This is a genomic window from Apilactobacillus micheneri (genome assembly GCF_002993975.1).
In the GTDB taxonomy this organism is placed as follows: Bacteria; Bacillota; Bacilli; order Lactobacillales; family Lactobacillaceae; genus Apilactobacillus; species Apilactobacillus micheneri.
Genome location: NZ_POSO01000003.1, coordinates 1 through 366857, shown reverse-complemented (window position 1 = coordinate 366857; position 366857 = coordinate 1). Strand labels below are relative to the sequence as shown.

The window sequence follows — 366857 nt, the reverse complement described above, 5'->3', positions numbered from 1 at the left end:
GTCGAGGACTTAACCAAGTAAGGTTGTTCTCTAAAAGAAATAATAATATCTAGTTTTGAAAGAACGAAGTTCTTTCAGATAAATAGTGTGGTGGCGATAGCTAGAAGGATACACCTGTTCCCATGCCGAACACAGCAGTTAAGCTTCTAAACGCCGAGAGTAGTTAGAGGATCGCCTCTTGCAAGGGTAGGAAGTTGCCGCGCTATATTATGGAGGATTAGCTCAGTTGGGAGAGCATCTGCCTTACAAGCAGGAGGTCACAGGTTCGAGCCCTGTATCCTCCATATATCGAGCCGTTAGCTCAGCTGGTAGAGCATCTGACTTTTAATCAGAGGGTCGGCAGTTCGAACCTGCCACGGCTCATAAAACTAAATAGTTTTTATTTATGCCGACTTAGCTCAGCTGGCAGAGCATCTGTCTTGTAAACAGGGGGTCGGAGGTTCGAATCCTCTAGTCGGCATTTATGCGGAAGTAGTTCAGTGGTAGAACATCACCTTGCCATGGTGGGGGTCGCGGGTTCGAATCCCGTCTTCCGCTTTGTCAATTCATTAATATGCCGGGGTGGCGGAATTGGCAGACGCACAGGACTTAAAATCCTGCGGTTAGTAATAACCGTACCGGTTCGATCCCGGTCCTCGGCATTTATATTGCACCCATAGCGCAACTGGATAGAGTGTCTGACTACGAATCAGAAGGTTGTAGGTTCGAGTCCTACTGGGTGCATATTTCGGGAAGTAGCTCAGCTTGGTAGAGCACCTGGTTTGGGACCAGGGGGTCGCAGGTTCGAATCCTGTCTTCCCGATTAGGGTCAAAGTGCTCTTGTTTTTAATTGTTTCGCGGTGTAGCTCAGCTGGCTAGAGCGTCCGGTTCATACCCGGGAGGTCGGGGGTTCGATCCCCTCCGCCGCGATTTAGGGCTTGGACCTTTAGCTCAGTTGGTTAGAGCAGACGGCTCATAACCGTCCGGTCGTAGGTTCGAGTCCTACAAGGTCCATATGATGGGTCTTTGATTTTATTATTTACATGGAGAATTACCCAAGTGGCTGAAGGGGGCGGTCTTGAAAACCGCTAGGTGGGTCAAACCACGCGAGAGTTCGAATCTCTCATTCTCCTTATTATCGCGGGATAGAGCAGTCTGGTAGCTCGTCGGGCTCATAACCCGGAGGTCGTTGGTTCAAATCCATCTCCCGCAATTATGGTTCGTTGGTCTAGTTGGTTTAGGACGCCTGCCTGTCACGCAGGAGGTCACGAGTTCGAGTCTCGTACGAACCGCTTTAATATGGCTCGGTAGCTCAGTTGGTAGAGCAACGGATTGAAGCTCCGTGTGTCGGCAGTTCGATTCTGTCCCGCGCCATTTATTCAAATATTATTATGCGGGTATAGTTTAGTGGTAAAACCATAGCCTTCCAAGCTATTGTCGCGAGTTCGATTCTCGTTACCCGCTTTTGTAATGGGCCTATAGCTCAGTTGGTTGAGAGCGCACGCCTGATAAGCGTGAGGTCGATGGTTCGAGTCCATTTAGGCCCATTTTGGAGAAGTACTCAAGTGGCTGAAGAGGCGCCCCTGCTAAGGGTGTAGGTCGGTTTTCCGGCGCGAGAGTTCGAATCTCTCCTTCTCCGTTGCGACCCGTTGGTCAAGTGGTTTAAGACACTGCCCTTTCACGGCAGTAACATGGGTTCGAATCCCGTACGGGTCATCATTTATATTATCGCGGGATAGAGCAGTCTGGTAGCTCGTCGGGCTCATAACCCGGAGGTCGTTGGTTCAAATCCATCTCCCGCAATTATGGTTCGTTGGTCTAGTTGGTTTAGGACGCCTGCCTGTCACGCAGGAGGTCACGAGTTCGAGTCTCGTACGAACCGTATTTATAAAAGATCATCCTTATGGATAATCTTTTTTTGTTTTAAATTTTTTAGACCCGTTGGTCAAGTGGTTTAAGACACTGCCCTTTCACGGCAGTAACATGGGTTCGAATCCCGTACGGGTCATTTATTTATATGGAGAATTACCCAAGTGGCTGAAGGGGGCGGTCTTGAAAACCGCTAGGTGGGTCAAACCACGCGAGAGTTCGAATCTCTCATTCTCCTTAATAAAAAAGAGTAGATACATATTTATATGTACCTACTCTTTTTTGTAACTCAGTGATATGTTACTTAAATCTTTTATATTACATTTATTAAACCATTTACTGAAGTCTGAAGAATTATTCCATTCAGTCATAATTATCAATTGCTTTTTACCCGAAACTTCTTGTAAAAGTTTAACTGAATTGATATTTAAGTTTATATTATTACTTAATTCCTTTAGTTTTGAATTAAATATTTTTTCGTTGTTTTTATCTAAATTAAAATAAAGATAATTAATAAAATTACTTATATTATTAGTTCCTTTTTGGAAAATAATTATATATTTAATTGTATTATGAAATATTGAGGGTTTATTACTCTCATCTATTATTTGATATTGACCATAAGTATTCATTGATTTAAAAATTGATAATCTTCTATCAGGGTGATTATTAGATATTTGTTCAAGAATATTTTTACTGCCAAAAGTTACTTTTATGTTATTTGTCATTATTTGCTCCTAGTTGTTAAATGTTTTACAAACTACATTTATATATTTACACTAAAAGTATATTTAAACAAGTAAGAGGAGTTAAAATATGAAGATTAGAATATTAGGATATTATGGTGGATATCCATACGATGGAGTTGGAACTAGTGGTTATTTAGTTCAAAGTGGAAATTTTAATTTATTGTTAGATTGTGGCAGTGGCGTTTTATTAGAACTAGAAAAATACTTGGATCCTTTACAATTAGATGCAGTTTTATTATCACATTATCATCATGATCATAAAGCTGATGTTGGGGTTTTAGAATATTATTGGCAATTGCATTCTGAAAATAGAAAAGAAAATACTCTTCCGATTTATGGAAATATAGATGACAAAATAAATTTTGATGGACTTACTTGGAATGATGACACAAAAGGTATTCCATATCATGAAAATGATACATTAAATTTAGGACCATTTTTAATTGAATTTATGAAAACTCAACATCCAGTTTCTGCTTATGCGGTTAAAATTATTGAGAAAAGCACTAATAAAATATTTGTCTTTACTGCTGATACAAAATACTTTGATGGTTTAATTAATTTTTGTAAGAATGCTGATTTATTAATTACTGATACTAATTTTTATAAAAATAAGCAAGGAACTAAATGGCATATGACTTCTGAAGAATCTGGATATTTAGCCAAGCAATCTAATGCTAAAAATGTTATCATTAGTCATCTACCACAATATGGTAGCCTTAATCAGTTATTATATGAAACAAGAGCTGAAGCTGGTTCTAATATAAACGTAAAGATTGCTAAGTTAGGGTTACAATTTAATATTTAAGTTAATATTGTTTACTTATAGTAACAATATGATATAAAATTTATATGTAGAAGAGGTGTGCCTAATTATGGAAATGCAACGTATAAATGAAGATACAATCAAAGTTATGATAAGTAATGACGAATTATCTGAACGTGGAGTTGATGTATTATCTTTACTTGGTGATGAAGATCGTATTGAGTCTTTTTTGTATGGAATCTTAGAAGAAATTGATGCTGACAAAGAATTTAAAGATACTTCTGCTGTTACATTTCAGGTAGTTCCTAATAAATCTGGATTGGAAATGTTTATCAAAAACAATCATTTAAGTGAAAATGATATTGATAAAAATAATTTATCCAGTGGTAAAATTAGCAAAGAAAAACTTTCTGAAATTACTGATAAAGATAATAAGTTTGAAGATCCTTCTTTAGAAGGTATAAGTAATAATATCAAAAACAAAATTGACGAATTTAGTAAACTATCATTAACCGATGAAAGTAAAAATAATATATTAAATTATTTAAAAACACTAAAAAACAAGGTTGATGAATTAGAAGGTAAGAATGAAAATCATATGGTCAACAGTTCTATATCTCAATTAGTTAATGCTGCAAAAGGTATGGATAAAAATAGTAAGCCATCTAATCATATGGTTAATAATATTGTCCTTAAATTGAATTCATTTGATGATTTGGTTAGTTTATCTAAAGCTTTAAATAATAATATGCCAGAAACATATTTATACAAATATGAAGGTAGTTATTATTTATATATGTCGTTACCAGAAGGGTATAACGAAGACGATGCTCTTGTTTTTCAAAGAGATGTTGCGGTAGCACTGGAATATTCATCAAAGAGTAATATTTCTTTATCTAATTTGGAAGATAATGGTAAATTAATGATTTCAATTAGTGCATTACAAACAATAAAAAAATACTTTGCATAATTTAAAGCCAGTAGATTTTTCTGCTGGCTTTTTGCGTATATAAAATAATAGGGCGATAAAAATATTAACAGCAATTTATAATAATCAATTAGTTTTAGCTATTAATTCATCTAAAAACAAAAAATATCTTTGTCCAATATGTAAATCAGTAGTTATTTTAAAAAGAGGTACTGAAAAGATCAGTCATTTTGCTCACTCTAAAAATAACGATTGTCCCAATCTTGGTGAACATGAAACGGATGAACATTTAACTGGAAAAATAAATTTATTTAAATTTATTAATAATAACAGCACGAAAATTGAATGTTTTATTACTAAAATTAATCAAAAGCCAGATCTCATTAATAATAAAATAGCATTTGAGTTTCAATGTAGTCCCATAACTAAAAAAAGACTTCTTGAAAGAATTAATGGCTATAAAAGTTTAGGAATACATTCATTATGGATACTAGGACAAAATTATAGAAAAAATTTAGTAGTAAAAACACTACTAAATTTTTTATTATTCTTTTAACATTGGTTTTTATATTTTATTCTTGCACAATAGTGGTTATGTAGAAATTAGATACAATTGTTTAGAAATAAATGGAATAATCAATTATCAATCTAAAATGATATATTCATTCAAAGAACTTTTATCTTTTATAAAAAGTAGACAAGCTTTATTGCAATACAATAATAATCTAAGACAAATCAATTATTTATTAAGAAATTTTAGAAAAAATATGATATTAGGAAACAAAACAATTCTTAATCTTCAAAATGATTTTTATTTAAAAGGTCATAATATTGATGGAGCTCCATTAGTATGTAACGAAAAGTATTTTTCTTACCCAATTTTTGATAATAAATTCTTTTTATGGAAAATTATTTGTTTAAATAACATTGAAGATGGAATTAATTCGGAATATTTATTCAAAACTTTGTTTAAGTTTACATTTCCTTTAATAGAAAATATAAATATTTTTTATAAACATGAATTTAAAACTTTTATTAATATTCTGGTTAATGAAAATATTATTAAAATTGAAAGCAATATTATTCATTTATTAAAAGATCCCATATGGTTTAAAGATTATTTAGACAGAGAAAATATTCAAAATAAAAAAGACCTTTAAAATTTAAATAAAAAGGTCTTTACTTAACTATATGAAATCCAGAATTTTTGACTGATTTTTTTTGAGATTTTTTCATCATATCTTTTAAACTATCTTTTGTTAAATCTTGATTGCAACAAGCGTTAAATAGTCCAGAATAGCAAACATTACTGGTTAAAACACCACTATTTGGTTTATTACAATTAAATATAACAGCAGACGCGGGTTTTTTAATTTTCATGTTTTTAACAATCTTTTGATCTTCTTCCACAGTATTTTTAGCAAGACTAGATCTACGATCTTCTTCAAACATTGGTATATCTAAATTATGTTCTTTAGCTGTTTCTAATGACAAACTGTCTGTATATTTTATACCTTGATCTAAGATTTTATTTTGCATATCCATGAAAAATGATTTTCCATTTTTCATACCTTGGAATAATGCTGCTTTATAATCTAAAACTACATCATGATATAAATTATACAATTCATTTGAAGATAATACTTTTTTTATTTTATTATTCGAATGACAAAAATCAGTTTGGATTACTTTTAGGTTATATATAGGAATGAATTGAATCTTAAATTTTGAATCAATATCTTTTGATAACTTTAAGACAGTTTTTTCTGACTTTTCGCATTCTTTGCATAAAGGATCTACAAAAAGAAATATTTCAAACAAAATTTTACCTCCCTCAAATAATCAAAACATCTTTACAAATATATACAACACTTAGCATACCAAATTATTTACTAATTACAATAATTTTGCTTTTATGTATATAAATTTTTTACTTATATTAAATTATGGTAAAATAATTCAATGAATGGCTTAAATAGAGGAGGTTTTCCTAGTGGTAAAAAATTGGGAACATTTTTTATTTCCTTATGAACAAGCAGTAGGGGAACTTAAAATAAAATTACGAGGAATAAGAAAAGAATTCTTGCAATTTGGTAAAAGAAGTCCAGTAGAGTTTGTTACTGGTCGTGTTAAGCCTGTATCAAGTATTAAAGAAAAAATGAATCGAAGATATATATCTGAAGATCGCTTATCTCAAGACATGGAAGATATTGCCGGTTTAAGGATAATGTGTCCTTTTGTTGAAGATATTTACCAAGTAGTAGATATTCTGCGTAAAAGAACAGATATAAATATTTTAGAAGAACGTGACTATGTTAATAAAGAAAAATCTAGTGGTTATCGTTCATATCATATTGTCTTTGAATATCCAGTTGAAATGTCAACTGGAGAACATAAGATATTATCGGAAATTCAAGTCAGAACTTTAGCTATGAACTTCTGGGCAACGGTTGAACATTCTTTAAATTATAAATATAATGGTGTTTTTCCAGAAGAATTAAAAAAACGTCTACAGGAATCAGCCGAAACTGCATTTAAATTAGATGAAGGTATGTCAGAAATTCGCGATGAACTAATTGAAAAACAATCTGAAAACCACAAAAATAATAGGGATGATTAATAATGAGAGTTTCAATATATAGTAATGATGGTTCAACTTCTAATGAAGTTGCAAGTCAACTAAAAGAGAAAATTGATAATTCCTCAAAATTACAATACGATGGACTAAATCCTCAAATTGTAATATCTGTTGGTGGTGATGGTACATTATTATCTGCATTTCATCATTATAATGATTCAATTAATAATATTAGATTTGTTGGAATTCATACTGGGCATTTAGGATTTTATACCGATTGGAGAGACTATGAAGTTCAACAATTGGTAGATAGTTTAGAAAATGATAATGGTCAAAGTGTTAGTTATCCACTATTGTCTATAAATATAAATTATAAAGATGGTGGGCCATCTGATAGTATGGTTGCCTTAAATGAATCAACGCTTAAAAGAATAAATGGAACTATGGTTACTGACATAAATATTAAAAATGAATTTTTTGAGAAATTTAGAGGTGACGGATTATGTGTTGCTACTCCAACTGGATCTACGGCATATAATAAGTCAGTAGGTGGAGCAATTATTAGTCCTGAATTTGATGCTGTTCAAGTTTCTGAAATGGCTTCTATAAATAATAGGGTTTTTAGGACTTTAGGTTCTCCAATTATTATTCCTCCCGATGAATGGATCACAATTATTCCTGATAATCCATATCATAATATTTTGACTTGTGATCAATTGGTAGTTCAAAATAGACCAATTCAATCTATTACTTATTCTATTTCAAATGATCGAATTTATTTTGCTCAATATCGACATACTCATTTTTGGAAAAGAGTAAGCAATTCATTTATTGGGGTACATGATAATGACTAAATTTAATTGGGTGAACCATAACATTGAACCAATAAGGTTAAGAACTTTTCTTGGGTCTAAAGGTGTCACTAGAACATTACTAAAACAAGTTAAGTTTCACGGTGGGATGATGTTTGTAAACAATAGTGAAAGATACGCTAATTTCATGTTAAAAAATAATGACAAAATTAAATTAATTTTGCCTCCTGAAATTAGTGGTGATTACTTTAATGTTTCTAATTTACCCATAGACATTATTTATGAAGATGAACATTTTTTGGTAGTGAATAAGCCAGCAGGGGTACCGTCAATTCCTTCAAGAATTTACACTGATGATACATTAGTTAATCGTGTTAAGGGGTATTTTCAAAGAAAACAATATGAAAATCAAAAAATACATATTGTTAATCGATTGGACATGGATACTAGTGGCCTAGTCATTTTTGCAAAGCATCATTTTGCACACTCAGTATTAGATAAACAATTTAAAGATGACAGTATTCAAAAATATTATATTGCTATTGTACAGGGTAATATTTACTCTAAACATGTTGATATTAATTTACCTATTGGTAGACAAAATGATTCATTTGTTAAACGAACCATTAGTGATGGTGGAAAGATGTCTAGGACAGAATTTTGGGTTAATAAAAGGATAAATGGTTTAAGTGTGCTTAAAGTTAAATTACATACAGGAAGGACTCATCAAATTAGAGTTCACTGTAAAGCAATTGGTCACCCTTTAATTGGTGATTGGCTATATAATCCTGATAATCACATTATGAATAGACAAGCTTTACACTGCTATAAAACCATTTTTTATAATCCGTTTGTTGATAAATATGTTGAGTGTAATGCACCATTACCAGAAGATATGAAAAAAATTATTAAATAAAAGCTCCTTTATAAAGGAGCTTTTATTGTTGTCTATATTAAAATTTTGCTTATATGATATACTATAATATTGAATAGAAGGAGATTTAATTATGAAAAAAATAGAAATTGCTAAGCAATTTTTATCAGACAATATTAATTTATTTAAATGCCCTGCATGTGGTAAAGGTTATAAAAAAATCAATGATTTTTCTATTGTTTGTCCTAATAACCATTCTATGGATATATCTAAAAAAGGAACTTTATATTTTATCAATCATAAAGTTAACACTGAATATGATAAGAAAATGTTAGTTTCTAGAAGAAAATTGATTAATGCAGGATTATTTGATGGTATTATCAATAAAATATCTGATTTAATACCTAGTGGGAAACAAACCATTTTAGATATTGGTAGTGGTGAGGGAACTCCTATAAAAAAACTTGAGGAAAATAGAAACAATGAAGATAGTGCAATTGGTTTTGATATATCAAAACCAGGGGTTAATTTATCAACTAGTGAATTAAGCAAAAATTTATTTTATTGTGTTGCTGATTTAGCACAATTACCATTTAATGATAAAAGTATTTCAGTTGTTATGGATATGTTTTCTCCATCTTCTTATGAAGAATTTAATCGAATTATCAAAAAAGATGGTCACTTAATAAAAGTGATTCCTAATTCTAATTATTTAATTGAGTTGAGAAGAAAATTGTATAAAGATGATCATAAAAAGCAAGATTATGATAATACTAAAGTTTTAGATTTATTTATGGAACACTATCCTAATGCTGTTAAACATAATGTTAAATATACTTTTGCTTTGCCTAAAAGTATTAGACAAGATATGATTTTAATGACACCTATGCATTGGGGTAAAAATGCTATTAATTTAGAAACAGATGAAATAGAGAATTTAAATTCAATTACAGTTGATGTAACAATATTAGATAATAAATTTTAATATAGGAGATAGTATAAATGACTAATCATATTGTTTTATTTGAACCACTTATGCCTGCTAATACAGGTAATATTGCCAGAACTTGTGCAGGAACTGATACCACTTTAGATTTAATCAAACCACTCGGATTCTCTGTTGATGATAAACACTTAAAAAGAGCTGGATTAGACTATTGGAATAAAGTTAATATTAATTATCATGAAAGCTTACCTGAATTTATGGAGACATTAGGTGATAAGGATAAATTACACTTAGTTTCAAAATTTGCTAGTAAAGATTATACTGATTGTGATTATTCAGACGATAATTATAATAATTACTTTATGTTTGGCAAAGAAACTACAGGTTTACCTGAACCATTTATGCGAAAAAATAGTGATAAAGCTATTCGTATACCTCAAGACGACACTCATATTAGAGCTCTTAATTTGTCTAATACTTGTGCAATCGTTATTTATGAAGCACTTAGACAACAAGATTTTCCAAATTTAGAAAGAAGTCATGAATATGAACATGACAAATTAAAATAAATAATTTAAAGGAGTAATATATTTGGCTAGAAAACGAAAAAATAATTCACATACAAAAAGATCAAATAAAAATTTATTCTCAATTGATAAAAAATATAATAATTATTTATTTGGCTTATTTATGATATTTATTAGTTTATTTAGCTACTTACAATTAGGATTTTTAGGTATTACTATTAATAACTTTTTTCGTTTCTTTGTAGGTGACAGTGTTGTTATTTTTTATTTAATTACTTTAATTACTGGCATCATATTTTTAATAAAAGGAAACAATCTTAGTCTAAATAAGAGAGTTATATCAGGCGTGATTGTTACATATTTAGGTATATTAATGTTTTTATCTGCACTTTATTTTTCTGGATATAATAACAGCGATTTTATTAGACAAACATTGAATATAATTTCTAACGACTTTATAGGAATGAAATCTAATAGTTCTGTTGGTGGTGGAATCATTGGAGCTTCCTTATTGACGATTTTTAACTTTTTAGTTTCTATTCTAGGATCTGAAATTATTTCTATTATCATGATAATTATTGGTGGTTTGATTTCATTTAACGTATCAATGAATCAAATATTTGATAAATTTCAAAAGCATTCAGAAAAATTATCAGAAAAAATAGGTGAATCTTCACAAAAAATAGGTAAAAAGGTTCATGATATAAATAATAAAAAACAAGTTAAAGAAGATACTGATGATAAAAATTTAAAGCCAGATAATAAGACTCCTAAGCCTAAATTATCTGGTTGGATGGATTCATCAAAGAAAGATACAAAATCTGTATCCAAAAAAGAAAATATTGAAGAACCAAGTGATGATCTTAAAGACAATGATAAAGATTACAAATTAGCTAGTGAATATAATAATGATAATAAAAAATCTGAAAAAGTTTCTGATGTTATTAATAAACAAAAAGATAATTTTGATGATCCTATTATAGAAAATAATAGTGAAACTAACGACGAAGAATATGATTTACCATCGTCTAATCTATTATCTGAAATTAAACAAACTGATCAATCTGACGAATATAAGGCCATCGATAAAAATACTGTTATATTGAAAAAAACGCTTAATAGTTTTGGCGTTGATGCAGAGATAAAGAATGTTAGTTTAGGACCATCGGTAACTGAATATGAACTTCATCCTGCAATTGGTGTAAAAGTTAGTAAAATTGTTAATTTGGCTGATGATTTGGCATTGGCCCTTGCCGCTAAAGATATTAGAATTGAAGCGCCTATTCCTGGAAAATCTTTGATAGGAATTGAAGTTCCTAATAAAAATGTTTCAACAGTGTCTTTTAAAGATGTTGTAGATTCTCAAGATAAAAATCATAGTTTACTGAGTGTTCCTTTAGGAAGAAATGTTAATGGGGATGTTATATCTACTGATTTAACTAAGCTACCGCACCTATTAATTGCAGGATCTACTGGGAGTGGTAAATCTGTTGCTATTAATGGAATTATTACTAGCATCTTATTAAATGCTAAGCCTAGCGAAGTTAAAATGATGCTTATTGATCCTAAAAAAGTTGAACTAGGTGTATACAATGGGATTCCTCATTTATTAACACCAGTTGTTTCTGAACCCAAAAAAGCAGCAAGATCATTGAATAAAGTTGTTACTGAAATGGAAAATAGATATGATTTATTTGCTAAAAATAATCAAAGAAAAATAAGTAGTTATAACAAATATGTTAAAAAATTAAATAAAGAAGATGGTGGAGACCGTCAAACATTACCATACATTGTGGTAGTAGTTGATGAATTGGCTGATTTGATGATGACTGTTTCTAATGAAGTGGAAAGTGCAATCATTAGATTAGCTCAAATGGGGCGTGCTGCTGGTATTCATATGATATTAGCTACTCAACGTCCCTCAGTAGATGTTATTACTGGTTTAATTAAATCTAATGTGCCATCTAGGATAGCGTTTGCTGTTTCTAGTGGTGTTGATTCAAGAACTATTATTGATACAAATGGTGCTGAAAAGCTACTTGGACGTGGTGATATGTTATATCTACCTGTGGACAAAAACAAACCAGTTCGTATTCAAGGGGCTTTCATTTCAGATGATGATGTTGAAAATGTTGTTGATTATATAAAAGAACAGCAAACTGCAGATTATGATGATTCAATGATGGTTTCTGATGAAGATATTAAAAAAGAAGAAGAGGTTGAAGATCAAGATGAATTATTTGGTGATGCTTTAAAATTTGTTATTCATGAGCAAAAAGCAAGTACTTCATTATTACAACGTAATTTTAGAATTGGCTATAATAGAGCTGCTAGGATTATAGATGATTTAGAACAACGTGGTTATATTGGACCTCAAGAGGGCAGCAAGCCACGACAAGTTTATAAGCAATCAAATGATGATTCTGATTAAATAAAAAATGGAACCATTATAATGGTTCCATTTTTTATTTATTAAATTTTTATTGTAGCACTGTGTATAATGAACCTAGAACTAATCCACCTAAAGTGGAAATAATCATGATCCAAACGAAAATCATTGTAATGATTTGAAATCTAGATTTTTTCTTTTTAGCCATTAATTGCACCACTTTCTTAAAATATATATTATCAAGTTTACATTTGATATCTTTATATTGCAAATTCAATTAATAATATGAGAGGAGTTGAATATAATCGGTCCTTTTAAGTTTTTAGCATTAATATTATTTCAATCAATCTTAATTTTTATAATATCCCTAGTTTTTAATGCAATTAAAAAATCCCTTGGTAAACATTTTCCAGCCAATTTTAATTCAAGTGATTTATTTCCCTTTATTTTTGGATTATATATATATCAAATATCCTTGGATAAACATTCAATTTCTTGTTTACCACAAGTATTAATGTTTTGGCTAATTTTAGGTATCATATTTGGAATATTTTATTTAATTAGATTTCAGGAAGCTAGTATATTAAAATATTATAAAATATTCTGGAAAATGGGTATTATATACATGTTTGTTGCTTGGATTGGCACAATTATTTTTTACGGATATCAAATCTTATAAAAGTCATCTTTTTTTAGATGGCTTTTTTATTATAATTAATAGTGATATTGTGGTGGAACAAAGTCTTTTTGAGTGTTAAAATCTAATTAAGTAAACTTTATATTATATATAAACAAAATATTAACAATAAAAAATTTTATTAAAGAATAAAGAGGTGAGTTATATGGTTAAATTTAATCACGAAACGGTACTACTTAACGAGACAGTGGATGGATTAGATATTAATCCAAATGGTGTTTATGTTGACTGTACATTAGGCGGCGGTGGACATAGCCGTAAAATTTTAGAAAAATTAGATAAAGGCCACTTGTATTCATTTGATCAAGATCAAGTTGCGATTGACTATAACAAAGAAAATTTAAAAGAATACATAGACGATGGTAAATTATCATTTATTAGGGATAATTTTAAAAATATTACTAAGGATTTAAATGAATTAGGAATCTATTCTGTTGATGGAATCATTTATGATTTGGGTGTTTCATCACCTCAATTTGACGATGCGAGTCGTGGCTTTAGTTATCAACATAATGCTCGATTAGACATGCGGATGGATCAAAGAAATTCATTAGATGCTTGGCAGATAGTTAATGAATGGCCATATAATAAATTAGTCAAAATTTTCTTTAGATATGGTGAAGAAAAGTTTTCAAAACAAGTTGCTAGAGCTATTGAAAGCAATCGTGAAAGACATAGTATTGATACTACTGAAGAATTAGTAGAAATTATTAAGCAAGGAATTCCTGCTGCTGCTAGAAGACATGGTGGACATCCTGCTAAAAAGGTTTTCCAGGCATTAAGAATTGCTGTTAACGATGAGCTTGGTTCATTGGAAAGTTCATTAGAAGATGCAATTAAACTGATTGGATTTAATGGAAGAATATGTGTTATTACTTTTCAATCACTTGAGGATAGATTAGTTAAAAATATGTTTAAAGAACAGACTACTATTATGGATTTACCACATAACTTACCTATCATTCCACCAGAAATGGAACCAGATTATAAACTAGTTAGTAGAAAACCTATTTTACCTAGTGATGAAGAGCTTAAAGAAAATCATCGTTCGCATAGTGCTAGACTAAGAATAATACAAAGGATAAGTAAATAATATAGAAAAGAGTAATTGGGATGTCACAAAATAATTTAGCCAGAAAGAAATATAATAATTTTTATAATGGTAATACCAATAAAAAGAAAAATATTAATAGCACAGAAAAAATTAGTCTTTCTTTGTCTAAATTTGAAAAGGTGCTTTTGGTTACCGGAAGTGTAATTTTATTTACATTGATGTTATGTTTAGTTGGTGAAAAAATAAGTTTAAGTAACCATTCGACTAGTTTGCAATCAGTAGAAAATTCTTTAAATAAGGTTAACTCTGATAATAACTATTTAAAGCAAGAAATTGGGGAATTAGAAAGTGGTAATAGGCTTCAATCTGTTGCTAAAAAAGCCAATCTTTCTTTGTCTAATAAAAATGTAAGGAATGTAAACAAATGAGTAAGAAATTGAATAACAATCCTAAATTAAAAAAACGCCAAAGAAATCGTAGCCATATAGGACAATTTTTATTATTGCTATGTATGGGCGTTTTTTGTGTATTGGTCTAAGATTTTCTTATATAGCTGTTTTTAAAAATGTTCAAGGAGTTAATCTAAGTCAGCTAGCCAGAAATCTTTATACTCAAAGTAGTGTTATTCCAGCTAAACGTGGGACTATTTATGATGCTAATGGTCAACCTCTAGCTGAAGACACAAGTACATATACTTTGTACGCTGTTTTAGATAAGCATCAGATTGATACGGCTAATAATAATAAGCCTATGTATGTTACCGACAAAAAGAAATTTGCCAAAACGATTTCATCAATTATACCTATTTCCTATAAGAATGCATACAAAGCTCTAACACCAAAAAATAATACTTTTCAAGTAGAGTTTGGAAGTGCTGGTTCAAATATATCGCTTATTACTAAGCAAAAATTAGAAGCACATAAGTTGAATGGAATGGGCTTTATTCAACAACCATCTAGAATATATCCTAATGGAGAATTTGCTTCTCACATTATAGGATATGCATCTTCTGAGACTAATAAAATTGGAAATACTAGCCTTATTGGACAAATGGGGATTGAAAAAATATATAATAATCTTTTAACTGGTAAAGATGGCTTTAGTCAAGAACAATTAAGTAATTCTGGAGTTGAGATTCCAGATAAGAATAATAAAAACAAAAAAGTAAAAAATGGTGATGATGTTTATACTACTTTAGATTATAGACTTCAATCATTATTAGAAACTGAAATGAATAGTGTTTATAAGCAAGCACACCCTTCAACGATGAATGCCGTACTTGCTAATGCTAAAACTGGTAATATATTAGCAGCTACGCAAAGACCTACATTTAATGCAACAACCAAACAAGGGTTAGATAAAATTTGGAGAAATACTTTGGTTCAAGATTCTTATGAACCAGGATCAACTATGAAAGTATTTACAATGGCATCTTCTATTGATAGTGGAAATTATAATGGAAATGCTACTTATGCATCTGGTAAATATTTCATTGATGGAAAGTTAGTACCTGATTGGAACACTAATGGTTGGGGAGTTATTAATTTTGATAAAGGATTTGCTCTATCTAGTAACGTTGCTATGGCTCATTTGGAACAAAATATGGGACCAAAAACATGGCGTAAATATATGGACAGATTTAAATTCTTCCAATCATCTAAAACTGGTTTTCCCGGAGAAGAAACTGGTGGTTTACAATTCCAATATCCAATTGAGCAGGCTAATACTGCCTTTGGGCAAGGAATTCAAGTGAACGCTTTACAAATGATTCGTGGACTAACATCGATTGCCAATGATGGTAAAATGTTACAACCTAGATTTATATCTAAAATTGTAAATCCAAAAAATAAGAAGACCATCAAATCTTTTGCTCCGGAAGTTGTTGGCAATCCAATTAAAGCAGATACTTCTAAAAAAGTTATAAAACATATGGAAGATGTTGTTTATAAACCATATGGAATTGGTGCTGATTATAAAATTCCAGGATATAAAATTGCTGCTAAGACTGGTACTGCTCAAGTTAGTGATGGTAAAGCAGGTTATGCTTCTGGAGATGATAGCTATCTATATTCAGTTGCAGGGATTGCCCCAGCTGATAATCCAAAATATATTTTATATCTAACTATGAAACAACCTAAATTACCAGCAGGTAAAACTGCTTCTCAATTGATGTCACAAATATTTAATCCAGTTATGCGTTTAGCACTTGAAGAAAATGTTAATTCAAATGAAGAAAATAATATTGAAATACCAGATCTTCATAATGTAAGTACAGATGCAGCCAAAGCTAAACTAAATAAAACAGGTGTTAAATATATCTTGATTGGTAATGGTGACAAAATATTGGATCAGTCTGTTGATTCAAATGAAAAAATAAATAAAAATCGTCTTGTCATTTTGCAAACTAATGGTGATAAAAAAATGGCTAATCTAAAGGGTTGGTCTAGGTATGACGTTGCAACTTATTGTAGGATGGCTGGCATATCAGTTGATTTAGATGGTGATGGATATGCATATCAACAAAGTATTTTACCAAATAGTTCAATCTATGATATGTCTAAATTAAGCGTCAAATTTAAATAGAAATGGAATGTATTTTATATTATGATAAACATTTTTTTACCAGCTATTTTAAGCTTTTTAATAACATTAATATTTATGCCAAGTTTGATTAGTTATTTTCGAAGTAAACATGAAGGTCAAATGATCAGAGAAGAAGGACCTAGATGGCATGAAAAAAAATCAGGAACTCCTACAATGGGTGGTTTACTTTTTATTATTGCAATTATTATTGCAAGCATCGTTAATGGAATATTCATGCATAATTTGAATCCAACAATTTTAATTCTACTTTTTATATTATTTCTATATGGCCTGTTAGGTATGTGGGATGATAGTATAAAATTATTCAGAAGACAAAATGAAGGACTAAAGGCTTGGCAAAAATTGTTAGGCCAAATTGTTGGTGGAGTTATATTTACATGGGTATATTCTCAAAATTTTCCTATGGCTTTAAGAATACCTTTTTATGGTGATATTAACATGGGCTGGTTTTATGTAATTTTTGTTATTTTTTATTTAACCGGTTTTTCTAATGCTGTTAATTTAGCAGATGGGTTAGATGGATTAGTTGCAGGATTATCGATAATTTCTTTTGCAGCATATGGAGTAATTGCATATTTTCAAAGCCAAATTGATGTTGCTATTTTCTGTTTTGCAGTTGTTGGTGGTTTGCTAGCATTTTTAATTTTTAATCATAAGCCAGCAAAAATATTTATGGGCGATATGGGATCATTAGCCCTAGGAGGTTCACTAGCTGCTGTATCAATTCTTTTACATCATGAATTATCATTGATTTGGATTGGGTTAGTTTTTGTTGTTGAAACTTTAAGTGTAATGATTCAAGTTACTTCATTTAAATTAACTGGTAAAAGGGTATTTTTAATGTCCCCAATTCATCATCATTTTGAAATGTTAGGATGGTCTGAATGGAAGATTGATATTACTTTTTGGTTAGTTGCATTATTTACAGCAATTACTGGAATAATGTTTATTATTTAAAATATTAATGATTGAAAGGGCTTTTGGTTATGAAAAAAATAAGCAAGTATGAAAATAAAAATGTATTAGTGTTAGGTGCTGGAAAGAGTGGAACTAACGCTGCAAAATTATTAGTAAAATTAGGTGCTAAAGTTTTATTAAGTGATTCAAAGCCCTTAGATCAAATTACTGATAAAAATGAACTAGAAAAAATCGGTGTTGATGTTATTGGTGGTAAACAATCTGTTCAATTATTTAAAGATAATCAGTTTGATTTAGTTGTGAAAAATCCAGGAATACCATATGATACGCCCGTAGTTGAAAAAGCTAAAGAATTAGGGTTACCCATTATTGTTGAAGTAGAATTAGCCAGCGAAATCAATTCTGCAGAATTGATTGGTGTAACTGGTAGTAATGGAAAAACTACTACAACCACTATGATTAGTAAGATGCTGAATATGGAAAGGGATAATGGAAAATCACATGTTGCTGGTAATATTGGCATTCCGGCTAGTACTGTTACCGAAAAAGCATCTAAAGATGATGATGTAGTAATGGAATTGTCTAGTTTTATGCTTTTAGGAATTACGGAATTGCATCCACATATTGCAGTTTTAACTAATATTTTTTCTAATCATTTAGACTATCATAAAACTCGTAAAAATTATGTAGAAGCTAAGATGCGTATTACTATGAATCAAAATAGTGATGACTTTTTTGTAGTTAATTTTGACAGTGAAGAATGGAGAAAACTAAGCGAACGCAGTAAAGCCCAAGTAGTTCCATTTTCTAGAAAAGGTATTTCACAAGCTGGTTCTTATGAAAAAGACGGCAAATTATATTTTAAAGATGAATATATTATGGATGCTAATGAAATCAAAATTCCAGGAGAACAAAATGTTGAAAATGCTTTAGCTGCAATTGCGGTTGCTAAAATTAAACACCGTTCTAACGATGCGATTAAACATGTTTTAACAACATTTGGTGGTGTTAGGCACCGTGTTCAATACGTTCTAACTTCTGATGGTAGAAAAGTATACAATGATTCTAAAGCAACTGACATTGAAGCAACTCAAATGGCCTTGCGTGGTTTTAATGAACCAGTTGTTTTACTAGCAGGTGGATTAGATCGTGGATATAAGTTCGATAAATTAGTTCCAGATCTAAAAAAACATGTTCATTCAATTGTTTTATTTGGTGAAACTAAACATCTGCTAGAAGATGCAGCTAAAAAAGCGGGAATTAAGAATATTAAATTGGTTGATAATTTAGACGAGGCAGTGCCTTTTGCATATAAATTTAGTCATCCTGGTGATATTGTTTTACTTTCACCTGCTAATGCGAGTTGGGATCAATTTTCTACTTTTGAAGTTCGTGGAGACCAATTTATTAAAGATATTGAAAAAATAACAGGAAAGAAGGAAGAACAATGAGATTAATTGTTTCTGGTGGAGGAACCGGAGGGCATATTTATCCAGCCTTGGCTCTGATTGAAGAAGTAATTAAAAAGGAACCAGACTCCAAAATCCTTTATGTTGGGTCTACTAGGGGACTTGAGAAAGATATTGTTCCTAAAAAAGGAATTGATTTTAAAGAACTAGAAATTCAAGGATTTAAAAGATCAATATCTTTATATAATTTTAAGACAGTTGCCCTTTTCTTAAAAAGTGTTCATAAATCTAAAAAAATCATTAAAGATTTTAAACCAGACGTAGTTATCGGTACGGGTGGATATGTATCCGGAGCTGTTGTATATGCAGCTGCTAAACTTCATGTGCCTTCAATGATTCATGAACAGAACAGTGTAGTTGGGCTAACTAATCGTTTCTTAAGTAAATATGTTGATAAAATTGCGGTAGGATTTGAAGACGCCATTAAACAGTTTCCTAAAGATAAAACTACATATACTGGTAATCCAAGAGCACAACAAGTCGCTAATATTAAAAGTGATTTTAATTGGTCTGAATATGGACTTAAAAATGATGTTCCAACAGTATTGATTTTTGGAGGTAGTCAAGGTGCTTTAAAAATCAATCAAGTTGTGTCTAATTCAATCAATCAATTTAATAAACGTAGCTACCAAGTTGTATTCGTTACCGGAGCTAAAAGATATGATTCTGTGATGGAGACACTTTCTAATGTAAAACTTTCTAGTAATATTATTATCAAAAAATATATTTCTGATATGCCTAACGTATTACCTAAGGTTGATTTAATTGTTGGTAGAGCAGGGGCTACTAGTCTTGCTGAAATTACTTCATTAGGAATTCCATCTATTCTTATTCCCAGTCCATATGTCACTGCAGATCATCAAACTAAAAATGCACTTAGTTTAGTGAAAAATGATGCGGCACTTATTATTACCGAAAATGATTTATCTACTAACACATTGATGAAAAATATTGATTTTGTTATGCATGATAAGGATAAGCGAGATGAAATGGCTAATAATTCTAGAAATATGGGATGTAGAGATTCATCAAGTAGATTATTCAATTTAGCTAAGTCAATTATTAAATAAGAGGAAATAATTTTATGAAGGACTTTTTACAGAATTACTTTAATAAAATAAAAAATTCTATTCTAAACTTTTTTAAAAATAGTTCATTTAAGAGTCGTATGGTTAAATTATATAAATATGTTATTGATAAATTTAAAATTAACTCTAAAAGCTTTGAAAAAATAAATGGTGGTAAGTTTAAACAAAATTTAAAAAAATCTTTGTTATTATTTTTACCATTATTATTTTTTATCTTGATTCTTTCATATTTCATATCACCATTAAGCAAGATTGATTCAATTACAATTAATGGGAATGGTTATATTTCAAAATCTCATATATCAAGTAAAATGAATATTGAAAAAGGTGACAGTGTTTTTAAAGTAATAGGACATCGGAAAAATTTAACAAAATACATTTTAAGTGAAGATCATAGAATAAAATCGATATCATTTTCTCTTACTTCTTTTAATAAATTAGTTGTTAATGTTAATCCATATAAGCAAATTGGATATGAAACAAGAAAATCTGGTCAATATTTGATTTTAGAAAATGGTAGTGTTTCTAATAATCCGGTTAATAATCCTAATGATAATAAATATCCTTACATCGTTAACTTTGATAATCGTGAAAATTTAAATACAATTATTGATAAATATTTAAAACTTCCTAAAGATATACGTGATAATATAAGAGTTATATCTTATTCACCAACAAAGATTTATCCAGATGAATTACATGTGTATATGAGAGATGGTAATAAGATAATAATATTATTAAGTAATTTCAGTTATAAAATGCAATTTTATCGTTCAATAGCAACTAAATTGAAATCTAGAAGTATTATTAATATGGAAGTTGGGGCATATTCATATCCTATAAAAAAGTAGGATAATTGTATTCTTTAGTGTTAAAAAATAATGTGTTAAAATTAATTTATAATTAATAGGTAAAAAAACGTTTTTCTAATAAAAAAATTTTAATGGGGGTTCCCTTAGACAATGAATTCGGAAATGTATGTTGGATTAGACATCGGAACTACATCAATAAAGGTGATTGTTGCTGAAAATGTTAAGGGACAGATGAACGTTTTAGGTTTGGGAAACGAACGTTCTGATGGAATTGACAGAGGAATAATTGTTGATATTGATAAGGCTTCTGAATCTATTAGAAGAGCTGTAGACCAGGCAGAAGAAAAATCTGGTATCCAGATTAATGACGTAATAGTTGGTATTCCTGCTAATCAATTGAAAATTGAACCATGCAGTGGAATGGTAGCTATTTCAGATCAATCTAGAGAAATTTCAAATGCAGATGTTAAAAATGTTACAGTTTCTGCTATGATTAAAAATCTACCACCTGAAAGAGAAATTGTGGATACTTTACCTGATGAATTTGTTGTTGATGGTTTTGATGGTATTAAAGATCCAAGAGGTATGGTAGGTGTAAGACTTGAAATGAAGGGCCGTATTATTACAGGGCCTAAAACTATTATCCATAATATCAGAAAATCAGTTATTCAAGCTGGCTTAAACCCTTCTTCAATTATTAATAGTCCCTTAGCACAAGGAAAAACAATTCTTGATGATGGGGAACAAGACTTTGGTACAATCTTAATTGATATGGGTGGTGGACAAACTACTGCTTCTATCATTCATGATCATCAGCTTAAATTTACGACTGTTGATAGTGAAGGTGGAGAATATATTACCAAAGATATTTCAGTTGTGCTTAATACTTCAGTTGAAAGTTCAGAAAAAGTAAAAAGAGATTATGGCTTTGCTGATGCACTTGAAGCATCTGAAAGTAATGAATTTCCAATTGAAGTTGTTGGTCAAAGTCAGCCATTAAAACTTTCTGAAAAGTATTTGGCAGAAATTATACAAGCTAGAATTGATCAAATATTTAATCGCATTGCTAAAAGTTTAAGTGGTATTTCTGCTCTAGATTTACCTGGAGGCATTGTTTTAACTGGTGGTGTTGCTGCATTGCCAGGCATTTCAGAACTAGCAGCTGATCGCTTTAATTCTAATGTTAGAGTGTATATCCCTAATCAAATGGGATTAAGGCACCCTTCCTTTTCATTACCTTTGTCCTTAGTGACTTATCGTGCTAACATGAGTGAAATACAAGTATTAGTGCGTTCTTCACTAGAAGGAAAGATTGTTAGCGAAGATAGTAATGATGTTGAAGATGATAGTTTTATTCAAAATGATGTTTCAGATGATGACATGCAATCTGATGAAGTTTATGATAAAAATAAAAATGCTGATAGTAAAAATAAAAAAGGTATTATGTCTAAATTCAAAAGTGGTGCTAAAAATAAATGGCGTGGCTTTTACAAAGACTTTTTTGAATAAATAAAAAAGGATTAAACGGAGGAATTTTACATGGAATTTTCATTAGATTCTACAGAAGATCGTGGAGCAAAGATTAAAGTAATTGGTGTAGGTGGCGGTGGAAGTAATGCCGTTAACCGTATGATTGCTGAGGATGTTAAAGGTGTAGAGTTTATTGTTGCCAATACCGATGTGCAAGCTCTAAGTACATCTCAAGCTGAAACTAAAATTCAATTAGGGCCTAAATTGACTAGAGGTCTTGGTGCAGGTTCTGACCCAGAAGTTGGTACTAAAGCAGCTGAAGAAAGTGAAGAAGCTATTGCTCAAGCACTTGAAGGATCAGATATGGTTTTTGTTACAGCTGGAATGGGTGGAGGTACTGGTAATGGTGCTGCCCCAATTGTTGCAAAAATTGCAAAAGATTCAGGAGCTTTAACTGTTGGAGTTGTTACAAGACCATTTACTTTTGAAGGCCCTAAGAGATCTAAATATGCTGCTGAAGGTGTAGCTGCTTTAAAGGAAAATGTTGATACTCTAATTGTGATTGCAAATAATCGCTTACTAGAAATTGTTGATAAAAAGACACCAATGATGGAAGCTTTTCAAGAAGCAGATAATGTTCTAAGACAAGGTGTACAAGGTATTTCAGACTTAATTACTAGTCCTGGATATGTTAACTTGGATTTCGCTGATGTTAAAACTGTTATGCAAAATAAAGGTTCTGCATTAATGGGAATTGGTGCTGCTAATGGTGAAAATAGAACTGCTGAAGCAACCAAGAAAGCTATTTCTTCACCATTACTAGAAGTTTCAATTGATGGTGCAAAACAAGTACTATTGAATATTACTGGTGGACCAGATATGTCATTATTTGAAGCACAAGATGCTTCTGATATTGTATCTCAAGCAGCAACTAGTGATGTCAATATTATTTTTGGTACATCAATTGATGAAGACTTAGGTGATGAAATTAGAGTTACTGTTATTGCTACTGGTATCGAAACCACACCAGAAGAATTAATGGGGAATAAGAGTAATGTAAGACAATCCTCATCTAATAATAGTCGTGTTATGGATCAACCTGGAAAAGTTGTAAGTCCAAGAAGACACAAAGAATCTGATCATAATGATACTAATCATAAAGATGGCGGAGAACCGGTAAATTCAAAACCTAATAATAATCGATTTGCTAATGTTAAAAAACAAGAATTTGATCCATTTGATGCTAACAATTCTTCAGATAATCAAAGTGATGATAGTTCAGCAGATGATGATTTACCACCATTCTTTAAATTCCGCCACAAGAAAGACTAATCTTTATGTTTACATTTCTTGAAAGGAATGAATTAAATGACATCTAAATTTAGTTTTAGTAAATTTTTTGGAACTGATGACGAGGATTTATCTAATCCTAATGATCAGGAAATGACTTCTAATCAAAAGATAGTTTCAATCAGTGATAATAAAAAAGGTGATAGCAAAATTGCTGTATTTGAACCTAGAATTTACACTGATGTTAAAACTATTGCTAAAAAACTTATTGATAATTCTGCGGTTATTATTAATTTTGATAGTGCAGACGATAAAACTACTAAAAGAATCATAGACTTTTTAAATGGTGTTATTTTTACTATTGATGGCAGAATTGAAAGAATTTCTGAAATGGTGTTCTTGTTTTCACCACATAGTTATGCTGTAGATGGTGAATTTAAAAAAAAGATAAATCGCAGATTAAATTAAAATTATTTGATTGAGGGATTTGATTAATTAAATGAACTCTAATGTTAAACAACATTTTAGAAAAGAAGAACTTCCATTTGTGGAATCATGTGATGATTTAGCAAATGAAGCTATTAATCAGTATCGACCAATTTTGACAAAGTTTTTAAATCCTAGAGAAATATATATATTAACTACTATTGTTAATTGTTATAATGATTTAGAGATTACTAGTTTTGGTGGTTATAGAACTTCTGAAATGAAGAGAGCAGTTATATATCCTGAATATTTTTCTCCTAACTATGATGATTTTAATATCGTGGCCTATCAAATAATATATCCAATTAAGTTTTCTAAGCTAAAGCATAGTAAAATTTTAGGGACACTTATGGGTGCAGGAATTGAACGATCTACAATTGGTGATATCTTAACAGATGGTGAAAATTGGCAATTCTTATGTACCAAGGAAATTTCTGATTACTTAAAAATGACTATTGATAAAATTGGCAAAACTAAAGTTTCTATTAAACAAGTTAATTTTTCTGATATTATAGTTCCGGAAGATGAATGGAAAGATAGGTCTCTTACTTTATCTTCTTTTAGAATAGATAATGTTATTGCTAGTTCTTTTAATATTTCAAGGAATGATGCTAAAACACTTGTTAGCCATAAACGTGTTCATTTAAATTGGACGCTTTATGATCATCCTGATAATGAAATTTCTGTAAATGATGTTATATCTGTTAGACGATATGGTAGGATAAAATTAAAAGGTCAAAATGGAGAAACAAAAAAGGGTAAAAAGAGAGCGCTTGTTTCAATATTAAGAAAATGATTTGGAGGAATTGATAAAATGGTACTTAGCCCACAAGATATTCATAATAAAGAATTTTCAGTTAAAATGAGAGGCTATAATATTGATGAAGTTAATGATTATTTAGATAGGATTATTAAAGACTATCAATTAACTTTGGAGGATAATGAATCATTAAAGAAAAAATTGTCTTCAGCTAATGAACAATTAGAACATTTTAATGGGATGAAAGATTCATTAAATCAATCAATTATTGTTGCACAAAATGCTGCCGATAACTTGAAAAGCAATGCTGAAAAAGATTCCAAGGAAATATATCAAACTTCTCATAAAAAAGCTGATAAAATTTTGGATGATGCTAGTGATAAGGCTGACCTAATTATTAAAAATGCTTCAGATCGAGCAAAATCTTTATTAACAGTTAATGATGATTTGCATAAGAGTACTGCTCAATTTAAACAAAAAATTCAAAATTTATTAAATAGTCAAATTGAATTATTAAATAACGATAAATGGGATCAAGTAATTAATTCTTCAGATGATAATTATGATAACGTTTTGAAAAAAGTAAATGAACTTGACAATAGTAAATCTGCAGGCGTAAAATCAGTAAATAATGATGAATCAAATGATAAAAACATCGAAGTATTTTATCCAGATGGTTCTTCTAAAATAATTAAATAGCTAATTAAGTTAGAGAACAGAAAGTTTATATTGAAACAAAAGCGAGCTAATGTATGGTGTGAGGTTAGTTGTTAATCAATATATTACAGATCATCTCTTTGTTATACTTAAAATTAATCAAGATAGAATTATTATTCTAAAATTGGGTGGTACCACGGAAGATTTCGTCCCTTGTGATGAAGTCTTCTTTTTTTATTAAATTTTAAAGGAGTTGTTTGTTCATGCGAGTAAAAGATACTCTAAATTTAGGTAAAACTAAATTTAAGATGCGCGGTAATTTACCAGTTAAAGAAGCTGAGCGTCAAAAAGTATGGGAAGATAATCATGTTTATGAATTAAGACAAAAGTTAAACCAAGGAAAGCCATCATTTATTCTTCATGATGGCCCTCCATATGCCAATGGTGATATTCATATGGGACATGCTATGAATAAAATTTCCAAAGATTTTATTGTTAGATATAAATCAATGAATGGTTTTAGATCACCATATGTTCCAGGTTGGGATACTCATGGATTGCCTATTGAACAAAAGTTAACTCAAGCAGGTTATGATCGTAAAAAAATGTCTACTAATGACTTTAGAAAATTGTGTCATGATTATGCGTTGAAACAGGTTGATCGTCAACGTAAGGAATTTGAAAGATTAGGTGTTTCTGCTGAATGGGATAATCCATATTTAACCTTGAAACCTGAATTTGAAGCAGCTGAAATTCGTGTTTTTGGTAAAATGGCTGAAAAAGGTTTAATTTATCGTGGTAAAAAACCAGTTATTTGGTCTTGGTCTTCTGAATCAGCATTAGCCGAAGCAGAAGTTGAATATCATGATATTACTTCACAAACTGCTTTTTATGCAGAAAAAGTTATTGATGGTAAAGGCGTATTAGACGAAGATAACACTTACATGGTTGTTTGGACTACTACTCCTTGGACTATTCCAGCATCTGAAGGTATTACTATTGATGGCGGTTTTGACTATTCAGTAGTTCAACCTGAAGGTGATAATCGCAAATTTGTTTTAGCAACTGAATTAGTTGAAAAAGATGCTGAAGCATTTGGTTGGGACAACTATAAGATTGTTAAAATTGTTAAAGGTCAAGAACTTGAAGGAGTACTTGCAAAGCATCCATTTATGGATCGTAAGATTCTTACTATGATAGGTGACTTTGTTACTATCGATACTGGTACTGGATTAGTTCATACTGCGCCTGGATTTGGTGAAGATGACTATAATGTTGGTAAAGCTAATGGATTAGATATTTTTGTGGATGTTGATGCACAAGGATATTTAACTAAAGATGCTGGTAAGGATTTTGAAGGTGTCTTTTATGATGATGCTAATGAAATTGCTTTAAATAAATTAAAAGAGGCGGATTTATTACTTAAACAAGAACCAATTGTTCATAGTTATCCATTTGATTGGCGTACTAAAAAGCCAGTTATTTATCGTGCTACTGATCAATGGTTTGCTTCTGTTGATAAAATTAAAGACAATATTTTAAATGCAATTGAAGACGTTGATTTTAAACCTAGTTGGGGTAAAAAACGTTTACACAATATGATTAAAGATCGTGGTGACTGGGTAATTTCTAGACAACGTGTTTGGGGAGTTCCACTACCTATTTTCTATGGTGAAGATGGTGAAGCAATTATCACTAAGGAAACTACTGATCATGTTGCTGATTTATTTGCTAAATATGGTTCTGATATTTGGTTTGAAAAAGAGGCTAAAGAATTATTACCTGAAGGTTTCACTAGTGAACATTCTCCAAATGGTAAATTCACAAAAGAAAATGATATTATGGATGTCTGGTTTGATTCAGGTTCATCACACCAAGGTGTTTGTGCAGAACGTGATTATTTAAACTATCCAGCTGATTTATACCTTGAAGGTTCTGACCAATATCGTGGTTGGTTCAATTCGAGTTTAATTACTAGTGTGGCTTATGATAATAAAGCTCCATACAAGCAATTGTTATCACAAGGATTTACTCTAGATGGTAATGGTCACAAAATGAGTAAATCACTTGGTAACACAATTGCTCCTATTGATGTAATTAAGAAAATGGGTGCTGAAATTGTTCGTTTATGGGTAACATCAGTTGATACATCTGCTGATGTTCGTGTATCAATGGAAAATTTTGTGAAAGTTTCTGATTCATACAAGAAAATTAGAAATACTATTAGATATATGTTAGCTAATACTAGCGATTTTGATCCTAAAGAAAACGCAGTTAGTTTTGATGAAATGCCATCAGTTGATAAATATATGCTAATTAAATTGAACAAATTTGTTAGTGAAATTAAGAATGATTACGATAACTATGATTTCTTAAGCTTAAATCGTAAATTACAATCATTTATTAATTCTGATTTATCAGCATTTTATTTAGATTTTGCTAAAGATATTCTATATATTGATCCAAAAGACAGTTTGACTAGAAGATCAATGCAAACAGTTCTATACAAAGCTGTTGTATCAATCACAAAATTGATTACTCCAATTCTTCCACATACTGCTGAAGAAATCTGGCCATTCTTGAAAGAATCCGAAGATTTTGCACAACTATCTGAAATGCCAGAAGTAGAAAATTATCCAAATGAAAATGATATTTTAGATAAATGGTCAAAATTCATGAATCTTCGTGATGATGTTCTAAAATCATTAGAAGAAGCTCGTGACAATAAACTAATTGGTAAACCATCAGAAGCAAAATTATCATTATATTTAAATGATGATAATAAAACATTAATGAATGAATTAAATGCTAATATTCAACAAATATTAATGGTATCTCAATTGTCTACTGATAATATCGAAAATGCACCTAGTGATGCTCAAAACTTTAAAGATGAAATTTCAATTAAGGTTGATCATGCAGATGGTGACACATGTGAACGTTGTCGTTTAATTAGTACTGATGTAGGAACCGATTCTGATTATCCTAAATTCTGTGGACGTTGTGCTAAAATTGTTCGTGCAAATTTCCCAGAAACTGCAACTGAAGGATTTGAAGAGAAATAATAAAAAATTCTGGGATGTTTTATCCCAGAATTTTTATTTTAAGGAGCATATTATGATAAAAGGTAAAGTAAATAATTTTAATCCAGAACATGATTTTGGATTCTTAAAAGGACAAGATAAAAATAAAGTTTTTTTCCATGCATCTTCAGTCACTAATAAAAAGGCCGATGATATTAATATTGGTGATCTTGTTGAATACCAAATCGCTGAAGGAAAAAAAGGTCCTCAAGCTGTGAAAATAACTTTTATTGAATCTGATAATTGAAAAAACATTTAAATATCGATAGAATAAAACTATTAGGATAAAGGTGATTATTTTATGGATTTGGAAGAAAAAGTGATTAAAAATGAGCCTAAATATAAAGGCTCAATTATCAATGTTGAGAAACAAACTGTTAAATTACCTAACGGAGAAACTGCAACTAGAGATGTAGTTCATCATGCTAAAGCAGTTGGGATTCTTGTTGTGACTAAAAACAATAAGATGTTATTAGAAAAACAATGGCGTGCTCCAATTGCTAAAGCTACTTTAGAAATTCCAGCTGGTAAAGTTGATAGTAGGGATGATGCATCTTCTAAGCATGCTGCTATTAGAGAACTTAATGAAGAAACTAGATATCATGCTAGAAATTTAAAGAGAATTACGGGTTTTTATTCAACAGTTGGTTTTTCTGATGAATACATGGATCTTTATATGGCAACAGACTTAGAACCTGTTAGTGACGAATTGCCTAGAGATCAAGGTGAATATTTAAATATTAATGAATATAGTTTAGAAGAAGCTATGCAATTAATTGAAGATGGTAAAATTGAAGATGCTAAAACTATTACTGCAATTTTTTATTGGAAATTGTTGCAGAAAAAGTAGGTGTTTAGTGTTATGAAAAATGATACTGATAATTTAACTAGGGAAGCTTATAAAAAACACATAAAAGATTCCCACAACAAACATATTAATAAAGAAGATAAACAAAAAGTTGAATATACAAATAGTGGATTAAAAAGAAAATTAAATTGGACAATTTTTTACTAATTATTGGAATAATAATTGTCTATTTAGTATTGTTCTTTTTTAATCCTTAGAATATGGAGTGCTAATTATGAAATTTGGAATTTTATGTGCAATGGATGAAGAAATTAAAACTTTAATTACTCAGTTAGACAATGATAAACAAACAGATATTCATGGGGTCATTTTTCATGAAGGAAACATTCTTGGACAAGAAGTTGTTTTAGTTAAATCGGGAATTGGTAAAGTAGAAGCGGGATCAACTACTGCAATGTTAATTACCAATTTTAATGTGGATATTGTAATTAATTCTGGATCTGCTGGTGGAATTGGATCAGGCCTTTCTGTAGGGGATGTAGTAATTTCTAGTGAAACGGCTTATCATGATGTAGACGCTCGTCCTGCTGGATATGTTTATGGTCAATTACCTGGGCAACCAGCCAGATTTAAAGCATCTGAATTATGGTGTAAGAAGCTTGCTGAAGCATCAAAAGATGTAGGTATGAATGTAAAGAGTGGATTAATTGTTACCGGAGATCAGTTTGTTGCATCAAAAGCTGACACAGATAATATATTAAAAGAATTTCCTGATGCATTATCATGTGAGATGGAAGGAGCTGCTGTTGGACAAATTGCTAACCAATTTGATATTCCTTATGTTGTTGTAAGAGCAATGTCTGACGTTGGCGATGAAGATGCTGATAACAGTTTTGATGAATTTATTCTTGAAGCTGGAAAGCGTTCTGCCAAGATGCTATTAGACTTGTTTAATAATCAAAAATAGAGAGGGTTAGTTATACTTGAAAGAAATTTATTTGGACAATGCTGCTACAACCAAGATGGATAATGAAGTTTTAGCAGATATGTATGATAAATTCAAAAATGTATATGGTAATGCTTCAACCCTATATGGAATAGGTAGACAGGCACATACTATTTTAGAAAATAGTAGAGATATAATTGCAAAAAGCATTAATGCCCAGTCTGATGAAATTATCTTTACTAGTGGTGGTACCGAAAGTGATAACACTGCAATTATGCAAACCGTTGAAGCTAGAAAAAATCTAGGTAATCATATCATTACGACTGCTATTGAACATGAAGCCGTTTTAAAGCCATTAGAGTTCTTAGAAAAAAAGGGATTCAGAGTTACTTATCTTCCAGTAGATGAAGATGGTCAAATTAGCTTAGATGACTTAAAAGATGCTCTAGATGATGAAACAATTTTAGTTACCATTATGACTGGCAATAACGAAGTTGGTTCACATTTACCTATTCATGAAATAGGTGAATTATTAAAAAATCATCAAGCATGGTTTCATACTGATGCTGTGCAAGCCTATGGATTATCTGATATAGATGTAAAAGCTGACCATATTGATATGTTATCGACATCAGCACATAAGCTTAATGGTCCTAAAATGATGGGCTTCTTATATAAAAATGATGACATTAACTTTCCAAGTTTTATCAAAGGTGGGGATCAAGAAGATAAGAGACGTGCAGGTACAGAAAATATTCCAGCTATTTCTGGATTTGCCACTGCGGTTTCTTTAGCTACCCCCGATTTGAAACAAAAATTACATGATCGTTATATTTCTTTTAAAAATCAAATTATTAATCAATTTAATGAAAATAATATTGAATTTGAAGTTAATGGTTCAATGAGTGAAACTAATTTGCAACATGTCTTTAATCTATGGATTAAGGGAGTTCCTACTGATTTATTACAAACTAATCTAGACTTAGATAATATTGCAGTTTCATCTGGTTCAGCATGTACTGCTGGAAGTATTGAACCCTCACATGTTTTAATTGCAATGTATGGTAAAAATAGTCCTAGAATTAATCAATCAATTAGAGTTAGTTTTGGTAAGTTTACTACTATGGATGATATTAATAAGTTTATTGATTCAACAATTAAAATCATTAAAAGAATCAAAAAATAATAGTTGGGGGGAATAATTAATGGCATTTAAAACAGAAAACAAAATTGATGGCGATAATCAAGTTTATTCGATTAATCCAGCAATCAAACGTTATACCTTAAGTGATACTGGTTTTAGTAAAACTAATGCTGGTAATTTTGCTTTTGAACAATCTTTAGATACTGAAGATCCATATAATGGTATTAAATTAAAAATAACCTTTAAATCAGATTTAAAATCATTCAAAATGTCTACTGTAAGTGGTAATGGATTAAACAAAGTTAATATTTTTAAAAATATTAACAAAGATAAATTAGTCGAACAATTTCATTATTTAATGAATAATTTTATTGACAGAGAAGTATTTATTCAAAAATAACAAAAAAGAAACACTCCAGGTGTTTCTTTTTTTGTTGCAATTAATAATTAAAATATGTATTATATCAATTATGGGATATGCGACCTTCAAATCGTAGATTCTATGAATCTAGAAGAAATGATGGTGATTTTTGTATGACAGACAATAGTAATACTCGTGTTGTTGTTGGAATGTCAGGTGGTGTTGATTCATCTGTTTCAGCTTACTTATTAAAGCAACAGGGTTATGATGTTGTTGGAGTTTTTATGAAAAATTGGGATGATACTGATGAAAATGGAGTATGTACTGCAACTGAAGATTATAAAGATGTTGCTAAAGTAGCTTCTGAAATTGGGATTCCTTATTATTCTGTAAACTTTGAAAAAGAATATTGGGACCGTGTTTTTACTTACTTTTTAGATGAATATAAAAAGGGAAGAACTCCCGATCCTGATGTAATTTGTAATAAAGAAATTAAATTTAGAGCATTTTTAGATTATGCGTTAGAATTAGGTGCTGATTATATTGCTACTGGTCATTACTCTCGTTTAGAAAGAGATAGTGACGGGAACAATCATTTACTAAGAGGTAGTGATGATAACAAGGATCAAACTTATTTCTTAAGTCAACTCTCAGAAGAACAGTTAGATCGTGTTATGTTTCCAATTGGTGATATGGAAAAACCTAAGGTTAGAGAAATTGCCAAAAAAGCCGGTTTAGCTACTGCTGATAAAAAAGATTCAATGGGAATTTGCTTTATTGGAGAAAAGAACTTTAAATCTTTCTTAAGTAACTATTTACCTGCTACTTCTGGTAAAATGATGACCTTTGATGGAGAAGTTAAAGGTACCCATGATGGATTAATGTATTACACAATTGGTCAACGCCGTGGATTAGGTATCGGTGGAGATGGAACTGATAATCGTCCTTGGTTTGTTGTAGGAAAAGATTTATCTAAGAATATTTTGTACGTAGGTAAAGGATATGAAAATAAGCATTTGTATGCTGATTATTTAGAAGCTTCCGATATTTTTTGGATAAATGATATTTCTAATCGTGGTAATGATTTCCGTTGTACTGCTAAGTTCCGTTATCGTCAAAAGGATGTTGGTGTTACTGTTCATCTTAATGATGATGGTAAATCCTTAAGAGTTGATTTTGATGAACCTGCTAGAGCAGTTACCCCAGGACAAGCAGTTGTTTTCTATGACGGTGATGAATGTCTAGGATCAGGTATTATTGATGCTGCATTTCAAAATGATAAAGAATTACAATATATTTAACGAAAAAAGTCTTTAAAGTTTTTTAAAGACTTTTTTTATTTAATACTTTGAATTTATATCAATAAATTGAGATAATATACATAATCATTTTTGAACGAGGGATAAAATTGAAATTATATTTTATAAGACATGGAAAAACTAAATGGAATTTAGAAAGTAGATACCAAGGTTCAGGTGGTGATTCTGATTTACTACCACAAAGTTATAAAGAAATGGAACAACTTGGAAGTTATTTAGAAAATATTAATTTTGCGCATGCTTATTCTAGTCCCATTAAAAGAGCTAGAATAACTGCTGAAAGAGTTATTTCACAATTGAAGCATCGTCCAGACCTAACCTTATGGAGTCGTTTAGAAGAATTTAACCTAGGAAAAATGGAAGGTCAAAAATTTGATGATGTAAAAATTAAATATCCACAATCATTTGATAATTTTAGAAATCACCCTGAAAAATATGATGCTAAAGAAATCGGTGGAGAAAGTTTTCAAGATGTTATTGATCGAATGAGACCAGCTGTTAATTATATAGTTAAAAATCACAATAATGACGATAACGTAATTATTTTTAGTCATGGAGCAGCTTTAAAAGCCTTAATAAATTCTTTGTTAGGAACACCAATTAAAAATATTAAACAGCGTGGTGGCCTTGCTAATACTAGTACCACTATTTTGGAAACTAATGACTGTGGCAAGAATTTTAATCTAATTAAATGGAATGATACTGAATATTTAAATAAACATTTAAAATCTACTGATTTAATATAGGTGGTTAATTATGGTAAAAAATGATGAAAATCTAAAAAATTCGCAATTAAAGATTCAAAAAGAACACGAAGAAAAACAAAAAAAAGCAGACGAAACTTTACACAAATTGGTTAATGATATTGATGAACATCCTAATGATTATCGTACTTACTATGATTTAGGAGCTTTTTTAGTAGAATTGCATAATTTTACGCAAGCTGAAGAATTAATAATGAAAGCGCTAGGTTTATTTGCCGATAAGAATAAAAAGGCAAAAGAAGTACTTACTTATGGGTTAGGCAATGTTTACTATGCAGCAGGTGAGTTTGATAAGTCTATTGAGCAATTTAACTCTTTAAGTAGCAGTGATATGAAAGCTGACGCTTACATTATGCTAGCTCAAAGTTACATGGGTAAAAAAGATTATAAAAAAGCAGTAGTATTTGCATTAACTGCTCAAGGATTTAGAAAACAAGATCCAGATGTTAATTATCTTTTAGGTAGTAGTTTGATAGCACTGGGTAATTTCTCTGAAGCTGCACAATTTTTGGATAATACATTACATGCTCAACCTAAAAATGGAAAAGCAAATTTTGATCGTGGAATTGTAGCAATGGTGTTAGAAGAAGACTTTGATTATTACTTTGAAAATGCAAAAAAATATGATAAGAAATATTTTGATAATGGACAAAAACGTTTAGCTGATATTGAAAAATTTGTGCAAGCAAAGCAAGGTAAAAAGTAAGGAGGATTAAGCCTGTGTCAGAATCTATAAGTTTATTTTCAGACGTTAATGATAATTCTGATGATGATCAACTATATGTCAAAGGAAAAGTTGCGGCGACCTTCTTTGAAAGTAAAGATAGCTTTTATAAAGTTATTCTGGTTAAGATAATGGATACTAATATTAATGACTGGCATGAAGATGAAATAGTTGTTACCGGTAATTTTGCTGATGTGGTTGAAGATAATGAATATTGCTTCTATGGTGAAGTTATAGAACATCCAAAATACGGTAAGCAATTTAAAGCTTTAAATTATGAAAGTAATGTTCCTACATCTCGTGAAGGCCTTATATCTTATTTGTCTGGTGAAGATTTTTCTGGAATCGGTAAAAAAACTGCAAAAAGGGTTGTTGATGCACTTGGAACTAACTTAATTCAAGAAGTGTTAAATGATTCTAATAGTTTAGATAAAGCTGGATTAAATAGTAATCAAAAAGCTACTATTACTAGTGCTATTAATAAAAACAATGGGATGGAACAGGTTATAATTGGATTAAATAGTTATGGATTTGGTAGTGATTTATCCTCGACAATTTATAATAAATATAAAAATGACACTTTAGAAGTTATTAATGAAAATCCATATCGTTTAGTGGAAGATATTAATGGAATTGGTTTTAAAAAAGCGGATGAAATTGCTGCAAAAATTGGAATGCCATCAAATGATCCTGCTAGAATAAGAGCAGGATTGATTTCTGCTCTACAAAATTTATCCATTAAAAATGGAGATACTTATACTTTTACAGGGCCAATTGTTGATGAAACCTTAAAACTATTAAACAATGGGAATACCCAACTTATAAATGGTGAAGACTTATCTAGTCAATTCATTGAATTGGCTAGGAACCAAAAAATAGTTGGTGAAGATGATCGAGTTTATTTAAAATCCCTATATGATGATGAATGGAATATTGCTGAACATCTTAATCGAATTATTAAAAACTCTGATTCTAGTAACTATAGTGATGAAAATGTTAATAAAAAAATTAGATTAGTAGAGCAAAAACTTAATATTCAATATGATGATTCCCAGACTGCCGCTTTAAAAGATGCGGTTAATTCCAAAATGTTTTTATTAACTGGTGGTCCAGGAACTGGTAAAACTACTATTATTAAAGGGATTACCTATCTTTATGCCTATTTAAATGATTATTCTTTGGATTTAAATTCATATAAGGACAAAGAATTTCCAATCCTTTTGGCTGCACCTACCGGTCGTGCTGCTAAGAGAATGAATGAAGCAACTGGGATTCCTGCTAGTACAATTCATCGATTGTTGGGATTAAATGGTCATGAAGGAGACAATGAAGAGCCTACCAAAGATTTAGATGGTGGCTTGTTGATTGTTGATGAAGTTTCAATGGTGGATACTTTTCTGTTTCAATCATTGGTTCGTGCTATTCCAAACAACATGAAAGTAATTCTTGTTGGAGATAAAGATCAATTGCCATCAGTGGGACCTGGGCAAGTATTTAATGATTTATTAAAATCTGATTGCATAAATAAGATGCATTTAAATACTATTTATAGACAGGATAGTAATTCTACTATCATTCCTTTAGCCCATAGTATTCAGCAGGGAACACTGCCTGATGATTTTACAGATAAAAAACCTGACCGTAGTTTTATACCTTGTACTCCCAATCAAATGAGTAATGTTATTGAACAAATTGTTACTAAGGCTAAAATCAAGGGATTTACTGCTAATGATATCCAGGTGTTGGCTCCTATGTATCGTGGAGCAGCTGGAGTTAACAAACTTAATAATGTTATTCAATCTATTATGAACCCAAAAGCTGAAGGATTAGTTGAGGTTGATTATCGAGGCATAGTATATCGTGAGGGAGATAAAGTATTACAACTGGTAAATAGTCCTGAAGATAATGTTTTTAATGGAGATATCGGCCAAATAGTTGAAATTATTAAGGACGATGCAAAATCTAGTAATGATAAGATTAAGATTGCCTTTGATCAAAGTGAGGTAACTTATAGTAGAAAAGATTGGTTACAAATAACTTTAGCTTACTGTACTACTATTCATAAAGCTCAAGGTAGTGAGTTCAAAATGGTTATATTACCAATAGTTCCACAATTTTCTAAAATGTTAAAAAAGAATCTTTTATATACTGCGATTACTAGATCAACAGATGTTTTAATCATGATTGGCGATTATAATTCATTCTTAAGTTGTGCTAAAAGCGAGTCTGATAACCGAAATACTAGTTTAAAAGAAAGAGTTCAAAAATTATTAAACGGTGGTATCAAACCTGCTGCTAATAATAAAGTGGAACCTGTTGAGAAAAATGATCATAATAAAGGTTCTAAAGATTATCATTTAACTAGTAGTATGATTAGGGATGAATTAATTGATCCAATGATTGGCATGGAAGGTATTAAGCCTTAAAAATTCATGCTTTATTTATTATTTTATGTTAAAATTAATCATTGAATTATTTGATCGATTAGGAGGAAAATTCCATGACAGAAAATTCTGATAATAAAGGAATTAAAATTTTTTCTTTAAGTTCCAATAGGCCTTTGGCTGAAAAAATCGCCAAGACATGTGGAGTTGAACTAGGGAAAGCTACAATTAACAAATTTAGTGACGGCGAAATTAAAATTCAAATTGATGAGAGTATCAGAGGTGACTCTGTTTATATTATTCAGTCAATGTCTGATCCTATCAATGCTAATGTCATGGAATTATTTATTATGATTGATGCTGTTCGTAGAACTAGTGCTAAGTCTATCAACGTTGTTATTCCTTACTATGGATATGCTAGATATACAGCTAAAAAACGTGAACGTAAGCCAATTGTTGCTAAATTAATTGCATCTGTTTTGGAAAACGATGGCATTGATCGTGTTGTAACTTTAGATTTACACTCTCCACAAATTCAAGGTTTCTTTAATAAGCCTGTTGATAATCTTAAAATGGATAAAATTATGTCTAATCATATGAAAAAAAATTATGATTTAGATAATGCAGTAGTGGTATCACCAGATCATGCTGGAGTTGCTCGTGCTAGGGGCTTTGCAGGTTTAATAGATTCACCAATTGCGATTGTTGATGACCGTGATCCTGGCAATGTAAAGCATATTCCTACGTTTGTGATTGGTGATGTTAAAGATAAGGTTGCAATTATTGCTGATGATATGATTGATACGGGTAATGGTGCAATTAAAGCTGCTAATGTTTTGGCAAAGCATGGAGCTGCTAAAATTTATGTTGTTAGTACGCATGGAGTTTTTGCCAAAGATGCTTTAGAAAGAATTGAGCAATCACCTATTGAAAAGGTAATTGTTTCTGATTCTATATATCTTGATGATTCCAAAAAGACTAACAAGTTAGATATTGTTTCAGTTGCTGATTTAATTGGAAATGCAATTACTAGAATTCATGAAAATAAATCAGTAGGTAAATTATTTAAATAAAGTTTTGTAAGCATCTGATTAAATCGGGTGCTTTTTATTTTAATTCGATATGATTTTCTGCTATACTATTTTTTGTTATAAATTATGGTAGGTGATAAATAGTGAAGTGGAAAAAATCAATTGTAGGAATGGCAACTGCTGCTTTGGCATTAGTCTTGGTAGCATGTGGTAGCCAAAATGCTCAAGATAAGCAAATTAGTAATAAAGAATTAAATTTAAGTTATCCAACTGAAATATCTTCAATGGATAATACTAAGGCTTCGGATGCTTCTAGTTTGACTATGTTATATCATACAACTGAGGGATTATATCGATTAGGCAAGAATGATAGTATTGATAATGCCTTAGCAAAAAGTTATAAAGTATCTAATGATGGTAAGCAATACACTTTTAATTTAAGAGAAAATGCAAAATGGTTAAATGGAAAACATGTTACTGCTAATGATTTTGTGTACTCATGGCGTCGAGCAGCTGATCCAAAATCAGCTTCTCAATATGCATATTTATTTGGACAAATCCAAAATTATGATGCTATTCAAAAAGGTCAAATGAGTCCTGATAGTTTAGGTGTTAAAGCCGATGGTGATTATAAATTAGTAGTTAACTTAAATAAACCGGTCCCTTATTTTAGAAGACTTTTATCATTCCCAGTATTTTTCCCATTACAACAATCGGTAGTTGATAAATATGGTAAATCATATGGTGAAAATAGTTTGAAAACTAATTCTGATGGTCCATTTATCTTAAAAAAATGGAACGGAACTAATGAAAATTGGCAGTTAGTTAAAAATAATAAATATTGGAATGCAAAAAATGTTCATTTACAAAAGATAAATGTTTCTGTTGTAAAGAACCCAAGTACTTCATTAAACTTATTCCAACAAGGTAAACTAGATATTACTCCACTAAATGGTGATCAAGTAGTTAATTATAAGAACTCTAAAGGATTTAAATCATTTACTGGTGGAGCAACGGTTTACATGATGTTAAACCAAAAGAAAAATCCTATTTTAAGAAATGAAAATGCTAGAAAAGCATTATCTATGGCAATCAATAGAGATGAATTATCTAATAATGTTTTACGTGATGGTTCAGTTCCAGCCAAGGGATTAGTTCCATCTAAGCTTGCAAACATGAAAGCTAACAATAAAGGAAAGACATTTGGTGAAAAATCTTATGTTAAAGATGCAGTTTCATATAATTTAGATAAGGCCAAATCTCTTTGGCAAAAAGCTATGAAAGAAGAAAAAATGTCTTCTGTTAAATTATCATTATTAACTGCAGATGATGATCAATCAAAAGCTAATGCTGAGTTCTTACAAACTCAATTAAATAAATTACCAGGATTATCAATCAATGTTACTTCAATTCCTGATAAGACTAGAATGAGTCGTCAAGATAATGGTCAATTTGATATTGCTGTTAATAAGTGGGGAGCTGACTTCTCAGATCCAATTAACTTTTTACAATTATTTGAATCTAATAATTCAATGAACTTTTCTAAATGGAGTAATCGTGATTATGATAATTATATAAATATGTCTAATAATCGTGATGCTAATGATTCTGGAAAACGTTTTAATGATTTAGTAAATGCTGAGAAAATATTAATGCAAAATCAAGGAGTTATTCCATTGTATCAACCTGCTACTGCAGAATTATGGAATACACATATTGATGGGTATATTTGGAATCCAGCTGGTATGAGTAGAAATTGGATTAATATTAACATTAAGTAAATAAAAAGCCTTTAACATATTATTGTTAAGGGCTTTTCTTGACTTTAGATAAAAAATCATTTTAAACTATTTATAGTCTTTAATTAATAAATGAGGGTGATTATTATGTATAAAGCTTCAGATAAACGCTATGATAATATGAAAGTACGTCGAGCAGGTAATTCTGGACTACAATTACCTGCATTATCCTTTGGAATGTGGCATAGTTACGGAGACGATGCTAATTTTAAAGATAGTGAAAAAGCAATGCTTAATGCATTTGATAAAGGAATTTTTAGTTTTGATTTAGCTAATAATTATGGGCCTGGTTCCGGTGCAGCTGAAAGAATGTTTGGTCAAGTTTATCGTGCTGATTTAAAACCTTATCGTGATGAACTAGTTATTACTACTAAGGCTGGTTATCATATGTGGCCTGGACCATATGGATCATTCTCTTCTAAAAAGACTTTAGTTGCTGCAATTGATCGTTCATTAAAACGTATGGGACTGGATTATGTTGACATATATTATAGTCATAGATTTGATCCTAATACTAGCTTAGAAGAAACTGCTGAAGCACTTGATGGCATTGTAAAGTCAGGTAAAGCTTTATATGCTGGTATTTCTAATTATAATGGCGAACAAACTAGAGAAATTATTAAATACTTTAAGGAATTGCATACACCATTTGTTGTTAATCAAATGTCATACAACTTATTAAATAGACAAGTTGAAGAAGATGGGACTATTGATGCATTAAAAGAAAATAAAGATGGTTTGATAGCCTATGGTCCACTTGCAGAAGGTGTATTAACTGATAAATATTTAAATGGAATGCCTGAAGATCTTAAATTACACTTTACAAATAGTTTTATGTTGAATGATAAAGATAATGTAGTTGAAAAGCTTAATAAACTTAATAATTTAGCTAAAAATCGTGATCAAAGTCTTGCTCAAATGAGTTTAGCTTGGCTATTACATGATCCGGTAGTAACTAGTGTTGTTACTGGTGCTTCTAAGCCAGAACACTTAGATTCTAATTTAAAAGCTTTAGATAATTTGCATTTTACTCCTGATGAATTAGATGAAATAAATAATATTTTAAAAAAATAGGTTTTAATTAAAGTTATGTCTTTTTAGACATAACTTTTTTTATATACAAATCATTCTTTACTACGTTATAATTAAAGTTATGTGATTTTTATATAAAGTTAAAGGAGAGATAAAATGGGGGATTCCTCAAAAAATTAAATCTATATGAATTAATAGGTTTAGTTATAGGTTCAATAATTGGTGGGGGAGTTTTTAATTTAATGAATGATATGTCTGCCAATGCTGGAGCAGGGGCAGTTATTATTGGTTGGATTATAACTGGAATAGGAATGTTATCATTAGCTTTCACTTTTCAAAACCTAACAAATAAACGACCAGACTTACAAGCGGGAGTTTATAGTTATGCAGAAGCAGGATTTGGAAAGTACATGGGATTTAATTCTGCATGGGGATATTGGTTGTCAGTCTGGCTAGGTAATATTAGTTATGCAACTTTACTTATGAGTGCTTTGACTTATTTTTTCCCAATATTTGGTGATGGTCATAATTGGATATCTTTTATAGTAGGATCAATTTTTCTATGGATTTGTCATTTCTTAATTTTAAGAGGAATTCAATCAGCATCCTTTATTAATACAGTTATTACTATTACAAAATTAATACCATTATTTTTATTTATTGTTATTATGATTGTTGCTTTCAGATTGAACATTTTTACTAGTGACTTTTGGTTAATGGGTGATAAACCTTTTAATTTTGGTGATGTTTTAGCACAAGTTAAAAGCACAATGCTAGTGACTGTTTGGGTTTTCTCAGGAATTGAAGGTGCTGTTATCTTTTCTGGATATGCTAAAAAAAGAAAAGATATTGGTCGAGCAACCGTTCTAGGAATAGTTATTGTTTCATTAATATATATGTTAGTTACATTGCTATCATTTGGTGTAATGAAACAGGCACAATTGTCTAATTTACATCAGCCAGCTATGGCATATTTATTACAAAGTGTTGTTGGTAAATGGGGAGCAATTATTGTTAATCTTGGTTTAATTGTTTCTGTAATTGGAGCTTGGTTATCATTTACTATGTTTGCATCTGAAGTTCCATATGCTGCAGCTAAATCAGGATCGTTTCCCAAACTATTTGCTAAATCAAATAAAAATGGGGCACCAGTTAACTCACTAATTTTTACTAATATTTTAGTTGAAATATTTATGATTTCTTTCTTAATTTCTTCGGAGGTATATCATTTCTTTTATTCAATTTCTAGTGCGGCTGTTTTAGTACCATATGCTTTTTCAGCATTTTATCAATTAAAGTATTCTTATTTGGATCATCAAGGTCATGACAGAAACAAGAATATCTTTTTAGGTATTGTTGCTAGCATTTACTCTTGTTGGTTGTTATATGCTGCCGGAATGAGTTATATATTACTAGCTACAATTATGTTTGCTGCAGCAATCCCTGTATACTATTATTTACAAAAAATTGATAATAAAGAAAAATTTGTATTTAACAAATTAGAGAGATTAATTGCTATATTATTATTTATTTTAGCAATTATATCTATAATTTGTCTGTTAAATGGTTTAATAAAAATATAAATAAAAGCATCTTCGACAATTATTATCGAAGATGCTTTTTTATATAATAAAAGGATATTTTATTATTTTATAATCAATATCATAAAAGCGACTGCCAAGATTATCGCCATCTACTTTACCATATTCTAATGAAGGAATAGATAGGTGGATGTTATTTCCATAAAAATTATGAATTGATTTTGATTTATGTTTCTTACCCATTAATATTATTAGAATTGTGTATATTAATTTAAATATATTTCTTTTTTCTATTATTGATAATTTTAATGACTTTTCTTTATCATTATTTTGCATTGTGTTTTCTACTGAACAAAATATTGACTTTTTAAAACTATATTTTGTTGAATCCACTTTTACATTTGTATTAAAAGAATCAATATTGTATAGCATTGGAATCAAAGTAATTAAGTGTTTTAATCTATGCAGCTTATTATTACCATTTTTAGGATTTGTATCAAGTCCTATAATTATTTGATTGATAAAAATACCATTTTCTTGTTTTATGTTTTCTTTAAAGCTTCCAATATTAATTTTTTTATATTTATCGCTTTTTATTATATTTAGAAGATTTTCTTTCCAATCCAATTTATTATTATTAGCTTTAACAAATTTATTGTTTTTTCCAAATGGTAGGATTCCTATTGGAATATTAGGAGCTTTTTTATCATTAATGATTGAACTTAACACTTCATTGATGGTTCCATCTCCACCAATTATAATTATGCATTTAGGAAATTTGTTTTCTTTGTACCATTTATTTAAATAATAATTCATAATTGATTTTGCATGATTTATTTTTCTTGTAATTCTAAGTTTATAGTTAGTTTTATTAGATTCTAATATATTTTTTATTTTAGGCCAATTCTTTTGAGCTTTTCCATTATTAGCTTTGGGATTCAAAATTATTAGGTAATCTGAAGGCAATTTATTTTCTCCTTTTTTATTTAATTAAAAAGGGCGAATTCTATTAAGAATTCGCCTTTTAAATAAGATTAGACAATTATTTTGTATTCATTATAAGCATTGGTAAAATTAATGGATGTCTTTCAGTCTTATTATATAAGAATTCTTGCAAGTCTTCTATAATTGCATTTCTAATACTAGATTCATTTGCATTTCTATTACGCATAGCTCTTCGAATAGTTCTAAATACTAAACGTCGACCTTCATCTAATAACTGACCAGACTCTCTCATATAAACAAATCCTCTTGATAATAAATCAGGGCCTGATTGAATTTCTTGATCTTTTAAATTAATAGTTGCAACAACAACTACCAGACCTTCTTCAGATAATAATTGACGATCACGAAGAACCACATTGCCAACATCACCTATACCGTTTCCATCAACATAAACATCTCCGGAAGTGAAATGACCAGCTATTCTTGCTGAATCCTTAGTTAGGGCAAGAACATCACCATTTTGCATAATAAAGCTATTCTTTAATGGTACTCCACATTGTTCGGCCAATTTTGTATGAATTTTTAACATACGGTATTCACCGTGAATAGGCATGAAGAATTTAGGCTTCATTAATCTTAGCATTAACTTTTGTTCTTCTTGACCACCATGTCCAGAAGTGTGTATTTTATTAATCTTACCATGAATAACTTTGGCTCCAGCTTCTTCTAACTCATTAATAACTCTGTTTACACTTATTTTATTTCCAGGAATAGGGTTACTTGAAAATACAACAGTATCATTAGGTTGTATTGAAATTTGTCTATGAGTTCCATTTGCGATTCTTGAAAGGGCAGCCATTTGTTCACCTTGTGAACCTGTACATAATATTAATGTTTTTTCAGCAGGTAATGATTGAAGTTCTGATGCATCAACGAATGTATCATCTGGAACATCTAAATATCCTAATTCTTTACCATTCACAATTGCAGCTTCCATACTACGACCAAAAACAGCTATCTTTCTACCATGTTTAATGGCAACATCACATGCAGTTTTAATTCTGGAAATATTTGATGCAAATGTAGCGAATATTATTCTGCCAGTTTCTTCATCAAATATATGTCTAACCGCATGACCAATCCAGTTTTCAGATTTAGTCCAGATAGGACGCTCGGCATTTGTACTATCCGACATTAAACATAGTACGCCTTCTTGTCCAAGTCGAGCCATTTCTTGTAAATCAGGTGGCTGTCTTGTGACAGGTGTAAGATCAAATTTATAATCACCAGTTTCAACAATTACACCAGAAGGTGTATGCACAGCGATTCCAATTGTATCAGGAATTGAATGTGTAGTTCTAAAAAACGAAACCTTGGTTTTATTAAATTTAAGCACACTCTTAGGTGTAATTTCATGCAATTCGGTTGTTCTTAATAGGCCATGTTCTTCTAGCTTACTTTTTATTAATGCTAGCGCTAATGGACCAGCGTAAATTGGAACATTTAAGTCTTTGATTAGATAAGGGACACCACCAATATGATCTTCGTGACCATGGGTGATAACTAAAGATTTAATCTTATCCTTATTTTTAACTAGATATTGGTAATCAGGAATAACGTAATCTATTCCTAATAAATCATCTTCTGGGAACTTAATTCCAGCATCAATTAAAATAATTTCATCCTGAAATTGAACTCCGTAAGTATTTTTACCAATTTCGCCAAGTCCACCAACGCCATAAATAGCAGTTTCATTATTTTTGACGTTTAGTTTATTCATAATTATTTAAACTCCGTAATTTTAAAATCTGGCTTTTTTGTTCGTAAGCCAAGTGATTTCCTTCTAAAGGTTCAATAAATTCAATGTTATGATCAGTATTCTTATCTACCAATTCTCTTGCTTCAACTTCTGTTTCGCAGTCTAGATAAAGAGCATTAGTAAATTCCCTTTTTGGATTAGACTTTGTGTTTTCTTGATATAAAACTTTGAATATCATTTTAATAACTCCTTTTATGTTTTTTAACCGTACGATTGTGCGACTGCACAAATGATTAAGTTAATTTTATCATAGAAATTTTAATAAGTATAGTAAGCAGGAAAACGATAATAATGTTAAAATTTAATCTATATTAAAATGAATTAAGAGGTGAAATCAATGTTAATTTTTGAAATGATAGTTGGTTTTATCATAGCAATTATTATTTATAATGTTATTCATCATTTTTTTATTACAAGGCCTATTGATATAGGTAATAAAGAAACTATAAATGTTTTAGATGACTTTATTCATCACTTAAGCGAAAATTTAGATAATACTTTGAAGATTGTTGAAAAAAATAATAATTCTGTAGTATGGGGAAGAAACATATATGACTATGAGTATATTTTAAAATATAACAATCATTTTAGTGAAGAGTACCTAAGAATAAATATAAATAGTTTAATAAAAACTTTTAATGATAGTAAAAAATTCAATCATGACGTGGTTGTAACTGATTTTTTTATTAGAGATAATTTAATTCATATCGATTTAGCTTACCTATTAAATTCTGCAACTTATGAATATGTATTAGATATGAAGAAAGTAGATAAATAAAAAGCTTGGGAACCATTTAGATTCTCAAGCTTTTTATTATTCAACAAATAAATCGTTGTCTTTCTTGGAGAAAGGATTTTCTTTATCAATATGATCATAGAATAATGTACCGTGTAAATGGTCAATTTCATGTTGGCAAACAATTGCAGGGTAGTTTTTAAGCCTAATTGTGTGTTCCTCACCATTTACATCTTGATATTTTAAAGTAATTCTAGCAGACCTATGAATATATCCTTCAAAATCTTCGTCTACTGATAAGCAACCTTCACCTTCAATTAAAGCACATCTTTGAACGGAGTTAGACAAAATGACGGGGTTGATGATTACATCCTTGAATATAGGACTTTCATCTTCATCTTCTGCAGGGACTAATACAGAAGCCATCATTTTTGACTCGCCAACTTGTGGTGCTGCAAGACCTACTCCAGCTCTTAGTCCATACTTTTTACATAATTTAGGATCTTGACTAACCTCAAGGTACTCCATTAGATCTTTTGCTAGTTGTTTGTCTTCATTACTTAGAGGGAAATTAACTTTTTTTGCTTGTTGTCTAAGTACTTTATTTCCATCTCTAACAATATCTTTCATTAAAAACAAATCATTTACCTCCTTTGTTATTAGATAAATTATATCATAAGCAATTCATATTTGTTCTTTATAATTTTTATCAATCGTTTCATTGATATATAATGTCATTTAGAGGTGATTTAATGTTAAAAAATTTATTAATAAGTGGAGATGATAAGCGGATTTTAGCTTTTGTTAAGTTCTTAATCAGTATTGACTATCCAATTCATTTACATATTTTAAACACGGATTTAAGTGGCAGTATTAATAATTTAATATCTACAGTTTTATGTGATCAATTTAATGTATCAATCTCTGATAAAAGTGATTATAGCAATGTTGATGGCTTCATTTACTTATATGATTTTCCAGAAAATATTAAGGATGATAATATTGAATTTTTAAAGGAAAAAATATCTAATTTTAGATTGTCTGTTAATGATATAATTGAGAAAGGCTTTACTGGGACAATTATTCTTAATGGATTTAGAGACGACTTATTGAATTATTTTACTAGTAAATTTACTGGTAAGTCATCTAATTATTTAATAGGTACTGGTACATTGCCTAGTACTTTGGTTTTAAAAAATATCTTAAAAAGATATTTTAATGTTGGATCATCAGATATAACAATTAGTACCTTTGGTAATAATATCAATAATTTTATATCTTGGAGTAGATCTTATATTGGGCAAACACCAATTCTCTCTTATTTATCTGATAAGAATAACTTATTTAAAGATGATGTTTTAGATGATATTAATTATCGCTTAGACGTAAAATCTATTTCAGAAGATGAGATTTTACAATTTAAATCAATAAAGGATATTTTAGATTCTTTATATTTAGATTTGCCACATATTATGGATTTATCGAACTTAAAATTAAGTAATGGGAAATTGTCATCATTAAGTTCTCCAGTTATTGTTAATAATAAAGGATTATATCAATACATAAAGGTTTCATTATCTGATAATGAGGAGTCTACGCTTAATTCAATAGTTGACAAATCAGATATTGTTATAAATGAAATAATTAATGGGAGCAAAAAATAATGAATAATAACTACTCATACCCAATGTTTGAAAGTTGGAATAGGGATGAAGTTTTAACAATGATGAATTTATATACATCTGTAGAAAAAGCTTATGAAGATAAAAATGGGGTTGATAAAAGTTTAATTATTAAGCTTTATAACAATTTTAGATCCATTAATCCTTCTAAGATGGAACAAAAACAATTAGACAGAGATTTCTATCAAATTTCTGGCTATAGTTTATATAAAACTTGGCAAGCTGCTAAAAATAATAAATCGAAGAATGTCAGAATGAATTAGTAATTATTGGAGATGTTATTTTGAATAAAGACTGGCTCAAGATGATGGATGAAAAAATTCAATCTTGGTTACAAATAGCTAGAAAAAATGCTTTAGAATCGGTTAATAAAGACTTGAAAGTTGATACTAAAACTAGTAGAAAAGATTTAGTTACAAACGTTGATAAGGATAATGAACAATTTTTTGTAAGAAAAATTAGAGAAAATGATCCTAATTCCAAAATCCTTGGAGAAGAAGGATTTGGTGACAAATTTAATTCAATGGAAGGACATGTTTGGATAATAGATCCTATTGATGGAACTATGAATTTTGTTAAAGAACGAAATTATTTTGCGATAATGGTTTCATTGTATGTGGATGGAAAAGGCGTATTAGGATATATCTTAGACGTTGTTAATAATGATTTATATCATGGTATATTTGGAAAAGTTTACAGAAATAATGAGCTATTGAATAAACCAGATGATATTCATCTTGATTATGGACTTATGGGGATGAGTGCACCATTATTAATTGAAAATGCATATAATATGCAAACAATCGCTAAACAAAGCGAAGGAGTTAGAATATATGGTAGCGCAGGAATTCAATTAATATCTGTTATAAAGGGGGAATTAGTTGGATATATTTCCCATTTAAAGCCATGGGATATTGCTGCCGGTAGAGTAATGTGTGAAAGCTTAGGTCTCACTGTTACCACTATTGACGGGAATAAGCTCGATATGGTATCATCAGAAACTGTATTGGTAGCGACGAAGATTGCACATAAGGAAATACTTGATTTAGTAAAGTAATGCCTTATGTGTAAATTTATATAAATTAATAACTTGGTCCGAGTTGCTAAGTAAGAGATAAGTGGATACTTCGAAAGGAAGGTAAACATATGAAGACAAGAGACGATATTAGAAATATTGCTATTATTGCCCACGTTGACCACGGTAAAACAACTTTGGTTAACGAATTACTAAAACAATCAGATACTTTAGATGAACACGTTCAAATTGAAGATCGTGCCATGGATACAAATGATATCGAACGTGAACGTGGTATTACAATTCTTTCAAAGAATACTGCTGTTAGATATGGAGATAAACAAATTAATATTTTGGATACTCCAGGACATGCTGACTTCGGTGGAGAAGTTGAACGTATCATGCGAATGGTTGATGGTGTATTATTAGTTGTTGATGCTTTTGAAGGTACTATGCCTCAAACTCGTTTTGTTTTGAAAAAAGCTCTAGAACAACATTTAACACCAGTTGTAGTTATTAATAAGGTTGATCGTCCTGGCTCACGTCCTAGTGAAGTTGTTGATGAAGTTCTTGATTTATTTATTGAATTAGGTGCTGATGAAGAACAACTAGATTTCCCTATTATTTACACTTCAGCTATGAACGGAACTTCAAGTTATGATGATGATTTATCAACTCAAGAACACACTATGAAACCTGTTTTCGATACTATTGTTGATGCTATTCCAGCACCTATCGATAATTCAGATGAACCATTACAATTCCAAGTTGCAATGCTTGATTATGATGATTTCGTTGGCCGTATTGGAATTGGTCGTATTTTCCGTGGAACTATTAAAGTAGGTGACAGTGTTACTGTTATGAAACTTGATGGTTCAACTCAAGATTTCCGTGTTACTAAACTTATGGGATTCTTTGGTCTTAAGAAATTAGACATTAATGAAGCAAAAGCTGGAGATTTAATTGCTATCTCTGGTATGGAAGATATTAATGTTGGTGAAACTGTTGTTGATCCTTCTGCTAAAGAAGCATTACCAATTTTAAGAATTGATAAGCCAACATTACAAATGACTTTTGGTACAAATACTTCACCATTTGCTGGACAAGAAGGTAAATTTGTTACTGCTCGTCAATTAATTGATAGACTAGAACGTGAATTGCATACCGATGTTTCATTACGTGTTGATGAAACTGATGATCCAGGTTCATGGACAGTTTCTGGTCGTGGTGAATTACATTTATCAATTTTAATTGAAAACTTACGTCGTGAAGGCTATGAACTACAAGTTTCACGTCCACAAGTTATTATCCGTGAAATTGATGGCGAAAAATGTGAACCATTCGAATCAGTTCAAATTGATACTCCAGAAGAATACTCAGGTTCAATCATTCAAACATTATCTGAAAGAAAAGGTAATATGCAAAACATGGAAAATGTTGGTAATGGTCAAACTCGTTTGACATTCCTAGCTCCTTCTCGTGGATTGATTGGTTACTCAGCTGAATTCTTATCACTTACTCGTGGATATGGAATTATGAACCATACCTTTGAAAAATACTTGCCAGTTGTTAAGAACTGGAACCCAGGTAGAAGAAATGGTGCTTTAGTTTCAATTAATAAGGGTAAGACTACAACCTATGCTACAATGGGTATTGAAGATCGTGGTACTATCTTTGTTGATCCAGGTACTGAAGTATATGAAGGTATGATTGTTGGTAAAAACAGTCGTGACAATGATATTTCAGTTAATATCACTAAGGGTAAGAAACAAACCAACGTTCGTGCTGCTGGTTCAGATGACACTTCTAAGATTAATGAACCACAACATTTAACTCTAGAAGAATCTCTAGAATTCTTAAATGAAGATGAACTTTGTGAAGTTACACCTGAAAATGTTCGTTTAAGAAAGAGTATTCTAAATACTAATGAACGTGAAAAACAATCAAAACGTAATCGTCATAACAATTAAAAATATTTTAAAGAGTGAGCGATAAGCTCACTCTTTTTTTGTTTATTATTAAATGCAATATGTTTACTATGCTATAATATGATTAATATTAGTAAATTTTTGGAGATGTATTTATGTTTTTTAAACGACATATGTCGAACTTGAGAATTAGTTTATCGACGATGGATTACTATATTTTTGTTCCATATATTTTACTATCATTTATTGGAATTATTATGGTATATTCTTCAAGCTCAAATATTGCAACCCAAAATGGTGGTTCTCCTACGGGATATTTGATTAAGCAAGGTATGTATGTAATTGTTAGTTTGATTCTAATATTATTTTGCTTAATGGGTAATAATAAAATTGTAAGGAATCCTAAATTCTTAGGAATATTTTTATGTTTACTTTTTATATCACTTATTTATCTGAAATTTTTTGGACACAGTATTAATGGTGCTGCTGGTTGGATTGATTTAGGTCCTATACATATTCAACCTGCTGAAGTTGTAAAAATATATATAATATTAAGATTTGCTTCATTTATTACAAAGAAAGAGCCGTATCTAGAAAATCATTGGTGGCCAATAATGAGAGGACAAGTTATTACTACTATGATTTTACTTTTGTTAGTTGTTATACAGCCTGATCTTGGTGGAACCATTATTTGTTTTACGATATTGTTTATATTATTACTTTCTAGTGGAGTAAATTGGCGAGGAGCATCTTTGCTATTATCTCTATCCTTTGTATTTTCTTATATCATTGTTAGAATATTAGCTTTTATATTTAGAAATGGTACTGATAACTATCAACTACAAAGAATTATAACTTTTACTAATCCCTTTAAATTTACCCAGGGTAGTGGTGCTCAGTTGGTGAATTCATATTATGCATTAAGTAATGGTGGAATTTTTGGTGTTGGCTTAGGTAATAGTATCCAAAAGACAGGTTATTTGCCTGAACCTAATACTGATTTTATTATGTCAATAATTTCAGAAGAATTAGGCTTAGTTGGCGTATTATTTATTTTGTTTTTATTGTTAGTGATTATAGTTAGATGTTTCCAACTGGGCATTAGGTCTCATAATACTTACGATTCATTAATATGCTATGGACTTGCTTCTTATTTAACTGTTCAAGCTTTTGTTAATGTTGGTGGTGTAACCGGAATGTTACCAATTACTGGTGTTACTTTTCCATTTATTAGTTATGGAGGATCAAGTATGGTTACATTAGCACTTTGTATAGGAATGGTACTTGTCATTAGTTCAAAGCAGAAGAAAACAAGACCTAACTTATAAATATTTAATGGGTGGTGATTTGTCTTGGATAATATTTTGGAAGAAAGAAAATCATTAATTGTTTATGTTTATTCAACAAAACAAATTAGACAACTTAAAAAATATGGACTGATTTATTATGTATCATATAAAATGCATTATTTAGTTATGTATGTTAATTCCTCAAATTTTAATATGGTTAAAGAAAAGCTTAAAAAATTAAGGATAGTTAAATCAGTTGTAGATTCTCCATATATCAATCTGTATAATCAATTATCTCAAAAAGAAGATATTGATGAACAAAAAGATGATGAGGAATATTAAAAAAGGAGTCCTTTTAATTGCGTGTTATATCTGGAAAATTTGGTAGTAGAAATTTAAAATCAGTTCCTGGTAATAAAACGAGACCTACTACTGACAAGGTTAAAGAATCATTATTTAATATGATAGGTCCTTATTTTAATGGTGGTAACTTCTTAGATTTGTTTGCGGGTTCTGGTGCTGTTGCTATAGAAGCAGTTTCAAGAGGATTCGATAAAGCTACTTTGGTTGATAAACAATATGCTGCTATTAAAACCATTAATGAAAATGTTAATATTACAAAACAAGATCAGTCATTCAATGTGTTAAAAATGAATGCTGAAAATGCATTGCAATCATTATCAAATCAAAATGAAAAATTTGATATTATATTTCTTGACCCACCATATAAGGATCAGAAAATGATAAAACAATTGCAAGAAATATATGAATTAAAATTACTTAATGAAAATGGTATGGTTATTTGTGAAACCGATGATAATGTTTCTTTAATTGATGATGTTAATCATTATCGCTTATCTCAGCAAAAACAATATGGAATTACAATTATTTCTATATATAAATTACAGGGGTGATTAATGTTATGACAATTGCTATTTTTCCAGGTAGCTTTGATCCAATTACCAATGGGCATTTGGATTTAATTAAGCGAGCTAGTAAAAATTTTGACAAACTTATTGTTACTGTTGGAAAAAACACTAGTAAAAATGGATTGTTTTCTCTAGATGAAAGAATGAAAATGGTAAAAGATAATGTTGATAAGATAGATAATGTTGAAGTAATGATAGCTGATGGATTGATGGTTGATTTTGCCAAACGAGTTTCGGCAAGTGTAATTATTCGTGGTTTAAGAAATGTTAAAGATTTTGACTCTGAAAATGCAATTTCAAATATGAATCATAATTTAGATAATTCCATTGAAACAATGTTTTTAATTGCAAAGCCTTCATTTCAAGCGGTGTCTTCAAGCTTGATTAAAGAAATTTGTTATTTTAATGGTGATATATCTAATTATGTCCCTAGTAATGTAGAAAAAAGTTTGAAGGAGAAAATGAAATAATTGTTTAAAAATAGAAACAACAGAAATATATTAATATTTTCCATCGTATTAATTTTAGGAATAATAGTAATGTTTACTCCATTCTTACCTAAATATATAGAAGGTCCAGGAGACGCTATAAATTTAAAACCGATTGTTAATGTTGATCATCATTATGATAAAAATAAAGGTAAATTTATGTTGACTACAGTTAGAGAATCTAAAGCATCTCCTGCTAGTTACCTTTATGCTAAAATCAATCCTCATTATTCTATTGAAAATATTGATGACATAACCAATGGCGAAAATGATCAAACTTATATGAAGGTCCAAACATTTTACATGATGAATTCTATTAATGAAGCTATATATAATGCTTATCATTATGCCAATCAAAAAGTAACTATGAAGTATAACGGGATATATGTTTTGAACATAGATGATAAATCTAAGTTTAAGAATAAACTATCTGTTGGTGACACAATTATTAGTGTTGATGGACATAAATTTAGTAGTTCTTATAATTTTAGAAAGTATATTAATGATAAAAAAATTGGTCAGCGCGTTAGTATTGAATTTAATCATGATGGAAAACTAATGAATGCCAAAGAACCATTAATTAATTTAATGGGATCAAAACATCCTGGAATTGGTATCATTTTAATTGATAACGATTCAGTTAAACCAGAAATACCAATTAAAATTAATCCAGGTGCTGTTGGGGGGCCTTCAGGCGGATTAATGTTTTCTTTACAGATATATGAACAGTTAACTGGGAAAAATATTAGACATGGGGAAAGTATTGCTGGTACTGGAACCATTGATAAAAATGGAAATGTTGGAGAAATTGGTGGAATTGATAAAAAAATTATCGCTGCTAAGAATGCAGGAGCTAAATATTTCTTAGCACCTTATGTTAAACCAACTAAAGATATTTTGAAATTCGAAGAAAACAATATGTCCAATTATCAATCTGCAGTTAAAACCGCTAAAAAGTATGCACCTAATATGAAAGTTATACCAGTAACTAATTTTAAAGATGCATTAAACAAATTAAATAATATTTAAAGAACACATTTTTGTGTTCTTTTTTCGTATATATAATTGAAAGGGAGGAAAAGGTGAATAAGACGAAGTTAGAATTCATAATTATTAACATAAAGAAGATTTTAAATGATAATATTCATAAAATTATGATTGTTTTATTATTGTTATTAATTTCTTTAGGATTATCTTTTATAGTTTATGTACAGAAAAGTAATAAAAAGGTTTCATACAATAATTCACTAAGTTTGCAGAATAATAAATCTGATGCTAGTAACAGTTCTTTGAATAATGATATTAATAGTGAAATTTATGTTGATTTGAAGGGAGAAGTTAAACATCCAGGTGTTTATAAGGTTAAATCTGCTGATAGAGTTACCAATGTTATTAAATCTGCTGGTGGTTTTAAAAAGCATGCAGATCAAAAAAGCGTAAATCTATCTCAAAAAGTAAATGATCAACAGGTTATTATTGTAAATAAAATAAGTCCAAATGGTGACATTTCCGATTCACCTAATGATGTATCGACTGCTAATTCTAAAAAAGTTAATTTAAATACATCAGATAATAAAAAGCTCCAAGAATTAGACAGTGTTGGTGAAAAAAAGGCTGATAAAATTATAGATTATCGTAATCAACATAATGGCTTTAAAAGTATTGATGAGCTAAAGAAAATTAGTGGGTTTGGTGATAAAACTTTTGAAAAATTAAAAGATTATTTAGAAGTATAATTATTTGATATAATGATAATTAATAATTATTTAGGGGTGAACATAAAATGAGTAAAAAAAGAATTCCTTGGGATCAATATTTTATGTTACAGGCAGTTTTATTATCAACTAGAAGTACTTGTAATCGATTGTCAGTTGGTGCCACTTTAGTAAGGGATCGTAGAATTATTGCTGGTGGATATAATGGTTCTGTTTCAGGTGATGACCATTGTATAGATGTTGGATGTTATATGCGTGATGGACACTGTATTAGAACGATTCATGCTGAAATGAATGCAATATCTCAATGTGCAAAGTTTGGTGAAGCTACTGATGGAGCTGAAATTTATGTGACTGATTTTCCATGCTTACAATGCACTAAAACTTTGTTACAAGCTGGAATTGTTAAGATTAATTATTTAAGGAACTATCATAATGATGAATATGCGAAAGAGTTAATTAAAATGAAAAACGTTAAGTTACATAAAGTAGAATTGAATTCTGAAACTATTAATCAAATTAAATTTAGTTCTTATTTACCAAAATAAATCGAAAAATTATATATATTTCCTGCAATGCTGTGTATATGTATAAGTATTTTATTTTTTGGCAATAAAATTTTAGGAATGATATTGATATTATTATTGTTAATACGTATTTTTTCTTTGAAAGAGATAAAAATATGTTTATTTTGCATAATATTATCAATATTTTTTTGTTTATTATGTTTTAATGAACATAATAAATATATTTCTTCAAATGCTAACACAAATAATTTTAACTTCTTGGTATATCCAGATGAAATAAAATTTAAAGATAATACTTATAGTGGTGTTTTTACAGATACTTACTCAAATCAGAAATATTTATTATATGGAAATATTAGCGCTAATTATTTGGGGAATATGAAAAAAAGTTTTTATATGAATGTTCAAGGTGAAGTTTCCGACATTAATGAACCAACTAATATTAACGAATTTGATGCTAAAGAATATTATCAATCAAATAATGTATATAAGATTATATATATTAAAAAATTGGTTAAGATTAATTTGTTGAATAAAAGCAATTTGTTTAGTTTTTTACATGATTTTAGGAAACAATTACTATGTTATGGCGATTCATTACCAAAACCGCTTAATTTATATTTTAATAGTCTCTTCTTAGGAGAGATGAATGATTCCTTTAGTGAAGAACTTTCAGGAGTTAAAACTCTAGGTCTAATCCATTTATTTAGTGTTTCAGGGCTACATGTATTTTATATAGTTAGTGTTTTAACAATGATACTAATTCATTTAAGGATTAGTAGAGAACGTTATTTAATCTTTTTAATAATTATATTACCAATATTTTTTATTATTGCAGGAGCATCAATTGGATTACTTAGATCTATAATATCTGTTGAAATAGGACTGATTTTTGGACTATTTAAAAATAAAATGGGGTCATTGGATATATGGAGTATGACGATTATAATTAATTTATTTTTAGAACCACAAATGTTGCTACAGTTTGGTTGTCAATTGAGTTATTTGTTATCTTTTAGTCTAATTTATACCAATGAATTTTCTACAATAAAACAGACAATCTTTATGAATTTAATTAGCTTACCTGTTATTATTTATAAATTGTTTGAGTGGCACTTTTTAACAATGTTAGCTAATTTTATTGTTATACCAATTTTTTCTATCTTTATTATGCCAATTATTACTATAACTGCAATTTTGTATCCGCTGTTTCCATTTTTAGGAACCTTTACCGCAATGTTATTACAATTATTTGATAATATAATTAATTTTATAGGATCATTACCTGGAAATATTACATTTGGAAAACCAAATATATTTATATGTTTAATTTTATTTTTTATTACTTTACTTTTAATTTCTAATTATTCTAATAAAAAATTATTTTTATTGATATCTATTTATTTATTATCATACTTGTCGATACATTTTCCATTTTATGGTGAAGTTACAACTTTTGATGTAGGACAAGGTGATAGTTTTTTAATCAGAGAACCATTTAATAAGTCTATTAATATGATTGATACAGGTGGAAAAGTAAGATTTAATCAATCTGATAAAGTTAAATATCAAGCCCCAAGAATTTCCATTAATTACTTAAAAAGTATTGGTATTAATCATATAGATAATTTAGTTTTAACACATCAAGATGCAGACCATACTGGGGATGTACCTAGTATTCTTAAAAATTTAAAAGTTAAAAGAATATTTATCGGTATTGGTACTAATAATAATCAAAATTTTATGAAAAAAATATTGCCAAATATAAGAGATACTAAAATATGTTTCATAAAAAATGATATGCGCATACCTAATTTTCCTTTTTATATTTATCATCCATTTAATCCAGGATTAGGGACTAATGAAGATTCTGTTGTTCTTAGCACTCAGCAAGGTGGACTAAAATTTTTGTTTATGGGTGATTTAGGTCAAGAAGGCGAAAAAGATATAATCAAAAGGTATCCTAATATAAAAGCTGATGTTTTAAAGTTAGGACATCACGGGAGCAAAAACTCTAGTAGTGATGAATTTTTGCAATATATTAATCCTAAAATCTCTATAATATCTGCTGGTAAAAAGAATCGATATAATCATCCAAATAAAGAGGTGTTAGATAAGCTTAAAAAATATAATTTATCATATTTTAATACACAAGATTCAGGTATGATATCATATAAATATAGTATTTTTGGTACTTATTGGTCGAAAGCTTTAAAAGGAGAATGATTTTGCAAATTAATGAATTACTTAAGTCTTTAAAAGAATTAAATATTAAGCCTATATATTTAATTCAGGGGAATCAAGATTACTTAATAACAAAAATTAGAAATAATTTTCTTTCACTAATTCCTGAAAGCGAAAGAACAATGAACTATGCTAATTATGATATGGAGACTACCAATATATCGAATGCTGTTGAAGATGCAATGTCATTACCTTTTTTTGGTGAAAAACGTTTAGTTATTGTTAATAACCCTTATTTCTTAACTGGTAATCGTAGTAAAGAGAAGATTGATCAGGATATAGATAGTTTTGTAAATTATGTAAAGAGCCCACAAAATAGTACCATTATGCTAATCATCGCTCCTTATGATAAATTGGATTCTAGAAAAAAAATTACTAAAACAATTAAAAAAAATTCTGAGATCATTGACTTAAGTAATATGTCTGATTCAGAAATTAAAAACTATTTAAAATCTAAAATTAATAATAATGGCTACACAATAGATAATGAAGCCTTAAATCAATTGATACAGAGAACTTCTAATGATTTATCTAGTGCAATGAGTGAGTTATCTAAGTTGTTTCTTTATTGTTATAATCAAAAATCAATTAGTGTTAATGATGTAAATAATGTTGTTACCAAGTCTTTAGATCAAAACGTTTTTGATTTGGTTAATTATGTAATAAATAATAATATTAATGAATCAATTAACTTATATCATGAGTTAATTAACAGTAGCAATGAACCTTTACAAATAAACGCTATATTACTAAGCCAATTTAGATTATTAATTCAAGTGAAAGTTATGTCTGATAAAGGTTATAGTCAAGGAAAACTAGCAAGTAAATTAAGAATTCATCCATATAGAATTAAATTAGCACTACAAAAAGTTAGAAATTATAATTATAAAAAATTGTCGATGGCATATTTGGGACTCGTTGATATGGAATCACAAATGAAATCTACTCAAAAATCGGCCGATTTATTATTTGAGATGTTTATGATTAAATTTGTTAATTAAAAAAGGACGACTATATTAATATAGTCGTCCTTTTTTGAAAATATATATTATATTTTCTTTATTATTTCATCATTCCAGCTAAACGAGACTTGTTACGTGCAGCCTTATTAGGTTTAATTAAACCTTTAGAGCTTGCATGATCCAAAGCACTAACAGCATTGTTGAATAATTCTTCAAGATTGTCAGCACCTTTAGCTTCAGCTTTTTCAAACTTCTTAACAGCAGTTCTCATTTCGCTTAATTGAGATGCGTTACGTTTATTTGCTTTTTCGTTTGTTTTTACACGTTCAATAGCAGATTTGATAACAGGCATGAAATTCACCTCCATAAAATATCGAATTTTAACAAAAAATCCTCAAATTTCAACGACTTTTATTATACAAAATACAGTATACAAATGCAATAGTATTATCATAATTACATTTTTTGAAATTTAATATTTTCCTTGATTATTTATTTATAACATAGTAATATTACCTATGTAAATTATTACCTAAACTTAGTTTTAACGTTATCTCACTTTACGTATTACTCAGTTTAAGGTATATTTTATAAAATTCGAAAGGTGGGAAATGCAAATGGCACTTACACAAGCTAACAAAAATGATATTATCAAGAAATATGCTCGTCATGATGGTGATACTGGTTCTGCTGAAGTACAAATTGCTGTATTAACTGCAGATATTACTGAAATCAACAAGCATATGAAGGCTAACAAGAAAGATTTTCATTCACAACGTGGTTTGATGAAGAAAATCGGTCATCGTCGTAATTTATTACGTTACTTACGTAACAAAGACGTTACTCGTTACCGTGACTTAATTAAGAGTTTAGGTTTACGTCGTTAATAAAAAGAAAGATGGAACTATTTTTAGTTCCATCTTTTTTTATACATATTATTTTGTAAATTGAAAACAGTTATTAAAAAACATAAAATATGATACACTGTAAGAAGTTATATTTTGTTCGTATTTGGATATTGGAATTTCCAAAAATAAAAGTTAAAAAATTTTGTTACATCATGAGGTGAATTATGAAAAGTAGTATAAAAATTATTCCTTTAGGTGGCGTTAGGGAAGATGGTAAGAATTTATATGCCATAGAAATTAATGATGGAATTTATATTTTAGATTGCGGTTTAAAATATCCTGATAATGGAATGCTAGGTATTGATGTAGTTATTCCTGATTTTTCATATTTAGAAGATAATAAGGATAAGATAGTGGGAATCTTTTTATCTAATGGACAAGCTGATTCTATTGGTGCTTTGCCATATTTTTTGAGCAAATTTAATGTGCCAGTTTTTGGCTCAAAATTAACTATTGAACTAGCTAAAAATGCAATAAATGAAAATCCAAACTCAAGAAGCTTTGATGACTATAACGTTATTAACTCAAAGAGTGAAATTATCTTTGATGATGTGACTGTTACTTTCTTTAAGACTAGTTACTCAATCCCAGATTCTATGGGAATTGTGCTTTCTGTTGATGATGGGCAAATTGTATACACTGGAGATTTTAAATTTGATCCTGCTTTGAAGGGTGAATATAAAACTGCATATGGTGATATTGCAAGAGTCGGTGATAAGAACGTAATTGCTCTTTTGAGTGATTCTGGTAATGCTGATAATCCTTATCCAATGGATAGTGAACTAAAAGTTGAAAAATATATTTTTGATGTATTTAAAGATAATGACGAAAGAATCATTGTAGCTGCTAATTCTGCTAATATTTTAAGACTACAACAAGTATTTGATGCAGCCTATAAGTCTAATCGCAAGATATATATTGGTCATGACCTATCTAAAAAAGTGATTACTGCTCTTGATATGGGATATCTTGTATTACCTGATAAAGATATGATTATTCAATCTGTTAAAGAGATGAATGATTTATCTAAAAATGAGATTGTTATTTTAGAAACAAATCCTGTTGGCGAACCAATTAAAGTGATTCAAAGAATGGCATCTCAAAAAGAAAAAAGTGTTAACTTAATTCCTGGTGACATTGTTTTAATTACAACTACTCCATCTCCAGCCTTAGATAATACTATGGCTAAAACTAGAGATATGGTTTATCGAGCTGATGGTGAAGTTAAAACTATTTCTGATGATTTAAACATTTCTAATCATGCTAGTGATGAAGATTTGCAAATGTTAATTGATTTATTAAATCCAGAATATGTTATTCCCGTTGGTGGTGAGTACATGATGATGGAAGCTCATAGACAAACCGCTAATGAATTAGGGATTGATAATCAACATATCCTTTTAATGAATAAAGGTGATGTTGCTGAATATGATGGATCGAAAATGCATCGAGGTAGCTCAGTTGAAGCTGGCAACACAATGATTGATGGTATTGGTATAGGTGATATTGGGAACATTGTTTTGCGGGATAGAAAAGTACTTTCTGAAGATGGTATTTTTATTATTGTTGTTACAATTGATCGCAAGAAAAAGTTAATTATATCTAGGCCAAAAATCACATCTAGAGGTTTTATTTATGTTAAATCTAATAAAGAATTGATGAATGAAGCATCTCAAATTGTATCTAAGACAATTCAACTAAATCTAGATAATAAAGAGTTTGATTGGAGTCATTTGAAGCAAGCAGTGAGAGAACAAATTAGTCATTTCTTATTTGATAAGACCAAACGCAGACCAGTTATATTGCCAGTTATTATGGAAGTAAATCAACATCATAGAAAAAATAAACATAGTTTTAAAAAGCATTCAAATGAGAGCAAAAAATAGGTGTTTTAAATGAACGAAAATTATTCATCTAATGAAGAAGTCATTAATGAATCTAAATTAGATATTAAGCAAAATAATATCCAACAAGCTATCAATAAATTGTTGCCCATTTATAATGAAGAAGAGGAATTTCCAGTAACAACATTACTAACAAAATGTTATTTTTTGAGTGAAAAATTGATTGATGCTAAAAAAATTGCTTACGATAATCTTAATGACTTCTTACATTCGCTTTCTGATTTTAAATTATTGATCTTGGTTTTAGTTAAAAATAGGGAATTTATTAAAGCAAGGGAAATAACTGAACAAATTAGTAAGATATCAAAACAATGGTATAAGATTTCCATAGATATTATTAGTAAAGAAGAAGGGTTCGTTTTGGAAAACGAACCTGCATATTTACAAAATATTTCGAATGAATTTTATCATATGAGCTTTAACAATAATTTATATGAACAAAAAGAGACTTTATTAAAAGGTGAAAAGTTACCATTTAATAAATTTATTAGTTATACAAAATATTTATTATTGGATCCTTTTGTGCAAGAAACTATTAAATCAGAATTAGTTGATACTTTAAGAAAAACTAATTATCAAGATATTTTAAAAATTAAATGGATAGATAATGATGTATATTCAATTAATATGGGAGAATTAAAGTCCTTATCTCAGTTAAAAACATATAATAATATTATGTCTAGAGTTGATGCGGATTATGCTAATAACGATCCAATCCTATATTTAAGGGTTAAAGCTTATTTTGAATATCAAAGTATTACTTTATATCCATTAAATGACCAAATAATTAATAATGTAAATGATTGGTATAAATTGTCTATTGATTTATATTTATACGGTCAAAATAATAATTTCAATAAAAAGAGCAATTATTATAAGCTAATATCCCTCATAATTAATAAATTTAGTGAAATTAGTTAAAATATTGTTAAACTTACAGTAAAATTGCTATTTAAGTATTTACAAATAAAAATACAGTAGCTATAATATTAAAAGAATTCTTCTTGAGATTGATATGTTATTTTGTCTTTTTGAGAAGATGTAGTATAATAACTCATAAAGATACATTGTATTAATTCAATGTAAATCTTTCGAATTTATAGGAGGTTTTCATAAATGGCAAAAGAACATTATGAAAGAACAAAACCCCATGTAAATATTGGTACTATTGGCCATATTGATCATGGTAAAACTACTTTAACTGCAGCTATCACTAAAGTGCTATCAGAAAAAGGTTTAGCTAACGCTGAAGATTATGCACAAATTGATGCTGCTCCAGAAGAACAAGAACGTGGTATTACAATTAATACTGCCCACGTTGAATATTCAACTGAAAAACGTCACTACGCTCATATTGATGCCCCAGGACATGCTGACTACGTTAAGAACATGATTACTGGTGCTGCTCAAATGGACGGTGCTATTTTAGTTGTTGCTGCAACTGATGGTCCTATGCCACAAACTCGTGAACATATCTTACTTGCTCGCCAAGTTGGTGTTGAACACATTGTTGTATTCTTAAACAAGACTGATTTAGTCGATGATGACGAATTAGTTGACTTAGTTGAAATGGAAGTACGTGAATTACTTTCAGAATACGATTACCCAGGTGATGATATTCCTGTTGTTCGTGGTTCAGCTCTTAAAGCATTACAAGACGATCAAGAACAAAAAGATGTTATCTTACACTTAATGGACATCGTTGATGAATACATTCCAACTCCACAACGTGATGACTCAAAACCATTACTATTACCAGTTGAAGATGTATTTACTATTACTGGTCGTGGTACTGTTGCTTCTGGTCGTATCGATCGTGGTGTTGTTAAAGTTGGAGACGACGTTGAAGTTATTGGTCTTGTAGAAGACATTATTAAGACTACTGTTACAGGTCTTGAAATGTTCCGTAAGACTCTTGATGAAGGTGAAGCTGGAGATAACGTTGGTATGTTACTTCGTGGTGTAAACCGTGAACAAGTTGTTCGTGGACAAGTTGTTGCTGCTCCTGGTTCAATCAAGACTCATACTGAATTTGAAGCACAAGTTTATGCTTTAAGTAAAGAAGAAGGTGGACGTCATACTCCATTCTTCTCAAACTACCGTCCTCAATTCTATTTCCATACAACTGATGTTACAGGTGTTATTACACTTGAAGATGGTGTAGAAATGGTTATGCCTGGTGATAACGCTAAGTTTAACGTTAAGTTAACTAAGCCTGTTGCCATTGAAAATGGTACTAAGTTCACTATCCGTGAAGGTGGACACACTGTTGGTGCTGGTGTTGTTTCTGGTATTGACGAATAAAAAGAATTTATTCTTTTGTAAAGATTCGAAAAGTTCGCTTTTCGAATCTTTTTTTATTGTTAATGGGTCAAATTCCCTTTAAATATTTACTTTTTACTGTTCATACGTTAAAATACGTATGTGCGCAATTAGAAGAAAATTGTATTAAATTATATTTTCATGTCGGAGGGAAAATAATGTCTGCAAAATGGGAAAAGAAAGGTACTAATGATGGAGAATTAACATTCGAAATTAGTACTGACAAAATTAAAGAAGGTTTAGATAAAGCCTTTAATAAAAACAAGAAAAATATTAGTATTCCTGGTTTCCGTAAAGGAAAAGTTTCTCGCCAAATTTTTAATGAAATGTACGGTGAAGAAGCATTATACCAAGATGCTTTAAATATTTTATTACCAGAAGCTTACAGTAATGCTGTAAAAGAAGCTGGTATTGAACCAGTTGCTCAACCAGAAGTGAACATTGATTCATTAGAAAAGGGTCAACCATGGGTTCTAAAAGCTAAAGTAACTGTAAAACCAGATGTTGAACTTGGTGAATATGAAGGTGTTGAAGTTGAAAAGCCAAACACCCGTGTATACCAAAAAGATATCGATGCTGAAATCGAAAAGAAACGTCAAAACCAAGCTGAATTAGTTCTTAAAGAAGGTAAAGCAGCTGAAAAAGGCGATACTGTAGTAATTGACTTTGATGGATATGTTGATGGCAAAGCATTTGATGGTGGTAAATCAACTAACTATTCACTTGAATTAGGTTCAAATTCATTTATTCCTGGTTTTGAAGATCAATTAGTTGGTCATAAAGCTGGCGATGATGTTGATGTTAAAGTTACATTCCCTGAAAATTATCAAGCTAAAGAATTAGCTGGTAAGGAAGCTACTTTTAAGACTAAGTTACACGAAGTTAAGGCAAAACAATTACCTAAGTTGGATGATGAATTTGCTAAAGATGTTGACGAAGATGTTGATAGCTTAGACGAATTAAAAGACAAGGTAAAAGCTCAACTTAAAGACCAAAAGAAAACTGATGGCGAAAACCAATTAGAAGATGAAGCTATTAAGGCTGTAGTCGCTAATGCTACTGTTAAGGACATTCCTCAAGCAATGATTGATGAAGATGTTCAACGCCAAATGGATCAATATCTTGCAAACATGCAACAACAAGGTATTAATTCACAAATGTACTTCCAATTAACTGGTACAAAGCCAGAAGATTTGAAGAAACAATTTGCTTCAGGTGCTGAAGAACGAGTAAAAACTAACTTAGTTCTAGAAGCAATTGTTAAAGATGCTAAGATTGAACCTACTAAGGAAGAAATTGATCAACAAGTTAAAGACTTAGCTACTCAATATGGTATGAAAGAAGAAGCTGTTCGTGGTGCTTTGACTGATGACATGTTGAAACATGATATTTCTATCCAAAACGCTGTTAAGATGATTACAGATAATGCTAAGAAAGAACCAAAATCAAAAATGAAAAAATAATTTTTGATTAAAAAAGGAGTTCAATTAACTTAATTGTTAGTTGGACTCTTTATTTTGTTGAGGGTTATAAGTGTGATATTATTTATTAAGTTAGCTTTATAGCTTAAAGAGGTGAATGATTTGTTCGAAGATGATAAAAAAGATGGTCCTGTAACTTGTTCTTTTTGTGGTAAATCACAAGATCAAGTAAAGAAAATTGTTGCTGGGCCAGGTGTTTATATTTGTAATGAATGTATTGATTTGTGTAAGGAAATAGTTGATGAAGAACTTGCGCAAGAAGATAATGATAAAACTATTAAGGCATTAAGTCCTAAACAAATTGTTGAAAAGCTTGATGAATATGTAATTGGTCAAGACGATGCTAAAAAAACATTGGCTGTTGCAGTTTATAATCACTATAAACGAGTAAACAATTTGGATAGTGATGATGGAACCGATTTACAAAAAAGTAATATTTCTGTCATTGGACCTACCGGTTCAGGTAAGACATATTTAGCTCAATCATTAGCCAAAATTCTTAATGTACCTTTTGCAATTGCTGATGCTACTACATTAACTGAAGCTGGTTATGTAGGAGATGACGTAGAAAATATTCTATTGAAATTACTACAAAACGCAGATTTTGATGTAGAACGTGCTGAAAAAGGTATTATCTATATTGATGAAATTGATAAAATTGCTAAAAAATCAGAAAATGTTTCTATTACTAGAGATGTTTCTGGTGAAGGTGTTCAACAATCACTCTTAAAGATTCTTGAAGGTACTGTTGCTAGTGTTCCTCCACAGGGCGGTAGAAAGCATCCACAACAAGAAAATATTCAAATTGATACCAAAAATATTTTGTTTATTGTTGGTGGTGCATTTGACGGAATCCAGGATATTATTAAACATCGTTTAGGTGATAAGACTATTGGTTTTGGAACAGATTCTGCAGAGGCAACTGAAATTACTGATGATAATGTTATGCAACATGTTATCCCAAGTGATTTGTTACAATTTGGTTTGATTCCTGAATTTATTGGTCGTTTGCCTATTCTAACTGCATTGAAGAAATTAAATGAGGATGATTTAGTTAGAATTTTAAGTGAACCTAAGAATGCTTTAGTAAAACAATATACTAAGTTGATGAACTTAGACGGTGTAGATCTAACCTTTAAGCCGGAAGCTTTAAAGGCAATGGCCAAATTAGCTATCGCTAGAAATACTGGTGCTCGTGGATTAAGATCTATTGTTGAAGATACAATGAGGGATGTTATGTATAATGTGCCAAGTGACGATAATGTTAAAGAAGTTGTTGTTACCAAAGAAGCTGTTGATGGCGAAAAAGAACCTGAACTTATTTATGATAATAAATAACTAAAATCAAAAACGCCTTCCTAATTATTTTAGGTAAGGCGTTTTAATTTCTTTTAAATAAATAATGACAAAATGTGTTAGAATACATTAAGAACTTTAAATGATAAGGGGAAGTACTACCAATGGACGTAAACAATGTGAATATTGATATTAGTGCAGTAGAGCCTAAACAATATCCTTCAAATGGATATCCTGAGATTGCTTTAGTTGGTCGCTCAAACGTAGGAAAATCTTCATTAACTAACGTTTTGATTAATCGTAATAGTTATGCAAGAACTTCAAATACCCCAGGTAAAACTCAGACTTTAAACTTTTATAATGTTGATGATAAAATGTTTTTTGTTGATATTCCTGGTTATGGTTATGCTAGAATTTCTAAAAAAGAACGTGAAAAATGGGGCCAAATGATTGAAACATATTTGACCACTCGTCGCCAATTAAACGGTGTTATTTTATTAATTGATGGTAGAAGAAAGCCAAGTGACGATGATTTGCAAATGTATGAATTCTTAAAATATTATAATATTCCTACATTAATTTTGGCCACTAAGATGGATAAAACTCCTAAAAGTAAATGGAATAAGGAAACAAGTTTGTTAAATAAAACCATCGAATTGAATGAAGACGATGAAATTATGTTATTCTCTGCTCAAACTAAATACGGTAAGGATGAAGTTTGGCAATGGATTGAAAAACATACGGGGGTAAAATAATTGAATTTTAATGAATATCAAAAGGCTGCTAATAAAACACTTCGTGGAAACGAACAAGTTTTAACTAACTGTGCATTAGGCTTAGGTAGTGAAACTGGACAAGTAGTGGATCTGGTTAAGAAATATACCTTTCATGGTGAAGAATTAAATCGTGAACAATTAGTTAAAGAAATGGGCGATGTTTTATGGTATCTATCACAGATAGCCGAATGGAATAACGTTCCTTTTGAGGAGGTAGCCGATTTTAACATTAAACGATTGAATAAAAGAAAAGATGCAATGTTAAAAGATTAAAAAAGGCTTCACAATAATATTATTGTGAAGCCTAATTAGATTATTTTTCTTTTTTCTTGTTTTTAGAATTCTTATTTCCATTTTTAAGGAATTTATCGCGCTTTTTGTCATTTGAGTCGACTTTTGCAATTTTATCGAACATAGCATTTAAGTCGTTATTACGTTGTATATTTAAACTCATAAGTATACATCTCCTTGCTTTTATAACTATATACTATCAAATTATTGTTTATTTGTCATATTAACTGGATTAATTAATTGAGGTGATAAATTTGGCTACTCCACATATTGAACATAAACTAAGATTATTACCAGACTTGCCTGGGTGTTACTTAATGAAAGACAGACTGGGTAAGATCATCTATGTTGGAAAAGCAAAAAATTTAAAAAATAGAGTTAGATCTTATTTTAAAAGTAGTCATGAAGGTAAAACAGCTAAATTAGTTTCTAATATTCGTGATTTTGAAACGATTATAACTTCCACCAATAAGGAAGCCTTTTTATTAGAGATTACTTTAATTCATAAGCATCGTCCTCATTTTAATATTCAATTAAAACAAGGAAATAGTGGATATCCTTATATTAAAATTACTAAAGAAAGAGATCCACAAATTAAAATTGTTAACCATATTAAACGTGATGGTGGATATTATTTTGGTCCTTATCCTAATGTATATGCTGCCGATGAAACTTTACATTTTTTACAAAAAGTATATCCTTTGAGAAGATGTAATGGTTATCAGAATAGGCCATGTTTGTATTATCATATGGGGCAATGTTTAGGAGCTTGTTTTAAGAAAGTTCCTAAGTCTGTATATAATGAACAAATTAAACATATTAAATCATTTTTAAATGGAAATGTTGGGATTGCTAAAAAAATGCTCACTGCCAAAATGCTAAAAGCATCTGAAAATATGGAATATGAAAGAGCTGCTGAAATAAGAGATCAATTAAAATATATTGAAATTACGGTCGAAAAGCAAAAAATTATTTCTAATGACACAACTCCTCGTGATATCTTTAATTACTATGTGAATGATGGTTGGATTTCTATCCAAATATTCTTTATTCGGCAAGCCAGACTGCTTAAGCGAATTAAAAGGACTTTTCCAATTATTGATTCTCCAGAAGAAGAAATGGATAATTTTATTGCTGGATTTTATTCTCAAGAAAACCAACCATTGCCTAATGAAATTCTTATTCCTGAAAAATTAGATAAAGACATGATTGCAGAAGCTTTGGATGCACCAGTTAGAGTACCAAAACGTGGGCAAAAAAAGGATTTACTAGATATGGCCTATAAAAATGCAAAGCTAGTGTTAAATGAAAAATTTAGGCTAATGGAACTAGATAATATAAAAACTGTAGGTGCAATGGAAGATTTATGCAATTTATTAAACATTCCTAATGGTCATCGAATTGAATCATTTGATCATTCTCATATTCAGGGTGCTGACTTAGTGTCTGCGATGGTCGTTTTTGATGACGGTAAGCCTAATAAGAATGAATACCGTAAATATAAACTTAAAAATGAAGATCATGCTGATGAAGCTGCTAGTACACGTGAAGTTATTAGAAGAAGATATAGCTATCTTCTAAAGTCTCATCTTCCGTTACCAGATTTAATATTGATGGATGGTGGGGTAATTCAATTAAATGCAGTTAAAGATGTTTTAGAAAACGAACTAAATTTACAAATTCCAGTTGCTGGGATGGTCAAAAATGATAAACATAAGACTGCTGATTTATTATTTGGTCAGTTAGATGAACATGTTTATTTAAATCCTAAGAGCCAAGCATTTTACTTAGTTCAAAGAGTTCAAGATGAGGTTCATAGGTTTGCCATTAATTTTCATAGAAAAGTTCATACTAAGCATTCATTAAGCTCAGAGTTGGATAATATTGATGGAGTTGGTCCTAAAACCAGAAATAAGTTATTAAGAGAATTTGGATCCTTAAATAATATTTCAGACTCATCTATTTCAAAAATTGAAGCATTAGGGATATCACATAAGGTGGCTCAAAATATAAAATTCACTTTGACCAAGGTAAAAAAATAATTATGAATTATATTGAGTGCTTTACGTTAAATATAAATGCCGTTATACTCAATAAATAAAATAAAAAGTAGAGTTGATATAAAATATGTTCGTTGATCAAGTTAAAATAAATGTAAAAGCTGGTAATGGTGGTAATGGAATCGTTGCCTTTAGAAGAGAAAAATTTGTTCCTAATGGTGGACCTGCCGGAGGTGACGGTGGACATGGTGGAAGTGTCATTTTTGCCGTTGAAACTGGAATGAGTACACTAATGGATTTTCATTATAAACGTAAATTTGTTGCGGAACGTGGTGCAGATGGTGGAAATAAAAAAATGACTGGTCGTAGTGCTGATGACTTAGTTGTATATGTACCTGAAGGAACTTCTATTTATGACAATGATACTAACAAACTCCTTTATGATTTAGTTGATAAGGGTGATAGTTATACAGTGGCCGCTGGTGGTCGTGGTGGTCGTGGTAATACTCACTTTGCTTCAGCTAAAAATTCTGCACCAGAAATTGCTGAAAATGGTGAACCTGGTGAAGAACGTAGTATCAGATTAGAATTGAAAGTTCTAGCTGATGTGGGATTAGTTGGCTTTCCTTCAGTTGGTAAATCAACATTATTATCAACGGTTACTAGTTCTAAACCAAAAGTTGCTCAATATCATTTTACGACTTTAGTTCCTAATTTAGGAATGGTTAAATTAGATGATGGTAGAGACTTTGCTATAGCTGATTTACCTGGATTAATTGAAGGAGCATCTTCTGGAGTTGGATTAGGCTTTCAATTCTTGCGTCATGTTGAGAGAACTAGAGTAATTTTACATTTAGTTGATATGAGTGGACAAGAAGGCAGAACTCCAATTGAGGACTATCAAAAAATTAATGATGAATTATCTAAATATGATAATAATTTATTAAAACGACCACAAATTATTGTCGCAACTAAAATGGATATGCCAGATTCTGAGGAAAATTTAAAAGAATTTAAAAATGCTTTATCCAAAAACAACGATAATGTTTATGAGGTAATTCCAATTTCTTCTGTAACACATAGTGGTTTGAGTAAACTAATAAGTGAAACCGCTGAACTATTAGAAAAAACTCCTAAATTCCCTATTACTGATACTGAAGAACCAGTTGAAGATGAATTAGAATACAAATTTGATGCTGATGAAAAGCCATTTGAAATTAGCCGAGATGAAGATGGTACTTGGATTTTATCTGGTAAGAAAATTGAAAAGTTATTCAAGATGACAGATACTACGCATGATCAAAGTATGTTGAGATTTGCAAGACAACTTCGTGGTATGGGTGTTGATAATGCTTTAAGAAAAGCGGGAGCTGAAAATGGTGATTTAGTTTCAATTCTTGATTTCACATTCTCTTATGTAGACTAATATTTAAAGATGGGAATTATTCCCGTCTTTTTTTATGTATTGAAATATATCTTTATATGCTACAATTTATATTAGTGATTTTTTTAGATACGAATAATTAAAAAGGAATAGATCTTTATGCAATTAGAATTTTTAGGAACTGGTTCTGGTGTACCAGGTAAATTTAGAAATGTTTCAGCAACAGCTTTAAAACTATTAGACGAATGTAATTCCGTCTGGCTATTTGATTGTGGAGAAGGGACTCAACAACAAATTTTACGTTCAAATTTGAAGCCTCGTAAAATTAACAAAATATTTATTACTCATTTACATGGTGATCATATTTTTGGGTTACCAGGCTTATTAAGTTCTCGTTCATTTCAAGGAGGAAATACACCTGTTACAATTTATGGCCCTAAGGGAGTTAAAGACTTCGTCGAAATTAGTTTAGGGGTTTCTCAAACCAAGTTATCATATAAAATAAATTATGAAGAATTTGATGAACCAGGTGTTTTATTAAATAATAAACAATTTGAAGTTTATGCTGATAGCTTAGATCATCAAATTGAATCTTTTGGCTATCGTGTAGTGGAAAAAGATCATCAAGGAGAACTATTAGTTGATAAGCTAAAAGCGGCTAAAATACCTTCCGGGCCTGTTTATGGTAAATTAAAAAACGGTGAAACAGTTACTTTAGATGATGGTAGAACCATTGATGGAAACGACTTTATTGGTGAATCACAAAAAGGAAGAATTATTACTATCATAGGTGATACTAGAAGTAATCCTAATAGTTATAAATTAGCTGAAAATGCTGATGTTTTAGTTCATGAAAGTACTTTTGGTAAAGGTGAGAGCAGATTAGCACATAATTATTATCATTCAACTAACATGCAAGCTGCTAAGTTAGCTAAAAAAGCCAATGTCGATAAACTACTTTTGACACATATTTCAGCAAGGTACACTGGAAAAATGGCTAGAGAATTACAAAAACAAGCACAAAGTATCTTTAACAATACTAGAGTCGTTAAGGATTTTGATGTAATAGATGTACCCTTTGAAAAAAACAATTAAAGGATGAAATATAATGATACCTGCAAAATTCGATTGGCAATTAAATCAAAATGTATTAAGTGATGAACAAAAAGATATTGCTACGAAATTAGGGATTAGTCCATTAATAATTTCCATTTTATTTAGTCGTGGTTATAAAAACATAGATGATATTAAGTCATTCTTAACCCCACAAATTGAAAATTTGCGTGATCCTTATTTAATGCATGATATGCAAAAAGCATGTGATCGGATAAAAAAAGCGATTGAAAATAATGAAAAAATTACAGTTTATGGTGATTATGATGCTGATGGCATTACTAGTACTTCTGTTATGTATGAAACTCTAGTTAATTTAGGTGCTAATGTAACATATTTTATTCCTAATCGCTTTAAAGATGGATACGGTCCTAATCCTCAAAAGTACGAAGAAATTATTAATGATGGGACAAGTCTAATTGTAACGGTTGATAATGGAATATCTGGTAATAAATCAGTTGAATTAGCAAATAATATGAATTGTGATGTGATTATTACTGATCATCATAAAATTCCTGATGATATTCCAGAGGCATATGCAATTGTTCATGCCAGATATCCAGGGGATGAATATCCTTTTGGAGACTTTTCAGGAGTAGGCATAGCATTCAAAGTAGCAACTGCATTATTAGAAGAAATACCTGAAGAATATTTTGATTTAGCTGCAATTGGGACTGTAGCGGACTTAGTATCTTTAACAGATGAAAATCGTATTTTAGTAAAGTATGGTTTACAAGAATTATCGGATACTCAACGTCCAGGATTAATGCATCTTGAACAATTAGCAGGTTTGAAAGCTGATAATATTAATGAACAAAGCATTAGTTTTGGTTTAGCACCTCGTTTAAATGCTTTAGGTAGAATTAGTGATGCAACAACTGGTGTAAAATTATTGACCACATTTGATGATGAGGTAGCCGATGATTTAAGTCATGATACTGAAAATGAAAATAAAAAAAGAAGAAAGCTAGTTGATGATATTTTTCTACAAGCATCGAAAATGGCATCAAATAATACGGATAAGCATACAATTATTGTGTATGGTGATAATTGGCATGAAGGTGTTGTTGGAATTGTTGCTAGCCGCTTAGTTGAAAAATATAATAAACCAACTATTGTTATGAGTCACAATCCTGAAACTGGTATATATAAAGGTTCAGGTAGGAGTGTTGAAGGATTTGATTTATTTGATGCCATAAATGGTATTCGTGAGAATATGGTTTCATTTGGTGGACATAGTATGGCAATTGGATTAAGTATTAGGAGTGACGACTTAAATACCCTAATTAATCATTTTGAAGATTATGCGGTTAATAATGGTATTGAAAAGTTGCAAAAACCTAAATTATCAATTGCTAAAAAAATTAAAGTTAGTGATGTTAATCAACAACTATTTGATAATTTACAAATGTTAGCACCATTTGGAACAGATAATGAATATCCAATCTTTGAATTTGAACCACAGATGGTTACTAATGTTCAGACAATGGGAAAAAGTAATGAACACTTGAAATTTCAGATGCTTGATGATAATTCAAAAATTAATGTTTTAGCTTTTAAAAATGGTAAATTAGCTAGTCACTTAGAATCATTATTTGATTGTGTTCATGTGGCAGGCCATTTAGAAAAGAATACTTGGAAAGGTAGAACCACAATTCAAGTCATGAACGATGATATTTATAGTGATGATGTTGAAATAGTTGATTTAAGGTCTAATCAACTAAATAAATCTATGTTTCAGTATAGTAATTCACTATATGTTTTCTTTCATGAAAATGTTTATAAACAAATATTACCTTTTATAGGAAAAGATTCTAAAGCTTGTTTATATAATAATTTGTCTTTAGAAGATAATTTTGATAATATAATATTTGTTGATTGTCCAGATTCTTTTGAAACGTTTAATTCAGTTTTGAATGTTATTAATAAAAAGGATAAGTTAATTTTTTATCTTTATAGTAATAATCTTTCACAAAAAATGCCTACTAGATCACAATATGCTGATTTATTTAGGTTTGTTGAAGGTCATAAAGACATTAAGATATATGATGATATTGATCTATTAAGTGATTATTTAAAAATTGATAAAAGCAATTTAGCTTTTATGATTAATGTATTCAAAGAATTGAAGTTTATTTCAATTGAAAATGGTATTATGAATGGTAATCGTAATCCTGAATCAAGCGATATAACTTTAACTAAAAGTTATATTCTTAGAAAGCATCAATTAACGGTTAAAGAAAAATTGTTAGATGTTGATACTACAACTTTGAATCAAGTTATTCGTAGTTGTTTTTGATGGGATGAAAGGAAGTTATTTAGCCAATGGCACTTGATTTGTATAAATATGTTGCTAGTTATGACAATTTTCCAGAAAAGGGAGTTACTTTTAGAGATATTTCTCCATTGATGGAAAATGGTGAAGCATATCGCGAGGCTACAGATAAAATTGTCAGATATGCAAGAGATAAGAAAGTAGATTTAATTGTCGGTCCTGAAGCTCGTGGATTTATTGTTGGTTGTCCGGTAGCCTATGATTTAGGAATTGGATTTGTGCCTGCAAGAAAAAAGGGTAAACTGCCAGGCAAGGTTGTAGGAGCATCTTATGGATTAGAGTATGGTAAATCATCTTTATATATTCATGCTGATGCTGTTAAACCTGGTCAAAGAGTTTTAATTACCGATGATTTATTAGCAACTGGTGGAACTATCAAGGCTACCATTGAAATGGTTGAAAAATTAGGTGGTATTGTTGTGGGAACAGCCTTTATCATCGAAATTTCTGAATTAAAGGGTCGCGATAAAATTAAAGACTATGATCTTTTAAGCCTTTTACAATATTAAAATTATTTATGATGTGAATTTTTCACATCATTATTATGGAGAGTTGGCAGAGCGGTAATGCATCGGACTCGAAATCCGACGAACCGGTTTTTCCGGCGGGCAGGTTCGACTCCTGTACTCTCCTTATAACGTTTTATAAGTACTAATATTTTCATTAGTACTTTTTTTATATCCTAGTATTAGGATATTTATGGATATAAATGCTATAATTAGCTTATAACTTTTAAAGAAAAGAGTTTTAGTCTATGAAGAAAAAAGTTATAACAATATTTACAATCTTCTTTACTTTTATTATCTTGTCTTTTCAATTATTTGGCTTAGCTCAAAATAATATTAATGCATCGGCTGATAATAAAAGAATTGGTTTAACTTTAGATTGTTCAAGAGTTTATTACTCTACTGATAAAATAAAACAATATATTAATTTATTAAGTGAAAACAAAGCAACTTATTTACAATTGCATTTAAATGATAATGAAAATTTTGGAATTGAAAATTCTACATTAAATCAAACCGTTGATAATGCTACTAAAAAGGGTGATGTTTATTATAATAAAAAGACACATTTACCTTTTTTAAGTAAAGATCAATTATTAGACGTTATTCAGTATGGTTATGAAAAAGGAATTCAAGTTGTACCAGAAATAGATTTACCTGGGCATGCTCAGTCTTTATTTAAATTATTATCTTATACAAAGAATGGTAATAAATTAGTTAAAAGAGTAAGAAATGCTGATGGATACAATGAGATGTTTTATGGTAAGAAAGAAACCATCAACTTATCTAAAAAAATATTAAGTGAATATGTTGGGATGATGCCCAAAGGATTCTACTTTAGCGTAGGTGCTGATGAGATTACTATCAACAATAGAAAAGATCAAAATGCAGCTGTGAAATATATAAATAGTATTGATGATTATATAAATTCTAAGGGATTAAAATTAGAAATGTGGAATGATAGTTTCCATAAAGCAGTTCTTAAAAAGTATCATAAAAATATATTAATTAATTATTGGAGCCTTAGTGGTGATGTTAGTGATAAAGAAGATTATAAGGCCAATATTAAATTAAGAGCGACATTACCACAATTAAATGCTGCTGGTTTTAAAACTATTAATTATAATAGTTATTATTTATATATAATTACTGATCCACTTTCTTTTACTAAGTCTTCAATTAAAGAATGGCGAGATGATATTAATAAATGGAAGATGAATATGTGGAATGATGAATCACTTAAACAAAAAACAAAGAGTAAGAATAATATAGGTGCTTCATTATCTATTTGGGGAGAATATCCAAATAAATATGATGGAAATAGTACCTATAAAAATACTGAATATTTTGTTAAATATTTTCTTAAAAAAGCACGTAATTATTAAAGTAAATTAATTAATTAGATAAATTATGTTATATTTATATTGTATTACATAATTTTTAAGGAGTTTATAATGTTAAAATTAAACGTAAATACCAATTTGGGTAACCAAGAAATTAAATTATCTGATAATAGTACAGGTCAATTATCAGGAGTTAGAATTCCTGTTGGCATGGGACAACAAGTGGTTCAATGGACATTTATTTCAACTGGTCAAAAACATGAAAACTTTGTATATACAGGTCAATTATCAGAAGGTCAAATTATTAACTCTATGAATAATTCAGACCAATATAAAATTCATCTAGAAAAATAATAAAAAGCACACTTATGTGTGCTTTTTATTCTATATATTTTGTTATTAAAGTGATTGATAGTAAAATAATATTATTCTTTTATGAAAGTTGAGTGAGTAAATTGAAGGTTGGAATTGATAAAATTGGTTTTTATTCACCTGATAAATACATTGATATGGTGGATTTAGCAAATGCTAGAAATGAAGATCCAAATAAATATTTAATTGGAATTGGTCAAAAAAAACAAGCTGTAATTCCTAATACTCAAGATGTTGTAACAATGGCTGCAAATGCTAGTCAAAAAATTATTAATGATGATGATAAGAAAAGTATCGACTTAATCATTTTTGGTACAGAAACTGGCGTTGATAATTCAAAATCAGCAGCTATATATCTACAAAACTTATTAAAGTTGAATGCATCTGCTCGTGCTTTTGAAATCAAACAAGCATGTTATGGTGCCACAGCAGGGTTACAAATGGCTAAAGAGTACGTAACCAATCATCCTAATAAAAAGGCTTTAGTGATTGGTGCTGATGTGGCTAGATATGGTCTTAATACTCCTGGTGAAGTAACACAAGGTGGTGGAGCTATTGCTATGGTAGTTTCAACTAATCCTTCCATTGCTTCTTTTGATGGTGAAAGTGCATTTCATTCAGATGATATTATGGATTTTTGGCGACCATTATATCGTACAGAAGCGGTGGTAGATGGCCATTATTCTAATAATGTTTATGTTGATTTCTTTAAAGATACTTGGGATAAGTATAACCAAATGAATCAACTTTCGGTTGATGACTATAAAGCACTAACTTTCCATCTACCATATGTAAAAATGGGGATTAAAGGATTAAGAGCAGTTTTGACTGAAGCTTCTGAATCAAAACAAGAAGAATTAAAGAATGAATTTAATTTTAGCAAGATATATAGTGAAAATATTGGTAATTTATATACAGGATCATTATATTTAAGTTTCTTATCATTAATTAATAATTCAAATGATTTACAAAGCGGAGATAGAATTGGTTTATTTAGTTATGGTTCTGGAGCTCAAGGTGAATTTTTCTCAATGAAATTAGAACAAAATTTCAAGAATAATGATTCAGTAGAAGATATTAACTCGATGCTTAACAATAGAGAAAAATTAACAATTGATGAATATGAAACGATGTTTAATAACTGGATTCCTATTAAAAATGTTAATATGAACTTAAATTGGCAATCTGATGATGCTGAATTTTTCTTAAAAGCACTAAAAGATAATCAAAGAATTTATGACCATAAATAGGGGAAATTAATATGAATTTATATTTAGCTAGTCCATTTTTTGATGATGAACAAATCGACAGAATTTCTAGAATAGAGACTGCTTTAGCGAAAAATAATACCGTAAATAGTGTATTTAGTCCAAGAAAATCAGAAGTTAAAGATTGTGAAGTTGGCACTCAGCAATGGTCTAAAAAGGTATTTAAATTAGATACTGATGAAATAAAAAAAGCTGATGCCATTATCGCAATTATCGACTATGTTGAAGATAATGTAGATAGTGGTACAGCTTTTGAAATTGGGTATGCTAAAGCTATAAATAAACCAATTATTATTTTTCACGAAAAAGATAATAATGTTAATTTAATGTTAAGTAATAGTTCGATCGCCTATTTAACTAAGGTTGAAGAAGTGAAAAACTATGATTTTAATAATTTACCAGAATCTTATTATGAGGGGAAAGTATTTTAACTAATATTATCTCTATACAATCCAATTACTTTACCTAATATTTTAACGTTATCTAATATAATTGGACTCATATAGTCATTTTCTGGTTGTAATCTATAATGATCACTTTCTTTGAAAAATCTCTTGCATGTTGCTTCGCTTTTATCGTTCATTGCAATTACAATGTCACCATTTTCAGCAATTGACTGCTTCTTAACAATAACTTTATCATTATTAAATATTCCAATATTAACCATACTTTCGCCTTTTATATTCAGCATAAATATATCGCTGTCATTATTATATTGGTCAGGTAAAGAAAAATATTCATTTGAATTTTCTACTGCAAGAATGGGTTCACCAGCAGCAACATTTCCTAATATTGGTATTTGATTGGAATGAAAGTTAACCCCTAACTGTTTCAATCCATCTTCGGTAATTTCAATTGCTCTTGGTTTAGCATTGTTTTTGATTAAAAGACCTTTTTGTGAGAGACGGCTTAAATATCCATGCACAGTTGATGTAGATGCTAAACCCATTTCTTTAGCAATTTCTCTTACTGTTGGTGGATAACCTTGATTATTGATTGAGTTCCAAATGAATTTTAATATATTTATTTGTTTAGAAGATACTTTATCCTTTGGTAAGGTCATATACGACGCCCCAATTCTTGATTTTATTTAGCTTTAATATTAGCATAATAAGGAAATGTAAACAAACGTTCGCAATTTTATAAAAAGGAGACTTTAAAATGGCAGAAGACAAAGTGTTAAAAGAACTTATTCCAAGAATTAATGAATTATCAAAAAAGAAAAAAGAACAAGGCTTGACTGAAGCTGAAAGTGCTGAAAGAAAAGATTTGCACAAAAAATATCTAAAGCGCTTTAAAGAAAATATGAGAAGCCAGATTGAGATGGTTCAGGTTTATAATAAAAAGGGGAAAGAAATAACCTCCGATAAGGTTAAAAATATTCAACGTAAAAAAGGCCTACGTGACGACTAATATACTAAAAATAATTTTGAAATTTATTTATACTTTGTGTAAAATAAAATATATGTTCGTATATGAAGCTAGGAGGGATATCTGTGAATACATTTCTATGGATTGTAGTTGTTTTAGTAGCATTAATCCTAGGATTAATCGGTGGTTTCTTTATGGCTCGTAAGTATATGGAAAAATATCTTAAAGATAATCCACCAATTAATAAAGATCAATTAAGAGCAATGATGTTACAAATGGGACAAAAACCATCTACCAAAAAGTTAAATCAAATGATGAATAGTATGAAAGCTCATTCTAAATAAAATAAAAAGGATTAAAATCTAATTGATTTTAATCCTTTTTATTTTTCTTTTTTAGCTGGATCTACATATTTAAAATTAGGATCTATTTCGTCATCTAATTTGTCGAAAGCATCTTGCATTTGCTGTTCGATCTTACTTTGTCCATCTTCATTTAATTTTAGCTTTTTATCAATATATATTGGTTCACCAAAATTAATAGTAGACTGTTTTCTAGAAAACAAGGATTTAAATGTTAGCGGTCCTTGATAGGTTGCTGGTAGCAAAGGTGTCTTAGATAATTTTGAAATTAAAGTTGCGCCACCCTTTAAACTTTGTGAATGTCTAGTTCCAGATGGAAAGATAATTAATGATTTATCCGACTTTTGCAAAATTCTAACTGGTTCTTTTATAACTGATGGACCAGGATTTTCTCTATCGACACTTAAAACATTTGCATGAACTAAAATATATCTTAAAATTGGATTTTTGAATAGTTCTTTTTTTGCCATAAATGCGAATTCTTTAGGGCTAGCAGCTAATGCATAATATAATGGATCAAACCAAGTCCTATGTGGGGCAACTAAAACATAATTTCCTTTAGGAATTCTATCTTTATTTTTAAATTTTGGTTTACCATTTATCGTATATAAAATGACTCTAGCTAATACTCTTAAAAAAGAATACATACTGTTTCTCCTCTCAATACTTTATAAAATAATAATATTCTATTACTATTACTATATGCAACCTAAAATTAAGGTGGAAATTAAATTGAACAAATTATTACACGAAAATGAAAGAATAGATCAATTATATAGTAACGACATTAAAATTATTCAAAATCCTGAAGTTTTCTCATTTTCTCTGGATGCAGTGCTTCTGGCTAATTTTGCTAAACTGCCTAATAAAAATAAATCTAAAATAGTAGATTTGTGTGCTGGAAATGGTGCAGTTGGAATGTTTATGTCACATAAAACTAATGGTGAAATATTTGAAATTGAACTTCAAAATAAATTGGCCGATATGGCTAAAAGAAGTGTTTTATTAAATCATTTAGAAGACAAGATAAGAGTAATTAACTCTGATTTATCAAAATTTAATAATTATCTTGCTAAAGATTCTATCGATGTTATAACTTGTAATCCACCATATTTTCCTGATTTGCCTACAAGTAAGAAGAATCCTAATAAATATTTAGCAATTGCTAGGCATGAAATAACTACAAATTTAGAATCGATAATGTCAGCAAGTAGTGAGATGCTAAAAACTAATGCGAAAATTTATTTGGTTTATCGTCCAGATCGCTTGCTAGAAATTATGGATACTATGTTAAAGCATGGTATAGCACCAAAGAAATTACAATTTATATATCCACGAAAAACTAAAGATTCTAATATGGTTCTAATTGAAGGGATTAACAAAGGCAAAAAATCTGGGATGAAAATTTTACCACCAATAATTACATATAAAGACAATAGTAATGAATATAGTGATTATGTAAGGAAACTACTATATGGTGAATAAATATTATATGTATGTACTATTGTGCGGTGATAATTCTCTTTATGGTGGATTTACTAATAACTTACAGCAACGTTTATTAAAACATCAATCAGGTAAGGGAGCAAAATATACTAGATCTCATTTACCAGTAAAGATGATATATTATGAGTCTTTTGAAAATAAAGGGGATGCTTTAAAAGCTGAATATGCATTTAAGCATCAACCTAGAAATCAAAAAATAAAATATTTATTGAATAATGGTGTGAATGGAAAGCTTTTTAGATAATTATTTAATTTTAATATTGATTAATTATTGTTAATGATTTATTATTGTATATGGTAATTTAATTACTAATTCACACTCAATGTGATAATTTGGCTAGTGCTTTTTAATAAGTCACCATATTAGTTGATCATTGAGGAGGAAAAAACTATTTGGAGGGCTATTATAATGGCTGTTATTTCTATGAAACAATTGTTAGAAGCAGGTGTTCATTTTGGACACCAAACTCGTCGTTGGAATCCTAAGATGAAGAAGTACATCTTTACTCAACGTAATGGTATTTACATCATTGATTTACAAAAAACTGTAAAAATGATTGATAATGCTTACAAATTTGTTAAGGATGAAGCATCAAAGAATGCTGTATTCTTATTTGTTGGTACTAAAAAACAAGCACAAGATTCAATTCAAGAAGAAGCAACTCGTGCTGGTCAATTTTATGTTAACCACCGTTGGTTAGGTGGAACTTTAACTAACTGGGATACTATCCAAAGTCGTATTAAGTACTTAAAAGATCTTAAGAAAATGGCTGAAGACGGTACTTTTGAAAGATTACCTAAGAAAGAAGTTTCTTTATTAAAGAAACAAACTGACAAGTTAGAAAAATTCTTAGGTGGTATCGAAGATATGCCTAAGATTCCTGATGTTATGTTTATTGTTGATCCTCGTAAAGAACAACTTGCTGTTAACGAAGCTCACAAATTAAATATTCCTATCGTTGCTATGGTTGATACTAACACTAACCCAGACGATATCGATGTAATTATCCCATCAAATGATGATGCTATTCGTGCTGTTCGCTTAATTACTTCTAAGATGGCTGATGCTATTGTTGAAGGTAACCAAGGTGAAGAAGAAGTTGACGAAAACACTTTCAAAGATGGCAATGATTCAAAAGATGAAAGTGAAAACAAATAATTAATTAAATAATTATTTACATTTGTGCACTTAGGCTGACTCATGTGTTTGGACCGAAAGGCCTAATGCAGAGTCAGCCTTTTTTTATAAAATAGAATTAAATATTTTAAGGAGGCCATTTAAATGGCAAAAATTACTGCTGCTCAAGTAAAAAACTTACGTGACAAAACTAGTGTAGGTATGATGGATGCTAAAAAAGCTTTAGTTTCTTCTGATGGTGATGAAAAAGCTGCTTTAGAATTTTTACGTGAAAAAGGTATCGCAAAAGCTGAAAAGAAGAGTGACCGTGTTGCTAATGCAGGTTTAACACGTGTTGTTACTAATAGTAATGCAGCTGCTATTGTTGAAATCAACGCTGAAACAGATTTTGTTTCAGGTAATGATGATTTCAAAAACTTAATTGATATGGTTGCAGCTAAGATTGTTGAAGAACAACCAGCTGACGTTGAAGCTGCACTTAAGTTAGATGTTGATGGTGAAACTATCAATGACAAGATTATTAATACAACTCAAATCACTGGTGAAAAGATTACTTTACGTCGTTTTGAAATCTTTAATAAGGATGACGATGCCAACTTTGGTGCTTACTTGCATAATGGTGGTTTAATTGGTGCCTTAGTACAAATTAAGGGTGCAGATGAAGAAGTTGCTAAGCATGTTGCTATGCATATTGCCGCTACTAACCCTGAATATTTAGACAGAAATTCAGTTCCTGCTGATCGTTTAGATAAAGAACGTGAAGAATTGAAGAAGGAAGCCTTAGATGAAGGTAAACCTGAAAAAATTGTTGAAAAAATGGTTGAAGGTCGTTTAAACAAATTCTTATCAGAAATTAGTTTAGCTGACCAAGAATTCGTTATGGATTCAGACAAAACTGTTGCTCAATTTGTTAAAGACAATGGTGGAGAACTTGAAGCCTTTGCTCGTTACGAAGTTGGAGAAGGTATCGAAAAAGAAGAACAAAGTTTTGCTGATGAAGTAAATAGTCAAATTAAATAATTTAATTATTAAGATAAGGAGGGGGTGCTATATTTTGGCACTCCTTTTTTTATAATTTATTTAATTTTAGTTTATTAATCTGTTTTTGTTATTTATGTTATGCTAAAATTATATTAATGAATTATTTTAATGGAGGAAGTTCAATGTCAGACGTAAAATACAAACGTATCGTCTTGAAACTAAGTGGTGAAGCCTTGGCTGGGGATAAAGGATTTGGAATTAATCCTCCAGTTATTAAAAAAATTGCTGAAGAAATAAAAGAAGTATATAAATTAGGCATCCAGGTTGCTATTGTTGTCGGTGGTGGTAACATGTGGCGTGGTGTTGCTGGTGCAAAAATGGGTATGGAAAGAACTCAAGCTGATTATGTTGGAATGCTTGCAACCATAATGAATGGACTTTCATTACAAGATAATTTAGAATCAATTGATGTTCCCACCAGAGTACAAACTTCAATTGAAATGAGACAAATTGCTGAACCATATATCAGAAGAAAGGCTGTTCGTCATTTGCAAAAAAATCGAGTAGTTATTTTTGCTGGTGGTACTGGTAATCCATACTTTTCAACTGATACTACAGCTGCTTTAAGAGCTGCTGAAGTTCATGCTGATGCTATTTTGATGGCTAAAAATGGTGTAGATGGAATTTATTCAGCTGATCCTAATGAAGATCCCAATGCAGTTAAGTATGATGAATTAACTCAAATGGATATCATTAATAAAAACTTAAATGTTATGGATACTACTGCAAGTTCATTATCAATGGATAATAATATTCCGTTAGTAGTATTTAATTTAAATGAAAATGGGAACATTAAAAAGGTTGTTCAAGGTGAAAAAATTGGAACAACTGTTAGGGGGAAATAAATAATGGTTACTTCAAAAGAAGTTTTAGATAATGCAAAAAGCAAAATGCAAAAGACTACCGAAGCATTAAAACATGATTTAGGTGGAATTCGTGCTGGTCGCGCCAACCCTAGTTTATTGTCAGGTGTTACAGTTGATTATTATGGGGCTACCACTCCATTAAACCAAATTGCTGCAATTACTGTTCCTGAAGCTAGAGTTATTATGGTTAGTCCTTATGATAAATCAGCCTTAAATAATATTGAAAAAGGTATTTTAGAAGCTGATTTAGGAATTAATCCAGCTAATGATGGTGATAAAATTAGAATGGTTATTCCACAATTAACTGAAGAACGTCGTTCTGAAGTATCTAAAAAAGTTAAAGCAACTGGTGAAAGTAATAAAGTTGCTATTAGAAATGTTAGACGTGAAGCAATGGACGCAGTTAAAAAAGGTAATAAGAGTGATGACTTTAACGATGATGAAGCACATCGTTTAGAAGATCAAGTTCAACAATTAACTGATAAGGAAATTAAACATGTTGATCAAATCGTTTCTGATAAAGAAAACGAAGTAATGAACGGATAAGGGAGATATTTATGTCAGAACAAGAATTAACCCCAGGTACAAAAGAATTTGAAAAAATGATTTTTAAATTAAACAAAGATATGGATAATTCAAATATCCAAGCTTTAGAATACAACGGTAACAAATTACAAGAAATTCAAGATAATGTATATGTAATGCCTGCTTATGTTACTGACGATTTTAATTTATTCTTTGTTATTTCTAAATTAATTGAAGATGATTGGATTGTTGCATTTACCCAAGCTACTATAGAAGATAAGAATGAAATCACTGATTTAACTGATCCAATTCCTACAGGTAAAGGTTTAAACATGCTTGGTGAACAAAGCGCAGCAGATGCAAACCAATTATTGAAATATTTCCAAACATTAGTTGATACTAAACGTGGAGAATGGAGACTAATTCAATAAAATTTAATTGGCAATTTAGGATGAGGATACCACTCATCCTTTATTTGTTTATAGTTAATTTATAGGTGATAATATGTTTAATAAAAATAATTCATTAGAAGACCATCAACTAGATCCTAATAACATTCCTGCTCACATTGCTATTATTATGGATGGAAATGGCAGATGGGCTAAGCAAAGGCATTTGCCTAGAATTGCTGGCCATAAACAAGGTATGGAAGTTGTTAGAACGATAACTAAATCAGCCAGTAATCTTGGAGTCAAGGTATTAACTCTATATGCCTTTTCTACTGAAAATTGGCATCGACCTGAAAAAGAGGTTAAGTATTTATTAGGATTACCGGAACGTTTCTTTAATAAGTTTGTTCCAGAGTTGATAGAAAATAATGTTAAAGTAAATGTTATGGGAGAAATTGACAAATTACCTAATAGTACAAAAAATGCGGTTCAAAAGGCCATCTATGATACTAAAGATTGTAATGGAATGATTCTAAATTTTGCTTTGAATTATGGTAGCCATGATGAAATTGTTTCAGCAATTAAAAAAATATCTAGTCGTGTTAAAAATGGTAACTTAAATGTTGATGATATTAATGATAATGTTGTTGAAGAATCTTTAATGACATCTAATTTGAAGGAGCTATCTAATCCGGATCTATTAATTAGAACTAGTGGGGAAGAACGTTTATCAAATTTTCTTCTATGGCAAGTGGCCTATAGTGAATTTGTTTTTGATAAAACTAAATGGCCTGACTATAAGGATTCTAATTTAAAAGAATGTATTCATGAATATCAAAATCGTCATCGTCGATTTGGTGGTCTAAAAAATAAATAAATAGAGGAATTAAAAATGAAACAAAGAGTTTTAACTGCGATTATCGCATTAATAATTTTTATTCCAATTGTTTTAATTGGTGGAATATTTATAGATATTGCGGCCTTATTATTAGGAATAGTCGCTGTATCTGAAATTTTAGTTATGAAAAAGAAATTGGTTGTTTCTCCTGAAGCAATGCTATCATTTTTAGGTGTAGCAATAGTTATAGCACCTGATCAATGGTATGCGCATTTACCAAGCTTCTTATCATCACAGTTTTTATTTTATTTAGTAGTTATGTTGTTATTACTTAGAAACGTGTTTACTAAAAATAGATTCTCGTTTGATGATACAGGAGTAATGACTTTGAGCATGCTATATGTAGGTGTTGGATTTCATTATTTTGTTTCAGCAAGATCTGATAGTATAGCTACTCTATTTTATGCGCTATTTATTGTTTGGCTAACTGATAGTGGAGCCTACATATTTGGTAAGCAATTAGGTAAACATAAATTAGCTCCGCATGTTAGTCCTAATAAAACATGGGAAGGATCAATTTGTGGTTCTTTAATAGCTACTGTAATAGGAACTGTTTGGATGCTAATTTATAACATTGGGAATGTTTCTATTTTATCAGCAATTCTTATAACATTATTGCTTTCTATTGTTGGACAATTAGGTGATTTAGTAGAATCATCATTAAAACGTTTTTATAGAGTAAAAGATTCCGGTAAAATTTTACCTGGACATGGTGGGATTCTAGACCGTTTTGATAGCTTGCTTTTTGTATTACCAATACTACATTTGTTTGGTATTATTTAGCTAATTATTTAAAGGAGCGATTTTTTTGATTATAACTATCATAGCTTTCATAATAGTTTTTGGAATTCTTGTATTTGTTCATGAATTTGGACATTTCATAGTAGCCAAAAAATCTGGTATTATGGTTCGCGAATTTTCTATTGGAATGGGACCAAAATTATTTTATTATCGACACAATTCAACGACCTATACTGTTAGATTGTTACCATTGGGTGGATATGTCCGTATGGCTGGATCTGCTGATAATGAATCACAAGAATTAGAACCAGGAACGCCTGTTAGTTTACAATTTGATGATAATCAAGTTGTAAATTCAATTAACACTAGTAAAAAACAAACTTTATATCAAGGACTACCCCTTGAAGTAACAAACTGTGATTTAGAAAAGAATCTTTTCATTGAAGGCTTTGAAAACGGAAATGAAGAATCTAAAAAAAGATATACAGTTAGTCATGATGCTGTCATAATTGAGCATGATGGAACAGCTGTTCAAATAGCTCCTAATGATGTTCAATTTCAAAATGCTCCAGTGTGGAAAAAATTAATTACTAACTTTGCAGGTATTTTTAATAATATTCTTTTAGCAGTTATTGCTTTTTCTATTTTATCTTTCTTACAGGGTGGTGCCCCTTCAAATACTAATACTGTTAATGTTACACCCAATAATTCTGTTGCTAGAGATGCTGGTATTAAAAATGGAGATAAGATATTAAGTATTGATGGACAAAAAACGAATACTTGGAAAGATTTGACGGTTGCTATTCAATCTAAACCTAATCAAAAAGTTAATTTAAAAATTGCTAATAATGATGCTGAAAAAAATATTTCTTTAAAAACACAATCTGCTAAAAGTGGTTCTACTAAATATGGAGTTATTGGGGTAACCCAAACTTTAAATCACTCATTTATTGCTAAAGCATTGTCCGGATTTAATCAAACATGGGATTTTACTAAATTATTAGTTACTAAGTTAATATCTATGTTTTCTGGACATTTCAGTTTAAATGATTTGGGCGGACCTGTTGCTATTTTTGCTAACACTTCGCAAGCTGCTAAATTGGGTATTGATGGAATAGTTTACTTTATAGCTTTCCTATCAATTAATTTAGCCATTATTAACTTTATTCCGATTCCTGCTTTAGATGGTGGTAAAATATTATTGAACATTATTGAAGCAATTAGAAGAAAGCCAGCATCAGAAAAAGTCGAAACGATTGTTACTCTGGTTGGCTTTGCCTTTATTGTTATTCTTATGATTTTGGTTACTCTAAATGATATACAAAGATACTTTTTACATTAATTAAGTAAAACTAAAGGAGATTTTTATGAAACAGTCTAAAATGTTAATCCCTACCTTAAAAGAAGCTCCAAAAGGGGCTGAAGCATTAAGCCATAAATTAATGCTAAGAGCTGGATATATTAAACAAGTTTCAGCAGGAATGTATGCTTACTTACCATTGGCATATCGTGTTATTTCTAAAATTGAAAATATAGTTAGAAAAGAAATGAATGGTATTGATGCAAACGAAACATTAATGCCTGCAGTTTTACCAGCAAAATTATGGGAAGAATCAGGACGTTTAGAAACATATGGTCCTGAGTTGTTTAAGTTAAAGAATCGACATGATACAGATTTTATTTTAGGACCAACTCATGAGGAAACATTTACAAGTTTAATTAGAGATTCTATAAAATCGTATAAAAAATTACCTCTAATTTTATATCAAATTCAACCTAAATATCGTGATGAAAATCGTCCTCGTTATGGATTATTACGTGGTCGTGAATTTATTATGGAAGATGGATATTCATTTTCTATTAACGATACAGACTTAGATAAAATATATAATAATATGGAAAATGCCTATCGTTCAATTTTTAATCAAATAGGTTTAAGTTACAGAACTATTATTGGTGATGGTGGAGCTATGGGTGGATCAGATTCTATTGAATTTTCTGCTCCTGCTGCTGTTGGTGAAGATACAATTGTTTATTCAGATGATAGTGATTATGCTGCTAACTTAGAAATGGCTAAAAGTATGTTAGAACCAGGTCAAAGTCATCCTGAATTACAAGATATCACCAAAGTCTCTACTCCAAATATTAAGAATATTTCAGATGTTGCTAAATTGTTTGATACTGATAAAGAAAATGTCATTAAGAGTGTTTTATTTATGATTGATTCAAAACCAGTACTAGTGATGGTTCGCGGTAATGATGAAATTAATGATGTTAAAGTTAAAAATTATTTTGATGGTTCTCAATTGTCATTGGCTAATGAAGAACAAATTAAAGAATATATGGGTACTAACATTAATTATGTTGGTCCATTTAATCTAAAAGACGATATTATTGTTTTAGCTGATAATAATATTAAAAATATGCATAATGTTTATGTTGGCTCTAATGAAGATGGCAATTATTTTGCTAATGTAAATCCAAACAGAGATTTTGAAAATGTTTCTTATAACGACTTAAGAACCGTTAAAGAAGGAGAAATCTCTCCTGATGGTTCTGGAGTATTAAAATTTACTCGTGGAATTGAAATTGCCCATATTTTTAAATTAGGAACTAGATATTCAAAGGCTTTAGGTGCTAATGTATTAGATGAAAATGGTCGTCAAAAGCCAGTTGTTATGGGATCATATGGAATCGGTATTAGTAGACTATTAACAGCAGTTGCTGAACAACAATCTGATGATAATGGATTAATTTGGCCTAAAAATATTGCTCCATTTGATATTCACTTGATTCCTGTTAATGTTAAAAAAGATGATCAAGTTAAAGTATCCAATGAAATCGAAAAAGGATTATTGGATAATGGATATGAAGTATTAACCGATGATAGAAAAGAACGAGCAGGTGTTAAATTTGCCGACTCTGATTTAATTGGTATTCCTATAAGAATTACTGTAGGTAAAAAAGCTACTGATGGAATAGTTGAAATTAAAATCAGAAAAACTGGTGAAACTATCGAAGTTAAAAAAGAAGAAGTTGTTAATACTGTTCAAATTCTGTTTAAAGATTTGAAATAGTTAGATTAAAGATCAGTTTAAAATATATAACTGGTCTTTTTTCATCTTTTATAATATTGGAGGTTTAATCTTTGTTAGATAAAGAAAAACTATTTTTAAAATTAATAAATCAACTCCAATTAAATGGGGATGAGTCTTATTTTAAAAATGGTCGAATTGAGCAAATTGAAATTCATAAAAAATCAAAAAGTTGGGAATTTTTCTTAAATTTACCCCATATTTTACCCTATGAAGCTTTTGTTGATTTTTATAATCGATTTCATGCAACCTTTGATGAGATTGCTCATTCTTCTGTAAACATATCGACACAAAATAATGAATTTGATAATAATATTTTAGGGAAATATTGGAATTGGGTAGTTAAGAATACTAATATTTCAGAATCCTTAAAACAAGAATTACTGAAACATAATGATTTAAAATTAAATAATCAAAGAGTTGAATATGTTGCTGAAAATGAAATTGTAAAAAACTTTTTGGTTAGCAAAGCTTTGGCACCAATTGAAGAAACTTATCAAAGACTTGGTTTTCCTAAATTTAATATTCACGTTTATGTTGATGAAAGTGCTTCACAAGAAAAAATCAAAGACTTTCAAATTCAAAAAGAAAAACGTGATGCCCAATTAGCACAAAAAGCAGTGAAAGCAATTAAAGAATCAACTGCTAAAAGACAAAAAAATAGTAATAAAGCTGTGCCTAAAGGTAAAGTAATGATTGGCAGACCAATTAAAGATGATGCTGAAATTACTAAAATGAGTGATATTGTTCAAGAAGAAAGATTAGTAATTATCAATGGACATATCTTCGATAAGGAAATTAGATCTTTACGTTCTGGCCGTCAGTTAATGATTTTAAAAGTTACGGATTATTCTTCTTCTATTGAAATTAAAAAATTCTCTAATAATGAAGATGACGAAAACCAATTTGCTGCTATTCAAGAAGGCGATTGGATTAAAGCACGTGGTGGAGTACAAGAGGATAATTATACTCATGAATTGACCCTAAATGCTTATGATATTAATCCTTTGAAGCATGAGGAACGAAAAGATACTGCTGAAAAGAAACGTGTTGAACTGCATCTACACACTCAAATGAGTCAAATGGATGCAACTAATAGTATTGGTGATTTTGTTTCAAGAGCTAAAAAATGGGGACAATCAGCAATAGCAATCACAGATCATGCTGCTGTTCAGGGCTTTCCTTTTGCATATACAGCTGCCAAAAAGAATGATATGAAAATGATTTATGGGGTTGAGGCTAACGTTGTAGACGATGGAGTTCCAATTACTTTTAATGCTGATGATCGAGAATTATATGATGCAACATATGTAGTATTTGATATTGAAACGACAGGTTTATCTGCTATTTATGATAATGTAATTGAAGTTTCAGCTGTTAAAATGCAACACGATAATGTAATTGATCAATTTGAAGAATTTATTGATCCCGGCTTTCATTTATCTGACTTTACAACACAGTTAACTTCTATTACTGATGAAATGGTCCAGGGATCTAAATCCGAAGAAGAAGTTTTCAAACTATTTAGAGATTTTTGTGGTGACGCAATTGTTGTTGGTCATAATGTTACATTTGATGTTGGTTTTATGAATGTTGGCTACGCTCGATATGGTATGGAAAAAATTCAAAATCCTATTATTGATACGTTACCTTTAGCACGTTTTTTATATCCTAATTTTAAAAGTTATCGCTTAAACACTTTAGCTAAGAAGTTTGATGTCTCTCTTGAACACCATCATAGAGCGGTCTATGATGCTGAAAGTACAGGCCATTTAAATTATATTTTTGTTAAAGAGGCTGAAGATAAATATGGCATCACAAAAGTAAATGAGTTTAATGCTCATATGAGTGAACATGATGCATATAAGCATGCTCGCCCATTTCATGCAATTTTACTAGCTAAAACTCAAGCTGGACTAAAAAATATGTTTAAGCTAATTTCTTTATCTAATGTTAAATATTTTTATCGAGTACCTAGAATTCCTAGAAGTGTGTTAGAAAAATACAGAGAAGAAATTTTGGTTGGTTCAGCTTGTTCTAGTGGTGAAGTATTTACTTCAATGATGCAAAAAGGTAAACAAGAAGCTACTGAAAAGGCGAAATTTTATGATTATTTAGAGGTACAGCCAAAAGCAGCTTATCAACCATTAATTGATTCACAATTAATTCATGATGAAAATCATCTAGAAGAAATTATTTCTAATATGGTTGAAACTGGTCAAGAACTAGAAAAGCCAGTTGTTGCTACTGGTGATGTTCATTATTTAGATCCACATGATTATATTTATCGAAAAATATTAATTAATTCTCAAGGTGGAGCTAATCCATTAAATCGTCAAGAATTACCAGATGTACACTTCCTTACAACTAACGAAATGTTAGATAATTTTAAATTCTTAGGCGAAGATTTGGATAATAAGATTGTAGTTGAAAACTCCAACAAAATTGCTGATATGATTGATGATGATATTCATCCAGTTCTTGATAAATTGTATACACCACACATGAATGGTGCTGAAGATGAAATTAAGAATAGTACAATGGACAAAGCTCACGAATTGTATGGCAATCCGTTACCTGAAATAATTCAAAAGCGTTTGGATCGAGAATTAAAAAGTATCATTGGAAATGGATTTTCCGTTATTTATCTAATTGCTAAACGATTAGTATCTAAAAGTAATAAGGATGGTTACTTAGTAGGTTCTCGTGGTTCTGTAGGATCTAGTTTAGTTGCTACCATGGCAGGAATAACTGAAGTTAATCCTTTACCACCACATTATCGTTGTCCTAAATGCAAATATTCTCATTTCTTTACTAAAGGTGAATATGGTTCTGGTTATGATTTGCCACATAAAGAATGTCCTAATTGTGGAACTTTAATGGTTGGGGATGGACATAATATTCCTTTTGAAACTTTCTTAGGATTCAAAGGAAATAAGGTTCCTGATATTGATTTAAATTTCTCTGGAGATTATCAACCAATTGCTCATAATTATTTAAAAGTGCTTTTCGGTGAAAAAAATGTTTATCGTGCTGGAACGATTGGAACAGTTGCTGATAAAACTGCTTATGGATTCGTTAAAGCATATGAGCGTGATACAGAACAGGTAATTAGAGGTGCTGAAATTGATCGTTTAGCTAAAGGTGATACTGGTGTTAAGCGAACTACTGGACAACATCCAGCTGGTATTATTATTGTTCCAGATGATATGGATATTTTTGATTTCACTCCAATTCAATATCCTGCTGATGATCAAAATGCAGCATGGGAAACTACTCACTTTGATTTCCACTCAATTCATGACAACATTTTAAAGATGGATGTTTTGGGACATGATGATCCAACTATGATTAGAACACTCCAAGATTTATCAGGAGTTGATCCTCAATCTATACCAATGGATGATCCTGGAGTTATGGGACTATTTTCTGGTACTGATACAATCGGAGTTACTCCTGAACAGATACAATCTAAAACTGGGACTCTTGGTGTTCCAGAATTTGGGACCAAATTTGTTAGAGGAATGTTAGAACAAACTAAACCTAATAATTATTCACAGTTATTACAAATTTCAGGATTATCACATGGAACTGATGTTTGGTTAGGAAATGCTGATGAACTAATTAGGGACGGTAAAGCTACCATTGCCAATGTTATTGGGTGTCGTGATAACATTATGACTGATTTAATTAATTGGGGACTGGATTCAGAAACATCCTTCCAAATCATGGAATCTGTTCGTCATGGTCGAGGAATTCCAGATGAATGGCAAAAACAAATGCATGAAGCCAATATTCCACAGTGGTATATTGATTCTTGCTTAAAAATTAAGTATATGTTCCCACGTGCGCATGCTGCTGCTTATGTTCTAATGGCTTTACGTGTTGCATACTTTAAAGTTTATTTTCCTTTAGTATATTATTGTGCATATTTCTCAGTTCGTGCTGATGACTTTGATTTAGTATCTATGTGCAATGGGAAAGAAGCAATAAAAAATAAAATGAAGGAAATTAATGATCAAGGTAATGATGCATCATCCAAAGACAAAAATTTACTAACAGTTTTGGAATTATCTAATGAAATGGTAGAACGTGGTTTTGATTTTGAAATGGTTAACTTAGAAAAGTCTGATGCTGAAAAATGGTTAATAGATGGTAAAAAATTAATTGCACCATTTAGAGCTATTCCTAGTCTGGGATTAAATGTTGCAAAACAAATTGTTGCTGCTAGGGCTGATAAACCATTTATTTCTAAAGAAGATTTATCTAAGCGAGGAAAAGTTTCTAAAAAGATAATCGAATTTATGACTGATAATCATGTTATTGATGATTTACCTGATGAAAACCAATTAAGTTTATTTGACATGATGTAGTTAAAATTGAATTATATATGTATGTGTGGTATTATGAAATTTGATTAGTATCCATGGAAGGGAGTGAGCAGAAATGCTCGCTCTTTTTATTGGTTTTTTTAGGAGGCGTTTCATTGAGTGAAATTACAGAGACAGTTGAGAATTTAGTAAATCCAATTCTTGCTGAGCATGACTTTTATTTATATGACATTGAATTCGTTAAAGAAAGTAAAAGTTGGTATTTAAGAGTATATATTGATAAGAAAAATGGAATTAATATTGAAGATTGTGCACTTGTATCTGATGAACTAAGTGAAAAACTAGATTCCATTGAACCAGATCCAATCCCACAAGCATATTTTCTTGAAGTTTCCTCTCCAGGAGCAGAAAGACCTCTAAAGAAACCTTCTGATTTTGAAAATGCAATTGGTGAATATATTCATGTTTCTCTTTATGCACCAATTGATGGAAATAAGATTTATGAAGGTACTTTAAAAGAATATAACGACGATGATTTAGTTATTAACATTAATATGAAGGGTCGATTTAAAGATTTATCGATTCCTAAAAAATCTATTGCTAAAGCTAGATTAGCAATTAAATTTTAATTAAGGGAGAAAATTAACATGAGTAAAGAACTCTTAGGCGCTTTAGACGCTTTAGAAAACGATAAAGGAATTGCAAAAGAAACGATTATTGATGCTTTGGAAGCGGCTTTAACTTCTGCTTACAAACGTAACTACAATCAAGCACAAAACGTTGAAGTTTCATTTGATGATAAAAAGGGTAAGGTTCATGTTTACGCCGTAAAACAAGTGGTTGAAGATGTTGTGGATAATCGTTTGGAATGCAGCTTATCTGATGCTCTACAACTTAATCGTGGTTACGAATTAGGTGATGATATTAGATTTGAAGTTACTCCTAAAAACTTTGGTAGAATTGCTGCTCAAACTGCTAAACAAGTTATTATGCAAAGAGTTCGTGAAGCAGAAAGAACTATTGTTTATAATAAATATAGTAAATACCAAGATGAACTAATGACCGGTGAAGTTGAAAGAGAAGATAATCGTTTTGTATATATCGATTTAGGTCAGGTGGAAGCAGTTATGCCTCGTAATGATCAAATGCAAAATGAAGAATATCGTCCTCAAGACCGTATTAAAGTTTATGTTAATAAGGTTGAAGATGCTACTAAGGGTCCTCAAATTTTTGTTAGCCGTACTGCACCTGGATTATTGAAGAGATTGTTTGAAGAAGAAGTTCCTGAGATTTATGATGGAACTGTTGAAATTGTTTCAATTGCTAGAGAAGCCGGTGATCGTGCTAAAGTAGCTGTTCGTTCTACTAATGAGGATATTGACCCTGTTGGTACTACAGTTGGACCTAAAGGACAACGAGTACAGACTATTGTTAATGAACTGGGTGGAGAAAATATGGACATTGTTCAATGGACAGATAATCCTGCTGAATTTATTTCCAATTCTTTAAATCCTTCAGAAGTTGTTGATGTCGTATTCGATGAAGAAAATGAAAATGCATGTACTGTAATTGTACCTGATTATCAATTATCATTGGCTATTGGTAAAAAAGGACAAAATGCTCGTTTAGCAGCTAAATTAACTGGATACAAAATTGATATCAAGTCAGAATCAGAGGTATCTAAAGATCCATCTGATACAATTGATGATTACTCTTCAGATGAAGAATTTTAATTTTAAGGAGTGATAATTCGATGAAACGTAGAAAAATTCCGATGAGAAAAGACATTGTCACCGGAGAAATGGCTCCAAAAAAAGAATTGATAAGAGTTGTAAGAGATAAAGAAGGAAATGTTTCAATTGATGAAACTGGTAAGAAATCCGGTAGAGGTGCTTACGTTTCAATCAATGTAGATGTTGCTAAAAAAGCTAAACAGAATAAAACTTTTAATGAAGTATTTTCTGTTGATCTTGATGACTCATTTTATGATGAATTAATCGAATATGTTGATCATAAACAAGCTAGAAAAGAACTATTTAAAAATGAAAAATAAAGAGAAAATTTTAAATTTCATAGGACTTGCTAAGCGTGCAGGTAAGGTTACAACTGGAGAGGATATTTTATTAAATGCAATTAAAAAAAATAAAATAAAATTTCTATTTATTCCATCTGATGCAGGTAAGGCAAGTTATAAAAAGTTTATGGATAAGTCAAGCTATTATGGTATTCCGGTGAATAATATGTTCGTTAAAAATGACCTAAGTAACGCAATAGGGATGAAGAGAACAATTATTGGAATTTCAGATTCCGGATTTGCCAAACGTTTGAATGAAATGACAAATAATTGTAAAGGAACGTGATGGTATGGGTAAAAAGAGAATTTATGAACTATCAAAAGAAATGAGAGTAGCCAGTAAGAAGATTTTAGATACTGCCAGATCAAAGGGTATGGATGTAAAAAACCATATGTCTACTTTAAGCGATAGTGATGAAAAAGTAATCAGAAATATATTTGGTAAAAATACTAATCATTCTAAAAAGCCTTCAGAAAGACATCACAATAATAATTCAATGAATAACAACTCAAATCAACATCAACAATCTAATAATCATAGTAATGATCATGTAAATAATAACCATAATAATGGTAATCATGCTAATAATCATGTAAACAATAATCACAGTAACAATAATCAAAAATCAAACTTTAATAATAATTTTAAGCAAGGTAAAAAGAACAAGAAAAAATTTAATAAGCGTCATAATCGTCATAACAGATTCGCTGGAATGTATACCAAGAATCAAAGAATTAGACAAAATAATAAGAAAAACAAAGCACCAGAAAGAAAGGAACGTCCATTACCAGAAACATTTGTTTACAATGCTGGAATGAATGCGCAAGAAATTGGTAAGGCTCTTCATAGAGAACCAGCTGAAATTGTTAAAAAATTATTCATGCTAGGGATTATGGTTAACCAAAACGTATCCTTAGATAAAGATACAATTGAACTTTTGGCTGCTGATTATGGTATTAAAGCAGAAGAAAAAGAAGTTGTTAATGTATCAGATCTTGATAAGTTCTTTGAAGAAGAAGAAAATAATAAGGAACATCAAGAAGATCGTGCGCCTGTTGTTACTATTATGGGACACGTTGATCATGGTAAAACTACTTTATTAGATTACTTGAGAAATTCACATATTACTGCTGGTGAAGCAGGAGGAATTACTCAAGCAATTGGTGCTTATCAATTGAAGAAAGATGGTAAAACTATCACTTTCTTAGATACTCCAGGACATGCTGCTTTTACTGCTATGCGTGCTCGTGGTGCTGATATTACTGATATTACAATCTTGGTAGTTGCAGCCGATGATGGTGTTATGCCACAAACAATTGAAGCAATTGATCATGCTAAAGCTGCTAAGACACCAATTATTGTTGCTATTAATAAAATTGATAAGCCAGGTGCAAATCCTAATCATGTGATTGAACAATTAACTGGTCATGGCTTAGTCCCAGAAGACTGGGGTGGTGACACTATCTTCGTTGAAATTTCAGCTAAGATGGGAACTAATGTTGACGAATTAATCGATATGATTTTACTTGAATCAGACGTTATGGAATTAAAAGCTAATCCAGATCAAAATGCTGCTGGTTCTGTAATTGAAGCACGTTTGGATCGTGGACGTGGACCAGTTGCAACATTATTAGTTCAACAAGGAACAATGCATGTTGGAGATCCAATTGTTGTTGGTGATACTTTTGGTCGTGTTAGAACAATGATGAATGAAAAGGGTAAGAACTTAGATAAAGCTACTCCTTCTACTCCAATTGAGGTTACTGGTTTAAATGATGTTCCAGAAGCTGGTGATCGTTTCATTGTCTTTGATGATGAAAAGACTGCTCGTGCAGCTGGTGAAGAAAGAGCCAAAGAAGCTCAAATGGAAGAACGTAAGAAAAATAATAGTGTAACATTAGACAATCTATTCGATTCAATTAAAGAAGGCGAAAAGAAAGAAGTCGATGTTATTATTAAAGCTGATGTTCAAGGTTCAGTTGAAGCCTTAGCATCTAGTTTACAAAAAATTGATGTTGAAGGTGTTAAGGTAAACATTGTTCATAGTTCAGTTGGAGCTATTAATGAAAGTGATGTTGCTTTAGCAGAAGCAAGTAATGCTATTATTTTAGGATTTAATGTACGTGCTACTTCACAAGCTAGAGAACAAGCAGATACTGATAAAGTAGACATTCGTTTACATCAAGTTATTTATGATGCGATTGACGAAGTTGAATCAGCCATGAAGGGTATGTTAGCACCTAAATATAAAGAAGTTGTTACTGGTGAAGTTGAAGTAAGACAACTATATAAAGCATCTAAAGTTGGTACTATTGCCGGTGGTATGGTAACTAGTGGTTATGTTAGAAGTGATAGTAAGATTCGTTTGATTCGTGATAATGTTGTTGTTTATAATGGGGAATTAAACAGTTTGAAACGTTTCAAAGATGATACTAAAGAAGTTAAACAAGGTTTTGAATGTGGACTTACAATTGAAAACTACAATGACATCAAAGAAGGCGATGTTGTAGAAGCCTACAAGATGGAACAAATACCTGTTAAATAAGAGGTGAACTTTAATGGCACAATATAGAGTTGGTAGATTGGAACAAGAAATTCAACGCGAAGTTAACGATATTTTGTTAAAGAGAGTAAGAGATCCTCGTGTTCAAGGAGTTACTATTACTGGTGTAGATGTAACTGGTGATTTGCAACATGCAACAATCTATTACAGTATTTTATCTGATCAAGAAAGTGATGAAGATGAAACACAAAAAGGATTGGATAAGGCAACTTCATTAATAAGAGGTGAGCTGGGTTCTCGTTTGAGTATTTATAGAACACCTGAATTAATTTTTAAATTAGATGGTTCCATTCAATATGGAAGTAAAATTGATCAACTTATTAATAAATTAAAAAATCAGATAGATAAACAAAAAAGGCAGATGTGAATCTGCCTTTTTTGTTTTTTCAATTTATTAGTATAATTTCATTATGATATAATTTTAGTTAATAATTATATTTTAGGAGAAAAAGTATGTTAAATGGAATTGTTCCTTTATTTAAGGAAAAGGGTATGACAAGTTTTGATTGTATTAGGAAGATGCGTGGCATACTAAAAATGAAAAAAATAGGCCATAGCGGTACGCTAGATCCTAATGTTGATGGTGTCTTACCAATATGTATAGGAAAGGGAACTAAGGTTGTCGATTATTTAATGTCATCAGGAAAAGTTTATCGTGGGAGTATAACTTTGGGCTTTTCAACAACCACTGAAGATTTAGATGGCGATGTTGTTGAGCATAAATCTTTGAAAAAACAGTTATCAGATGAAAAAATAAATGAATTGCTAAATAGTTTTGTATCTGATGATTTAATTCAAATTCCACCAATGTATTCAGCTATTAAAGTAAATGGTAAAAGATTGTATGAATATGCTAGAAATAATGAAAAAGTAGAAAGACCAGAGCATCATGTTCAGATTAACTATTTTAAACAAATAAAAGATAGTTTTTATGATAGTAAAAAGCATGAACAAACTATTTATTTTGAAGTTGGTTGTGGTAAAGGAACATATGTTAGAACTTTAGCAGTTGATTTCGGTAAAAAAATAGGAATGCCTGCTGTAATGTCTAATTTAACTAGAATTAAAAGTGGTAACTTTACAATTGATCAAACTGTTAAACTATCTGATGTTGAAGATGCAATGCATAAAGATGATATTGATAGTGTGATGTATTCTATTGATCATGCTTTACTACAATACAAACATGTTGAAATGTCAGATTCACAGTGGAAATTAGTACAAAATGGTGTATGGTTACGTCCCGATGAATTAGATATTAATGATGAAAAATGTGTTCTTACCTATAAAAAAGATATAAAAGCTTTATATTATTTCAGCAAAGACAAACAGGCATTTAAACCAGAAAAAATGTTTAGTAATAAATAGAAAGGATACTTTCTAATGGAAATTATTAAAATTCACCATCCAATAGATAATAATTTTAAAAACAATAATAAATGTGTACTTGCTATGGGATATTTTGATGGTATTCATTTAGGACATCAAAAGGTCATTGAAAAAGCAAAAGAGATTGCTATAAAGAAAAACTTAGATTTAGCAATTCTTACTTATGATCACAAGCCTTCAATTGTATATAAACAAATTAGCAGTCATGAAAGAAGAAGCATAACTCTTAATGATTATAAAATGAAATTATTTAAAAACCTTGGTGTAAAAAAAGTATTCTTAGTAAATTATAGTTTCGATTTTCAAAATCAATCACCAATAGAATTTGTTAATAATTATTTAATAAGATTCAATGTCGACACTGTTGTTGCCGGTGTGGACCATACTTATGGTTCTAAAGATGCTGATATGAAGAACATGATTGGATACTCTGATGGTCGTTTTGATGTCTGTGCGGTTGATTTAAGTAGTTTTAATGATAAAAAAATTAGTTCTACTGCTGTTAGGCATAATCTCGATCAAGGAGATATTAAAACTGTAAATAATCTTTTGGGGCGTCCTTTTAAAACTCTTGGTTTAGTAGTTCATGGATTAGCCAGGGGGAGAGAATTAGGATATCCCACCGCTAATATTGAGCATAGCGAATTTCAATGGCTGCCAAGTATTGGAATTTATGTAGTTAATATAACCATCGGTGATAAAACTTATAATGGAATGGCATCAATTGGAAGAAATGTTACATTTGGAGATAAGAACCCAATTACAGTTGAAATTAATATTTTAGATTTTGATCATAATATTTATGGAGAAAATGTATCTATAGATTGGTTATATCGAATCCGTGGTGAAGTTAAATTTGATGGAGTTGATACCTTGATTAATCAGCTATCGATGGATGAAAAATTCACTAGAGATTTTTTTAATAAAAAACGAGGGTAGTTTTCTTGACTTATATATGATGCTTTGTTAAATTATATATTGTAGTTAGCACTTAGTTAATAAGACTGCTAAGAGTGCTAACTATTAAAGGAGTGATTGATATATGCTCAGTGAAAGGCAAAAAACCGTTTTAGAAGTAATCGTTAGTGATTATACAAAATCTGGTGTACCTGTCGGTTCCAAAGCATTATCGAATCAACTACCCATACATGTCAGTTCAGCTACCGTAAGAAATGATATGGCTTATCTTGAAAAGGTTGGTTTAATTTCCAAAACACATTCTTCTTCTGGAAGAATTCCATCGATTGAAGGATATCGATATTATGTCGATAATTTACTTAATCCTAATCCTATTGATAATAGTGATATTAGAATTATTAAAACAGCATTAGGTGGTCATTTTGGAAAGATAGATGAGATCGTTGAGCAATCTGCTAATATCTTATCGAATTTAACAAATTATACTGCTTTAGCTTTAAAACCTGAGCAGCAAGTAAGCCGTAGATTAAGAAGCTTTCATTTAGTTCCTCTTGGCAATAGACAAGTAATGGCAATTTTAATTACTGATAGTCAAGACGTTATTAATCAAATTTTTCATATTTCTGATGATATTAATGGTGAACAATTAGATGCCGTTGTAAGGTTAATCAATGATAAAATGGTTGGCAAATCTTTATCAGATATTTTAAAATCATTATTGAAAGGTGATTTTACTAAAGAAATTGTTAAGTATATCAATAATCCAAAAGGAATATTGGCTACGCTTAATAATATATTAACCGAAGCTTCTAAAAATCAATTCTATATCGGCGGTGAATTGAATTTGTTAAGTTTTACTGATAATAATGATATCAGTTATCTAAAGCCAATATACTCATTATTGAATGATACTGATGATATTTCTCAATTTATAAATAATTCTGGGAAATCAATTTCAGTGAAAATAGGTCCTGAAATAAGTAATAGTTTATTAAAAGACTATAGTGTTATTACTGGGACTTATGATGTTGGTGAATATGGTAAAGGAGTAGTTGCTGTATTAGGTCCTACTAGAATGCCATATTCAAGAATTATTGGAATAGTAGAAAGCTTCCGAGACGAATTATCAAAGAAACTATTAAACTATTATAATAAATATGATCAGTAAAGGGAGGTATTCACTTGTCAAATAAAGACGAAAAGAAAGACTTAAAGCAATCTGATCCTAAAAAAGATGTATCCAAAAAGGAAGCTAAGGCTGCCAAAAAAGATGCAAAAAAGGAAAAGAAAGATGCTAATCAAGCTAAAATAGAAAAGCTTGAACAAAAAGTGGATGAAGTTTCTGATCAATATTTGAGAGCAGAAGCCGAAATGCAAAATATGCAAACTCGTTTCAAACGTGAACGTGCTGATATTTATAAATATGATGGTCAAAAATTGGCCACAAGTATTTTGCCAGTAGTTGATAACTTAGAACGTGCTTTAAGTACTGAAGTTACTGATGATGCTGGAAAACAACTTAAACAAGGTGTTGAATTAGTTCTTAGTCATATGAATAAGGCTTTGTCTGAAAATGGTATTGAGGAAATTGATGCTGAAGGGCAAAAGTTTGATCCAACACTTTGTCAAGCTGTCCAAACTGTTGATGCAGATGACAATCATCCTGCAGATACAGTTGTAGAAGTTTTACAAAAGGGCTACAAACTAGCTGATCGAGTAATTAGACCAAGCATGGTTGTAGTTGCACAATAATAATAAATAAAAAGGGGAAAGATAATTATGGCAAGTAATAAGATTATCGGAATTGATTTAGGAACAACTAACTCAGCCGTTGCTGTTCTTGAAGGTAAAGAACCAAAAATCATTACAAATCCAGAAGGATCACGTACTACACCATCTGTAGTTGCATTTAAAGATGGCGAAACACAAATTGGTGAAGTTGCAAAGCGTCAAATGATCACTAACCCTAACACTATCTCATCAATTAAGAGTCACATGGGTGAAGAAGGATACACTGTTGATGTTGATGGTAAGAAATATACACCACAACAAATTTCAGCAATGATCTTACAATACATTAAAGGATTCGCCGAAGATTACTTAGGCGATACTGTTAGCGAAGCAGTTATTACTGTTCCTGCTTACTTTAATGATGCTCAAAGACAAGCTACTAAAGATGCTGGTAAAATTGCTGGTTTAGATGTAAAACGTATTATTAATGAACCAACTGCTGCTTCATTAGCTTATGGTCTAGACAAACAAGATAAAGATGAAAAAGTTCTTGTTTATGACCTTGGTGGTGGTACTTTTGATGTTTCCGTTCTTGAATTAGGTGACGGTGTATTCCAAGTTCTATCTACTAATGGTGATACTCACTTAGGTGGGGATGACTTTGATAAGAAGATTATGGATTACTTAGTTGCACAATTTAAAGATGAAAATGGTGTTGACTTATCAAATGATAAGATGGCATTACAACGTTTGAAGGATGCTGCTGAAAAAGCTAAGAAAGACTTATCAGGTGTTTCTGAAACTGAAATTAGCTTGCCATTCATCGCTTCAGGTGAAAACGGTCCACTACATCTACAAACTAAACTAAGCAGATCTAAGTTTAATGAATTAACTTCTGACTTAGTTGATAAGACTAAGAAACCATTTGACGAAGCTCTTAAAGATGCTGGTTTAAGTACATCAGATATTGATGAAGTTATCTTAAATGGTGGTTCAACTCGTATTCCAGCTGTACAAGAAGCTGTTAAGAGCTGGACTGGTAAAGAACCAAACCATTCAATCAACCCTGATGAAGCTGTTGCTTTAGGTGCTGCTGTACAAGGTGGTGTCTTAACCGGTGATGTTAAGGATGTTGTATTATTAGATGTTACCCCATTATCATTAGGTATTGAAACTATGGGTGGAGTATTCACTAAGTTAATTGACAGAAATACTACAATTCCAACTTCAAAATCACAAGTATTCTCAACTGCTGCTGATAATCAACCTGCTGTTGATATTCATGTACTACAAGGTGAACGTCCAATGGCAGCTGATAACAAGACATTGGGTAATTTCCAATTGACTGATATTCCTGCAGCTCCTCGTGGTGTCCCTCAAATCGAAGTTAAATTTGATATTGATAAGAATGGTATTGTTAATGTTTCTGCTAAGGATAAAGGTACTGGTAAGGAACAAAAGATTACCATTAAGGATTCTAATGGTCTATCAGATGACGAAATTAACAAGATGATGGACGAAGCTAAGAAGAATGAAGAAGCCGATAACAAACGTAAGGAAGAAGTAGATCTAAAGAATGAAGTAGATCAACTAATTTTCCAAACTGATAAGACTTTGAAAGAAGTTGACGGTAAGGTTTCTGAAGATGAAATCAAGAAAGCCAAAGATGCAGAAGATGCATTGAAGAAGGCTAAAGAAGATAATAACTTAGACGATATGAAAGCTAAGAAAGACGAATTAAGCAAACAAGTTCAAGAATTAGCTACTAAGTTATATCAACAACAAGCTGCCGATCAACAAGGCCAAGCAAAAGATGGTCAAGCTGATGGTAAAGACTCATCAAAAGAAAATGGCAACGATGGTGACACTGTAAATGGTGATTTCCACGAAGTTCACAATGATGATGACAAAAACAATAAGTAATCATTGATTACTAAATGAAAAGTCAAAGTCTGACTCGTTGGGCTTTGGCTTTTTATTGAATATATAATAATTTTATGGGGGATAAAAATGGCTGAAAAAGATTATTACGGTCTTCTTGGAATATCCAAAGATGCAAGTCAAGATGACATTAAACATGCTTATCGTAAAATGTCAAAAAAATATCATCCCGATATTAATAAGGCTCCAGGTGCTGAAAAAAAGTTTAAAGAGATTAATGAGGCTTATGAAGTTTTAAGTGATCCTCAAAAGCGTCAAAATTATGATCAATTTGGTTCAGCTGATGGACCTGCTGGTGGTGGCTTCGGCGGCGCCGGTGGTTCTGGCGGCGGCTTTGGCGGCTTCGGTGGATTTGGTGGCACCGGAGGCGGTGGCTTTGACGATATCTTTAGTCAATTCTTTGGCGGCGGTGGTCAAAGAGCACGTCGTGATCCAAATGCTCCAAAACCTGGTCGTGATTTACAATACCAAATGTCAATTAAATTTGAAGATGCTATTTTTGGTAAGAAAACTACTATTAAATATAATCGTCAAGCACAATGTAATACTTGTAAGGGATCAGGTGCTAAACCAGGTACCAAACCTGAAACATGTCATAATTGTAGTGGAAGCGGTTATGTAACTTCTGTACAAAATACACCTCTAGGTAGAATGCAAACTCAACATCCTTGTCCTGTATGTAATGGAACTGGTAAGGAAATTAAAGAAAAATGTCCTACTTGTGGTGGCTCTGGTCATAAACAAGAAAGCCATGAAGTAGAAGTTAATATTCCTGCTGGTGTTGATGATGGTCAACAAATGAGATTACAAAATCAAGGTGAAGCTGGTACTAATGGTGGCCCTTATGGTGACTTATTCATTATTTTCCAAGTAAAACCAAGCAAAGATTTTGAACGTCATGGTTATAATTTAGACTATAATCAACCTATATCATTTGTTCAAGCTACATTAGGTAGTGAAATTGATGTTAAGACTGTTTATGGTGACGTTAAACTTAATATTCCTGCTGGAACTCAATCTGGAACAACCTTTAGACTAAGAGGAAAAGGTGTTCAAAGATTAAATAGCAGCAGTAAGGGTGATCAATTAGTTCATGTCAAAATTGATACACCTAAGAGTTTGAATCGTGATCAAAAACAAGCTTTACGAGCTTTTGCTGAAGCTAGTGGCGAAAAAGGTTATAAAAATGGTGGTTTCTTTGAAAAAATGAAAGATGCCATTAATGGTAAAAAATAATAAAAAGAGTTGATGTCATTAGCATCAACTCTTTTTTAATTTGTGCATTATGTTACTGGTTGTTATAATTAAATATAATAATTAATCAGTTGAAAGTAGGAATAAAAATGGATATCAAAAAAATGAAGGAGCACCAAAAATACATTCGTAATTTTTCGATTGTAGCGCATATTGATCATGGTAAATCAACTTTAGCTGATCGTATTTTAGAAATGACAGATACAGTTGCTAAACGTGATATGCAGAATCAATTGCTTGATGATATGGATCTTGAAAGAGAACGTGGAATTACTATTAAGTTAAATGCAGTTGAATTAAAATATCATTCCAAAGATGGTCATGATTATGAATTTCATTTAATTGATACACCTGGACACGTGGATTTTTCATATGAAGTATCTAGAAGTTTAGCTGCTTGTGAAGGCGCCATTTTAGTTGTAGATGCTGCACAGGGAGTTGAAGCTCAAACATTAGCCAATGTTTATTTAGCAATTGATGATGATCTAGAGATTGTACCAGTTATAAATAAAATTGATTTGCCATCTGCACAACCAGATATGGTAAAAAAAGAAGTAGAAGATGTTATTGGATTGGATGCAGACGATGCTGTTTTGGCAAGTGCTAAGAAGGGAATTGGAATTGAAGAACTATTAGAAAAAATTGTTCATGAAGTTCCTGCTCCTCAAGGTAATGTTGAAGATCCACTTAAAGCTTTGGTCTTTGACTCTGTTTATGATGATTATCGTGGAGTTGTATTAAGTGTTCGCTTGTACGATGGTACTGTTGAACCAGGAGATAAAATTCGTCTAATGAATAGTGGTAGCGAATATGAAGTTACCGAAGTAGGTGTGAACTCTCCTCATCCAGTTAAGAGAGATTATCTTATGTCGGGTGATGTGGGATATATTACTGCAAGTATTAAAGATATTACCCAAACTAGAGTGGGTGATACTATTACTAAAGTTGATAATCCTGCTGAAAAGGCTTTACCTGGATATCGTGAAATGGAACCTATGGTTTATTCTGGATTATATCCCACCGATAATGCCAAATTTGGTGATTTAAGAGAAGCACTTGAAAAGCTTAAGTTAAATGATGCAGCTTTGGAATTTGAACCGGAATCATCACAAGCCTTAGGATTCGGTTTTCGTTGTGGATTCTTGGGTCTATTGCATATGGATGTAGTTCAAGAACGTTTAGAACGTGAATTTAATCTTGACTTAATTACCACTGCTCCATCTGTTACTTATCATGTTGAAACCACAGATGATGGTGTAAAAGATGTTGAAAATCCTTCTGAAATGCCAGATGCATCTGAAATTAAAAGCGTTGAAGAACCATTTGTTAAAGCAACAGTAATGGTTCCTAATGATTATGTAGGTCCAGTGATGGAACTATGTCAAGATCGCAGAGGACAATTTGATACTATGGAATATATTGATGACTATCGAGTAAATGTTGTTTATTATATTCCATTGTCAGAAATTATTTTTGACTTCTTCGATAAATTAAAATCTGCAACAAGAGGTTATGCCTCATTAGATTATGAAATTTCTGATTACAAGCCATCTGATTTAGTGAAAATTGATATTCTATTAAATGGTGAAAAAGTGGATGCACTTAGCTTTATTTCTCATCGTTCTTTTGCTGCAAGTCGTGGAAGAGTAATCGTAACTAAGTTAAAAGATATTATTCCTAGACAAAACTTTGAAATTCCGGTCCAAGCTGCTATTGGGGCAAAAGTAATTGCTAGAACTAATATTAAAGCATATAGAAAAGATGTTACCGCTCATTTATATGGTGGTGACCGTACTAGAAGAATGAAGTTACTAGAAAAGCAAAAAGCAGGTAAGAAACGTATGAAGTCTGTTGGTAAAGTTGAGATTCCTCAAGCAGCATTCATGGCAGTCTTACAAACTGATGAAGAAGAAAAAGGTAGTAAATAATTTGACGATGATTTAAAAATTATATATTATTATATTTAATAAAGAGTCTTTAACTTAGTCCCGTGAGGCTAGTAAGATACGGCGAATCTTAATTAAGTCTACTTACCCATACACGGTTAAGTAGGCTTTTTTGCTAAGTTAAAACTACTCTTAATTTTTAATTAAGGTGGTATTTTAAATGAAAAATAAAGATGTTGTTCTAGATGTTGATGAAAAACCAGGATTCTTTTTATGGTTAATGTTATCAATGCAGCACCTATTTTCAATGTTCGGTAGTACAGTGATTGTTCCACTACTAGTGGGACTTAGCCCTAGCATTGCATTGTTTGCATCAGGAATAGGTACTTTGCTTCATATTTTAATTACCCAAAAGAAAATTCCTGCTTATATGGGGTCTAGTTTTGCCTTTATTGTTCCGATGAAATATTTAATGCAGGCAACTGGGTATCCTGGTATTGCTCAAGGTGTTATTGCAGTTGGATTAATTTATTTAACAGTTGCACTTATTATTTGCTTCTTTGGTTCTGACTGGATTGATCATATTTTACCAGCAGTAGTAGTAGGACCAATTGTAATTGTAATTGGTTTATCTTTAGCTGGTAGTGCCGCAAATAATGCAATGATGAATAATGGCAAATATGATTTAAAATTTGTTTTTATTGCTCTAACTACATTATTATTGGCTATAGCATTTAATATTTATTTAAAAGGGTTCTTAGGATTCATGCCAATTTTGTTAGCGATTGCTTGTGTATATATAATTTCTATTTTTATGGGTGAAGTTAATTTAAATACAATTGCTAGTGCACCTTGGTTTGCTATGCCTAAATTTGAAATTCCATTTGTTTCATATAATGTTCACTTAGAATGGGGTGCTATATTGGCCATTGCTCCAATCGCTTTTGTTACAATTACTGAACATTTAGGGCACATAATGGTCTTAAACGAATTAACGGGTCGTAACTATTTTAAGAATCCAGGCTTAAGCCGTACTTTAAGTGGTGATGGGATGGCATCTATTTTTGCTGGTTTAGTAGGCGGCCCAGCAGTAACTAGTTATGGTGAAAATATTGGTGTGATGGCTATTACTAAAATTCATAGTGTTTATGTACTGATTGGAGCTGCTTTATTTGCAATTATTTTCTCATTTGTAAATAAATTAAATGTTATTATTATGCAAATGCCATTACCGGTGATTGGTGGAATTAGCTTTTTGCTGTTCGGTACAATTGCTTCAAGTGGAATTAAAATTTTAATTGAAAATGATATTGATATGAATATTAAACGTAATTTGATGATTGTTTCATCTATTTTAGTAATTGGGGTAGGTGGCTTTATGCTAAAAATTGGAACATTACCACTGAATGGATTAGCAATCGCAACTTTGTTAGGAATTATGTTAAATTTAGTTTTACCAAAAGAAAATAAATAATTTTGCTTTAAATACCGATTAAAAATGGTGATATTAATGATATAATTATTATGTATGTTTACATGTATAAGTATACCAAACCATTTTTAATGGGTATTTTTTATTGAAATAGTATATGAAAAAATTAAGGAGAGGTATTAAATATGAATAAACCATATTTATCTGTAATAGTAGCTTGCTACAACGTTCAAGATTACGTTGCTGCTTGTCTTGAATCTATTGCACAAACCGATTTTCCTAAAGAAAATATGGAAGTATTGATGATTGATGATGGCTCCACTGATGATACATCAGCTATTGTTGATCAATATGCAAAAAAATACGATTCTTTTAAGGCATTACATAAAGACAATGGTGGAATTAGTTCTACTAGAAATTATGGAATAAAACATGCCCAAGGGGAATACATTGCTTTTGTTGATGGGGATGATTTAGTTCCAGCAGATGGATATTCTAAGTTATCTTATAATGCAAATCAAAATAATGCAGATGTAGTTGTGGGATTTGTTAAACGTTTTGATAAAAATCGTTATAAGAATTCTTACTTACATTCCTTTGCTATCCACGATAACGCTAATAATACTAACATTTATGATAATCATGATTTGTTATATGATACTACAGTTTGGAATAAATTATATCGTCGTAATTTTTTACTAGACAATGATATTAAATTTATTGAAGGTATTATCTATGAAGATATACCTTTTACCTTACAAGTACATTTAAAATCTAAAGTTACTAATATAATTGAAGATGTGGTTTATAAGTGGCGTTGGCGTGAAAGTAATGATTCAATCACTCAAAGTAGAAGTGCATTATCTAACTTTCAAAGTAGACTAGATGCTTTAGATATATGTCGAGATATGCTAAAAAAAGTTGGCCAAGGTGCAAATAGTCCTTTATTTAAAGACTTTAAATATAAGATTTTATTCTTAGACATTTTTATATTTATTGAAAATATTGGTGACAATGAAGAAAGCTATATTTATAAAGCACAAGAAATGGTTTATAAATTTTTACGTGATTGGAATCTGTGGGATTCTAAACCAATGAATAATTTACCAGTTAAACAACAAGTTGTTTATTATGCATTAAGACATGGTGAATTTAATATTCTTGACACTTATACTTATCGTCAATCAGTTGGACATTTTAAAAAAGGTTTTCATGGATTATCATATAAATATTATATGCCAGAAATATTTGATTATAGTGATGAAATATCTTCGGCAATTGAATTAGGTAATGATAATGCAAAAATTAATCAAAAAATGACCAATTATAAAATTGACGAAGACGGCCAGTTTATTGGTCGTGGTTTCTTTATTATTAGAAATATGAGATTGTCTAAGCACTTACTTAGTTTAGGTAATGTTAATGAATTGTTTTCAGCTAAGTTAGTTAATATTGATAGTGATAAAGAAATGAAAATCAATATAAATAGGCCGAAAACATCATTGCCTCAAAGATTATTAAATGCTCGTGGTAAATGGACCAATGCTAGATATCAATTTAGTTTTGATATTAATGATGCTATTGAAAAGCTAGGATTAGGAACTTGGAAAATTCTAATAACTGATTTGATTGCCAACAAGTATTTGGTAAGTCGTTATGTTGCGGATCCTAATAAAAAGACTAGAAATAAATTTATTCTACCTTATGTAAATGAAGACAAGCATACGAAAATTAGTGCTCGTTTTAATAGTGTTAATGATTTTGTAATTAAATCAAATAGTTTATATCAAGACGATATTAAATCCCCAATTATTTCTAATGTTTTAAAATCAGGAAAGAACTTAGTATTTGATGTTATAAATACTGGTAACAAACACATTAAGGCTGAGCTTATAATGCCAGATGAAACGCATATTATTGGTAAGGTTAATGAAAATAACATTGTTTTTGATAACGCTGGTTGGAATACAAACATGCTTAATCAAAAAGCCTTGTTAGTTATGAAAGATAGTTTTACTAATAGTCAGATTAATTATGTATTTGATCAAAATAAACCAAGTGCTCAAATTAATACTGATGATAATATGAGTTACACTGTATTTTATAATAATAGAGATGGTATTGAAATTATCTATGAAAATACACCTTTTATTACTAATAGTATTAATCTTAATTCGTCTAATTTATTAAAATTATCCATTAATATTCCTGATTATCTGAAAAATGAAAATTTGAATATTAATAATAGTAAAATTGAAATGATAAGTAGTGATAAAACCGTTAGAAAAGTTTTTGATAACAGTAATAATGATTTTCAATTAAATGGGGATTTATTATCTTTAAATTTTCAAATAACTAATAAAGAAAAGAACCAATTAAATATTTTATCAGGTAAATATATTTTTAAAGTTTATTTATATGTTAATGATAAAATTAAAGTCTTTAGATTATTAACTGATGAATCACATTTAGTTCCTAAACAGGATCTATCTTTTAATGGTAAAGATAAGATATATTATCAAATCCAGAATAGTAATAATAATGATTTAGAACTTAAAATTAATCAACCTTTTTCAAATTTTATTGATTCTAAAAAGGTATTTAGATCACTTTCATACTCGTTATTATATCCATTTATGCGTTTTCTACCATTAAGAAAAATTATGGTATTTGATTGTTATTGGTCTAGTAAGTTTGATAGTAATGAAAGATTAATGTATGAATATATGCAAAAAAGTCATCCTGAAATTAAAACAGTTTGGTTTTTTAAAAATATTCAAACACCTATTAATGGTGGAGCCACTAAAGTTAAAGTAAATAGCTTTATGTATTGGTATTATTTAGCTGTTTCTAAATACATTATTCAAAATACTAATATGCCTAATCGATATGCTAAACGTAAGGGTCAAATTGAAGTAGAAACACTTCATGGAACCTTTTTGAAACATATGGGATTTGATGAGCCTCATTTTAAATTTGCTAGTCATGGAGTTCAAAGTCGTTTTGCTAAGAGAAATCGTCGCTGGGATTATATGGTAGTACCTTCTGATTATATGGGTGAAATTGCTACTAAAGCTTTTGATTATGATCAAAAATTAATCAAGTCAGGTTTTCCTAGAAATGATGAATTATATACCAATAACAATGATGCTTATATCAATTCAGTTAAAAACAAATTGGGGATTCCATTAGATAAAAAAGTAATTTTATATGCACCAACTTATCGTGAAGATGAAGGTTTTGATTTTCAACTAAATTTAGATAAAATGCAAGCCAAACTTTCTGATAAGTATGTATTATTAGTTAGATTGCACTATTTTGTGGCTCACTCAAATAGTTTTTATAGTAATCCGGGTTTTGTTTTTGATGTTAGTGATTATAATAATATTAATGATCTATATTTGATTAGTGATGCAATGATCACAGATTATTCGTCAGTAATGTTTGATTATGCACATCTAAAACGTCCAATGTTATTTTATGCTTATGATAAAGATTGGTACTTGGATGATGAAAATCGTGGTGTTTATTTAGACTATGATAAAGAGATCCCAGGTCCAATTATAAAAACTGAAGATGAATTGATTAATCGTATTCAACATTTAGATGCGGTTGCAGATAATTATCATGATAAATTGATTGATTTTTATGATAAATTTGCTCAATATGGACAAAATGGTGATGCTTCAAAAGAAGTAGTAGAAAAGATTTTGTCTACTAAAAATAGTGAATTAGATCAAGTCCCTGAAAAACGTTTAATTTCTAGAAAATTTGGTCATTTATTTAAGGTTAATTATTTACAGGCTTCTATTCTTAATAGATTATCTAATATGCTTACTAAAAAGAATATTATTATTTTTGAAAGTTTCTTTGGAACTCAATATTCAGATAATCCTAAAGCTATTTATGAATACATGAAAAAGAATCATCCTGAATATAAGATGTATTGGAATGTAAATAGGGAGTATGTTGATTACTTTAAAGAAAATAATATTCCTTATGTTATTAGATTTAGTTATAGCGGGATATTAAAACAAGCTAAAGCAAAATATTTTGTTACTAATGTTAGAAGACCATTTAGATGGAAACCTGGTAAGGGCACTAAATTAATTCAAACTTGGCATGGAACACCATTAAAGACATTAGCTGCTGATGTTAATTTGGTTACGATGCCTGGAATTAACGCTGCTAGATATCATAAAGATGTATTTAAAGATAATCGTCGTTGGGATAAAATGATTGCTCCTAATATGTATTCTGCTAATATTATGCAAAGAGCATTTAGAATGAATGCTAATCAAATGATGCTAGATGGTTATCCAAGAAATGACGTTTTAGTTAATTCTTCATGGAAGGATATTGCTTCAATTAAAGAAGATCTAAATATATCTGCAGATAAGAAGTTATATTGTATGCCCCAACTTGGCGTGATAATGAATATGTTAAGGCTAATGAATTTACTGCAAAATTACATTTGGACCTTGCAAAAATTAAAGCACATTTTGGCAACAATGTAATTGTTTTAGTTAGAACTCATTATTTAATTGCTAATAATTTAGACTTATCTGATTATTCAGATATTGCTTTAAATGTTAGTTTATATCCAGATATTGCTGAATTATATTTAATTAGTGATGTTTTGATCACAGATTACTCATCAGTAATGTTTGATTACGCTGTTCTAAAACGTCCAATGATTTTCTTTACTTATGATTTAGATGATTATGCTAATGAAATTAGAGGCTTTTACTTTGATTTTGTTAAAGATGCTCCTGGTAAAATAGTTAAAACTAATGATGGGGTTATAGATGAACTTGATCATATCTTATCTGGTAATTGGACTATGAATGAAAATTATAAAAAATTCATTGATAAATTTACTCCATGGATGGATGGAAAATCATCTGAACGTGCTGTTAATCAATTCTTAAATGACGATAATATGAATGAGAATTTTGACGATAATATTTCTAAATATAATCTACAAAATGAAATGAAAATTCATGATGGAGCTTCATTATGGAACTCTGGAAAAGATTTTGCAGACCATGAAGATGTTGACTTTTCTCATAATTATAATGATAAAGGTATTACTGTTAGAGTTATTAAAGTTATGCAATTAATGGATCCTGATTTTAAGGAAAAAATTGGAATGAAGTATGTCTTAATACAACTTAATGGAAAACAGCTATGGGTCAATATTGAAGATCTCTATTAAAAATAAAAAAGTCATTAAAGTATATTAATTGCTTTAATGACTTTTTTATTGATATATATTTCACTTGTTTAATTAAAATGTATATAATAATTAATAAAATCGCTTACATTTTTTGAAAATACCCTTTATTTTATTAATTAAATAGGTTATAATTTATTTTGTTATGAAGTTCACAATTAAAAAATGCTGATTAATCATTATATTAAGTATTGTTTCATTGATTAATTGGCTGTTTATATTATTTTTGTGGCTGTGTTTGTATTAAGTAAAAATATTTAAATGTGAATTATAAATTTGATAGATAAATAATTCACAATATAATGATTTGATTTTATAGATAGGGGTATTGATATTATGCAAAAGTCTTCAGATGCAAAAAAATCAACAAAGACTCCAAGAACTATTTCTTGGTCTAGTACTATTATGTACTTTGTTATTTCGTTAGTTATTAATGCGATGGGAAATGTTTTAACATTAGTTACAAGTGTTAAAATTCATCCTTCATTTTTAGGATCAGCTTATTGGACAGCTGCTGAAAATAATCTAGGATTTGCAGTTCTAGGAAATGGACAATGGGTTCTGTTTTGGGCATTCTTTGGACTAGGAATGTTGATTGCTGTATTCAATGCCATTTTAGTTGGACATTGGAGTTGGAGCAGAATTATTGGTAATGCTGCCTTCTTAGGACCATTTTCATTGTTAATAAATTACTTTAATGGATTAGTTACCCAATGGTTACCAGAAGCTCATAGTATTGGCATGATTTTACTATATGTTTTCTTAAACTTCTTTGGAGTTGCTTTAATTGCAATCGCAATTTCTATTTACCAACGAGTAAATATTGCTCTACATCCAGCTGATGACTTAATGCAAATTCTTAGATTTAAATATTGTGGTGGTAATGCTGCCAAAGCAATGTGGTTCTCATATATTCCACCTACAATAATGGCAATTATCGCTATTATTATTACTCATCAATTTACTAATTTCGGTTTAGGAACTGTATTTGCCTTCTTCTTCCAAGGTGGAATTACAGGTATTGCAGATGCTTTTGTATTTAGAAACTTAAAACATCAAGCTATTGATGTTGGATCAACAAAAGAATAATTGATTCAAAAGTCTTGTTTAATGTTTAGTAGCAAGACTTTTTTATTAATTGGTGGACAATTTAAATAACTTAATATAAACTTTATATTAAGTATATTATTTGTCATGGATATTTTATTTAATATTTTTTAGTTGGGAGGTGTGATAGATGTTAAATAGAACAAAAAAGTTTTTAAGAGATAATGGATATTATTATAAAAAAACATATATCAGACCACTACTTACACCCGATAATGTTTATGTTTTTAGATTCGGAAAAAACGATTAAATAATCGATTGATTATTAGATACGGTCATCGTTGGACTGGAAGACAAAAAATTAATGAGATTGATTTAAGACTTCATAAACAAAAGCATCCTCGAATTTTCAAGGATGAAAATTCTTTGCTGATATATTTAGAGGGACACTTAAAGCAACATGAAGAAAAATTAAAACAAATAAAGGAACAAAAAAGAAAAGAAGCTGAAAATAGTGCGTCCGATTAGTTGGATGCACTATTTTTGTATATTTGATAGGAGCATCAATTTGGATATTATTAATTATTTATCAAATGATTCTACTGAAAAAATTGCTAAAAAATTACTAGGCAATATAATAAATGTTAAAGATAATTATGGTAATATTTTTAGTGGATATATAGTTGAAGATGAAGCGTATTTAGGGATAAATGATAGAGTTTGTCATTCTTATAATAATTATCATTCAAGCAAAAATAATTCTATGTATTTAAGAGCAGGGACTATTTATATTTATTCTATGTTTGGGCATAATCTGTTGAATATAATCACTCAATCTGAGGGGATACCAGAAGGAGTATTGATTAGAGCAGTTCAACCGATTAAAATAACAGATGCTATGATTAATAATAGAAATAAAAACAATTATGAAATTACTAATGGCCCTGGTAAATTAACTCAAGCTTTTAACATTAACCTCAATTTAAATGGTAAAAAATTAGATGAAGGCCAATTATCTTTAGATATTACTAATGTAGCTATACCTGAACATATTAGTTCATCAGCTAGAATTGGCATTAAAAATAAAGGTATGTGGGATAGTAAAAAATTACGATTTTATGTATCTGCTAATCCCTATGTTTCAAAAATCAAAATGAATAATTGTAATTTCAAAACATACGGATGGACGAATAAGGAGAATTTAAAATGCAATGGACAAAACTTTCAGTATTAACCAATAATGAATCACAAGATGCAGTAATAAATATTTTAATGGATTTTGGTTCACTAGGAGTAGAAGTGGAAGAACAAAATAATGAAACAGTAATTACTTCTTATTTTCCAGAGGATTTTAATATTAATGATCAGATTCCATTAATTCAAAAGAGAGTGGAAAAATTAAATGAATATGGATTAAATCCGGGTAAAGGTAAAGTTATTTCTAAAGAATTAAGTGATAATAATTGGAGTAAAGAATGGGAAAAATATTATCATGCAACTAGAATTACAAAATATCTTACAATTTCTCCGGTATGGGAGAAATATAAAAAATCTTTTGAACAAGAAATGGTTATTAAATTAAATCCCAAAAAAGCATTTGGAACGGGAGTTCATCCAACAACCAAATTATGTATGCAAGCTATGGAAATTTATCTAAGAGAGAATCAGTCGATTTTAGATGTTGGAACAGGTTCTGGAGTTTTAAGTATTGCTGCAAAATTAATGGGTGCGGATTCAGTTAAAGCCTATGATTATGATGATGATGCTATTGAATCTGCAAAAATCAACATTAAACTTAATGGCTATGAAAATGAAATTCCGGTAACTAAAAATAGTCTATTAGATGGGTTAAAAGAAAAAAGTGATGTTATTTTGGCAAATATGTTACCTGAAGCGGTATTACCTTTAATACCACAGGCAAAAGACACATTATATGCAGGTGGATTTATTATTATTTCTGGAATTATTAATGAAAAACTAGATATTACATTACAAACGCTCCAATCTAATGATTTTATTTTAGATCAAGTAATGACATTAGGTGATTGGCGTGGAATTGTTGCTCATTTAAAAGAGGAAGGTGAATAAATAAGATGCAACACTATTTTACTGATAAGACTTTAAGTTTAAATGAAACTTTTTTAATGTCTGATGATATTGCTCACCATTTTATATCGGTATTAAGATCTAATAATGGGGATAAATTTGAAATTGTTGATAGTAATCATAAACTTTTTATTGCAGAAGTTATTGATAAAGATGCAAGTGAAGCTAAAGTAATAGAAATAAAAAATAATTCAGTGGAATTACCTGTAGACGTGACAATTATTTGTGGGTTACCCAAAAAAGATAAATCTGAATTAATTGTTCAAAAAGCAACTGAACTAGGTGTTGATCATATTATTTTCTTACAAACAGCTTGGTCAATTGCACAATGGAAAAATAACAAAGCATCTAAAAAAATTAATAGATTAAGTAAGATTGTTAGAAGTGCAGCTGAACAATCCCACCGTAACAAAATACCGGATGTTAAATATTTAGATTCTATAAATGATTTATTGAAGGAATCATATGATCATAAGTTAATTGCTTATGAGGAATCTGCTAAAAAAGGTGAAAAGGCTGATTTAATTAATTCCTTAAACAATACTAAACCAGCTGATAGCATTGCTGCCTTCTTTGGACCCGAGGGAGGTATTTCTCCTGATGAAGTATCTAAACTTAAAGAAAATGGTTATAAGACTTGTGGTTTAGGTCCTAGAATTTTGAGAACTGAAACAGCACCTTTATATTTTCTTTCATCAATTTCAATGTGGTTTGATTTGTTAAAGTAAAAACTAAACAATTATGATAGAATTTATAAAAATGATTAAAAAGAAGTGATTAGAATGTCTAAACATAAAGTATGGTCTGCTGAAGACTTATTTAATGAAGTTAATAAATATATGAATAAAGATCACGTTGACATTATTAAAAAAGCATACAATTATGCTGCTGATTGTCATGAAGGGCAATCTAGACAATCTGGAGAGCCATATATTGTTCATCCAATTCAAGTAGCTAGTATTTTAGCTCAACTAAGAATGGACCCGGAAACTATTAGTGCTGGATTATTACATGATGTTGTTGAAGATACTAATGCGACTTTAGATGACATTGATGAAAAGTTTGGCAAAAATGTTGAAATTATTGTTGATGGGGTAACTAAGCTAGGCAAAATAAAATATAAATCTAATCAAGAACAATTAGCCGAAAACCATAGAAAACTTTTATTGGCTATGTGTAGCGATATTCGTGTAATGATTGTTAAGTTAGCTGATCGTTTGCATAACATGAGGACTTTAAGACATTTGAAACCTGAAAAGCAGTGGCGTATTTCTAATGAAACCCTTGAAATTTATGCACCTTTAGCTGATAGATTAGGGATTGGAACAATTAAGTGGGAACTTGAAGACATCTCACTTCGTTATTTAAATCCTCAACAATACTATAAAATAGTTCATTTAATGAACTCTAAGCGTAATGAACGTGTTGCATATGTAAATGAAGCTGTTAAAGAAGTTAAAAAGCAAGTTAGCGACATGAATTTACCTAATGTTGAAGTTTATGGACGCCCTAAACATTTATACTCAATTTATCGTAAAATGGTTATTAAACATAAAAAATTTGGACAAATTTATGATTTATTGGCTGTTAGATGCATAGTCGATTCAATTAAAGATTGTTATGCGGTATTAGGTGCTATTCATACTAAATGGTCACCAATGCCTGGACGCTTTAAAGACTATATTGCAATGCCTAAAGCTAATATGTATCAGTCACTTCATACCACTGTTTTTGGTCCAGGTGGCAAACCACTAGAAGTACAAATTAGAACTAAAAAGATGCATCAAATTGCTGAATATGGGGTTGCAGCTCATTGGGCTTATAAAGAAGGGATGACTGATGAAGTCCAAGCTTCTTCTGATAATAATCGTTTAAACTGGTTTAAACGCATTATTGAAATTCAAGAAGATACTGATAATGCATCTGAATTTATGGATGGTGTTAAAGGTGAGCTTTTTGGTGACCACGTTTATGCTTTTACACCTCAAGGTGATGTTTTAGAATTACCTAAGGGTGCTGGTCCTTTAGATATGGCTTATTTAATTCATACAGATGTTGGTAATCATACCACTGGTGCTAAAGTTAATGGAGTGATTGAGCCTTTAGACTATGAGATTAAAACGGGTGATATAGTTACCATTATGACATCGACTAGTTCAACTGGACCTAGTCAAGATTGGGAAAACTTGGTTACTACTAGTCGAGCCAAACACAAAATTAGACAGTTCTTTAGACATAAAGATCGTGAAAAGAATATTGCAATAGGTAAAGATTTATTAAATCAAGCTATTAAAGATAATGGTTATGATATTAGTGATGTTTTAACAAAACCCAATATGGATAGATTGCTTAATAAAACTTATTATAAAAGCATTGATGATATGTATGCCGAATTGGGTTTTGGCAATAAGCAACCCAATGGTTTAGTTAATATTTTAACTTTACAAATTCGTGATGATGCTGAGAAAAAACGTCAAGAACAAGAACAAAAAGATATTTTAGAAAATCATCAGACTATTGAAAAAAATAATGATCATCCTAACAATAAAAATAGTAAGTTAAATAAACCTTCTGATGGAGTTGTTATTAAAGACGTAGACAATTTATTAATTCGATTAAGTCATTGTTGTGCACCTGTTCCAGGAGATAAAATTGTTGGATATATAACCAAAGGTAGAGGAGTTTCAGTTCATCGTGATAACTGTCCTAATGTTATAGAAGATGATGATCGTCTGGTTAATGTAAATTGGGATATTCCTGATGATTCACATACTTTGTTTAATGCATATGTTCAAGTTGAAGGATATAACAGAAACAGTATGCTTAATGATGTTATTAAAAATGTTAGTGGTGTATGTAAGCAAATTAATTCTGTTGAGGGAAGAGTTGATCATGATAAAACCGTAACTATTTCTTTGAAAATAAGTGTTAAAAATTTAGCACAATTGGAAATGGTTATGAATCATGTTAAGAATGTTCATGATGTTTATTTTGTTAAAAGACCATTTAAATAAAAAGGAGTTTTATTTTTGAAAGTTGTATTACAAAGAGTAAATAAAGCTAGCGTTTCAATCAATGATCATTTGTTTAACAAAATAAATAAGGGATACTTATTATTAGTTGGAATCAAGGATAGTGATTCTTCAGATGATATTGACTATTTAGTACGTAAAATTACTAATTTAAGAATTTTTGAAGATGATAATGGAAAGACAAACTTAAATTTATCATCTGTAAATGGAGAAATATTATCTATTTCTCAATTTACTTTATATGCTAATACCAAACATGGAAATCGCCCATCTTTTGTTGATGCTGGAGAACCCAATTTTGCATCTGAAATGTATGATTCATTTAATCAAAAGCTATTAGATGCTGGTAATTCAGTGAAAACTGGTCAATTTGGCGCTGATATGCAAATTGATTTACAAAATGATGGTCCATTTACGATTGTTTTTGATACAGAAAATAAATAATACTAAAAGGGAGCTTATTTGCTCCCTTTTTATGATAGGAGAGGTTTAATTATGCAAAAAAATATTTTTTGGGATTTTGATGGGACCTTATTTGATACTTATCCAATTATGGTTGATAGTTTTGCTGATGCGTTAGAAGCAATGAATATTGATGAAATGGAAATTGACAAATATGATATTTTATTAACAATGCGTCAACATTCTCTAGGGACAGCATTACAAAAATTTGCTGCTGAATTTAGTATTAACAAAGAAGAATTATCTGTTATTTATCATAAATTTGAAAAAGAGGATATAGTTAATGCCAAACCATTTTTAAATGTTGATAAAGTTTTAAAAATGGTCGCTGATCAAGGTGGTAAAAATTATTTATTAACTCATCGTGATAATTTTGCTTTAAATTTACTACAAGATTTTAACCTAAGACATTTCTTTGCTGATATTATTACAAAAAATCAGGCTTTTAAAAGAAAGCCTGATCCAGAAGCATTAAATTATTTAATTCAGAAACATAATATTAGTCGATCAGATGCTATGATGATTGGTGATCGTAAGTTAGATATTGATGCTGCGCACAATGCATCAATTGAGGGATGCTTATTTGATAATAATAATATAATTGAATCAAATGGTAACCCTGAAATAGAAATTAATAATTATTATGATTTTTTGCAAAAATATTTTAAATAAATTTGTTTAAAATATTATCAACTGCAAATCCATAGGTTTCCCCAAATAGATTTAAATGAGCCATTAAGTAATAAAATTGATAATATATTAACCTTTGTTGCCAACCTTGTTCCAATGGATATTCTGCATTATATCCTTGATAGAATTGTTCATTAAATCCACCAAAAACAGTGGTGATGCCGATATCCATTTCACGATCACCGTAAAATACATCAGGATCAATTAGTAAAGGTAATCCTTTTTCGTTAAACATAAAGTTACCTGACCATAAATCTCCATGTAATAAAGAAGGGGTAATATCTCTTTCATTAAATTCTGAAATGAAATTCTTTTTTAATTTTTCATATCCTTTTTGCCGAGAGTCATTCCATAGACCATTTTTTTGAGCCATATGCACTAATGGATTTAATCTTTGATCTATATAAAAATCAGTCCAGCTATTATTCCACTCATTATTTTTGGGGATTTTTCCTAGGTCAAAATTTTTATCTAAACCAAATTTTGAATTATGAATTTTATGAACATTTGCAACCATTTTTCCTAATTCGTATTGGTCACCATTATTTTTAACATTAATCCAATCTTGAATTAAAAAGCCGTCTTCTTCTATTTGTCCATATTGTATTATGTGTGGAACTCTAGCTGCTTTTGATAAAAGGTGAATACCTTGCGCTTCATGTTCAAAAAACTTTTTACCTCTGTTAGGTTGTACTTTCATAAAATATTTTTTATTATCTGCTAATAATGAATATGAGTCATTAATATCGCCACCACTTACTGGAGTCAATTGTTCAATTTTATTAAAGGGTAATTGAGATAACCATTTTTCGTTTAATTTTTTCATAATTATTACCTCCAATACTTACATTATAATAAATAATTTTATAAATGCTTACAAGTAATCCTTGACTTTTTTGCATAATTACATTAATCTAAAAATTGAATAGAATAGTTCGCTGATGAAAAAGAAAAGTACGGGATTTTTCTGAAAAAGAGAGCGTCAATTTGGTGAAATGACGACTGTTAAAATTCCAGAAATGACACTTTGGAGGCTAATGATCTTTATTTTTATGATTAGATCATTCGTTTTATACGTTACATAATAGTCAAAGTAAAGGTGGTACCGTGCTTTTTGCGCCCTTGTCTATATTTTTTAATATTAGACAAGGGCTTTTTTTATTCGCCCTGTTTTTAATTTTAAATTGGAGGTATTGCTAATGAGATATCAACGTCCAAAAGGAACAGCAGATATTTTGCCTGGAGAATCAGAAAAATGGCAATATATTGAAGAAACCGCTAGAATGATATTTTCTGATTATCGTTATCAAGAAATTAGAACCCCAATGTTTGAAAATTTTGATGTTTTTTCAAGAACATCAGGAGAAACTTCAGATATTGTAACTAAAGAAATGTATGATTTCTATGATAAAGGTGATCGTCACGTAACATTAAGACCAGAAGGAACTGCTGGGGTAGTTCGTTCTTTTGTGGAAAACAAACTTTATGGTCCTGATACACAAAAACCAGTTAAAGTTTTTTATATGGGACCAATGTTTAGATATGAAAGACCACAATCAGGTCGTTTAAGAGAGTTCCATCAAATTGGTGTTGAAGCTTTTGGTAGTGAAGCTCCAGAATTAGATGTAGAAGTTATTGCAATGGCAATGGACTTATTACAACATTATGGAATTAATGATTTACGTTTAGCTATTAATACTTTAGGTGATAAAGAAACTAGAGCAAACTATCGCAAAGCGCTTATAGACTATTTAACTCCTCATTTTGATAGCTTAAGTGAAGATTCTCAGGAAAGACTGAATAAAAATCCACTGCGTGTTTTAGATAGTAAAGACCCTTCAGATCAACCTTTTGTTGATAATGCACCTTCAATTTTGGATTATTTGTCAGATAATGCTAAGCAACATTTTAATAAAGTTACTACTTTGTTAGATGAATTAGGAATTAAATATAGTATTGATCATACTATGGTGCGTGGATTAGATTACTATAACCATACTATTTTTGAAGTTATGGCTAATTCTAAAGCCTTAGGTGAAGGTTATACTACTATTTGTGCTGGTGGACGTTATGATGGTTTAGTTAAAGAATTAGGTGGACCAGAAATGCCAGGAGTAGGATTTGGTTTAGGAGTTGAAAGATTATTACTTCTTATGGAATCTGAAAAGGTAGAATTTCCAGCATTTAATCCGTTAGATGCCTATGTTGTAGGTATTGGAGATAAAGCAAATCTAGAAACTTTAAAGATTGTTCAATCATTGAGAATGAATGGATTTGCTGCAGATCGTGACTATTTAAGTCGTAAACCTAAAGCTCAATTTAAGAGCGCTAATAAACTTAATGCTAACTTCACTTTAACCATTGGTGACCAAGAAATTGAAGATGGTACTGTTCACGTTAAACATATGGAAACTGGTAAAGAAGTTACTTTTAAATTAGAAGATGTAAAAAATAATTTTGGAAAGTTAATCGAAGAAAACTTCGAATAACAAGGGGAGGAAAAGATTATGGAACGCACAACTTATTGCGGACTAGTTGATGAAAAATATCTGAACCAAGAAATTTGCCTAGATGGATGGGTTTCAAGAAGAAGAGATCTTGGTAAATTAATATTTATTGATTTAAGAGATCGAGAAGGACTTGTTCAATTAGTATTCAGTGATGAATATAGTAAAAAAGCATTGGACACTGCTGATCAATTAAGAAATGAATATGTCATTCAAGTTAAAGGAACTGTAGTTTCAAGAGCTGAAAATGAAATTAACGAAGACATGAAAACCGGAAAAATTGAAGTAGATGTTAATGATGTAAAAATCTTCAATAAGGCTAAAAATCCTCCTTTTGATATTAAAAATAATATTAATGCTTCTGAAGAAACTAAGTTAAAGTATCGTTACTTAGATTTAAGACGTCCAGAAGTACAAAAGGGAATCATGTTAAGAAACAGAATTATGCAATCTGTTCATAGCTATTTTGATAAAAATGGATTTATTGATATTGAAACTCCTAATTTAACAGTCTCAACTCCTGAAGGAGCCCGTGATTACTTAGTACCTTCAAGACTATATCATGGATCATTTTATGCATTACCACAATCACCACAATTATTTAAACAATTATTAATGGGTGCTGGATTCGATCGTTATTATCAAATTGCTCGTTGTTTCCGTGATGAAGACTTACGTGGAGATCGTCAACCTGAATTTACACAAATCGATATGGAAACTTCATTCTTAAATGCTGAAGATATCCAAGAACTAACAGAAGGTTTAATTTCTAAGGTAATGAAAGATACTTTAGGATTAGACATTAAAGCACCTTTCAAACGTATTACTTGGCAAGAATCAATGGACCGTTTTGGTACCGATCAACCAGATGTGAGATTTGGTATGGAACTAAAAGATTTATCAGATATTGTGAAAGATGTTAATTTTAAAGTATTCTCAAATACCATTAAAGATGGTGGGCAAGTTAAAGCAATCGCTGTACCTGATGGTGCTGAAAAATATTCAAGAAAAGACATAGACAAATATGCCTCATACATTGAACGTTTTGGTGCTAAGGGATTAGCTTGGATGAAGATTACTGATGATGGATTTACAGGACCAATTGCTAAATTCTTTGATGATGATACCGAAGAAGCAATTAAGGACCGTATGGGTGCAAAATCAGGTGATTTATTACTATTTGCTGCAGATCGTGATAAAGTTGTTGCCGATACTTTGGGTTACTTACGTTGTGCAATTGCTGAAGAATTAGATATGATTCCAAAGAACGTATTTGACTTCCTATGGGTAGTTGATTGGCCATTGTTTGAATACGATGAAGGTGCTGAAAGATGGGTACCTGCTCACCATCCATTTACTATGCCTAATGAAGGTGATGAACATTACCTTAATGAAGGTGAAAATCCACATGCTGCACATGCTCAAAGTTATGATATTATTCTAAATGGTTTGGAATTAGGTGGCGGTTCTATCCGTATTCATAATAAAGAACTACAATTAAAGATGTTAAGAGCGTTAGGATTTGATCGCGAAAAAGCTCAAGCAAGATTTGGTTACTTCTTAGATGCTTTAGACTATGGCTTTCCACCTCATGGCGGTTTAGCTATTGGATTAGATCGATTTGCTAGATTATTAGCACAAACCGAAAATATTCGTGATGTCATTGCATTCCCTAAGAATTCAAAAGCAACTGAACCAATGACCAATGCTCCTGCTCCCGTATCACAAAAACAATTAGATGATTTGGGACTTGAAAGTGAAGATACTTATAAAGAATAATTTTTAAAAGGAACTTCCTATTTATTGAGGAAGTTCCTTTTTTATCTGAAATAAATATGATTAATTTATTATTAATGTTATACTATTTGCATCTTTATAAGAGGGGTAATGAAAATTATGGATGATGTTCAACAGATTTTAAAAAGACATCAATATGTAGCCAAAGCTTCTACAGCAGTTATGTATGGAATCATGGTGTCAATTGCTATGAACTTCTTTTGGACTCCAGGTAATATTTATTCATCTGGTTTTACAGGTTTATCACAATTAATAAATACTTTATCAACTAGATATTTTCCAATTACAATACCACCTTCAATTGGTTTGTTTATGTTAAATATTCCTTTCTTTGTTTTAGCTTGGAAACAAATTGGTCATCAGTTTACTTTTTTTACAATTTTAACTGTTTTCTTAGCCAGTTTTATGATTAAAGCTATTCATCCTGTTTATTTAACTCATGATCCAATGATATGTGCTATTTTTGGTGGGGTCGTAAATGGATTAGGTACTGGAATGAGTTTAAAAAATGAGATTTCAACTGGTGGATTGGATATACTAGGGATAGTTATCCGGCGAAAAACAGGGCGTAGTATTGGAACTATTAATATAGCTTTTAATGTCTTTATAATTACGGCTGCTGGTTTTGAATATGGTTGGCCTTATGCATTTTATTCTGCAATTGGAATTGTTGTTAATGCCAAGGCTATTGATTTTGCCTATACTAGACAACAAAGAATGCAAGTATTAATAGTGACTGATCATCCTAAAACTGTTATTGATAGTATTCAAAGCCATATGCCCAGAGGAATTACAATTATTCATAATGCTGAAGGGGCTTATAATCACAATAAAAAAGAAATATTATTTACAACCATATCTAGATACGAAATGTCTGAATTAGAAGAAGCATTGGCTGAATCTGATCCACACGCATTTGCAAGTATCACAGAAGCCGAAAATATTTTAGGCCATTTTTATGAGCATAAGCTAAAATAAAATATTGAATTAATTGTTAATTGACGAATGTGTTATAATAATTGTTTGTATAAGGTTTCAATTAACATTAATATGGTGGGATAAGTTTTGAAAGTTATATATTTGTTTTTAATAAAAATTGTATCTTTATTATGTTTATTTAGAAAAAAAGAAAATGTTATCTACATAATGAGTTTTGATAATAATCCAGGGTTGATTAAATCAATGGCTAGAAATTTGCCAAAAGGTAAAAAATTAATTGTTTTTTATCAATCTGATAATGAAGCGGTTGCAACTGATTTAGCAGCTTACGGTATTAAAACTATCCAATTTAAAGATGGAATTAATCTTATATTTAATGTGATCCCTAAGATTATGACTGGTCAAATCATTTTTTGTGATAATTATTTTGCTTTTATTGGTGGTATTATTCATAGTAGTAAAACTAAAATTGTTCAATTATGGCATGCTAATGGTGCAATTAAAAAGTTTGGTTGGGAGGATCCTTCCACTGACGAACGTAGTAAGAGCGATAAGCGTCGTTTCCAGAAAGTTTATAATCATTTTGATGATTATGTAGTTGCTTCTAAAACAATGGGACAGGTATTTGAAAAAAGCTATCATGTGCCATTTGATAGAATGAAGATGTTAGGATATCCTCGTTCTGATCGTCTTTTTAAAGAAAAGTGGCGTGACATTGCTAAAAGAAGAGTTTATCATTTTGCTCCGCAATTAAAAGATAAGCGCGTTATTTTATATGCACCTACTTATCGTAATGATGGAAAATCTTTTAACCCACCTAAAAAAGTTATTTCAGCTTTAACAGCTGATCCTAATGCAATTGTAATTATTAAATTGCATCCGCTTTTAAATAAAATAGAACAAAAAATGCAAAGAGAAGCGACCTCTGATAATGTTTTATTTTTTAGTCAATTATCGACTACTGATTTATTAGTTGTTACTGATACTTTGGTTACTGATTATTCTTCAATAGCATTTGATTATTCTTTATTACCTAATGCCCATTCAATGTTGTTTTATATGTTTGACATTGATCAATATAAGAGACATCCAGGAATACAGGATGATATGATTAATTGGTTGCCAAATAAACCAATTAAAAATACAGATGTTTTAGCAAGTGCAATTAAAGAAAATGCAAAAACCGATTTTACTAATTTTAATAATATTTGGAATAAGTATAATGATGGTTTTGCTACAGATCGTGTAATAGAGAAATATATAAAAAGTTTAAAGTAAAGGAAGTGTGATCGACTTGAAGGAAGTCATTACATTAATTAAAGAACAAATTAGTAATATAGGCATAATGTTTAGAATCTCTAAATATCAAGATAAATCTGATTATCAAAGTCATTATTTAGGGTTAGTTTGGGAATATTTATATCCACTAATTCAAATTGGTATTTATTGGTTAGTTTTCGGAATTGGTTTAAAAAAGGGTACCTCCAATGGTATTGATTACCTAACATGGATGGTAATTGGAATTACTCCATGGTTTTACATGAACGCAACCACACTTGATTCATCTAAAAGTATCTATCAACAAGTTGGTATGGTTTCTAAGATGAAGTTTCCAGTTAGTGTTTTACCTACAATTAAGGTTATTTCTAATTTAAGTTCATTTTGGGCAATGTTAATTTTTTCAATTTTCATAGCATACGTAAAGGGTGGCATTGTTCCTAATGTTTATTGGTTACAATGGTTCTATTATTTCTTTGCAATGATATGTTGGCTAGTAGCTTTTGGAACTTTCAATTCTACAGTTACCATTTTAGTGCGTGATTATCGTATTTTCTTACAATCGTTAATGCGTGTTTTATTCTATATGTCTGGGGTACTATTCAATTTTGAAACAAATGCATTTCCAGCTTTCTTTGTTAGAATTTTACAATTAAATCCATTCTTCTATATTGTATCTGGCTTTAGAGAATCAATGTTAGGACAAGATTGGTTCTGGCAAAAGCCATTGTTGATGCTTATCTTTTGGTTAATGGTATTGTTCTTCTTACTGGTAGGTTCACATCTACATTATAAGTTTAGAGCAAGATTTGTTGACTATATTTAATTCTAAAAGGAATTGATTATCTTTATGATTAAAGTAAAAAACAAAATAATTAAAATGATTAAACTTTTTATAAGATTTTGTTTAATTATTTTGAATGATATATTGATTATTTTTCCTGTTAAAAAAAATTTAGTTGTTTTTGAAAGCTTTAAGGGAAAAGATATTAACGATAATCCAGCAGCTATCTATGATGAGTGGATCAAAGAATTTCCAGAATATAAAAATTTAGCTTACTTTGCTGTCAAGGTTTCTGAATTTAAAACTTTGAAAGCAAAATATCCTGATGTCAAAATGGTAAGAAGATTTTTACCTAAATGGGTTTGGATAATGGCAAGATCTAATTTTTGGATTTTTAATTCTAGAACTCCTAACTGGTGGAAAAAAAACAAGGGTACTACTTATATGCAAACTTGGCATGGCACACCGTTAAAGAAATTAGGAATTGATATTGCTAATGTTAAAATGCCAGGAACTGATACTGACAAATACAAAAAGCGTTTTGTTAATGAAGCTCATCGTTGGGATTATTTAATTGCACCTAATCAATATTCACATCAAATTTTTGCTAGGGCTTTTGACTTTAATAATCAGTTTTTAGATATTGGTTATCCTAGAAATGATGTTTTATATAATAGTGACAATTCTGAAAATATTGCAAAATTAAAATATAGTTTAATTGGTGACAAAAAGGCTAAAGTAATAACATATGCACCTACTTGGCGTGATGATGATTATAAAACAAAGGGTGTTTATAACTTTGAATTACCATTTAGTTTAAAGCAATTTTTTGATAATGTTGATGATAATGCTATTTTAATAATAAGACCGCATTATTTAGTTAAAGATGCTATTGATATTAGTGGATATGAAGACCGAGTCAAAATTATGGCAGAAGAAGATATAAGTAATTTATATTTGATTTCTGATTTATTGATTACTGATTATTCTTCTGTAATGTTTGATTATGCTAATCTTAGACGTCCAATGTTATTCTTTGCTTACGATTTAAATCATTATGAAGAAGAATTAAGAGGATTTTATTTTGATTATAAGAAAGATGTACCTGGTCCACTAGTTCAAGATGCTAATTCATTTTATAGTAAGATTAATGAATTTAATGAAATTGGTAAATTTAAAGATTATGATAATCAATTTAATCTATTTTATGATAAGTTTTGTTCTTGGGAATCCGCTAACTCGTCTAAAAGTTTTGTAAAAATTATGAGGGGGATTAATAATGAAAGATAATTTCTTAATTGGTTCACATGTTAGTATGAATGGTTCTAAAATGTTTTTGGGATCAGCTGAAGAAGCTAAAAGTTATGATGAAAATACTTTTATGGTTTATACAGGTGCTCCTCAAAATACTAGAAGAAAACCAATCAATGAATTGAGAGCCGATGATGGTAAAGCTTATATGAAAGATAATAACTTAGAAGAAGTTGTTGTCCATGCTCCATATATTATTAATCTTGGTAATGTTAATAAACCACGTAATTTTCATTTTGGAATTAACTTTTTATATGACGAGATAAAGCGTGCAGAAGCAATAGGTGCCACACAAATTGTTTTGCATCCAGGATCACATGTTGGTGCTGGAGCAGATGCTGCTATTAAACAAATTTCAGCAGGCTTAAATGAAGTTATTGAACCTGATCAAAAGATTCAAATAGCTTTAGAAACCATGGCAGGTAAAGGAACTGAAGTGGGTCGTAACTTTGAAGAACTAGCTCAAATTATTGATGGCGTTGAAGATAATGAAAAATTGTCGGTTACTTTTGACACTTGTCATACTAGTGATGCCGGTTATGATATTAAAAATGACTTTGATGGTGTTTTAAATGAATTTGATCATATTATTGGTCTTAATAGACTTAAAGTTGTTCATTTAAATGATTCTAAGAATCCAATGGGAAGTCATAAAGATAGACATGAAATTATTGGGTTAGGTGACTTAGGATTTGATTGTCTTAATTATGTAGCTCATCATAAAAGTTTAGTTGATGTTCCTAAAATCATGGAAACTCCAGCTGTTACAATTGATAAAGACAAGAAGAAAAAAGTTTCTCCTCACTATTTTGAGGTTCAAATGTTAAAGAATGAAAAATTTAATCCAAACTTAATGGATGACATTATTAATCAATAAAAAAGAGCCCTAGGGCTCTTTTTTATTTTGTATCTATATTTAAACTTTCCATTATTATAGTCGCAGTTTCTTCTATTGATTTGTCTGCAACATTAATTTGCAGACAATTTAGTTTATTATATAACTCTTTTGCATAATCTAATTCTTTTTTTATATTTTCAGAATCTGAATAAGGAGTATCTTCTTCCAAACCATAAGAAAGCATTCTTGCTTTTCTTATTTTTTGAATTTTTGATATATCGCTTGTTAATCCAAATATTTTTTCATTATCGATTTGCCAAATTTCTTCTGGTAGTTGAGTTTCTGGACCAATAGGGACATTTGATACTTTTAATTTCTTATTGGCTAAGTATAAAGATAATGGTGTTTTAGAAGTTCTAGAAATACCTAGTATAACCACATCAGCTTCTTTTAAATTTTGGGGATTATTACCATCGTCATTCTCTACTGAAAATTCCATTGCTGCAATTCTTTTAAAGTATTCTTCATTTAAGTCATGAACCATTCCGCTAACTCTTTCAGGTTTACTACCTAAACGATTACTAATGGCTTTCATAGGCGATTGTATACAGTCGACACTTTGCAAATCATTTTCTTCTGCAAAATTTTCTATAATATCACTTAATTTGGGATTAACTAGGGTATGAAAAATAACTGCTTGTTTTTCAGCAGCAATTTTTAAAATTCCATTTAGTATTGATTCGGTTGTTATAAAAGGATATCTTTCATAATCTAAGTTGGTTTCATTGAATTGAGATCCTGCAGTTTTTGCTACTTGCATAGCAGTTTCACCACTAGAATCAGATATTGCAAATATAGGCAATTTATCCATATCAACAAGCTCCTTTAATTAATTTAAATGCTTGTAATTATTTTATCATAAAATAATTACATAATTTCTTAATTGTGATATTGACGTGTTATGCATTGTTTTGTATAATTATTAAGAACAGTTTTAATCAATGCTACATAGCAATTAAAGCGGTTATATTTCGAGCTCGGAGGGAGGGAATTTTCATATGTCAAAAACAGTCGTTCGCAAAAACGAATCTCTTGATGATGCTCTTCGTCGTTTCAAACGTACAGTTTCCAAAAATGGTACTTTACGTGAATACCGTAAGCGAGAATTCTACGAAAAACCTAGTGTTAAACGTAAATTAAAATCTGAAGCAGCAAGAAAGCGCAACAACAAGAAGAAAAGACGTCGCTTTTAATTAAAAAACGTTCCTGTTATTTCAGGAACGTTTTTTTACTAGCTACAACTAACTTGGGGGTATTATAAATATGAGTATTTCAAATAGTATTAACAATGATTTAAAGAATGCAATGAAGTCACACGATAAGGTTGCTTTAACTGTTATCAGAATGATCAAAACTGATTTGATGAATGAAAAAATTAAATTGGGTCATGATTTATCAGAAGACGAGGAACTAACAGTAATTAGTCGTGAAGTTAAACAACATAAAGAATCCATTGATGACTTTAAAAAGGCTGATCGTGATGACTTAGTAGAAACTCAAGAATCCGAAATGAAAGTTTTAGAAAAATATGCTCCTAAGCAATTATCACAAGCAGAAATTGATGAAGTTGTCTCTGAAACAATTAATTCAGTAGGTGCTTCTAACATGTCTGATTTTGGTAAAGTTATGGGTGCAGTAATGCCTAAAATTAAAGGAAAAGCTGATGGATCTTTAGTACAAAAATCAGTTAAAAATAATTTAAAATAATTTTTTAAAACAAGATTAAATTTGATTAATCTTGTCATACATAATGCATAGCTTTTTAAAATTTATAAACTATGCTAAGATTTGGTTATTATATTATAAAAGGAGTCGCTATATTGACAGAAAATACTTCAGTGAAAAAAGAATTTACTCTAAATAATTTAGATTTTGAGCCAATATTATTGGGCCCACAAAATAAAAATATTTCAATTCTTGAAGAAGGTATGGATGTTTCTATTAATGCCTTCGGAACTAAAATTAAAGTTTCAGGTAATGAAGATAATGTTAATCAGGTTATCTCAATTTTAGATAATTTAGTAAAGTTATTGCAAGATGGTATAACATTAAATAGTAGTGATTTCGTTAGTGCTATGAATATGTCCAAAAATGGTACTTTAGAATATTTTAGAGATTTGTATAATCAAATTTTGATTAAGGACGCCAAAGGGAAACCTGTAAGGGTTAAGAACTTTGGGCAAAGACAATACGTTCAATCAGTAAAACGTAATGATATAACGTTTGGAATAGGTCCTGCTGGAACCGGTAAAACATACTTGGCAGTGGTTATGGCAATTGCGGCTTTAAAGCATGGAGATGTTGATAAAATTATTTTAACGCGTCCAGCTGTTGAAGCCGGTGAAAGTTTAGGCTTCTTGCCTGGAGATTTAAAAGAAAAAGTTGATCCATATTTAAGACCAATTTATGATGCTTTACATGCTATTTTAGGTCGTGAACATACTGCTCGTTTAATGGAAAGAGAAGTTATTGAAATTGCGCCTTTAGCATATATGCGTGGTCGTACCTTAGATAATGCTTTTGTCATTTTAGATGAAGCTCAAAATACAACTACTGCTCAAATGAAAATGTTTTTAACACGTTTAGGATTTGGCTCAAATATGATTGTTAACGGTGATATTTCACAAATTGATTTACCTAGACATGCAAGTAGTGGTCTTGTTCAAGCACAGAAAATTTTAAAGAATGTAAAGAAAATCAGATTTGTTACATTTAATTCTAATGATGTAGTAAGACATCCAGTTGTTGCTAAGATAATTGATGCTTATGAAAATTATTCTGATAATCAAAAATAGTGAAGGTAGGAATCTATATGGATTTAGAAATCTATGATAAAACAAATAACGGAGTTTCTGATAAAGACACATCTTTAGTTCAAGATGTTTTAGAATATGCTGGTAAATATCTTGATTTAAAGGAAAATACAGAGATGTCAGTTACTTTTGTGAATAATGACAAAATTAAAGATATTAATAAAGAATATCGAGGTGTAGACCGAGCTACTGATGTTATTAGTTTTGCAATTGAGGATGGAGACGATGATTTTCCTTTAATAATGGATGACGAAATGGCTAATGAGATACCTGAAAATATCGGTGACATATTCGTTTCTATTGATAAGGTAGCAGAACAAGCTGAATTTTTAAATCATTCATATGAAAGAGAATTAGGTTTCTTAGTAGTGCATGGATTCTTGCATTTAAATGGGTACGATCATATGGAGCCTGAAGATGAAGCCGTTATGTTTCCTTTGCAAAGAAAGATAATGGATAGTTATGGGCTTAAAAGGTAACAAGCAAGTTCATAAAAATAAGCATTTCATAGTGTCTTTTTTACATGCTTTGCAAGGAATTATAACTTTAATTAAATCTGAACGTAACTTTAGGTTTCATTTATTTAGTAGCTTAGTAGTAATTATCTTTTCAGTTTATTTAAAAATAAACTTAAACGAATGGCTTTGGACATTATTAGCTTTATTTTTAGTCCTTTTATCTGAAACGATTAATACAATCGTCGAAACAGTGGTAGATTTATTTGTTGGAGATAAATATAATGATTTAGCTAAAAAAGCAAAAGATGTTGCTGCTGGCGGTGTATTGATTGCTTCACTATTTTCTATATTGGTTGGATTAATTATATTTTTACCAATTATTTTACAAAAATTAAATTAAACAGGGGATGTACTTTATGGATTTTGATCCTAATTTTCATTCAGGATTTGTAGCAATTGTAGGTAGACCTAATGTTGGAAAGTCTACATTTTTAAATCGTATTATAGGACAAAAAATTGCTATTATGAGTGATAAAGCTCAAACAACTAGAAACAAGATACAAGGAGTTTATACAGATGATGACTCACAAATTATTTTTCTAGATACTCCTGGTATTCATAAACCAAGTAATCAATTAGATGATTTTATGGATAAATCTGCTTTTTCTGCTTTAAAAGATATTGATGCAGTATTATTCATGATTAGTGCTACTGAAACTAGAGGTGCTGGTGATAACTTTATTATTAATCAACTTAAAAAAATTGATAAACCAGTTTATTTAATTATTAATAAAATTGATGAGATTAATCCTAATAAATTATTAGAGATTATGGATACTTATAAAAAAGCACTTAATTGGAATGAAGTATTTCCAATTTCAGCACTTCAAGGTAATAATGTTGATGAATTGATGGATAATTTGAAAGATAAATTACCAGCTGGACCTCAATATTATCCTGAAGATGAAGTAACAGATCATCCTGAAAGATTTATTGTAGCTGAGTTGATTAGAGAAAAAATTCTTTCCTTAACACGTCAAGAAATTCCTTATTCAGTAGCTATTGATATTTTAAGTATGAAAACTAAAGATAATGGTAATGTTGATATTCAAGCAGATATTTTAGTAGATCGTCCTGGTCAAAAGGGTATCTTAATTGGTAAACAGGGATCAATGCTGAAGAAAATAGGTACTTTGGCACGTCAAGATATTGAAGATTTATTAGGTAGCAAAGTTTATCTAAAATTGTGGGTTAAAGTTCAAACCGGTTGGCGAGACAATCCATCGATTTTAAAATCATTAGGATATAACAAGAAAGAAAATTATTAATGATTTGGTTGGTGAATATTGATGAATGCACAAACATACATGAATTTTCACGGAATTTTATTATATCGTAAAAATTTTAAAGAACGCGATATGTTGGTCAAGTTTCTAACAGCTGAAGCTGGCAAAAAGATGTTTTTTATTCGAGGTGCGCGTAAAAGAGGCTTTAAAATGATGCCTGATATTTTGCCGTTTACCTATGGACTATATTCTGGGAAAATAAGTAGAGACAATTTATCTTATATTTATAGTGCATTAGATACAGACCATTATGAAAACATTAGTCAGGATATTTATTTGAATGCATATGCCACTTATATAATGTCTTTAATTGATGTTGCTTTTCCAGATTCCACTCCAATTTTGGGATGGTTTAATAAACTTTTTGAAGCTTTAAAACTAATTAATAATGGCATTGATGCAGCAATTATTACTAATATCATTGAAATACAATTATTAAATGTTTTTGGTGTACAGCCAGAATTTAGAGGTTGTACTATTTGTGGTCGAAACGACTTACCCATGGATTATTCTGAAGCATATGGTGGCTTAATTTGTGCTAAACATTATCACATGGATCCACATCGACTTCATTTAGATGCTAAAACTGTATTTTATTTAAGAAAATTTTCAGTGATAGACATTCAAAAAATTAATAATATCAATGTGAATGAAAATACTAAAAGAAACTTAAGAAATGTCTTAGATAAATTATATCAAGATACTGTTGGTATAAATTTAAAGAGTAAACATTTCCTAGACCAAATTAATGATTTAAAATTATAGAATTGACTTTTCCGGTTTGCTAAATTATTATTAAATTAAATGAATTAATAGGTAAAGATAAAAGAATTTTATTATATGACTATTTATCAGCGAGTCTAGGATAGTGTAAGCTAGTCATTATTGTCTATAATAATTGGCGCTTTTTGAACCAAACTAATTAAGCTGCTAGTTCTTATTAGAGCTAGAAGTAGGGTGGAACCGCGAATAAATTCGTCCCTGCTGTAAATTGCATTTTATTATGCTTTTTTACGGCAGGGATTTTTTGTGTCTCACCTAATAAATAGGAGGAATTATTCATGACAAAGAAGTTGTCAATGCAAGAAATTATTTTAAAATTACAACAATTTTGGTCATTTAAGGGTTGTATGTTAATGCAAGCTTATGATACAGAAAAAGGTGCAGGAACTATGAGTCCATACACTTTCTTAAGAGCAGTAGGACCAGAACCATGGAATGCTGCATATGTTGAACCTTCTAGAAGACCTGCTGATGGTAGATATGGTGAAAATCCTAACCGTTTATATCAACATCATCAATTTCAAGTTATTATGAAACCATCACCAGAAAATATTCAAGAACTTTATCTAGATAGTCTAAAGGAATTAGGTATTAATCCAATTGAACATGACATTCGATTTGTTGAAGATAACTGGGAAAATCCTTCAATGGGTTGTGCCGGTGTTGGTTGGGAAATCTGGCTAGACGGTATGGAAGTTACTCAATTTACTTACTTCCAAATTGTTGGTGGACAAGAAATGAACCCTGTAGCTTCAGAAATAACTTATGGTCTTGAAAGATTAGCATCATATATTCAAGATGTTAATAATGTTTTTGATTTAAATTGGAATGACAATGTTAAATATGGGGACATTTTTAAAGAACCTGAATACGAACATTCAAAATATAGCTTTGAGGAAAGTAATCAAGACATGTTATTAAATATGTTTGATAACTTTGAGACAGAAGCTAAGAAACAAATTGCAAATGGTTTAGTTCACCCTGCATATGATTATGTTTTGAAGTGTAGTCATACCTTTAATTTATTAGATGCTAGAGGAGCAGTTTCAGTTACTGAAAGAGCTGGCTATTTATCTAGAATTAGAAAAATGGCTAGATCTATTGCAAAGGCATTTATTAAAGAACGTGCAAAACGTGGATTCCCATTAATTAAAGATGATAAAAAACGTAAAGAATTACTAGCAGATTATAACAAGGAGGAAAAATAATGGCACATACATTCTTATTAGAAGTTGGTCTTGAAGAAATGCCGGCTCATGTGGTTACTCCAAGTATTAAACAATTAGTCAAAAGAACTAAAGACTACTTAAAAGATCAAAGAATTGAATTTGACGATATTAAACCTTTTTCAACTCCACGTCGTTTAACAATCCAAATTACTGGTTTGGCAGATAAACAAGAAGATATTGATGAATCTGTTAAGGGACCTGCTAAAAAAATTGCTCAAGATGATGACGGCAATTGGAGTAAAGCTGCTATTGGTTTTACTAAAGGACAAGGTGCTACAACTGATGATATTACTTTTAAAGAAGTAAAAGGTACTGAATATGTATTTGTTGAAAAGCATATTGATGGTAAACCTGTCAGTGAAGTGCTAATGGGTATGAAAGATGTCATTACTAGTATGACTTTCCCAACTCTTATGAAATGGAATGTTTATGACTTAGAATTTATTCGTCCAATTAGATGGATGGTTGCATTATTAGACGATAAAGTTTTACCAATTAAGATTTTAGATGTTACTGCTGGTAATGTTAGTCGGGGTCATCGTTTCTTAGGTCAATATACTACTATTGAATCTGCTGATAATTATGAAAAAGCTTTACATGATCAATTTGTTATTGTTGATGCCGATAAACGTAAAAAATTGATTAAAGATCAAATTGAACAAATAAGTAAAGATAATAATTGGGTTGTTAATATTAATCCTTCTTTATTGGAAGAAGTTAATAACTTAGTTGAATGGCCAACTGCATTTTATGGTAATTTTGACAAAAAGTATTTGGAATTACCAGCTGATGTTTTGATTACTTCAATGCGCGATAATCAAAGATTCTTTTATGTACAAGATCAAGATAAAAATATTTTACCTTACTTCATTTCTGTAAGAAATGGAAATAAAGATTATCTCGAAAATGTTGCTGTGGGTAATGAAAAAGTATTAACTGCTCGTTTAGAAGATGCAATGTTCTTCTATAAAGAAGATCAATCAAATGATATTGATTTTTATGTAAACAAACTTAAAAAAGTTAGCTTCCACGATAAAATTTCAACAATGTATGAAAAAATGCAACGTGTTGAAGTAATTACTCAAGTTTTAGGTAAGCATGTGGGGCTAAGTGATACTGAACTTTCTGATGTTAAAAGAGCTGCCCAAATTTATAAATTTGATTTAGTTACTGGTATGGTTGGTGAATTTTCAGAACTACAAGGAATAATGGGTGAAAAATATGCATTACTTAAGGGTGAAAATAAATCTGTAGCAACTGCAATTCGTGAACATTACATGCCTATCTCAGCTAATGGTGATTTACCAGCAACAAAGGTTGGTGCAGTATTAGCCGTTGCTGATAAATTTGATAGTATTCTAACTTTCTTTGCTGCTGGTATGATTCCTAGTGGATCTAATGATCCATATGCTTTAAGAAGACAAGCAAACGGAATTGTTAGAATTGTTAACAATCAAAAATGGAACTTTAATTTAGAAAACATGATGAATTCATTTATTAAGAGTGAAAATGAGCATGAAGTAGCTCCATCATTAGATCAAACAAAAGAATTTAATGATATTGTTGGCTTTATTAATGACCGTATTATTAAAGTGTTAAAAGATGATAAGTTAAGACATGATATTATTGATGCAATTTCAGAAACTAAGAATCATAACATTTTATTCATTTTTGAAGTTGCAAATGTTTTAAATCAACATAAAGATGATGATGAATTTAAAAAATCTATTGAAGCTTTAACTCGTGTATTAAGAATTTCCAACAAACAAAGTTTTAATAATGATGACTTAAATATTGATGAATCATTATTTGAAAATGATTCTGAAAAGAAATTATATGAAAAAGTTTCTACAATTAGTGAAAACTACTATCAATTAGGTGCAAATGCTGAATTTGATAAATTAATGTCATTGAAAGATGTTATTAATGATTATTTTGATGAAACAATGGTAATGGCAAAAGATGATAATATTAAAAATAATCATTTAAGACAAATGACAATTATTGCTAATATGATTAATTGGTTTGCTGATTTAGATAAATTAATTGTTAAGTAATATAATTAGACAAAATCAAGATAGATTGTTAAAATATTAAATACTTGTACGTAATAATTAATGATAAAAGTCGCACTTTTTATTTTAAGTGCGACTTTTATATCTGAAAAAGGGGTGATAAATATGATTCCTGAAGATGTTATTGATAAAGTCAGAGATCAAACTAATATTTCTGATGTTGTGGGTCAATTTGTATCTTTGCATAAATCTGGTAAAAATTTATTTGGATTATGTCCCTTTCATGAAGAAAATACGCCTTCTTTTTCAGTAAATGAACAAAAACAAATTTTCCATTGTTTTAGTTGTGGTCGTGGTGGAAATGTTTTTAAATTTTTGATGGAATTACAAAATTTATCATATCCTGAGGCAATCAATAAAGTTGCTGATATGCAGGGAATTAAAATAGATGATAAATATGTACAATCATCAAACAATAGTAAAAAAATTGATTCTGATGAACAAATCTTAATTGACATCCATACTCAATCTACAGATTTATATCATCATATTTTAATGAATACTGAAATGGGGCAATCTGCTTTAGATTATCTTCATAATCGTGGCTTGAAGGATGAAACAATTGATAAATATCAATTGGGATTTGCTCCAAGTAATTCAATTTTAAAAACTTTTTTGGTTCAGAAAAAATATAAATATCAAGATTTAAGAAAGTCTGGTTTGTTTTTAGAAGATGACAATGGTGATTTGAAAGATCGATTTTTCAATCGAATAATTTATCCAATCACTAATGAGTTTGGAAATGTTATTGCATTTTCTGGAAGAATTTTAAATAAAGATGATAATCAAGCTAAGTATTTAAATAGTCCTGAGACTAAAATATTTAATAAGCGCAAAGTACTTTTTAATTTTTCTAATGCTAGAAATACCATTAGAAAAGAAAAAACAGCTATTTTGTACGAAGGATTTATGGATGTTATTTCTGCATACCAATCTGGAGTACAGAATGGAATAGCTTCAATGGGAACAAGCTTAACTGATGAGCAAATATATTTGTTACAAAGAAATACTACTAATTTATATGTTTGTTATGATGGGGATGCACCTGGGCAAAATGCTATTAATAGGTCTATAGGAATTCTTGAAAAAACACAATTAAAATTAGGCGTTATTCAAATGCCTAGTGGTATCGATCCTGATGAATATCGTCAGCAAAATGGTGAATCTAAATTCAAGTCATATATGCATTCTGCTTTAGAATCTGTAATTTCATTTAAAATGCATTTCTTAAAGTTGAATCGCAACCTAGATAATGAAAATGATAAGATTAATTATATAAACGATGTTATTCGTGAAATTGCTAAAATTTCTCAACCCATTGAACGTGATGTATATATTAATCAAATCTCTGAGCAATTTGGTCTAAATAAAATTGATTTAACTAACCAATTAAATAAATTGGTTAATCGAAATAATTTAGGACATAAAACTAGCGCTTATAAATCAAATAGTTCATCTAAAAATTATGATACAATTTCAATTGCTAACGTTAAACCTGTTGGAAGAGTCGAAATGGCTGAAAAAAGCTTATTAAATCGCATTCTAAATAATCATGAAATGTGGTTAAGAATAATGGGAAAAGAAGGTTTTTGCTTTGTTGATGATAAATATCAATTAATTTATATTCTGGCTCAAGAATATTTTAAAAACCATGCAGAATATAAAGCCGATGCTTTTCAAGATTTTGTTAAAGAAGAAGATTTACAACAATTATTAATAAATATTGATTTAATTGACTTATCAGGTGAACCTACTAACTCAGAAATCGATGATTATGTTAATATAATAATGAATGATGCTCCCATTGAAAAACAGCTTAAAACTAAACAGGCTGAATTAGATGAGGCCAAGAAGCTAGGCGATGTAGATCGTCAAATTGATATAACTACAGACATTATTAATTTACAACGTAAAAAACAAATTAGTAATTAAGCTTAATTTAGGAGGCAGTTTAATGGCTGGAAAATCAAACAAAAAAGAACTAAAAGAATCAGTTAATGCACTAATTAAGAAACAAAAGAAAGTTGGACATGTAACTTACGACGATTTAAATGATAGTATTGCGGTTCCATTTAAGTTAACAAAGAAACAAATGTATAATCTTCTAGAAAAAGTTGAAGATAAAGGAATTAGTGTTGTAGATGAAAATGGTGATCCTGATCCAAGAGCGTTAGAAGCTGCCAAAAAAGTTACCCAATCAGAATTAAAGCATTCTTCTTCAGCTCCTACAGGAGTTAAAATTAACGATCCTGTTAGAATGTATCTTAAAGAAATTGGTCGTGTATCACTTTTAACAGCCGACCAAGAAGTTGAATTAGCTTTGAGAATTGAAAAAGGCGATGAAGAAGCTAAGCAAGAATTAGCAGAAGCTAACTTACGTTTAGTTGTTTCAATTGCTAAGCGTTATGTAGGTCGTGGAATGCAATTCTTAGATTTAATTCAAGAAGGAAACATGGGTCTTATGAAAGCTGTTGAAAAGTTTGATTACCGTAAAGGTTTTAAATTTTCAACTTATGCTACCTGGTGGATTAGACAGGCTATTACTCGTGCCATAGCGGATCAAGCTAGAACAATTAGAATTCCTGTTCATATGGTTGAAACTATTAATAAATTAATTAGAATTCAACGTCAATTACTTCAAGATTTAGGACGTGAACCTACTCCAGAAGAAATTGGTGCTGAAATGGATATGCCAACTCAAAAAGTTCGTGGTATTCTTAAAATTTCTCAAGAACCAGTTTCACTTGAAACTCCTATTGGTGAAGAAGATGATTCTCATCTAGGTGACTTTATTGAAGATCAAGAAGCAACTAGTCCAGCTGATCATGCTGCATATGAATTGTTAAAAGAACAATTAGAAGGTGTGCTTGATACATTAACTGATCGTGAAGAAAATGTGTTAAGACTTCGTTTTGGTTTGGATGACGGTAGAACTAGAACACTTGAAGAAGTTGGTAAGGTATTCGGTGTTACTAGAGAAAGAATTAGACAAATTGAAGCTAAAGCTCTACGTAAATTACGTCATCCTTCACGTAGTAAACAATTAAAAGACTTTTTAGAATAAAATTTATTGAAACAGGTAGATTAATTACTACCTGTTTTTTGTTATAATTAATTATTAAATAAATTTTAGAAAAAGGTGTTTAAATGGATGCAAATCACTTATCACAACGTTTAAAAGCAGTTGCAAATTATGTTCCAAATGATAGTCGTGTAGCAGATATTGGATCTGATCATGCTTACTTGCCTGTTTATTTATTAAAAAAAGGTTTAATAGAATATGCCATCGCTAGTGAGGTGGCAAAAGGTCCTTTACAAAACGCAAAAAATGAAATTTTAAAAGAAAATTTATCAGATAAAACTGATACAAGGTTAGCAGATGGACTACTTTCTATCAAAAAAGAAGATGAAATTAACTGTGTTGTAATAGCTGGAATGGGTGGAATCTTGATTCGCGATATTTTAGAGAACGGACAAAGTCATCTTAATGGTAAGGAATTACTAGTTCTTCAACCTAATGTTGGTGAAGATATTTTAAGAAAATGGTTAATGGATAACTATTACTCAATAATAAATGAACATATTCTAAGAGAAGATGGACATAATTATGAAATAATTGAAGCTCAAAAGGTTAATGATAAAATCATTTATACACTGGAAGAATTAAAATTTGGCCCAATATTGTTAGAAAAAAAATCTCCTGTTTTTATTGAAAAATGGCAAAATGAGATTAAACGCTTAGGAAATATTATTTCCAGTATGGATAATATGAAGGGACCAAAGCCAATAATAAAAATTAACAAAATGAAAAAAGAAATTAAAGAAATTAAGGAAGTTTTATAAATGAAGGTAATTGAATTAGTAAAGCAATTTGAAAAATTTGCTCCTAAAAATATTGCAGTTGATGGAGATCCAATTGGACTACAAATTGGATCGTTAAATCAGGATGTTCATAAAATTATGACAACTTTAGATGTAAGGCCTGAAGTAGTTGACGAAGCAATTAATAATCAGGTTGATTTTATTTTTTCTCATCATCCTTTGATGTTCCGCCCAGCTAAAAATTTAGATCTTAGTAATCCACAAAATAGTATGTATGCGAAAATAATTGAGCATCATATTACTGTTTACTCGGCTCATACTAATTTAGATAATGCTGTTGATGGCATGAATGATTGGTTAGCAGATAGTTTGCAGTTAAAAGATACTAAAGGATTAGTTTATCAAGCTAAGATGAACAACCATGAATACTTTATGGGTAGAATTGGGATGCTTTCTAATACCATGACAGTTTACGAATTTGCTGAATTCTGTAAAAAACAATTTAATATTAGCGGTCTTCGATTAATTAGTAATACCCCGGATAAATTAGTGAATAAAGTAGCCATTTTAGGTGGTGATGGCGGTAAATTCTTTAATATTGCTAAGAATAAAGGTGCCGATGTTTATGTTACCGGTGATGTATATTATCATGTAGGGCATGATATGTTAGCTTCTGATTTTTCAGTTGTTGATCCAGGACATCATATTGAAAGTATTTGTAAGCCTTATTTAGCCGCAATGTTTAGAAAATGGGCAAATCAATTGAATTGGAATGTAGAAGTGATAGAGTCTGATATAAATACAGATCCATTTACATTCATTTAAAAGGAGTTAACTTAATATGCATAAATATGAATCATTATTACCAAGATTTTTAAGCTATGTGAAAATTAACACCCGCTCTAATGAAAACACTAATAAAATACCTTCTTCTAAAGAACAAGTTAATTTTCTCAATGACTTAAAAATACAATTGAAGTCCATTGGATTAGAACATGTTAGAACTAATGAATCAAGTGGTTATGTATTCGCTACTTTACCTTCAAATATTAATAAAAAAGTAAAAAAGATTGGTTTTATTTCACATGTTGATACTGCTGATTTTAATTCTGAAAATGTAAATCCACAAATAATTGAAAAATATGATGGTAACTCTGTGATTCATTTGGGTAATGGAGAATACAAATTAGACCCTAAAGTATTTCCTAGCTTAAAAAAATATAATGGGCAAACTTTAATTACTACCGATGGTAATACTTTATTGGGAGCTGATGATAAAGCAGGGGTTGCAGAAATTATAACTTCTATGGATTATTTAATTAATCATCCGGAAATTAAGCATGGTGAAATTGAAATCGGTTTTGGTCCCGATGAAGAAATTGGAACAGGTGCTGACAATTTTGATACTAAAGATTTTGGAGCTGATATTGCATATACAGTTGATGGTGGATCGTTAGGTCAATTGCAATATGAGACTTTCAATGCTGCTTCAGCAACTGTAGATATTAAAGGAACAGATGTGCATCCTGCAGAGGCTAAAGGGGTTATGATTAATTCTGCATTAATTGGAATGCAATTCAATGAAAGTTTACCTAAGTATGAACGTCCAGAAGTTACAGACGGACGAGACGGTTTTTATTTCTTGACCAATTTTAATGGGACGGTAGATCATACTAAATTAAATTATATTATCAGAGATCATGACGAAAATCGTTTTAATTCCAGAAAAAAATATTTTAATAAAATTGCAGAAGAAATGAATAAACAATTTGATGAACCACTAATTAATGTCGATATAAAAGATCAGTATTATAATATGGCAGAAGTAATCAATCAAGATATGACAGTGGTTGATTTAGCCAAACAAGCGATGAATAATATAAATATTAAGCCTGATATTTTTCCAGTCCGTGGCGGTACAGATGGATCTAAAATTTCATTCATGGGCTTACCCACACCTAACATTTTTGCAGGTGGTGAAAATATGCATGGTCGTTTTGAATATGTTTCACTACAAACGATGGAAAAAGCTTGTGATTTATTAATTGAAATTGCTAATTTAAATGTTAAAAAATAATTAGTCAATAATGGTCAAATTATTTTTAATTAAATTAATGTTTTGGTAAAATTTACTTATAAGTTGAGTAATCAACTTATAAGTATTTTTTATTATATAAAGTAGGTGGAATATATTGAATCCAGATGATTTAACAGAAGCGGTAACAAAAGCATTGGCTGAAGCACAAAAAGTTGCAGTTAACCGTAAGCATCAAGAAATTACGATTGCTCATTTATTTAAATTTTTGGTTCAACCTGGTGAATTGGCTCGTCAAATTTATTCTGAACTAGGTTTAGACGTAAAAAAATTAGAAGCAGAAATTGATAAAGAATTAGATAGTATTTCAACTGTTGAGGGCAGTAATGTCTCTTATGGACAAAATATTTCATCAAATATGTATCAATTAATGCAGAATGCTAATCAAATTAAAGATAAATTAGGTGACCAATATGTTGCCGTTGATACACTAACAATTGCTTTAATGGATGTTAGTGGTGACAAATTAAGCGATTATTTAAAAGAAAATGATATTACTAAACAAAAAGTAACTAATGAAGTAGAAAAAATTCGTGGAGGTGAAAAAGTGACTTCTAAGAATCAAGAAGACAATTTCCAAGCGTTAAAAAAATATGGTGTCGATTTGGTTAAAGAGGCTCGTGCCGGCAAATTAGGTCCCATTATTGGTCGTGATGAAGAAATATTAGATGTTATTAGAATTCTTTCTCGAATGACCAAAAATAATCCAATCTTATTAGGGGATCCTGGTGTTGGAAAAACAGCAATTGTTGAAGGCTTAGCTAAGAGAATTGCTGTAAATGATGTTCCTGATAACTTGAAAGATAAGCAATTATTTGAATTAGATATGAGCTCATTGATTGCTGGTGCTAAATATCGTGGTGAATTTGAAGAACGATTAAAAGCTGTTTTAAAAGCAGTTAAAAAATCTGAAGGTAAAATTATTATGTTTATCGATGAAATTCATAATATTGTTGGTGCTGGTAAATCTGAAGGTAGTATGGATGCTGGTAATATGTTAAAACCCATGTTAGCGCGTGGTGATTTACATTTAATTGGTGCTACTACTTTAGATGAATATCGTAAGTATTTAGAAAAAGATAAAGCACTAGAACGTCGTTTCCAAAGGGTTCACGTTAATGAACCAAGTGTTGATGACACTATTACTATTTTAAGAGGAATTAAAGAACGTCTTGAAATTCATCATGGAGTAAGAATTCATGATAATGCATTAGTGGCTGCAGCTAAATTATCTGATCGATATATCACTGATCGATTCTTGCCGGATAAAGCAATTGATTTAGTGGATGAGGCTTCTTCTACGATTGAGGTTGAAATGAATTCTAGTCCTACTGAGTTAGATCAAGCTCATCGTAAGCTTATCCGAGCTGAAGTTGAGGAAGCTGCTCTAAAGAATGAAAGCGATGACGAATCTAAAAATCGTTTATCAGAATTAGAACCCCAATTAGTTAATTTAAAAGAAACCGTTAATAATCTAAATGCTAGATGGCAACAAGAAAAAAGTTCTATTCAAAAATTAGGGGATAAGAAATCTGAATTAGATCAGGCCAAAAATGATTTACAGCAAGCCGAAAGTTCTTATGATTTAAATAAGGCTGCTGTATTACAGCATGGAACTATTCCTAAGTTAGAAGAAGAGCTTAAGCAAATGGAAGGCCAAGATCATAATGATGATTGGTTAGTTAGTGAATCTGTTACTGAAAATGAAATTGGGAATATTTTAAGTAGAGAAACTGGAATTCCAGTTAACCGTTTAATGCAAGGCGAACGTGCTAAATTACTACACTTAGATGATAATTTACACCAACGTGTAATTGGACAAAATGAAGCTGTTGAAGCAGTTTCTGATGCAGTTTTAAGATCACGTGCAGGTTTACAAGATCCAAGTAAGCCTTTAGGTTCTTTCTTGTTTTTAGGACCTACCGGTGTAGGTAAAACAGAATTGGCCAAATCACTTGCTGCCAATTTATTTGATTCTGAAGATCATATGGTTAGAATTGATATGTCAGAATATATGGAAAAAGCTTCTGTTTCTAGATTAGTAGGAGCTGCTCCTGGATATGTGGGATATGAAGAAGGTGGCCAACTAACAGAAGCGGTTAGAAGAAATCCATATACAATTGTTTTATTTGACGAAATTGAAAAGGCACATCCGGATGTATTTAATATCTTATTACAAGTGTTAGACGATGGTCGTTTAACCGACGGTCAAGGTCGTACAATTGACTTTAAGAATACTATTTTAATTATGACTTCTAATTTAGGTTCTGATTTGCTATTAAAAGGTACTGATGAAAATGGTGATATTAGTAGTGAAGCCAAAAGTCAGGTTAATGATTTGTTAAAAACAAGCTTTAAGCCTGAATTTTTAAATCGTATTGATGATGTAATTATGTTTAAACCATTATCAATTGATGATGTGAAGTTAATAGTCAAAAAATTAGTTGATAAATTATCCTCACGTCTACAAGATCAACAAATTAAAATTAAAATTAGTGATGAATCGCTAGACTGGATTGCTAAAAACGGATATGAACCTCAATATGGAGCTCGACCATTACAAAGGTTTGTAACTCGTTATGTTGAAACACCTTTAGCAAAATTGATTATTGGCAATAAGATAAAGCCTAAATCCACTGTTAACATTAACTTAGATGGTGACAAACTATCTTTTAAATAAATAAAAAGAGCTTAAGCTATCAAGCTTAAACTCTTTTTTGTTTGCTTATTTGTTTGCATTACCAGAAATTAAAGTTACACAGTTAACTAAAATAAGTGCAGTAATTACTGTTACAACTGCGATACTAATTGAAGAGTAAGTTTGATTCTCCAATTGACCTACGATGTATCCGATAATTTCACCAAAAATAGCTGACCAAAAAACAACTGTTAAATTTTTTGTAAGAAATTTCATTACTATCCACCTCGCAATTCATAAAAATTTTATCACATATCTATCTTTAAATACAATTATAAATATAATCGTATGAGCATGATAAAATTATTTGTTATAATATTCAAATAGAAAGGGATGATTATATTATGGATTATGTACCTTTAAATGTAATAAGTTCATATAGTTTATTAAATAGCACTATTTCAATTGATAATTTAATTTCGGCGGCTAAGCAAAGAGGCTATAATGCTTTAGCTTTAACTGATGAAAATGTTATGTACGGTGCTATTGAATTTTATAATAAGTGCATAAAAAATAATATTCATCCAATTATCGGTTTAACAATTGAACTTAATGGATTAAATGACGACCAATTTAAACTAGTTTTAATTGCTAAAAATAATAATGGTTATCAAAAATTAATGAAGATATCCACTAAAAAGATGACTAATGAATCTGAAAAAATATCATTATCTGACATAAAACCGGTCCTAAATGATTTATTTATTGTTATTCCTAATTACGGCAACATTGCAAGCTTGATTAAACAAGATAATTTTGAAAAAGTTTCTGATTTTTTAAATGAATTTGTTGACTATAATAACTTATATTTTGGTATTAGTGATAAAGATCTTAATAATGGATATTATGATTCTATAATTAAACTCAAGTTGGATATTAAGCTTGTTGCTTTCTCTAAAGTGCAAAATATAGATAAAGATGATTCTTTTGCGCTTAAAGTTTTGCGATATGTAGATAATGGTGAAAAATTTTCTAATCCGCTTGAAGAAAGTAATTTAAAAGATGATAACTGGTTAAAACCTAAAAATGATTTTATTAATAATTTTGTTTCATCTGGCCATCAAGATATTGTAAAAAATAATGAAGCTATTATTCATGCCACCAATGTGACAATTGATAAGAAACAACCACAATTACCTAAATTTAAAAACAATTATGGTTTGTCATCAAAAGAATATTTAAAACAGTTGTGTAAAAAAGGATTATTAGCAAGATTTGATGAATTAAATATACTTAAGGATAATCAAAAACAATATTATGAAAGATTAAAATATGAGTTATCAGTTATTGACCGTATGAATTTTGATGACTATTTTTTAATTGTTTGGGACGTAATTAATTATGCACATAAAGCTAATATTATGACTGGTCCAGGAAGAGGATCAGCTGCTGGATCTTTAGTAGCATATTGCTTATATATTACTGATGTAGATCCAATTGGGTATGATTTACTTTTTGAACGTTTCTTAAATGAAGAACGTGCTCAGATGCCAGATATTGATTTAGATATACCAGATGATAAAAGAGAACAAGTCTTAGACTATGTTCATAATAAATATGGGGATGACCATGTTGCACAAATTGTTACTTTTGGAACAATGGCAGCTAAACAAGTTTTAAGGGATGTAGGTAGAACTTTTGGTTTGTCTCCTTATCAAATGAGTGATTGGAGTAATGCAATTCCTAGTAATCAGTTACATATTACTTTAGATGCTGCTTATGATCAATCACAAAAACTAAAAAATTTGGTTAGTGATAATCATCTTAATCGGCTTTTATTTGATACTGCTAGAAAATTAGAGGGACTGCCAAGACATTATTCAACGCATGCTGCTGGTTTAATTTTAAGTAAAGATAAATTAGTGAAAACTGCACCTCTGCAAAATGGCAGTGAAGGCATTTTGATGACTCAGTATTCTAAAAACTACGTTGAAGAGATAGGTCTTTTAAAAATTGACTTTTTAGGATTGAGGAACCTTTCATTACTTGCAGATATTGTTAATCATGTAAAAAGCGAAGCAAACAATAATTTTAGTATCAGAAACATTAATTTAGATGATTCAAAAACCTTGTCTTTATTTAAAAGAGGGGATACTAACGGTATTTTTCAGTTTGAATCTGCTGGTATTAAGAGAGTATTAAAAGCATTGCAACCGAATAATTTTAATTTGGTTGCTGCAGTTGATGCTTTGTATCGTCCAGGCCCAATGGGGAATATTGAATCTTTTATCAAACGTAAAAATGGCCAGGAAAATGTTACTTATGCTGATGACACATTAAAATCTATTTTAGGACCAACTTTTGGTATTATTGTTTATCAAGAGCAAGTTATGCGAGTTGCTTCTACAATGGGTGGATTTACTTTAGGTGAAGCCGATTTACTTAGAAGGGCTATGAGCAAGAAAAAGCATGATGTAATGGATTCAATGAAATCCAAATTTATTAGTGGAGCTTTAGAAAAAGGATATAGTGAAACAGCTGCCAAACAAACTTTTGATTATATTGATCAGTTTGCCAGTTATGGTTTTAATAAATCACATGCTGTTGCTTATAGCAAAATGGCCTTTGAATTAGCCTATTTAAAAGCTCATTACAGTATGCAGTTTTTTGTTAGCATATTAAACTCAGTATTGAATAATAATAAAAAAACTAAGATTTATTTAACAGAATTAAAAAAGCGAAATATAAAAGTTGATGGCCCTAATATTAATATTAGTGATAAGGAATTTAAAATATATCATAATAATGTGTTATTCGGCTTAGGTTCTATTAAGGGACTACGTAGTGATTTTATTAATGATTTAATTGATGAGCGAAATACTAATGGTCTATTTAATAACTTAGAACAATTTCTGCAAAGAATTGATTCTAAATATAGAAAAATAGATTTGATTAATTCGCTTGTTTATTCGGGTGCAATGGATGACTTTGGATATAACCGTTCGGAATTGTTAGCATCAATCCCTGAATTTATCGACTCCATTAATTTAAGCGGTAATTCAATGGAATTATTTGATGCACTAAAGCCTAAAATAAAACATTTGGATGAAATGCCTTTAAATGAAAAATTACAAAAAGAAAATGAATATTTGGGTGCATATTTATCTGGACATCCTGTAGAACAATATATAAATATTTTTAATAGTATTAATATTGTTTCATCTGATAGTGTATTGGAATATAAAGGTGATATATACACTGTTTTGTATTTAGATTCCATCAAACAAATTAGAACAAAAAACGGTAAGGAAATGGCTTTTGCTCATGGTACTGATTTATCTGGTGGCTTAAGTATCACCATTTTTCCTAATGTGTTTACTATGATTAAGGATTGGTTTAAAAATGGAATTGTAGTTTTAATTAAAGGCAAAGTTGAACAACGAGATGGTGCTCAAATTATTGCTAATAAAATATATCCTGCAGCGAATGTTAAAAGTGATTTAATAAAAAATAATCGGGATAATTCGAATAAAAAGTGGTATTTAAAAATAGACAGTGATCATGATTCACCTGAGAACATAAATATTCTATATCAAGAAATAAAGAATAATTATGGGAATAATCGGGTAATTATTTATCGTGAAAAAAATAAAAAAACAACTTTGCTTAATCATAATTATGATTTGAATTATAATTCAAATTTATTTAATAAACTAATTTATATATTAGGGAATGGTAACGTTGTTTATAAATGATAATTTATTATAGAAACTATAAAGAAAATAGCAGACATAGATTTTAAAAAGTGATACAATTTACATTGAAATCCATTATGTATTGAATTATATATTTGATACAAAATAAAAGGAGAGATTTTACTTATGAAAAAAACAAAAATCGTAAGTACATTAGGACCTGCTAGTAATGATGTTGAAACTATTGCTAGTTTAATTAACTCAGGAGCTAATGTTTTCAGATTTAATTTTTCACATGGTGATCATGAAGAACATTTAGGTCGTTTAGACAAAGTTCATGAAGCTGAAAAGAAGACAGGTAAATCAATGGGTATCATGCTTGATACTAAAGGTGCTGAAATTCGTACCTCTAAGCAAAAAGATGGTAAGATTGATTTTCATACCGATGACCAATTCAGAATTTCAATGGATAGTAGTCTAGAAGGTACTAAGGACAAAATTGCCGTTACTTACCCAGGCCTATTTGATGATGTTAAAGTTGGTGGACATGTTTTATTTGATGATGGTATTTTAGATGCTGTTGTTGAAGATAAAGATACTGATAACAAAGAATTAGTTGTTACTGCTCAAAATAATGCCACTTTAGGTTCACGTAAAACTGTTGATGCTCCAGGAGTATCAATTAATTTACCAGGTATCACTGAAAAAGATTCAAGTGATATTCGCTTTGGTTTATCAAAGATGAACATTAACTACATTGCTGCTTCATTCGTAAGAAAACCTCAAGATATCTTAGATATCCGCAAATTACTTGAAGAAGAACATATGGAAGATGTTCAAATTTTCCCTAAGATTGAATCACAAGAAGGAATTGACAACTTTGAAGAAATCATGAAGGTTTCTGATGGTTTAATGATTGCTCGTGGAGACATGGCTGTTGAAATTCCTGCTGAAAATGTTCCAATCGTTCAAAAACATATGATCCACAGATGTAATGAAATGGGTAAACCAGTTATCACTGCTACTCAAATGCTAGATTCAATGATTGAAAATCCACGTCCTACACGTGCTGAAGCTTCAGATGTTGAATATGCTGTATTAAGTGGTACTGATGCTACTATGCTTTCAGGTGAAAGTGCTAATGGTGCTTACCCAGCTAAAGCTGTTGGAATGATGAATAAATTAGATATTAAAGCTGAAAACCATTATGCTGAATACGGTGACGCACGTCCTGAATTCAAGAATGGTGATGTAACTGAAGCATTTGGTAAACAAGTTGCTCAAATGGCTAAAGACTTAGACATTAAGACAATTGTTACTACTACTACTACTGGTTACTCAGCTCGTATGATTTCTAAATACCATCCAAATGCTGATATTTTAGCATTAACTTTTGATGATCGTGTACGTCGTGGCCTAATGGTTAACTGGGGTGTTCAACCAATTGTTGTTGACAAGCCAGAAACTACAGATGGTATGTTTGATTTTGCTGCTAAGAAAGCTGTTGAATCAGGCTTATCTAAGGAAGGCGACTTAGTATTAATCGTTGCTGGTGTTCCAGTTGGCGAAAAAGGTACTACTAACGTTATGCGTGTTAAATTAATCGGTTCAGAATTATCACAAGGACAAGGAATCGGTGATAAGACCGTTATTGGTAAGGCTTTTTTAGCAAGTAACGCTGCCGACGCAAACAGCAAAGCTGTAGACGGTGGCGTGTTAGTGGCTAAGAACACTAACAAAGACTTCTTACCAGCAATGAAGAAAGCTAGCGCAATTATCGTTGAAAATGGTGGAATGACATCACATGCAGCGGTAGTTGGTATTTCATTAGGCATTCCAGTTATCGTTAGTGCAACTGGCGCAACTGAAGAAATTTCTGATGGACAAACAATCACTGTTGATGCTCGTCGTGGTATTGTATACAGTGGTGCTGCTAATTCATTATAATGATTAAATAATAATTATTTGATAAAAAGGGTACGCATTTTGCGTATCCTTTTTTGCTATCGAAATATTATGAAAATTAGTGTAAAATTATAATATAAATAATCGAAATGAGGTATATTAATGAACAATATATTGGGTAGAATAGTTTCTGGAAAAGTTACTGATGAAAATGATAAAAGTTATTTTGTTCAAATTGAAGGGGTAACATTTTTATTAGATAAATCAGAAATTGTTAAACCATTGCATATTGGAAGTAAATTTAGTGGTTTTGCTTATGAAAATGAGGACCATAAAATGCAAATTACAAGAGATGCACCTAAGGTTCAAGTTGACCATTTTGCTTTTGGGCAAGTTGTACAAAGTAAATATGGCCTAGGTGTATTTGTTGATATTGGTTTGCCTAATAAAGATATTGCTGTATCAATTGATGACTTACCTGAACTTACTAAATTGTGGCCTAAACATGGCGACTATCTTATGATTTCTTTGAAAGTAGATAAAAAGGGTCGTATATGGGGAGAATTAGCTGATGAACAAATATTTCAGGATATTTCGACCCCAGGTGGTAAGGAATTGATGAATCATAATTTAAAAGCTACAACTTATCGTCTTAAATTAGCAGGTACTAGAGTTATTACTGATGACTATCATTTAGGATTTATTCATCCTAGTGAACGTGATGTTGAACCTAATCTTGGTAAACATGTTAATGTGCGAGTCATTGGTGTATTACGTGATGGGACGTTAAATTTATCAATGAAGCCTCGTGGTTATGAAGCTATTGATGGTGATTCGAAAATGTTATTTGCAGTTTTAAAACATTCTGATGATTACAAGTTACCATATACTGACAAAAGTAGCCCAGATGATATTAAAAAGTATTTCGGTATTAGTAAGGGACAATTTAAACGTGCGGTAGGTCATTTATTAAAGAATCGTTTAGTTGAACAAATTAATGGTGAACTAAAACTGACTCAAAAGGGTATTGAATTTAGTATTGAAGAATAGGTGACTAATTTATGAATGAGACAATTAATGATTATTTACACTTTTTATTAATTGAACGTGGCTTATCTGAAAATACAATTAAAAGTTATCGTCAAGATTTAGCAGAGTTTGCAAATTATCTTTCCAAAGAACATATAAATAGCTTTAAAGATGTTGATTCACGTATTATTTTAAATTATATGAAATATATGAAAGAAAACGGTAAAGCGAGAAATTCAATTATCCGTTTTATTTCGACTATGAGAAAATTCTTTAAGTATTTATTAAGATTTCATTATATTAATAATAATCCTATGATTAAAATAGACACACCTAAGCAAGCTCAACATTTTCCATCAGTTTTAACTACAAAAGAAGTAGATAGATTGTTAAGTACACCCGATACTAATGATAAATATGGAATTCGCGATCGTGCTATATTTGAAGTTATGTACGCTACCGGTTTGCGTGTAAGTGAAATGGTTCATTTAAAGATGGACAATTTACATTTAGAGATGGGCATTATTCAAACTTTAGGTAAGGGCGATAAAGAAAGAATTATTCCAATTGGAACTCAAGCAATTAAGTGGATTAATTTCTATGTAAGCAGTAGTCGTTCTAAACTATTAAAAAATCGTCGTAGTGATTATTTATTTTTAAATGCTCATGGTGGTGGTTTAAGTCGTCAAAGTATTTGGCAAAAAATAAAGCATTATGTGGCCTTGGCAGGTATAAAGAAAGATGTCACGCCACATACTCTGAGACATTCTTTTGCCACTCACATTTTGGAAAATGGAGCTGATTTAAGAATTGTTCAAGAATTATTAGGACATTCTGATATTTCTACAACTCAAATATATACCCATATTTCTCATGAACATTTGAATCAGTCATTTAATAAGTACCATCCAAGAGCGTAACTTTTTATTAGGGAGGATTTTATAATGTTATTAAAATATCGTAGTGAATATGAAAAAATAGTTATGGATATGCTTTCCTTAATACCCGACATGAATAATGAAATTTTAAAATCTGAGTTAAATTGGTATAAAAATTCAGATGATCGAGTTATATATTTATGGAAAAATGAAAATAATAACTGGGCTGGAATGCTGTCAATTGAATCTAAGAATTCATTATTGGTTGTTCGTAGAATTATACTAACTCCTGATTCTTGGAATATGAATAATTGTTGTATTATGTTAAATCAACTATCAGATTTATATATGAATAAACGAATAATTGGGACTATGGATACGACTGAAATTTGTGAAATTTGGGAGAAACGTAATGGAACCAAGCAATAATGTCATGAATATTCATATAAATGATTTTGATGGTCCATTAGAATTATTGTTACATTTAATTAAACAATCACAAATGGATATATATGATATTGAAATTGAAAAAATAACTAATCAGTATGTTGATTATTTAAACAAGATGAAAGAATTGAACGTTAATGTAATTGGCGAATATTTTGTTATGGCTTCAAATTTAATGGTGATTAAATCTAAATTGCTGCTACCAAAAAAAGATGACTTAGAAGATGAAGACGATGATTATGAAGATCCTAGAAATGAACTTGTTAATCAACTAATTATTTATCAACAATACAAAGAAGCCTCAAAAGTATTAAAAAAGATGCAAAAGAAAAGTAGTATGCATCATAGTATTACAGCCAAAGTACCGACTGTTACAGAAATGTTAGATCTGAATGGTAATAAAATAATGAATGTTGATTTAATAAAAGATGCTTTTGATTCAATTATTAAAAAACATCAGTACAATAAGCCTTATGTGCATGAAATTAATGAATGGCACTACACTGTAAAGGAACAGTCTAATTGGATTCTTAAAAAGATAGAAAACAAAGATATTTTAGAATTTAATTCTTTATTCAACATTGATGATAACTTAGAAAAAATTATAACTACCTTTTTGTCAATCTTAGAGTTAATGAAGGAACATTTGATTTTTGTTGAACAAATTGATAATAGAATATATATTCGTAAAAAATAGATTGGAGTGTATATTGATTGGTAAGTAATTTAGCCAAAATTAGTGGCTTGATTTATGTTTCTGGGGATGATGGGATTTCATCGTCTAACATCTCTAAATTATTAGAAATGAATGAATTTGACATCACAAATAGTATTGATAAGCTCAATGATAATTTAAGTAATGATCCAGATAGTCCTTTTACAATAATAAAATATGATGATAAGTATACCCTTGCTACCAAAGAGGAATTAGATTCAATTATTAAAAAATACATAATTGATGATGATGAAATTTCACTTACTCAAACTTCTTTGGAAGTCTTAACCATTATTTCTTACAATCAACCAATTACTAGAGTCGAAATCGATGATATAAGGGGAGTTAATAGTAATAAAACAATTCAAAAATTAATAAAGCAAGGAATAATTAGAGTAAGTGGTCATAAAAAAGTACCAGGTAATCCTAAACTTTATGAAGTTACTGAAAATTTTTTGAAATTATTCGGAATATCAAGTTTAAAAGAATTACCTAAAATCGATAAGAATTTAATTACTAAGGAGGAAAAGTAATGGCTGAAAGATTACAAAAAGTAATGGCAAAAGCAGGAGTCGCTTCTAGAAGAAAATCAGAAGTAATTATTGCTTCGGGGAGGGTCAGTGTTAATAATAAAGTTGTAACTGAGCTAGGTACTAAAGTTAAAGTTTCAGATTCAGTCGAAGTAGATGGGGTACCAATTGGTGGGAAAGAAAAGAAAGTTTATTTTCTTTTTTACAAACCTAGAAGAATTATTTCATCAGTTGCTGACGAAAAAAATAGAAAGACAGTTGTAGATTTCTTTGAAGACATTCCAGAAAGAATTTACCCAGTTGGTCGTTTAGATTATGATACATCTGGATTGTTATTATTAACTAACGATGGTGATTTAGATAATCGTCTTACTCATCCAAAATATGAAGTTGAAAAAACTTATGTTGCTAAAGTGGAAGGTATTCCAACAAATGATGAACTTAAGCAATTACGATTAGGAATTAAAATTCATGGTAAAAAAACAAGTCCAGCTAAGACTAATATTTTAGAAACTGATCCTAAAAAGAAAACTGCAGTTGTTCAATTAACAATTCATGAAGGAAAAAATCATGAAGTTAAAAATATGTTTAAGGCAATTAATCATCCAGTTAAAAAATTAAAACGTGAGTCATATTCCTTTTTAAATCTAAGAGGTTTACAATCTGGAGAATTTAGGCCATTAAAGAAAATAGAAGTTGAAAGACTTTATGAGATTACTGATAAAAAGTCTTAATTATTGTTTTTTGCTTAATATTTTGGTACATTATTATAAATAAAAATAATATATGGTTTATCTTCAGGGCAGGGTTAGATTCCCGACCGGCGGTATAGCCCGCTACCCATCTTTTGATGGTTGATTTGGTTAAATTCCAAAGCCGACAGTAAAGTCTGGTATAAAGAAGATCTATTTTTAGTGTGCAAAAGTCCCTGTTATTCATTTAGCAGGGACTTTTTTTGAAGATAATCCTCATTTGGAGGAATTTTTAATGTTTAGTTCAAATAAATTTAGTTTACAAAGAATTGTTCAAATTTCAATATTAAGTGGTTTAGCTTATTTATTGTCTTATATATCAGTTTCCATTATCCCCATTGCTCCTTATATGAAATTAGATTTTGGTGATATTCCTATTTTATTAGCAACAATTTTGTTATCAACTAGTAGTGGTATCGTTGTGTCCGTTATGAGGGCCTTCCTATATTTTATTTTTACGGGTCCTTCAATAATTAATTTGATAGGGGTTTCTTCGTTACTACTTGCTAGTTTAACAATTGTTTTATCAATGTCACTCGTTGATAGACTATTCTCTAAAAAAATTAAGTATGTTTTAATGGTTTTATTTGAAACTATCTCTTTAACTTTAATCATGAGCTTGGCAAATTATTTTATTATAACGCCTTTATATATTAATTTGGCAGGATTCCATTTGAATTTTAGCCTTGCAGATTCAATCCTATATGTCGTAATTCCTTTTAATATTATTAAAGGACTTTTTATAGGGATTGTATTTGTGATAATCTTAAATCGTAGTAAAGTTTGGTCTACTTATAAGAAAAGAGATTGATTAATGAATAAAAAGCTTTTACTTTTAATGTTATCTAATAAACAACCGAGAAGACTAAAGTTAATTAAGAATTTATTAGATGGTAAAAGAACTGTTTCAACTTTATTTTGGGGCAGTCGTTATCATATATTAGAATATTCAGGAATGATGAAGAACTTTGATTCTTTACAAAATGAAGATAAATTAATAAATGAATTAATTAATAATGGATATGTTTTTTCATATAATAAATATCAATATAAATTAACTAATAAGGGTAAACAAAAAAAGGATTCATTATTTGAATCCTTTTATTTGCCTAAAGAATTATCATATGGTTTTGATTATGATATTGAAAAGTTTAAAAATAGGTTTTTATTACTTATTCAAGTCACTTCAGAATATAGTTATCATAATAGTAGTTATTATCCAGTTCAGGCAGATTTTTATGATACCAATTTAATTAAAAATTTGTTTCATAAATATAAAAATGATAATTTTATTGATGACATTTATAGCTTTATTAAGTCCTTTTTATCTTCATTAGATGAAGATAGGGCTAATATATTTGCAAATTTATTGATTGGACACAATAATTATGGATTAACTTATGAACAATTATCTAATCGATATAATTATTCTAAAATGGAAATATACTTTATTAATATTGATTTATGGATTTTAATGATTAAATTTATTGAAAATAGCAATTCTTTTTTGAATTATTTACTTGAAAATGTAGTACAAAGTAGAATCAATGCAAGTGCTAGAAGAACATTTTATGAATTTAATAATGGTCTTAATATTTTTACTATTGCTAAAAAATATAATCTTAAGGAATCTACAGTTAAAGAACATTTACTAGAAAATGCAATTTTTTTAGATACAGAACAATTTCCATATGATATGATTTTATCTGATAATGAAGTTGCTATTTTAAACAAGAAATATCAAAATCAGCCAATTGATTTCTGGAATTTTAATAAGTTAGATGTTGCCAATATAGACTTCTTTAAGTTTAGATTATATCAAATAATGAGGAGTAAATAGTTATGAATTATTTACGTCAAAAATTAAAAAAATGGTTTGGCTTTGATGATTTTCGCCCTGGACAGTTTGAAGTTTTATCGTCTTTGAGTCAGGGTGAAAATACTTTTGGAATGTTGCCAACTGGAACTGGTAAAACGCTTATATATCAATTCTTTGGTCGAATGATAAATCAGCCAGTTGTTATTATTTCACCCTTAATTTCTTTAATGCAAGATCAAGTTGATCGCATGAGATATTTAGGATCCAAAAAAACAGTTGCTATTACTTCAGGGCTAAATTTTGTAGAGAAAAAAAGAATTTTGAATAATCTAAATAAATATAATTATATATACATTTCTCCAGAAATGATATCTCAACTTGATGTTTTAAAGTATTTTAATAAACTAGATATTGGTCTTTTTGTTATTGATGAAGCTCATTGTATTATTCAATGGGGGACTGATTTTAGACCTGAATATCTTAATTTACATAGAATAATTCAATCTTTAAATAATCCGCAAGTGTTAATGTTAACAGCGACTGCTTCTAAAACAGTGCGTTCTGAAATTGTTCATAAACTAGGATTGCATAATGTTAAATATATAGTTAAGTCTACTAATCGTTCAAATATAATGTTATCTGTTAAATATTGTGATGATACTAATGATAAAAACAACAAGTTACTTTCATTGGTTAACAAATTATGTAGTCCAGGGATTATTTATTTTTCTAGTAAAAAAATGGCCAATATGGCTACAATCTTTTTAAGACAGAAAGCTAATTTGAAAGTTGAAGCTTATCATTCAGATTTGAATAATGAAAATCGTTATCGTATTCAACATCAATTTATGAATGATCAAATAGATGTTATATGTGCTACTAGTGCTTTTGGTATGGGAATTGATAAAAGTAATATTAGATATGTTATTCATTATCATATGCCCTCAAATATTGAATCATATGTTCAAGAAATGGGACGTGCTGGTCGAGATATGAAAGAAAGTATTTCTGTTATTCTTTATCAAAAAAATGATGAAATGCTTCAATATAATTTATTAATGGATAACATTCCAGATGATGATGATATCATTTCTTTTTATTATCGTAATTATAAAAAAAATCATAATGATGATGAACAAACTAAATTATTAAAATATTACTATGATAATGATTATTCAGAAGAGGAAGTTATTAATATTTTTCAGGCAAGACGGCTAGATCAAAAAAATAGTTTATCAGAGATGCTATCTTATGTTTTGAATAATGATTGTCGTCGTAAAAAAATATTATCTCATTTTGATGAAAAATTTAGTGCTCATAATGAATATTGTTGTGATGGTGATCATACAAAATTAAATTTATATGCAGCTAACTTAATTAGGTCTAATATTAAAACAAATAATAAACATAATTATGATTGGAATTCCATAATTAATTCTCTTTTCAACAAAATGCATTAAATAATGTATAATGAATTGTATTAACAATAAGATTGGGAGGGTTATTATTTTGAATAATAACAATAAAGATGAATCAAATGGTTTATCAAGAATGGAATTAAGGAAGAAAAGCAGAGGTCATAAATTAATAGCTATTATATTAGTTACGATTGTTGTAGTTATTGGTTTATTTACACTTGTTTTCGGGATGATGAGTAATCCTAGTGATAATGGTCAGAGTCAATCTTCAAGTTCATCCTCAAGTATGATAAAATCAAAAGGTAAAAAGGCTTCTTCCAAGAAAGATAAAGCTATTAAAAAGTCTACTTCAAATTCTAATAAGGTTGATCAAAGTAGTTCTAGCAATACTGAAAATGCTAGTCATGAAGGTGATAAAAAAGCTTCCAATAGTAGTTCCTTTAAAACATCTAGCGCAAGCTCATCTTCAAATAAACCAGCCAATAATAATTCTAGTGCATCAAGTAGTAGTTCTGTAAGCAATCAGTCATCTGATAATAGTAATGATAGAGATTACGCTGTTGTTGGTCAAAATGGTGAAAATGATTTATATAGAATTGCAAAGAATAGTGGTCTTACTGTTGATCAATTAAAGCAATTAAATGGTTTAACTAGCGATAATGTTTCTGTGAACCAGAAAATTAGAGTAAAATAATATTGATTGGGGTATATTAAATGAACTTAAAAAAAATTCAAGTAGCAATTGATGGCCCAGCATCCGCTGGTAAAAGTACAGTTGCTAAATTAGTTGCTAATAATTTTTCATATGTTTATTGTGATACTGGTGCGATGTATCGTTCTATAACACTTAAAGCCATGAGATTGGGATATAATTTAAGTGACGAAATAAGAGTGGTTGAAATGTTGAAAGATACAGACATTTCATTTGAACCTAATGCAGAACAACAAAAGGTATTTTTGGATGGACAAGAAGTTACTAACGAGATTCGTCAAGAAGATGTAACCAATTCAGTTTCTGAAATAGCTAGTTTGAGTGGTGTTAGATCTGATTTAGTTAAAAGACAACAACAAATAGCTAGTAATGGTGGAATTGTTATGGACGGTAGAGATATAGGGACTACAGTTTTACCAAATGCTGAAGTAAAAATATTTTTAATTGCTAGTGTTCAAGAGCGAGCAGAACGTCGTTTGAAGGATAACGCAGAAAAAAATATTCATGTTCCATTAGATCAGCTAAAAAAGGAAATTGAAGATCGTGATTATAAGGATTCACATCGTCAAATTTCACCTTTAGTTAAAGCTGATGATGCAATTGAAATTGATACCACTTCGATGTCAATAAGTGATGTAGTTAATGAAATATCTAAAATTATTAAAAATAACGGATAACTTAGTCATATAACTAGATTTTCTTTAAAAGTTAGTCTAAAATGTTAAGTATAGTTGTCTCAAGGAGGAATTATCAGATGAGTGAATCAGATGAAAAAACAAATAAAGATTTATTAGAAGCCTTGGATAGTGTGGACCAAGTCAATATTAATGATGTAGTTAGTGGTGAGGTTTTAGCCATTGATAATGACCATCAATTAATTATTGGAATTGATAATGCTGGTGTCGAAGGTGTTGTTCCTCGTCACGAAATTTCATCAAGTTCTAACAATGATGAAGACTCACAATACAAAGTGGGAGATAAGGGCAAATTTGTTGTTCTTTCAAGAATTGGTGACGATAAAGAAGGCGGAAGTTTTCTACTTTCTGTTCGTCGCTTACAAGAACGTAAAGTTTGGGATGAATTACAAGAAAAATCTAAGAATGATGAAACTATCACTGTAACTGTTAAAAATGCAGTTCGTGGAGGATTAGTTGTTGATGCTGGTGTTCGTGGATTTATTCCTGCTTCAATGATTACAAATCATTTTGTAAGAAACTTAAATCAATATGATGGTCAACAATTTGAATGTAAGATTGTTGAAATTATTCCTGAAAAGAACCGTTTAGTTCTATCACATAGTGATGTAATGGAACAAAAACAAGAAAAAGCGCTTGAAGAAGTTATGGGTAAATTAAATGTTGGCGACGTTGTTGAAGGTAAAGTTGCTCGTATGACTAACTTTGGTGCCTTTGTTGATTTAGGCGGCGTTGACGGATTAGTTCACGTTTCAGAAATTTCATATGAACGTGTTAACAAGCCTTCTGATGTATTAAAGAATGGTCAAGACGTTAAGGTTAAGGTTATTGCTTTAGATAAAGATAAAGGTCGTATTTCATTATCAATTAAGCAAACTATGCCACAACCATGGGATGAAATTGAAGAAAAAGCCCCACAAGGTAGTATTGTTGAAGTTACTATTAAACGTTTAGTTGATTTTGGTGCTTTTGCCGAAGTAATTCCTGGTGTTGAAGGACTAATTCATATTTCACAAATTTCTCATGAACATGTTAATACACCTGCTGATGTATTAAAAGTTGGTCAAACTGTTAAAGCTAAGGTTCTTGATGTTCAACCTGAAAATCATCGTTTAGCTTTATCAATGAGAGCACTTGAACCAGAACCTGAAAATGGTGATGATTCTTCAAAGGAAAATGCTAAGGTTTCTGATAACTCTACTGAAGATGCTCCTGAAGAAGAAAACGGATTTACTTTAGGTGACATTGTAGGTAAAGGATTAGACAAAGATAATCAATAATAGTTTATAATCTTTAAAAATATCCTTCTTTTTATTGAAGGATATTTTTTTATTATTAATAGAAAGGGTGACTTTGAAATGGGATTACCCGTTGTTGCGATTGTTGGACGTCCTAATGTAGGTAAGTCTACAATTTTTAATAGAATTGCTGGAGAAAGAATATCTATCGTTGAAGATACTCCAGGTGTTACAAGGGATCGAATTTATTCTCATGGAGAATGGCTAGGGCATGAGTTTAGCATGATTGATACAGGTGGAATTGAAATAAATGATCAACCATTTGTTAAACAAATTACAGCTCAGGCAGAAATTGCTATTGATGAAGCAGATGTTATTGTATTTATGGTCAATGGTAAGGAAGGTATTACAAATGCTGATGATAATGTTGCCAGAATCTTATACAGAACTAATAAACCGGTTGTATTGGCAGTAAATAAAGTAGATAACTTTGAAGCCCGTGCTGATATATATGATTTTTATTCATTAGGTTTTGGTGATCCATATCCAATATCCGGTGCACATGGATTAGGACTTGGTGACATGTTAGACGAAGTTATTAAGAATTTTTCTGAAAAAACTGATAATGCCGATGACGATAGTATCAAGTTTAGCTTGATTGGACGTCCTAATGTGGGTAAATCATCATTAGTAAATGCTATTTTGGGTGAAAAACGAGTGATTGTTTCCGATGTTGCTGGTACAACCAGGGATGCAATTAACACTAAATTCATTCAAGATGGTCAGGAGTATACAATGGTTGATACTGCTGGTTTAAGAAAACGTGGAAAAGTATATGAAAATACTGAACGTTATTCTGTAATGCGTGCAATGCGTTCAATTGATAACAGTGATGTTGCACTAATTGTTATTAATGCTGAAGAAGGTATTCGTGAACAAGATAAACGTATTGCTGGTTATGCGCATGAAGGCGGAAAAGGTGTAATCATTGTTGTTAATAAATGGGACACTTTGAAAAAAACAAGTTCTACTCAACGCGAATTTGAAGCTGGAATTAGAACACAATTTCGATATCTATCATATGCACCAATTTTGTTCGTATCAGCACTTACTAAGCAAAGATTAACTAAATTACCGGGTATGATTAAACAAGTTAATGAAAATCATTCTAAAAGAATTTCTTCTTCTAATTTGAATGATGTTATTATGGACGCTATTGCAATGACGCCAACTCCTAGTATTAAAGGTAGAAAGCTTAGAATTTATTATGCTACTCAAATTAGAACTGCTCCACCTATAATTGTGGTTTTCGTAAATGATGAAGAGCTTATGCATTTTTCCTATGAAAGATATTTGGAGAACCAAATTAGAAATCATTTTGACTTTTCTGGAACGCCAATTAAAATTATTACTAGAAAACGTAAGTAATTTTGCATATTTTTTTACTAAAATAGCCATTAAATAATTGAATTGTAGGGCTTTATGTGATATCTTGAAGTAATGTAATGACACCAATCATGTTGTTATTACATATGTCGAAAAGCATTGATTGTTTTCCGAACTATTGGGAGGTGAAAACACATGGCTAACAAGGCAGAATTAGTAAGCAATGTTGCTGAAAAAACTGGTTTAACTAAGAAGGATGCAACTGCTGCTGTAGATGCTGTTTTTGGTTCAATCCAAGACAACATGGCTAAAGGCGAAAAGGTACAACTTATCGGTTTTGGTAATTTCGAAGTACGTGAACGTGCCGCTCGTAAGGGTCGTAACCCTCAAACTGGTGCAGAAATTCAAATTCCTGCAAGTAAAGTACCTGCATTCAAGCCAGGTAAAGCTTTAAAGGATGCTGTTAAATAAACAGCTCACTTTATTGATAAAAGAGCCAGTTCGGCTGATTATGTCGAACTGACTCTTTTTTATATTATCTCCAAATTATGTTGATAGGAGGAATTATATATGAGTTATTCTGAAAAAGCATTAGATCTTTTAGAATCTGGCAAAATTGATGATTTTAATAAGCAATATGATTTAGCATATCACCACGATAGTGATGAAATGCTTTATTCACTAGCTGAAGAATTATATTCATATGGTTTCAGTGATCAAGCTAAAAAAATATATCAAAAATTATTAAAGAAATTTCCTGACGAGGATAGTTTAAGAGTGGACATCTCAGATATTTTAATTAGTGAGGGTAAAACAGATGAAGCATTAGCTCAGCTAAGTATTATTTCATCTGAATCTGATGCTTATTTACAATCTTTAGTTACTCAAGCGGACTTATATCAAACTCAAGGATTATTAGATGTAAGTCGAGAAAAGCTACTAAAAGCTAAGGAATTAGCTCCTCATGAAAATGTTATCACTTTTGCTCTAGCGGAACTTTTGTTTACCATGGGTGAATATAATAAAGCGATACCATTGTATTTAGGATTAATTAAAGAAGGAGTAACCAATATTTCTTCGGTTAATTTAGTTGAAAGAGTTGGTATTTCTTATGCTAATGATAGTAAATTTGAGCATGCAATTGGATATTTAAAGCAAATTAAGACTATTGATATGACTTCTGATGTAAAATTTGAAACAGCTTTTACCTATTTACAGCTAAAAGATTATGATAAAGCAATTGAATTGTTCCAAGAATTGCGTGAAAGTGATCCACAATATGCGACTTTATATCCATACTTAGGACAAGCTTTAGAAGAACAAAACAAATCAGAAGATGCTTTATTAGTATATCAAGAAGGTCTTAGTGTCGATCAATATAACGAAAAATTATATTTGTTAAGCGCTCGTGCTGCAACTAAAGTTGATAATAAGGAACTTGCAGAAAATTATCTAAAAGAAGGAAATAAGATTGATCCTGATGATATCGAAATTGTTCTTGAATTGTCTAACTTGTTTGTTTCTGAAGGAAAATATGAAGATAACATTGAATTATTATCTTCATATCTAGATGATCATGAGATGGATCCTCAATTTTATTGGAATTTAGCTATATCTTATGATGAAATTGATGATATTAAAAATGCACATAAATATTATCTAGCTGCTAAACCATACTTTATGGATAATACTACTTTCTTAAAATCTGCATCTTTATTCTTTAGAGAAAGTGGAGATATCAAAAATGCTATATCATTACTTGAAATGTATGTTACAGCAGTGCCTTCTGATGATGAAGCTGCAATGATGTTAGAAGATTATCGAAACTATTAATCATTAATAATTTTTGTTGATAATTTTTTATAGTATATAACTGATGCTAAATCCAGATTAAGATGATTTGAAAGCTCAAATTCATTTTCTCCTGGATTTTTTATTACATAATTTAAAATATAGCCTTGAAATAAATCTGTCGGATTTAAACTAAAAGATAAATATTCTTCACTCGGTTTTAGGTATTTATGCAATCCAGGTAAAGTTAAATGTGGATCATTTGCAATTCTTTGCTTCAAAAATAAATCATTTGATGATTGTTTATCCTGAATTGGTTTAATAAAATTGTTAAATTGGTTAATAAACTTTGTTTCGTAATTGTTGAACTTAATTTTTGTAAATACTCTATAAAAATTATTTTTTAAGAATTCTGAAGATTTAAATCCTTTGCTAATTAACAACAGTGTCATTTTAGTATAAGGATGAACATTTGGATCATTTAAAATTTTTGGCATGTGTTCAATCCATTTGATATTAATTTTAGATTCTTTGTTACGATCTCTTCCTTTTAATGTTAAGGTAGGTAATTTTTCAGAGAAATCATGACTAAATAAATATTTAAAATAAATATTTATATGTGATAATACTTTGTTATATGTTGAATTATTTATTTGTCGTTTTTCAACCAACATGTTCATATATTGTTGTATATCACGATCAAATAATTGATTAACATGATGATTTTTTTGATACCCAATATTAAAGTTTGATAAATATTCGAACATATCAATTAAAGTACTCGTATACTCTTTAATTGTGACTTTAGCTAGTCCATTAATGTTTAAATGTTTTTCAAAACTTTTTTGATAAGGATAATTATTTGTGGCCATTTTTACACCTTCTAAATGTCAAAAGTTACTTTAACTAATATAATAACACAAAAACATAAAACTTTGTAAATAATACTATTTATCTGTTAATATTTATATAGTAAAGATAGGGGTATAAACAATGATAAAGATTAAAAATTTACCTGATGAATTTGAAAAAGCTCGCCCTGTAATGCAGAAAATTGAAGCTGCTGGATATGAAGCTTACTTCGTTGGGGGTAGCGTGAGAGACACAATAATAGGTGAAAAAATTCATGATGTTGATATTGCATCTAGTGCATATCCTGAAGAAATAAAAAAATTATTTAAAAGAACTGTTGATACTGGTATTGAACATGGGACTGTAATGGTTCTCGATAATGATAAGGGGTATGAAATTACAACCTTTAGAACGGAGTCGGGGTATCAAGACTATCGTAGACCGGATAAAGTTACATTTGTACGCTCTTTAAAAGAAGATCTAAAGCGTCGTGATTTTACTATTAATGCTTTAGCCATGCGCGAAAATGGTGAAGTAACTGATCTATTTGGTGGTATTGCTGATATAGATAAAAAAATCATTCGTGCTGTTGGCAATCCTAATGAAAGATTTAATGAAGATGCTTTGAGGATGATGCGCGCAGTTAGATTTGCTAGTAAATTAAACTTTAATATTGAAAAAGAAACTTTTAATGCCATTGAGAAGCATAGTTCATTATTAGAAAAAATTGCGATTGAGAGAATTTATGTAGAATTTATTAAGATGATGAAAGGATTAAAACCTAAACAGGGAATTGATGATATGATAAGCACCAATATGTATTTACATGTCCCTTTGTTTGCTGATTATAGACAACAATTATCAAATATTTCACATTTTAAAAATTTGAACTTAAATAATGAAATAGAAGTATGGAGTTTGATTTGTTTTGAATTTGGTTTAAATAGAGAACAAATTAGTAATTTTTTGAAATCTTGGAAAGCGTCTAACGAGGTTATAAATAATACACAAACTTGTTGTTATGCTTTAAATGCTATTCAGAATGATAATATGAGTGATTTTTTAATGTATCTCACGGGTGAAAACTTATTACTAGAAGCAAACTATATTGCATCTTTTTACGATTGTTCGATTGATAATGAATTATTGAAAAAGCAATATAGTAGTTTACCAATAAAAAATAAAAAGCAACTTGCAATTAATGGCGGTATTTTAATTAAGAATGGAATTTTAAAACCAGGGCCAATGCTTGGTAAAGCATTAAATGCAATTGAAAAACAAGTTGTTATTGGTAATTTAGATAATAATACTGAAAATATAATTAATTTTATAAAACAATATTTGAAAGAGTGATTTTGTGCAAACTTTAAGAGCAGAGGACTTAACAAAGACTTATGGTGAAAAAACACTTTTTAAAAATTTAAATTTTATTATTAATGAACATGACCGAATTGGTTTAATTGGGACCAATGGTAGTGGAAAAACTTCTTTATTAAACGTTATTTCTGGAGTTGATCATGATTCTACTGGTAATATCATTACCTCTAAAACATATTCAATCGGATATTTAAAGCAAGAACCAGTTTTAGATGAATCTCTAACGGTACTTGATGCTGTTTTCGCTGGTAGTCAAGATATTTTTAATACCATTAGATATTATGAACATACTTTAGATGTTTATTCAAAGCATCCAGATGATGAAAAAGCCGAGCATCAATATTTAGCTGCTGAAGCAAAAATGAATGAAGAGGATGCTTGGAATGCTGAAAGTGACGTTAAAACAATTTTAACGCAACTTAAAATCAATGATATGAATCAAAAAGTGTCAACCTTATCAGGTGGTCAAAAACGTCGTGTAGGTTTGGCCCAAGTATTGATACAGTCTCCTGATTTATTAATCTTAGATGAACCTACTAATCATTTGGATTTTGATTCCATTGATTGGTTACAAGATTTATTAGCTAAATATAAAGGATCTTTACTCTTTGTAACTCATGATCGTTACTTTTTAGATAATATTGCCAATAATATTTGGGAATTGTCTTTTGGAAAACTATATGAATATGAAGGTAATTATGAAAAGTATGTTCAACAAAAAGCCGAACGTGTTGATTTTGAAGTGAATGCTGAACATAAAAAGCAACGATTGTACAAGCAAGAACTAGCTTGGATGAAAAAGGGAGCTAAAGCTCGTTCTACTAAGCAACAAGCACGTATTAATCGTTTTAATGATTTAAAAAATGATGTTGGTAATTTACAAACTGATGAAGATGTTGACATCACGCTTGGTCAACAACGATTAGGTAAAAAGGTTATTGAGTTAAAAGATACTAATTTGACTTTAGATAATAAAAAAATTCTAGATGATTTTAGCCTTTTAGTACAACCAAATGAAAGAATCGGTATAAGTGGAGAAAATGGAGCTGGTAAGTCATCATTATTAAATGTTATTGCTGGTAAAATTAAGCCAGACAGTGGTGTTGTTGAAATTGGTGAAACTGTTAAGATGGCATATTATACTCAACAAACTGAACCAATACCAGATGATAAGCGAGTAATTAAGTATTTAACAGATGTTGGGGAAAATGTAACTGATAATACTGGTAATAAAATCAGTGTTACTGATTTACTAGAACAATTTTTGTTTCCTAAATTTATGCATGGAACTTTAATTCGTAAGTTATCAGGTGGAGAAAAGCGTCGTTTATATTTATTAAAATTACTTATGCAACAACCTAATGTATTGCTGTTAGATGAACCTACTAACGATCTTGATATATCTACATTGACAGTTCTCGAGGATTACATCAAAGGCTTTGCTGGAACAGTTATTACAGTTTCTCATGATCGTTACTTTTTAGATAAAGTAGCCAATAAATTACTTATTTTTGATGGTAATGGGAAAATTGAACAGCATGTTGGATTGTTTACTGATTATTTGGCTAGTTTAAAAAATGACAACAGTAATAAAGATAATGTTAAAAAGCATAAAAAATCAGATGAAAATAAACCTAAAGAAAATAATGAAAATAAAAAAAACAAATTAACTTATGCTGAGCAGATTGAATTTGATGGCTTAGAAGATGAAATTGATAAATTAGATTCTAAAAGTTCATCCCTTCAATCAGAAATGCAAAATTATGGCGATGATTATGATAAGTTAGCTGATTTACAATCACAGGTTGATGATTTAAACAAACAATCTAATCAAAAAATGCAGCGTTGGGAATATTTAAGCCAATTTGCAGAATAGGAGTTTATACAATGCTTGAAGATACTTATTTAAATTTAGCAAAATATATTTTAGAAAATGGTCATAAAAAAGGTGATCGAACAGGTACCGGAACAATTAGTACATTTGGATATCAAATGCGTTTTGACTTAAGCAAAGGGTTTCCATTACTTACAACTAAAAAGGTTCCTTTTGGACTGATTAAAAGTGAACTTTTATGGTTCTTACATGGCCAAACTAATATTAAATATTTGCTACAACATAAAAATCATATTTGGGATGAATGGGCATTTAAAAATTTTGTGCAATCAAAAGACTATGATGGTCCTGATATGACTAATTTTGGATTACGTGCAAATGAGGATAAAGAATTTAAAAAAGTTTATTTAGCGGAAAAGAAGAAATTCTGTCAAAAAATTTTAGATGATGATGATTTTGCCGATAAGTATGGTGATTTAGGTTTAGTTTATGGTAGTCAATGGCGTCATTGGAAAAAATCTACTGGTGGGACTATTGATCAAATTAAAAATGTTATTGAACAAATTAAAACTAACCCTAATTCTAGAAGACTAATTGTTTCTGCTTGGAATCCAGAAGATATTCCTGCAATGGCATTACCACCATGTCATACTATGTTCCAATTTTATGTAAACGATGGTAAATTAAGTTGTCAATTATACCAACGCTCAGGTGATGTATTTTTAGGAGTTCCATTCAATATTGCTAGTTATGCTTTATTAACTTCTTTAATTGCAAAGGAATGTGGATTGAAACCTGGTGACTTTGTTCATACTTTAGGGGATGCGCACATTTACTCTAATCATATTGATCAAATTGAAACTCAATTATCAAGGAAACCATATCAAGCCCCTAAATTGTGGTTGAATCCTGACAAAAAGAGTATCTTTGATTATGATATGGATGACATTAAAGTGATCGATTATAAACATCATGATCCAATTAAGGCACCAGTTGCTGTTTAAAATGGGGAGATTAATATGATTTCTTATTTATGGGCTGAATCAAAAGGCCATGTTATTGGTATGAACGGTAATTTACCTTGGAAGTTACCAGCAGATATGCATTATTTTAAACAAACTACTACGAATAATATAATATTGGCTGGTAGTAAGACCTATAAGAGCTTTGGGAGGCCGTTACCCCATCGTTTAAATGTTGTTTTAACACATCAAGAAGATAATAGATTTCCTGATGAAGTAATGGTCATTCATAATGTAAATGATTTTTTGAAATTTGCTAATAATAATAAAGAAAAAGAAATATTTGTAGTTGGTGGTGCACAAATATTTAAACTATTACTTCCATATGTTGATCGGCTATATCGTACCTCAATTGATTATAAATTTGATGGGGATACAGTAATGCCTAAAATTAATTATGATGAATTTAATTTAATTAAAGAAACAATTGGAAAATTAGATAGTAAAAATATATATCCGCATAAATTCGATGTATTTGAAAGAAAATAATTTAACTTTCAGTGAAGGTGATAATAATGTCAAAAATTAAAATTGTTACTGATTCAACGGCAGGTTTAACCGATGAAGAAATTACTGAGTATGATATTAATATCATTCCTTTATCAGTTATGATTGATGATACTGTTTACACAGAACGTGAAACAATAACTAATGAAGAGTTTTATGAAAAAATGAAAACTGCAAAGGGGTTGCCAAAAACTAGTCAGCCACCTTTGGGTAAATTTATTAATAAATTTGATGAATTAGGTGCTGATGGTAGTGAAATTTTGTCAATTAATTTAGACAGTAAAATTAGTGGTACTTATAAAACTGCTTGTGAAGCAGCAAATTTATCTAAATCTAACGTGAAAGTTATTGATAGTTTAACCACTGATCGTTCATTAGCTTTTCAAGTAATAAAAGCAGCTGAGATGTCTAAACAAGGTAAAAGTATAAATGAAATTATTAAATCAGTTGACGAAGTCCGTAAAAATACCAAACTTTATATGGGAATCTTAAATTTAGACAATATCGTTAAAGGCGGTCGTTTAAAACCATGGGCAGGAGCAATATCTAATTTATTGAATATTAAAGTAATCGTTAAATTAGTTAATGGTGAAATAACAGTTGATTCTAAGGGACGCGGCTTAAAGTCAATTCATAAATATTTCACTCAACATGTTTATCCTGAAATGCAGGAAATACTTAAACATAAAAATATAAAAAGCATTGGTATTTCATATGTTGGCTCTACAGATTTCACTAATAAAATTAAAGATGAAGTACAATCCATCTGTCCAAATATACAGGTAGTAATGCGTGAAACTGTCCCTATCATAGCTACTTATGGCGGATTAGGTGCATTTGCTTTAATGTATTACAGTGAATAATATTAATTTTATCTGGAGTGATTAAAACGAAAAGAATATTAAAATATATTTTGCTACTCCTTATTTTATTCATTTTATTAATATCTGGTGTTTATGCATATAAGAATTATTATTCTAGTTCTAATAGTCAATATGATCCTAAGCAAAAAATTTCCTTTGTCTCAGTTGGAGATTCTTTGACACAGGGTGTTGGTGACAACACTAATAGTGGTGGATATGTAAATAGAATCAAAGACAAATTTGTTAATGATAAAAATGCTAAGTTAAATGTTTATAATTATGGTATTGCTGGACAACGAACTGATCAAATTGATAAAAGAATTATTAATAATACCAATGGCCTATTAACTCATATTAAACATTCAAATGCCGTCATTTTAACTTCTGGTGGTAATGATTTATTACAAGCATTACAAAAAAATGCATTGGTTAATGATAAAGATGAATTCAATAAAAATATGACTGTTAATCTTGCAAACTATAAAGATAATTTGAGTTCTTTAATCAAGCACATACGGAATATAAATAAGAAAATACCTATTTATATTTTTAGTATATATAATCCAGTTTATGTATATTTTCCAAAGGTTCATGCAATTGAAAATTATGTTAGTAAATATAATGATATTATTGATAATGAAAGTAGTAATCAAAAGTGGATTCATTTTGTTAATATTAATTCGCTATCATATGGACAATATAGAACTGAAAGACAAAAGAATAAGCTATTGGAATCTAGTGATGACTCATTTAATCCGCTATCTTTAGATGATTTATATAGCAATGAAAAAGAACTAAATGAATACCTATCCTCAAAAGATCATTTTCATCCTAATTCAAAAGGATATGATTTTATGACTAATAAATTATTTAAAATAATGGAAAAATACAACGATTGGTATTAAAAATCAGAGGAGTATATTTAAATGCATAAAACTAGAAAAAATAGTATTTTTAAGTATTTATTTTTTATTTTGATTATATTAATAATATCCGGTTTTGGATATTTATGGTTTCAAATTCATGGTAGTACTGTTAATCCTTCTCAAAATAATAATACCTCTAAAGACCACACACCAATTTCTGTTCAACTAAATAAAAATCAAATTAATGCACTTTCTTCTTATTATTTAAAAAATTTTGACGAACACCATAATTCTTCAATGGATTATAAATTTATTTTAGATAAAAAAGCTTATGTTTATGGTAATATCAAAATTTTAGGTTCTAAAGTGAACTATGTTTTATCGATGAATCCTAAATTATTAGATGATGGAAATATTGAATTAGATACTAATAACTTAGAAATTGGTCATCTTGATATTCCAGCTAAATTTGTGATAGCTTATGTCGGCAAAAAATATCATATTCCTAATTGGATAGAACTTAATAGTAAAGAAAGCAAAATTATATTACACATTAATGAATTAGGTGGTAAAAATAAAGTTTCATATCAAGCTAATAAAATTGATATGAGTGGTGATGGAGACTTTAGATTTAAGGCATTAGTTCCTAATAGTTAATTTGGAGGATTTTAATGAAAACTTTTTATCAATTCTTGATGACTGAACGCAATTCTGGTAGTAATGATCCGGTAGCTCAATTTGCTAATAATGCGTTTTATGATCAATCATTTCCTAAGCAGTCAATTTATTATGATGAAATTTCTCAGTATTTAGAAGAAAATGCAAGTTATTTGCCTAGTATGACTATCTTTGATGAAGCTTGGCAATTATTTCAAGATTATAATAATTAAATAAAAATAAACCTAGATTATTATTTAGGTTTATTTTTTATAATAATAAGCTATAAAATATAGTACAATTAAAATAACAGATAGGAGCGAATATATATGATTCAATGGTTTCCAGGACATATGGCTAAAGCCATTCGTCAGTTTGAAGAAAATGTACATTTAGTTGATATCGTTTTTGAGTTAGTAGATGCTAGATGTCCTTTTAGTTCTATTAACCCTGAAGTTGAAAAGGTTAGTAAAAATAAACCACGTTTAATGATTTTAACTAAAGCTGATTTAGCTAATCCTAATGTTACTAATCAATGGATAAGCTATTTTAAAAATAAAGGTTATGCTGCAATTTCAGTTGATTCTAAAAATAATACTACTGGCAAATATATTACCAAAGTAGTAAAGGATTTATTAAAAGATAAAATTGCTGCTAGTAAAGATAAAGGCCTCGATAATAAAGTTATTAGAGCAATTTGCGTAGGAGTTCCTAATGTTGGTAAATCAACATTATTGAATCAAATTGTTAAAAGACGTGCTGCTCAAGTTGGTAATCGTGCTGGTGTTACAAAGGGTCAACAATGGTTAAAGGCTGGTAATGAATTAGAATTATTGGATACTCCTGGTATCTTATGGCCTAAATTTGAAAATGAAGAAGTGGCTAATAAATTAGCTTTAACAGGTGCAATCAAAGATAGTATTTATGCTAGTGATGATGTAGCATTATTTGCATTGAATTTCTTTAGACAACATAATCGTGATGGACTAATTAAAAGATATCGTTTAAGTGAAGAAGATATGGAATTAAGTGACGTTGATCTATTATTAAAGATTACTAAAAATGTTGGAATGCGCGATGATTACGAAAGAGCATCAATGCGTTTAATTTTAGATAGTCGTAAGGGTAAAATAGGCCCATTTACATTAGATAGCGTAGATGAATTAGATAAGGAAAATTAAAATGAACAATAAATTATCTATTAATGATTTTAAAAAGTTATTATCTAAAGTTACAACATTATCTGATGATATTTTTAATGATTATAAAAATGATTCTCGTAAGGGGATACAAGTTGCTCTAAAACAAAGAATAAATCAATTGAACTATTTAGAAAAATCTAAAATGGATTTTCAAAAAAGACTTAAATATGAAAATCATTTTTGGAATGAGGGAATTAATTATATTGCTGGAGTAGATGAGGTTGGCAGGGGGCCATTAGCTGGCCCTGTGGTAACTGCTGCAGTTGTATTACCACATGATTTTAATGTTTATGAAGTTAATGATTCAAAAAAATTATCACCTAAAAAGCGTCTTGAATTGTCTAAAATGATTAAACAAAAAGCTTTATATTATAGTATTGGTATTGCATCAAATAAAATAATTGATAAAATTAATATTTATGAAGCCACTAGAGTAGCAATGAAAGATGCAATTAATAATTTGGATATTAATCCTGAAATTGTAATTGTTGATGCAATGAATATCGACATCTCAAATAAACAAGTTAGATTAATTAAAGGAGATGCCAAAAGTGCTAGTGTTTCAGCCGCAAGTATTTTAGCTAAGGTATATCGTGATCATTTAATGGATGAGTATAGTAAAAAATATCCAGAATATGATTTTAATCATAATGCCGGATATGGAACCAAGAAACATTTACAAGCACTTAGTGAATACGGTGCGACACCTATTCATCGTAAATCTTTTAAACCAGTTTTAGATTTAACTAATTATTAAATACGTAATTATTTTAAAACCCAATTAGGAGATTTTAAAATGAAATTACGTACTTTATTGCTTAAACTAAAACTAACTAGCGGTTTTGGTATTAAATCAGAATATGCATTTTATAAATTTTTAAGAAATAAATATAAAGTTTTACCCATTGAAATTAATTTTAGCGCCTTAGATATTGCTAAATGCGTTAGTTTGTCCAATAGGTACTATGATAAATTTTGTAAATCATTTAATAGTAAAGAAGTTAATGATAGTTTAAATTATCATTTAGAACATGTTAAATTTATTTCCATTTTAGATGAAAATTATCCGATTGGATTAAAAGAATCCTATTTACCGCCCATCATTATTTTTTATTTTGGTAATATTTCTTTAATAGAAAATAAAATGTTGGGGGTTGTTGGTTCTAGAAAAAATACGGATTATGCTTTTAAAAGTTTAAATATGTTAATTCCCGAAGTAGTTCAATCAGATATTGTAGTTGTTTCTGATTAGCTGCTGGGGTTGATAAATTAAGCCATCAGTGTACCATTGCTAATGGGGGAAAAGCGGTTGCTGTTATTGGAACCGGATTAGATATATATTACCCTAGAGAAAATGAACAATTACAACGTAATATTGCTATCAATCATTTATTAATTAGTGAATATCCAGTTGGTAGTAAACCTTTACGTTTTCATTTTCCTGAGAGAAATCGTATTATTGCTGGTTTAATTGATACTTTATTAGTTATAGAAGCAAAAAATAAATCAGGTAGTTTAATTACTGCTAATTTAGCATTACAAAATAACCGGAATGTTTTAGCAATTCCTGGAAGAATTGATAGTTTGCATTCAGTTGGATGTAATGAGTTAATTTTAGCAGGAGCAAAACCAGTTTTATCTGCTAAAGATATTATTGAAGAATTTTATTATAAATAAAATATTTTGATTTAAGATTATAAATTAATGAGGGATATGGATGACTACAAAAACAACTAAAAAAAAGAAAAGACGATCACCCAAGAAAAAATTAGTTATTGTTGAATCGCCTACTAAAGCTAAAACAATTCAAAAATATCTTGGTAGAACATATCGTGTGATTGCAAGTAAAGGGCATGTGCGTGACTTGCCTAAAAGTAAGATGGGGGTTGATATTGAAAACGACTACGCTCCTCATTACATTTCTATTCGTGGTAAAGGAGATACAATTAAAGACTTACGTTCAGAAGCTAAAAAAGCCAAAAGCGTTTATCTGGCATCTGACCCTGACCGTGAAGGAGAATCTATTGCTTGGCATTTATCACATTTATTAGGCTTAGATGAAAATGATGAAAATCGAGTTGCCTTTCATGAAATTACTAAGGATGCGGTTAAAGAAGCATTTAAGCACCCTCGTACAATTGATATGAGTTTGGTTGATGCCCAACAAGCCCGTCGAGTATTAGACCGATTAGTGGGTTATTCAATATCACCACTATTATGGAAAAAAGTTAAGAAGGGTCTAAGTGCTGGTCGTGTTCAATCAATAGCACTATGGCTAATTATTCAAAGAGAACGTGAAATTAAAAAATTTGTTCCCAAAGAATATTGGACAATTGATGCTGATATGAAAAAGGCTAGTAATGACTTTAAAGCTAACTTTTATGGCTTGAACGGTAAAAAAACTGAAATTAATGATAACGAAGAAGTCAAATCAATTTTAAGCAAAATTGATAAGAACAAATCCTTTGATGTTACTAGTGTTGTTAAGAAAGAGCGAAAACGTCAGCCCCAACAACCGTTTACAACTAGTACAATGCAACAAGATGCTAATAATAAATTAAACTTCAAAACTGGAAAGACAATGATGAATGCTCAGCAGTTATATGAAGGAATTAATATTGGTAAAGAGGGTAATCAAGGTTTGATTACTTATATGAGAACTGATTCAACCAGAATTTCTATGGTTGCTAAGCACGAAGCTTCTAGTTTCTTGCATGAAAATTATGGAGCTGAATATGCTGCAGTTAAACCAATTAAAGGTAAGTTACCTGAAGGAGCTCAAGATGCCCATGAAGCTATTCGTCCTACTTCAGTGCATCGTACTCCTGCTAGTTTAAAGAGTTATTTGAGTAATGATCAGTATAAACTTTATAATTTAATATGGTGTCGTTTCTTAGCAAGTCAAATGACTCCAGCTATTATGGATACAATGACTGTTAATATGAACCAAAATGGAGTAGATTTTAGAGCAAATGGTTCTAAATTAAAATTTGATGGTTTCTTAAAAGTTTATAAACGTGGTAAAGAGAAAGATAATATATTACCTGATATTAAAAAGGGTGATCAAATTACCATGCTAAAAGATAATCCTGACCAACACTTTACTCAACCACCTGCAAGATATAGTGAAGCAAAATTAATTCATGCGCTTGAACAAAATGGTGTTGGGCGTCCTTCAACATATGCACCAACACTTGGCACAATTCAACGTCGCTATTATGTAAAACTAGTGGGACGTAAGTTTGAGCCTACCGAATTAGGTGAAATTGTTAATGATATTATTGAGCAATATTTCCCTGATGTTATTAATATTGATTTTACTGCCGATTTGGAGAATAATCTTGATGAGATAGAAGAAGCTAAGCAAAATTGGATTAAGGTAGTAGATAAATTCTATAAACCATTTTCTAAAGAAGTTGCAAATGCTGAGAAAAATATGAAGGATGTTCAAATTAAAGATGAACCTGCTGGTTATAATTGTGAAATTTGTGGTGCCCCAATGGTTATTAAGATGGGACGTTACGGTAAATTTTACGCATGTTCTCGTTTCCCAGATTGTCGTAACACAGAAGCAATTGTTAAGAAAATTGGGGTTACTTGTCCCAAATGTAAAAAAGGCGATGTCATTGAACGAAAGTCTAAGAAAAATAGAATCTTTTATGGTTGCTCAAGATATCCAGAATGTGATTTTGTTACTTGGAATAAGCCAATTGGTAGAGACTGTCCTAAAGATGGTGAATATTTGGTTGAGAAAAAAGTTAAAGGTGGCATGCAGGTAGTTTGTCCTAATGGTGATTATAAAGAGGATGTTCAAAAATAATAATGTAGCTCTTAATTTTATTTAAGGGCTCTTTTTATTAGAATGAGTGATTTAAAATGGAAAAATATAGTGATAAAGAATTAATTGATTGGTTTATGGAATATATAAAAGACGAACGGCAATATTCTGATAATACAGCTGTTGCTTATAAAAACGACATAGATCAATTTGTGCATGGGATGCACGATAATAATCGTAAATTACTACAAATAGATGATTTAGATGTTGAAACTTATTTAAATCATTTACGTAAAAATGATGATAGTAGGAATACTATTGCCAGAAAGATATCATCTTTAAGTTCATTTTATAATTTTATGATGAAGAATGATTTGATCAATGAGAATCCATTTTCTTTTGTTAATTTAAAACGACATAGTGGCCATTTACCTAGGTTTTTTTATCAAAAGGAATTATTGGAGCTTTTCAAAGGAGCTAGTTTAGGAAATAATAAAAAGTTAAATTATCGTAATTATGCTTTATTGGAAACTCTTTATGATACAGGGATGCGTGTTAGTGAATGTGCGGATCTATCTTATGATGAAATTGATTTTGAAAATAGAATTATTACTGTAATTGGTAAAGGTAATAAACAAAGATATTTACCATTCGGAAAGTATCTAATTAAGGCATTGGATGATTATGCAAAAAAATGTCGTAGACCATTGATGCAAGAATATCATCAACAGCATGACTTTGTTTTCGTTAATCAACATGGTAAACACATTACTAGTCGTGGCATTGAATATGCTATGGATGAAATTATAAAAAATACATCATTAACAACAAAAATCCATCCACATATGCTTCGACATACTTTTGCTACTGAAATGCTTAATAATGGTGCTGATTTAAGAACAGTACAGGAACTATTAGGACATAGTAGTTTATCAACAACTCAAATATATACACACGTTACTAGTGAGAATCTTTTAAAAAATTATAATAAATTCTTTCCCAGGGCTTAGCATGTGAAAAAATTGTTTTATTTTTAATTATTTTTATTGTAAACTTAAGATATTATGAATTTTCGGAGGGTTATGATGCTAGTTAATTTAGGTAATGAGTACTTGAAAGTCATAATCAACACAAAAGGTGCTGAAGTTACAAGTATAAAGAATGATCAAAACATTGAATATATTTGGCAAGCAGACAGTAAGTTTTGGGGTAGACATGCCCCCATTTTATTTCCAATAGTTGGTCGCCTAAAAGATGACCAATATGAATATGATGGTAAAAAATATTCTATGGGGCAACATGGATTTGCTAGAGAGATGGAATTTTCAGTTACCAAAAGGACTAATGATGCTGTTACAATGCAGTTAAAATCGAATGCATCAACATTTGAAATGTACCCATTTCATTTTACTTTAACAATTAGTTACTTATTATCTGGTTCTAAATTGAAAGCTGAAATAAGTGTTACTAATGATGGTCAAAATGAAATGTTGTTTTCAGTGGGAGCACATCCTGCCTTCAATGTTCCTTTAGATAACTTATCTGAGAAAGACTATAGTGAATATTATATTAATGTTTTTCCACAAAGAACTTATAAACAAGTTCCTTTTAAAGCACCTTATATTGATTTAAACAGTGTTTCCGATATTGATTTATCTAAACCGTTACAATTAAAACATGAAATCTTTTATGATGATGCTAAGGTTATCAAAACAAATGATAAGAAATTAATTTGTCGTTTAGGTAATAAAAATTTTGATCATGGTGTTGAAGTTGAAGCCAATAAACCAGAATATGCAGGCTTATGGTCAGCCAAAAATGCACCATTTGTTTGTTTAGAACCATGGTGGGGTGTAGCTGATGATATTAATGCTGATGGTATCTTAGCTCATAAAAATGGAATCAAACATTTATTATCAGAACAAAAATATAACACTAATTATTCAATTGAAATTTTTTAAAGAAGCTACTTTATTAGGGGCTTCTTTTTTATAACCCGTCATAAATTAAAAGTTACTTTAACTTAAATAGCAAAAAATGAATAAACCTAAAAATAAGGTTATTCATTTTTCTTATTTATTTCTATGATTATATATTAATCCAAATGGAACTAAGTTTTCATTTCCTTCTTTAATTCGAATTATATTCTTTCTATGTCTAATGAAAATAAAAATGGTTAACAACAAACCAATTGTACCTAACCATGGATCATTATCTAAAAATAATAAGATTACAATTAATGGAAATGAGATCATACTTGCTAAACTTACCATGCTAGTTATATAAGTGAATGAAAATTCAAAAATACATGCGCATAAAAATAAAATTGGATGAATAGCTAATAACATTCCTGCACTAGTTGCAACAGCCTTGCCACCTTTGAATTTATCAAAAATTGAAAATGTGTGTCCTAAAATTGCAAATATTCCAAAAATAATGGGTGATATGTTTACATTGAAAAAGAAAGGTAGCGAAGTTGCTAAGGTTCCTTTTAAGATATCCATAATCATAACAATAGTACCTGCTTTCTTACCCAGTACTCTATAAGTATTAGTTGTACCAATGTTACCAGAACCGTGCTGTCTAACATCTACATTAAAGAACCATTTTCCAATCCATATACCACTAGGGATAGAACCTAATAAGTAGGCAATTATTAATAAAATAGCTAGTTTCAAACTTTTTTTCCTCCATAAATATATTATTATTTAATTTTACCATTTATATTGATTATGACAACTTTATAAAAGAGAACAAGTGTTCTATATTATATTTATTCCCCTTTAAAATGCGTATTAAATAAGGTAATATATTATATTGTAGTAAAGGAGTGTTTTGTAATGCCTAAAGATACACAGAATTATGATGACTCTTCAATTCAGGTTTTAAAAGGATTGGAAGCAGTTAGAAAACGTCCCGGAATGTATATTGGTTCTACTGATAGCAAGGGATTACATCATTTAGTATATGAAATCGTTGATAATGCAGTTGATGAAGCATTAGCCGGTTTTGGTGACGAAATTGACGTTACAATTCATCCAGATAATAGTATCACGGTTGTAGATCATGGTCGTGGTATGCCAGTTGGAATGCATTCATCTGGTAAACCTACGCCTGAAGTTATTTTTACTGTATTACATGCTGGGGGTAAATTCTCAGAAAATGGTGGATATAAAACTTCTGGTGGTTTACATGGAGTTGGTTCTAGTGTTGTAAACGCACTTTCAACTAGCTTAAGCGTATCTATTGTCCGTGATGGATATAAATATGAGGAAGATTTTAAAGATGGTGGTCATCCAGTAGGTACTTTAAGAACCATTGGTAAGACTAGTGATCATAGTGGAACTACGGTGACTTTTAAACCTGATAACAGTATTTTTACAACAACTATTTTTAATTATAATATTTTAAAACAACGTTTAAGAGAATCTGCTTTTCTATTAAACGGTATTAAAATTAATTTGTCTGATGAAAGAAGCGGACAAGAACAAAAAGATACATTCCATTATGAAGATGGAATTAAAGAATTTGTTGCTTACCTAAATGAAGACAAGCATACATTGGGTGACAACATTATGTATTTTGATGGTAAAAAAGATGGCGTTGAAGTTGAAGTAGCTGCTCAGTACAACGATGGCTATACTGAGAATACTTTATCTTTTGTTAATAATGTACGTACTAAAGATGGTGGAACTCATGAGTCTGGTTTTAGAAGTGCTTGGACTAAATCTTTTAATGAATTTGCCCGAAAAGTTAAATTATTAAAACCAAAAGAAAAGAACTTAGATGGTTCAGATGTTCGTGAAGGTTTATCATCTGTTATTTCTATTAAAGTTCCTGAAGAAATGCTTCAATTTGAAGGCCAAACTAAAGAAAAATTAGGTAGCCCTGAGGTAAGATCGATAGTCGATAACGTTGTTTCTGAACAACTAGGATACTATCTAATGGAAAATGGTGATTTTGCACAAAGCTTAGTTCAAAAATCACTAAGAGCTCGTAAGGCACGTGAAGCTGCCCGTAAAGCACGTGATGAAAGTAGAAGTGGCAAAAAGCACCATAAAAAAGAACGTTTATTGTCTGGAAAGTTAACGCCTGCTCAATCAAAAGATGTTTCTAAGAATGAATTATTCTTGGTCGAAGGTGATTCTGCTGGTGGTTCAGCTAAACAGGGTCGTGATCGTAAGCATCAAGCAATCTTACCTTTAAGAGGTAAAGTATTAAATACCGAACGTGCTAAATTAGATGATGTTTTAAAGAATGAAGAAATAAGTACTATGATTTATACCATTGGTGCTGGAGTTGGTCCTGAATTTAATATTAAGGATGCTAATTATGATAAGATCATCATTATGACGGATGCTGATGATGATGGAGCTCATATTCAAATTCTATTATTAACATTTTTCTATAAATACATGCGTCCAATGATTGAACAAGGAAGAGTTTATATTGCTTTACCCCCATTGTTTAAGATTCAGCAAAAGCAAGGACGTAGTAACAAAGTAGATTATGCTTGGACTAATGACGAAATGGATGAAAAACTAAAGAATTTTGGTAAACATCCTTCATTACAACGTTTTAAAGGTCTAGGTGAAATGAATGCTGATCAGTTGTGGGAAACCACTATGGACTCTGATAATCGCACCTTAATTCAAGTAAACATTGATGATGCAGCATTAGCTGAGAAGAGAGTTACTACTTTAATGGGTGATAAAGTAGAACCACGTCGTGAATGGATTGAACAAAATGTTGAGTTTAATCTTGAAGAAGATGGGAGTATTTTAGATAAAACTAAAAAAGAAGAAACTGAATAAAGGAGGTTAATTTAGTTGGACAAAAAATCAATTATTGAAAAATTAACCCTAGAACAAATTATGAGTGAACGTTTTAGTCGTTATTCTAAGTCAATCATTCAAGAAAGAGCTTTACCAGACATTAGGGATGGATTGAAACCCGTTCAACGTCGTATTCTTTATGCAATGAATAAAGATGGTAATACTTATGACAAAGGGTTCAGAAAGTCAGCTAAATCAGTTGGTAATGTAATGGGTAATTTTCATCCTCATGGTGATAGTTCAATTTATGAAGCCTTAGTTAGAATGAGTCAAGATTGGAAATTACGGGAACCATTGATTGAAATGCATGGTAATAATGGTTCTATGGATGGTGATCCTGCAGCTGCAATGCGTTATACAGAAGCTCGATTAAGTAAAATTTCATCTGAAATGTTACGTGATATTGATAAAGATACAGTTGATTGGGTACCTAATTTTGATGATACTGAAGAAGAACCAACTGTATTGCCATCACGTTTTCCTAATTTATTAGTTAATGGAGCAACTGGTATTTCTGCAGGATATGCAACTGAAATTCCTCCTCATAATTTATCAGAAGTATTAGATACTCTTATATACTTGCAAAAGCATCCAGATGCATCTTTAGATGAACTAATGCAGTTTATTAAGGGACCTGACTTTCCGGTTGGTGGAATTGTTCAAGGATTAGATGGTATTAAAAAAGCATATCAAACTGGTCGTGGCAAGATTGTTATTCGTTCCAAGACTAATACTGAACAATTACGTGGTAATAAATCACTTATTCGTGTTACTGAAGTGCCTTATGATGTCAATAAGTTGCAAATGGTTAAGCAAATTGATGAAATTAGAATTAATAAAAAAATTGATGGAATTGCAGAAGTTAGAGATGAAAGTGATCGTAATGGTCTTTCAATTGCAATTGAGTTAAAAAGGGATGTTGATGTTAAAGGTATTTTAAATTACCTATTTAAGAATACTGATTTACAAGTGAACTATCATTTTAATGTAGTTGCTATTAATCACATGCGTCCTGAAAGATTACCATTAAAAACAATTTTAAAATCTTATCTTGGTTATCAAAGAAATGTAATTACTAACAGAACTAAATTTGATTTAAAAAATGCGATGAATCGTCAACATATTGTTAATGGTTTGATTAAAGCACTATCAATTTTAAACAAGGTAATTAAAACTATTAGATCAAGTAATAATAGGAAAAATGCTTGTCAAAATTTAGTTAAGGAATATGACTTCTCCAGTAAACAAGCTGATGCAATTGTAAAATTACAATTGTATCGTTTAACTAATACTGATGTTACTGAATTGCAAGAAGAAAATGATAGATTAAGCAAAGCCATTATTGAATATAATACGATTATAAATGATTCAAATGAATTAGATAAAGTATTGACTAAGGAATTTAAGCAAATTCAAAAAAATTATGGTAATTCTCGTCGCACAAAAATTGAAGAACATGTACAAGAGCTTAAAATTAGTAAGAATGTGACTGTCCCTGATGAAGATGTGGTTGTTTTAGTTAGTCATGATGGTTATTTAAAACGTAGTAGCATTAGATCTTATAAAGCTTCTGATGTTGAAGAAAATGGACTAAAAGAAGATGACTATCCAATCTTTTCATCTGAAATGAGTACATTAGATCATATATTTATGTTTACCAATAAAGGCCATTTAATTTATCGCCCAGTTCATGAAATAGCTGATGCTAAATGGAAAGAAACAGGTGAACATATTTCTCAAACCATTGGTTTAGATAATGACGAACAAATTATAAACATATTTACTTTTAATTCATTAAAAGAAACTGGTAAATTTTTGATTGCAACAAGTGATGGATATATTAAACAAACAGAATTTAGCAAATTATTACCAGGTCGTACTTATCGTTCTCATGCAACTATGTATGAAAAATTAAAGAGCGATGATGCAAGAGTTATTAATGTTAAATATGTTAGCAAAGATGATAATCCAGAAGTTGTACTTGTATCGAATGTTGGTTTGTCAACTAAATTTGAAATGTCACAAGTTTCAACTAATGGTGCAAGAACCACCGGTGTTAAATCTATGGAACTTAGAGATGATGAATTTGTAGTTAACTTTCAATTAGTTAATGACGATGATATGTTAGCAATGATTACTCAACGTGGTTTTTATAAAAATATGCTATCTAAAGATATTCCTTTAGCAAGTCGTGGTCGTAGAGGAGTGCAAGTTTTAAAACCATTAAAACGCAATGCTCATGAAGTAGCTGATTTTATAAAACTCCAAAAAACTGAAGACGATTTTACTCCAATTAGGGTCTTTACAGATCGTAATAGGCACCATGATATTATTCCAAGTGATCATCCTGTTAATGATAGACAATCAAATGGATCTGCCGTTATTGATATAAATCACGAGGGAATTCCACTTAAAATGAAAATATTGAATCCTAATGTAGTTGTTAATAAATAATTTTATATAAAAGTAATTATTTATAATTATAATAAAATTCTTGTTATTTATAATTTTATAGTTTATCATTATAACTTGAATCGTATAACTATAATAATTTGTTATCATTAAAAATTAGGAGTAAGTTATGAAAAAGACTAGACAAGAAAATATTTTTTCATCCAAAACATTAACGTATTTTTTACAATTAGCTGATACTATGAATTACACTCAAGCTGCACAAATATTGGGTATAACTCAGCCAGCATTAACCCAACAAATTAAAAAATTAGAAAAAACAATTGGTTCGCCATTGTTTTATTCTATTGGTAAAAAGCTTAAATTATCAGCAGCTGGAAACATTATGCTTAAATCAACAAAGGAAATTTATAGCATTTTAAATGAAACAGCAGATGAAATTGAGCAATCTAATAGTGCAACTAGTGGAGAAATTAATATTGGTGTATTATCATCAATTCAAGATAAAGTTCTTGAAGATTTTAGCATCGAAATGTATAAAGAAAATCCTTCTTTGACAATTAACCTTCGTATGTTAACTCGTAAAGAAATTTGGGAATCTTTAGAAAATAACCAAATTGATTTAGCTATTATGTATTTGCCAGACTCATCTATTAAAAATTGGAAACCTTATGAAGCTAAAAAGATTATTAGTGATGACTTGATGTTTATTCATCATAATAAAAAGTTATCTAATAATAGTAAAGTGAGATTCCAGGATACTATAGATACTCCTTGGGTTACTTATCCAGAAGGTTATTTCTTAGACTTTATTTTAAAAGAAAAGTTTAAAAATCAATTAGTAGATTTACCTACAAGTGCCGCTCGTTTTACAACGCCTAATCAAATTTTAAAATTTGCATTAGAAACTGGTTCAAACACGGCATTGCCTAGTTCATTTATGATTGACAAAGATGTTAATAAAATGGAAAATATAGATGCATGGGTTTCTAAAATGACCCCCAATATTAAGTTTGATTTAGCATTTGTTTATCGTAAAAACAAACGTCTAATTCCTCGTATTGGTAACTTCTTAGATCAATTTGATAAGTTTTTAGAAGAAAAAGATTACTTATCTAGACTTAAGGAAAAAGATTAAAATTTTAAAGGGGATTTTTTAATGGCTAAAGAATTAGTTTTTGGGCATCAAAGTCCAGATACAGATGCAATTTGTGCTGCTATTGAATATGCATACTTACAAGAAAAATTAGGTTATGACGTTGAAGCTGTCGCTTTAGGAGAACCTAATGAAGAAACAAAATTTGTTTTAAATCAATTTAATCAAAAAGCTCCTCGTGTTATTAAAGAAGCTAAGCCAGAAGTTGACTCAGTTATGTTAGTTGACCACAATGAACCACAACAAAGTGTTTCTGATATTGATAAATTAAATGTTACACATGTTGTTGATCATCATCGTATTGCTAACTTTAATACCGAAAAGCCATTATTCTACCGTGCAGAACCAGTTGGTTGTGTAAGTACTGTATTATTTGAAATGTTTAATGAAAAATCAGTTGAGATTCCTCAAAAGATTGCTGGATTAATGTTATCAGCAATTATTTCAGATACTTTACTATTAAAGTCACCTACAACAACTGATGTTGATAAAAATGCAGTAAAAGAATTAGCAAAAATTGCCAATGTTGATTATGAAGATTATGGTATCAAAATGCTAAAAGCTGGTACTAACGTTGATGCCAGATCTGATGAAGACTTAATTGATGGTGATGCTAAATCATTTACAATGGGTGGAAAATCTATTCGTATCGATCAAATTAATACTGTAGATTTAAATGATGTGTTAAAACGTAAAGATAATTTGAAAAAAGCAATGAAATCAGAAGCAGAATCTGAAGGCTATGATTTATTCTTAGTTATTGCTACTAATGTTTTAGATAGTAATTCAGAATTAATTGTTGTTGGTGAACCTAAAGATGCTGTTGAGAAAGCCTTTAATGGTAAGCTTTCTGAAGAAGATACAATTGCTTTACCTGGTGTTGTTTCAAGAAAGAAACAAGTTGTGCCACCATTAACTGATATTTTAGATTAATTTTATATCAATACTCCTTGGGGATTTAATCCTTAAGGAGTATTTTTTATTCGTTAAGCTTGCATTATATATAAAAATGAGTATTATATAATATATGTCGTACAAGATATATTCTTTTACTAAGGAGTTGCTATTTATGACTAAATACAATAAAGAAGACTTAAAAAAGGTTTTGACAGATGAACAATATAATGTAACTCAAAATGCAGGTACTGAAATGCCATTTACAAATAAATATGATGATTTTTTTGAAGATGGATTGTATGTTGACATTGTTTCTGGAGAACCACTTTTTACTTCCAGAGATAAGTATAATTCTGGCTGTGGTTGGCCGGCATTTACGAAACCAATTGATCAAAAAAATATTAATAGTAACTTAGATACTTCACATGGAATGGTTAGAAATGAAGTTAAGAGTAGTCAAGCAGATTCTCATTTAGGCCATGTATTTCCTGATGGTCCTAAAGATAAGGGTGGTTTAAGATACTGTATAAATTCTGCATCATTAAAATTTATTCCAGTAAATAAATTAGAAGAATCAGGATATGGAGAATATCTAGACAGCTTTAAATAAGAGAGGATGATTAAATTATGAATAAAGACACTGCAATCTTTGCTGGAGGATGTTTCTGGTGTATGGTAGAACCATTTGATCAGCAACCTGGTATTGAAAAGGTAATTTCTGGATATACAGGTGGGCATGTTCCTAATCCAACTTATGAAGAGGTATGTTCACATACTACTGGTCATACCGAATCGGTTGAAATAACTTTTGATCCTTCAATAATTTCCTATAAACAATTAGTTGACATTTATTGGAGACAAACAGATCCAACAGATGCTTCAGGTCAGTTCCAAGATCGAGGAGATAGTTATCGTCCAGTTATCTTTGTAAATAGTGATGAACAAAGAAAGATTGCTGAAAATTCTAAAGAAGAATTGGCTAACAGCGGTATGTTTGATGAACCAATTGTTACTAAAATTGAAGATGCTAAAACATTTTATCCCGCTGAAGAATATCATCAAGATTTTTATAAAAAGAATCCTTTAAGGAATCAAATTGAAGAACTTGGTGGTCGTCAACAATTTAAAGATACTAAGTGGAAAAAATAAAAAAAGAGCTCATAAATGAGCTCTTTTTTATTAATTATCATAAATAAATAGTTACTTTAACTAAAAAATATGATAAAATAAAAAGAAAATAAAAGGATAGATAATAATTGGCTTTAAGAAGAACACACATTGCTTTATCCGAAGCAATTACACTAGGTTTTATAAATATAGAACATCAATCATTATTAATATCTGGAACAGAGATAATTGGCATATGGATTGGAGCACAGTTACCTGATATTGATCAAAAACAAACAAAGATAAATAAAAAGGTTGGATTAGCAGCAAAACCAATGACTTGGTGGGGACATAGAACATGGTCGCATACAATATGGATAATAGCCTTATTATTTTTTATATCATACTATTTATCTAGTAATGATTATTTAAATGGGCAGTTATTATTTGATAATCCTTTATTAAAACTATTATATTATGGTGTTTCCTTTGGGACGTTATTACATATAATTGAAGATTCTTTCTCAATTGAAGGGGTTCGATGGTTTTATCCGTTCGATAAAAATGTTAATGTTCGTAAAAAAGGATTTTTTAGATACAAAGTTGGTGGGAAAAAAGAAAATTTTATTTTATTTATTTCAATATTAATAATTATATTTAATTTAATAATATATGTGATTAGTTTTAATTATTAGTCTGGGGGTATGCATTTAGCATGCCCTTTTTTATTTTTCATTATTAAATACGAACAATTTTAAATATAAATACTAAAATAGTTCGTATTTTTAGTTGACCAATGTAAAATTAGTTGATAATATGAAGTTATTAAATATAAGGGAGAGATATTTTTATGGATGTAGCATTAGTTATGGGATCTATATCTGATTGGGATAAAGTTAGGGTCACGACCGAATTGCTTAAAAAATTAAATGTATCATTTGATAAACATGTTATTTCTGCCCATAGGATGCCCAATGAACTACAAAAGTTTGCTTCTTCAGCAAAATCCGAACATTATAAAATGATAATTGCGGCAGCAGGTGGAGCAGCACATTTACCTGGAATGATGGCTGCAAATACAGATTTACCGGTTATTGGGATTCCAATACAAACTAAGTCATTGAATGGAATTGATTCACTATTATCAATGGTTCAAATGCCAGCAGGTGTCCCAGTGGCTACAGTTGCCATTGGAAATGCTGGAGCAAAAAATGCAGCTATTTTAGCAGCACAAATAATCGCTTTAAATAATCCAACAGTTGCAGATAAATTGGATACATTTAGAAGAAATCAAACTAAGGAGGCAATTAATAGCAATGAAAGGCTCGAATAAATTAGTTTTACCTCAAAATACCATTGGAATTTTAGGTGGTGGACAATTAGGACAGATGATGGCACTATCTGCAAAATCTATGGGATATAAAGTTGGTATTTTAGATCCTACGCCTCATTCATCGGCATCTCAGGTAGCCGATTTTCAAATAATTGCTGAATATAATGATCAAAAAGCATTAAATAATTTAGCAAATAAATCTAATCTAATTACCTATGAGTTTGAAAATGTAGATCAAAACTCAATTAAAAAAATAAAAGACAAAGTTTTAGTTCCACAAAAATTAAATGAGTTGTCAATTACTAGTCATCGTAAAAGAGAAAAAGATTTTTTATTTAATAATAATTTACCAGTTGTAAATTATCAGTATGTTAATAGTGAAAGTGATTTAGAGAATGCTATAAGTAAAATAGGATTTCCTAGCATATTGAAGACATGTGAAGGTGGTTATGACGGGCATGACCAAATTGATATTAATGATGAAAAAGACATGAACAATGCATTAACAAAGTTAAATAATCGTGAATGGATACTAGAAGAAAAAGTAAAGTTTAATAAAGAAGTATCAATTATGGTTGCCAGAAATAATCAAAATCAGATAGAAACTTTTCCTTTAAGTGAAAACATCCATAAAAATCATATATTGCATACTAGTATTGTTCCAGCCCGTGTAAACGATTTAGTTCATGAAAAAGCAAAAAATATTGCCGTAAAGATAGCTCAAAAATTAGATTTAACGGGAGTACTTGGCATTGAGTTCTTTTTGCTACCAAACAATGAATTGATTGTTAATGAAATGGCTCCAAGGCCACATAATTCAGGACATTATACGATTGAAGCATGTAACATATCACAATTTGAAGCACATATTAGATGTATTTGTGGTTTATCAATTCCTAAAATAAAAATGGATCATAAAGCTGTGATGGTTAATTTATTAGAATCTAATATTGCAGTCGCAAGAAAAAACCTCAATAATCACCCTGATTGGCATTTACATGACTATGGTAAAGCTGACATCAGGAATGGACGTAAGATGGGGCATATTACTGTAATAGGCGATTCTATAGATGATTTATTAAATAAAGTTGAACAATTTAAATAATTAGGAGCATACAACAATGGATAAATTAGTCGACTCAGGTAAAACTAAACAATTGTTTCAAACTAAGGATAAAAACGTTTTAAAAGTTCATTATACAAATCACACTACTGCTGGTGATGGCAAAAGAAATGAACAAATCGAAAATAAAGGGGCCGTCAATAATCAAATATCTAGTTTAATTTTTCAATATTTAAATAAATTTGACATCCCTAATCATTTTATTGAACAAACATCAAATACAGATCAGTTAAATAAAAAGGTGAATATGATTCCATTAGAAGTAGTAGTAAGAAATTTATCATCAGGACATTTTCAGAAAAGATTTGGCACTAATAACTTACAGCAATTATCAAAACCAGTTGTTGAATTCTTTATGAAAAATGATGAGCTTCACGATCCAATGGTAAATGATTTAGATGTCCAAGCTTTGAATATTGCAAATGAACATCAATTATCTAAAATGCGTGATTTAGCTTTAAAAATAAATATAGCATTAATCAATTTATTTAAAGAAATAAATATTACATTAGTCGACTTTAAAGTGGAATTCGGAATAGATGAAAGCAATCATATAATTTTGGCTGATGAAATTTCACCAGATTCATGTCGACTAATAGATACAGATACAAAGGAATCATTAGATAAAGATGTCTTTCGTAAGAACGAAGGAAATATGATGAAAGGCTACTACAAAGTTTTACATAAATTACAAAAAGAACTGGCATAAGGAGCAATAATATTATGTATTTGGCTAAATTATATGTAAGTCACAAACCATCAATTTTAGATCCTCAGGGCGAAGCTATTAAAAAAGCGTTACACAGTTTAAATCATCAAAGTGTTGAATCAATTTCACAGGGAAAATATTTTGAAATTAATTTAAATGAAAATAATCAAGAAGATGCCGAGAATGTTTTAAAAAAAGCATGCGAAGAATTATTAGTTAATCAAAATATGGAAACATACCACTATGAGATAAAGGAAGTGTAATCCAATGAGATTTGCAGTAATTAGTTTTCCAGGGTCTAATTGTGACAATGATTTATATTATGCAATCAAGGATGGAATTGGAGAAAATTGTGACATGGTTTCTTCTGAAGACACTAACCTTAATATGTATGATGTGATTTTACTACCAGGAGGATTTTCCTTTGGCGATTACTTAAGAAGCGGAGCAATTGCAAGTTTATCTCCTATCATGAAGAGCATAAAAGAAGCTGCCAACAATGGAAAAATAATTATTGGTATTTGTAACGGCTTCCAAATTCTCACCGAATCACATTTACTTCCCGGATCCTTAATTAAAAATAATAATATGCAATTTGTTTCTAATTGGGAAAAATTATCAGTATCAAATAATCAAACCATTTTTACCAATGAATACAAAAAGAATGAACAAATTAACATTCCTGTCGCACATGGTGAGGGACACTATTATTGTGATCAAGACACTTTAGCTAGTCTTAAAGATAATCATCAAATTGTTTTCACTTATAACAATAATCCTAATGGTAGCATTTCTGATATTGCAGGGATTGTCAATAAAGAAGGTAATGTATTAGGAATGATGCCACATCCAGAAAGAGCAGTCGAAGATATTTTAGGTAGCAAGGATGGACTAAAATTCTTTAAATCAATTTTAAATCACAAGGTAAGGAGCTAACTATGTTAAAAAAGCATATTGAACCATCAGCCGAAGAAATTCGTGATCAAAAATTATATGTTCAAATGGGATTAACTGAAAAAGAATATAAAATAATTGTAAATAAATTAATTCATAGATTACCTAATTATACGGAAATTGGTTTGTTTTCGGGGATGTGGAGTGAACATTGTTCATATAAAAATTCAAAATCTATTTTAAGAAAATTTTGGTCAGACGGATCACGAGTTTTACAAGGCCCGGGTGAAGGAGCTGGAGTTTTAGATATTGATGATGGACAAGCAGTTGTTTTTAAAGCAGAAAGTCATAATCATCCCAGTTTTGTAGAACCATATGAAGGAGCTGCAACCGGAGTTGGTGGTATTATTCGTGATATTTTTTCAATGGGAGCTAAACCCATTGCATCATTAGATAGCCTAAGATTTGGCGATTTAGATAGCCAAAAAAATCGCTTTTTATTATCTCAAGTCGTTTCAGGAATTGCTAATTATGGTAATTGTATTGGAATTCCAACAGTTGGTGGTGAAATTGGATTTGACGATACATATAATGGAAATCCATTAGTTAACGTAATGTGTGTTGGATTAATGAATAAAAAGGATATGGAAACTGGTCGTTCAAAGGGTTTAGGTAATTCCATTATTTATGTAGGTGCCAAAACTGGACGTGATGGAATTAATGGTGCTACTTTTGCCTCAAGTGAATTTAGCGAGAAAGAAGAAGCAGAACGTTCAGCAGTTCAAGTTGGTGATCCTTTTATGGAAAAGCTATTAGTAGATGCTTGTTTAGAAATAACTAAATATCATTCGGATATCTTAGTTGGTATTCAAGATATGGGAGCTGCGGGAATTGTATCATCTTCTGCAGAAATGGCAGCTAAAGCAAATAGTGGAGTGGACTTAAATCTAGATTTAGTTCCTAAACGTGAATCTGGAATGACTCCATATGAAATGATGCTCTCTGAATCTCAAGAAAGAATGCTTTTATGTGTCAAAAAAGGGCATGAAGACGAGGTTATTAATATTTTCAAAAAATATAAACTTGAGGCTAAAGTTATTGGAAAAGTTAACGATGATGGTCAATATCGATTGAGCTTTCAAGACGAGATAGTTTGTGATATTCCAACCCAAAGTCTAGTTGATGATGTTCCAGAATATTCCCATCCAATCATAAAACCTAAGCGATTGTTAAAAAGGACAAATGATTATTATCCAGCATTTGATGATACATATCAGATACTAAAAGAATTATTATCACAGCCAACTATCGCTTCAAAAAATAGCATTTATCGTCAATATGATAGTCGGGTTCAAGCGAATACTGTTTTGTCACCAGGTAGTGACGCAGCAATAGTAAGAATTAGACACACCAACAAGTCATTAGCAATGACTACTGATTGTAATAGTCGATATATATATTTAAATCCTTATGTTGGTGGACAAATTGCCGTTGCAGAAGCAGCTCGTAATATTGTAGCCAGTGGAGGACAACCAATTGGCATTACTGATTGTTTAAATTTTGGTAATCCTGATGATTCCGACAGCTATTATTCAATGGATCAATCGGTTGAAGGAATGTCAGAAGCTTGCAAAAAGTTTGACACTCCAGTAATCGGTGGAAACGTTTCACTATATAACGAGACCGATGGTAATTCAATTTATCCAACCCCAATGGTAGGCATGGTTGGTTTAATTGAAAACAATAGCAATGTTATGGATCAACATGCTAAAAAAGCTAACGATTTAGTATACGTTATTGGCCAAACATATGACGATTTTAATGGCTCAGAATTACAAAAAATGCTAAATAAAAAAATTAGTGGTGACATTAAACATTTTGATTTAAACGAAGAATATGATAATCAAAAGTTAGTACAAAATATTATCAAAGAAGGATTAGCTAACAGTGTTCATGATGTTAGTGAAGGTGGACTAGGCGTAGCATTACTGAAAGCTTATTCAAAAAAGGATTAGGCTTTAATGGCGAGATTAATATATCTAAAGAACAATTATTTGCAGAAACTCAGTCCAGATTTGTATTAACGATTGATCCCATTAACAAAGACAAATTCGAAAAAATTGCTGGTAAAAAGGCTGAGATGATTGGTCATACAACTGCAAATCATAAAATAAATATGCAATTAAATAATGGGAGTTTAACTGGTGATATATTTAATTTGCGTAATGCATGGGAGGACAGTCTAGCATGCTACATGAAATAAAAAGTTTAAATGAAGAGTGTGGAATATTTGGTATTTTGAATGCTAAAGATGCTGCTGAAAATGCATATTTAGGAATGCATAGTTTACAACATCGTGGTCAAGAAGGTGCCGGAATTATCTCTTTTGATGGCAATAAAGTATATGCTCACAAAGGTCAAGGACTCCTATCAACGGTGTTTAAAAATCAAAATAATCTGGATAAACTAACTGGAAATTCAGCAATTGGTCATATTCGTTATGCAACTGCTGGAAGCTGTGGCCTACAAAATATTCAACCTTTCTTTTTTAACGATCCTAGAATGCCGTTTGCTATATCACATAATGGTAATTTAACTAATGCTGAAACATTAAGAAAAGATTTGTCTAAAAATGGAGCACATTTTCAAGCCGACTCTGATAGTGAACTCTTAGGATTATTGGTAATGTTAGATAATCATGATAAATTCATTGATCGTTTAAAAACATCCCTAAAAAAATTACGTGGTGGTTTTGCATTTATTATTATGACTGCCAAGGGCATGATTGGTATTGCTGATCCGCATGGGCTTAGACCTATCGTTTTGGGTCAAAATAAAGACGGTAGTTATATCTTGTGCAGTGAAACATGTGCTCTAGATCAAATTGGTGCTAAATATATTAGAGATTTACAGCCTGGTGAAATGATAACAATTAATAACAATGGATATACGATCAATCATTTTACCAAATCGCAAGGCTTGACCGTTTGTTCATTGGAATATATTTACTTTGCTCGAGCTGATTCAGTAATTCATGGAGTTAGTGTTCATGAAGCTAGAAAAAAGATGGGGGCAACCATTGCTCAAGAGCATCCCGTAAAAGCAGATGTTGTGTTGGGAGTGCCTAATTCTTCTTTAGATGCTGCAATTGGATATGCTCAAGCAAGTGGTATTCCGTTTGATATGGGAATGATTAAAAATCAATATGTTGCCAGGACTTTTATTGAACCTACCCAGGATAAGCGTGAACGTGGTGTTTCAATGAAACTAGCGGCTGTAAAGTCAGTGGTTCAAGGTAAAGACATAATATTAGTGGATGATTCAATTGTAAGAGGGACTACTAGTAAATATATCGTTAAATTACTTCAAGCAGCTGGTGCTAAATCAATTCACGTTAGAATTGCATCGCCAGTTATCAAATATCCATGCTTTTATGGTGTCGATATTGAAAGCAAAGCCGAATTAATTGGTGCTAATAAAACGGTTGAAGAAATTAGAGAATCCATCGGGGCAGACTCATTAGCATATTTAAGCATCCCCGGCATGATTAAATCGATTAATATTGATTCTGATAATCAGTATCATGGATTATGTACAGCATACTTTGATGGCAAGTATCCAACAAAATTATATGACTATCAGGATAAATACGATGCAGAAACCAAACAAATCGAGCAAAGTAAAGGGGTGAAATAATTTGCCTAATGAATATCAAAAGGCGGGCGTCAATATTGATAATGGAATAGCAGCCGTTAAAAATATTAGTCAAATCGTTAAATCTACTCAAGATAAAAATGTAATATCTGGGATTGGTGGTTTCGGTGCTGAATACGGTTTAGCAAATGATATCAGTAATCTTAATAATCCAGTACTAGTATCTGGGACTGATGGTGTTGGAACTAAATTGTTATTAGCAATTCAAGCTAATCAACATAATACTATTGGGATTGACTTAGTAGCAATGTGTGCTAACGATATTTTGGCACAAGGTGCCCAACCACTTTTCTTTTTAGATTATTTAGGAGTTGGCCAATTGGAACCAAATAAGGTTAAAAAGATAGTTTCCGGGATTGCTGAAGGTTGTAAACAAGCTGGATTGTCACTAATTGGTGGTGAGATGGCCGAAATGCCGGGTATTTATCAAGCCAAAGATTATGATTTAAGTGGGTTTGCAGTAGGTATCGCTGATCATAGTTCATTACTTTCTAAAGAAAATGTTCATGAAAATGATATTTTGATTGGCTTGTCATCATCTGGTATTCATTCAAATGGATACTCATTAGTTCGTAAAATTATTGATGATGCAAATTTAGATTTAAATAAGCAATATCAAGGGATGTCAGGCAAACTAATTAATATTTTATTAAAGCCAACCAAACTTTATTACAATAGCGTTTATCCTTTAGTAAAATCAAACCTAATCAATGCAATGGCTCACATTACTGGTGGTGGAATTACTTACAATTTATCAAGAATGATTCCAGAAAATTTAACCGCAAAAATTAACCACGGTAGTTGGCATGTACCAGAAATCTTTAATTTCTTACAAGTAAAAGGAAAATTAATCCAACATGAAATGGACCAAGTTTTTAATCAAGGGATTGGGATGATATTAGTAGTCGATCCTAAGAATTTAAAGAAGGTGATTAATGAGCTGAATGAAAAAAACGAGAATTACTATGAAATTGGTAAGGTGGTGAAAAGAAATGAACAAGCAGTTGAATTCATTTAATCAAAATAAAGAATTAAATGCTGCTGTCTTTGCTTCAGGGAACGGCACCAATTTTGAAGCGATTATGAAAGCTAAATTACCAATTAACATAGGATTGCTAGTGTGTGATCATCCCAATGCTTATGTAATCAAAAGAGCAGAAAAATATCATGTTCCAGTTTTGATATCAGAAGTTAAAAAGGGAATTAGTAAAAAAGAACGAGAACAGAATATTTTACGGTGTTTGAAAGCTAATGACATTTCAACAATTTTCTTAGCTGGTTATATGCGAATTGTTGGTCCAACTTTATTAAATGCTTTTCCCAAACGCATTTTAAATATTCATCCCGCACTATTACCTAATTTTCCTGGAAAACAAGGTATTTTAGATGCATACAATGCCAATGTAGATGTAACTGGTGTAACAATCCATTATGTAGATGCTGGTGTTGATACTGGAAAAATTATTGCACAAGCAAAAGTTAAAAGATATCCAAAAGATAGTTTAAAAGATTTGGAAAACAGGATTCATCATGTCGAGCATCAATTATATCCAAATACCATTCATGAATTAATTAATAAAGGGGTACTATAAATTGAAAAAATTAGCATTATTAAGTGCTTATGATAAAACCGGAATTGTTGAATTCGCTAAGAAACTAGAAGCCAGAAACTTTCAAGTTATTTCTACAGGCGGTACATTAAAGAAATTATTGGATAATGGTGTAAAAGCAATCGCTGTAGAAGATATAACTAACTTTCAAGAAATGCTTGATGGACGTGTTAAAACATTGCATCCTAGAATTCATGCTGGTATTTTAGCAAAACGTGATAATCCAGTACATATGAAACAATTATCAGCTGAAAACATCCAGCCCATCGATTTAGTATGTGTAAATCTTTATCCATTTAAAGCAACAATCGAAAAACCGGGTGTAACAGATGATGAAGCAATTGAAAACATTGATATTGGCGGTCCTTCAATGTTGAGGGCAGCTGCTAAGAATAGCCAAGATGTAATCGTATTAACCGATGTTAATGATTACGATGATTACATCGAAAGATATGATGACAATAAACTAGATAGTAAATATCATCGTCATTTAGCAGCCAAAGCGTTTAGACAAACTGCGGCTTATGATGCTTTAATTGCTAAATACTTAACCAACGAGGAATTCCCTGATAAATTAACTCTAACTTATGAAAAGGTAGAAAATATGCGCTATGGTGAAAATAGTCATCAACAAGCTGCATATTATAAGCAAGCCATCTCTGAAAAGTACTCCTTAGCTAATGCAAAACAATTACATGGTAAAGCTTTGTCATATAACAATATTAGGGATGCTGATGCGGCACTAAGAGTAATTGCTGAATTTCCTAATCAACCAACTGTCGTTGCACTAAAACATATGAACCCTTGTGGAATTGGAACAGCCAATAATTTGTTAGATGCCTGGCAAGAAGCTTTTGATGCTGATCCAATATCTATTTTTGGTGGAATTATTGTTTTAAATCGTGAAGTTGATTTAGCAACTGCCCAAAAGATGCATTCTATCTTTTTAGAAATTGTAATTGCTCCTTCATTCACCGATGAAGCATATGATGTTTTGGCTAAAAAGAAAAATATCCGTTTAATTACACTTTCATTTGGTTCTATTGATCAGAACGGACATGATGAAGTTAGTGTATTAGGTGGAATGTTAGTACAAAATCGTGATCTTTTACATGAAGAACCAGCTAATTTTAAAGTTGTTTCTAAAGTTAACCCCACTGCAGATCAATTAAAAGCTTTGGCATTTGGTCAAAATGTTGTTAAGCATGTTAAGAGTAATGCGATTGTGGTGACAACTGATACTAAAACTCTTGGGGTTGGTGCAGGCCAAATGAATCGGATTGATTCAACTAAAATCGCGATTGATAAAGCCCAACCTAAAGCTGGTTATGATAAAGCTATTTTAGCGTCTGATGCTTTCTTCCCTATGGATGATTGTGTCGAATTTGCGGCCAAGCATGGTATAAAAGCGATTGTTGAGCCTGGTGGTAGTATTAAAGACCAGGCTTCAATTGATAAGGCCAATGAATTAGGTATAGCTCTAGTATTTAGTGGCAAACGTCATTTTAAGCATTAATAGTTTGGCAAGTATGGCTTAGATATTAGGTAAGCACGATGGTTCGATTCCATCCATACTTATTTTTAATTTATTGATATAGATTAGGAGTGCTAATAATGGAAAATTGGTTGGTAATTGGTTCGGGTGGTCGTGAGTATTCAATCGCCCAATGTTTAGCTAAAAAAGATAATCGTAGTGTTTATGTTGCACCAGGTAACCCAATGATGGAAAGAATGGATAATGTTCATTGTGTTCAAATTAATGAAATGGATTTTAATGCTTTAACCTTATTTTCTCAAAGTCATCATGTTGTTTGTACAATTGTCGGGCCTGAACAACCTTTGTCCAAGGGAATTGTTGATGTCTTTAAAAAATCTGGCCTAAAAATTTTTGGTCCTGATCAATATACGGCACAATTAGAAAGTTCCAAGGTATTTGCTAAAGACATGATGCAAAAAGCAAGTATTCCAACAGCTGATTATCAAGAATTCTATGACACTAATAGTGCTTTGGCATACGTAGATAGTCATAATTTACCATTAGTGATAAAAGCAAATGGACTAGCAGGTGGTAAAGGTGTAATCATTGTGAATACCAAGTCACAAGCTACTAATGCAATTAATCATTTATTTTCTTTACCTAATCAACAATCAATAATTATTGAAGAGTATTTAGACGGTGAAGAATTTTCTTTTATTGTTATGGCCAATGGCGAAAAATTTATTCCCATGCCATTAGCGCAAGATCATAAAAGATTAATGAATAATGATGAAGGACCTAATACTGGCGGAATGGGAGCATATAGTCCTTTGCCTCAATTTGGCAACGAGGTTACTCAAAATGCAATTAATAAAGTGATAAAGCCATTACTAAGTACAATGGTAAATGAAGGGCATCCCTTTGTTGGATTCTTATATGCAGGCTTAATTATGACTAAACAGGGAATCAAGGTTATTGAATTCAATGTGCGAATGGGTGATCCTGAAACTCAAGTGATCCTACCGCAGCTAAAAAGTGATTTAGGTGATTTAATCATTAACTTATTAGATGGTAAAAAGATTCATGTAAAATGGGATGCATCTAAATATTATTTAGGAACAGTGTTGGCTGCTAAAGGTTACCCTAAAAAGCCATCAGATCATTTAGAATTACCTAAATTTCCTGATGGTACTAATATTATCTATTCAGGAGTTCAAGATGACAATGGTCTTATTTATAGCCATGGTGGGCGAGTGTTGATGGTTACTACTAAAAGTAATAATATTCTAAACGCACAACATCAAATTAACGAATTAATTTTAAAATCAGTCAATCAAAATAATTACTTGTATCGTAGTGATATAGGTTTAAAAGCTATAAAATAGAAAATTATGAAATAAAAAAGCTGTCCATTAGCCAATCATCAGGTTAATGGACAGCTTTTATTTAATTGTTAACATTTTTGTTTTGAATAAATGTATTTAGTAAATTTATTATGCTTATAAATTCGATAATTATGAACATTTCAAATGGAATCTCTTGATACATCAAATAAAAATAAATTATAAATATAATTAAACTAAAATTGACTAAGTATTTAACATTTTTATTTGCTTTAGTAAAGTTTATAATAGCTTGTATTATCATCAAAAAAGCTAATACTGCAAGCATAAATACCAATATATGAGCATAATGTCCACTTGATCCAGAATACATCATTGATACAAGTCCAAATAACATAGCAAATCCTATTTCAAAGATGGATAATACAAAGCTTATTATTACTGTCATATATGAATATAACACAACCTTTTTTGTTGAAATTTTAAAAAATTAGATGCCTCTATGGCGGGGATAAATGCTATTCGTCCACGGGCTGGAGACTCCATTTTTATTTTTCTAATTTTTTGCCTAAAGTTAATGTTATTTTAGAAAATTGTTTATTAAATTGAGCATTCCCGTTGAAGATTAATGCTTTTTTATCATTAGCAGTTCTTAAATTAGTAATTATAATATTGCCTTCATTACTACTTAATATCATCTTTCAATCATTTTTAATAATATATTTATATGAAACGTTATTATCTTTTTCCATATTGCTAATATCATCAGCTTTAAATCCAGAGTCATCATCTAGTTGCACCATTTTGGCATTCTTTGTGTCAAAGTATAGATATTTAGTATTACCATCATCGTCTGTGTTATCGAAGAGCGGTGACTTTACTTGCCAAGTATAATTATCTTTAGATTTATTTAATATTTGTTGTGTAGCACTACTAGAGGATTCTTTATCACTACTTGTATTAATATAAAACCATCCCAATAAAATAACTATTATAATTATTATTGATGTTATAGTAATTGAAATCTTTTTAGACATATTTACAGCTCCTTTATTAAATTATATCATGCAAACATTTAGAACATTAAGCATTTAATAATTCAATATGTTTGACTTGTGTATATAGTTAAAGTATTATTTACAATAATAAATTATACAAAAGGAGGACTATCACATTATGAAACGTTTATTCAATAACCAATGTAAATGTTGTTGTATTTTAAATGTTAGCACTAATGTGGTAGCCCTTTTTAGCATGTAATGTTTTATCTTATATAGAATGATTTAGTACATATAATTTTAACTTACATAATTAGAGCCACTAGATTAGGCTAGCATTTTTTGTTAGCGCTTATCTAGTGGCTTTTTTGTTTGATTTATATAATATTTTAGAGGAGTGAAAGGTATGAATTTTTATAAAGCATTATTATCATCTGCATTATTAATAACTGCTGGGGGTGTTTTAACGGCTTGTGGTAATAACGAAGCAAGTAAAAGTAAATCACAAACTCTAAACTTATCAGCTAATAGTCGTTTAGATACTATTGATATATCTAAATCTGGTGGGTATGGATCAACTGGTAATGTATATGAAAGTTTTTATCGCTTAGGAGAAAAAGGGGCAATTACTCCGGGACTTGCTTCTAAAGGTTATAGTAGTAAGGATGGCAAGACATGGACTTTTAAAATAAGAAACGCTAAATTCAGTAATGGTGATCCAATTACTGCAAATGATTTTGTATATTCTTGGCGTCGCACGGTTAGTCCAAAAACAAAGGCCCAATATTCTTATTTATTTAATGCTGTTAAAAATGGCCAACAAATTAATGAAGGTAATATGAATCCCGATAAATTAGGTATAAAAGCAATAGATAAACATACAGTCCAAATTAATTTGAATAAGCCGGTGGCTTACTTTAAAACACTGATGGCATATCCATTATTTGGTCCACAAAGTGAAAAGACTGTTAAAAAATACGGAAGCAAGTATGGTACCAATTCCAAATACATGGTTTATTCGGGGCCATTTAAAATCGTTAATTGGAATGGAGTAGGTGACAAGTGGTCATATGTAAAGAACAACGATTATTGGGATAAGAATGCTGTAAAATTAAATAGAATTAATTATAGCTTTGTTAGTGATAGCACAACTAGTTTAAATTTATATAATCAAGGATTGTTAGATGTTACTCCACTAGCAACTGATCAATTACAGAATTATAGAAATGATAAATCCATGAAAGATTACTCTTATTCAATGATTTCTTACTTAAGATACAATTTTAATAGTACAAATAAGGCATTGCATAATACAAATATTCGACGTGCTATATCATTATCAATTGATAGATCAGTATTATCACAAAAAGTGTTGTATTTAAAAGGTTCATCTGAGGTTACAGGATTTGTTCCTAAGGGCTTAGCATACAGTCCAATTAATAAGAAGGATTTTTCTGATCAACAATCGGTCAATAATACATTAAATTACAATCCCAAATTAGCCAAAGCTTTATTTAAGAAAGGGCTAAAAGAATTGGGGATGAGTAGTATATCTATCAATTTATCTAACAGTAATGACAACAACAATTCAAATGTTGCCGCTCAATACTTGAAGGGACAATTAGAAAGTAATCTTAGGGGGATGAAAGTTCAATTAACCAGTTTGCCGGCAAAAATTTATACACAAAATGAACAAAATGGAAAATTTGATGTGGGATTAGACACGTGGGGCGGTGACTTTAACGATCCAATTACCTTCCTTCAAATTCCACAAAAAGGGACACCTTATAATTATGGAAAATACGATAATAAGAAATATGATAATTTAATTAATAAAGCAGAAAATGAGGATGCTAATAATCAGGGAAAACGTTGGGATGATTTAATTGCTGCTAGTAAAGAATTAAGCAAAGATCAGGGTGTGACACCATTATTTCAAAATAGTGCTTATTATCTGCAAAAAAGTAACGTTCATGGAATCATCCATAACACTGCAGGAACCCAATGGAGTTATAAATATGCCTATATAAGTTAAAATGTTTTACAAAGTATTTTGCATATGAAATAATGTATTTTCGCGTTATAAGTAAAATACATTATTTAAAAGGAGAATTTAATTTATGAAATTACAATTAGCAATTGATTTAGAAGATATTGATGGTGCAATGAACTTAATTGAAAAAACCAAAGATAGTGTGGATGTATTTGAATACGGAACTCCTTTAGTAATTAACTTTGGTTTAGAAGGACTAAAGAAGATTAGAGATAGATTCCCTGATATTACATTATTAGCTGATGCTAAAATTATGGATGTTGCTTCATATGAAGTTGGTCAAGCATTCAAATATGGTGCTGATATCACAACTATTTTAGGTGTGGCTGAAGATCAATCAATCAAAGATGCAATTAAGACAACTCATGAAATGGGCAAAGAATTACTTGTAGATATGATTGGTGTGCAAGATATTGCTAAACGTGCTCAAGAATTAGATAAAATGGGCGCTGATTATATCAGTACTCATACTGGTTATGATTTACAAGCACTTGGTAAAACACCATTTGAAGACTTACACACAATTAAAGAAAATGTTAAAGACACTAAAACAGCTGTTGCAGGTGGAATTAAGGTTGATACAGCAGAAAAAATCATTAACGAACAACCTGACTTATTGATTGTTGGTGGTGGTATCTCTACAGTTGATGATCCTGCTAAAGCTGCTAAAGAAATCAAGGCAATGATGAAATAATGAATTATTTGGAAAATATTTTAGGCGAATTATCTAATTCTACTAAAAATATAGATAATCAAAACATTTCTAATGAAATCATTAAAAGTAATCAAATATTCACTCATGGTTTGGGTCGCTCAGGTTTAGTTTTAAAAATGTTTGCAATGAGATTGGCTCAATTAGGTTATAATAGCAATGTCGTTGGTGAAACAACCACAAAATCAATTCATAAAGATGATTTGTTGATTTTAGCATCTGGTTCAGGTAATACAGCACAAGTTAAAATTGTTGCTCAAGAAGCTAAAAAAGTTGGTGCTAGTATCATTTTAATTACATCAAATGATGATTCGGAAATTGGTAAAATTGCTGACCATGTTGTTAATATTCAAAGTAAATCTAAATATGACAATGATGATTCAATAACTATTCAACCAATGGGATCATTATTTGAACAAACTTTAATGTTATATTTAGATTCAATTGTTTTACAATTAATGAATGAAGAAAATATAAATGAATCTGATATGATGAATAATCATGCAAATTTAGAATAATTATTTTAAGGAAAATCTCTATATTAATATAGAGATTTTTTTATTTTTCCTATATTTCTTATTTTATTGCTACTTCGTATAATATATATTATGTAAAGTAGAAAAATAAATAAAAATATAGAACACTTTTTTCTGATCCCTACTTAAAATCTTAATAAAAAAGCCAAAGATAAAATCTTTGGCTTTTAAAAACTTTTTGAATAACTTAAATAACTTTTTATATAAGTTTTCAGATTATTATATAAATTTAAATTGGTAATATTATAACTATCATCGTTCCAAATTGATAATTGCATACCAATATTATTTTTATTTTTGTCTAGATGATTAGTATCATTATTATTCCAAATTTGTGGATTCCATTGTTTTAAACTATTTTTCCAAAATTGGATATTATGCTGATTAAATATCTTTTCATTAGCAATTAAGTATAAATAATAAAAATTACAGTTAATGGTTTTAAAGCCTGCTTTATTTAATTCTGGCATCGTAGCTCTTAATGCCATATTTTGATCACTTTGTTCTTTATTAGCTCTTTGACCGCTATAACTCCAATAATCTATTAAAATATTTTTATTGTATTTATTAATTACTTTTTTATGAAAAGCATCATTCCACATAACCATCTTTACATTATGTTTATTAATATAATTATCCATTATATTAATATATTTAACTATTTGTTGTTCTTGTTTGATATTTCCTACAGTGATTTCATCCCCACCAATGGATATATGAGTATGAGGTTTAATTAAAGGTAAATATTCACTGATTATCCTTTTAGACAACGCTATTGTTTTAGGATTAGAATAATCCATTTCATTATATCCATCACTTCTAACAACTTGTCTATATAAATTATTTTCACCGTTTATTTTTAATAAATTAAAGATTCCTTGTGCATGCCCTGGTACATCTATTTCAGGGATAGTTTCAACTTTTTGATTGTATCCGTAATTAATAATATCTTTTAACTGTTCTTTACTTAAAAATGGTAGTTTAGTTTTTTTATTATAATATATACCAGATTTATAGTAAGAATTTTTAGTGTTTTGATGCAATGTATTACTTTCTAAAGCAAAGTTTTCATTGTCGGTTAAATGAAGTGTTAAGTATGTCCCTTTGTATTCATGAACTTCATTAATATATTTTTTAATAGTGTTTACATCCTTAAATGAACGTGCACAATCTAAACTAATCCCGACTTGTTTTTTAACAGCCTTTACATTTGTTGATTGCCGATAAAATATTATTGCTATAACAGCAAAGATAATTGTTATAATCGAAAATACAATTGTATAAAAGCTTTTAGTAAATTTCATATATAACCCCTTTACTTTAATTAACCATTATTTATTTCATTAATGATATCTTGTTCAAATTTCTTAGGGGTTTTAAAAGGAGAATACCTTCTTACTAAGTTACCTTCACGACCAATTAGAAACTTGGTATAGTTAAATTTTATTCTTCCACGTTTTGATTGATCTTTTAAATATTTAAATAATGGCAATTCATCTTGGCCATTAACTTTTGCTTGTTTAGACATTGGAAAGGTAACTCCAAAATGTAGTTGACAATATTCACTAGTTTTTTGATTAGATTTTAACTCCATATGAAATTGATTAGATGGAACTCCTATAACAATAAACCCATCATCACTATATTTTTGATATAAGTACTCAAGATCTTTTAACTGCCCTGCCAAACCACATTTGCTGGCAGTATTAACAATCAATATAACCCTATCTTTAAAACGATTAAAATCGATTGTTTGTCCATTCATTTCAGTTAATTTAAAATCATATATATTTTTAGCCATTTAATAAGATCCTTTCTAAAGAAAAAAGATTATGAATCTTTATCATAATCTTAATATTAATTATTATTATACAAAACAATTTTTAACTAGTTCCAATGATCCTTAATTAATTTTTGAACCGTTGGAATATTGAATAATCCAACCAAAACGATTAATTGAATTGGAACTAAAATTAATTCTTTAATTAATCTAGAAACGATTATAACTTTCCAATCAATTCCATTATATAACGTCAACCAAAGTGTATTTAAGAAAATATGAATAACTAGGCTGATAATAATTTGAGCTGAAATTAAATTTCTTGTTTTAAATTGATAATCTTTAAACAAGAAAGATCCGTATATAAATCCAGTTAATATAGCAGAAATAGTAAAACCAGGAATATATAATCCACTTCCACCTATAAAAGTGAACAAAATATCAGTTATTCCTAAAACAATTGCCATCCATATTGGTCCATATAGGTAACACAACAATACAGTAACAATAAAAGTTGGCGTAATTACAATATATTGAGTATGTATTCCAACTTTGTTTAAAATAAAGCTTAAAGCCATCATTATAGCAATAATAGTAACGTCAGAAACTCTAAGCTTAGGTAAACTAAAAAATTTCTTCTTAATACTCATAAGACATCTCCTAAATGGAGCTGCCACGTACAAATTATAAAGTTGGCACACATAATATAACTATTGGTGGCGAATGCGGACAGTATATCGCAAATTAAATTTTCGTCTAACGTTCACATTCCGTTCCGTTAGCACTTAACGCATAAAGTCCTACTCCTAATATTTGTTAACAATTAAAATATATCATTAAAAATAATTGGTTACAATTTATTTATCTGAATCAATCATCCATCCCAAAGCTAAAGCTTTTTCACCAAGATGAGTTCCAATGACTGGTCCAAAATAACTTTTTTCTACCGTCATGTCGGGATACATTTCTTTAATTTTTTTGGCCCAAACATCCCCTGATTCGGGATCATTAGCATTTATCACCATTGCTTTAATTGGATAGTCAGCGTTGCTTACAGCTTCCTTAAATATTTCTTCAGTACGTTTTAAAGCCTTTTTACGAGATCTAACTTTTTCGAAAGCTACGATTTCATTAGTTTTATCGTCAAAAGTAAGCAGTGGCTTAATTTTTAATAAACTTCCTAGAAAAGCAGAAGCATTAGATAATCTTCCACCTCGTACTAAATTTTGTAAATCGTCTACTACGAAAACTTCATTGATAGTAGCTCTGATTTTATCCATTTTAGATAGAATATCATCAATGTTTTGATTGTCTTGTGCCATCTTTGCAGCTTCGATTGCTAGATTACCCATTAGCTTAACAGTGAGCTTAGAATTGTAAGGAATTACCTTTATGTTTTCAATAGTGGGTGCCAAAGATACTAATGAATTATAAAATCCAGAAATAGTACTTGCTAAATGAATACTAATGACGGCATCATAACCTTCATCAGCTAGTTTATTGTAGGTGTTAATCATTTCACCCATAGGTGGTTGTGAAGTACTAGGAAAAGATTCTGAATTACGTAACTTGTCATAGAATTCTTCTGTTGAGATATCTACTCCTTCGTTGTAACTCTTTCCATCAATAATTACTGGTATTGGTACTACATTTATATTATATTTTTCTTGTTCTTCTTTAGATAGATATGAAGTACTATCTGTAACAATTGCAATTTTCATTATTAGTTTTTTCACCCTTTAATTCAAATTAATAATTACTTAAAAATTATAATTATTTATAAATTATAACATTAAAATATCTATTACCGTAAGTGAGATTGGTTTTTTGATAATGATATATATAATATGTATACTGATATTATGTGTCAACAAAAGTAACGAAAGTGAGATGATATTATGTCATTTGATGGATCATTCACTCATGCAATGACAAAAGAATTAAACGAAACCTTATCAAATGGTAGAGTATCAAAAATTAATCAACCATATGATAATGAAGTTATTATGGCAATTAGAGCTAATCATAAAAATTATCCTTTATTAATGTCTGCCAATCCTAACTATGCTAGAGTCCAAGTAACTAATGTTCCTTATACTAACCCTAGTGTCCCTACTAATTTTACAATGACTTTAAGAAAACATCTAAGTGGTTCTATATTGAATAAAGTGTCACAAGTAGATAATGATAGAGTCATGAGATTTCATTTTATCACTAGAAATGAAATTGGTGATTTAAAAGAAATGTTGTTAATAGTAGAAATTATGGCTAGACATAGTAATATTATTCTAGTTGATAAACAAGATGATATGCGAATTATAGATGCAGTTAAGCGTATCGGTGCGGATAAAAATAGATACCGTACTTTATTACCTGGTGATCAATACATTACTCCTCCTAAACAAGATATGTTCGACCCATTTGAAGCTAATGATTCGGATATTAGTCGCATTCAAGAATTAGAAAGCAAATATCCTAATCAAGATATGCTAGCATCTAATATCCAACATATTACTCAAGGACTGGGCAAAGACACTTCTTTATATTTAGCCAATTATTTACACCGAGATGGTGATGTCAAAACTTTATTCAATAAATTCTTTGCAAAATTTAACCAACCATTACCAACCCTCTTATTTAATGAGAATAATAAAGAGGGCTTTAGTGTTTACCCATTCATTAATAATAGTAAAAATATCCAATTTAGTAGTCTGAGTGAATTATTGGATAAATATTATGCTAGTCGAGCTCAAAAAGATCGAGTTAAGGAACAAGGTGGTACTTTAATTCATATCGCTAAAAATGAATTGAAGAAGAATCGTAATAAGAAAAAGAAACTACAAAAAACATTAGATAATACAAAAAAAGCCGATGAATATAGAATTAAGGGTGAAATATTAACGACTTATTTATATAAAATTGAACGTGGGATGAAATCAATTGAATTACCTAACTTCTATGATGAAAATAAATTAGTAAAGATTAAATTGTCTAATCAATTATCCCCTTCTGAGAATGCTCAAAAATATTTCAAGCGTTATCAAAAATCTAAAAATGCGGTTATCTATGTTAATGAACAGTTAAAGAAAACCAATGAAGAAATTGAATATTTTGAAAATGTATTATCGCAAATTGAATTAGCAAATCCAGCTGATTTAACTGATATTAAGACAGAATTTAAGGAAGAAGGTTATTTAAAGAAGAATCATAATCCAAACGCATCTAAAAAGAATAAGCGTCAAAAGATTAGTAAGCCCGAAACCTTTACTTCAGATAATGGAATTCAAATTTTAGTTGGTAAAAACAACTTACAAAATGATAAGTTAACTTTAAAGGATGCCGATAAAAGAGATACTTGGTTGCATACACAAAAAATTCATGGATCTCATGTAATTATTAAGTCATTTGATCCTGATGAAAAAACAATTCAACAAGCTGCTGAATTAGCTGCATATTTTTCTAAAGCACGCGATTCCGCAACCGTTCCCGTTGATTATGTAAAAGTTAAACATGTTAGAAAACCAAATGGTGCAAAACCAGGTTTAGTTATTTATGAAGGACAAAAGACAGCTTTTGTTACACCAAAGGAATCAGATGTTAAGCATTTGAGAGCAAATAATAAATAGTTTATAAAAAATGCTCATTAGAACAATTATTTCTAATGAGCATTTTTTGTATATTTAGTTTTTAATTTATTTCATTTATACGTTCTATTTTTGGGATTTTATCTTTAAATTTTAAACTTTTCTTACTCTTTTAATCTAAATTTTAATTTAGCACCGATTTCTTGCGAACTATTACCATGGTCAATGTGTATGTTTAATTGTTTAAAAGGAAAAGTTGCACGCATTGTAGCAATTCTATTTTGATTAGTATTTAATTCATCAATAATTTTACTATCGAACCTTTTAGTATAAAATTTAACGAGTTCACGAATCCAATTAATACCAGTTGCTTTACTTAAAAAGATGGTTTCAGTTAATCTTAATGGACGAATTCCTACATATTCTGATTCACCATTATCTTTTTCGTTAAATAGTATCTGTACTAAGCCAATCCAGTTTGATTGATCAATGTGTAAAGATGCTTCTTTAATATTTTTTGTTAGTTGATGGGAATCAAGGTCTATATAAGGCATCTCATAATTAGTAACATGATCCAAATCATTATTTAAATTACTCATTAATTTTTCAGATGAAATAAAGTAATTATTATCATTAGTAACAAAGAAATTTAGTGCATAACTCACATTTTTAGGTAAGATAACACCGGTATCTTGATCAGGTGGTAATATTTGGACATTTAATTCAGTATATTTCTTTAACTGTTTCATTAAGAAGTGTCTATTACCAGGAACAAAAACACGAACAGGTTCTTCTAATTCAATGATATTTAAAATATCACCTAATTGAATAGGCTCAATGTATTGTTTATCACTAATTTGTGGTGACAATGATAAAGCATTAGGATTATTATTCATTACTACTGTTTTATAACCTAATTTGTGTAATTGAATAAGCACTTCTGCTGTATAATAATCAGCTGCCGTATTAGGTCCTAATTTATTACCACCACGACCAATAACTAACGCAGTTTTTTGTGACTCTTTATGTGATTCATTTTCTTTTTCAAAGCTACTATAAAAAGATTCTATATTTTGTTCTAATTCACCAGCTGAAGATTCAATTGACTTATAGGTGGGATATTCATTGTATTGATGATAAATATCACGTACTTTTTGGATAGGAATATTCCAAGTTTCAGCCATCATGCCATCACCAAAACCAAATTGGTGGGCATGCTCAATAGTATTTAGCTCCATGGGGTGATTAACGATTAACTTTTCAACATCCAATAATTTTTTTAATTTATAAAAATAAAATTGATTTATTTTAGTTAATTCTTCTAAATCATCAACCTGATAGCCCCTTCTAATAGCTTCAATTAATACTAACAATCGATTCGATTGGGGATGAATTAGTCTGTTAATTAATTCATCATTATCGAGATCTTTCATACTTGGAAGTACATCTCTAGGACTAAATTGCGAACTTCTTAGGGCTTTTAGCATAGCTTCCTCTACGGTCCTACCGACCCCAATCGTTGATCCCACAGATTTCATTACTGTATTTAGTCTTTGACTAGCCTGAGGGATATTTTCAAATGGCCAAATAGGAATTTTAACTACTATATGGTCTAAGGAAGGTTCCATAACGGCAGTTAAATGATTATATTTTTCTGGTAATTGAATTTCATTTAACTGTTTACCCAGCATTAAATTAGTACAAGTATAGACCAATGGATAACCAGTTGCTCTTGCAGAAAAAGCGGTACTTTGATTTACTAATGGATTAATCTTGGTTATAAAATATAGATTATCTTTTGCACTTAAAGAAAATTGTAAGTGGCATACTCCTACAATATCAAGATTTTCCATAATTTTAAAAGTTGCCGTTCTTAAGTTCTGATATTCAATGTCAGTTAATGTCTGAATTGGTGATACCACAATTGAATCACCAGAATGTACACCAACAGCATCAACATTTTCTAAGCCATTAACTAAAATCTTAGTACCATTTTCATCCCTAATTCCTACCATTTCAATTTGTTTAAAACCCACAACACTTTTTTCAACTATACATTTTTTGTTTTGTTCATCAAATGTATTTTCCAAAAAGTAAGATAATTCATCTGTATTTTTACATACTTTTCGTTTAACAGAATCTTTTTGATTAATTGGTTTAATTATAACGGGGAAACCAATTTGTCTAACTACGTCAAATGCTTCAGATTCATTATTAACAATCTTAGATGGTATACATGGTTCATCCGATTGTTGAATGACTGTTTTCATTCGATTAGAATCATTAACTGTTTTTAATGCTGCTTCTGATATCCCTAATACTTTAACATTCAAGTCTCTTAATATACCTTGATTCATTAATTCCTGAGTAATATGAATGGCTCTTAAGCCACCTACAGTAGGAATAATTGCATCTGGTTTTGATTTCTGAATTACTTCTAATACATTTTTTAAATTAATTTCTTTTACAAAAGTATTAGCGGATTGAATTTCAGTCATAGTTAAAGAGAATGGATTATTGTCCATAATTAAGGTTTTAATTCCATTTCTTTTAAGAGCAACCATCATTTGAAAAGCTGCAGAATCCAATTCAGTTTCATTGCCAATCGAAGAGGGACCACTTCCAAGTATTAAGACTTTTTTTATTTCATTATTAAACATTTCCAGTTATCTCCTTTGTGAGCTAACGTTTTCTAAGAATTCTTCGAATAAGTCAACAGTATCTTCAGGTCCTGGTCCACCATCTGGAGAAAATTGCACTGAAAATGAAGGAAAATCACGGTGCCTAATACCCTGGACAGTTCCATTTACTAAATCAATAAAAGTTATTAATAACTGATCATGTTTAATTGATTTAGGATCGACTGCATACCCTTGGCTTTGTGATGCATATATAATTTGATTAGTTATAATTTGTCTAATGGGATGATTACTGCCATGATGCTCAACCTTTAATTTATAAGTTTCAGCACCATTAGCTAACGCAAATAACTCGTGTCCTAACCCCATAGCAAACATTGGTAATTTTTCTTGAGTCTCTCTTATCATATTTAGTACTGATTCAGGTAAGTCATTAGGCGAACCAGGACCGGTAGATAAAATTACCCCATCGGGATCTAAATCCATAATTTCCTTACTGCTTGTATTCCATGGCATCACAATAACGTTACAATCTAATTCAGCTAAACAGCGTAAAATACCATATTTTAAGCCAAAGTCAATTAATATAATGTTATAGCCATCGCCTGTATTAGGAAATGGTGCTTTGGTAGAAACCTGTTTTACCTGTTGATTAGTTAATACTGCTGCATTTAGTTGGTCAAAAGCATGTTCATCATTAACATCAACAATGCTAGCCTTCATTGACTTATTTCTTCTAATACGATGGGTTAATTCTCTAGTATCAATCCCCGCAATGCCGGGAATATTATGTTGCTTTAAAAAACGATCTAAAGTTAAATTACCTAATCTATTTGTAGAAATATTAGAGTATTCACGCACAATAATGCCCTTTGCGTTGGTAACAATAGATTCAAAACTTTTATGATTAATACCAGTATTTCCAATCGATGGCTGGGTAAAGGTAATAATTTGATTATGATAAATTTGATTAGTAATAATTTCTTGATAACCTAACATATTGGAATTAACCACAATTTCACCTGTTGTAGTGGCTTGCGAGCCAAATGCTTTACCCTTGTAAGATGTCCCATCTTCTAATATTAAATAACGTGTTGCCATAGCATGCTCCTTAAATATATATTTAAGAATTAATTACTTATCAATGATTTCTACTGAATCTTTACCATCAATTTCATTAACTTGAACTTTAATCTTTTCAGTTCTAGATGTTGGAATATTTTTGCCTACAAAATCTGCTCTAATTGGTAATTCACGATGTCCACGGTCAATTAATACTGCTAAACGGATATTGTCAGGACGACCTAATTCGGAAATTGCAGAAAAAGCAGATTTAATAGTTCTACCAGTAAATAAAACATCATCGACTAAGATTACATTTTTATTATCTAAAGAAATTTTATCATCATCAGCAACTTTTGGATCATCAGCTGTATGTTTAACATCATCACGATATTTAGTTACATCTAGCTGTACTACTGGAACTTCTTTATTCTCTAATTTTTGTAAACGATTAGCAATACGCTTTGCTAGGTAAACCCCACGGGTCTTAATACCTAAGATTACTAAATTATTAACCCCTTTATTTTTTCGATAATTTCATAAGTAATTCTAGTCAATGCACGTTGCATTGCCATTTTGTCTACTACAACTTTTGACATTAAATTTATCCTCCTAGTTATTTTATACTATTTCTTAAATTATTAATTGTTTGTTTAAAAATTTTAGGTAATGGTGCATCAAATACCATTAATTTACCAGTCTTAGGATGTTTAAAGCCTAACTTAGCAGCATGTAAAAATTGGCCATTACCCTTAATTGTTTTTCTAGGTCCATATAAGGGATCGCCGACTAAGGGATGCCCAATATATTTCATATGGACTCTAATTTGATGGGTGCGCCCAGTTTCTAGTACACATGATACTAATGTATATTCACCTAATCTTTCCAAGACTTTAAAATGAGTTACAGCATGCTTACCATCATCTACAATAGCTTGTTTTTTGCGATCCTTTTTAGATCTTCCAATGGGCGCATCAATTTTACCTTTGTCTTCTTTAATATTTCCATGTACTAAAGCAACGTATTCTCGAATATTACTCTTGGCTTTTAATTGTTCTGATAATGATTTGTGGGCATCATTATTTTTAGCAATCATTAGTAATCCTGATGTGTCTTTGTCAATTCGATGAACAATTCCTGGCCTAAAAGTACCATTAATATTGGATAAAGGAGTATGAAATAATAATGCATTTACTAAAGTATGATCAGAATGACCAGGTGAAGGGTGCACAACCATCCCTTGTGGTTTATTCACAACCAAGACGTCATTATCCTCATAAACGATATCTAAAAGAATATTTTCTGGCTCTAAATTTAATGTTTTAGGTTCTGGGATATTAATAACTACATTATCCCCTTGTTTTAAATCATATTTTGGCTTTTTTAATTCATCGTTTACCTTTACCATTTGTTCTTCAATTAAATTTTTTGCTCTTGAACGACTAATATTATTAAAATGATTAGCAATTGATTTATCTAGTCTTTTATCATTTTTGGTTGCACAAAATTCAAGTTTATTTTTAATTTAAATCACCATCTCTTAATATTGCTATGAATAAAATTATAATTCCAATTGTAATGCATGAATCAGCAACATTAAAAACTGGAAAATTAATAAAGTCTAATTGCACCATATCTACAACATAGCCTTGAAATAATCGATCAATAAAGTTACCAATTATTCCTGATAATAAAATTACCAAGCTTATTTCATATACTTTTTTGTTCCTTAATTTATACATAAAATAACCAATTACCAATATTGCAACAATGCTAATTAAACTAAACAACCATTGTTGTCCTTGTAAAATACTCCAAGCTGCACCATTATTATGCAAATTAGTAAAAGATATTAACCCTGGAATTAAATTAGTAACATCATTTTCAGCAATATGAGTTGCAATTAAATATTTAGTAATTTGATCAGCACCAATTAAAACAATCATGCTCAATATAGCATAAAATATCGGCATTATAATTCTCCTTTAAAATAGTCCTTTAATTTTACCATCATTGTCGATGTCCATATCTAATGCGGCGGGATGAGTAGGCAATCCTGGCATCGTAAGAACTTTACCGGTTAAAGCAACTATAAATCCAGCCCCTAAGCGAGGTTGTAATTCTCTTACGTGAATAATGAAATTATTAGGCGCACCAAGTAATTTAGCATTATCAGTAAATGAATATTGTGTTTTTGCTATACATACAGGCATCTTATCCCAACCACGTTTTTTAATGGCCTTAAGTTGACTCTGAGCTTTAGAACTTAATTCAACGTTGGAACCACCATAAATATTTTTAACTACCTTATTAATTTTAGTTAATATATCATCATTTTTGTTATACAAAGGTTTAAAATCATGCTGTTCATCACAAGCTGCAACCAATTCATTAGCCAAATCAATAGCACCTTTGCCGCCTTTGGCCCACACATCGGTATTAATTGCTTTAACCCCTTGATCCTTAATATATTGATCTAATGCTTTCATTTCATTAATAGTATCGCTAGTAAATTTATTAATTGCTACAACAACTGGTTTACCATATTGCTTCATATTTTTAATATGGCGTCCTAGGTTATCAGCACCATTTAATAATGCCTCAACATTTTCATTGTCTAAATCATTTTTGTTAACGCCACCATTAAGCTTTAATGCACGAATTGTAGCAACAATAACAATTGCATCCGGGTTTTTACCAATTTTAGGCGCAGTAATGTCTAAGAACTTTTCTCCACCTAAGTCAGCCCCAAATCCAGCCTCAGTAATGGCATAATCGGCAGAATGAATGGCTGCTTTTGTGGCTAAAATACTATTACAACCATGGGCAATGTTAGCAAATGGTCCTCCATGAATAAATGCTGGGGTATGTTCTAGTGTTTGTACTAAGTTTGGTTTAATAGCATCTTTTAATAATAAAGCTAGTGCTCCAGTAACACCTAAGTCATTTACTGTTATTGGTTCTTTGTCATAAGTATATGCAATTAAAATTTTTCCCAATTTATTTTTCAAGTCTTTTAAATCATTACTTAAACATAAAACAGCCATAATTTCGCTAGCTACTGTAATATCAAAACCATCTTCACGTGGAACACCAGAAGTACGTCCACCTAATCCAACAATTGCGTGACGCAATTCACGGTCATTAATATCTACTACACGTTTCCATTCGACCTGTCTAGGATCGATATTTAATTGGTTGCCATGATGAATATGATTATCAATTAATGCAGATAAAGTATCATGAGCTTCGGTAATGGCTGGAAAGTCACCAGTGAAAAATAAATTAATATCCTCCATTGGAGCTACTTGAGCATATCCACCACCAGTAGCACCACCTTTGATTCCCATAACTGGTCCTAATGAAGGTTCTCTTAAAGCAATTGCACAATTCTTATTAATTTGATTGAAAGCATCCCCTAAACCAATAGTTAGAGTGGTCTTACCTTCTCCAGCAGCGGTTGGATTGATTGATGTTACTAAAATTAATTTACCATCTTTTTGTTTTTTGATTGGTAAATTAATTTTTGCTTTGTAATCTCCATAGTTTTCAATATCTTTTTCAGACAAGCCTAACTTTTTGGCAATTAAGTTAATTTTTTCTAGTTTAGTTGATTGTGAAATTTCAATGTCTGTTTTCATGGATTGTGCAACTCCTTTATCCTTTTTTTGCTAATTATACTATTTAGTTCAATAATTGAGTTAACTGGTAATAAAAACTCATGTTTCTTATTATTAATTATGATAATAGCACGATGTTTTGTGAATCTGTAATCATCAATATCATCAATGCTAATTTTAATCCATCTTGGATTTAGTAATCTACCAATTGTGATTTGATTTTTTTCAATAGTTATTTTACGAAATGACAGTTGAAAAATAGAAAATAGCAAAAATATTATAAAGAAGAATAATGTTATTTGCTGAAAATGAGTTACTTCAAGCCAGAATATTATCCCTACAAATAGTAAGGCAAATGTCCAACTCCATGTAATTATGGATGAAAGTATTCCTGGTTGATATAAAAATGTTCGTTTTTGAGTTATCATAGAAAAACACCTTCTTATAGGAGAAATTATATTATGTTTAAATTATACACTGATGCAGCTACTATGAACAAATCTGGTGATAGTTCTGGTGGAATTCTTATAATTCACGATAAAAATCAAAGGCAAATTAAAACTAAATTAAATGCCAAAAACAATCATAGTGCGGAGTTTGAAGCATGTTTAATTGGTTTTAAAAAAATCAAAGAAATCGCAAAGCAAAATGAAACAATCATTTATTATACTGATAGCAAGATAGTTTATGAAAGTTTAGAAAAACGTTATGCAAAACATTATCAGCCACAATTAGATAAAATTTTGTTATTACAAGATTCATTTTCATTAGTTATAAATAATTGGATTTCTGATAAAAAAAATGAAGGTGCTCACAATTTAGCGCAGCAAGCCCTTCATTCTTTTTACTAATTAATTTTAATGTAATTTTCAATTGGCTTACGGTATTGGTCTAAATCAATGTTGTTTTTATCTACAATACTTTGAGCTAATAATTTACCAATTAATGGACCGGTTGTTAATCCAGATGATCCAAGTCCACCACCAACTAATATATTTTCATATTGTGGGATGTTGCCAAAAAATGGTGCAAAATCAGAAGTGTATGCTCTAGTACCTACTTTTATTTTAACCAAATTTTCTTGATTTAAACCATCTACTAATCGATTGGCACTAGCTAGTAAATCATCAATAACTTCACTTGTTGGTTGTAAATCAAAACCTTTGTCATTTTCATGAGTAGCACCAACAATTAATTTACCATTACTAACTGGAATGAAATCTCTTTCGCCCTCAGGCATTAACACTGGCATATCGGCATTTGAATGTATACTATTTGTTGATAATTCGATTAATTGTCCTTTTTGTGCTCTTACGTCGACTTCTAATGGTAAATTAGATAAAGTGTTTTTCATCCATGCACCAGTTGCTATAATGATGTAATCATATTCAATGGAATCTTGTTCTAATTGAATTTTTCCTTCATCATTAATGGCAACTTTTTTGTTTACAATTTTTAAGTTATTTGATTGAGCAATATTTTTTAAATGTTTGGAAAACCTTCCACCGTCAATTCTTGCTCCACCGGTTACCAATACTCCTGGTAAAGATTTAGTTAATAAGGGGATTTTACTTTTAACTTCGTTAGCATTTAACTTGAAAACATCCCCAATGGTTTTTGTTTCTTTAGTTCTAACCAAAGCTTTTTGATATAAATCATTTAGTTTATCTTGATTATCCCTAGTAATAATTGTTCCACATTGATCATATATATCTTTAGACATATCAGTTTCTTTAGCAATATCAGATAATAAAGTTGCTCCATCACGAGCAAGATTGTACCATTTTTTATTTCTACGCTTGGATAACCATGGTGAAATTATCCCGGCAGCCGCCTTAGTAGCCTGACCTTTACCATCATCATACATAGTTACATTAAATTCATGTTTATGATCTAACTTACTTAAATAATATGCAGCAGTAGATCCTACAATTCCTCCACCGATAATTGCAATATTCTTTTTCAAGTTTTTCACCTTTTACTTTCTAATTTTATGACCCCAAAATTGGAAATAATCGGTCCTCAATGATCCGTTATAAAGTTTTCTAGTTTTAGTGGCCTTTTGTCCATATGATTTATCGAACTCTAAATCACTAGTTAAGAAGTATTTTGACCAACTATCCATAGGTCTAAATACTTTTCCTAGATCTTTATATAATTTTATTACGCTAGCTTTATCACTTAATCTTTCACCATATGGAGGGTTAGATACAACCACTCCATTAATTTTATCTGTTTTAAAATCTTGCACAGCAAGTTGTTTAAATTGAATATCATGTAGCAAGCCCACTTCTTGTGCGTTCACTTTTGCGGCATCAATTAAATTACCGTCTACATCTGATGCCATAATATCAATTTCTTTATCATAATCAGCTTTACTATCTGCTTCATCACGGATTGTAGATACCATGTCATTATCTACCCATTCCCATTTTTCACAAGAGAAATCACGATTAAATCCAGGAGCAATGTTTCTAGCCATTAGCGCTGCTTCGATAGGGATGGTTCCAGAACCACACATTGGATCTAAGAAAGGCATATCTGGATACCAGTTAGTTAGTAAAATTAATGCGGCTGCCATATTTTCTTTTAATGGAGCTGGTCCTTTTGCCACACGGTATCCACGTTTAAATAGACTTTCTCCAGTAGTATCTAGAGTTACAATAACATGATCTTTATTAATTCTAGTTTCTAAACTATAAAGTGCGCCAGTTTCTGGAAGACGTGTACGACGATGGTAAGTTTCGCTTAATTTATTTACAACCGCTTTCTTAGCAATTGATTGGACATCCGGAACACTATGTAATGTAGAATTATGTGAACGACCATTCATTGGGAATTGTGCATCCATTGGCAACAATTTATCCCATGGTAATTGTTTGATATTTTGGAAAAGATCTTCAAAAGTTTTAGCATTAAATTCACCTACAATGATTTCAATACGATCAGCCGTTCTAAGCCATAAATTAGCTTTAATAATATCTTCAATTGAACCTTCGAATCTTACACGACCGTTTTCAACTTGAGTTTCATATCCTAGATCACGTAATTCTCTACCAACAAGGGCTTCAATCCCAGCTGCACAAGTTGCCATTAATTTAAATTTTTTCATTTATATTACCTCTTATTAAAAATATAATTTTAAGTATAAAAAAGAGTGGAAGAAAACTTCCACTCGTCCTGAATGGTGTACATCCCTGTAAGCCATGTTTTGTGCTTCAAAATTAAGTCAGGCCTTTAAAATTTTGAAGTAGTAATCATCTATCTCAGAAACATAAGTTTCTCCCCCACACTTGGTTCAATTTCCGTGTGTGAAGCTCCCCTACCAAAGTTTGGGTTTCCCGCTCGAGGGGTTTACCGCGTTCCACCAATATTGTTTCCAATATTGTATCGTCACTGTGGCACTTTCAGAAGTACTAAAGCATAGATAAATCCTTAGCTTTTTTCCTTCGCCATTACTACATAAGTAGTCCCCCGGCTTATTTTTTCACCGAGCACGAACACTACAAGCATCGCAGCTTGTGCGAGAGTGGACTTTCCTCAGCCAACTTAAGTTGGCCGCGATTACTCAGGATATACACCAATTCTATACAATTTTAATGGTTAATTAGTTAGATCCAAAGACTCTCATTTCTAAGTTAGAAACTCGTTTCAATAAGTCTGCTTCAACACTATTAACCTGCTCATGATTAGATGGTTGTGGATTATTAGCAGCAAATTCTGCTGATCTTTGATTAAATTGATAACTATTTTGGTTATTAATTTGACCTTCTAGATCTTTAATTTCTTCTTTTAGTTTTTCATTTTCTTCTTTTAGATCACTAAAGTTTTTATCAAAGCTTTGATAATCTTTAATTACACTATCTAAAAATGTATCAACATCATTAGGATCATACCCACGCATTTTTTGCTTAAATTCTTTTTGCAAAATATCTTTAGGGGTATATTGAATATTATTCATATTTCACACCTCATATCTGAAATAATCACGAACAAATATTATCTTAACACATTATTCAATTATTTCAAATCTATTCTTCAAAGTTTTTTCTACTATTTTCATATTCAGTTGCAGCTTCTTGTAAATCATCAAAGTCAATCATTCTTAAATCATAATCATTGTGATCTGAATATTGTTTGATTTGATTGTAATCATATTTAGTTTTACCCTCATAATCTAAATCATATATTAATAACGCTTTATCTGTGTGCGTTAACATAAATTTTTGATATGCTTTTAATTGTATTGGTGATTTATATGGTTCATTAGAAACGCTAGCTGAAAAATCAGAATTTTGGATACATTTTTGTAACGACATTTTATTATCATCATTCCATTGTTCGCCAAATTTTTGAAATGGTAGCATAACAGATGTTTTAAACTCATCTGGATATTCTGTTTTAAGTTGATTTGCAACCTCGACACTCCATTGCTCTATGCCTAATTGTCCACCAGTGATTATCCAATCAACACCATCCATAATTTCTTGTGATAAATTATCCTTAATTACTTTATCGATTACAGTCTTCTTTGGATCATTATTTTTGAAAATTCCCAATTCATAGCTTCTATATCCAGTTATCCATAGTCTACTCAATTTTTTTCACTTCCTAGGTTATTAAGATTTTTGTACTAATGGTATAATGTTGTTAATTAAAATTTGAATTATAATTATATATTAAATGAAAGGTGGTAATAATGGCAATTCATTATCCTAATGGTTCATCTTATAAAGTTTCTACTAATAAATCTTTAAAGAAGAATCATAATGAACAACATTCTCATCATAAACTAACTATTTATGGTGATCGTGGGATGACCCTTGAACAGGAAATTAATGACAGCAATAATTATTATCTTCATAAAAATATAGCTGTGATTCATAAGAAACCCACTCCTGTTCAAATTGTTAAAGTTGATTATCCTAAGCGTAGTGCTGCTGTGATTAAGGAAGCTTATTTTAGAAAAGCTTCTACTACCGATTATAATGGGGTTTACCGTGGAAAATATATTGATTTTGATGCGAAAGAAACCAAAAATAAAACTTCTTTTCCATTAGCTAATTTTCATAAACATCAAGTTGAACATATGCGACAATGTGTACAACAAGGTGGCCTTTGTTTTGCACTTATTAAATTCGTTCAAACAGATGAGCTATTTTTATTTAAGGCCACTGATTTATTTACATATTGGGACAATCAATTTAATGGTGGAAAAAAATCAATAAAAAAGGATATAATTAAAAAACTGGGTATTAATATTCAATATTCACTAAATCCTACTATTCCCTATTTAAGAGCAGTAGACAAGTTATTAAATAGTAAAGGAGAATCATAATGTCACAAAAGGATTCAAAAGATAATACGCGTGTACAGCGTAATCAGGGTAAGTATAAAAAGAGTCGTGCTGGTAAAATAATAAAAAGAACTATTTTAGGTGTTTTAGCCTTTGTTTCTTTAATGATTATTATTGGAACTGGAGTATTTGCATATTATGCATCTAGTGCTCCTAAGATAACTTATAATTCTTTGTCCAGTGATAATTCAACTAAAATTTATGATAACTCTAATCATGTAATTTATAGAATGGGCGCTCAAAATCGAGATTATGTTAAATCTAAAGATATCCCTAAAAGGTTAAAAGATGCTGTCGTTTCAATTGAAGATAGACGTTTTTATAAGCATCATGGAGTTGATCCTATTAGAATTTTAGGAGCATCACTTGCTAATATAAAATCTAATAATGGTCTTCTTCAAGGTGGCTCCACTTTAACTCAACAATTGGTTAAATTATCTGTGTTTTCTACTAATATTAAAGATCGTACTAAAGAGCGTAAAGCACAAGAAGCTTGGTTAGCTTTACAAGTAGAAAGAAAATATTCTAAACAAAAGATACTCGAATTCTACATTAACAAGGTTTATATGGGAGGAAATGGTTCTAGCAATGTTTATGGTATGCAAACTGCTTCTGAATATTATTATGGTAAGAAGTTAAACAAGCTTTCATTAGCTCAAACTGCTATGCTAGCAGGAATGCCTCAAGCACCAGTATCTTATAATCCATACAATTATCCAAAATTAGCTAAAGAAAGAAGAGATACTGTCTTAGATGCAATGGCAAGTAATAATGCTATTACAGCTAAACAAGCCAATGCAGCTAAAAATGAAAGTATCAAAAACGGTTTAACTCATAATCATAAAACTAATGATTTAACTAATGTGAATGAAAAATACGTTGATTCATATGTTGGCAAAGTTATACAAGAATTAAAATCCCGTGGTTATAATCCTCAATCTGGATTAAGTGTTCATACTAATTTAGATTTATCTGCACAAAAGAAATTGTATGATTTAGCTAATAATGATAATCGTGTAGGATTCCCTAATGATACTATGCAAGTTGGAGCAACTTTAGTAGATCCAAAAACTGGTGCTGTTAATGCAATGATTGGTAGTCGTAAAACTGATATTCAATTTGGATTAAATCGAGCTGTTCAAACAGACAGATCTAGTGGTTCTACTGCCAAGCCCCTTATGGATTATGGCCCTGCTCTTGAATATTTGAATTATCCAACTTACCAATTAGTTCATGATACTCCATACACTTATCCAGGAACTAATGTACAATTAAAGGATTTTGATTATCGTTATCAAGGAACTATTACTATGCGCAAAGCTTTAGCTGAATCTAGAAATATTCCAGCTATTAGGACGTTGCAAAATGTGGGAATTAATAATGCTACTAGATTCTTATCTTCATTGGGGATGAATTTTAATAGCACTCTTAACCTACAAAATGGTATTGGGCTTTACATTTCTCCGGAACAAGAAGCTGCTGCTTATGCTGCCTTTGCCAATAATGGTACTTATCACAAACCTTACTTGATTAATCGAGTTGTTACCCCAGATAATGTATCTCACAATATTTCATCAAATGGAGTTCAAGCTATGTCACCTTCTACAGCATTTATGATGAATTATATGCTTAAGGGTGTTATGAACTTGCCTTATGGTTCAGGAACCGAAGCTAAAGTTCCAGGACTGTATGAAGCTGGAAAAACTGGTACTACTCAATATCCTGAGGGAACATATCAAGGTTACTTACCTTCTTATGCAGTTATGGATTCATGGTTTACTGGATACACTCCAAACTATTCCTTATCTGTATGGACAGGATATGATCACCAATTCCAAACAGGTAATTATATGAATGCTGCACAAACAGCAATTGCTCAAAAGATATATAAATACGAAATGCAGTACATTTCTCAGAACAAACCTAATGAAGATTGGGTCAAACCTAACGATGTTACATCTGTTAAATCAAATGGATTAAATGAATACTTTAAGAATGGTCATCAATCTATTCAAAATGATTCAACCACTAATAGTAAATTTAATACTGCATCCAGATAAACAATAAATAAAAAAAAGCCCGTATCTATTATTTAATAGATACGGGCTTTTTTTATTTATCCAATTTTATTATAGGTATTTTAAAGTCATCATTATTGTTTGATTTATTATTTCTTGACTTATTATGACTTTCCCGCTTATTTCTCATATTTTCAACATCAGCAGGAGTTCTAATATTAGACTTATTCCAATTGATCAATATTCTATCAATGTATTTTAAACTATAAACTTGATTTAATACAGCTTCTCTTAAGGCAAGTGAAATTAATTTAGTATCATACTTATCTTTATCTATCCAAGCACTTATTTCTTCCAGTTCCATTGGAGAAAGTGGCCTACCGAATTCAGATTCAATTTGTTTAAATACATTTTTTCTTTCAGTTGCAGTCATATTATTTTCTTTATTAGTATTTTCTGCAACCTTATCTTTATGATTAATATCATCAGATACATCACTTAATTGACTTAATTTGTCGTACATTAATTCAAAATCATATACATCAAATGAATGTCCATTTTTATTCTTTAATGTTTTAATTCGCATTATTTTTTTCTGAATTAGTTCATGCAATATCTCATATGCTTTATTTTTAGAGAATCCTGTAGCATTAATAATAATTTCTATATCTGGTAAATAATTTCCCATATCAATGTTTCTTTTAATTTGCAAATACATAATTAGTTCGTCACTATTCATTCCTATTTTTGTATAATTTTTTAATAAATAGTTAGAAATACTAGTTTGTCCTGACTGTAACAACAATTTTGCAAATCGATCCATAAATATATCACCTTATTTCATAATTACACATTAGAAATTGATTGTATAACTTTTCCATTTTTTAAATCAATAGTTATATAGCACAATTTATTTTTATTATCAAAATAACTAACTAACCACGCAGGTTTATTGTTAAATAAAGTTGGTGCTGTACTAATAAGCTTGTTGATATTAATTCTATTATTAGCAATATTAGTTGCAGACTCTTGAGAAATAGTATCCTTTAATGGGACGATGTTGATATCACCAGTTTTTTTATCGATAATGACATAATTTTCATTTTGATATTTATCTTTACCTTGAATGGTATAATAGGTTCTATTTAAATCAGACATAAAGAATTTATCAAATTTAACTATTTTAGCTTTTTTTTCAGCAATACCTTTAGCCTGACTTTTTGCATTAGCTAAAGGTTGACGTGCCCATAAAAAGAAACCTATTATAATTAAAATAATAATAAATATTAAAAATATAATCCATTTATAACTTTTCTTAATATATTTAACGTTTACGGATGGTATTTTCAATTTACTAACCTCCTAGAAATTATTAAATGTTCTTATTTCGTTTTTACTATCTATTTTAAACATTTTTATATGATTAGAAATCATATTTTTAAGAGATTTAATACTATTTTCATTAATTAATGAAAAGTCATTTATTAAAATAACCCCTTTATTATTCGATAGATGGATAATATGTTTAATAGAATTTTTAATCATAAGATTATATAAATCTGTTAAATTACTATTTTCATTATACATATCATTAGAATTTATGCTTTGAACTATTAAACGATTTATTGATTTATTTATATTTCTTATAGACATAAATAAATAATAATTACCAATAATTGTTGCACCCTTTGAATTGGTAAATTTTTTAATTATTTTATCCTTATTCCCATTAATTTTTTGACATAACACTAATAAACTATCGTTTCCATTTTTCTTTATATTTTCATAAATTTCATCTATTTTTTCTTGAGTATTTGCCATAATAAATGTGTTATTATTTTCAAGATCTAACGTGTTTAAATCTATTTCTTGTTTGTTGTTATTGTAAAAAATCTTATAATCATTGTTTAAATTAGTCTGGTATGAACTTTTGATCATACTTGTATTATTATTATTCAACTCGAGTTTGTTTAAAATAAATTCTGATTTGTCTGATGAATAAATTGCAGTATCCATGAATAAAATATTATTAAACAAATTATAAATTTTGTTTTTTAATAAATCATCGTTTTGAATTAATCCACCTACTAAAGTACTATTATCAGCATTTTTATCTACATTTAAATAATTTTGGAAAGTTACTTTTTTGTCCATATAAACGAGATTTTTAATTAATAAAATATTATTATTAAAGAATTTATTAAGATTAAAAATACGGTCGTTAAAAGTTGTTATAATAGCTTTTTCACTACTCTTTAAGGTGTCATTGCTTTTAATAATCTTTTTAGATAATGATCTTATTTGCTTAATTAATGAAGACTGTTTATCAATATATTCTTTATTATGTTTAATAAAATTAACAAGCTCAATATTGTTAATTGGATTTTTAAAGCCTTTTTTTAAGGTAATAAAGTTTCGCTTATTTATAAATGATTCTTCGAAACTCTTTTGTAGTTTCAATGAATAATTTTCATATTCTTTAATTAAAGAGTCTATATTTTGTACTAATTTTATAGCTGATTTATCATCCTTAAAAATATCATATAAATTTTGATTATGGGTTTGATATAAAAGATATTGAGCATGACGAATTAAAATATTGTTTTGATTAATTTTAAAATTAACACGATAATGCTTTAATATTTGTTTATTGAAATCAACAGCATCTTTTATAACTAAGTATGGTTTATATTTTGCTAGCATATGACGATTATTGTATAAATATTCATGTGAAATAATTACTACATTTGAATTATTAAAATCATTCTTTAATTTATTCATGTAGTAACCCTTGTTATTAGTATTACCAATAGTTTTTAGGAACACATTTTGATCATTTTTCATATCCAAATTTAGCTCATGTAGATCACCAGTTTTAGTGAAAGTTAACCAAATTAAAATTTTACATTTTAAAAATTCTGTTTGTTTAGAATTACTTTTAATGTTTAAGGCATCTCTAAATTTATTTAGATCTATATAATCATCTATTGAATGTAAAACTAACTTTTTAAAATTATTTTTTGTTATTTTATTAATTCTATTAATTGTTTTAGATAAATCTTCATGAACTGAATGTTTATGAACGGCAACAACTATTTTATTTTCATTATTTAATAAATGTACTAAAGGAAATAAGAATCCTAAATCATAATCTAACTCATTATTTTGTTCTACCAATAAATTTTTTGAATTATCACTGTTTTTATAATTATCATAAATAGAATTCATAAGTTTACTTTCTTCAGAATTCCATTTATATACTCCATTGAATATGTTTTTTTGTTTACCTTTACTCTCAGGATAATTTATTTTTCTTATTTTCAATCTTTCTTTATATTGAATTTTTCTTATTTTTAGTCGATTAATATCCAATAACTTGTCATTAAACATATCTACATTATTCTTATATGCATATTTAAAAACATCGATTGTATTTTTAGGCAATGTTGGATTTATTGATATTAATTGCTTAATAGTTTTTTTAGGAATCTTTTCAATTTGATTAAATAAAATTATTAATAATTTTGCTGTAGCAAAAGCATCACTACTAGAAGAATGAGGATGTTGATGTAAAATGTTTAAATTTTGACTTAGGTCAATTAGTCGATAACTTTTTTCTGTTGGTAATAATAATTGACTTAAAGTAACAGTATCAATTGCCATGTTATCCATCATTTTTTGACCTGCTCTATCCAATTCTTTATTAATAAATGGAAAATCAAAATCTACATTATGAGCAACAAAGACAGTATCTTTTAGCAATGAAGAAATTTTACTTGCAAATTCATTAAAAGTAGGAGCATTTTTAACTAATTCATTTGTGATGCCTGTTAACTTTGTTATGTCGCTAGGTATATCCATTTCTGGATTTATAAATGAATTAAACGATCCAATAATATTTTTATTTTTAACAAATGTACAACTAAATTGGATTATACGATTGTCGTTCGATTGACTAGTTCCAGTAGTTTCAATATCTACTACTGAAAAAATTGTACTACTCATTATTGTATCCACCAATCTTTGCTTTAATCATTAATATTAATGATACTACATTTTACCAATTATTATCTATTTTTTAAGCAACTCAAATAAATAATTTAAGTTATTTTTATTATATTAATTATATGATAATATTATTATCGAGAGAAAGTGAGCGATAACATTGACAAAACAAGCTTTTGGTAAAAGTCATGCCAAAATAATTTTAATGGGTGAACATAGTGTGGTATATAATCAACCAGCTATTGCTCTCCCTATTCCTAAGATAGAATTAAAAATTAAAATTAATGAAATAGATGCTGGTCAATTATTAAATAGTAAATATTATATTGGCCCTATTCAAAAGGTTCCAAATGATTTATTAGGAATTAAAAATTTAGTTAACACTATTTTGACAAAAATTAATAAAACAGATGAATCCTTTGAAATGACAATTGATAGCGAAATTCCTTCTGAAAGAGGAATGGGATCATCAGCAGCAACATCGATTGCAATTATAAGAGCTTTATATAATTACTTTGATACCAATATTAGTAAAGAAGAACTACTGAAGTTAAGTGATGTTGAAGAAACCATTACACATGGTAATCCTTCAGGATTAGACAGTGCCACTACTGGAGCTGATAATCCAGTATGGTTTATTAGAAACGACACATTAGAAGAAATCAATTTTAATTTAAATGCAACACTAGTGATTGCAGATTCAGGTATTAAGGGTCGTACTGATATTGCAATTAATTATGTTAAACAGCAACTTATAAATGATAATAAAAGAACACAAAAATCAATAAATAAGATTGGTAAGTTGGTAACAAAAGCTAGACAAGACATTGAAAAAAATAATCCAGAAGAATTAGGAATATTAATGTCTGAAAATCAAAAAGAATTAAAGAATTTAAAAATAAGTAATTCTAAAATAGATGAGTTAGTTGAGATTGCTAATATAAATGGTTCATTAGGAACCAAATTAACTGGTAGTGGTCTTGGTGGATGTATTATAGCTTTAGCTAGAAATGATAATGAAGCGGAATCAATAGCTAATGCTTTAACTAAAGCCGGTGCTTTAGATACTTGGATTCAACCTTTTAAATAATTAATTCTATGGAGAAATTAAAATATGTCATTAGATAATAACCCTATTACTGCAAGAGCACATACTAACATTGCTTTGGTTAAATATTGGGGGAAAAAAGATGAAAAATTAATTATTCCCAATAATAGTAGTATTTCATTAACTTTAGACGAGTTTTATACTGAAACAACCGTTAATTTTGATGATAATTTACATCAAGATACTATGTATTTAGATAATAAAAAAGTTGATAGTATAAAATCTATTACTAATTTTATGGATATAGTTAGAAACTTATCCAATATAAATAAGTTTGCTAAAATTATTTCTTATAATCACGTTCCTACTTCAGCAGGCCTAGCATCTTCAGCTTCTGGTTTTGCAGCTTTAGCTGCTGCTGCTAGTAAAGCAGCGGGATTAAATTTAAATAATACAGATCTTTCTAAACTAGCAAGACGCGGTTCAGGTTCTGCTACTAGATCTATATACGGAGGATTTGCTGAATGGAAAAAAGGCACAAATGATAAAAATTCATATGCTGTCAGTATCCAGAATCCTGTTAAAATGGATATAAATATGATTGCAATTATCTTAGATAATCAACCCAAAAAAATTAGTAGTAGAAAAGGAATGAAGATATCTGTTAATACTTCTCCTTACTATACTGCTTGGGAAAAACAAACCACAAAAGATCTTGAAACAGTTAAGGATGCAATTTATAATAATGATTTTACTGCTCTAGGAAAAACAGCCGAATTAAATTCTATGCGTATGCATTCTTTGACTCTTAGTTCTGACCCTTCTTATCTCTATTTAAATAAAGATAGTCTTTTAGTTATAAATCATATAAAAGCACTAAGAGATAAAGGCATTGAATGTTATTACACTATGGATGCTGGCCCTAATGTTAAAATAATTTGTCAAAGTAAAAATATTAAAAAAATTAAGTCTGAATTACTTCAATCATTTGATGAAGAAAAGATAAAGATATCTAAGCCCGGTGAAGGCATTAAATATTTATAATTGGATTATTATTAGAAAGGAAATGGTTGTTGTGATTTCTGTTAAAGCTCCTGGTAAATTATATATTGCTGGAGAATATGCAGTTGTAGAAAAAGGAATGCCATCTATTGTTGTAGCACTTAATCAATTTATTACTGTAAATATAAATGAAACTAATAATGTTTATGGCCAGATTAATTCAAAACAATATCCAAATAGTATAGTCAAATGGAATATTATAAATAATAAATTTCAAATGATTAGCAATAATATTAATAATTTTGAATACGTTATTTCTGCAATGAAAATTACATTTAATTATATTATTTCTTTGGGATATAAATTGAATTGCTTTGACATTAATATTGATAGTTCTTTAAATAGTTCAGATGGAAAGAAATATGGATTAGGATCATCTGCTGCAGTGACGGTTGGAATTGTTAAGGCTATATTAAAGTATTATGATTTAAATATTAGCTTAGAAAAAATTTTTAAATTATCATCCATTGCACATTTAGATGTACAAGGTAATGGTTCATTGGGAGATATTGCTGCTAGTGTTTATGGTGGATGGATAGCTTATAGTTCTTTTGATCGTAATTGGTTAAAGAAGCATAGAAATATTGAAGTTGAAGAATTAATTAATTTAATTTGGCCAGAACTAAGAATTGAGCCCCTAACCCCACCAGCTAATTTGGAATTATTAATTGGTTGGACTGGAACTCCAGCTTCAACTTCTTCGTTAGTTAATAAAGTTGAAAAAAATTATGATAAAAAAGATTACAATACATTCTTATCTGACAGTAAAAAATGTATAAATAGAATGATAAGCGGTTTTCATAAAAAGAGTCTTAGGTTAATTCAAAAAGAGATATTAGTAAATCGATTACTTTTAAACAAATTAGGTAAATTTACTGGCATTAATATCGAGACTCCTAAATTAAATAAATTATGTCAAATTGCTATTAAAAATCATGGTGCAGCTAAATCATCAGGCGCTGGTGGTGGCGATTGCGGTATTGTAATCATTGATAAAAAGTCATCTAAAAATAAAATTATAGATGAATGGAAAGATAATGATATTCAAAGTTTAAATTTAAAAATTCATAAGAACTTATAAAGAAGGTGTATATATGACCAGTCAACATTCTCAAAGAAAAAATGAACACGTATCTTTAGCAGAAAAATTTTTTGATAACCATAGTAAATCAGGATTTGATAATGTTAGATTTATACATCAAAGTTTACCTGAAATTGATTTAAACGAAATTGATCTATCAACTAACATTCAAGATTTAAAATTAGATTTTCCTTTTTATATCGAAGCCATGACTGGTGGAAGTGATTATACAAAAAAACTAAATGATAAGTTGTCTAAAGTTGCTCAAGCTACCGGGATTGCAATGGCAACTGGTTCTCAAAGTGTAGCATTAAAAGATAACAGTACTGTTGAATCTTTTGCTATCACAAGACAAAATTATAATGGACCTATCTTTGCAAATATTGGTGCTTCTCATAGTTTATCCGATGCTAAAAAAGTTATCAAAATGGTTAATGCTGATGCCCTAGAGATTCATGTTAATGTTGCCCAAGAATTAATTATGCCTGAAGGAGATCGTAAATTTTATTGGTTAGATAATATTCAAAATATTGTTAATAATATTAATATACCTGTCATAGTTAAAGAAGTTGGTTTTGGAATGGCAAAAGAAACAATTCAGAATTTAAAAAATATCGGTGTTAAAAATATTAATATTAGTGGTCGTGGTGGAACAAATTTCGCTACAATTGAAAATTTTAGAAGACATAATAAAGAGTTAAATTATTTGTCTAATTGGGGCCAAACTACTGTAGAATCTTTACTTGAAGCTTATAGTTTTTCAAATGATCTTTCTATAATTGCATCTGGAGGCATAAGAAATCCATTAGATATAGCCAAATCTATTGCTTTGGGTTCTAATGCTGTTGGAATGTCTGGTTTTATATTGAACAGTGTTATTAAAAATGGTGTTGAAGAAACTATAAACCTTATTAATGAATTTAAAAATGGTTTAAAAATTATAATGACCCTACTTTCTTGCAGAACAATCTATGAATTACAACAACAAAAGCTTGTTTTAGATAGTAATTTAGTTGCATATTTACAGCAAAGAAGTTTATCATATTGATTTTCTTTTTTGTTTTTTATTTTAAGTTAAAGTAACTTTTTATTTATTACTAAAATAWAAAAAAAAGGACTATTTCAGTCCAATTTTTTAAGCCTTAAATCTTAATCCTTTAGGCATAAAGTTTTTAACTATTCCATTTACAACCTTTCCAAAAGCGAATGGTTGATCATCACAAATTAAAAGATACCAGCCTTTTTCTAAGGATTTATCGCAACTAATCGTATCACCATGTACATAATTTTTCCATTCTTCTTTTGAAACATTCAATTCTTTATTAAATAAATCTTTATGAATTGATAAAGCTAAAGCGTAACTAGGTTCAAATCTTTTCTTTTTAAATGTTCCTAAATGTAATCCAGGACGCATAACTTTTAATCCTTTAAGTTCAGGAAGTCCCTTTTCAAAAGTATATAATTGTTCGCCAAAAGTAACTAGATTTTCAGGTATAAAATTAGTCATATTTTTACTAGCAAATTGTTTCCATAATTTATTTTGTTCAGAGCTTAAATTACCTTTTAAGAATTTTTTTATCTTTTTAGGATTACCCTTTTCTGAATTTACTAGTTTGGCAATAAAATGACCTTCTCCTTTAAACTTATTAGGAAATAATCTAACCGTATTTTTTAGTTCTTCATTACCATCTGACCATTCAGGATGTCCATATGACATTCCAGAATATTTTTTTATTGGTTCAATAGTCAAATCAAAATTATTAATCATCCATGAAACAATTTGTTCATCTTCTTCAGGAGCAAATGTACAAGTAGAATAAATTATTTTACCACCTGGTTTAAGCATTTTAATTGCTTGTTTTAGTATATCTTTTTGTCTGTTTGCACACTCTATTGGATATTCTAAATTCCAATATTTAGTGGCATCGGGATTTTTCCTAAACATTCCCTCACCAGAACATGGGGCATCTATAAGAATAGTATCAAAAAATTTAGGAAAATGTTTGGCGAGATTATTGGGATTTTCATTCAAAACAATAGCATTCTGAATTCCAAATCTTTCTACATTTTCGGCTAGAATTTTAGCTCGTTTATAGTCTATCTCATTGGTAACTAAAGTCCCTTCATTTTTCATATAACTAGCAATATGGGTAGTTTTTCCACCAGGCGCCGCACATAAATCTAAGATTTTTTCTCCAGGATGAACATCAGACACTTCTCCAACATACATTGCACTGGGTTCTTGAGAGTATATAGCACCACTTTGATGATCAACACTCTTTCCATTAATTTCTCCATAATAACCATATTGACAATATTCAATTGGATGAGTTAAATCTTCATTTTCTGGTAAATTCTCTTTTAATGGATTAATTCTAAATCCAGGATTAGTTGATGATTCTAGACTATTAAAAAATGAATCAGCATCATTTCCTAACAATTTTTTATACTTTTTTTTAAAATCTAAAGGTAATTGCAAAATAAAACTCCTTTATAATTAATTGACGATTAAATATTTTTTGGTTAGTATATTAATATTACTGTAAAAATAGAGGTGATTAAATATCATGAATAAAAAATTAATTGCCATTGATTTAGATGGTACAACATTAAACAATAATTCAGAAATTTCTCAAGAAACGATTAATGTTATTCAAAAAGTTATTTCTAAAGGCAATATGGTAAATATTGTAACTGGTCGTCCTCCAAGATTAGTAGAACATCTATACAATCAATTAGGTTTCAATAACCCAATGATTACATTTAACGGTAGTTTAGGTTATAATCCAGCATCTGTTTGGTCTGAAGCTTACCAATACAATATAGATAAAAATATAGTATTTGAGTTATTAAACAAGAGTGAAGAAATTGGTATTAACCTTATGACTGTTGAAGGAAAAGATTTATTTTTAGCAAATAAATCTGCAGATGAGTCTGTTGGGTTCTTTCCCACCAATTTATCAAAAGATGAAATCATATCTAAAGATACATTAACAGAAAATCCTATTTGCTTAACTCTTCATGTAGATAAACAAAAGAAAGAAACTTTTATCAATTATGTTAAACAAAATTATGGTGACATATTAGAAGTATCTCCTTGGGGTGGAAAAGATCCAATCATTGAAGTAGCCGCTAAAGGAGTCAGCAAAGTCACCGGAATTAAAAAATTAGTTAATTATTATGGAATTAAGCAAAATGATGTCATTGCTTTTGGTGATGAATTTAACGATGAATCTATGATTAAATACGCTGGATTAGGGGTTGCCATGAAAAACGGTCAACCTAAAATAAAAGAAATTGCCGATGACATTACAAAATTTGATAATAATCATAATGGACTAGCAGAATATTTAAAAGAATATTTTAAAATTTAGAAAGCTTTCATAAATTTTATGAAAGCTTTGTTATTATCTATTTTTAATTTTTCTAAATGTTTGAGTGGCTTTAACAGCTGCTTGCCATCCCTCATAATAATTATTAATCTTATCATCAGTAAGTTGAGGCTTAAAATCATCTGATGATTTATGATTTTCTTTTATTTCATCAATATTAGACCAATAACCAACTGCTAATCCAGTTAAATAAGTTACTCCTAAAGCAGTAGTTTCAGCAATACTAGATCTTTCAATGTCAACATTTAAAATATCTGATTGAAATTGCATAAGATAATCATTCTGTGCTGCTCCACCGTCTACCTTAAGTTTATTTAAAGATAAGCCAGTTTCTTTAGACATGGTATCAACAACATCTTTAGTTTGGTAAGCCAAAGAATCTAAAGTTGCTTTAACAAATTCTTCTCTTGTTGTCCCCCTAGTCAATCCAAAAACAGAACCTCTACTATCTTGATCCCAATATGGAGCACCTAATCCAGTAAAAGCAGGAACTACGTAAATATCATGATCATTATTAGTGTTTTTAGCCATTCTTTCAGTTTCACTAGCATTTTTAATGATTCGCATACCATCCCTCAACCATTGAATTGCTGAACCTGCAACAAAAATACTACCCTCTAGAGCATAATTAATCTTACCATCTAAACCATAAGCAATTGTAGTTAACAAACCACAATTAGACAAAGTTGGCTTATTACCAGTATTCATCACAATGAATGCACCAGTTCCATAAGTATTTTTAATGTTACCAGGTTCTAAAGCCAATTGACCAAATAATGCTGCTTGTTGATCTCCTGCTATTCCGGCTATTGGAACTTGTACTCCAAGGAAATTATAACCAGATGTATAACCATAAATTTCTGAAGAAGACTTAACTTTAGGCAACATTTGTTCAGGAATGTCCAATAAATCTAATATCTCTTTATCCCATTTTAAAGAATTAATATTAAATAACATCGTTCGACTAGCATTAGAATAATCAGTCGCATGTACATGCCCACCTGTTAGTTTCCACAATAACCAAGTATCAATTGTTCCAAAAAGTAAGTCACCTTGATTGGCTAGTTTTCTGGCATCTTTAACATTGTCTAAAATCCATTTTATTTTAGTAGCAGAAAAATACGAGTCTATCACTAAACCTGTTTTTTGATGAATCATGTCTGAATATCCACCATCTTTTAATTTATCAGCAATATTACTAGTTTGCTTGGATTGCCAAACGATTGCATTATAAATAGGCTCTCCTGTAATTCTGTTCCATACAACGGTAGTTTCACGTTGATTAGTAATTCCAATGCCACGAATCTTGTAAGGTGGAATTTCTGATTTAATAAGTGTTTCAGAAATAACAGATTGTACAGCACTCCATATTTCATTAGGATCATGTTCTACCCATCCTGATTTAGGAAAATATTGTTTAAATTCTTTTTGTGACTTATTTACAATATTACCTTCATGATTAAACAAGATGGCACGAGCACTAGTGGTTCCCTCATCTATTGCCATTAAATATTGTTTGTCATTCATAATATTACTCCATTAATTTACTTTTCATCACTTTTTAGATTTCCGCCAACACTATATCTATTCTTTTGCATTTCATTTAAAACAATATGTACATGTTCAGCAGGTGCTCCTGTGTTTTTTACAATTGCTTTTGTAACGTCTGATACTAATCCTTTAATTTGTTCTTCATTTCTTCCTTCAATTAAATCAATATGTACGATTGGCATATTTATCGCTCCTAATTTTTAATAATAATTAAATTATACTTGAAAAATATACCCAGTTCAATTTTATAATATACTCAATAATTAATGATACAATGTTAGTAATCATTTGAAAGGAAGCGATTATTTGTCACAGTATCCAAATTATTCTGCTTGTACTAGTATATTAATTGGTAAAAATGCTTCAATTGATGGATCTACTATCATTGGTAGAAATGAAGATTGTAAAGCTACTTGGCCTAAGCACTTTGTTGTTCATCAACATACAGAGTTTCAAAAATATCAACAATTTAAATCTAATGATAATAAATTTCAGATTAAATTACCTAAAATTCAATATAAATACACTGCTACCCCTGAGTGGACAGATAAGTATGGCAAATTTGAAGAAGATGGTATTAACGAGTATGGGGTTGCAATGAGTGCTACAGAAAGTGCATATGCTAATAATCATGTACTGGGATATGATCCATTAGTAAAAGATGGTATTGGCGAAGAAGCAATGGTAACAGTTGTTTTACCATACATTAAATCTGCCAGACAAGGTGTAAAGCGTTTAGGAAATATTATTAGTAAATATGGTACTTGTGAATCTAATGGAATTTTATTTTCTGACAACGAGGAAGTATGGTATTTAGAAACTGGATCTGGACATCATTGGGTAGCAATGAAAATTCCTAATGATTGTTATGCAGTTGTATCTAATCAAATATCTATCAGACAAATTAATTTTAACGATAAAGATAATTTTATGTGGTCAACCGGGATCCAAGAATTTGTAAAAAAGAACAAGTTAAATCCAGATATAAATGGAAAATTTAATTTTAGACATATATTTGGAACACATAATTTAACAGATGTTTATTATAATAATCCTAGAGTATGGTATGGACAAAAAATGTTTAATCCAGAACTTAAACAGCGTCCAGAAAGTCATGATTTACCATTTATAAGAAAAGCATCAAGATTATTATCAATTGATGATGCTAAATCATTTTTATCATCACATTATCAAGGTACTCCTTATGACCCTATTGGTAATGGATCTAAAGAAGATAAAACTAAATATCGTCCTGTTAGTCTAGCCAAAACTCAAGAAGCTCACGTATTGCAAATAAGGCCTAAAATGCCTCCTGAAATAGCAGGGATTCATTGGCTTGCAATGGGTGTTGCTGCACAAAGTGTTTTTGTTCCATTTTTTGCTGGAATTAATGACACTTTAAGTGAATATAAAAAAGGAAAACTAGAATACAATCCTAAGTCAGCATATTGGATATTTAAACTTGTTGGAGTACTAGTAGATCCACATTACTTACAATTAAATGACCTTTTAAAGAATACTCAAGAAAAACTAAACATCAACATGAGACAATTTATATTAAAAATAGATAGCGAATATAATAATCAAGAAGATTTATCCAAGTATTTAACCAAAATGTGTAATAGCAATGCCAGAAATGTCCTTAAAGAATATCAAAAACTGGCATACCAATTAATATCAATGTCTACTGACTTCTCAAAATTGAATTATAAACAAGACTTAAATCTATAGAAAAAAGCCTACAATCGATTGATTGTAGGCTTTTATTAGTCGAAAATTAATATTAACGACGACGTGCTTCTTTAATACGAGCTGATTTACCATGACGATCACGTAGGTAGTATAGCTTAGAACGACGTACAGCACCGCGACGTGTAACTTCTAAATTAGCAACACGTGGTGAATGTAATGGGAAAATACGTTCAACACCAACACCTGAAGTAATCTTACGAACAGTGTATGTAGCTTGAATACCTGTTCCGTGACGTTTGATAACAACACCTTCGAATACTTGGATACGTTCATTAGTACCTTCAACAACTTTAACTGAAACTTTTACGTTGTCTCCAGCTCTAAATTCTGGAACATCACTCTTAAGTTGTTCCTTGTTAATTTTTGAAATTAATTCGTTTTGACGCATAAATAATAACATCCTTCCAACTAGCACTCATGCCAATTATTACGACAGCGGAATACCGTTTTATTTTGACTAATACAATAGCCAAATAGAATATTAGCACAACAATAAAATATTGTAAAGCTATTTTTCTTCTTCAATCCTAACATCAGCTAATAATTTTTTCTGAGTAGCTGTCAATTTGTTATGATCAATTAAATCTGGTCTTCTTAAATAAGTTTTCCTTAATGCTTCTTTTTGTTTCCATAGAGCAATTTTTTGATGATTTCCGCTGGTTAGCACTTCTGGCACTTTCATTCCTCTAAATTCAGCAGGTCTAGTATATTGAGGATATTCTAACAAACCAGTAGAAAAAGAATCCCCTGGAGCTGATTCTTGGTTGCCTAGTACCTCAGGTAACAGCCTAACTGTTGAATCAATCATAACCATCGCTGGTAATTCTCCACCTGTTAAAACAAAATCACCTAATGAATATTCATCAGTTATTAAAGACTTAATTCTTTCATCATATCCTTCATAATGACCACAAATAAAAGTTAAATGTTCTTCTTTAGATAAATTTTCGGCAGCTTTTTGATCAAATTTTTTACCAGCGGGATCCATTAAAATAATTTTCCCTTTAGGAATATTTTGCTCTTTTGCTTGATTTTGAGTGTAAGCCAGTGCATCAAAAATAGGCTGAGCTTGTAATAGCATCCCTGCGCCACCACCAAATGGATAATCATCTACATGATTATGTTTATCAGTAGTAAATTTCCTAAAATCGGTTACATTAATATCCAATAAATCATTTTCTTTTGCCTTACCAATAATTGATTCACCCATTGGGCCACTAAACATATCTGGGAAGAGACTCAAAATATCAATTTTCATCATCTAGCCCTCCAGGAACTTCAACGATTATATTAGAATTTTCAAGATCAACCTTTTTAATTACTTGATCAATTTTTGGCAAAAGTAAATCTTCCTTATCCTTACGTTCAACCACCCATACATCATTAGGTCCAAGTGACATGATATCTTTAATTTTACCTATATATTCATCATTAATATCAATAACATCTAAACCCATAATCTGATGGTAAAAGTATTCGCCAGGTTTTAAATCTTTAGCATCTTGTTGATCTTCAGATATTTTTAAAGAAGAAGGTTTTAAGTATTCAACATCATTAATTGTAGGTTTACCTTCAAAATGAAGTAAAATAAAGTTTTTATGTTTTCTAGCACTATCGATAATAAGCTTTTCTTTATCTCCATTATTAAGAAATGCATAAACTACATTGCCAACTTTAAAACGTTTTTTAGGAAAATCGGTAATGGAAGTTACCCTAACTTCACCTTTAATTCCCTGAGTATTAACAATTTTACCAATATTATAATAGTTCATATATATACCTCATTTTGTATAATAAAAAACTCTTAAACAAAACACAAAGGTTTCATTTAAGAGTTTTTATTTTTGCCATCTTCAATAATTAAACGAACACGCTTTTTGCTAGAAATACGCGCACTATAAACAATCGTTCTGATTATTTGTGCTACATGTCCCTTTTTACCAATTATTCTACCAATATCATTAGTATTAGTGAATAAATGATATTCGTAAAAACGATCCGATTCACTATGTGTAATAGCAACATCCTCTGGATATTCCACCAGTGGTTTTACAATTTTTTTAATAAGCTTATCGAAATTAGTCATAATTACTTATCACTTATTTCTTAGCATATTTAGCTTCGTGATATTTTTTCATAAGACCAGCATCAGATAATAAGTTACGAACAGTATCTGATGGTTGAGCACCCTTATTTAACCATTCGAAGATATCATCTTCTTGTAGGTCAACAGTGCTTGGTTGGGTAACTGGGTTGTAAGTACCAACCTTTTGGATGAAACGACCATCACGAGGGCTGCGTGAATCAGCAACAACAACACGGTAGAAAGGACGTCTCTTTGATCCCATTCTCTTCAAACGAATTTTAACAGACATTAATAAACACCTCCTGCTTTTCTTTTAACGATATTAAATATAACAGTTATTTAGATGCTTGTAAAGGTTTTTTTCTTTACACCATTAATTTTATTTAAAATTATTTAATAATTCGTTTTTAGCATCACTTTTTAGATATAAATCATTTTTCACTATAAAATTATGCACTGATTTATAATTATAAAAATCTATTTTGGTTTCACATAAATTGGCATTAATTATCTTTTTGGCAATAACAATCGCATTAGAAGAAACTTTATTAGCATAAAGTGGATTATCATCATATTCATCGCTAATTTTATCTCTTAAAACAGCAAATGCATTTTTAACATCTATATTATTATTAACAGCAGTTATTAAAATATCAGGTTCTAAAATATCATTCATAGTAAATCACCATTCTCTTAATTAATATTTGTAATCCTTATAACATTACCAATTCTTTTATTAATGGATAAATTGTTAGAACTATCTTCTAACACCCATAAGACATTATTAAATCCATAATTATTAACGTTTTTCTCACCCAATCCATCAGTAAATATAATACAAAAATTATTTTCTAAATGTTTAATGTGGATAAAATCAAAGATAGATTGATAACTAGTACCACCATTCGATACTCTGTCATATCGTATTTTTTGTGAAGATTTTACTCTATACGCATTCTGTTCATGGATTTTAGCATCAAATGGATAAATAATTATATCTATTGGATATAATCTAAAAATATCTGATATTTGGCTTATTGCTAAATTTAAATAATTATTACTAATAGATCCGGAATTATCAATAAAAATAATAATTGATTTTAAATTGCTAGATATTTTGCCTGGAAGCTCCATTCGGTATGACTGTCTTCTATTAAATCTTTTAATGGACATACTTTCACCAAAAGGAATTTTACTAACACCCTTTTGAATATATTTACGCCAATTAATTTGCTTATTGTTTATTTTATCTAATTGTTCATTAACTGCGTTAGGTAATTTACCTCTATTTTTATTTCCCATCTTACTTACTGTATGTTTGATAAGATTTCTTATTTTAGAATATTTGGCACCATCACTGACATTCATTTTTTTAAAATGCTTATGATCATCCATCAATTGCATATCACTATTACTAATATTTTTGCGTGCTTTACTATTTGAAATAAATTGCTTTAATAAATTTACATATTCATTTGAATCCTTAAATTTAGGAAGTTTTATATTATAAAAATAAGATAGTTTTTCAATAGTAAAGGCATTCTTAGGTAAAAATTTGACATATTGATTAACTGATATGTCAGCAGCAATGCTCTCAACTTTATTAGGATTATTATATCTAATTGGATGTAACCATATGATATGCATAGATAAATGTTCTAAATTAGCTGTCAAATCATTATTAGATTTTATATTATTTACAAATTGCTTAGGATTATATGTCAATAACAAATTATCTTTTTCCCATTTCAAAGCAAATGTAGAATTTATATTATAATCACAAACACGATCTAAGTTAATTAGTAAATATCCATATAATTCTCCATGAGACAATCCGTAAATTATATTTTGACTAATAGCCTTTCTAATTAACAAATCTTGATTATCTGAACTAGTTTTATTAATAGCTGATATAAGATTATTTATATTCATATAATATCACCTATATATCGATAAAATAATATTTTGAAAATGAGTATAAAGAGCTTTTATATCATTATTAGATACATCATTGATTTTGGCATATATTGATTGCAATACTTCTGTGTTATTAGCAACATAAATTGCAATTCCATATCGACCATCTGGACTTAATTCATCCAACAATGAATCAACTCTTTTAGCAATTCTAGGTTCCCATTCTACGACTTTATTAATCATTTGTTCTAATAGCTTATTCTTTTTAAACTCATCTAATTGTTCAAATCTTTTTAAAACTTTAGGAAAATCATCATTAAACATTTGGTCAATAGATAGTGAATTAAAATAATTTTTTATAAAATACAAAAAATTAGAAGCAACCTCACTACCAACATTTCCAGCAATTAAATCAAATTTAATATCATAACTAACATTTTCATATTCAGGAATTTCCATAATATCAGATACACGTTTCCAAGCTCTCGGCGTTGGATTTATATCATTATCACTGTTATTTATAATTAACATATTTTGATTATTCTCAATATATTTTATTACAGCTGAATTGATGTTTTGCTGTGCTTGGTTATTTTTACTTTTAGCCCACAATAGCCAGTCAGAAACATTAACATCCATTACAATCCTGGTAGTACGATCTTTGATAGCTGAATCACTAGAAAAAACACTATATTCACTATCTTCAAATCCATTCATTGTGGAATCAGGATTTTCAGCAATAATGATCTTAACTTGTTTAGGTAATTTTAATGAATTAATTTGTCTTTGTAGAACCAAATTCATTAATTCACTTTGAACACCATTGGAACCACGATTAAATTCATCTAAAAACCAATAAATATTAGTATGGGGATTTTGTTCAGCATATTTTATAATCTCAATTAATGTATGAGAATATCCATATTGAACATCAGCTAAAGTACCATAACCTTTAGTATTAATAAACGATTTATCTGTTAAGGGTGGTACTGGAATACTTAAATCACCTTTTTCAGATAGACTAACTACTGTAGTGAATAATTTTGCATTATTTCTATTAGCTAAATCTTCTACCAATGCTGATTTACCAACACCAGCTTCACCAACAATACTAGGTACATTGTTACTATTTAATATTATATTAACGGCAGATAAAGTATCTTGATAACCCAATGCCATAAAATTACCTCCCTATTAAAATAGACATAACTACTGAAATATCAGTAACTATGTCTATTTTTTTAATGACGTTTTTTATTACGACGTTTTTTATTTTTGTTCATTTTCTTACTCATTTTTCTGCTCATACGTTTCATTGCCATTTGTGATAATTTACCAGATAATCCAGATCCACCCATACCAGGCATACCAGAAGCACCATTACCACCCATGTTACCGAGCATGTTCTCCATTCCAGACATATTACCTTTAGACATCTTATTCATCATAGTCTTCATTTGATTAAATTGTTTAATCATTCGATTAACTTCTTGAATAGGACGACCACATCCTCTAGCAATACGGCGTCTTCTAGAAGGATTTAATAAATCAGGATTATCCTTTTCTTCTTTAGTCATAGAATAAATAATGGCTTTAATATGTTCTAAATCCTTAGGGTCCATATTAATATTTTTTAATGCAGGATTATTAGCCATCCCTGGAATCATTTTCATTATATCTTCCAAAGGTCCCATTTTTTGGATTTGATTTAATTGATCTAGGAAATCTTCAAAACCAAAAGTATTGTTTTGCATTTTTTCAGTAAGCTTTTGAGCTTCTTTTTCATCATAATCCTTTTGAGTCTTTTCAATTAATGAAAGAATATCTCCCATTCCAAGAATACGAGAAGCCATTCTATCTGGATGGAAGACATCTAACGCATCCATTTTTTCACCTTGACCAATAAATTTAATAGGCTTTTGGGTAACTTCTCTAATAGATAGAGCAGCACCACCACGAGTATCACCATCTAATTTAGTTAATACAACTCCGGTAATATCTAAAGCATCATTAAAGCCTTCAGCAGTATTAACGGCGTTTTGACCTGTCATTGCATCAACAACTAATAGAATTTCATCTGGATGTGTTAGTTCCTTAATATTTTTTAACTCATCCATTAATTTTTCGTCAATTTGTAAACGACCGGCAGTATCAATTAATACATAATCATTATGGTTTTCTTTAGCTACTTGCATTCCCTGTTTTACTATTTCAATAGGATCCACATCTGTTCCTTTTTGAAATACAGGAACATCAATCTCTTTACCAACTTGTTCCAACTGATCAATCGCAGCTGGACGATAGATATCGGCAGCAATTAATAATGGGCGAGCATCTTTTTCATTTTTTAATTTTAAAGATAATTTACCAGCAGTAGTAGTCTTACCAGCACCTTGTAAACCAGCCATCATAATAACAGTCGGTATCTTTTCAGATTTATTTAATGGAGTTGCTTCTTCCCCCATAGTTTTAGTTAATTCTTCGTCAACAATTTTTACAATTTGTTGAGCAGGATTTAAACCTTCAAGCACATCAGCACCTTTGGCACGTTCTTGAACGGTTTTTACAAATTTTCTAACAACTGAGAAGTTAACATCGGCTTCTAATAAAGCAAGACGAATTTCTCGCATTGTTTTTCTTAAATCAGATTCTGAAACTTTACCTTTTCCACGAAGATTACGCATTGCTTTTTGTAATCTTTCGGTTAGTCCTTCAAATGCCATTTAATTCCACCACTCTCAATTTTACTTTTCTTCTGTGTGTTCTAATCTATCAACTAACTGTCTTAGTTTAGTATCTTTGGGATAATTAGCAACCACATAATTTTTAATTGCATCCGCTTCATCATTTCTAGTCATAAAATCTTTATACAAATGCAATTGTTGTTCATAATTTTCTAAAATTACTTCTGTCCTTTTAATGTTATCATAAACTGCTTGTCGGCTCACATTAAATTCTTCAGATATTTCTCCTAAAGAATAGTCATCAGCATAATAAAGTTGTACATAATTAGTTTGTTTATCTGTAAGTAAAGGACGATAAAATTCAAATAAAGAATTTATTCGGTAATTCTTTTCAATTTCCAATCGAAATACCTCCTAAATCAATTATTTTATTAATCCCTTAAACAATCCATATACATAATCATTTGCATCAAATTTGCTTAAGTCACTTACTTTTTCACCTAAGCCAACATATTTTACTGGTAGATGCAGTTCATTCCTAATTGCTAAAACAATACCACCCTTAGCAGTACCATCTAATTTAGTTAAAATAATTCCGGTAACATCAGTTGTTTCTTTAAATAATTTAGCTTGATTTAAAGCATTTTGCCCAGTAGTTGCATCTAAAACTAATAAAACTTCGTGTGGTGCTTCAGGAATTTCTCTAGTTAATACTTTCTTCATTTTAGATAATTCATTCATTAAATTAACTTTATTTTGTAGACGACCTGCTGTATCAACAAATAAGACATCATAATCTTCTTCTTTTGCTTTATGAACTGCTTCATATACAACTGCAGACGGATCACTCTTTTCAGGCTTTTTAACAATATCAACTTGATCTCTTTTAGCCCATTCATCTAATTGTTCAATTGCACCTGCTCTAAAAGTATCGGCTGCAGCTAGTAAGACTTTTTTACCATCTTTCTTATACTTATCTGCCATTTTCCCAATGGTAGTAGTTTTACCAACACCGTTAACTCCAACAAATAAAATAACAGTAGGACCATTTTCAGCCATATTAATTTTAGTTGATTCATCATTACCAGCTTGATCATAAATATCAATCATCTTTTGAATGATAACATTTTGAACATCTTCTCTATTTTTGGCGTTTTGTAATTTAACTTCTTCTCTTAATTGATCAGTTAAATTAACAGCCATATCAAATCCAACATCGGATTCAATTAAAGTATCTTCTAAGTCGTCAAAGAAATCTTCATCTACTGATCTAAAATTAGCAAACAAGCGATTTAACTTTTCACCAAAGGTAGATCTAGACTTTGAAAGTCCCTTTTCAAATTTATTAGATTCTTGTTCTTGTTCTTGTTCTTGTTCTTGTTCTTGTTCTTGTTCTTGTTCTTGTTCTTGTTCTTGTTCTTGTTCTTGTTCTTGTTCTTGTTCTTGTTCTTGTTCTTCAGAATGACTTTTATTTGCAGGCTTGTCAACTGTTTCAGCAGTTTTTTTATCATCATTTTCTAAATAGTCTGTATCACCGTTAGCAGAATTATTAATTTTAGAAGTATCAAGATGAGAATCACCATTTTGTTTTGAATTTTCATTTTTTACATTATTTTCAGATGAATTTTCATTTGTATTTAGATCACTTTTGCCTTCATTGTCATTATTTGATTCTTGATTATTATTCAAAGAAGATTCTTGTGTTTTATTTTCTTGTTTCTCCTTTTGTTCTTGTTGTTCGCGTTGTTTTTCTTTATCTTTTTTAGATCTACGCTTAAATATGTCAAATAAACCCATAATTCTAATCCTCCATTGAAGTAAATTTATTTAAATTAGCTGATACAACTTCTGAGACACCAGAGTTTTGCATTGTAACACCATATAATGTATCAGCATACATCATTGTCTCTTTACGATGAGTAATAATAATAAACTGAGTAATTAAATCTAACTTACTCATATAATTAGCATATCTATCAACATTTTCTGCATCCAAGGCTGATTCAGCTTCATCTAATATACAAAATGGAACCGGTTTAACCTTTAGAACCGCAAATAGTAAAGAAATAGCAGTTAAAGCCTTCTCACCACCAGAAAGTAGAGACATATGACGATACTTTTTACCAGGTGGCTGTGCCATAATTTCAATTCCAGTAGTTAACAAATCTTCTGGATTAGTTAGAATTAATTTTGCTTTTCCACCGCCGAATATTTCAGTATAAACACTTTTAAATTGATTAGCAACTTTATCAAAAGTATCTTTAAATTTAGCTTTAACAGTATCGTCTATTTTATTCATAGTTTCTGTTAACTGTTTGCTTGAATTTTTTAAATCATCTGATTGTTTAACTAAAAATTTATAGCGTTCAGAAACATCTTTATATTCTTCAATCGAAGATATATTAACATGACCCAGATCACTAATTTTTCTATTAAGTATTCCAATATTATTTATAATGTCCTGATAAGAAAATGATATTTTTAATTGTTTAATCTTATTAGAATTCATTTTATATTTATCCACAAGTTTATTCTTGAGCTTATTAATTTTCTCACTCAATTGCACATGATTATTTGATAATTTATTATATCGGCTATTTACATCAATATAGGAATTTCTATAAGCATCCAATTTTTTATCGTAATCATTAATTTTTGATTGAATAATATCAATGTCAGCATCACATTGAGACAATTCTTCTTTATTTGAGGAAATTGATAATTTTAGATTACTTATTTCATGTGAATTATCTTTTTCACTCATACCAATGTTAATTTCATTTTGTAAATTAATTATTAAATCTTTTGTTTCATTAATACTATCATTAATTTGATCTAATTTTTCAATATTATCAGCCTTTTTATCACGATAATTATTAATCTTTTCTTTATAAACAGCTAAATTAGATTTATGGTTATTAACTTTATCATTTAAGTCATTTTTTAAAGAAGACAAAGTACTAAGTCTTTCTTTAATATCATTAGATGATCTTTGATTAATTAATAACTTCTTATCTAAGTTGGCCTTTAAATTTTTACTTTCTAATTGTTGTGCATCATAATCATCATTTTCATTATTAGATGTTAATAATTCAATAGACTCAATTTCTCTACTTTTTTCCTTTAATAGCTTTTCATTAAAAGAATTATTATTTTTATAATTAATAATTTCATTAGATAAACTATGAATTTTATCTTCCAATGTATCTAATTCATTTTTGATTTTGTTTTGTGCTTTTTCTTGTCCTGGAATACTCTGTTCGATAATTTGTAAGTTATTTTTAGCAGCAGAAAATTTTTCTTTCAAGCTAACTAACTTATTCTTTTGAGATAATATTCCATCATAATGTTGTTTATTCTTTCCACCAGTTATTGAACCACCAGCATTAATAATCTCTCCATTTAACGTAATAACACGATTAGTATGATGAATGGAATTACTTATATCGGTTGCAGAATTTAAATCTTGTGCAATGATAACATTTCCTAATAAATGTTCTTTAATAATACGTAAATTATCATCAATAGATACTAAATCAGACCCAACACCTATAAATCCAGGATTATTTTTACATAGCTCTAACTTATTTGAATTAATAAATCTTTTAGATAAACTATCTATTGGTAAAAATGTTGCTCTCCCCAGATGATTTTTATTAAGGTAATTTACAGCAGATTTTGCATCATAAGTATTTTTAACAATAATTTGTTGTAATTGGCCACCTAAAGCAGTTTCAATAGCTAAAGACTTATCTTTATCAACAATTAAATAATCAGAAACTGCTCCATATATTCCACCCAGTTTATTTTTTGCATTAAGGATACTTTGAGATCCACGATAAAAGTTTGAATGATTATCCTGTAAGCTTTTTAAACTATTAAATTGAATTTTTAAATTTTGATATCTTTCTAAGCGTTTATACCAATTCGATTTAATTTGCTTTAATTTATTATCGATTAAATTTAGTTCATTCTTATTATTATCATATTCATTCTTCAAATTGGAATATTGATCTTTTAATGCATTTATATTTGAATTATCTTTGTCTATTTTGTCCTTAATTTTATTTAAATTTGACTTAGCATCATTGAGTCGGCGCTTTTGATTAATATTTTGAGCATCGTTTTGCTTCCTAGATTTCTCTAAATATCTTTTCTTATTATTAAGATCTGATATTTGCTGCATTATATTTAAATAATCAGATTTTAAATTTTCTTGAGCTTTATTCTTATCATCAATCTCTTTATTAATATCATTTAAATTACTATTATTTATATCTTCTGCAATTTTTTGAGCATATTTAGATAAATCTTCAATTTTTAAATTATATTGAACTTGCCTATCATTTAAATCAGATTTTTCTTGTTTTAAAGAATTTAAATATTCCTGTTTTTCGTCTAAATTTTTCTTTTTAAAATTTAAATCCTGTTTTGATAAATTTTGTTCTCCAGAAACTTTTTCTAATTTTTGAGAATTAACCAATAACTGATCTTGTAATTTTTCCTTGATATTTAGTTTATTTTCCAAATTTTTTTTATAAATACCAATTTCACTAGATACATTATTTATTTTATCATTTAGGCTATTTTTACTGGATTTAATGTTATCTAAATTAATTGCATTGGTATTATCTTCATCTAATAAATCTTTTAATTCAAGAACCAATCTTTGTATATCAAGTTTTTCTAATGCATCTTTATTTTTTAAATATTTTTTAGCATTGATACTCTGCTCTTTTAAAGAATCATTTCTATCCTTTAATTCATAGATAATATCTTCAACACGATCTAAATTTTCTTTCGTTTGACTAAGTTTTAAATTAGCATCATGTTTTTGATGTTTATATTTAAAAACACCAGCAGCAGTTTCAATAATAGAACGTCTTTCTTCAGGTTTACTATTAAATATTTTTTCAATATTACCCTGTGAAATGATAGAAAATGATCCAAGTCCCATTCCAGTATCCATAAATAAATTATTAATATCTTTTAATCTACATTCTTGATTATTAATAGAATACTGGCTTTCACCACTTCTAAAAAGCTTTCTAGCAATTATTATTTCAGAATAAGGGCTATTAATATATTGGTCTGTATTATCAAGAGTCAATTTTACTTCAGCACGATTTACTGCTTTGTGTGTACTAGAACCAGAAAAAATGATATCTGGCATTTTAGTGCCACGAAGCGTTTTAGCGGACTGTTCACCTAAGACCCATCTAATAGCTTCAATAACATTACTTTTACCACTACCATTTGGACCGACTATTTCGGTTAAACCATTATTAAAATTAATTTTTGTCTTATTAGCAAAAGATTTAAAGCCAATAATTTCTAATGATTTTAACTTCAAATTTAATTCCCCATTCTAAATTTTAGATTATTCTAAGTATTGTTTTAAGGCCTTTTTAGCAGCACCTTGTTCAGCGTTTTTCTTAGAATGACCTTCCCCAACGCCTTCTTCTTTGTCATCAATAGTAACTGAAACTTTAAATCTACGATCGTTGTCTGGACCATTTTCATCTAATAAGTGATATTCAATTTCAACAGGTCCATTTTGTTGAGCCAATTCTTGTAATTCAGTTTTGTGATCAAAAAATTCATCAAACCATCCCTCATCTAATTTAGGGAAAATTACTTGATGACAAAACTTAACTACTGGATCCATCCCTTGATCTAAGTAAACAGCACCAATAAATGATTCAAAAATATCACATAATAGAGAATCTCTTTCTCTAGCGTGTGCCTTTTCTTCACCTTTACCTAAGCGAATGTATTTATCAAAATGACATTCTCTAGCAAAACTACTAAAACTATGTTCATTAACCATAGCTGCTCTCAGTCTTGTTAATCTCCCCTGTGGTAATTTAGGATATCTTTTAAAAATATAATCTGATACTACTAATTCATAAACCGCGTCACCCAAAAATTCAATTCTTTCATAAAATTTTAAATTTTTGCCTGGATGTTCATTAACGTATGAAGCTTGAGTAAAAGCTTCATCTAATAAAGATTCATCATGGAATTTTATTCCAAAATTTTTTTCTAATAATTCATCGAACTCTGCTATCATTTAAACTTCCTCCATATTATTAAAAACAATAAAAAGCGATTACCCTTTGAGTAATCGCCTTATAAATTATCTATTTATTGTCTGAGTTGGACATTACATAGTCTACAGCTTCGTCAATGGTTTGAATTTTTTCAGCATCTTCATCTGAAATTTCAGTATTAAAAGTGTTTTCAAGATCTAAAACAAATTCAACAAAATCAATTGAATCAGCATCTAAATCTTTTTGGAAATTTAAACTACCACTAACTGAATCACGATCAACGCTAAATTGATCTGCAACCATATCGGAAATTTTATTCAATACTTCTTCTTTGTTCATTTAGCTTTCCTCAAATCTATATTAAATTAGTATCTAAATTATACCAGATTTATTTGTTTTTAGCATTTTGTTTAATTTCTGCCATTTTATCTGAATGTTCATCAAAATATGAAACAACATTATCAATTGTTTTAGAATCAATCATTGATTTAATTTGGAAAATTGTATTTTTAATGGTAATGGCTTTACTACTTCCATGCGCCTTAACAACGGGGGCTTTAGTTCCCATTAAAACAGCACCACCATATTGAGAATAATCCATTTGTTTGCCAATTTTCTTAAATGTAGGTTTTAACATCAATGCCCCAAATTTTGATTTTAAACCAGCAGACATAATATCTCCCTTAATTAAGGTTAATAATGATAAAGCAGTTCCTTCAATTGCCTTTAATGCAGCATTACCAGTAAAGCCATCAGTAATAACCACATCAGCAGCACCATTTAGTAATTCTCTTGATTCAACATTACCAATAAAGTTTAAATTATTATCTTTAGATAGTAACTCATTAGCTGCTTTATGCAAACTATCACCCTTATCAGCTTCTGTCCCATTGTTTAATAATCCAATTCTTGGGTTATTAATCTTTCTAACATTTTCAGCGTAATATTTACCCATAAATGCATATTGATATAAGTTAAATAATTTAGATTCAGCATTAGCACCAACATCTAGCATAACAAAGTTATCATGTTCTGGATCATTAACAATTGGTAGAGTAGTAGCTAATCCCGGTCTATCAATACCTTTAATTCGACCTATGATAAATAATCCAGCTGCTAAAATGGCCCCAGTATTCCCAGCAGAAAAGAAAGCATCTGCTTCATGATTTTTTACTGACTGAGCAGCCATATCTAAACTAGAATTTTTCTTTTTCATAACTGCTTTAACTGGTTCTTCAGCCATTTCAATTATTTCGTCGGACTGAATCAATTCAATTCTTTCTTCATTTTCAATTAGTGGCTTAATCTTATCAATTTGTCCAAATAATTTAAATTCAAGATCTGGATATTCATTTCTAGCCAATTCCACACCTTTAACTACTTCTGTTGGTGCATAATCTCCACCCATAGCATCAATTGCAATTTTCATCTTGTTTCTCCTTTAATTAATCAAATATTTTTTTGTTATTTTCGCTGACATATTCAAATAATTTACTGTATTTAGTTTTCCAATCACTTTGACTAACAATTTGAATAGCTTCTTGTTGTGCAATATTCAACATTGTTAAGTCAGCAACTGGATCGCCAACCTTAAAGTCTGGCACTCCAGATTGGGCATTACCCATTACATCCCCTGGGCCTCTAAGTTCAAGATCCTTTTGTGAAATAATAAAACCATTATTACTATCAACCATTACGTTCATTCTTTTAGCACCAACTTCAGTTTTAGGATCTGCTACTAATAAACAATATGATTGATTTTTTCCACGACCTACTCTTCCTCGTAGTTGATGTAATTGGGCAAGACCAAAATGATCAGAATTAAATACAATCATCATCGTTGCATTACTTACATCTACACCAACCTCAATAACTGTTGTTGAAACTAAAATTTGTAAATTATTTTTTTGAAATTCACCCATAATACTATTTTTTTCATCATCATTCATTTTTCCGTGTAAAAGTCCAACTTGATATTTAGGTTCAAAGATATTTTTAAAACTTTCATAAATATTAACCGCATTTTTCATATCAACTGCTTCGGACTCTTCAACTAAAGGAGTAACAACATAGATTTGTTCTCCAGATGATAATCTGTCATTAATAAATGGTAAAACAGATTTAAATTGATTTTCTCTTATCCAAGAAGTTTTAACTGGTTGTCTCCCAGCTGGTAATTTGTCAATTACTGATACATCCATTTCACCATATGAAGTAATTGCTAAAGTTCTAGGAATTGGGGTAGCTGTCATTGCTAAAACATTGGTTCCTTTACCCTTTTCTCGCAAATTTTTTCTCTGATTGACACCAAAACGATGTTGCTCATCAATTATGGCTAATCCTAGATCAGCATATTCAACACTATCTTGAATTAATGCATGTGTACCTATTATTAAATTTACTTCTCCATCTTTTATTCTTGGAAGTAATTCCTTACGAGCAGATTGTTTAGTATTACCGGTTAATAATGACACATTAATATTAGTATTTTCAAATAATTTAGCTAATTTATTAGCATGTTGTTCAGCCAAAATTTCTGTTGGTGCCATTAAAGCAGCTTGATACCCAGCATCAATACATGCATATATTCCTAATACTGCAACAATAGTTTTACCAGAACCAACATCTCCTTGTAACAGTCGATTCATTTGACGATTAGATTTAAGATCCATAAAAATCTCATTAACAACTCTTTTTTGAGCATCTGTTAATTCAAATGGTAATTTATCAATGAATTGGTCTATTTTGGTTTGATCAAATTTAATAGATAGACCTTTATTTTGATTAACCGACTTTAAATTTTGCAAACGCATTTGAAATAAAAAGAATTCATTAAATTTAGCAGTTCGACGAGCTAACATTGCTTCTTTTTTTGTTTTCGGAAAATGCATGTCATGAACAACCGTCTTGAGATTTTCTAGTTTATATTTATTTCTTAAATCATCAGGAACAATATTAAAAATACAATCTTTATATTCTTCATATGCTAACTTTACTGTTTCTTTAATAGTACTTTGTCTTACATGTTTATTAGTAGGATAGATGGAACTCATTTGATTACTATCGCTAGACTGCAAAATTTTAATGCCGGCCATAGATGAACGATTTTTATCAAATCTACCATAGATTAAAACTTCTTTTCCTACCGGTAACTGCTTTTTTAACCATGGCTGATTAAAAAAAGTGACCTTTACTATATCGTCATTAATTAAAAATCGAATATTTAGTATATTCCTTCTACGACCATAATGAACAACTGTAGGTTCAGAAGCAATAGTTCCCTTTAAAGTTACTTTTTCTTGATCAACAATATCATTAATATTTTTAACTTCAAAATCATCATATCTAAATGGATAATAAGATAATAAGTCAAAAATAGTATTAATTTGAAGTTCAGATAATGCTTCTTGTTTTTTAGGACCCACGCCCTTAAGAACTGATACATTATCTTTTAAATTTTTCATAAAATCAACTCCTAATCAAGAAAATAATAAATAAAAAAACCGGAGTAACCTCCGATTGATTTATTCTACTGAAACTAAAAATGGATAAACTGGCTGATCTCCTTCATGAACTTCGATTTCAAGATAAGAATCGATTTTTTCTAAAGCAGATTTTACTTTGTTAGCTTCCTTTTCATTAGAATCACTACCATAAATGATGGTAATAACTTCACTATCTTCATCTAACATTTTTTGAACCATTTGAACAGCAGTATCAACAGAATGTTTCCCAGTAATTTGAATATCACCATCAACAATACCCATAAAATGGCCTTTTTTAATATCAACACCATTTATATTGGTATCTCTGACAGCATAAGTTACTTCTCCACTTTTAACCGTATCTAACATGTCTTCCATTGAACCAATATTTTCATCTAATGAAGCAGTTGGATTAAATGATAAGACGGATGTAAGGCCCTGTTGTAAAGTTTTAGTATGAACAATTTTAGTAGGTATATCTGAAACTTCGGCAGCTTGTTCAGCGGCCATAAATATGTTTCCATTATTAGGCAAAACAATAGCTTTTTTAGCATTACTACTATTAACAGCGTCCACAATATCTTGAGTGCTAGGATTCATTGTTTGTCCACCCTTAATAACGTTAGTAACACCTAAACTACGAAATAATTCTCCTAGTCCATCACCTGATACGATTGAAATAATCGCAGTTTCCTTAGGTGTATTATCTTCTTTAGCCGATTTTTTATCATCTTTTTCAATAATATCCTCTTGTTGTAGACGCATATTATCAACCTTAACATTAGCTAAATCACCAAATAATTGTCCCCAAGCAAGTACTTTTCCTGGATGCTCAGTGTGAACATGAACTTTAACAATTTCATCATCGTTAATAACTAATAAAGAATCACCTAATTTAGCTAAGTATTCATAAAATTTATCGTAGTCAAAATCATATTTGATTTGTTTTCCGCGACCAATTCTAACCATTATTTGTGTACAATAACCATACTTAATGTCTTCAGGATTTAACTTGCCTTGTGCACTTTCATCACTTTGTTCGTGATTAGCGTCTATCATTTGACTCATTTCAGCAGCGTTAGGTTGATGACTTGATTCTATTTTTCTACCATTTAGTACATCACTAAAGGCTTTAATTACAAAAAATAAGCCTTGACCACCAGAATCAACTACCCCTACTTGTTTTAAAACATCCAACAAATCAGGAGTTGATTTTAAAGCAATATCAGCACCATTAGTTAATTCATCAAATAATTCAGCTAAATCTTGCTTATTGGAATCCTTTCCAGCTTGAGCAATTCCTTTGATAACTGTCAAAATTGTACCCTCTGTAGGCTTCATTACAGATCCATAGGCAATTTTAGCACTATTAATGAATGCATCAGTAATATCATTTGCATCCAATTCTTTTTTATCTTCAACAGATTTAGAAAAGCCTCTAAAAATTTGTGAAAGGATAACCCCAGAATTACCCCTAGCACCCATTAATAATCCTTTAGCTAATGACTTTGCCAAATCGCCAACAGATTCACTATTATCTTGGTCTACATATTTAGCACCACTAGCAAAAGACATGCTCATATTTGTACCAGTATCACCATCAGGAACTGGAAACACATTTAAAGAATTAATAAATTTTGCATTATTATTCAAAGTTATAGATGCTGCTTGTACCATCTGATTAAATTTTTCGCTTGTTATATTTGAAACAGACAACTACAATAAACCTCCTCCGATTAATCACAATCAATTAGTTATTAGTCTAAGACTCTAACACCTTGAACAATAACATTGACTGCATTGGCAGAAATGCCAAGCATCGTTTCTAAATTATATTTCACTTTTGATTGAACATTTTTGCAAACTTCTGAAATTTTTGTTCCAAAGCTCACAATTATATTTACATCAACAGAGATTCCGTTGTCATTTTGACGAACAACAACACCTCTTGCATAATTATCTTTTTTTAAAATATCATTAACATTATCTCTAATTTGATTTTTGCTAGCCATGCCAACAACCCCAAAGTTATCAGTAGCAGCACCGCCAACAACAGTAGCAATGACATTGTTATCAATATCAATTAATCCATGTTTTGTTTTAATTTTTACGGCCATAACCATAGCCTCCTTAGAAGATAAATTTTCTAATATATTCGATATATAATATTACCACAAGTTTAAAAAAAGCTAAAGGGTTGTTATTATAAAAGGGTTTAAACTGTCAAGTATAATTCCTTGAAAGAAAAACATTGCAAATCCGCTTTTAATATGCTAAATTATTAGAGTGAGATGTAATAAAAGCAACGCTTTTGAGAAATCATTAAAAGGAGGAATTTACCGATGGCTAAAGATTTTATTAATGGTAAAAGAACTCATTATGGTAACAAACGTTCCCATGCTTTGAATTCTTCACGTCGTAGCTGGAAGCCAAACCTACAAAAGGTTAATATCCTTGTAGATGGCAAACCTAAGAAAGTTTGGGTTAGTACCCGTACACTAAAATCAGGTAAAGTTACTCGTGCCTAATTATATTCAGCTTGGCTTGTTGGCCAAGCTTTTTTAATACAAAAAAACGATGTCTATTCTGTATAGTAGACATCGTTTTTTTTACTTTTATAAATCTTTGCTTTGAATAACGCTTAAAATACCCTTATCAAATGAAAACTTCGCCTTCGTACCAATAAATTCATTACTGGCAAAAGATATTGGCCTAGCAACATGATAATTATCTAAAGTATATTTAACATCATTTAAAGTTAAATTCATTTCGTTCAATGGTAAATAAGCTAAATATTTCTTGTCTAATTCCTTTTTAATTATATGACTGCCAGGTAAGAAGTAAGATATCGTATTTTGATTATCTATAATTCTGATCTTACTAACGATCTTCTTATACCTTGGTTCAGTCATCATTAAAAAGTTAGATAAAAAGTGATCTAGTCTTCCACCAGTCGCTCCATATATGTTAATTATATCAGCATTTAATTCTTTATTAGCTATTTTTAAAGCTAATTGAGTATCTGTATCATCTTTAATTGGATCAAAAGTTCTTAAGTCATCTACATGACTTTTAACAATAGACAATTCTTCATCATTCATAGAATCATAATCACCAATAGATACAATTGGATTTATTCCCATCTCAATCAATCTAAAGCTACCACGATCAACACCAATCCAATTATCATGAATTTTTCCTAATTTTAAATCATTAGGCCATAAATTAGTGGGCCCACCTACTAATAAATTAACAGTTTTCATAATTATTTAGTGGCATCCTTAATAGCTTGAACCTTTGATGAAGGATTTTCATCGTTAAAGACATAGGAACCAGCAACAGCAACTGTAGCACCTGCATTATAAGCAGTTTTAACAGTTTCATTGTTAACCCCACCATCGATTTCAATATCAAATGAATAACCTTCACTCTTCTTTAAATCATTTAATTGTTGAATTTTCTTAACAGTTTCAGGTAAGAATTTTTGACCACCAAATCCAGGATTAACAGTCATTACTAACACTTGATCAACCATATATAATACGGGCTTAATAGCTTCTACTGGAGTTCCAGGATTAATAACAACTTCAGCTTTTACTCCCTTATTTTTAATCATTTGTAATGCTCTATGGATATGTGGTGTAGCTTCTACATGAACCCCAATTAGGTCTGCACCATTGTCAGCAAATTCATCTACATATCTTTCAGGATTTCTTACCATCATATGAACATCTAAAATTAAATCAGAAATTTTTCTAATCTGTTTAACCCATCCTGGTCCATATGAAATTGAAGGTACAAAATCACCATCCATTACATCAATATGTAAATATTCAGCATCTTTTTCAATTTTATTAATATCTCTTTCTAAATTTAAATAGTCAGCACTTAAAATTGATGGAGCTACTTTAATCATAAATATGTCCTCATTTCTTTTTATTATAAATTGGTTTTTTGTTCTTTAATATTTTATACAACTGTAAATAATTATTATAACGTTCGTGAGATAATTTATTATCATCTAATAATTTTTTTATTTCACATTTAGGTTCATTAATGTGAACACATCCCCTAAATTTACATTTATCAGCGTTTCTTTTAAATTCGGGGAAGTAATTTCTAAGTTCATCAGATCTAATATCAAAAGTATCATAAGACGAAAATCCAGGAGTGTCGGCAACCAAGCCACCATTCATTTTAAGAAAGCTAACTTTTCTAGTGGTATGTTTCCCACGATTCAAGGATGATGATATTTCACCGGTTGGTAAATTGAGCTTTGGAGCAATCTTATTCAATAATGTAGACTTACCAGCACCTGTTTGTCCCATAATTACGCTTACTTTATCTTTAAAACATTTATTTAATTCTTTTAAAGATTCAATATCATTTTCACCATTAGACATAATAACATTATAGCCAATATTCTGATAAATTGATTTGATATTATTGAAATAATTAAGACTATCATTATCCAATAAATCTATCTTGGTAAAATAAATAATTGGCTTAATATTATTTATTTCTAAAGCAACTAACTGACGATCTAATAAATTACTAGAAAAATTTGGTTGAATCGTTGAAGTTACCACAACAGCTTGATCAATATTAGCTATTGGAGGTCTAACTAATGAATTTTTTCTATCAAATACTTTAAGTAAATATCCTTCTGTTAAAGAATTTGATTGAAATTCTACCTCATCACCCACCAATGGAGTAATTCTACGCTTTCTAAAATTACCACGAGCACGAGTTCTATATATTTTACCATCACTTATAATATCATAAAATCCACTAAGTGATTGAAATACTTTTCCTTTTGACAATTAATCACCTCAATCTTTATTTCATAATTAGTTTTCCGTCTCGATATATTTCATATCTTGATTTTTCATTTGACTTTAAATTATATGGAATCGTTATATTAGTATCCTTATTAATGTATATAGTCTCATAGAATGAAAGTCCTTTGCCATTTATATTAGAATAAACAGTAATTTTATTTCCATTTGAGTTATTAGTCTTTTTATATGGAACTTGTAATGACAAGTTGAATCCATGGCTTAAGTTTACACCACTTGTGTTCCCCTTTGAAACCCAAATTTCAACATTATAACCACTTTGAAGTTTCAAACCATCACTAGGATTTTGTTGGTAAACAACCCCGACTGGTTCATCTTTAGTATTTTCATAATGAAATTTAGCATTTAGATGTTTATCTTTTACATATTTTTTAGCCTGTTCTTCATGTTTTCCAACTAAATTTTTCATTGTAAATGATTCACCATATTTTGATACAACTAAATTTAGAGACTTATTTTTGGGACTAACCTTAGCATTAGGTAAAATACTTTGATTCAAAATATGGTTAGGCATAAAGTAGTCATTATAGTTATAAATTTTTTTAACTTTAAACCCCATTTTGGATAATTTAGGATAAACTTTATCATAATTCTTACCAACATAGTTGTCCATATTAATTACACCAGCACCATTACTAACAATTAATTTAATGCCAGAATGATTTAATAATCTAGTTTTAGCATTAGGTTCGGTCTTAATAACATGGTTATAAGGAACTTCGTAGTTGTTTCGATAAATTATTTTTGTGGAAAGTAACTTTGATTTTTTGATATTGTATTTAGCTTTTTCAATTGTCATATTATCAACATTTGGAACATTAACTCTAGAAAATAAGGTTAAATGTAATAGTAATATAATTAAAATAATGAATAACAAAAATACCGTAATCAGAAATAATAATTTTTTGTTTTTATTGTTATTTAAAATGTTAATTCTAGCATCGTCTTTTTTTAGGTTTTCCAAATTCAATATTTTTGTTTCATCATTATCAATATCTTTTTTATTTTCAACTTTAAAAAATAATTTAGCTTCATCTTTTCTGCTAGGATCTAAAGCGGTTTCTAAATCTTTCTTCATTTCTAAAACACTATCATAACGATCACTAGGCCTTTTTGCTGTAGCTTTTAATACCACATTTTCTAGTGATTGAGGTACTTTGCTGTTTTGATTCATTATTGATGGGATGTTACTGCGTGAATGTTTCATAGCAATGCTAACTGGAGAATCTCCATTAAAAGGAACATTTCCCACCAATAATTCATATAGAATAATACCCAAAGAATAAATATCAGATTTCATAGTGACTGATTTCCCTAATGTTTGTTCAGGCGATATATAATGAATTGAACCAACGATAGAATTAGTACGAGTTAATGGTAATAGATCAGTCATAACAGCAATTCCAAAATCAGTTATTTTAATATTTTTATTTTTATTAATTAAAATATTTTGTGGTTTTAAATCACGATGAATAATACCATGATTATGTGCTACATTCACAGCATTGAGTATTTGACTCATAATATAAACAACAGTTTTTAGGTCAATAGGATAATTTTTTTGAATATATTTTTTTAAATCGGATCCTGGAACATATTCCATAACTAAATATTGCATATCTTTATATTTTCCAACATCGTATACTTTAACAATATATTCACTTTTTAATTTATTAATAGCTAACTTTTCATATTTAAAATGTCGCTGAGCTTTTTTACTATGTTGAAAATCAAGTCTTATAATTTTGATGGTAACTAAACGTTTATTTTTATTATCATTAGCTAAATAGACATTTACCATTCCACCTTCACCAATTTTATTGATAATCTTATAACGATTATTTAACACTGTACCGTTTTTCATAGATTATCACTTCCTAAAGAATTTCTAATAATAATGACAGATATATTATCACTACCACCGTTATCATTAGCTCCTTTTATTAAATCATTGGCTATTTCATCAATAGATTGATTTTTACTGAGTTTTTCATAAATATATGAATCATTCACCATATTAGTAAGCCCATCACTACATAATAAAATAATATCATTTGTTGATAAGCTTATCTTAGTGATATTGGTATTAGCATCCCCAGATACTCCTAATCCTTTGACAATAATATTCTTTAAAGAAGAATAACTAGCATCTTTTTTAGATATTTCACCCTTTTTTACTAACATATTTACGTAAGAATGATCCTCAGTTATTTGTTGCATATTATTATTATGAAGCAAATAACACCTACTATCACCTAAATGAGCAACTAAGTATTGATTACCAAAAAATAATGCGACAACAATTGTTGTCCCCATTTTATCAAGTGAAAGTGTTTCTTCTGATTTATTAACTATTTGATTATTAATACTTTTAAATTGTTCTTGAATCCATTTTTCAACATCTTTAATTGAACTAATAGTATATTGTTTAAAAGCATTCCCTAATAAATTAACAGCCATTTTAGATGCTACATCGCCACCACGATTACCACCAATGCCATCAGCTAGAATTGCTATTAAAGCACCCTGATGATTATAAAAATAGCCTACACAATCTTCATTATTAGCTCTAACTTTCCCAATCGATGATTTAGCAATTATTTGCATAATATCTCCACTATTTTTTAATTAAATTATATACGAAAAATCCATCTGATTCATAATCATCTGGGTAAATTTTCAAATATTTATCATTATTTTTTAAGTCCAATAAAGTTTTAGTAGTTACTAATTCAAAATCTGAGTTTAAAGACAAGAATTTATCAATAACATCAATATTTTCTTGGTTTAAAATAGTACAAGTACTATATACTAATTTTCCACCACTCTTTAATTTTGGAGCAACTGAATTTAATATATCAAGCTGTATATTTGATAAATGATTAACATCTGATAATTGTTTTTCATATCTTATTTCAGGTTTTCTTCTAATCAAACCAATTCCAGAACATGGTGCATCAATCAAGATCTGATCAAATTGTTCATCTTTATACAATGAGTCTATTTTTCTAGCATCACAAGCTTCAGTGCTTAAAACATCAGATACTCCTAAACGTTTAGCATTTTTTTCAACCTGTTTTAAACGTTTTTCATGTAAATCAAGTGCAAATACATGACCGCCTTGATTAGAATCTAATTTTTCAGCAATTTGAGTAGTTTTACCGCCAGGAGCAGAACATGCATCTAAGATCTGATAATGAGGCTTAATATCCATTGATTCAACTGGTAACATTGCACTTTCATCTTGAATAGTCATTTTACCAGTTTTAAATAGATCACTATAGCTTGCCGATTTATCGGTCAAAATTAAGCCAGATTTTGCTAATGAACTATTTTTTACTCCATATCCTTCAGATTGTAATTCATTGGATAAGACAGATTTATCAATTAATTTGGAATTAAATCTTACTGATTGTTTAGAAGGTTTATTAATACTTTCTAAAATAGAGATTGTTTTTTGATTACCAACTTGTTGATTTAATTCCTCAATAATCCAAGGTGAAACACTATATTCAATTGATAATTTTCTCATTGGATCTTTAATTTCATTAAAAGATGGTAAACCATTTCTTTGTATTTGATGTAATGTTCCTGTTACCATTCTTCTAATTCCATCATGCCCTAATTTTTTGGCTATTTTTATAGATTCATTAAAAATAGCACGTTCAGGAATCTTATTTAGATAGTACATTTGATAAATTGAAGTATAAAGTAATTCTTTTACCCAACTGTTTACCTTTTTTGGATTTTTTAAAAAAGAATTTAGATAATATTCTAAAGTTAGTCGATGTTGAATTACACCATAAACAATATTAGTTAATAAACTTATATCACGACTATCCAGGTCACTATGTTCAATAACTTGATTTAATTGTAAATTAGAATATGATCCATTTGATATTTTATTAAGTGTTTTTACTGCTAAAAGTCTAGGATTATCTTTACTCATTAGTAATTACCTGTTCCTTTTCTTTAATGCTTTGGCCAGCTCCATTTAAGTAAGCATTAATATTTTGTTTAGGCTTACCAGCTGGTTGAAGTTCAATGATTGAGATTACAGTTCCATTGCCACAAGCAATCTTTAAAGACTTCTTAGTTTTAATAACAACTTGTCCCGGTGCTAAATCAGTCTTTTCATCATTAACAACTTTGGTTTGCCAAATTTTTGTACGTTTACCTTTAAGAAAAGTAAATGCACTAGGATCTGGTCTTAGAGCTCTAACCTTGCGGTCAACTAAAAATGCAGTTTTATTAAAATCAAGTTGTTCTTCAGAACGTTTGATGTTAGGTGAAAATACTACTTTGCTTTCATCTTGGGCTATTGGTTTAACACTTCCATCAACTATCTTTGGTAAAGTCTCTAATAATAACTTACTACCTAAGATACTTAATTTGTCAAACATTGAAGCAGTATCATCATTTTCTTCAATTTTAATAGATTCCTGAGCTAAAATATCACCAGCATCCATCTTTTTGACCATATACATAATAGAAATTCCAGTTCTATCGTCACCATTCATAATTGAATATTGAACAGGCGCACCACCACGATATTTGGGTAACAAAGAACCGTGGACATTAACTGCAGCTACTTTTGCAGCATTCAAAAGCTTTGTAGGTAAAAACTGTCCAAACGCCGCAGTAATGATAAAATCCGGGCTTAAATCGATAATTTTTTGCATTTCTTTACTACCACTAATTTTTTCTGGTTGTAATATATCAATATTTGCTTCTTCGGCAAACAATTTAACAGGAGATGCTTTTAAAACTCGCTTACGACCAAATGGACGATCTGGTTGAGTAACAACGGCTAAAACATCATAATCATTTGATTTGACTAGATCTTTTAAAATTGGAACCGCAAAAGAAGGGGTTCCCATAAAAACAATTTTTTGCATATTTTATATACTTCCTTACATAAAGTTTAATGGATTAGGATCAATATTTACATAAAGTCCCTTTTGTGCATCTTTTTGATAATGTTGCAAAATGTACTCTAAACAGGCATGTAAACTAGGTTCATTTTTATATTTAATAATAATTTGATAATAATATTTATTTTTTATTCTCAAAATAGAACTAGGCGATGGACCCAACATAATTGTCTGATCACTTAACTTAGCTTTTAATATTTTTGATATTTCGAACATCTTTGCAGCAGCTTTAGATTCGTTTATATCACTAGCAGTTATTTTAACAGTAAAATAATATGGTGGATAGTTGGTTATATGTCTAATATTCATTTCAGTTCGATAAAATTTCTCATAATCTTGCTGTCTAGATAACTGAATAGCATAATTATCTGGATTAAATGTTTGAATATAAACTAAACCTTCCTTCTCTGCACGGCCTGCACGACCACTAACTTGGGTTAATAGTTCAAATGTCTTTTCACTGGAACGAAAATCTGGCAAATCTAATGACGTATCAGCATTTAAAACACCAACAAGAGTCACATTAGGAAAATCTAAACCTTTGGCAATCATTTGTGTTCCTAACAATATGTCAGCATTACCTTGGCCAAATTCTTGTAAGAGTCTTTCATGAGAGCCCTTTCTTCTGGTAGTATCGACATCCATTCTAATGATTTGAGCATTAGGAATTAATTTTTGTAATTTTTTTTGAACTTTTTGAGTTCCTGTTCCATAATACCTAATTTTTTTATCATGGCAATTAGGACATTTATATGGTATAGGTTCTTCATGGCCACAATAATGGCATTTCATCGTTTTAGTATCCATATGCAATGTCAATGAAATATCACAATTAGGACATTTCAATACAAATCCACAAGTTCTGCACATTATAAATGAAGAATAACCTCTACGATTCAACATTAAAACAGTTTGTTCACCTTTACTAATACGATTTCTAATTGCACTTAACAGCTCAGAAGAAAAGTCTTCATCGCCACTATTAATTAGTTCATTCTTCATATCAATAATTTTCACATCTGGTAGTGACTGATTATTAATTCGATGCGGTAATCTTATCAAAGAATAAACTCCCTTAGTTGCTCTTGCTCGCGATTCTAAAGAAGGAGTTGCACTTCCTAATATAACTGGACATTTATAGTATTTGGCACGCCACTTAGCAACATCCCTAGTATGATAACGTGGAGTATCGTCCTGTTTATAACTGGTATCATGTTCTTCATCCATAATAATTAAACCAATATTTTTGAGTGGAGCAAATACAGCTGATCTTGCACCTACTACTACATCTGCTTCACCATTGTTTATTCGACGCCATTCATCATATTTTTCTCCATTAGATAGTCCACTATGAAGCATCGCAACTCTATCGCCAAATCTACCTTTTACTCGATTGGCCATTTGCGGAGTTAGTGCAATTTCTGGCACTAACATCAAAGCTGTTTTACCCATAGCCAATGCTTTTTGCATTGCCTGCAAATATACTTCTGTTTTGCCTGAACCTGTAACACCCTCTAATAAAAATACTTTACTATTATTATTGTCGATTGAATTGCCAACTTGAATTACTGCATTTGATTGATCAGCATTAAGTTTTAAAGGATAATTTCTTTTAACAGGTTGTTTATATGGATTACGATAAGCTTCCATCTGAAATTGTTTAAACCAACCCTTGTTAACAGCAGTTTTAACGGCCGCCTCAGATATATCATATTTTTTGCATAATTTTCTCTGTGAAATTATTTCCCTAGGATAATCTCGAATATAATATAAAATATTTTTTTGTTTAATTGCATTAGAACGTAAGCTCGATAATGCTTTGTCTATATCATTATCAAAAAGATTAGGCTTTAATCCTAATATTTTTTTAGATTGTGCTTTATTTTTAACATTATATTTAATTTCAATCTTATTTTTCTTCTTTAGATGCAAAATTTTTCTTAATATATCTTTATCAAATTCTTCTGGATTAAAATCTACAATTTTAGACTTACTAAATATTTTAGCCACATTTTCATCATCAATATCATCAACTAATTTTAATTGTTTTTGATATTTAGCACGCATCACACTAGGCAACATTGTTAATATGCAACTAATTTGAAAAGAAAAGGTCTTACTAGCCATCCATTTTGACATTAATAATAGTTCATCATTTAATACAGGTTCAAGATCCATGACGCTTTCGATAGCTTTTAATTTACCATCAAACTTACCATTATGATTTATGTCCCAAACAATTCCTTGAACCTTACGACTACCATTACCAAAAGGAACTATTACTCGCATTCCTTTTTCTAGTTGTTCATTTAAGAAGTCAGGAATTTGATAAGTATAAGGCTCATTAGTTTGCATAGTTGGTACATCAACAATTATTTTTGCTAAATTCAATATATCTCTTCCCTATTTATCAATTCTTTCACTAATAAGTTTTATTAAATCATTGGATATTTTTTGCTTACTTTCAATACCAGTTTGGCTAATTATTCCATTATTATCAATAAAGTAAACTTTATTATTATCACTATTAAAGCCAACTTTATCTCCAGAAACATCATTAGCAACTAACATATCAAGATTCTTATGTTGTAGTTTACTTTTAGCATTCTCAATTAAATTTTGTGTTTCAGCTGCAAAACCTACTACAAATTGATCAGATTTGATTTTTGCAATTTCTTTTAAAATATCATTGGTTCTCGACAATTTTATAACTAAATTATCATCATTTTTCTTAATTTTTTGATCAGAATAACTAACTGGCTTATAGTCAGAAACTGCAGCTGCCATAATTAAAATATCTGACTGATAAAAATTATCTTTAATTGCATTTTCCATATCTGCAGAGGAATTAACAGAAATTAATCTTGCTTTATAATTGGCATTCAATTTAGAAGGAGCACTAATAAGTGTAACGTCAGCACCTGCATTGATAGCAGCATCTGCAATCGCATATCCCATTTTACCAGATGAATTGTTACTTATATACCTAACTGGATCAATAGACTCTCTAGTTCCACCAGCAGTAACAATGACCCTTTTTCCCTCTAATAAATGATTATTACTTAATTTGCTCTCCATTTTTTCTATAATTAACTCTGGTTCAATCATTCTACCTTTACCAGAATAACCTTCAGCTAAATATCCCTTTGTAGGTGAAAAAATAATTATACCATCATTTTTTAATGTATTAATATTTCTTATAGTAGCAGGATTGTTCCACATATTGTCATTCATTGCTGGTACTAACACCTTTTTACCACTAGTTGCTAATAAGGTAGTGCTAGCTGCATCATCTGCAATACCGTTAGCTATCTTAGAAATAAAATTAGCAGTTGCGGGTGCAATAAGTGATATATCGGACCATTTTGCAATATTAATATGGGTTATTTCTTTTTCATCTGGCTCTTCACTAATGTCAGTAAAAACTTTATTTTTAGTAAGCGTCTGAAATGCAAGTGGCGTTACAAATAGTTGTGCACTATTTGTCATTATTACTCTTACATTTGCACCCTGCTTAATTAAATCTCTAGCCAAGGTTAGTGACTTATAAGCAGCAATACTACCAGATACATATAATGCAACGTTTAGATTATTAAACATTTTTACACCTCAATCATTATTTATTAATATTGTATCAAAATTTTGTTACCAAATTAAAAATAAAAACCCTTGCAATCAATGCAAAGGTTTTAAAAATTATTTTTCGGTTCTTGTAAGTTCTACCTTACCAGCAGCAATTTCTTCAAAAGCCTTACCAACTGGCTTTCTTGATTTATAGCTATCTAATAATAATGGAGAACCGGATTCAATTTCATGAGCTCTTTTACTAGCTAACATAATTAATGAATATCTAGAATCGACTCTTTCAAGTAGTTTATCTACAGATGGGTATAATAACATTAAGCTTCGTCTCCTAACGATGATAAATAATCTGGCATAACACGATTTACTTTAAGTCTTTCACTACTAATAATAGTTTGAATTCTATCAACAGCATTCTCTACTTTATCATTCAAAACAGCATAGTCGTAGTTACGCATCATTTTAATTTCTAAAACCGCCTTTTTAATTCGCTTATTAATGACTTCCATATCATCAGTACCACGACCAATTAGACGGTTCTTTAGAACTACTAAATCAGGTGGAGTCAAAAATACAAATATTGCTTCAGGGCAATTAGCTCTAACTTGCATTGCACCATTAACTTCAATTTCTAAGAAAACATCATGACCAGCATCTAAAGTCTCATTTACATATTTTAATGGTGTACCGTAATAATTGTCAACATACTTAGCATATTCCAATACTTCTCCATTTTTAATATGATTCTCAAATTGTTCCTTAGAAACAAAAAAATAGTCTTTTCCATTAACTTCGCCTTCACGAGGCTTTCTAGTAGTCATTGAAATTGAATATTTAAAATCTACATTGGGTTGATTAAAAAGTGCTTTTCTAACAGTACCTTTACCAACACCCGAAGGACCAGAAAGAACAATTAGCATTCCTCGTTTTGCCATTATAAAACCCCTTAAAATTAAATAATATTATTACTATTATGGTCTATTTAAGTAAAATTTTCAAATTTATTTTTTCTCGTCATCTGCTAAATTCAGCAATTCATTAGCATGTTCCATTGTTAACTTAGTAACAGTGGAACCAGATAACATTCTAGCAAGTTCTTCTACTCGAGCATTACTACCTAATTTAACTAAATTAGTATTAGTACGATCATTGGAAACTTCTTTTTTTATGAAATAATGATGATCGGCCATTGCAGCCACTTGTGGTAAATGAGTGATACATAAAACTTGTGATTGCCTAGAAATAGAAGAAATTTTGTCAGCAATGGCTTGCGCAACTCTACCAGAAACACCAGTATCAACTTCATCAAAAACAATGGAAGTAATTCCTTGAGAACTAGCAAATACCGTTTTTAGAGCTAGAAGAATCCTGGAAATTTCACCACCAGAAGCTATTTTACTCAATGGCAATAAGCTTTCTCCTGGATTAGTACGCATATAAAATTCTACATGTTCATTTCCAAACTGATTAAATGATTTATTAGGTAACTTGTTAAAGACAACTTTAAATTCAGTCTTTGACATATATAAATCAGATAATTGTTGATGAATTGCATTCTCTAATCCAACAGAAACCTTATGCCTAAATGAACTAATTTTTTGGGCTACAGTTTCTAATTCATCATAAGTATGTTTATATTGCTCAGTAAGATCTTCGCCGGTTTCCTTATCAGATTGCATAGAAGACAATTCATTTTTGACATTATCATAGTGTTGTAATATCTGCTCAATCGAATCACCATATTTTCGTTTTAGTTCATAAATAATGTTCAATCTTTCTTCAATCTCTTCTAAACGATTATCATCAAACTCTTGCAAATCAACTTGGTCAGAAATATTATCAGAAGCATCTTGCAATAAATAAAAAGCGTCTTTTATGTTATCCGATATCTCACCAAATTTAGAATCAACGTCTTCAATTGATTGCATGGCATTCATCGCTTGACCAATCATATCTAAAGGACTAATTGCATCATCGCCATTAATTGCACTAAAAGATAAATTTAAAGAGTCAACAATCTTTTGATAATTTTGTAAATGATCACGTTCTTTGGATAATCTTTCTTCTTCACCATTTTCTAAATTGGCATTACCAATTTCGTTTTCTTGAAATTGGAGCATGTCTAATCTTTGAGACCATTCTTTTTCATTATTACGTTTTTCTTCAATTAGTTTACTGAGTCGATTATATTTTTCATAATAATGATTATATTCTTTCAAAAGTGGCTGCAATTCATCGGAACCAAATTCATCTAATAATTTCACATGTTTATCTGGTTGCATTAAATCTTGACTATCATTTTGCCCCTGAATGTCTACAACCGTTGATCCAATTCTTTTTAAAGTAGTAGTATTAACCAAAATACCATTCACACGACAAATATTTTTACCATTACGGTAAATCTCTCTTTGCAAAATAACACTGCCATCACTATGATCAATTCCTAAATCATCAAGAATTTTATATGTTAATCCATCTTGTGGGAAAACAAACAAACCTTGAATTAAAAGTTTGTTACTACCATTTCTAATAAATTTTTGTGATCCACGGTTACCAGCTAATAATCCAACAGCGTCAATAATAATAGATTTACCAGCACCAGTTTCTCCAGTAAGCACTGTCATGCCAGATGAAAAATCTATCTCTAATTTATCGATGATTGCTAAATTACTTATTGATAAATTTTCTAGCAATTAAAGAACTTCCTTTCAAGAATTATTAAGTAAGATAAACTATCCTAAATTATCAGATCTTTCAATTGTGTCATTAATTGAAACACTAGGATCAATTAATGGATCATCATCAGACTTTAGATGTAGCAAAAATTCAATATTACCTTCTCCTCCCTTAATAGGAGAATAGTCTAGTCCTTTAACTGAATAACCAGATTTAATTGAGAAGTTTATAATGTCATCTAAAACTTCGGCATGAACTTTATGATCTCTAATAATTCCATGTTTACCAATTTTATCTCTACCGGCTTCAAATTGTGGCTTTACTAAAGCAACAACTTCTCCACCTTTTTTTAAAATATTTTTTAATGGTGGCAAAATTAGATGTAGTGAGATAAAAGAAACATCGATCGATGAAAATTCTGGTTGTCCTTTATCAAAATCATCTAGTTTACTATATCTAAAATTAGTATGTTCCATTACTTCAACGCGTGGATCTTCTCTTAGTTTCCAAACTAATTGGTTGCTTCCAACATCAAGTGCATAACTTAACTTAGCACCATTTTGCAACATAACATCAGTAAATCCACCAGTTGATGATCCTATATCTAATACAACCTTATTATTAACGTCTATATTGAAAACTCTTAACGCTTTGGCTAATTTTAGGCCTCCACGACTAACATATGGCATTGGTTTCCCTTTTAAATGAAGTTTAGTTTCTTCGGAAATTTTAGTTCCTGGTTTATCTAATCTTTCTTCATTTTTCCCTAAAATTTCACCTGCCATTACAGCTCTTTTAGCTTTTTCTCTAGTATCGAAAAGTCCTTGTTGAACTAAAAGTACATCAACTCTTTGCTTTTTCATTAATAAACTGCTCCTATTTAACTAATTTTAAAGTAAGTTAGGAATGCTGCTAACAAATCAGTATCAATCCCATAATTTTCTTCTATTTGATTAAGTATCTTATGACTATGATCTAAAACTTTTTCTAATTCTGCATATGAGTTTTTCAAGCCAATTAAATTAGGATAAGTATTCTTTTTATCGTCTTGATGAACTGGCTTACCCAGTTGTTTAGAAGTAGCCACAACATCTAAAATATCATCATATATTTGAAAAGCTAATCCATAATCATCTGCATAGATAGATAAAAGATTTTGTAAATTTTTATTAGAATCCGACATAACAGCACCAGCAGAAACGGCATAATGAATTAAAGCACCCGTTTTACCACGATGTAGTTTTTTTAAAGATTCTAAATTTATAGTTTTATTTTCAAATTCAATATCTGATGCTTGTCCAGCAACCATCCCACTTGGTCCACTAGCTTTTGAAAGCATTAAGGTAAGTTGTGATCTAATATCACTAGATAAATTGTTATCAGAAATCCATTGAAAAGCCAAAGAAAGTAACCCATCCCCAGCTAAGGTGGCCATTCCAGCACCAAATTTAACATGATTAGTAGGCATCCCTCTACGCAGGTCATCATTATCCATAGCTGGTAAGTCATCATGAATTAATGAGTATGTATGCAATAATTCAATTGCACAAGTAGCCCTTAAATCATCTTCATTTATACTATGATTTAAAGTTGTCATAGTTGCTAACGTCAATAAAGGTCTTAATCTTTTACCACCTGCCATTAACGAGTAATACATTGAATCAGCCAAAGTAGTTTGATTAATATCTTTTTTTAAATTAGATTTTAAATAATTATTAATTTTGGGCAAGTTTTCTTGTTCAAAATTATTTAACATTTGTTCTAACATTAGTTTTTATCGCTTTCTGATTTTTCAAAAGGAATTTCTTCATCATTACTTGTCATTTCTTTAGCAAGAGTGTTTTCAGCATTCTTTAAAGTAGCTTGAAGATCCTTGGTTAGACTAACTCCATTTTGAAATTCTGATAAAGCTTTCTCTAATGGAATATCACCTTGTTCTAATTCATTTACAATTTGTTCTAGTTTTTGCATATTTTCTTCAAAAGTAACTTTTTCAGCCATTATTTTTGCTTCCTTTCTATTGAATTAACGGTCGCCTTTGCAGATCCATCTATTAAATTAAGATTGATTGTTGAATCTGGATTTAAATTATCAACACTTTTAATTACATTATTATTTTCATCAGTTGTATAACTAAAGCCTCTAGACATTGTTTTAAGAGGACTTAAATGATCTAGTGATTCAATAATATTATTTAAACTACTTTCTTTGCTTTTAATAATCAAATCAATATTTCGTTGTAATTGTTGTTGCTTCATCTTTAATATTTGTACATTCGATTCAACTTGTTGCTTTGGAGAATTAAGCTTTAAATCATTTTTTAATTGATTAAATTTTCTATCAACATAATTAAACTTATTATTCATATTGTTAAATAATTTTTCACGTAAAGCATCTAAACTTTGTAAATATGAATCATATAGTCTATCAGGTTGTTTAAATATATATGATTCTTTTGCTTTATTTAATCTTTGATTAAGCGTATTCAATATGTTCTTAAATGCATTAAATATTCTCAGCTCATCTTTTTGTAATTCTGTTAATACATCTGTTAACACTGGAACAGATAACTCAGCAGCGGCAGTTGGCGTAGCAGCTCTCACATCGGCTACTAAATCAGCAATTGTAGTATCAGTTTCATGTCCGACTGAAGAAATAATTGGAATATTACTATCAAAAATAGCCCTAGCAACTATCTCTTCGTTAAATGGCCATAAATCTTCAATAGATCCACCACCACGTCCAATAATCAAGGTATCAAAATTTCCCATATCATTTACTCTTTTAATTTGACTAGTAATATCAGCTGCTGCTTCATTACCTTGAACCACAGCTGGAAAAAGTACAATTTGAGCAATTGGATATCTTCTTCTAGTAGTAGTAATAATATCTCTAATTACAGCCCCACTGGGTGAAGTAACAACTGCAATTCTTTTAGGAAATTTAGTGAGATTTTTTTTAGGTGCGGAGAACAATCCTTCTTTGGAAAGTTTATTCTTCAATTGTTCATATGCTTGATAAAGTTCACCAACCCCATCAGGTTCCATATGATCAATGTATATTTGATAATTACCAGTTTTTTCATATAAAGATACTCTACCAGTAACTAACACCTTCATACCTTCTTCAGGAGTGAATTTAACTTTATTAAATGCTGATTTAAACATAATTGCACTTATTTTAGCATTATCATCTTTAAGACTAAAATATTGATGAACTGGTCTTAATCTAAAATTAGATATTTCACCAGTTAAATATATTTTTCCTAAATAAGGATCACGATCAAATTTTTTCTTAATATAGCTAGTTAAATCACTAACTGATAAATAATCATTACTCATTATAAAGATTCACTCCATTTTGTAAGTTCAACGGTTTGAGTCATTAATGTACTAATTGTCATAGGGCCCACTCCTCCTGGTACTGGAGTAATATATCCAGCAATTTCAGAAACTTCTTGATAGTCGACATCTCCAACTAATTTTCCATTTTCATCTAAATTTTGACCAACATCAATAATTGTGGAACCTTTTTTAACATCATTTTTAGTAACCGTATGTAATTTACCAGTTGCTGAAACTATAATATCAGCATCTTTAGTATAATCACTAACATTAGCATGATGATTAATTATGCTAACTTCAGCTCCAGCATTAATCAATAAAGCTGCCATTGGCCTTCCAACAATTGTACTTCTACCAATTACAACTGCCTTCTTGCCTACAAGGTCAATATTATATTCCTCAAACATTTTCATAATACCTTTAGGCGTACAAGCAACTGGATAATTTTCTGTTTCATCTAAAAACAATTTACCAGAATTAATTATTTGGAATCCATCGACATCTTTTTTTGGGTTAATTTGTCCCATAATATATTTTTCATCAATATGTTTAGGAAGTGGTGATTGAATCAAAATTGCATTTATATCACTATCATTATTATAATCATTCAAAACTTTAAGTAATTCTGATTGTGTAGTTTCTTCTGGCATTTCTTTTACTATTGATTTGATACCTAGTTTTTCAGCTTTTTTATGCTTACTCCTAACATATCTTTTGCTAGCTTGATCATTTCCAACAATAATAACTGCTAGACAAGGTATAATTCCATTTTCTTTCATCTTACTTACAGTTACCTTAGTATTTTCATTAAGTTTTTTTGCTAATGATTTTCCATCAATAATAGTTGCCATATAGAAAACACCCCATTCATTTTATATTTATTCTAGCACATTAAAATTAATTTATGCATTAAAAAATAGATTTGCAGTTAAGCAAACCTATTTTTTAATTATGAAATAGCGTTAGATAAAACACCATTAACGAACTTACGTGAATGATCATCGCTATATTTTTTTGTTAACTCTAAGGCTTCATTAATTGCAACCTTATTTGGAATATCATCTACATAGTAAATTTCAAAAAAAGCCATTCTGAGAACTGCTAAATCGGTTTTAGCAATTCTATTAATTGACCATCCTGAAATAAGATATTCGCTAATTTTATTATCTAAATCTTCTTTATGTTCCAAAACACCATTAACTAATTCCAAGTAATATGATGGAATTTCGTCTTGTGTTTTAGAAATAGCATGAAAGAAAAGTTCTTTATCAGTAGTATCATTTGCATTAATCGCAAATAAAGTTTGAAATGCAAACTCTCTTATTTTGTGTCTTGTAAAATTCACTATTGTTCACCCTTATTATTACTATCGTTATCATCAAATAAGTCATTTGAATCAAATTTATCGTCCGTTTTTTCAGGAACAATTCCCTCTACATGAACATTAACTTCACCTAAGTTTAATTCGGTCATGAATAAGAGTTGTTGTTTTACTTGTTCTTGGATATTTAAAGCCACTTTAGGCACGGAAACACCATAATTTAAGTAAACATAAACATCGACAATTAATTTATCATCGTCAAAATTTAATTTAATTCCCTTACCAAATTCTTTTCTACCAAATAATTCATTTACACTAGTAGCCAAAGAACCACGCATACTGTTAACACCCTTAACTTGAACAGCAGCAATACTAGCAATTATTTCTAGTACTCGTGGAGATATTTGAACATCTCCTTCTTGAGCACTTGAGTTTTTTAAAGCAATGTTATTTCCTTCTGCCATAAAGATTACCCCCAATCGAGTAATTAAATTTCAAAAAATTAAGCTCTTGAAATATAACTTCCATCAGTAGTGTTAATAATTAATTTATCATCAGAATTAACAAAGAATGGAACTTGAACAATTAATCCAGTAGTCATTTTAGCTGGTTTGCTTCCACCAGAAGCAGTGTTACCTTTAATACTTGGTTCAGTTTCTGCAACTTGAAGAGTAACTGTATTAGGAACTTCAATTCCAATTACTTCATTTTCATATTGAACAATACTTACTTCCATATTTTCTTGTAAGTAGTTTAAAGCATCTTTAATTTTATCACCAGGAACAGTAAGTTGATCATAAGTTTCCATATCCATGAAAACATATCCAGAACCATCTTCGTATAGATATTGCATAGTTCTTGAGTCAATTTGTGCTTGTTCCATTTTTGCACCAGAACGGAATGTTTTATCTTGAACTGCACCAGTTCTCAAATTCTTTAGCTTAGAACGAACAAATGCTCCACCCTTACCAGGCTTTACGTGTTGAAAACTAATAATACGCCAGATAGCATTATCAACCTTGATTGTTAATCCAGTTTTAAATTTAGCTGTTGAAATTACTGCCATAATTAAAATAATCCTCCTAATATTAACTAATCGAATAGTTATTTGTAGCACCATTACTTAATAGTATTATAACATTATATTTTATAATAAAAAAAGCCTGATAATCAGGCTTTTAATACATTATTTACTTAATTATTTAGCAACTGCTTCAGAAACAGGGTATACTGAAACTTGGCGCTTCTTGCGGCCCATACGTTCAAAACGTACAACACCATCAACTAAAGCAAATAAAGTATCGTCACCGGCACGCTTAACATTCTTACCAGGGTAAATATGTGTACCACGTTGACGGTAAATAATTGAACCAGTTGTAACAGTTGAGCCATCAGCAGCCTTAGTACCTAAACGACGACCTGCAGAATCACGACCGTTAGCAGTTGAACCTCCCCCTTTATGGTGAGAGAAGAATTGTAGATTCATTTCTAACATTGAATTACACCTCCGTACAATTTAATCGTTTATTATATTTAATTTAATATATTTTGCATAACTTTTAGAAATATCAATCATTCCATTCTCAAAGCTATGTAAAATAGCTTGAGAAGCAATCATATTATCATGATTTTTAGTATTAGGAATAGTTGCCTCCATAAAGCCACCATCAATATCATTGCTTTTAACTTTAGGATCTAAATCAGCAACTTCATTCAACCCATTTACAGTAGTAATGGATAAAACTGAAACTGCAGCACAAACTATATCCTTACCATACTCTCCTGAATCAGCATGACCAGTTATTTTAAATGAATTTATATTATCATTCAAATTATTATGAGAAATAGTAACTTTAATCATTTTATCCTCTTTAATTATGCATTGATTGAGTCAATAGTAACCTTAGTGTATGGTTGTCTATGACCCTTCTTTGAACGAGCACCCTTCTTAGGTTTGTAACGAAGAATAGTAATCTTCTTACCACGACCGTGCTTTTCAACAGTACCTTCAACTGAAGCACCGTCTACTAGAGGAGTACCAACCTTAGCTGAGTCACCACCAACGAAAACAACTTGGTCAAATTTAACCTTGTCACCTTCATTTGCGTTTAACCTTTCAACATAAATTGATTCACCTTCAGCAACTTTATATTGCTTACCGCCTGTTAAAATAATTGCGTACATAATGTGCACCTCCTTGAAATAATATGCTTAGACTCGCCGAAAATAAGCGTTCATTAATATGAAACTTAATACTCATTCCATGCGGTTGTAGCTGTGAAAGTCCACAAATACAACAACGTAAGTATACACATATTATAGTAATTAGTCAATAAAAAAACACATTACAATTTTGTAATGTGTTTTTAGAAAATAACTAATGTCGCAGAAGAGATTCGAACTCTTGACCTACGGTTTAGAAGACCGTTGCTCTATCCTGCTGAGCTACTGCGACAACAAATAACCAACAAAAATAATTATATTAAAAATATAGATAAGTGTCAACACTTTTTTAATTTTTATTAAAAAACTCTTTAGAAATATCATCAATACTTAAATTCATATCAACAATACCAAATTTATTAAAGATCTTCCATGCATATGTAAAATCTTTTTCACTATGGTTAAAAAAACTATTAATCATCATCTTTTTAATAACCAAATAAACATTGCTAAACTCTTTATCAGCTTTATTTTTAAACAGTTTATTTTGCTCGTCATCAGAGATAATAATAAGATGGTTCCAATTCTTTAAATTTGCTACTAAAAAGAAAAGATTCATGCTTTCAGTAAAATCCTTTATCATAGTATTTTTATAATTGGTAATATCAATATTCATATTAGAATTAGATAAAATACTAAATCTTTTAGAATCTTTAGCCAACCTAGATAGACTAATATCTAAATTAATATATGCCTTTTGCAATCGATTGTTTTTGTTTACAGCAAAATTACTTTTTTTCTCAGATAATCTAAAATCAGCTACTGATTTTTTTAACATTTCCTCAAAATTAAACAAAATACTCACTTCCTTCAAAACAACTTAAAATTTTAACATTAATGAAAATAAATTCAAGAAAAAAAGAGATTATAAATAAATATAATCTCTTTTAAAAATCAACATTTTAATATTGTTCCATGTATTGGTCTCTTTCCCATTCGGAAACTTGTGCACGATATGCATCATATTCCAAATGCTTAGCAGCTAAGAAACTATTAAAAATCTTCTCGCCCAATGCATGTTTCATAGTCTTATCAGAAGATAATTCTTTAAGTCCATCTAACAGGTCATCTGGTAAGTTAACAATTTGATTATCTTTTCTTTCTTGAGCATTCATATGATAAATATTTCTATCCACACTCTTTGGTGGAACAATTTCATTTCTTAATCCATCTAATCCAGCTTCTAATACAGAAGCAATTGCCATGTATGGATTAGCTGTTGGGTCAGCACTTCTTAATTCTAGTCTAGTTGCCAATCCACGAGCATTAGGAACTCTAATTAATGGTGAACGATTTGATCCAGACCAAGCTACATAAACAGGTGCTTCATATCCAGGAACTAAACGTTTATATGAGTTAACAATTGGATTACAAATAGCAGTATAGCTCTTAGCATGTTTCATTAATCCACCTAAGAAATGATAAGCAGTTTCAGATAATTGTAATTCACCGTCTTTATCATAAAAAGCATCCCCATCATTGTTAAACAATGACATATTTAAATGCATACCTGATCCATTAATACCACTTAATGGTTTTGGCATAAATGTAGCATAAAGTCCGTGTTTTCTAGCAACAGTTTTAACAACTAATTTAAATGTTTGAATATTATCAGCAGCGTTCAAAGCATCTGCATATTTAAAATCGATTTCATGTTGTCCAGGAGCCACTTCGTGATGGGCAGCTTCGACATCAAAGCCCATTTCTTCAAGAGTTAAAACAATATCTCGACGACAATTTCCACCTAAATCTAGTGGCGCCATATCGAAATAACTACCATGATCATTCAACTTTGTAGTTGGTTTTCCATTTTCATCCATCTTAAATAAGAAGAATTCAGGTTCAGGTCCAATATTAAATGAAGTATATCCTGCATCTTTCATATCCTTTAAAACACGAATTAAGTTATTACGAGGATCTCCTTCAAATGGTTCACCGTTAGTTTTATAAACTTCACAAATCACTCTAGCAATTTTGCCTCTTTCTGAACTCCATGGGAAAATCATCCAAGTTGAAAGATCTGGGTGTAAGTACATATCACTTTCTTCAATTCTAACGAAACCTTCAATAGATGAACCATCAAACATTAATTTGTTATCAAGTAAATCATCTAATTGACTAATTGGAACTTCAACATTTTTTAATGTTCCTAAAACATCGGTAAACATTAGTCTTAGGAATTTAACGTCTTCTTCTTTTACGATTCGACGAATATCGTCTTTTGAATAATCATGTTTTGTAGCCATTTAACTCTACCCCTAACATTTTGATTAGATTTAATTAAAAAGAATTATTGCCTTTAACGTCTTTTGAGTTTAAGCCACCAACGTTTAACAATTCATCAGATAGTAATCTCCTTGCTTCTTGGTCTGATAATTTGTTGCTAGAACCGCTATTAAAAGCTTCCTGCTTTCTCTGTTCATAAACATTCTTAATTTTAGAAATATTCATACCATCAGATATATAGTCTTTAATTTCCAAAATTAAATCGATATCATTTAAAGAATACATTCTTCGATTTCCCTCATTTCTTTCTGGAGAAACCAAACCTTGTTCTTCATAATATCTAATTTGTCTAGCAGTTAAATTAGTAAGTTTCATAACAGTACCTATTGGCAAAACTGATAATGAACGTCTTAAGTCCTTTTCTTTCATAAATAACTCCCTCTAATAATTTTATAATAACATTATAATTAAGTATGTCAAGTTAATATGTAACATAATATAACATGAAATTGATTAATAACTCTTTTCCCATTTAATAATGTCTTTTTTTATTGCATCAATTTGATGATTATCAGATAAAATGTCATACCATGTAACATCCATTTTATTTCTAAACCATGTAAGTTGTCTTTTGGCATAATGTCTTGAATTTTTTTTAATCAAATCTTTTACATCAGAAATCAACATATTTCCATTAAAATATTCATTAAATTCTTTATAACCAATACCTTTACATGCAGGCAATGATAATCCACCATGTTGATACAGCCATTTATTTTCTTCCAAAAGCCCTTCATCAAACATAAGGTCCACTCGTTTATTAATACGATCATATAGCAATGCACGGTTAGTATTCAAAGCAATAATATAACTATCGATTTCATTATCGTAGCTATCAGATTGGGCAGAAAACTTTTCACCAGTTTGTTTATAAAATTCTAATGCTCTAATTATACGCCTTTCATTGTTAACTGGAATATTAATTGCTGCATCATGATCAATTAAATCTAGCTCTTTCCATAAAGCATATTTACCATTTTTAAAGGCTTTTTTATGCATCAAAGTCCTTAATGAATTATCAACTGAAGAACCTGCTCCAAAATTAAATCCATCAACAAGAGACTGTAAATAAAATCCAGTACCACCAACTATAATTGGCAATTTATTTTTATTAGATATTTCTTTTATTAATTTTTTAGCATCTGATACAAAATCAGAAGCAGAATATGTTTCTTCAACATTTTTAATATTAATAAGATGATGCTTAATACCTTGTTTTTCTTTTTCCGTAACTTTGGCAGTACCAATATTTAAATTACGATATATTTGCATTGAATCTCCAGAAATAATCTCCCCATTAAATTGTTTAGCCAATTTAATAGACAAATTAGTCTTTCCAACAGCCGTTGGTCCAGCTATTATTAAAACTTTATACATAAAATCACATCATTTCGTTTAAATAATCAGTATACTCATAATAATAAATTATTAAATAAAAATAAACACAAAACTGGATATATTAGTATAAATCTTGCATAATAGAATTGTATATAACTTATACATAAACAAATAAGGAGGGTATTATGATGAAAAAATTTGGAAACGGATTCTTTCTTGGGGTATTAGCAACATTAAGTGCTGTTGTAGGTGCATTATTCTCTTTCAAGAAAACAGTTGTTGAACCTGTTGAAAATCATGAACAAAAACTTGATGAAAATAGAAAAAGAGTTTTGCGCAAACAACGTTCAGCTCACTTAAACTAAAAAATAATTTAAGGTAAAAAATAAACCTATTTAAAGTCACTCAGTAGTTTGACTTTAAATAGGTTTATTTTTATTGTAAAGCATTTATTTTTTAGTCTTACCGTTCCAATTACGATAACCACTTTTTAAGATATAAAGTTTTTTATATCCTTTTTTATTTAATAAAATCGCAGCTCGCATACTAATAGTCATTCCTTGATCATATAAGTATACAGGCAAATCAGATCTAATATTACCATAAAAGGTTTTAAGAGTTGAATATGGCATGCTTCTTGCACCCAAGACATGTCCAGCATCAAAATCTCTAGTTTCTCTAAGATCAATTATTTGGCCACGATGACTACCCTTTTGAAATTCATCTTCACTAACTATTTTAGCAGCCTTTTTAGCTCTTAACCTAGTTGAAAGATTAATAGCAAAAAACACTACAATAATTAATAAAACTATCATAAGTGAAGAAATCATTATGATTCCCCCTAATTAAATTATTTGTTTTAATTTTTGGCATTTCTTAAAGCTAATGATCCAGCACCAATAACTCCAGCATCATTACCTAATTGAGCTAAACGAATCTTGGTAGAATCACGAACTGGTCTAAATGCATTTTCTTGGAAATATTTAGTAGTTGGTTGTAATAAAGTATTACCAGCGTTTGAAACACCACCACCAATAACAATGTTGCCTGGATTTAATGTATTACCAACGTTAGCTAATGCTAAACCTAAGAAGTAGCATACACGATCTACAACTTGATTTGCAAAAATATCACCATTATCTGCTAAGAAGAAAACAATCTTAGAAGTAATTTCTTCCCCATTAATAATCATTTCTTTAAGTCTAGAATTCCCAGTGAATTCAGTAGATAAACTTTTAGCAACATTAACTACTCCTGTAGCAGAAGCGTATTGTTCTAAACAACCTCTTTTACCACAAGTACACATAAATCCGCCAGGTTCAACGGTAATATGACCAATTTCACCAGCACCACCATTAACACCATGTGCTAGTTCTCCATTGATGATAACACCACCACCAACACCAGTTCCTAAAGTAACAAATACTACATCAGAATCTTTACTACCAGCACCTTGCCAATATTCTCCAAGAGAAGCAACATTAGCATCATTGTCTACTGAAAAAGGAAGTCCTAATGCTTGTTCGATTTGATCTTTAATATTTTGAGTAGTCTTCCAATTTAAATTATAAGCACCAACAACTGTTCCATTTGCACGATCTACTGAACCTGGAGTTCCCATACCGATTCCTACAAAGTCATCGATTTTATGATCAGAGTTTTCCATTTTTTGAGTAATAGACTTAATAATATTGGGAACAATTTTACTTCCGTTAGCGCTTACATCTGTAGTAATAGCCCACTTATCTAAAATTTCACCGCTATCAGTTAAAAATGCTAACTTTGTAGTAGTTCCTCCTAAATCAATTCCAATCAACTTACGTACCATTGTAGATTCCTCCTAAATATTGTTATCCTTAGTTTTATTTTCTTCGATTCTATGTTCATGTTTCAAAACTAATTTAGCCTGTAAGAATTCTTCTTTAGTTATTACTTTGGATTCATGTAAATGGTCTAATTCTAAAGCCATTACTTCAATGTCCCATAGTCTTTTACCTACATAAACATAGATACCAAATTTTTTTAATAATTGCTGCACATCATACAACGTATTCATTGTCCCACATCCTAAAAAAAAATGCACTAATTATTTGACATATATCCAGTCTTTAGACAAAAAATTACTATAATCATTAATACTACAAAAGATAATATTTTTTTAGACTTATTCATTTTATAATTTGGAATACCTATAAAATATGGTATAAAGAATCCGCCAATCAATCCGCCTAAATGTCCAGCTATATCAATACCTGAGCTTAACAAGTCAAAAACGATATTAACAATTATTAATAATAAAAAGCTTTGTGACATTTGTCTAACCGCAAAGTTATCACGAAAGTTTTCACCTAACATTAAAAATACACCAAATAATCCAAAGATGGCAGTACTTGCACCTGCACTTAATCCACTTGAAAATGCAAAGCTTATAATATTACCCATTATACCTGAAAGCATAAAAATAGTTAAAAATCTGATATGCCCAAATATTTTTTCAATTTGAATTCCAACATAGTACAAACTAATTCCATTCATTAGTATGTGCAAAAAGCCAAGATGAATAAATATTGGCGTAATAAATCTCCACCATTCACCATAATATATAATTAGTGGCTTAATCATAGCGCCATTAGTAATAATTAACTGGCTCGTATTAGTTAAAAGCCCAAATAGGTAAATAAAGGCCATTATAATTAATATAAGTTCAGTGAAAAAAGGCCTTTCATCCATTTTTCTGTAAAAACTTGAATTTTTCAATTCAATATATAATTGTTTTAACTTTCTGATCAAAATCATCTACTTTCCAAATTGGTTGACGATATATTTGTTCTGGAAGCCCTATAGAAATAGTATGACCCGAATATTTCTTTAAAATTCGATCATAAAAGCCTCCACCAAAACCTAATCGATCGCCAGTTTCAGTTGAAAAAGCTATTCCTGGAACAATAATTAATCCAATATCGTTTATAGGAAAGCTCGATCCTCCAACTGGTTCATATATACCAAAAGAACTTTTTTTTAAAATAGTTTTTTCATCACATTCAATAAATATCATAACATTTTTAGAAATAACTTTAGGAATTAAAATTTTTTTATTATCTCTCAATGCTTTTCTGATAATTGGTTTAGTATCAAATTCAAAAGGTAAGCTCATAGTTATAGCTATATAATTACTGTTTTTCCATTCTAATCTACTAAATAAATTATCATATATTTTATATAAACCATTATGATTATTTGCTTTCAAACTATTAATAATTTCTTTTCTAATATCAGATTTACTCATTTATATATTACCCCAAGATATAAAAAAAGGATTGGGCTTTAAACCCTAATCCTTATTTTGTTTCACGATGTAATGTAACTTTTCTTTGACGTGGACAATATTTCTTTAATTCCAAACGGTCAGGATTGTTACGACGGCTCTTAGTAGATAAGTAATTACGTTCGTGACATTCTGTACATTCTAGTGTAATGTGTACTCTCATTAGTGTTACACCTCCAAATTTACTTTATTTATAATTTATAGATATAAACAACTGTCAACTTTTAATATATTATCATTTTTTTAGCGATTTGACCAGAGTTTATATAAATATTGTTAAGGAAAATTACTTAACACCTATATTTTTATTCTAAACCTTTATCTGATTGGACATATTTCCAATAAGCAGCATATATTTGTTTAGCTAAATTAATATTATTACTTTCAGCATCATCTGGCAAATTAGGAATAGCAAGTGCAACAACAACTTGTGGATTCTTAGATGGAGCAAATGAGCCTAAACTTAAAGTAACTGTACTTTGTTTATCATAAAATGTTTGAGCAGTACCCGTCTTAGCTGATACTTCAGGTTTAATTTGGTTCAAATCAATACCTGTTCTATATTGACTTGTTCCATGCACAACTTTATAAAAACCATCTGTAACGACTTTTCTTTGTGCCGGGGTCATATCTACCTTATTTAAAATATCAGGTGTAACTGAGTACTTTATTCTGCCCAATTTACCATCTTTATTAGAAGCCCTAATATTTTGCACTACATGTGGTTTGATTCGATATCCTCCATTAGCAATGGTAGAAATATATTGAGCCACTTGCATTGTTGTATAACCATCATAGTTACCATATGATAAATCAAGTGCTTTACCAATATTAGAGAAACCTCCAGGTCCTTGTATTCCCTTAGTTTCACCAGGTAAATCAATTCCAGTTTTAACACCTAAGCCAAATTGATTAAAGTAACCTCTTTCAATATTAAAAGCATCTGGATTCATAGTTAGTGGAGCTCCAGAAAAGTAATGGAACTTGGCTTCTTTCATAGCTAACTGCATCATATAAGAGTTAGATGAAACTTCAAGAGCTGTTGAAGCATCAACTGGTAAATTGGCTGAACCATTGTGATTAAACCATGAACTCTTTTTAATGCCACCAGTTAAAATGGGCTTGTCAGTTAGTGTTGAATTAGTCGGAGTAATCACATTATCCATTAATGCTCCTGATACTGTGGCCCCTTTAACTACAGAACCCATTGTAATAGCACTATTAATTGTTCCTAGTGCATTTGGAGTTAATTTACCAGTTTTAGGATTTCTATTAACTCCTCCCATACCTACAACAGATCCATCTTTTGGATTCATAACAACAGCATATGCTCCAGTAGAATTACCAGACATTTGAGCATTTTCTACTAGCGATTGTAGTTTCTTTTCAAATTGAGAGTTAATGGTTAATTGAAGATTATCTCCTTTTTGGCCTCCATATTGTTGTACTGCTTTATCTAAACTGCCACTCTTAATTAAAGTCTGAGATTTAGATCCTCTTAGTGCTGGTTCATATTCTTGTTCTAAGTAACTTTGACCAACACTATCATTTCTTGAATAACCTTGAGATAACAAAGTATTAATCCGATCAACTGGCAATCCCGTCTTTTCAGAAGAAACTGTTCCTACAACACTTTGAATAGCATTACCATTAGGATATTCTCTAGTCCAACTATTACCAATTTGAATTCCTGGCATATCTGTTAGATGTTCTCCAACCTCAGATAATTCTTTATTAGTAACCCCAGTTGTTTTAATAAAGGTTGTTGACAATTGGTATGCACCACTCATTTTTTGAAAAATAGTAGCTGCATTTTTATAATTATTAATATTATTATACATTTTATCAGCTTGTACTTTATCAAGAGATGCATTGTATTGAGTATCTGGAGTTGAATTAGCAGGCAGCTTCAACTGACTTTCAACTGCTTTTAAATTATCGGGATTAGATAAATAATATTCTGCCGCTTGTCTAGATGTTAATGCACTAGAGTCTACATGCAAATATTTGCTTAATTTGTTAGCGATGTTATAAAGATCATTAGTAGTAACCCCTAATTCTTTGGTATATTGAATGGCTTGATGAGCTTTATTACCAACTAAAACTCTCCCAGATGAATCATAAATCATCCCTCTTTGCACATTTCCATACTTAATAGAGTTATCAGATCTATTAACTTCTGCTTTATATTGATTTCCATTAACAACTTGTAGATATGCTAATTGAATCACCAAAATAATAAATAAGGCTCCAACAATAAATAAAATAATATTTAAACGAAAAGGAACCCTCGAATTAATATTCTTGTCTTGGTGATGAAATATTTTTTTAAGAAAACTATTCAAGGTTCTCAAAGCTCCTTGCTATAAATTTTTTAATGTCTTTAAATGTTATTATATAATATATGTAAAAATAAACATAATTAATGAAAGGAATGATAATAATCAATCATATTAAAAAGTTTACAAGAAATAACCTGCCATTAATTTTAAGTTTTTTTACTCCATTTATTATTATGGCATGTTACTTTGCTTATCGCAATATGTTTCCTTTTGGTAACGGAAGCATTTTAACAGTCGACTTAGGACAACAATATGTTGATTTTTTGCATTTTATAAAAGAACCATTAATAGCTTAAATATACATAACTTTTTTTATTCTTTTGCCAATGGATATGGTGGTGAAATGATTGGCATCTGGTCATATTATTTAATGAGTCCATTAAATTTAATAATTGCAATTTTACCAAAAAGTTTTATGAACGGTAGTTTATTATTAATTACTTTATTAAAATATGGATTATCAGGATTAAGTTTTGGCTATATGCTAAATAAAAAAGGCTTCGAAAAAAACATAATAATAACAACATTTTCCACTGCATATGCACTAAATGGCTGGATCATTGCTAATCAGTTAAACATAATTTGGCTAGATGCAATGATTATACTACCAATTATTGTTTTAGGAATAGACAACATAATTAATAAAGACAAATCCAAATTATACATCTTATCATTATCCATAATGATAATTGTAAATTACTATATGGCATATATGGTCTGCATTTTTTCCTTGCTATATTTTATAACGAATTATGCTATATATTATAAAAGTAAAATAAAGCATAAATACCAAATTATATTAAAATATTTTGGAGCAAGCTTAATATCATTTATGCTTTCAGCATGGTTAATAATTCCAAACATACTAGAACTTCGAACTGGAAAAGCATCATATACCGTTAATAATTTTAAATGGAAATTAGAATATAATCCTATCGATATGCTTTCTAAATTAATGAACGGCGCATTTAATTTCAATCAAATGCCCAGCGGCTATCCTAATATTTTTGTAGGTAGTTTAGTTTTAATATCTGTTCTAGCATTTTTCTTTAACCATAAAATAAAGTTGCATTTTAGATTATTATATCTATTTTTAACTTTTGCATTTTTAATATCTATGTGTTTTGAACCATTAGATTTAGTTTGGCACGCTTTTCAATTTCCTATCTGGTATCCATATCGTTTTTCTTTTATTTTTTGCTTTTTAGTTACCTATTTAGGCGCTATTGGATTTAGTAACTTACCTAATAAAATTGATAATAAAATAACGATAAAGATAGCAATCATGTTAATAATCATATTATTAACTGTCGGAATAAAAATCAATAATTTTACATTTTTGTCACCAATGAAATATGTTGTTTCAGTTTTATTAATAGCAATCATGTTTGTAATAGTAATAATTTCCAGAATAAATAATTCTAAACTGTATATAATTAGTATTTTTATAATTACTTGCTGTGATATGGGAATTAATGCTTTTAACTCATTAAATAGTATCTCATATGTAAATAATAGTGATTATTCTTCATATAATAAAATTTTAAATGAGCAAATAAATAAGATTAGTAAAGATGATAAATCATTTTACAGGATTAACAAAAATTTCTATAGAACTCAAGATGACCCTATGGAATTAGGCTTTAATAGTGGATCCATATTTTCATCAACGATGAATAAAAATAATGCTAATTTTAATTCAAACATTGGAAATCCTAATAATACCGGCTCTATTAATTATTCTAATGGTACCTTAGTTACAGATTCATTATTAAATTTTAAATATTATTTGTCATTTAATGATAATTATAAAAAATATCCAATGATTCAAAAATCAGCAAATAGATACGACATATTAGACAATAGAAAAAGTAAAAACGATTTTAATATAAAAAGAAATAATTTGAGTTTACCTTTAATTTTTGGTGTTAATAATATTATTAAAAATATAACGAGTACAACAAATCCTATTGATTATCAAAATAATATAGTAAAACAAATATCAGCATCTAACAAAAATGTATTTAATGTTGATAATAATTATAAAGTGAAATTCAAAAATATTTATAATACACCATCTTTAAGCCAATCAATTTTGAAAAAAATTGATCCTCTAAAAAGTGCGTCAGTAGAAATAAATTATCATTATAGAAATCAATATATTCCCTATATAGTATTACCAAGTAATTTAAGTCCTAATATTTGCTCTGTATTTATTGATGGTGAAAAAATAACATCACCTAAGAATTTTCAAAATTCATTAGTATATAGTCTTCCCAAAAAAGATGGAACTATAGATATTAATTTTAAAAGGCAAAGTATATTTACCAATAACTTTGGAATATATAATATGAATTATAAAAAATTCAAATACGATATTTCAAAAATTAAACATCAAAATATCATATTCAATAATAAAGATATGATATCTTCTAATGTTGATTTAAATAAGAACGGAAGTTTATTAACATCAATTCCATATTCAGATGGTTGGCATGTAAAAATTGATAATAAAGAACATGATAAATCAAAGTGGTTAGGAGAATTTATAAGTGTTAAACATATAAAAAGAGGAAAACATCATATTGAACTATATTATTATCCAAGGGGAGTTAATTTAGGAATAATCATTACAATATTAACAATTATTTTTATTAGTATTAAAAGTATAATTAATGAAAAAGATAATAAAAAGGATTAGGCAAATAGCCTAATCCTTTTTATTTTATATATTATTTAACTTCAATAATTTTAACTTGCATATCACCAGCAGGAATTTCAATGGTAACTTCTTCATTAGTCTTATGACCCAATAATCCCTTAGCAATTGGTGAATCATTAGAAATTTTACCAGATATTGGATCAGCTTCAGCAGCCCCAACAATTTGGTATGTTTCAGGATCTTCATCTGGTAATTCTTTAAAAGTAACTGTTTTACCAACATTTACAAGATCTTTATCAACATCTTCATTATCAACAACTTGAGAATATTGCAACATATGTTCTACAGTAGTAATTCTACTTTCTAGCATACTTTGTTCATTCTTAGCTGATTCATATTCAGAATTTTCAGATAAATCACCATAACTTCTAGCAATTTTAATTCTTTCAATAATCTTTGGTCTTTGGTTTAATCTTAAGTCTTCCAATTCATCTTCAAGTTTCTTTTTACCTTCAAGAGTCATTGGGTATGTTTTATCTTCAGCCATACTAAATCTCCTTTAAATTAAATTGTTGTATCTATATTATTTAACACTTTATTATTACCGTGCTTCAATAAAATTGATTGAATTTTTGTGGTTAATAAATCAATAGCAACTTGATTTTTACCACCTTCAGGCACAATTATATCAGCATAACGTTTACTTGGTTCCACAAATTGATTATACATTGGTCTAACAGTTTCTAAGTATTGTTGAACCACTTCATCCAACGTACGTCCCCTTTCCTTTGTATCACGTTGAATTCTTCTTAAAATGCGAATGTCATCATCAGTATCAACAAATACCTTAATATCCATTAAATCTCTTAAGCGTTTGTCATCTAAAATCAAAATACCTTCAAGGATAATTACATCTCTAGGTTCTTGAGTAATGGTTTTATCACTACGGTTTAATTTTGTATAGTCATACACTGGCTTTTCAATTGATTCATAATTCAATAATTTGTGTAAATCATCTATTAACAAATCAGTATCAAATGCTAATGGATGATCATAATTAGTTTCTTCTCTTTCGGCCCAAGTTTTGTGAGACTGATCCTTATAGTAAGAATCTTGTTGAAGTATCATTATTGAATGACCTAATAATTGATTAAAAATTGCACGACTTACAGTAGTTTTTCCACTACCAGAACCGCCAGTTACCCCGATAACAACAGGACGTTTTTTATTTTCTACCATAGTAATCTCTCCAAATCAATTTTATCTCATATAATTATTATTCTTAACTACTGAACTAGTGTTAACCAAATTACTAGAAAATACAACTTTATTCTTTTTAGGGTCAATGTAAAAGTGTAAATAATTTTTATCCATATTCTTAGGATTCAACACTGCCTTAACAGAATTTATACTTGGATTACTAATTGGTCCAGGTCCATATCCAGTATGTTTAAATAAATTATAAGCAGATTTAATCTTATAATCTTTTTTGTCAATTTTTTGATTAAAACTTTTCCCACTAGCATACAAAATAGAGGATTTCATTTCAAGTGGTAATCCATTATTTAAACGATTTAATAATACTCCAGCAATTTGCTGTCTATCAAATTCACTATATCTTTCTAATTCAATCATTGAAGCCAAACTTAATACTTGTTGCACTGAAAAGCCTTTTTTATTAATTTCTTTATAATAAGGCTTTAATTCATTATTAGTTTTATCTAGCATTTGTTTTATTAGATCTTTTAGTGAAACATCATTTTGAGAATTATAAGTAGCTGGATATAGATATCCTTCTAACTTATATTTTGTATCTTTAGCATTAAATGATGACTTAAGCATATCTGGATATTGTTTTTTAACTGTGACAAATATTCTTTATCATTCATTAAATTCATAAATTTCGAGCTTGAATATTTACTATTGCTGTTAATATTTTTAGATATTTGCTCGATATTATCGCCTTCCCTAATAAGAAAGCGACCGTAACGACCTTGTAAAGGTTGAGCTGATCCACCCTTTTCTAATTTTTTAGCAATTAAATCTAAACTCATAGATGGTGAAAATTCATAATATCCTGCTTTTAAATTGGAATAGTGATGGCTATTAACAAAATAGTCAAAAACCATTCCACTTTTCACAATATTTTGATCTTGTAAAATAGATCCAATTTTCTTATCGGAAGCACCCATTGGAATATTAATTTGTACTACACTTTTGTCATGAGAATTAAGTGGTTGCAATGATCTATTCAAATATTGATGACCTAAGAAAAATATGAAGCATCCTAATATTATCAAAATTCCAATAATAGTAAAACTAATTTTTCTTCCTAAATTTTTGTGCTTCTTGGGAGAATCATTGGATTTTAATTTATTAGCCAATTTTATTCCTCCATATTTTTAAACTAACGAACTTCAATTTCAAATTCTTTTTCAAGATTTCTTTGAATCTTATCCATTGCCTTATTTACATCATCATCAACTAATGTATCTCGTTTATTTTGGAATATTAAATTATAAGCCATTGACTTTTTACCACTTGGGACATGTTCACCATTGTATACATCAAATAGGTTTACATCTCTCAAGAATGCTCCACCACGTTTATTAATAACTTTCAAAATATCATTATTAGTAACATTTTCATCAATTAAGATGGCAATATCTCTTGAAATAGAAGGATATTTAGAAATAGATTCATAACTTTGATCAGTCTTAGGCAAATCATTCAATAATTGTAAATTCAAATCAAACACATAAGTTGTATTAATCTTAAATTTTTTGGCAATATTAGGATGAACTTCACCAATAAATCCAACATAATGTCCATGAATCATAATATCAGCTGTTCTACCAGGGTGCATTTCTGGATAGTCTGCATTGGCAACATATTCAACTTGATTAATAAATCCAATTGTTTCTAAATATTTATCAACAATTCCTTTAATTTGATAGAAATCAACTTCTTTTGCTTTTTCATTCCAAGTACTACGTAACAATGAACCAGTAATTGCTCCAGAAATGTGTTCTATTTCTGAAGGTCTAACCTCATTTTCATTTTCTTTGTAAAATACTCTTCCTTGTTCATACAAAGCAACATCATGAACATTTCTTGCCTTATTATATGCAATATCATCTAATAAACCAGTAACTAAGTTCATTCTTAAAGTTTCATGATCATTAGTCATAGGATAACTTAAATTTGTTTCAAATGATTTTTGCATCATAAACATTTTAGCTTTGTCTTGGCTAGTTAAAGCATAAGAAATAGCATGAGTTAATCCTAAGCCTTCTAATATACTTCTACTATTACGAATTAGTTGTTGTTTTGGTTGTAATTTTCCAGTTGTCATTGTAGTTGTTGGTAATGTTGAAGGAAGATTGTCATATCCATAAATTCTAGCTACTTCTTCAATTAAATCAGCATCGATATGAATATCCCAACGACGTGTTGGTACAGTAACTACAAAAGCATCCCCATCAACTTTAGTATCAAAACCTAATCGTTCAAATATATCTTTTACTTGTTCACTTGAAAGATTTGTTCCCAAAACATGGTTTATTTTAGTTAAAGTAATGTTTACTACAACTGGTTGAGCATTAAATTCACTACCGTTTAAAGTATCATCACAAACTTCACCATTAGCCAACTCATTACTCATTTGACAAGCATTTTCCATTACTTCATCTAGACCGCCACGATTAATACCACGTTCAAATCTTTGTGAAGCTTCAGTGTGGATAACATGTTTACGAGCCATTTTTCTAACTTTAATTGGATCAAACACTGCACATTCAAATAATACGTTTTTAGTATCGTTAGTAATTGAGGTATCAATTCCACCAATAACCCCGGCTAATGCAATTGGGCGATCATCGGCAACCACAATATCATTTTCGTCTAAGTCCACTTCATCTTCAGCTAAAGTAGTAATTTTTTCACCCTTTTTAGCATTTCTAACAGAAATATTATTGCCATGTAATTTATCTAAATCATATGCATGCATAGGTTGACCAAATTTAAGCATTAGATAATTAGTAATATCAATAATGTTATTAATTGGTTTAATACCAGCATTCCACAAACAGATTTGTAACCATAGTGGGCTTGGCTTAATTTCAACATTATTAACAATACGATTTTTATATGTTAAAGCAATTTGGCTGTCAACATCACTACTAATTTGATCAGCGGTCTTTTTCCCAGAAGTTTTTTGAACTTTCACATTGTCGAACTTAGCTGGCTTATTATAAATGGCTGATAAATCATGAATAGTACCATACATGCTTAACATGTCACCACGATTAGGAGTAACGTCTAAATCTATTAATTCATCATCCATCCCTATATATTTGTACACATCGTTACCAACCTTAGCATCTTCAGGTAAAAAGTAAATTCCATCAGCCCATTCTTTAGGCACAACATCTTTTGGATAACCAATTTCATCTAATGCACATAACATTCCGTTTGATTGGATGCCACGCATCTTAGATTTTTTAATTTTAATATTGTCGGCAATACGAGCACCTGATAATGCAACTATTACCTTTTTACCTTTTTCAACATTAGGAGCACCACAAACAATTTGTACTGGTTCATCATCACCCACATCAACTTGACAAATATGTAAATGATCAGAATCAGGATGGTCTTCTAAGTTCAAAATTTGTCCAACAACAATTTTTTTAAGTCCTTCACTAGGTTTTATAACAGAATCAACTTCAACAGAAGAACGTTCAATTTTTTCGGCTAATTCATCAACTGGAATATCTAAGTCAATATATTCCTTAAGCCATTTATAAGATACTCGCATATAAAATTCTCCTTAATTAAATTGTGATAAGAAACGTACATCATTTAGATAGAAATCACGAATGTCGTCAACACCGTATTTCAACATTGCAAAACGATCTGGGCCTAAACCAAATGCAAATCCACCATAGGACTCAGCATCAACACCAGCCATTTTTAGAACATTAGGATGAACCATTCCAGCACCTAACACTTCAATCCATCCAGTATGCTTACATACTTCACAACCCTTACCATTACATTTAAAACATGTAACATCAGCTTCAACTGATGGTTCAGTGAATGGGAAGTAACTAGGTCTTAGTCTAATATCATATTTATCACCAAATAATTGATGTAATAAATATTCTAAAGTACCCTTTAAATCAGCCATTGTAATATGTTTATCAATTACAATTCCTTCAACTTGATGGAATTGATGGGAATGAGTAGGATCATCAGTATCACGGCGATAAACAACTCCAGGAGAAATCATCTTTAAAGGTCCTTTAGAAAAATCATGTTTTTCTAAAGTTCTAGCTTGCATTGGAGAGGTTTGTGTTCTCATCAAAATATCTTTAGTAATGTAAAAAGTATCTTGCATATCTCTAGCGGGATGATTTTTAGGTAAATTCATCATTTCGAAGTTATATTTATCTTCTTCAACTTCTGGTCCACTTAACACTTCATAACCCATACCCATGAACATATCAGAGATTTCATCAATAATTGATTGAATAACGTGTGGATGACCTTTGGCTACGGAATCCCCAGGTAGTGTGACATCAATTTTTTCTGATGCTAGCTTCTTGTTCAAAGCAATAGTTTCTAACTCTTCTTGCTTCTTATCTAAAGCAGTTTGAATATCATCACGAATCTTATTAGAATAACTACCCACTTTTGGACGTTCTTCAACTGGTAAATCTTTAATTCCTCTTAAAGCTTTAGTAATAAGGCCCTTCTTACCTAATAAATGAACTTTTATTTCATCGTTCATTTTTTTGACATCAGTTGCATTTTTAATATTTTTTAGACCATCATCACGTAATTTGGTCAAATCATCTTTTAAACTCATAAATTTCTCCCTTCATACATAAAAAAAGCTCCATCCCATAAGGGACGAAGCTTCGCGGTACCACCCTAGTTTATGAAAATATCAGAATAAATTCATACACTCAATCTTCATAACGGCAATTAACCGGATAATTTTTGTTATTAATAACTCCCAATATCAGCTCAGAAAATGAATTCAACTAATCTATTGATTGATCTCAGTATACACAATCTTCCTGTGAATATTAGTCTACTACTTTTTCTTCGTCACTCTTATTTAAAATAATAATGCAATTTAAAACTCCGGTCAAGATAAGTTTTATAATTTATACCATTTATCTGACCATTTGTGGATTTCATACATAATAGGTTCTAATTCTTTACCCCTTTTCGTTAATTCATATTGAATTAACGATGAATCCTTAAAAGTATTTCTAGATACAATGTTATCTTTTTCTAGTTCTCTAAGTCTTTCAACTAAAACACGATCACTACATTTATCAATAGTTTTAGCAATCGTCTTAAATCTTTGAGGACCATTAACTAATAATGTTTCTATAATTAATCCATTCCATTTTTTACCTAGAATAGAAAAAGTTTTTTCAAATTTTGGACATAGATTACAGTCAAGTTCTGACTGTAATTCTTTACTTGATTCCAATATTATTACCCCTTACAAACTTTTAGTACTAAATATTTGCTTAATGTTCCTATATTTAGGTGCAAAATATTCTCTAACAGCATCATAATCATCGACTAAAGAAACAATAACACTTTCAGCATACTTGGGTTTACTTAAAGTAAGTCCCCACATGTGCTTAATAATAATATCTTTTTCCTTGTCATTTAAGCTAGTTATCTTTTCAGCATTACGTAAAGCAATTCTAGGATGCATATATGCATGTGAACCTAAATGAAATTTATCGGTTCTCCAATCATAATAAAATAAATCATGTAATAATCCTGCTCTAGCAGTTGACTTAGCATCTAAATTAAAGTTCTTTGCGATTTGATAACTTTCATAAGAAACATCAATACAATGCTTTAATCTAGTAGATGAATGATGCTGAGTATAATTAGACAGCTCTTTTACCATTGATGAATTCAATAAGTCAGAAACATAAGACATATAAACTTTATCATTTTTCCATGCTTTTGTATTCATGCAAAGTATCTCCCTTATTTAAAATTATTTTTTTAAATGAAACATTAATATGCCAGATGCAATAGCGACATTTAATGATTCCGCGTTTCCCTTAATAGGAATATATAAATTTTTATCTGTTATTTTAAGTAGATCATCTTGCATACCATTTCCTTCATTTCCCATAATTAATGCAAAATTCTCACTAGGAACAATTTCACTGTAAATAAAAGCGTTTTCGTTTAATTCACTACCATAAACTTGATAGTTTTTATTTTTTAATATATCTATCCAATATTGTAAATTACCTTCAATTATTTTTAAATGAAATTGACTTCCTTGCATAGATCTTAAAACTTTAGGATTAAATTGACTAGATGTTCCCTTACCAAAAATAACACCACTCATACCAGCAGCATCTGCTGTTCTAACCATCGTTCCAATATTACCTGGATCTTGTATATTATCCAACAATAACCAGGATCCATTAATATTATTTTCATTAATATCTTCTTTACTAGGAAGCCCTACAATCGCAAAAATTCCTTGTGGAGTGATAGTTGATCCTAAATGATTAGCCACTTCATCGTTTATTTCTATTAACTCACCATTGTATTGTGATAGTTCATTTTGATGTAGAGACAATTGTTTTGTTGTTGTTAATATTACTTTTATATCTTGATTGGCATTTAATGCTTCATTTACTAAATGCCAACTTTCAAGAAGATAAGCAGATTGTTTTTCTCTGCCCTTTTTATTATTTAATTTTTTCCAAGCTTTTATTCTGTCATTTTTAACAGAAACTATTTTTTCCATAGTAAGGATTAGCCCCTTTTAATATAGTAACTTATTCATATTATTTTATCACAATACTATAATAATATATAAATGATTGCAAAAAGTGAGGTAATAATTTATGAAACAAACCGTTAAATTTATAATAAAAGGAAAAGTTCAAGGCGTTGGTTTTAGATGGTCAACAAAAACTTGGACAGATAAAATTAATGTCAAAGGCTATGTACAAAATCTTTCAGAGGGATCAGTGAAAATTGTGGCTAATATTGAAGATGTGAACAATTTTATAAATGGTATAAAATCATTAAATAATCCTTTTATTAAAATAAGCAATATAGATTATACTTTATTGAATTATAAAGAATATAAAACTTTTTCAATTAAAATTTAATTTAGTAACACATTTCTGGTATTATTAGTAAATGAAAAAAGTTAGGAAAGGTTTTTATAAATGAAGAATTTAAAGAAATACAGCGTTCTTTCATTTGTTGGTCTTGCAGCATTAACATTAACTGGTTGTGTTAGACAAGATGGGTCTGGTAAACCATATGGACTAACATATGAATATTTAGCATTACCTGCTCAACACATTTTGGATTTTATGGCAAAGTTTGTTGGTGGATATGGATGGGCAATTATTCTTTTAACAATAATTGTTAGAATGATTTTATTACCCGCTATGATCAGTCAGATGAAAAAGTCTACTATGATGCAAGAGAAAATGAGTTTTGTTAGACCACAAATGAAAAAGATTCAAGAACGTCAAAGAAATGCTAAGACTAAAGAAGAACAGATGCAAATTCAACAAGAAATGATGCAACTGTATAGAAATAATAATATTAGTATGACTGGTGGAATTGGTTGTTTACCACTAATAATTCAAATGCCAATTTATATTGCATTATATAATGGTATTCGTTTTTCACCAGAAGTATCACATACAATGTTTTTAGGTATTAAATTAGGAGATAAAAGTTTAATCTTAGTTGCCCTTTCATTTGTTGCTTATATTATTCAAGGATACCTAATGACACTAGGTTTACCTGAAGATCAAAAGAAACAAATGAAAATGATGTCATATATCACTCCTGTTATGATTGCATTAATTACTTTTAGTGCCCCTGCAGGACTAGGATTTTACTTCTTTGTAAGTGGTATATTTGCATGTATTCAAACTCTGATTATTAACTTGTACCGTCCAAAAATTAAAAAAGAAGTGGCGGCACAAGCTAAAGAACAGGCAGATCAAGAAAAGCAAGAAATTCACGACATTACAGAAGAAGATTCAACATCTGTAAAGGATGATTCTCAAGAAAGGGTCATTGAAAACAAAAAAGATACTGACTTGAGAAAGCGAAATTCTGGAAAACAAAATAATAAACATTAATTATAAAATAAAAGGACTATTACTAATATTAGTAATAGTCCTTTTATTTTAAGTTATTATTTTTTATCATCTAATTCTTTAATATGTTCAATTTTTTCTTTGCTTAACAAAGGAAATGAAATTGTAAATATTGAACCATATCCGGCAGAACTTTCTACAGAAATTTTTCCATGATAAGCTTCTACCAATCTTTTAGCAATAGATAATCCTAAACCGTTGCCACCTTGATTACGGCTTCTGGCCTTGTCAACACGATAAAATCGATTAAAAATTTTATTAACACTGTCTTGACTAATACCCTCACCAAAATCTTGAACGGCAATATCAACATACCGGTATTTTCTAGATAATGAAATATGGACTTCTTTACGATCTTTTGAATATTTAACTGCATTATCCAATAAGATAATAAGGATTTGTTCTAAATGGTTACGATAAATTTGAATAATAGTTTCCTTATCAATATCATCATCTAAGTTAAAAGTATAATCTGGATGAATCATTTTAAAATCATTAAATTCTTGATGAACAATATCCTGAACATCAGTTAATTTGTTATTATAATTAATTTCGACTTGTTCAGCTCTTGAGAGATCAAGCATTTCTTGAACCAAACTTTTCATACGATTAATTTCATCAATTGAAGATTGAATAGATTCATCTAAAATTTCAGGATCATCTTTACCCCATCTAGATAACATTTTTAAATGCCCTTGAATAACGGCAACTGGAGTTCTCAATTCATGAGACACATCTTCAACAAATTGTTGTTGTTGATCAATATAACGTTGCATAGTATCAAGCATATCATTAAAAATATTTCCCAGATCAGTTAACTCATCATTTTGATTAAGCCTAGGTACCCTAACATTTGTCTCTGGTGAATCGTTTACACTACTTATCGTATCAGAAATCATTTTAATTGGCCTTAACATATATGCAGCTAATACATATGATAATAATGAAGCAAAAAACACACCTAATAACAATATTACAATTAATATTATCATTAATTTTTTAGTATAAATGTGATAATCAACTAAATTATTGATGACCCTTAAATAACCTATCTTGTTACCAGTCTTTTTAGAATAGATTGGTATTTCTTCAATTAATGAATAATTGTTATTATAAATACTATTTTTATCAATTTTACTATTTATATGACCAATTTTCATAAATTTCTTTTCGGTTTGTTTAGAAAAAAAGATAGGATTAGCATCTTTATCAAAAACATTAACTATTATGTCATCTCTGGAAATACTACTAAATAAAGAATTTGAATGAACTCCATCTTCGTTCTTAGATTTATTAATATTTTCATTACGAGGACTAAGTATGCTTATAACTTCTTTTTCTGAAAGGTTATCATTAAATCCTGTTAGTTTTCCAGACAAAGCACTTAAAGTTTCACTAGTATGAACTGATTCTTGATTCAATAAAACATCAGAAAATCTATTATAGATTAAGAAAGAAAAAATAGATAAAATTAAGAAAATTATGATGGCAGAACCAATAGACCATTTCCATTTAAGAGATATCCATTTATTTTTACCATTCACATTATCAACTTTATCGTCTTTTTTTACAATCATGATCTCATCACATACCCAGTGCCTCTAACAGTTTGAATATAACTTTTTTGATCGCTACGATCAATTTTGTTTCTTAAGTATCTAACATATACATCAACTACATTGGTTTCGGCATTAGAATCATATCCCCAAACTTGATTAAGTAATACATCTCTAGCTAACACCACGTTCACATTTTCCATTAATGTTAATAAAAGTTCGTATTCACGTTTAGTCAAATCTATAATATCTTCACCACGTTTGACAATGCGACTTTCTTTTTCAACAGTAATATCTTTAAAATGAACGACTTTTTGATTTTCAGTTTTTTCATCGCCTTCAATATTAATACGACGCAATAAAGCACGAACACGAGCTAATAATTCTTCAATAGCAAATGGCTTTACGATATAATCATCAGCACCATGATCAAATCCAGAAACTCTATCAATAACTGAATCTCTAGCAGTCATAATAATGATTGGAGTATTTTTCTTTTCTCTCAATCTTCTGGCTACTTCCATACCATTTAGTTTAGGCAACATTAAATCAAGTAATATAATGTCAAAGTCTTCATTAATTGCATCATCTAATCCGTCTCTACCATTGACTGCTACCTTGGTTTCATAACCTTCATGTTTAAGTTCTAGCTCAACAAATCTAGATAAACTTTTTTCGTCTTCTACTATTAAGATTCGACTCATACGAGTACACCCCTAAATACTTTCTAAAATTGTAATATACTAATATATTCTATCACAATAAAATGTTCAATAATAGCTGCATAGCAACTATGAACATTTTATTTTATAAAATTTTAATTTATATATATGAATATTATAATCTGTAAGGTTTATTATTTAATTGATAAATGTTATTGATTATAGTTGTAAATTTATTTATAATTCTTAATGTTTAAAATTAATGAATAGAGGTACTTTTTATGAAAGCTGCTGTAGTTAGAAACAATTCAGATGGATATGTAGATATTAAGGATGTAAACTTAAGACCAATCAAAAATGGTGAAGCTTTAGTTGATGTTGAATACTGTGGACTTTGTCATACAGATTTACATGTTGCTTCTGGAGACTTTGGTGAACAACCTGGTAGAATTATTGGTCATGAAGGTGTTGGTAGAGTATCACAAGTTGCTGATGACGTAACTAATTTAAAAATTGGTGACCGTGTATCAATTGCTTGGTTCTTTAAAGGATGCGGACACTGTGAATATTGTTTAACTGGACGTGAAACTTTATGCCGTAATGTTGAAAATGCTGGTTTTACTGTTGATGGTGCAATGGCAGAACAAGTGATTGTTGATGCTGATTATGCTGTTAAAGTACCAGAAGATTTAGATCCAGTTGAAGCAACATCACTAACTTGTGCTGGTGTTACAACATATAAAGCTCTTAAAGTTGGCAATTTAAGACCAGGTCAATGGAGTGAAGTTGTTGGTGCTGGAGGCTTAGGTAATTTAGCAATTCAATTTGCTCATAATGTGTTTAATGCACATGTAGTTGCTGTTGACGGAAATGAAAAGAAATTACAAGCAGCAAAAGAAAATGGTGCTGAATTATTAATTAATCGTCATGATTCAGACGTATCAAAAACTATTCAGGAAAAAGTTGGTGGAGTTCATAGCTCAGTTGTTACTGCAGTTAACAAAGATGCATTTACCACTGCTATCAATGCTCTAAGACCTGATGGTAAATTAGTTGCAGTTGCATTGCCTAAAGGAGATATGGCCTTAAACATTGATAAAACTGTTCTTGATGGAATTCAAGTTGCTGGTTCACTTGTTGGAACTAGACAAGATTTAACAGAAACTTTCCAATTCGGTAGTGAAGGAAAAGTAAAACCAATTGTTCAAACATGCAAATTAGAAGATATTAATCAAGTTATTGATGATATGAAGAATAATAAAATTGTTGGTAGAATGGTTGTAGATTTCACTAAATAATTAAAAAGAGTCCTTTTCAAATTAAGAAAAGGACTCTTTTTATTTTAGAAAATAAAAAAGTTATCAGATTCCATGGTGATCTGATAACTTTAAAAAATAATTAGTCGTTAGTTTTAACAACTTGTTTTCCATCATAGTATCCACAACTAGGACAAACCATATGAGGTTTACGTAATTCACCACAGTTTGGGCAAGCACTCAAACCTGGGTTAGCCAACTTAATGTGGCCACGACGCATACCCTTTTTAGCTTTTGAAGTTTTTCTCTTTGGTACAGCCAATGCAAAGACCCCCCTTACTCTTTAAAATAAAATATCCACTAGTGAAAAATTTTAAGTCTTACCAATTACTTATCACTATCGTTAAATAGATCTTTTAGCTTAGCAAGACGTGGATCTACTTTTTTATTATCTGTCTTTTGATTGTCATATTCTTCTTCAGAAATAACTTCCCAATCATTACCCTTAGGCATTTCACTACCATTTTTTTCATCAGGCGACAGAATATGCATTGGAATTTGTAAGATAACGTTGTCAGCAACTGATTTATCAAAATCAATAACACCATCATCATCTAATAAAAATGCAGCTTCATCTTCTTCTTCATATTTCTTCAGTTGAGCTTTTGTATCCACATAAACTTCATCTATTTTAAAGTCTAAAGGAAGATCAACTGGAGTCAAAGATCTTGATGAAGGCACTACGATATTACCACGAACATGAGCATTAACAATGGCATTACCATTGTCATAGAATACATAAGCATCCACACTAAATTTATCATTAGCAGAAATGACATATTTACTATATCTTTCCATAATATCTTGAGATAAATCCATCTTTTCACTAACATAAAGTGGTTTATTCTTGTAATCTGATAATTCTCTTAATACCCATTTCATAGGTTTACCTCCTAATGCAACGACGTTAATTATACATAGTAATAAGATGGTTTGTCAAGGTGTTTTCCTTGATACCTAAAATTACTAAAATATTAACGGTACTTTATATAAATCTTCATTCTTTTTACTTTCAATACTATATATATTACCAGATAAGTAGTCAAACTTAAGCTCTTTTTCTAGCAAAGCTTTGCTAGGCTTTGAGATAATAATCATATTAGTTTTTTTCTTTATTTGTTTAAGATATTTTCTGCCTAAACTATTAAAACCTAATATACGAATATACTCAGATGAATTTTCAAAATCAGTAGATTTAAAGTTCATTAAAACATATACACAAAGTCGTCTTAGTCTCGAAAATGTATATCTTTTGGTCTTTAAATTATTTAAAAATTCGTCAAAATCATTAGATATTTTAATATATTTTTTGAATCTATACTCTAAGCCCTCTGTCATTTGATAAATGCTTCTTAATTCATTAACAGAATTAGTTAATATTTTGTATTTTAAATATTTCCAAAAGGTATTCCAATCAATACATTGATTATTCTCAATGACTTCCAAGGTAGATTTAGGAATTACATTATAAATTTTAGAAACGTTATTAATATTTTTTCTAATAGATGTTGCACTAGAAATATTTAAGCTAGAATCAATTATTTCAACATCATTATGATTACTATTCTTTCGTTTAACAGGAATTAATTTCATAGGTATAGATAGCTGTCTATTATATAAAGCATAATTAAATGCTAAAATATCATTCGGCTTATTTATAACAAAATCAGTTTTTTCGGCAATTAATTGTTGAATTGCTGAAGTATAATTTTCTTCATAATTTTTAAAATATTCAGGATTTTCTAAATTAACAGTAGCTAATTTAGAAAAATTAATTTCTGGACTTTCACTGCCAAATGATAACCATTTACATTGCAAAGCACCTAATATATTGACCGCAGCTTTAGCAAATATGCTGGCTGGCTGAACAGAATATTGAAATGGTAACTCTACAACCAAATCAACATCATTTTCTAATGCCATTTTAGCACGATTCCATTTATCAAAAGAAGCTGGCTGGCCTCTTTGAACCCAATTGCCACTCATAACTACAATACATAAATCAGCATGGGTAAGTTCTTTGGCTTTTTTTTATTTGGTATAAATGTCCATTATGGAAAGGATTATATTCACTAATTATTCCAACTGCATTTAACATATTATCACTTCTCACAAATAAAAAACCATCTAGTAGTATTTTCGTCTATTTTATTTTTTCCAAAATTACTAAAAACATTTACTTTAGAAAAGCCGACTGATTCTAATGATGAAATATAATCTTCTAGATTATAAGTACGTTCATGATGCAACTCACTAAATTCATCATAAGCATCTAATTCTTCATTGTAGTTAAAAAATGATAAATCATGATCAACAGAATGCTCTTCATCCCCAATATAAGTTGTCCACATAAAAGCCCTAGTTTCGTCATGAAAATTATACATATATCCTGGATAAATTTGATCAGTCTGATAAGGGGTGATTACATCAAATAAATATTTTCCTTTATTATTAAGGTGATTATATGCATTTTTAAAAGCAATTTTTAACTCTTGTAAGTTTTTTAAATAACATAGAGAATCATCAAAACATGTAATTACTTCATAATTGGGAAAAGACGACAAATCTAACATATCGCCTTGAATTAAATTAGCAGTCTGATTGTTTCTTCTTAAATTATCATCAGCAATTGTTAACATATCCGAAGACATATCAAGTCCACTAACATTATATTTTTTGTTTCTCAATAAAGAAATTAGTCTACCTGTACCACAAGCAATGTCTAAAATATCATCATCTGCATTAGCATTATGTTCAACAAAATCCAACCACTTGTCATACATGGTTGGATCAAATAATTCATCATATAATTCTGCAAATTCTTGATAAATCATATTATTTTACCCATTGATCAATTTTTACTGATGGTGCATCTGACCATAATTTTTCTAGATTGTAATATTCTCTTTCATCACTTTGAAATACATGAACAATTACATCCCCTAAATCAACCAAAATCCATTTTGCAGTATCTTTACCTTCTACTTGTTGCACTTCAACTTTTGCTGCTTCCGCTTGATCTACAATTTCATCAGCAATTGATTTTACTTGACGATTTGAAGTTGCATCCATAATCACAAAATAATCTGACATTAAACTAACTTCATGTACATTTAAAGCAACAATATTATTTGCTCGTTTACTATCTGCAGCTTTTACTACTACTTCTAAAGTATCTTTACTACTCATTTATAAATTGCTCCTTATTACTTTATTTTTGAATTAACAACCCATTGATTATAAGTATCAATAGTTTTCGGATAAACTGATTTATTATTAGAAATTAAATATTCAATTGTATGTTTAGTTTGATATGCAACACCATCTTGTAAATTATTAAACGTAATTGTTCTGGCTTCATCAACACCTGGGAATTCACGACCCATTTCAAGATAATCTGCCATATAAACGATTTGAGATAAAGTGGACATATATTTAGAACCTGTTGTGTGATATTTTACAGCATTAAGAATTTCCACATTGGAAATTCTTAATTCATTTTGCACAAACAAATATCCTACTGCTCCATGCCAAATTGCATTACCATAATTTAATAAATTTTCATTCAAATGATATTTTTTAATGGCAGCAATAAAATCTTCATCAGGCCTTTGTTTAGCATAATCATGAACTAATCCGCCAATGCTGGCCATTTCTTCATCAAAATTATTTAATTTAGCTAACTTAATAGCCATTTGTTCAACTCTTAAAACATGCTCAAATCTAGATTGCTTTAGAGCTGATTTTAATTTATTAATTAATTCTTTTCTGCTATATGGAACAATATTTTCTTTATATTCTAATTCGATATCATTCATAAATATGATGCTCCTTTATATATTGTAAAACCTCATCTGGAATCAAATAACGTACAGATTGTCCGTCTTTAATACTATTACGAATAAGTGTTGAAGAAATATCAAGCTTATGAACATTCAATTTAATAATACTATATTTTGAATTATTATCGTATTCTTCTCTTTGAACACCAACAAATTTTATTATTTTAGTCAATTCATCAATTTTATACCATTTAGGCAAATAATGAACCATGTCACCACCAATAATAAAATAATAATCAACATTGCGATTATTACGCACCAATGCACTCATTGTATCATAAGTATAGCTCTTACCTTTTCTATCAATTTCATCCATCAAAACACCAAAATTATGATTATCTTTGATTGCCAAACGAACCATATTAACTCTATCAACGGAACTAATTGCAGATTTTTGATCAATGTGAGGAGGAATATAATCAGGCATAAATAAAACTTTGTCCAAATTCAATTGAGTTCTAACTTGTTCAGCAATAAATAAGTGTCCATTATGAATAGGATTAAATGTCCCACCCAAAATACCAATTTTCTTTTTGCGCATCTTAAACAGCTCTTTAAATATTTTTAACTTCTACAGAATAATTTTGAAATTTTTCTTTACTTGCTGGCATAAATAATAATAGTGTTTTTCCAATAGTTTGGACTACAGATACATCACTATTTTCTTCAATAAATGATTTTACATCTGATACACTTTCATCAGCATTTTGTTGAATATTAATTTTAATTAACTCTCTTCTTTGTAATGCATCTAAAATTTGATCTAACCAGATTTCATTTAGTCCATTTTTACCAACAGAAAATAAAGGCTTCATACGATTAGCTTGTGATCTCAAATAACGCTTTTGTTTCCCTCTTAATTTCATTGAAATTCTCCTTATAATTAAATCATTGCTCTTCTTAACAACACAGAAACTCCTTTGGGAGCCCATCCCGCTACTACAACATTTGAAGGTACGGTAATCCATCCTAAGCCTTCAATTACTAAATCACTTTTTTGATCTGTCTTAAATTCATATCGAACCAATTCTGGAAAATCTTCAATAGAATCTTTACTAGGTGGAGTTAACATTTCTCCAAAATGTTTACTATAAAATGCGTCTGCATTGATAAGTTTAGTTCTATGAATGAAAAGATTATTTTCAACATAAACTGTAAATCCATGCTTTTTATCTCCATTAACATAATCAAACCTAGCAACACCACCAAAGAATAAGGTCTGTTCCGGATTCAATTGATATACTTTAGGTTTAATTTGTTTTTGTGGTTCAACAACTTTTAAATCCTTTCCAGTAAGATAATGAGCCATTTGTTCTTTATGAATAATTCCAGGAGTATCAACTAATTTATGTCCATCTTCTAAATCAATACTAATTTTATCTAAAGTAGTACCAGGAAATCTTGAAGTTGTAATTAACTCTTTTATTCCGGTATTTTGTTTAATAATTTGGTTAATTAAGGTTGACTTACCAACATTAGTTACACCGACAACATAAACATCTCTATTTTTACGATATTTATCAATATTATTTAATAAATTATCAACAGATTCGTTAGTTCTAGCTGAAACTAATTCTACATCAATAGGTCTAATTCCTGCTTCGTTAGAACGTTGTCTAATCCAATCTCTTAATTTACGATTTTTTAATGATTTTGGTAAAAGATCGGCCTTATTTCCAACTAACATAATTGGATTATCACCAACAAAACGATGTAGTCCTGGAATTAAACTACCATTAAAATCAAATATATCTACTAAATAAACGATTAATGCATTAGCATCTCTAATTTGATTTAAAAGTGCCAAGAAATCATCATCAGTCAAACTTACAGGAGAAATTTCATTATAGTGACGCAATCTAAAACATCTTTGACAGTAAATTTCACCAGTTTCTTTTCCTTTATCTAAAGCTGATTTAGGAGTATAGCCTAATTCATCAGGAGTATCCGTTTGAATTTGAGCTCCACATCCAATACAACGCAAATCTTCGTTTTCTAAATTTTCAGTCATTAATATCCTCCTGCCATTTTAAATCAACATATTTTTTATTTAACTTTTTCCAAATCTTTTTTTCAATAAAACGATTTGGCTTTGTATTCCAAGCATCCGTTTCAATTAATGGTTTAACTAAGACACTTCTAACTCCAGCATTATTGGATGCCCAAACATCAGTTAAAAGTTGATCCCCAACCATTATAACTTGTTTTTTATTTAAGTGATATTTTTTTAATGCCTTGTTAATACCATTTGGAAATGGTTTTAAAGATCTAGATATAAAATCTAAATCTAGCATTTCTAAAGCTTTTTTAACTCTTGATCGTTTATTATTAGATATAACAACAAGTTCAATATTATGTTTGCTTAGATTATTCAACCAATTTCTAAGCTGAGGAGTTCCATATGGATTATTCCATGGGATTAAAGTGTTATCCAAATCTGTAAAAACATATTTTATTCCCATGTCTTCTAATTTAACCGGTGATATATTATAAATCATAGGTATCATCCAGGTTGGTTTAAATTTAGATATCATAATAATAAAACTCCTCTTAATAAATATATGTAAAGTAAGCAATTTTAATTACTTACTTAATAAGAAAAAAACTCCCACCTACTTACCTTAAGTGGTGAAAGTTTTATTTTTGAAAATTATTTAACAGCTTTCTTAGCAGTTTCGGCTAATGAAGCAAATGCTTTTTCGTCATTTACAGCTAAATCAGCTAACATTTTACGGTTCATTTCAATGTTTGAAAGTTTCAAACCGTGCATTAATTTACTGTAGCTTAATCCATTCATACGAGCTGCTGCGTTAATACGAGCAATCCATAATCTTCTGAAATTACTTTTGTTTGCTTTACGATCACGGAATGCATATTCGCGTGACTTCATAACTTGGTCTTTAGCAGTCTTGAAAAGACTGTGTTTACCTTCACGGTAACCCTTAGCTTGTTTTAAAACACGTTTACGACGTGCATGAGTAACTGTTCCACCTTAACTCTTGGCATGTTTAAATCCTCCTATAATTATGTCTTATTAATTAAAACATCTTTTCGTATTTATTAGCAGTTGTCTTATTGATCATGCTAGTTCCACGTAGGTTACGACGTTGTTTCTTTGTCTTACCATGGAAACGGTGACTTGTAAATGCATTAGCACTCTTTAAACCACCCTTAGCGGTCTTTTTGAAACGCTTAGCAATAGCACGATTTGTTTTAGTCTTTGGCATTGTGAAATCCTCCCTTAAATTCTTTAAAGTATTATATAAATACTAACTATTTTTTATCGCTTGATTTAGGTGCGAGCATTAGGAACATACTTCTTCCATCCATTTTTGCTCGTTGAGTAACATTAGCAACTTCTGATGTAGATTCTGCCATTCTGTTTAACACATCACGACCAATTTCTTTATGTGTGATGGCACGTCCCTTGAAACGAATTGATACTCGAACTTTTTCACCTTTTGATAAGAACTTTTGAGTTCTTTTCAACTTAGTGTTGAAATCATTAGTATCAATAGTTGGGCTAAGTCTAATTTCCTTAACACTGACAACTTTTTGTTTCTTACGAGCTTGACGAGCTTTCTTTTGTTGTTCAAAGCGGTATTTACCGTAATCTAATACTTTAGCAACCATAGGCTTAGCTTTAGGAGCTACAACTACAAGATCTAATCCTGCATCTTCAGCAAGTTTCATTGCTTCCGCCTTTGACTTAACTCCTAATTGATCACCATTTGCACCAATTAAACGAACTTCACGTGCTCGAATTCCATCATTAACCATCATATCGTTTGCTATGGTAATTCACCTCCAAGTATATTAAAAAGCAGAAAAAATGCGGGAACCTAAGAAGGCTCCCGCATCTGTCCTTTGTAAAATAAACAAAGGTTCATCCGATATCATGCCTAGCAACTTAATTGTCACTGAGGCGAGAAGCGGGAAGGCTTCTGCTTTTTCGATAATTTAATACTACCAAATAAATAATTCATTGTCAACAAATTATTTATTTCCTCTAGAATAATTATCAATATCATTTTGAATCTCTTTAGTAAATTCATCAAAAGATTCGTCTTTACTATCTTTTTCACTGTATTTACGTACAGAAACGCTATTGGAATTCATTTCATTATCACCAACAACTAATGTATAAGGAATCTTATTAGTTTGAGCATCACGAATTAAATAACCCATTTTTTCATTACGGTCGTCAACACTTGAGCGAATACCCATTTTAACTAATTTTTCATTAATTTGTTTAGCATAATCGCCATGTTTATTCATACTTACAGGAATAATTTTAACTTGATGAGGAGCTAACCATGTTGGGAAAGCACCCTTATAAACTTCAATTAGATAAGCAATGAATCTTTCCATAGTTGAAACTAAACCACGGTGCATCATAACAGGACGGTGTTCTTTACCATCTTCACCAACATAATGTAGATCAAATCTTTCAGGTAACATAAAGTCTAATTGAATAGTAGATAGTGTCTCTTCATTACCCATAGCTGTGTATGTTTGAACATCAAGTTTAGGACCGTAGAATGCTGCTTCACCTTCAGCTTCAACATATTCTAAACCTAAATCGTCCATAGCACCCTTAAGCATTGATTGAGACTTGTTCCACATTTCATCATCATCAAAATACTTTTCGGTATTCTTTGGATCACGGTAACTTAATCTAAAGTGATAATTACTAATATCAAAGTCCTTGTATACTTCAGTCATTAAATGCAAGATTTTTTTAAATTCATCTTGAATTTGATCAATTGCTAAGAAAGTGTGCCCATCATTTAATGTCATTTCACGTACACGTTGTAATCCTGATAAGGCACCTGATTTTTCATATCTATGCATCATTCCTAATTCAGCAATACGAATTGGAAGTTCACGATATGAACGAATATGATGTTTATAAATTTGAATATGACTTGGACAGTTCATAGGACGTAACTCTAGTTCTTCACCATCTCCCATATCCATTGGTGGGAACATATCATCACGATAATGTGCCCAATGTCCTGAAGTTTTATAAGCATTAAGATTCATAAGAACTGGAGTAATAACATGTTCATAGCCATTAGCCAATTCTTTGTCCACGATATATCTTTCAACAACGCGACGAACAGTAGCACCATTAGGCATCCAGTATGCTAAACCTGCACCAACCTTAGGATCAACAAAGAATAAATCTAATTTGTTACCAATAACACGATGGTCACGTTCTTTAGCTTCTTGACGTTGTTTAACATCAGCTTCCAAATCGGCCTTCTTATAAAATGCAGTTGCAAAAATTCTTTGTAACATTGGGTTTGATGACTTACCTTCCCAGTATGCACCAGCAACTGATAGTAGCTTAAATTCTTTAACTTGTTTAGCAGATGGAAGAACAACGCCTTCACCTAAACCTAAATAATCTCCAATTTGATAAAATACAACTTGATCGTTCATAGCTAATTTATTAACTAACTTAGCTTGATATGGATCTCCATCAACTTGCTTTAAGGCATCTTCTTTGCTTAAAACTTTACGTTCAATTTGAACATTATTTTTAACCATTTTATGCATACGTTCTTCAAGTTGAGGCAATTCATCAGCACTAACTTGAGTTTCTCTTTTATCAGTATCAACAAAGAATCCATCTTCATCAGAAGTACTTTCACCAAATTGAATATTTGTAAATTGATCAGCTAATGCAGCCTTTAATAGTTGAGAAGCTGTTTGACGTAATACTTTTAAACCATCATCAGAATCTTTAGTTACAATTTCAATTTTTCCACCAGAATTCAATGGTAAATCTATATCAACCATTTTATCGTCAATTTTTCCGGCAACTGCTTTTTTAGCTAAACTAATGGAGATAGATTTAGCGATATCTTCAGTAGTTACACCCTCATCAAAATCTTTTACATTTCCATCTGGAAATTCAAAAGAAAGCTTAGCCATAAATATCTCTCCTCTTTGATTAATTTATACGGGAAAAGGAATAAAAAAAGTCCCTAGCGTCACAAAAAGTGACACTAGGGACGTAAATTACGTGGTTCCACCCGAATTCTATCTACATAGATTATATGCAGACCTCATAGTTAGTCTTTAACGGTAACAACCCGATTTAGAATTTCCTCTAAACTATTTATAGAAGTGGTAATTTAAAAATCAAATATAAAGAAACTTACAGTTAATGTTTCTTCTCCCTGAAAATTTAAATAATTAAATTATATCTTCTATATTTATAATTATGATTATTTAAAGATAAAATGTCAAGTCTATTTTATTGTGGACGACGATTATCACCAGTTATTTTAACTTCTTTGGATAAAAAGCGGATTCTTTGCATAATTCTTTGAGCTTTCAGGGGCTCTTCATCACCCTTATTATTAAATCTCAGATGATTATTCTCAAACTCACTCATTGAATAGTTAGATGTAAAAAATGTAGGAAGTGAATTTTGCATTCTATATTCCAATATTACACTAAAAATATCATCCCGAATCCAAGAAGACATATCATCAGCACCAATATCATCTAATATGAGTAAAGGCATTTTCTTAATTCTATCTAACTTTTTGGCAACAGTATTGTTTTTAATAGAATTTTTCATTTCAGTAACAAAACTAGGAAAATGTAATAACATTACTTCATATCCATTTTTAACTAGTTCATTTGCCATTGCAGCCATTAGAAATGTTTTCCCAACTCCAAATTCACCATGAAGGTAAATTCCTTGATGATATTTTTTAGGATCTTGTTCATAATCAACAATAAATTGCAATATATCGTTATATGCATCTATACGTTCCTGATCTTTATCAGTATAAAATTGTTTTAAATCAATTTTTCTTAGTGCATTGGGCAAAGAAACTAAATGCATTTTCTTTAACATTTTTGCATTCTTAATAGAAGCTAGTTTACTTTTTGTTGGAACATAAGCAACATTAATTGAGTCCTTACTAAGCTCTAATTTAGGTTCGTATCCTGGAATTGTAGAATTTTTCCCAGAAATAACTTTATCTCGTTCATTAACAAATTCATATAATTTAGAAATAGATTTAATAATTGTTTGGTGATCTAAATTATTTTTATTAGCATTCAAAAATTCATTTACATCTTTGTCTTTTAAGACATTATTAGCAAGCTTTTTAAATTGCTCACCAAACTTCTTATTAATCATTAACCTTGATAGCTCATCACTTAAATTTTCCATTGTCTACCCTCACTTTTTACCCCAACTTCTAATTCTTTTTAGTTTATCTTCTAATTCTTTTTTTCTAGATTCATCCGGAATCGAATCTTTATCTTGGGTATTCTTTTTGTCTTTTTTCACAGAATTATCTTTTGCATCATTATTTTTTGCCCAGTCAGGAAGTTCTTCCTTAATTGGTTTACGATAACTTCTCTTATGCTCACGCTTCTTTTCATCAGACGTCTTTTTGCGATTCCTAATTTCTGAAATGGCATCTTCAGCAGTTCTAATTCCCTTTTGCGACCAATTATCAGCAATGGTAGTAAAAAGATTTCTACTTAGTCCTGACTTTTTTTGATCAATAATTATATGATAAGTAACCATATTTATAACTTCTGGTTTTAATACAGAAACATCCATTACATCGCGAATAGTTCTAATTTCATTATCATGAACAAAGCCATCTACTTGTTTTTTTAAACCCTGTAAAAAATCTAAGGGAGAAAATTCTTTAGCCATATTAACTATCTGTTTTTCACCTTGATTAAGATTATTACCATCGTTAGCAACATAAGATTTTCTATTATCTTCATTAAGATTAACATTCTTATTAGCAAAGTCCCTATCAACCAATAATTTTAGTTTATTAGGATCAAAAACATTATTATTAACATTAGTGGCTTTTTCAATAAATCTGGCCATCTCTGGTTCATTAATTCCATATAATAAATGCTCAGATTGAATTAAATGATGATTTTTCTTAACATCAGAAATATTTACAAAAGATTGCTCTAGTATGGATAAAACTAAACTAAAATCAAAATCGTCATCAGAATTAACATCATTTGTACCCGGTTTTGTGGAGTTTACAACTAATGATTTGGCTTCGCTAACATCCTTAGGTGTATCAGATAATTCACTGTTCTTGATATGAAAAACTTGCAAAAAATTTTTTGAGATATCATTATATTTTTCTAAATCGTAATTATCTGTTATTACATCATTAACGATATCTTCATAACGATTTTCACCAATGGTCTGTAATAAAGTAACACTTAACAAATCATCACTAAAAAATTGATTAATATCAAGCGGTTTTATAAGCTTATATACATAACGATGGTTATCATTTACATAAGTTTTAACCAACCCGGCACCTTCAAGCTTTAATCTAGCTTCATAAAATGATTGAATATCAATGTTTAAATAAGCAAGCAGTTCAAAATTAACATGTAATTCAAAATCTTTATCTCGTTCATACATTCTCCAAAGATTATTTATTAAAGCATAAGCATTAATCCCAATAATTGGTTGATAAAGAATGTCTAAAGCATTTCTTTCTAAATCAGAAATGAAATAATCAGAAGTTAGAATAAAATTATCTTGAGGACTAATATTACGCCATTCTTCCATGTCTATTCTCCGTTATTTTTTTGACTCTTTTGATGATCATTATCTAAAACTTCTTTTAATTCATTATAAAAGACAGTCATATCTTTAAATTGTCGATATACACTAGCGAATCTAATATATGCAATTTCGTCAACATTTACTAATTCTTTCATCACATATTCACCAATAGATTGACTTGGAATTTCATTTTCACCCATAGCTCTAATTTTCGATTCGACATTATCAACAATTGTTTTCATAGAATCCATAGAAACTGGACGCTTTTCTGCTGATCTGATAATTCCTTTTAAAACTTTTTCACGATTAAATTCTTCTCTATTACCATTATTTTTAACTACTAATAATGGTGTTTGTTCAATTCTTTCAAAGGTAGTATATCTATAGCCACACTTTTCACATTCTCTACGACGACGAATTACTTGTCCGTTTTCAGTGGGACGACTATCTACTACTCTAGATGAATTTTTATGGCAATGAGGACATTGCATTAACTTTCACCCCAAATTTTTAATTATCTATTTTATTAAACAATTTTATCACTTGATTACGAGTTTGCATAATGGAACCATTACTATCTATTAAATAATCAGCCAATTTTTCTTTAAAATTTAAAGGCCATTGACTTTTAATCCGCTTAACGGAATCAGAAATACTCAAATTATTTCTCAATTGTAATCTATTTAACTGATTAATAGGTGTACAAGTAACAACAATTATCATATCGCACATAAAAGCATAACCATTTTCAAATAAAGTAGGTGCATCGAATACAACTAGTTTTTCATGAGTATTATTAATAATTGATTGAACATTGGATCTAATATATGGATCCATAATGCGCACTAAATTAGTTAGATTTTCTTTATTTGCAAAAACAAGTTTAGCTAAACGAGAACGATTTAATTCACCATTTTTTTCTAGAATATCATTACCAAAATGTTTTGTAATTGCATTTAAGCAATCGTTATCCTTATGTTGCAGCTGATAAGTTATTTTATCAGCATCAATTATTTGATATCCCATTTTTGATAAACAATCAGAAACATTAGATTTTCCAGTTGCAATTCCGCCTGTTAGTCCAATTACTTTAACCATTTTTAGTCACTTTATGTTGACAGTTAGGACAAAAAGTTGTTCCTCTTTGAGCTACTTTAATTTTTTCCAAATTAGTTCCACATCTTTCACATGGCTCTCCAGCTCTTCCATAAACATGAAGGCTATTTTGAAATTGACCAGCTTCTCCATATGCATTGGAGTATGAATGAACAGTAGTACCATGACCCTTAATAGCCATTTTAATTTCTTCAATGATGTTTTTTCTAAGTTCCATTATTTGATTATCAGAAATTGTGTTAGTAATGGTTTCTGGATGAATTTTGCTTAACCACAAAACCTCATCACAATAAATATTACCTAAACCAGCAATGTGACTTTGATTTAATAAAAATGGCTTTATTTTACCTCTACCTTTATTCATAATTGATTTCATATAATCAAATGTTAAATCATCATCGGTAGGTTCTGGACCAATTGTTCCAAGTCCTGATAAAGTATGTTCATCACCATTTTTAATCAAATACATTCTGCCAAATTTTCGACTATCTTTATATCTTAGTTCTCGATCATCGTTTAAATGAAAAATGACATGTGTATGTTTTGTTGGTTCTGTGCCTTCGGGTTCAACATCATATTTTCCTTCCATTCTTAAATGGGAAACTAATGTCATGTCATTAGAAAAACGGAAAAGTAAGTATTTTCCTCTTCTATCTATTCTTTTTATATCTTGATTAGTTAAAGTAACTTTTAATTTTTCTGGAGTAACATTAATCATTTTAGGATATAAAACATCAATGCTATTAACATGTGATCCTTTAACCAATTGATTTAATCCTTCTCTAACAGTTTCTACTTCTGGTAATTCAGGCATTTAAAAAACCTCATTTCTTTATTTAATATTGTACCAATTACTACCATAATGGCTCTTAACGTTTAATGGTACTTGTAATTTAACAGCTGAATCCATCACTTTAGGTACTAATTTGCTTAAAATTGCTATTTCTTCTTTAGGTGCTTCAAATATTAATTCATCATGAACTTGCAATAACATTTTGGCCTTTAAGTGATTATCCTTTAGAGCCTTTTCCATTTTTAACATTGCAATCTTAATAATATCAGCTGCACTACCTTGAATTGGTGAATTCATTGCAGTTCTAGCAGCAAATGATCTTTGATGAAAGTTTCTAGAATTAATATCTGGTAAATACCTACGACGATTTAAAATGGTTTCAACATAACCATTGTCTTTAGCTTTTTGAACAATATTATCCATATAATTTTTAACATCTGGATATTCATTAAAGTATTTTTCAATAAATTTTTTGGCATCTGAACGACTAATGCCCGTATTCCTAGCTAGGCCAAAATCAGAGATTCCATAAACAATTCCAAAATTAACCGCCTTTGCTTGTCTTCTAAGCTCAGGAGTAACTTCACTATTATTTGATAAGCCAAAAATTCTTCTAGCAGTGGATGCATGAATGTCATCATTATGAATAAATTCATCTTGCATATTTTTATCATTTGAAATAGATGCTAGAACACGTAATTCAATTTGTGAATAATCAGATGAAAATATTTCCCAGTCTTTATGACTTGGGACAAAAGCTTGTCTAATTTTTCGTCCTTCTTCAGTCCTAACCGGAATATTTTGCAAATTAGGATCAACTGATGACAAGCGACCAGTTTGAGTAAGTGTTTGTAGATATCTAGTGTGCACTTTATGGTCATTTAAATGTATATCTTTTAATAATCCTTCAACGTAAGTTGATAGGATTTTAGCAATTTGACGATAATCTAAAACTGCCTGCACAATTGGATAGTCTGGAGCAAGTTTTTCTAAAACATCAACTGCTGTGGAATAACCCGTCTTAGTTTTTTTCAAGATTGGTAAATGAAGCTTTTCAAATAAAATCTCACCAAGCTGTTTAGGCGAAGCAATATTAAATTCAGTCCCAGCTTCATTATAAATTTTCTGTTGAATTTCATTCAATCTTTCAGTAAGCTTGCTACTCATTTCTTTTAGAACATCACTGTCGACAACAATTCCAGCAATTTCCATTCTAGACAAAACAAATGTAAGTGGTAATTCAACATTATTGTATAAATCTAATTGATTATTATCTTTAAGTTCACTAAATAATTTATCTTTTAAAGAATTAATAGCCATCAATTTTCTTGCAAAGTGTTCAAATAATTTATCTTCAGATGGAATTTTACGTTTTGCACCTTTACCGTAAACATCATCATCAGATTGAACTTCAAAATAATCGTGTTCATTAGCTACTTTTCCCAAATCATTACTATTATCACTGGTATTAAGTAAATAAGATGCTAATAATAAATCAAATCTTACATTTCTTAAACTAATACCTAATCTATTTAGACCAACATATGTTCTTTTAGCATCAAATAAATTTTTGGTTATTTTATCATTTTCTAAAATGCCTTTTATTTCTGGCCTATTTAATATATCAATATTATCTGACACATAAATATTTTCATCAATTTTAATAGCAAAACCAATAAATGGATCAATATGATAATTTTCACCATCTATTCCCAAATAGAAAGTAACTTCAGATGGAACATTGTCAGATATCACTTTTAAATTATCATTATTAATTTCTGAATATTTAATTTTTTTCATAGATTCTGACTCATCAAAGTCCATTTGACTAAGAAATTTTCTAAAATTCATTTCGCGATAGAAATTTACTAATTTATCACGATCATCACCTAAGTAATTAAGATTATCCAATTCTATTTCAATAGGAGCATCACGATCAATGCGTGCTAATTTCTTATCCAAAAACGCTTCTTCTTTATCATCAATTAAATGCTCTTTTAATTTCTTACCACTTATTTCATCTAAATGATTGTATAAATTTTCTACACTATCAAATTGCTTAATTAACTTTAAAGATGTTTTATCCCCAACTCCTTGAACTCCAGGATAATTATCAGATGAATCACCTTTTAATGCCTTCCAATCAATAATTTGTGAAGGTTTTATACCCATAGTTTTTTTGACATAATCAGTATCATAATGAGTCACTCCTGATACTCCACGATTAGAAATAGAGACTGTCGTCTTGTCTGAACATAATTGTGTTAAATCATTATCACCAGTTACAACTGTAGTTTCAAATCCTGCTTCATCTGCTTTTTTTGATAAGGTTCCAATTATGTCATCTGCTTCATAATTATCTAATTCATAGGTCTTAATACCACGAGCATCTAACATTTGTTTTACATATTTAAATTGTTCCAATAATTCATCAGGAGTCTTATGTCTTCCAGATTTATAACCAGAGTACATTTTCGTTCTAAAGGTTGTTTTTCCAGCATCAAATGCAACTAACGCATGTGTTGGATTTACTTTATCTAGCATAATATCCAGCATATTGTTAAAACCATAAATGGCACTTGTATGAACACCTTTATTATTGGTAAAACGTTCAACTTGTTTAATTAAAGCATAGAAAGCTTTATAAGTTATACTATTACCATCTATCAATAATAATCTTTTTTCAGCCATAAAATTCTCCTTTTATATTTATATATTAACTAAATTTTAACACTTTATTCATGTTATTAATTATATACAAAATAAAAAAGATGATGTTGTAAAAACACCATCTTTTTATTATTAGTCTCGATCATTGCCACCAAAGATACTTAATAATTGTAAGAATAGATTAATAAAATCTAAATACAATGTCATAGCACCATAAATGGCCAAACCATTTTCTGGAATATCTGATCCATATTCATTATATGCATCTTTAACTTTTTGACTGTCATATGCAATTAAAATTGTAAAAATTATAACTGCAATAATTGAAATAACAAAGCCAAATGCAGGAATTCTTAAGAATGCATTAATAATACTTACAATAATTAATGCAATAAGTGCCCCCAATGCTTGTGTCCCAATTTTGTCTAAATTTTTCTTAGTAGTAATACCTATTAAAGCCATTACAACAAAATCAACAGTAGCAGTTAGAAAAGCTTGTGCAATAACAGTTGTACTATAAGATATAAAGATATATGAGTACAGACCTCCTGTTAGCACTGAAAATGCCATAAATAGGATAAAACCTAATGAAGAATTCTTCATTGCAACAGAAGAAGTAGCCATAGCAAGGCCAAACCATATAACAATTCCAACAATACTAGGAATAAGACCTAAAGAAGCATGGTAAACAGAACCCATTAAATAAGAAACTATTCCTGAAATGAACACTGATAAAGCCATCCATCCATATGTTTTAGTTAAAAATTTATTCATACCAAATGAATTATTTACCATACGACGACCTGTTTGATCATAATCATTCATGTATTAATCCTCCTTTATATAAAGTATAAAGTTTAATATATTCTACCAAACAAAGAGTCAATAATACAAGTTTTTTAATTTACATTATTTGTAACATCATTTAATAATTCTTCATAAATCTTTTCATATTTTGAATGTCTCCAGCTCCCATAAATACAACCACTGCATCATGATAATCTAAAAGTGGAGACATATTTTCAGCTTTAATTAAGCTACCATTTTTAGTAATTTTTGCTTCTAAATCAGAACTGGATACTTTACCAGCTTTTTCGCGAGGAGAACTATAAATTTTAGTAATATAAACATCATCAGCTTTATTTAGACTCTCTGCAAATTCATCTAGATAAGCAATAGTTCTACTAAAAGTATGTGGTTGAAAAACCGCAATAATTTTTTTACTTGGATATTCTTGTCTAGCAGCATCTAAAGTAGCATTAATTTCTGATGGATGATGAGCATAATCATCAATAATGGTCATATCGCCAACTTTTCTTTGAGCAAAGCGACGTTTAACACCTTTAAATGTTTCTAATTCTCTACGTATTTCATCTAAGTTATCATGCTCGAAATATGAAACCGCAATAACTGCTAATGAATTTAAAACATTATGTTCACCATATAAGTGAATTTGGAAATTACCTAATTTTTTACCATGATATTCAACATCAAACGAAGAACCTGAAGTACTACGAGTAATGTTAGTTGCTCTAAAATCATCATTTTCACCAGTACCATAATAATATATTGGTACATTAGCAGTTAACTTTCTAAGGTTCTTATCATCACCCCATGCAAAAATACCTTTTTTGGTCTGATTTGCAAAAGTCTGGAATGCACTGCGAACATCATCAATTCCGGTATAATAATCAGGATGATCAAAATCAATATTAGTCATAATAGCATAATCAGGTTTAGTGGCTAAGAAATGTCTTCTATATTCATCAGCTTCATATGCAAAGAATCTGGCATTAGGAACACCTTTACCAGTACCATCACCAATTAAATAATCAGTAGGTGCAATACCTGATAAAACATGTGCTAATAAACCAGTTGTACTAGTTTTACCATGAGCCCCACAAACTCCAATACTAGTATGACCTTCAATCATTTTACCTAAAAATTCATGATAACGATAAACTTCTAGTCCCATTTCATGGGCTTTTTTTATTTCAGGATGATCATCATCAAATGAATTTCCAGCAATCACAACTAAACCTTCATGAATATTGTTTTCATCAAATGGTAAAACTTTAATACCAGCTTGTTCTAAGCCTCTTTGAGTAAAAGTATATTTTTCAATATCTGAACCTTGGACTGTACATCCTCTATCGCGAAGGATTCTGGCCATTGCGGACATACCTGTACCCTTAATTCCTACAAAATGATATGTCTTACTTGTATCCATAATCTAAACGCCCCTTTTTAATTGTCATTAATTCAATCATAGCAAACTTTTTTCAATATAGTAGCTAAATGTTCAATTTTTTATAATCTTTTTCTGTTAAATATACATCTCTTGGCTTAGAGCCATGTTGTCCAGAAACATAATTACTCTGTTCCAAGCTATCAATCAAACTAGCAGCACGATTATACCCAATAGAAAATACTCTTTGTAATTTTGAAGTAGAAACATTATCTTCTTGAGAAATATATTTCAATACCTGTGGCATTAAATCATCTTCTTGTTCTACTTTATTAACTTGTTTTAATAATGAATCAGGTTGAAAGGCATACTTAGGCTTCCCTTGCTTTCTAACTTCACTAGTAATATTTTCAATTTCATCATCAGTAACAAAAGTACCTTGTAGTCTAGTTGCTTGGCTAGAACCACTACCTAAGTAAAGCATATCACCTTTTCCAAGTAATCTTTCTGCTCCAGCAGTATCAATAATAGTTCTAGAATCCACTTGACTAGATACCATAAATGCAACACGAGTAGGAATATTATTTTTAATAGTTCCAGTAATGATATCAACACTTGGTCTTTGAGTAGCAACAAGTAAGTGAATTCCAGCTGCCCTTGCTTTTTGAGTAATTCTAACAATGTAATCTTGTACTTCACTAGATGCAACCATCATTAAGTCAGCTAATTCATCAATAACAATTACAATATAAGGAATTTTCAGTCCATAGTCCTCATGTTCTTCTGCCATCTTATTAAATTGTTCAACATTCCTAGCACCAGCAGCAGCTAATTTTTCATAACGTTCGTCCATTTCTTTAACCGCCCACTTCAAGGCTGCTGAGGCCTGCTTAGGATCTGAAATAACTGGAGAAAGTAGATGTGGCAAGTTATCATAAGGTGCCATTTCAACAGCTTTAGGATCAATCAAGATTAATTTTAAGTCAGCAGGAGTTGCTTTATAAAGTAAAGAAATTAATAAACTATTCAAAAATACACTCTTACCAGAACCAGTAGCACCAGCGATTAATCCATGAGGCATTTTACGAATGTCAGTCATTTGTGGTTTACCCGTTAGATCAACTCCTAAGGCTACAGTTAATGGATCTTTACTATTTTTAAATTGTGGTGAATCTAGAACTTCAGATAGCATAACTGGTCTTGGATGTGGGTTAGGAATTTCAATTCCTACGGTTGTCTTACCTGGGATTGGAGCTTCAATTCTAATATCCTTTGCAGCAAGTGCCATTTTCAAGTCATCATTTAAATTAGTTATTTTACTTACTTTAACTCCTAACTGTAACTTAATTTGAAATTGAGTTACAGTTGGCCCATTTGTCCAATCTACAACGTTAGCATTTACATTAAATGCACTAAGTGTATCATCTAATTTTTGTGCTTGACTCTCAATCCAATCATCTAAACTATCATCATTATCATTGTTAGGCTCTGATAATAAATCTAGGCTAGGGAATTGATAGTTATGATTTATTAAATTATTGTCTTCTTTATCATCAGTTTTTTTATCATCATCTTTAAATAAAGACAGATCTTTTTGAGCATCATTCTCTGAATCCAATATTGATGACAAAGAATGCCCTAATCCAAACTCTTCTTTCGCTTTTGGTTCTACGGAATTGTCGTTATCATTTTCTAAATCAGAATCTATATTATTAGAATTTGATTTATGTGAGTCTTTATCATCTTGCTCTATAATTTCAGATGATTGGTTATCATTATTTGGTGATTCATTTAATTCATCTTGATCAATTGATATTTCATTTTCAGAATCATTTGATTCAGAAGATTTATCATTATAGTAATTTTCATTATCAAAGACTTCTGGTTTATCTAAGCCACTCACATCGTCAGGCTTAGCAGCAACAAAATCTTTACCTTGAGTTTCTTTGTTTTTAATATATTCAAAATCATTAGAATATAAATCTACATACTTACTATATGGAGTTGTATTTTTTAAATCTTCATAATCGTAATCTTCTTCATCTTCAACTGGTTTAACATCAACTTCTTCACTATCGTCATTAGAAGATTGATCAAAATTATCATCTTCAAGTTTTGATGATACATTTTCTTCACTATCTAAACTATCATTATCGCTAGGAATTTGTGATTCGTTATCATTATTTGCTAAATCAGACTCTCCATAAGTTTTATGTTCTTTTAAATTTTTATCTGATATTGTTGAATGATCAATATCTTTATTTTCATTAACTTCATCTAAAGAACTTAAATCTTCATTTTCGCTTGTTTCATAGCTGTCTAAGTCAATTGAATCATTAGATGCATCTGCATAAAGAATCAAATCATCATTAGATTGTTTCAAATTCCTTTTAATATTTTGATAAGGATAAGAAAGTTTTAAACTATAGTATGGAGTATCACTAGCTTGAGATTGCTTCGTTGGTTTAAATGCAGCAGCTCTTTGCGCAATAGGATTGTCATCATCAACGATATCAGATTGATTAATATCCTTTTTACGATCATAGTTATGCTTTTTATTTTCACTTATTTTATTTATATGTCTATTTTCCTGCTTCTTGTTTTTAATACGATACTTGCGATAAAAAGCAGGACCATCATAATGTTCCATATAACTGTCATCCTCAAAATAATTAATATTATATATGTATTAATAAAGAGATATAATATCTCTTTATTTGTCAAACAAAGTAGCAGCTTTATCAAAATCAAATTTAGTTCCTACTTCATAATTATCAGGTAAAATTAATGCTCCTGGTTTTTGTGGTGCATTAGGTAAGTGTAATTCACGACCAGAACAAATCATTCCATTACTTTCTTCCCCTTTTAATTCACCAGGCCAGATTATTAATCCGTCAGGCATCATAGCACCAACTTTAGCAACAACAACCTTAATATCTGCTTGCATGTTTGGAGATCCACTTACAATTTGTAGAGTTTTACCGTCATCAACTGTAGTTTCAGTAATTTTTAAATGGTCAGACTTTGGATGCTCGCTAATTTTGTTTACATAGCCTACAACAAACTTAGGATCATTATCTAACTCAATGTTAGCTGATAAGCTTTGTTTTTTTAAAAATGAATTTAATGAATCAACATCATTGGAAGTTAATTTAATTTGTCCATTCATGTTTGATAAATTAGGCAGAATATGACTAGCATTCAAAAAATTATATCCTAAAATGTTACCACTATCTTTATCAGACATAATTACTACATCATCTTTATATTCTACATTTTGTTCACCAGTTGTTTCATCCAAAACTACGACCAAAATGTCACCATTTTGTTTAGGGTTGTAACTTGCAATTAACATTCAATTTTACCTCTCAAATCATTAATTTAAAGAATCAATAAATTCTTCAACTTGTTTCTTTGTTTTTCTATCTTTATTTACAAAACGACCAATTTCTTCACCATTATTAAAAGCAACAAAACTGGGAATCCCCATAACACCTAAATCAGCTGCTAAATCAATATTTTCATCACGATCAACTGCTAAGAAATTGTAATCTTTATATTCTGCTTCAATCTCTGGCATAGCAGGTTTAATAAATGAGCAATCTGGGCACCAGTCAGCTGAGAAGAATAAGATATACTTGCCTTTCTCAATTTTCTTTTTTAAATCTGTTAAATCCATTTTTGCTAATTGTTCCATAAATATTCACTCCTTATATATTATAATATTGTTATATTATAACTTATAAAATGGATATTGTTGAAAACTTTGATTATAATGTTTATTATATACCATTTAAATTTGGAGGTAATGAATATTAAACATTATAAATCTTTCTACATTGGAGCTATTGTAGGAGGCATAATCACTATTACTTATGCATTAAATAAAAATAGAAATTATAATATAGAAAAAATTATTCAGACTAAAGTGAATAATGCAAAAATGACTTTTAATAATAATGAAATTTATGGGTATTGGATTATGAAAAAGAGTAACTATTGGGTTGGCGCCATTAACATCAAAAAAGATGAACAGATTATTGAACATCCCTTTGTAATAAATGATAAATACCAACTATCTTGGCAAGAAGACTGATCAATATTAGTCTTCTTTATTTTTATTAAAATATGCAATGACTTTATAAATAGGTCCTTTAGCACTAAATTTATGTTCATATTCAGTTTCAATATTATCTTCCATATATTCGCTATTGTGTAAATCTAAAGATAATAAATCAAAATACATTCCATAGTTATTAAATGTAATTATAGAATACTCAAAGAGACCACGATTATCTGTTTTAAAAACAATTGGTGCATCTTTCTTCAATACTTTTTTATAACTATCCAAGAATTTAGGTGAAGTTAAGCGGCGCTTAGCATGTCTTTTCTTAGGCCATGGATCTGAAAAGTTCAAATAAATGGTGTCAATTTCATGTTCATCAAAGAAAGTATCAATACCAGCGCCATCTGTATGCACCATTTGTAAGTTTGGTAATTCTGATGCAACAACTTTTTTCAATGCAATGGCAATTACCGTTTCTTGAATTTCAATTCCTAAGAAATTGATTTCTGGATGTTCCCTAGCCATTTCAACAATGAATTGACCTTTACCAGTCCCAATTTCAACATGGATAGGTTGCTTTTTATTAAAACGATTAGACCATTTTCCTTTCCATTGTTCTGGATTATCAACAATATATTCTGAATGGTCTTTAATAAAATCTTTTGCCCATGGTTTATTTCTTACTCTCAAAAATTTATCCTCCTTATAAAAAATGGTCAAAACAATTTGTCTTGACCATTGAATATGCCAAATTAATTATCGATAAAATACTATCTTTCATTTTAATGTTTACTGTATCATTCAGTCAAGACAGTATTAACTTTTTAATTCAGCCTTATTGATTTTTTTATTCATATATACATGGGTTAATAAGAAAAGTTCTACAAGATCAATTATTAATAATATCAAAGCTGTATAAAACCCATTACTAAACATTGATACAACGAAGAACAAAGCAATTGTTAGATACATTAATTTATTAATGATATTAACAAAACTACTTAACTTATTTTTGTTACTAATTGGATAGATATAAGTAAATACATTTTCATCAAAATTAAAATAGTAAGGAATCATTTGAAATACTGTTAAGTATATAAATAACATGCTTAATAGTATTACAACATATTTATTGTTAATAAAAAGTATTAGTAATGAACCAATCAAAGATAATCTAGTATATAATCCACTAATTTCTTTATCTCTGAATATTCCTCTTATAAAAAGATATGAAAAAACATTATCATTTTTAAACAATTTCAAGAATGAATCTAAATATTTACGACGCTTAACTTTTCCATCAAGCATTGGTACATCAGTAAACATATTAAAAAATTGATATATACGATGCATTCTACTGTTTTCATTATTAATAACTTTATTCCAGTGAATTGATAAGCTAACACATCTGTTCTTTAATACAATAATATATCCCAAAACTATTAAAGATAAAGCAATCGATAAAACATCAGAAAGCCATATAAAAATAGATAAACTAATAATGGGGAAAACGATTTTAAAAATTAAATTTCTTTTATTACTAAAGTTATTGTACATATCTATAAAAGATGTTCCTAGTATTATATATTTATTAACTAATAACGATATTAATAATAATATTATATAAACCTTACTAAAATTAACAAATGTTTTAGATATTAATGGAATAAGTATCAACCATATAAATATTTGAATAATAGATGCCATTAAATAACTATATTTCATTGCTGAATTAAAATAATTATAAAATTGCTTCTCTTGTGGCAATAAAAAAACATAGTCAGCTTTTTTTATAAAATTAGCCAAACCACCTAATTGTAAAGATATAAATATAATTATTAATACTAATGGTTGGCTCCACCATATGCCAATTGATAAATGTTTTATAGCAATTGAATATTCATATAATAATCCACCAAAGATAAACATTAGAGCAATTACAAAAAAATCATTAAATACATATTTAAGATACTTAGTCATTTCAATTAAATGGGCATTGAAACGATTTTTAAATAAACTATTCATTATTTGATTCCTCAGCTAATTTTAAGTATATATCATTCAAAGAGCTATTCTCATCACCATATTTATCTTTTAATGCATTTAAATCGCCCTCTGTTCTAACTTGCCCATTATGAATTAGAACGAAGCGATCACAAAAACGTTGCGCTGTATCTAAAACGTGAGTAGACATAAGAATACTACTCCCCTGTTCTTTTTGATTATTGATTAATTTCAATAAATCATTCACTGCTAATGGATCCAATCCTAAAAATGGTTCATCAATAATAAACAATTTAGCGTTAGTAATGAAAGCACAAACAATCATAACTTTTTGACGCATTCCTTTTGAAAAATTAATTGGAAACCAATCAAGCTTATTATCAAGTCTAAACATCTTAAGTAGTTTGTTAGCTCTTTGCCAAGCAACATTTTCATCCAATTGATATGCCATAATAGTAGTTTCAATGTGCTCTTTTAAAGTTAATTCCTTATATAAAATTGGTGTTTCAGGAATATATGCAATTTGATTTTTATATTTATTAACATCATCAGTAATTGAAGTTCCATTGATTTTAACTTCTCCAGAAAATGGAGATAAAATTCCAATAATATGATTAATAGTAGTAGATTTACCAGCACCATTTAAGCCAATTAAGCCCACTAATTCACCATCTTTAATATTAAAAGAAATATCTTTAAGAACTGGAATTTGTGAATATCCACCTACCAAGTGCGAAACATCTAATGCCATAAAATATCGCCCCTTAAAAACTTATTATTATCGCAATTATATCATAATTTTAGTTAAGTTATTTTAAGTTTATTTTATGTTATCATTGTTATAGTACGGTAAATTAATAAAGGAAGGAGATTTTAATATGGATGACTGTATTTTTTGTAAAATAGTTAATAATGAAATTCCTAATTATACTGTTTATGAAGATGATATAGTAAAAGCATTTTTAGATATTTCACAAACAACCCCTGGTCATACTCTAGTTGTTCCTAAAAAGCATGTTGCTAATATTTATGATTACGATGCAAAAATGGCTGAACAAGTTTTTGCTCGAATTCCTAAGATTGCTAGAGCTATTAAAAATTCTGCTCCAGATATCAAGGGAATGAACATTATTAATAATAATGGGAAGATTGCTTCGCAATCAGTATTTCATTCCCATTTCCATCTGATTCCAAGATATAGTGAAGATGATGGATTTGCATTAAAGTTTACTGATAACTCTAATCAATACAATGAAGAAACATTGACCCACATTCAAAAGAATATTTCAAAAAATTTGGAGGGTTAATAAAATGAAAAACATTTTAAAAATAATGGGGATTTCTGCTGCCGGATTAGCTACATACTTGTATGTAAATAAGAAAGATCCAAAAAATTTCTTTAAAAATCTATCAACAGATGCAAAAGAATCGTTTGAAAGATCAAAAAGAGTCAATGATTCTAGAAAATCATTACAAAAAAATGTTCAAAAGTTACAACAAGAACTTAAAAAATCTACCCCAGTTATTGAACAATTGCAAAAAGATATTAACGATTTTCAATTTAAGACATCTCCAAGAATAGATATGATAAAAGATAGAATAAATCACTTACAAAAATAATTTATAAAAGTATTTTATACTATTAAAATCATATGCATTGGTATGTTATAGTTAAAAATGGTTATCTAAATTTTAGAAATGGATGTGTTAAATTTATGAATAAAAAATGGTTAGTCGGTATGGCTGCTGCTTTAATGAGTGTTTCATTAGTTGCTTGTGGTAGTAAAACAGTTGCTGTTACCAATGGTGGTAAAATTACACAAAGTGAATACTATAGTAGTATGAAAAACACTTCTAATGGTAAACAAGTTTTACAACAAATGATTTTAGACAAAGTCTTAAACAAACAATATGGTGATAAAGTTTCATCAAAAGATATCAATGCTCAATTTAACCAAACTAAGAGTCAATATGGTTCACAATTTGATGCTGCTTTACAACAACAAGGTATGACTGAACAATCATACAAAGATGGAATTAAATCCAATCTATTATTACAAGCTGCATTAAAAGACAATGTTAAAATTTCAAATAAAGATCTTGAAAAGCAATTCAAATCATTTGAACCTAAGGTTACTGTTAATGAAATCTTAGTATCAGATAAAGATACTGCTAACAAGGTTATTGAACAACTTAACGACAAAAAAGGCAAAAACTTTGCTGAATTAGCTAAGAAGTACTCCAAGGATTCTTCTAATAAGAACAATGGTGGTAAATTAGCTGCATTTGATAATACAAATACAAGTCTTGACTCATCATTTGTAAAGGCTGCATACAAGCTATCAAATGGTGAATACACCAAAGAACCTGTAAAGACTAAGGCTGGATACCAAATTATTCAAATGGTTAACCATCCTAAGAAAGGTTCATCATACAAAGATTATACTTCAGAATTAAAAGATCAAATTGCTGAAAGTAAAATCAAAGACCCTACTCTTCAAAAGAATGTTGTTGCTAAGATTCTTAAGAATGGTGGAGTAGAAATTAAAGATAAGGATCTACAAAACATCTTATCTTCATTCCTAAGCAATTCAAATAACTAATTAAAGCGAAAAATAAAAAGGTTCCCTTATAGGGAACCTTTTTATTTTTCATTTAGATTGATTATATTATCTAGATTATAATGTTCAAAAACATTTTCATTACAAGTTACATATATTATTTGTAATGATTCACTAATTTTATCAAGTAATTTATACGCATTATGTGAACGATCAAAATCAAATTCATTGAAACCATCATCAATAATAATAGGCATTTTATAATCACGACCAAATACAACTGCTAATGATAATATTAATGATAAGTATAATTGCTCGATTGTTCCTCTTGATAACTCTCCTGCATCGAATTGCAATTTATCTTTTCTAGTAACTTTCAATTTACTCTTGTAGTAGGTTATTTTTATATAATTATGATTGGTTAATAATCCAAAATATTCATTAGCTTTTTCTTGAAACATTGGAATTCTATCTGCAGTTGCAATATTCAATGACTTATCAATCCATTGTCCTGATAATTTCATAGTCAACCACTCATCAACCATATCATTAATTTCAGTTTCTAAGTTGGCTTTCTTTTGTTCTAAATCTTGATAAGTACCATCTGAGGTCAAATGTTTAATATTCAATTTATTTTTTCAATATTTTTACTATTATCTAGCATTTGTTGTTTTGCATTCGATTGTAAAATCTGATACTCATTTAATTTATCTTCAATTTCAGTTTTACTTTTGAAATTTTTAAGTAATTGAATTTCATTTTCACCAAGTTGCTTTTTAATATCAGCTTGTCTGTTATTTTCCTGAATAATGGACTGTTGTTTATTAAACTCATCATTAAATTCATTCGAGGTATTAATATTTCTTTGCTCAAAAAATTTAATTAATTGATTTTTTAGTTTTTCTTTTTTATTTACTAATTCATTTTTTTGAAATAAATATTTATTAATTATCTTTGTTAAACTATTATTTTCATCGATATTTTTTTTATTTTTTTTAACAAAGTCATCGATTATAGACATATTATTACCATAATTATCATCTAATTTAAGATATTCTTCAGCAAAATGCCAATTATCAAAATAATTATTAATTTTTTGCTGAATTTCAACTAATTCATTTTTATATTTATTAATATCATCTTGAAAATTATTAGTTATATTATTATTTTGCACCAGCCATTGTTTAGGATCATTACTACTAAAGCCATATTTGTCTTTGTAAAATTGAATTTTTTTATTAAAATTATTCGATTGATTATATTTAATAATATATAAATATATGGATAAACTGGCTAAAAATAAACCTATTATTTTTAAGATACCAGGTAAAAGTACAACCAATATTATTCCTAAAACAAATAATATTATTTTCATAGTATTGCTTGAATTACTTGTTTCCCTATTATTAATTAGTTTAGTTATATTGTTTTTATCATCTACACTTAATTCAACATTATGTTCATTAATAAATGATTCTTGTTTAGTTTGATAATCATTTATTAGTTGTTTTTTAGTATTAAATGAAGTAACCAAATCGTTGATGGAGTCAGATAAATTATATAGTCTATCAATTTTATCCTCACTTTGTTCATAAAAATTTAATTGATCGCTATGATTAGCCTTATCTTTAGCATCGTTTATCTGGTTATTAATAATTTCAATTTGCTTATTATTTAATTCAATATTATTTTTAATTGAATATAATTTATTTTTAGAAGCATCATCAAAACCAGACTTTAAATTTAAGCTTTGATGATTATTTAATTGCTCATATAAAGACCAATTATTTTTATGATTATTTAATGTATAAATTTTATTATCTAAATCTTTAATCTGATTATTTAACTGTTCAACTTTCTTATTGGCTAACTGATTATTATATAAATAATTTTCATATTCATTAAGGTTACCCTTACTATCATTAATTTTGGTTAATAGTTTTTCGTAATCTTTTAGCTTTTTATTTAACGGTGGTTTCCTACCATTGGGAGCATATAGAGACCTAGATTCTTTATCTAATTTCTCATTAATTGCAATCCATTCGTTACTGCCAACAAAACCTACTTTTTGAATTCTTTCAATCAGTTCATTGTTATTCAATTTTGAAATATCTTTAATGTTTAAATCACCAAAATAAAAGATATGTTCAAAAGTTTCACGGTCAATTGGTCCTAATATATCAGACAAGATATTTGAATCCGTATCACACTCATTATCTAAATCATAAACACTTACTTTTCCACCATAAGTTCCAGATATCCTTTTAACTAAAAAATTACGATTATCGTCGGTAGTAATAGATAAGCTGCCACCATAAGAACTAGTTTCTTTAGGAATATATTGCTCATAAGAATGTCCACGACCATCTTTATATCCAAATAATATGCCCATTACTAAACTTAATAATGTTGTTTTACCTGATTCATTATTTCCATAAATAATTTGTAAATTATTTTTATTTAAAGTAAAACTTTGATTTTGCCATTTACCATATCCATAAACTTTTATCTGATTAATCTTCATCTATATTCCCCTTATTGCCCAACAAATTAATTTTAGCTTGTTTAAGTAGATTATCTTGAATATCATCATTATCTAAGTGGTTTTGAATGAAATCATATTTAGATAAACTTTTTGATATATCCATAATATTATCTTTAGTAAAGATAGATTCAGCAGCTTTTTGCCAAATATCATCATCGATACTTGATATTTTTTCATTATCGTTAATACTAAATCGAATATCATAAACCCAAGCATTTAAATTATCATATTCTTCTCTTAATGTATTTTGAATTTTTGATAATAATTCATCGTGATTAATATTCAATAGATTCTGCTTTATATTAAATGTAATCTCTAATAAATGAATTTTAGAATATTGATTTTTATAAATTTGGCTCATCAAATCATTGATAATTTGATTGGTATTATTTTCGTTAATATTCATTGTTAAATTATCCCAAATAATAACTGACGTTTCATGAAATGAAACATCCAAATTACCATTTACATCGTTGATTAAAAGGTACCCTTTGCTTCCTGACTCATTTTTATGACGTCCTTGAATGTTTCCAGAATAATAAATAGGAGGATTGGCATTAAGTTGTTGCATTTTATGTATGTGACCCAATGCCCAATAATCATATTTTTTATCTAATAAATCACTAATAGTAAATGGTGCATAGTTATCACCAGTGTTAGCTTCACTACCATGCAACATCCCAATCTGAAAATCAACGTTTGATTTCACAGGATAATTATCAATCATTTTATCGTTAATCCAACGATTTTCATAACTAAAACCAGTAATTGCAATTTTCTTATCATTTAAATTAAAAGTTTTAGTTTCAACCTGATTACCAAATACATAAACATTGTTGGGTAATTTTAGATCAGAAGCAGATATATTTAAATAATCATGATTTCCAAATATCATAAATACTTTAATGTCAGCGGCATTCAATTTATCTAATTCTTCATAAAAAAAATTATAAGTTTTAGGAGTTTGGTTATCACGATCAAATAAGTCTCCTGCCAATAATATAAAATCAACTTGTTGATTAATAGCATCTTGAACAAGATTACTAAAAGCCAAAAAAGTTGAATTAAAGATTTGTTCCCATAATTTTTGTGGTATTTCATCATCCATAAGTCCTTCAAATGGGCTTTCTAAATGTAAATCTGCAGCATGAATAAATTTCAATGTAATAACTCCTTATAAAATAAAACGTCTATCATTAGTATATTAATGATACGACGTTTTATATATATTGGTCAATTTCTATTGGTTAATATATTTTTTTGCACTATTAAATAAATCACTAGCACCCTTTTTTAAACTGTTAAATCCTTTACCAACATTATTAGTGAAATTACTTGCACCTTCTTGTACATCATGCCAAATACCAGATTGAGATTTTTTGGCTTTTGGTTGGTGTTCATCTTCATATTGAGTTTGAGCATCCTGTACATCAAATTTATTATCACCTGCATTAGGTAATATATGTTGCATTTCATTTCTAAATAAAGGACCAACTCCATTACCACTAAGGTTTTCTAGATGATGATTTTTGTTAGTGTTATCAAATCCCTCCCAAGTAGCAACAACTACTTTAGGAGTATATCCAATTATCCATTTATCACGAGTAGCATCAGAATCACCTGTATTATCTGCTTCTGTACTACCTGTTTTACCGGCAATCTGATATCCATATGGCTTAGCACCAACACCAGTCCCATTATTAAATACACCTAACATCATACTTGTCATTTGTTGTGCAACTTTTTTAGACATAATCTTTTTGGATTGATTTTGATCATTATTTACAATTACTTTTCCAGAAGAATCAACAATTTTCCTAATATAATGAGGTGTAGTCATATTACCATTATTAGCAAAAGCGGTATATGCACCAGCCATTTGTTGTGGTGACACTCCACTTGAAAGCCCACCTAAAGCTAAAGCTAAATTATTATCGCTTTTATGAATAGGTAATCCAAATGATTTAACTGATTGATATCCTTCATTGGCACCTATTTTATTCAATAACCATACAGCAGGAGCATTCATACTATCAGCTAAAGCTTTATACATTGGAACACTACCTGTATAAGAATTACCATAGTTTTCAGGTGTATATTTATTCTTACCATATGACAGTTTTTTATTAACCAAAGTGGAATCATAATTATAACCATTTTGCAGAGCTGGAGTATAAACAGCTAAAGGTTTCATAGTGGAACCAGGCTGCCTTTTAATTTGGGTGGCACGGTTATATCCTCTAAAGACATGTTCACCACGGCCACCAACAACTGCACTAACCCCACCATTACTTGGGTTAACAGCAACTGAAGCAGCTTGTACTTTAGTTCCATCACTAGCATTACTAGGAAACATGCTATCGTTAGCAAAATCATTTTGCATATTAGATTGCTGATTTTGATTTAAATTAGTATAAATCTTATAACCACGATTCATAATATCTGATTCGGAAAGTCCATACTGATTAATTGCCTCATCAATAACTGAATCAAAATAGTAAGGATATTTATAACTATCAGTATATTTGTAATCATTAACCACATGAATTGGCATCTTTTTAAGATTATTAGCAGTTGCTTGGGTTAATTTACCGTTTTCAACCATCAGCTGTAATACTGTATTTCTTCTTTGAAAAGCCAATCCTGGATGATCAACTGGATTATACGCACTTGGATTGGTTAGCATTCCAGCGATCACTGCCGCATCTTGTATTGGTAAATCCTTAGCATCCATACCAAAATATCGCTTAGATGCATCTTGAACACCATAAACTCCATTACCAAAATAGGCATTGTTCATATACATAGTTAAAATACTTTTTTTAGAATAAATATTTTCTACTTGAATAGAAAGAAATAGTTCTTTTAATTTACGACTAAAAGTCTGCTCTTGAGTTAAATAAGCGTTCTTAACCAATTGTTGAGTTAAAGTACTACCTCCACCACTAATATAATTACGATGCATAATTTTATTTTTAGCAACTGATAACATAGCTCTTGAAAAGCCTTTTACAGAAAATCCATATTCATGATAAAAATTACGATCTTCAGTAGATAAAATAGCATTAGGAAGATTTGAAGAAATATTTTTATATCCAACATAAGTTCCTTTTTGTGAATATATTTTACCAGCATTGTTATTATTAGCATCATAAATTACTGTAGATTTTTCAAGCGAAGACTGTAGATTACGAACATCGGTTGTCTTGGCTACATAGGTACAATAAGCACTTACTATAAAAATAAAGGATAATATAGTTACAATAATCCATCTTGTAATTTGATATTTATGCCATATATTTTTTAGATGATGCTTTTTAGTATAACTTTCTTTCATATATTAAATTTTCTCCTTTAGTTAGTAGGAAATTATAATAGTTCTATTTTAACCCAAAATGACAAAATATGGGTAAAAAAAGAAAGCACATTTAACAAAAGTTAAATGGTGCTTTCATATATCTTACATTTCTTCAGGAGATTTAACACCTAATATTCTTAATGATTCTTTTAGAACAATAGATACAGATTTAACTAATGCTAAACGTGCATCTTTTTCATCATCATCATCTAAGATTTTGGTGTGAGCATAATATTTATTAAATGCTTTTGCAAGTCTTAATGAGTACTTAGCAATAACTGAAGGTTCAAATTCAGAACATGCCAATTTAACCATTTGAGGAAAGTCATTAAGTAATTTAACAATATTCCATGATTCTGCATCATTAAGTTTATTATCAGAAATACTGAATTCAGTCTTACCAGATTTTCTTAAAATGCTTTCAGCACGTGCACGTGCATATTGTACATAAGGACCTGTTTCCCCTTCAAATCTTAGTTGATCTTCTAGGTTAAAATCAATATTATTTATCTTTTCATTTTGTAAATCACCAAAGACAATTGCTCCAACTCCAACTTCTTTAGCAACTTCATCTTTATTAGGTAAGTCTGGATTCTTTTCAGCAATTTGTTTCTTAGCAATTTCAATCGAATCATCTAATACTTCATCTAATAAAATAATTCTTCCAGATCTAGTTGAAAGTTTTTTACCATTAACTGTAATTAAGCCAAATGGAATATGATGTAAATCTTTAGCTGAAGGAATACCCATTTCAGTTAAAACAGCCTTCAATTGTTTGAAGTAATATGTTTGTTCTGAACCGACAACATATAAATTCATTGCTGGATGATAAGTTTCATCTCTATACATTGCAGTGGCAATATCTCTAGTAATGTATAATGAAGCACCATCACTCTTTAAGATAAGTGCTGGATTTAGATTGTATTTATCCAAATCAACAATGGTAGCACCTTGAGACTTAGTCAATAGGCCTTTTTTATCAAGGTCATCAACTACCCCTTGAAGTTTATCGTTATAAAAAGCTTCCCCATTATAAGTGTCAAAAGAAACACCTAATTTATCATATATTTTTTCGAATGCTTCAATAGATACTTCACGGAACCATTTCCAAAGCTTAGTTGCTTCTTCATCACCATTTTCAAGTTTTCTAAACCAATCTCTAGCCACATCGTCTAGTTCAGGCTTTTCTTTATCAACTTTATGGAATTTAACATAGTATTTAACTAAATTATTGATAGGATCCTTTTTGACGTCTTCTTCATTACCCCACATTAAGTATGCAGTAATTAGCTTACCAAATTGAGTTCCCCAATCACCTAAATGATTATCCTTGATAGGTTTATAACCATTCTTACTTAAAATATTAGCAACTGAATTACCAATTACAGTAGATCTTAAATGCCCCATTGAAATTGGCTTAGCAATGTTAGGTGATGACATATCAATAGTAACGTTACCACCATTACCATCATTATTTTGACCATAATTTGATGCTTGTGATAAAACATTTGCAATAACATTTTCACTATATTTAGCCTTATCTAAGAAAAAGTTAACATAAGGTCCTGCAGCTTCAACATGATCAAAATCATTTTGATCAATTTTTTCTACAATATCTGATGCGATTTGTTGAGGTGCTTTTCTGAATTTTTTAGCTAAAATAAAAGTAGGAAAAGCTAAGTCTCCCATTTTTGAATCTTTAGGACGTTCAATTTTATTTATGATGTCTTCAACATTCAATGTACCATCTAAAGCATTGGACAATGCTTTGGCAACTAGTTCTTTATTTTCCATTATATTTTCCTCCAATAAAAAAGTCTCTTACAGTAAAAAGACTGCAAGAGACGAGATAACCCGCGGTACCACTCTATTTGATATTATATATCCGCTTATTTTATTATAAAATATTCTAAAAAGTACGAATTCAATATGCTTGATTCTTCGGCTTTCACCAAATCCGAAGTCGCTAAATATCAAAACATACATACTAATCTTTTATTATCGAATATATAAAATCCACTTAGGTAGTGATAATCACTAAGCGGGTAACGGGAATCGGACCCGCGACTTAAGCTTGGGAAGCTTATATTTTACCACTAAACTATACCCGCAGATACAAATAAATTATATCATACGTTGCACAATAATGCATATACAATTTAGTTTATATTATTTTTTAGCAATTTTTGCTTTCTTTTTACTTACAATTGCTCTTTGGTTATATTCATTAATTACTACATCATCATCTTTATGATGTTCATTAATAAGAACCATTACAGAATTTTCATAAATTTTGTCAACAGTTCCAGCGAAATCATGCTTCAAATAACCAAAACGTGGAGCAGATATATAGTCACCAATTTTTAATTCAGCCAAAGTTTTCACCTCATTTGATAAATTTGTGTTATTGATATTATCAAACAATTTCAACAATAGCAAGAATAAATTTTAATAAATATATATTATTTATTTTCTTCAAATTTTTGGTTAATAAAGTCAGCAGAGTATTGTAATTTTTCTAGTTCTTCTTTTGTTAAATTTAGGTTAATTTGTTTTTCAATTCCATTTTTACCAACAATTGCTGGATATGATAAATAAACACCATATTCCTTGCGATAATTTGATACTACTAATTGTGACTTAGAATCCGAAATAATTGCATTTGCTAATTTAACTGCAGCAGTTGCCACACCATAATTAGTGTAAAATTTACCTTTAAATACCTCAAAGCCACCATCCCTGGCATCTTTATCAAGAGTATCTAAGTTTAAATTATTTTCTTTAACTAAATTTGTAATGGGTTCACCAAATACTTTTACTGTAGACCAAGCGGTAAATTGAGAATTACCATGTTCACCCAGATTATATCCATCAACAGATCTGGAGTCTATATTAAGTTTTGCAGCCACTGCTCGCTTCATTCTAGCAGAGTCCAGTAAAGTTCCAGTTCCAATAACTTTTTCTTTAGGTAAGCCCGTTTCTTTTTGATAAATTGAAGTAATAACGTCCACTGGATTTGTAATTACATCTAAGATTCCATTAAAACCAGAACTTTTAATTTTAGCAGATATTGATTTAACAGCTTCTACATTATTTGACAATTCAACAAAGCGATCTTTTCCATCAGTTTGTTTAATCAAATCAATGTTTCCAACAGCTGAAATAATAACATCAGCATCACCTAAAGCTGAGTAATCATTAACGTAGATATTTGTATGAAAAGGTAAGTTAGGCATTGCATCTTGAAAATCTAATGCATCCGAATTAACCTTGTCTTCATTTTTATCAATCAATACTAAATCATCAGTAAAACCATTTGCAACTATATAATGGGCAACTGTAGATCCTACATGTCCCATTCCGATTACACCAATTTTTCTAGTCAAATTAAATCACTTCTATCTTTAGTTTTCGCTTATATTACCATTTATAATTTATAAATTCAAACTATAAATAACTTTTATGTTAAAATTACTAAAAAGGAGATGATAGAATGCTTGTATTTCTTGTGTTTACAATAATGTTTATATATATATTATCAATATTAATGGGACTCACTAGAATTTCAGTCAAAAGAATTATTAATTGGTTAATCATTAATAGAATTTTATATATACTGTTGTTTATGTTCGACGGCATTTTATCAATACGAGTTTTTCACAATAATAATATAGAATCATTTATTACTGTTATTTTAGTAATAATTTCATCCATAATGGTAGAAATAAATTATTCAAATAAGCAAAGAAGTCATCTAATGACTATAAATATGATACTTCTTATATTATCCATACTATTACTATTAACTTTCAATCTAATAATTGTAAAAAAATAACGTAACTCTCAAAATATAAGAGTTACGTTATTTTTATTTTTGTTTATTATGCAAAGCCATATCAATGGTTCGATCCACAAGCACAGATTGTGCATCCACTAAAGGATAATTATGATCAGAAGCTCTTTCTTGAGCTAATGATAGCTCAGTACATCCCAAGATAACTACATCACATTTCATTTCATTAATCATTTCATCCAAAATATGATGATATAGTTCAGCATTCACTATATTTTTTTCTTTGATATATTTATAAATTAAATCCATAGTTTCGTCTTCAATATGCTTAGTTGGTTTCACTAATTCATAATTGAAATTACTAATTTCATTATCATATATACCGTCATAAATAGTTCCTCGAGTAGCAATTAAGCCAACTTTTTTTGCTTTAGGATATACTAGCCCTATTTCTTTAACAGCTTCTTTGGGCATATGCAAAATAGGTATATCAGTAATCGATTGAAGTTTACTATAAAAATAATGGGCAGTATTACATGGAATAACAAAAAAATTAGGTTTTAGAGAACTTTGCTGTTTAATATCATCCATAAGTGGTACTAATGGATTGGGTTTAGAATTATCCAAAATATAATCAGTACGATCAGGAATCGTAGCGTGATTTACTAATATATAATTTAAATAATCTTGATCAGAATGAGCGGGTGTTCGCTTATTCAAAACATGAATATAACTTTCAGTTGCTTCTGTCCCCATTCCACCAATAATTGAAAAAAAGTTTTTCATAAAATCATTTCCTATTTATTTGTAAAATATTTTTGGAAATTTTTAGCATAAATATGCTTCATCCAAGTTACCAACATCCATCGTTTGAAGTTACGATCTTTGTTATACCAAAAAGTTGTTCCATATTGATGATTATTTATTAGTTTCATGGCATATTCTTTGTCTTCATTATCTTTAGCATATTTTTTAAAGACTTCTTTACCAACACCTAACCATAACCAATATTTGGATTTATCCTTATTAGCATAAACTGTATCTTTATCCTTTAAACTATCAAAAGCATAATCTTGAACAGCCCAATCAGCAAGATTATAGCCGTTTAAACTAACAAAGAAACTACTTCTACCCTGTCTTAAGTTAATTTCAAATAGTTTGAATGAATTATCACGAATATCATATTTCATATCAAAATTAGCATATCCAGTAAAATTAATTTCTTCTAGGAAAGTTTTTACCATTGAATATAATTTCTCATTATATTCAGGTAAGATAGCTACATAATTACCAATTGAAGATGGTGATGGATCTTCTAATAAAGGATGACCCAAACACATCATCTTAACTTTATGATTTTTATCAACATAAGCGTTTAAAGTTCTCATATTACTATCATCGCCAGGAATAAAGTCTTGCAAAATTAGGTCAGATGTATATCCATTATCATATATTTTACTAACAATATCTTTAAATTCAGCTTCTGATTTAATCGTAAAGGCCTTTTTTCGACCTTCAAAATGAATATCTAGCCATTCAACACTATTAGTAGGTTTTAAAGCTACTGGATAGCCAAATGGTTGTTCAATATCTTCATCGCTTTCATATTCACTTTTACTAATAATTCTGGTTTTAGGATATGGTAAAGAAAACTTTTCACATTCTTTATAAAAGTTTTCTTTGCTGTTTAATTTTTTAATCAATTCATAATTAACATATGGACAAATAAATACATCGTCTAATTCATCCTTATGCTTAGAAATTAACTCTGCATATCCATCACCACAACCAATTAAAATTACTGGTTCAGAATGTTTCGAATACTTTTGTTTTAGTTTAAGCATCTCTTCAATCCACTTAGGATCTTCACTAAACCCATCAATTAAAGATAAATCTACAATTTTAGTATATCTTGTAGGTGCCAAAGCTTTTTCAGCATAGGCTTTAACTGGCTTACCATATTTTTCATATAAAGATCTAGCCATACCATAAGCATTAAAATCACTACCTAATAGTACAACCGTAAAATTTGATGTATTATTACTCATTTTCTATTCCTTTCAAAACATTTTTGACTACAACGGAGTCGGTTTCGTAAGGAGTATCAACACCGTTTATTTTTTGATAGGGGTCTCTGCCCTTACCTGCTACTACTATTATAGAATTTTCATCACCAGAATGAATAGCCTTACTAATAGCTAAACGACGATCTAATTCAATATGAACATTAACTTTATCATGATTAATATAGGAATCAATTTCATCAACAATTGTAGCTGGATCTTCAAATGCAGGATCATCGGTCGTTAAAAAGGCTTCATCCGCATTTTCAGTTAATGCAATTCCAAATCCCTTTCTACGATCTTCTCCTTTATTACCAGGACTACCCACAACTACAATTACTTTTCCATCAGGATTACCATGTTTTAAAAAACTCAATAATGCATGCATACTAGCATAATTGTGAGCATAATCAACATAAACGTTCCCATGACTTTTAGCATCATAAGATTCCATTCTACCTGGAACAAATACAGTGGATAATCCGTTGCTTACATCATCACTACTTGCACCAGACAATCCGGTAGCAATAATTGCTGAAGTCGCATTAGATTCATTATAATCTCCTGCTACAGCAATTTTATATTCGCCGTCTAATTTCATGGCTTTAGCTTTTTTATTATTAGAAACTAGCTTAATTTTATTATCACTAATAGTGTCTGAGATACTATCAAAGATAAAATCTGGATGACGATTGTCAATCAAAGATTGATCATGATCACTAAATAAATAAATATTTTCCGGTTGAGTAGTAGCTTTGGCAGCCATATAAATATCTTCAAAATGATCAGTATCAGCATTAATAATACAAATATCTGAATTGACTAAAAGTTGTTCTTTACAGTGCAAGTAATCAGCAAATGTTGGATGTTCGTTAGGACCAATATGATCAGGAGAAATATTTAAAAATAATCCGATGTTATATTTAAGACCATAAACACGATTTTTCTTATATGCTTGAGAAGAAACCTCCATAACCATATGAGTCATCCCATTATCAACAGCCATACGCATATATTTAAAAATATCTAAGGACTCAGGTGTCGTAAGATGTGATTTAAATTTTTGATCAGGATTATTGCCAACAATGGTATCAATTGTTGATAGTAATCCTGTTTTGTTATTAGTAGTATTATCTAAAATACTTCTAGCAAAATATGAAGACGTAGTTTTACCTTTTGTCCCAGTATAAGCGATCGTAAATAAATCATTCTCTGGATAGCGATAAAAGGCAGCGCCTATAAGAGACATTGCCTTTTGTACATCTTTTACAATAATTTGTGTTAAATTGCTTCCTTCTGCGTATTTTTTTTCAGATACATAGCCAGAAGCACCAGCAGCTTTTGCCATTGTTAAATACTCTGGTTTAAAGTTTCCCTTACAGAAAAATAAAGCGTTGTTATGAACATTTCTTGAATCATAAGTCACATCATCAAATTGTTCATTTTTATTAGGAACAATTTTAATTAGTAAGTTATGTTCAGATAAAATTGTTTTGATTTCATTAATTCCAAGTGACATTAAAATTCATTTCCTAACATTTAAATTTATGCTTGTAATTCTACTTTATTAATAGTATCTGCATCAGTATCTTCTGGGAAGTAAACTTCATACCAGATAATAAATAGATAAGGGGTCATAATTTTTTGCATACTAGATTTACCTTCATCATGCTCTTTAAGAATTCTCATCAATTCATCAGTATTAAAGAACTTTTGTGCGACATCTGAAGTAAATGCACGAACAATACGCTTATGGAATTTAGGTTCTCTAATCCAAGAAGCAATTGGTGATGGGAAACCTAATTTTTCTTTCATTGCAACTTTTTCAGGAAGCGCATTTTCAGCAGCTTTTCTCAATGAAATTTTAGTTCCCTCATCATTAATACGCGTTTTAATTGGCATTGTTGAAGCAAATTCAGCAATTTCTTTATCAACCAATGGTGTTCTTACTTCAAGAGAGTTAGCCATACTCATACGATCAGCTTTTTGTAGAATATCAAATGGTAACCAAGTATTAATATCAAAATATTGCATTTGAGTCATTTCATCTTTATCTTTAACTTCATCAAAGATATGTTTTGAATATGCTCCAGAATCACGATTTATACTAGGATCTTTTAATAAACGATTTCTGTCATCATAATTAAAGACATAATTAACTCGATAATAACGTTCACTTAATGGTTGCGCACCACGAATTAAGAAACGACGGCCATGAAATCTTGGTAACTTAGTAACCATTGCAGCTAATGATTTTCTAATAAATCCAGGAACATATTTTTGATATCTTTCGAATGGTTTAGCTTCAAGATAAGTGTTGTATCCACCAAAGAATTCATCAGCACCTTCTCCAGATAAAGCAACTTTAACTTGTTTTCTAGTCCCTTTTGATAAATAAAACAATTGAATAGCTGAAGGATTAGATAATGGTTCATCCATGTAGTACATCATGGTTGGTAAGAAATTGAAATAATCATCATCAGTAATCTTAATTGGTGTATTTTCTTGACCAATTTGGTGAGCAAAATCAGTTGACCAAGATAATTCACTATATTTTGAATTATCAAAGCCTAGTGAAAATGACTTAATAGGTTTTAATTTAGAAGCTTCGTTTAATACGTAACTTGAATCAACCCCACTAGATAAGAAGCTACCAACCTCGACATCAGAAACCATATGAGTTTTAACTGAATCCTTCACAAGACTCTCAATTTTTTTGGCATCGCCTTCAACAGTTTGTGAATTATCAATATGATCGTAATTGAAATGGTAATAACGATGAGTTTCTGTTTGTTTACTATCGATATGATGAACAAAGTATGTACCAGGCATTACTTTATAAACATTTTTAAACATTGTTTCCTCTGAAGGAATAAATTCAAAGCTTAAATGAATAGGTAATAATCCAATATTCAATTCTTTGTTAAAAGCTGGATTACTCAAAAAAGCTTTAATTTCAGAAGCATACATAAATGTATTACCATCATCATAATAATATAATGGCTTAATTCCAAAGTGATCTCTTGCACCAAAGATTTCATTATTAGCTTTATCATAAATAACGAATGCATACATTCCACGAAGTTTTTTTAATAAACCGGAACCCCAAGCTTCATATCCACGAATTAAAACTTCTGAATCAACATCAGTTTCAAATTCATATCCTTGTTCTTGTAGTTCTGCTCTAATTTCTTTATAGTTATAAATTTCACCATTAAAGGTTAATACCTTCTTTTGATCTTTACTAAATAAAGGTTGACCTCCATGAGCTAAATCAATAATTGATAATCTTCTAAAACCCATTGAAATATTTTCATCTTGAAAATATTGTTCATCATCAGGACCACGATGTTTAATTCGATCTGCCATTTTACTGATAGTATCAGTAGGAACATCTTTTTGATTTACATATCCACAAAATCCACACATGTCGATTTATCCCCTTTTATATAACATAATAATTTTATTTTATAGTTTATTTTAATTTTAAATTCTTACTAATATTATTGTACCAAATGTTATGCAATATGAACCATAAATCATAAAATTTGTTAGACAATATTAATTAGTACACAAACTATTATTAAGTATAAACATATAAAGAATTCTGTAAAGTATAATATTCCTGCTAAAATTTGTTAAAAGCCATGATATAGGTATACAATATGTATTATATGCCCTAATGGCGGAATTGGCAGACGCGCAACGTTCAGATCGTTGTTTAGTTTTTCTAAGTATGGGTTCGAGTCCCTTTTAGGGCATAAAAATAATCACACTTTGTATAAAAGTGTGATTATTTTTTATCTAATTTGATTATAATTTTTCATTGACTGACCAGTTACTGAATTTAAATCATTTAAAGCATCTTTAGGAGTTCCTGAATATAGTATTTTTCCACCATAACGACCTGCTTTAGGTCCAACATCTATCATCCAATCTGCTTTACTAATAACAGATAAATTATGTTCAACAATAATAACTGTATTGCCAGCATTAACTAAGTCATTAAATAGATTATTCATAATCGATACATCTTTCATATGAAGTCCAGCAGTAGGTTCATCCAGCAAATAGACAGTTCCAGTTTGATTAAGTTGAACTGCAAGTTTTAATCTTTGAACTTCTCCACCAGATAAGGTATCTAAAGACTGACCTAATGATAAATAATCCAAACCTACTCTTTGCATGTTAATCAATTTATCACTAATTTCACCATGGTCATCAAAAAATATAATTGCATCAGCAATTGACATATTTAACACTTCACTAATATCTTTGCCATTATATTTATATTGAAGTGCTTCATCACTATATCTTTTACCATGACATTTTTCACAAATTTGAATAACTGGATCCATAAAAGACATATTGGTAATCTGAACTCCTCTTCCCTTACATAATGGACATTTACCTTTACCATTATAACTAAACAATTGTCTAGAAACGTTATTAGCATCCCCAAATAATTTTCTAATATCATTTAAAATATCTAAATAAGTTGCTGGAGTGGATCTAATATTAACCCCAACGGCATCTTGAGATAAATCTACATAATCTGTTTTTAGGTTACGCTTTACAGCATCAATTAATGAGCTCTTACCTGAACCAGCAATTCCTGAAATGACAGTTTCAGCATTCAAAGGAATTTTAACATTTACATTTTGCAAATTATGAATATTTACATTTTGTAAATCAATTGTTTGGTCAAAGTCTCTAGTCTGATTAAATTGCAATGGTTCTTTCAAAAGTTTACCAGTTATCGTGTTACTTTCTAATAGCTCTGAATAACTGCCTTGAAATGTAACATTACCACCTTTTTTACCAGGTTTAGGTCCAATTTCTACAACATAATCAGCAATTGGAATTAATTCTGGATTATGTTCAACAACTAAGATAGTATTACCTTTATCTTTTAATTTTTTCAAAGCATTACTTATCAATTTAATATCAACAGGATGCAAACCAACACTTGGTTCGTCAAGAATATATACCATATCTGACAAAGAACTGTTCATATATTTAGCAATTTTAATTCTTTGAGTTTCACCACCAGACAAGGTATCTGTACTTCTATCAAGGGTTAAATATCCCAGGCCCAAATCAACTAATGATTGAATTTTAGTGCTAAGTTCTCTTATAAGATTTTTCACCAAAGGTATATCAATACTTGATAAAAATTTTAAAACATGAATTAAGTCTAATTTTAAGATATCTGCAATATTTTGATCATTAATTTTACAAGTTAAAACAGCCGGTCTTAATTTACTACCACCACATTTATCACAAACAGTTCGATTTACAATTTCAGCAATTGCCTTTTTATGATGTTGTCCCTCCTTACTTTCAATAATTGAACGTTTAATTCTAGGAACAACCCCTTCATATAAAATAGACTTGCGCCATATTTTAGGTGCATCTTTTAAATGTTGTTGTGGTGCATATAAAAGCATATATAGTTCATGTTCACTATAGTCCTTAATCTTTTTATCATTATCAAATAGACCTGTATAACCATAACGTTTCCAACGCCAAGTTCCGGGGCCAAAGCTTGTAAAGGTAATAGCACCTTCATTAAGTGACTTATCATAATCAATTATTTTATCAGGATTAATATTGTCAATATATCCTAATCCTTGGCATTTATCACACATTCCTTGTGGTAAATTAAATGAAAAGGTATCTGAATAACCAACCCATGGTTTTCCAACACGAGCAAATAATAATCTAATTAATGAATATATTCCTGTATAAGTAGCAAGAGTGGAACGTGGGTTTTTACCGACCTTTTTTTGTTGGATTACAATGGCAACCGGTAAATTATTAATTTTACCAACATCGGGTAATCCATACTTAGGTAAGTATTGCTGAGTAAAACTAGGAAAAGTTTCATTCAATTCTCTTCTGGATTCAGCAGCAATCGTATCAAATACTAACGAAGACTTCCCAGCACCTGAAAGTCCCGTAAAAACGGTTATTTTGTGCTTCTTTATTTTAATATTTAGATGCTGCAAATTATTTTGATGAGCATCTTTTACATCAATAAAATCTCTTTCAGCCATGAAAATCCTCCCTTTAATTAATATTACTATGATAACAAGATTTTGGTATTAATAATATTATTGCATATTCATAAATTGCAAAAGCACTATAATATAAGCTATAATTTAATTAGTTAATGAATTTGAATAATAATCATATGGAAAGAAGATGTTAATATATGAAAGAAAAAACACTTAATTTAGTAATGTTTATTTATAGTTCTTATAAAGGATCAGAATTAAATTTTGCTAAAAGTTTAATTTCACATAATTTTGATGAAACTGTAGAATCAATTGAAAACGCAATGGAAGAATCTAAAAAGGCATTTAAAAAGAGAATGCTTGAACCAATTAAGATGCCTGCTGATAGTGTATCAATTGATTATAGTGCAGCTTTTGAAAAAATGACTGTTAACAAAATAACAAATATGGAACTACGTAAAAGAGCAAGACGCTGGTTAATTGCAGATGAAATGCTTAAAAAAATGAAAGAATAACAAAAAGCAATGACTAAAATGTCATTGCTTTTTTATTTCATTTCTTTATATAGTTTATAATAATTGACTGTTCCTAAACCGGTTGCTTGATTATAAGGCTTTCCAGGTTGTCCAACATAATAAATATTACTATTATCATTTATAGAATCAATCGGATTAAAAGGCGAGTTATGGGATGTTGAATATGAATATATTTTAGGATTCCAAAGTCCCATTCTATGTTTAGCTTTAGCAACCATCAATGAATCCACCCCTGCTATTTGTGGAGCAACAATACTGGTACCCCCACTTATACTCCATTTATTATTATGATAAACAGTATAACCAGACTGCGGATCACCATTGGCAACAATATCAGGTACATTTCTACCTGAATTTTCACCAGAAACTAAACTAGGTGCAGTATATTGCTGTGCATAACCAGAACTCATATCCCAATATTTAATAGCATTATAACTCCCTACACCTTTAATATTTTTTTGGTAAGCAGGGACAGAATTTAACTTACTAAATCCACCACCAGTTCCAGCAAAATAACTAGGAATAAAAATAGAACTATTAGCCTCATATAATTTTAATTTATTAAAATATGGGTACAAAAAGTCATTAGACCAAGCGCGTTCTTTATTAATTCTTATACGTTGACCATTAATTGAATAATCGACCGGTATACTTGTAGCACCTACAGAAGTTATATATGGAGATGATGAAGGCGATTCAACCGATAAACTAGTAACTCCACTTGAGATTCCATCATAAGCACCATTATCACCAGATGAATTGAATACACTAATACCTTGAGCAGCAGCTTGTTCTAAAATTAGATTAATTATCTGACTATATTTTTTGCTTAAAATACCTAATTTAATTTCTCTTTTAATCTCAGATTCACTTATCCCCCAACTCAATGATAAAGTATCAGATTTGTTATCACTAACAGCATCTGACAAACTAGTTAATAAACCGGAAATGGTTGGTGAAGATAAATATAAATTTAAATTAGCCTTAGGATTAACAAATCCTGCCTGTTCTAAGTCCATAGTAGTTTCATCACTGCTATTATTATCAATTGCTGTATCAGCATCATGATTATAAACTTTAATTCTACTAGTATTTCCAGAAGTTCCCATTTTGCGCCAATATGTTCCTACATCTGCTTTACTAAAATCACCAAAGGAAATAATTCCTATGGAAGTTTTCCTTTTAGAATTATCAGATAAAGGTGAAACATTATATCTGTTAATAAATTTTTGTGGACTATTAGATTTCAAATCAGAATCAGAAACATTGTTACCATTATGATCTTTATGATCGATACCATCATAGTTTGTTAAACCAATTATATCAATAATATTTTTTTGGTATCTTTTAGGTAAAGTAAGTTTATGATTAGGCTTTATGACATTAACACCTGATTTATTTAAATTAATAAATTTAAATTTCAAAGCTTTCTGTATGTTTTTTATCGAACCATAGACTTTTAATATAAGATTTCCACGATATACTTTAACTTTTAAATGATATTTATAAAAGTACCTTTTTATTTTATATATATTATTTTTATCCTGCCCATAACGATTACTAAATTGTTTAGTGGAAATAAATTTTTTGTTATTTTTATTTAAAATATATGTATTTAATGAATTCTGATGCTTTATTTTCATAGCAACTAAAAAACTGGATTTGGATTGTTGCGGTACAGTTGATGGATTATTTTTTATTTTTTCAGTCTTGATATTATTTTTGGCATAAACATTTGTTACTAAATGACTATTCTGCAAACAAAATAAAATAGTTATAGTAAAAAAAATATATATCCAATAATTTCGTTTTGTCATTGTGCTAGTACACCTTTCAATAATTAAAATGCTAATCCCATGCCAAGTATAACATTTTTCATTATTATTAGATGATTTTTATGTTATTATATTCATAATTAATAATTTACATAAGGAGAATTTATATGTTTAAAGATTTTAAAGCATTCTTATCTAGAGGTAGTGTAGTTGATTTAGCCGTTGGTGTTATCATCGGTTCAGCATTTACAGCTATTGTTAAATCATTAACTACTGATTTGATTAATCCATTCTTAGGTTTATTCCTAGGACAAATTAATCTATCAGGTTTAGTATTCTCAGTTGGTAGTGCTCAATTTAAAGTTGGTTCATTCATTGAAGCAATTATTAATTTCATTATTATTGCATTTATCATCTTCTTAATGGTAAGAGCATTCAACAAATTAACTAAACGTGATACTTCAGCTAAAGAAAGTAAAACTGATGCATTACTTGGTGAAATTCGTGACCTATTAAAAGACGAAAAAAAGTAATCTAAACTTAAATAAAAATACCCTGATTTTTATCGGGGTATTTTTATTTATATTTATATAATATGATAAAATAATAATATTATTGTTGAAATTAAGGAGTTAATAATGGTGATAATTACTGCCGGAATGATTGGGGTTGGTAAAACTACCCTAACTGGAAAAATTTCTAAACATCTAGATACAAAAGCATTTTATGAACCAGTTGGTGAAAATCCAGTTCTTCCACTTTATTATAAGAACCCAAAGCAATATGGATTCTTATTACAAATATATTTTTTAAATAAGCGTTTTGGAATGATCAAAAAAGCGTTAGCAGATGATAATAATATTTTAGACCGTTCAATTTATGAAGATGCCCTTTTCACTAAGCAAAATAATGCAGAGGGAAACATTACCGATATGGAATTAAAAATTTATTTATCTTTACTTGATAGAATGATGTCAGAATTAAAAGCTTTACCGAAAAAATCACCTGATTTAATGGTATATGCTGAAACCGACTTTGAAACCATTTTAAAGAGAATCAAAAAGCGTGGTCGTGATTATGAACAATTTGATAATAACCCCAAGTTAAAAGAATATTATTATAATATGTGGTCAGCATATAAAAAATGGTATGAAGAATATGACGCAAGCCCTAAAATGAAAATTGATTTGCAAAAATATGATCTATCTGATGATAAAAATACTGAAATCATATTAAAACAAATCGATAATAAATTAAAAGAAATAAGATAAGCAAAAAGCACTTTTGGTTAAAAGTAATATTAATCAAAAGTGCTTTTTTATTATTTAGATAATTCGGTAATTGATTGTGCATAAATAGACATCGCTAGTAATAAATCATCTATAGGTTGAAATTCATTAGCTTGATGCATAGTATCTTCCGTCCATGGGCATAAAGCACCAAAAGCCACTCCTCGTTTCATCATTCTTCCATAGGTACCGCCACCAACAACTTCTGGTTTAGCTGATTTAGCACCAGATTGTTCACGATAAACATCAATTAAACGACTTACAATTGGATCAGCGGGATCTACATAATGCGGATCCATATTATCAGTGTTATTAACACTTCCTGACAATGGCTTGATTGCATTTTCTAAGTGTTCACTAATTGTTGAAACAGAAATCCCCTTAGGATATCTAAAATTAGTATTTATAAATCCTCCATTTTGAGTATCGAATTTCATAATTCCAACATTCATAGTTAAATCACCCATTATGCCACTCGAATATGAAGTATCAAGTTTATGGCATCTTGAATCATCATGTAAATATTTAGCGATAAATGTTAAAAAGTTATCAGCATCACCAGTAAAATCATATTCGCTTAAAAACGTTGCTAGATAAGTTCCAGCATTAATACCGTTCTTAGGCTCCATTCCGTGTGCAGATTTACCAATTAAATGCAATTTAATTCCTTTTTCTGTAATTTCAGCATCACCATCTAAATTACTATCTTCCATAAAATTGGTAAAATCAGCATTCATTTCATCTTTATCATTAGTTAATACATAAGCATTGGCATCACGAGGAACCATATTCTCACGTAATCCTGAATCAAATGACTTCAATAATGTATCGGCATTATCAGTTTGTTTGTTGTTAAATTTATTTTCAAACGTAGTGTTTCCCTTTTCACCGTTAATAACTGGAAATTCAGCATCTGGTGAAAAACCAAAGTCAGGTTCTGGCTCTAAGGCAAAATAATGTTTCATCCCAGTCCAATCACTTTCCTCATCAGTACCTACTATGAATCTGATTTTACAATTTGGCTTAATATTATTATCTTTCATTATTTTTAGTCCATAATATGCAGCTAAACCTGGACCTTTATCATCAGACGCACCACGACCATAAACATTACCATCTTTAATCGTCATATCAAATGGATCAGTATCCCATCCGGCACCTGCTGGCATAACATCGGCATGAGCCAAAATGGCTAAAGTTTGATCTCCATCACCATACTCAATATAACCTACTAAATTATCTAAATTTTTTGTTTTAAAACCATCACGTTCACCAAAGGACAAATATTTTTTTAAAGCATCAGATGGTCCTTTCCCCAAAGGATGTTCTTTAGTTTTGTCTTTATCATTACGTTCACTATCAATAGCAATTAATTCTTTCAAATCTTTTAAATAAGAATCTTTATAAGACTTTGCTTGTTTTTTCCAATTAATCATAAAAAAATCCCCCCTGATATCTTTATTTATATTTTAGCATAATCAGTTTTAATAGCTATAAATGAACTTTAAAGTCTTGTAATGATATAATTATGATATGTAATCTTCTTAGGAGGAATATTGTATGGATCAAATAACTAAAGATATTGTTAATAATACAATTAGAATAAGACCAAATAATAGTTATAAGGGAACATATGGCAAAGTTGGTTTAATTGGTGGTAACCAAAATTTTGGTGGTGCAATTATAATGGCCTCATCAGCGGCTGTTCATTCGGGTGCTGGATTGGTAACTACATTTACAGATAAAATTAACCTTTCAAGTTTACATGATCATTTACCTGAAGCAATGTTTGCCGATTATAACGATGAAGAAACATTAAAATCATTAATCCCTACTTTTAATGTTATTGTAATCGGTCCTGGATTAGGAACAGATACTAAAAGCTTAAAAATTTTAAATAAAGTATTTAGTTTAATACAAAAAAATCAAATTGTTGTAATTGATGGATCAGCTATTACTATGATTGCAAAGCATAAAATAAAGCTGCCAAACGCTATTAAAATTTTCACTCCTCATCAAATGGAGTGGCAACGACTATCTGATATAAAAATAAATAATCAAAACGAAAATCAAAATATGATAAAAGTTAAGGAATTAAATAGTATTGTAGTCTTAAAATCTCATCATACTGAAGTTTATAACTCTGATAGTGTTTTTCAAAATCCTGGCGGAACACCTGCTCAAGCAACTGGTGGTATGGGTGATACATTAGCTGGTATGATTGGAGGATTTGTTGCTCAATTTAATAACAAATACAATGCTGTTTTATCTGCAGTTTTTATGCATAGTAAAATTGCAGATGAATTAGCAAAAGATCAATATGTAGTATTACCTAGTCAGATAATTAATCAAATTCCCAATTTTATGAAAAAATATGAAAAAATATGAAAAAAAGGTTTAATCCTCAATTAGAGGATCAAACCTTTTTTATTTAATGTGTAATATTTTTCTTAATTTATCTGATTGATGACCAATTACATAATCAGCGACTCTACTTTTGAGAGATAAGTAAGAATAAATAAATCCGCCAACAATAACAGCTAGTGCGACTACTATAAAACTTCCAACTCTACTATAACTATTTGTAAAAATATCTACTACTGTATTTCCCAAGTAAACAGTAGCCAAGGCAACTAAATAAGTAACAAGAGAAAATATCAAAATAAAATTTAATCTTTCTAGCATTTGATAACTTCTAAAACCAAATTGATTATCAAGAGACTTAATAATTAATCCATTGACAACTAAGAATCCAATGGCTGAAGCGATAAGTGGACCAAAAGTACCAAATATTAATATCATAGGTACTTGGGCCAAAATTTTAGCAATAGTTCCGTATATAAAATATTTCACTGCCAATTTATTTTGGGAAATTCCTTGCATCATCGCTGCAATAACAGTAAACAATCCAAAAAGTATAGAAACAATTGAAGAAAATGCTAGTACATTAGCAGATAAATGATTATAACCAGTACCATAAAACACACGATTCAATGGTCCGGAAACTGCTGTCATCCCTAAAGCAGCTGGAATCATTACAAAAGAAAATAATATAAAACCATTGGAAAGTTGATGACTAATACCCTTTTTATCATTTTTAGTAAATGCCTCAGATAACAAAGGTACAACAGTAATGGCCATAGCTGAAGCAAGAGAAATAGTTATCATTATTAGCTTGTTAGCATTACCAGCAAAGATTGCATACAATTTGTTTAAAACATTCATTGGATAATTAGTTGAGATCCTCATAACGTCAAAGAAAGTATATTGGTCAATAAGTTGAAAAATAGTAATTCCAGCACCTAAGATAATGAATGGAATTGCTTGACTAATGATTTCCTTATATAAATGATTAGCATTAACGTGAATCTTATTATTACTATTTTCAATAAGATGACTATAGTATTTTCTGCGTTTTAAATAATATATTCCAAGAATTATTAACCCTGCCAGTGATCCAATAAAAGCAGCAAAAGTTGACTGTGTAACCGCGGTTGTCCAATTACCATGAATAACTCGCATTATGAAGAATGCTGTAACTAGCATATATATCACTCTAAATAATTGCTCTGCAAATTGCGATATTGCCGAAGGTGCCATGTCTTGGAATCCTTGGAAATAGCCTCTAGTTAAACTCATAGTTGGAATAATCAAAACTGCCCATGATAAAGAGCGTATAACTGGAATAACGTTAGGATTACCGTTGTCTAATAGCGGTGCTCCAAAATATAAAGCTAATGCGCATATTATACCAGTGGTAAAAGATAAAACTAAGCCCCTTTTATACAATCTTAGACTTATCCCATATTCATTCAAAGCATTATAATGGGCCACTTCCTTTGCAATTGCTGATGGAATTCCGGCAATTGATATTATAAGAAACATACTATAAATATTATATCCTTGTACATACAAAGCATTGGCTTGTAAATAAAAAGCTCCAAACCAAATACTCCAAGGAATAATGTAAATTGCCCCTAATATCCTAGAAAGGATACTTCCTGCTGTCATCCAGGCAGACCCTTGGAGCATTTTATTCTGGGTCTGTTGATCACTATTTGTAATATTTTCATTTTGTTCTTGCATTTTATAGTCCTACTTTCAAATTTGTCTGACTTATTCATTTTAATCAAAATTTATAAAGTAAGCAAATCTAATAATAATAAAAAAGGGAGAACAAATCTCCCCATTTTTTATTTAGTTAGCAACAATATTAACAATTTTACCAGGGATAACAATTACTTTACGAACTGTTTTACCATCAGTGAACTCTTTAACTTTATCGTCATTTAAAGCAACTTCTTGAATTGCATCTTTTTGCATATCATTAGCAACTTTAATATGTGCTCTAACCTTACCGTTAACTTGAACAACCATTTGAATTTCATCATCAACTAATTTGCTTTCATCATATGTTGGCCATTTAGCATAAGAAATTGAATCTTCATGTCCCATCTTGTTCCATAGTTCTTCAGTCATATGTGGAACAATTGGTGCAAGTAATTTAATAAAGCCTTCAATATACTTCAAATATAATGTATTTTGTTTATAACATTCATTAACAAATACCATCATTGTTGAAATAGCTACATTAAATCTAAGATTTTCGTAATCATCAGTAACCTTTTTAACCGTTTGATTATAAATCTTATCTAATTTACCATCATTAACTGTAACAATGCGATCACGCAAATGATTATTATCATCCATAATTAGTCGCCATACACGTTGAATCCATCTATTAGCACCATTTAAACCTTCAGTACTCCATGGCTTTGATTCAGTTAATGGTCCCATGAACATTTCATAAAGTCTTAATGTATCAGCACCATATTCTTCAACAATATCATCAGGATTAACCACATTTCCTTTAGATTTAGACATTTTTTCATGATTAGTACCTAAAATCATCCCTTGGTTAACAAGTTTTTGGAATGGCTCCTTAGTTGGTACAACTCCTAAATCATAAAGTACTTTATGCCAAAATCTTGCATATAATAAATGAAGCACTGCATGTTCGGCACCACCGATATATAAATCAACTGGCAACCATTTTTTTAGTAATTCTGGATCTGCTAGTTTTTTATCGTTATGAGGATCAATATATCTTAAGTAATACCATGAACTTCCTGCCCATTGTGGCATTGTATTAGTTTCACGTTTACCTTTTTTACCATTTTTGTCTACAACATTTACCCAATCATCAATGTTAGCTAATGGAGATTCTCCCGTACCAGATGGTTCAATATTTTTAGCCTCTGGTAATTTCAAAGGTAATTCATCTTCTGGAACTAATGATGTACTACCGTCTTCCCAATGAATAACAGGAATTGGTTCTCCCCAATATCTTTGACGTGAGAAAATCCAATCTCTTAATCGATAATTAGTTTTAGCATTACCTGCATTATTATCTTCTAACCATTTAATAGCTTTTTCGATAGCTTCTTGTTTACCCATGCCATCTAAGAAATCGGAATTAATATGTTTTCCATCTCCGGTGTATGCCTCTTTAGAAACATCTCCACCTTCAATAACAGGCTTAATTGGTAAATCGAATTTATTAGCAAATTCATAGTCACGATCATCATGTGCAGGAACTGCCATTATTGCACCAGTACCATAACTAGATAATACATAATCTCCAATCCATATTGGTAATTTTTCACCATTAATTGGATTAACACCATATGCTCCAGTAAATACACCCGATTTATTCTTATTTAAATCAGTTCTTTCTAAGTCAGATTTAGTTGAAACTTCTTTTCGATATTTCTCAACAGCTTCTTTTTGATCAGCAGTTGTAATTTTATCAACTAATTCATGTTCAGGAGCAAGGACCATATAAGAAGCACCAAATAAGGTATCTGGTCTGGTAGTAAACACTTCGATTGTGTCATCATCATGACCATAAACATTAAAGAATACACTTGCACCTCTTGAACGACCAATCCAATTTTTTTGCATTTCTTTAATACTTTCAGGCCAATCTAAGTCATCCAAATCATCAATTAGACGATCAGCGTAAGCAGTAATTTTCAATACCCATTGAGTCATTGGAACACGGTATACTGGATAACCACCACGTTCAGTTTTACCATCTTTCACTTCTTCATTAGCAACAACTGTTCCCCCCATAAAATCAGGAGCCCAGTTAACTTCAATTTTATCTTCGTATGCTAAACCTTTTTTATAAAGTTGTTCAAAGATCCATTGAGTCCATTTATAATATTTTGGATCAGTAGTATCAACTTCTCGATCCCAATCATATGAAAATCCTAAAGATTTAATTTGTTCTCTAAAATGTTCAATATTCTTTTGAGTAAAAGTACCAGGATGATTACCAGTTTTTAAAGCATATTGTTCTGCTGGTAATCCAAATGCATCAAAGCCAATTGGATGCAATACATTTTTACCCTGCATTCTTTTCATTCTAGACATTATGTCAGTTGCTGTATATCCTTCTGGATGTCCAACATGCAATCCTTGTCCTGAAGGATAAGGAAACATGTCTAAAGCGTAATAATTTTCTTTATTAGGATCATTTGTTGTTTTAAACGTATCATTTTTGGCCCAATATTTTTGCCACTTTTTTTCTATATCAAGATGATTGTAAGGCATTATATATTATTCCTCCTATAAAAATAATTATTAGATAATAAAAAAGTCCTACAAGTGAATATCAAAAATCACCTATAGGACGAAAGTTTCCGCGGTACCACCTAAAAATTCTTTGTATAACAATACAAAACTCTTTACGCTCCGTAACGAGGAAAACGTTTTAACCTATTATTTTCAGTTAAAAATTCAACGATGAGTTCAATTGATTAATTTCTAAATTCACAGCGTCCATTTAGTTTCTGAAAAAATTAATCAATTTACTAGTTCGTATCCACATTTTATTATCTATCAATTTAATTATTTATTATATTACCAGTCTATAAATTTAAAATCAAGTTTAACCAATATATTTTATAAATGATATAATTTAACTAATAAAAATTTCGGAAAGGATTTTATTATGAAATTAGAACCATCTTTAAGGTATAGTCATACGATAATGTCACAAGTAATAAAAAGTGGTGATAATGTTATCGATGCCACTGTAGGTAAAGGAAATGATACTGAATTTTTATCTAAATTAGTAAAAGAACATGGTAAAGTATACGGCTTTGATTTACAAAAAGATGCTATCAATATTACTAAAAAAAGACTAGAAAAAAATAATTTAAATAATACTAAACTATTCAATATTGGACATGAAAAAATTAAAGAATATGTAAAAGATAAAATTAATGGAGCAATTTTTAACTTAGGATATTTACCAGGTGGCAATAAAGATATAATAACAAAGCCCAAAACAACAATAACAGCAATTAAAGCATGTTTAGAATTGCTTGAAAAAGATGGCATTATAATATTGGTATTATATTATGGTCATCCTGGCGGAAAAACTGAAAAAAATACAGTAATAGATTTTGTCAAAAATTTAGAACAAAAAGAATATTCTGTTTTAGAATATAAATTTATTAACCAGATAAATGAACCCCCTATCTTAATAGCTATTCAAAAAAATAAAAAAGACACGATTTTCAATCGTGTCTTTTTTATTTATCAATTTTTTTATCAAACAAATTAATAATAACTACTAGTATAACTATTATTAAACAAAATAAGAAAACTTCATGCAAAGAATTATATAATATATTTTTTAAAGAATTAAGTACATTTTCAGATAAGTTCAAATGAGTTTTATAGTTTATAAATTCATTTATTTTATTAGAAGTAATGCCAGCATTAGAATGAAGAGTTCCTATCTTAATTTGTCTATTCATGACAATTTCTAAGATAGAGATAATAAATGTTTGTCCAAGGATCCTGCTTAAGCTATTAAACGAAGTAGCAACTCCTACTTTATCTTGTTCAACAATGTTTTGAGAAGTAACAGTACTATTAGTAATAGTCAATCCAAAACCAATGCCACATAGTGATGATATAACAAAGAAATATATAATTGAAGAATTAATAGATAACAATATTAAGCATACAGCAGATATTATAGTAAAAATAGAGCCAATAATTGTTACATAAGAAGCACTACTTTTAGATAATAACCATCCTGAAAAAAATGAACCAATAATCCAGAATATTGAAATTGGGGTAATCGCTAATCCTGAAAAAGATGCTGATAAACCCATAATTCCTTGAATCCAAATTGGCAGATAAATTTCCAACCCAAAAACAAAGCCACTCATTAATAATATAATTATATTTTGAATTATAAAAGTCTTATTATTAAATAATGACATTGGAATTAATGGATTAATAGTTCTATACTCATTTCTTATAAATAAGACCAATGAAATTAAAGAAATAATTATTAGATAGTATATACTATTAATTGTATTAGGAATTGAATCCATTAATTGTATTACATACATTATTGAAAATAAAAATAATGATAAATATATTATTCCCAAATAGTCTATCTTTTGTTTAGTACCAAAATTTTTTTCTTTAAAAAATAAAAGAATTATACAAATTGATAATATTATAATAGGTATATTTATGAAAAATATCCATCGCCAGTTAAATGTATCAACAACTATTCCGCCTAATAATGGAGCGATAGTTAAAGATATTCCCCAAATCGCACCATTTATTCCAATTAATTTAGATTTATTATTAAAAGGATATATATCAGATATTATTGTATATGTCATCGGCATAATAGCAGAAGAACCAATCCCCTGAATCGCACGCCAAAATATTAAAATTTCCATATTATTAGAAATACCTGAAAAAAAACTTCCAATTAAAAATATTAGTAATCCAGTTAAAAAAATCTTTTTTCTACCAAATTGATCAGATAGTTTTCCATATATTGGAGTAGTAACCACACTAGTCAATAAAAATATAGAAAAGACCCAGTTCATAAGAGAAACCCCATGGATGTCTCCTACTATTGATGGTAAGGATGTTGATACAATTGTTATAGAAATTGCACCAACAAAGGTAGATAAAAACAGTGCCATAGTAATCCAAAATCGATTATTTTTTTGTATCATATTTATTTTAACCCCCATAATAAAAGAAAAACGATTTAATTTGTATAAAAACAAAATAAATCGTTTTTTATTTTATTAAGCCTTATTATTTAAAAAATTATTTAATTCTTCGACTTTATCAGTCTTTTCCCATGGCAAATCAACATCTGTTCTACCAAAGTGACCATAAACAGCAGTCTGTTTATAAATAGGACGTTTTAAGTCAAGCATTTTAATAATTCCAGCGGGTCTTAAATCAAATATTTTTCTAACTGCTTCAATTAATGATTCTTCCGAAACTCTAGAAGTATTAAAAGTATTAATAGAAATTGATACAGGTTCTGCAACTCCAATTGCATAAGCAATTTGAACTTCAACCTTTTTAGCTAATTTTGCAGCAACAATATTTTTTGCAATATATCTAGCAGCATAGCTAGCAGAACGATCGACCTTAGTTGCATCTTTACCAGAAAAAGCACCACCACCATGATGAGCAGCTCCTCCATAAGTATCAACTATAATCTTACGACCAGTTAAGCCAGCATCTCCTTGTGGCCCACCAATTACAAATCTTCCAGTTGGATTAATATAATATTTAGTCTTTGAACTTAAAAATTCATCTGGAATTACTTGTTTAATGACTTTATCAATAATATCATTTCTTATTTGATTCAAAGTAACATCTGGATCATGTTGAGTACTTAAAACCACTGTATCAACTAATGTGGGAACATCATTATCATCATATTCCACTGTAACTTCTGCCTTAGCATCGGGTCTTAAATATGGTATTGATTCATTCTTTCTTAATTCAGTAATTTTACGCATCAAATTATGACTCAATGAAATAGGTAAAGGCATTAATTCAGGAGTTTCATCTACGGCGTAACCAAACATTAAGCCTTGATCCCCTGCACCTATTTTATCTAATGCATCTTCACTATTGTCTCTTTTTTCAACAGAATCATCTACACCTTGTGCAATATCAGGTGATTGTTCGTCAATAGCAACTAATACAGCACATGTATTTCCGTCAAATCCATATTGGTTATTATCATAACCAATATTTTTAATTGTTTCTCTAACTACTTTTTGTATATTTACATATGCTTTTGTTGTAATTTCACCAAAAACTAAAACCAAACCTGTTGTAACAGAACATTCACAGGCCACTCTAGAATCAGGATCTTGTTTTAACATTTCGTCTAAAATAGCATCACTAATTTGATCAGCAATTTTATCAGGATGTCCTTCTGAAACAGATTCTGATGTAAATAAATGTCTTTCTTGCATTTAATTATTCCCCCTACGATTTTGGTTACAAGGCATCTTCACTACTAGGTGAATCCTATCGGGAATACGCTCATAACTTTTATAAGCATATCACAAAATTACAACATTTAAAAGACTATTGTAACAGTAAAAAAATAAACGATAAGCACTAAATTGCTTATCGTTCTTTGATTAGATTTATTCGATTATAATTATACCGGAGGTGGGTTCGAACCCACACGATCTATACGATCACTGGATTTTGAGTCCAGCGCGTCTGCCAATTCCGCCACTCCGGCAAAATATATTAATGAAAAATTAAAGGCGGTAATCGGATTTGAACCGATGATAAAGGTTTTGCAGACCTCTGCCTTACCACTTGGCCATACCGCCATTTAATATAATATTCAACTGGGCTAGCTGGATTCGAACCAGCGCATGATGGAGTCAAAGTCCATTGCCTTACCACTTGGCTATAGCCCAATTAAAAAGGGCGGTAGGTGGGGATCGAACCCACGCGTGTCGGATCCACAAACCGATGTGTTAACCACTTCACCACTACCGCCATAGCAACATAACAGGGATAGTAGGAGTTGAACCCACATCAACGGTTTTGGAGACCGGTATTCTACCATTGAACTATATCCCTATTTAAAATGGAGGAGAGTGGATTCGAACCACCGAACCCGAAGGAGCGGATTTACAGTCCGCCGCGTTTAGCCAGACTTCGCTACTCCTCCATAAATGGCGCGGGACAGAATCGAACTGCCGACACACGGAGCTTCAATCCGTTGCTCTACCAACTGAGCTACCGAGCCAAACCATTTATGTTATGCTATAGATTATTTAATTATATGTTGTAATAAAACAACAACGGTTCGTACGAGACTCGAACTCGTGACCTCCTGCGTGACAGGCAGGCGTCCTAAACCAACTAGACCAACGAACCAGTCCAATATTTGGATGGAGGATACAGGGCTCGAACCTGTGACCTCCTGCTTGTAAGGCAGATGCTCTCCCAACTGAGCTAATCCTCCAAATAATGACCCGTACGGGATTCGAACCCATGTTACTGCCGTGAAAGGGCAGTGTCTTAAACCACTTGACCAACGGGTCATATTAAAGTTATAACGGAGAGTAAGGGATTCGAACCCTTGAAACAGGCTTTGACCCGTTTACATCATTTCCAATGATGCTCCATCGGCCAACTCGGACAACTCTCCAAGACCATAACTAACTCCGAATGTCAGACTCGAACTGAYGACAACCTGATTAACAGTCAGGTGCTCTACCAACTGAGCTAATYCKSMATAATAAGCGCGGCAACTTCCTACCCTTGCAAGAGGCGATCCTCTAACTACTCTCGGCGTTTAGAAGCTTAACTGCTGTGTTCGGCATGGGAACAGGTGTATCCTTCTAGCTATCGCCACCACACTATTTATCTGAAAGAACTTCGTTCTTTCAAAACTAGATATTATTATTTCTTTTAGAGAACAACCTTACTTGGTTAAGTCCTCGACCAATTAGTACTAGTCCGCTCCATACATTGCTGCACTTCCACTTCTAGCCTATCTACCTAATCATCTCTTAGGGGTCTTACTTCCATAAAGGAATGGGAAATTTCAT

344 protein-coding genes, 36 tRNA genes, 3 rRNA genes, 1 other RNA gene, 11 pseudogenes, 3 riboswitches and 4 other annotated features are annotated in these 366857 nt (G+C 29.9%); of the genes and pseudogenes, 230 read left to right on the top strand and 165 right to left on the bottom strand.

The window, feature by feature from the left end; all coding sequences use genetic code 11:
• Nucleotides 1-86 precede the first annotated feature (86 nt).
• From rrf (C7N41_RS05980) to C7N41_RS05875, 22 genes are all read left to right on the top strand, one after another.
• Nucleotides 87-203: ribosomal RNA gene (gene rrf, locus C7N41_RS05980) — 5S ribosomal RNA — on the top strand.
• An 8-nt stretch (nt 204-211) separates the two neighbouring features.
• A tRNA-Val gene (locus tag C7N41_RS05975) sits at nt 212-284 on the top strand.
• 6 nt (nt 285-290) lie between these two features.
• A tRNA-Lys gene (locus tag C7N41_RS05970) sits at nt 291-363 on the top strand.
• Between the two features lie 24 nt (nt 364-387).
• Nucleotides 388-460, top strand: a tRNA-Thr gene (locus tag C7N41_RS05965).
• A gap of 5 nt (nt 461-465) precedes the next feature.
• A tRNA-Gly gene (locus C7N41_RS05960) sits at nt 466-537 on the top strand.
• An 18-nt stretch (nt 538-555) separates the two neighbouring features.
• Nucleotides 556-641, top strand: a tRNA-Leu gene (locus C7N41_RS05955).
• An 8-nt stretch (nt 642-649) separates the two neighbouring features.
• A tRNA-Arg gene (locus C7N41_RS05950) sits at nt 650-723 on the top strand.
• A gap of 5 nt (nt 724-728) precedes the next feature.
• Nucleotides 729-802, top strand: a tRNA-Pro gene (locus C7N41_RS05945).
• A gap of 33 nt (nt 803-835) precedes the next feature.
• Nucleotides 836-909: transfer RNA gene (locus tag C7N41_RS05940), tRNA-Met, on the top strand.
• Between the two features lie 10 nt (nt 910-919).
• Nucleotides 920-993: transfer RNA gene (locus C7N41_RS05935), tRNA-Ile, on the top strand.
• A 31-nt stretch (nt 994-1024) separates the two neighbouring features.
• Nucleotides 1025-1112: transfer RNA gene (locus C7N41_RS05930), tRNA-Ser, on the top strand.
• Nucleotides 1113-1118: 6 nt separating this feature from the next.
• Nucleotides 1119-1192: transfer RNA gene (locus tag C7N41_RS05925), tRNA-Met, on the top strand.
• 4 nt (nt 1193-1196) lie between these two features.
• Nucleotides 1197-1271: transfer RNA gene (locus C7N41_RS05920), tRNA-Asp, on the top strand.
• 9 nt (nt 1272-1280) lie between these two features.
• Nucleotides 1281-1353, top strand: a tRNA-Phe gene (locus tag C7N41_RS05915).
• A 19-nt stretch (nt 1354-1372) separates the two neighbouring features.
• Nucleotides 1373-1443 (top strand) — tRNA-Gly (locus C7N41_RS05910).
• An 8-nt stretch (nt 1444-1451) separates the two neighbouring features.
• Nucleotides 1452-1526: transfer RNA gene (locus C7N41_RS05905), tRNA-Ile, on the top strand.
• 4 nt (nt 1527-1530) lie between these two features.
• Nucleotides 1531-1618: transfer RNA gene (locus tag C7N41_RS05900), tRNA-Ser, on the top strand.
• Nucleotides 1619-1622: 4 nt separating this feature from the next.
• A tRNA-Glu gene (locus tag C7N41_RS05895) sits at nt 1623-1695 on the top strand.
• A gap of 13 nt (nt 1696-1708) precedes the next feature.
• Nucleotides 1709-1782 (top strand) — tRNA-Met (locus C7N41_RS05890).
• 4 nt (nt 1783-1786) lie between these two features.
• A tRNA-Asp gene (locus C7N41_RS05885) sits at nt 1787-1861 on the top strand.
• Nucleotides 1862-1914: 53 nt separating this feature from the next.
• Nucleotides 1915-1987: transfer RNA gene (locus C7N41_RS05880), tRNA-Glu, on the top strand.
• 11 nt (nt 1988-1998) lie between these two features.
• Nucleotides 1999-2086: transfer RNA gene (locus tag C7N41_RS05875), tRNA-Ser, on the top strand.
• A gap of 34 nt (nt 2087-2120) precedes the next feature.
• Here the strand turns inward: C7N41_RS05875 and C7N41_RS05870 are convergent.
• Complete coding sequence (locus C7N41_RS05870) at nt 2121-2576, bottom strand: hypothetical protein (protein ID WP_105964783.1); 456 nt, start codon at nt 2574-2576, stop codon at nt 2121-2123.
• An 88-nt stretch (nt 2577-2664) separates the two neighbouring features.
• Between C7N41_RS05870 and C7N41_RS05865 the strand changes: the two genes are divergently transcribed.
• The 4 genes from C7N41_RS05865 (at nt 2665) to C7N41_RS05850 (ending at nt 5451) form a co-directional block, all read left to right on the top strand.
• Complete coding sequence (locus C7N41_RS05865; protein ID WP_105964782.1) at nt 2665-3405, top strand: MBL fold metallo-hydrolase; 741 nt, start codon at nt 2665-2667, stop codon at nt 3403-3405.
• 67 nt (nt 3406-3472) lie between these two features.
• Entirely contained in the window at nt 3473-4333 is an 861-nt protein-coding gene (locus tag C7N41_RS05860; RefSeq protein ID WP_105964781.1) for an adaptor protein MecA, read from the top strand.
• Nucleotides 4334-4388: 55 nt separating this feature from the next.
• Entirely contained in the window at nt 4389-4847 is a 459-nt protein-coding gene (locus tag C7N41_RS07975) for a competence protein CoiA (RefSeq protein ID WP_105964791.1), read from the top strand.
• Between the two features lie 151 nt (nt 4848-4998).
• The gene (locus C7N41_RS05850) at nt 4999-5451 is read left to right on the top strand and encodes a hypothetical protein (protein WP_105964780.1); all 453 of its coding nucleotides are present in this window, start codon (nt 4999-5001) and stop codon (nt 5449-5451) included.
• Between the two features lie 19 nt (nt 5452-5470).
• Here the strand turns inward: C7N41_RS05850 and C7N41_RS05845 are convergent, their stop codons facing one another.
• On the bottom strand, nt 5471-6112 hold the full coding sequence (locus C7N41_RS05845; protein ID WP_157944979.1) for a DsbA family protein: 642 nt from the start codon (nt 6110-6112) through the stop codon (nt 5471-5473).
• A 172-nt stretch (nt 6113-6284) separates the two neighbouring features.
• Between C7N41_RS05845 and C7N41_RS05840 the strand changes: the two genes are divergently transcribed.
• The 6 genes from C7N41_RS05840 (at nt 6285) to C7N41_RS05815 (ending at nt 12459) form a co-directional block, all read left to right on the top strand.
• Complete coding sequence (locus tag C7N41_RS05840) at nt 6285-6911, top strand: GTP pyrophosphokinase (RefSeq protein ID WP_105964778.1); 627 nt, start codon at nt 6285-6287, stop codon at nt 6909-6911.
• A 2-nt stretch (nt 6912-6913) separates the two neighbouring features.
• A complete protein-coding gene (locus C7N41_RS05835; RefSeq protein WP_105964777.1) occupies nt 6914-7723 on the top strand; it encodes an NAD kinase in 810 nt (269 codons plus the stop codon).
• On the top strand, nt 7716-8597 hold the full coding sequence (locus C7N41_RS05830) for an RluA family pseudouridine synthase (protein WP_105964776.1): 882 nt from the start codon (nt 7716-7718) through the stop codon (nt 8595-8597). Before C7N41_RS05835 ends, C7N41_RS05830 begins: the two co-directional genes overlap by 8 nt.
• Nucleotides 8598-8688: 91 nt before the next feature.
• The gene (locus C7N41_RS05825; RefSeq protein WP_105964775.1) at nt 8689-9540 is read left to right on the top strand and encodes a methyltransferase domain-containing protein; all 852 of its coding nucleotides are present in this window, start codon (nt 8689-8691) and stop codon (nt 9538-9540) included.
• Between the two features lie 17 nt (nt 9541-9557).
• On the top strand, nt 9558-10070 hold the full coding sequence (locus C7N41_RS05820; RefSeq protein ID WP_105964774.1) for a tRNA (cytidine(34)-2'-O)-methyltransferase: 513 nt from the start codon (nt 9558-9560) through the stop codon (nt 10068-10070).
• A gap of 22 nt (nt 10071-10092) precedes the next feature.
• Nucleotides 10093-12459, top strand: a complete 2367-nt coding sequence (locus C7N41_RS05815; RefSeq protein WP_404799012.1) for a DNA translocase FtsK — start codon at nt 10093-10095, stop codon at nt 12457-12459.
• Nucleotides 12460-12508: 49 nt separating this feature from the next.
• On the opposite strand, the gene C7N41_RS05810 is transcribed toward C7N41_RS05815, so the two are convergent.
• Entirely contained in the window at nt 12509-12625 is a 117-nt protein-coding gene (locus C7N41_RS05810; protein ID WP_105964773.1) for a DUF4044 domain-containing protein, read from the bottom strand.
• A gap of 87 nt (nt 12626-12712) precedes the next feature.
• Here C7N41_RS05810 and C7N41_RS07970 point away from each other — a divergent pair, with 87 nt between their 5' ends.
• From C7N41_RS07970 to arcD, 28 genes and pseudogenes are all read left to right on the top strand, one after another.
• Nucleotides 12713-13096 carry a DUF3397 family protein gene (locus tag C7N41_RS07970; protein ID WP_105964772.1) on the top strand — a complete coding sequence of 128 codons (384 nt, stop codon included), beginning with the start codon at nt 12713-12715 and terminating at the stop codon, nt 13094-13096.
• Nucleotides 13097-13259: 163 nt separating this feature from the next.
• Nucleotides 13260-14207 (top strand): 16S rRNA (cytosine(1402)-N(4))-methyltransferase RsmH, encoded by a 948-nt coding sequence (gene rsmH / locus C7N41_RS05800; protein WP_105964771.1) that lies wholly within the window; start codon nt 13260-13262, stop codon nt 14205-14207.
• A 20-nt stretch (nt 14208-14227) separates the two neighbouring features.
• Nucleotides 14228-14596 carry a cell division protein FtsL gene (ftsL, locus tag C7N41_RS05795; RefSeq protein ID WP_105964770.1) on the top strand — a complete coding sequence of 123 codons (369 nt, stop codon included), beginning with the start codon at nt 14228-14230 and terminating at the stop codon, nt 14594-14596.
• A gap of 94 nt (nt 14597-14690) precedes the next feature.
• The gene (locus C7N41_RS05790; RefSeq protein ID WP_225362877.1) at nt 14691-16751 is read left to right on the top strand and encodes a penicillin-binding transpeptidase domain-containing protein; all 2061 of its coding nucleotides are present in this window, start codon (nt 14691-14693) and stop codon (nt 16749-16751) included.
• Between the two features lie 21 nt (nt 16752-16772).
• Entirely contained in the window at nt 16773-17729 is a 957-nt protein-coding gene (mraY, locus tag C7N41_RS05785) for a phospho-N-acetylmuramoyl-pentapeptide-transferase (protein ID WP_105964769.1), read from the top strand.
• 29 nt (nt 17730-17758) lie between these two features.
• On the top strand, nt 17759-19141 hold the full coding sequence (murD, locus tag C7N41_RS05780; protein WP_105964768.1) for a UDP-N-acetylmuramoyl-L-alanine--D-glutamate ligase: 1383 nt from the start codon (nt 17759-17761) through the stop codon (nt 19139-19141).
• Nucleotides 19138-20229 carry an undecaprenyldiphospho-muramoylpentapeptide beta-N-acetylglucosaminyltransferase gene (gene murG / locus C7N41_RS05775; protein ID WP_105964767.1) on the top strand — a complete coding sequence of 364 codons (1092 nt, stop codon included), beginning with the start codon at nt 19138-19140 and terminating at the stop codon, nt 20227-20229. The genes murD and murG overlap by 4 nt, the downstream gene beginning before the upstream one ends.
• Before the next feature lie 14 nt (nt 20230-20243).
• Nucleotides 20244-21098 (top strand): cell division protein FtsQ/DivIB, encoded by an 855-nt coding sequence (locus tag C7N41_RS05770; protein ID WP_105964766.1) that lies wholly within the window; start codon nt 20244-20246, stop codon nt 21096-21098.
• 111 nt (nt 21099-21209) lie between these two features.
• Complete coding sequence (gene ftsA / locus C7N41_RS05765; protein ID WP_105964765.1) at nt 21210-22568, top strand: cell division protein FtsA; 1359 nt, start codon at nt 21210-21212, stop codon at nt 22566-22568.
• A gap of 30 nt (nt 22569-22598) precedes the next feature.
• Nucleotides 22599-23861, top strand: a complete 1263-nt coding sequence (gene ftsZ / locus C7N41_RS05760) for a cell division protein FtsZ (RefSeq protein WP_105964764.1) — start codon at nt 22599-22601, stop codon at nt 23859-23861.
• A gap of 36 nt (nt 23862-23897) precedes the next feature.
• A complete protein-coding gene (locus C7N41_RS05755; protein WP_105964763.1) occupies nt 23898-24287 on the top strand; it encodes a cell division protein SepF in 390 nt (129 codons plus the stop codon).
• Nucleotides 24288-24318: 31 nt separating this feature from the next.
• Complete coding sequence (locus C7N41_RS05750; RefSeq protein ID WP_105964762.1) at nt 24319-25101, top strand: YlmH family RNA-binding protein; 783 nt, start codon at nt 24319-24321, stop codon at nt 25099-25101.
• 18 nt (nt 25102-25119) lie between these two features.
• On the top strand, nt 25120-25764 hold the full coding sequence (locus tag C7N41_RS05745; protein ID WP_105964761.1) for a DivIVA domain-containing protein: 645 nt from the start codon (nt 25120-25122) through the stop codon (nt 25762-25764).
• 221 nt (nt 25765-25985) lie between these two features.
• Nucleotides 25986-28787 (top strand): isoleucine--tRNA ligase, encoded by a 2802-nt coding sequence (gene ileS / locus C7N41_RS05740; protein WP_105964760.1) that lies wholly within the window; start codon nt 25986-25988, stop codon nt 28785-28787.
• Nucleotides 28788-28839: 52 nt separating this feature from the next.
• On the top strand, nt 28840-29052 hold the full coding sequence (locus tag C7N41_RS05735; RefSeq protein ID WP_105964759.1) for a cold-shock protein: 213 nt from the start codon (nt 28840-28842) through the stop codon (nt 29050-29052).
• A 54-nt stretch (nt 29053-29106) separates the two neighbouring features.
• Entirely contained in the window at nt 29107-29655 is a 549-nt protein-coding gene (locus C7N41_RS05730) for an NUDIX hydrolase (protein WP_105964758.1), read from the top strand.
• Nucleotides 29656-29667: 12 nt separating this feature from the next.
• Nucleotides 29668-29820 carry a hypothetical protein gene (locus C7N41_RS07690; RefSeq protein WP_157944978.1) on the top strand — a complete coding sequence of 51 codons (153 nt, stop codon included), beginning with the start codon at nt 29668-29670 and terminating at the stop codon, nt 29818-29820.
• 67 nt (nt 29821-29887) lie between these two features.
• Nucleotides 29888-30580 carry a 5'-methylthioadenosine/adenosylhomocysteine nucleosidase gene (locus C7N41_RS05725; protein ID WP_105964757.1) on the top strand — a complete coding sequence of 231 codons (693 nt, stop codon included), beginning with the start codon at nt 29888-29890 and terminating at the stop codon, nt 30578-30580.
• A 16-nt stretch (nt 30581-30596) separates the two neighbouring features.
• Nucleotides 30597-31745: a cysteine desulfurase family protein gene (locus C7N41_RS05720; RefSeq protein WP_105964756.1), complete on the top strand. Its 1149-nt coding sequence runs from the start codon at nt 30597-30599 to the stop codon at nt 31743-31745.
• 19 nt (nt 31746-31764) lie between these two features.
• A complete protein-coding gene (locus C7N41_RS05715) occupies nt 31765-32103 on the top strand; it encodes a cysteine desulfurase (protein ID WP_105964755.1) in 339 nt (112 codons plus the stop codon).
• Between the two features lie 134 nt (nt 32104-32237).
• A complete protein-coding gene (gene mnmA / locus C7N41_RS05710; protein ID WP_105964754.1) occupies nt 32238-33365 on the top strand; it encodes a tRNA 2-thiouridine(34) synthase MnmA in 1128 nt (375 codons plus the stop codon).
• Nucleotides 33366-33472: 107 nt separating this feature from the next.
• Nucleotides 33473-34129: a histidine phosphatase family protein gene (locus tag C7N41_RS05705; protein WP_105964753.1), complete on the top strand. Its 657-nt coding sequence runs from the start codon at nt 33473-33475 to the stop codon at nt 34127-34129.
• Between the two features lie 10 nt (nt 34130-34139).
• The gene (locus C7N41_RS05700; RefSeq protein ID WP_105964752.1) at nt 34140-34853 is read left to right on the top strand and encodes a tetratricopeptide repeat protein; all 714 of its coding nucleotides are present in this window, start codon (nt 34140-34142) and stop codon (nt 34851-34853) included.
• A gap of 14 nt (nt 34854-34867) precedes the next feature.
• Nucleotides 34868-37297, top strand: coding sequence for an SF1B family DNA helicase RecD2 (recD2, locus tag C7N41_RS05695; RefSeq protein WP_105964751.1), 2430 nt, complete (start codon nt 34868-34870; stop codon nt 37295-37297).
• Nucleotides 37298-37371: 74 nt separating this feature from the next.
• Entirely contained in the window at nt 37372-38328 is a 957-nt protein-coding gene (locus C7N41_RS05690) for a ribose-phosphate diphosphokinase (protein WP_105964750.1), read from the top strand.
• 101 nt (nt 38329-38429) lie between these two features.
• Nucleotides 38430-40067: a peptide ABC transporter substrate-binding protein gene (locus C7N41_RS05685; protein ID WP_105964749.1), complete on the top strand. Its 1638-nt coding sequence runs from the start codon at nt 38430-38432 to the stop codon at nt 40065-40067.
• Between the two features lie 105 nt (nt 40068-40172).
• Nucleotides 40173-41159 carry an aldo/keto reductase gene (locus tag C7N41_RS05680; protein ID WP_105964748.1) on the top strand — a complete coding sequence of 329 codons (987 nt, stop codon included), beginning with the start codon at nt 40173-40175 and terminating at the stop codon, nt 41157-41159.
• Nucleotides 41160-41290: 131 nt separating this feature from the next.
• Nucleotides 41291-42700: pseudogene (gene arcD, locus C7N41_RS05675) on the top strand (arginine-ornithine antiporter); the annotation flags it as partial.
• 39 nt (nt 42701-42739) lie between these two features.
• Here arcD and C7N41_RS05670 read toward each other — a convergent pair.
• The 3 genes and pseudogenes from C7N41_RS05670 to C7N41_RS05660 all read right to left on the bottom strand — a co-directional run bounded on the left by C7N41_RS05670 (nt 42740) and on the right by C7N41_RS05660 (nt 45600).
• On the bottom strand, nt 42740-43624 hold the full coding sequence (locus C7N41_RS05670) for a diacylglycerol kinase family protein (RefSeq protein WP_105964746.1): 885 nt from the start codon (nt 43622-43624) through the stop codon (nt 42740-42742).
• A 76-nt stretch (nt 43625-43700) separates the two neighbouring features.
• Complete coding sequence (gene rnjA / locus C7N41_RS05665) at nt 43701-45383, bottom strand: ribonuclease J1 (protein WP_105964745.1); 1683 nt, start codon at nt 45381-45383, stop codon at nt 43701-43703.
• 2 nt (nt 45384-45385) lie between these two features.
• Nucleotides 45386-45600, bottom strand: a pseudogene (locus C7N41_RS05660) (DNA-directed RNA polymerase subunit epsilon).
• A 159-nt stretch (nt 45601-45759) separates the two neighbouring features.
• Here C7N41_RS05660 and C7N41_RS05655 point away from each other — a divergent pair.
• Nucleotides 45760-46200, top strand: a complete 441-nt coding sequence (locus tag C7N41_RS05655) for a hypothetical protein (RefSeq protein ID WP_105964743.1) — start codon at nt 45760-45762, stop codon at nt 46198-46200.
• Between the two features lie 36 nt (nt 46201-46236).
• Here C7N41_RS05655 and def read toward each other — a convergent pair whose 3' ends face one another.
• Nucleotides 46237-46797 (bottom strand): peptide deformylase, encoded by a 561-nt coding sequence (gene def, locus C7N41_RS05650; protein WP_105964742.1) that lies wholly within the window; start codon nt 46795-46797, stop codon nt 46237-46239.
• A 113-nt stretch (nt 46798-46910) separates the two neighbouring features.
• Between def and C7N41_RS05645 the strand changes: the two genes are divergently transcribed.
• The 13 genes from C7N41_RS05645 (at nt 46911) to holA (ending at nt 58976) form a co-directional block, all read left to right on the top strand.
• On the top strand, nt 46911-47822 hold the full coding sequence (locus C7N41_RS05645; protein WP_105964741.1) for a Rossmann-fold NAD(P)-binding domain-containing protein: 912 nt from the start codon (nt 46911-46913) through the stop codon (nt 47820-47822).
• Nucleotides 47822-48103: a UPF0223 family protein gene (locus tag C7N41_RS05640; RefSeq protein ID WP_105964740.1), complete on the top strand. Its 282-nt coding sequence runs from the start codon at nt 47822-47824 to the stop codon at nt 48101-48103. The genes C7N41_RS05645 and C7N41_RS05640 overlap by 1 nt, the downstream gene beginning before the upstream one ends.
• A gap of 20 nt (nt 48104-48123) precedes the next feature.
• On the top strand, nt 48124-48897 hold the full coding sequence (locus tag C7N41_RS05635) for an inositol monophosphatase family protein (RefSeq protein ID WP_105964739.1): 774 nt from the start codon (nt 48124-48126) through the stop codon (nt 48895-48897).
• An 89-nt stretch (nt 48898-48986) separates the two neighbouring features.
• The gene (typA, locus tag C7N41_RS05630) at nt 48987-50825 is read left to right on the top strand and encodes a translational GTPase TypA (protein ID WP_105964738.1); all 1839 of its coding nucleotides are present in this window, start codon (nt 48987-48989) and stop codon (nt 50823-50825) included.
• A 113-nt stretch (nt 50826-50938) separates the two neighbouring features.
• Nucleotides 50939-52111 (top strand): FtsW/RodA/SpoVE family cell cycle protein, encoded by a 1173-nt coding sequence (locus C7N41_RS05625; protein WP_225362876.1) that lies wholly within the window; start codon nt 50939-50941, stop codon nt 52109-52111.
• A 24-nt stretch (nt 52112-52135) separates the two neighbouring features.
• Nucleotides 52136-52414 carry a YlbG family protein gene (locus C7N41_RS05620; protein ID WP_105964737.1) on the top strand — a complete coding sequence of 93 codons (279 nt, stop codon included), beginning with the start codon at nt 52136-52138 and terminating at the stop codon, nt 52412-52414.
• 17 nt (nt 52415-52431) lie between these two features.
• Nucleotides 52432-52986 carry a 16S rRNA (guanine(966)-N(2))-methyltransferase RsmD gene (gene rsmD, locus C7N41_RS05615; RefSeq protein WP_105964736.1) on the top strand — a complete coding sequence of 185 codons (555 nt, stop codon included), beginning with the start codon at nt 52432-52434 and terminating at the stop codon, nt 52984-52986.
• Between the two features lie 8 nt (nt 52987-52994).
• Complete coding sequence (coaD, locus tag C7N41_RS05610) at nt 52995-53471, top strand: pantetheine-phosphate adenylyltransferase (protein WP_105964735.1); 477 nt, start codon at nt 52995-52997, stop codon at nt 53469-53471.
• A complete protein-coding gene (locus C7N41_RS05605; RefSeq protein WP_225362875.1) occupies nt 53472-54518 on the top strand; it encodes a SepM family pheromone-processing serine protease in 1047 nt (348 codons plus the stop codon). It abuts the gene before it with no gap.
• Nucleotides 54519-54571: 53 nt separating this feature from the next.
• The gene (locus C7N41_RS05600) at nt 54572-55225 is read left to right on the top strand and encodes a helix-hairpin-helix domain-containing protein (protein ID WP_105964733.1); all 654 of its coding nucleotides are present in this window, start codon (nt 54572-54574) and stop codon (nt 55223-55225) included.
• A 47-nt stretch (nt 55226-55272) separates the two neighbouring features.
• Entirely contained in the window at nt 55273-55752 is a 480-nt protein-coding gene (locus C7N41_RS05595; RefSeq protein ID WP_105964732.1) for a ComE operon protein 2, read from the top strand.
• Between the two features lie 27 nt (nt 55753-55779).
• On the top strand, nt 55780-57957 hold the full coding sequence (locus C7N41_RS05590) for a DNA internalization-related competence protein ComEC/Rec2 (protein WP_105964731.1): 2178 nt from the start codon (nt 55780-55782) through the stop codon (nt 57955-57957).
• Nucleotides 57954-58976, top strand: coding sequence for a DNA polymerase III subunit delta (holA, locus tag C7N41_RS05585; protein WP_318530569.1), 1023 nt, complete (start codon nt 57954-57956; stop codon nt 58974-58976). Before C7N41_RS05590 ends, holA begins: the two co-directional genes overlap by 4 nt.
• A gap of 61 nt (nt 58977-59037) precedes the next feature.
• Here holA and rpsT read toward each other — a convergent pair whose 3' ends face one another.
• A complete protein-coding gene (gene rpsT, locus C7N41_RS05580; RefSeq protein ID WP_105964729.1) occupies nt 59038-59289 on the bottom strand; it encodes a 30S ribosomal protein S20 in 252 nt (83 codons plus the stop codon).
• A 265-nt stretch (nt 59290-59554) separates the two neighbouring features.
• On the opposite strand from rpsT, the gene rpsO reads away from it, so the two are divergent.
• The 8 genes from rpsO (at nt 59555) to C7N41_RS05540 (ending at nt 67897) form a co-directional block, all read left to right on the top strand.
• Nucleotides 59555-59824 (top strand): 30S ribosomal protein S15, encoded by a 270-nt coding sequence (gene rpsO / locus C7N41_RS05575; RefSeq protein ID WP_105964728.1) that lies wholly within the window; start codon nt 59555-59557, stop codon nt 59822-59824.
• A gap of 185 nt (nt 59825-60009) precedes the next feature.
• Complete coding sequence (locus tag C7N41_RS05570; protein ID WP_105964727.1) at nt 60010-61731, top strand: ribonuclease J; 1722 nt, start codon at nt 60010-60012, stop codon at nt 61729-61731.
• 9 nt (nt 61732-61740) lie between these two features.
• Nucleotides 61741-62670: a hypothetical protein gene (locus tag C7N41_RS05565; RefSeq protein ID WP_105964726.1), complete on the top strand. Its 930-nt coding sequence runs from the start codon at nt 61741-61743 to the stop codon at nt 62668-62670.
• A 195-nt stretch (nt 62671-62865) separates the two neighbouring features.
• Nucleotides 62866-64053 carry an elongation factor Tu gene (gene tuf / locus C7N41_RS05560; RefSeq protein ID WP_105964725.1) on the top strand — a complete coding sequence of 396 codons (1188 nt, stop codon included), beginning with the start codon at nt 62866-62868 and terminating at the stop codon, nt 64051-64053.
• A gap of 176 nt (nt 64054-64229) precedes the next feature.
• Entirely contained in the window at nt 64230-65534 is a 1305-nt protein-coding gene (gene tig / locus C7N41_RS05555) for a trigger factor (RefSeq protein ID WP_105964724.1), read from the top strand.
• Between the two features lie 120 nt (nt 65535-65654).
• A complete protein-coding gene (clpX, locus tag C7N41_RS05550) occupies nt 65655-66890 on the top strand; it encodes an ATP-dependent Clp protease ATP-binding subunit ClpX (RefSeq protein WP_105964723.1) in 1236 nt (411 codons plus the stop codon).
• 122 nt (nt 66891-67012) lie between these two features.
• The gene (gene yihA / locus C7N41_RS05545; RefSeq protein WP_105964722.1) at nt 67013-67603 is read left to right on the top strand and encodes a ribosome biogenesis GTP-binding protein YihA/YsxC; all 591 of its coding nucleotides are present in this window, start codon (nt 67013-67015) and stop codon (nt 67601-67603) included.
• Entirely contained in the window at nt 67604-67897 is a 294-nt protein-coding gene (locus C7N41_RS05540) for a nucleoside triphosphate pyrophosphohydrolase family protein (protein ID WP_105956231.1), read from the top strand.
• A gap of 40 nt (nt 67898-67937) precedes the next feature.
• On the opposite strand, the gene C7N41_RS07735 is transcribed toward C7N41_RS05540, so the two are convergent.
• Nucleotides 67938-68078 (bottom strand): SPJ_0845 family protein, encoded by a 141-nt coding sequence (locus C7N41_RS07735; protein ID WP_165807772.1) that lies wholly within the window; start codon nt 68076-68078, stop codon nt 67938-67940.
• A 91-nt stretch (nt 68079-68169) separates the two neighbouring features.
• Here C7N41_RS07735 and uvrC point away from each other — a divergent pair, with 91 nt between their 5' ends.
• From uvrC to C7N41_RS05490, 10 genes are all read left to right on the top strand, one after another.
• Nucleotides 68170-69957 carry an excinuclease ABC subunit UvrC gene (gene uvrC / locus C7N41_RS05535; protein ID WP_105964721.1) on the top strand — a complete coding sequence of 596 codons (1788 nt, stop codon included), beginning with the start codon at nt 68170-68172 and terminating at the stop codon, nt 69955-69957.
• An 85-nt stretch (nt 69958-70042) separates the two neighbouring features.
• Nucleotides 70043-71341: a GTPase ObgE gene (gene obgE, locus C7N41_RS05530; RefSeq protein ID WP_105964720.1), complete on the top strand. Its 1299-nt coding sequence runs from the start codon at nt 70043-70045 to the stop codon at nt 71339-71341.
• Nucleotides 71342-71458: 117 nt separating this feature from the next.
• On the top strand, nt 71459-72394 hold the full coding sequence (gene rnz / locus C7N41_RS05525; protein ID WP_105964719.1) for a ribonuclease Z: 936 nt from the start codon (nt 71459-71461) through the stop codon (nt 72392-72394).
• A 13-nt stretch (nt 72395-72407) separates the two neighbouring features.
• Nucleotides 72408-74711 carry a single-stranded-DNA-specific exonuclease RecJ gene (gene recJ / locus C7N41_RS05520; protein ID WP_105964718.1) on the top strand — a complete coding sequence of 768 codons (2304 nt, stop codon included), beginning with the start codon at nt 72408-72410 and terminating at the stop codon, nt 74709-74711.
• A 26-nt stretch (nt 74712-74737) separates the two neighbouring features.
• Nucleotides 74738-75256 carry an adenine phosphoribosyltransferase gene (locus C7N41_RS05515; protein WP_105964717.1) on the top strand — a complete coding sequence of 173 codons (519 nt, stop codon included), beginning with the start codon at nt 74738-74740 and terminating at the stop codon, nt 75254-75256.
• 37 nt (nt 75257-75293) lie between these two features.
• Nucleotides 75294-75380: transfer RNA gene (locus C7N41_RS05510), tRNA-Ser, on the top strand.
• Nucleotides 75381-75501: 121 nt separating this feature from the next.
• Nucleotides 75502-76638, top strand: a complete 1137-nt coding sequence (locus C7N41_RS05505) for a family 20 glycosylhydrolase (protein WP_105964716.1) — start codon at nt 75502-75504, stop codon at nt 76636-76638.
• Nucleotides 76639-76707: 69 nt separating this feature from the next.
• A complete protein-coding gene (locus tag C7N41_RS05500) occupies nt 76708-76950 on the top strand; it encodes a hypothetical protein (protein WP_105956153.1) in 243 nt (80 codons plus the stop codon).
• Nucleotides 76951-77051: 101 nt separating this feature from the next.
• Entirely contained in the window at nt 77052-78218 is a 1167-nt protein-coding gene (locus C7N41_RS05495) for a hydroxymethylglutaryl-CoA synthase (protein WP_105964715.1), read from the top strand.
• Nucleotides 78219-78229: 11 nt separating this feature from the next.
• Entirely contained in the window at nt 78230-78667 is a 438-nt protein-coding gene (locus tag C7N41_RS05490) for a nucleoside 2-deoxyribosyltransferase (protein ID WP_105964714.1), read from the top strand.
• On the opposite strand, the gene lexA is transcribed toward C7N41_RS05490, so the two are convergent.
• Nucleotides 78664-79299 (bottom strand): transcriptional repressor LexA, encoded by a 636-nt coding sequence (gene lexA, locus C7N41_RS05485; protein ID WP_105964713.1) that lies wholly within the window; start codon nt 79297-79299, stop codon nt 78664-78666. The genes C7N41_RS05490 and lexA overlap by 4 nt on opposite strands.
• A gap of 98 nt (nt 79300-79397) precedes the next feature.
• On the opposite strand from lexA, the gene C7N41_RS05480 reads away from it, so the two are divergent.
• The gene (locus C7N41_RS05480; protein ID WP_105964712.1) at nt 79398-79649 is read left to right on the top strand and encodes a DUF896 domain-containing protein; all 252 of its coding nucleotides are present in this window, start codon (nt 79398-79400) and stop codon (nt 79647-79649) included.
• An 83-nt stretch (nt 79650-79732) separates the two neighbouring features.
• Nucleotides 79733-79951 (top strand): YneF family protein, encoded by a 219-nt coding sequence (locus C7N41_RS05475; RefSeq protein WP_105964711.1) that lies wholly within the window; start codon nt 79733-79735, stop codon nt 79949-79951.
• Nucleotides 79952-79989: 38 nt separating this feature from the next.
• Here C7N41_RS05475 and C7N41_RS05470 read toward each other — a convergent pair whose 3' ends face one another.
• Nucleotides 79990-80616, bottom strand: a complete 627-nt coding sequence (locus C7N41_RS05470; RefSeq protein WP_105964710.1) for a lysophospholipid acyltransferase family protein — start codon at nt 80614-80616, stop codon at nt 79990-79992.
• Between the two features lie 55 nt (nt 80617-80671).
• Here C7N41_RS05470 and C7N41_RS05465 point away from each other — a divergent pair, with 55 nt between their 5' ends.
• From C7N41_RS05465 to C7N41_RS05290, 35 genes and pseudogenes are all read left to right on the top strand, one after another.
• Complete coding sequence (locus tag C7N41_RS05465; RefSeq protein WP_105964709.1) at nt 80672-81454, top strand: tRNA1(Val) (adenine(37)-N6)-methyltransferase; 783 nt, start codon at nt 80672-80674, stop codon at nt 81452-81454.
• Nucleotides 81444-81719 carry a GIY-YIG nuclease family protein gene (locus tag C7N41_RS05460; RefSeq protein ID WP_105964708.1) on the top strand — a complete coding sequence of 92 codons (276 nt, stop codon included), beginning with the start codon at nt 81444-81446 and terminating at the stop codon, nt 81717-81719. The genes C7N41_RS05465 and C7N41_RS05460 overlap by 11 nt, the downstream gene beginning before the upstream one ends.
• Before the next feature lie 165 nt (nt 81720-81884).
• A complete protein-coding gene (gene rpsB, locus C7N41_RS05455) occupies nt 81885-82634 on the top strand; it encodes a 30S ribosomal protein S2 (RefSeq protein ID WP_105964707.1) in 750 nt (249 codons plus the stop codon).
• Nucleotides 82635-82757: 123 nt separating this feature from the next.
• On the top strand, nt 82758-83633 hold the full coding sequence (gene tsf, locus C7N41_RS05450) for a translation elongation factor Ts (RefSeq protein WP_105964706.1): 876 nt from the start codon (nt 82758-82760) through the stop codon (nt 83631-83633).
• A 143-nt stretch (nt 83634-83776) separates the two neighbouring features.
• Nucleotides 83777-84499, top strand: coding sequence for a UMP kinase (gene pyrH, locus C7N41_RS05445; RefSeq protein ID WP_105964705.1), 723 nt, complete (start codon nt 83777-83779; stop codon nt 84497-84499).
• A gap of 3 nt (nt 84500-84502) precedes the next feature.
• Entirely contained in the window at nt 84503-85066 is a 564-nt protein-coding gene (frr, locus tag C7N41_RS05440) for a ribosome recycling factor (protein WP_105964704.1), read from the top strand.
• 11 nt (nt 85067-85077) lie between these two features.
• The gene (locus C7N41_RS05435) at nt 85078-85476 is read left to right on the top strand and encodes a hypothetical protein (protein WP_105964703.1); all 399 of its coding nucleotides are present in this window, start codon (nt 85078-85080) and stop codon (nt 85474-85476) included.
• A 73-nt stretch (nt 85477-85549) separates the two neighbouring features.
• On the top strand, nt 85550-86311 hold the full coding sequence (locus C7N41_RS05430; RefSeq protein ID WP_105964702.1) for an isoprenyl transferase: 762 nt from the start codon (nt 85550-85552) through the stop codon (nt 86309-86311).
• Nucleotides 86312-86326: 15 nt separating this feature from the next.
• Complete coding sequence (locus tag C7N41_RS05425; protein WP_105964701.1) at nt 86327-87115, top strand: phosphatidate cytidylyltransferase; 789 nt, start codon at nt 86327-86329, stop codon at nt 87113-87115.
• 25 nt (nt 87116-87140) lie between these two features.
• Entirely contained in the window at nt 87141-88415 is a 1275-nt protein-coding gene (rseP, locus tag C7N41_RS05420) for an RIP metalloprotease RseP (protein WP_105964700.1), read from the top strand.
• Between the two features lie 25 nt (nt 88416-88440).
• Complete coding sequence (locus C7N41_RS05415) at nt 88441-90150, top strand: proline--tRNA ligase (RefSeq protein ID WP_105964699.1); 1710 nt, start codon at nt 88441-88443, stop codon at nt 90148-90150.
• Nucleotides 90151-90221: 71 nt separating this feature from the next.
• The gene (locus C7N41_RS05410; RefSeq protein WP_105964698.1) at nt 90222-94541 is read left to right on the top strand and encodes a PolC-type DNA polymerase III; all 4320 of its coding nucleotides are present in this window, start codon (nt 90222-90224) and stop codon (nt 94539-94541) included.
• 113 nt (nt 94542-94654) lie between these two features.
• A complete protein-coding gene (gene rimP, locus C7N41_RS05405; protein WP_105964697.1) occupies nt 94655-95128 on the top strand; it encodes a ribosome maturation factor RimP in 474 nt (157 codons plus the stop codon).
• Between the two features lie 18 nt (nt 95129-95146).
• The gene (gene nusA, locus C7N41_RS05400; protein WP_105964696.1) at nt 95147-96232 is read left to right on the top strand and encodes a transcription termination factor NusA; all 1086 of its coding nucleotides are present in this window, start codon (nt 95147-95149) and stop codon (nt 96230-96232) included.
• A gap of 20 nt (nt 96233-96252) precedes the next feature.
• Nucleotides 96253-96552, top strand: a complete 300-nt coding sequence (rnpM, locus tag C7N41_RS05395) for an RNase P modulator RnpM (protein WP_105964695.1) — start codon at nt 96253-96255, stop codon at nt 96550-96552.
• Complete coding sequence (locus C7N41_RS05390; RefSeq protein ID WP_105964694.1) at nt 96542-96859, top strand: L7Ae/L30e/S12e/Gadd45 family ribosomal protein; 318 nt, start codon at nt 96542-96544, stop codon at nt 96857-96859. Before rnpM ends, C7N41_RS05390 begins: the two co-directional genes overlap by 11 nt.
• 4 nt (nt 96860-96863) lie before the next feature.
• Nucleotides 96864-99119: a translation initiation factor IF-2 gene (gene infB, locus C7N41_RS05385; RefSeq protein ID WP_105964693.1), complete on the top strand. Its 2256-nt coding sequence runs from the start codon at nt 96864-96866 to the stop codon at nt 99117-99119.
• Between the two features lie 13 nt (nt 99120-99132).
• Nucleotides 99133-99504, top strand: coding sequence for a 30S ribosome-binding factor RbfA (gene rbfA, locus C7N41_RS05380; protein WP_105964692.1), 372 nt, complete (start codon nt 99133-99135; stop codon nt 99502-99504).
• An 86-nt stretch (nt 99505-99590) separates the two neighbouring features.
• Entirely contained in the window at nt 99591-100505 is a 915-nt protein-coding gene (gene truB / locus C7N41_RS05375; RefSeq protein WP_105964691.1) for a tRNA pseudouridine(55) synthase TruB, read from the top strand.
• Between the two features lie 15 nt (nt 100506-100520).
• Nucleotides 100521-101465: a riboflavin biosynthesis protein RibF gene (ribF, locus tag C7N41_RS05370; protein ID WP_105964690.1), complete on the top strand. Its 945-nt coding sequence runs from the start codon at nt 100521-100523 to the stop codon at nt 101463-101465.
• Nucleotides 101466-101568: 103 nt separating this feature from the next.
• Entirely contained in the window at nt 101569-102612 is a 1044-nt protein-coding gene (hrcA, locus tag C7N41_RS05365; protein WP_105964689.1) for a heat-inducible transcriptional repressor HrcA, read from the top strand.
• A 14-nt stretch (nt 102613-102626) separates the two neighbouring features.
• Nucleotides 102627-103196, top strand: a complete 570-nt coding sequence (gene grpE, locus C7N41_RS05360) for a nucleotide exchange factor GrpE (protein ID WP_105964688.1) — start codon at nt 102627-102629, stop codon at nt 103194-103196.
• A gap of 27 nt (nt 103197-103223) precedes the next feature.
• A complete protein-coding gene (dnaK, locus tag C7N41_RS05355; protein ID WP_105964687.1) occupies nt 103224-105098 on the top strand; it encodes a molecular chaperone DnaK in 1875 nt (624 codons plus the stop codon).
• Between the two features lie 87 nt (nt 105099-105185).
• The gene (dnaJ, locus tag C7N41_RS05350; RefSeq protein ID WP_105964686.1) at nt 105186-106352 is read left to right on the top strand and encodes a molecular chaperone DnaJ; all 1167 of its coding nucleotides are present in this window, start codon (nt 105186-105188) and stop codon (nt 106350-106352) included.
• Nucleotides 106353-106459: 107 nt separating this feature from the next.
• Nucleotides 106460-108298 carry a translation elongation factor 4 gene (lepA, locus tag C7N41_RS05345; protein WP_105964685.1) on the top strand — a complete coding sequence of 613 codons (1839 nt, stop codon included), beginning with the start codon at nt 106460-106462 and terminating at the stop codon, nt 108296-108298.
• Between the two features lie 178 nt (nt 108299-108476).
• Nucleotides 108477-109730, top strand: coding sequence for a solute carrier family 23 protein (locus C7N41_RS05340; protein WP_105964684.1), 1254 nt, complete (start codon nt 108477-108479; stop codon nt 109728-109730).
• 143 nt (nt 109731-109873) lie between these two features.
• Nucleotides 109874-114906, top strand: a pseudogene (locus C7N41_RS05335) (CDP-glycerol glycerophosphotransferase family protein).
• A gap of 354 nt (nt 114907-115260) precedes the next feature.
• Nucleotides 115261-116013, top strand: coding sequence for a fructose permease (locus C7N41_RS05325; protein WP_105964681.1), 753 nt, complete (start codon nt 115261-115263; stop codon nt 116011-116013).
• 148 nt (nt 116014-116161) lie between these two features.
• A pseudogene (locus C7N41_RS07965) lies at nt 116162-116499 on the top strand (hypothetical protein).
• 40 nt (nt 116500-116539) lie between these two features.
• On the top strand, nt 116540-117205 hold the full coding sequence (locus C7N41_RS05315; RefSeq protein ID WP_225362872.1) for a DNA-3-methyladenine glycosylase: 666 nt from the start codon (nt 116540-116542) through the stop codon (nt 117203-117205).
• A complete protein-coding gene (gene prmA / locus C7N41_RS05310) occupies nt 117178-118059 on the top strand; it encodes a 50S ribosomal protein L11 methyltransferase (protein WP_105964680.1) in 882 nt (293 codons plus the stop codon). The genes C7N41_RS05315 and prmA overlap by 28 nt, the downstream gene beginning before the upstream one ends.
• 5 nt (nt 118060-118064) lie before the next feature.
• A complete protein-coding gene (locus C7N41_RS05305; protein WP_105964679.1) occupies nt 118065-118805 on the top strand; it encodes a 16S rRNA (uracil(1498)-N(3))-methyltransferase in 741 nt (246 codons plus the stop codon).
• A 54-nt stretch (nt 118806-118859) separates the two neighbouring features.
• Complete coding sequence (locus C7N41_RS05300; RefSeq protein ID WP_105964678.1) at nt 118860-121091, top strand: RelA/SpoT family protein; 2232 nt, start codon at nt 118860-118862, stop codon at nt 121089-121091.
• A gap of 15 nt (nt 121092-121106) precedes the next feature.
• On the top strand, nt 121107-121553 hold the full coding sequence (dtd, locus tag C7N41_RS05295) for a D-aminoacyl-tRNA deacylase (protein ID WP_105964677.1): 447 nt from the start codon (nt 121107-121109) through the stop codon (nt 121551-121553).
• Nucleotides 121554-121604: 51 nt separating this feature from the next.
• Nucleotides 121605-122243 (top strand): HAD-IA family hydrolase, encoded by a 639-nt coding sequence (locus C7N41_RS05290; RefSeq protein ID WP_105964676.1) that lies wholly within the window; start codon nt 121605-121607, stop codon nt 122241-122243.
• Here the strand turns inward: C7N41_RS05290 and C7N41_RS05285 are convergent.
• Entirely contained in the window at nt 122236-123087 is an 852-nt protein-coding gene (locus C7N41_RS05285) for a fructosamine kinase family protein (protein ID WP_105964675.1), read from the bottom strand. The genes C7N41_RS05290 and C7N41_RS05285 overlap by 8 nt on opposite strands.
• Before the next feature lie 373 nt (nt 123088-123460).
• Between C7N41_RS05285 and hisS the strand changes: the two genes are divergently transcribed.
• From hisS to C7N41_RS05250, 7 genes are all read left to right on the top strand, one after another.
• A complete protein-coding gene (gene hisS, locus C7N41_RS05280) occupies nt 123461-124750 on the top strand; it encodes a histidine--tRNA ligase (protein ID WP_105964674.1) in 1290 nt (429 codons plus the stop codon).
• Between the two features lie 18 nt (nt 124751-124768).
• Nucleotides 124769-126547 (top strand): aspartate--tRNA ligase, encoded by a 1779-nt coding sequence (gene aspS, locus C7N41_RS05275; protein WP_105964673.1) that lies wholly within the window; start codon nt 124769-124771, stop codon nt 126545-126547.
• A 117-nt stretch (nt 126548-126664) separates the two neighbouring features.
• Nucleotides 126665-127543 (top strand): YitT family protein, encoded by an 879-nt coding sequence (locus C7N41_RS05270; RefSeq protein ID WP_105964672.1) that lies wholly within the window; start codon nt 126665-126667, stop codon nt 127541-127543.
• 87 nt (nt 127544-127630) lie between these two features.
• Nucleotides 127631-128782: a CDP-glycerol glycerophosphotransferase family protein gene (locus tag C7N41_RS05265; RefSeq protein WP_105964671.1), complete on the top strand. Its 1152-nt coding sequence runs from the start codon at nt 127631-127633 to the stop codon at nt 128780-128782.
• 16 nt (nt 128783-128798) lie between these two features.
• Nucleotides 128799-129608 (top strand): ABC transporter permease, encoded by an 810-nt coding sequence (locus tag C7N41_RS05260; protein WP_105956107.1) that lies wholly within the window; start codon nt 128799-128801, stop codon nt 129606-129608.
• Between the two features lie 24 nt (nt 129609-129632).
• A complete protein-coding gene (locus tag C7N41_RS05255; RefSeq protein WP_105964670.1) occupies nt 129633-130856 on the top strand; it encodes a CDP-glycerol glycerophosphotransferase family protein in 1224 nt (407 codons plus the stop codon).
• Nucleotides 130846-131754 (top strand): deoxyribonuclease IV, encoded by a 909-nt coding sequence (locus C7N41_RS05250; RefSeq protein WP_105964669.1) that lies wholly within the window; start codon nt 130846-130848, stop codon nt 131752-131754. Before C7N41_RS05255 ends, C7N41_RS05250 begins: the two co-directional genes overlap by 11 nt.
• A 22-nt stretch (nt 131755-131776) precedes the next feature.
• Here the strand turns inward: C7N41_RS05250 and C7N41_RS05245 are convergent, their stop codons facing one another.
• A complete protein-coding gene (locus C7N41_RS05245) occupies nt 131777-132586 on the bottom strand; it encodes a pyruvate, water dikinase regulatory protein (protein ID WP_105964668.1) in 810 nt (269 codons plus the stop codon).
• 187 nt (nt 132587-132773) lie between these two features.
• Between C7N41_RS05245 and rpsU the strand changes: the two genes are divergently transcribed.
• The 15 genes from rpsU (at nt 132774) to clpB (ending at nt 149076) form a co-directional block, all read left to right on the top strand.
• Entirely contained in the window at nt 132774-132968 is a 195-nt protein-coding gene (gene rpsU / locus C7N41_RS05240; protein WP_105956104.1) for a 30S ribosomal protein S21, read from the top strand.
• Nucleotides 132969-133038: 70 nt separating this feature from the next.
• Entirely contained in the window at nt 133039-133482 is a 444-nt protein-coding gene (locus C7N41_RS05235; protein ID WP_105964667.1) for a GatB/YqeY domain-containing protein, read from the top strand.
• Between the two features lie 113 nt (nt 133483-133595).
• Complete coding sequence (locus C7N41_RS05230; protein ID WP_225362871.1) at nt 133596-134570, top strand: PhoH family protein; 975 nt, start codon at nt 133596-133598, stop codon at nt 134568-134570.
• A 17-nt stretch (nt 134571-134587) separates the two neighbouring features.
• Nucleotides 134588-135067 (top strand): rRNA maturation RNase YbeY, encoded by a 480-nt coding sequence (gene ybeY / locus C7N41_RS05225; RefSeq protein ID WP_105964665.1) that lies wholly within the window; start codon nt 134588-134590, stop codon nt 135065-135067.
• Nucleotides 135051-135446, top strand: coding sequence for a diacylglycerol kinase family protein (locus C7N41_RS05220; protein WP_105964664.1), 396 nt, complete (start codon nt 135051-135053; stop codon nt 135444-135446). Before ybeY ends, C7N41_RS05220 begins: the two co-directional genes overlap by 17 nt.
• A gap of 16 nt (nt 135447-135462) precedes the next feature.
• Complete coding sequence (era, locus tag C7N41_RS05215) at nt 135463-136374, top strand: GTPase Era (RefSeq protein WP_105964663.1); 912 nt, start codon at nt 135463-135465, stop codon at nt 136372-136374.
• A gap of 21 nt (nt 136375-136395) precedes the next feature.
• Nucleotides 136396-137157, top strand: a complete 762-nt coding sequence (gene recO / locus C7N41_RS05210; protein ID WP_105964662.1) for a DNA repair protein RecO — start codon at nt 136396-136398, stop codon at nt 137155-137157.
• 296 nt (nt 137158-137453) lie between these two features.
• Complete coding sequence (gene glyQ / locus C7N41_RS05205; RefSeq protein WP_105964661.1) at nt 137454-138383, top strand: glycine--tRNA ligase subunit alpha; 930 nt, start codon at nt 137454-137456, stop codon at nt 138381-138383.
• On the top strand, nt 138383-140461 hold the full coding sequence (gene glyS / locus C7N41_RS05200) for a glycine--tRNA ligase subunit beta (protein WP_105964660.1): 2079 nt from the start codon (nt 138383-138385) through the stop codon (nt 140459-140461). Before glyQ ends, glyS begins: the two co-directional genes overlap by 1 nt.
• A 123-nt stretch (nt 140462-140584) precedes the next feature.
• On the top strand, nt 140585-142411 hold the full coding sequence (dnaG, locus tag C7N41_RS05195; RefSeq protein ID WP_225362870.1) for a DNA primase: 1827 nt from the start codon (nt 140585-140587) through the stop codon (nt 142409-142411).
• A gap of 22 nt (nt 142412-142433) precedes the next feature.
• Entirely contained in the window at nt 142434-143543 is a 1110-nt protein-coding gene (gene rpoD, locus C7N41_RS05190) for an RNA polymerase sigma factor RpoD (protein ID WP_105964659.1), read from the top strand.
• A gap of 83 nt (nt 143544-143626) precedes the next feature.
• A complete protein-coding gene (locus tag C7N41_RS05185; RefSeq protein ID WP_105964658.1) occupies nt 143627-144322 on the top strand; it encodes a tRNA (adenine(22)-N(1))-methyltransferase in 696 nt (231 codons plus the stop codon).
• Nucleotides 144323-145126 carry a Nif3-like dinuclear metal center hexameric protein gene (locus C7N41_RS05180; RefSeq protein WP_105964657.1) on the top strand — a complete coding sequence of 268 codons (804 nt, stop codon included), beginning with the start codon at nt 144323-144325 and terminating at the stop codon, nt 145124-145126.
• A 16-nt stretch (nt 145127-145142) separates the two neighbouring features.
• On the top strand, nt 145143-146378 hold the full coding sequence (pepT, locus tag C7N41_RS05175; protein WP_105964656.1) for a peptidase T: 1236 nt from the start codon (nt 145143-145145) through the stop codon (nt 146376-146378).
• 115 nt (nt 146379-146493) lie between these two features.
• Nucleotides 146494-149076 (top strand): ATP-dependent chaperone ClpB, encoded by a 2583-nt coding sequence (gene clpB / locus C7N41_RS05170; RefSeq protein ID WP_105964655.1) that lies wholly within the window; start codon nt 146494-146496, stop codon nt 149074-149076.
• A 45-nt stretch (nt 149077-149121) separates the two neighbouring features.
• Here clpB and C7N41_RS05165 read toward each other — a convergent pair whose 3' ends face one another.
• Nucleotides 149122-149310, bottom strand: coding sequence for a DUF2929 family protein (locus C7N41_RS05165; protein WP_105964654.1), 189 nt, complete (start codon nt 149308-149310; stop codon nt 149122-149124).
• Nucleotides 149311-149438: 128 nt separating this feature from the next.
• Here C7N41_RS05165 and dnaE point away from each other — a divergent pair, with 128 nt between their 5' ends.
• From dnaE to C7N41_RS05080, 17 genes are all read left to right on the top strand, one after another.
• Complete coding sequence (gene dnaE, locus C7N41_RS05160; protein WP_105964653.1) at nt 149439-152789, top strand: DNA polymerase III subunit alpha; 3351 nt, start codon at nt 149439-149441, stop codon at nt 152787-152789.
• A 126-nt stretch (nt 152790-152915) separates the two neighbouring features.
• Nucleotides 152916-154676 carry a pyruvate kinase gene (pyk, locus tag C7N41_RS05155; RefSeq protein WP_105964652.1) on the top strand — a complete coding sequence of 587 codons (1761 nt, stop codon included), beginning with the start codon at nt 152916-152918 and terminating at the stop codon, nt 154674-154676.
• A gap of 120 nt (nt 154677-154796) precedes the next feature.
• Nucleotides 154797-155684, top strand: a complete 888-nt coding sequence (locus C7N41_RS05150; protein WP_105964651.1) for a CvfB family protein — start codon at nt 154797-154799, stop codon at nt 155682-155684.
• Between the two features lie 11 nt (nt 155685-155695).
• Nucleotides 155696-156583 (top strand): site-specific tyrosine recombinase XerD, encoded by an 888-nt coding sequence (xerD, locus tag C7N41_RS05145; RefSeq protein WP_105964650.1) that lies wholly within the window; start codon nt 155696-155698, stop codon nt 156581-156583.
• A gap of 24 nt (nt 156584-156607) precedes the next feature.
• On the top strand, nt 156608-156970 hold the full coding sequence (locus C7N41_RS05140) for a reductase (protein ID WP_105964649.1): 363 nt from the start codon (nt 156608-156610) through the stop codon (nt 156968-156970).
• On the top strand, nt 156954-157685 hold the full coding sequence (locus C7N41_RS05135; protein ID WP_105964648.1) for a segregation and condensation protein A: 732 nt from the start codon (nt 156954-156956) through the stop codon (nt 157683-157685). Before C7N41_RS05140 ends, C7N41_RS05135 begins: the two co-directional genes overlap by 17 nt.
• A 17-nt stretch (nt 157686-157702) precedes the next feature.
• On the top strand, nt 157703-158236 hold the full coding sequence (gene scpB, locus C7N41_RS05130; protein ID WP_105964647.1) for an SMC-Scp complex subunit ScpB: 534 nt from the start codon (nt 157703-157705) through the stop codon (nt 158234-158236).
• Entirely contained in the window at nt 158236-158967 is a 732-nt protein-coding gene (locus C7N41_RS05125) for a pseudouridine synthase (protein WP_105964646.1), read from the top strand. Before scpB ends, C7N41_RS05125 begins: the two co-directional genes overlap by 1 nt.
• Before the next feature lie 55 nt (nt 158968-159022).
• Nucleotides 159023-159142, top strand: a riboswitch (FMN riboswitch).
• Nucleotides 159143-159220: 78 nt separating this feature from the next.
• Nucleotides 159221-159796, top strand: coding sequence for an ECF transporter S component (locus C7N41_RS05120; protein WP_105964645.1), 576 nt, complete (start codon nt 159221-159223; stop codon nt 159794-159796).
• Between the two features lie 3 nt (nt 159797-159799).
• Nucleotides 159800-160825 carry a helix-turn-helix domain-containing protein gene (locus C7N41_RS05115; protein WP_105964644.1) on the top strand — a complete coding sequence of 342 codons (1026 nt, stop codon included), beginning with the start codon at nt 159800-159802 and terminating at the stop codon, nt 160823-160825.
• A 2-nt stretch (nt 160826-160827) separates the two neighbouring features.
• Complete coding sequence (locus C7N41_RS05110; RefSeq protein WP_105964643.1) at nt 160828-162264, top strand: RecQ family ATP-dependent DNA helicase; 1437 nt, start codon at nt 160828-160830, stop codon at nt 162262-162264.
• Between the two features lie 49 nt (nt 162265-162313).
• Nucleotides 162314-162916: a LysM peptidoglycan-binding domain-containing protein gene (locus C7N41_RS05105; RefSeq protein WP_157944975.1), complete on the top strand. Its 603-nt coding sequence runs from the start codon at nt 162314-162316 to the stop codon at nt 162914-162916.
• A 20-nt stretch (nt 162917-162936) separates the two neighbouring features.
• A complete protein-coding gene (gene cmk, locus C7N41_RS05100) occupies nt 162937-163611 on the top strand; it encodes a (d)CMP kinase (RefSeq protein ID WP_105964641.1) in 675 nt (224 codons plus the stop codon).
• 77 nt (nt 163612-163688) lie between these two features.
• Nucleotides 163689-164909, top strand: coding sequence for a 30S ribosomal protein S1 (gene rpsA, locus C7N41_RS05095; protein ID WP_105964640.1), 1221 nt, complete (start codon nt 163689-163691; stop codon nt 164907-164909).
• Nucleotides 164910-164987: 78 nt separating this feature from the next.
• Nucleotides 164988-166295, top strand: a complete 1308-nt coding sequence (gene der / locus C7N41_RS05090; protein WP_105964639.1) for a ribosome biogenesis GTPase Der — start codon at nt 164988-164990, stop codon at nt 166293-166295.
• 153 nt (nt 166296-166448) lie between these two features.
• Nucleotides 166449-166724 (top strand): HU family DNA-binding protein, encoded by a 276-nt coding sequence (locus C7N41_RS05085; protein WP_105956075.1) that lies wholly within the window; start codon nt 166449-166451, stop codon nt 166722-166724.
• Nucleotides 166725-166823: 99 nt separating this feature from the next.
• Entirely contained in the window at nt 166824-168086 is a 1263-nt protein-coding gene (locus C7N41_RS05080) for a tetratricopeptide repeat protein (RefSeq protein WP_105964638.1), read from the top strand.
• Here C7N41_RS05080 and C7N41_RS05075 read toward each other — a convergent pair.
• Nucleotides 168083-168916: a phage integrase N-terminal SAM-like domain-containing protein gene (locus C7N41_RS05075; RefSeq protein WP_105964637.1), complete on the bottom strand. Its 834-nt coding sequence runs from the start codon at nt 168914-168916 to the stop codon at nt 168083-168085. The genes C7N41_RS05080 and C7N41_RS05075 overlap by 4 nt on opposite strands.
• A 124-nt stretch (nt 168917-169040) precedes the next feature.
• Between C7N41_RS05075 and C7N41_RS05070 the strand changes: the two genes are divergently transcribed.
• The 15 genes and pseudogenes from C7N41_RS05070 to C7N41_RS05005 all read left to right on the top strand — a co-directional run bounded on the left by C7N41_RS05070 (nt 169041) and on the right by C7N41_RS05005 (nt 182963).
• On the top strand, nt 169041-170249 hold the full coding sequence (locus C7N41_RS05070; RefSeq protein ID WP_105964786.1) for a CCA tRNA nucleotidyltransferase: 1209 nt from the start codon (nt 169041-169043) through the stop codon (nt 170247-170249).
• Between the two features lie 4 nt (nt 170250-170253).
• On the top strand, nt 170254-172149 hold the full coding sequence (locus tag C7N41_RS05065) for an ABC-F family ATP-binding cassette domain-containing protein (protein ID WP_105964636.1): 1896 nt from the start codon (nt 170254-170256) through the stop codon (nt 172147-172149).
• Nucleotides 172150-172160: 11 nt separating this feature from the next.
• On the top strand, nt 172161-173111 hold the full coding sequence (locus tag C7N41_RS05060; RefSeq protein ID WP_105964635.1) for a thymidylate synthase: 951 nt from the start codon (nt 172161-172163) through the stop codon (nt 173109-173111).
• Nucleotides 173112-173126: 15 nt separating this feature from the next.
• Nucleotides 173127-173618 (top strand): dihydrofolate reductase, encoded by a 492-nt coding sequence (locus tag C7N41_RS05055; RefSeq protein ID WP_105964634.1) that lies wholly within the window; start codon nt 173127-173129, stop codon nt 173616-173618.
• A gap of 26 nt (nt 173619-173644) precedes the next feature.
• The gene (locus tag C7N41_RS05050; protein ID WP_105964633.1) at nt 173645-174499 is read left to right on the top strand and encodes a DegV family protein; all 855 of its coding nucleotides are present in this window, start codon (nt 173645-173647) and stop codon (nt 174497-174499) included.
• Between the two features lie 17 nt (nt 174500-174516).
• Entirely contained in the window at nt 174517-175404 is an 888-nt protein-coding gene (locus C7N41_RS05045) for a GDSL-type esterase/lipase family protein (protein WP_181398646.1), read from the top strand.
• A gap of 21 nt (nt 175405-175425) precedes the next feature.
• The gene (locus tag C7N41_RS05040; RefSeq protein ID WP_105964631.1) at nt 175426-176022 is read left to right on the top strand and encodes a YpmS family protein; all 597 of its coding nucleotides are present in this window, start codon (nt 175426-175428) and stop codon (nt 176020-176022) included.
• 14 nt (nt 176023-176036) lie between these two features.
• Complete coding sequence (locus tag C7N41_RS05035; RefSeq protein WP_105964630.1) at nt 176037-176255, top strand: YozE family protein; 219 nt, start codon at nt 176037-176039, stop codon at nt 176253-176255.
• Nucleotides 176256-176351: 96 nt separating this feature from the next.
• A complete protein-coding gene (gene ylqF / locus C7N41_RS05030; RefSeq protein ID WP_105964629.1) occupies nt 176352-177203 on the top strand; it encodes a ribosome biogenesis GTPase YlqF in 852 nt (283 codons plus the stop codon).
• A gap of 1 nt (nt 177204) precedes the next feature.
• Nucleotides 177205-177981, top strand: coding sequence for a ribonuclease HII (locus C7N41_RS05025; RefSeq protein WP_105964628.1), 777 nt, complete (start codon nt 177205-177207; stop codon nt 177979-177981).
• 39 nt (nt 177982-178020) lie between these two features.
• On the top strand, nt 178021-178476 hold the full coding sequence (locus C7N41_RS07865) for a DNA-protecting protein DprA (protein WP_263852012.1): 456 nt from the start codon (nt 178021-178023) through the stop codon (nt 178474-178476).
• 35 nt (nt 178477-178511) lie between these two features.
• Nucleotides 178512-178802: pseudogene (locus C7N41_RS07860) on the top strand (DNA-processing protein DprA); the annotation flags it as partial.
• A gap of 139 nt (nt 178803-178941) precedes the next feature.
• Nucleotides 178942-181044, top strand: coding sequence for a type I DNA topoisomerase (gene topA / locus C7N41_RS05015; protein WP_105964627.1), 2103 nt, complete (start codon nt 178942-178944; stop codon nt 181042-181044).
• A 56-nt stretch (nt 181045-181100) separates the two neighbouring features.
• Nucleotides 181101-182012: a tyrosine recombinase XerC gene (gene xerC / locus C7N41_RS05010; RefSeq protein WP_105964626.1), complete on the top strand. Its 912-nt coding sequence runs from the start codon at nt 181101-181103 to the stop codon at nt 182010-182012.
• 75 nt (nt 182013-182087) lie between these two features.
• Nucleotides 182088-182963: an aldose 1-epimerase family protein gene (locus tag C7N41_RS05005; RefSeq protein ID WP_157944973.1), complete on the top strand. Its 876-nt coding sequence runs from the start codon at nt 182088-182090 to the stop codon at nt 182961-182963.
• A 111-nt stretch (nt 182964-183074) separates the two neighbouring features.
• On the opposite strand, the gene plsY is transcribed toward C7N41_RS05005, so the two are convergent.
• A complete protein-coding gene (gene plsY, locus C7N41_RS05000; protein WP_105964624.1) occupies nt 183075-183680 on the bottom strand; it encodes a glycerol-3-phosphate 1-O-acyltransferase PlsY in 606 nt (201 codons plus the stop codon).
• A gap of 162 nt (nt 183681-183842) precedes the next feature.
• On the opposite strand from plsY, the gene parE reads away from it, so the two are divergent.
• The 18 genes and pseudogenes from parE to purD all read left to right on the top strand — a co-directional run bounded on the left by parE (nt 183843) and on the right by purD (nt 203654).
• A complete protein-coding gene (parE, locus tag C7N41_RS04995; RefSeq protein ID WP_105964623.1) occupies nt 183843-185816 on the top strand; it encodes a DNA topoisomerase IV subunit B in 1974 nt (657 codons plus the stop codon).
• A 15-nt stretch (nt 185817-185831) separates the two neighbouring features.
• Nucleotides 185832-188291, top strand: a complete 2460-nt coding sequence (gene parC, locus C7N41_RS04990; RefSeq protein ID WP_105964622.1) for a DNA topoisomerase IV subunit A — start codon at nt 185832-185834, stop codon at nt 188289-188291.
• A 127-nt stretch (nt 188292-188418) separates the two neighbouring features.
• Nucleotides 188419-189387 (top strand): LysR family transcriptional regulator, encoded by a 969-nt coding sequence (locus tag C7N41_RS04985; RefSeq protein WP_105964621.1) that lies wholly within the window; start codon nt 188419-188421, stop codon nt 189385-189387.
• A 21-nt stretch (nt 189388-189408) separates the two neighbouring features.
• The gene (locus C7N41_RS04980; RefSeq protein WP_105964620.1) at nt 189409-190338 is read left to right on the top strand and encodes a manganese-dependent inorganic pyrophosphatase; all 930 of its coding nucleotides are present in this window, start codon (nt 189409-189411) and stop codon (nt 190336-190338) included.
• 136 nt (nt 190339-190474) lie between these two features.
• Nucleotides 190475-190912, top strand: a complete 438-nt coding sequence (gene msrB, locus C7N41_RS04975) for a peptide-methionine (R)-S-oxide reductase MsrB (RefSeq protein ID WP_105964619.1) — start codon at nt 190475-190477, stop codon at nt 190910-190912.
• 17 nt (nt 190913-190929) lie between these two features.
• On the top strand, nt 190930-191451 hold the full coding sequence (gene msrA / locus C7N41_RS04970) for a peptide-methionine (S)-S-oxide reductase MsrA (RefSeq protein ID WP_105964618.1): 522 nt from the start codon (nt 190930-190932) through the stop codon (nt 191449-191451).
• 107 nt (nt 191452-191558) lie between these two features.
• Nucleotides 191559-192104: a metal-dependent hydrolase gene (locus tag C7N41_RS04965; protein WP_105964617.1), complete on the top strand. Its 546-nt coding sequence runs from the start codon at nt 191559-191561 to the stop codon at nt 192102-192104.
• 155 nt (nt 192105-192259) lie between these two features.
• Entirely contained in the window at nt 192260-192742 is a 483-nt protein-coding gene (gene purE, locus C7N41_RS04960) for a 5-(carboxyamino)imidazole ribonucleotide mutase (RefSeq protein ID WP_105964616.1), read from the top strand.
• Nucleotides 192726-193847 (top strand): 5-(carboxyamino)imidazole ribonucleotide synthase, encoded by a 1122-nt coding sequence (gene purK / locus C7N41_RS04955; protein ID WP_105964615.1) that lies wholly within the window; start codon nt 192726-192728, stop codon nt 193845-193847. The genes purE and purK overlap by 17 nt, the downstream gene beginning before the upstream one ends.
• Before the next feature lie 16 nt (nt 193848-193863).
• Nucleotides 193864-194574, top strand: a complete 711-nt coding sequence (gene purC / locus C7N41_RS04950) for a phosphoribosylaminoimidazolesuccinocarboxamide synthase (RefSeq protein ID WP_105964614.1) — start codon at nt 193864-193866, stop codon at nt 194572-194574.
• Nucleotides 194575-194588: 14 nt separating this feature from the next.
• Complete coding sequence (gene purS, locus C7N41_RS04945) at nt 194589-194837, top strand: phosphoribosylformylglycinamidine synthase subunit PurS (RefSeq protein WP_105964613.1); 249 nt, start codon at nt 194589-194591, stop codon at nt 194835-194837.
• 4 nt (nt 194838-194841) lie between these two features.
• Nucleotides 194842-195510: a phosphoribosylformylglycinamidine synthase subunit PurQ gene (gene purQ / locus C7N41_RS04940; protein ID WP_105964612.1), complete on the top strand. Its 669-nt coding sequence runs from the start codon at nt 194842-194844 to the stop codon at nt 195508-195510.
• A gap of 2 nt (nt 195511-195512) precedes the next feature.
• A pseudogene (gene purL / locus C7N41_RS04935) lies at nt 195513-197731 on the top strand (phosphoribosylformylglycinamidine synthase subunit PurL).
• Complete coding sequence (gene purF, locus C7N41_RS04930) at nt 197716-199164, top strand: amidophosphoribosyltransferase (protein ID WP_105964611.1); 1449 nt, start codon at nt 197716-197718, stop codon at nt 199162-199164. Before purL ends, purF begins: the two are co-directional and overlap by 16 nt.
• 1 nt (nt 199165) lies before the next feature.
• A complete protein-coding gene (purM, locus tag C7N41_RS04925; protein WP_105964610.1) occupies nt 199166-200200 on the top strand; it encodes a phosphoribosylformylglycinamidine cyclo-ligase in 1035 nt (344 codons plus the stop codon).
• On the top strand, nt 200175-200774 hold the full coding sequence (gene purN, locus C7N41_RS04920) for a phosphoribosylglycinamide formyltransferase (protein ID WP_105964609.1): 600 nt from the start codon (nt 200175-200177) through the stop codon (nt 200772-200774). Before purM ends, purN begins: the two co-directional genes overlap by 26 nt.
• A gap of 1 nt (nt 200775) precedes the next feature.
• Nucleotides 200776-202308, top strand: a complete 1533-nt coding sequence (purH, locus tag C7N41_RS04915; RefSeq protein ID WP_105964608.1) for a bifunctional phosphoribosylaminoimidazolecarboxamide formyltransferase/IMP cyclohydrolase — start codon at nt 200776-200778, stop codon at nt 202306-202308.
• Between the two features lie 98 nt (nt 202309-202406).
• The gene (gene purD / locus C7N41_RS04910; protein WP_105964607.1) at nt 202407-203654 is read left to right on the top strand and encodes a phosphoribosylamine--glycine ligase; all 1248 of its coding nucleotides are present in this window, start codon (nt 202407-202409) and stop codon (nt 203652-203654) included.
• Between the two features lie 506 nt (nt 203655-204160).
• On the opposite strand, the gene C7N41_RS07685 is transcribed toward purD, so the two are convergent.
• Together C7N41_RS07685 and C7N41_RS04900 are read right to left on the bottom strand one after the other, a co-directional pair.
• The gene (locus C7N41_RS07685; protein WP_157944972.1) at nt 204161-204310 is read right to left on the bottom strand and encodes a hypothetical protein; all 150 of its coding nucleotides are present in this window, start codon (nt 204308-204310) and stop codon (nt 204161-204163) included.
• Nucleotides 204311-204313: 3 nt separating this feature from the next.
• Nucleotides 204314-204649, bottom strand: coding sequence for a hypothetical protein (locus tag C7N41_RS04900; RefSeq protein ID WP_105964605.1), 336 nt, complete (start codon nt 204647-204649; stop codon nt 204314-204316).
• A gap of 367 nt (nt 204650-205016) precedes the next feature.
• On the opposite strand from C7N41_RS04900, the gene C7N41_RS04895 reads away from it, so the two are divergent.
• From C7N41_RS04895 to hxlB, 3 genes are all read left to right on the top strand, one after another.
• Entirely contained in the window at nt 205017-206645 is a 1629-nt protein-coding gene (locus C7N41_RS04895) for a peptide ABC transporter substrate-binding protein (RefSeq protein ID WP_105964604.1), read from the top strand.
• An 85-nt stretch (nt 206646-206730) separates the two neighbouring features.
• Nucleotides 206731-207357: a 3-hexulose-6-phosphate synthase gene (gene hxlA / locus C7N41_RS04890; RefSeq protein WP_105964603.1), complete on the top strand. Its 627-nt coding sequence runs from the start codon at nt 206731-206733 to the stop codon at nt 207355-207357.
• On the top strand, nt 207357-207893 hold the full coding sequence (gene hxlB / locus C7N41_RS04885) for a 6-phospho-3-hexuloisomerase (RefSeq protein ID WP_105964602.1): 537 nt from the start codon (nt 207357-207359) through the stop codon (nt 207891-207893). Before hxlA ends, hxlB begins: the two co-directional genes overlap by 1 nt.
• 185 nt (nt 207894-208078) lie before the next feature.
• On the opposite strand, the gene C7N41_RS04880 is transcribed toward hxlB, so the two are convergent.
• The 4 genes from C7N41_RS04880 to C7N41_RS04865 form a co-directional block, all read right to left on the bottom strand.
• Nucleotides 208079-209215, bottom strand: coding sequence for a family 20 glycosylhydrolase (locus C7N41_RS04880; RefSeq protein WP_105964601.1), 1137 nt, complete (start codon nt 209213-209215; stop codon nt 208079-208081).
• Nucleotides 209216-209235: 20 nt separating this feature from the next.
• The gene (locus C7N41_RS04875) at nt 209236-209712 is read right to left on the bottom strand and encodes a glutathione peroxidase (protein ID WP_105964600.1); all 477 of its coding nucleotides are present in this window, start codon (nt 209710-209712) and stop codon (nt 209236-209238) included.
• An 86-nt stretch (nt 209713-209798) separates the two neighbouring features.
• The gene (locus C7N41_RS04870; protein ID WP_105964599.1) at nt 209799-210341 is read right to left on the bottom strand and encodes a folate family ECF transporter S component; all 543 of its coding nucleotides are present in this window, start codon (nt 210339-210341) and stop codon (nt 209799-209801) included.
• Nucleotides 210342-210408: 67 nt separating this feature from the next.
• Nucleotides 210409-210501, bottom strand: a riboswitch (THF riboswitch).
• Between the two features lie 47 nt (nt 210502-210548).
• On the bottom strand, nt 210549-211412 hold the full coding sequence (locus C7N41_RS04865) for a DegV family protein (RefSeq protein WP_105964598.1): 864 nt from the start codon (nt 211410-211412) through the stop codon (nt 210549-210551).
• Between the two features lie 177 nt (nt 211413-211589).
• Here C7N41_RS04865 and C7N41_RS04860 point away from each other — a divergent pair, with 177 nt between their 5' ends.
• On the top strand, nt 211590-213317 hold the full coding sequence (locus tag C7N41_RS04860; RefSeq protein WP_105964597.1) for an NFACT RNA binding domain-containing protein: 1728 nt from the start codon (nt 211590-211592) through the stop codon (nt 213315-213317).
• A gap of 122 nt (nt 213318-213439) precedes the next feature.
• On the opposite strand, the gene C7N41_RS04855 is transcribed toward C7N41_RS04860, so the two are convergent.
• From C7N41_RS04855 to C7N41_RS04825, 7 genes and pseudogenes are all read right to left on the bottom strand, one after another.
• Nucleotides 213440-215935, bottom strand: coding sequence for a carbamoyl phosphate synthase preATP-grasp domain-containing protein (locus C7N41_RS04855; protein ID WP_105964596.1), 2496 nt, complete (start codon nt 215933-215935; stop codon nt 213440-213442).
• Nucleotides 215936-215941: 6 nt separating this feature from the next.
• Nucleotides 215942-217015: a carbamoyl phosphate synthase small subunit gene (locus tag C7N41_RS04850; RefSeq protein WP_105964595.1), complete on the bottom strand. Its 1074-nt coding sequence runs from the start codon at nt 217013-217015 to the stop codon at nt 215942-215944.
• Nucleotides 217016-217048: 33 nt separating this feature from the next.
• Nucleotides 217049-217575, bottom strand: a pseudogene (pyrR, locus tag C7N41_RS04845) (bifunctional pyr operon transcriptional regulator/uracil phosphoribosyltransferase PyrR).
• Nucleotides 217576-217592: 17 nt separating this feature from the next.
• Nucleotides 217593-218501, bottom strand: a complete 909-nt coding sequence (locus C7N41_RS04840) for an RluA family pseudouridine synthase (RefSeq protein WP_105964594.1) — start codon at nt 218499-218501, stop codon at nt 217593-217595.
• Complete coding sequence (lspA, locus tag C7N41_RS04835) at nt 218497-218943, bottom strand: signal peptidase II (RefSeq protein ID WP_105964785.1); 447 nt, start codon at nt 218941-218943, stop codon at nt 218497-218499. Before lspA ends, C7N41_RS04840 begins: the two co-directional genes overlap by 5 nt.
• A gap of 18 nt (nt 218944-218961) precedes the next feature.
• Nucleotides 218962-220617 carry a formate--tetrahydrofolate ligase gene (locus tag C7N41_RS04830; RefSeq protein ID WP_105964593.1) on the bottom strand — a complete coding sequence of 552 codons (1656 nt, stop codon included), beginning with the start codon at nt 220615-220617 and terminating at the stop codon, nt 218962-218964.
• Nucleotides 220614-221024 carry an EbsA family protein gene (locus C7N41_RS04825; protein WP_105964592.1) on the bottom strand — a complete coding sequence of 137 codons (411 nt, stop codon included), beginning with the start codon at nt 221022-221024 and terminating at the stop codon, nt 220614-220616. The genes C7N41_RS04830 and C7N41_RS04825 overlap by 4 nt, the downstream gene beginning before the upstream one ends.
• A 33-nt stretch (nt 221025-221057) precedes the next feature.
• On the opposite strand from C7N41_RS04825, the gene C7N41_RS04820 reads away from it, so the two are divergent.
• The gene (locus C7N41_RS04820) at nt 221058-221447 is read left to right on the top strand and encodes a ribonuclease HI family protein (protein ID WP_105964591.1); all 390 of its coding nucleotides are present in this window, start codon (nt 221058-221060) and stop codon (nt 221445-221447) included.
• Here the strand turns inward: C7N41_RS04820 and C7N41_RS04815 are convergent.
• The 5 genes from C7N41_RS04815 to C7N41_RS04795 all read right to left on the bottom strand — a co-directional run bounded on the left by C7N41_RS04815 (nt 221444) and on the right by C7N41_RS04795 (nt 225194).
• Nucleotides 221444-222562 (bottom strand): NAD(P)/FAD-dependent oxidoreductase, encoded by a 1119-nt coding sequence (locus C7N41_RS04815; protein ID WP_105964590.1) that lies wholly within the window; start codon nt 222560-222562, stop codon nt 221444-221446. The genes C7N41_RS04820 and C7N41_RS04815 overlap by 4 nt on opposite strands.
• 12 nt (nt 222563-222574) lie before the next feature.
• Entirely contained in the window at nt 222575-223708 is a 1134-nt protein-coding gene (locus tag C7N41_RS04810) for a THUMP domain-containing class I SAM-dependent RNA methyltransferase (RefSeq protein ID WP_105964589.1), read from the bottom strand.
• Between the two features lie 83 nt (nt 223709-223791).
• Nucleotides 223792-224172, bottom strand: an RNA gene (gene rnpB, locus C7N41_RS04805) — RNase P RNA component class B.
• A gap of 31 nt (nt 224173-224203) precedes the next feature.
• On the bottom strand, nt 224204-224557 hold the full coding sequence (gpsB, locus tag C7N41_RS04800; protein ID WP_105964588.1) for a cell division regulator GpsB: 354 nt from the start codon (nt 224555-224557) through the stop codon (nt 224204-224206).
• 70 nt (nt 224558-224627) lie between these two features.
• Entirely contained in the window at nt 224628-225194 is a 567-nt protein-coding gene (locus C7N41_RS04795; protein WP_105964587.1) for a DUF1273 domain-containing protein, read from the bottom strand.
• 101 nt (nt 225195-225295) lie between these two features.
• Between C7N41_RS04795 and recU the strand changes: the two genes are divergently transcribed.
• Together recU and C7N41_RS04785 are read left to right on the top strand one after the other, a co-directional pair.
• Nucleotides 225296-225934 carry a Holliday junction resolvase RecU gene (recU, locus tag C7N41_RS04790; protein ID WP_105964586.1) on the top strand — a complete coding sequence of 213 codons (639 nt, stop codon included), beginning with the start codon at nt 225296-225298 and terminating at the stop codon, nt 225932-225934.
• On the top strand, nt 225934-228012 hold the full coding sequence (locus C7N41_RS04785; RefSeq protein ID WP_105964585.1) for a transglycosylase domain-containing protein: 2079 nt from the start codon (nt 225934-225936) through the stop codon (nt 228010-228012). The genes recU and C7N41_RS04785 overlap by 1 nt, the downstream gene beginning before the upstream one ends.
• 52 nt (nt 228013-228064) lie before the next feature.
• Here C7N41_RS04785 and C7N41_RS04780 read toward each other — a convergent pair whose 3' ends face one another.
• Genes C7N41_RS04780 through C7N41_RS04770 form a run of 3 tightly spaced genes read right to left on the bottom strand, consistent with a single transcriptional unit; the run spans nt 228065 to nt 231975 of the window.
• Entirely contained in the window at nt 228065-228793 is a 729-nt protein-coding gene (locus tag C7N41_RS04780; protein WP_105964584.1) for a DnaD domain-containing protein, read from the bottom strand.
• 23 nt (nt 228794-228816) lie between these two features.
• A complete protein-coding gene (locus C7N41_RS04775; RefSeq protein ID WP_105964583.1) occupies nt 228817-229320 on the bottom strand; it encodes a PepSY domain-containing protein in 504 nt (167 codons plus the stop codon).
• Nucleotides 229321-229332: 12 nt separating this feature from the next.
• Nucleotides 229333-231975 carry an exonuclease domain-containing protein gene (locus tag C7N41_RS04770; protein ID WP_105964582.1) on the bottom strand — a complete coding sequence of 881 codons (2643 nt, stop codon included), beginning with the start codon at nt 231973-231975 and terminating at the stop codon, nt 229333-229335.
• Nucleotides 231976-232135: 160 nt separating this feature from the next.
• On the opposite strand from C7N41_RS04770, the gene mvk reads away from it, so the two are divergent.
• Genes mvk through fni form a run of 4 tightly spaced genes read left to right on the top strand, consistent with a single transcriptional unit; the run spans nt 232136 to nt 236214 of the window.
• Nucleotides 232136-233065 (top strand): mevalonate kinase, encoded by a 930-nt coding sequence (mvk, locus tag C7N41_RS04765; protein WP_105964581.1) that lies wholly within the window; start codon nt 232136-232138, stop codon nt 233063-233065.
• 24 nt (nt 233066-233089) lie between these two features.
• Nucleotides 233090-234067 (top strand): diphosphomevalonate decarboxylase, encoded by a 978-nt coding sequence (mvaD, locus tag C7N41_RS04760; RefSeq protein ID WP_105964580.1) that lies wholly within the window; start codon nt 233090-233092, stop codon nt 234065-234067.
• A 31-nt stretch (nt 234068-234098) separates the two neighbouring features.
• Nucleotides 234099-235166: a phosphomevalonate kinase gene (locus C7N41_RS04755; RefSeq protein WP_105964784.1), complete on the top strand. Its 1068-nt coding sequence runs from the start codon at nt 234099-234101 to the stop codon at nt 235164-235166.
• A 13-nt stretch (nt 235167-235179) separates the two neighbouring features.
• Nucleotides 235180-236214 carry a type 2 isopentenyl-diphosphate Delta-isomerase gene (gene fni, locus C7N41_RS04750; RefSeq protein WP_105964579.1) on the top strand — a complete coding sequence of 345 codons (1035 nt, stop codon included), beginning with the start codon at nt 235180-235182 and terminating at the stop codon, nt 236212-236214.
• A gap of 87 nt (nt 236215-236301) precedes the next feature.
• Here fni and C7N41_RS04745 read toward each other — a convergent pair whose 3' ends face one another.
• Nucleotides 236302-237645 carry an RsmF rRNA methyltransferase first C-terminal domain-containing protein gene (locus C7N41_RS04745; protein WP_105964578.1) on the bottom strand — a complete coding sequence of 448 codons (1344 nt, stop codon included), beginning with the start codon at nt 237643-237645 and terminating at the stop codon, nt 236302-236304.
• Nucleotides 237646-237733: 88 nt separating this feature from the next.
• On the opposite strand from C7N41_RS04745, the gene C7N41_RS04740 reads away from it, so the two are divergent.
• Entirely contained in the window at nt 237734-238540 is an 807-nt protein-coding gene (locus C7N41_RS04740; protein WP_105964577.1) for a Cof-type HAD-IIB family hydrolase, read from the top strand.
• A gap of 33 nt (nt 238541-238573) precedes the next feature.
• On the opposite strand, the gene glpK is transcribed toward C7N41_RS04740, so the two are convergent.
• Nucleotides 238574-240085 carry a glycerol kinase GlpK gene (glpK, locus tag C7N41_RS04735; RefSeq protein ID WP_105964576.1) on the bottom strand — a complete coding sequence of 504 codons (1512 nt, stop codon included), beginning with the start codon at nt 240083-240085 and terminating at the stop codon, nt 238574-238576.
• A gap of 17 nt (nt 240086-240102) precedes the next feature.
• Nucleotides 240103-240291, bottom strand: a complete 189-nt coding sequence (locus tag C7N41_RS04730; protein ID WP_105956004.1) for a 2-hydroxymuconate tautomerase — start codon at nt 240289-240291, stop codon at nt 240103-240105.
• 124 nt (nt 240292-240415) lie between these two features.
• Between C7N41_RS04730 and C7N41_RS04725 the strand changes: the two genes are divergently transcribed.
• Entirely contained in the window at nt 240416-241840 is a 1425-nt protein-coding gene (locus C7N41_RS04725) for a C69 family dipeptidase (protein ID WP_105964575.1), read from the top strand.
• A gap of 52 nt (nt 241841-241892) precedes the next feature.
• Here the strand turns inward: C7N41_RS04725 and rplS are convergent, their stop codons facing one another.
• The 18 genes from rplS to C7N41_RS04635 form a co-directional block, all read right to left on the bottom strand.
• A complete protein-coding gene (rplS, locus tag C7N41_RS04720) occupies nt 241893-242249 on the bottom strand; it encodes a 50S ribosomal protein L19 (RefSeq protein WP_105964574.1) in 357 nt (118 codons plus the stop codon).
• A gap of 120 nt (nt 242250-242369) precedes the next feature.
• Entirely contained in the window at nt 242370-243119 is a 750-nt protein-coding gene (gene trmD, locus C7N41_RS04715) for a tRNA (guanosine(37)-N1)-methyltransferase TrmD (RefSeq protein WP_105964573.1), read from the bottom strand.
• Entirely contained in the window at nt 243109-243633 is a 525-nt protein-coding gene (rimM, locus tag C7N41_RS04710; protein WP_105964572.1) for a ribosome maturation factor RimM, read from the bottom strand. Before rimM ends, trmD begins: the two co-directional genes overlap by 11 nt.
• Before the next feature lie 56 nt (nt 243634-243689).
• Nucleotides 243690-243947 carry a KH domain-containing protein gene (locus C7N41_RS04705; RefSeq protein WP_105964571.1) on the bottom strand — a complete coding sequence of 86 codons (258 nt, stop codon included), beginning with the start codon at nt 243945-243947 and terminating at the stop codon, nt 243690-243692.
• Nucleotides 243948-243960: 13 nt separating this feature from the next.
• Nucleotides 243961-244236, bottom strand: a complete 276-nt coding sequence (gene rpsP, locus C7N41_RS04700) for a 30S ribosomal protein S16 (protein ID WP_105964570.1) — start codon at nt 244234-244236, stop codon at nt 243961-243963.
• Nucleotides 244237-244326: 90 nt separating this feature from the next.
• Entirely contained in the window at nt 244327-244623 is a 297-nt protein-coding gene (locus C7N41_RS04695) for a hypothetical protein (RefSeq protein ID WP_105964569.1), read from the bottom strand.
• 17 nt (nt 244624-244640) lie between these two features.
• Nucleotides 244641-245879, bottom strand: coding sequence for a VWA-like domain-containing protein (locus C7N41_RS04690; protein ID WP_105964568.1), 1239 nt, complete (start codon nt 245877-245879; stop codon nt 244641-244643).
• Nucleotides 245880-245885: 6 nt separating this feature from the next.
• Nucleotides 245886-247043, bottom strand: coding sequence for an ATP-binding protein (locus C7N41_RS04685; RefSeq protein ID WP_105964567.1), 1158 nt, complete (start codon nt 247041-247043; stop codon nt 245886-245888).
• A gap of 62 nt (nt 247044-247105) precedes the next feature.
• Nucleotides 247106-248587 carry a signal recognition particle protein gene (gene ffh, locus C7N41_RS04680; protein WP_105964566.1) on the bottom strand — a complete coding sequence of 494 codons (1482 nt, stop codon included), beginning with the start codon at nt 248585-248587 and terminating at the stop codon, nt 247106-247108.
• A 21-nt stretch (nt 248588-248608) separates the two neighbouring features.
• Complete coding sequence (locus C7N41_RS04675; protein ID WP_105964565.1) at nt 248609-248950, bottom strand: putative DNA-binding protein; 342 nt, start codon at nt 248948-248950, stop codon at nt 248609-248611.
• Between the two features lie 21 nt (nt 248951-248971).
• Nucleotides 248972-250345, bottom strand: a complete 1374-nt coding sequence (ftsY, locus tag C7N41_RS04670) for a signal recognition particle-docking protein FtsY (RefSeq protein WP_105964564.1) — start codon at nt 250343-250345, stop codon at nt 248972-248974.
• Between the two features lie 4 nt (nt 250346-250349).
• On the bottom strand, nt 250350-253901 hold the full coding sequence (smc, locus tag C7N41_RS04665; RefSeq protein WP_105964563.1) for a chromosome segregation protein SMC: 3552 nt from the start codon (nt 253899-253901) through the stop codon (nt 250350-250352).
• Between the two features lie 27 nt (nt 253902-253928).
• Nucleotides 253929-254621 carry a ribonuclease III gene (gene rnc / locus C7N41_RS04660; protein WP_105964562.1) on the bottom strand — a complete coding sequence of 231 codons (693 nt, stop codon included), beginning with the start codon at nt 254619-254621 and terminating at the stop codon, nt 253929-253931.
• A gap of 70 nt (nt 254622-254691) precedes the next feature.
• A complete protein-coding gene (gene acpP, locus C7N41_RS04655) occupies nt 254692-254940 on the bottom strand; it encodes an acyl carrier protein (RefSeq protein ID WP_105964561.1) in 249 nt (82 codons plus the stop codon).
• Nucleotides 254941-254989: 49 nt separating this feature from the next.
• Nucleotides 254990-256030 carry a phosphate acyltransferase PlsX gene (gene plsX, locus C7N41_RS04650; protein WP_105964560.1) on the bottom strand — a complete coding sequence of 347 codons (1041 nt, stop codon included), beginning with the start codon at nt 256028-256030 and terminating at the stop codon, nt 254990-254992.
• Between the two features lie 16 nt (nt 256031-256046).
• The gene (gene recG, locus C7N41_RS04645; RefSeq protein ID WP_105964559.1) at nt 256047-258065 is read right to left on the bottom strand and encodes an ATP-dependent DNA helicase RecG; all 2019 of its coding nucleotides are present in this window, start codon (nt 258063-258065) and stop codon (nt 256047-256049) included.
• Between the two features lie 60 nt (nt 258066-258125).
• Complete coding sequence (locus C7N41_RS04640; protein ID WP_105964558.1) at nt 258126-259802, bottom strand: DAK2 domain-containing protein; 1677 nt, start codon at nt 259800-259802, stop codon at nt 258126-258128.
• A 41-nt stretch (nt 259803-259843) separates the two neighbouring features.
• Nucleotides 259844-260203: an Asp23/Gls24 family envelope stress response protein gene (locus C7N41_RS04635; protein WP_105964557.1), complete on the bottom strand. Its 360-nt coding sequence runs from the start codon at nt 260201-260203 to the stop codon at nt 259844-259846.
• Nucleotides 260204-260428: 225 nt separating this feature from the next.
• On the opposite strand from C7N41_RS04635, the gene rpmB reads away from it, so the two are divergent.
• A complete protein-coding gene (gene rpmB, locus C7N41_RS04630) occupies nt 260429-260614 on the top strand; it encodes a 50S ribosomal protein L28 (RefSeq protein WP_105955985.1) in 186 nt (61 codons plus the stop codon).
• 87 nt (nt 260615-260701) lie between these two features.
• Here the strand turns inward: rpmB and C7N41_RS04625 are convergent, their stop codons facing one another.
• The 28 genes from C7N41_RS04625 to miaA all read right to left on the bottom strand — a co-directional run bounded on the left by C7N41_RS04625 (nt 260702) and on the right by miaA (nt 284688).
• The gene (locus C7N41_RS04625) at nt 260702-261349 is read right to left on the bottom strand and encodes a thiamine diphosphokinase (protein ID WP_105964556.1); all 648 of its coding nucleotides are present in this window, start codon (nt 261347-261349) and stop codon (nt 260702-260704) included.
• A gap of 2 nt (nt 261350-261351) precedes the next feature.
• Nucleotides 261352-262002, bottom strand: coding sequence for a ribulose-phosphate 3-epimerase (gene rpe / locus C7N41_RS04620; RefSeq protein WP_105964555.1), 651 nt, complete (start codon nt 262000-262002; stop codon nt 261352-261354).
• 10 nt (nt 262003-262012) lie between these two features.
• Nucleotides 262013-262909 (bottom strand): ribosome small subunit-dependent GTPase A, encoded by an 897-nt coding sequence (gene rsgA / locus C7N41_RS04615; RefSeq protein WP_105964554.1) that lies wholly within the window; start codon nt 262907-262909, stop codon nt 262013-262015.
• A 16-nt stretch (nt 262910-262925) separates the two neighbouring features.
• Complete coding sequence (gene pknB / locus C7N41_RS04610; protein ID WP_105964553.1) at nt 262926-264809, bottom strand: Stk1 family PASTA domain-containing Ser/Thr kinase; 1884 nt, start codon at nt 264807-264809, stop codon at nt 262926-262928.
• Nucleotides 264806-265552, bottom strand: a complete 747-nt coding sequence (locus C7N41_RS04605) for a Stp1/IreP family PP2C-type Ser/Thr phosphatase (protein WP_105964552.1) — start codon at nt 265550-265552, stop codon at nt 264806-264808. The genes pknB and C7N41_RS04605 overlap by 4 nt, the downstream gene beginning before the upstream one ends.
• A gap of 10 nt (nt 265553-265562) precedes the next feature.
• Nucleotides 265563-266894: a 16S rRNA (cytosine(967)-C(5))-methyltransferase RsmB gene (gene rsmB, locus C7N41_RS04600; RefSeq protein WP_105964551.1), complete on the bottom strand. Its 1332-nt coding sequence runs from the start codon at nt 266892-266894 to the stop codon at nt 265563-265565.
• Entirely contained in the window at nt 266887-267843 is a 957-nt protein-coding gene (gene fmt / locus C7N41_RS04595) for a methionyl-tRNA formyltransferase (RefSeq protein WP_105964550.1), read from the bottom strand. The genes rsmB and fmt overlap by 8 nt, the downstream gene beginning before the upstream one ends.
• Before the next feature lie 15 nt (nt 267844-267858).
• Nucleotides 267859-270273, bottom strand: coding sequence for a primosomal protein N' (gene priA / locus C7N41_RS04590; RefSeq protein ID WP_105964549.1), 2415 nt, complete (start codon nt 270271-270273; stop codon nt 267859-267861).
• Nucleotides 270274-270282: 9 nt separating this feature from the next.
• Nucleotides 270283-271479, bottom strand: coding sequence for a bifunctional phosphopantothenoylcysteine decarboxylase/phosphopantothenate--cysteine ligase CoaBC (gene coaBC, locus C7N41_RS04585; protein WP_105964548.1), 1197 nt, complete (start codon nt 271477-271479; stop codon nt 270283-270285).
• 96 nt (nt 271480-271575) lie between these two features.
• A complete protein-coding gene (rpoZ, locus tag C7N41_RS04580) occupies nt 271576-271779 on the bottom strand; it encodes a DNA-directed RNA polymerase subunit omega (protein ID WP_105964547.1) in 204 nt (67 codons plus the stop codon).
• Complete coding sequence (gene gmk / locus C7N41_RS04575) at nt 271779-272396, bottom strand: guanylate kinase (protein WP_105964546.1); 618 nt, start codon at nt 272394-272396, stop codon at nt 271779-271781. The genes rpoZ and gmk overlap by 1 nt, the downstream gene beginning before the upstream one ends.
• Nucleotides 272397-272462: 66 nt before the next feature.
• Nucleotides 272463-274154 (bottom strand): DNA repair protein RecN, encoded by a 1692-nt coding sequence (gene recN / locus C7N41_RS04570; RefSeq protein ID WP_105964545.1) that lies wholly within the window; start codon nt 274152-274154, stop codon nt 272463-272465.
• Nucleotides 274155-274193: 39 nt separating this feature from the next.
• Nucleotides 274194-275000, bottom strand: a complete 807-nt coding sequence (locus C7N41_RS04565) for a TlyA family RNA methyltransferase (RefSeq protein WP_105964544.1) — start codon at nt 274998-275000, stop codon at nt 274194-274196.
• Nucleotides 275001-275017: 17 nt separating this feature from the next.
• Nucleotides 275018-275905 (bottom strand): polyprenyl synthetase family protein, encoded by an 888-nt coding sequence (locus C7N41_RS04560; protein ID WP_105964543.1) that lies wholly within the window; start codon nt 275903-275905, stop codon nt 275018-275020.
• Nucleotides 275905-276138, bottom strand: a complete 234-nt coding sequence (locus tag C7N41_RS04555; protein ID WP_105964542.1) for an exodeoxyribonuclease VII small subunit — start codon at nt 276136-276138, stop codon at nt 275905-275907. The genes C7N41_RS04560 and C7N41_RS04555 overlap by 1 nt, the downstream gene beginning before the upstream one ends.
• Nucleotides 276138-277481 carry an exodeoxyribonuclease VII large subunit gene (xseA, locus tag C7N41_RS04550; RefSeq protein WP_318530570.1) on the bottom strand — a complete coding sequence of 448 codons (1344 nt, stop codon included), beginning with the start codon at nt 277479-277481 and terminating at the stop codon, nt 276138-276140. The genes C7N41_RS04555 and xseA overlap by 1 nt, the downstream gene beginning before the upstream one ends.
• Complete coding sequence (locus C7N41_RS04545; protein ID WP_105964540.1) at nt 277478-278332, bottom strand: bifunctional 5,10-methylenetetrahydrofolate dehydrogenase/5,10-methenyltetrahydrofolate cyclohydrolase; 855 nt, start codon at nt 278330-278332, stop codon at nt 277478-277480. Before C7N41_RS04545 ends, xseA begins: the two co-directional genes overlap by 4 nt.
• A gap of 98 nt (nt 278333-278430) precedes the next feature.
• Nucleotides 278431-278826, bottom strand: a complete 396-nt coding sequence (gene nusB, locus C7N41_RS04540) for a transcription antitermination factor NusB (RefSeq protein WP_105964539.1) — start codon at nt 278824-278826, stop codon at nt 278431-278433.
• The gene (locus C7N41_RS04535) at nt 278826-279266 is read right to left on the bottom strand and encodes an Asp23/Gls24 family envelope stress response protein (RefSeq protein ID WP_105964538.1); all 441 of its coding nucleotides are present in this window, start codon (nt 279264-279266) and stop codon (nt 278826-278828) included. The genes nusB and C7N41_RS04535 overlap by 1 nt, the downstream gene beginning before the upstream one ends.
• 38 nt (nt 279267-279304) lie before the next feature.
• On the bottom strand, nt 279305-279868 hold the full coding sequence (efp, locus tag C7N41_RS04530; RefSeq protein WP_105955965.1) for an elongation factor P: 564 nt from the start codon (nt 279866-279868) through the stop codon (nt 279305-279307).
• Between the two features lie 132 nt (nt 279869-280000).
• Nucleotides 280001-280297, bottom strand: a complete 297-nt coding sequence (gene rpmA / locus C7N41_RS04525; protein ID WP_105964537.1) for a 50S ribosomal protein L27 — start codon at nt 280295-280297, stop codon at nt 280001-280003.
• A gap of 21 nt (nt 280298-280318) precedes the next feature.
• Nucleotides 280319-280663 carry a ribosomal-processing cysteine protease Prp gene (locus tag C7N41_RS04520; protein WP_105964536.1) on the bottom strand — a complete coding sequence of 115 codons (345 nt, stop codon included), beginning with the start codon at nt 280661-280663 and terminating at the stop codon, nt 280319-280321.
• 14 nt (nt 280664-280677) lie between these two features.
• On the bottom strand, nt 280678-280986 hold the full coding sequence (gene rplU / locus C7N41_RS04515) for a 50S ribosomal protein L21 (RefSeq protein ID WP_105964535.1): 309 nt from the start codon (nt 280984-280986) through the stop codon (nt 280678-280680).
• A 19-nt stretch (nt 280987-281005) separates the two neighbouring features.
• Nucleotides 281006-281083, bottom strand: a sequence feature (ribosomal protein L21 leader region).
• A gap of 100 nt (nt 281084-281183) precedes the next feature.
• Nucleotides 281184-281257 (bottom strand) — tRNA-Arg (locus C7N41_RS04510).
• 57 nt (nt 281258-281314) lie between these two features.
• On the bottom strand, nt 281315-281821 hold the full coding sequence (locus tag C7N41_RS04505) for a hypothetical protein (protein ID WP_105964534.1): 507 nt from the start codon (nt 281819-281821) through the stop codon (nt 281315-281317).
• A 106-nt stretch (nt 281822-281927) separates the two neighbouring features.
• Entirely contained in the window at nt 281928-283271 is a 1344-nt protein-coding gene (gene glnA, locus C7N41_RS04500; protein WP_105964533.1) for a type I glutamate--ammonia ligase, read from the bottom strand.
• A gap of 34 nt (nt 283272-283305) precedes the next feature.
• Nucleotides 283306-283680 (bottom strand): MerR family transcriptional regulator, encoded by a 375-nt coding sequence (locus C7N41_RS04495; protein WP_105964532.1) that lies wholly within the window; start codon nt 283678-283680, stop codon nt 283306-283308.
• A gap of 84 nt (nt 283681-283764) precedes the next feature.
• On the bottom strand, nt 283765-284688 hold the full coding sequence (miaA, locus tag C7N41_RS04490; protein WP_105964531.1) for a tRNA (adenosine(37)-N6)-dimethylallyltransferase MiaA: 924 nt from the start codon (nt 284686-284688) through the stop codon (nt 283765-283767).
• Nucleotides 284689-284837: 149 nt separating this feature from the next.
• Here miaA and C7N41_RS04485 point away from each other — a divergent pair, with 149 nt between their 5' ends.
• The gene (locus C7N41_RS04485) at nt 284838-285014 is read left to right on the top strand and encodes a DUF3042 family protein (RefSeq protein WP_105955957.1); all 177 of its coding nucleotides are present in this window, start codon (nt 284838-284840) and stop codon (nt 285012-285014) included.
• 84 nt (nt 285015-285098) lie between these two features.
• Here C7N41_RS04485 and C7N41_RS04480 read toward each other — a convergent pair whose 3' ends face one another.
• From C7N41_RS04480 to C7N41_RS04450, 7 genes are all read right to left on the bottom strand, one after another.
• Nucleotides 285099-285479, bottom strand: a complete 381-nt coding sequence (locus tag C7N41_RS04480; RefSeq protein ID WP_105964530.1) for a rhodanese-like domain-containing protein — start codon at nt 285477-285479, stop codon at nt 285099-285101.
• A gap of 29 nt (nt 285480-285508) precedes the next feature.
• The gene (locus tag C7N41_RS04475; protein WP_105964529.1) at nt 285509-286477 is read right to left on the bottom strand and encodes an ROK family glucokinase; all 969 of its coding nucleotides are present in this window, start codon (nt 286475-286477) and stop codon (nt 285509-285511) included.
• 12 nt (nt 286478-286489) lie between these two features.
• A complete protein-coding gene (locus tag C7N41_RS04470; RefSeq protein WP_105964528.1) occupies nt 286490-286705 on the bottom strand; it encodes a YqgQ family protein in 216 nt (71 codons plus the stop codon).
• 26 nt (nt 286706-286731) lie between these two features.
• On the bottom strand, nt 286732-287439 hold the full coding sequence (locus tag C7N41_RS04465; RefSeq protein WP_225362869.1) for a rhomboid family intramembrane serine protease: 708 nt from the start codon (nt 287437-287439) through the stop codon (nt 286732-286734).
• Nucleotides 287408-287935, bottom strand: coding sequence for a 5-formyltetrahydrofolate cyclo-ligase (locus tag C7N41_RS04460; protein WP_105964526.1), 528 nt, complete (start codon nt 287933-287935; stop codon nt 287408-287410). Before C7N41_RS04460 ends, C7N41_RS04465 begins: the two co-directional genes overlap by 32 nt.
• Before the next feature lie 52 nt (nt 287936-287987).
• Nucleotides 287988-288137 (bottom strand): 50S ribosomal protein L33, encoded by a 150-nt coding sequence (gene rpmG, locus C7N41_RS04455; RefSeq protein ID WP_105964525.1) that lies wholly within the window; start codon nt 288135-288137, stop codon nt 287988-287990.
• A 142-nt stretch (nt 288138-288279) separates the two neighbouring features.
• The gene (locus C7N41_RS04450) at nt 288280-290319 is read right to left on the bottom strand and encodes a peptidoglycan D,D-transpeptidase FtsI family protein (protein WP_225362868.1); all 2040 of its coding nucleotides are present in this window, start codon (nt 290317-290319) and stop codon (nt 288280-288282) included.
• A gap of 80 nt (nt 290320-290399) precedes the next feature.
• Between C7N41_RS04450 and C7N41_RS04445 the strand changes: the two are divergent.
• Nucleotides 290400-293017: pseudogene (locus C7N41_RS04445) on the top strand (YfhO family protein).
• A 31-nt stretch (nt 293018-293048) separates the two neighbouring features.
• On the opposite strand, the gene greA reads toward C7N41_RS04445, so the two are convergent.
• The 9 genes from greA to C7N41_RS04400 all read right to left on the bottom strand — a co-directional run bounded on the left by greA (nt 293049) and on the right by C7N41_RS04400 (nt 300788).
• The gene (greA, locus tag C7N41_RS04440) at nt 293049-293525 is read right to left on the bottom strand and encodes a transcription elongation factor GreA (protein WP_105964522.1); all 477 of its coding nucleotides are present in this window, start codon (nt 293523-293525) and stop codon (nt 293049-293051) included.
• Between the two features lie 17 nt (nt 293526-293542).
• Nucleotides 293543-294217, bottom strand: coding sequence for a uridine kinase (gene udk / locus C7N41_RS04435; protein ID WP_105964521.1), 675 nt, complete (start codon nt 294215-294217; stop codon nt 293543-293545).
• Between the two features lie 21 nt (nt 294218-294238).
• A complete protein-coding gene (gene mltG, locus C7N41_RS07855; protein ID WP_105964520.1) occupies nt 294239-294820 on the bottom strand; it encodes an endolytic transglycosylase MltG in 582 nt (193 codons plus the stop codon).
• Complete coding sequence (locus C7N41_RS07850; RefSeq protein WP_105964519.1) at nt 294775-295362, bottom strand: endolytic transglycosylase MltG; 588 nt, start codon at nt 295360-295362, stop codon at nt 294775-294777. The genes mltG and C7N41_RS07850 overlap by 46 nt, the downstream gene beginning before the upstream one ends.
• Before the next feature lie 23 nt (nt 295363-295385).
• Complete coding sequence (pheT, locus tag C7N41_RS04420; protein WP_105964518.1) at nt 295386-297797, bottom strand: phenylalanine--tRNA ligase subunit beta; 2412 nt, start codon at nt 297795-297797, stop codon at nt 295386-295388.
• A gap of 12 nt (nt 297798-297809) precedes the next feature.
• A complete protein-coding gene (gene pheS / locus C7N41_RS04415) occupies nt 297810-298850 on the bottom strand; it encodes a phenylalanine--tRNA ligase subunit alpha (RefSeq protein WP_105964517.1) in 1041 nt (346 codons plus the stop codon).
• 37 nt (nt 298851-298887) lie between these two features.
• Nucleotides 298888-299105: a binding site (T-box leader), on the bottom strand.
• Between the two features lie 42 nt (nt 299106-299147).
• Entirely contained in the window at nt 299148-299489 is a 342-nt protein-coding gene (locus tag C7N41_RS04410; protein WP_105964516.1) for a winged helix-turn-helix transcriptional regulator, read from the bottom strand.
• A gap of 12 nt (nt 299490-299501) precedes the next feature.
• A complete protein-coding gene (locus C7N41_RS04405; RefSeq protein WP_105964515.1) occupies nt 299502-299993 on the bottom strand; it encodes an HD domain-containing protein in 492 nt (163 codons plus the stop codon).
• A gap of 24 nt (nt 299994-300017) precedes the next feature.
• Nucleotides 300018-300788 (bottom strand): TrmH family RNA methyltransferase, encoded by a 771-nt coding sequence (locus C7N41_RS04400; RefSeq protein WP_105964514.1) that lies wholly within the window; start codon nt 300786-300788, stop codon nt 300018-300020.
• 100 nt (nt 300789-300888) lie between these two features.
• Here C7N41_RS04400 and C7N41_RS04395 point away from each other — a divergent pair, with 100 nt between their 5' ends.
• Both C7N41_RS04395 and yidC read left to right on the top strand, forming a co-directional pair.
• Nucleotides 300889-301158: an acylphosphatase gene (locus tag C7N41_RS04395; RefSeq protein WP_105964513.1), complete on the top strand. Its 270-nt coding sequence runs from the start codon at nt 300889-300891 to the stop codon at nt 301156-301158.
• A gap of 60 nt (nt 301159-301218) precedes the next feature.
• The gene (yidC, locus tag C7N41_RS04390) at nt 301219-302154 is read left to right on the top strand and encodes a membrane protein insertase YidC (protein WP_105964512.1); all 936 of its coding nucleotides are present in this window, start codon (nt 301219-301221) and stop codon (nt 302152-302154) included.
• A gap of 56 nt (nt 302155-302210) precedes the next feature.
• Here yidC and C7N41_RS04385 read toward each other — a convergent pair whose 3' ends face one another.
• Nucleotides 302211-303749, bottom strand: a complete 1539-nt coding sequence (locus C7N41_RS04385; RefSeq protein ID WP_105964511.1) for a HAMP domain-containing histidine kinase — start codon at nt 303747-303749, stop codon at nt 302211-302213.
• The gene (locus tag C7N41_RS04380; RefSeq protein WP_105964510.1) at nt 303746-304432 is read right to left on the bottom strand and encodes a response regulator transcription factor; all 687 of its coding nucleotides are present in this window, start codon (nt 304430-304432) and stop codon (nt 303746-303748) included. Before C7N41_RS04380 ends, C7N41_RS04385 begins: the two co-directional genes overlap by 4 nt.
• A gap of 239 nt (nt 304433-304671) precedes the next feature.
• Between C7N41_RS04380 and adhP the strand changes: the two genes are divergently transcribed.
• Complete coding sequence (adhP, locus tag C7N41_RS04375; protein WP_105964509.1) at nt 304672-305688, top strand: alcohol dehydrogenase AdhP; 1017 nt, start codon at nt 304672-304674, stop codon at nt 305686-305688.
• Nucleotides 305689-305788: 100 nt separating this feature from the next.
• Here adhP and rpmF read toward each other — a convergent pair whose 3' ends face one another.
• The 26 genes and pseudogenes from rpmF to C7N41_RS04245 form a co-directional block, all read right to left on the bottom strand.
• Complete coding sequence (rpmF, locus tag C7N41_RS04370) at nt 305789-305968, bottom strand: 50S ribosomal protein L32 (protein ID WP_105955939.1); 180 nt, start codon at nt 305966-305968, stop codon at nt 305789-305791.
• Between the two features lie 65 nt (nt 305969-306033).
• A complete protein-coding gene (locus C7N41_RS04365) occupies nt 306034-306588 on the bottom strand; it encodes a DUF177 domain-containing protein (protein ID WP_105964508.1) in 555 nt (184 codons plus the stop codon).
• An 84-nt stretch (nt 306589-306672) separates the two neighbouring features.
• Nucleotides 306673-307725 (bottom strand): annotated as a pseudogene (locus C7N41_RS04360) (nucleotidyltransferase); the annotation flags it as partial.
• The gene (locus tag C7N41_RS07960; RefSeq protein ID WP_105964506.1) at nt 307709-307804 is read right to left on the bottom strand and encodes a nucleotidyltransferase family protein; all 96 of its coding nucleotides are present in this window, start codon (nt 307802-307804) and stop codon (nt 307709-307711) included. The pseudogene C7N41_RS04360 and the gene C7N41_RS07960, both read right to left, overlap by 17 nt.
• Before the next feature lie 4 nt (nt 307805-307808).
• Nucleotides 307809-308540 (bottom strand): class I SAM-dependent DNA methyltransferase, encoded by a 732-nt coding sequence (locus tag C7N41_RS04350; protein WP_105964505.1) that lies wholly within the window; start codon nt 308538-308540, stop codon nt 307809-307811.
• A 1-nt stretch (nt 308541) separates the two neighbouring features.
• Nucleotides 308542-308895 (bottom strand): ribosome silencing factor, encoded by a 354-nt coding sequence (gene rsfS, locus C7N41_RS04345; RefSeq protein WP_105964504.1) that lies wholly within the window; start codon nt 308893-308895, stop codon nt 308542-308544.
• A 17-nt stretch (nt 308896-308912) separates the two neighbouring features.
• Nucleotides 308913-309524, bottom strand: a complete 612-nt coding sequence (gene yqeK / locus C7N41_RS04340) for a bis(5'-nucleosyl)-tetraphosphatase (symmetrical) YqeK (RefSeq protein ID WP_105964503.1) — start codon at nt 309522-309524, stop codon at nt 308913-308915.
• Complete coding sequence (locus tag C7N41_RS04335) at nt 309517-310089, bottom strand: nicotinate-nucleotide adenylyltransferase (RefSeq protein ID WP_105964502.1); 573 nt, start codon at nt 310087-310089, stop codon at nt 309517-309519. The genes yqeK and C7N41_RS04335 overlap by 8 nt, the downstream gene beginning before the upstream one ends.
• Nucleotides 310090-310102: 13 nt before the next feature.
• Nucleotides 310103-310414, bottom strand: coding sequence for a ribosome assembly RNA-binding protein YhbY (gene yhbY / locus C7N41_RS04330; protein ID WP_105964501.1), 312 nt, complete (start codon nt 310412-310414; stop codon nt 310103-310105).
• 17 nt (nt 310415-310431) lie between these two features.
• On the bottom strand, nt 310432-311559 hold the full coding sequence (gene yqeH / locus C7N41_RS04325; protein ID WP_105964500.1) for a ribosome biogenesis GTPase YqeH: 1128 nt from the start codon (nt 311557-311559) through the stop codon (nt 310432-310434).
• Nucleotides 311552-312082: a YqeG family HAD IIIA-type phosphatase gene (locus C7N41_RS04320; RefSeq protein ID WP_105964499.1), complete on the bottom strand. Its 531-nt coding sequence runs from the start codon at nt 312080-312082 to the stop codon at nt 311552-311554. Before C7N41_RS04320 ends, yqeH begins: the two co-directional genes overlap by 8 nt.
• A gap of 116 nt (nt 312083-312198) precedes the next feature.
• Nucleotides 312199-312554 (bottom strand): annotated as a pseudogene (rplT, locus tag C7N41_RS04315) (50S ribosomal protein L20).
• Nucleotides 312555-312586: 32 nt separating this feature from the next.
• The gene (rpmI, locus tag C7N41_RS04310; protein WP_105955928.1) at nt 312587-312775 is read right to left on the bottom strand and encodes a 50S ribosomal protein L35; all 189 of its coding nucleotides are present in this window, start codon (nt 312773-312775) and stop codon (nt 312587-312589) included.
• Between the two features lie 46 nt (nt 312776-312821).
• Nucleotides 312822-313331 (bottom strand): translation initiation factor IF-3, encoded by a 510-nt coding sequence (gene infC, locus C7N41_RS04305; protein WP_105955927.1) that lies wholly within the window; start codon nt 313329-313331, stop codon nt 312822-312824.
• A 37-nt stretch (nt 313332-313368) separates the two neighbouring features.
• Nucleotides 313369-313504: a sequence feature (ribosomal protein L20 leader region), on the bottom strand.
• A 40-nt stretch (nt 313505-313544) separates the two neighbouring features.
• Nucleotides 313545-315491 carry a threonine--tRNA ligase gene (thrS, locus tag C7N41_RS04300; protein WP_105964498.1) on the bottom strand — a complete coding sequence of 649 codons (1947 nt, stop codon included), beginning with the start codon at nt 315489-315491 and terminating at the stop codon, nt 313545-313547.
• Nucleotides 315492-315816: 325 nt separating this feature from the next.
• The gene (gene dnaI, locus C7N41_RS04295) at nt 315817-316749 is read right to left on the bottom strand and encodes a primosomal protein DnaI (protein ID WP_105964497.1); all 933 of its coding nucleotides are present in this window, start codon (nt 316747-316749) and stop codon (nt 315817-315819) included.
• A gap of 9 nt (nt 316750-316758) precedes the next feature.
• A complete protein-coding gene (locus C7N41_RS04290; RefSeq protein ID WP_105964496.1) occupies nt 316759-318141 on the bottom strand; it encodes a replication initiation and membrane attachment family protein in 1383 nt (460 codons plus the stop codon).
• Nucleotides 318142-318143: 2 nt separating this feature from the next.
• The gene (nrdR, locus tag C7N41_RS04285) at nt 318144-318629 is read right to left on the bottom strand and encodes a transcriptional regulator NrdR (RefSeq protein WP_105964495.1); all 486 of its coding nucleotides are present in this window, start codon (nt 318627-318629) and stop codon (nt 318144-318146) included.
• A gap of 19 nt (nt 318630-318648) precedes the next feature.
• Nucleotides 318649-319236: a dephospho-CoA kinase gene (gene coaE, locus C7N41_RS04280; RefSeq protein ID WP_105964494.1), complete on the bottom strand. Its 588-nt coding sequence runs from the start codon at nt 319234-319236 to the stop codon at nt 318649-318651.
• A complete protein-coding gene (gene mutM, locus C7N41_RS04275) occupies nt 319229-320068 on the bottom strand; it encodes a bifunctional DNA-formamidopyrimidine glycosylase/DNA-(apurinic or apyrimidinic site) lyase (RefSeq protein WP_105964493.1) in 840 nt (279 codons plus the stop codon). The genes coaE and mutM overlap by 8 nt, the downstream gene beginning before the upstream one ends.
• A gap of 18 nt (nt 320069-320086) precedes the next feature.
• Complete coding sequence (polA, locus tag C7N41_RS04270) at nt 320087-322738, bottom strand: DNA polymerase I (RefSeq protein ID WP_105964492.1); 2652 nt, start codon at nt 322736-322738, stop codon at nt 320087-320089.
• Nucleotides 322739-322849: 111 nt separating this feature from the next.
• Entirely contained in the window at nt 322850-323542 is a 693-nt protein-coding gene (locus C7N41_RS04265) for a Bax inhibitor-1/YccA family protein (RefSeq protein ID WP_105964491.1), read from the bottom strand.
• Nucleotides 323543-323616: 74 nt separating this feature from the next.
• Nucleotides 323617-324947: pseudogene (gene murC, locus C7N41_RS04260) on the bottom strand (UDP-N-acetylmuramate--L-alanine ligase).
• A 64-nt stretch (nt 324948-325011) separates the two neighbouring features.
• Nucleotides 325012-327555: a DNA translocase FtsK gene (locus tag C7N41_RS04255; RefSeq protein WP_105964490.1), complete on the bottom strand. Its 2544-nt coding sequence runs from the start codon at nt 327553-327555 to the stop codon at nt 325012-325014.
• Between the two features lie 63 nt (nt 327556-327618).
• A complete protein-coding gene (ytpR, locus tag C7N41_RS04250; RefSeq protein WP_105964489.1) occupies nt 327619-328260 on the bottom strand; it encodes a YtpR family tRNA-binding protein in 642 nt (213 codons plus the stop codon).
• A 21-nt stretch (nt 328261-328281) separates the two neighbouring features.
• Nucleotides 328282-328602 carry a thioredoxin family protein gene (locus C7N41_RS04245; RefSeq protein ID WP_105964488.1) on the bottom strand — a complete coding sequence of 107 codons (321 nt, stop codon included), beginning with the start codon at nt 328600-328602 and terminating at the stop codon, nt 328282-328284.
• A gap of 111 nt (nt 328603-328713) precedes the next feature.
• On the opposite strand from C7N41_RS04245, the gene C7N41_RS04240 reads away from it, so the two are divergent.
• The gene (locus C7N41_RS04240) at nt 328714-329001 is read left to right on the top strand and encodes a hypothetical protein (RefSeq protein WP_105964487.1); all 288 of its coding nucleotides are present in this window, start codon (nt 328714-328716) and stop codon (nt 328999-329001) included.
• A gap of 6 nt (nt 329002-329007) precedes the next feature.
• Here the strand turns inward: C7N41_RS04240 and trmB are convergent, their stop codons facing one another.
• From trmB to C7N41_RS04225, 3 genes are all read right to left on the bottom strand, one after another.
• On the bottom strand, nt 329008-329661 hold the full coding sequence (trmB, locus tag C7N41_RS04235; RefSeq protein WP_105964486.1) for a tRNA (guanosine(46)-N7)-methyltransferase TrmB: 654 nt from the start codon (nt 329659-329661) through the stop codon (nt 329008-329010).
• A 126-nt stretch (nt 329662-329787) separates the two neighbouring features.
• Complete coding sequence (locus C7N41_RS04230) at nt 329788-330996, bottom strand: ABC transporter permease (protein WP_105964485.1); 1209 nt, start codon at nt 330994-330996, stop codon at nt 329788-329790.
• Nucleotides 330989-331726, bottom strand: coding sequence for an ABC transporter ATP-binding protein (locus C7N41_RS04225; RefSeq protein WP_105964484.1), 738 nt, complete (start codon nt 331724-331726; stop codon nt 330989-330991). The genes C7N41_RS04230 and C7N41_RS04225 overlap by 8 nt, the downstream gene beginning before the upstream one ends.
• A 127-nt stretch (nt 331727-331853) precedes the next feature.
• Here C7N41_RS04225 and C7N41_RS04220 point away from each other — a divergent pair, with 127 nt between their 5' ends.
• From C7N41_RS04220 to C7N41_RS04210, 3 genes are all read left to right on the top strand, one after another.
• On the top strand, nt 331854-332282 hold the full coding sequence (locus C7N41_RS04220) for an HIT family protein (protein WP_105964483.1): 429 nt from the start codon (nt 331854-331856) through the stop codon (nt 332280-332282).
• 4 nt (nt 332283-332286) lie between these two features.
• Complete coding sequence (locus C7N41_RS04215) at nt 332287-332595, top strand: hypothetical protein (RefSeq protein WP_105964482.1); 309 nt, start codon at nt 332287-332289, stop codon at nt 332593-332595.
• 95 nt (nt 332596-332690) lie between these two features.
• Nucleotides 332691-333578 carry a peptidylprolyl isomerase gene (locus C7N41_RS04210; RefSeq protein ID WP_105964481.1) on the top strand — a complete coding sequence of 296 codons (888 nt, stop codon included), beginning with the start codon at nt 332691-332693 and terminating at the stop codon, nt 333576-333578.
• Between the two features lie 41 nt (nt 333579-333619).
• On the opposite strand, the gene C7N41_RS04205 is transcribed toward C7N41_RS04210, so the two are convergent.
• The 12 genes from C7N41_RS04205 to asnB all read right to left on the bottom strand — a co-directional run bounded on the left by C7N41_RS04205 (nt 333620) and on the right by asnB (nt 348724).
• Nucleotides 333620-334165 (bottom strand): ATP-binding protein, encoded by a 546-nt coding sequence (locus C7N41_RS04205; protein ID WP_105964480.1) that lies wholly within the window; start codon nt 334163-334165, stop codon nt 333620-333622.
• Nucleotides 334162-336060, bottom strand: coding sequence for an ATP-binding protein (locus tag C7N41_RS04200; RefSeq protein ID WP_105964479.1), 1899 nt, complete (start codon nt 336058-336060; stop codon nt 334162-334164). Before C7N41_RS04200 ends, C7N41_RS04205 begins: the two co-directional genes overlap by 4 nt.
• Nucleotides 336050-337243 carry a metallophosphoesterase family protein gene (locus tag C7N41_RS04195; protein WP_157944969.1) on the bottom strand — a complete coding sequence of 398 codons (1194 nt, stop codon included), beginning with the start codon at nt 337241-337243 and terminating at the stop codon, nt 336050-336052. The genes C7N41_RS04200 and C7N41_RS04195 overlap by 11 nt, the downstream gene beginning before the upstream one ends.
• Before the next feature lie 78 nt (nt 337244-337321).
• The gene (locus C7N41_RS04190; RefSeq protein ID WP_105964477.1) at nt 337322-339418 is read right to left on the bottom strand and encodes a transglycosylase domain-containing protein; all 2097 of its coding nucleotides are present in this window, start codon (nt 339416-339418) and stop codon (nt 337322-337324) included.
• A 123-nt stretch (nt 339419-339541) separates the two neighbouring features.
• A complete protein-coding gene (gene argS / locus C7N41_RS04185) occupies nt 339542-341233 on the bottom strand; it encodes an arginine--tRNA ligase (RefSeq protein ID WP_105964476.1) in 1692 nt (563 codons plus the stop codon).
• 246 nt (nt 341234-341479) lie between these two features.
• Nucleotides 341480-341550 (bottom strand) — tRNA-Gly (locus C7N41_RS04180).
• 58 nt (nt 341551-341608) lie between these two features.
• Entirely contained in the window at nt 341609-341815 is a 207-nt protein-coding gene (locus tag C7N41_RS04175) for a DUF2187 domain-containing protein (RefSeq protein ID WP_105964475.1), read from the bottom strand.
• Nucleotides 341816-341901: 86 nt separating this feature from the next.
• Nucleotides 341902-342825 carry an L-lactate dehydrogenase gene (locus C7N41_RS04170; protein WP_105964474.1) on the bottom strand — a complete coding sequence of 308 codons (924 nt, stop codon included), beginning with the start codon at nt 342823-342825 and terminating at the stop codon, nt 341902-341904.
• Between the two features lie 482 nt (nt 342826-343307).
• Complete coding sequence (locus C7N41_RS04160) at nt 343308-344018, bottom strand: amino acid racemase (RefSeq protein WP_105964472.1); 711 nt, start codon at nt 344016-344018, stop codon at nt 343308-343310.
• A gap of 11 nt (nt 344019-344029) precedes the next feature.
• Nucleotides 344030-345280, bottom strand: coding sequence for a carboxylate--amine ligase (locus tag C7N41_RS04155; protein ID WP_105964471.1), 1251 nt, complete (start codon nt 345278-345280; stop codon nt 344030-344032).
• On the bottom strand, nt 345273-346814 hold the full coding sequence (locus C7N41_RS04150) for a UDP-N-acetylmuramoyl-L-alanyl-D-glutamate--2,6-diaminopimelate ligase (protein ID WP_105964470.1): 1542 nt from the start codon (nt 346812-346814) through the stop codon (nt 345273-345275). The genes C7N41_RS04155 and C7N41_RS04150 overlap by 8 nt, the downstream gene beginning before the upstream one ends.
• Nucleotides 346815-346840: 26 nt before the next feature.
• Entirely contained in the window at nt 346841-348724 is a 1884-nt protein-coding gene (gene asnB, locus C7N41_RS04145; protein ID WP_105964469.1) for an asparagine synthase (glutamine-hydrolyzing), read from the bottom strand.
• 247 nt (nt 348725-348971) lie between these two features.
• Between asnB and C7N41_RS04140 the strand changes: the two genes are divergently transcribed.
• Nucleotides 348972-349056 (top strand) — tRNA-Leu (locus tag C7N41_RS04140).
• A gap of 39 nt (nt 349057-349095) precedes the next feature.
• Here the strand turns inward: C7N41_RS04140 and C7N41_RS04135 are convergent.
• Nucleotides 349096-351354, bottom strand: coding sequence for an ATP-binding cassette domain-containing protein (locus C7N41_RS04135; protein ID WP_105964468.1), 2259 nt, complete (start codon nt 351352-351354; stop codon nt 349096-349098).
• A 158-nt stretch (nt 351355-351512) separates the two neighbouring features.
• On the opposite strand from C7N41_RS04135, the gene C7N41_RS04130 reads away from it, so the two are divergent.
• The gene (locus C7N41_RS04130; RefSeq protein ID WP_105964467.1) at nt 351513-351830 is read left to right on the top strand and encodes a hypothetical protein; all 318 of its coding nucleotides are present in this window, start codon (nt 351513-351515) and stop codon (nt 351828-351830) included.
• Nucleotides 351831-351862: 32 nt separating this feature from the next.
• Here C7N41_RS04130 and C7N41_RS04125 read toward each other — a convergent pair whose 3' ends face one another.
• Nucleotides 351863-353668, bottom strand: coding sequence for a S53 family peptidase (locus C7N41_RS04125; RefSeq protein WP_105964466.1), 1806 nt, complete (start codon nt 353666-353668; stop codon nt 351863-351865).
• Between the two features lie 125 nt (nt 353669-353793).
• Between C7N41_RS04125 and mscL the strand changes: the two genes are divergently transcribed.
• Both mscL and C7N41_RS04115 read left to right on the top strand, forming a co-directional pair.
• Nucleotides 353794-354159 (top strand): large conductance mechanosensitive channel protein MscL, encoded by a 366-nt coding sequence (gene mscL / locus C7N41_RS04120; RefSeq protein ID WP_105955894.1) that lies wholly within the window; start codon nt 353794-353796, stop codon nt 354157-354159.
• Nucleotides 354160-354264: 105 nt separating this feature from the next.
• Complete coding sequence (locus tag C7N41_RS04115; protein WP_105964465.1) at nt 354265-354897, top strand: deoxynucleoside kinase; 633 nt, start codon at nt 354265-354267, stop codon at nt 354895-354897.
• 50 nt (nt 354898-354947) lie between these two features.
• Here C7N41_RS04115 and pepV read toward each other — a convergent pair whose 3' ends face one another.
• Nucleotides 354948-356351 carry a dipeptidase PepV gene (pepV, locus tag C7N41_RS04110; protein ID WP_105964464.1) on the bottom strand — a complete coding sequence of 468 codons (1404 nt, stop codon included), beginning with the start codon at nt 356349-356351 and terminating at the stop codon, nt 354948-354950.
• Nucleotides 356352-356475: 124 nt separating this feature from the next.
• Between pepV and C7N41_RS04105 the strand changes: the two genes are divergently transcribed.
• Complete coding sequence (locus C7N41_RS04105) at nt 356476-357303, top strand: NAD(P)H-hydrate dehydratase (RefSeq protein ID WP_105964463.1); 828 nt, start codon at nt 356476-356478, stop codon at nt 357301-357303.
• A gap of 39 nt (nt 357304-357342) precedes the next feature.
• Here C7N41_RS04105 and C7N41_RS04100 read toward each other — a convergent pair whose 3' ends face one another.
• Nucleotides 357343-359001, bottom strand: a complete 1659-nt coding sequence (locus C7N41_RS04100) for a putative polysaccharide biosynthesis protein (RefSeq protein ID WP_105964462.1) — start codon at nt 358999-359001, stop codon at nt 357343-357345.
• 111 nt (nt 359002-359112) lie between these two features.
• Nucleotides 359113-361533 (bottom strand): leucine--tRNA ligase, encoded by a 2421-nt coding sequence (gene leuS / locus C7N41_RS04095; RefSeq protein WP_105964461.1) that lies wholly within the window; start codon nt 361531-361533, stop codon nt 359113-359115.
• A gap of 72 nt (nt 361534-361605) precedes the next feature.
• Nucleotides 361606-361816: a binding site (T-box leader), on the bottom strand.
• A 117-nt stretch (nt 361817-361933) separates the two neighbouring features.
• Between leuS and C7N41_RS04090 the strand changes: the two genes are divergently transcribed.
• The gene (locus C7N41_RS04090) at nt 361934-362551 is read left to right on the top strand and encodes a tRNA (mnm(5)s(2)U34)-methyltransferase (RefSeq protein WP_105964460.1); all 618 of its coding nucleotides are present in this window, start codon (nt 361934-361936) and stop codon (nt 362549-362551) included.
• Here C7N41_RS04090 and C7N41_RS04085 read toward each other — a convergent pair.
• The 15 genes from C7N41_RS04085 to C7N41_RS04010 form a co-directional block, all read right to left on the bottom strand.
• On the bottom strand, nt 362520-363980 hold the full coding sequence (locus C7N41_RS04085) for an MDR family MFS transporter (protein WP_105964459.1): 1461 nt from the start codon (nt 363978-363980) through the stop codon (nt 362520-362522). The genes C7N41_RS04090 and C7N41_RS04085 overlap by 32 nt on opposite strands.
• 75 nt (nt 363981-364055) lie before the next feature.
• Nucleotides 364056-365252, bottom strand: coding sequence for a methionine adenosyltransferase (metK, locus tag C7N41_RS04080; protein ID WP_105964458.1), 1197 nt, complete (start codon nt 365250-365252; stop codon nt 364056-364058).
• Nucleotides 365250-365333: riboswitch (SMK box riboswitch) on the bottom strand. Its footprint overlaps the gene before it by 3 nt.
• Before the next feature lie 113 nt (nt 365334-365446).
• A tRNA-Leu gene (locus tag C7N41_RS04075) sits at nt 365447-365530 on the bottom strand.
• Nucleotides 365531-365553: 23 nt separating this feature from the next.
• A tRNA-Cys gene (locus C7N41_RS04070) sits at nt 365554-365624 on the bottom strand.
• 18 nt (nt 365625-365642) lie between these two features.
• Nucleotides 365643-365714 (bottom strand) — tRNA-Gln (locus C7N41_RS04065).
• Between the two features lie 9 nt (nt 365715-365723).
• Nucleotides 365724-365796: transfer RNA gene (locus C7N41_RS04060), tRNA-His, on the bottom strand.
• A gap of 13 nt (nt 365797-365809) precedes the next feature.
• Nucleotides 365810-365880, bottom strand: a tRNA-Trp gene (locus tag C7N41_RS04055).
• An 8-nt stretch (nt 365881-365888) separates the two neighbouring features.
• Nucleotides 365889-365971: transfer RNA gene (locus C7N41_RS04050), tRNA-Tyr, on the bottom strand.
• Nucleotides 365972-365976: 5 nt separating this feature from the next.
• Nucleotides 365977-366049, bottom strand: a tRNA-Phe gene (locus C7N41_RS04045).
• Nucleotides 366050-366105: 56 nt separating this feature from the next.
• Nucleotides 366106-366180: transfer RNA gene (locus tag C7N41_RS04040), tRNA-Asp, on the bottom strand.
• Nucleotides 366181-366195: 15 nt separating this feature from the next.
• A tRNA-Val gene (locus C7N41_RS04035) sits at nt 366196-366268 on the bottom strand.
• 6 nt (nt 366269-366274) lie between these two features.
• A tRNA-Glu gene (locus C7N41_RS04030) sits at nt 366275-366347 on the bottom strand.
• A 15-nt stretch (nt 366348-366362) separates the two neighbouring features.
• Nucleotides 366363-366454 (bottom strand) — tRNA-Ser (locus tag C7N41_RS04025).
• A 94-nt stretch (nt 366455-366548) separates the two neighbouring features.
• A 5S ribosomal RNA gene (gene rrf, locus C7N41_RS04015) occupies nt 366549-366665 on the bottom strand.
• A 69-nt stretch (nt 366666-366734) separates the two neighbouring features.
• Nucleotides 366735-366857, bottom strand: a 23S ribosomal RNA gene (locus C7N41_RS04010); the annotation flags it as partial.

What these genes read in the sequence shown, in the direction of transcription:
- thrS (WP_105964498.1), bottom strand. Translation starts at nt 315,491, where the DNA reads ATGGCTAAGCTTTCTTTTGAATTTCCAGATGGAAATGTAAAAGATTTT.
- C7N41_RS04105 (WP_105964463.1), top strand. Translation starts at nt 356,476, where the DNA reads ATGGATCAAATAACTAAAGATATTGTTAATAATACAATTAGAATAAGA.
- gmk (WP_105964546.1), bottom strand. Translation starts at nt 272,396, where the DNA reads ATGGCAAAACGAGGAATGCTAATTGTTCTTTCTGGTCCTTCGGGTGTT.
- C7N41_RS04230 (WP_105964485.1), bottom strand. Translation starts at nt 330,996, where the DNA reads ATGAATAGTTTATTTAAAAATCGTTTCAATGCCCATTTAATTGAAATG.
- C7N41_RS05830 (WP_105964776.1), top strand. Translation starts at nt 7,716, where the DNA reads ATGACTAAATTTAATTGGGTGAACCATAACATTGAACCAATAAGGTTA.
- aspS (WP_105964673.1), top strand. Translation starts at nt 124,769, where the DNA reads ATGGAACGCACAACTTATTGCGGACTAGTTGATGAAAAATATCTGAAC.
- miaA (WP_105964531.1), bottom strand. Translation starts at nt 284,688, where the DNA reads ATGTATAAAGTTTTAATAATAGCTGGACCAACGGCTGTTGGAAAGACT.
- C7N41_RS05860 (WP_105964781.1), top strand. Translation starts at nt 3,473, where the DNA reads ATGGAAATGCAACGTATAAATGAAGATACAATCAAAGTTATGATAAGT.
- rplS (WP_105964574.1), bottom strand. Translation starts at nt 242,249, where the DNA reads ATGCGTCAAAACGAATTAATTTCAAAAATTAACAAGGAACAACTTAAG.
- dnaK (WP_105964687.1), top strand. Translation starts at nt 103,224, where the DNA reads ATGGCAAGTAATAAGATTATCGGAATTGATTTAGGAACAACTAACTCA.
- purK (WP_105964615.1), top strand. Translation starts at nt 192,726, where the DNA reads ATGAAAGGCTCGAATAAATTAGTTTTACCTCAAAATACCATTGGAATT.
- C7N41_RS04475 (WP_105964529.1), bottom strand. Translation starts at nt 286,477, where the DNA reads ATGGTACGTAAGTTGATTGGAATTGATTTAGGAGGAACTACTACAAAG.
- rpsB (WP_105964707.1), top strand. Translation starts at nt 81,885, where the DNA reads ATGGCTGTTATTTCTATGAAACAATTGTTAGAAGCAGGTGTTCATTTT.
- C7N41_RS07735 (WP_165807772.1), bottom strand. Translation starts at nt 68,078, where the DNA reads ATGAGTTTAAATATACAACGTAATAACGACTTAAATGCTATGTTCGAT.
- acpP (WP_105964561.1), bottom strand. Translation starts at nt 254,940, where the DNA reads ATGAACAAAGAAGAAGTATTGAATAAAATTTCCGATATGGTTGCAGAT.
- xerC (WP_105964626.1), top strand. Translation starts at nt 181,101, where the DNA reads ATGGAAAAATATAGTGATAAAGAATTAATTGATTGGTTTATGGAATAT.
- prmA (WP_105964680.1), top strand. Translation starts at nt 117,178, where the DNA reads ATGCAATGGACAAAACTTTCAGTATTAACCAATAATGAATCACAAGAT.
- C7N41_RS04780 (WP_105964584.1), bottom strand. Translation starts at nt 228,793, where the DNA reads ATGGATCGATTTGCAAAATTGTTGTTACAGTCAGGACAAACTAGTATT.
- C7N41_RS05110 (WP_105964643.1), top strand. Translation starts at nt 160,828, where the DNA reads ATGAATTATTTACGTCAAAAATTAAAAAAATGGTTTGGCTTTGATGAT.
- ileS (WP_105964760.1), top strand. Translation starts at nt 25,986, where the DNA reads ATGCGAGTAAAAGATACTCTAAATTTAGGTAAAACTAAATTTAAGATG.
- C7N41_RS04090 (WP_105964460.1), top strand. Translation starts at nt 361,934, where the DNA reads ATGAAATTAGAACCATCTTTAAGGTATAGTCATACGATAATGTCACAA.
- C7N41_RS05140 (WP_105964649.1), top strand. Translation starts at nt 156,608, where the DNA reads ATGTTATTAAAATATCGTAGTGAATATGAAAAAATAGTTATGGATATG.
- C7N41_RS05040 (WP_105964631.1), top strand. Translation starts at nt 175,426, where the DNA reads ATGCATAAAACTAGAAAAAATAGTATTTTTAAGTATTTATTTTTTATT.
- glpK (WP_105964576.1), bottom strand. Translation starts at nt 240,085, where the DNA reads ATGAATGACAAACAATATTTAATGGCAATAGATGAGGGAACCACTAGT.
- ffh (WP_105964566.1), bottom strand. Translation starts at nt 248,587, where the DNA reads ATGGCATTTGAAGGACTAACCGAAAGATTACAAAAAGCAATGCGTAAT.
- C7N41_RS05655 (WP_105964743.1), top strand. Translation starts at nt 45,760, where the DNA reads ATGTTAATTTTTGAAATGATAGTTGGTTTTATCATAGCAATTATTATT.
- pyk (WP_105964652.1), top strand. Translation starts at nt 152,916, where the DNA reads ATGAAAAAAACAAAAATCGTAAGTACATTAGGACCTGCTAGTAATGAT.
- der (WP_105964639.1), top strand. Translation starts at nt 164,988, where the DNA reads ATGGGATTACCCGTTGTTGCGATTGTTGGACGTCCTAATGTAGGTAAG.
- C7N41_RS07690 (WP_157944978.1), top strand. Translation starts at nt 29,668, where the DNA reads ATGAAAAATGATACTGATAATTTAACTAGGGAAGCTTATAAAAAACAC.
- C7N41_RS04705 (WP_105964571.1), bottom strand. Translation starts at nt 243,947, where the DNA reads ATGACTAATTTCGATAAGCTTATTAAAAAAATTGTAAAACCACTGGTG.
- C7N41_RS05220 (WP_105964664.1), top strand. Translation starts at nt 135,051, where the DNA reads ATGGGCTTAAAAGGTAACAAGCAAGTTCATAAAAATAAGCATTTCATA.
- C7N41_RS04865 (WP_105964598.1), bottom strand. Translation starts at nt 211,412, where the DNA reads ATGAAAATTGCAATTGTTACAGATAGTACTTCATATCTATCTAAAGAA.
- C7N41_RS04100 (WP_105964462.1), bottom strand. Translation starts at nt 359,001, where the DNA reads ATGCAAGAACAAAATGAAAATATTACAAATAGTGATCAACAGACCCAG.
- ftsL (WP_105964770.1), top strand. Translation starts at nt 14,228, where the DNA reads ATGTCACAAAATAATTTAGCCAGAAAGAAATATAATAATTTTTATAAT.
- C7N41_RS04125 (WP_105964466.1), bottom strand. Translation starts at nt 353,668, where the DNA reads ATGACAAAACGAAATTATTGGATATATATTTTTTTTACTATAACTATT.
- asnB (WP_105964469.1), bottom strand. Translation starts at nt 348,724, where the DNA reads ATGTGTGGATTTTGTGGATATGTAAATCAAAAAGATGTTCCTACTGAT.
- C7N41_RS05425 (WP_105964701.1), top strand. Translation starts at nt 86,327, where the DNA reads ATGAAACAAAGAGTTTTAACTGCGATTATCGCATTAATAATTTTTATT.
- C7N41_RS05035 (WP_105964630.1), top strand. Translation starts at nt 176,037, where the DNA reads ATGAAAACTTTTTATCAATTCTTGATGACTGAACGCAATTCTGGTAGT.
- C7N41_RS04460 (WP_105964526.1), bottom strand. Translation starts at nt 287,935, where the DNA reads ATGAGTAAATCTGATATTAGAAAAGAAATTATTAATAGTTTGAAAGCA.
- rnc (WP_105964562.1), bottom strand. Translation starts at nt 254,621, where the DNA reads ATGATAGCAGAGTTCGATGAATTATTAGAAAAAAATTTTGGAATAAAA.
- ftsZ (WP_105964764.1), top strand. Translation starts at nt 22,599, where the DNA reads ATGGAATTTTCATTAGATTCTACAGAAGATCGTGGAGCAAAGATTAAA.
- recO (WP_105964662.1), top strand. Translation starts at nt 136,396, where the DNA reads ATGAATGCACAAACATACATGAATTTTCACGGAATTTTATTATATCGT.
- pknB (WP_105964553.1), bottom strand. Translation starts at nt 264,809, where the DNA reads ATGAAAAACGGTACAGTGTTAAATAATCGTTATAAGATTATCAATAAA.
- C7N41_RS04480 (WP_105964530.1), bottom strand. Translation starts at nt 285,479, where the DNA reads ATGATTTCTTCACTTATGATAGTTTTATTAATTATTGTAGTGTTTTTT.
- purC (WP_105964614.1), top strand. Translation starts at nt 193,864, where the DNA reads ATGGATAAATTAGTCGACTCAGGTAAAACTAAACAATTGTTTCAAACT.
- coaE (WP_105964494.1), bottom strand. Translation starts at nt 319,236, where the DNA reads ATGGTTAAAGTAATTGGACTAACAGGCGGAATTGCAACTGGAAAATCT.
- leuS (WP_105964461.1), bottom strand. Translation starts at nt 361,533, where the DNA reads ATGCCTTACAATCATCTTGATATAGAAAAAAAGTGGCAAAAATATTGG.
- msrA (WP_105964618.1), top strand. Translation starts at nt 190,930, where the DNA reads ATGAATAAAGACACTGCAATCTTTGCTGGAGGATGTTTCTGGTGTATG.
- C7N41_RS05595 (WP_105964732.1), top strand. Translation starts at nt 55,273, where the DNA reads ATGAGTAAAAAAAGAATTCCTTGGGATCAATATTTTATGTTACAGGCA.
- udk (WP_105964521.1), bottom strand. Translation starts at nt 294,217, where the DNA reads ATGGTAGAAAATAAAAAACGTCCTGTTGTTATCGGGGTAACTGGCGGT.
- C7N41_RS04135 (WP_105964468.1), bottom strand. Translation starts at nt 351,354, where the DNA reads ATGGCTGAAAGAGATTTTATTGATGTAAAAGATGCTCATCAAAATAAT.
- rpsA (WP_105964640.1), top strand. Translation starts at nt 163,689, where the DNA reads ATGAGTGAATCAGATGAAAAAACAAATAAAGATTTATTAGAAGCCTTG.
- C7N41_RS04685 (WP_105964567.1), bottom strand. Translation starts at nt 247,043, where the DNA reads ATGGCATTGGGTTATCAAGATACTTTATCTGCCGTTAATATAATATTA.
- mltG (WP_105964520.1), bottom strand. Translation starts at nt 294,820, where the DNA reads ATGCTTAAGTCATCATTTAATGCTAAAGATACAAAATATAAGTTAGAA.
- C7N41_RS05645 (WP_105964741.1), top strand. Translation starts at nt 46,911, where the DNA reads ATGTTAAAAAATTTATTAATAAGTGGAGATGATAAGCGGATTTTAGCT.
- truB (WP_105964691.1), top strand. Translation starts at nt 99,591, where the DNA reads ATGTTAAATGGAATTGTTCCTTTATTTAAGGAAAAGGGTATGACAAGT.
- pepV (WP_105964464.1), bottom strand. Translation starts at nt 356,351, where the DNA reads ATGATTAATTGGAAAAAACAAGCAAAGTCTTATAAAGATTCTTATTTA.
- yhbY (WP_105964501.1), bottom strand. Translation starts at nt 310,414, where the DNA reads ATGAAATTAAGAGGGAAACAAAAGCGTTATTTGAGATCACAAGCTAAT.
- rpsT (WP_105964729.1), bottom strand. Translation starts at nt 59,289, where the DNA reads ATGCCTGTTATCAAATCTGCTATTGAACGTGTAAAAACAAACGAAAAA.
- dnaE (WP_105964653.1), top strand. Translation starts at nt 149,439, where the DNA reads ATGGATTATGTACCTTTAAATGTAATAAGTTCATATAGTTTATTAAAT.
- C7N41_RS04215 (WP_105964482.1), top strand. Translation starts at nt 332,287, where the DNA reads ATGAAAAACATTTTAAAAATAATGGGGATTTCTGCTGCCGGATTAGCT.
- fmt (WP_105964550.1), bottom strand. Translation starts at nt 267,843, where the DNA reads ATGCAAAAAATTGTTTTTATGGGAACCCCTTCTTTTGCGGTTCCAATT.
- ylqF (WP_105964629.1), top strand. Translation starts at nt 176,352, where the DNA reads ATGATTCAATGGTTTCCAGGACATATGGCTAAAGCCATTCGTCAGTTT.
- nusA (WP_105964696.1), top strand. Translation starts at nt 95,147, where the DNA reads ATGAGTAAAGAACTCTTAGGCGCTTTAGACGCTTTAGAAAACGATAAA.
- rimM (WP_105964572.1), bottom strand. Translation starts at nt 243,633, where the DNA reads ATGAACTATTATAATATTGGTAAAATTGTTAATACTCAGGGAATTAAA.
- C7N41_RS04365 (WP_105964508.1), bottom strand. Translation starts at nt 306,588, where the DNA reads ATGAAATGGGTATTAAGAGAATTATCAGATTACAAGAATAAACCACTT.
- C7N41_RS05730 (WP_105964758.1), top strand. Translation starts at nt 29,107, where the DNA reads ATGGATTTGGAAGAAAAAGTGATTAAAAATGAGCCTAAATATAAAGGC.
- C7N41_RS05625 (WP_225362876.1), top strand. Translation starts at nt 50,939, where the DNA reads ATGTTTTTTAAACGACATATGTCGAACTTGAGAATTAGTTTATCGACG.
- coaD (WP_105964735.1), top strand. Translation starts at nt 52,995, where the DNA reads ATGACAATTGCTATTTTTCCAGGTAGCTTTGATCCAATTACCAATGGG.
- C7N41_RS05125 (WP_105964646.1), top strand. Translation starts at nt 158,236, where the DNA reads ATGGCTGAAAGATTACAAAAAGTAATGGCAAAAGCAGGAGTCGCTTCT.
- C7N41_RS05300 (WP_105964678.1), top strand. Translation starts at nt 118,860, where the DNA reads ATGTCTAAACATAAAGTATGGTCTGCTGAAGACTTATTTAATGAAGTT.
- cmk (WP_105964641.1), top strand. Translation starts at nt 162,937, where the DNA reads ATGAACTTAAAAAAAATTCAAGTAGCAATTGATGGCCCAGCATCCGCT.
- obgE (WP_105964720.1), top strand. Translation starts at nt 70,043, where the DNA reads ATGTTCGTTGATCAAGTTAAAATAAATGTAAAAGCTGGTAATGGTGGT.
- ybeY (WP_105964665.1), top strand. Translation starts at nt 134,588, where the DNA reads ATGGATTTAGAAATCTATGATAAAACAAATAACGGAGTTTCTGATAAA.
- C7N41_RS04825 (WP_105964592.1), bottom strand. Translation starts at nt 221,024, where the DNA reads ATGATAACTCAAAAACGAACATTTTTATATCAACCAGGAATACTTTCA.
- C7N41_RS04635 (WP_105964557.1), bottom strand. Translation starts at nt 260,203, where the DNA reads ATGGCCGTAAAAATTAAAACAAAACATGGATTAATTGATATTGATAAC.
- C7N41_RS04870 (WP_105964599.1), bottom strand. Translation starts at nt 210,341, where the DNA reads ATGAGTATTAAGAAGAAATTTTTTAGTTTACCTAAGCTTAGAGTTTCT.
- C7N41_RS05465 (WP_105964709.1), top strand. Translation starts at nt 80,672, where the DNA reads ATGCAACCTAAAATTAAGGTGGAAATTAAATTGAACAAATTATTACAC.
- C7N41_RS05285 (WP_105964675.1), bottom strand. Translation starts at nt 123,087, where the DNA reads ATGAAAAAATTAAACGAAAAATGGTTATCTCAATTACCCTTTAATAAA.
- C7N41_RS04875 (WP_105964600.1), bottom strand. Translation starts at nt 209,712, where the DNA reads ATGGCTAAAAATATATATGATTTTAAATTAACTGAAATGAATGGACAA.
- C7N41_RS05770 (WP_105964766.1), top strand. Translation starts at nt 20,244, where the DNA reads ATGAAGGACTTTTTACAGAATTACTTTAATAAAATAAAAAATTCTATT.
- purN (WP_105964609.1), top strand. Translation starts at nt 200,175, where the DNA reads ATGAACAAGCAGTTGAATTCATTTAATCAAAATAAAGAATTAAATGCT.
- lexA (WP_105964713.1), bottom strand. Translation starts at nt 79,299, where the DNA reads ATGACCTTACCAAAGGATAAAGTATCTTCTAAACAAATAAATATATTA.
- C7N41_RS05080 (WP_105964638.1), top strand. Translation starts at nt 166,824, where the DNA reads ATGAGTTATTCTGAAAAAGCATTAGATCTTTTAGAATCTGGCAAAATT.
- C7N41_RS05565 (WP_105964726.1), top strand. Translation starts at nt 61,741, where the DNA reads ATGAACGAAAATTATTCATCTAATGAAGAAGTCATTAATGAATCTAAA.
- C7N41_RS05680 (WP_105964748.1), top strand. Translation starts at nt 40,173, where the DNA reads ATGTATAAAGCTTCAGATAAACGCTATGATAATATGAAAGTACGTCGA.
- C7N41_RS07865 (WP_263852012.1), top strand. Translation starts at nt 178,021, where the DNA reads ATGAAATTACGTACTTTATTGCTTAAACTAAAACTAACTAGCGGTTTT.
- C7N41_RS04545 (WP_105964540.1), bottom strand. Translation starts at nt 278,332, where the DNA reads ATGGCAACTATTATTGATGGAAAATCATTAGCAAAAAAACTTAATGAA.
- metK (WP_105964458.1), bottom strand. Translation starts at nt 365,252, where the DNA reads ATGCAAGAAAGACATTTATTTACATCAGAATCTGTTTCAGAAGGACAT.
- C7N41_RS04535 (WP_105964538.1), bottom strand. Translation starts at nt 279,266, where the DNA reads ATGGCAGAAGGAAATAACATTGCTTTAAAAAACTCAAGTGCTCAAGAA.
- C7N41_RS04985 (WP_105964621.1), top strand. Translation starts at nt 188,419, where the DNA reads ATGAAAAAGACTAGACAAGAAAATATTTTTTCATCCAAAACATTAACG.
- recU (WP_105964586.1), top strand. Translation starts at nt 225,296, where the DNA reads ATGGCAATTCATTATCCTAATGGTTCATCTTATAAAGTTTCTACTAAT.
- glnA (WP_105964533.1), bottom strand. Translation starts at nt 283,271, where the DNA reads ATGGCTACAAAACATGATTATTCAAAAGACGATATTCGTCGAATCGTA.
- C7N41_RS05570 (WP_105964727.1), top strand. Translation starts at nt 60,010, where the DNA reads ATGAAAAGTAGTATAAAAATTATTCCTTTAGGTGGCGTTAGGGAAGAT.
- rpmI (WP_105955928.1), bottom strand. Translation starts at nt 312,775, where the DNA reads ATGCCAAAGACTAAAACAAATCGTGCTATTGCTAAGCGTTTCAAAAAG.
- C7N41_RS05085 (WP_105956075.1), top strand. Translation starts at nt 166,449, where the DNA reads ATGGCTAACAAGGCAGAATTAGTAAGCAATGTTGCTGAAAAAACTGGT.
- C7N41_RS04155 (WP_105964471.1), bottom strand. Translation starts at nt 345,280, where the DNA reads ATGAGTAATAATACATCAAATTTTACGGTTGTACTATTAGGTAGTGAT.
- tig (WP_105964724.1), top strand. Translation starts at nt 64,230, where the DNA reads ATGTCTGCAAAATGGGAAAAGAAAGGTACTAATGATGGAGAATTAACA.
- xerD (WP_105964650.1), top strand. Translation starts at nt 155,696, where the DNA reads ATGAATGAGACAATTAATGATTATTTACACTTTTTATTAATTGAACGT.
- C7N41_RS05150 (WP_105964651.1), top strand. Translation starts at nt 154,797, where the DNA reads ATGAACAATATATTGGGTAGAATAGTTTCTGGAAAAGTTACTGATGAA.
- C7N41_RS04625 (WP_105964556.1), bottom strand. Translation starts at nt 261,349, where the DNA reads ATGAAAACTGTTAATTTATTAGTAGGTGGGCCCACTAATTTATGGCCT.
- C7N41_RS05690 (WP_105964750.1), top strand. Translation starts at nt 37,372, where the DNA reads ATGACAGAAAATTCTGATAATAAAGGAATTAAAATTTTTTCTTTAAGT.
- C7N41_RS05165 (WP_105964654.1), bottom strand. Translation starts at nt 149,310, where the DNA reads ATGAAATTTCTTACAAAAAATTTAACAGTTGTTTTTTGGTCAGCTATT.
- ytpR (WP_105964489.1), bottom strand. Translation starts at nt 328,260, where the DNA reads ATGTTAATTGCAAGTTACAACCCTAAACAAAATGGTGACATTTTGGTC.
- rpmG (WP_105964525.1), bottom strand. Translation starts at nt 288,137, where the DNA reads ATGAGAGTACACATTACACTAGAATGTACAGAATGTCACGAACGTAAT.
- C7N41_RS05055 (WP_105964634.1), top strand. Translation starts at nt 173,127, where the DNA reads ATGATTTCTTATTTATGGGCTGAATCAAAAGGCCATGTTATTGGTATG.
- C7N41_RS04220 (WP_105964483.1), top strand. Translation starts at nt 331,854, where the DNA reads ATGGATGACTGTATTTTTTGTAAAATAGTTAATAATGAAATTCCTAAT.
- recJ (WP_105964718.1), top strand. Translation starts at nt 72,408, where the DNA reads ATGATACCTGCAAAATTCGATTGGCAATTAAATCAAAATGTATTAAGT.
- C7N41_RS05500 (WP_105956153.1), top strand. Translation starts at nt 76,708, where the DNA reads ATGTTAAAATTAAACGTAAATACCAATTTGGGTAACCAAGAAATTAAA.
- C7N41_RS05715 (WP_105964755.1), top strand. Translation starts at nt 31,765, where the DNA reads ATGGCATTTAAAACAGAAAACAAAATTGATGGCGATAATCAAGTTTAT.
- msrB (WP_105964619.1), top strand. Translation starts at nt 190,475, where the DNA reads ATGACTAAATACAATAAAGAAGACTTAAAAAAGGTTTTGACAGATGAA.
- hxlB (WP_105964602.1), top strand. Translation starts at nt 207,357, where the DNA reads ATGAATTATTTGGAAAATATTTTAGGCGAATTATCTAATTCTACTAAA.
- C7N41_RS04820 (WP_105964591.1), top strand. Translation starts at nt 221,058, where the DNA reads ATGTTTAAATTATACACTGATGCAGCTACTATGAACAAATCTGGTGAT.
- C7N41_RS05005 (WP_157944973.1), top strand. Translation starts at nt 182,088, where the DNA reads ATGCTAGTTAATTTAGGTAATGAGTACTTGAAAGTCATAATCAACACA.
- C7N41_RS05820 (WP_105964774.1), top strand. Translation starts at nt 9,558, where the DNA reads ATGACTAATCATATTGTTTTATTTGAACCACTTATGCCTGCTAATACA.
- C7N41_RS04850 (WP_105964595.1), bottom strand. Translation starts at nt 217,015, where the DNA reads ATGGCAACACGTTATTTAATATTAGAAGATGGGACATCTTACAAGGGT.
- C7N41_RS05185 (WP_105964658.1), top strand. Translation starts at nt 143,627, where the DNA reads ATGGATGCAAATCACTTATCACAACGTTTAAAAGCAGTTGCAAATTAT.
- ribF (WP_105964690.1), top strand. Translation starts at nt 100,521, where the DNA reads ATGGAAATTATTAAAATTCACCATCCAATAGATAATAATTTTAAAAAC.
- pheT (WP_105964518.1), bottom strand. Translation starts at nt 297,797, where the DNA reads ATGCGAGTATCTTATAAATGGCTTAAGGAATATATTGACTTAGATATT.
- C7N41_RS05255 (WP_105964670.1), top strand. Translation starts at nt 129,633, where the DNA reads ATGATTAAAGTAAAAAACAAAATAATTAAAATGATTAAACTTTTTATA.
- C7N41_RS07685 (WP_157944972.1), bottom strand. Translation starts at nt 204,310, where the DNA reads ATGATATTAAGTAGTAATGAAGGCAATATTATAATTACTAATTTAAGA.
- C7N41_RS05115 (WP_105964644.1), top strand. Translation starts at nt 159,800, where the DNA reads ATGAATAAAAAGCTTTTACTTTTAATGTTATCTAATAAACAACCGAGA.
- C7N41_RS04770 (WP_105964582.1), bottom strand. Translation starts at nt 231,975, where the DNA reads ATGAGTAGTACAATTTTTTCAGTAGTAGATATTGAAACTACTGGAACT.
- rpsO (WP_105964728.1), top strand. Translation starts at nt 59,555, where the DNA reads ATGGCACTTACACAAGCTAACAAAAATGATATTATCAAGAAATATGCT.
- C7N41_RS04470 (WP_105964528.1), bottom strand. Translation starts at nt 286,705, where the DNA reads ATGAATACGTTGTATGATGTGCAGCAATTATTAAAAAAATTTGGTATC.
- C7N41_RS05025 (WP_105964628.1), top strand. Translation starts at nt 177,205, where the DNA reads ATGAACAATAAATTATCTATTAATGATTTTAAAAAGTTATTATCTAAA.
- C7N41_RS04900 (WP_105964605.1), bottom strand. Translation starts at nt 204,649, where the DNA reads ATGTCTAAAAAGATTTCAATTACTATAACATCAATAATAATTATAATA.
- pepT (WP_105964656.1), top strand. Translation starts at nt 145,143, where the DNA reads ATGCATAAATATGAATCATTATTACCAAGATTTTTAAGCTATGTGAAA.
- C7N41_RS05735 (WP_105964759.1), top strand. Translation starts at nt 28,840, where the DNA reads ATGATAAAAGGTAAAGTAAATAATTTTAATCCAGAACATGATTTTGGA.
- C7N41_RS04495 (WP_105964532.1), bottom strand. Translation starts at nt 283,680, where the DNA reads ATGAAAGAAAAGGACTTAAGACGTTCATTATCAGTTTTGCCAATAGGT.
- C7N41_RS04320 (WP_105964499.1), bottom strand. Translation starts at nt 312,082, where the DNA reads ATGATATCTAAATTTAAACCAACCTGGATGATACCTATGATTTATAAT.
- ftsA (WP_105964765.1), top strand. Translation starts at nt 21,210, where the DNA reads ATGAATTCGGAAATGTATGTTGGATTAGACATCGGAACTACATCAATA.
- C7N41_RS04290 (WP_105964496.1), bottom strand. Translation starts at nt 318,141, where the DNA reads ATGGAAGAATGGCGTAATATTAGTCCTCAAGATAATTTTATTCTAACT.
- C7N41_RS05700 (WP_105964752.1), top strand. Translation starts at nt 34,140, where the DNA reads ATGGTAAAAAATGATGAAAATCTAAAAAATTCGCAATTAAAGATTCAA.
- C7N41_RS07960 (WP_105964506.1), bottom strand. Translation starts at nt 307,804, where the DNA reads ATGTTAAATGCAGTTGGAATAATTAGTGAATATAATCCTTTCCATAAT.
- C7N41_RS05290 (WP_105964676.1), top strand. Translation starts at nt 121,605, where the DNA reads ATGCAAAAAAATATTTTTTGGGATTTTGATGGGACCTTATTTGATACT.
- tsf (WP_105964706.1), top strand. Translation starts at nt 82,758, where the DNA reads ATGGCAAAAATTACTGCTGCTCAAGTAAAAAACTTACGTGACAAAACT.
- mvaD (WP_105964580.1), top strand. Translation starts at nt 233,090, where the DNA reads ATGTCATTAGATAATAACCCTATTACTGCAAGAGCACATACTAACATT.
- C7N41_RS04150 (WP_105964470.1), bottom strand. Translation starts at nt 346,814, where the DNA reads ATGTCACTTGGAATTAATGAAATCAAAACAATTTTATCTGAACATAAC.
- murG (WP_105964767.1), top strand. Translation starts at nt 19,138, where the DNA reads ATGAGATTAATTGTTTCTGGTGGAGGAACCGGAGGGCATATTTATCCA.
- mscL (WP_105955894.1), top strand. Translation starts at nt 353,794, where the DNA reads ATGTTTAAAGATTTTAAAGCATTCTTATCTAGAGGTAGTGTAGTTGAT.
- C7N41_RS05430 (WP_105964702.1), top strand. Translation starts at nt 85,550, where the DNA reads ATGTTTAATAAAAATAATTCATTAGAAGACCATCAACTAGATCCTAAT.
- C7N41_RS05825 (WP_105964775.1), top strand. Translation starts at nt 8,689, where the DNA reads ATGAAAAAAATAGAAATTGCTAAGCAATTTTTATCAGACAATATTAAT.
- C7N41_RS04085 (WP_105964459.1), bottom strand. Translation starts at nt 363,980, where the DNA reads ATGATACAAAAAAATAATCGATTTTGGATTACTATGGCACTGTTTTTA.
- C7N41_RS05755 (WP_105964763.1), top strand. Translation starts at nt 23,898, where the DNA reads ATGACATCTAAATTTAGTTTTAGTAAATTTTTTGGAACTGATGACGAG.
- pyrH (WP_105964705.1), top strand. Translation starts at nt 83,777, where the DNA reads ATGTCAGACGTAAAATACAAACGTATCGTCTTGAAACTAAGTGGTGAA.
- mnmA (WP_105964754.1), top strand. Translation starts at nt 32,238, where the DNA reads ATGACAGACAATAGTAATACTCGTGTTGTTGTTGGAATGTCAGGTGGT.
- plsX (WP_105964560.1), bottom strand. Translation starts at nt 256,030, where the DNA reads ATGAAAATTGCAATTGATGCTATGGGTGGAGATTATGCACCAACAGAA.
- gpsB (WP_105964588.1), bottom strand. Translation starts at nt 224,557, where the DNA reads ATGAATAATATTCAATATACCCCTAAAGATATTTTGCAAAAAGAATTT.
- mutM (WP_105964493.1), bottom strand. Translation starts at nt 320,068, where the DNA reads ATGCCTGAATTACCAGAAGTAGAAACTGTTAGAGAAGGATTAAATCAA.
- rpsU (WP_105956104.1), top strand. Translation starts at nt 132,774, where the DNA reads ATGTCAAAAACAGTCGTTCGCAAAAACGAATCTCTTGATGATGCTCTT.
- C7N41_RS04555 (WP_105964542.1), bottom strand. Translation starts at nt 276,138, where the DNA reads ATGGCTGAAAAAGTTACTTTTGAAGAAAATATGCAAAAACTAGAACAA.
- C7N41_RS05460 (WP_105964708.1), top strand. Translation starts at nt 81,444, where the DNA reads ATGGTGAATAAATATTATATGTATGTACTATTGTGCGGTGATAATTCT.
- C7N41_RS05270 (WP_105964672.1), top strand. Translation starts at nt 126,665, where the DNA reads ATGGATGATGTTCAACAGATTTTAAAAAGACATCAATATGTAGCCAAA.
- rpoD (WP_105964659.1), top strand. Translation starts at nt 142,434, where the DNA reads ATGGCTGGAAAATCAAACAAAAAAGAACTAAAAGAATCAGTTAATGCA.
- polA (WP_105964492.1), bottom strand. Translation starts at nt 322,738, where the DNA reads ATGGCTGAAAAAAGATTATTATTGATAGATGGTAATAGTATAACTTAT.
- C7N41_RS05810 (WP_105964773.1), bottom strand. Translation starts at nt 12,625, where the DNA reads ATGGCTAAAAAGAAAAAATCTAGATTTCAAATCATTACAATGATTTTC.
- era (WP_105964663.1), top strand. Translation starts at nt 135,463, where the DNA reads ATGGATTTTGATCCTAATTTTCATTCAGGATTTGTAGCAATTGTAGGT.
- C7N41_RS05305 (WP_105964679.1), top strand. Translation starts at nt 118,065, where the DNA reads ATGCAACACTATTTTACTGATAAGACTTTAAGTTTAAATGAAACTTTT.
- hxlA (WP_105964603.1), top strand. Translation starts at nt 206,731, where the DNA reads ATGAAATTACAATTAGCAATTGATTTAGAAGATATTGATGGTGCAATG.
- C7N41_RS05590 (WP_105964731.1), top strand. Translation starts at nt 55,780, where the DNA reads ATGCTGTGTATATGTATAAGTATTTTATTTTTTGGCAATAAAATTTTA.
- C7N41_RS04690 (WP_105964568.1), bottom strand. Translation starts at nt 245,879, where the DNA reads ATGAATATAAATAATCTTATATCAGCTATTAATAAAACTAGTTCAGAT.
- C7N41_RS05835 (WP_105964777.1), top strand. Translation starts at nt 6,914, where the DNA reads ATGAGAGTTTCAATATATAGTAATGATGGTTCAACTTCTAATGAAGTT.
- C7N41_RS05180 (WP_105964657.1), top strand. Translation starts at nt 144,323, where the DNA reads ATGAAGGTAATTGAATTAGTAAAGCAATTTGAAAAATTTGCTCCTAAA.
- purQ (WP_105964612.1), top strand. Translation starts at nt 194,842, where the DNA reads ATGAGATTTGCAGTAATTAGTTTTCCAGGGTCTAATTGTGACAATGAT.
- C7N41_RS05325 (WP_105964681.1), top strand. Translation starts at nt 115,261, where the DNA reads ATGCAAAAGTCTTCAGATGCAAAAAAATCAACAAAGACTCCAAGAACT.
- C7N41_RS04160 (WP_105964472.1), bottom strand. Translation starts at nt 344,018, where the DNA reads ATGAAAAACTTTTTTTCAATTATTGGTGGAATGGGGACAGAAGCAACT.
- C7N41_RS05415 (WP_105964699.1), top strand. Translation starts at nt 88,441, where the DNA reads ATGAAACAGTCTAAAATGTTAATCCCTACCTTAAAAGAAGCTCCAAAA.
- C7N41_RS04740 (WP_105964577.1), top strand. Translation starts at nt 237,734, where the DNA reads ATGAATAAAAAATTAATTGCCATTGATTTAGATGGTACAACATTAAAC.
- C7N41_RS05390 (WP_105964694.1), top strand. Translation starts at nt 96,542, where the DNA reads ATGAAAAATAAAGAGAAAATTTTAAATTTCATAGGACTTGCTAAGCGT.
- dnaG (WP_225362870.1), top strand. Translation starts at nt 140,585, where the DNA reads ATGATTCCTGAAGATGTTATTGATAAAGTCAGAGATCAAACTAATATT.
- C7N41_RS05250 (WP_105964669.1), top strand. Translation starts at nt 130,846, where the DNA reads ATGAAAGATAATTTCTTAATTGGTTCACATGTTAGTATGAATGGTTCT.
- recG (WP_105964559.1), bottom strand. Translation starts at nt 258,065, where the DNA reads ATGAAAAATTTAAAAGATAATGTATCAGTTCTTAAGGGCGTGGGTCCT.
- parE (WP_105964623.1), top strand. Translation starts at nt 183,843, where the DNA reads ATGCCTAAAGATACACAGAATTATGATGACTCTTCAATTCAGGTTTTA.
- C7N41_RS05435 (WP_105964703.1), top strand. Translation starts at nt 85,078, where the DNA reads ATGTCAGAACAAGAATTAACCCCAGGTACAAAAGAATTTGAAAAAATG.
- C7N41_RS05075 (WP_105964637.1), bottom strand. Translation starts at nt 168,916, where the DNA reads ATGGCCACAAATAATTATCCTTATCAAAAAAGTTTTGAAAAACATTTA.
- C7N41_RS05480 (WP_105964712.1), top strand. Translation starts at nt 79,398, where the DNA reads ATGGCAGAAGACAAAGTGTTAAAAGAACTTATTCCAAGAATTAATGAA.
- holA (WP_318530569.1), top strand. Translation starts at nt 57,954, where the DNA reads ATGATTTTGCAAATTAATGAATTACTTAAGTCTTTAAAAGAATTAAAT.
- glyQ (WP_105964661.1), top strand. Translation starts at nt 137,454, where the DNA reads ATGACAAAGAAGTTGTCAATGCAAGAAATTATTTTAAAATTACAACAA.
- C7N41_RS05050 (WP_105964633.1), top strand. Translation starts at nt 173,645, where the DNA reads ATGTCAAAAATTAAAATTGTTACTGATTCAACGGCAGGTTTAACCGAT.
- purS (WP_105964613.1), top strand. Translation starts at nt 194,589, where the DNA reads ATGTATTTGGCTAAATTATATGTAAGTCACAAACCATCAATTTTAGAT.
- C7N41_RS04830 (WP_105964593.1), bottom strand. Translation starts at nt 220,617, where the DNA reads ATGAAAACAGACATTGAAATTTCACAATCAACTAAACTAGAAAAAATT.
- C7N41_RS05640 (WP_105964740.1), top strand. Translation starts at nt 47,822, where the DNA reads ATGAATAATAACTACTCATACCCAATGTTTGAAAGTTGGAATAGGGAT.
- C7N41_RS05865 (WP_105964782.1), top strand. Translation starts at nt 2,665, where the DNA reads ATGAAGATTAGAATATTAGGATATTATGGTGGATATCCATACGATGGA.
- C7N41_RS04130 (WP_105964467.1), top strand. Translation starts at nt 351,513, where the DNA reads ATGAAAGAAAAAACACTTAATTTAGTAATGTTTATTTATAGTTCTTAT.
- rplU (WP_105964535.1), bottom strand. Translation starts at nt 280,986, where the DNA reads ATGTACGCAATTATTTTAACAGGCGGTAAGCAATATAAAGTTGCTGAA.
- C7N41_RS04400 (WP_105964514.1), bottom strand. Translation starts at nt 300,788, where the DNA reads ATGGAAAAAATAGTTTCTGTTAAAAATGACAGAATAAAAGCTTGGAAA.
- C7N41_RS05515 (WP_105964717.1), top strand. Translation starts at nt 74,738, where the DNA reads ATGGCACTTGATTTGTATAAATATGTTGCTAGTTATGACAATTTTCCA.
- C7N41_RS04210 (WP_105964481.1), top strand. Translation starts at nt 332,691, where the DNA reads ATGAATAAAAAATGGTTAGTCGGTATGGCTGCTGCTTTAATGAGTGTT.
- rpsP (WP_105964570.1), bottom strand. Translation starts at nt 244,236, where the DNA reads ATGTCTGTTAAAATTCGTTTGAAGAGAATGGGATCAAAGAGACGTCCT.
- rnpM (WP_105964695.1), top strand. Translation starts at nt 96,253, where the DNA reads ATGAAACGTAGAAAAATTCCGATGAGAAAAGACATTGTCACCGGAGAA.
- rpe (WP_105964555.1), bottom strand. Translation starts at nt 262,002, where the DNA reads ATGATTAAAGTAGCTCCATCAATTTTAAGTGCTGACTATTTAAATTTA.
- dnaJ (WP_105964686.1), top strand. Translation starts at nt 105,186, where the DNA reads ATGGCTGAAAAAGATTATTACGGTCTTCTTGGAATATCCAAAGATGCA.
- rpoZ (WP_105964547.1), bottom strand. Translation starts at nt 271,779, where the DNA reads ATGTTATTATACCCATCTGTAGATAAACTACTTGAAAGAGTCGATTCT.
- ftsY (WP_105964564.1), bottom strand. Translation starts at nt 250,345, where the DNA reads ATGGGTTTATTTGACATATTTAAGCGTAGATCTAAAAAAGATAAAGAA.
- C7N41_RS04380 (WP_105964510.1), bottom strand. Translation starts at nt 304,432, where the DNA reads ATGAGTCGAATCTTAATAGTAGAAGACGAAAAAAGTTTATCTAGATTT.
- tuf (WP_105964725.1), top strand. Translation starts at nt 62,866, where the DNA reads ATGGCAAAAGAACATTATGAAAGAACAAAACCCCATGTAAATATTGGT.
- typA (WP_105964738.1), top strand. Translation starts at nt 48,987, where the DNA reads ATGAAGACAAGAGACGATATTAGAAATATTGCTATTATTGCCCACGTT.
- rnjA (WP_105964745.1), bottom strand. Translation starts at nt 45,383, where the DNA reads ATGAATAAACTAAACGTCAAAAATAATGAAACTGCTATTTATGGCGTT.
- frr (WP_105964704.1), top strand. Translation starts at nt 84,503, where the DNA reads ATGGTTACTTCAAAAGAAGTTTTAGATAATGCAAAAAGCAAAATGCAA.
- C7N41_RS05505 (WP_105964716.1), top strand. Translation starts at nt 75,502, where the DNA reads ATGAAGAAAAAAGTTATAACAATATTTACAATCTTCTTTACTTTTATT.
- purD (WP_105964607.1), top strand. Translation starts at nt 202,407, where the DNA reads ATGGAAAATTGGTTGGTAATTGGTTCGGGTGGTCGTGAGTATTCAATC.
- rpmB (WP_105955985.1), top strand. Translation starts at nt 260,429, where the DNA reads ATGGCTAAAGATTTTATTAATGGTAAAAGAACTCATTATGGTAACAAA.
- rpmA (WP_105964537.1), bottom strand. Translation starts at nt 280,297, where the DNA reads ATGTTAGAAATGAATCTACAATTCTTCTCTCACCATAAAGGGGGAGGT.
- C7N41_RS05870 (WP_105964783.1), bottom strand. Translation starts at nt 2,576, where the DNA reads ATGACAAATAACATAAAAGTAACTTTTGGCAGTAAAAATATTCTTGAA.
- topA (WP_105964627.1), top strand. Translation starts at nt 178,942, where the DNA reads ATGACTACAAAAACAACTAAAAAAAAGAAAAGACGATCACCCAAGAAA.
- C7N41_RS04240 (WP_105964487.1), top strand. Translation starts at nt 328,714, where the DNA reads ATGAATATTAAACATTATAAATCTTTCTACATTGGAGCTATTGTAGGA.
- C7N41_RS05245 (WP_105964668.1), bottom strand. Translation starts at nt 132,586, where the DNA reads ATGGATAAATTGCCTATATTTGCAATATCTGATTCTAGTGGTGAAACT.
- C7N41_RS05745 (WP_105964761.1), top strand. Translation starts at nt 25,120, where the DNA reads ATGGTACTTAGCCCACAAGATATTCATAATAAAGAATTTTCAGTTAAA.
- C7N41_RS04385 (WP_105964511.1), bottom strand. Translation starts at nt 303,749, where the DNA reads ATGATTGTAAAAAAAGACGATAAAGTTGATAATGTGAATGGTAAAAAT.
- efp (WP_105955965.1), bottom strand. Translation starts at nt 279,868, where the DNA reads ATGGCAGTAATTTCAACAGCTAAATTTAAAACTGGATTAACAATCAAG.
- lepA (WP_105964685.1), top strand. Translation starts at nt 106,460, where the DNA reads ATGGATATCAAAAAAATGAAGGAGCACCAAAAATACATTCGTAATTTT.
- C7N41_RS04860 (WP_105964597.1), top strand. Translation starts at nt 211,590, where the DNA reads ATGTCATTTGATGGATCATTCACTCATGCAATGACAAAAGAATTAAAC.
- C7N41_RS04225 (WP_105964484.1), bottom strand. Translation starts at nt 331,726, where the DNA reads ATGGCATTAGATGTTTCGCACTTGGTAGGTGGATATTCACAAATTCCA.
- rsmB (WP_105964551.1), bottom strand. Translation starts at nt 266,894, where the DNA reads ATGAGTAAAGATAATCCTAGACTTTTAGCAGTAAAAACACTTAATAAA.
- C7N41_RS04395 (WP_105964513.1), top strand. Translation starts at nt 300,889, where the DNA reads ATGAAACAAACCGTTAAATTTATAATAAAAGGAAAAGTTCAAGGCGTT.
- C7N41_RS04730 (WP_105956004.1), bottom strand. Translation starts at nt 240,291, where the DNA reads ATGCCAATCGTACATATTGATTTAATTGAAGGAAGAAATGAAGAACAA.
- yihA (WP_105964722.1), top strand. Translation starts at nt 67,013, where the DNA reads ATGGACGTAAACAATGTGAATATTGATATTAGTGCAGTAGAGCCTAAA.
- C7N41_RS05135 (WP_105964648.1), top strand. Translation starts at nt 156,954, where the DNA reads ATGGAACCAAGCAATAATGTCATGAATATTCATATAAATGATTTTGAT.
- yqeK (WP_105964503.1), bottom strand. Translation starts at nt 309,524, where the DNA reads ATGAATGATATCGAATTAGAATATAAAGAAAATATTGTTCCATATAGC.
- C7N41_RS04565 (WP_105964544.1), bottom strand. Translation starts at nt 275,000, where the DNA reads ATGAAAAAGCAAAGAGTTGATGTACTTTTAGTTCAACAAGGACTTTTC.
- dnaI (WP_105964497.1), bottom strand. Translation starts at nt 316,749, where the DNA reads ATGGAAAATTTAAGTGATGAGCTATCAAGGTTAATGATTAATAAGAAG.
- rsmH (WP_105964771.1), top strand. Translation starts at nt 13,260, where the DNA reads ATGGTTAAATTTAATCACGAAACGGTACTACTTAACGAGACAGTGGAT.
- C7N41_RS04810 (WP_105964589.1), bottom strand. Translation starts at nt 223,708, where the DNA reads ATGAAAAAATTTAAATTAATGGCAACTTGTGCAGCTGGGATTGAAGCC.
- C7N41_RS04605 (WP_105964552.1), bottom strand. Translation starts at nt 265,552, where the DNA reads ATGCAAATAATTGCTAAATCATCGATTGGGAAAGTTAGAGCTAATAAT.
- purF (WP_105964611.1), top strand. Translation starts at nt 197,716, where the DNA reads ATGCTACATGAAATAAAAAGTTTAAATGAAGAGTGTGGAATATTTGGT.
- rnz (WP_105964719.1), top strand. Translation starts at nt 71,459, where the DNA reads ATGCAATTAGAATTTTTAGGAACTGGTTCTGGTGTACCAGGTAAATTT.
- C7N41_RS04255 (WP_105964490.1), bottom strand. Translation starts at nt 327,555, where the DNA reads ATGGAACATTATGATGGTCCTGCTTTTTATCGCAAGTATCGTATTAAA.
- C7N41_RS04520 (WP_105964536.1), bottom strand. Translation starts at nt 280,663, where the DNA reads ATGATTAAAGTTACTATTTCTCATAATAATTTGAATGATAATATAAAT.
- infC (WP_105955927.1), bottom strand. Translation starts at nt 313,331, where the DNA reads ATGATGGTTAATGATGGAATTCGAGCACGTGAAGTTCGTTTAATTGGT.
- murD (WP_105964768.1), top strand. Translation starts at nt 17,759, where the DNA reads ATGAAAAAAATAAGCAAGTATGAAAATAAAAATGTATTAGTGTTAGGT.
- yqeH (WP_105964500.1), bottom strand. Translation starts at nt 311,559, where the DNA reads ATGACTGAAAATTTAGAAAACGAAGATTTGCGTTGTATTGGATGTGGA.
- hrcA (WP_105964689.1), top strand. Translation starts at nt 101,569, where the DNA reads ATGCTCAGTGAAAGGCAAAAAACCGTTTTAGAAGTAATCGTTAGTGAT.
- greA (WP_105964522.1), bottom strand. Translation starts at nt 293,525, where the DNA reads ATGGCTGAAGATAAAACATACCCAATGACTCTTGAAGGTAAAAAGAAA.
- hisS (WP_105964674.1), top strand. Translation starts at nt 123,461, where the DNA reads ATGAGATATCAACGTCCAAAAGGAACAGCAGATATTTTGCCTGGAGAA.
- glyS (WP_105964660.1), top strand. Translation starts at nt 138,383, where the DNA reads ATGGCACATACATTCTTATTAGAAGTTGGTCTTGAAGAAATGCCGGCT.
- rsfS (WP_105964504.1), bottom strand. Translation starts at nt 308,895, where the DNA reads ATGAGTAGTAAAGATACTTTAGAAGTAGTAGTAAAAGCTGCAGATAGT.
- C7N41_RS05235 (WP_105964667.1), top strand. Translation starts at nt 133,039, where the DNA reads ATGAGTATTTCAAATAGTATTAACAATGATTTAAAGAATGCAATGAAG.
- argS (WP_105964476.1), bottom strand. Translation starts at nt 341,233, where the DNA reads ATGGAAAATAAAGAACTAGTTGCCAAAGCATTGTCCAATGCTTTAGAT.
- C7N41_RS04560 (WP_105964543.1), bottom strand. Translation starts at nt 275,905, where the DNA reads ATGTTAGAACAAATGTTAAATAATTTTGAACAAGAAAACTTGCCCAAA.
- C7N41_RS04190 (WP_105964477.1), bottom strand. Translation starts at nt 339,418, where the DNA reads ATGAAAGAAAGTTATACTAAAAAGCATCATCTAAAAAATATATGGCAT.
- C7N41_RS05725 (WP_105964757.1), top strand. Translation starts at nt 29,888, where the DNA reads ATGAAATTTGGAATTTTATGTGCAATGGATGAAGAAATTAAAACTTTA.
- trmD (WP_105964573.1), bottom strand. Translation starts at nt 243,119, where the DNA reads ATGAAAATTGATATTTTGAGTCTCTTCCCAGATATGTTTAGTGGCCCA.
- pheS (WP_105964517.1), bottom strand. Translation starts at nt 298,850, where the DNA reads ATGAGTTTAAAAGATGATTTGACCAAATTACGTGATGATGGTCTAAAA.
- infB (WP_105964693.1), top strand. Translation starts at nt 96,864, where the DNA reads ATGGGTAAAAAGAGAATTTATGAACTATCAAAAGAAATGAGAGTAGCC.
- C7N41_RS04695 (WP_105964569.1), bottom strand. Translation starts at nt 244,623, where the DNA reads ATGAATGATATTTTAGAACCTGATATTTTAATAACTGCTGTTAATAAT.
- C7N41_RS05470 (WP_105964710.1), bottom strand. Translation starts at nt 80,616, where the DNA reads ATGTATTCTTTTTTAAGAGTATTAGCTAGAGTCATTTTATATACGATA.
- purE (WP_105964616.1), top strand. Translation starts at nt 192,260, where the DNA reads ATGGATGTAGCATTAGTTATGGGATCTATATCTGATTGGGATAAAGTT.
- C7N41_RS05340 (WP_105964684.1), top strand. Translation starts at nt 108,477, where the DNA reads ATGAAAAATAAAGATGTTGTTCTAGATGTTGATGAAAAACCAGGATTC.
- C7N41_RS05750 (WP_105964762.1), top strand. Translation starts at nt 24,319, where the DNA reads ATGAACTCTAATGTTAAACAACATTTTAGAAAAGAAGAACTTCCATTT.
- C7N41_RS04335 (WP_105964502.1), bottom strand. Translation starts at nt 310,089, where the DNA reads ATGCGCAAAAAGAAAATTGGTATTTTGGGTGGGACATTTAATCCTATT.
- C7N41_RS04895 (WP_105964604.1), top strand. Translation starts at nt 205,017, where the DNA reads ATGAATTTTTATAAAGCATTATTATCATCTGCATTATTAATAACTGCT.
- C7N41_RS04245 (WP_105964488.1), bottom strand. Translation starts at nt 328,602, where the DNA reads ATGGAACAATTAGCAAAAATGGATTTAACAGATTTAAAAAAGAAAATT.
- nrdR (WP_105964495.1), bottom strand. Translation starts at nt 318,629, where the DNA reads ATGCAATGTCCTCATTGCCATAAAAATTCATCTAGAGTAGTAGATAGT.
- C7N41_RS04855 (WP_105964596.1), bottom strand. Translation starts at nt 215,935, where the DNA reads ATGTTTAATAATGAAATAAAAAAAGTCTTAATACTTGGAAGTGGTCCC.
- C7N41_RS05120 (WP_105964645.1), top strand. Translation starts at nt 159,221, where the DNA reads ATGTTTAGTTCAAATAAATTTAGTTTACAAAGAATTGTTCAAATTTCA.
- C7N41_RS04785 (WP_105964585.1), top strand. Translation starts at nt 225,934, where the DNA reads ATGTCACAAAAGGATTCAAAAGATAATACGCGTGTACAGCGTAATCAG.
- adhP (WP_105964509.1), top strand. Translation starts at nt 304,672, where the DNA reads ATGAAAGCTGCTGTAGTTAGAAACAATTCAGATGGATATGTAGATATT.
- C7N41_RS04980 (WP_105964620.1), top strand. Translation starts at nt 189,409, where the DNA reads ATGGCTAAAGAATTAGTTTTTGGGCATCAAAGTCCAGATACAGATGCA.
- C7N41_RS04265 (WP_105964491.1), bottom strand. Translation starts at nt 323,542, where the DNA reads ATGAATGATTATGATCAAACAGGTCGTCGTATGGTAAATAATTCATTT.
- mraY (WP_105964769.1), top strand. Translation starts at nt 16,773, where the DNA reads ATGATAAACATTTTTTTACCAGCTATTTTAAGCTTTTTAATAACATTA.
- C7N41_RS04350 (WP_105964505.1), bottom strand. Translation starts at nt 308,540, where the DNA reads ATGATTTATCAAGAATTTGCAGAATTATATGATGAATTATTTGATCCA.
- C7N41_RS04880 (WP_105964601.1), bottom strand. Translation starts at nt 209,215, where the DNA reads ATGAAATTTACTAAAAGCTTTTATACAATTGTATTTTCGATTATAACA.
- C7N41_RS05060 (WP_105964635.1), top strand. Translation starts at nt 172,161, where the DNA reads ATGCTTGAAGATACTTATTTAAATTTAGCAAAATATATTTTAGAAAAT.
- rbfA (WP_105964692.1), top strand. Translation starts at nt 99,133, where the DNA reads ATGGCACAATATAGAGTTGGTAGATTGGAACAAGAAATTCAACGCGAA.
- C7N41_RS04115 (WP_105964465.1), top strand. Translation starts at nt 354,265, where the DNA reads ATGGTGATAATTACTGCCGGAATGATTGGGGTTGGTAAAACTACCCTA.
- C7N41_RS05490 (WP_105964714.1), top strand. Translation starts at nt 78,230, where the DNA reads ATGAATTTATATTTAGCTAGTCCATTTTTTGATGATGAACAAATCGAC.
- C7N41_RS04485 (WP_105955957.1), top strand. Translation starts at nt 284,838, where the DNA reads ATGAAAAAATTTGGAAACGGATTCTTTCTTGGGGTATTAGCAACATTA.
- fni (WP_105964579.1), top strand. Translation starts at nt 235,180, where the DNA reads ATGACCAGTCAACATTCTCAAAGAAAAAATGAACACGTATCTTTAGCA.
- coaBC (WP_105964548.1), bottom strand. Translation starts at nt 271,479, where the DNA reads ATGTTTAATAATCTAAACGTTGCATTATATGTATCTGGTAGTATTGCT.
- yidC (WP_105964512.1), top strand. Translation starts at nt 301,219, where the DNA reads ATGAAGAATTTAAAGAAATACAGCGTTCTTTCATTTGTTGGTCTTGCA.
- C7N41_RS04200 (WP_105964479.1), bottom strand. Translation starts at nt 336,060, where the DNA reads ATGAAGATTAATCAGATAAAAGTTTATGGATATGGTAAATGGCAAAAT.
- C7N41_RS04405 (WP_105964515.1), bottom strand. Translation starts at nt 299,993, where the DNA reads ATGAATACAAAAGCATGGAAAAATGATAAAGTTTATATGTCTTATGTT.